Origin of the sequence: Solibacillus sp. FSL W7-1324, assembly GCF_038008025.1 — a bacterium.
Taxonomy (GTDB): domain Bacteria; phylum Bacillota; class Bacilli; order Bacillales_A; family Planococcaceae; genus Solibacillus.
This window is the reverse complement of sequence record NZ_JBBOYH010000001.1, coordinates 415,001-876,373: the sequence shown is the minus strand read 5'-3', so window position 1 is coordinate 876,373 and position 461,373 is coordinate 415,001. Positions and strand designations below refer to the sequence as shown.

Genomic DNA, 461,373 nt, shown 5'->3' with positions numbered 1-461,373 from the left:
CTGCGGTATAAAACTTTCATACTCCAGATGTTCCCGTCCTACAGAAATCTCTTTTACAAAACTGAACATTGCCGTTAAGTCGAGCGGGCCGTCAATTTTGAAAACATCGGACTCCCCAAGTTCGAATTCATCCAGTAAATAATCCAGTACATCATCATTCATCTCGCCGTCACGTACTTCCAGGCGTGAACCCGCGCCCCATTTACGTTTTTTCAGTTCTTTTTCAATTTCCACTAACAGGTCTTGTGCGCCTTCCTCATGGATGGTCAAATCCGCATTTCGCGTTAACCGGAATGCTTGTGTCGATTTTACTTTATAGCCTAAAAATAAACGGTCAATATTACTTGAAATAACATCTTCGAGCAATACAAATAACGTCTTTTTGTCTTTTGACGGTATTTTAATAAAGCGGTTCAATACGGACGGTACTTGAACAATTGCTACTTTATCCATACAATTATCCGTGTCCTCACAGTTGTTTTCCAGCATGACAAACAAGTTGAGTGTACGTCCCAATAATGTAGGAAACGGACGGTAGGCATCTACCGCAACTGGTGTAAGTACAGGAAAGATTGTTTCTTCAAACAATTCATTGATATAACTTTTTTCTTGCTCATTCAGCATTTTCAAATCAACGATATGCACATGTTCTTTCGGTAACAGCTCATGCACTAAATGGCGGTAAACTTCTGTTTGGCGTCTGACCAATGCCTGTGTACGCTCGGCAATTTTCGCCAGCTGTTCTTTTGGAGTTAAACCTGATTTATTTTCCGGCTTATGATAGCCTGCACGAATTTGGTCCTGTAAACCCGCAACCCGTACCATGAAAAATTCATCCAGATTGGAACTGAATATTGCCAAAAACTTCATCCGTTCCAACAACGGGTTGTTTGTATCTTCCGCTTCTTCCAATACTCGTTCATTAAATGCGAGCCAGCTTAATTCACGGTTATTGTAATACTGGGGTTTCGCAATTTCCACAAGCAGCTCATTGCAAAAATCAGGATTATTTTCAATGTCCACATGCTCCGGATCAAAAATCGGATCCTTTTCCATATTCATTGTCATATCAACCCTGCCTTTCTTCCTTGAACTTAAGTTTTACCTCACCTTTGAAAACACGCTCGATATGCTTTTTCTGTTTTTCTGCCTGAGCCATTTCAGCTATTGCCCGTTCAGAAGCGTGTACTTCTATGTGAAATTGGTTGTTTACTTTTTCGATTGCAATATTTTTGACGACATTGCGCTTCGTCATATTCAAGGCATAAACAAATTTTAATATCGCCCCAAAGTCGCGCAGCTTTTTAAATTCCTCTTTTGAAATCCAGGAATCGAACGGACGTGCAAAACGCAAAAAGTAATCACGGTTTTTATATGATGCCAGCAATGCCAGTTTAATCCGGTTGAGATGGGACAAGCCTGGTATGGACTGGTTGGAAATCAAATAAAAAGTGTGCTGACTGGAGGAATCCAGCTCGATATATTCTCCGATTCCATACACTTTTGCTGCTTTCTTTAATAGTTCTAGATCTACTTCACTATATTCAAATAGCTTTAAATTAATACAGCCCTTATATAATTGCTCTGTCAGCGATTCCAGTGTCTGTACTTCCTCTTCCGTACGTCCATAGGCTAATGCAAGCTGCCGTCCGCTTTCTTCAAAAACATTGTACTTATCATAGGCGTGTGGATTATCTTGTAAAACACGGCTAATAATGAGCCCTTCCCGCAATCCCTTTTTACTGATAAGGAAAGAATTCGATTTTACAGTAGACAGGAGCGCCATAAAGACTTCCATTGCCGGAACGATAATATCTGCCCGGTCTGATGAAAGACCATCCAGTTGCCTCAAATTATCGTACGAAAATTCTGTCAAATAGTCGCGCAGTTGTTGTAAATCACTCAACGTCATTTCATATTGATGAACACCAGATAGTGGGTAGCCAATTTTTTGCTGGTGAACTTGGGCGATATTTCGTGCACTTCCCCCAATCGCAATCACCGGTAATCCTACATCGACGATCCATTTCAACGAAGCAAATTGTTCTTTCAAAAATGAACGCAGCTTCTCACGCTCGCTTTTATTTATAACCGTTCCGCTTACAAATTTTTGTTTTAAGGAAACAGTACCGAATGGAAAACTGATCGTTTTTTGGAGCTTTTTATTGATGAATAATGTAATCTCAGTTGAACCGCCCCCGATATCGATTGTCACTGCAGACGGGGTATCCATCGAATGGGCTACTGCAATAAATCCGTAATATGCTTCTTCTTCCTCGGTTAATATATCAATCAGAATGCCCGTTTCGTCTTTCATGCGGGTAATTATCTGCTCGTTATTGATCGCTTGACGTACTGCGGCAGTTGCAGCCGCTTTTACGTCCGTTACATCGTAATCCGCCAATATTAAGCGGAATGATTTTAACGTCTCAGCCAATAGCTGAATACCCTCTTCGGACATTTCACCATTTGGCAATAAATATGTGCGCAGTCGGGCAACGGTTTTAATATTACCGAATTCTTTTAACCCTTCGTTTTTATTATAGGAGTATAGTACAAGTCGAATCGTGTTAGAACCAATATCAATGATGGCTGTCTTATTTTTTTTCATCATCCGCTTCACTTCCTTCTGAATACCTTTGTATTCTTTTGCCCTCTTTTTTGCCCTTCAAGAAAAGTTGCTGCATTAGTTCAATATTCTTTAAGTCTCTTCTTTTTTTGTACAAAAAAGCCGGAATAACTTTTTCAAGGTATCCGGCTTTCTCATTATTTTATACATTTTAAAACAATGCATCAATTATTAGGCTAGTCTTTTATAGAATTAACTTATCCATACGTAAAATCAGTTCTGCAATTTCAGGTTTTGAAATTTGTTCTTCCGCTCCTACCTGTTCACCTTTATGACGCAAATCATCGGTAATCAGACTTGAGAAAATAATAACCGGAAGCTTTTTAAGATCTGGATGTGACTTAATTTTCTTTGTTAAATGATGTCCATCCATTTGAGGCATTTCAATATCAGTAACAACTAGCTGTACATGCTTTTCGATTTGTTTATCTGCTTTCGCCATCGCTTCCAGATATTCATATGCATCACGACCGTTTTCAAAAAACTCCGTGTTCACATAACCTGCTTCATTCATCGTATCGAACAGCAGTTTACGCAGTAACGGTGAATCTTCCGCGATAATAACTTTCTTTTCAGTACGTTCACGCTTGCCGAGCTTCTTCACAGCATCTACACTTATGCTAGATTCAGGATTAATGTCAACCATGATTCGTTCAAAGTCCAGTAGTAAAATCATTTCTTCTTGAGACTTGATAACGCCAATCACTTGAGATGCCCCACCTTGGTACATGTCCGAAGGTTTTTCAATCTGATCCCAAGAAATACGGTGAATTTGTGTAACATTGTCCACATGGAATACAACACGCTGCTTATTAAATTCCGCCACAATATATTTTTGCTGTGGGTTTCGGTTTTCTGTCGGTATGCCTAATACTTTCAACATATCTACAACCGGCAATACTTCCCCACGTAATTGAATAATGCCTTCAACATGCGGATGTACATGCGGAATAAATGTCACTGGTATAGGCTGAATAATCTCTTTTACTTTAATGACATTTATACCGAACTTATTGTTCGCCACCTCAAATTCAACGATCTCAAGCTCATTTGTTCCACTTTCTAGTAAAATCCCTTTCTGATTTTCCACTACATGTCTCTCCTTCCAAACTGCCACGCTTACAATAATCCTATTGTATCATAAGAACTATTTAACTACTATCTATTATTATGCCCTTTGTACTCACTCATAATACTTGATTAATGCTTGTGTCCCATTGTCACCATAACCTTCTTCAAGTAACTGATCGTACATAGATTTCGCTAAAGTTAAGCCTGGTAATTGGAGATTCATGCGTTCCGCTTCATCAAGCGCTATCTTTATATCTTTAATGATATGTTTAATATAAAAGCCTGGTTCCATATTCCCCTTCAACATACGTGGGGCAAGATTGGAAAGCGACCATGACCCTGCTGCCCCTGCTGTAATCGAACGAAGAACTTCTTCCATTGTGAGTCCCGCTTTTAAACCGTAAGCCATCGATTCACAAACACCAATCATGCCGGAAGCAATCGCAATCTGATTGCACATTTTCGTATGCTGCCCGCTGCCTGCAACACCTTGGTAAATAATATTTTGTCCAAACAGTTCGAAAATCGGCTGCATTTTTTCGAATATATCTTTGTCGCCGCCAACCATAAGCGATAACGTTCCATTTTTGGCACCGATATCTCCACCTGATACGGGTGCGTCAAGGCTATGTAATCCGCGTTCACTTGCCTCTTGATAAAGTTTTTTCGCAAGAGTCGGTTCGGATGTCGTCATATCAACAATAATCGCTCCTTGTTTCGCTGCAGAGAAAATACCGTTCTCTCCAGTATAAACTTCCTCGACATCTTTTGGATAACCGACCATCGTAAAGACAATATCCTGTTCTTTACTTGCTTGTGCCGGTGTTTCTGCCCATTTTGCGCCTGCTGTAATAAGATCTTCCGCTTTGCTTTTTGTTCTTGTATAAATTGTTACATCATGCCCGGCATTCAGCAAATGCACAACAATGCTTGCCCCCATAACGCCTGTGCCGATAAAACCTATTTTTTTGGATTCCATATGTATGCCCCTTTAGTATTTTCTTTTATTTTAACAAAACCAGCCAGAACTTCAATGTCAGTGTATTTTAATAATTCAAAATAAAATAGCACCGCTTCACTATAAGATAAATTTCTATACCATATTACATTTAAATCGGAAAATTTTGTTAGGGTTCTTTAGAGGAATTGGATGAATAAATTGAAATTTCGAGCATATATAAAAAAGAGAGCAGTAGCGTTGGTCCGCTTCTACTCTAAAGGGGGAAATGAGAATGTTGCTGTGTTCAAAATTACTCTTCCCTTCTCAGTACTGTTTTAAACATAAAATTTATAATTTTTTTTATTATTTAATGTTTATAAAACAGATGTGCACTTCTTGATTGATTAAAAGCATTCATCAGATTGTCTACTTGGATACTTAGCTCAAGTGTTTTGTGACTACGTAAACCATTTTCCAGACCCGATTGAATCATTTGTTCGCGCTTTTTTTCAATTTCCAGTAGTAGTGCCTCATTCGAGATAGGTCTACCCAATTTATTTCCTCCTTTTTTAGTCAATTACCATTATTATACCCATTTTGTAATCTTCTTACAAAAGAATCATTATTCAAAATTCGACAATTATTATGCCCTTGAGTTTTCCGAAAATGTATAAACAACATCCCCGCCTTGTTTTGCTTCACCACGGAAGTTTTTAAATTGTTCATCTTTCACAAGGTGTTCCCGGAACTGTAAAAATTCTTCTTTTTTTATAATCACAGATTGCAATTCACCGTTACGCAACTGATCGAGAATATTTTTATAGTCTGTCATCTGGATCCCTCTTTCCATTTTTTATGTGCATAAATCCAATATATCAAACTCTTAATCGAAAATATATTCCAAATAAACCCTAGTAAATTAATAAAATTATTCAAACTAATTGAATTTTGTAGTATAATTTCAAGCAAACTGTTAATTAGTAGTCGATGAAGGGACTGACTGTGTATGAAAATTGCGGAAGTTGGAAATATAATCGAGTTTAAAGACGGCTTAAAAGGAGTCGTTGAAAAAGTGAATGAGAATTCCGTTATCGTTGATATAACGATTATGGATAATTTCCATGATTTAGAAATGGAAGAGAAAACAGTTGTTAATCATAAACGGTATAAAATATTAGCTAATAACGAATAATTTAATGCAAATTACCCTTTTTAACATTGATATGATGATAAAAAGGGTAATTTTTGTTACGATACGTAAGGGGAGGTTAAGCTATTGAAAAACAGAAAACAAATCATTACACTCCTTCTGGCATTAGTTTTTATTTTCAGCATGATGTTTTTTACATTTTATGAAAAAACGATTTTCTGGTATTTATATGCCTTTACATTACTAGTTGGAATTTCAATCAGCTTAATGGCAGGTAAATTTGAAGATCGCATTCCAACTTGGCAGTATTTGATTTACGGTATTGGATACGGGACAATTACGTATGGTATTGTAAAACTCGGTTACATGATAATGCCTTATCTCGATAAAAATGCAGCAAAAGATATTACGAAATTTTTGGATGTATATGGTCCTCAAAATATTTTCCATTACTTAATGCTCATTTTTATTGTGGCAGTGGGAGAAGAAATATTTTGGCGGGGCTATGTTCAGCAGCAGTTAAAACAATTCACAACGCCTTTCTGGGCTGTCTTGATCACATCTTTACTATTTTCGCTGTCTCTAGCCATTAGCGGGTTCCTGCCGGGTGCTCTTGCAGCAATTATCGCCGGTATACTTTGGGGAGCTTTATATGAATGGAAAAAAAGTTTACCATTAATAATCGTTACCCATATTGTCTTTGTTTTACTATTATTTTTAGTTTTACCATTATTCTGATACAATTAAAGCAGAAACTTATCTTTCTAATTTCCGTCTATACAAGTAAAAGGGGGATCCATATGAAGAAATCAATTTATCAAGTCGGTGCCGTAGTAATTTTATCTGCATTTTTGGCAGCATGTAATACGGATACAGACGAGCCTACAACATCAAATGCAGCAAATGAAGAACCTGCCGAAACAGAAGAAGTGCAAAATGAAGAACAGCCAGAAACTACCGAGACGAATGAGACAGACGAATCGGATGACGCTTCTTCAGACCAGCAAGAAGAAGCTACTGAGACATCAGAAGAAACAAAAGCTGAACAAACAGATAAAGCCGATAATACTACATTGACATACATTTCAAATGGTCAGCCGTTTGAAGAAAAAGTAGTAACTTCTACAAGTGATGAAATGAATTACACGATTCAGCATTTTGAAAACTATACACTTACTTCAGAAGAACCAGGTGTTGACAGTTTATTAAATAATGCTGATGAAGCTACTTCAATGCAGATTGAAGTTGTACAAAAAGAAGATGTAACTTTTGATCAGTTAAAAGAATCTGCAAAAGAAACTATTTCTGCCATTGCACCTGATAGCACAAAAGATCTGGATTTGGCATCTACTTTAGAAGAACGTAAGGAAATTTCAAATATTGTTGGATATGAAGCTTTATTAGAAGATGAAAAGGTTGTAAAAGTTGTAATTGAACGTGAAAACCTATTTGTTACACTAACAATTTACGATAATGTCCAAGCTGACTTAACAGACGCCTTTTTACAAATGGGCTTAACAATTCAATAACCACTAAAAAGGACACCCGTAAATTCCGGGTGTCCTTTTATTGCTTAATAGGATAAATCTTTAATTGATAATCCTAATTTTTTTAATAACTCTATTGCTGTCTGTTTTTCTTCAGCTGTTAATACCCCTAAAAGTTCATGAATATTCTGTTCATGTTCAGGAAACAGTTTGTCCATAAACTCGGAACCAAGATCGGTAATTTCCGCGTATGTGACACGACGATCGGTTGGACACGAAACACGCGCTAAAAAATTGCGTTTTTCCAGCTTGTCCACAACGTAAGTAATCGACCCGCTCGCCAATAAAATTTTATTCCCGATCTGCTGCAGGGGCTGGCGTCCTTTATGATATAAAAGTTCTAAAACTGCGAATTCTGTAGGATTCAAACCATTTGCTTGTATAAATTGATTCGTAGCTTCACTTATCGCTTTATGAGCTCTTGATAATACAATAAATAATTTTAACGATTGCTTTACTTCCTCTGAAGCCATAAAAACCATCCTCTATTTTAAATAATCAATTACACTGTATGCAATTGCGTAGGATTTAAGGAGACCCTCATTGCCGGGACCGTCAGCTGTTGCCGGTAATATGACGTTCAGGCTAACTTCCTCTTTAAATTCCCTTCAATAATCTGTAATTCCTGCAAGAAGCTTGTCCACCATGAAATTGATACGCTTTCATTTCCGAGTGGAAGCGATGTTCTTACACTGAATTCTCCAGATTCCAGCTAGTATTTACTAAAACTGCTTAATGAAGATGTACATATTATAGCGATGGATTGGAAGTTTTGTCAAAATCACTTCGAAATTGCCGCCATTCTAGCCACTCTCATTGAAAAAGAAGGAGAAGAATTTAAATATTCAATTTCATTACGTAAATCAAAATCAATTAAAAACTTAGATCCTGCACCTTGCTCACTCTCAATGTGAAGAGTCCCATTATGTTCTTTAACGACAGATTGTACAAGCATTAATCCCAGCCCGGATCCTGTTTCCTTTGTTGTATAAAAAGGATTTAATGCATTTTCTATATCAACCGCATTCATCCCTTTACCACTATCCTCAACTGAAAGCTGCAGCGTATTTTTGCCTCGGTAAACTAAACGTACGACAATGTAATTATTCGTATCCATAGCTTCGATCGCATTTTTCAGCAAGTTAATAATCATTTGCATCAGGCGATTAAAGTCACCATTAATTTTGTATTCTACTTTTTCGTCAAATTCAAATAAAATCATAGCATTTGTTTTCATTGCAAGAGGTTGCATACGCTGAATTGCCTCGTCTACAACTTCCTTCATATCAAGCATTTGGAATGCTTGTTTCTTTGGTTTTGAAATGTTCAGAAGATCCCCCAATAAATCATCCATGCGCTTCAATTCCGATTCAAGAATTTTAAAGTAAGGATATTCCTGCTCATTTAAACTGCTCTTAATCATTTGGATAAAACCTTGAATCGATGTCATTGGATTTCGTATCTCATGGGCAATCGAAGCAATATTTTGACCAATAAATGATAACGATTGCTGATGCTCGATTCTTTTCAACAGCATCATCTCTTCTGTTTGATCAATAATTGTTGTGACCAAGATCCCTAAATTTTCATCTACTTTACTAATAAAATTTAAATAGACCGTATTTCCATCTTCTGTTTTTCTCATAACAAAAATACTGGCCATTTCCCTGTTGGAAATCTTTTTATAATATTGAGTGATGACCTGGGAATCATATTGGCAGTCTTCAAATAGATAATCATAGCTTCTATTCTCTATTTGAGATGCTTTGCGATCAAGTAAATGTAATGCCATAGCATTGCCAGATATAATCTTTCCATTCAGCATTGTCAATATTACGCCTTGCGCCATTCCATCTATTAAATTCTGAAACATCACTGTTTTACTTTTTTCTTCAAATGAAATGACATTGGAAGGGTTTACCTGAATCCTAGTAAAGATTAGTTGTTTATGTTCCAGATAATGGCCCCAAACTTGAACCGGTATTTTTTGGTGATATTTATTTATTAATGTATACGTTGCAGTAGATGTTGAATTTTCAATTACAGAACTGATAAATCTCTCCCACTCACCACTAATCTTATCCGCACTTTCCCAAAAGCACTTCGGTAAATGGACAGATTGCAATATTTCATTCGCCTTACTATTCATGAATTCAATTTTTCCTTGGCGGTTCAATATAATGATTTGTTCGTTGGATTGCTGAAAAAGCTCTTCTAACATATAATTCAATTGGCCTTCCACTACACATATTACCCCCCAATTTTAGATATTATAGAATTTTCAGAATTGTATACTTACCGTATATTATTTCATATTACTATTTGGAATAAAATGGGCATATTCTCCCATATTGTTTGTATCTGTTTACACTGCTACAATAGACTTTATGAAGAGGAGAATAAAATTATGAAAACTATATTAAGTACACTCAATGCAAAATATATTCATACTAATTTAGCGATTCGCTATTTAAAAGCAGCAGCACAACCTGAATTCGACTGTGAGCTTGCTGAATATACAATTAAAGACCCTGCTTTCAACATCGTATCCGACCTTTTCCAAAAGAAACCCGATGTTGTCGGATTCAGCTGTTATATTTGGAATATTAATGAGACAATTGCGGTAATTCGTATGCTAAAAACGGTATTGCCTGATGTCAAGATTGTATTAGGCGGTCCGGAAGTTTCCTATGATGTCCATGAATGGATTCGCAAACATGAAGAAATCGACTTCATTATAATGGGCGAAGGGGAAGTTTCATTTAAAGAAATGCTTCGTCATTTCAATGGTGAGATTCCGCTCGAAAAAGTACCCGGTATTTGCTATTTAGAAGAGGGAAAATTAAAAATCCATGCACAGCCACCTAAAATCGATTTACGGGAAATTGCTACCCCTTTCCGATTTGAAGAAGACCTGCCCCACCTTGGCAAACGAATTCAATATATTGAAACAAGCCGCGGCTGTCCGTTCAGCTGTCAATTCTGCTTATCTTCTATTGAAGTAGGTGTTCGTTATTTCAACCGTGAGAAGATCAAAGAAGATATTCGCTACTTAATGAATAACGGGGCAAGAACGATTAAATTCGTTGACCGTACCTTTAATATTAGCCGCAGTTATGCGATGGAAATGTTCCAGTTTTTAATTGACGAACATCAGCCAGGTGTAGTATTCCAGTTCGAAATCACGGCAGACATTATGCGTCCGGAAGTTATCCAATTTTTGAATGATAATGCTCCGAAAGGGCTGTTCCGTTTTGAAATCGGTGTCCAGTCAACGAATGACTTAACGAACGATCTTGTAAAACGTCGACAAAACTTCGAAAAGCTTACACGTACTGTTACGATGGTAAAAGAAGGCGGCAAAATCGACCAGCATCTTGATTTAATTGCCGGATTGCCGGAAGAGGATTATTCGTCATTCCGTAAAACATTCAATGATGTATTTGCGATGCGCCCGGAAGAGCTTCAGCTTGGCTTTTTGAAACTGCTGCGCGGGACAGGATTACGCCTGGAAGCCGAAAAGTACGGCTACACATATGTTGATATTTCGCCATATGAAATTTTCTCAAATAATGTATTAACATTTGATGATATTGTCCGTATTAAACATGCGGAAGATGTACTGGAAAAGTATTGGAACGCACACCGTATGGACAATACAATTGAATATTTAGTAACAGAAGTATTTGAAACGCCTTTCGACTTCTTCCAAAGCTTCGGCACATATTGGGAAACAAAAGGCTGGTCACGTATCGGACATCAGCTAGAAGATTTATTCCGCCGTTTACTTGAGTTCCTTCAAACGGTCGAGCATGCCGACTTAGAAGTCATTACAAGCCTAATGAAATATGACTTCCTTCAAGGTCAGCAATTCCAGCCGCGTAAACTTTGGTGGGATGACCGTCTTTCTGAAATTGAGATGAAAGATGCCTATGCACGTATTAAAGAAAATCCTGCTCTTGTAGGTGAGGAATTTGAAGCAATGCAAATTACGGAACGCGAATTATTCAAGCATTCCTTAATTATTCCGTTCCACATCGATTTACAAAATTACGAAGTCGGTGCACCACAAAAGAAAACGGGCTATTTATTCACATACTTCCGCAATGGACAACAGCCTTACTTCAGCACATTCAATTAATCAATAGTGGCTGTAATCTAACCCCAAAAAGCTATTTTTCTCTGAGAGAAAAATAGCTTTTTTACTGAACGTTCTAATGGATTTCCATTCCGGGACGCTTTCCGCGGGCGTGAAGCCAACAGGATGTTGGTCACAAAAGCGTTGCCACAGGACGTGGCGTTAGAAATATACGGTTTCTTAATTAAGACATATGTCCCCACATCATTTTATGAACGATAAACTTACTTTTTATTCGAGTTAGAATCCGTTTGCTTTTTTTGTGGGCTATTTTTCGATTGTTCTTCCGTTAGATCATTGTCTTCGCGAAGATCCAAATCATCCGGGTTTAATTCTGGTCCAACTTCCTCTTTCATGTTTTGTCGGTCATTCCCTTTCTTTTTCTCCATATATATCACCTCCATTTTATAAATTAACCATTCGGCTAATATCTATTCCGCCGATATGATTAAACAGAGCTGCAATCAGCCTACTCGTTTTATACCCCAAAAAAGAGGGCATAATTCAAATAAGATGAAAGGAGTGCTATTTTTGAAAATATTTTTAGTTATTTCTAGCATTGTTGTTCCGCTTATTATGGTTCTTATACGAAAGAAAATCAGCAAGTCCGCACTTGTCTTCAATATACTTGCTGTTATTTTTGTTATCATTTTCGGCAGTATTGCATCCACTTCGATTTATCAGATCATCATTGATGACGCAGTATTTATGACAAAAATTCACGGATTATTTTTAAATGAGCTCTTTTTAATTTCCGGTGCATATATCGGAGTATTTACTATTTACAGGCTGATGATTCTCACATTGCAGGAAAAATAACTGTCCTTAAAAAAGAACGCCCATTCCCTTATAGGAAATGGACGTTTTTACGCATTCTATCATACTATTTACCCGATAATGATTCTTTCCTTCGGGTAGTGGTACTTCTTCTTCTGGGCAGACCCGCCGATTGAATAAAGGAAAGAAATGAGTCCTACACGCCCTACAAACATGAGCACCATAATGACCATTTTACCGAAGGCCGTCAAGTCCTCTGTTATACCGAGCGACATCCCGCACGTTCCGAATGCTGAAGTGATTTCAAATATAACTTCCATCATCGTTGCACGGGTTTCTGTAATAAACAATACCATCGCAGCACCGAGCACCATAATAATCGCAAAAATCAGCACCGCAAACGAACGGAATACATCGATTACATGAATTTCCCGGTTAAATATTTGAATTTCCGACTGCCCGCGGGAAAATGCGATTAAAAATAAAATGACGATTGCAAATGTCGTTGTGCGAATTCCGCCTCCTACAGAACTTGGTGACGCCCCGATAAACATGAGCGCACTCATAAAGAGCTGTGTCGCCTCATTAAAAGATGTTACGTCAAAGGTAGTCAAACCGGCCGACCTGGTGGAAACCGATTGGAACATGGCCGTAAACAAGGCTTCATGCCATCGCATCCCTTTAAATGACTGGAAGGATTCAATAATAAAAATAACAACTGAACCGAAAATAAATAAGCCGACATACGTGAATGTCGTAACCTTTGTAAATAAGCTAAAACGAAAAGCCGGATCCTTTTTCGTTAAATAAGCCTTCACTTCAATTAATACCGGAAAACCGATTGCACCTAGAAAAATTAAAATCATACAGACAAATTGGATGAAATAATCATGGTGGAATGGTTCCAGACTCATTCCCGTAATATCAAAGCCTCCGTTTGTTGTCGATGAAATGGCAGCAAACAACCCATTAATCGACGACTCTTCCCATGTCGCAAAATAACGCTTAAAGTGAACCGTTAATATAAAGGCACCGGTAAATTCAATCATAAACAGCAGTTTGGCAATTTGACGAATTAATGCTACAACACCTGATAAATTGTACTGATTATGGTCAATCATAATCAGCTGCCGTTCACGCATACCGATTTTCTTTCCAAACAACAGCCATAAAAACGTACCGATGGACATAATCCCGATCGCACCAAATTGCAGAATGAGCAAAATCATTGCAAGCCCAAAGCTACTGTAGGTCTCTGCAACAGTCACAGTCGTTAAACCCGTTACACTAACGGCACTAACCGCCGTAAATAAACTGTCCAAAAACGATACGTGGACGCCTTCCTGATGTACCCCCGGGAGACGCAGCAATAAAAATGAAATTAAAATGGCTACAGAATAATAAGTGATTAAAATTTGGAAAGGCGTGACTTTCCGTTTTTCGAATTTTTTAAAAGGCATATAGTGGCCTCCGATATTTTATTACATTTTTTCTAGTATAATGAATAACGTGAAAAATGAAAAGAAGACACTTCTAATAGTAGAAGTATCTCCTAAATTATTTATTATTCTGCTTTTGCTTTTTTGTTTTTGTACACACTTACTAAATAGCCGCCCACAGCAAGTCCAAGCAGCACGACCCAGAAGATCGCTTTCCATGTTGTAGAATGTGGGAAATGCGGGTCAATAATAGCCAAGTTCTCATGTCCTAAAGCAAGTACAGCCAATTTGACACCTACCCAGCCTACAATTAAAAAGGCTGCAGTTTCCAATGTCGGATAATCGTTCAACAGCTTAACAAACATTTGTGCCGCGAAACGCATAATGACAAGCCCGATAAAACCACCAAGGAACATAACAGCAAATGGACCTGCATTAATTCCGCCAATATGGTAGTCACTAATATGCGGTAACGTCATAGCAATCGCTACTGCTGCAAGCATTGAGTCAATTGCAAACGCAATATCCGCAAGCTCTACTTTTAATACAGTCATCCAGAAACCAGAACCTTTACCTTCTTTAATTTCCGACTCTTCATCCTGCTTTTTAAAGTGATTATCGTATAGATGTTTTATGGATATGAATAATAGATAAGCCGCACCAAGCGCTTGAATTTCCCAGTATTTCGCTAAGAACGTAATAAGGAACAGTGCGATGAAACGAAACACGAACGCACCGAATAATCCATAAAATAATGCCTTTTTCTGTTGTTCTTTTGGTAAATGTTTAACCATTACTGCCATTACAACTGCATTATCTGCAGCTAATAGCCCTTCAAGGAATACTAATACAAGTAAGACCCATGCATATTCTAATAAAATTGCTTCCATGAAATTTCTCCTCCTTATTATTTACTTGTACCCAATTAATTAGGCGTTAATAATATAAACTTGAAAAAATACCCTTTTTGGCCAAAAAAGAAAAGACCTCTGCCTATGTAATATAGGCAAAGGTCTTGCTAAGCACATAATGCTATCACACCCGATGGCTCCTAACCATGTAATGACGAATGTGAAGTAAGTACATTTAAATATAGCGCTTATCTATAAAGACAGGCTGCTACTTAAATTTCTTATAGCTACTCCCCTCTGACAAATGTCAATGGATATTCAATTCAATTATTATATTATTATTTTACCGATAACAACTGAAAAAATCAAACGATTCTTTCCTATTTCATCAACATTTTACCATAACAATCTTCACATACTGCTTTCCGAGCTATTGTTTTGCTTCCTTTTCAATCAAGCTGTAGATGATCGGTACGATAAATAAAGTTAAAATTGTTGAACTGATCAGCCCTCCAATAACAACAACTGCCATTGGCTGATTGATTTCAGTTCCTTCGCCAATTCCTAATGCTAATGGTACCAACCCTAAAATCGTCGTTAGAGCCGTCATTAATATCGGTCTCATCCGATCCTGCGCCCCGGTAATAATCGCATCGGTTTTATTTAATCCGAGCTGTCGTTTTTGATTAATATAGTCAATAAGCACAATACCATTGTTCACAACAATCCCTACTAATATAAGGATTCCGATAATGGCTGTGACACCAAGCAATGTATTTGTTACAAACAATGAAATCGCGACACCGATGATCATTAGCGGTACACTGAAGATCATGACAAAAGGCAGCTTAAACGATTCAAATTGAGCACCCATTACTAAATAAATAAGTATGACCGCAAGTAGAATAGCCAAAATCATATCTTGTTTTGCACTGTCAAATAATTCACGGTCCCCGCCAAAGACAATTCTCGATGTTGCAGGAATTCCCCCTTCTTCAATCGCATCATCCACTTTTCGGGAAATGCCGCTGAGCGATTCGGACGTATCGTATTTTACAAATACAGCAACGGCCGATGCCTGATCCGATCTCCGGATAGCCGTTTGGGTTTCTTTTATTTCAACCGATGCCAGCTGCTGCAGTTCGACAAACACCCCGGCATTTGTTCGAAGCTTCATCGCTTTAAGTGCTTCCACATCCTCACGGTACGCTTTTCCGAAACCAGTGTATACTCCCAGTACTTCACCATCTTCGGCAATAATCTGCGTTGTAAATGCACCTCGTGTCATCATATTGACGGTTTGTGCGATTTGTGCAGGCATTAGCCCATATTGAAGTGCATCTTCACGGTTTACTTCAATTTGAATTTCTTCTTGCACTTCATCCAAATCAGTCGTTACTTCTATGACCGAATCGATATTTGCTACACGTTCCTGGATGGATGCGACCGTTTTTTGCAGCTGAGGCTCATTGCTGTCTGTCACACGGAATGTTAAGGAGTTCGGTGTTGATCCGGAAGAAGACGACAATGAAAACGTCACTTCAGCACGCTCTCCGATTTCCTGCTGTACTTGTTTTTCAAACTGTTCTACAAACTCGAAAATGGAACGATCTCGTTCCCCTAATTCAACGAGCTTGACTGAAATCTCCCCTTCATTTTGTTCACTAGTACCTCGAGATAAAGATTGCTGATTTCCTCCAATTAGACTGACCACTACATCCACTTCATCATAATCCTTCGCCATCTCTTCAATTTCCGAAACTATCTGTTCTGTTTTCTCAACCGTTGCACTGTTCGGAAGCTCGACGGACAGTGATACAAACCCTTCATCTGTAGGCGGTAAAAACTCTGTACCTGTTTTATATATTGTAAAACCGGAGATACCCACCAAGACAATTGTGATAATTAAAATGAGGGCACGTCTCTTTAATCCCCATTCCAGCGCTTTCGTATAATTTCGATACAGCCAAGATTCCTGACGCTTCTTCACTACCGTAGCAGGTTTTGTACGTAAGAAACGGCTGGCCAGCATTGGAACAACTGTTAATGCCACAAAAAGAGAAGCGATTAAACTGAACGAAATCGTTAATGCAAACTCGACAAATATTTGTCCAATTAACCCACTTATAAAAATGACTGGTACAAATACCGCAATCGTCGTGACAGTAGAAGCTGTAATTGCTAAAGCAACTTCCTTTGTACCATTAACTGCTGCTTCTTTCGGATTCTCTCCAAGCTCTAAATGACGCTCAATATTTTCTATTACAACAATGGCATTATCCACAAGCATCCCGATACCAAGTGCAAGTGCACCGAGTGTCATAATATTTAAAGAGAAGTCCGCAAAAAACATAAGTACAAACGTTACGATGACCGAATAAGGAATCGCAATCCCGATAATAAGCGGACTTTTTATTCCGGACAAAAAGAAGAAAAGGACAAGCATCGCAAACAGTCCGCCAAAAATAAGCGAAGAGCTGATATTGCTGATTGCCAATCGTACATAGTCCCCCTGATCAAATAAAATAGTCGCCTCAATGCCATCATATTGGGGCTCATCTAATAATTGGCCAAGCTCCTTTTGAAAAGTTTCGGATACATTTGCGGTATTTGCTCCAGACTCCTGCAAAACCGAGATAAGTACAGCCTGCTGGTCATTGGCCCTTGTAATCGTGTTCGTTTCCTGTTCTTTTCGTTCTACGTTTGCTATATCCTGAACTTTAATTGACTCACCTGTTAACGGATTGACCGAAAGCACAACATTCGCTATTTCTTCCGGACTTGTAAACAAGCTGACCACCCTTGTAGTTAACAGCTGATTATCTTTTGTACTTAGCTCTGCACCCGGCATGGAAATATTGCTCGCCTGGATAATTTGCATTACATCATCTTGCGTTAAATTATTTTGCTCAAGCTTTTCGGCATCCAGCTCAATCTGAACTTCTTCAACAATTTCACCGGAAACGGTTACACTGGCCACCCCTTCAGTCCGCTGTAATTCCTGCTCAAGCGATTCGGCGATTTGCCGGATATCGACTTCTTCCCTATCTGCTGACAGTGCCAATTGAATAATCGGAAACTGTGATGGATCAAACTTTAAAAAGTTTGGTGTTCCCGCATCTTCAGGAAGCGGAACAAGGTCAATACGCTGCAAGATGTCCATTTGAACATCATCCATATTCGTTGACCAATCAAACTCCAAAATTATGAGATTCGAGCTTTCCAGCGATGTCGACTGCACTCGTTTTATCCCCGGCAATGTGGCCAGAGATGCTTCAAGCGGCTTTGTCACTTTTTCATTTACTTCTATCGGACTTGCACCCGGATAGTTTGTTACAACAACCCCTATCGGCGGATTTAAATCGGGTATTAACGTAACAGGTATTTTAAATAATGAAACGGCACCGAGTATTAGCACGAAAATCATTGAAACAATTGTAAATACCGGGCGTTTTATAGAAAACTTGCTTATATTCATCGGTGCAAAGTCCTTTCAATTTGTCTTTATATTCATTAAAATTCGGGTAGAGCTATCTTTTTCCCTTTTATCATCCGACAAAACTTACATTTTTACAGCAAAATGTTACAAAAAATCATACAAAGTAGGCATGGTTTTATTAGTCTGGATTTTCAGCTCCAGTGAATTCCTTGCTGGAATGCATTGCCTACACTACAAGCTACGGGGGTCCATTTATGTGTTTAATTGCATTTTCCTATAAAGTTCATCCATCTTATCCGCTCATCGTCGTTGCGAACCGTGACGAATTTTACGACCGGCCGACAGCAGCTGCCCATTTTTGGGAAGATGAACCTGAAATATTAGCCGGACGAGATTTACGTCAGCAGGGCAGCTGGATGGGGCTGTCAAAAAATGGCCGTTTTGCTGCCATTACAAATTACCGTGATCCGCGCCTTCCTGAAACCGGCCAATTGTCACGTGGAGAAATTGTACGGTTGTTTCTAACTGCTACAGAATCGACAGACGCTTTTATCCAGTCACTGCGTTCAAAAAGAGATTTGTATGGAGGTTTCAATGTTTTGCTTTATGACGGTGAAGACATGCATCATTACAATAATATTTACGATGAACACAGTATGATAGAAAGCGGAATTCACGGTGTGAGTAACGCTACTTTCAATACACCATGGCCAAAAGTAACTGCTGCTAAAACTGTATTGGAAAATACAGTCGAAGAAGATGCAGTCGAAATGAATACACTCATCTCGCTTTTGGCAAATGCTGAAATCGCACAAGATGAAGTATTGCCAAATACTGGTGTAGGTATCCATCTGGAAAGATCCTTATCCGCCCAATTTGTAAAACTTCCTAATTACGGTACGCGCTGCTCCACATCTATTGTTTTCAAAAATAATGGAGAGATTGATTTTCTAGAACGGACATATGAAAACGGGAAATTTAAATTTGACCGTTCTTACCGTATTAATGCGGGAGAATAAGTAATTGGCAAATAACTGAGACCGGGAAGGAGTTCTACTTTCTATCATAACTATTCTAATATCCGGACCCGGTTCTCTTTTTTCACACTTTTGTTCCACTTTCCGGATGAATAGTTCCATTTTTACCGCATAACATTCTACTTTTCTCTCTTTACTTTCTACATTTAATTCGTAAACTTCTAATAAATTTTCGGGTTCCACTTCTCTCTATTTCGTTCCACATTTCGGTCATAACATTCTACTTTGACACCGGGGAGTTCTACTTTTCGCTTTTTCTTTTCTATATTTCAGTCTAAAACTTCTAATAAACGCCTTGCTCACGACACCCTCATTCCCTCAAAACGTAAAAAACCCCGGCAATTCTCTTACAAAGAAAATTGCCGGGGCTTATTAATTATTCAATTATAGCAAGCTGTATAATTGAATGTTTTCGTTTTTCTCAGAGAACCAGCGCATCGCAAATTCGTTTTCGAATAAAAATACTTTATTATCGAAACGGTCTTTCACAAGCATTGAACGCTGAGAATGCATTGAATCTTTCACATCTTCTTCGTTTTCAATCCAACGTGCAATTTTGCTGCCAATCGGCTGCATAATTACTTCAACGTTGTATTCGTTAATCATTCGGTGCTGGAATACTTCAAACTGTAATTGACCAACCGCACCAAGAATTACTTCTTCAGTATGCATTGTTTTGAAATACTGAATTGCTCCTTCTTGTACTAATTGCAGCACACCTTTTTGGAATTGCTTCCCTTTCATTACGTTTTTCGCCGAAACTTTCATGAAAATTTCAGGTGTGAATTGAGGTAATTTTTCAAAGTTGAATGTTTTCTTGCCGCCGACTACCGTATCTCCAATTTGATACGTACCTGTATCATAAAGACCGATAATGTCACCAGCAACAGCTTCATTTACTGTTTCACGATCATCTGCAAGGAACTGTGTTGACTGTGTCACTTTGAACGATTTACCTGTACGTGAAAGTGTCATGTTCATACCGCGCTCAAATTTACCTGATACGATACGCACGAATGCAATACGGTCACGGTGTGCCGGGTTCATATTCGCTTGAATTTTGAAAATGAATCCAGAAAATTCGCCATGATCAACAGGATCGATAAATTGCTCATCTTCCGTAATACGAGGTTGAGGAATCGGTGCAAATTTTAAATACGTATCAAGGAATGTCTGTACACCGAAATTCGTTAATGCCGATCCGAAAAATACCGGTGTCAATTCACCACGAGCAATTTTATCTTCTGAATATTCATTTCCAGCTTCATTCAGAAGTTCGATATCGTCGATTGCCTGTGAATAATACGATGTTTTTTTCATATCGTTATCAACAGCTAGATGTCCTTCTTCATCAAGTGGCAAGTAGCGGTCACCTTCTTCTACTCGGAACTGCTCGATACGCTTGTTGTAACGGTCGTAAATTCCCAGGAACTCTTTCCCCATACCGATCGGCCAGTTCATTGGATATGCATTAATGCCAAGCACTTCTTCCAATTCTTCAATAAGCTCCAGTGGCTCTTTCCCTTGACGGTCCAATTTGTTGATAAATGTAAAAATCGGAATACCGCGCATTTTACAAACTTTGAATAGCTTTAATGTTTGGGCCTCGATCCCTTTAGCCGCATCGACTACCATGACAGCCGAATCTACAGCCATTAACGTACGGTACGTATCTTCCGAGAAGTCTTGGTGTCCTGGTGTATCCAGAATGTTTACACGGCAGCCTGAGTAATCGAATTGCATAACAGAAGAAGTAACCGAGATCCCACGTTGTTTCTCGATTTCCATCCAGTCAGATGTCGCAAACTTTCCTGACTTCTTTCCTTTTACTGTTCCTGCGTCACGAATCGCTCCACCGAATAATAGTAATTTTTCTGTAATCGTCGTTTTACCAGCATCCGGGTGACTGATGATGGCGAATGTACGACGCGATAATATATCTTGTTCTAAAGTCATTAATTTCGTCTCCTTTTTTCATACTTTCTTATTTTAAAAGACAACAGTCATTAGTTACAACCTTTTTTACTTTGATAGGCTCATTTTACGTAATCTCCGCAATACTTTGAAAAGCATAAAACCGATTACAATGGCGATTGCATTTAATAATATATCATCGACATCTATACTACGACCAATAAAATATTGAGTCCCTTCAATAAATAAAGGAATCGTAAACGCGACGACATGCATGATGCGCCATCCTCTGAAATTTTTCCATAATAGCGGAATAAAGAAACCAAAAGGTATAAACAGGACAATATTGCCTGCCAAATTATAAAATGCAATATTAGCCAATGGTCCATTCAATTGGTCATAATACAGCATAATTGTTTGTAATGGGGTAAAATTGCTGCGCACATATGCGGTGGAAGTATCAAAAATGATCTGTCCATTCGACATTTGGAAATCTGGAATAATCGTTTGGGAAAAGATACTGACACTGTAAAAGAAAAATAAAAGCATTGTCAATTCGCGCCACGCGTATCTAGTTTTATTTTTCATATAAAACACGCGCAATATGCAATAAATCGGGAAGCTTACAGTGCAGTACGCAATCATACTAAGTAAAAATGAATAGATCATTTTTGTCACCTCCAAAAAAATCCACCGCTAACGCTATTACGTTAACACGGTGGATTTGAAAAAATTATAGCATAATCTATACAAATTTTAACTTTCCAGCTTCAATCGCAATTTTCGCATCACTATGCGGATATTTTGTATTTTCGATAATTTGGTAATCCTCATGACCTTTACCAGCGAAAATAATGATATCACCAGGATTTGCAACACTTACCGCATGTCTAACGGCTTCGGCACGGTCACCGATACAGGCATAATTTTTATGTTTCATACCTTTTGCCAAATCACCTGTAATACTGTCAAATTCCTCATAGCGTGGATCATCCGTTGTCAAGACTACATAATCTGCAACCGATGCTTTTTCTGCCATTGTCGGACGTTTTGTTTTATCCCGTCCGCCACCAGTGCCAACAAGGAAAATTAATTTATTTTCCGGTTTTTTATATGGCATTGCCGCATTGATCGCTTTTTCAATCGCATCCGGTGTATGAGCATAGTCGATGAACATTTGAATCGGTAAATCCGATTCTACTTTCTCCATACGCCCTTTGACTGGCGGCAGCATTTCAATTTGTTCAATAATAACATCAATCGGGAAACCGCGGGCATAGAACACGGCTGTTGCTGCAAGGACATTGTAAATATTAAATTCGCCCAGTAAATGCATCGATACCGGGAATGTACCCTCCGGTGTTTCCATATCGAATCGCGTCATTCCATTTTCATAATTGCAGTTTACTGCACGGAAAATCGCATTATTATGCAATCCGTAAGTCCAAATTGGGAACGGTGTCATTTCCGCATAGCGCTCAGACCAAGGATCATCAGCATTTAAAACGACATGCTTGTTCTTCTCCAAGTCTTGTCCAAGCTGAGAAAACAGCAAACCTTTTGTGTTCCCGTAGTTTTCCATCGTACCGTGGAAATCTAAATGATCGTGCGTTAAATTCGTAAATACCGCCACATCGTAGTCAACACCGGCTAAACGGCCCAATGCTAAACCATGTGATGAAACTTCCATCACCATTGCACGGCAGCCTTCACTTTTTGCACGGAAAATCATCTGTTGTGTATTTAATGAATCACTTGTCGTGTTTGCCGATTCGTACAGCACACCATTTAAATTAAAACCGATTGTTCCTGACAATGCCGATTTTTCGCCAAGTCCGATTAATATATTGTGGATAATTCCAGATACACTCGTTTTCCCATTTGTACCTGTAACTCCGATCATCATAATATCCTTCGATGGATAATCAAAAAACTTTGCCGCTAAAATGCCAAGTGTACGTGTCGTATTTTTTACGATTACTTGTGCAATTTCTCCATCCAACTGTAATAGACGTTCTGTAACAATTACAGTTGCACCTGCATCAACTGCCTTTTGAGCATAGTCATGCCCGTCCACTGTAAAACCTTTTATACATATAAATAAACTGTTTGGCTGAACACTGCGCGAGTCAATTGCAATATCTTTAATCAGTTTCGGTAGTTGACCTACAACTTTCTTTTGCATCAGTGTACTTAAAAGTTCTTCTGCATACATAATTCTTTCCCCCACAATTGCAATATAATTGCGAATGATAATTTTCTTCTATGTACTAATCATCATACTGTGCATAGATTGAAATTTCCACGCTTTTCAACATCTGTAATGTTTCCGTATAAAATAAACATGTTTGCAATATAAGGACTATGGACATATAATACATAAGTTCATTTTTCTCATTATTGACTCAATATACAGAAATTAAGAACTAAAATTATATTAAAATAGAGACTCCGTTTTATTTCCTTATTTAATTTATTTATACGATATATATATCATATCAAAATTCGCCATTTATCGACATCATGAATTACTGTATCATTATAGTTAATATTACTTATCCGAGGTGTTTTATGCAGCAACATGAAATTTTGAATAAGCGAAATTTGCTTATGATAATCACCTATATTTTTTCCGCTATTGTATTTGCTGTTGTAATTACTTCACAGCTTTTGAAGCATCATCCTACTTTTTTGATTGTATGTGTTGTAAGCAGTCTTCTGCTCGTAGCATTTTACAATGTTAAATTGCCGCCAAAAACCCTGCAAATAATTATAATCGTCTGTTGGCATTTACTTGCTTTTCTTTTTAATTTTCAAAGTGTTAGTATTATTACCTTTTATGCATTTCTTTATATTATCGCAATTTTAACAATTTACCGTTCATCATTAATCTTAGCTATTAATATATTTTTAATACTTTTGGAGATTTTTATTTTATATAAATTATCATTTTTCTCTTTTTCATTATTTAATTCAAAGGATCATTTCCTGTTTTTCAGCTTTTTAATAGTAATTTGTATTGTTAGTATTGGTCAGAGCTTTTTCATTAAGCACATCTGGATGAAGCTAGAGAAAAATGCGATTGATCGTGAAAATTATTTGAATTCCAAACATGCCTATTTAAACTTATTTTTTGAACAGGCAAATGATGCAATTGCTGTATTTGATTTGGAAGACCGTGTTATTGCGGTCAATCCTGCATTCGAGAAATTGTATGGCTGGTCTAAGGAGGAGGCATTAGGGCGTGTTTTACCGCTGATTCCCCCGGAAAATGAGGAAGAATCGAAGCAAAGGAAAGATGATTTAATGCTCGGAAAAAAATATCGGCTCCATGAAACGACCGATATGAGAAAAGACGGCACTTTTTTTGATGCACAGATTTCATTGTCACCTATTTTGAGTCCGCATGGTGAGATTATCGGATCGTCTGTCATTTCACGGGACATCTCCTACATTAAAGAAAATGAAAATCTGATTTTGCAGTCGGAAAAATTACGGCTTGTCGGAGAGCTTGCCGCGGGTGTTGCTCATGAAATCCGCAATCCAATGACGGTAATTTCCGGCTATGTTCAAATGATGAACGAAGATCCGGATTCGCCTTACTATGAGTATACAAAACTCATTCAAAATGAAACCGAGCGAATTGAATTAATTTTATCGGAGTTCCTTGTACTATCAAAACCTCAGGCTAATCAGTATGCGCCGATTAATTTGGCGGAAGCTTTATCGGAGGTCGTCCAGTTTCTTCAATACGAGTTCCAGTCAAAAGCGATTTCCTTAAAAATTATTAATGAATTTTTGAACATTACAATTTTAGGAAATAAAAATCAACTCAAGCAGGTGTTTATTAATTTATTCAAAAATGCGATCGAAGCGATCAATGAAGATGGTTCCATTACATTGCAAGTATGCAAAAGTAAAGAGGAAAAAGAAATTCGTATTCAAATTATTGATACGGGATGTGGTATTCCACAACATGTGCTGGACCGGATGTTCGAACCTTTCTATACGACGAAAACAAATGGAACAGGGCTTGGCATGATGATTATCAATAAAATTGTACAAGATCATCAAGGGTCCATCCAAATTAAAAGCAAGCAGCATGTCGGTACTGAAATATTATTAACGTTTCCGATAATGACAGAATAATAGATGAAGGCTTTCCTGAATTTAACGGGAAAGCCTTCTTTTCATTATTTCATAATTGTACGGACTAGCTTTACTTTTTGCTTGTATGGTGGATATAGCAGACTATTTGCCAGTTTATTAGAACGGTGCAAAATGGATTTCGGGTGTGTGAAGTTTTCAAAACTTGCTTTTCCGTGGTATGCTTTCACACCTGAAGGCCCCACTCCGCCAAACGGTAAATGCGTGTTACCGACATGCGTAATGACATCATTTATACACCCTCCGCCAAACGGAAGCTCTTCTAAAAAGTAATCGATGGCTTTTTCATTTTCCGAGAACAAATAAGCACTTAACGGTTTCGGCAATTGACGAATTTCATGAATCGCTTTTGGCAAATTTTCATACGTCATAACCGGTAAAATTGGTCCAAACAATTCATCTTCCATCGAAGGTCGATCCCACGTAATATTTTCCAGCACAGTCGGTTCCATATATAAATCTTCTCGGTCTGTACGGCCACCATATACGACCGTATCTCGTTCCCTATCTAAAATAGTCTGCAGTCGGTCGAATTGGCGTTCATTAATAATACGCCCGTAGTCCTTACTTTGCTGTGGATCATCACCGTAAAATTCTTTGATCGCTTTTTTTACAAGACGCGAAAACTTTTTCGCAACGCTTGTATGGACAAGAACATAATCAGGCGCTACACATGTTTGTCCTGTATTATTGAATTTCCCCCATACAATCCGTTTAGCCGCTACATCCAGATTTGCCGTCTGATCGACAATTGCCGGACTCTTTCCACCCAATTCCAATGCAATCGGCGTAAGGCGTTCTGCAGCTGCTTTTGCCACAACCTTCCCTACCGCTACACTTCCCGTAAAGAAAATATAATCAAAAGATGCGTGAATCAATGCCGTTACTTCATCCTTTTCCCCTTCTACAACACGTACATATTCGGAAGGGAATACTTCTTCCAGGATTTTTTTCGTAATAAATGCTGTATTTTCGGCAGATTCCGATGGTTTAACAATCGCCGTATTTCCTCCGATAATCGCACCGATCAACGGCTCCATAATCAATTGGAATGGATAGTTGAATGGCCCGATGATTAATGTCACTCCATATGGTTCACGTACAACATAGCTTTTTGCTGGCTGGAAGTGGAGCGGTGTTTTGACAGGCTGCGGTTCCATCCAGCTATTTATATTTTTTAAAAAATAGGAAATACTATCATAAACAATACCGATTTCAGTTGTGAATGCTTCAAACTCGCTTTTTCTTAAATCGAGAGCTAAAGCTTCAATTACTTGATCTTCATATTTTTTTATTGTTTCCTTTAATTTTACGAGCTGTTCTTTACGAAATTCTACATCTTTTGTAGCGCCCGTAAAATAAAAAGCACGTTGATTTTCGATCATTTGTTCAACATCATTTGCAGTAAAATTCATTTTTTTCATCCTTCCCAAAATTAATATCCGTGACTTATACAGAGATCCAGCTTCATTCATCAACTATTAAAAGAAAATAATCATTTTTATTGAATGAAGATAAATGCATGCATAAATTATAGCTGTTCACACATATTAACTATAGTAATAACTACTACAAAGTTTTAAAAATATCCTGCAAGAAAAAGGAGGCTTCATGATTAAATTGTCTTAATTTTTAATGAAATGTTTATAAATAAAGACATATGGGAATTTCATAACTAAATTAATAATCGAACATAATAAGCAATGTAAAACAATCGTACAAGGAGGCTATATAAAATGATTATTACTGAAACTTGGTGGGGCGAGATTTTTTCCGGGCCATTATCTATTGGATTAAACGAACAGAAAGTTAAACAACTTGAGGATGAATCATTTTTATACTTTGACGAAATTGTTGCTACTATTCCTAATGAAGAACAAAATACTTAACTTTTAAAAGGACTGTCACAATTGACAGTCCTTTTTAGTATTTTTTTGTGGCATAATAACTATATAATAGTGATTATTACGCTAAGTTCATAGGAGGTTATCCTTATTTTAAATAAATTACTGAAATCTATGTTATTCGCCTTACTAATTTTTGTTTGCGCCGTTTCAGTTCAATATATTATAAAAATGAAGAATTCCGATCAGGAAGAAACCATCATAGAAGCAAAGGCATCGATGACACAGGACCAACTAAAGACTCATACGATGCTGATGTTGAGTGAAATCGTACTGAAACAGTTTGTTGAAAATATAATGCTGAATATCGAAATTATACCGGTTGACGATAAACAAAATGTCATTGTCTCCCTAAGGGCATCAGAATTTCTTAGTGAAATTACATTGCTGAAAGACAGCTATAACTTACTAAATGAAATCCAGCACGTGGAAGAAATCAATAATATTACGTTAAAATGGTTCAAGCCTGTAAAAAACAAAAATACAGAAATACTAACGATTACATTAGATGAAGAGGCATTAGTTGCTTTTGATGAAATTTCGTATAAAGACATTCCCCAGGCATCCACTCACTATATAAAGCATGCACATCTGGATTAATATATCTTTCCAATATAAAAAGCAGTTCAAAAATTACGGATCGTAAAATTTGAACTGCTTTATTTTTATGCCTGTCTATTCCGTTATTTAATCGATTCATTCATTTGCTGTAGTGCCTTTTGGACATTTGTCACCGCTGTAATGAGTTCCTGTTCTTGTTTTGCCGTAAAGAGATTATAGTTAACGTAATCCTCTTTACCCACTTCGTAGTACGCTACAATTTCATTTAATGCTGTAATTTCTTTTGTTGCAGTATCCGCACTTTCAGTTGAAACACGTGGTACAAACACTTCCATTAAATCTTCGGCTGCTTCTATTTGTGCTTTCACTGCATATACTTCATTTCCTGCAACGCTCGGTTCAGTAAGTCGGGTATTTGCCATTTCATTAAACATTGTTACAGCTGAAGCAAGCACATTATTTTCCGTCACATCAATTGTCGGAAAATCGGCTTGAAGTTTCTTCACATCTGCAACAAGGTCCTCGGCAATTTCTTCGTACCCTGCTGTCTTCTTCTCATCGAATAATCCGTAGGCTATACGTTGAAAACCAGTCGTTTCCGTTTCTTCCCCTTTCACAAGGTTACCGTTTATCTTTTCGTCAAGCTCCGGGAAACTTGGTGTCAGCGGCTGTAGTCGTTCATAATACATCGTTACTAGCGGAAACAGCTTCTGTGCGTCCTCCAGCTTCCCTTCTTTAATAGCAGTCGCTAAAAGCTCGGTATCAATTACAAAGCTATCCATTTGCCCAGCTAAAAGCGATTTAAACTGCTCTGCTTCCGCACTGATATCTATCGATGTTTCCTGCTGTTCCACAGGCTCCGCTACTTGTTCTTCTTCTTTTTGCCCACATGCTGCCAATACAGAAACAGCAAGTAAAGCAGTCATTAACTTTTTACTTTTTTTCATCATAGTTCACCTCTTATTTTCTAGTTCGACTACTTTTGCATGAACGACGAAACGCTCTTTGTCATTTTGTGATGTCGTGCAAGTCGACAATGTCACAATTTTATCGTTAGGCGTCACTTGAACCGGCAGTTTTATAGCGGAACGTTGTTGAATTTCCTCTAAATACTGCGTATAGGTATAGTCTGTAAATTGCGTTTCGATATAATAAAAGTCGGTCGTTGTTTCATAGGCTGCAAACACATGCAGTGCATACCGTTTGTCATTTGTTTCATAGTAGAAAACGGGATGGGCTTCTGCATATGCCTGTTCGCTAAATTTAGGCAAATCTCCGAACATCGTACCATTGCGCAAAACATGCCCGTAAAAAATCGTATGACGGTCTTCCATTACTTCATTGCGAAAATCGGCAAATATGCTTCCTCCGCGACTTTTCTCATCCAAATAATTATGTGTTAAGTAATACTCGTTATCATCCCTTTGTAAAACAGGATTATTAAGACGAGTATTCTCTAGTGTGAGCCAGCCGATTATATGATCGTTTTGCTGTTGAAGTGAGGCAAGCTCACTTTGTTCGACAATTTGCCGGGCATTTTCAAGCTCTTTTTCCACTTTCTCATAGCTGAAAAAATAACGGATAATAATCCCGGCGCAAATTATCATGATGATACCGCTGACGACTCGAAAGATCCTACGCATATTAAATACTTAACGGCATCATATATAATCCGAGCTGCTCATCTTCATGAAACACGGAATTGACCCCGTATACTTCCTTAATTACTTCTTTTGTAATCACATCGCGCGGTTCACCTTCAGCGATAATTTTACCAGCTTTCATTAAAATAATGTGGTCACTGTAACGGATCGCCTGATTAATGTCGTGCAGCACCATTACAATCGTCAAGCCGTACTGTTCATTTAACTGCTTTACGAGCTCCAGCAGCTCAAGCTGATAGTATATATCCAAATATGTTGTCGGCTCGTCCAGGCACAGTATTTCCGACTTTTGTGCAAGCGCCATGGCGATCCAAACTCGCTGCCGTTCCCCGCCGGATAGTGCCGATAGGTCATTATGCCGTTTTTCAAGCAGATTCGTACAAGTAAGCGCCCATGTAACAGCCTCTTCATCCTCTTCCGCTCTCTTTTTGAACAATGAAGTATGCGGCATCCGACCATACATCACAAGCTTCTCCACCGTCAAATCTGCCGGAATATCGTTTTGCTGATAAACAATCGCCAGTTTCTTGGCAAACTCTTTCGGCTTATATTCCAGCAAGTCCCGGTTTTCGAGCGTTGCATGGCCTTCAAGCGGTTTATTATTTCGTGACATGACACTTAGCAATGTGGATTTCCCGCAGCCATTCGGTCCTATAATTGTCGTCACTTTCCCTTTTGGAATAGCGGTCGATACTGCATTTAAATGACGGGTCGTTCCGTCATGAGAAACGACTACTTGTTTAATTTCCATATTGGTTGTCACTCTTTTCTAAGTAGGAATATGAGGAATGGTCCTCCGATTATCGCCATAATCGTCGATGCCGGTACTTCCATCGGGCTGAACAGTGTACGTCCAAGTGTATCGGCCAATAATATAATAAATGCGCCCAGCAGTGCCGTAAACGGAATTAACACTTTATGATCATAACCGACAAGCCGGCGTGCAATATGCGGCACTAAAATTCCGACAAATGAAATGACCCCTGCCACCACTACAGATGAAGCAGCTAGCAGCACGGCAACCGTCGCTATGAATATACGTGCACCTGTCACATTAAAACCGACACTTTTTGCCGTTTTATCGGATAATACGAGCACATTGCACGAAGCATATAAAATAAATGCAAGAAGTAAACCAATCGAGCCATATGTAACAATTAACGACACATCATCCCAAGTTTTCAAAGAAAGGTTTGACGTAATCGAACCGGTTGCCGATGCACCGAAACTGATCATCGCTTCTGTAAGTCCAGAGAACATAGCATTAATCGCAATCCCGACTAAAATCAGCTTTAAAGGATTCAGCCCTGATTTCCAGGAAAGCAGGAAAACGAAGAAACATGCAAGTGCCCCTCCGATAAATGCTGCTAGTGGGGTGAAGAAAAATAATGTCGGTACGAAGCTTACGATAAATAATTTTGTAAATGCTGCTCCCGCGGATATCCCGATGAATCCGGCATCTGCTAATGGATTTCGCAAAATTGCCTGCAATAATACACCGGCAACCGATAAAGCTGCTCCGGCGAATATCGCTACAATGATTCTTGGAAAACGTAAATCTTTAATCGCTGCCATATCCGCATTATCACTATTAAAGAAATTCGTTATAAAATCGGTAAATGACATCTGTATACTGCCAGTAGTCGCTGCGTAAATGCTCGTTAGTACAAGTAATACCGTGACAGCGATAAAGCTGAAAATTTTTTTGGTCACAGAAAACATCCTTTATATGATGAAAAGCAAAACCTCGCTCAAGACTTTGCTTTTTCAACATTGTTATTAATAAGGTGAACGGGGAACCCCGCATATCCTCCCCCCCTGCGTAAACCTGGGAGGCAGGGGTTTTATGGATAAAATATTTCTACTAACTCATTGAGTGCTTCCGGTACATTCAATGCTGCTGTTGTACCAAATAGCTCTTCTTCCAAATCATATACTTGTCCGTTTTTCACAGCATTAAAATGTTTCCATACATCATTTTTGGCAAATTCCTCGTCAAACATTTTAATCACTTCATCCGGCATACCGTGCGATAATCGTAAAATAATGTCAGGATTTGATGAATATAAATACTCTGTATTCGATGGCAAGTATTCTGCATCCTGGCCAGCCATGACGTTTTCACCGCCAGCAAGACGGACAAGATCTCCCGCATAGGAATTTTCCGTTGCCACTAAGTAACTGCCAGGCACTCCAAGTAAAATGAGTACACGCGGCTTCTCTTCATTACTTGCTGCCACCTCTACCGCATCAATTTCCGCCTGTAGTTCATCATTCAAAGCTTTCGCCTCTTCCACGCGGTTGTAGCGTTCTCCAAGTGCTGTAATTTCGTCCATCATTGATTCAATACTTGTTAAATCAACAAAATCTACCGGAATTTTCAGCTGCTCAAATTTATCCTTTAAGTCGTATTCCAATGTGGAAACGGAAAGTACTTCCGTAGGATTAAGCGATTTAATGATTTCCGCATCCGGATCCATCGCATTTCCGATATTCGGCAGATCATCGAATCGTGCCGGCAAACCCTTTACCGTATCCGGAATAGCAACCGCATCAAGATTCAACCGGTCCAATATTTGTGCGATGACAACTGTTCCGGCGATAATTCGGTGCTCCTGTTCAACTGCCGCTGCCTGTTCAGATGCAGTATTATCTTCACCGGTGTTGGTTGACGCTGCTTGCTGTTCACTATTTCCGCATCCCGCAAGTACCGCCATGCTCAGTGCGAGACCGATTAACCACTTTTTCATTTGCTTTTCCTCCTAGCTGTTTAAACTGAAGTAAAATTTCATCCCGTATTAGATGGAAGTTTAGTTCAATTTAAGCGTAGCGTCTTAACTATCCTTACCTTAAAAATAGGATTGGGGCTGTATTAAAAGCCTCAGCTTTTAACACAACCCTACCTAAACTAGTATTAGCAATGGCTGTTTGTAATAAGCCATTTACGATTCATTGAATTATTTCTTTAAACCGTCAACAACTGTTAATGTGTTGTTTAAGATTTTTGCCATTTGAGAGCGTGTTAATTTATTTTCCGGATTGAATTTTCCTTCAAAACCAGAAATAATGCCTAATTTATTTAATTCAGAAATTGCTTTCGAAGCTTCCACTTCTTTCGGCATATCAGAGAATTTTGCTACTTCGCCAGATGCTTTATAGCCATTTTTCTCTAATAGACGGTAAATCATTAAAGCAGCTTGTTTACGTGTTACATCTTGTCCAGGTGCAAATGTAGTAGCAGTTTTACCATTAATAATACCGTAACCGTTTAATGCATTGATTGCTGCTTTTGTTTCAGCAGCGTATTTTACGATGTCAGTGAAGTTCGATTTTGCCGGTACATCCAGTTTTAATGCACGGTTTAACATTAATGCAAATTGAGAACGCTTTAAGTTGTTGCCTGGATTGAATTTTTCTGCCGCAATGAAAATCCCTTTATTGTACAGGTTAATGATTGCATCTTTATTTCCGTTGTTTGCGATATCTTTAAATGGAACAGTTGTTGCGTTCTTTTCAGTAAACTTCATTTGGAAGTCATGTGCAGTTTCATATAATACAGTGCCGTTAAGAACTACTTTTAAATCTGCTGTAGCAGTATAGATTTTTTCTAAATCTTTTACTGATAACGTATAGATTTTCACTGTGTTATTGCCAACTTTTTCTTCTGATTTTAATGCAACTGTTGCGCCTTCAACATCGAAGCCCAATAAATGTTGACCTTCAGGGAATGTTAACTCTACATCATAGCCCCCTTCAGTTGCTGTCACTGTTACTTCATCGTCCAAATATTTATTGTGCATAATAGACAATTCCTGAGTTCCGTTCTTTAATGCTGTAACATCCATTTTTACAGATTCAACCGGCGCAGGTTTTGTTTCAGCTTTTGGTAGTTCCAGGTCAGCTGTTTCGATTGCGAAATTAAAGTCATATTGTTTGTCCATATTCACAGCAGGTACTACTACATGTACTGATGCTTCATGCAGATCACTGATTGATGGAATATCGATTGTTACCTTACCGGCTTTTGCCTCTACTTTATTGCCAGCAATCATTACATCCGGAACCATTGCTTTTGAAGCTTCTGTGATTGTTAACTCTACTGAATACTTACCATCTTTTACGATTAATTTTGCATCAGGAGAAAAATGATTCGTAATTGCTGTGTAGTTCCCTACTTTTTCTTTATAAGCATCCCATTTGATATCATATGTACCATCTGCCACAGACTCAAACGTTTTACCAGGTGTATAAATCTTCTCTTCTTTCACTTCTTCAACAGGCTTTGTCGTTTCCGTTACTTCTTTGATTGATTTTGCATCAGGTGTTAACGTCACTTTATAATCAACCGGATCTTTTCCGACGAATGTAATTGTCATATTTAAAGTAGCTTCAACTGGAGCATAATCTGCAGTTACTGGAATGTTGATATGTTTTTTACCGTTATATTCAGCCATTGCAGGTTGTCCTGCCACTGTTACGCTGTTTACCATTGCTAATACCGCATCTGATAATTCAATATTGATAAATTGCTGACCATTACGCTCAACTAATGTACCTGTAGTTGGAATAAAACGTTTTAATGAATCATCCGCTTCAACTTTGAAGTCAATTGTTTTTGAAGCTGTTGGTGTTGCCGCTTCTGTTGCTTTTGTTTCTGTAGTTGTGTCAGCAGATACTGCCATTGCAGGTACGATTGCTGATGTAGCTAGTAATGAGGCTAAAACCGCTTTAGTTGCTTTTGATTTGTTTGTCATTTTTTATTTCCCCTATCTGTCTATGTAGTTTTTGTTTTCTTAGTGCGAATGAATACAACGGCTGCTATCAAAAATAAAACAATCGCCATTAATGGTAATTCATCGCTCGTCTCCGGATTTTCTACGACTTCAGAATCCTCAGCCTGCTTTGTTTCAGACACAACTTCTTCTTCGGATTTTGTTGAATCATCTGTCTTTGTCGTTTCTGTTGTCACTTGCTGTTCGGATGATTCTTGTTTCTGCTTTTCAGTTGTTGATGATGCTGGTGTATTTGAAGAAGTATTACTTCCTGACGACTTTGTCGGTGTTTCCTGAGGTGCCGGAGCTGTTTTAGCCGGTTCCTGCTTTACCGTTTCTTTAGGTTCCTCGGCTTTTGCTTCAGGTAACCCCCCGCTGTTAAATACAAAATCAACACTATAGCTATGATGGTAATCAATATCATCAATGTCGATTTTCATCGGGATTGTCACTAAATTTGCATTGGAAACAGTAAACTGCACTGTACGCTGGTCTGCTGATTCATTTGAGCTGATTACTTTCGCTCCGCCTGGAGGATTAAACTGTGTAACCCAGCTGCTGTTTTTAATCGTAAGCTGCATTGTCATTTTTCCATTGTTGACAATTAATTTGGCGGGCTTTAAAAAATAGTCATTCGCCATGGATGCGGAATTGCTCCCGGGTTTATTAACTTGATAACTGATATCATATGTACCATCAGCAATCGCTGCAGAGGAATTATTCGGTAAAGTAAACGCTACCAAAAAAAGAGCAGCAAAAAATATGAAGAAACCTCTTCTCACACTATTTCTCCTCCTTATCTATATAATTATAATTTCCTAACAGAGAATATTTCTCAATACCACTATATAGCATGCCATAAATCGGCTATTTTCTCAATTGATAATATTCTCATTTAACACTTATTCTTCACTTCCTTTGTAAACTTCACATATTTGTCGCAAATCAATATGAATCTTACCCTACTCAAAATGAGACTGGGATATAACCCCAAAAACGCTATTTTTCTCTGAGAAAAATAGCGTTTTTTTGCTGAGCGTTAAAATTGATTTCCATTCCGGGACGCTTTCCGCGGGCGTGGCCTGAGCCTGTAGTCTCAGGCGTCACGCTTTTCCCGCAGGAAGCTTTGCTTGTAGCGAAAGGCGTAAGCCGTCAGCTACACTCGCCCTCCATTCCAATCAATTTTGCAATATATCCTTTTCTTAATAAAAGCTTTCCTCTTATTTAACAATAATTCTACTTATGTCCCTGCCTCAATAAATTATTCTATTTAACCATCTAGCATTTACAAACAAATTTTGATGTATCTGTAAATCATTATTTTCGGATTGCTTGGACTGCAGCTCGGATTCCGAGTAAGTAACTTTCTTCCCCAAAACCGGAAATTTGTCCTGTTACAATATCAGCGAATACCGATTTTTCACGGAAACTTTCACGTGCATGAATATTGGACATATGCATTTCAACAATTGGTCCTGTGAAAATAGCCAATGCGTCCCGAATTGCATAGCTATAATGAGTCCACGCACCTGCATTTAGAACAATTGCATCTACCCCTGATAGGAACGCTTCATGAATTTTTTCTACGAATTCACCTTCGTGGTTCGTCTGGAAAGTTTCTACTTCAACATTTAATTCTTTGGCTAATTCTTGAATATTGCTGTTAATCTGATCCAAAGTAATCGTACCGTAATGTTCCGGATCACGTTTTCCAAACATATTGTGATTAACACCATGTAACATTAAAATTTTTGTCATCCGTCTTACCCCTTAATTAGTATTTAGCTAATGATTACATATTCCATTATTTTTGCTTACCGGTGAATATTTTAAAGCTTAAATCTCTTTGCCATCACATCATACCAAGACTGTTGAATACAGGACAACCCAGTTATTCAGCTTGTACGAAAAATCAGTCTTTACGAGCAAAAATTGAAAATTCATGAATTTATGAAAGACCATTACGTCCCGACTTTTTCCTTTTCTATAGATCGGCGGGTTTTTTTAACTATCGGAAAAACGTTATAGCATATGTGTTAAAACAATGCTATGTTATTGAAAGAAATACCATATTTATCATCCATATGAGCGGGTTATTCGAAAGCATTTACTAAAAGGGGAATAAAAATGAATAAAATATATTCAAAAACAGCCATTCATCCAGTTTTACAAAACTATTTAGAAGTCTTACCTTTATTCCACTTGATGTTACCTGACATCGCTTTTGGGGTAACAGATACAGAAGAATGGCTCACTTACCGTCCGGGCCGAAAAATAGATATTGGTGCAAGAGCGGGGACTAAAATAAATCCACTGGAACCTCTGGCAGATGTTATTAAAAACAATGTAATAATAAATGATGAAGTTCCATCTGAGTTCTTTGGACTTCCTTTCACCGGCATAGCTGCACCAATTTTAGATAATGGTCAGGTAATTGGAGCACTAGCCATCCAACTACAAAAACAAAATGAAAAACAACTTAGAGCTATTTCAGATCAGATTTTACAATCACTTGAAAAAGCTAATAACAATGTTATATCGATCACAGATAGCTCGGAAGGTCTTTCAAAAATAAGTGATAAATTATTAGAACAGTCCAATCATGCTATGGAAGAAGTAAAAAATACCGATGAAGTATTGAATTTCATTAAGAGAGTTGCTGATCAAACAAACCTTTTAGGGTTAAATGCCGCGATTGAAGCAGCAAGGGCCGGAGATAAAGGTCTTGGCTTCACAGTAGTTGCTAATGAAATCAGAAAGCTTTCTTTTGAAACAGTTTCTTCCACAGAAAAAATAAGACAGACATTAACGAACATCCAAAAATCAGTGAATGATATTACAGCCACGATCCAAGAGGTTGTAGTTGTAGGACGTGAACAAGCATCTTCTACTGAAGAAATTTCTGAGATCATTACGAAAATTGAAGCGATGAGTAAAGAGTTAAACAAGTATGCTTCCGAATTATAAAATTTAAAGAACGCATATAAAAAGGACCTCCAGACATGAATCATTTAGATTTAGTCTGGAGGTCCTTTGCTTTACTTGATATTACATAGGTAACGGTCCACTTTATCTGGATGCCGGAATAAATCCTGCCTCTTCAGCCTCTTTCACTGAACAGAACATCTCTTCGGCTACTGTATTCTCATAGTCAAGTTGCCCGGGCATATGATAAATTTTATTACCTTTTCTATTAATATTGCCTTTAATCTCGCAACTATCATCGTCCGCTGTAGTTTTATCTTGTTGCTCCCCATTGCGCATTCCTGCTGCAGCATTAAATGCTTCTTTATCATAACCGCGGTTTGTTACATAATCCTCAACAGACCATATTCCGATCGCTGACTGCTGTGCCGTTTCTTGTATCGATTTGAAACGATCCACATATTTCGTATTCGGATCATATATATAGGCAACTCTTGCCAAACCGTTTTTCAGTAACTGCTCTTGTACACTAATCCCATCCTGGGTATATATATACGCTAGAAGTCTTTGATATTTGTCGCGATAAGAAACATCGAATTCCAAATACACTTTGTCTTGTCCAGCCAATAGCTGCTTCGTAAATTCTTTTGCTTCAGGTCCATATGGTTGCTCTCCCAAAGTCTCATGATTTGTTTCTGGAGTGTCAATCAGCAAAAACCGTACTTTCTCAGAATTTCCGTTATAAATAATTCTTATCGTATCGCCGTCTATTACACTGTCCAGCTTATATTCTTCAAACTTGCTTACATCATATTTATCCGCATTTTCCTTCACGCTGGAAACGAGACTATTTATATTCTCGATGTCATTAACATCCGTATTGAAATCTGTTTGTTCCGTACAAGCACTTAATATTAATACCGGCAAGAACAACCATAAAATTCTTTTCATTTAAAAAACCGCCTTTAATTACCCAACTTTTTACGTTCATAACAATAGCTATAAATTCAAAAATCCTCAGTTAAACTGCCTAACTGAAGATTCAAGTCTTAACTGAATATTAAATATAGAACAACTGCTAAAATAATTGTTCCGCTAGTGATTAATGTTTTTATATCCTTGTCACTCATTGTATACTCCTCTTTTCCAACTTACTTTAACATATTTTATTTAAGTCTATTATCTATCCTCGGATAGCACAATAATTTTGATTTTTTTGTATTATTTTTTCAACTGGATCAATAATATCTTCACAAAAAAAATCTTCAGTATCGAAACCGAAGATAATACTTTAAGGTTCTTTTCTGGTCCATCTTGATAGCTCATTTTAAAATTTTCTAAATATCCGTATTTGGCTTAGGATTGGGTCCTAAGTCTACCGGTGGAATATCTGCAAATGTGCCGCCCTCTTCTTCTAAATCTCGCATACGGTGTGCCAGACGTGAAGCTGCACAGGCTGCGATGCTTCCTACTAAATCATCTAAAAATGTATTTACCGATTCGCCAGCTTTTGTATCAAGCTTTTCGATAATCCCAATTTTTTGCTTATCCAAATGACCGAAAGTTGTAACGGCAATACTACCATACGTAAATACTGAGCCTAATGCCAGTGTTTCGTCAACGCCAAACAGCCCTTCATCTGCCTCGATAATTGCTTGAAGCGGTGCTGACAGCAATCTTTTTTCCGCCAGTTCGTCAAGCTCAATTCCTACTAGTACAGCATGCTGCACTTCACGTTTATTTAATACACGAACAACCGATTGAATACAGTGTTCAATAGTTAAACCTTCATTATATGGTGATTGCATCGTAAACACGATTTCCGCAATATCCTCAATTTTCACATGACGGCGTTCCAACGCGTCATATGTAGCTTTTGTTACTTCGTCTGAGTGTACACGAATATTTTTATTATGCATAAGAAATCCTCACTTCTGTTTATTTTAGGCACTCATTTTTTCCGCATTAACGGATAGTCATTATACTGCCTCGAAAGTTCAGCCTCAGAGGCAAGATTTATAGCTTTTTTTATATATTACACCTTTATTTTACTATATGATACAATTTTAGATACATCAAAAAACAGGGGTGACAACATTGGAGAGAGGCACAGTAAAAGATGTTACTTTTTTTAGCAATGCATTAAACGAAGAGTTAGAATTACTAATTTATATTCCAGCAAATTATTCTCCACTATACGAATATAACATTTTAATCGCATCCGATGGTAAAGATTACTTTCAATTAGGGGGAATTCCACGTCTCGCTGATGAACTGATCGATGGCTATGAAATCGAAAATACCATCATTGTTGGTGTGCCATACAAAAATTATGAAGATCGAAAGAGAAAATATATACCGGCAGGAGATCAATTTGAAGCGTATATGCGGTTTTTGGCACATGAGCTCGTGCCTTATTTGGATGATGAATTTTCAACTACACAAGTTGGCGGTGGGCGTGCATTAATAGGTGATTCTATGGCTGCAACCATTTCATTAATGACTGCCATCCATTACCCTAATATTTTCGGTAAAGCAGTATTACAATCACCTTATGTAGATGAGCTTGTATTGCAGGCTGTTAAAGATGCGAAAAATATCAATATTCTTTCGTTGTACCATATCATCGGTCTTCAGGAAGATCAAGTTGCCTTAAAGGATGGCACTGTCAAAGATCTGCTAACACCTAACCGTGAGCTGCACCAATTGTTCGTCCAACATGGTATTGATACATTCTATGAAGAATTCAATGGAAATCATACATGGACTTACTGGAAACCTGATTTAAAACGTGCACTAATTGAAATTTTCGGATAATACAGTGAGTTGTAAATGTTTATTCACAAATTTTTCTGTTATAATGAAAACAATTACGCCTTGGTGTGGCTGTATCTAGATTATCAATCATGAATAGTTGTATAAATCTATGCCATTTACAGGACGTCTCACATTCATATAGAACAGTGCTATATGAAATTATTCATAAAATTTTTAGGGGGTAATGAATTTGAAATACGGTATTGTTGCTTTTCCATCTAAAAAATTACAAGATTTAGCGAACACTTATCGCAAACGCTATGACCCGCATTATGCATTAATCACACCTCACGTTACATTAAAAGATGCGTTTGACGCGGATGAAGCTGAAATCGGAGAAATCTCCAAGCACTTACAGGAAGTGGCTTCAAGGTTTGCACCTTTACAAATTCACGCCTCTCGAATCAGTTCATTTTATCCGACGACGAATGCCATATACTTCCGAATCGAACCGACACCACAATTAGAAAATATTCATAATTCTATTCAGGAAAAAATCACTTTTGGTGCGCCAAAGCATGTGTTTGCGCCACATATTACTATCGCGCAAAAAATGAGCGCTTCCGAGCATGATGATATTTACGGTCAGTTGCGTATGGTTGGAGTAGATGAAAAAGATTCAATCGATCGTTTCCACTTGCTTTACCAATTGGAAGACGGCTCATGGACAACTTACGAAACCTACAAATTGACTGGAGCTGAGTAATACGTGTTTGATGTAAAATTAGTTACAACCGACGAAGACCGCGAACGTGCATTTGCACTACGCAAAGAAGTGTTCGTCAAAGAGCAAGGGGTTCCATTAAGTTTGGAATTAGATGAATACGATGAGACAGCCATTCATTTTTTAGTAAATGAAGGTGAAAATTCCATTGCTACAGCACGGCTTCGCGAAGTCGAACCGAAAGTCGGAAAAGTTGAACGCGTTTGCGTTTTGAACAACTACCGCGGTAAACGACTTGGTGCATTAATTATGGAAGCTGTTGAACAATATGCAAAAGATGAATCATTTGAAAAGCTTAAGTTGAATGCACAAAGCTATGCGATTCCTTTCTATGAGAAACTGGACTATACTGTCACTTCTCCGGAATTTATGGATGCCGGCATTCCGCACCGTGCTATGGAAAAGAAAATTTAATCTTTTCAATCACATAAAAGTTAAAAAACATCCATTTCTCTTCGGAGAAAATGGATGTTTTTCGTTTTGTTACGCCACTTTTTAAGTTCCGAATTATCTCATCATTTTCTCGATTTTCGAAAAATCCAAAGACTTACCGTCTTGAATGATTGATTGGACAATTTTATCTTCAAGCTCACTTGTAATCGGTTTATTTGCAAGACGGCTTACCTTTTTCACGATTTTTCGAACTTGCTTTTCATCCGAGAAATCTGCATACGTCAATGCATTTGCAAGCGTCATAATTTCATCGAAATCAACGCCGGTTTTGCGCTCCACTTTTTTAAAAAACGAACGATCCATACTGTTTACTTCCCTCCCTTAAATAAATACGCTACCAACGATAATAAGTAAAATAAATAGTACAACGATCAATACGAATGTCATACTGTTATTACCGCCATAGCCTGGGGAACAGCCATAATCACAACCACTATGTTGCCAACCTTGTTGCTGCCAACCATATCCAGACATACTTATACCCCCCTTTCTATTTTGTAGTGTATGCAAACACTCAAAAAAAAGGAGGGTATTCGTCTAATCTACTTTTCCTTTAGGCTTAAATATTAATGCCGCGATAAAACCAAACAATATTGCAGCACTAATTCCAGAACTTGTTACCTCAAACATACCTGTCAAAAGACCAATCCAGCCGTGCTTTTCAGCTTCAGCCATCGCCCCATGTGTCAATGAGTTGCCAAATGAAGTGATTGGAATCGTTGCACCGGCACCGGCGAAGTTTATTAAGGCTTCATATAAATTAAGTCCGTCCAAAATTGCTCCTACTACTACTAAAATGGATAAAGTATGACCAGGTGTCAGCTTTCCTACATCCATTAATAACTGACCAATTACACAAATTAATCCACCAACGACAAATGCCACTAAAAATGTAAAGCCGATTGTACTCACCCCATCCCGATTTCAATTGCATGTGCTGTACACGGAATTGATTCGCCTTGTTGAAATGATAGCGGTGATAAAAGCGCTCCTGTTGCCACTAGTAATACACGCTTGTAACGCCCGCTTTTAAATTGTTCCATCATATAGCCACTGTAGACGGCAGCAGAACAACCTGCACCACTCGCACCGGCCAAAAATGCAGTATCTTCACCGTAAAATTCGGCACCGGCATCACGGAATCTTGATAAATCTTCTTTTTTCACACCGCTTTGTGCAAACATCGCAATTAAAATTTTCAAACCGATTTTTCCTAAATCACCGGTCATAATGACGTCGTAATCCTTTATTGTTTGTGAACGCTTTTTCAAATGGGCCTGAATCGTATCAAATGCTGCCGGTGCCATTGCCCCACCCATATGAAATGGATCTGTTGCTCCGTAATCAATTACCTTTCCAATTGTTGCGGCTTCTACATACGGAAGCTTCGGCTGATGCTTACCAACTAATACAAAGCCTGCTGCCGTTACAGTCCACTGAGCAGTTGCAGGCTTTTGACCTCCATAATCAACCGGGTAGCGAAATTGGCGTTCTACCGAGTTATGCTGGCTTGATGCACCTGCAATAGAAAAGTCACTGGCACCCAGCTCTGTCAATAATGAAGCAATAACTATAGAAGAGACAGATGTTGCACAGGCAGAAAAAAGACCGATAAACGAAACCGCCAGTTCCCGGGCTGCAAAGTTTGTAGGTGTCATTTGATTGACCAAATCGCCACCAAGCAAATAATCAATATCCAAATTTTTTAAGTTCGATTTTTTTAAAATGATCTGACATGCTTCAGAAATCAGCACGGCATTCCCTTTCTCATTCGAATCTTTTTGCAACCGTTCATCGGTTGATATTTTGTCAAAATATGTTTGAAAGACACTCCGCTTCTCCAAAGGCCCTACTACAACACCTGAGGAAAGAATGGATGGCTTTGACTGAAAGACAATTACCACGCCGCGACACCTACCGATACTAGTATTAATTTAATCAAGGTTACAAAAAAGGCCGATACGACCCCAAATAAAATAACCGAGCCGGCAAGCTTGAACATGTTACTCCCTACACCTAATACAAGTCCTTCCGTTTTTCCTTCAATTGCGGAAGACACAACAGCATTACCAAACCCTGTTACCGGAACTGCACTTCCAGCTCCTGCAAATTGACCTAGTTTACGATATTGTCCAAAGCCTGTAAGAAGCATGGCGATAAACACCATTGTAGCCACTGTTGGGTTACCTACCGTTTTTTCCGTAAAATCAAAAAACATCATATAAAAAAAGGAAATTGCTTGTCCTACACAACAAATTACACCGCCAACTGCAAAAGCTTTTAAACAATTGATGGCAATAGGCGATTTCGGTGTAATCTGATCTTTTAATGTATTGTATTGTTGTTCTTTCAAGTTACGTTTCCTCCTTAGCAAGCTTTTTTAATGCATGCAGTTCTTTCAGCATTTTTTTCTGGTCTTTTTCTTCCATCAATTTAGTCGATTCCCAAAACATTTTAAAATCCGCGGAAACATTGACTTTGCTATCAGAAAATTTATCTTCCAACTTCTTTTTCCAATCCTCTTCAATTTTTTTGCGGTTCCATTTTTCAAACGGTTTTAATTGCATTGCCACAAATAATTCATCTTCAATTACTAAAAGATTCGCTTGTTCAATTGCATCATCTTCCTTTAAAAGCTTTTCTATTTCCTGCTGATTCTGTTCATTGTCTGTCAGCGCATACGTCACAACTTTCTCCCGGTCATTGCAGCCTGCAAGAATTAAAAGCAAACTCAATGTCAAAATCGCCTTCCACATAGCAGTCCCCCCTTTTGTCCATTTTCCTCCAAGTATAACCGGTCGTATTTTGAATTATTCATCGCCCAAAGAAGTTTGGGAAAACCTGTTCATTCGCCCGATTCTTTTAGAAACCGGGTCATATTATTAGTAAGAGTTAAGTATACCGGAGGTGAAAAATTTATGGGTTGTGGAAGAGGTAATAATGATGTAGGTGGAACTGGTGGACATCACCAATCACGTGGCTGTGTTTGTGAGGTTGTCCGTGCGATTTTAGAAATTCAAAATGCGGCAGTACAGGATGAATGCAGTCGCTGTACAACAAACTGTTTCTTAGAGCCACTTGGTGGGATTGTTAACCCATCACGTTCAAATGTCGACACACGTGTATTTACTTTATTAAACAAGGATGGCTCTCCATTCTTTGCTACATTCACTACAGCAGATGGCCACGCTTGTCCTTGTGTATCAATGTATTTCCGTGTTGAAGACGTATTCGATGGCTGCTGTGCAACATTACGTGTTCTTGTACCACAAGATGACAAAGAACATGCAGTTGATTTACTAAACGATCACGGAACAGCTATTGATTTCCGTCAAGTATGTAAAGTGACACAATTTGAGGCTTCAGATAGCTGTATCACAGTTGATTTAGATTGCTTCTGTGCTGTTCAATGTATCGATGATGTGTACCTTGGTATTTGTGAATAATTCATATTAATAACACATCTCGCGCTCTATGTGCGAGATGCTGTATTTTCTTTTATGAAGAAACTAAAAAAGAGGAGCCATTAACTTGGCTCCTCCCAGATTGTCGACAAAAGGCATCGAGAGTTCGTCTCTCGATGCCTTTTGTCATTTATTTTATCAAATTAGGTCCCGAAGTTCTGTAAAAGTTCTCCTCTTCGAGGGAAGATGCCCTCATCTAAGCTCCTTGCCAAGTCCATGTGGCAAGTTTCTTCAAATTCATGGCAGCAAAAGTAAGCATCGCCTGCATGGACAATTTTTTAAGGCCCCTTAAAGTTGTCCATCGCATACCATGCTTTTCTTTTGCATCCGCAAAGACACGCTCAACCGTTTCTTTACGTTTCGCATAGATTGATTTAATTTCATGATGATGACGAAGATGTTCCGCTTCTTCAACATATTCGGACCAAATATGACGTTGAATCAATTTCGTATGATTTTTGCTTTCTGTACATTGTGCTAAAAATGGACAGTTGGCACAAATCGCGGAATTTGATTTGTATTGGCGGTAGCCTTCTTTCGTAGTTGTCACATATGGTAACATCTGATCATTTGGGCAAATGTAGCAATCATAATGTTCATCATAGACATACTCATGTTTACGGAAGAAGCCATCTTTCGTTTTTGGTCTTGTATAAGGAAGAACAGGCAACATTTGATTTTCTAACAAAAAGTTCGTAATCGCAGGCGTTTTATAAGCAGCATCCGCAGCAACAGCCACTGGCTTTTTCACACGATGAATGACCTTTTCAACAAGCGGTTGCAGCATATGACTATCATGTATATTACCAGGTGTCACAATCGTTCCTAATACAAAGCCACGTTCATCTGTCGCTGCATGAAATGAATAGGCAAATTGTTTTGTTCGTTCGTCCTTCACATAGTAACCACTTTCAGGGTCCGTTGTGCTCTCTTTGATTTCTTTCCATTCTTCCTTTTCAAACTTCTCTGGTGGAAACGGCTTTTTTCCGTTCTTTTCACGGTCTATGTTTAGTTCTTCCTGTAGCTTTTCTTCATAGGCACGTGTCTCTTTTCGAACCATCTTTTTATCAAATTTTCGTTTATTCGCACTTGCCTTCACATGCGTGGAATCAATAAAGATATGGTCAGCTGATAATAAACCCGCCTCCACAATTTCTTTCAAGATGCGATAGAAAATCTGTTCAAATACATCTGTATCCTCAAAACGCCGCGTATAATTTTTCCCAAACGTCGAGAAGTGAGGCACTTCTGTATGAAAACCGAAGCCTAAAAACCAGCGGTACGCTACATTCGTTTCAATTTCCTTAATCGTTTGGCGCATCGAACGAATACCAAAAACGTATTGAATCATTGTCATTTTAAATAAGACAACAGGATCAATACTTGGTCTACCGAAAGGTGAATATAAGTTTTCAACTAATGGATATACAAAAGAAAAGTCAATGGCTGCATCTAATTTACGTACGAGATGATTTTCTGGGACAAGCTGTTCAATCGTCAACATTTCTAATTGATTACGTTCATTCATTTGGTTTTTAGTCATCATATCGGGACACCTCTTTGATTTAGATAAACTTTATTAGAAAGAATAGATCAAGTTGATTGGAATGGAAGGGGCGACTTCTGCGGGAAAAGCGGGACTGCCGATACACCGCAGGAGCGTAGCGACGAGGAGGATTGGCACCCGCCCGCGAAACGCGTCCCCTGGAATGGAAATCAACGGTATTCATCAGTTAACTTTATTTTAAAACAAAAAAGACTGTAGGCAAACTCGAATTTCTTCGAGTTTGTCTACAGTCTGAGAGGAGCCATTAACTTGGCTCCTCCTTTTTATAAAGTATTGTGAATTAACACGATCTCATTAGCTTTTATCCAGCGTTTTGTATCATTGCAATTCAGCAAAACTTGACTACCACTTATTTTATCGATGGATCCGTGAATTTTTTCACCTGATTGCATAATAAATACCAATACCCTCGGCTCTTTCGTCGGTTTCGAAAAATAATGGAGCTGTCTGGCAATAAGGGCATTTTCAATTTTTTCAGTGGCAGGTCGTACATAAATTGATGTACTTTCTTCCTCTATTTCGACTCGTTTTTCTTGTATATAAATCGGACTTGCAATAAAAAGTAATGGGTGAATTTCCACATTCCACATCCTTTTTCATACAATATGCAAAGTCTTTTCAAATCGTTCCTTACAGAATCCGGCTAATAAACGATGTTGCAAGCCCAAGATAAATAATAATACTTGTGACGTCATTCAACGTTGTAATAAAAGGTCCTGATGCAACGGCAGGGTCAACACCCATCTTATGCATTAAAATGGGAATAAACGAGCCGGCAAGTGTCGCAACGATAATCGAGCAGCAAATCGCTGCTCCGACAAGCAGACCGATCATTAATGTTCCCTTCCAAAAGAAAATGATGCCGACAACTATTGCACCGCTCACTACCCCCATAATAAGTCCTGTACTTAATTCCCGCATAATCAGTTTTAATTTACTTTTTCCGCCAATGTCCCCGGTTGCAATCCCTCTTATCGCGACAGCCAGTGCCTGGGTTCCACTATTACCGGATGTACCGGAAATAAGCGGGATAAATGTTGCAAGCAAGGCGACTTTATCGAGTGTGGCTTCAAATATTCCCATAAGTCCCGATGTCAGCATTCCTAAAAACAGTAAAATAATAAGCCATGGCAAGCGCTTGCCTGCCGCGCGCAAAGGACCTGCATCATTATCATCCATGTCCGCAATACCTGCCAGCTTGGAGTAGTCGTCCTCTGCTTCTTCTTCAATGACATCGATAATATCATCGACCGTAATAATCCCTTGGAGCTCTCTGTTTTCGTTGACGACCGGAATGGCCAGTAAGTCATAGTCCTTAATTAGATTCGCGACATTTTCCTGGTCATCCGTTACTTTTACGGATAGGACACGTTCACTCATAATATCCCGGACATATAAATCACCTTCCGCGACAATTAGTTGTCTTAACGACATGACACCAAGTAATCGATGTTCCTCATCCACTACAAAAATATAGTAAATCGTTTCGGCCGTTTGGGCTTCCTGCCGCAGCACGCGCATTGCTTCGCGAACTGTTGCACTTTCAACGACCGATACATATTCCGTCGTCATAATAGCCCCGGCTGTATATTCTTCATAGCCTAAAAGCTCATTAATTTCATCGACGGTTTCTTCATCCATCATGTCCAAATAATTTTCACGTTGCTCGGTATCCAATTCATTGAGGATATCTACCGCATTATCGGTATACATGAAGCCAAACATGGCCGCACCGTATGATGGATCCATCTCATCTAGATATGTTTTATATTCATCGTCCTCGATTTCAGTTGTTTCAAAAATGGTTGCCATTTCTTGAGGAGACAAGTAACGATAAATAATTTGCCGTATGTCAGGGCCCACCTCTTCGTAAAACTGTGCCTGATCATATGGATGAAGTACAAGGAAATGTTCGCGGAATGCTTCAATATTTTCTTCATCAAGCAGCATTCGTAAAAACGCTTCATCGTACTGGATTTCATCATTTTTTTCCTCTATCATGCTTGCCCCCTCCTTTCAACTATTCATAACGAGTTATTTTATGATGTATTACCTGTCCTCGTCAAGCTAATTACGTATTATCATTACTTTTTTCGTATGTTCCCATAATCGACTACGACTTACGTAATTTTCTTCTCAACAGTATATTCCCAATTTCACCAAAAATAAAAGATGCCAATGAAATCTTGGCATCTTGCATTAGTTAATCAATGAAGCAATCTCGTCCGGCAGCTTGCTTTCAAAGTGTACTCTTTCTTTCGTTAATGGGTGTTCAAATTCAATGTAGCGGCAATGGAGTGCCTGACGGTCAATGAATGTATGATTGCCCCCGTATAATTCATCCCCCACTAATGGATGGCCAATATAAGCCATGTGAACACGTATTTGATGGGTTCTTCCTGTATGAAGCTTCAGGCGAATATAGGTCATATTATTTTTACGAGCCAGCACCGTTACATCCGTATGGGCAAATTGTCCATCCGGCCGTACTTCACGTTCAATAATACTCGTATCCTTCCGCCCGATCGGTGCGATAATGGATTGCTGAGTTTGTTCTATGATTCCTTCTGCTACTGCTTCATATTCACGGTGAATTTGTCCCTTTTTTTGCTGTTCACTCATTAAATGATGGATATGACGATGCTTCGCTATAAGCATCAGCCCGGATGTATCACGGTCAAGTCTTGTCACGATATGAACAGTCGACGCTAGCTGCTGCTGTTCAAAATAGCCGTATACAAGGTTGGCAAGCGAATTATTCGGGTGTTCCCGAGAAGGAATCGAGCTCATAAAGGCCGGTTTGTTGACAAGGAGCACTGCCTCGTCCTCATACACTACAGACAATTTTCCTTGTACCGGTATCAGCCCTTCGCTTGCTTCTTCTACCGGGAAAATAATTGTCACAACATCGCCTTCTGCCAGACGATGCCGCACATTTCTTTCTTCTCCGTTAACTAAAAGTGCCCCACCATCAAATTTAATGGCAGTCAATGCACGCTTTGAAATGCCCCAGTGAGCAATTGCGTCACGCAAAAGCTCCTGATCGACCTTATTGGTAAATTGTAATTGAAATCGTTTATCCATAGTTCCTCATTCTATTCATTCGAGATAAATGAATCATGCACACGTTCCCAAAACGGGAATGGTCTGAAACGTGCAAAACGCACTTTTTCATTTGCCACATTAAACGTAATGGACTTTACATCTGTTTCCGTCATGCTAATATGATCGACCGTCATATTAAATTGCTGTTCATGTACGGGTTTTAGTACACAGTTATGATGTGCCGGCAATACTAGGGAAGACCCTACTGTCCGGAACACACGGTTGTTGATCGATGCCATTTCCGTTATTTGCAAAGCCTGCAATGTCGGATGAATAATCGCTCCGCCCAGCGCTTTGTTGTAAGCTGTACTGCCCGAAGGTGTCGAAATACATAAACCGTCCCCACGGAAGCGTTCAAAATGTTCGCCGTTCAGTTCCACGTCCATCACAAGCGTTACGTCCGGCGACTTAATCGTCGCTTCATTCAACGCCAGAAACGTACTGGATTCGGAATGCAGGCGGTGTACCTGCACTTCCAGCAACGGGTATTCCACGACATTGTATTCCTTTTTGGCAATCGACAATACTAACTTTTCCAGCTCTGAAGGTTTCCAATCGGCATAAAAACCTAAATGTCCTGTATGAATCCCGACAAAAGCTGTTTTATCCAGACGGTGCAAATAGCGGTGGAAAGCATGGAGTAATGTTCCATCGCCGCCAATCGAAAGAACAATTTCAGGCTCTTGTTCATCAAATTGTAAACCGAAATCAATTAAATAAGATTTTGCGAGCTCCATCAATTCATTTGATTGGTCATCTCTGCGTGATTGTATTGAAAACTTCATTATTTGTCACGCTCCTCTTTGTCAGTCGACTTATGGATAGCTGTATTCGTTGCTTCTTTTATTTCACTGAAATATGCCTGCGCCTCTTGAATCTCACTTCTAATGGAGGACATTTCTTCATCTAACCGGAATGCTGCCTCGGCTGCGCTTTGCAGTCGATTTTTTATTTCTTCAGGGAAAATCCCTTTATACTTATAGTTCATAGAATGCTCAATGGATGCCCAGAAGTTCATTGCCAATGTTCGAATTTGAATTTCCGCCACGACTACGATGCGCCCTTGAATCGTTTCAACCGGATACTCAATAATCATATGGTGTGAACGATAGCCACTCGGTTTACTATGTGTAATATAATCCTTTTCCTCGATAACTCTCATATCATTACGCTGGCGTATTAGCTCCGTTACAGTAGCAATATCATCAACGAACTGACACATAATCCGTACACCGGCTATATCTTGCAATTCATTTCCTAAAAGCGCAGTCGGTTCGAATGGTATCCCTTTATCAAGCGATTTGTCATATATACTGGCAAGTGGTTTTACACGGCCTGTAACAAATTCGATTGGCGAATTGGCACTCATAATACCAAATTGCGAACGCATCCCTTTTAATTTAATTTTAAGTTCATCCACAGCTTGTCGATATGGACTCAAAAATACTTCCCACTGCCCCAATTAAAAAACCCCCCAACTAGAAATAGTTCATACCTGTCACACTATTTCATCAACACGTTGTTTCAAACAATTATACTTCTTGTAGACGAGAAATACACATTTCACACTTAAATCACGTAAAATGGCTATTTTTCTTGTGATAATTAAGTTTTATGCTATTTATTAAAGAATTCGGCAAATGCCTTTTCAATATTTTCAACAAATTGATCTCCATAGTTGCTGTTGCCTTCAATATTATAAAGCAATCCTTGTAATTCATCAGCAAATTGTTGAAGCGGCAGCAGACCGTCCTCCACTTTCAAGTATGCTTTTTGTTCTGCCAATAACATTTGTAATAGCTGCGACCATACATTTTTCCCAAAGCTTAAATAACTGTATGCCTCATTTTCTTCTATGATATAAAGAAACGCCTCATTATCCGAATCGACAATCACTTGTCCTGTCGATTGCAATTGGCTAAGTTGTTTCTTTTCATTTAAAATAAAATAGATTTCACTATGTACTACTTCAACATGATCGATTATGTATACGTTTCGCAATGAATTAATCTCCTTTTTCTTTTCATCACCGGAAATTTTCCGATAATAAAATTGATGATTCATCTACCCTTCACATTTTACCATAGGACACTCGGTTGGTGCAGAAACGTTTGACTTCTTTCAATCATCGGAATTTAATTCAATACTATTAATAAAAAGGACGTTGACAATGACACAGCAAATTGAAATAGAATTTAAAAATATGCTAACAAAATCGCAGTATGAACAGCTTATCGAAACGTTCTCCATAAAGCACGAGCAAATTATTCGCCAAGCTAATCATTACTTTGATACAAAGGAAAGCCATTTAAAACAACTTCACAGTGCTCTTCGAATTCGTGTTACAGAGGATTCGATTGAATTAACATTAAAAGAAAAAGCTTCCAAGCATCAGCATTTAGAAACGACTGACTATTTAACACGTGAGGAAGCAGACCGTATGCTGGCCGGTAAAGGAATACCCGCGTATTCTGTAAACGAAAGGCTTGCGCTATTTAAAATTCCCGTTGCCGATTTACAATGTTACGGAACATTGACGACCGACCGGGTGGAAATCCCATACAAAGGCGGTTTGCTCGTATTTGACCATTCTTTCTATTTGCTCTGCGACGATTATGAGGTAGAATATGAGACACATGATGAAGCAGTCGGAAAACAAATTTTCTCCGAATTTTTGGCACATCATGAAATTGAGCCACAGCCTGCGCAAAAGAAAATCGTGCGCTTTATGACGGCTTTAAACAATCAGAAAGGCTAGGTGCTGTGATGGATATTTCATCAATGAAAACATTGCTCGAACTTCAGGCAATTCAAAATTTAAATACATCCAATCAGTCAAGCTCAAGTGTATTATCATCATCATCTACGTCGACTTTATTTTCCGACTTAATGAGCGACATTTTAGACGGACAATCTTTATCAAGTTCACTGAATGGACTCGGTGATGTGAGCACTTTCCAGCAGTTAACGGATTCATCACAAACTTCTAATTCGCAGCAAAACTCGGCTGCTCAAAACTATATCGCATCATTTTTGTTGAATAATTCATCGAACTTGACGAATTTACCAGGGACATTCAGCAGTCTCTCAGCAAGTAATGATACATCAACAATTGAACAGTATATGACGGATTTCACAAGAAAGACCGATGTTGCAAATTTCTTTGCCGGAGCTGAGACTTATCAAGCTGAAATAACTGCAGCTGCCAAGAAATATAATATACCTGAAAAACTGATCACTTCCGTTATTAAACAGGAGTCTAATTTTAATGCTTCTGCGACAAGTGCTGCCGGAGCATCCGGTTTAATGCAGCTTATGCCTTCAACAGCACGCTATTTAGGAGTGTCTGACCGTTTTGACCCTGCACAAAATATTATGGGCGGCGCAAAATATTTACGCCAAATGCTTGATCAGTTCGATAATAATGTGGAAACAGCGCTTGCTGCCTACAATGCGGGTCCCGGAAATGTAAAAAAATATGGGGGGATCCCTCCATTCCAAGAAACTCAAAATTATGTCAAAAAAATAATGAACTATATGAATGTGTGATGTTATTAAAAATGCAGTGAAAATTTGAAGACGAAAGCCAAAAGGGATGTTTAGGATTTAATTGTAAGTACTCCTGATATGTTCTAATTTGGATTAAATGGAAAATTGGTGTGAACACCTATTAAATCAACTATTCCACCGTGGTGTTAATAGATGTGAAATGCCCTCAAATTTTTTGGCAGGGCACTTTATTTGTTAAAACGGCCTTACGTTGCTAGAATGATTGTATCGCCTAAATGAAATTTACATTACTTACATGACATTCATATTTCATATACTGGCAAAGAAAGACACAAAGGAGTATAACTAATGAATCGAAAATATACGATTCCTTATGAGGAACTCGGTGCTGAAAAGCTTTCTGAATTAATTAACGCGTTCTACTCTCGAGTGGCGAAGCATCCTTTATTAATTCCTATTTTTCCTGAAGATCTGACGGAAACAATTCGTAAACAAATACAATTCCAAACGCAGTATCTCGGGGGCCCTAACCTTTTCTCAGAAGAACACGGCCATCCGATGATGCGTGCTCGACATATGCATTTTAAAATTACACCCGATCGTGCCCAGGCATGGCTTGAATGTATGGCAGAGGCGATGGACGAAGTGGGCTTGGACGGAAAATTCCGTGAAGTTTACTATAAGCGTCTCGTTATGACTGCTCACCATATGGTCAACGCCCCAAATGATGAGGAGGGATTTGAGTGAATAATATCCAACTTTTACAGCAACCTGTAGCACCCTCTACATGTAATAAACCGATTGAGCTTTATATTTTTATTGACCCTCTTTGCGAGAAAGCATTATCCCTACAAACAACAATGCGAAAACTGCAAGTAGAATACGGTCATTACTTTACATGTCGATATGTCCTTAGTACGGAACTCGCTGCCCTTAACAGCATGACGAGCCGGATGAAAGGCTGTGTTTCCGGAGCGGAATTGGATATTACACATCCAGCATTACCTTCAATCGCTATTAAAGCGGCCGAACTTCAAGGAAAGCGGGCAGGTTTCCGCTATTTAAACAAAGTCCAGGAAGTTGCAACACTTAATACACGCAATATCAATTCCCATGCGACATTAATTGAAATTGCACAGCAAGTCAGCCTGGATATGGATGAGTTCGTGTCCGACTTTGGTTCAAAAGAAGCAGCTCGTGCCTTCCAATGCGATTTATACTTAACTCGCGAAATGGAAGTTGAAGAAATACCAAGCATCGTATTTTTCAATGAGTGCATTGAGGATGAAGGCCTGAAAGTAAGCGGTTCTTATAATTATGAAGTTTACGAGCATATTTTAGCAGAGTTGCTTGGGGAAGAATTAATTCGCCAACCGGTTCCTGCATTAGACGAGTTATTCGATCGATTCAGCACCCTTACAACAGCTGAAGTTGCCGAAATCTACTCGATCAATGAGCAGCTGGCAGAACGCGAATTAAAGAAACGTATGCTTCAGCAAAAAGTAGAACGTATTATGACCGACGAAATTACACTTTGGCGTGCAAAAGAACGCACGACCTATTAAATTATTTTTAAAACGAACTTATATGATATTTTCACCAGCTGTGCATTTGTGCAGGCTGGTTTTTTTAATTTCCGGGGTTATTTGAAGTTCCGAAAAAGAGCTATGAATCGTTTTATAGTCGTGAGGATAGACATAGGTATATTTGCTCCTCTATACAGTCGTAAAGGCCTTAATCGGGCACTCACTGGCATTTATCCTAGTGAAATTTTAAAAGCTGTTTTAAGGGGTTTAGGACTGTTTAAAATAACATACCCTTTATTCGACAATTAAACCGGAAAAATAGAAGTTAATGGGATGGAAGTAGAACATTTGCCAGGGAATATAGAACGTTCTTCTTCTTTATTCCAGGCATCAAAACGTAAACAAAACAAAAGAGGCGTCTTATTCTCGAGAAATAAGACGCCTCTTTTTCACAAAGGGGATGGGAGAAATGTTCACGTTCAAACAAAGGGGTGTATGTTTGTTATGTGATTTATTTCACGAGTATTACTCTATCATGGAATAATATTTCTTGCAATGTATCTTTCACAATTTCACAAATTCGTCATATAGTAAGCGTTTCCATATGAATAAATGAGGTTTAAAAAAATTGTCATAAATTCGTATTTAATTCTCCACCTCGAACACCGATATATCAACATTCTTTAACCTTTTCCCATTCATTGTTTCCCAGAATGAAATTTTACCATTCTCTATATTCCCTAAGTAAAATTCCATTTTTTCAAGCAAAAAACGCACCTGAAACAGATGCGTTTTCACAAACTATTAATTATTCAATAATAACTTTTCAAGCTCTTCTAACTTCTCTTCGAATACTTGGCATGCCAATGCGATCGGTTCAGGAGACTCCATATCTACACCTGCAGCTTTTAATACTTCGATCGGGAAGTCCGAGCAGCCTGCTTTTAGGAAGTTGTTAATATAGCGCTCAACTGCCGGCTCGCCTTCTTCTAAAATTTGTTTTGATAATGCCGTTGCCGCAGATTGACCTGTTGCATACTGATATACGTAATAATTGTAGTAGAAGTGCGGAATTCTTGCCCATTCCAGACCGATTTCCTCGTCTACAGTCATTGCATCACCAAAGTATTGTTTATTTAAATCATAATAAATGGATGTTAATTTTTCCGATGTAATCGATTCGCCTTTTGCATCTAATTCATGAATCATATGCTCAAACTCAGCGAACATTGTTTGACGGAATACTGTACCGCGGAAACCGTCCAACCATTGATTTAGTAAGTAGATTTTTTGCTTATCATCATCCAAAGTTTTCATTAAATGATCGAATAATAGTTCTTCGTTACATGTTGAAGCAACTTCCGCAACGAAAATCGAGTAATCCGCATATTGATAAGGCTGGTTAGCACGTGAATAATAACTGTGCATCGAGTGGCCGAATTCATGCGCCAATGTATAAAGGTTATTCACGTTATTTTGCCAGTTCATTAATACATACGGATTTGTGCCGAACGTTCCTGAAGAATATGCACCGCTGCGTTTTCCTTTGTTTTCAAGCACGTCTACCCAACGGCTATCCAGACCTTTTTGAACGATTTCCTGATATTCTTTACCAAGTGGCGCAAAGCTTTCTACCATCGTCTTCTTCGCTTCGTCATATGTTACTTCCATTTTCACTTCTTTAACAAGTGGTGTAAACAGATCGTACATATGCAGTTCATCTAAACCAAGCACTTTTTTACGAAGCTCTACATAACGGTGTAATGCCGGTAAATAGTCATGGATTGTTGAAACAAGCTGATCATACACTTTTTCAGGAATGAAGTTATTGCTTAATGCTGCATGGCGAGCCGAATTGTAATTACGAACTTTTGCATTGGCATTATGTGCTTTTACATTGCCTGCTAAAGTTGTCGCAAATGTATTTTTGTATTGGCCATACGTTTTGTAAACAGCTTTAAATGCTGCCTCACGCACTTCACGGTTGTCGCTCTCAAGCATCGTAATATAGTTGCCGTGCGTAATTTGTACTTCTTCCCCATCTTCCCCTTTAATTTTCGGGAATTCTAGATCGGCATTGTTTAAAGCACTGAATGTTTTGCCGGAGGTTGATGTAACTTCAGAAAATTGTGCCAGCAATTCTTCTTTTTCCGCAGATAAAATATGAGGGCGGCCCAAATTCAGTTCTTTTAGGCTTTGTTCATATAATGAAAGTGGTTCATAGCTTTCCACATAGCTGTTCAATGTTGCTTCATCCAATGCTAAAATTTCAGGCGTAATAAATGACCACGCTGCTCCTGCATTTGTCAGTACAGAGCGAATACGACCATCAAGATCCTGGTATTTACTATTCGTCGTATCCTGATCATGCTTTAAATGAGAATACACATATAGCTTGCTCAGACGCTCGTATAGTGCATCGCTGAACTGCAATGTATTGTATAAGCTTTCCGCACTTTCCGCTACTTTCCCTTTATATTCCGGAGCTTTTTTTGATAATTGTTCTACTTCTTTCAGCTCAGCTTCCCAAGCTTCATCGGATTCAAAAATTGTTGTTAAATCCCAAGTTAATTGCTCAGGTACTTCTTCACGCGTTAAAATTTGCTTTGCCATTTATTTGCCTCCTACTATTCCGATATTCGAAATTATAAATCTATTTAAACAATTTCAACATCCAAATGCAACCAATTCGTCGTACAGAACATTAAAAAGTTGTTCTTCGGGTATATTTTCATCCAGTTGCTCTACTTTGAGATGTTTTAAAATTGTTAAATAATGTTCCACCGCTGCTTTCCGTTCATCTGTCAGCTCCATTTGATACCATTTGAAAAAATAAGGAATTGCCTGTACATTCATCGTTTCAGGTGTGAGCGCATGGCAGTTCATAAAATGAAAAAGCCCTACTTGCCATTCTATACAAAATCGATTAAAAGCATTCGTATTATAGACAGGAATTCCTAAAATAGCCGGCAAATCCGACATCAATAGCCTTAACTCATAAATAGAACGGAAAAATCGGTCATTTACTCCTTTTTTGCTTAGTAATAAACGAGGACGGATATATCGCTCCCGGTACTTCCTGTAGTTTTTTAACAACAGATGGAATTGTGATTTCGTTATTTTTTCTGGGACTAGGAACGGGAAACGTTGTTGACTGAGGGGGAGTGGTTTAACAACAGCAAAATACTGCAATTTATGAAGATGGATTAAATTACTAATATAGTAGAAAGTTTTGCTTTTTACATCATAGGTGATGAGGAAATTCTGCTTTTTATACTGTTGCATAAATTGAGTGTTCGTATGATTGATGGAAACTTTTACAATACCGGGACTTTTAAATTTTTCGGGAGTGTGCAAAATCCATATCGGTGTTATACCGGCATTCAAATAGCCGCTTGTACGCTGTTGAAAAGATGGATGTGCGATTGGACTGCACTGAAATTCAATGGCATATTGATGGTCTTTTAATTTAATAAGAAGATCGGGTCGCTGTTGAAGCTGTGGTAAATATGGTTCAAGGGCAGGACTTAGCTGAAGGCCAGTAAAAAGTTGAAAAAGCTGTTGTTTCCCGAGCAGATGTACAGCAGACTCCCCTTCCGAAAATAAAGAATCGCAATCGCTATTTTTTTGATGGGCAAAATGGGGAATTTTTATTTGACCGGCCTTTAATAAAAGGCGTTCTCTGCATAGAGGACAAAAAAAGGATTGCTGTTTTTTTAATTTTTGCAGTTCATCCGGCGGAAGTTTTGACGTTAAATGGAATAATTGCTGTTGTTCGTTCATGGCGACGAGCATTTGCCTCGACTCCTTTTTATCCATCTTATTGAAATGCATAGTCTTTTTCAACTTATGAATAGTAACTATTTGAAACTTGCTTTTTCAAAGAGTTCCTTCCCATAGACCAATACAAAAAAGCCACCTAAACTCAGGTGGCTTTCGTAAACTGCTCTTCCTACTCAAAATACGTAATGATTGTTTCGAAGCAGTCTTCAGCAATGATTGTTTCCCCATACTCTTCAAGGCGATGCGCTGTAACTTTGGAAGCCTGTAAATATTCAGTACATAAAGCGATGATATTTCTCGCTTCCTGGCTTTCCAAATCTTTTAAATCTACATATAAATAGTAGTAGTCCTCCCATTTATACAACACAGACTCTATTCCTAAAGGTGCTGCGCGTTTTGCAAGAGGTATTAGTTCGTCAATATCTTTAAATCGGAATCGTGCGTTTTCAAGCGATTGTTCTTCCTCTTTTGCCGCTTTGCCAATCGCATTGAAAATCGATTCTTCCATTTCATTTAATTGATCTGATATATGAAGGTCATCTTCAAAGCTGCCGGGCATTGAAGAAGTTTCGGAGTCATTACCTACAGACGCGCGTGTAACAACGACTTCCAATCCACTTTCTGAAGCGTTAATATGAATCCAAATTGGACCATCTAAATCGAAATAATCATCTGTATTTATTTCACCAATGATATCCCAGAAAAGCTCTTCACCTTTTGCGCGATTGTACCAGATTTCTTCGCGTGTATAACCGCGGTCCTCGATATCACTATACGTAATAAATAATTTTAGCGTATTTTCATTAATGCGTTCGATGTCCATTAGACCTCAACTCCCTTCACAGTCATTGTATAGAACGTCGCTTTATTTCCAAGTGGCATACAATATGGCGTTCTATTGCATCGGAACCCAGATACTTTTAATATTAGAAGTATCTATAACTCTATTGTATGATGGATTGGATTAAAATGAAAAGGAAAAACATTATTCATCGTAAATTATTTGAATAATTGAAATTGTATTGCACGAAACACTTTAAATCAAGTCCTTAAGGTCTCTTTCTAATATGTTCTAAAATAAAAAAAAGATGCTACAATTGCACAATATGCATCCGTAACATCATGAGCGATCTATTTAATTAACCATGCGTTGGGCTTCTTGCAACTGGTACGCTCGTACTTTACGAGGCAGGAATCGACGAATTTCGTCTTCGTTATAACCGACTTGCAGACGTTTTTCATCTAAAATAATCGGACGACGTAATAGTCCCGGATATTCCTGAATAAGCTCATATAATCGTTGTAATGGCAATGTTTCAACATCGACATTCAACTTCTGGAAAATTTTCGAACGTGTTGAGATAATTTCATCGGTACCATCTTCTGTCATTCGTAAAATCTCTTTGATTTCACTGATTGTAAGTGGCTCGGAAAAAATGTTGCGTTCTGTATATGGGATATCATGTTCCTCTAACCATGCTTTTGCTTTTCGACATGAAGTACAACTTGGTGAAGTAAATAATGTTACTAACATTGGCTCACTCCCTCTCTAATTGATTTCAATTCAATTGCTAGATGCTGCTCCTGTTAATATGGAAGCATAAATGTATAAGTAAAACTTAATTTAGAATTAATTTAATTTAAGATTCTGTACCCATTATACATGAATAACCCATGTTTGAATATACATTGTCAATAAATAATTCAAGTTACGTAATAAATTTTATTACGCATTTCTCTCTAATAAGCACCTTTTCTATAATTTTGTGCCATAACAAATTTTACCCATAAAATAGTAAAATAAAACGTATAGATTTCCGAAGTTTTTTCTCAATTATCAAATGTTAATTGAGAAAAAAGTCAGATAATATGGGGCGATTTCTTATAATATAATTAACTATTTACTACTATTTCCATTTCCATTTCATTTTATTCCTTTTTCTTTAAATAAAACAATTGCTTTCTTTTCATGAGTTACGTTATAATCCTTTCAAGATTATGAAAAACGATGACGAAGAGTAGTACATTTAATAAGAATGCCTAGAGAGTCTGTGGTTGGTGCAAACAGATCATTCGTTAAATGGAATGGACTTCCGAGTTAGCTTGATGAACGTTTCTATTAGTAGTCCAGCTCGTCGCCTTCACGTTACGAAGCAAAGTGGCCAATTAAGGCAAGCTGGGTGGTACCGCGGATTTTAACATCATTCGTCCCTTCTATTTTCGAATAGAGGACGCATGATGTTTTTTTATTTTCATTTGATTTGAAGGAGGAACACCCAATGAAAACAATCTTTTCAGGTGTACAACCAACAGGAACTATTACATTAGGGAACTATATCGGAGCCATCAAACAATTCCCAGCGCTACAGGAAGACAATAACGCCATTTATTGCATCGTGGATCAGCATGCCATTACTGTGCCACAGGATCGCCTGGAGCTTCGTAAAAACATTCGCTCATTGGCTGCAATGTATATTGCATGTGGCATTGACCCGAAAAAATCGATCTTATTTATACAGTCAGAAGTCCCTGCCCACGCACAAGCCGGCTGGATGTTGCAATGTGTCGCATCAATCGGTGAATTGGAACGTATGACACAGTTCAAAGACAAATCAACAGGTAAAGAATCCGTTTCTGCCGCACTTTTAACATACCCGCCATTAATGGCTGCCGATATTCTTCTGTACAATACAGATATCGTACCGGTTGGCGAAGACCAAAAGCAGCATATTGAGTTAACGCGCGATTTGGCTGAACGATTTAATAAGCGGTACAATGATGTTTTAACGATTCCTGATATTCAATTGCCGAAAGAAGGCGCCCGTATCAAATCATTGCAGGAACCAACGAAAAAAATGTCAAAATCAGATACAAACTCTAAAGCGACGATCCGCCTGCTTGATACAGCTAAAGAAATCGAAAAGAAAATCAAATCGGCTGTAACGGATTCTGAGGGAATCGTTAAGTTCGATATTGAAAACAAACCGGGTGTATCAAACTTACTTATCATTGAATCTGCCTTATCCGGAACAGCAATTGCAGATTTGGAAGCGAAGTATGAAGGCAAAGGCTATGGTGATTTTAAAGCTGGAGTAGCACAGGCTGTTATCGACCACTTAACACCAATTCAGGAACGCTATTATGCACTGATTGACTCACCGGAACTTGATGAAATTTTGGATGAGGGTGCAGTAAAAGCGAATGCCATTGCCTCTAAAACGCTCAAGAAAATGGAGAACGCGATGGGCTTAGGCCGTAAACGACGCTAATCATACCGCCTATCGCAACAAGCAGCATATACAACTCTGCTCCATGTACAATGTACATTAATACAGCATGCCATGAATAACCGAGCGTGCGGTAATTCAAGTACAAAATCATATTACTGATCGACATGACACTGAGCCCATAAAAAAATAAAAAAAGTACGAAACGTGTCAAAACACCATCCTTCGTACAACTATACGAAAAACGAACGTGCGATAGAAGAAGCACGTTCGTTTTTTATTATTATTAATCTGTAAATTTTTTGAATAGTAAACAAGCATTATGCCCGCCGAAACCAAGTGAGTTGCTTAACGCATATTCCACTTCTGCTTTTCTTGCGGCATTTGGTACATAGTCCAGATCACATTCCGGATCCGGTTCATGTAAATTCATAGTTGGCGGTAAAATACCTTCCTTCAATGCCAGTACCGTGAAGATCGCTTCAATACCACCCGCTGCCCCTAATAAATGGCCAGTCATACTTTTCGTTGAGCTCATCGCCAACTTATAGGCATGGTCACCAAACACTGTTTTAACTGCCTGCGTTTCGAATAAGTCATTATATGGTGTACTCGTACCGTGTGCGTTAATATAACCCACTCGGTCAGGTGATACTTGTGCATCATCGATTGCCATTTGCATTGCACGTGCTGCACCTTCACCATTTGGAGCCGGTGCTGTAATATGGTGGGCATCCCCTGTCGAACCATACCCAACTACTTCACCGTAAATTTTTGCACCGCGCGCTTTTGCATGTTCATACTCTTCCAGAATTAAAATCCCTGCACCTTCGCCAATAACGAAGCCGTCACGGTTTTTATCGAATGGACGTGATGCAGTTGCCGTATCCGGATTCAATGATAATGCTGTGTTTGCACAAAAGCCTGCTACCGCCATTGTGACGATTGGCGCCTCTGCTCCACCTGTAATCATGACATCCGCGTCGCCACGCTCAATTACTTTAAATGCGTCACCAATCGAGTTTGTTCCCGATGCACATGCCGTTACGGAACAAGAGTTTACCCCTTTTGCACCAAGATAAATCGAAACTTGTCCAGAAGCCATATCCGGAATCATCATCGGCACGAAAAACGGACTTACACGGCGTACACCGCGTTCCTGGAAAGTTAAAAACTGCTGTTCATGTGTTTCCATTCCGCCGATACCTGAACCGATCCATACACCTACACGCGGCGCCATTTCTTCAGTAATCGTCAAGTTGGCATCTTTTGCGGCCATCATGGAAGCAGCGATCGCATAATGTGTAAAGCGGTCCATTTTGCGTGCTTCTTTCTTCTCGATATAATCTTCTATATTAAAATCTCTTACTTCTGCAGCTACAGAAACTGGAAATTTACTCACATCTACACGTGTTAATGGTCCAATACCAGACTTGCCTGCAATTACATTTTCCCATGCCTGCTCTGCACTGTTTCCTACTGGCGATACTGCACCGATTCCTGTAACAACAACTCTTCTTTTCTCCATTATTTAACACCCTTTTCTAAGTTAAGTTCTTTCCTATTTAAAGGTTTATTTTCAATTCCGTTCGGGGGCAGGACACGAATCCGTTGCCACAGGACGTGACGATTTTAGTATTCGTTCTTTCCCCCACATTCACGTTCTTATTTACCCCACTTTAACGCAAGTGCGCCCCATGTAAGGCCTCCGCCGAAACCTACTAAAACAACGATATCATCATCTTTGATTTTCCCTGATTCCAAATCTTCTACGATTGAAATACCGATTGAAGCGGCAGATGTATTCCCGTATTTCTGGATTGTTTTCGACATTTTTTCCTCTGGTAATTCTAGACGTTCTCTTGCGGCTTCCATAATGCGGATGTTCGCCTGATGCGGTACTAAATAATCGACATCTTCCTTCGTCAGGCCAGCCTTTTCGAGTACATTTACGGCAGATTCGCCCATTTGACGAACAGCAAATTTAAATACTTCACGACCGTTCATTGTAATATGATTTTCAGGATTTAAATAAAGATGCTTTCCACCTGTTCCGTCAGCTCCAAGTTCGAACGATAAAATTCCGCGCCCTTCCGAAACTTTGCCGAGAATCGCCGCACTTGCGCCATCTCCAAATAGAACAGCTGTGTTGCGGTCATCCCAATCCACAATTTTCGACAGTTTTTCAACACCTACTACTAATACATATTCATAGCTATTGCTCTCAATAAATTGTTTTGCAATGGCCGTTCCATAAATAAATCCTGAGCACGCAGCGGACACGTCCATCGCACCACATCCCGAAATTCCAAGTCGCTCTTGAATTTGGCACGCCACACCCGGGAAATTCTGATCCTGTGTAACTGTTGCAACGATGATAAGGCCGATTTGATCCGGTGTAATCCCTGCATTTTCGATCGCTTGCACTGCTGCTTTATATGCTAAATCCGATGTTTCTTCATTCTCGGCGATAAAACGGTTTTCAATTCCTGTACGAGAACGAATCCACTCATCTGATGTATCCAATACTTTTTCAAAATCTTTATTTGCTATAGCTTTTTCCGGAACATATTTCCCCATCCCTATAATACCGGCATTCATATAATAGCCCCCTTGTTTTTCATCACTCAAAAAATATAACTAATTATTAGTAGTTGGTACTAATTATAGAGCATAATTATTTTGAACACAATTAAAATTTCTGGAAAACGAGGGATTAGGGATTTATACATGTTTTTTGTTCGAATAAAATGGCTATACTATTTGTTAACACATCTTCATGAAATTTAATGGCTGATGAAGTTTTTTCGGTTCGTTTCTTACATTTAATGTTAAAGGGCAAATGGACAAAATCGTTCAAATATTAGACATACAGCTTCCAGCTAATTTCCCCATTTTCCTTGTTAAATCCTACTTAAAAAAGCAATAAAAACAAGCATTTATGACAACTTCAAGAATAATTTGATTCGCCCTTTTAATTTGATGAATGCTTGTGGTATGATATTGAAGATGTAATTTCACAATAACGTTATAAATAAGTTCAATGAGGTGAATTTGATGCAATATATCATTACGTTCTTTTGGTCATTCTTATTAGTTTCAATGCTAAACTATGTAGTAAGTTCTGTATTAAGTGTAGATTTTAACTTCATGAATGGCGTAATCGTATCATTAGTATTCAGCGTATTAGTTATTATTATCGCTGCAATCATTCCAAACGAATCAACTCCAGAAACAGAAGCAGAGCATCACTAATAGATAACAAGGGGCTGTCCGGTAAAACTACTGGACAGCCCCTTGTTATTTTCGCCTATTTTGAAGGTGCGCGGATTTTAATAGAAGACTTTTAACTTATTTTAGAAGGTTTGTATATCTTTTTAGACAAATCGACCCGTTTATTTGAACAGTTGCACTGCTTATTAGAATAAAGGGCATTTATATTAGAACTTCCGTCTTTTATTGGAACTTTTTCATTTTTATTAGAACATCATTCAGCTTTATTAGAACATCCCACGCAAAAAAGCTTGTACGCATTCACGTACAAGCTTTCATCACACTTAATTTGTTTTTATGACTAACTCTTCATTTTCCAGTTTAATCGATAAGCTTCCGCCCGCTGTAACTTCACCTTTTAACAGCTCACGGGCAACGATTGTTTCCAAATGGCGTTGGACGAAGCGTTTAAGCGGACGTGCACCAAACTGCGGATCAATCCCGTGCTTCACAATCCAGTCTACCACTTCCCCATCAACAGACAATGTAATTTCCTGTTCTGCGACCCGATCTTGAAGCTGTTTTACATATTTCCAGGCAATTTTATGGAAGTGCTCATTCGATAATGCATGGAACATAATAATATCATCCATCCGGTTTAACAACTCCGGCTTAAAGTGCTGGCGCAATGCCGCTTGGACAAGCTGTTCCACTTCTTCTGACGCTTCCAGTAAAAACTGTGAGCCGATATTGGATGTCAAGATGATAACGGTATTCGTAAAGTTGACGATCCGTCCTTGGCTATCGGTAATACGGCCATCATCAAGTACTTGCAGTAAAATATTCGCAACATCCGGATGCGCCTTTTCGATTTCATCCAGCAGAACAACAGAATATGGATTACGGCGAACCGCTTCTGTCAGCTGACCGCCTTCTTCATAGCCAATATAGCCTGGAGGAGCTCCGACTAGCCGTGATACAGAATGTTTCTCCATATACTCGCTCATATCAATGCGGATAAAATGGTCTTCTGAATCAAACAGTTGTGCCGCCAATGCTTTTGCCAGTTCCGTTTTCCCGACACCTGTTGGACCGAGGAACAGGAAGCTTCCGATCGGCTTATTCGGGTCTTTAATACCGGAACGCGCACGCCAAACGGCTTCCGTCACATAAGTTACCGCATCGTCCTGACCAACTACCCGTTCATGCAAAGTATCTTTTAAACGGAGCAGTTTTTCACGTTCACCTTCAACAAGTTTCGTTACCGGAATACCTGTCCAGCGTGAAATTATTTTAGCGATTTCTTCTTCGGTTACCTCTTCACGCAGCATCCGGTTTCCTTCCGACTGTTTCAGCTGCAGTTCCAGTTCGGCGATTTCCTTTTCCAGCTGCGGTATTTTACTGTATTGAAGCTCACTTGCCCGCGCTAAATTACTGCCGGAAATAAATAAGTCATCGCGCTCGGCTTCCATTTTTTTCAGTTCATCTTTTTTGTCACGAACGATTTGCAGGCCGTTTTTCTCGAGTTCCCACTGTTCCTTCATTGACTTGATCGATACTTCCAATGTATCTATTTCATCTGTAATCATTTCCAGACGTTTTTTACTCGCATCGTCTTTTTCTTTTTTCAGTGCCTGCTGCTCAATTTTAAGCTGTGTCAGGCGGCGTGATAACTGATCCAGTTCCTGCGGCATTGAATCGATTTCAATGCGGATCATTGCACATGCTTCATCGACAAGATCAATTGCTTTATCCGGTAAAAAGCGGTCGGTAATGTAACGGTTTGCCAGTTGAGCCGCTGCAATAATCGCACGGTCATGTATGCGAACACCACGGTGATGTTCTTCAAAACGGTCTTTTATTCCGCGTAAAATAGAAACCGTATCTTCAATAGAAGGTTCTCGCACCATTACTTGCTGGAAGCGGCGTTCCAATGCAGGGTCTTTCTCAATATACATACGGTATTCATCCAATGTTGTTGCTCCAATACAATGCAGTTCACCACGTGCAAGCATTGGTTTCAGCATATTTCCCGCATCCATTGCTCCGTCCGTTTTCCCTGCACCGACAATTGTATGGATTTCATCGATGAATAAAATGATTCGCCCATCGGATTCCTTCACTTGCTTTAATACAGATTTCAGCCGCTCTTCAAACTGCCCGCGATACGATGCCCCTGCAATCAGTGCGCTCATATCCAGTTCATAAAGCTCTGCATCCTTCAATCCTTCCGGAACATCCTGTCTAACAATTCGTTGTGCCAGTCCTTCGACAATTGCTGTTTTACCAACACCCGGCTCACCGATGAGGACAGGGTTGTTTTTTGTTTTACGTGACAGAATACGAATGACGTTCCGGATTTCCTCATCTCGTCCAATAACCGGATCCATCTTACCGTGTTTTACTTGTTCAATTAAGTTGCGTCCAAACTGTTCTAATGGCGGACGATTATCTTGTGTTTGGTTAAATTGCATAGAGTGCACCCTTTCCTTTAGTTTGACCTTTTTTGATTAATTTAATTATAAGTCAAAGATGGTCAAACAACAAATAATTACGCCCTGTTTTCTTCGTAAAAGTTCTAAAAAAAATCGATCACTTTGCCTATATGCAAAATGACCGAATTTCAATTTATTTATTCACTTCTTATTAACGAATGCCTAATGCCATTTTTGCATAGCGGGACATATTGTCTTTAGACCATGCCGGTTGCCATACGATATCAACTTTTACTTCTTTAATTTCCGGTAATTCGCTAAGTGCCGTTGTTACTTGGTCAACGATAACCGGTGCAAGCGGACAGCCCATTGATGTTAATGTCATTGTAACAGTTGCTAAGCCCTCATCTGTTAAATCCACTTCATATACTAAGCCTAAGTTGACGATATCAATGCCTAACTCAGGGTCAATTACGTTTTCCAATGCACCTAACATACTTTCTTTCATATCGTGATCAATTGCCATTTTAAATTTCCCCTTTCGCCTTGGTGTTATTGTTTATCATAGCAGAACGTATCCTTTATGCCAAACAATGCGCCATAAATTGCGTGACTTGCAAAATCCCGTTTCTCGATACCGCATGCCCAGCTTTTCGTTCTGCCAAATAAGTAATATGTTCTGCTTTTTTTTCTTTTTCCAGTTGTTCAATATAATCTCGGCTCATATGATAAGGAACGACCGTATCACGCTCCCCATGCCAGAAAATAATCGGTTTGTTCGCCCATAATTCCTCATGCTGCTCCATATCGAATTTTTGCAGCATTTGAATCAGGCCAGATTGCTGTTCTTCGGATAGCGGGAATGTTACGCCTTTTTGCTTTAAATCCTCTACTTGATGGAGTGCCAGTTTCGTGTAGCTTGTCGTTCCCATGCAAATACCTGCTGTTTCAATCCATGGATAGATCGCTAAACAACCCGATGTTACAATGCCGCCCATTGAAGTTCCGGCAATGCCAACCTTATTTCCTGCCAAGTTTTTCAGCTTCAATTCTTCATAAATAGTATGTACTTCTTCCACTGACTTTAATACAATTTTCCAGAAGTTAAAGTTCATCTGGTCTTCCGTCAATTCATTCGAGCGCTCACCATGCATTAATGCATCCGGCAGTATAACACGTACACCTCGTTGCACAAACTGATAAGCGTAATGTAAATTATGTTCCTTTGCGCTCATAAAACCATGAAGAAAAATAACGACCGGTGTTTGCTCATCCATCGTTTCATCATATACATGCAGTAATGGAATGGACTTCCATTGTTCTTGATCTACTATCAAATTTCTCACCTCTTTGTTTACATTAGCAAAAATTGGTCGATGTTTCAAAACTTTGACGAATGCTATTTTTGCACGTTACAATTATACCCAGGCTAAAGGAGGCTTACTCTTATGAACGAACATTTAATTGTATTAGATTTAGACGGCACTTTATTGACGGACGAGAAAAAGATTTCTGCGCTGACAAAGGAAACTTTGTTGAAAGCAAAAGAAGCTGGTCATCAGGTGATGATTGCGACAGGACGTCCGTATCGTGCGAGTCAGCTTTATTATCAGGAGCTGAGTTTAACAACTCCGATTGTCAATTTCAACGGAGCCCTCATCCACCATCCTAAAAATCCAATGTGGAAACCCATTCATACAACAGTGGATTTGAGTGTAGTCCACGATGTTGTAGAATCCGTTCATAAATATGAATATGATAACTTAATCGCCGAAGTGATGGATGACGTATATCTCCATCGTGAAGACGAAGGTGTGCTTCAGTTGCTGCATATGGGCAACCCGACTATTTTAACCGGCGATCTAAAAGATATATTAAAGGAAGACCCGACAAGTTTGCTTATTCAAGCCGATGATGTAAATACACCGATCATCCGCCAACATTTACAGGATGTTCATGCTGAACTGATTGAGCATCGCCGTTGGGGAGCGCCATTCCCGATTATTGAAATTGTCCATAAAGGGTTGAGTAAAGCAGTAGGCATTGACTATATTGCAAAAGAAATGGGCATTCCGCGCGATCGTATCATTGCATTTGGCGATGAGGACAACGACATGGAAATGATTGAATATGCAGGCGTTGGTGTTGCGATGAGTAACGGTATTGACGATTTGAAATCTATCGCCAATGAAATTACACTATCGAACAATGAAGACGGCATCGGGAAATTCCTGCAAGACCGCTTAAAACTGTAATAAACTAGAAAAAACCTGGCAAAGCATAGTGTCTGCTTTTCCAGGCTTTTTTACTATTGTGCTGAATTCTCGGCACGGCGTTTTTTTCCGCGTTTCATAATCGCTATCATAAATGCTGTGTACAGCACAACAACTAACCCAAGCGCCACAATGTAGGATGTGTTAATGCCACGCGCATCAATCACCTGGTACACTTCCACCATTTCACGGTCTAAAATAATGGCATAGTTGCCGTCCTTATTTTCACGGATAATTTCACTGTTGAACATCCCGCGAACTTCTTTTCCCTCACCTAGCTCAGCGACAGGAATATGCACACGTTTTGTTTTACTACTATTATTAATGACAACAATCCATGTTTCTTCATCGGATTTGCGTTCAAATACAACATAGCCGTCTTCATTTTCAAGCCATTTAAATTCCCCGTTACGTAAAGTGTCGGAATCATTTCGCAATGACTGAAGTTTTCCGACATAATCGGCTAGTTCCGAGTCCGTTTTAAAATTGTAGTACTGGTGCGCTTCAACACCGGCTTCCCCGTTCATTGCAATTTCAGATCCATATTGTACAACCGGCACACCAGGAAGTAATAGCGTGCTCGCAATGGAAATTTTACTGCGTGTCGGAGGATACATCCCTTCCTCTGTTGCCGCCAATGTAAAGCGGTCCGACCAGATTGTATCGGTCATCGATAAAACCGGCGTTCCCGATAGCATTTCCTCGATATGAGGCTCCAGTACTGTTGTATTTAAATCAACATTTTTAAATGCATTCGTGAAGTTAGTCGCTGTATCACTATAAAATTTCGCGTCAAAATCAGCGTCACTTTCTGCATTCGCAATTACATAGGCACCTGCTGCTTTTAACTGCTCGATAAAGCGATTTAAAAAAGCAGTATCGGCTTGTTCAATATTCGTCAATCGAACCCCGTCTAGTTTATATGTATCTACAAATTGTACAGCGCTGTTGATCAGCTCATTCTGTACCTCTTCATTCGTTAGGTCCCACTGGATTTTCCCATCATTTTCAGATGCCACAAATCCTTGTTTTTCTGCAAGTTCATGGTTTGGACTCACATTGGAAATCGGGAAATCCACCATTATTTTAACATCGCGTTTTTGATAAGCCTCGACCATTTTTTTAAATTCATCGGCTGTACCAAAACGGTGGTCAAACATTGTATAGCTCGTCGGCATCGAGCCATCATATTTTTCAGTCTCAAATACAGAGCCAATTGACAGCATTGTATAGCCCATATTTGCTACATAATCGATTTTCTTCAGCAATCCATTGAAATCCCCGCCCGCAAACATCGTCGGGTCTTGCGCATTTACTGCATCATCATCATTTTTACCGGTACCGTTAAAGAAACGGTCCACTAAAACATCATATATACTTTCATCTGCAATCGTACGCTCTTCCGCATTTGCAACAGCAGCAACTGACAATGAAGTCGAAAGCAGCACACCCGCAGCTAATGTACGAAACCATTTATTAAATCCCATTCATTTCCCTCTCTTTCATATACAGTCCATCGTCATTTTACCAAAAAAGATATAAACGTAGCTACCTTAAATAGTTATTTATAGGAAATTCGACAAATACGTGTCAGAAATGTGTATGAAGGGATTGATTTAGCTAAAAATTGAAGGCGCGTTGTTTTTAAATAGAGGATTGTATGTAAAACGTGGAGCCGAAAAAGTGGAACTTCCTTGATATAATGTGGAACGATTCTCCACATAGGTAGAACAAATCGCGGGAAATGTAGAAACTGCGGGGATAGTAGAACTTTATAGGTGAAATGTGGAACGTTGGGTCAGCAAAGTAGAACACTCACGACCTAATGTAGAACTTTTTCTCGTCAAAAGTAGAACGAATACATCTGAATGTAGAACACCCGGAGCTATTAGAACTTTCAGGATAAAATGTGGAAAGAGGAAACGGAAAGGTAGAACCTTTCCTCTATAAAGTAGAACGTCTCTCCCCTAAAGTAGAACAAAACACTACATAAGTAGAACGTTTCCCCGTAAAAGTAGAATCCACCCTTCTCCATACAAAAAAGCGTGTAAAAAGCCACTTCAACTTTTAACACGCTTCAATCTTTATTAGAAGTTTACACCGATACCCATGCTTAAGCCTAAGTATAATGTAATTAATAGAACGATACTGAACAGTACCCAGAACATATTGACAGATTTGCCTTTGCTTTTGCGTACTAATACCATTTCCATAAAGCCGATTACTAAGATACCAAATAATACTTTCATATCATAGTTCATGCCGCTTTCAGGAATTTTATCGCGCCACTCAAGGAATAAAGACAATCCTGTAACGATTACTAAAATGTACATTAAACGTAAGATCATGTGTACTGCTTTCAACTTTTTACCGGATAATGCAGCAATAAAGAATAATATTAATGCGATTGCCCAAGTCGTAATGTGCAAATGTGTCGTACTAGTTAAAAAATCCACGAATTTTCCACCTCTTCTATTTTTCTCTACAGGCATATCCTACCATGTAAAGCCCTCTAAATTCAATTGAATCTTCCAAGTTCAACGAGTTGTCATAAAAAAGCTAAATTTCTATGCAAAAAAGGCAGTAGATTTTCTTAACAATGAAAATCTACTGCCTATTAATATCGGAAACTAGTAATCCGTCATTATAAAACTATTAAGCAAATCGGTTTGCTAAAGTCCCGATTCCTTCAATTGCAATTTTCACTTCATCGCCTGCTTTTAAGAATTGAGGCGGATTCATCCCTTTTCCAACTCCAGCCGGCGTACCTGTTAAAATAACATCGCCCGGCTCAAGCGTTACATATTTTGAAACGGTCTCAATAATTTCCGAAACTGAGAACAGCATATCTTTCGTCGATCCATTTTGGCGTACTTCACCATTAACTTTCGTCACAATGGATAATGCATGCGGATCAGGAATTTCATCTTTCGTTACTAAATACGGCCCCATCGGACAGCTGCCTTCCAAACTTTTGCCTAAGAAGAATTGTTTATGTTTCTCCTGTGCATCACGCGCTGTAATGTCATTGGCAATTGTATAACCGAACACATAGTCAAATGCCATTGCTTTCGGAACATTTTTTCCGCGCTTGCCGATTACGACAGCTAACTCCCCTTCATAATCCAGGGAATCCGTTACATCTGCATGCACAGGTAATGTCGATTCATCCGGCGCAATTGCAGTTGGCGACTTCGTAAAGACAACGATATGTTCAGGTGCCTTTTCTGCACCCATTTCACGGGCATGATCACTGTAATTTTTACCAACACATAAAATATTTTTCGGTGTACGAGGAACTGGCGACAGCCATTCAATATCAGAATAAGCCAGTTTAAACTGAGCGCCATCTTCATGATTTTGAGCTGCCTCTACTAATTTACGAACTTGCTCAACAAATTCGTAGCCATGTGCAATCCCGTCAATAATTGTTTTCGGAAAGTCTTTTAGTACATTAAGTTGGTTTTGGATTTCGATTACATCCCAAACTGCCTCTTCTTTTTTCACTTTTGGGCCAAACTTTACTTGTTCGTTTACTTTAAATGATAACAATTTCATAACGTGGAGCACTCCTTCTGTTTTTTTACATCATACATTAAAACATAAACAATTACCTTACTTTTCTGACAAAAAGGGACTTAATTCGTAAAACTAAGTGTTCGGTGCATAAAATTTTGTACAGTACCGCATTCTTTGTTCACGATTCACGTTTCGCAGGTTTACCGTAAGTAAATCTTTTCAGCAATGCTTCAATCGGCCCTTGTTTATATTTCGAGAAGTAGATTTCCGCAATTAATACTTGGATGACGAAAATTCCGACCGCCATATAAATGCCCATTTGCACATCCACTTTCCCGTATAAACCAAAGCCCCAATTGTAGAAAAGCACCGTACAAATAACAGACTGCATCAGATAGAGCGTAAGAGACATACGGCCAGCCTTTGCAATCGGCGACAGCAGTTTTACAATGAACGGCAATTGTGTCAGCAATGTAATCGCCGCCATATAACCAATCGCCAATAATGGACCGCCAATATAAACTTGCAAGTATTCATTGCCGAGTGTTTGATCACCGGCTATCGGCAAGCTCTTCATATAAAGTCCGCCGCCAATACCAGCAACAGCTAAAATCACCCATATGATGATTTTTTCTTTTGCCCGCTCGATCAGACGCCATTTGGCAAGTGCCGCACCAAACAGCATATAGGGTAATATCGTAAATAGAGACGAAATCCACATCATGACACTCATCTGAATCGATAAGTCATCAAGACGCTGCATGAATGCATCCGTCCAGTTTCCGATACCGTATGCTGTTAAGGCACTTTGAATTGCTTCAATATCGACAGAGAAGCTATCTGTTGATGCGTTAAAAAAACCTGCCGCGACATATAAACTTAAGTTGAAACCATGATACAAAGCATTCACCGCAACTGCCACAAGCAGGAGCCATTTTGCCTTCATACGAATTAGTGCAATTAAAAACACTCCACAAAATGCGTATGTTGCCAAAATATCGCCCCACCAAATAACAATCGCATGGAACATCCCGATGCAAAATAACAAAATTAAACGTTTCGGCGCAAACCGGTAAAAATCTGCCCCCGTATTATTTGCTTTTATATATTGCATCGCTAATCCATACCCGAACAGCATAGAAAATAACGGATAGAAGCTGCTTTGCACATAAATATCCAAAAGCTGCTGGAGTACTATATCCTGAACTTCATTAAACCAGCTGCTCAAATCCGCAATATGCGGCATCGGTAAATAAAATCCGAACATATTCACTAATAAGATGCCGAGTAAACTTACCCCGCGCAATATATCAAGTGTTGCAACACGTTCGTTCGTACCTACTGGGCGAAAATCCACCGTCAATCCCCCTAATCTATTTTCACTTCTTGTCCAATACTGTATAAATATAAAATGCGTTCATTTATTTCAATGCGCTTAATTGATTGGACAGCATGCTGATAATAGTTTAATTGAATTTGGTACGACTTTGTCATTTTTTGTTTAATTTTCTCAAAATCGCCTAATAAATACTGTTCGATATAATCCGTCTTATAATCAAGAAGCACCCAGTTACCGTGTTCATCTTCAAAAATGCAGTCGATGACACCCTGTACAATTTGGGCATCTCCTTCCTCATCTTTCAAACTAAGTGTAAACGGCTCTTCTCTTAATACTTGCTTCGCTTTTTTAAAACGCTCACCGACCTCTGTTTGGAAAAAGGCAAATATTTTTTCCGCTGAAACGGCATCTGCTTCAATTTGCTGCAACAGCTTACGTTCTACAAGCGACTGGATATAACTTCCCGTCTCTTCAATTGATGCAAACCCTTGCTGCGGGATATGCTGCATAACGGCATGGACAGCTGTACCGACTTCGGTTGCCGAAAGCTTCCGTTCTTTTTTCCCTTTCAGCATAAAGCTTGGTACATCGGTTTTTACATAACGCTTCGCTTCCATATTGTAAAGCTGCTCTTCTTCCATACGCTGCAAACTTTCAAGACGTTTTTGCTCCGATACCGATGTCTTTGATTTCTTTGTTACTGCATTTGCATATGGATACGGTGTTGTGAAGCGTTTCGCCAAGAGCTGAACCAGATCTTCATTCACGGTCTGTTCAACCACTTCCTGCTCCACCGTTTCCGCTTCATTGGCAAGCAAATAATCATAGTTCGGAATGATACGTACTGTCCATTTTTCTGTTGTTGCCGCTTCATTCGAATAACCATAATTGGCAAACAGGAAATCGTTATGGCGTGCAACAGCCGGACCGACCCAGCTTAAATAGCTGTTCGCTTTTGAACGAATATAAGCCGGGAGCACTGTCTCCTCCAATTCCTGATAAAATGCCCATTCTTCCTTCTGCTTTTCCCAGTCTTTAATCGAGCCGACTAAAATGAGGCGCTCTTTCGCACGGGTCATCGCTACGTATAAGACGCGCATTTCCTCTGCCTTCATTTTCGCGAGCTTTTTTTCCTTCACATATAAGTGCGGTAACGATGTCGAAATGATATTTAAATCCGGATTCACCGATTTTATCGCCAAACCGAAATCCTGATCGAAAATATAACGGCTGCCTAAATCTTTCGTATTGAATGTACGGCTCATCCCCGCTACAAATACGACTGGATATTCCAATCCTTTTGATTTGTGGATTGTAAGTAATGTAACGACATCATCGGCTTCACTTGTTGATTTGGCAATTCCTAAATCATCTCCGCGTGAACTCATGCGGTCGATAAATCGCAGGAAGCGGAATAATCCGCGGAATGAGGATTTTTCATAGCTTAATGCACGATCATGCAATGCCCGCAAGTTCGCCTGACGCTGCTTGCCGTTCGCCATCGCCCCAACCATTTCGTAATAATTCGTATCTAAATATACTTGCCATACTAAATCGGCCAATGCCCCATGACGAGAGAACTGGCGCCATTTCTGATGCATCGTAAAGAACTTATCAAGCTTCGCCTCTGTTTCGATCGGCATGTCACCCGCTGCTTCTTCTTTATACTGCTTTAATGCCTCATAAAAAGGGACTTTCCCGTTAATTAGGCGGATTTTCGCCAGTTCATTTTCCGTTAACCCGATAAACGGTGCACGCAGTACGGAAGCGAGCGGAATATCCTGATACGGATTGTCGATGACTTTTAATGTGTTGATCATAATCATTACTTCAAGCGATTCAAAATAACCGCCATCTGTTTCGGCATAGAGCGGCAGGCCGGCCAGTTTAAATTCCTCTGCGAACGTCGTATACCAAGTACGGGAACGCATCAATACGACGATATCGCGGTAGCTGACCGGACGCATCGATTTCGTTTTCGGATTGTATACTTGTCCGCCATGATCGACTAAATCACGGATGCGCTGAATAATGTAGCGTGCTTCCTGTTGTGCAGCGCTGATGCTTTCTTCCTCAGAACCGTCTTCACTTCCCGGAATAATTTGCGCTTTTGAATCACCTTCCAGTAAAACTAATTCAATCGGCACTTGCTGCTCATCATAGCTCGCTCCGAATTTAAGTTTTGCCTGTTCATCGTATGCAATCTCGCCGACTTCTTCATCCATGATTTGCTCAAATACATAATTCGTACCTTCCAGCACTTCCGAACGACTGCGGAAATTGGCATTTAAGTCAATTTTCATTCCCGTGCCGGAAGGGTCCTCTTCAAATCGCTTATATTTATCAAGGAAAAGGCGCGGTTCTGCAAGACGGAATGCGTATATACTTTGTTTCACATCGCCGACCATGAACATATTCCCATCCTGTTCGCCGCCGTTTTTCACAAGCTGCAAAATTGTTTCCTGCAAGAAATTGAATATGGATAGGTAAGCCTTTGAAGTTATCTCCAGCTTTTCCCCCCATTCACACCGTACGTGAGAGTTTCCCCTCATACGGCGTTCCATCAATTATGAATCTTTAAACTAATATTTTATTTCCAGCCATAACTCGAAGTTTATTTACTTTGTCTCTACTTTCTTGTGTCAGTCTTGCTAATTGAAGATATTTTTCAATCGTCTCTTCATTTGTTGCGTGAATCAGTTTATGGACCAATTTAGTTATATAAACTAAGTTATTATAATCATCTTTTCCACCCAATGCTCTTGGCTTCTTATGATGTAATTCCATATTATTTAGAAGAAGTGGCTCACCTGTAACGAAACATATCCCCTTTTGAGCGATATATTTTGAGATGCGATTGTCATTATACTCAATACTTTGATTAATTACAGGATTTTTTACTAGGTGCCTAATAATTCCTTCTGATACTGACTTCTGTGTTTTGTGTACGAGACTTCTACCTTCAATCGTGTAGTTGTTTATTTCTTGCGTAAAGTTCTTCGGGTTTTTATGCTTCACACCATCAATTGGGAAGATGGCTACTTTGGCTACGAAAATTATCTTTTTGCCTAAGTAGTCTTTATAATGTGTTTCATAGTATTTACTAATTTTCCCTTTTTCTGATGATACTCTGCTTAAACTGTTATATAAGGTTCGTTTGACAGAGAATGCAATTTCACTAAAATCCTTTGTTACCATTGTCGCCTGTCTGTAGAAGTTTTGGAGTCCTAATATTGTTGCGTTTAGTTTCGACACTTCTGAGGCGGTGGTATTTTTCTTAAGTCTTTTAATATTTTCTTTAATTTTTTGTTTTGCATTCTTTTTCGCCTTTTCAGTCATAAATGATTTTACAGTATGCTTTTTCTTGTTCCTTACTACTTTCATTTTAAATCCGAGGAACTCTGAAAAGTTTTTTCTTAAATTAATTACCTTCGATTTTTCCTTGCTAATCTCAAGATGCAGTCGCTCTTTTAACCACTTTTTAACGCCTTCAAATATTTTAAAAGCACTTTTATGGTCACGACAGAAGATTTTAAAGTCATCTGCGTATCGGACGATAAACATCTCTTTTAGGTCTGTACTAGATTTTAAAGTCCTGTATTTCAATGACCTATCTAGTCGCTTCTTGCCACTTATAATACGTTCTCTCTCATAGTTCTTTTCTGTTTCAAACGTTTCCCATTGGTCGCTTATCCACCAGTCCAACTCGTTTAAAACGATATTAGATAGTAGCGGCGATAAAATACCACCTTGTGGAGTGCCTATGTTTGGCTTACCTAGTCCCACAATTTCAGCTTTCAACAGTTTGCTAATGATAGAGATTACTTTTTTATCCTGAATGCCCATACTCCACATTTGTTTTAATAGCTTGCCATGATTGACGTTATCAAAGAATCCTTTGATGTCTATATCAACCACATAATGCAGCTTATTAAGATTGGCTAATGTAACTGCTCTTGAGTACGCGTGAAGTGTACCTCTATTTGGTCTAAATCCATAACTGTGATTATGGAATTTCGCTTCGCATATTGGTTCAAGAACTTGTTTAATACATTGCTGTATAATTCGGTCTTCAATTGTTGGGATTCCCAACGGTCTACTACCGCCATTAGCTTTTGGTATTTCTTTTCTTCTTATTTTGTGTGGAATAAAGTTCTCCATCCTTTTTCTAACATATTTGATGAGTTTTTCGGGTTCTTGATCACCGATAGTAATAATTGTTGATTCGTTTACACCTTTAGTGAGTGACCCTTTATTTTTCTTGATGTTTCTATATGCTAGTAAGATGTTTTCCCTATCTACTATGAGTTTGTAGAGATTTTTGAATTTCTTGTTGTTTTGACTATCTTTGTAAAGCTTGTCGAAGGTTTCTTGCATACCGTAATACTCATTATTTCGTAAAGACTGTCGTTTCAAAACTTTTTCGTTTGCTGTATCAGTCAACACTTTCACCACCATTTACGCGATTTGGTGATTGCATTTCTTTTAGTCATACGAGAACCTGATATTATAAAATATTGTTTTAGTTATTCATAAATTGACTAATGGCTATCCCTCCACCGCTTATTATCACGGCTTCAACGGTACTGTGCCATCACTTTCACTGACTTTAAATAGGGTTATAAATATCAGTTTTCCCCTATACCTCTTCATCGAGTGCAATCTCTCCAAGTAGCCAGCTTCCCACGTTCCAAGAAATCATATCTGTACATATAATACCTTTAGGTCATTCCTTTAGCCCTGTTAGCTTGATAGTGCCTGTAACACTATAAGGTGTTTCATAAAGACGAATTTTACTCCACCTCACTAACCCAACAATCAGTTGGTGTACCCTTTCGAATACCTATATCTCTAGAGCCGTACATTCGGAATTTCGTCAGTAAAGGATTTTTCCTCTACATTCTAACCATGGGTATTTTTATAGAACCCCAGCCTATCTACCGCACAAGATACCTCTATCTCGCTTTCCTTCTTTCGATTAGGGCAATATTCAGCTGACTTCACCGAGCTTATAACGTTCATATGATTGCACACATCAACGCTATTCGGAGGATTAGGTCGAGCCTTTCAGAGCGTTACCTCATCGTTCGACTCATCTGATTTCTTAGTTCTCCTAGCTATTGCTAGTGGCTAATCTTTTCAATTAGCAACGTGTCGCACCATCCTGATATTCATCGACAAGCACTTCTTTGAAACGCTTCTGGAAATTCAATGCCACATCGGACGGCTGGGGTGGATTTGACGTGCTTTCTTCATCTGTCAAAATCTCCAGCGCATAATGCTCCAAATCCGAAAAATCAAGCAGGCCGCGCTCTTGCTTCGCTTTTTTAAACGCTTCACTGTATTCAATCGTCAGTTTCACGAGTGTTTCCAAAATCGGCTTTGTCGCCGCCATTTCCTGAACATACAACTTAGGATGACGCGCAAAAAATGTTTCCTTTAAATCCGTAAGCATTTCTTTTGCCGTATCACGATGATTTTTCGCTACCGCATAAGTTTGCTTATCTTCCTCTGTATCCTTTTTCGTCAAAGGCTTGATCCGACCGAACTCAACTGCAGGGATCAGCTCATATGCCTGTTCCCATGAACCTTCCTCCATCGCTTCAAGTACATGCTTAACCCCTGTATATTCCGCTTCAAACAATGGCTTGTTTTTCTCTAAAGCAGGTGTAACGGTCATGATTTGCAATCCTTTTTCAAGCCGTGTGGCAATTTCTTTCAGACTCCCGATTATAAACGGACGCACTTCCTTCGCAATACCCAACTCATCAATCGGACTTTCCGGATCGATATCGTATTTCTCGGGCAATGCGCGCAGCCATTCATACGGGTTTGGCTGAACACGCGACACTTTATACATTTCCTGCAGCAACAGTTCAATTGCCTGGTCACTGCGGTCAGAGGCAAAGCTGTCGACTAATGTGTATAGCTCCTCTTTCGTAAACAATGTTTCCATATCACCCCGGTATGCCTTTTCAAGCACATCCATCAGTACATCATCTTGCAATAACGAAGCTTCTTCTGTACTTGCCAGACGGAAGCCCGGGTCCAGATCAATCGTGTATGCATATTCACGGCAAATTGATAAGCAGAAAGAATGCAGTGTTGAGATTTGCGCTTTGTTCAATAAACTTAACTGACGGCGCAGAAAATGGTTGCTCGGATTTTGGGCAAGTTCCTTTTCAAGCGCTTCCGCCATCCGGTTGCGCATTTCCGCAGCCGATGCATTTGTAAACGTTACAACGAGCAGCTCATCCACATCAATCCGCTTATCTTCAGGCGCCAATATCTTTTGGATCAGTCGCTCGATCAATACCGCTGTTTTCCCTGAACCGGCCGCTGCTGATACTAATATGTCATGGCCGGATGCGTAGATGGCTTTCCACTGCACATCTGTCCATTGAACATCACTCGGCTTCGCTGGAATTGTCATCTGCACATACCACCTTTTTAATGTTTTCAAATACTTCCTGTTCCGGCTGTTTCTTAATTTCATTGAAACTGTTGCCTGTTTCCGACTGGTCGAACTGGCAAACCGATTTAAAACTGCAATACGTACAAGCCTTTTGATTACCAAGGCTGTACGGCTTAATTTCCGTATTCCCGCGGTAAATTTCATTGCCTGCCTGACGGAATTTATAGTGTACGAACTCCTGCAGGTTTTCCATCTGTTCCTGTTCAATTACTTTTGAGGATCGGCTGTTAAATTCCGGGTTGTCTCCGCTTTTAAACGCGGCCGGTACGATAATTGACGATTTACTCGGCTCGAGTGACTGGTCCATCAATTGCGCCACTTCCACATCTTTTACCATATAGCCGCTCAACTTGAACTTTTCCTGACGCAGATTTTCCACACGGTCATACTGCTCATAGTCTTCTGTCGGAATGAGCGGATTGTGCACATGCAGGTAGAACATTCCCGCGGCCTGAACAATAATATTCTCCAGCTCCGATAAGTCCTGGATGAACTTCCCTTCCCGTGCGATAATCGGGATATTTTTCATCGCTACATCTAAATACGTCAACAGCTGCAGCGAAATCCCGTTATATACTTCTGTAAAATCAAGCTTGCGTCCGCTTGATTTATAATCGATCACACGCAAATACAGATTTTCCGCATCTTTATATGCATCAATCCGGTCAATTTGCCCGCGCACATACATTTTCCGGTTATGTTCCAGATCAATTTTCAGTGCTTCCAGCGGGTTACGGTCATCCTGTTCCGTATTTTTATCGTCGCGTTTCCCGAACGGCTTTTCATGGGCTATCGCTTTAAACTTCGACAGTTCACTTTGATTGATTAGCGCATAAATTGTACGTGCTACGATTTTCACAAGTTTCGTTTTAATATATTCAAAGCGGTGACTGCTTTTTAAAATACTGTACGAGAAATAGTCCGCCAGTTTTGAAATCGTTTCATCCGCCTTTTTATAGCATGCTACATATGTTGTAAGCGGAATCGATGGCTCTTTCTCGGATAAAATCGTCCGTATTGCCTCATGGAACAGATCACCCATCGCGAAGGTCTCGAGCTTGAATTCTGTACGCTCCTGCAGTTTCAGCCCGTAAGACACAAAATGTGAATACGGACAGCTGTAAAAGCGTTCAATACGCGATACACTTGCCAAAAAGTCTTCCCCATACAATGCAGTCGCTATATCTTCCGTTAACGGTTCTGCTTCATTCGTCGTATAGAGAGGTTTTTCCACGATGTTCAGTACATCTTTCCAGCGCGGTTCCCGTTCATAAAATGCTTTTAACGCCGCCCATTCTTCAGTAAGCGGACGTCGCTCATGCTGTGCCTGTTTAAGCTGGGTCATTAAGAAACCGATTGCCGGTGATGGGTGCTGTATATACTTGAGCACATTGTCTTTATGAAGCTCATCAAGCGGATCCATCGCAATTTGACGATGCGGCATTGTACGAACCGTTTTTTCCTCTGAAGTACCTTGGTTTTCGGTAATTTCAAACATGCTGTGCAGCCGGTTAATATAAAGTGAAGGAAGCTTGCTTTTACTTTCCTCATCCGCATTTGCATACGTAATATATAAATAGTCGGTCGATGAAGAAATCGCACGGTAAAACAGAAAACTTTCCTGCAGAAGTCGGCTTTTTATACCCGGTGCCAATTCCACATCAATTTTCTCAAATGTTTCACGCTCGTCATCAGAGAGAAGGCCACCCGCTTCCATACGCATCGGGTAGACCCCGTCATTAACACCGATGACGAAAATGGCCTTTTTGTTGTCAAAACGCGCAAACTCGACTGTCGATACGGTCACTTCATCCAATGTCGGCGGTACACTTGCAAACTCTAGTGTTTCATAGCCTTCATCCAAAATCTGTGCGACTTCTTCCAACGGCATAATTTTATCGCCGAACATCAAGTCAAATTGATCCAAAATATGAATCCAGCCATTCCAGGCTTGTTCATGCTCCAATGACTGATGGAGTGAATCAGCCTGCTCTTCCTGCTCCTGCATTTTCAGCAGTTTCTTATAAATATCAAGCTGTTCCATAAACTCATACAGTGCCACTACAATTTCACGGCCTGTTTTTTTACCTTTCAACCGGTTCTGCAATGCCAATACCGGTTCCCGGATTAAGTCACGTACGGATTTTAAAAGCTGCTCATGCTCCAGTTCGTCTTCTGTCTGAACCGCATTCACTTTTTCCAGCGATTTAAAACGGCGATAATGCCATACTTCATCTTTCATCCAGCGATCATGAACAATTCCTTTGGCGATGACGAAGTTTTCCAAAATGTCCGCTCTGTCCCGCATTGCGACCAAATTTGCTCCATAAGGGAAAAACAGATCGGTTTTAATGCTTCTGAAAACCGGCTCGTATTTCCAGTTCGTCGTAATAATCTCCAGTACAGATCGACTGAATTCAATCAATGGGTGGTAAAGCATCGCCCGCTTCTCATTTGAGAAAAACGGTATTTCGTATTGAGTAAAGGTCGTACCGATAATCGCATCGTATACATCCGCCTGGCGATACATTATTCCGATATCTTTATAGCGCAGCCCCTTTTCAAGAACGAGTTGTTTAATTTCCTGGGCAATACTTTGCACTTCTGCGCGCGGGTTTACACCTTCTAATATTTTCGCATGGCCCGTTGATTCGACTGGTTTATCGGTAATTTTGTCGAAGCAATGTTCAATATGCAGCAAGTCCCGATTTTTCGCACGGTAGTTTACTTCTAAATGGACACGTGGCTCCTCTTCAATATCAATTCCACGTTCGAACCGTAATTTTTGCAGTTCATTCTTTATTTTGTCATATGTCATCGCAGCCCGGTAAAACACGGAGCCTTCCAGTAAATCCATTTGCGGGTCTTCCATCGGGAGCACGATTGTAACACGCTTCGCATAAATAAGAAGCTCTTTTAAAATGGCCAATTCCTGTCCATTAAATGAAACAAACCCATCCAGGTAGATGTGGGTATTGCGCAAGCTTTCCATCTTCGGAATACGCTCAATTAAAAGCGGGAAGTAGCCATCGCCATCAATATATTCTGTCCCGATGCGCTCATGCAGCTGCTTTAAAATGATATTCAAATCATGCAATTTATGAAGCAGCACTTCACTTGCACCGTTTACTTTTAATGAATCGATCAGCGGGTCGATTGTTTCCACATCGATATGATATTGACTGAATTCCTTTAAAATCTGCTCGACTTCTTTTGTAAAACCGGGTTTACCCGCCGCACGTTTAAATAGTAGAAACTCTTCCTGATGTTCTTCCAAAATACGTCGTAACAGCATGCGGTACCCTGTGCCGTCAATACGTTCGTGGGCAATACCGCCTTCATTTTGCAGCACAAACCAGGCAAGCCTTTTGAATGTCATAACCTGTGCACGCATCATTCCTTCAATGTCATATTTCGTTGTCAGCTCATATTCCGTTGAAAACGACATTTGGTCAGGAACTAATATAAAAATTGGATGTCCAAATATATTTGTTTTTAAATCATCGACAATCTCACGGTGAATCAATGTTGTTTTCCCCGTACCTGCCCGTCCTGTAATAACTCGTAACGTCACCATTCCCACCTCACTTCTATTTCTTTCTTCTATTATAATATAAGAATACATGTTCGCGCATTAATTGCAATCATACAAAAAAGCCCTGCCTTTTCACTATTTGTAAAAAGCCAGGACTTCTAGTTTTTATTTATGTTTTCGCAAATTCCCGATTTCTCGTAAATCTCTTTCCACGCGCTTATTTAAAATCTTTTCAATCAGTTTGCCGATTCCCCAAATGATTAAAATAATTACAGCTGACATAATAAGTTTGACAGGAGAGGTTAAAATGTCACGCAGATCACTGCCTAAGTAGCTAATTAGAAAGATTAAAATAGGTTTTGAAATAAGAAGTGTCAAAAAATAATATTTCTTTTTTATATGAGATAGACCCGCAACCGTATTGACAACGACTACAGGTGTAAACGGCAGGCACAGCAGAACAAACAGTGGTGTAAATCCTCTAATATCCACCCAGTTAATCAATTTTTTTACTTGTTTCTGTTCTTTAATCCGACGGAAGAGCCGGTACTTTCCGAACATGCGAATCATAAGAAAGAACATATAGGAACCTGCTACTGTTCCAAGCCAGGACAGTAAAAATCCCCAAAACAACCCGTATGCGGCTGCATTGGCAATGATGATTACGAACAGCGGCAATATCGGTATAAATGATTCCAAAAACGTTAATAAAACTCCGAAAAACGGGCCTAGTAACTTATATTTTTCTACAACTGTTTCTATATTATCGATTGTCAGCCAATCTAACATAACCACTCACCCCTACCAAAAACGATAAAAATTCCTGAAGTTACACAATGCTGTCTAGTACAATTTAATCTTAACATAATTTGTTTATACCCGTTTTAGCCAAAAAAAAGAACCTCGTATTATCGAGATTCTTTTGAAATTAACTGACAACTAATAATCCAATTTTATGATTATCATCACGATGGACAACATGCTGGGCAAGGCGCAACTCACCAGAATGATCCAGCACTTCCAAACGGCAATGGGCAGCATTGATCTGCAATGCTTTATACAAATCTTCTTCTGTAAAAACATCTTGTCCATTTACACGCTTGATAATTTCACCTGCGACAAGCCCCATTTTCTCAGCAGGGGAATCCGGTAAAATACCGGCAATCATCACACCTTTATCACTGCGTACAACGGCATAGCTGTTACGGTCCTCTGAACGACTATAATGAATACCGATAATTGTACGAGAAATTGCTCCTAACGCTAATGCTGCTGCCCCAAGTATCGGCAGGAGATAAGCGGCCAATCCGACAACGAGCACAAATTGGCCTATCATTATAATTGAACGTCCCATTTGAGGATAAACATTCATCGGCAGCTTCTGACGCACCATCTGCTGGAAGCCGATAATAAATGGGAAAACAATGATTGAAAACTGTTCTGCTCCAATCGTAAACTGTGGCCAATAAGGTGCAAAATTTTGAATCCCTTCACCCGGAATAACAGTAAAGACCGGTAAAATCCAAAGCTGTTTACTAAAATAACCGATCCCGTTTAATCCACGTTTTGTTTTCTCAACAATCGGTGAAGCAAACCGGGCACCATAACGGCGGATTAAAATTCCTTCCGCCATCAGCAAAAGCCCTGTCATTATCGGAACGGTCATAACAAGCTCGTCCGTAACATTTCTACCTGCCAACTCAATTGTTCCGATTGTATATGACCAATCTTGCCATTGCATCCAAACGATTCCGCAAAAAGCAACTGCCATCACAATCGCTGGCGATAATAATTGATACAGATAAATAATCATACCTGCGAGACTTACAATAAATACAATTGTCAATAATTCGAGTGATACTGTTAAGCCTATTACAAGACTAAATAAGGAAATAATAACGGACAGCATAAAGCCCATCGCAAGCATATTTTTCAGCTCGGACCAGCCACCTAGTATCCGTCGGTTAAAATACCTTCGTTCGCGCTTCACTCGGCGATACCCTAAATATACTGCGGAAATGATGGCGACATAAAACAAAGGATTTATAAAAAACCGGCCAATCCCTTTTAAAATTTCAATCAAAACTGTTCCATCCATATTCTCACCTACCGTACGAATAATTGTACCAAATCCTTTCCGTAATGCGTAGTCCCATTTGTACCGGAATAGAAATAAAGGCTTGGCGGTGGAATTGGAGATGTAGGGGGCGAGTTAAATAAGGAGGTATCTTTCAGACCGTTTTCTAAATAAAATGTTGAACAAATAAAAAAAGCCCATTTCATTAAAGAAACGAGCCCTCAATCTCTTTTATACTATCAATCACTCAAACTGATGCATTATATAACTAATCGCCATCTGCAGCTGCATGTCATTTACTTTCGACTGTTTGAATGTTTGCAGTTCTTTCGTTAATTCATTGAAAAATGCTTCATCCATATAGTCTCCTTCTGCAATGTCATGCTTATGTCTGAAGCTCTCCACTTCCTGAGCTGTATCCTTATCAAAGAATCCGTCTGTCCGGCTGATCGCATAGCCCAGTTCACTTAATATGCGCTGGCTGTAGGCAACTTCTTCACTGTATTCTCCCTCTTCATAGCGCCCCTTCAGTATTTTTGTTTCTACACTGTAAAGAGGATGCTGTGTCACTTCGACATCCGGCTCGATCCCAACATCATGAATCCACTTTTTAGAAGGAGTAAGCCATTTGTTCGTCGATAACTTTACTTCTCCGCCATTTTGAAGGTCCCATGTTTGCTGAACCGTTCCTTTACCGAAGCTCGTCACCCCAATTATGACCGAACGCTTCCAGTCCTGCAGGGCACCCGCAAACACTTCACTGGCTGATGCGCTTCCTTCATTTTGGATAAGTGTTAAAGGCGTGTCGCGCAGCCAATTTGCGTAAGGCTGGAACTGCTCGACTTTCTTTGTTTTCAGCGGCTCTGTTACACCGTCATGATTTTGCATGTACGCAAAGATTTTTTCTTTTTGCTCGAACATGCTCATCATTTGGGTAACACTATGTAAATAGCCACCTGGATTGTCCCTCACATCAATGATTAACCCTTCCACTTCCTCCTTAATTACACCATCAAGAGCCTCTTTCCACTCCTCTGCTGTTTTTTCGCCAAATAGATTGATCGTTATATAGCCGAGTTTTTTTCCTTCTACCTCGAGGACTTCAGCTTCCACCGTATCATTTTTCAAGCGTTCCCTTTTCATGACCAACTTTAAATGCTGATCCATATCCGGGCGATAAATGACAAGTTCCACTGCTTCCCCTTCTTTGCCATACATCAGTTTACGAACTTCCCCCATTGATTTCCCGTCAAGTCGTACCTCATTAATTTGTACAAGCTCATCCAATGGTCGAATACCCGCTTTTTCTGCTGGCGATGCTTTAATAGGGGCCACGACAATAATCTTACCATTTGCTTCTGCCAACTCAACACCAATTCCGATTCGTTCACTTGCGAGCGTCTGTTTATGTAATGCTGCTTCCTGCTCCGAATAATAGGTACTATAGGGGTCATTTATTGCATTTGCCATCCCTCGCAGTGCACCTTCCACCAATTTCTCCGAATCGATATCATAAACCGACTCCTTCGTGATTAACTCATGCAGTTCATTGACTACCGCAAACTCCGCCTGTTCCTCCTTGGGCTGTGCCTTAATATTCAACACACCATAAACAATTACGCCAATACACACCATTGCGACAACTAATAAAAAAATCCGACTTTTCCGCACGAATTCTCCTCCGTTCCATAAAATTTATGAAGCGAATGAAAGATTCATACTTACAAAGTCGAATTTAACGTCAAAATGAAGTTAATTTAAGTGCTAATCTATAAATTACCCGTACTTAATCTAGTTGGAGCACATTTTCACGCAATGCATCCAAATCCAGCGGACCAATAATCTGCTTTTGAATTTTCCCTGCTGTATCAATCATGTACGTTGTCGGCATTGTCAAAATTTCATATTGAAAGGCGACTGCTTCAGTTTGTTCCAGTACGATTGGGAAGGTAATCTTATAACTTTTTAAAAACTGCTCCACACGCTCCAGCTTTTCATTTGCATATGTCATATTAACACCGACAATCTCCACATTGTCTTCTTTACGATATTTTTCGTAGTATTTTTGCATATGCGGCATTTCAGCTTCGCATGGCGGACACCAAGTCGCCCAGAAGTTCAGTACAACACGCTTCCCTCTCAGCTCCGAAAGCGTCAGTGGCTCCCCTTGTAAATTATATAATGTAAAATCCGGTGCAAACTGACCTTTTTCAAGACCCACTTCTTCTTCCGGTTCCACTTCTTTTCCTAATGCATAGTCGTTGATTGCAGTACTCTGATCGATTTCAGCTTTTATGTAAGTGCCAAGCATTGTAATGACAAGCACTAAAATAATACCGATTCCAATATTTTTCTTCATCAACATCACCCCACCATTTCTTCCTACTAGTACATTATCATAACTTTCAAGTTTTTATTCAAACTGGAAAAATTTCTTTTAAAACTGCAGAGGAAAAACTCCATAAATAAATACATAAATACTTCTATCAAATGTGATTAATTATTATTAAAAACGGGTATTTTAAATATACATATTTTAATATGAATATATAGTCTTATTACAATAGTCCTTAAAATAAGATTTGAATAATTAAATTTCAGTTCATTTATAAGTAAATATACATAATAATTAGCAAACATATTAACTTGATTATGGCTATTCTTACGGAGTTCCTATGATAGTGAATCAATTGACGGTAAATCGGTTAGCTTCTATTATTAATAAATTAATTACTACAATTAAAAATAATGAAAAAATTCCAAACACTGAATTTATCTATGAAGATGCCCATACTTACTTCAGAAGAATTAAATTTTAGTCCAGTTTAAACAAGGGGAACTTTTATGGGAAAATTTTATCAAGAAGTTTTAATGAACGGTATTAAAGATATGGTCTTTATTCTTAAAGTTGTAAACGATGATTTCCGCTTTCAGTTTGTTAATACCGCTGCGATGGAACGACTAAATTTGTCTAACCGGATTATAGGCTCAAGCATTTTGGATATCGAGCCAAAGGAAAAAGGAAATTTTTTATATAAGCAGTACAGCCAAGTTGTTGAAAGTAAAAAAAGCTATACTTACGAAGATATTTACGAAGAGAGCGGAAAAAAGTATTATGCTGAAACCGTTTTAAGCCCATTTTTTGATGAAAAAGGCGCTGTAGATCAAATCATAGCCGTTGTTCGCGATATTACACAGGAAAGAAAAGCACTATCAAATGCTATGGAAATGATCAATAGCCTTGCTGAAAGTAATGAGCGTTACCATTCTTTATTTTTCCATAATACGGACGGCATTTTTGTTTTAAATAAGATGGGTTATATTACTGATGGAAACGAAGCAAGTGAACATATTACCGGGTATAAAATAAAGGAACTGTTCGGTAAACCTCTTAAAGAGCTGGTGGACAAAGAAGATTCCGGCAACTTCGAACATCTAATAAATGAAGCACTAAAAGGAACGAATCAAAGCGGAGATTTAATCTTCAAAAATAAAGACGGCCAGCAGGTTAACATCATTTTTAAAATCATCCCACTTTTAATCGATGAGAAAATCATTGGACTATACGGAATTTTGAAAGATGTTACGGAACAGATTCAAAGCATTAATAAGCTGGAAGAAAGTGAAAAACGGTTCCGCATTATTGCAGAAAATGCCCATGACTTAATTACAGTTGTTAATAAAGACGGCGAAATTACATATGTTTCCCCTTCTTATAAAAAGATATTAGGTTACTGCAATCAGGAATATCTTGAAAAAAGCTTCCTTCATAATGTCCATACAGAGGATCAGGAACGACTAGTAGAAGTTGTCAGTAAATCGATCTATACTGGTGAACCTTTTACTATTCAATTTAGACAAAAAAATGCTGAAGGAAATATGATCTGGTGTGAATCCATCGGAAATCCGGTGTTCAATCATTATAATGCCTTTCAATATCTGGTTGTGCTTACCCGAGACATAACTTTAAGAAGAGAATATGAAGCTAAATTAAAATATTTCGCTTATCACGATAGCTTAACCAATCTTCCGAACCGACTTTATTTTAAGGAACAATTTGCTTTTGCAAAGGAACAGTTTCTAACAAATCATACGCCTCTTGCCTTAATACTTTTAGATATTGACCACTTTAAACAGATCAATGATAACTATGGCCATGATACAGGTGATGCGGTTATTAAAGAATTTGGCGCTCGTATTAAAGCCGCGATCCGGGATCATGACTTGGTGGCAAGATTAGGCGGAGATGAATTTGTTATTCTGCTCTCAAACATTCCAAGCTCTCAAAATGCGCTGGAAATTGCAGAGAGAATTAACCAAACTATTCGGCAGCCATGGAAACTGAATGGCCATACTTTATCAGTTACAACAAGCATGGGGATTGCAACATCGTCCTGTCAACAGAACTTCACCGAATCCAGCTTAATGAAAAAAGCCGACATTGCCTTATATGAGGCTAAAAAAAGCGGTAAAAACTGCTATAAATTATATGATAACGGTAACTTTCCCAGCCTTTCTTCATAAACACATAAAAAGACCAAACTTTAATCAAAGTTTGGTCTTTTCTCTATGTTACAGTGAAATATAATTTAATGGGTTTACAGCGTTTGAACGACTGCCGTTCCATTCACCGACATGAATTTCAAAGTGTACATGCGGTCCTGTTGAGTTCCCTGAATTCCCTAGGCGTGCAATTTGCTGGCCTTTCGAAACAGATGCACCAACACTTGTATTAAATCCACTTAAATGGGCATACGTTGTTGTAAATAATTGGCCTTCAATTGAGTGAGTCACCATAACAACATTACCGTAACCATTCATCGAACCAACATAAGATACTACGCCATCTGCTGCTGCAACAACCGGTGTTCCGATTGAGTTGGCAATATCAACACCTAAGTGATTCTTACTTCCGATCGGTCCAATATCACGTCCGCCGAACCCTGATGTGAAACGGCCCGCTGCCGGTCTTGTCCAATGTCCTGACGAAACAACCGGCAAGTTACCGGAACTTACAGAACTATTACTGCTGCTTTGTTTTTTCTTTTTAGCAGCCGCAGCTTCCAATGCTTTTTGACGGGCAACTTCTGCTAATCGGCGTTGTTCTTTAAGGAACTTCTCTTCAAGTTCTTTACTTAATTCCACTTTATCATGGTACTGTTCTTTTAAATCTGTCTTCTCAGCACGTAATTTCGCTTCTTCTTTTTCAAGCTCCGCTACTAAACGTTTCTTTTCTTTCTTTTGGTTGTTTAATGAAGCCATCAAACTCTTTAATTCTGCTTTATTCGCTTCAAGATTTTCTTTCTTCTTCACAAGCTCCAGCTTTTGAACTTCAAGCTTTTCCTGGTCTTCTTTTTGCTCACGCATAATTTGACGGTCAGCGTCCATAAGTGTGCTTACAGCAGAAAAACGATCGATAAAGTCTACGAAACTATTTGCTCCAAGCAGGACGTCAAGGTAGCTTACTGTACCGGATGACTGTATTGCGCGGGCACGTTCACGTAATAGCTCGTTACGCTGTTCGATCTTCTCTTTTAATTCTGCGATTCCATCTTCTAAAATAGAAATCTCTTCGTTTGCAATTTCAATATCCAATTCGACAACGGCAATTTTATGGTTCGTTTCATTAATTTCCCCACCAAGTTGCTCCAGTTGTGAAATGATTTTTTGCTGTCTGTTTTGATTTGTTTGAATCTCATTTGTTTTTTGTTCAAGCGATTTATTAATTGTTTTCTTCTCTGCTTCGAGTTGACTACGCTCTTTTTTCAGTTCATCTAATGTTGCTGCAGATGCTGCTGCCGGTATTTGAACAAATAGCGCTAGCGCAAGGACTGCAGATACGGTTTTAAATGAACGCGTCGTTAGCTTCTTCAAAAACTTTTCCCCCTAAATGCATGGGTAAGAGTGGCTCTTTTTATCTCAAAAAACGAGCCACTTCCCACTATTTTCGTCATTGTCAATTTTGCCTTGGCAATGTGTGACAGTCGCTGAAAGAAGTTATACTTTTAAAAACTTACGAACTGACATAAAACTACCCCATATACCGATGAACATCCCAATGAAAATAATTAATGCGTTCACCTGATACATAAGTGGTGTTACTTCTAATAATTGGAACAATTCCCCTTTTAATCGAGGTGCCAATAAATCATAAATATTATAATAAGCAATTGTAACGGCTGCGACCGGAATGATTGATCCAATCAAACCAAGCCACATTCCTTCCAATACAAATGGAATGCGGACGAAAGAATTTGTAGCCCCTACAAGCTTCATAATTTCAATTTCATCTTTACGTGCAATAATCGTAATGCGAATTGTATTAGAGATTAAGAACATTGCTGTAAACAGCAGGCCTAAAATTAATACGAGTCCAACATTACGAGCGATTTCCAAGAAGTTAAATAGTTTCTCTACTTTACCCTCGCCATATTTTACTTCAAATGTATTGTCCAAGCTATCAATCTGCTTAGCGACATCAGCTGTTTTCAGAGGATCGACAGCTTTGACATACAGTACATTATATAACGGGTTGTTCTGTTCGAATAAACTTAATTCATCACCAAAATCTTTGATTAACTTACTTAATTCCTGTTCTTTTGAAGAATATGTAACTTCTTCGACATCCGGCATATTATGAATCTCGTCAAGAAGCTGTTCTTCTGCAAGTTTTGCTTCTTCCGCTTCCGGAATAATATCGATCATGACACGAATTTCAACATCGTTCTCCAAATCGGAAGCGACTTTGTTTAAATTCATCATGATTGCAGCAAATACACCGACCAATAATAATGTGACCGTTACAGCACTGATTGAAGCGAGTGTCATCCAGCTGTTACGGCCCAATGATTTAAAACTCTCACGGAAATGACGGGCAATTGTTCTAGTTTTCATAGCCGTAGTCACCTCCGTACTCGTCACGGACGATCATTCCGCCTTCAATGGCAATAACTCTTTTACGCACAGTATTTACGATTTCACGGTTATGTGTTGCCATTAAAATTGTTGTACCTTGGCGATTGATTTCTTCAAAAATATTCATAATTTCCCACGAAGTTTCCGGGTCTAAATTCCCTGTAGGCTCGTCCGCAATCATCACTTTCGGACGGTTCACAATCGAGCGGGCAATTGCAACGCGCTGCTGTTCCCCACCTGACAGCTCATTTGGCAGCATCCGCACTTTATGCTTCAATCCCACCAGTTCGAGTACTTCCATTACCCGTTTACGGATAACACTTGGCTGTTCTTCAATTACTTCCATCGCGAACGCTACATTTTCATACACTGTTAAGCGCGGCAATAATTTAAAGTCCTGGAAGACGACACCAAGATGACGGCGTAAATGGGGTACGCGATTGTTTTTTAGCGTTCTCAAATTAATGCCATTAATGATGACATCGCCGGAAGTCGGTTTTTCTTCGCGGTACATCAACTTAATGAATGTCGATTTACCTGCTCCACTCGGGCCAACTATATAAACAAATTCGCCCTTTTTTATATGAACCGTAATCCCGTTAGCGGCGACGACCCCATTAGGATACTTCTTCACTACATTATTCATTTCAATCATTCACGAAACCACCTAAGCTCAATATCTAGTATTTTAAATTTTAGTCTTACCCATTATAGCATTTTCAGGCTCAAATTTTATTACATTTTCTTTTCAATGTAAGCCCCGCCTCGTTTTCAAGCCCTCTGGACCGTCATGACAACATTGTAAAAATTCAATTGTCGCTAAATTTTCATCCAAATATACTCGTTTTTGGGTTTTCGTAATGTAATTGTTAAAGTATGAAATGTTCTTAATATAACAAAATACTCTACACTATTTTTAATTATTCGACGTTGTCAGTGAAAACCCTTCTCAATATTTGGATTATTATGGTATTTTTAGGGAGTTTTTTAGAAAGAGCATTTTTCCCTGTAGGAATGCGGCAGTTTGTGACTTTTTATTGGAGATTTCTCGGAAAACAAAAAAATTAAAGGCATCCAAATTCTATGTTAGAAAATGGATGCCTTTTGATATAATTTATGTTGCTCTTAGGAAATCGAACCCTATGCCTTGGTTAATAGAATCCTGGTCTATTGCAGTGTATAACGTACGAGCACTGTACCTGTACGAGATTCTCCTACTAATTTCAGAAGTTTTGCACCTTCCAGTTCTTTTGAGAAGCGAACCGATTTTGACAGGAATTGCTCCTCTTCTTCTGTAATAAGCGCATCACTTAAACCGATATCTGCTTTACCGAAGTTTGAGAAAACCTGGCCGTCCAGCGCAACGGTTTTCGGAACATAAATTTCAACTGAACCCGCAAGGGCACGTGCCTTGATTTTGTGCGCTTCTGCACTCGTTGTTGTAATGACAACATGTCCATTCATTGATTCTGCTTCAATTTCGTTTAATTCGCCGTCCACATAAATACGACCATTCGCTGTGCCGATTTCCAAATCATCACCTTTTATTTGACGGGCTTCTACTGCACCATTGCTCGTTTGCAGTTCCGCATGATCGAATGTTGCATTTTCCAAACGGATGACACCGTTATGAGTACGTGCTTTTACTAGCTTTGCATCAACCTTTTCGATTGAAACACTACCTGTTAATAATTTTGCAATGACGACATCATAATGTTTTTCTGGAATAGCTACTTGTACTTTCACTTGCGCAAATTTATTTGTTGACTGAATAAATAATTTGTCATTTGTCAGCTTTGACATGTTTTCCGTTGCCTGAGTAATCGTTTCTTCCTCATTACCTTTTAACGGTGTTTTCCCAGTGACATTGACAGTAACTAAATCATCCATAGCACGTACGATATCGACTTTACCGTTGGCGATTTCCAGCTCTACCCCTTTAACATCAGCTACAGGGTATGCGTACGTTTTCGTAAATTCCACTTTTTCTCCAAACGGTGTATCAATATCAAGCTCTTTGAACTTCGATAAGGCCGCACCGACCAATCCTGTCATACGTGTGCTGAATTGCGATAAATCCTGCTTAATATCGCCCATAAACTCGTCCATTTTTTTATTGAATTCTTTATCGTTAAATGACTTGCCGAAAATATCTTCAAATCCTGTTGTTTTACGTTTTTCTTTTTGCTCTTCAAAAACCGGTTCTGCCTTATGCGGCTCTTCCTCAAACTTTTCTTCAAAAACCGGTTGCTCGAATGGTGCAGTTTGTGCTGGAGTGGATTCCTTTTCCGACGACAATTTTTCCAGTAATACAATTGCCTCTTCTGCCGTAATTGTACCGCTTTCAACTAATTTTAAAATGCGCTTACGTTCTTCTTGCATAAAAAAATTCCTCCCTCTGCTTCGTATATAGTTATTATACGAGGAGGGAGGACGAAAAGTTTCGTTTGCGCTCTCAGTTTTTCAATCTATTTATTTTTCGCTTCTTTAATTCTTGATTCCATACGCTCACGGTCACGTTCGAGAATCGGTTTTAAATAACGTCCTGTATAGCTTTCCTCTACTTCAGCAATTTTCTCCGGCGTACCTGTCGCTAAAATGGTACCCCCACCTTCGCCGCCTTCAGGACCTAAATCGATAATATGGTCGGCTGTTTTGATGACATCAAGATTATGCTCAATAACAAGGACCGTCTCTCCGTTTTCAACTAAGCGCTGCAGTACAAGCAGTAGACGGGAAATATCATCCGCATGCAAACCGGTCGTCGGCTCATCCAAAATATAAAATGATTTGCCGGTTGAACGGCGATGCAACTCAGATGCCAATTTTACACGTTGTGCTTCCCCGCCGGATAATGTTGTGGCAGGCTGGCCAAGCTTCACATAACCAAGCCCGACATCGACAATTGTTTGCAGTTTCCGCTGGATTTTCGGTAAGTTCCCGAAAAACTCCAACGCATCTTCTACGGTCATTTCCAAAATATCGGAAATATTTTTATCCTTATATTTTACTTCCAGAGTTTCACGGTTATAACGCTTGCCGTGACAAACTTCACATGGCACATATACATCCGGCAAGAAGTGCATTTCAATTTTAATAATGCCGTCCCCGCGGCAAGCTTCACAACGTCCGCCTTTTACGTTGAACGAAAAACGCCCTTTTTTATAGCCGCGCACTTTCGCTTCATTCGTCATCGCAAAAACATCACGAATATCATCGAATACACCGATATATGTTGCAGGATTGGAACGTGGTGTACGGCCGATTGGCGATTGGTCCACATCGATTACTTTCTCCAGCTGTTCCAAACCTTCTATTGCTTTGTGCTTGCCAGGCTTCACTTTTGCCCGGTTCAGCTTTGATGCGAGTGACTTATATAAGATTTCATTTATCAATGTCGATTTACCGGAACCTGACACACCCGTAACGGCGATGAATTGACCTAATGGGATATCGACGCTGACATTTTTCAAGTTATTCTCGGAAGCGCCTTTAATCTTTATTTTTCGGCCATCTGATTTACGGCGTTCAAGCGGAAGCGGAATAAACTTCTTCCCGCTTAAATATTGGCCGGTAATTGACTCTTTGTTTTTCATTACTTGCTTTGGTGTCCCTTGTGCAATGACTTGACCGCCGTGCACACCGGCACCCGGGCCAATATCGATTAAGTGGTCTGCCGCCATCATCGTATCTTCATCATGTTCGACGATAATTAATGTATTGCCAAGATCACGCATATTTACAAGTGTATTGATTAACCGGTCATTATCACGCTGATGCAGCCCGATTGACGGTTCGTCCAAAATATAAAGAACCCCTGTTAGGCGGGAACCGATCTGTGTTGCCAGTCGAATCCGCTGTGCTTCCCCACCGGATAAAGTTCCGGCAGATCGTGCAAGTGTTAAATAATTTAATCCGACATCCAGTAAGAACTTCAGTCGTTCAATTACTTCGCGAATAATTAAATTCGCAATCTGGCGTTCTTTTTCCGTTAATTCTAGTGAACTAAAGAATTCATACATTTCCTGAATGGAGTGGCGTGTCGCTTCTGAAATGTTTTGGTCTTTAATTTTTACTGCCAGTGTTTCCTTTTTCAGACGGTGCCCTTTACAAGTAGCACAAGGCTGTTCCGTCATGTACTTTTGCATTGATTCACGTACATAATCTGAAGAGGAATCTTTAAAGCGGCGTTCGATATTCGCGATGACGCCTTCAAATTCAATATTTTTCTTATGCATGCTGCCGTAATCATTCGTATATTCGAATAGAATCTTTTCTTTTCCTGAACCGTATAAAATTTTATCCATTTTCTCTTTCGGAATATCTTTTACCGGTACATCCATCGGAATATTATAATGCTTGCATACGGATGCCAGCAGCTGCGGGTAATAGTTGGACGATACGGATTCCCATGGTGCAATCGCATTTTCAAGGAGTGTTAAATCCCAGTTGTGGATGACCAGATCGAGATCGGCCTTTGCCTTACTTCCAAGCCCGTCACACGTAGGGCAAGCCCCGAATGGACTGTTGAATGAAAACATGCGCGGTTCAAGTTCACCGATCGAAAATCCGCAAAGCGGACATGCATGATGCTCACTGAATAACAGCTCCTCATGATCGATAACATCGACAAGAACACGGCCATCCGCAATTCTGAGCGCTGCTTCCAGCGAATCACTTAATCGTGTTTCATTGCCCTCTTTTACGACAACGCGGTCCACGACTACTTCAATTGTATGTTTTTTATTTTTATCCAGCTCGATATTGTCATCGAGATCACGCAGTTCCCCGTTTACACGGATACGCACAAATCCTTGTTTTTTCAAGTCTTCTATCAGCTTTACATGTGTCCCTTTTTTCCCTTCGATAACAGGAGCAAGGAGCTGCATTTTCGTGCGCTCCGGATATTCCATCAGGCGGTCGACCATTTGTTCAACCGTCTGTGACGTAATTTCAATCCCATGGTTCGGGCAGTATGGTTTTCCGATACGCGCAAAAAGCAGTCGCAAATAATCGTAAATTTCCGTTACTGTACCGACAGTCGAGCGCGGATTGCGGCTCGTCGTCTTCTGGTCGATCGAAATAGCCGGTGACAGCCCTTCAATTGTATCGACATCCGGCTTGTCCATTTGTCCTAAAAATTGTCGTGCATATGCAGACAATGATTCGACATAACGACGCTGCCCCTCCGCATAAATCGTATCGAATGCCAGTGACGATTTACCAGAACCTGAAAGCCCTGTCACAACAACAATTTTATCGCGAGGAATTGTGACATCAATATTTTTTAAATTATGCGCTCGTGCACCTTGTACGACAATTTCTGTATTTTTCACATTGTTCACCCTTCTGCTTTCAATTCAAATATCATGTCACGTAATTCAGCCGCGCGTTCAAAGTCCAGCGCTTTTGCGGCTTCTTTCATTTCTACTTGCAATGTCTCAACAAGCTTCTCCAGCTCTTTTTTCGTCAGCTTTTTGCCGCCTGTTACTTTTGTAATATATGTTTCTTCCCCTTCCGCAGCTTGTGTAGCGCGGATAATCTCAGGAATCTTTTTAATAATAGTTTTCGGTGTAATCCCATGTTTTTCATTGTAGGCCATTTGAGTTTCACGACGGCGTTTCGTTTCACCGATCGCTTTTGTCATTGAATCCGTCATATTGTTGGCATACATGATGACATGACCGTTCGAGTTACGTGCAGCCCGTCCAATCGTTTGAATGAGTGAACGTTCCGAACGCAGGAACCCTTCCTTGTCCGCATCCAAAATCGCGACAAGGGAGACTTCGGGAATATCGAGACCTTCCCTTAATAAGTTAATGCCGATCAGCACATCATAAGTTCCTTTACGAAGCTCACGGATAATTTCGATCCGCTCCAATGTTTTGATTTCGGAATGCAGGTATTCTACTTTCAGACCCATTTCCTTTAAATAGCTTGATAAATCTTCAGACATCTTCTTCGTCAATGTCGTAACGAGTGTCCGTTCATTACGGCGGATACGCTCATGGATTTCATCGATCAGATCATCAATCTGCCCTTCAATCGGACGGATATCAATTGTCGGATCAAGCAGCCCTGTCGGACGAATAATCTGCTCCACCATTTCCGGTGTATGCTCCAATTCGTATGGACCCGGTGTTGCTGACACATAGATCGCCTGGCTTACCTTTGACTGGAACTCATCAAACATTAGCGGGCGGTTATCGAGTGCGGACGGCAGACGGAAACCATGTTCAACCAGTACCCCTTTACGAGCCTGGTCTCCATTATACATACCACGTACTTGCGGTAATGTAACATGGCTTTCATCAACGACTAGCAAAAAGTCTTCCGGGAAGTAATCGAGTAATGTATACGGTGTCGCCCCTGCTTCACGCAATGTTAAATGGCGCGAATAGTTTTCGATACCTGAACAAAAGCCCATCTCTTTCATCATTTCCAGATCATAGTTTGTCCGTTGTTCCAAACGCTGTGCTTCCAGTAATCGGTCTTCCGAACGCAATACTGCCAGACGCTCTTCCAGCTCTTTTTCAATATTTTCAATGGCCACTTTCATCTTCTCTTCACGGGTAACGAAGTGGGATGCTGGGAAAATCGCTACGTGCTGACGGTCCCCTAAAATTTCGCCCGTCAATGCATCCACTTCACGGATCCGGTCTACTTCATCTCCGAAAAACTCGATCCGGATACAGTGTTCATCGCGTGATGCCGGGAAAATCTCGACAACATCCCCACGTACTCGGAACGTACCACGTGTAAAGTTAATATCATTTCTTTCATATTGAATGTCGACCAGTTTTCTTAATAACTGGTTGCGCTCGATTTCCATCCCTGTACGAATGGAAACGACCATTTCACGATATTCTTCCGGATTACCGAGACCGTAAATACACGAAACGGACGCGATAATAATAACGTCTTTCCGTTCAAATAGAGCAGTCGTTGCCGAGTGGCGCAATTTATCGATTTCTTCATTAATACTTGAATCCTTTTCAATGTACGTATCGGTTTGCGGCACATACGCTTCCGGCTGGAAGTAGTCATAATAGCTGACAAAATACTCAACCGCATTGTCCGGGAAGAATTCTTTGAACTCACTATATAATTGGCCGGCCAGTGTTTTATTGTGTGCCATCACGAGCGTCGGCTTATTCACTTCTTTTATTACATTGGAAATCGTAAATGTTTTACCTGTCCCTGTCGCACCAAGCAATGTCTGGTGACGCTTGCCTTCTTTAACCCCTTGTACGAGCTGTTTAATCGCTTCCGGCTGGTCCCCGGCAGGCTGATAGGCGGACTTTATTGTAAAAGTTTCTGTCATATTCAGATTGTCCTTTCTGTCGCTTATGTTATGTTATGTTCTATTTTAACATACCCGTTTTTAATTTACGATAAAATTGCGAACGTACATTCGAATTTTGTATTGTGAGGGCGTTTTGAATTTATTAGAACTTTGGTAACAAATATTAGAAAACTACGGTGACTTATTTGAGGATTGTTGCCGGTTATTTGAAAATCCCGCGCACTTATTAGAAGAATTATCCTTTTTATTAGAAAATAACCTATTTATTAGAACTATTTTAGTTTTATTAGAAACTTTCAATCACTTATTAGAAAACAGCCGGAACCCGCTGCTTGCCCATAAAAAAAAAGCCACCTGAAGAGGGCGGCTCTTAAGAAACAGTTTCGAGTAACTCTTTTAATTCTGTAGTATAGCTGTGAAATGCTTGTTCGTTCTTTTGATCTAACGATGTATCGATAAGTAACTTTAATTGTTCAATACGTTGCATCCGCTGCAACCGACTAATAAATAAATCTAAATAAATTTCATTCAATAGCTTCTCTGCATGATGTTCAGTGGACTGCTGACTAACCGCTTTTAAAAAGTCTGTATACGAATAATATTTATCCATCGATATCACCTCGACCTCTTTTAACCATTATAAATTAAAAGTCATTTAATTTGCAATATATTCTGAAAAATTATCATATGACAGAATTTTCTAAATATAATGTTGATTTTTAGCAAATTATGCAGTAGTTTAGATGTATAGTGAAAATTTAAGCGATTAAAAAAGTAGGAAAGATAGGGGATACAAAATGATTAGTAATTTAACACAAAAAACCAATTACATTATTTCTAACTCTACCTTCTGTTTAAAGTCCTATCAGCAACGAGATAAAATTCACACTGCCATTTTGGACAAGTACGGTCAATCTACATCTCCGTATAAACCTTTAAAAATCATTCGGGATACGTGTCGTCTGCACGGAAGTTCCTATGACGCCAGCAAATATCAGGCGAGACGGTTTTTCGGAGAGAATAAGCATAAACTGCCGATAATGGTGGCCTATGATTTCGGGGATCCTTGCATTTTATTCCCGCTGTTTTCGCCGTTTTCACCTCAAAATGTTTGGTTATCCTTGAACCCTATTATTAATATTAGTGAAGACGGTGATAAAACGCTCGTTACATTTGTTGATAATACGGAGGTTAGTCTGGATATCAATATGAAATCATTCAATCAGCAATATGTACGTGCTGCGATGTACTATAAATATCTGCTATTACAGCGCAATGCCATCTTATAAGAGCATCAGCTTTTTTTAAAATATTCAGCAAGAAGTAACTCACTTTGATTACGAAGGCGAATATTCGAATATCTCCTACACTCCATGATCCCCCCAAAGTAAAAATGATACTCGGTAAACAAATCATCCGTTTTGCCTCTCACTAAGCGCATCTGATGAAGTTTAAAATAGTCCTTCGTTTCTTTTAAGTCATGCTCTATTTTGATACGTACAGCATCGATTAATTGCAAATAGGGATTTTTAAATTTGAACGGACTTTGCTCCACTATTGTGTAATCTTTCCCAAGAATAATTAACAGCAACGGCAAATAAATCCCAGCCTCATAATACGGAATCGTTTTAGAAGGAATTTGCAGCATACGAATACCTCCAATTAATAAGAACGTTTGTTCGTATATGTATTTTCACATATTTCATGAAATCTGACAAGAGGAAAATTGTTACTCAGCTTAAATTTCACTAAAAAACCGTGCCTTAGCATTTACTAAGGCACGGCTTTTAATTTTCTAATAGCAAGTCTGTGTTTTAGAGAGTTGTTATAAACTTACAACAAACCTTATTTATTATGTGCGTTTGGAAGAATCGATGCCGGAATCGGATTAACATACGAACCTTTTGTTTCAGCTAAAAACTCGCGTTTCGCCTCTTCAATCAGTTCCGGATTGGACAGTAAATCAACAGCTGTTGAAGCGAGCACTTTCGCTGCATATAAAAGTCCTTTATGCGCAATTGACGTTTTGCCCTGCGATACAAGCTGCCATGTATGTAATGGCGTACCAAATACAAAGCACGGTGCAAAGAATTGTCCAGTTGGAACGACCCAGCTCACATCTGCAACATCAGTAGAACCGGCCATTGTATAGTTAGATACTTCATATGGAACAATTTCATTTAAAAATACACCATCTGAATAGGCTTTATCAAAATCCATCGATTGAGATCCAGCTAATGTAGTGACTTCAGTTTTTGCTGCCGATATTTCATTTGGCTGTAGCGTATTGACCATTTGTTTAGCGTAGTTCCATTCATCGTTACTATATTCCGGCAAACCTATTTGTTGTAAATTTTTATATAGTAAACGGTTCAATGGATCATTCGGAATATAGTTAGAGCAAGCTTTATCAAACTTCACTGTTAGTTTAGTCTCTGTCATTAAAGCCGCACCTTCCGCAATTTTTATGACACGTTTATAAACATCGTCTACTTGCTGAATGTCTTTTCCACGAATGAGGTACAATACTTCCGCATTAGCCTGCACAACATTCGGTGAAAGTCCTCCAGTATTGGTTACAGCATAATGCATGCGAACATTCGAAGGAACATGCTCACGTAAATAGTTTACGCCAACATTCATTAATTCTACCGCATCAAGTGCACTGCGCCCTAATTCAGGCGAGTTGGCCGCATGACTAGCGATGCCTTCAAACTCAAAATATACTTGATAGTTTGCAAGAGAAGAATAACTAAAGACACTCGCAAATGAATTGGGGTGCCATGTAAGGGCAATATCCACATCATTGAATACACCTTCACGGACCATAAATGTTTTACCGGATCCCCCTTCTTCAGCAGGGCAGCCATAATACCGGATTTGCCCTTGAAGTTCGCCTTGTTCAATTAAGTCTTTTAATGCTAGTACTGCCCCAATGCCTGCTGTACCTAATAAGTTATGTCCACAACCATGTCCATTCCCGCCATCGATAACGGCTTGGCGCGTTGCACTGTGTGGTACTTGGCTCAGTCCCGGGAGCGCATCATATTCACCTAAAATACCAATTACAGGTCCCTCGGTTCCGAATGTAGCAACAAATGCTGTATCCATGCCGGCGATATTTTCAGTTACTTGAAAACCATGCTGACGTAAAAAAGTTGTCAGCAGTTCAACTGACTTCTGTTCCTCAAAACGTGTTTCGGCAATATCCCAAATTGAATTTGATAATGCTAGAATTTGCTCCTCATATTGTGTAATTAGTTGTTCGATTAAATTTTCATTGATGAGACTATTCATGGTGTCATCTCCTATTGCAGCTTTAATAATGTATTAAGCCATATTTTTATTGCCGTAAGCATATCTTCTTCCCGAATATCAAATTTTTCATGATGATGGCCAGCCGCAAGTTCTGTCCCGATGATTGAGTAGGTTGCTAAGCCCCCATATTTCTGAATACGATCCATAAAAAATGTTGCATCTTCGGAGCCTGCATTAAAGTTACTGTATTCTTCATACGGAATCTGTAAACTGCCTGCTACCTCCGCCAAAATCGCACTAAGCGCTTTACTTGAAGGAACGCTTATTGCTTGTCCAACTTTTTTCAACTCCACTTGAACCCCGTACATCATTTCAATACCAGCAAAGATTTCCTTGACTGCATTTTCATAAAACGCATTAATCTCTGTTGTTTCACCACGGACTTCAAGCTGCAGCTGTGCAGTAGAAGCTATGACATTGCGTCCTTGACCTGCATGTAAAGTTCCGACATTGATTCGATGACTTCCCTTACTATGAGGCGGCAAACTATGCAATGCAATTGTTGCTTGGGCCGATGCTAACAACGCATTTTTCCCTTCTTCAGGAACTCCTCCTGCATGTGCAGCTACACCTGTAATCGTTGCGTCAAATTTGGATGTAGCCAAAAAGCCTGCCGAACCTGCAATAAACTTTCCAGCTTCTACCCCTGTACCAATATGAAGTGCAAAGAAATAGTCTATGTCATCTAACAAAGGTGATTGAACGATTGAGGCCGCCCCACGCACACCTTCTTCAGCAGGTTGGAAAATTAGTTTAATCGTGCCCGTCAACTGATCTTTATGTTGCATTATTTGTTCCGCTAATCCTAACCCAATTGCTATATGACTATCGTGACCACATGCATGCATAAAGCCATCATTTTGTGACCTGAATGCTAAACGGTTGGGCAAATGTGCTACTTCTGTAGATTCGAAAATAGGTAATGCATCAATATCAACACGGAAACATACGGTTGGGCCTGGCTTCCCTGTTTCTAACACAGCCATTACTCCAGTATAGCCGCCTTCCATTTTCGAAAGCCATTTTTCATTAGCCCCGGCATTTTTTGCTGCAGTGTAAAATTGTTCAATCATCGTACCGGAAGGAAGCCCCATCCGTTCTGACGCATTCAGCTCTTTGCCGACATATATTTTGTAGTCCCATTCTTGTAGTAAATCCGCAATTTTACTCGTCGTAAAAAATTCTAACCAACCTGGCTCAGGATATTGATGAAACTGTCTACGCCAGCTAATAAGTTGTTGTAAATAAGAATCGGGTAATTCGATCATGTGACTCCCCCATTTCTATTTAATTTAATTTGTAGTAAATTCCTGGACCAATCGGAATATTGAAAATTACGAAAATTAACATTAATATAATCCAGAAAATCAAGAAAATGATTGTGTATGGAATCATTAAGGACATTAACGTACCAATGCCCGCCTTCTTATTGTATACCTGCATAAAACCTAAAATGATGGCAAAGTAGGTATTTAACGGTGTTACCATGTTCGTAGAAGATTCCCCAACCCGATACGCTAATTGTACGAAAGCGGGATGGTACCCTAATACTAAGAAGGTAGGTACAAAAATTGGTGCCACTAACGACCATAAAGCTGAACCGCTAATAATAAATAAACTCAACACAGCAACTAATAATACGAATAAGATAATCGCAAAAATATTAGTTAAGTTAATCATTGTTAAGAAATCTGCTAAATGTACGGCTGTCCATGTCGCAATATTCGTCCAGTTAAAATACCCGATAAATTGTCCGATCATGAAAATTAAAACTATGTAACCCGACAAATCTTTAATCGCTTCTGCCATAATGTTCGGTACATCGGCCGATTTTTTGATCTTCCCCGTCGTTACCCCGAAAGTGATTCCGACAAAAACAAAGAATAGTAAAATAATCGGAACAATCCCTGATAAAAACGGTGAACGTAAAATCGTTCCGTCATCGTTTAATAACGGTGAGTTTGGAATTAAGATTAATCCAACAATAAATGCAATGTATAATAGCGCTGCGATACCGGCATTTCGTAATCCTTTTGCTTCAAGCGCTGAAATGTCTGTACTCTTAGCAAGCTGATCGCCTTTATAGTTGCCGAGACGCGGCTCTACTATTTTATCTGTAATAATCGCCCCTAAAAAAGCTAGTAAAAACGTAGAAGCAATCATGAAGAACCAGTTATCCAATGGTGACACAATTAACGTATCATCCAGTCCTTTGACAACTTCAGTAGTAATACCGGAAAGCAATGCATCTGTTCCTGCCACTAAAATATTGGCAGTAAATCCTATCCCTGCCCCAGCAAGACCAGCCGCTAAACCAGCTAATGGATGACGACCTAAAGTTAGAAACACAAGTGCTGCTAATGGTGGAATGACTACAAACGCTGCATCGGATGCAATATTTCCTAAAATTCCGATAAATACAACCATAAACGATACGATACGTTTTGGTGTCTTGGAAATCGCTTTTGTCATTACAGCAGAAAACAGACCGACCTTTTCAGAAAGCCCTATCCCTAACATCATTGCTAATACTAAACCTAATGGTGCAAAACCAGTAAAGTTTGTTAAAGTATTAGTTAGTATATAACGTATCCCTTCTTTAGAAAGAAGATTTTTTACAACAACTTCTTCTCCAGAAGTAGGATGCACAACAGCTGCTTGCATCGTTCCTAACACAAATGAGAATGCAATCAAAATTAGTGTTAAGTAAAAGAAGAGCATAAAAGGATGCGGTAACTTATTACCTACCTTTTCAATCATATTTAAAAATCTGTTAAATGCCCCATTATTTTTAGTTTCTACTTGTTCCATCGGTTCGCCTCCTTATTTAAAGACAATTAATTTCAATGTCTATAAATAAAAGGTTATAATAAACTGATAAATATGACAATACTTTTTTTAGAAAAAAGGAGGACTTAAGTTGAAAATCTGCGTTTTTTCAACAAAATATTCTTACACTTGGTTACAAAATATTCAACAACTCGAAATTGATAATGTAGAATTCGACGTTATTTTTTACACGGATTTACAGCATTTGACTGAGGTTTTCAGAGAAAATCATTCAAAATATCCGGCTGTATTATTTAGTGGGCAAATTCCTTATTTGCATATAAAGAAAAATTGCCCGACAGAATTTGCGGCAATGCCCTCTCAGTTTATCGATATTACGGAGCGCGATTTATATTTTACTCTTACAAAAATTCAATATGAAAATCCGGGGTTCCGTTTTACAGATGCGTTAATTGACTTTTTATACGAGGAAAATAATTATTTAAGCTTAAAGGAATGGTTGCCTGAAGATGAATTTCCTTATATTTTGAGTGAATCCATTCAAGTTTTCGGAGAACCGAATGCATATGAGCTCGTAGCTAAACGTCATTTGGATTTGTTGGATGAAGGAAAAGTGAAATTTTGTTTTACCCGTTTAACCAATTTGTATATGTATTTCTCACATGTTGACGTTAAACCCATTTTGGTAACACCTTCGTTGAAAAGTATGGAGGCTGCTGTACAAAAACTGTTAAAAGAAATAGAAGTATATAGCTTAAAGAAAAGCCAAGTTGTCTGTGGACATTTGGAGTTTTCTTTTGCGGAGAACGATTTTTCAGAAAATGAGTACCGCCAAGTTGCACTTTATAAAGCGATTTTAGATTTTAACCGTAAGTTCGGCTATTCCCTTCTGATATACCGTTCATCACTTCATAATGAAATTATTACGAACTATTCGGATTACATACGCATAACAAGTGATGAGACAAAGTGTTCCTTAGCCACTTTTTTACGTGAACAGCTGCCCTTTAAAGTGAAAATCGGGTGGGGAATCGGCAAGACATTAACAATAGCTCAATCACAAGCGGAAAAAGCTTCGAGTTATTGTCAGAAGCCATTTACAGAAAGTTACCGGATCAATAAGGAAGATAAATTACTCGGCCCACTCGACGGCACCAATATATCCACTATTGCGGAACAAGCACATAGTTTCCTTGAGGAAATTGCTAAAAAAACAAACATATCCATTTTTCAGCTTGAAAAATTATATGACATGATGAGGTCATGTGATAAAGATAAATTTACAGCAGAAGAAGTAAGCCTTCATTTATCGGTATCGACTCGAACAGGTAATCGGCTATTAAAAAAATTAACCGAATATTCCTATGCTACAATTATCGAAACCTTAGCGACACCAACAGGAAAAGGGCGTCCTAAAAATCTGTTTCATCTTCATCTTGATGAAATTGATAACAAAAGTTAGACATAAGACCCCATAACAAAAAGAAGCCCCGGACAACAAAATGAATTGTTGTCCGGGGCTTCTTAAAAATTAATATGAAATTTGCGAACGTAAATAAGCCGTAATGAAAATATCGAGATCGCCATCCATTACAGCGCCAACATTCCCTGTTTCAGCACTTGTACGGTGATCTTTAACCATTGAATACGGATGGAACACATATGAACGAATTTGCGAGCCCCAGCCGATTTCCTTCTGCTCTCCACGAATTTCATCCAGCTGTGCCTGCTGCTTTTCGATTTCCAGCTGATACAGCTTCGATTTTAACATTTTCATTGCTGCATCACGGTTTTTAATTTGCGAACGTTCAGACTGACATTGTACAACGACACCTGTTGGAAGATGGGTAATACGTACAGCCGAGTCAGTCGTGTTAATATGCTGACCACCGGCACCAGTTGCGCGGTACGTATCGACTTTTAGATCTTCTGTTCGAACATCGATTTCGATTTCGTCATTGAACTCCGGCATCACATCACATGAAACGAACGATGTATGACGGCGGCCTGATGAATCGAATGGTGAAATACGTACTAGACGGTGTACGCCTTTTTCCGCTTTTAAATAGCCGTATGCATTATGGCCAGAAATTTGCAGTGTAACGGATTTGATGCCGGCCTCATCACCAGGCAAATAGTCGATTGTCGTCACTTTAAAGCCGCGCTTCTCTGCCCAGCGTGTGTACATACGCAATAGCATTGAGCCCCAGTCCTGTGACTCTGTACCACCAGCACCTGGGTGCAGTTCCAGAATGGCATTGTTTTTATCGTATGGTTCGGATAAAAGCATTTGCAGTTCGAAATCTTCCATTTTTGATTGGAATTCGACTAGTTCATTGCCTAGTTCTTCCTGTAATTCTGCGTCGGGTTCTTCGCGTAAAAGCTCTAGCGTCATTTCAAGGTTTTCTTGTATGTCGACTAATTCTTTGTATTCGTTGACAACTGCTTTAATGCCGTTGCTTTCGTTAATAATTGCCTGTGCACCGTTCTGGTCATTCCAGAATTCGGGTTCAAGCATCAGTTCATCTAGTTCCTGGATACGTGCCTCTTTGTTTTCTAAGTCAAAGAGACCCCCTGAAGTCCGCTAGTTTTGTAGCTGTATTTTCGAGTGCATTACGCACATCTGCTAATTCCATCATATATTTTCCTCCGTAGTTGGGTGATAAAGTTTGGGCTGCTTATGCCGTTGATTTCCGTTGCGGGCGAATGCTTTCCGCGGGCACGGCTCGAGCCTGTAGTCTCGAGCGTCGTGCTGTTCCCGCAGGAAGCTTTGAGTTACTACTTCGAATCCGCTTCGCTCTGCAGCGAAAGGCGTAGCCGACAGCTGCACTCATCGCCCTCCACTACAATCAACTAAGTTTCATTACTAATAAATTTACTTCATTGTAATTTATTTTGCTCACAGTTGTGGCGCTTGAATAAAATAAACAAATACTTTTGGCTAAGTTATTTGGCGGGTAATCTAAACGCATTTCAACCTTTATGAAAAAACAAACCGGGTCATTGAGCATAGTTTCAATGACCTCGGTTTACTTGCTTTTATTGGCCTACGCCGTGGCATGATTTGTATTTCTTGCCGCTGCCGCATGGGCATGGGTCGTTGCGTCCGATGTTTTCGGCTTTGCGTGTTGGTAGTTTTTTTGGTTTGGCTGCGCCTTCTTCTTTCGGGTTGACAGCTTGGCCTTTTGCTACTTCTTCACGTTGCAGGTTGCTGCGGATTTCCGCTTTTAATGCGTACTTCGCCACATCTTCACGAACCGCTGCGACCATTTCTTCGAACATTGCGAAACCTTCTTGCTGGTATTCGCGTAATGGATCGTTCTGACCGTAAGCTCGTAGGTGAATACCTTGACGTAACTGGTCCATTGCATCGATATGGTCGATCCATTTCGAGTCGATTGAACGCAGTAAAATAACCTTTTCAAATTCACGCATACGTTCTGGTGTCATCGCTTCTTCTTTTTCATCATAAGCCGCTGTCACTTTTTCAGAGATGAACGCGATCATTTCTTCCGGTGATTTATTTTCAAGCTGCTCTTTTGTAATAACGCCTTCATCTAAAAGATTTGCGGCAATATAATCTTCCAGTGCATCAAGTGTCCAGTTTTCCTTCTCGCCTTGTGTATGAAGGGCAACTTGATTTTCGATCGCTTGAGAAATCATCGACTCTACTAATGCACGCATATTTTCAGAATCCAATACTTCTTCACGCTCTTTGTAAATAACTTCACGTTGCTGACGAAGTACATCATCGTATTGTAATAAACGTTTACGTGCATCGAAGTTATTACCTTCAACACGTTTTTGTGCTGATTCTACTGCTTTTGAAACCATCCCTGATTGGATTGGCTGTGTATCGTCCATACCAAGTCTTGTCATCATCGACTTCATTTTATCTGAGCCGAAGCGACGCATTAGTTCATCTTCTAAAGAAAGATAGAATTGCGTTACCCCAGGGTTCCCTTGACGACCAGAACGACCACGAAGCTGATTATCGATACGGCGTGATTCATGACGCTCTGTACCGATTACCGCTAGACCGCCGATTTCAAGTACACCTTCACCAGGTTTAATGTCCGTACCACGACCTGCCATGTTTGTTGCAATTGTAACTGCACCTTTTTGGCCGGCATTTAAAATAATTTCCGCTTCACGCTCATGGTTTTTCGCATTTAGGACGTTATGTGGAATTTTAAATTTCGATAAATACTTTGAAATGATTTCCGATGTTTCGATCGCAACCGTACCAACTAGTACTGGCTGACCATTACGGTGACGCTCTGCAATATCTTCCGCAACCGCTTTGAACTTGCCTTCCATCGTTGCGAAAATAAGATCAGGGCGGTCATCACGCGCAATCGGTTTGTTCGTAGGAATCGCTACAACCTGCATATTGTAGATGTTGCGGAATTCCTCTTCCTCTGTTTTCGCTGTACCTGTCATACCCGACAGTTTCTCGTACATACGGAAATAGTTTTGGAATGTAACGGTCGCCATTGTCATCGATTCATTTTGAATCTCAAGACCTTCCTTCGCTTCAATCGCCTGGTGTAAACCATCCGAATAGCGGCGGCCTTTCATTAAACGTCCAGTAAAGCCATCAACGATTACAACTTCCCCATCCTGCACAACATAGTCGACATCTTTATGCATCGATGCATGTGCTTTTAAGCTTTGGTTGATCGCATGGTTTAAACGGACATGTGTTAAATCGAATAAGTTATCGATGCCAAACGCACGCTCCGCCTTTTCGATCCCTTGCTCTGTTAATGTTACACCTTTTGTTGATTCTTCATAGTTGTAATCTTCATCCTGCTTCAACATACGGGCAAAAGCATTTGACTGTACATATAGCTGAGCAGATTTCCCTGCTTGTCCGGAAATGATTAACGGTGTACGCGCTTCATCGATTAAAATCGAGTCAACCTCATCGATTACTGCATAGTAAAGCGGACGCTGAACGCGGTCTTCTTTGTAAAGCACCATGTTGTCACGTAAATAGTCAAATCCAAGTTCATTGTTCGTCGAATATGTAATATCCGCAGCATATGCTTCACGCTTTTGCTCTTTTGAAAGACTGTTCAAGTTCAGACCGACCGTTAAGCCCAGCCAATTATATAACTCTCCCATTTCAGTCGCGTCACGGCTTGCTAAATATTCATTGACCGTTACGACATGAACACCTTTACCAGTAAGCGCATTTAAATAAACGGACATTGTCGACGTTAAAGTTTTACCTTCACCGGTTTTCATCTCCGCGATATTACCTTCATTTAATGCAGCGGCCCCCATAATCTGCACACGGAACGGGAACATGCCAAGAACACGGCGAGACGCTTCACGAATTGTCGCAAATGCTTCAGGCAACAAAGCATCCACTGTTTCGCCATTTTGATAACGGTTTTTAAATTCTTCTGTTTTCGCTTTTAATGCATCATCAGAGAGGTTTTCAAACTGCCCTGCCAATGCTTCTACTTTATCTGCAATCTTTTCTAAACGCTTTACTTCTTTTTTATTGAAATCAAATAATTTATTTAATATGTTTGCCATCGAATTGGTCACTTCCCAATAAATAGTCTCAAAGTATATTTTAGCATTATATATGCCGGTGGTGCAAATGGACTGACGCAATTGGTAATACTTATCCAAATTTTCACAAGAAAGAAACTCAACGAGATATGAAATATTTTATTAGCCACTTTTTCGTAGATATTAGCCACTTTAACAACGATAATTGCCATTCGGAAGTACTTAATAGCCACTTTATATTTTTATTAGCCAGTTTGTTGCAAAGTTTTCACTACCTGAAAAAACGGACTGCCTATTTCAGGCAATCCGCTTGGAAGTCAATCATTTAGTTCGTTTCGATTAAACCGTATTTTCCGTCTTTACGTTTGTAGACGATGTTTGTGCCGTCTGTTTCTGCATCCGTGAAGATATAGAAATCATGGCCTAACATGTTCATTTGTAAAACGGCTTCTTCCTGATCCATCGGTTTTAAATCAAATTGCTTCGTACGAACGATTGTATATTCATCCTCTGAAGATTCAGCGTTCGCTTCCATTTGAGATGTCACATTGGCGAAGTAGACACCTGTCCCTTCACGATCACGGAATTTACGGTTTACTTTTGTTTTATGTTTACGGATTTGACGCTCAAGCTTGTCGACAATTAAGTCAACTGCAGCATACATGTCGTTATGACGCTCTTCGGCACGCAGCGTTAAATTTTTCATCGGAATCGTCACTTCTACTTTTGTTTGTTTATCATTATAAACCTTCAAATTGACGTTAGCGTTCGCGTTAAGATCTTCATTGAAATAGCGTTCTACCTTTTCAATTTTGTTCTCAACGTAATCTCGAATCGCTGGAGTTACCTCAATATTTTCACCACGAATGTTAAACTTTAGCATGTGAACTCCTCCTTCATTACTGCTCTTAATTATCTATTCTACATTCATCAATAAAATCCTGTTACGACTTGAAACTTTTTTCATTTTTCGACAAGTTGTCCTACAGATTGATAAGAAAGACACCGTATCGTTATATGGAATCAATGGTAACCAACCAAATTACTTACGTCCGACTTCTTTTTTCCGACGAACTTTTAATTCACTGACGATTAATTCTTCAATACCTGGCTGATTTTCGAAGATCAAACCATATTGAAACTTATCGCCGTACTTCTTCTTCCATACGATGTCTCCAATGGCCTTAATCAATACTTCGTCTAAAATGAATTCCAATTCCAACTGCACCAGGTTATTATTATTTTCACCAATTTCCCGAGAAGAAAACATTTTCATTCCGTGCGGGCTCACATCGATGATTTCACAAGGGTATTTTATCACCTCTAATTGTTCCTGTTTTCCATTGATCAATTCAGTAAAATTTGCTTCGATTGGGACACCAAATGTAAAGCGAAATCCTTCTGTGCGTTTAAACGCCATAACCGTTCCCCCTAGCCATTCATTGCTACAATTTATATACCCACATTATGATGTAATATACGATTAAATGTCTATGTGCTTAATTGCTATTTTAAGGAGAATTTGTGACTTCAAACTCATGACCAAGGAACCAGAATTTTTTCCATTTGCAATAAAGGATTGTGCTATCGATAAAAAATTGAGAAACAAAAAGAGTTTCACACATTGGGATGCTCCGTTGCGTAAAACTCTATGCTTATTAATTGATTACATATTGTTCATTTAGTTCTGCACATTTTAACATTATTTGCTGCTCGGCTTTGGAATATTGATGACCACTGTAAAATTGTTTTAGTAAGGCCGTCGCATAATAGCATTTTGCTTTAGTCCACTGTTTATTCAGTCTGCTGTACGACACAGGCACTTTAACTCTCTCATTATGTGTTAAAACGACGATCGAGTGATTTTCCATATATGGTTCAATATCATGGACGTGCTGCAATGCAAAATACATACAATGCTCCACATTGCGCATAGCCTCTGTCGGAAACCAAATTTGAACTAACGGAAATCTCGGAATCATGAGCGGGTTTATAGAATTGGAGTTCAGGACCGCTTTTGCCGCCTCCTTAGCACCCTTTAAGCTCGAACCATGTTGCTTCAGCTCCCCATCCAGCAATTGCATCGGTGTGAATGGAACCTTTTTATAACCCGACGGAGTGATAATAAGCGTATAAAGATTATTAAGCTGATCAAATTCAGGCTTTAATACACAGGCATCATACAAGGAATTTCTATACATTTTCCATACTCCTTCCAATTTATAGTTATCATTTTCAGTAAAAAGGAGTATACTTATAATATGTCGGTATACTCCGGCGTCCAAACCTCAGGTGATGTCTATGGAGAATCTTCACTTGGGGTTTTTTATTTTGCCATTTCACATACTCACTCACCCCCTTTACGGTCAGCTTAATCTGGTAACCGCTTTCTTCGATGAATAAAAGTAATAGAATTTGCCAGCCAAAAACAATATCGAAACGGAACAAAGTTGAAATAGATGATTAACTGAATATTATGTATTTAGAAAACGGATAAAAGTTTTGGAATCATGGGGTATAGTGGCATCCAGGGGTTTAATATTACCGTTTTCTATTTAGCAAAAGGCGAATATTAATTTATTGATGCTGATGATCGTAGGATGTTTTTAGATTAATGTAGGTACATTAGTTATGGATAGTTAAACTAAACCATATGTTACCAATCATAATTTGCTAATTATTTACATTATACAAAATAGTACAATATAATCAATACTATTTTGACTATTTTAAATTTTATAAATAAAGAAGTCGAAATTTGAGAGAAAAGTTATAGATAAAAAGCCGATGTGGGGAGATTAAAAACTCCTCACATCGGCTTCTGTATTTATATTTTATACTTGTCCAGCTGTACCGTATTGCTGCTGGCGAGTAATTTTGATAACTTCTTTCCATGTGTCACGGAATTCTGTTACCAGGCCTTCGACTTCTGTGATGATTGAAGGGTCGTTTTTGATGTTTGCTTCCGTAAGACGACGATTCATATATTCATATAGCGGTAACATTTGTTTTGAAATTTCGATATCCATATTAAGTGTAGACATTAATTCTCCAATAATTGCTTGTGATCTCTGGATATAATGGTTGCGCTCTTCTATATTTTTATCGGTAATAGACTGCTTCGCTTTATTCAAAAACTTTAAGCACCCGTTATATAACATTAGCGTTAGTTCCCCAGGGGAAGCAGTTGTCACACTGTTTTGTTTGTATGCGTTGAAAGCATTTGTTTGTGTTGTCAATGTTGACACTCCTTTTATTGCTGTTAGTATTACTTCTTTTTATCATAATAGCGACCGTCCATGACTTGAACATTTGCATACGGATTCATATATTGTTGCTCATTTTTTTTCGAATATTGCAGATCTTTTAAATCGTTCTTAATTACTTTCATATTACTATTTAAACGCTCGCGAATTCCTTTATCTAACTCAACTAGCATGGCATGGGATTTCTGTTGCATATCAACTTGAAAACCATCACGTTGCATCTTTTCAATGATAATACCCCGCTCATCTAATAAGTCATTCGTTTTATCGATATAAGCATCTCTCTGTTCCCCCTCCGGAAGGACTACCAAATGTTGGTAAAGTTTTGCTGAGATTTGCAGTAACTGCTGTATATTTTCCATAAACTCATCTCCAACTATTATCCTTGCATGAACATAGAAGACTGTTGATTCGCTTTATTGATTGCTGTCTCCATTGCAGTAAACTGCTTCCAGTAACGGGCTTCAATCATTTTAAGTTTTTCTTGCCATGTATCAATACGTTTACTATTATCGATTAAATTTTTACCGATTGTATATTGGGCATCGGTCATTGTTGAACGACCAGCTCTTTTCTCGATGTTAACTTCTAATGATTTCATTGAGTCACGAAGCTTGGCAAGATAGCCACGTGTATCTGTACCACCATAAGCAGGATCAGATTTTTGCCCTTCACTATTTTTTAATAGGCGCTCCACTGCATCTGGGTCTTCTTCTAATGCTTTTCTCAACTTCGCTTCATCAATTTCAAGCGTACCACCGTCATTATAACTTTTAGATGTCGTAATTCCCACATTAAATAATGTGTTGAATTTAGTACCTTCTAACCCTGGATTCGTCTGATAAATGAGTGCGCGCATATTTGATAGTCCGTCACGAATGATTGAATCATTTCGAAGTAAACCACTCTTCGCTTTCTCTTCCCAAAGCTTGATTTCACTCTCTTCCATTTCTTTCCGTTGCTCAGCTGTAAGTGGTGCATAATCACGGTATTTCGTTTCTTTAGTTTGGTCGTTTAAATCTTTTATTAAACCATTGTATGTTGCGACGAATTCTTTAATTTTGTCCATCATTTCGTCAACGTTTGTAGTAGAAGATAAAGTTATGCTAGCAGATACATTATTCTCAGTTGGGGCTCCTCCAGCTGTTAAAACTGTCGCAACAGCTCTTTCATAGCCTGTATATTTAGCATTTAAACCATTTAAATCTTTCGTTGAGTTTTGTAAATCCGTTGATGCCATGTTCGCTGCCTGCTGCTTTACATGAACATTTTGAATGGCTGCTAACTCCGATGAAGAAAGGTTATTTAAAATTTCCTTTTGATCCTCAGGCAAAGTAACCGCATTTAAATCAGAACCATAGCTCATTGTTGCAAGAACATTTTTTGCTTCTGCGCTTAAAGAATCATAAACCGAACCAGCTGTTTTAGTTAAACTACTTTTATCTTGTTCAGTTAAACTATTGTAGTCTGTTTTTTGTTGTTCTGTTAGCCCAAGAGCATCAATCTCTGCTTCAGTCAAAGCTTTAGATTGAAACTTATTTTTTTGCTCCTCGGTCAATGTATTTAAAAAGCTTTGTGCAGCCACAGTCCCTAGTGATGTCACTTTAGCATTTTTTAATTCATTATTTTTTTCTTCAAAAACTGTTGTTTTATAATTAATTACCTCATTGATTTTTGCTGTTAACATCTCATATTTAATATCTTCCATAGTCTGTGAAGCGGTCGCCGATACAGCACTAAAGTCCACTGAATATTCAGGATTTCCAACTAAACTTGTAATTGTATTATTCAACTGCGTTTCGGTCGTATTTAAACTACCTAGAGCATTATTAGCAAATGCACTAAAAGTAGTTTGTTCGTTGAAGGTCGAATTTAATGTAACATTGTAACCATTAATAGAAAACGAATTAGAAGAACGCTCAGTAGCAATACCATTTACAATAAAACGAGCATTTTGCCCTTCCTTGATTTCTGCATCAGTTATACCAAATGTAGAAAACACATTTTTAGCAGCATCATCCATGCTAATAGCAGACTCGCCAGTAGCTACACGACCAGAATTTTTTGCTGTAATTGAAAATTGTCCATTTTCAAATACAGCAGTAATTCCTGCATTACTCGAATTAATTTTACTTACAAATTGATCAACAGTCATATCACCAGTTAATTCGATGGCTACTCGTTCACTTAATTTACCGCTTGTATCAATTGAACCTAATTCAATTGTTGCAGGTACTGGTCCATTTAATACTTCATTTAATTTCATTGAATTATTAATCGGCTTTTGAGTACTAACAGCAGTAGCGGAAGTAGCTAGCTGGGAAATTCCATCAATAGTCAATGTACCTGTAGCTTGCCCTGTAGCTGTAGCTTTTACTAAACTTTCATTTGAGCTAGATGCTGTTTTAGAATTTAACGTTTTTAATACTAAATTATCTGCAATATACGTATCAAACGTTTTCAACTTCGTATTAATGCCACGGTATGCATCACGTTGCCACTCGTACGTTTGTTTCTTTTGTTCCAGTTTATTTAATGGGGCCTTTTCAGCTTGCATTAATTTTTCAACTAAACTATCAATATCCATACCTGATGCTAGTCCGCCAATTCGCATTACCATAGTTATTTCCTCCTCTAATCCGTCAGCTTAAATTTTTTCGTCTACTACCATACCGAGCATTTTTTGCATTTCATAAAAAGCGTCCAGTAATTTTTTCGGAGGAATTTCCTTCACAACTTCTTCCGTATCGCGATTCACAACCGTCACATAATAGCGCTCCAGTCCCTCGTGGAACATAAATTTAGAAGTACTGTTATTTACATCTAGCATCTCATTCATCTTATTAACAGCCTCTTGGACTTTTGCCTTCGTTTCATCGCCATTTTTTAGTTGCATCATTGGCTCTACTACAACTGTTTCTTTTGTAGCAGTATTATCGCTTCCTTGCTTTTCCAGTGATTCTTTAATAACGTTACTTGTTAAGTTAGCTTTGTTCGTTAAAGTTGTTTCGATATTAGCATTTCCTGAAATACGCATATTTCCATCCTCCTTGAATTCATTAAATGCATTGTTAGTTTTAATATCGGACAAAAAAAAGAGAATTTCAGTTTTAACACAATCAAATGAATGGAATACTGAAATTCAAAGTTTAATTTTGTATTAGGATAAGAGTTACTTTAGAAAGTATTATCCATAAATCGGTAAAATAAGTCTGTTAAGTTACACTTAAACTATTTGATAAACCTCTTTTTTTAACAAATCACAAATAGTAAAATCAATAAGAGTATCAATATCAAAAGACCGCTCCTGCGGCATAATATATCCCGATGTATTACTTGATAAAAATGATTTTTCTTCAATCAGTTTTTCTGTTTTAGCCACATAAATCGCACCATTCAGCGCATAAACTTTTGGCAAGTCCTGACGTCTAGTTACTAACGTATCCTTCGGTAATAAAGGTACCATTCTTTCATCTTCGAGAGTATACATCCAGTAAGGAGATTTCTCTGGCTCGGTTACTGAAACACAAAAATTAGTACCATCACTTGATAAAAGCTGTTCAATACAACCATCAATATCATCCACTGTTCTTAATGGCGATGTTGGCTGCAATAAAACGACATAATCATATCCTGGGCATTGCTCAATAGCATGTAGTACTGGATCAATTCCAGGTGTATCATCTTGGGCTAGCTCTATTGGTCTTTTAAATGGTACTTCACATCCGTATTGTTTTGCTACTTCAATAATTTCATCATCCTCAGTCGACAAAATTAAGCGGTCAATATACTTGGATTTTTTAGCCTCTTCAATCGTCCATGCAATTAAAGGCTTTCCAGCAAGCTCACGGATATTTTTACGTGGTACACCTTTAGATCCTCCTCTGGCTGGGATAATTGCTAAAATTTTTGAATTCATTCTACAAGCTCCTTATACTGCTCATTTGCACGGTTAAAATCATCAACACGCCCAATATCTAACCAATATTCATGAATTGGGAAAACTGATGTTTTTTTTCCTTGATTAATTAATGCTTCAAAAAGCGATGGCATATCATAAAATGTATCTATAGGTATGTAATCAAACACTTCTGGGCTTAACACATAAATCCCCGCGTTTACAAAGCTACGATGGATTGGCTTTTCTTTGATTGATATCAACTCTACGCCATCAGTTTTAATAACCCCATAAGGGACTTGATATTCGTATTCTCGCACACACATCGTTGCAACAGCATTTTGCTCTTGGTGAAACTGCATTAACTGATCAAAGTTTACCTGAGTTAGTAAATCACCATTCATCACAAAAAACGGCTCTGTTGGCCGGTTTTCAAGTAATGATAATGCACCGGCTGTCCCCATGCGTTTTTTTTCTTCAATATAGTCAATCGAAATGCCCATTATCTCACCATTTTGAAAGTAATCTTGGATAACTTCTTTTTTATAATTCACAGAGAAAATAAAATTTGTATAGCCATATTGTTTAAACCCTTCAATAATTGATTCAACAATCGGCTTATTTCCAACCTTAAGCATCGGCTTTGGAATGTCATTTGTTAGCGGGCGTAATCTCTTTCCCAAGCCTCCAAGCATTAGAATGACTTGATTTTTATTTGAAGGTGTTTCTAAATGGTCAATAAATAAAATATCAACGATTTGATTTTGATCGTTCACTATTGGTAACTGCTTTAGGTTTTTAGATTTCATCAATTGCTTGTAAGTATTCATTTTCAGCCCATTTTTTGCAATAAATGGGTTAGGATTCATAATCATATTTATCGGAACTTCAAGCCCCTCACCACGTAAAATACCTCGTCGAATATCACCATCTGTGACTGTACCAAGTAAGTGATTGTCTTCATCTACAACAACCGCAAATTGTAATGATGTTTCATCAATAATTTTCATTGTTTCAAACAACGTTTGTTTGGTATGAACGACGATATTTTCCCATTTAATCATTTATTACACTTCCTTTGCTGGTACACCATACGCCTTTGCATGATGATGCAATTCTTTCACCACTACAGATCCAGCTCCAATCAAGCATTTTTCGCCAATATGTATGCCTTGAATAATTGTTGTGCCTGTACCGATATGTGTACCATTTCCAATTTTAACAGTACCTGAGATTTTTGTACCTGGTGCGATATGTACGTGTGCACCAATTTGACCATCATGATCAACTATTGCGCCCGTGTTTATAATAGTATTATCGGCAATACTTGTTCCCGTTTGAACAATTGCACCTGCCATTATTTGAACACCTTCTCCTAACTTGGCAGAAGGTGAAATAATCGCAGCCGGATGAATGATTGATTTAAAGAAATAGCCTTTCTCTTTGAAATGTTTAAAGGTTTTTTCACGCGCAGAGGATGGCCCAAGCATACCTAATCCAAGAACAAGATTTACTTCTTCTGGGTTATAATTGTAAATAACTTCGTCAGGTCCTAAGTATACTAATCCAAAGGAGTTGTCCTCCATAATTGGGGTTGTAAAACCTATTATTTCATAGCCTTGCTCTTGCTTTAGTAAAGTTTCCATTAATACAGAAGCATGTCCACCATTTCCAAGTATGATTAAAGGTTTACTCATGAATTAAATCATCCTTATCATATGAAAACTGCGCTTCTTCCCCGATATAATCCCAATATTTCGAAGGAGGTATTCCGCTACCTGGACGCTTAACAACTAAGTTTTCTGGAGTAAAGATTTCTCCTGGGTGTATTGATTTATTTGCTACTAAGCTTTTTCGGGCAGGAATTCGATTCTTTAATTCGACATAAGAAGGTTGCTTAAAACCATTACCTAAAGCTTGTTCAACTTGTCTAATTTGCTCAATCATTTGTTTGAGTTCAACAGGCTCTAAAGAAGCAACGTGATCTGGTCCCTCCAGTGTTTTATCTAGTGTGAAGTGTTTTTCTATAACCTTCGCTCCAAGTGCTACCGCAGCTGTTGGAACGGCAATACCTGATGAGTGATCAGACAAGCCAACAGGAACTTGAAATTCTTGCTGTAATGTAACCATCGCCTTTAAATTGATTGTATCAAACGGTGCGGGATATTCCGTTGTGCAATGTAAAATTGTCACATATTGCTGAAGTAGATGTTTTGCTTCATCAGTTTGATAATATACTTGAGCCTCCTCCATCTCACTTTTATTTGCTAACCCAAAAGCGATATAGGATAGTGCTTCATGAATATCTTCTAAAGTAGCCATTCCTGTAGATAAAATAATTGGCTTTTTCTTTTTAGCAATTGCATATATAAAAGGTGCATTTGTTAGCTCACCCGATGGAATCTTTGCAGTTTTAATTTGTAAGTCATCTAATAAAAAATCGACACTTTCATAATCAAAAGGTGTCGATAAAAATTCTATTCCTTTTTGCTCACAATATTTCTTGAGTGCTGTAAATTCATCAAAGGTAAGCTCAAGCTTTTTTAGCATTTCAAATTGTGATGTTGATTCCTTTAAATTTTCTACTTGATAGTCAGCTTGTTTAGCACTTTTCGTTACCAAATTTTCTGCTTTGAATGTTTGAAATTTAACTGCGTCCGCCCCAGCCTCTTTTGCTATATCTACTAGCTGCCTTGCCATCTCAAAGGATCCGTTATGATTGACTCCTGCTTCAGCGATGATGTAAGTTTTCATTCGATCCGCTCCTTTAATAACATAAATGCTTCCGCTGCTTCATAACCACTTGCAGCACCTCTAACATAAGCAAGTGATTTAATTGCTTTTTCACTACGTGGAAACGGAAAATCACTCATTTCAGACTCATAAATTTTCATGATTTCAATTTTCCGTTCCAAATAGTCGCTGATGTTTACAAAAATATTTGGTTTAAAATTATTTAAATCTGGGTTAATAGTAAAATCCGTTTCAGATAATGTTTCATATGCAAGTACTTTTTTTACACTTGGGTATCTAAACCATTTTGTACATGCCATCGTTGCATCAAAAACTGCTTTATGATCTGAGTGTATATCTCCAGGGTAAGGTACATAAACAACTGTGGGTTTTAACTTTTGAAATACTTCACTAAATTCTTTTACTAGCACGCTATCTGCCACTTGATCTAAGTTAGCAGCTTCAAACCCTAAATGATAAACAGATTTAAAATTGTACATAGCCGATATTTTTTGTATTTCTATTTCACGCTTGGCTTTCCATTCTTTTGAAGCAAAGTCTCCAGCTTTTGTAACAATTAGCCAATGAACGTTTGCACCATTTTCAATATATTTCAAAATAGTCCCTCCACAACCTAATGTTTCATCATCAGGATGTGGAGTAACGATTATAATGTCTTGCATAATTCCCACCGCCTTTCTTAATATGTTATTTTTTTAGCTAAAAGTGTTTCTTTAGATGGTAGTTCTTTTAAAATTTTGATGACTTTTTCTACTGTATAGCCATCCCCATATAAAAATCTATCTTCTTCAATACCTTCTAAATATTCTTCATCATACAATGCTTTTTGTAATGCATCGCTAAGTGCTTCCTTATCAGCATCGATAAACTGAACATTTAATCCCGCTAAACGACCACGCTGTCTTTCTCCCACGTTAATTGTAGGCAGACATAAATATGGTGCTTCATGAAGACCTAATGATGAATTACCAACTAAAACTTTTGCGCTTCTCAATAAATTAACAAAAGCTACTCGATCTAAATTTTTATATGTAAAAATTTTCTCTTCTTGCTCATATTTTTGAATTACCTCGAGTATCCCTTCAAAACCTGGATCGCTATTTGGATATCCTACGAAAACATTTAAATTTTGCTCTATTAATCCATCAAAAATTAAGGAAAGCTCCCTCCCTCCAACATCCATTTGAGAGTTTAAAGGATGATAGATGACAACAGCATAATCTTTTAAATTTTCCTTTTCAGAATTAATAATAAACGTATTTTTCGGTACTTTAGGGACTTTTCTTATTTTATCAATTCCAGCACTACCAACTGTATGAATACGCCACTGTTCCTCACCTAGTCTTAAAACTCGTTCACTATGTTCTTCTTTCATCGTTAAATGAAGATGACTTAGCTTAGTTGTAGCATGTCTAACCTGTTCATCCACATTTCCGCCTACCGGATTCGTATGATCACCACCTGCAAAATGGATGACTGGAATATTCATATAGCTAGCAGTTAAAGCACCAATAATCGACTCTTCTCTGTCTCCTAGCACTATTAAATAATCTGGATTTTCTCGAACTAAAGTCTGGGTTAACGACTGCATTAAAATAGCTGATGATTTCCCCTTTGAAGACAAGCTATCTGTATATAGTAGATTCTCAATTCGTTCAACTATTTTAAAACCATCATTCTCAATTTGTTTAACTGAAAAATTATGTAGAGGTGTTAAATGAGCACCAGATACAACTATACCTAAATCAAAGAAAGAATCCTTATTCAGCTCACTTAATATAGGAAATAATAAATCATACTCTGATCGAATTCCCGTTAACGTTAAAACCTTTTTCATTTATTACACTACTTTCTCTGATTAAATTTCAAAATCAATTACTTCATTTACCGAATGACATTCAAAATATATTAATCCTACTCAAACTTTTATAATATCCGTGCGAGACTCGTCAAGCATATTAAAAACATTGATTTATAACTTTACAAATATATTTCAGATCTGTATCTTCGATACCCTCATGTAAAGGTAAAGAAAGTACACTATTTTTCCAAAAATATGAATTTGGATACTCGTCCGGTAAATCGAATATGTCACTTAAAAGATGTGAACTAAGTGGCACGCTAGAAATAAATTTACTTTGTAATAATTCAGCACATTCAAAAGCATTCGATTGTTGAAGCTTTAATAAATATCTAAACGGTACATCAGAATTTATACGCGAAAAACTTAGATTTTCATCATATAATTTAGATAGATTATTTCTATACGAAATAATACTTTCATACCTTTCTAATTGTCCCATTAACATAGCAGCTTGGAAATCACTTATATCCGCATGAATTCGAAATGGAAGGGAATTACTTTCTTCAGTTTGCGACAAATGATAATCACAATCTAAAAATAACGCAACTCTCTTCATCAAATTTTCATTATCTGATACAACTGCTCCTCCATAGCCAATTGTTAAAATTTTAGTAGGGGAAAAAGAATAAATTGAAATTTTTGCCCATTCACTTCTGTTTGGCGACAAACATTGAGCATTATCTTCAATAAATATTATGTTTTCAAATTCTAAACTGTCAATTTCAGCTTTAATGCCAAACATATTAGGAATTAAACAAAATTTTTTGACATTCCACATTTTTAATACTTTAGTATCTATTAAAGGTACCTTTTCACTAACATCTACTACATGTGGAATAGCACCTATCGATAAAATAGCGTGATAAACCGATGGACAAGTAATATTTGGGATAGTCACTTCGTCACCTTTTTGGACTCCGACAGCTATTAATGCAGCTTGTATAGCTGCAAAACCCGATGAAACTAATCTAGCATGCAAACTATTAGTAAATTTTGCAAATGCAACTTCAGCCTTATATGATACATGGCGTCTAGAAAAGTTCCCCATTTCCAGCTGTTTATACCCTTCTGCTACAACCTTTTCAGTGTAGCTAGGCGAATTATGACTAATCATTTATTACTCACTCCTTCTCATTTTTATATGTAACAGTCCAATGATGTGAAACATTTCCATTAATTTCAAATAAATATTCACCAATATTTATAGATTGGTTAGGGAAAAATTCTTGTAAATCTTCTTTTTCTATGATGATACATTTTGCACCTTCTTGAGTAGATACTTTAGATATATATTCATAGTTTCCTACACGTTCACTCATTTTATGAGTGATGTCTCCAGTTGCCGTCATTGTACCAATAAAATATCCATCTTTTTTCAATACTCGAGAAATTTCAGCGAAAGCATTGAAATACGATTTCATATCATTATAAACTAATACTTGCCAAGCTACGACAACATCAAAATAATTATCAGGAAATGGTATTTTACCATTCTCTATTTTTTTTAGTTCTGCCTGTAGTTTTTTTTCATTTAACTTTTCATCAACTAACTTAATTGCGCTTTCGCTCACCTCAACACCACTTGTAGAAACTCCCGCCTCTACCATATGGATTAAATTTGCACCTGCTCCAAATCCATAATCCAATACTTTCTCCACTTGATTATTTAATATATAGCCATTAAATAACCTTACAAATAGTTCATTTGGGTATCTTAAGTTCGATAAACCCTTTGCATAAATATTTTCCCAAATTTGTTCATTATTTTTAGTCATGTTTTTCTCCCACATTCAAATTGATCTTTAACCTTGAAAATATGATTCAAATTCTTCTTTGCTTGCATTCATTACAAAATCTATAATAGATAAGTTTGGTATGAATGGTTCAATTGGTTGAGTGTATACTGGACTTTCTGATTTTATAAATGTCACTTTCATATTTTCTTGTTCAAAACAATTTATGTCTAAATAATTTAACGCTCCGTGACCACTTAAATAAACTGTTGCTGATAGCTTTTTACATAGCGCTAAAACAAGATTACCTTTTTTCTCAGCAACGCCCAATTCTGAAGCCTGTAAGATTTCCGTTCTAATATTTAAAACATCTAAAAAATATCTTATTAGTTTCATATTAATATCATTTAAATTTTCATAACTTTGGTTGTAAATTTCACACAAAGCGTCTTTATGCTGTTTCCAGTTTGGAGATTTCGAGTAACTCTGTTCAATCATTTTCCAATTTTTTAATATATCTTTATTCGAAACGACTTTTTTTTCATTTATAGCCTCATCAAGCTTATTATTAACTGGCAATGTAATCCAAAATTCCCCATTTTTATTTCTGATTTTATTTCGATTTTGAACACCATTTTTTTGAAATTGAACATTATCTAAAATAACAAACGTATCGGAAAATGCAATTTTTTTAAAGTATGCAGCCCAGGGTAAATATTGACTTTGATGAATTGATACAATTTTATCCTTCATTTTTACTTGATAACACCTCATATGCTTCTCTTAAAGAATCCACCATAAAAAATGCATCCCCTTTACCTTTACCTAATAACACTAAATTCTTTACTTTCTCTGTAAGTATTTCGACGCTTTCTTTCATATTATTTACTATCTCTGGCGTAAAAATAGGGAATCCTTTTTCAATTGAGCAAACACTAGAATTTACCACTTCATATGTTTTATCTATTATACCCATTGTTATTAGCTCATTTAGAATACAATCCGATGAAATTTGATTGTTTACCTGTGTCAGGACCTCTACCGTGCAATTGAAAATATTTTGTTTGACTAACGACTCTGTAAGGTTAGGATATAAAGTGATTCGATACGAATGTAATTTATTATCAAAACAATATATATAATGTTCTTTAACTTTAAACTGCTTATTAAAATTAAAGTTATATAATCGCATCTCTCTAAATTCAAGCGGCGTAAACTTAGTGAAAGGCGTTTCAATATCTCTCAATAAAAATTGGTTTGGTATAGTCCAAACGACCTTTTCAGGTGAAAAAACTTCTCCATTGTCTAACATAATGCTAGTGATATACTCTCTATCATATTTTATCTCTTGAATTGTCGTACCGATTTTAACATTTATACCTTCTTCTCTAGCTTTCTTCTCTAAGGTGTCAATCCATTTTTTAATTCCTTTATTATTCTTAGGGTAATATTTTAAGTTTGACGATGCCCCTATTTCATAAGTTGGAAATGCACATTTACTATCAATCAGCTCAGACTTTTTTAATTCCTTTGTTAAATTAACATCCCCAACTACTAAGCGTTTAATATCAAATATTTTAAAAGCATTAATATGTAACTGCTCCGTTGATTTATTAAGTAACTTATGCATTATTGGCTCATATACTTCTTTACTAAAAATATCACCATAAACAGCAGTTAAGTACTGTTTTAAATTTTCATATTCACTGTTAGCGTGTCCACCGTTTAAGAAGTCAACTATTCCTTCTGTATATATACTTCGAGGTAAGCTTAATAAATTTGGAAATCCTGTTTTATCATTATAGATACCATTAAAATAATTCCCCACTTTTAGTTGTTCAAAAATTTCCCATTCACGTTCAGGCATATAATCAAAAACAATACTATCAATTTCTGGAATATTTGTTTGACAAGGTATATGTGTACCATAATCATAAGAAATTGCCGAATGATCTTGATAAGATGTTAATAATCCACCGAGTCTTTCTTCTTTTTCTATTAGTACAACATCCCTATAAAAACCCTTCAAATAAATGGCAGAGAAAATCCCGACAATTCCGCCACCTACAACTACTGCTTGTTGTTTCATATTTCCCCCTAACTAACAGAACTAGCAATATTGATAATAGTCTGTTCTAAAACAGTTGTGTTTTGTAAATTAGCCTTCGGACATTTTTTATACATCTGTAATTTATGTATTGGCTGCCAAATCGGCCGGCTCATAACACCATGCTCATTTAAAAATGCAAGTACCTCGTCACGATCCAATGTTTCATCTAAAATAATTGTCTGTAGCCAATAATTACTGTCACTATGTGTAGGCTGTTTAAATAATTTCACACCATTTAAACCCTTTAAAAGCTCATCATATTTTGATGTTAGCTGCTTTTTTTGTATTAAAAATTCATCCATTTTCTCTAACTGTGCACAACCAAGTGCTGCATTAATATTTGGCATTCGATAATTATAGCCGATTTCATCATGTACATATTCCCATTTATGTGGTACCTTGGCTGTTGTCGTTAAATGCTTTGCATATTCTGCGAGAGCAATATCATCGGTTAGAATAGCACCACCACCACCAGTAGTAATAATTTTATTTCCATTAAAGCTCATCGCATTAACTTTACCAAAAGTACCTGTGTGTTTCCCTTTATAATAAGTGCCTAGCGACTCAGCTGCATCTTCCACTAGTACTAAATGATATTTTTTTGCTAAAGCCACAAGTTCATCTAAATGAACAGCATGTCCAAATGTATGCATTGGAATAAGCGCTTTTATTCGACGATTTGTCTGTTTATTAAAAAGTTCACCATTTCGCACTTCTGCAATTTCCTGCAAATATACTGCAAGTTTAAATGGATCAACACCTAATGTTTCTTCATGTACATCTATAAAATGTGGAACAGCCTGACAATAGCTCACTGCATTCGCTGTAGCAATAAAAGTAAGCGATGGCATCAGCACTTCATCATTTGCCTCCACCCCCGCCACTTTTAATGCAATATGTAGAGCTGCCGTACCATTTACAACCGCTACAGCACGCTTCACTCCAACGAACTTTGCTAAATCCTCTTCAAATCTAGTTACATAAGCACCTACAGAAGAAACCCAACCTGTTTCGACACAGTCAGTAATATATTCTACTTCTTTTTTGTTGAATGTCGGCTCATGTAATGGAATAAAATCTTTTCCGTACATTTCTTTCACACGTTCTGCAAATTGTATCCATTGTTCATTCATATATTATAAACATCTGCCTTATATTGAGATAAGTTTTGGGGATTTGTAAACCATTCTATTGTCTCTTCTAAACCTTTGCGGAAACCTTCTTTTCCACCGTATGTAGGCTCCCAACCTAATAGTTCTTTCGCCTTTTTATTCTCAGCCCAGAGACGCTCTACTTCACTCTTTTCAGGTCGTAAACGTTGCTCATCTGTTTCAATTGTTAAGTTGACACCCATGATATCAGCAATCATTTTTGCTGTTTCACCTATCGAAACTTCATAATTTGAGCCAACATTAATGACTTCTCCAATTGATTGTTCTGAGTTCATAACAGAAATGAAGCCCTGTACAGTATCCTTTACATAATTGAAATCACGAGTTGGACTAATAGCGCCTAATTTAATTGTGTTTTTCCCACTAGCTAATTGACTTATAATCGTTGGAATCACGGCACGAGCTGATTGACGTGGACCATATGTATTAAATGGACGAATAATTGAAACCGGTGTGTCAAATGAACGGTAAAAAGATAGAGCCATTTGATCCGCACCAATTTTTGAAGCTGAATATGGCGATTGTCCTTGTAAGGGATGCTCCTCATCTATCGGTACATATAAAGCTGTTCCATATACTTCGCTTGTAGAAGTATGTACCACCTTCTCTATACCCAATTCCCTTGCCGCTTGGACGATATTTAATGTCCCATTAATATTCGTATCAATGTATGTTGCTGGAGAATGGTAGGAATATGGAATGGCAATAAGTGCAGCTAAGTTCAACACATGTGTACAGTCTCTCATTGCTTCTTTTACGCCAAATGGATCACGAATGTCACCAGTAAATACATCTAGCTGGGACTTAATTTCTTGAGAGATATTATCTAGCCATCCCCAAGAATTAAATGAGTTATAATAACAAAATGCACGAACTTCATAACCTTCTCGGATTAATTGTTCAGTTAAATGAGAACCAATAAACCCATCAGCTCCAGTTACTAAAATTTTCAATACCGCACCCTCTTTTAATTATATATTTTTCACATAGTGAGCAAATTACCCTTGAAATTTTTTCACCAGAATTTCAAATTCTTTTTTATCAATTAAAGGGACGTTGTATATTTTAGCCCCTTTTTTTGCCGTATTATAGACTTTGGCCTTAGTTATTTTCATTTTATTATTGTACCAGAATTGAAAGGATTGTAAGGAAGGTGTAGTGAAAATATTACTTCCATCATTAGCTTTAACTGTTCTTAAAGATGTATTGCTATCAATTTCACTTATCGAAGGTGATAACCTTGCATGTGTTTTATTTCCTATAAAACCTAAATCTTGCCCAAATAACACTATCGTTTCATAACCTAGAAACTGCAGTAAACTAAAGCAAGTTGTCCCCACAGACCCACCGGTTTCAATTAAAGGTAGTCCATATTCTTTAGCATGCTGTTTTGCTAAAGAGTAGTCCTTTTGGAAAATAATCTTTTTATTCCCCTTATAATTTGCAACCGTTTTATAATTTGCTGTGCTTAGATAATACAGTTCCCCTTCAAATGAGACGCCTTCAAATTGGATTTTTGTAATTTCATTTGCATCTGTTAAAACGATTCCTTTTGGTTTAATTTGATTCATTAATAATACTTTTAAAGCTGCGCCTACTACATAAATATCTATCTTTGATTCTAACCCTTTTATCCATTCTACGGTTTCATTCAAAGATGGACCTGCTGCTACTAAACAACTGATTTTAGTTTTATTTTCTTCAAATTGAACAATTGAATGATCATTTCTTAAAAGGTTTTCATGAAAGTTTTCTTCCATAATAGCACCATATTTTTTAAAAGATAACAGATTCATCTTGGCATACTCTAAACCTTGGTGTAATGGATGATTAACTCCAAGCGCTTTAACTACCTGGTTTGGAAGGAGAAGCTGAACATCTGTTTTAAAATTTATTTTTTCAAAATCGAATATAAAAGAAACTTTTTCATTAACCCACCAATCATTATTAATATTATAAGCTTTAAACAGATCAAATTCCGCTTGATTAAAACAATAAACATAAATATGCTTTTTAAATCCTTTATTTACCAAACAATGTAAATGATAACCTAAACCTACACCAATTAATAAATAACTATCAGCCTTCCGAACTTCTGCTTCTACCCATCTAGCTACTCCCTCTCTAGGATTATATTTACTATAGAGATAATGCTTATTCATTAATAAAGTTTTCTCTCCATTTTTAGCTTGCTCAATTTGCCATATTATTTCACTAGTCATTCGTATAACTCTCACTTATTTCTTCAAAAAATGGTACAATTTCATATTCAAATAAATCTCCTACCAATACAAAATCTTGCCTTTGTAATCCATCATTAATTTCCACTAAATATTGCTGTATTTTTTTAATATTTAACTGTTCATGAATCCCTGCTTCCTTCAATATTTCATTAGCTTTAATTAGCCACATAACACCTTCTGAAAACTCTTGGATTCCTAACATCGATTTATGGATATCATCTTCTCTTAAATAATTCGAAATAATAGTACACCCCTTAGGTAGCCTTGTTATATATTCATTATAAGTTAATAGTACTTCGTTCATTTCCATTTTAATCCTCCTAAAACTCAAGTTGTATTTTATTAACAATTTTTCCGGCGGCATCTTTAAATGTTTCGAAAATAATTATCAGTTCTTTATTTATATCAAAATTAAATGAATCCGTTACACTTTCTGACCGCTCTACCTCTATTCTTGCTTTTAGAAAGGATAATTTATCCTCAGTAATAAAAAAAGGATATTTACTTTTAAAAGAAGATATTTTGTCAGTTACACTTCTTATTAATTGACCTTGTGGATTTGTATTTTCTTCAAATCTATTTGTTTGTAACAACACTAAATCTTCTAAAATCGTTTCGCATTGATTTATTAAATTGGTAAAATAAATATTCAAGAGATCTTTTGATACTTTATAACTTTTCTCTACGAGATTCAAATCTTCCTTAAGTGTATTACTTGAAAACTTTTCTAGATATGTTTTAAAAGGAATATTACACATATCAGAAATTAAAACGCCCCCCTCTGTACAATTATAAATAGATTTAGGGTTAGGCAATAACTCAACTAATTTTTCAAAATCTTGTTTCATTCCTAAAAATAAAGAATTGGTTAAAACCTTACCACCATAATAATCTTCAACAAATGAATAATTTTCAGGCAGTTTCTCAAGGTTTATTTCTTTGTATCCTTTATTATTCTCTTCATGACTTTTATTATTTGTAAAAGCTAAATCTTGGCCAATAAGAGCTATTGGACCATCTGAAATATAGCGAGCAAACGATAAACTAAAGTGTGCTACAGTACCTCCACCTTTTAAAATTGGAAATTCAACACTCATATTTAATTCATTTTTAATAATCCTATTTAACTGCTTTTCCGATTCTAAGAGAAATAAATATCCAGAACCACTAAATTCATTTCGAATTTCATGGTGATTTGTAAAACAATAAACTAACTTTGTCTTGGCTAATTTCAATTGACTATAGTGTTCCCTATTTATCTCAGTTCCATCAATAGAAACAACATAATCCGGGTAAATATTCTGCTTCAATAATGAATTAATTGTAGAACCCGCGGCTATTAGGAGAACTGATTCCCTTGTTTCTTTTAACAATTGAAGTTGTTTCGCTAAAGATGGCCCTCCAGAAGCAATAACAATTGGTTTACTAACACTTTTTTTTAGACAATCAATACTTTGATCTCTTAATAAGTTCAACATATTATTTAATATATTTTCAATCCATATATTTGTATGTTTATTTACTGTTGCAATATCTCCTATTGTTCGATATTGTAGTTGCTGAACTTGCCTTACAACTTCTAAAAGTATTTCTGGGATTATGTTTTTATAATTAATAGAGGGTATAACAATATATTCGGTTTGATATTTTCTTTGTTCTACGCTTCTCAAAAAATATCCCAGATCATTAATAAACTTACAATCAAAAAAAATAACTTGTTTGGACATTTTATGTTCAGTTTTCACATTGATTTTTCCATTTGAAATTAGAGGATCGATTACAATTAAAATTTCATTATGTCGAAATAGATTCAATAATGAGTCAACTATATAGCCTAGACCATAACCAACAAGGACATGCGTTGCCTTTGGTACATAATTCTTTCGGGCAAATTTTTCTGCTTCACTAAGTGGATTGTATTTACTATGTAACAAATATTCATTTACTATTACAGATGGTATACCATATTTCGTTTCAATTTTTTTTATTTCATAGCACATTTTATGCCCTCCTAAGTTATAAGGAAATAATATCCTTTCTTTTTTCTACAAAACATTTAATTCTCCCCTTCATATAAAGTTTTTCATAAGAATTTATATATAAATTAAATCTATTGGTAATTTGAAAACTATAATACTACCTTTATAATTTATGTAAATTTAATTAGCCAAACTAAACCCATTTTGTAAACATCGCTTATTATTCTTACAAGACACCTATATTATAATCAATAAATATAGTAGTTTTTAGTTTTTTATTTCTCCCTCTAAAAAAACTCACATACTCAAATTGAGTATGTGAGTTTTACTATTAATGAATTATCCTAATAATTGTAATACACCTTGTGGCTGTTGGTTAGCTTGTGCTAGCATAGATTGTGCAGCTTGCATTAAGATGTTGTTCTTAGTGAAGCCCATCATCTCTTTAGCCATATCTGTATCACGGATACGTGATTCAGATGCAGTTAAGTTTTCTGATGTTGCACCTAAGTTATTAATTGTATGCTCTAAACGGTTTTGAGTAGCCCCTAGTAAAGAACGACCTTTAGAAACACTTTCTAATTCTGTATTAATAGTAGTTACTAATGCTGTAGCAGTAGCATGGTCAGCAACGTCTGTTGCACTTAATGCACCAACGTTTGTTTCAACGTCAGATAAATCGATTCCTTTAGTAGCAAAGTCCACTGACATACTTTGACCACTATTTGCACCTACTTGTAGGTTTACACTTCCTGCTGATGCATCAAGTAACTTCTTCGTATTAAACTCTGTCGTATCTTTAATACGTGTAATTTCTTTCCCTAATTCAGCTAATTCATCACCAATCGCATCACGGTCTGCAGTTACGTTTGTATCATTAGAAGCTTGTACTGCTAATTCACGCATACGTTGTAAGATTGAGTGTACTTCATTTAACGCACCCTCAGTTGTTTGAATTAGAGATACACCGTCTTGCGCGTTTTTAGTTGCCATCTCTAAACCACGGATTTGTCCACGCATTTTTTCTGAAATTGAAAGACCTGCTGCATCATCGCCAGCACGGTTAATTTTGTAACCAGAAGATAACTTCTCAAGGTTTTTAGACGCTTGATCGTTGTTGAAACCTAGGTTACGGTGTGTGTTTAAAGCAGAAATGTTATGTTGAATTCTCATTTGGAATTCCTCCTTGAATTGTTTTTATATGACCCACATCCTTGTGGGAAAGCTTGGCATCGGCTAGTACCTCTGCCTTACATAATATATATCGTAACTAGTTTGAAATGTTTAATAGTTTTTATATAAATTATTTAATATTTTTTAAAGAAGTATCATTTGGACAAAACTTGTAAGTGAAAAAGACCGAAAAAGCCTCAACATAGAAAAATATATTACTCCCACAATAAGACTTACATTTATTTTTTCAATTTAAATTGCTTCAACATATCAATTGAACTAGCCATAGCCTCTTTATTCTGCTGTTGAATCGCTTCAAATACTTCAGAACGATGAACCTTAACAGACTTTGGAGCCACAATCCCCAACTTTACTTGGTCTCCATCAACAGAAATAACTTTCACTTCAATTTGATCGCCAATCATAATTGTTTCGCCTTTTTTTCGTGTTAAGACTAGCATTTATTTTTCACTTCCTTTTGAAGAAATGGCGATTTGGTAACGTAATGGGTATTTCTCGCTATCCTGTAGGACAATTTGTTTGCCTAGCTTTTGTTTCGTATTGATGATAATTGGGGCAAGTAAATTAATTGTAGAATCCGTAAAATTCTTTTTTAATGTGACGACCGTATATGTTGCGACTTCACTTTCTTCCATTAGCTGTAACTGTTCCTTATCTTCCTCGCTTAAATCAAAGGCATAATCGGATTTAAAGGCGAATGGATATCCTACAACAAATCCGATTTGCTCGTCTTCAGTTGATTGCAATAGGGCAATCGGTAAATTGGCATCTAATCCTAAAAGGATGTATTTCGTATATTCTGGAAAGCCGGGTAAACCATTTTCAAATGTAATTATTTCTGATAAATCTATTTCTACTTCGCCTAAAAATTTTGTTTGAATGTTCATGTTTTTTGCTCCTTTAGCCGATGACATCTATTTGTACATCTGGTCTTACAATCATTTTTCCACTTACATTTCCATAAGTGAAGTCCATTTGCGGCTTGTTTACTTTCACGTCAATTTCTGGTTTATTTTGCTCAATGTTAACATCTGTAGTCCCCGGTATTATATTCACTTTCACCGACCCTATTGATGGAATGAATTTAATATTGTAGGGACCCGAACGTTGTGGACCGTGATTTTGTTTTGCTATATTTTGAATGGTTGCACGCCCCTGCTCTTTTCCGGCACTTTGCATCAACTGCTCGCCTTCGCGAACCCGTTTTGAAATGCCTTTCAACATTTCCTGATTTCCTTTTTGTGCATACTCTTTAATCAGCTCATGATTAGGCTTTAACCCTAAATCACGCCACAATTGATCCATGTTAATATCCAACTTCGCATTTGTCGTATTAATTTCAACTGTTGCCGCAGGTTGTGAGATCTGTAAATTGGCTTTGGGTTGCTTAATTTGTTGGAACGGCTTTGTAATTGTATAATCCATCTGTATATCTGTTGTCGAGATTTGAATTTGTGGGATTCGCATTTTAAATATCTCCCTTCTGTTCAATAAAAGCGCTTGGAACATGTCCAAACGCTTTATAGTATATTCACTAACGGATGAATTCTTTTTTTAATCCGTTTGCCCCTTTCGCTTCGCTTTCGGTGCAGAACACTAGTAGATTTCATCTAACGGATGAAATCTTTTTAAAATCGTTTGCACCTGTCGCTTCGCTTTCGGTGCAGAACACTAGTAGATTTCATCTAACGGATGAAATCTTTTTAAAATCGTTTGCACCTGTCGCTTCGCTTTCGGTGCAGAACACTAGTAGATTTCATCTAACGGATGAAATCTTTTTAAAATCGTTTGCACCTGTCGCTTCGCTTTCGGTGCAGAACACTAGTAGATTTCATCTAACGGATGAAATCTACTAGTGTTTGCTGAATAATCTTTGCCCCTACTGATAGTGATGCTTGGTGAATTGATTCGGCAGTTGTCATTTCTGTAATAGCTTTTGCATAATCTGTATCTTCATTTTGGGATAATTGTTTTGTGATATTTACTTCACTTATTGACAATCGATTTTCCATCAGTTCCGCTCGGTTTTGTCTTGCACCGATGATAGCCCGTTGTTCAAGAACGACATTTGTTTGTCCTTGAATATCCCCCAATAAATCGCCAATTTCTTGACCTGTTGAGGCTGGGTTATTTAATGCATCTGATACACTTTGCATCATATCATCTATACCTTTGAATAAACCTACTCCCGGTGTATTGACTTGCATTGTAATTCCATCGAATACATTGATTTCTACTGATTTATTTAAACCCGTTCCAGCAGACATAACATTTGATGTAGAGTCCGGAAAGAGGGGAGAACTTGTATTAGTCCCTGAAAAAATATAATTCTCACCAATTTTTGTATTCGCTAAATCACGCATTTGCTGTTGAATTTGTTCGATTTCCACTTGGATTTTTTGACGTTCATCTGCAGTATTCGAATCATTTGCAGCCTGTGTTACTAGTTCCTGTACACGGTGTAAAGCATTCCCCACCTGATCTAATGCTTCATCTGATGAATCCAGCCAATTATGCGCTGTATTCATATTACGTTGAAATTGCTCAATTTTATCTATATCTACACGATAACCCATTCCTTTTACCGCTATTACCGGGTCATCAGATGGACGATTTATAACTTTTCCAGAATTTATTTGCTCTTGCAATTTACTCATTTTGCCATAGCTTGTATTTAGGTTACGAAGCATATTGCTGGACAACATTGATTGTGTAACACGCATTTATATTGCCTTCTTCCTAATTGTTTAATTTAGAATGTATATTATAAACCTACGCGGCCCATGCCATTAATTATTTTATCTAATGTTTCATCAATTACGGTAATCATACGTGCGTTCGCATTGTATGCTTGCTGGAATGTAATCATATTTGTCATTTCTTCATCCAATGATACAGAATTATGGGACGCACGGTTATTTTCAATTTGTAGACGTAATGTCGTCGAATTATATTCCATCGTTATTGCTTGTTGACCTTTTACCCCTAATTCACCAATTAATGATTTGTAGAACGATTGGAATGTACCGCCCTGCAGATTCCCTTGTACTGCAGATTGTAATTTAGACAAGGCCAACATGTTTTTATTGTTCCCTTCCTCGGATTTAAACAATAATAAACCTGTAACCGGGTCAGTTGCTTGAGTATTTGTAGCCGGATCAATTATTGGTTCCAAATCACCCGCTGCTGCAATTTTTTTAGGGTCTGTTATAGCTACTGTTATATCTCTTGCATTTGTACCACTGAAAAAGTTCTCTCCTTGCAGACCATTTAGATCTACACCTTTTCCGTGAATTGAATTGAACTCAGTTATAAACTCTTTAGCCAAACTATCAATTTTATTTAACATGTCCGGATAAATACCAACTACTTCACCAGCTGGATTTTCATAACCATAGGCATCAATCAGCGCTGCTAATTTACCTTTGCTTGATTCAAGTCCGTTATGGTTTATATTGTTAGTTACTGTAATCAGTTTTGGGACATAGGCCGGATCATTTGGATCATCAGAAATGGCCGGATCATTTTTATCGTAAGCCGGGTTAGGGATTAGTGCACTGGTCATAGTAATATGGCTAAATGCTGAAAACTCTCCTGTTTGAGTGTTGTCTACATCACCATCAATTTTTTTATATATTTGGTTACCATTTGCATCTAGCATAGGCGTACCATCAGCATTCAATTCTTTACCAACAGCAGACAAGTTCCCTGCTTCTTTGCCACGAACTAAATCAATTGAATTACCATTTGTATCTTTAAAAGTAATCGTCATGCTTCCTTCAGCGATTTCCAATGCATTACCGCCGGACTTTTCAAAAGAAATTGAGACAGGAATAATATCATTTAACTGATCTACTAAAACGTCACGCGCATCATATAAATCATTTGGCATATATCCATTAGGTTCAACCGCTTGGATTTGCTTGTTCAGGTCAGCAATTTGTTTCAATAAACTGTTTACTTTATCTGTAATAACGTTAATTTCATTTCCAAGATTCCCTTGGATTTGCTTTAATTGTGTATCCATATAGTTAAATGATTCCGCCAATGACTCTCCTTTCGAAATCATTACCTGACGAGCGGCGGTATCTTTAGGATTGGTGATAACATCTTCCATTGACTTCCAAAATTCAGTGAACGCCTGGTTAATCCCATACTCTGAAGGCTCTGACATCACATCTTCCATCTGTGAAATCGATTTAGTTGTCGATTGCCAGTATCCTAACTTATTTGTTTCTTGGCGGTATTGACGGTCTACGAATTCATCGCGGATACGTTGCACTGAATGTGCCTGTACCCCAGTTCCGATATGCCCCGCCGATTTGCCTGTATTTAAACCCGGACTCGGAAATCCTGGTGTTGTTTCCATATTAACTCGTTGACGTGAATAGCCATCTGTATTGGCATTTGAAATATTATGTCCTGTTGTATACAGTGCTGATTGCTGTGTAAAAAGACCGCGCTTGCTTGCTTCAAGTCCCATAAATGTTGAACGCATTGCAGGACCTCCCTTTTAGTATGTTATTTCTGTTTAGTATTAATAAAAAAATCACATGTAGAGCCTCCGCAGCATGCGGAAGCTTACATGCGATTAGGCTTTAAATTCATTGAAAGAACGTTTTGCAACTTCTGCATTCCCGCGTATTTGCGCACCGGAATAATTGAACTGCTCTGTTTGCTGCGGGCGCATTGCATCCAGTGTAATGTTAATAAACTGCAGTGAGTTCATAACCAGCTTCTGATTCAAATCATTTTGCATCTTTAATTGGTTGAGCAACTCAACTAAACGTTCCCGTACATTAACCAGGCTTTGAGTAGATTCGCTGTTTTCAGCGGCCGTTATCACATCGGCAACAGACGGAGTGTCAGTGAGAGCAATTCCTTTTGCTCGGAGGTAATCCGTTACCATCGCCTGACGCTGTTGCTCAATTGTGTTAATCGCCGCTACATGTGACTGCTCATTTTTGATGAGCTGATCAAGCTTTTCCATATCACCTTGCTTAATGTATTCCGTTTTGGCAAGCGCTAGTTCCAGTAGACTTTTATGCATTTTCTCTAGCTTTTCCAGCGTGACGACAATATTGGCAATTGACATGTATTAAGCGCTCCCTTGCTCATAAATTTTCTGTGATTAGCCTTTGAAGAATTTCAGCATATCATCAGCAACCTGATTTGCATCTACTTTATAATTTCCTGAATCGATGTCTTCTTTGATTTTCTTCACACGTTCTGCACGTTCAGTTGCATAAGTCGAATTTGCCTGCATTTCTTTTGCTTTTGTTGAAATTTCGATCTGGTCTGCAAATGTTTTTTGAGTTTCCTCTGTTTTTACAGGTCGTGCTTGCTTATTGTAATTATTGATCGCTTGTATACCTATTGGATTAATCTTCATATTTATAGACCTCCTCTTAAAATCATTTTTGCCTCGATTCGGCTTTACGTCCACACGATGTGGATCAGTCAACCGTTGTCGCACGACGCGGCGATTTTAGGTTAACTTCAAATAACCGAACCTTCGACTTCCGCGCGGGGCTTAAACTTCTATCAGCTAATAAAGTTAAAAGCTTCGTCTATATTTTATTTCGACTGCTTTTACCAATTGTTTATGCTTCAGTACAAAAAACTGGACTTATGTAGTATATTATTATGCTCATTTTACTGAAAATAAAAACGAAGTCCTATTTAAACGACTCCGTTTTAGACAATTATTTTTTCTCAGAAAGATATGTTCCACGTTCACGACGTTCAATATCATCACGAAACTCTTTTGCAGCATCAAAAGTTCGCAACTCTGATTTTAATTCATTTTGACACTTTTCACATAACTTACCTGAATTTGTAATCCTTCCACAGTTATCGCATGGATATCCGAGGTTCGGAAACATCGCCGGGTGCAGACGTCCTTTTCGTACCCATCTATAAAGCAAATCACGCTCAACTCCTGTCGCCTCTACAATACGGTCAACATTTGCTGCACGGTTTTCACGCTTACGAAGGAAACGATATACTTCCTGATACAAATCCTCTTCTTTTTGTGCACAGTTATGGCAAACTTCCCTCAAGCCAGTGTAGTTAAAAAAAGCATTACATTCCGGGCAATTTCTTAATTCAGCCATTTTGAGCCCTCCTTCTTCGTACAATCTACTATTTGTTCATTATACAAAATAATTCAATAACTTAAATTGAAGACTTTCCAACATCTTGATAGGTTTTAATTTTACCCATGGATTAATGTAAATCCATCCACCGTTTTCGCTCCTGCTTCCAGAAGCACTTTCTTCGCAAGGTTTAAAGTCGTCCCTGTAGTATAAATATCGTCCACTACAAGTAAATTTTTATCTTTTATTACAGTCGGGTTGATAACTTCAAAAAGTTGCGGCGTTTTTAGACGTTCTTCTCTTGTTTTAAGTGATTGTTGCTCTTTCGAAAGCTTTGTTAATTGGTGGGCAAATGGGATTTTTGCCGCTTTTAGCAATTCATCAACATGCGCGAATGTTCTAAGTTTCAAGTTTTCGGGATGCATCGGAATCGGGATAATAAGGCGGGTTTCGTCTTTAAGCTGTTCGTGAAGGGTTTTGCTGAATACTTTCGCAAGGAGTATATCGTGAAGAAATTTATAACGGTGCAGATAATCTTTCATTGCTTCATTATAATGGAATAAAGATACGACGCTTTCTTCCTGTTGGTGCTCAATTCGTTGAAAGCGCTGTTCACAGCGGGGACAAATAGTTTGAGGCAGTGTATTTAGAAGCAGTTCTTTCCATCCGATATTTTGTTGAAGCTCATGATCACATAAGAGACAATTCAAGATCTGTCTATTCATAACGGTTCATCTCCAATATTTTATTGCGTGCTCCGTCCATTTCCATCGTGATACCATGATGGAAAAATACGATATCACCTTTAGGGTACTGTACATTCCGCCCGACTCTTCCGCTAATTTGTATAAGCGCACTGGATGTGAAGACAGGATTTTCGGCTCCGACTACAGCAACCTGAACATTCTTAATTGTTATTCCGCGTTCCAATATAGTCGTAGTTAATAGACCTTTTCGTTGTTCATTGCGCAGTTGCAGAACTTTTTCTTTCCGGTCGGGGTCTTCGGAATGGACACTTTCAATAGTAGATTCTATCTTTTGAAACAGAGGTTTTGCTTGTTCCATTAATTCGATTGTCGGGAAGAAAATAAGAAAGGGTTCGTTTTTTTCAAGTCTTTGATCTAGCCAGGATTGGAGCTTTTGTGGAATTTTATTTTTCTGAAGTGTCTTTTCATAATTCCAGAGTGCCTGGAATCGAGGTATCGGTAAAAGATGGCCATGGAATCTTCTTGCGATAAATGAGTAGCCCCAGTTTTCTGTTTTCTGCTGCAGGAGTAATTTTTTCGATGGAGTGGCTGTAACGAATGCAATCGGGGCATCCGGTTTTTTCGCTTTCATTACTGCACGTTGCAACGCCTCATCATAGGTATACGGAAAGGCATCCGCTTCATCGACAATCATGACATCAAATGCATGCTCAAACCGGTATAGCTGATGTGTCGTTGCCAGGACAAGTTGTGCGAACTGAGCGTTCGTTTCTGCACCACCGTACAAAGCATGGATCGTAATCTTTTGAAACACCTGTTGAAAACGTGGATACAGCTCTAAGACTACATCTGTCCTAGGTGTTGCCACACAAACTCTCTTTTCAGCTTTAAGTGAATTGTAGATTGCAGAAAAAAGAATCTCTGTTTTTCCTGCGCCACAAACCGCTTCTAAAAGATGATTTTTGTTTTGTGAAATACTTTCTGCGAGTTCATTTGCCGCTTTTTTCTGGTGAGGTGTCAGGTTACCGTTCCATGCAAATTGGATTTGTGATTTTTGTTTTCGGGTGCCAGTTCCTTTCCAGATAATCAGTTCATCACAACTGCACATTCGTCCCATCGTAATACAGTGCCGGCAATAGTGGCAGACTTTTTGACACTTTGCACAGCAAAAGGAAACGAATTTATGTGATTTTTTATTTAGACAACGACGGCAAATCAATTGGGGTTTTGTAGTGACAGCGTGGACCGTTTCAAAATAGCCGCGATTTATATAAGTGTCGATTTTTTTCTGAGAAAATGGTGTGTGGTTGCGGGACCAGATCCGGCCGGTGAAGAAATTTGCGATTGCCGGTTCCGGGATAAGACCAAAGTAACTAGTATGAGTTGGAGAACTTGGTTTGCTTGCGGTACCGTTGATTTTGGGTAGTCTATAGCGTTTTTTCTTTGAGATTGCAGACATAATTTCCGCTCCTTTATTTAATTTTTAATGATATTCGATATTGAGCTAATACTTAAAAAATTCTACTTTCCACATTACTTAAAAAACTTTCTACTTTTCACTCTAAAATTTCTACTTTCCCCCGTTTACGTTCCACTTTCACCTAAAAACTGTCTACTTTCCGTGAAGAAATTTCCACATTCCATCCTAAAACTTCTAATACCGACAACCGCTTCTACTTCTCTCCGTTCACATTCCACTTTCACCTTAAAACTTTCTACTTTCCGTGAAGAAGTTTCCACTTTCCACCCACAAACTTCTAATATCCCTCGCCGCGACCCACCTCCCCACCAAAAACAAAAAACAGCCACTCTCCCTAAGAAGTAGTGACTGTTAAGCCTAAAACAAAATTATTTCTTAATCCATCCCATTGCAATCGCACCTTCACCTAAGTGAGTACCGATTACTGGACCGAAGTAGCTTAGTGTAAAATCGACTGTAGGGTACGTTGCTTCCAAAGACTTCATCCATTCTCGTGCTTCGTCCTCACAGTTGGCGTGAATAACTGTTGCTTGAAGGGCACCGTGCTTTTTGACTGCTGAAGCGAGTTGTTCTTCCACTCGGCGTAGTGCTTTTTTGCGTGTACGGATTTTTTCGAATGGCACGATGACTTTGTTTTGGAATGTTAAAATCGGTTTTACTTGAAGCAATCCGCCGATTAATGCAGCTGCTGCTGATAAACGACCGCCGCGCTGCAGATGCTGTAAATCGTCGACAATAATATAATCATCCATCGAACCTTTCAAATCATTCAAGTGTGCCATAATCTGCTCGCCTGAAGCGCCTTCCGATGCAAGTTTAGCAGCTTCTTTTACATAGAAGCCCTGCAAGTAGGCTGCCACTTCCGAATCAAATGCGTGAACGTTTACGCCTTCCACCATTGCGCCCGCTTGGACAGCACCTTGGAAAGTTCCGCTGATTCCGCTTGATAAGTGAATCGTTACAATTTCATCATAATCTTTTCCTAAAGTTTCAAAAAGCTCGACAAATTTTCCGACAGACGGTTGCGTTGTTTTCGGAAACTCCGCTGCACCGCGCACACGGTCGTAAAATTCTGAAGCTGTAATATCAATTTCTTCATCGTAAAATGTTCCTTCAATGTTTACACTTAGAGGAATCATATGGACATTGTACAAATTTCGTTCTTCAAGTGTTAAATAGGCTGTACTATCTGTAACAATTGCTGTTTTCATCGCTCTCCCACTCTCCTATGTTCACTAGTTTACATGAACTCACTATAATTGTGAACGGTATTTTGCCTTTCTTATAGGGAACTCCACACATTCTCACCTTCGTCACTATATGAAAAAAACATCTTGGCATCCATTCGCGCAAGACGTTTTTACTATATATTATAGAAGTTAAGTTTTTATTCACTGCCGATATAATAAATACTCGAAACTTTCCAGCCGTCTTCCTTTTTCAATACCGTTACTTGGCGGCCGACACCGGATAGTTCGGCTCCTGTTTCGATTTCTTTCGTTTCTGTCGTTAAATTGGAAAATACTTGAGCTTCATCGTCGCTGTATTTTACAATCGTAATATCTTCTGCCGTACGTTTAACATCATATTGATTAAATACGTCGGAAACCGCTTCGATATCTTCGTCATAATTAAAACCTGACGCATTTTTGGAAATTATATTTTTATAACGTTCTAAATCTTTTTCATTAAAGGCTGCAATATATTCATTAAACGCAGATATAATATTATTTTTTTCTTCCTCCGGGACATCTGCCTCTTCCTGAATTGAATCACCCATCATTTCAAAGCCTACAGTACCTTCGTCGATCGTTTTCTGCAGATTTTCAGGTGAAGCTTCTTGTTCATTCCCGCAAGCTGCCAGTACAAAAACCGCTAGTACAGCTACCAACCATTTTTTCATAATTTTACAACCTCCCGCAAAACATTTTAGCACACAATATTGGAAAAACCCATCTTGTACAACATAGCATGTGATGATGTTTTTTCTTATACAAATTTCATTTAAAACATAATTTTCTTTATGAACGAAAAAATTCGAGGTCCGAATTATTTACTATTGCCTTCAAAACATTAGGACGAAACTTGTTCACAGATGTTTCATAGATTAGGTCGGGAAGTCTATTTATTAATCGGGAATAATATGTAAAAATAAAAACAAGGATACAAAAATCGAATCCTTGTTTTAACGTTAAATATGTAATTAACGTACTTCTACCCAGCCGTTTTTGATAGCTGTTACTACTGCTTGTGTACGGTCATTCACATTCATTTTTTGTAAAATACTTGATACATGGTTTTTAACTGTTTTTTCCGAGATGAATAATGTCTCACCGATTGTACGGTTCGATTGGCCATCTGTTAATAATTGAAGCACTTCACATTCACGCTTTGTCAATAAGTGGAATGGGCGGCGAATTTCTGTTTGATGGAAATTACCTTTGTTTTCGTGCTCTGATAGACGGCGGAATTCCGCAACCAGATTTTTTGTTACTTTCGGGTGCAGGTAAGAACCACCGTTAGAAACAACTTTGATCGCTTCAACGATTTCATCGGCATCCATTTCTTTCAGCATGTAGCCAAGTGCACCTGATTTTAATGCGTGTGTTACATATGATTCGTCATCATGAATCGATAAAACCATTACTTTCGCATCCGGATATACAGCAAGTAAATCGGCTGTTGCTTCTACACCGTTTCTGCCCGGCATATTAATATCCATTAATACAACATCCGGTTCGTTTTGTTCATATAAGTTTACGATATCTGTACCGTCATCGCCTTCAGCAACAACCTCGAATGTATCTTCAAAATCTAAAATACGTTTTACCCCTTCACGGAATAATTGGTGATCATCTACAATAATAATTTTCGTCATTTCGAAACCCCCTGGAATTCTGCTATCTTATCTCTTCATCTTTTGTCGGCAATGGAATTTTCATTAAAATCGTTGTTCCTTTACCGATACTGCTGCTAATTTTCAAAGAACCTTTCAGCAGTTCAATTCTTTCTTTCATCCCTATAATACCGAAAGATCCTTCACGAACGCTTTCTGTATCAAATCCAACCCCATTATCTTTTACTACAACATTAATTTCGTCACATAACCACTCTAGTTTAACAATAATCAGGTTTGGTTTTCCGTGTTTCAATGCATTGTTAACACTTTCCTGCACTAAACGGAAAACAGCCACCTCATAATCTGAAGGGATTCTGCGCTCGTTATTATATGAAAGGAACTGAATCTCAACACCCGGATTGTACTCCATAATCGTAGATAAATACTTTTTCAATGTTGGATCAATACCTAGGTCATCAAGTGCCATTGGACGTAAATCATAAATAATGCGGCGTACTTCGGATAAGGCGTTGCGTACGCTTATTTTCAAATCATGGATTTCTTTTAAAGCGGCGTCGGATCCTTTTTCCCGGAAAGTGCGGTCAATTAAATTCGAACGCATCAGCACATTCGCCATCATCTGTGCAGGCCCATCATGAATTTCGCGCGATAAACGCTTTCGTTCTTCTTCCTGGGCTGCGATAATACGTATACCAAAATCCTGTTTAATCTTTGCCTGTTCAAGTGCTGCCCCGACATTTTTCAGGTCAGTCGTCAAAAAGTTAATAACAACATTCACTTGATTCACAATATGATCCGCTCTTTCAATCGTATCATAAAGTGTGCGCAGACGTCTTTCCAAATCATCACGCTTATCTCTTAGCTGCTTTTCACGTTCCCGGCAAAGAGAGACCTTTAATTGTAAATTACTTGTATTTTCATAAGCAGCACGTATTTGCTCTTCTGAATGATTATTGAAACTTTTACTCACAACGACTAATCGCTGTCTAGATAATTGAAGCAACTTTTCCAAGTTATCACTTTCATCTATTATAATCTTAATTTCATGACGCACAACTTCCAGCTCTTGTTGCATCTCTTCGAAGTTTCTGCGGCTTTGTTCGCTTATAATAAATACATCATCTTTTGAACTTGTAATAGTTTCCAACATTCGATTAAATATTACATCAAGCGAGGCGATGTCTATTTGATTGTTTTCTAGCACTTTTTCCCCACCTTACTTAGTCAGAATGCGAACTACTCTATCTTTTTGCTTTGCAACCTACTAATATAGTACATACATATTATATCATTAGTAAATCATTTTTTAAGTTAAATTATAACCACAAATTTGAAATCAAATTGTAATATTAAGGAGAATAGATAATGAGAAATAACTACATTACAGTAAAAGGTTACGGAGAATCAGAAATCATCATATCCAAATCGCGTTTTTTAACTTATGTAGAACGCGTCGAAACAGAAGAAGAAGCGATTCTCTTTATTGATAAAATAAAAAAGATGCATGCATCGGCTACCCATAACTGCTCCTGCTATATGATCGGGGAGCATGATCAGATCCAAAAAGCGAATGATGACGGGGAACCTAGTGGTACTGCAGGCGTCCCTATGTTAGAAGTTCTTAAAAAACAAGGTTTAAAAGATACGGTTGTTGTCGTCACTCGCTATTTCGGCGGCATTAAGCTTGGCGGAGGCGGTTTAATCCGCGCCTACAGTAAAGCAACGACAGAAGGTATCGCAGCTGCTCAAGTTGTTGAGCGAAAATTACATTATTTAATGAAAATTGGGATTGATTATGTGTGGTTGGGGAAAATAGAAAATGAGATACGCGGTTCCCACTACCCTCTTCATGATATTCAGTATGCCGAAAATGTAGAAATTTATGTACACGTTTTAAAAGAAGATGAACAAACTTTCATTGACTGGATTACAGAACTGACAAATGGCCAGGCAGTCATCACACAAGAAGATGCGCTTTTTATCGAGTTTTTGAAAGAATAGTGTAATTAAGCGACATATAATACATGATTTCGTAACTTTACGACAAAAGTAGATTGTAGTATATTAGATAAGATTATGAACATTGATTATACCCAATTTAATAGAGTTACCTATCCCCAGACTAGAGGAGAATCTTTATGAAAACAAGGCAAAATAAAAAGAAAGGCTCTTCGAAATTCAGATTGTTTCTTAAAGTTACGACGCTTTTGACTCTTTCGCTCGTAATTTGTGCAACAGCGTACGGTGTCTATTTGACGAAGCAAGCCGAACATGCTGCAAACAGTGCATATGAAGTAATCGAAGACCGTAAAATTCCGGAACAACGTGAAGTAAAAGTAGAGCCGGCTCAAGACAATGTTTCAATTTTAATTTTAGGTGTCGATGATAGTGAAAAGCGCGGTCAAGGTGCAGATAATTCCCGCACAGATGCCCTCCTGCTTGCCACTTTAAACAATAAAACTAAATCAGTTAAACTAGTGAGTATCCCACGTGATTCATATGTTTACATCCCCCATATCGGATATAACGATAAAATCAACCATGCGCACGCTCGTGGTGGCACACTAGCTTCAATTGAAACTGTAGAAGAATTATTTGATATTCCGATTGATTACTACATGCGTGTAAACTTTAATGCCTTCATCGATATTGTAGATGCATTAGGCGGGATTGAAGCAGAAGTACCATATGTAATGAATGAAAAAGATGAATTCGACCGTAATACAGTAAGACTGCAACCTGGTCTCCAAACATTGGATGGTCGTCAAGCATTGGCACTTGCACGTACACGTAAACAGGACAATGACATTGAACGCGGTAAACGCCAACAAGAAATCATTAAGGCGATTGCAACAAAAGCAGCATCATTTACATCCATTTCAAAATACGATGATATTTTATCAGCTGTCGGAAACAATATGAAGACAGATATGACATTTACAGAAATGAAATCTTTCTTCAGCTATTTAACAAACGGCATGCCCCGTATTGATACATTGACATTGGAAGGCTATGACGATATGTCGACAGGCGTTTATTATTACAAGTTGGATCAAGAAGCACTTGAAGAAACGAGCCATATTTTAAAAAGTCATTTAGGACTTACTCCTGAATCGACAAACATTTCAGGCACAAGCTCACAATCAAATTCAGCTTATACAACAAGAACGGATACAGATACACAATAAGATGAGCCAACCTCCGCCAATGATGCGGGGGTTGGTTTTTTTATTTGGGGTTTCTACCTATAATAGGGTGTGTATATCCGTCATTAAAATTCACACTTTCTTCTTTTTCGACCATTTATTCTACTTTTCCCTGAACAGTTTCTACTTTCGCTGTGAAACTTTCTACTTATAGTTCAATCCGTTCCACTTTCCCCACACAACTTTCTACATTCCCCCTATGCTTTGCAAAAAAATCCCCAAAACAAAAAAACAAGCAAACAGCATAATGCCATTTACTTGTTTCGGTCATTTCATTTATTAAATATTCTTACAAGGTTGAGTAACGGTTTATAGTTTTTGCCGGCAAGGCCGATAATTTCTACAAACAGCTCAATCGCCACTAATATTACGGCAATGAGTAAAATCGCGCCCCAAACTTTTGCCATCGAGAAGATGACAGCAGCGAGACCGAACATTGCAGCCATTGCATAAATAATCGTCACAGTTTGACGATGCGAGAATCCTAAATCCAATAAACGGTGGTGTAAATGCGATTTATCCGGATCCGACCACTTTTTACCGCTGCGCAAACGACGCACGATTGCGAAGAACGTATCAGAAATCGGAACTCCTAACATAATAACCGGGATAACGAACGAGATCACCGCTACGTTTTTAAATCCTAGTAGTGCGAGCACCGAAATCATAAATCCTAAAAACAGTGCACCTGTGTCCCCCATGAAAATTTTCGCGGGGTGGAAGTTGAAAAACAGGAATCCGATTGTTGCAGCCGCCAAAATTGCAGCCATTGCGATAACAATGCCATTCCCCATGATCATTGCCATTACAGCCAATGTCATTAAAGCAATTGTGGATACACCAGCAGCTAGTCCATCAAGACCATCAATTAAGTTAATTGCATTTGTAATACCGACAATCCAAATGATTGTGAACGGAATTCCTAACCAGCCGAATTCCAGTTCCCCACCAAATGGTAAGTTAATATTGTCAATTTGAATACCGCCGACAAATACAACAATACAGGCAGCGATCACTTGGCCAAGCAATTTAGCTTTAGCGGAAATTTCACGCATATCGTCAACGATACCTGTTGCTACAATAATTGTCGCGGCGATTAAAATCGCGTATAAGTAGTCACTTTCGAAGTTCGTGACAAATTTTAAAAGTAATATCCCGATCATAAACGCACCAAAAATTGCTAAACCGCCTAATCGTGGCATAATGCGTGCATGCACTTTACGATAGTTCGGGGCATCTACAGCTCCAAGGCGAAAAGCCAATCGCTTCACAAGCGGAGTTAGTATAATAGCAGCAATAAAAGCTACGATTAAAGACACGTAAATCATGTCTCTCCTCCTTAATTTTTGTAGTATAAAGCATTACAATAAATCGCCTTTTGGAGATTCATTAAAAACTCTACATTTTTATTCACCATAAGTATAGCATGAACAAATCATAAAATATAGCTTAAATTCCTTCCACTATTTATTCAGCTCACATAAATTTAACATCTATTAATCTTCTCCTACATTACTAATTTCTTTGAAAGCTTTCAAATTATCAAATAATTATCATTATTAATTTGGTTCCTATCCAGATTATTTATATTGCTCCTATGAATTCCCTTTTGGTCAGTAGTCTTTTTGTGCATTATTTGATAAAATAACGAAGTGTCTACTATATTAAAGTAGCCAATTTCAAAGGAGAGTAAAATAATGTTCTCAATTTTCAAACGTAATAAAGAGCAAACAAGTGCTCGAGAGCTCAAGAGATACTACAAAACAGTAGAGCAGATTAACAGCCTCGAAGCAACATATAGTCCCATGTCTGACGAAGAACTTCGCAATATGACATTTACATTTAAAGAACGTCTAGAAAACGGAACAGAGCTCGTTGATATTATTCCTGACGCATTTGCTGTTGTCCGTGAAGCTTCTAAACGTGTATTAAACATGCGCCACTTTGATGTGCAGCTAATCGGTGGTCTTGTACTTACTGAAGGTAATATTGCCGAAATGCCGACTGGTGAAGGTAAAACACTTGTTGCCTCACTTCCATCTTACGTACGCGCATTGGAGGGTAAAGGTGTACATGTTATTACGGTAAACGATTACCTTGCAAAACGTGACTTCGAATTAATCGGTCAAATCCACCGTTTCCTAGGATTAACAGTTGGGCTGAATGTTCCGATGATGGAACCAGGAGATAAAAAGGAAGCGTATAATGCGGATATTACATACGGTGTCGGGACGGAATTCGGTTTCGATTATTTACGTGATAATATGGCACATACAATTGGCGATAAAGTACAGCGACCATACCACTTCGCAATCATCGATGAAGTGGATTCTGTATTGATCGACGAAGCGAAAACACCTTTAATCATTGCTGGTAAAATGGGAGCAAACGAAGAACTGCATCGCATTGCTGCAATGTTAGCGAAACGTTTCAAGGTTGAGGAAGATTATGATTTCGATGACGAAACAAAAGCAACTTCGTTAACTGATCAAGGAATTGAAAAAGTTGAAGCGGCTTTTGGTGTTGATAACTTATACGATTTGGAACATCAAACACTATACCATTACGTAATTCAGGCAGTACGTGCACACGTTATGTTTGAACGTGACGTTGATTACATCGTACGTGAAGACAAAATTGAATTAGTTGATATGTTTACTGGCCGTATTATGGAAGGCCGTTCACTATCTGACGGTTTACACCAGGCGATCGAAGCGAAAGAAGGCGTGACAATCACTGAGGAAAACAAAGCACAGGCCCAAGTAACAATTCAGAACTATTTCCGTATGTACCCTAAGTTATCAGGGATGACAGGTACTGCTAAAACTCAGGAAAAAGAAATTTTAGAAGTTTACGGTATGCGTGTTATTCAAATACCGACAAACCGTCCGCGTCGTCGCTTGGACCAGCCTGATATCGTATTTGAAACAATCGAGCAAAAATATGAGTATGTGGCTCAGGAAGTATTGCGCCGCCATAAAAATGGACAGCCAGTACTAGTAGGAACAACTTCTATTCTACAATCCGAAAAAGTAGCGGATTACTTGAAAAAACACGGATTACAGTTCCAATTATTAAATGCGAAAACAGTCGAACAAGAGGTTGAGTTAATCTCGGAAGCAGGACAAAAAAGTCGTATTACCGTTGCAACAAATATGGCTGGACGTGGTACGGATATCGTATTAGGTGAAGGCGTTGAAGAGCTTGGCGGTTTATTTGTAATCGGTACCGAAAAGCATGAAAGCCGTCGTGTAGATAACCAGTTGCGTGGACGCTCCGGTCGTCAAGGGGATTTAGGTGAAAGTCAGTTCATCCTTTCGATTGAAGACGACATGTTCAAGCGTTTTGCTAAAGATGATGTCGAGAAGTTCCGCAAGAAAATGACAACGAATGAAATCGGGTTAATTCAAAATAAAGAAGTGACAGAGCTGATCGAACGTACACAACGTATCGTTGAAGGCGCTCACTTCTCAATGCGTGAATACAATTTAAAACTGGACGATGTTATTAATGAACAACGTCGCATTGTGTATGATTTACGTGACAGAGTCTTGAAAAATGAGGATATTATTCCTCTGTTAGTTCGAATGATGTATGAAACGGTGGATTTTGCTGTTCGTGAAAATGCACCCGAGGATAAAGATGTTGCTGAGTGGGACTTCGATAAAATGGAGAAAACCGTAAATTCCTTATTTATTGAACCAGTCAAAGTAGATCGTGATGAAACAAAGGTCAAAAATTTACTAGATACAATGGATCCTCCAGTTAAGCAATTAAAAGCGGTAATTGAAAGCTTTGAGGAAAATGAACAAATTATGGCGGTTATTCCTAAGGTAATGCTAAGTTTCATCGATCATATGTGGGTAAAACATTTAGAACAAATGGCCCACTTAAAAGAAGGAATCGGGTTACGTCATTATCAGCAAGAAGATCCAATGCGTATTTATCAACGCGAAGGATTAGAATTATTCGGTAAAAACTATCAGGAACTTCGCCGCACAATTGTAGAAGAGCTTGTAACATTTATGAAAAACATTACGATGAATGTGGAGGAATAGCATATGGGTTTATTTGATTTATTTAAAAAAGGTGACAAAGTAGGTAAAGACAGTGCTGTAGATTCATCATCTGTTGTAAAAACATCTGATGAAACTTCTAAAAAAGGTGCTGACCGTGATGTCATAACAAAATTGTCATTCCATCCTGAATGGGATGTTCCACAAGAGCAAAAGTATGTATTTAACTTCCTGGCAAATGATTTAGCACCATTAAAGCCAAATCAATTATCATTGGCTGCAATTAATATTGAGCCATCACTTGCAAACGGATCATGGAATGTAAAAGCATTTTTCCGTTCTTCATTATCCGAGGCTATTGAATTAGGCGAAATCGAATTATTAATTTTAGATAAAGACGATAACCGTATCGCTTCACATTACTTTGATTTCAAAGAACTTGGTGTCATTCCAGCAGAAAGTGCACGCCCTTGGATATTCACCTTCCCTGCTTCTTCAATTACAGCAGACGAAGTACCTGAAGAAGGTTGGAAAATTTCATTCAATTTGCTTTCATTACGCGGTCACCAATTAGATTTGGATGAAACTTGGAAAAAACAATTACCAGAAGATCAACAAGAAAAATTAGCAGAAATTGTGAAAGGTTTACCGAAGTTAGGAAAAACAGAAGTAAACTTTACAGGTTTGCAAGCTAAGATGAATAATGATGGCAGTTTACACGCATCTATTTTCATTCGTAATGGTCATGATAAGGCCATTAACCTGGAACAGTTACCTCTTGAAATTATGGATGCACGCAATGTCGTAGTTGCAAAAGGTTCGTTTAAATTAGATCCTGTCTTATCAGTACAACCTAATACGACAAAACCTTGGACATTCATCTTCCCTAAAGAATTAGTAACAGTTAAAGGTATTGACCTTTCTCGCTGGACAGCTCGCGTTCCACAATAGTTTTAATATGCAGCATCTGGAAGTCATTTATTTGGCTTCCGGATGCTGTTTTTTTATGGTGCATCCTGATTATAATTGACACTTTTACGAGAAAAGTAGAACATTTCTTTGTATATATAGAACGAAGCGCTAATAATGTGGAAATTTCAGAGGTTATGTAGAATGTTTCGAGGCTAATGTGGAATTATTTACTTAAAATGTACCCTCTTCATCACAGTTCCATCTATTAATCTACCAACACTTGACTCAAAAGCAGAACTCAAACTCACAATCAATACCCATTCTTTATTTCGAAACAAACTAAAAAATCCCCCACCCTATAAAGGTGAGAGATTGTAATTACGAATTTTGCAGTATGTAGTAGTGTGTATAATCTATGTATTATTCTGCTTCTGGTGTATTGTCTACATCTGAATCGTCTGCAGCCGCTACAATCGCTTCTGCTGTGGAGAAGTTCGCGATACGTTTAGCACCTACGTACTTTTTCCCCCAGTAATATTTGTCGTTAATGCTTGTTTTAATAACACCCTTGCTTGTAGAAGCATGAATGAATTTTCCTGAACCAATGTAAATCCCTACATGAGAGATGCGTTTGCCTGATGTGTTGAAAAATACTAAATCGCCTGGCTCAAGGTCGGCTTTCTTAACTTTCGTACCTTGTGTGTACATTTCTGAAGATGTGCGATTCAGTGATGTGATGCCTAGTTCTTTAAATACATGACGTACATAGCCTGAGCAGTCAAAGCCTTTTGCTGATGTACCGCCGTATGAATAGCGAACTCCTAAATATTTTGAAGAGACTTCTTTTAACTCATCAATTGAGTAAGCCGTTTCTGCAGAAGCTTCATTTTCATTTACCGGTGCGAAGAAAATTACGAAGGCTGCTGCCAAAGTTAGTACGGTGTTGCGTAATAATTTCAAGTAATCCATCGTGTTCCTCCAACCAATTAATAATTTTCTGAAAACTTAATTGATATTAGGTTAACACGGGATTCTATTTTATAACATTACAGTTATGTAACAACAAAGTTACATTTACCCGTTTTGAAATAACTTCAAACATTGCCAAAGAACCTATTTTTAATAGGGATTTTAAACTAATATCCAAACAATTACCGCTATTAATTGTAATATTAATCAATATTCAAAGCGTTTTTCGTAACATTTGTAATATTACGATGAATTCCTGTAACAAAAAAAGAACTAATATGTGCTTTTTCAACAACACACACTAGTTCTTCATCCTATTATTTTAAATTATTAAGTCGTTTATATGCGACAAAGCGCTCAGCCCAATATTTTTCCTGAACATTAGAAATCGTAATACCTTTCGATCCCGCATGGATAAATTCATTGTTCCCTAAATAGATACCCATATGTGAAATCGTCGGGATAAATGTATTTTTGAAAAATACTAAATCACCCGGTACAGGTTGCGTCACTTTTGTCGTATCCTGTTCGAAATACATAAGGCTGCTTTTACGATCCATCTGGACTCCGACTGAATTAAATATGTAGTTTACAAAGCCGCTGCAGTCAAATCCTTCTATTGTTGTTCCGCCATATTTATAAGGTGTACCTAATACAGCGTTAGCCGCTTGAATAGCTTGTCCGTATAGGCGCTCTGTTTGTTGGGAAACCTTCCCCGGCAGTGCAACTTCCTTCTTTAACTGTTTTTCAATCGCTTCGTCTGCTGTTTGACTGAAATTAATTTCTGCCTCTACTGTTTTGGCAGAAGGAGCTTCAACAGCCAAGTCTTTAGTTGTCTGCTGGCTGATTGTCAGCTTTTGACCAACTTTAATCGCATCAGATTTTAAATTGTTCAACTGTTTAATGCTTGCTACCGAGATACTGTACTTTTTAGCGATCTTTGTTAAATTATCCCCTTTTATAACCGTATGAGATACTGTATTTTGCGGACTTTCAACTTTTTCCTCTACAACAGAAACTGCCGTCGTTTTTGGTGCAGTTGTTGCAGCAGCCGCTTTGGTTACTGCCGGTGATTTGCTCACTGCATTTACTGCACTTTTTGCTGGCGCAACAACCAGTTTTTGTGCGATAAAAATGCGATCCTGAGATAGGTTGTTCCATTGTTTAAGCTGATTGATCGTCGTATTGTGCGCTTTCGCAATTTTTGTTAACGTATCGCCATGTTTCACCGTATAAGTGGACGCTTCGGCATCTGGTGCGACGAATAAGGCTAGTGAAAACGTTAAACCTGTCAACACTACCTTCCATTTCTTATTCAATATGAAAACTCCCCCATTTCACTGAAACTAAATTTTACTCTATTTTACTTAATATTTAATAGAGTATTCAACCCTCTTTTTTTGAGAAAATTCTACAGATAAATTCATTTTCTTCCTTATTATTATACTCATATATTAATAATCGGAAATAGAAGTTCAAAAACATTTCATAGTTACTGAATTGGCGCAATTTGTTTTCTGAAAATAAGCTTGTATTTTAATAATTATATGATAGAATTAGTTCTTGTTGAAAGATTTAAATTTTTAGAAAACTTTGTATTTTCAAATTAAAGGAGTTTAGTCAACATGAATAGCAAGTCAAGTTTTTTCCGTGAGAATATCGCGGTAGGTTTTATGTTATTTGCATTATTCCTAGGTGCAGGTAATATTATATTCCCACCACAATTAGGTCAAATGGCAGGGGAAAATATTGTAATATCCATGATCGGATTTTTAATAACAGGAGTTGGGCTGCCTCTATTAGGTATTATTGCCGTAGCAAAAAACGGCGGAGATTTAGAAGTATTGGCTGGCCGAATTAATCCGTATTTCGGCATAATTTTCACTTCGATAATTTACTTATCAATCGGACCATTCTTTGCGATTCCACGTACTGGCGCTGTATCATATTCAATCGGTGTGGAACCATTTTTATCAGAAGCAATGAAAGGTAGCTGGGTTCCATTATTCATTACAACACTTATCTTTTTCGGAATCACATTCTACTTAGCATATAACCCTACAAAAATCGTCGACCGTGTAGGTAAAATTTTAACACCTGCTCTTCTAATCGTTATTTGTTTACTTGCGATTAAAGCCGTCATTACTCCATTAGGCGAAGCTGGTGAAGCGCAGGGGCCATATATTAATAACGCATTTGGTGAATCGTTCATTCAAGGTTACTTAACGATGGACGTACTTGCATCACTCGTATTCGGGATTGTTATTGTTCAATCATTAGTTGGCCGTGGCATAACGGACAGAGCAAGACAGGTTAAAATTACAATTTTCGCAGGGATTGTCGCTGCAATTGGTTTAGCATTTGTTTATGTATCGTTAGGTTACATTGGGGTAACAAGTACATCGGCTATTGGCTTCCATGAAGATGGCGGTACAATTATTTCTTTGGCAGCACAGCAGCTATACGGACAAGCCGGTAAAATTATTTTATCAGCGGTTATCATTTTAGCTTGTTTAACAACATCTGTAGGTCTTTTATCTGCAAACGCAACATTTTTCAATAAGATTTTCCCGAAAATTTCTTACCAAACATACTTAGTGATTTTCGCATTATTCAGCTTCGGTGTTTCAAACTTCGGATTAGCTGATTTAATTAAATTGTCGTTACCTGTGTTAGTTGCAATTTATCCGTTCGCCATTGTGTTAATGGTTTTTGCACTATTCGGAAATTTATTCAACCACGCACCGAGCGTATATGGTATGGCTTTAATTTTCACAGGTATTGTTGCAATCTATGATGGTATCAAAACTGCCGGCTTTGAAATTGAAGCATACGATAATTTTTTATCAATCTTCCCGTTTTATGAGCAAGGCATCGCATGGGTTGTCCCTGCATTAGTCGGCGGTGTTATCGGCTACATTATGTATTTAGCAAAACGAAAATAAGTTTAACTATCTTTTAGGGGGTAAGTTATAAGTGTAAAAACTTGTAACTTACCCTCTTTTATTGACTAATAATAGCTTAAAATATTTTTTATCCTCCCCATAAATCCGGGAAGTTTTCATGATAAAATATGGTAATATCCCTATCATGGCATTACGCATTACATTATAGAAAAATAAAATTGATGAGGTGGACTCATGCTAAAAAAACATTTATCAGCAATACTGTTTTTCATCATGTGCCTGGCTGTGCCTTTAACAGTACTAGGTGCTCCTTTAGATGAGGCAAAACAGATTGTTAAGGAAAACTATGTAGGGAATGTTAGCGGTGACATCAATCATGCCACAAGCCTTGAGCAACTGGCAGAAATGCTCGATCCCTATTCTGCTTATTTTACGCCGGAAGAATTCGATGAGTTTATTAATGGCGTGGACCTTACTACTGTAGGTATCGGTGTCGTCATTGAGAAAGTAGAAAGCGGTATTCAGATTTCCGAACTGATTGATGGTGGCAGTGCAAAAAATGCAGGTCTAAAAGTTGGCGATATCATCACAGAGATCGATGGGAAACCTGTTGCTGATCTAACTATCGACCAGGCTTCTTCCCGTATAAAGGGAGCGGCAAATACAACAGTCTCAATTACGGTTACACGTGAAGACGGCACTGTTTTAACGAAAAAATTAACACGTAAATCTTTCTCTCTTCCTAATGTGGAAACAAAGATTTTGTACGGAAATACGGGCTATATTTCATTGAATTCATTTTCAAATGATACGGCAAGCCTTGTATCGAAAGCAATTCGCGATTTGAAAAATAAAGGGGCAAAATCATTTATTTTCGATTTGCAAAATAACGGAGGGGGCTATGTTACAGCAGCAGAACAGCTTATCGGAATGTTTCCGAATGCCACGTATGCATACAAACTGAAGGAAACTTCGGGGACGTCTATTGTACGTTCGATGAAGCAATCGACGACATTCCCTGAAAATACGAAAATGCTAGTAAATAGATATAGTGCAAGTTCATCTGAAATGACTGCAGCAGCACTTGCTGACCAAAAAGCAGTCACGCTTTACGGAGAAACAACTTACGGGAAAGGTTCCATGCAGGCCTTTTATGAGCTTGAAGATGGCAGCTTTCTAAAATTAACAGTAGGTCATTTTTATGGTCCAAACGGCACGAAAATAAATGAAGTCGGGGTTAAACCACATATTAAAACAGTGAGTGACCCGCTTTATCAGGCACATTATGACACAATCGCTTCAAACTTAAAAAACTATAAAGAACTTGCTGCATTAAAGAATGTTCCATTAAATAAAACTTTCACGATCAAGTTCTCCGCTAAACTGGCAAAAGATCTTGCATCTTCTTCCGTTGAACTAGTCGAGTTAGGTGCAGATACCGTAAAAACCACGTACAAATTATCAGGTCAACAGCTCGTTGTAACACCAGCAAAAGAGTTAACAGCCGGCAAGGAATATGCCCTTATCGTTCATCCTAAAGTGAAAAATGAAAAAGGCAAAAATTTAAAAACCGGTGTTTATTTACATGTAACAACAAAACAGTAAACGAAAAAAGAGACGATTTGCGCATTGGCAATCGTCTCTTTCAATTTCACGAGTGTACTAAACTTAGTTCCGTTGCAAAATAAATCATGCAAATATCTTTTGCCAGCTGTTCCGGATCCGTTTTTTTCGTAAGTAAATTTGTCAATGTCAGTCTTTCCACCGAACCAACAAGACTTTCTGCCAGAATAGTAACATCCACCAGCTTTACAACATTGGAATCATTTAATTGTGTGTTAAGGATATGTATTAGTTTAGAAACGAGCATTTCCTTCACGGCCGTTGATTGCTCTGCTTCATAAAAACCGATTTTCGTTAAGTTAGGATTTTCGATAAAATAATTAAAAATATGTGTCAGGCTTCCCTGAATAAGATCGATTCCGAATTTTCCGTCATTTATGCCATTAGCTGAACTAGAAAAAATATCAGTTAATTCATTGTGGAATTTCTCATTTAAATCGTTAAATAATGTTTCTTTACTTTGAAAATATAGATAAAAGGTCGGCTGTGTTAAATTTGCCGATTTCACAATATCACTGATTTTTGTTTGATGATAACCATATGTAGAAAATAGCTCAATTGCTTTTTCCAATAATAATTTTTTACTTTTTTCACCGCATGAATTTACACGTCGTCCTCTTGCCATACTACTTCTCCACCCTTATCTCTATTTTAGATGTTTAGTATTTATATTAAATTCCAAAATTATTCCACTTATGATTATATAGTAAAGTTTTTTTAAAATAAAGTTTTCCGTCGTATAACTAACATTTCTCCTTAATATCAGCGTCCAATTGACATAACTTAGCAATAATTTATATTTAATTATCCATAAATTGTCCTGTTATGTGGATAAATAGCATGAGCGAAAAGGGAAAATTTTTTTTTATCGCTGCCTTAGTCAGGAGATATTAAAAAGGCGTATCCTATAAAATTTAAGGATACGCGCTTCATCAAATTAATTTTTTCTTGAAATCTTACCTTTTACTTTACCAGTAATTTGCTGCAGCTCATCCATCTTGAACGCAAACAGTAATAACATATAGCTGATTGATGCAACAATAAAAGTAGCAATTATATGAAGCCATTTCTGATCAATGACAATCCATTGTGCAATTGCCCAGTTAATAGCGACAAAAATCAGTCCAATGATGATCAACTTAAACAGCTGACCGATGTTTTTGTCCAGAAGTTTTAACTGATACTTACTTTGAAGCACTATGACAAGCAACAGGAAGTTTACGATGGCACTAATCAACGTCCCTAAGGCAACTGCATTCGCACCCATTTCATCGATTGTCGCCATTACAACCGCAATATTTACACCGAATACCGTTAAAATACTGAAAATCATTGGTAACACGGAGTTACCTTTCGCATAGTAGAAACGTGTAATGTACGTGTTGGCAGCAAGGAAGAACATCGTCGTACTGAATACTTGCAGCAATGGCGCTGTAATTGCTGTAGATGCTGCACCAAATTCTTTATATTCAAATATGATGCGGACAACACCTTCTGCCTGGAAGTAGAAGAACACCGAAACAGGCAATACGAGTAAATATAATAAACGCATCCCGCGAACATAAAGCTGTTTTACCGACTCTGTATCCCCTTCTCCCTCTTTTTTGCTGAGTAACGGGAAAATAACCGTCGTTACAGCAGTCATTAAAATCGCCTGCGGGAACTGGGACATTTTCGTTGCATAGTTCATCGCCGATGGTACACCGGCTTCCAGCATATTCGTAAAGAACCGTTGAATTAAAATATAAAGCTGTGCCGTCGCACCGCCAAGCATAATCGGCAACGCAACTCTCCATAGCATTTTCTGATCTTCAGCCTGTTTAAAATTTGGCTTGAAAGACATTTCTTTAACATTCCGAACCCCGAATACAAGGAACAGGAACATACAAATCGCTCCGACTAGTGCCCCGATTCCCATTCCGATCGGTCCCATTGTGATCGATAGGATTACGGATACGAGTAAAAATGAACCGTTATAAATAAGTACGGAAAATGCCGATAAATGATAACGACCCTGCACATTTAAAATACCGCTCATCCAAGTCGATAAAACAAGCACAATCGTCGATGGCATCATCCAGTAGTATAGTGAGCGCAGCATTTCGTACTCTGCCTGATCCTCAACTTGGAAAAACTGCATTAATATCGGATCAGCCAACGCCATAAATAAAATGACAATGAGCGTAATCGAAACGACAATTGTTGTAAACGTTCGCTGTATATATTCCGTAAGGCTCGATGATGTCTTATGGTAAATAGATATAAACGCTGTCGTAAACGCTCCGCCGATAACTAAATATAAAAAGTTTGGAATTGTATAAGCATTAATAATACTATCTGAATATACAGTTGTACCAAATTCAATCCCGATATATGTTTCACGGGCAAAGCCGACCAGACGCGCTAAAATATTAATAACCGCGACTGCTCCTATTATTTTTAAAATTCCTTTCAACGCTTATCACATTCCTTTAATTACAATTACTTTATTTCGCGTATGTTGTGTAGAGCTCTTTTAAACGTGCAATAATATTTTTTGCATCATGCGTATGAAGCAGCTCTGCAATTCGTGCTTCATTCACTGCAATTCCGTCTTTCACGGCATTTTCTAGTGCCAACTGCAGTAAAATCTCGTCTTTAGGAGGTACTAATACCCCTGCTCCATCCGCCAGCATATAATGCAGTCCTCCAACGTCCGATGCAATGACGGGTGTGCCGCAGCTCATTGCCTCTAAAGCTACTAATCCCAGACCTTCAATATAAGAAGGCAGGACGAAAATATCTGCCGCCTGGAAATAACGTGCCAATTCCTGCTGCGGCATTGGTTCGATGAAGTGAATCGCTGTGTTGTCCTTAGCCTGCTCTTTTACTTTACTAGTAAAATTGCTATCTTTTGTCGAACCGACACAATAAAGAGCGGCTTGCTCCGGAAGTGTTTCAGCAACTTTATTGAATGCTCTTACAAGTTCTGTAACGCCCTTTTCCCGTATGATATTGCCTACGAATAAAAAGTTTGTCTTATTCGGATCCATTCCTAACTCTTTTGCAGTTTGTTTTTTATCTTCCGGTTCTTTGAATACCGTACGATCAATTCCCATGCTCATCACCGAAATTTTATCGTTTTCAACATGGAAAGTTGTTTCAATCGTTGCAGCAAGCTCTTCTCCTACTGCAATGACATGATCGGCAGACTGTAAAATCTTCTCGGTAAACTCGCGGATTTGCCCGCCTTTTTTGGCCATTTTATTAATATCGCCACCATGTGCTGTTACGATATAAGGAATATTGTGGCGCTTTTTTAAATAGTAGCTGAACATCCCGCTCGGAAATACGTAATGGCTATGTGTTAATGAAATATTCCGCTTGTTTGCACGGAAAACTCGCATAAACTGCTTTGCCCATTTTAAATATTTTAAAATTACATTTTTCTTCCCTGTGGCGGGATTGGTATTTACCGCGAGCACTGTTTCGATTCCTTCTCGTTCCAGTTGCTCGACCTGATTTTTCACGAAAATGCCGTAAGCTAAATGTTCCTTTGAAGGGTACATATTGCTAATGACGAATACTTTTTTCATTACTTTTTCGCACCTTCTTTTAAAAGCTGCTCCCCTAATGCTGATTTTTCTTTAAATGATGCATTTGTACGAGCCGCTAAGTTTTGTGCACCGTTCCAATCTACTGCCATATCGTTAAAAAGCATCGCAAACTTCTCGTCCGATTCATGAAGCGAATCAATCGGTAATGAATAGTTTCCTAGCCCTGCCATTTGTAAAAAGTCATTAACCTTCACATGATATGACACACCGATAATCGGCGTTTTCGCATCTGTTGCTAATATTAATGAATGAAGTCTTGTACCGATCAGCACATCAAATGTAGACGTAATTTGTAAAATACGCTGCGGCGGCAAGTTTTCATCAATAATTTTTGTATTTTCCGGATGCTTCATTTTAGCTTGGATATCCTTTGTCACATCAGCATCTTGCGGATATTTTGTCGCAAAAAATGTCACGTCGACATCATGCTCTTCAATTAGACGGTCCAGGTTTTTCGCCATTCCATCAATATAGTTTTCGTATTTTGTCTCATCGCCTGTTGGCCAGTATGAAGCATTATAGTAGGGAACTGCTGTAACCCCAACCGATTTTGGTTTTTCACTATAATCTGAACGTTCTACTTCTAAACTAAATGCAGGGTCTCCAATAACAGGAACATCACGTTTTACACCTATTGTTTTAAGGAGCTGTTGTGATTGCGGGTCACGCACTGAGATGTTCTGTGCATGCTTGGCCATATAACGGATAAACCATTTCCCTAAACCTGTGTTGAGCGGACCAGCACCACAGCCGTACACAACATACGGTACATTATTATTTTTGGCCATCATCGCATAAGAACCGTATAACGGCGCTTCACGCTTATATAGATCCATTAAAATACCGCCGCCGCCGATTACGACAAAATCAAGGTTTTTCACGACTTTTGAATTTTCTTTAAATGTCTTCATAAATGTTTTTACGGCATTACCGTTTTTGTAGTATAAAGGGTAACTTTGCACAGTATAACGTTCAGCGGTTTGTTTAGGATTATTACTAAATACCGTAATATTTTTTGTGTCTATTTTAAATACCTTCTGAAGCTGGCGAATAATACTTAATAAAATCGCCTCATCTCCGTTATTATCATTTCCGTAATTTCCTACAATACCAATTTTCATTTATTTAATCATCCTTTGAATCAAGCGTATCGATGCGCTTGGCTTATTTCATTTTTCATTTGAAAAACACATCTATAGTAGATGTGTTTTGCGTTATGATTCGTATTTTCAGTATATCATAATGTCTGTTTGAAACGATATTTCCAATGGCAAGAACACACTATTTCCCAACAAGAAAAATAATATTAAATTTGTAGTTTTTCGTTAATGAGACGGTTTATATATAAGATTAGTTTCATTTTTACTTTTTGAAATTGAATTTATGCACTAAATGACTTTTTCCGGCCATTTGCAAGCTTAGAAATTTTCAGATACATTGCTGTCATAGAGATTTCGTCTCAATGCCCGAGTAGAGGTGATTTATTGTATAGGACTGAAAAACTTGTCTATTTGGAAGCCATTATTTCTAGATTAAAAGTTGATGATGAAGAATTTCCCTCTTATCAACAGGCTTACTATCGCGCCCAAGCTGGACTTGCAGGTGAATTAAAAATGCAGAGAACATTAGCGGATTACCATTTTCCTGGCCCCTATAAAATTTTCTATAACTTTGAGTGTTTAAATGAAAAGGGTTTTTCTCATCAGATTGACGCCCTTATAATTACGACAAGATTTCTTCTCGTTGTCGAGGTCAAACAAATTTCAGGTACATTATTTTATAAACCTGCATTTCATGAATTCGCCCGTCAAACTGAGGAAGGGGTTATAGAAAACTTCAAAAATCCATTTGATCAAGCTTATCGGCACCAGTTATATATATCGTATTTATTATCAAAATGGGGGATCTCATTGCCCGTTTTGTATATTGTGATCAATGCTAATTTAAGAACAAAATTGGATTCATCCTTAAATGGTTATCCAATTATTCATTTAAGCGGCTTGCCAAATTTTTTAGAAAAATTATATGAAATCAATGGTGAATCAACAGTTAATTTAATGGATTTGGAAAGAAAATTAGTGGCTATCTCGCGCCGGCTTCCTTATAGGAAGAACGTGGGAAAAGATCGTTTACGAAATGGCGTCCTTTGCCAGAAATGCGACTTTCAACATGTCATGTATTATCATCACGGATTGTGGATCTGCCCACACTGCGGCGTGAAAAGTAAAGAAGCTATCTTTTTAGCGTTACATCAATATCGACTATTAATCGGAGACCGCATTACTAATCGTGAATTGAGGGAATTTGTTGGGATCGACTGTAAAGCAGTTACTTCAAAACTGCTGAAGCGCTTAAAATTTGAGCAATTTGGCAAAGGACGTGGTGTATATCACTTAATTCCTGAAGATATTTTAGAAAGAAAAAATGAATAGTAAATTTTCTTATGTGATTTCTACTTTAAGGAGGTGATGAGTTACTTACAAAGTATATTCTTCTCGATTTTCGGGGTAGAGTTCAACTTTTTTGGAGCGGGGTTCTGATACACTCTATTTTCACTGAGAAATCGGCGCATACTCACAACGTGTTCTACATTTCGAGTGAAACTTTCTACTTTACCTGTAAAACGTTCTACTTTCTTGGTGCGAAGTTCTACTTATTTTCTTAAACATTCTACTTTCACACCACAATATTCTACTTTCAGCGACAACTCGGCTATTACTCGCAACCCGTTCTACTTTTCGAGTGAAACTTTCTACTTTACTCGTAAATCGTTCTACTTTCTTGGTGCGAAGTTCTACATTCTCGTCTAAGCATTCTACTTCCGCGCAAAAACATCCTATATTTCCTACAACAGCGCAACTATTACTTACATCTCCCCATCAAACTCACTCCACGCACTAAAACTCTCCGTACCAACCTCACCTCACTTCACTCTCCCCCCCCCCTTCCCCAATACCTTCTTTTTCCCCATAAAAAAACCTTTGTAAAAGTTGCGATTCCTCGCTGCAATTTTACAAAGGTTCTCTCTTATTTATTTTGTGTAATTGTGCGGTATAAGAATAAGCTAAAGTGCACGCGTGATACTTCTTGACTTGGTTTGTACGTATTATCTTCATAACCTGTCGTAATTTCATTTGCTGCCAGCGTATGAATATAATCGTATGCCCAGTGCTTTGTACTTACATCTTTAAATTTCGAAGTAGTAGTGCCTGTTAACTTATAGGCCTCAACAAGAATTTTTGCCATTTGCGCACGAGTTAATGGTTTGCCCGGTTCGTACTTGCCGTCACCAGTACCACTCATGATGCCTGCTTGTACAATTGCCGCAACCGCACCATAATATGTGCTCTTTGTTGATAAGTCGCTAAATCCAGGGTTTGGTACATCTTTTGTCGATAAGCCTAATGCACGAGTCAGCAATACCGCTGCCTGACCACGGTTTAATGCTATATCTGGTTTGAATGTACCATCCGGATAACCGCTAATTAAGTTATTATCAACTAAATATTTTATTTCAGTTTTATAAACATTGTTTACAGAAATATCTTTGAATAATGGTTGTTCAACAGCCTTTATAACAATTTCCTTAGAAACAGATTTTGTTCCTAATGTCGCCGTTACACGGGCAGTTCCTTCTTTACCATTTGATTTGAAAAGACCTGTGCTGGATACTGTACCCATGTTTCCATCAACAGTCCATTTAATTTGCGAATCGTTATAAATTAGTGTTTCATTATTTGCGCCTGTTACATTTGCTTTTAATTGAAGCGATGCATTTGGTTGTATTGGACCCGAAACGCCTGAAATAGAAAGACCAGCCGGTGCATCCACTACATTGAAGCTAATTGTTTGTGTTGCGCCTTTATTTGAAACCGTAATACGTTCAGAGCCAGGTGCTACAGCTGTATAGCTTAAGCCATTGACTGTTACTGTATTATTTTGTGGTGTTACTACAAAGTCACCTGCATTTACTGCCAATGGGTTGTAATACTCATCCAGCACATAATTCGGTGTAAGTTTCACTGTTGCACCGACTAATAGCGTACCTACTTTATCACGATTTACTTGAATATATTTAGGTGTATTTGTTGTTGGTGCTGTACTGATTGCTTCAATAATTGCAGAAACGCGACGTTGTGTACCTCCAGATGGTGTATTGGCTAAAACGACTGTGTTGCTGCCATATTTACGAATACCCATTGTTGTTGAACCGCCGCCATCTAAATTAATCGCACGGTCAAAGCCAAGGCTTACTAGATAATCCGCAAATTGTGGTAATGTCATACCAGCACTTGAGTTAATACGACCGTCCACTGTAATTAAGTGTACTTTCTTTTTATCTTTGCTGATTGCAATTGCAGTACGTGGTGCCACTTCTCTAGCACGTGAACTTGATTCATTGATTGTCAGATTTTTTTTGCCGTCCAATACTAGTAATGGACCACTTGCCATCATAAACTGTGCATCCATCCAACGATCATCGATACCAAAGTTTACTGAAATTTCTTCCCCGACTTTAATTCCACGGTATTTATCGCCCCATGCTGAGCCGTTAAAAGAAAGCACGAAACCGTTACGCGGAATTTTCGTTTTTGTTTCATCATCATAGCCGCGGATGGCAGTGACTTTACCTGTTAATGTTTGTCCGAATTTCGTTGCACCGATTGTATTTCCAGTTTCAACGATAAATTCCATACCTTTTCCGTTGTTCGGCGTCATAGAACTATGGTTTTGCGGTGTATAAACAATCGCTTCATCTGTTCCACGCTTTACATTAAGACCATTTACTTCATTCGTTTGACCGTTATATGTAACGTTAATCTTACTATTGTAGTAAGCGATCTCTCCAAATCCGTCCTTTGTAATACCGAATGCAATCGGCTGGCTGACATAGTTCGAACTTGAATCAGAAATAACGCTTGGTGTCACGATCGTATTATATTGAGAAATTAAATATAAAGGATAGCCATCCCCCATATTATAAAAGTTAGAGTTGATCGCCCCAACTACCCGGTTTCCTTCCTTTGTATGACTGTTCGCATGCTGCGTCGTTGTCATTAAGGTATTAACCGGAGATGGTAAACCTAACCCAATCTTTGTGAAAGAGTCTGTTAAATCTACTTCTAAATGGTTAACTATACTTGTTTTAGAACCTTTATGTGTATAGTTTGAATATTTTACCCCTGTCGAAAGCGGGTATGAGTCATTTGTCGATTGTGCTGCACTTGCAAATTGCGGTGTACTGAAAATTAGTGCAAACACCATGAGCACTGCAATAAATAGAGATTTATTTGTTTTCATAAATTGTGCTTCCTTGTTAACTTGAAGCAAGTCACCTTCCTTTCTAATTGTCCTATCTATAACCTTAACAAATTTCCGCGTGCGAGACTATTAATCTTTTGTTACATTTTACAAAATACCGTTTTATTCAACATAAAATTACATATTGTAAAAGAGTATAATATAAATACTTTCTACTTAGTCCGTTGATTTCCATTACGGGCGGTTGCTTTCCACGGCCGCGGCACGAGCCTGTAGTCTCTCCCTCGCGCTTTTCCCGCAGGAGTCTGCCGCCCTCCATTCCAATCAACTCCTGTTAATCCTAAATACCTTTATATTTAATTAATTCGCTTGAATAAGTGCCCTCCAGTAAACTTTTAATCAATAAAAAAGAACTATCTCCCTAAGAAGATAGTCCTTTGATTATTCTGCTTTTTGTTTTTCGTAATCGCTAAGCTTGAGCATTGGATACATTGTGCGCATACTCGCAAATATTCCAAAGATAATAAAGTAGAATAGTACATATACTTTCAATTCCCAAATATTATAGAAGAAACCTGCTACACCTGTTGCAAACCATAACCCGAATAAATATTGTCCGAAGACTGTTTTGCGTTCTTTCCAGTACATCCATACCATCGCAAGAAGGAATCCGGCAAACAATAGAACACCGACTGCTCCTGTCTCCGCAATAACCTGGATATATTGGTTATCGGAATAGAAGTTTTTGCCTCCGTAAATATCAGAACGGATACCGTACTCTTCATAAATTGGCGAGTCATATGATAAAGTCGCCGAACCACCGAATGTACCAAAGCCGGCACCTGTAATCGGATAATCTTTCAGCACTTCAAATCCTTTTTTGATGTAGAACATACGACCACTTTCCTGCATAAGCTCCAAAGTATCGTCCGAGAATGTTTCCGTGAAGCGGTTGCTGATTCCACCTGAAATTTCCTCAGGTGCTACCGTGTTTTCCACACCTAAGTTCTGTAAAAACGATACTCCCCAGTTTACAGGGAAATAAATAAGCGCGATTGCCACAACAAATGAAATGGCAATTCTTTTCAATAACTGCCAATTACGAGATAGCAGGATAAAGAATAAGACGAGCATGAAAGCTGAAATCCATGTACCACGTGATAGTGTCAATAACAGCATTCCAAAGAAAGCGACCTGTGCAATACGGAACGTCCATTTAAATTCATTATTTTTATATGCCCATCGCAGGAAAAATACTGCGGCAATTGCAAAGAACATCACTAATGCCAACGAGTTTGGATTGTTCAGCATACCGTAGACACGCACGAAGTTTGTTGAAGAAAGAATTTTTTGCGTCCATACTTCCGGCATTAACCATTGGCGCATCGACAATTTTTCGACAATCCCCTGAATGAAAATAACGGCACCTGAAAATACAGTAACCCATGCTATTTTTACAAGGAAGTTTTTCGGCAGTTCACTGCGACTTAAAATGTAATAAAGTAAATACATAACGCCGAATGTACGTAATTGGAAAACAATCGCACCAAGTGATACACCGTTTTTGTATCCAATGATTGCACCGAAGATTAAAAAGGCGAAGAAGAAGTATTCAAATGGTTTAAAATGAAACCACGTTTTAAATTTCTTCGTATTTAATAAAAATAAACGCAGCAATACGACGATTGTAATTAAATCGCCGATGAGTTTTAGACCAGGGTTCAGTTCAATAAAGAATGTACGGAAAATAACGTACGGTACTAAAATTACTAAACTTTGAAATGGCTTAAAAAATGCGAAAAGTAGAAAGAAAATAGCTGTACTAATTTGCGCTATCGATGGCGGAAGCAGTATGGCCGCCACAAGTACAAGAATTGCCCCGAATATTTCGAGCCACTCTTTTTTATTCATTTTGACAGAAATGTCATTCATAGATGTCCCAAACCCTTTCCTATATGTAGTTCTCTATTTTTAGATGAGTTTCGCTCATGTGGATTAAGACGAACTTAAGTATAATATGGTTACAATTATAATTCAATGAGAGTATAAAACACACCCTAAATTACTAGAATAATTGTCAGAACAATGGTTTTTCGGTCCTAAAAAATAAGTGTTAGAGACTAAAGCCTCCCCACTATTAGCATCTAGATTTTACAATCATGTAAACTAGAGAGATAAAAAACTTTCCGAAACGAATTCCACCCCACCATTCATAATTGCTCATCAAAACCATAAAATATATACATCACTATTTTGGAGGTCGTAGTATTGCAAAATAACCGTAAGAAAAACACTGAACCGCCAATTGAAAACAACCCATTAATTCAAGCCGCTTCACTTGAGGTGCTGGCCGGTTTATTAGCTACGTTAGCGGAAGGGATTTCAACATTTGCATCCGCTCTTGCACTGCAGGAAGCCCAACAGCAAGCCAGTAATTTCACACAAAATAACGTGGATCTCCAGGAAGTTCATGAACAACTTCATTACTTAACGAAAGAAGTAAAAAAAATATCAAAAGCATTAAACCTGTAATTATTTTCCGATACTTATTAGAAAAATATATACCATTGCTTTGTCATGCATTCTTTTCACGCATCTCTTCCCCGTAATTTCAGAAACCTCTATTTTATGAGCTTCAATCTGGCTCACCTTTTTTATATCTTCAACTCTTCCATTACAGAGCTCTTTTCTCCCTATTATTAAACTCATTTTCAAAGGACTTTTTGATTACATTTATATTACAAACATCTAAAGTAATAGGATTCATCTATGATTCTCGCTCATATATTGGTAAAATATCATCATATAGGAAAGGAGCGTGAATCTGTGTTAAAGAAAATAGTAGGACTAGCATTCGCATTTATCGTTGCTCTGTCTTTCACAACACAATCAACATCTCATGCAAATGATATAAAAGACCATCAGATGGTTAATGAATTAACGTATTGGTCTAATCTTAATGTCATTCGACCAGACAGCAAAGGAAATTTCTATCCAAACCGTGCCGTAACGCGTGGAGAATTTGCTTCTTACATTACACGCGCACTTGAATTACCAGATTCGTCTACATACACTTTTAAGGATTTAAAAGCTGGTAATGAACTGACACGCGAAATCCAGGCAGCTGCAGGCTCGAACATTTTAAGCGGCTATCCTGATGGCACATTCCGTCCGAACGAAAAAATTACGCGTCAGCATATGGCAGCACTTTTGGAAAAAGCTTTACGCTATTCAAACGTGCCGTTGGAAGGACAACCACTAACTTTTAAGGATAACAACAAAATTAGTGATCAGTTCAAACCGGCTGTAGCTACTAACGTTTACTACAATATTATCCGTGGATCACATACGAAAAATGGCGTATTTTTTGAACCTCAAGGTAATGCGACAATCGCACATGCCGCAGCATTTTTATTCCGTATGCAAACGACAATCGAAACATTTGCTGTAAAAGAAGGCGAAGAACCGACGGAAACACCTGCTCCGAACCCTAATATCTATTATGTGGGTAAAATTTCAAATGGGGTAATTACGAAAAATGCTACTGTTTACTTTAACTATGAACAAGCTGAAGCTGCATTAAAAAGCTCTGGTTCAAACCTGATTATTAAAGGCGACAAAATTATTAAAATGTCTTCAGGTATCGCTTCAGCAGCAGCTACAACAGTAACGGTATATTCAGACAAAAAATTCACAAAATCGTTATCATACGCTACAAAAGGCTCCCAATTCAAATATATTGGAAGCAGTGATGAGTACGCAATCGTTCAATTAGCAGATACAAAAGGCTATGCAAAAATTGATGAAGTTACGTTAACACCTACAAGTTTAATAAAAGGACAAGACTTCTATTTTGTTGAAGGTGGTTACTTAACACATCGTACGTACAACCATTCTACACAAAAATATAATTGGGATTATGTAGTAAGTGAAGCACCTGTCTTTATGAAACCAGGTTCACAATACTATAGCCAAGATGGTGTGAATTACTACTCTGACGTTCTATTAACGAAAAAGGTAGGAACACATTATCCTTACTTCCAATTCCAGTCGATCCGTCAGCCATCTAACTATACAGCTGAGGAACTGGACAATATGATTATGACATTATTAGCGGAGCGCCAGGATATTAAAACTTCCCCGCAATATGCAAAAGCAACGATTGAATCTCGTTTAATCGGTATGGGGAAATTTTTAAAACAGGTGGAATCACAATATCATGTCAATGCCCTATTCATTCTGGCTGCAGCGATGCACGAAGGTGATTACGGTGTTAGTACGAATGCTTTAACGAAAAACAATATTTTCGGTATTAAAGTATTCGATTCAGATCCGACATTAGGTGAAGTTTATAAATCCCGTGACGATAGTGTTCTAGCCTTTATTAACCGTTACGTCAACTTAAACTATGCGCCTCAATCAGGTAGCTATGCAAAAGGTGCAGCCCCTGGTAATAAAACAGCCGGCATGAACGTGCACTATGCATCAGATCCATTCTGGGGCAGTAAAATCGCCGGTCATATGTACCGCATGGACAACCGCTTCGGCAAAAAAGATTACAAGCAAGCGAAGTTGGCCTTCGTATCATATGAAAACGGTCTATTAGTAAATGTCCGGAACGAACCATCAACTTCATCGCCAATTCACTTCACTTATAAAGCGAAGTATGTAGGTGAAACAGGTGTGTTCGGCTATCCTGTAGCAATCGTTGAAGAAACGAAAGGTACGGATGGCTATGTTTGGTATAAAATTATGTCAGACAGCAATCCTCCTGCAAAATACGGTTGGGTCCGCTCTGATTTAGTTCAGTTAATTCCCGGAAATTAATTTCTGATCCAGTACTTCTACGGAAGTGCTGGATTTTTTTGTGTTTATGGTCTGAGGTTTCGCGAGCGGCGGTTTTTATTAGAAGAGTTGGGATCGATATTAGAAGATTGAGATCGGATATTTGAACTTCTGATTATGATATTAGAACATCCGGATGACATATTAGAAGAAACGTCTATTATATTAGAACTTCGCACTTTTATTAGAACAATTTTCAGATTATTAGAACTTCTGAGGAACATATTAGAAAATCTGAAACAAAAAATGAGCAGTCCCCCAATAAGGAACTGCCCACTCAATCATTTCGTATAATATTGCACAATGCCGTTATAAATAGACTGGGCAAATATTTCGACATACTCGTCAGAAATAAGCTTTTCTCTATCCGCAGTATTTGTAATGAAACCAAGCTCCACTAAAACAGCAGGCATTACGTTTCCTTTAATAACAACATAGTCTGCGCGCTTTACACCACGGTTGTACATTTTCGCATTTTTAACGATTTCATTGTTAATGGCTGTTGCCAACGCTAAATCTTCTTTTTCATTTGCATTGGAAGTAACACTGTAGAACGTTTCCGTACCATTTGCCGATTCCTTTGCTGCTGCATTTGCATGAAGGCTGATAAAAATTTCACCGTTCTCATTTTTAGCGTATCGAACACGATCCTCTAAGCTAGGATATGTATCACCAGAACGCGTCATTTTTACTGTTGCACCATCTTTTTCAAGCTTTTGCTTTACTAGATTCGCAACTTTTAGAACGACTTCTTTTTCACGTGCATTTTTACTAACAGCACCCGGGTCTTTACCGCCATGACCAGGATCAAGAACAATAATACGATCTTTTACAGCCGGTCCTTTTTGATTAAGCAGTTGTAAATACGTTTTATTAATATAACCGTTAGTACCGTTATATGTGATTTTAGCCCAGCTGCCGGATACTGAATGGACTTCCACTAGTGTTCCTCGCTTAATTTGACCAAGTGAACGCGCAGTACCTGAAGCCGACTCACGAATGTGCAGGGCATCAACTGTCGCTTTACCAACCGTATTCGTCAATAGCTGTTGCGGCGGGGTAACCGGTTGTTCGTTTTCACCGCCATTTGCAGGAGGCGTCGGCACATTATTTTCCTCTTCCACTACCGGTTTTTCCGGCTCTACTGTCGGAGGGGTAACTGGTTCTGTCTGCAATGAATCCACGGTTTGAGAAACACGAACATACGCAGGGATACCATTTACTAACGTTACATACCAATTGCCGATCGTATTATATACAGCAATTTTCTCTTTTGCTGCAATCGTGCTTACACTATTTGAAGCAATATCACGCTTTTCATATGTCTGGATATTTCCCGATGCATAAACGTGTTTTTGTATTTTATTAAGTTGCTTACCGGATTCATCTATAAAATCTACATAATCCTTGTAAACATAGGCATAGCGTCCTTCATGGGAGACCTTCAGCCAACCGTCCTTCTGGATTTCATAAACGGCGAACGATGCTCCTGTATTTACTTTCGCTAAAATATTTGATGCGTTTGAAGAAGATGCCGACGTACGGACATTTAAATCATTAACATTCGCTTTAGCAGAAGCAATTGCTGTTGAAACATCCGGTACGTTCACACCTTGAACAGGTAATGGCAAACGGTATTTTTCAGAAGAGGCACGAGCGATAAATGAAGCAAACTGCGCACGTGTTACCGAATCTTTCGGATTATATTTCTCAGCTTCCACCGTAATACCATTAAAGTAAATTGCCGCGATGTATGGATAATAACCATATGTCGGATTAGTATCTTTAAAAGGAATTTCCAGCTTTTCTGTTTGAGCTGTATTTAATTTAAAGGCAATGGCCAGCACTTTACTCATTTCTTCTCGAGTCAATGGCGTGTTCGGTCCAAATTTCCCTTTAGATTGCTCAGAGAAAAATCCTAACTCCACGGCACTTTCTACATAACCCGACAGCTCTGTCCCCAATGTCACATCAGAAAAAGAAGACTTGGTAACAGTTAAAGGCTTGTTATTCGTTGCAACAACGACCATTTTAGCAGCTTGTCCTCGGGTTACATGAGCATTCGGTTTATAAAGAGTTTGACCATTTTCCGTATACCCTTTTATGACACCTGCATTTACTAAATAATTTATTTCATTATACGCCCCGTTTGAAGAAGGGACATCGGCGAAGCTAGTATTAGCATATGCCGTATTCAATTGGAACATTGCCATGAAGATGATTGTCACCGTCACGACAAGATTGCGCAAAGACAATGTTAAAATCCTCCCCTCTATTAGATAGTTCCCATTTTACCAAATTATTCATAAAATTAATATGAACAAACTAGAAATTTAATATTTTTCTAGGCTTATTTATGAGAAAATGATTTTCAATTTTAAAGGTTGTCTAATAAAGTTAATGCGTTCTACTTTTGACCGCAATTGTTCTACATTAGCGTCAATAGTTTCCAATTTATATCGCAAGCGTTCTACTTTAGCCCGAAAAGTTTCTACTTTCATTTACAGAACTTCTAATAAAGTAGCTCTTTCTACTTTAGGCATGATTGTTCTACATTTCGAACTGAAACTTCCACATTCACTAGTAATCTTTCTACTTTTGACGCTGAAGATTCTACTTCCTCGCCATAAACTGCTAATATAACCCCTACCAAAAAAAACACAGACAAATTTGTCTGTGTTTCACTACTATTAGTAAGTACTTCCCTGCAAGGTAGATATCTATTGAGATATGTAGAAGTTACTATGTTACTAATTTATTCATTAAGTATTGGTATTGCCAATCTTATTATTGTAAACGGTTAATGAAAGCTGTTAAATGCTTTAACATAACGTTATCGTTTGTACCGAATGTGCCGTCACCTTTACCTACTGTGATACCGTTCGATGCTAGGATTGAGATGTCGTTATGTGCCCAGTGAGATGCTGGTACATCTGTGAAGTTTAAAGTATCTTGCTTCATTTTTAAGTCAAATGCTTTTACTAACACTTTTGCCATTTGAGCACGAGTTAATGGTGAAGCTGGATTGAATTTACCTTCGTCACCAGTGAAAACACCTAATTTATATAGTGCAGTTGCTGCACCTGCATATTTTGATGATGATTTAATATCTGTAAATGGTGAGTTTGTATCAGATGTATCTAAGCCTAATGTTTCTGCTAATTGAATTGCTACTTCACCGCGTGATGCATAAATCGTAAAATCGATAGCTGAATCTTTTACTTCTTCTTTTTCAACTGAAGAAACTGCTGCAACTACTTTTTTGCTTTCGCCAAAACTCGCTACGCGTTTCGCTCCGTTATATCGCTTCGCCCAGTAAGAAGAACTTAAACTCGCTTCAGTAACGCCTGTGCTTGTACCAGCGTGAACGAATTTATTACCTCCTAATGAGATACCAACGTGTGAAGCCGTTTTACCAGTTGTATTGAAGAATACTAAATCTCCTGGTTGTAAATCTGATTTTGAAACAGAGCTACCTTGTTTATATTGAGCAGCAGCTGTACGGCTTAAGTCAAAACCTAATTGCTTGAATACTAATTGAGTAAATCCAGAGCAATCTAGCCCGCTTGCTGTAGTTCCTCCATAAACGTATGGTACACCGATATATTTAGAAGCTGTTGCTGTTAATTCTGAAACTGATGCTGCTTGTGCTGTATTATTCGAACCCATCCCTACACCTGAAAAAATCATGAAAGTTGCAAAGATCGGTAATAAGATTTTCTTTTTCACTTTAAAATGGAACTCCCTTCAAAATAGGCCTCGTGATGAATATTCGAGGTATAACATAACGTAAAACTTGTTTGTTCATGTTTATTTAACCTAATAACAGGGTAACATATATATTTGTGATATTATTTTTCACTTGTGTAACAGTTTCTAGTATTTCGATATAAAAACAAAAAACACCAAATCTCTGTATTTACGCGGAGATTTGGTGTTTTTTGTAGATTTTTTATATTATCGAAACAATACTTGTAACATTACTGTAATGTAAGGTACTAGTATTTACCAGTTTATTTACTAGAAAAATGTTGAACTACATAATATTTTCCATTTTTCGACTTCTCAATACCGATGCCCATATGTGTATATACGGCTTTTAAAATATTATCGCGATGTTTCGGTGAAGCCATCCAAGCTTTAACCGTAGTTTCCGGTGACTCGAAGTTTCGGGCTAAATTTTCTCCATAACTTGTATATTCATAATCAAATAACGTCGCCAAGTCCCAAGGGTTGCCATAAAACGGTGAATTATGTTCGAAGTAATTGCGTTTTAGCATATCCTTCACTTTAATGATGGCGATCTGAGTTAACTTCTTGTCTTGTTGAAGTGGTGAAAGTTCTTTAGCAGCCCGTTCCTTGTTAACAAGCTCCAATATTTTTTTCTCCCACTGTATATGATGATTTACTGTATCAATATAATCCTTTTGTAAAAAATCGTATGCTATATCCAAATTTTTAACCTTATCCTTGAACTCCATTCCGCGCATTGTAAGTGCAGCTACATGCGCACGGGTAACAAATTCATTCGGTTCAAAAGTTTTCGCTGTCTTTCCTTTTACAATTTCAACATCCGCCAGTGATTCAATATAGTCTTTTGCCCAATAGTTTTTTGGCAAATCCTTAAAGGATGTCTTATTTTTCTGATCCACTTCAACCGCATAGGCAAGAGCGATCATTTTTGAAATATGTGCACGCTTTAAAGGGGCTTCAGGATGAAACTCACTAGCATTTTGAATTATCCCCAATTCTGCCAGTTTACAAATCTCTTTATAATAACGGTGATCTGTAGGAACATCCATAAAATCCGGTACAAAATCAGTCGTCAATGGCACGTCCATCGTTCTTGCGATAATACTAGCCGCTTCAGCACGAGTTGTCATACTGTTTGGTTTGAATGTACCATCTGTATAGCCTTCCATAAATCCTTTTTCAACTAGCTCATATATTACGGGTGCTGCCCAATACGTACTTTTCACATCGGTGAAAGTTGGAGACGTTTTTGCATATGCCTCTGAAGTTGGTGCATGTAATAAACACGCAATGATGGACCCCATAATTAAAACTCGTTTCATCAAACCCCCCCTATCAGTCCATTTCTATTATTATACAATGGAATCATTACTTTTCTCTGAACATAAATCTTGGCAACTAACTTAAAAGCCACGAAATAGAATTTTCATACCAAATTCGATAGAAATCACTCGCATTTTCTATAAATACACGGTTTTCTTTAATCTAAGTTTACACTAAAAAATACCCCAAAAGGCAGATTTTCCATTCTACCTTTTGGGGTACAGTAATTAAATTATCGTATTTCCAATAAAATTACAACCCTAATTCAAAAATAGCGGCCTGCAGTTTATTGTAATTTTTCACTAAAGACTTTTGTTCGATTGTCAGGCGATCATAAGCTGTTTTCGCAGATTTCGCTCTTGAAGCATATGTTCTTAAAGTTGAATCAAGATCTTCTATTTGCTTCACGACACGCTCTGCTGCCTTTAAATCTTTTTCGGCTTGCTGAAGTACAGAGTAGTTCAGTACTTGGCGCTTGGAACCGGAAGGAAGTGCTTTATATGCTGCTACTGCATTAGTTACATCTGTTTCAAAACTGCTAGATGTAGCATTTAATGAAGCAATGAGAGACGTAACCTTTTGAACCTCTGTCATATCGAGTACAGCCTGTTGTAATTTGTAGTAGTTAGTAACTTTTAACTTTTCAACTTCCGACAACTTATCATATGCCAGCTTTGCTGCTTCCATATTCCCCTGATAGTACTTGTCGTTTGGTTTTAAACTATCAATCAATGTATAAACATGAATTACACTCGATAAATTCGAATATTGATCCATATTTGTCACGTACTCTTTTTGTTTGTCATCCAATTTTTTCAAAGCATTATTGACTGTATTAAATTGACGGCTCAAATCGTTTCTTGGATTGCTTAAGCCATCAATTGCTTGAATCGCCGCTTCAATCGGCTTAATATACTTTTCTTGTTCTTTTAATTCAGATTCGAGTGTCACACCTTTTTTATTGGATGAATTCAATGATTTATAGGCTTCACGCGCTTCTTTAATTTTGGCGATAAATTCATTTGCTGATGCTGTATTTATTGCCCGAATCATCGCATCTACCCTTGCGCCACCCTCTACATTCAGTTCATGTTCCTTCAATGTCGGTATATTAGACACTTGTGCTGCTAATTCAGCCGGCAGTGTATTATATAATGCTCTTGCTGCTGCCGTCTCTTCTACGAATGTTTTGCTCGATGGCTTAATCGAACTGATCGCATTTACTACGTTATAAATTGTCGTAAGATCACCTAATAGCTTTTCACTGTTGATGAGCAGTGAGCGTTCAGACATCGTTAATTTTTCATATGCTTTCTCAGCTGATTTATATTTAGAAATAAATGTACGTGCATTCGATGGATCTAACGCTAAAATATCGTTATCCAATTTTAGTACCGGTTTTACACCGCGCTCGCGAGTCGTTAAGTCTTTGTAGTTCGTTACTAATCGCTGTTCCGCTTTATCAAGACTGTCATAACCGTTTCGTGCATCTACCAGTTTCTGAATATAACCTTCCGCAGTAGGAATTGCCGCATCGATTAACGCCACTACCTGCTTGGCGTTTGAAACTCCTTGTTCCGCAGTTGCAAGCTTCGTAATATTATGCACGAGTTGTTGCTCTTTAACAGATAGTGCTGCATATTCCGCACGTATTGCCGCAACATCCGCCTCATATGTTTTCGAACCGACACGCAGTTTTTCTATACGGTTGATTAAATCAGCTACTTTTAAAACATTGCTCAGCTTCGAGTTATAATTATATACATCTTGTTTTTGCTTATCGGTTAACCGTTCATATGCTTTTTGAGCAGCAGCTACTTTTGATGAATAATTACGATCTGTGTGAACAGGTAGTTTTTCAATAAGACCGATTACTTTTAATGATGCTTTGTAGTCCCGTTCAAGGCCAGTTAATATCTTGGCATTGCTGACATTACGTTTCGTTGCAGAATCAAGATTTTTGTAAGCAGCTGAGACTTCAGCTAAATCGGTGATGAACGCTTCCCCTGATTTTGTTTGCAGTGCATCAATTCTTTGCTCAATTGAAAATGCAGAACTGACAACTTGATTGAAGCCGTCTAACTTCTGACCGTATTCGATTTGTAATTTGGATTTAATAAAATCTATATCTGTAGTCGGATTTTCTGGTGCTGTGTATCCATTTAAGAATTCTATAAACTTATTCTGTGCAGTTGATAATTTGTCTTTAAAATCTTTTGCAGTCGGACGGATTGCATCAATTTCTATCATTAACTTTGCAATAGGTAAAAATTCATCCAGTTTAGCTTTATTGTAGACAATCGTTTTCATTGGCTCTGCAAGTTTGTTGAAAGACGTTTCGGCAGCAGTCGTTTTGCGTGCAAAGTCCTTCGCCTTAACATCAATTTTATCGATGGTCTGAATTGTTTTTAATGCTGTCTTGTTTGAACGCTCAATATCAGTTAATACTTTTATGTTTTTTACTAATCGTTTGGCACTTGACGATAACGAATTATATTTTTCCCGAGTTGCATTAATTTGCTGTAAATCAAGCATTTCAGCATTTTGGAATGCTAAAATATCAGCTTCCAGTTGAGCAGCAACAGATTGCTCCTGTTTTTGCAATTGCAAATAGGCTGTTAAAAATTGATAAAGCTTTTCGATATTTCCTGCATCATCCGAAGGGATAGCATTTTTGAATGAATCCCACTTGTTCAACTCATCTTCCGCTTCATCTAAATCCTTTGCATAGGTAGTGCTCGATACATTTAAATTGACTACTTTATCTGCAATATTCACAATTGGAATAAATGCCTCAAGAATCTCTCTTCTAGTAACTAGAGCTTTTTCTCGCTCGTTTTCTTTAATCTTGGCATATGAAGATTCTGCCGTTCGAACTTTTGTAATAAATGAAGTCGTAGTTGAGCGCTTTTTCGTATCTGTTTGTTTTTCATCATTCATATTTACAAATACATCTGTTTTAATCGCATCGATTTGCTTATTGATCGTTGCTGCTGTTGCCGTTGATTTTTCCCACGATGAAAGTAAATCCAATAATTCTTTTAATACATATTTACGATCTTGACTCGTCAATGCATTATAAGCTGCTCTTGCGTCCGCAACGATTGTGCTTTTCTCCACATATGCAGCCTGATTTATTTTCGAGATTTCTACTTCGACTTTTTGTGCATTTTCAATAGCCTGTTGCATTTCAAGCAATTTGTCAAAATTCACGACCAAACGTGTATCAAGCGGATCGAGTGCATCATAAAGTTCCCCTACTTTTTTTGCTTGTTCACGGTACTCCTCTGTATACACTGATAATTTTGAAATCCTAATAATTTCATTTACGACGGTTAAAACATTTTCGTAAGGTTTTAATTCATCTGCATTAGTTACTAATTTCTTTTGTACTTCTTTTAATTGCCCGTATTCAGTTACAAGCGTATTAACTTTGGAATTAAATGTTGTTGCAGTAGGCGGATTTTCTACTAAATTTTTAATTTTATCTTCAACCGATTGTGCCTTTTTAATATCCGACTCTGCATTTTTAATTAATTGTTCAAGACCAGTATTATTTTCTACCAATTGAATTTTCAATAAATTTTTCAATGCAAGGTCCGTTATCTTATTAAACTCATCCCGCGCTTTAGTAACAACATCTATATATTCTTCCTTACTTAACGCGCCAGCACTTGTTAATGTCGTTATCGGACTAATATAATCTTCTATAAATTGCTCGATGGCTTCCGTTTGTTCTTCAAATGATTCCAGACGTTCAATAGATTCTGACGTAACATATTTATTGATGAAATCTTCCTTACCACTTTCACCGTAATACAGTAATGTCTCTAAAAATGTACCCGCATTACCGGTTACAGAGTTGCTTAGCTCACTATTGGCACTGTCTAAATCCGCATGTAATTTTTCAAGTGCCTCCTCCGCTAATTTTCTATCCGCAATTAAATTATTATTTGAAGTTGTAAGTTTGGAAATTAAATTTTTTACTTGTTCGGCATCCTGCTTTAACTGAATGTACTTTTCTAAATATGTCAGTTTCGCATCAATTAGCGGCATGATATCCGCATAGGAATCATTATCTTTGAATTTATTGTAGATTGTTCTATCTTGAGTAATTACTGCAGTCTTTGATTCTTCATTGGCTGTTTTAAAACCTTTCAAAAATTCCTCTGCAGTGTCCTCAGCATTAATTGGAGTCGATGTTTCGCTCGCTTCTACATCTCCAGCTTGCGCGACGATTGCCGGAGTAATTAAAAGCCCCGCCATCAATCCAACCTTCAAGTTTTTCTTCATCGTTTTATCCCTTCCTTCATGGGTAGTACTTCATAAATTGTTCATATTCATAGGATAATTATCGGCATATTCTCACAGTTTGTTAGTTTATCTGGATAATAATAGATTTGCCAAATGTATAAAGTAAGCCCGTAATCAAATAACGCATATAAAACATCAGGCGCCTCCGGTACGATAGACGTATCAATCAAAGGAGGTGCCATTTCTATGCCTACAAATAAATTAACCATCGTACCAGTTAAACTCGATCCCCTCCCAACTGAACCTACTACGTTTCATTCCACTCAAGATACAGCTGCACCAAGTTGTATCATTAAAACCGCTGAAACTGAAATTCTCTTCTTCAATGGCGTAGATGAGTGCATCATCCAAACCATTATGAAGGAGCTGAAAAGTCGGTGAGACATGATTTTACGAGTGTGCAAAACATCTATATTATTTGTGGCAAGACTGACATGCGCAAAGGGATAGATGGCCTAGCAACACTGATTCAAGATTCTTTTGAATTAGATCCTTACAGCGATTCGATTTTTCTTTTTTCTGGATGGAGCAAAGATCGCTATAAGTGCTTATATTTTGATGGAGATGGCTTCGCCATGCTTTATAAAAGATTAGATAATGGGAAGCTTCAATGGCCTAAAGATGAAAATGAAGTACGTAATCTTTCACAGCAGGAACTCCGTTGGCTATTGGAGGGATTGTCATTACAACAACCAAAGGCCATTGCAAAATCTGCAAAAGGGAGCTTTTAATGGCACTATTATAAATGGTATAATTAACCACATATAAATCGAACGGAATGTGGTGAATGATTTGATGCCTGTTGATCAAAAGCAAGAAGAACAAAACGAACGTATTATTCGATTACTTGAGCAACAATTGGCTCAATCTAATCGACAAATAGAAGCTTTAACTGAACAAGTTCGTCAATTAACAAAAGCCTTATATGGCTCTAAATCAGAAAAATCGAAGTATCAAGCGCCCGATGGACAAGTTTCCTTATTTGAAGACGACCCGTCTTTTAACGAACCTGAGCAGACAGGCGAACAAAGCACCGAAACTATTAGTTATTCGGTTACACGTAAAAAGAAAAATAAAAAGCGAAATGATTCGTTTCGTGAAGATATTGAAATCGAAGCCATTCATCATCATCCAGCCAACGTAACTTGTGACTGTTGCCAAGGAGAAATGGTGGAATTCAGTTCGATGTTAGTACGTGAAGAAGCGAAATTTATTCCAGCTACAATGAAACGTGTACAGCATTTTGAACATATCTATGAGTGCAAAACATGTAAAAAAGATTCACTACAAAAAGCGCAAATTAAACGTGGGAAAGCACCACAAGGCGCGATTCAAAGAAGTATTGCCGGTCCTACGGTTTTGGCCAAGCTTATCTACGATAAGTTTATTCAGTATTTGCCTCTTTACCGTCAGGTAAATGAATGGGAACGTCATGGCCTTCACACCAACGATAAAAATTTATCCAACTGGGTCATTCGTGTAGCAGAAGATTGGCTTCAACCGCTATATGATTTGATGAAGCAACTGTTAACAGCAAAATCAGTACTTCATCTCGATGAAACCTATTCACAAATACTTAAGCGTTCCGATGGAAAGCCAGCGCAATCCAACGCCTATAACTGGGTAGCACGTAGTGTTCAAAGTGATGGACCTATAATCGTTCTCTTTAAAAGTGCGCTTTCTCGTGGGCGTGCTATTTTAGAAGATTTTATCAGAGGGTTTAAAGGGACTGTCATATGCGATGGTTATTCGGCTTATGGGCAATTACCAGATGTTCAATTCGCTAACTGTTGGGCGCATGTACGCCGCTATTGGTTAAAAGCTGAGAGCAAGAATGGACAAATCGGTGTGCAATATTGTGACCGGTTATTTCATATTGAGCGTAAAATCAAACATCTTTCACTAGAGGAACGTGTCCAAATTCGACAACAAGAAGCAAAACCGATTGTCGATGAATTTTTCGAATGGATTGATCGCTCACCTTTCTTCGGTAAAAATGCCATTGCGAAAGCAGCTGAATACACGTTAAGTCGAAAAGCCGCATTAAGGGTGTTTATTGATGATGGTAATGTAGCTATTGATAATAACCCAGCTGAAAATGCGATTCGTCCGAATGTCATTGGTCGTAAAAATTGGCTTTTCTCTGTTAGCGAGGCAGGTGCGCAAGCAAATGCCATCTGTTTAAGTCTAGCTGAAACGGCCAAAGCAAATGGCATCGATTTTTATCAATACCTGGTCAAGCTACTAACTGATTTGCCAAATTTACCGATTCATCAGCAACCTGAAATTTTACATAACTACCTGCCATGGTCAGAAAATATTCAAGCCACATGTGCAAAATAGCCAGCTAGCCGAAAAAAATTTCAGCTAGCTGGCCATTCGTCGTGCGTACCATAAAGGTGCGCTATTTTCTATATTTCGGGCTTACTGTATAAATAAATCGAAGAAAAACTTCAACAACAAAAAAGCCGTCTAAAAAGTTTTTACACTTTCTAGACAGCTATTCATTATAATGCGTCTGTATATAACTTGCCTTCCGGTAAATACTCGGACATGCCGATTTCTTCTAGACCGTTTTTAATTTTGTATGTGTGACCTAATCGGTTTTTCGATAAATAATTTGCTTTTGAAATTAGCATCTCTTCAAATACTGGTAGCTGTGATGGATCTACATCTTTCCAGTTTTTATAAGAGTTAATTAAGTCTTCAAGTGTTAAATGCAGATAATCATCACCCGCAAATTCACCTTTTGGATTTACACGGTACCAAATATCTCCGTTTGAACGAATCCACTTGTTTTTCTCAATTTGTAACGCACGGCTAATCGATTTGGCCGCTTCTAAATATTTAGGATCCTGGAATTCTTTATAAGCCAACAATAGTACATTCATGCCACCAAGTACATGGTTCATCGATGCATGCGTTGTCACTTGCTGATTTAACGGGAAATAATCTGAAATATAATAGGCATCTTTATCGACATCAATAACATGTCCAGCCTGTTTACGCGATACTAAAAGATCCGCATAATTACGTAACGGCTCTTTATAATTCGGCATATTAAACTCTGCTCCGGAATTATAGTAGAATAACGCAATCTGCTCATTGAAACGCGTATCGATAAACGGTGCTGTAATGCCAAATAAGTTTTTCAAATAAGTACTCGTTACTTCAGTCTTCCAGTAAGTCGCGTCGCCTTTGAACTTATTCAAGTTTATGAACGAGTTTTTCACTAAGTTTGCAAAATAACGGTCGCCCTGTTCCTTTAATAAAACAAGTGCACGGTCTTCTTTTACCAACAATAGATTACGTCCGAACCCTTGGTAAGATTTCGGCATTGGCTCGGTAGTAGTCGCCATCTTATTGTATGGACCTTCAGCTGTGTACCAGTTGTTACGCTTTTTATAGTTAAGCGCGGTTTCAAGCATCCAGCCATTCATATTTTCATCTGTTTTAAATAAACGCTCATTTGAATCCATATACCAAGTATCAACAATGTCGTTCCCATTAGAAACTAGAGTATAGTAGCTGAATAAATCTTCGCCAAGCCATGCTTGTGAATACGCTTCGTACTCAGATTCCAAATCACGCATATAACTTGTTCCGCCAGTATCTTTATAGCTTTGCGTTAATTGTTTTGAACGATACGCTTGTCCGACCATACGATCTGTCGCCAGCTTTTCGTTCTCCATAATGCGTAATAATCCTGTCGGGTATGATGACGAGTCAAAGCCAAATACATCCGCAGAATTTTTTTCGATTGGGAAACGATCATAACGATATAGACGGAAATTCGTTACATTCGTTGCTTTATGGAATAAATCCACAGTCAGTTTTAATTTTCCTTTGTTCGTCAATGTTGTAAATACAAAGTCGTCGCCGTTTTCCAATGAACGAACCGTTACTTTTACAGTTGCACCTTGGTTTCCGACTGCATAATTATAAACTGTATCTTTTGCAACACCGTAAGTTTCAGTTGTTGTGCCTTTAAATGAAATCGGTGCTGTTGAACGAAGGTATAGCGGGTTTGCATCCGATGTTACTTGCGCAAAGTTCATTTCTTCCCTATTGTTTTTAAAGTTACTTGATACTTCCGCTGCTTGTACTTTATATTCGTTTTTCGCAATTTTATTTGTTGCGACAAGCGCACGGTGAAGCATTACCGAGAAAGTCACACGGTTAACCGTTGCTTTCGGATCAAAAGTGCCGTCTTCACGGCCTGTTGTAATCTCATGTTGCGCTAGAATCTTTACATTTTCACGGTGTGACTCACTGATTTTGTTCCAGTCTTTAAATGTCAGTTCTTTACCTGTTTCTTTCAAATCAAATGCCCGTACTAAAGTCGTCGCCATCTGTTCACGTGTTAACGCATCCGCTACACCGAAACGTCCATCTGGTTTACCGCCAAAAATACCAGCTTCATATGTAGAAAATACACCTTGTAAAAAGCTTGATTTCGTAGTTACGTCTGAAAACTTGTTCTGATATTTACCGTCCGGAAGCTTTAATGCACCTTTAAACAGATTCGCTGCCTGACCACGGTTAATATTTAAATTTGGACGGAACTGTGCATCCGGATAACCACCGATTACACCCATTTCCACAAGCTGCATCACTTCATTTTTAGCCCAGAAACTATCAGGTACATCCGCAAGCTTCTGCTTAACAGTTAATTTCTCACCTGTTAGCGGCTGCTTAGCTGGCTCCTCTGATGATTCGTTTTGTTCCGCATCAGTTGCAGGCTGTTCAGTATTTACAGGAGAATTTTGCTCTTGTTCTACTGATTCCTCGTTTTCCGGAGATGCTTCTGTCTGTGGTTCTGGCTGATCAGGTGTTGTTGTCTGTTCAGCATTTTCGTCAGCAGAAGTAGATTCCGCTTCCTTTTCATCTGTAACCGTTTCCTCTTGAACTACCGGATTATTACCGGAATCCGTAGTTTGAGTCGTAGTAGTGGTTGAATTTTGTACTGTTGGATTTTCAGCTTCAACTGTGCCTTGTACATTTGCATACGTTGCGGTTGGTAGCGCTGTGGACAAGAATAGTAGCGAGGCTAACAGTGCTGATTTTAATTTCAACATTCGACAGATTCCCTCCTTTTATTTCAATAACGTATAAATTATACCGAATATCGCCATATATTTCACTGAAATGTACGACATTTAATAGAATAGTAATATTCAATTTAAGTGTAGCACGCCACTTGTAGTGAAGCGATGGTAATTCTCGCTTTCTTTACTAGGTATTTCTTTATTGAGGTGTGGGGTTCTAGTGTCGGGGAATGCGATTCTACTTTTTCATGTCATGGTTCTACATTTCGACAAAAAAGTTCTACTTTCGGGCGAAGAGTTTCTCCATTTCCGGGCTTAATTTCCACTTTTCAGCACAAACCTTCTCATTTCTCAGATAAACTTTCTACTTTATCTATCCCTCTTACCTCCTTATCTTCATCTCACAATTTCCCAATAGAAAACACTTGAGCCTATACAAGACTCAAGTGCATAAAAAGCTATTCTACTCCAATAACAATAAAGTCATCTGAAGTTGCTTCGATCGCATTATATAAAAAGGTTGCTAACTGGGCGCGTGTTAATTTCATATTAGGGCTGAATGTAGTTGCTGTCGTTCCTTTTGTAATTCCGTAATCTACTAATGTTTGAATGTACTTCTTTGTTGCAGTATCCGGTAACTTATTGACATCGGTAAATTTCGTCTTTGTAGTAGTAGATTGCTCCAACTCAAAACCGATCGTTAACATTTTCGCTAACTGGGAACGAGTTAATGTTGCGTTCGGGCGGAATTCATCGCCATAACCGTTCACAACACCTGCTTTATTTAATGCAGCGATAGCTTTATAATATTTGCTTGATGTTGGAACGTCTTTAAAACCTGGATTGGGTGCAGAACTATTTTGCAGATTTAATGCATTCGCTAAATATAATGCCGCATCTCCACGTGTTGCCGATTTACCAGGCTCATAAGTTTTGCTCGTTACGCCAGTAATAATTCCTTCATTATATAAAGAGACTATTGCATTTGCATGGGAATTCGTTTCTTTTACATCGGTAAATGGAATTGTAGATGCCTGTACTGAATGGTCACTTACTATAACACTTGAAATAATAATAATAAGTATCGCAGTAAGAATTGAGCCATAGAAAAACTTCTTCATTTATTTCAATCCTTCCTCTTAAACTAGTTAGCATAATTATACATTAGTTTATAGTTTTATGTAGACGATTAATTACAGCAGACATCTCATTAACCTTAGCCAATTTTATTAGAAAGATTGTTGAACATATTCGATGATTTCTACATATTATTAGAACTTCCGCTACCAATATTAGCATTTTCGTATATTTCGCTGCTAAATTCAATTATATCTAAGTTCAAACCGCGCCAATTTGTTTACACTAAATACTTTATTAGAAAAAATTGCACCTTTATTAGAAGTTCTGACTGCCTTATTTGAACTTTGAACCATGATATTTGAAAATGAGATACATTTATTAGAAGAAACTAACTTTTTATTAGAAAACGGACGACTTATTAGAACTTTCTTAGTTTTATTAGAAAATCAACTGCTCATATTAGAAAACTCAACCCTAAAAAAGGCATACACGCAATTAAACATGTATGCCCCACTTAAAACTACTTAGTTCGTTAATAAAGTTGCTGATAAATTAATTGGATCAACTACTGCATTACCCGCAGCATCTACTATACTTGCTATACCCGCACCATTTCTCAGCGTAACTGCCGTACCAACTTCCTGATTAGCAGTTAAAGTAATGACTGCTTTATTGCCGGTTGTTTCAGATGTCACTGATTCAATTCCGACCGATGCCCCGGCAGAATTTTGAAGAACAAAGGAGTCTTTAGCAAGACCGCTTACATTCTCACTAAATGTGAGCTCAATTTGATTTGCTGCTGTAAATTGAGCGGAATTTATCATTGGTCGAATGTTTTCCTTTAAATCGACAACTGTCGTTAAGTTCGGCTGTGTAGCAATGGAATCTTTTGCTTTTACTCCGGTAATCGTTAAGTTACGTTCACCGGATGTCGTTGTTCCATTTTGGGATAATGTTAAAATAACCGTATCTAATGCATCGCTTGGTACTTGAGCATTTGTAATTGTTGCATTTGGGATAGAATAATTGCTTGCAACAGATGCTGTTGTCGCATCCACCACATGGTTGAACTTCAACCGCACTTGATTATTCGTTAAATTTGAATCCGTCACTGAGGTTGTAACAGTTGGTGCTTGCAGTACATTTTCATTGTTTAAATAATCCGATGTCCGTTGGAATGTGATTGCTTTGTTAGCCGTATTTACACCATATGCACTGTCTACTTCCGTAAACGATAACGTAACATTGTATGTTGCATTATCCGTATCACTTGTTCCTAGCAGATCATCCAATTTCACACGTACTGCAGTACGATTGCCGTTTTCTCGATACTCTAAAGGAGTTGCTGTACCAGAGATTGTGTAGGTTACGCCGCCTTTAACATAATTACCGGATGCTGTTACACGTGATGCAGTTACTAAATCCACTGGTTTGTTAAGCATAATATTTAGGTATTCAAAATTACCTTCTCTTGTTACAGAAGTTGACGTTACTTCAGGTGCTGCTGTATCTAGCGTGAATGAATGTGTAGTTGTGAATGTATTCGTTTCACCTGAAATATCGGTAATCGTTTTGCCGGATGCTGTGCCGATATTATATACACCTTTTAAATTATTCGTAGCGGTAACGATAAATGAACGATCATCCCCAGGGACTGCTTCAATGGCCGTAATCGTATTTGGCGAAGTGCCTAAGCGTATTTCAAGATCACCGACTGCAGGTTTTTGAATACGCTCTGAGAATGTCAGTCTAAATTTTTTTGGGCCTGTTTGGGAAATGCTTGTTAACGTTGGTTTTACTCCATCAGCTCCACCCATTGCAAAGCTTGTCGTTAATGGGTTTGGTGTACTGAAGTTTCCAGCAATATCACGTAGTCCTGCAAAGGTTGCAGTAACTGAAGTATTTGCAGCTAATGGCTGGCCATTTACCTTTGCATTTGATAAATCGAAATCCGCATACCATGCTCCGGCAGGGATTTCTCCGGTAATGCCCGTTACATTCGTACCGTTCGCCAGTCTAAATGTAATACTGCTGTTACTAAATGCGCGCAAAGGTTCTGAGAAAGTAACACGAACAGTTTTAGCATCACGGTTGACTGTACTGATTAATGTTGGTGAAACTGTATCCGAACCAAAGTTAAGGACTTCATCATATGGAGTAACCGTTGTACCGGCTGTATTTTTCACATTATTTACTTTTACGAGATAGCGTCCTGTTAAAGCTGCTGCCCCGTTAGTAGTGATTGTCAATGTACGGCCGTCTTCACTTAACTGCCCTTGCGAGAGAGAAACAGCATTCGTATTGTCTACCCCTGAAATTGAGACATAGTTTGACAACTGTGCTTGTGTTAAGCTGGCGGGCAAATCTACTCTTTGATTGAATTTCACTTCAATTTGTCCTGCATTAAGCGCTTTCACAGTTGCGACTTTTACTTCAGTTACGGTAAATGTTACTTTTGCCGAATACTCTTTTCCGTCAATTTTAAATGTAACATTTGTTTCCTCATTTTCAGGAAGATTATTATCTAATGTAACTTCATGCTCAGTGTTGTCGCTTAATGTGACTTTCAATTTATTTGCAGCAGTAGCCTCAGCCGATTTTACTGTTAAAGCAACGTTATAAGTGACCGAAGTTGCATACTGCTTACCATTAATCGTAAACTTAACTGGCGTTTCTTTACCGGCTTCCAATGGTGTATCCAATTTCACCGTATGTTCCGTATTGTCCGTTAGTGTAACTTTCAATGTTGATGCATCCACAACTTCAATCGCTTTTAATCCCTCACCCTGTACTTCCACTTGAAGCATCTTATACAGGAATGAAGAGAACTGTCCGCGTGTTGTGTTGCCTTTCGGATTGAAGTTAGGTACGCCCGTTACATTATAGTAATCTAAAACTCTAATCGCAGAACGTGCCTCTGCCTTCGCTCTATTATAATCGATGACATCCTCTTTAAATTCCTGTTTCAAAACATGTCCCAGGAAGTCAAAATTATTAATATTCGTATAAGCACGCACTAAAACAACCGCCATATTTTCACGCGTAATTGGATCCGCTGGTAACAGGTTTCCATTACTTCCGTTAAATACACCGTTGTCTTTTACTAATGCCGCATATTGCAATAGCTCGTCCTGTGATGTGCTGCGCAAGTCTGAAAAGCGCATATTTGTTTTGTAATCTGAAGGTACTTTATAACCTTGTGACACTAAGTATTTACCTAATAGTTTTACAACATCCGAACGTGTTAGTGTACGGTTTGGCTTAAATGTGCCATCCGGATATCCTGAAATGATGCCTTGGCTTACGAGCGAATCAATAGCCAGTTCGTGTGTATTTCCTGCTGTGTCCGAAAAACTTGCCGCACTTGCTACCGGAACAATTGCTGATGCTACTAATGCCGCAGCAGCCGTACTCGTCAAAAACTTCCTGTTCTTTTTCTGCATCTTTATTAACCTCCTAGTTTTTGAACAATTAAATAAGTTACACTTTCTCCACCTTGCCTACAACCTATGCATTTCCACCAATTATCTGAATATAAACATATTTTCGTAAAAATAACTATAAAGTATTATAAAAACATAAAAAAGCATATCTATTGAAATAGATATGCTCCAAATATTAGTAATTAATATTCGTAGGGACAGTAAACTGAAGTGGAGAGAAAATAAGTTTATTATTTGCCAAATCACTAACTGTCGAAGTGGCTGTTTGTGAAATAGTGACAACTTGATTTGCTTTCAATGGCTGAGCTAATCGGATTGCAACTTGTTCATTGTTTGTACCAGAGGAATAAATTTGTGAAATCGGCACAGCTAAATCGCCCACTTTTACTTCAAACGAATGATTTAATGCATTTTTTACCGCCTCATTAAATGAAAGGGTAATCGTATCAGTACCAGTAATATTATGGTACACATATTGTGGTGCGATATTTTCATTCAAATAAACCAATTCTGTTTTAGGTTCCATCGTTACAACTGAATTTAACGCCCGTAGATTGCTGATTGTCAAGTTTGTCCCTCGCGGGTAGGCAATATCGCCTTCTTTAACCGTTAAATACACTTTATGAGGTTCATTGTGATTTACTACTGCACGCTGGATTGTCATACCGTCCAATACATAGTTTTGCAGGTTTGATGCCGTAACACCGTCCACATATGTTGAGAACGTAATAACAATTGTTTTATTATCAATTACCGTTCCTTGTCTAGCATTATATGACGTTTCCACACTTAATACAGAAAGCTTTTCTTCATTTTGCGCAAAATCTGAACCTCGCACAAAATTCACTTGGTAGGCAGGGTTTACCGCTTGGCCATATTCACTCGTTACCCCTGTAAATGTAGCACCTACAGAATATGTGTAGCCGGAATTTGTTGTCAGCCCAGTTAATGTACTTAGACGAACACGGATTGTTTTATCATTCGTTGCTGATTTTTCAAGTTGCCCTACTAAAGAGTCCTTTAATGGATACGTATATCCATTTAAAATATAGCTGCCCGTTAGTGTCACTTGTGCAAAGGCTGCTGTTTCAACATTGCGGTCAAATGTAAACTCTAAATATTCGATTCCTTTATCTTTTACAACATTAGTACTCACAACAGACGGGATTGTTGTATCAGCAACAAAGTTGTAAGCTGTTGAGAATACGTTTACTTCTCCGGACACATCTGTAATATAGCGTCCTGGTGTCGTTGAAATTGTTGTATAGCCGTTTAATGAGCCATTTGTCGTAACAATATAGGAATTGACATCATCTTTATCTTTTACAATACTAGTAATTCCCGGTGAATAGGTATTTTGAAAAATTGTGATGTCTGCCGGTACAATTGTACGTACTTCTTCCGAGAATGTTAACTTGAATTTTTTAGCGCCTAATTGTGTAACATTCGTTAATGTTGGTACAACCCCATCCTTATCTCCTTTTGTAATATACGTAGTTAACGGATTTGGTGAAGATAGGTTATTTGAAATATCAATGAGTGTTCCAAATGTGACCGTAATTGCTGTACCTGGTGCTAAAATTTGCCCTTTTGCAGTAGCCGCCGATAGATCATAAATAACTTCTGTTGCATTTTTTTCAATTGTTCCTTGAATGCCTGACACAACCGTACCATTTGCTAATTTAAATTGGGTAACCCCAATAGGATTTGTTACCGGTTCTGTAAAAATCACTTTTACTTTAGTAGCCGAAACATTTTCTACCTTTAACACGCCCGGCGATGTCTTATCAGGCAAGAAAGTTGCGATGTCATCATATTTAATAAGTTTTTTTGATGTTGCCGATTCAATACCATCAACAACGACACGGTAGCGTCCTTCAAGTCCTGCTGTTGCATTAATAGTCACCGTCAATGTGCGTTTATCTTCACTTAATTGCCCTTTAGATAGCTGAACTTGTCCAAGACGATCCACCCCGGTAACCGCCACTAGCTTATTAATTGCAGCTGTATTTAACTCTGCTCCCAGCTTTACAGGCTGATTGAATGTGATTGCAACTTGCCCCCCATTGGGATTTGTAATAGAAGATACCTTCAGATCCGGTACTTCAAATTTTACTTTAGTTGTAAACGTTTGTTCCCCAACATCAAAAGTAACTTCAGTTTCAATATTCTCAACTAAAGGTGTTTTTAGTGTCACAATATAAGCCTTATCATCAGAAAGAGTTACACGCAATTTATCCGCTGCTTGTACTTCTACTGTTTTGACTGTTAAAACCGGTTTTTCAGGTTCAGGCTCCGGCACTTCAATTTGTAGCATATTATACAGGAAAGTAGCGAACTGACCGCGCTTTGTCGGATCTTTAGGATTAAATGTCTTTTGCTTTGTTACCGCATAGTAAGCTAGTGTTTCAATTGATTCCTGATGTTCTACAGTTGTCCGATTTAAATCACTAATGTTTGAATTATAGTCAGTTTCTTTCATCGCTTCTACATAATCAAATTCATTGATCACTTTAAATGCGCGCACTAAAACCGTTGCCATTTGGTCACGGCGCAACTGATCACGATGCATTAAAGCACCGTTACTTCCTTGGAATACTCCAACATCCTTCACTAATGCCGCATACTGCAATAACTCATCCTGAGATTTGGCAGTTAAGTCTGTAAAACGCATTTTCGTTTTATAATCTTCCGGTACCTCATGTCCCAACGAAACTAAATATTTCCCTAATAGTTTTACAACATCTGAACGCGTCAGGTTTTGATTCGGTTTAAATGTTCCATCGGGATAACCACCGATAATGCCTTGCTCAGATAATATAGTAATCGCGTTCTCATGACCGCTGCCTTTAATATCCGAAAACGATGCCGCACTAGCTACAGGAACAACTGCCGTTGCTGCTAGAACAGCTGCAGATGCAGATGCTAGAAACTTAGAATATTTTTTCATATGTAACGCCTCCAATTTCTATTCTCTTATTTTATATATGTATAAACTTTATTTGATTATGACTAACTTCAGCAATTACTAGATTTGCACTATCCAAATAGATAGTTTGTTCCTTATCGATAAAAGCTAATTCCTCAACTATTACCTCTTCATATTTCCAATTTCTAAACAACGATATTACTTCCATACAATGAATTTCCAGGATATTCATTTTCGTTTGAAAATAGCCCTGAACATCTAGTAGAAGTCCATTTATTTTCAATTGACTAAAGAATTGCATAAAAATCCCTCCATAGTAAATATTGTATAGAAATTTATATGAATTTACAAATTTTCGTATTTCCAGTTATTAATTAAACTTCTTATTCATTAATATAAAAAAGGCTGTAGAAAAACCAAATTAATTGGTCTTTCCACAGCCCATATGGCTAAAGGTATTTAATTATTTTCAAATCTTATAGATTTAAAGCTGATACAGTAGCAGTTGCTTCTGTAAAGTCTAATTTATTACCTTTTAAATCTTCTACATTGATTGTTGTAGCTGGTTTAACTGTGATTGTTTTATCTTTATCAGCAGTTGTTAATGCATTATCAAGAGTAATCACTAATTCGTTAGTGTTAGAAACAGCTACAGTTGATGCATCAACTTTCACAGTACCAACATAAACATCAAAGTTTGCAGTGCCAGTTACATTAACATTTTCAGAGAATGTTACTTTTAATTGTTCAGTAGAAGTTACTTCTAATTTAGCAACAGTTGGTACTACGTTTTCATCGATATCAACATTAGCAGCAAATGCCTTCATAGCGTGGCCAGTTGCAGTTTTCACACCTGAAACAGTTACAAAATGTAAACCTGAGAACTCGTTAGAATTTTTAGCAAGAGTTACTTTTACTGTAGCTGTACCAGAGTTTTTAGTTAACTCTACTTTATCTACTTTAGCACCTTCAACTACATAGTTAGCAGTGTTTAATGCAGAAGCTGGATCAACTTCTACATCAAAGTTTACTTCTAATACATTATTGTCTGCAGTTGGTGATACATTGATTACATCAAATTCTGAATCGTTAGCTGTACGAGTGAATTTAACTTCTTTTTTAACAGAGTTATTGTTGAATAAGTCTTTTACTAAGCCTTCCGCTAATTCTACTGTGTAATCAGCAGCAACTAAATCTGTTAATTCGATTTTAACTTTGTTAGATTTCGTAGCAGTTTCATCATATAAAGTTACATCTACAGTATCTGCAGAAGTTAATGCAGATGTTACATAATTAACAACTTTAGAACCAGTTAAGGCAACTGAAGCTGTTGGTACGATTACATCTTCATCATATGTCACTACTAAATATTCTTTGCCGTTAATTTTTTCAACTGCAGAAGAAACAACTTTAGGAGCTACGATATCAGCATCGAAGTTTACAATTTTAGTAACTGTTTTACCAGTTACATTGTTAATACCAACAAAATCGCTAATTGTTACATCTTTAAGACCAGTAATTGTATTAGCAATTTTAACAGTAACAACTTTAGAATCTTTTTTGTTGATGCTTACGTCAGCTGCATCTACAGTTGTAGCACCGATTTTAACAGCTGGTTTTGTTTTTAATGCTTGATCAAATGTAATTTCTAATTCTAAAGTACCTACTTTTTTAATAGAAACAACTTGAGCTTCTTCTTTGTTAGAAGTATCTAATTTAACAACTGTTGATACTGGGTTTGGAGAAACTAAGTTACCAGCAAAGTCAGTTAAACCAACAAATGATAATTTGATTTCTGCATCAAAATCTTTAGCATCTAAACCAGCTAAGCTAATTGTAGCTTTACGTGGGTTAGTAGAATCAATTACAAATTGTGATGAAGTTAATACTGCTTTAGAAGCAGCTTGTAATTCCTTACCATCAACACGAGCAGCAGATAATGCAAATGTGCTGTCTTTAACGATTGGCTCAGAGAATTCTACAACAGCAGTATGAGTATCAGTGTAAGATACACCTACTAAAGCTGGGCGTACTGAATCTTTAGCAGTGAAAGTAGTAGAATAAGCAGCTAATTTGTTTTTAGCATCTTCCTTAGCAACTACTGTGTTATTAGCAATTGTAAATGCATATTGACCTTCGAATTTTTCACCAGCAGCTACGCGGATAGTTAAAGATTTACCATCTTCACTTAAAGTAGCTTTTAATGAATCAGCGCTAGTTACTGTAGCAGCAGTTACACCATCAGTTGATAATGAAGTAATAGAAAATACGCCGTTTACTAACGTACCATTTGATTCAACTACAGTTGAAGCTTTAACTGGGTTGTTAAATTTAACAACTAATTCAGCAGCGTTTGCAGCTGATACAGAAGATACAGCTAATTCTTTAACAACATAAGTTACTTTAGCAGTATATTCTTTTTCATTAATTGTGAAAGTTACTTCAGTAGCTTCATTAGCTTCTAAAGCTTTTTCTAATTTTACAGTGTGTTTAGTATCATCAGATAATGTAACTGATAATGTTTTAGCATCTACTGCTACCGCTTCTTTAACAGTTAATTCAACAACTGCATCAGTGTTGATTGTTTTGTTTAAGAATGAAGCGAATTGACCGCGAGTTACTGTGTTTTTAGGGTTGAAGTTTTCAACTACAGTAATACCTAGGTCACGTAAAGCTTGGATTGCTTCACGAGCTTCAGCTTTAGCTGTTGCTAAGTCAGCAACTTTAACATCTTCAATTTCAGTAGCTAATTCTACTAAAGTAGTATCGTTGATTGCTTTGAAAGCGCGGTCTAAAACTAGAGCCATGTTTTCACGAGTGATTTTGCCAGAAGCGTTTAATGCACCGTTAGAACCATTGAATACACCAGTATCAGCTACTAATGCAGCATACTTTACTAATTCTTGGTCTTTAGCATCTACTTTAATGTCGTTGAAACGAGCTTTTGAAGCATAGTCAGCTGGAATTTCGAAACCTTGAGCTTCTACCCATTTACCTAACATTTTAACAACTTGACCACGAGTTAATTCTTGGTTTGGTTTGAATGTGCCATCTGGGTATCCTTGAATGATTCCAGCATCGACTAATGCGTTAATGTTTACAGCGTGTGAGTTAGTTTCTGCCACATCAGAAAAACCAGCAGCTGAAGCTACAGGAACGATTGCAGATGCTACAAGAGTAGCTGTAGCAGCAGTTGCTACAAATTTAGTATATTTCTTAGGTTGGTTAGCCATAGAATGATTTCCTCCAAATAAAACAATTTTTTATCATTTTAGTAAATGTTGTCTCGTATATTACGATAACAATTATAAGTATATTAGTAAGATATTTTAATGTCAATGTTATTTTAGTTAGGATATAGTTACACTTGTAACATCAGTATTACCAATACCTTTGTTATCAGTATTTTGTGTAATATTATTTGGTAATAACTTATCTACATGGTAATAATTAGTTTCTAGATATAATTTTTTTATTTTCAGAATTATAACATTAAGGTTGAAAATGGTACTTATATGATTTCCTTACTAGTATATAAATCCCATAAATTACATTCAAATCCCAATACATTTCTTTATAGCATGCTTAATGTAGAAAAAATTTAGAATCTCTCCATATAAATGTAAAAAGCCATCTCTACTATTAGAGACAGCTCCTTAACACTATAAAAATAATAATCCAGCTAGTATCCCGGTCGCTACGACAACCCACGGCGATAGTTTCCAGTAAGCCAGCATGCAAAATAAAATCACAGCTAGCCCAAAATCTTTCGCCTCCAATATAGAACTAGTCCAGATTGGAGTATATAGTGCAGCAATTAAAATACCAATAACAGCCGCATTCACGCCCATGATGGCACCTGTGATTTTCGGGTGGTTACGTAGTTGATCCCAAAACGGCAGTGCACCGATTACTAATAGAAACGCCGGTAAAAAAATTGCTACTGTCGCGACTAGCCCTCCTTGCCAGCCGTTCATTACTGTTCCTATATAAGCCGTAAATGTAAATAGTGGACCTGGAACGGCTTGTGTGACACCATATCCTGCTAAAAATGCTTCTTCACTCATCCAACCTGTTGGGACAAATTCCTTTTCCAGTAACGGCAGCACAACATGTCCCCCGCCAAAAACGAAAGAGCCTGAACGGTAAAAGCTATCAAACATTGCCACCCAATAAGAACCTGTCGCCTCTTTCAACAAAGGCAAAGCGACCAGTAAGCCTACAAACAAAAGAAGGCTAAACCCTCCAACCCGTTTAGAAATAGGAAAGCACGACTGCACCTCTGCTCCATCATTCTTCTGTTTCAGCAAAAAATACCCGATACATGCTGTAATTAAAATAACCCCTACTTGACTAAAGGCCGTTTGCCAAAGAAGCGTAGCAAGCAAAGCAAAAATGGCTATTGCCTTCCTTTTCAAATCAGGTGTCAGACTTTTAGCCATTCCTATAATGGCATGTGCTACAATCGCTACCGCCACAATTTTCAACCCATGAATCCATCCGGCGTTTCCTACATCGAGTCCGGCCATAAGTAATGCAAAGGCAATAAGCGCTACAACCGAGGGAAATGTAAACCCTATAAATGATGTAATACCCCCCAGTATTCCAGCGCGCATAATTCCAATGCCGATTCCCACTTGGCTGCTTGAAGGGCCGGGCAGAAACTGACAAAGTGCGACTAAATCTGCATAGCTTTTTTCATCCATCCACTTTCTTCTTCGTACATATTCTTCATGAAAATACCCAAGATGAGCAGTAGGACCACCAAAGGATGTCAGCCCTAACCGTGTTGAAACTAAAAGTATCTCAATAAGTGATCTGATTCTATTTTGCTTCGTTGAATTCATCGCCAGCTAACCCCTTAAGACTATTTTAAAATGTAATACTCCTATATTTGCCAACTCCCTTAACTAAAAGTAGCATTTCTTTCTCGCTTAACCTAGACTATTCCTCAAAATTTACATACTTTTTACATTTAATTTGCGATAAGGTTTATAATAAAATTATATTTTCTATTACACTGTTAATATATGTGTTATTTACTCCAAATTAGGGTATTAAGCATATGTTAATAAAAATATTGAGGTGAATTTATGTTCGAGTACAAGTTTTGGCATCATCTTTCACACCCATCGCAACTCATACATAATATTGAACGTAGCGAAGATCAAAGACTTATAGGGTATCGGAAAGTTTTGCTGGCTATTTTTGGTTTTACTTTACTGTTTTTTATAGTCCGCAACTTCTGGGGGATGAATACAACTGATTTAACAGCATTGCTTGTGAATGGTGAAGGAGATTTATATAGTTTCGCCAGACTGATGTCTTTAATTGGTGCGATTCTAGCAGGTATCTTATTTTTTATCATTCATTATTATGTCATTACATATTTGATTCATTTATTGACAAATATCGATTATGGCTGGATTCGAAAGATACAGCTATATGTCATCTTTTTCATTGTTCTTGAAAAACTGCTGACGGTGATTATCTTTGCAATAGCAGGATATTCTACACAGTTCACTATGTTTTCACTTGCACCTATGATGGCATACGTATATTATCATGACTATTTGTTATTCTTCCTGAATCAATTAACAGTCGCATCGATAATTGCGGTATGGATTCAATACATATTTTTATCGAATTGGACAGACCGACCGAAAGCTTTGCTGTTTAAGTTAATACTTATTCAAATAGTATTGGCATCGCTTGTTGCGTTGTATAGCATTCTTCCTGTTTTAACTTGGATCGAAGGGTGGCTTGGTCTGTAATGCGTATGACAAAAAAAGTAAAGATTTTTAGCGCAGTTGCCTTATTGTTTGTTTTGGTGAATGGTTATTTACTATTAAAAGACAACGATATTATTATGAAAAACTACTATATTAACAATGTGCAGTTTGCAGTAGCGGATTATCATGAGAAAGTGTTGGAAACCGATGCTGTTGTAGCAGCGAAGCAGGAGCATTTCATTGCAGCACCTGTACAATCGATTAGCGAAGTTCTCGTTACACAAGGACAAAGTGTCAGCGTCTTAACGGAGCTGGCCATTTATAAACCTGAAGAGGCTGAACGTGAAATTACACGTCTTGAGACGGATCGTGATGCTTATGAAAACGAGCTATCGGAATTGGAAAGAATCGTTTCGGATTTACAATACGAAAGCAATAATTCCTCACCTAGTACTGCAACCGATTCAACAACACTTGGTGACAATGAAAACTGGAACATTAATTTAACGTTGGAGCTTGGTATTGAACAAAGCACTCCAACAGCTGAAGGTATTGCGATTATCCAACGTTCCATTGCTGAAACGGAGCGTCAAATCAGCATTTTGGACAGTATGATCTCCCAGTTAAATAACAATAATTCTTTAACTACACCAGTGGACGGAATTGTTAAGGAAATTGTTCTTGAAGGCGATTCGATTATTTTCCAAATTCAATCACTTGAAAAGAAATTTGTTGCCTATGTGGAACATGAAGACTGGAAGGAAATCGAAATCGGTCAAAAGGCTTCTGTTATATTGAATGAAGGCAAAGAAGACGAACTGATTATTGATGGAGATGTACTAGAGAAACAGCAAATACCAGCACGTGATTCCATTGCGTTTAATGAAATGAAAAAGAACGATAAAGTAAAGCCGGATGATACGGTCTATGAAGTTAGCATCGAACCAACTGACTTATTAACGGAAACACCGATTGGAATACTTGCCGATGCGACAATTACGACATTTGAAGCAAATGACAGCTTCCAAGTAAACGAGGATTGGCTTGTAAAATATGAACAAGAAAACTCAGGAAATCTTATTTATACCGTCGGAGAAGATGGAAAAACAAAATTAGAACCTGTTGACCTGCTATTCAAGCATAAAGCTGAAGTAAAGCAAGAAGAGTTCATGTACGGAGAACCGATTGAGGAAAATATCGAAGAAGAAGCCCTTGAAGAGGATGCCGTCGTTACTGAACCGCGCATCCAAACTGTTGAGCTCGAAGACTCCAAAAAAGAGGAAGCTGCAAAAGATGAAGATTTAGAGGACACGGCGGTATTTACAGCTCCAATCGCACCACAGCAAATCTTTATTGACGGCGATGAAAAAAACCTGTTCGCCCCTACATTCAGACCGTACCCATTACGTACATTTGAATGGACATATGTTGATGCGACATGGAAAGATGCTCTATGGTATTTAATTAAATAAACTATTAAACGGCGGGAACATGCTCTTCATTCCCGCCGTTTTATTATGTATACATAACACCGTGTTTTATTGCCTTTCAGTACGGGTATAGACAAAAAATAATAGACACGGAATATAGAATTATACTAAAGGAGTCGAAACGAATGAAAAAAGGAATTACAAAAAGTTTCATAGCTACTACCCTGTTCGCTTCCGCATTATTTGTAGCAAGTGATGACGTCTTTGCGAAAAAGACTTTTTTTGATGTAGAAAACAGTCGCAATTCCCATACGGAAGCCATCCAATATTTAAATAACTTAAATGTGTATGATTATAAATCCGGCAACCAATTTAATTTCAGCAAACCTGTTTCACGCGCAGAAGCATCAAAAATTCTCCAAACGATTCTTTCAAGCGATTCGGCCCTTTCGATTCCAAAAGTTCGTTCTTATGATGGAAAGTTTAAAGATGTAACGAATTCGACTCCTTTTGCACAGGAAATTATTTGGGCATATGAATCCGGCATTTTTGATGGGGATGAATACGGCAATTTCAATCCGGACCAGCCTGTGAAACGCTCACATCTATCAAAAATATTAGTAGAAAGCCTGAAATTAAACGGCGGTACAACGGTCAACTTTAAAGACGTCTCAAAATCCAGCTGGTACTATGACTACGTAAATATTTTAGCGAGCCACGGTATTACGACCGGCAATGAAAAAAATCAGTTTTTACCGAATAATAATGTCACAAATGCACAAATGGCAACATTCCTGTACCGGGCACTCAGTTATAAAACGACAGGTGAAGTAATCAGCGAACCAACACCTCCAGCTTCTGAAAAACCCGATGCAGCTACGTCAACTTACAATAGTGAATATGACTTTGCATGGAAACAAACAGGCAAAAATCTGGACTTTGAATTAGAAGGTGTCGACAACAATAAGATAGTCGCACGGTACATGACAAAACAAGGTAAAAGTTTCTTCGCTGCACAAGATCTGCAAATTGGTGAAAATAATGCAAGCGATGTAAAAGCGAAGTATGGAACGAAAAATGCAAATGTACGTCGCGGAAATGTAATCTATAATACGCCTTCTTCCAACGAATATAATTTCTATTTAATAGATGACTATTACGTAACGTTTTTCTATGATATTCATAAAAAGAATGTCATTCGCTCAATTCTATATGTCCATAAAGATTATGAAGTGAACAAAGATGGCTATTACGGTGATATATCGGATACGCAAAAGCATTCCGAACAACTCATGGTCGAGCTGATGAATCAGGCACGTGCTGCTGAAGGTGTTGATCCGCTTACACATTCACCGCAATGGGCATCGATTGCACGTAAACATAGTAAAGATATGATCGATAACAACTATTTCTCTCATACAGGTCTTTCAGGGACAACACCGTATGACCGTATGATCAGCGGCGGTATGAGTAAATCCGATCTTAGAACTTGGGGTGAGAACATTTCGTATGGTCACTACAATGTGATTTACGCACACGAAGGCTTTATGAATAGTAAAGGACATCGAGACAATTTATTACAGCCTGCCTATAAAAATGCAATTGTAGGCTTGGAGTACAGCAGTAATAAGAGTCCTTACTTTACGATTAATTTCTATTAAACTAATAAATCCAGTCTCTCTTAATTATAAAGAGTGACTGGATTTTTAAATTATGCATTTGTTACTGCCACACGATTTCGCCCGTTCTTTTTCGCTTCATATAGTGCTGCGTCCGCTTTTTCCAATATGATTTTTGGCTGATCTCCGTGCAACGGATAATTTGCGATTCCAGCTGAGAATGTAATTACTTCCCCCGTAGGACTAGTAAGTTGAGAAATTTCTTCGCGGAGTGCTTCTAACCGGCTATATGCATTACCTACCGTCTCTTCGGAAAGCAGAAGTATAAATTCTTCCCCACCATAACGACAAGCTAAATCTCCTTTACCAACAACTTCTTTTAATTTACTAGCTATAAATTGCAATACCTCGTCCCCTATAGTGTGACCATAGGAATCATTGACTTTTTTAAAGTAATCCACATCTAAAATGACTAATGTATATGGTTTTTGCTGTTCTGTCCATAAGTGAATTATTTTATCGAAAGTTCGGCGATTCAACAACTTTGTTAACGGATCTGTTGAAGATTCTTCTTTAAGTGTATTCACTTGTCCATGCAAAATGGAAAAGCTTTGAATAAGGGCTTCCCGAATTTTAAACACTTCAAAATACCATGCGCGAATGTCTTTGAGCTTGTTCATCTCCTGCTCCTGTGCACTGTTCCCTGCTATTTCCGCCATACTTTGAAGTGGACGTACAATACGTGTTGCAAGGATAAAGACGAAAATAGTTGAGAGAATAATAAATGGCAAACCTCGCGCAAAGACTCCCGATACTTGTTTTCCAACGGCATTTATTGCCTCATCATACGGTGTTTGAACTACAATTCCCCAGCGAGTTCTTTCCGTGGAGCTATACCCAGCAAGCATTGGCTGATTAAGAGAATTGACAATTTCCTTGGCTCCGCTCTTTTCCTCTAGCAGATCTTCTACAACCTCATTTTGCGAAACATTTTCCCCTAGTCGTGCTTTATTCGGATGATAAATGATTTTCCCATTTGTATCCACAACGTATACATAAGAACCATTTTCATAAGGGTGTCGGCCTAAAACCATTTCAAAAATATCCGACTCATGCAAATAAATCGTACCGTTCACAACCCCTTTAAATATGCCCTCTTTATCATAGACAGGCATTGAAAGCAGAATAATTTCACGACCGGTCGGCGACATATAAGGATTGGTAATATAAGCAGTACGCTTCTTTAGCACATCAAGCCCTTCTTTTGATGTTACCTTACTGCCAGCCAGACCAAGATTTTGTGGCGCATTGACTAAAATATTCGCATTCGCATCTACAACAACGACAGAACTAAATGTGTTTTCCTGCGAATAAAGACGGTTAACCTCTTGTTGCAGGTTTTCCATATTATTGAAGTCTTCACCAATTTCTGCTGCACTATAACGCATAACCCGTTTTGTATCGCCGATAAATTGGTCAATAGTTTCAGATAATTTCAAGGCATATACCCGGTTATTTTCCAGCGCTTGTTCTTCCATAAATTTCACATTTCCTTGATAGCTACTATACGTACTAACAATTGCAGAAAGAAAAAAGGCAAGAGAAATAACTGCGACTATTAAGTATTTTAATTTCATATATTTTTTTAAAGAAATCATGCATTTCTCCTAAAGAATAGAATATTTTTAAATTTGAATCATATATATTTTAATCAAAAATTATACCTAAGCAGAATAAAACTAATTAAAACATAAAAAATTGCTAAATTAACACTTAAAAAACTGTGTTTAATTTTAGCATACCATTCTTTAGTGATTTATCAATTAACTGGAACACCCTTTATAAATTTGAATAATTTCTACCATTCTTCTGTACAGATTTTTCAATCCCTATACTAAAAAAACTCTAAACAGCAAAGCCATGTAGAGTAACCAGTCCCTCAATTTTAAAGAAAGAATGAATTTTAATTTATGCATTTGTGACTTCTACACGATTGCGCCCGTTATCTTTCGCTTTATATAACGCTTCATCCGCTTTTGCAATAATAGCCTTTAGCTCGCCACCATGTAGCGGATAATTTGCCATCCCAGCCGAAAATGTAAGGGGTTCTCCTTCAGGACTGATAATTTGCTGAACATTTGACCGAAGCAATTCAACGCGTTCATAAGCATCTTCAATTGTTGTTTCTGTAAAGACAAGAATAAATTCTTCTCCCCCGTATCGGCATGCTAAATCATCTTCTAGTAATGATTCTTTTAATTTGCTTGCTAAAACTTGCAATACTTCATCTCCTGCAATATGCCCGTAATTATCATTGATAGATTTAAACCAATCTACGTCCAGCATGACGAGCGTATAGTCTTTTTGCTTCTCAGTAAGCAGTTTAATCTTTTTTTCAAAAGTATGGCGGTTCAATAGCTTTGTTAGTGAATCTGTTGATGTTTCTTCTTTCAGTGTATTCACTTTACCATGTAAAACCGAAAAACTACGGATGAGTGCTTCTTGTATTTTATACACTTCGTAATACCAGGCACGGATTCCCTTCAGCTTTTTCATTTCCTGATCTTTCACACTGTTTTCTGAGATTTCCGCTATTTTTTCAAGAGGACGAACAATATGGCTAGCCAATAAAAATACGACAATTGATGAGAATAAAATGAATGGTAAACCAATTTTAAACACACTTACCACTTGTTGCCCTACCATACTAAGCGCTTCATCATAAGGTGTTTGGACAATGATCCCCCACCTTGTTTTTTCACTTTGGCTATAACCCGCAAGCATCGGCTGGTCAAATGCGTTTACAGCTTCTAGAGCACCACGTTTTTCTTTTAATAATTGAACAACTACCTCGCTTTTGGAAGCATCTGCCCCTAATCTCGCTTTATTCGGATGATAAATAATTTTCCCTTTGTTATCCACTACATACACATAAGAACCATTTTCATAAGGATGCTCACCTAGAATCGATTCAAAAATATTGGAGTCGTATAAGTAGATACTGCCACTCACAAACCCTTTAAACGTTCCTTTTTCATCATAAATCGGCATTGAAATAACAATCATTTTACGTCCTGTTGGCGAAATATATGGATCTGAAATGAACGGCTCATGTTTATCATAGTTTTCCATTCCATTTGCGGAAAGAACTTTCTTTCCTGCTTCTCCGAGAGATTGCGGTGCGTTCACTATAATAGTGTCTTCCGCATCAACAATGAGTACAGAGCTAAATGTATCTCCTTGTAAATAAAGTCGATTTGCTACTTCCTGCAATTTGTTTATATTTTTAAAGTCATAGGCAATTTCCGCTGCACTATAACGCATCGTATTAGTTGAATTAACAATAAATTTATCGACTGTTTCCGCTAATTTCAGCGCGTATACCCGATTATTTTCCAGTGTCTGTTCTTGCATTAGTTTCATATTCCCTTTGTAGTTACTATAAACACTGATAAGCGTAGAAAGTACAAAGGCAAGGGCAATGACTGAAATGAACAAATATTTTAATTTAACGATATTTCGTAACGAAAACATTACAATCTCCTAGTCCAAATATAGGCAGGTATATTTGATTTAATATAATTGCTAGTATTATAACATAGCGTGACTGCATTCTTTTCAGCATATGCAATATTTTTATGACAATCTTGTTAGGAATTTATGTATTGAGCCAGTAAAAAAGCATCACCAAGTCAATTTCCTGATTTGGTGATGCTACTTGTTATTATCTATTATTTAAATTCAATTGTTTCTGGTGATGCTCCTTTTGTATACGTAATATTCGCATCGGATGGCAGATTACGTATTTCTTTTACATTGTTGCCTTCAATGATTATTTTACCTATTTTTGTTCCTGTGAAATCAATAATCGCATTTCCTTTTTTCGGACTGATCGTTACAGTTTTGTCTGCAAACCCTGTACCGTGGAATTCGGCATATTCACTGAATACCGCAATACCGTTTTTAATAGTTGTATTTTCACCTAATGTAAGGGAAATACTTGGGCGGTTCATAATAAGCTTACCTGTTTTATAGTTACTATAATTGTATACGTTTTCCGGAATAATCGGCTCTGGTGTTTCTTCTTTACCAGACTTCAAATCAATTTGAACTAATACTGGATCGTGGTCTGATGCACGGCCCTGCGCTTCAGTAAAGTTCGCATTAATATGAATCATATCGATCTCCGTTACTTCCGCAAGATTGTTAGAAACTAAAATATGATCCAGCACTTGGTTGTTTCCTTGGAAGTAGTAGCTGAAACGATCTTCCATAGGAGCCTTGTCTACCATATTCGTTAAAACATCACCTTTTAATGCTTCAAGAGCCGGTGTAAATTCAAAGTCATTCATATCACCTGCTACGACAATGTTGATGTCCGGATCTTTGGCAAGTCCTTCATCGATAAAGTTGTTGATTACTTGTGCAAGCTCAATACGCTCTTTTTCAGATCCTAAAACCGGTGGCTGTGTTGGACCCCATAATGAATCATCTCCACCTTTAGAATTCAAATGGGCCCCAATAACAACAATTCGCTCTTCCTGGAATTCAAATTCTGCCGCAATCGGTTTACGTGTATCTTCAAATCTTGAAGGATTCACAAAACCTGGATTCAATGCAAGACTGCCCTCTTCTGTCCATGCATTCGCCTGATCACCTGTTCCTTTTGCCCCTTCAACAAGCGTAACTCGTTCCGGGTTGTATAAGTAACCTACACGGATATTTCCGCCTGGTGCACCACCGCTAGTATTATTAATCGGCGTAACATCAATCCAGTCATACTGAGGACCGCCAGCTACTGTAATTGCGTTAATTAATCGCAAGTAACTTTCTGTTGCATCGGCATTTCCTGAATCTGTTTGACCGTCATTATCCTGTACTTCCACTAAAGTAATAATATCCGGTGACTTCATATTGTGCACAAATGTCGAAGCGATTTTCGCTGCTTTTTCATCGGATGTATTATCCGTGTTATTCGAAAAGTTTTCGATATTGTAAGATGCAAAGTTCAGCTTGTCCGCTACGGGTTCAAGATGCGTTACTTCCTGCTGAATGTTCGCCTTTGTCACTTCCGGGAATACTTTATTCGTATTCAGGCGGTAGCCGTCAGAGAAGTTTTCCACAAAACCGATCAGTGCATCATTAAAGCGATCGCCTGATTCATAGTTTTTCGCTGATACCCCTTCAAGCATAATTTTTTCCGGGTTGTAATCATCGGCAGCAATATTTAGACCGCCATTATCGTTAAATGTATTGTTTGTTGTATTAGGAACGACGATTGGTGAATCATTGTTATACATCGGTCCTACTACTCTTGCATCAGGGAATGACACAAGCATATATTCGATTGATTCCCAGAAATCGATTCCGTCTTCTTGCGGGTCAAAAGTTCCGAAACTGTCATTATCGATAATTCTGTTCGGCGGGTATAAATCTTCCCCGATAGCAAGCGTTTTAGGAACAGCATCAGTACCTGTTTTTTCAACCGTTACGGCTGCAATCTGCGTATCTTTCAAACGTGTATTGCCACCAGCCTCATTTACAGTACCCGTTACTTTCACTGCATCTCCTACCATCACACCATGCGAAGACTTGTTCACTTTAATCGCAGTTGATTTAACTCCATCAAACGGTGTATTTTCCTGCATAATGAAATTCGAACCATCAATTACAAATGTAACAATTCCATCAACATCATTCACTTGTAATCCTGCATAAGGCGAAGTATGACTTGCCCCTTGAATATCACTGATCGTCGCATTTTCCAGATTAATGATTTCATAAACGAATGTTGCAACCGCGCTGCTAGTTAAGCCTTCTTTAACTCCAATAGCTTTAATCGTCATCGGATCATTGATCGTAATAGGTTCCGTATATTCTGTACTTGCTATAGTTGGTAGTGAACCATCCACTGTGTAATAAATTTTTGCATCTTCAGTAATTGTAGAAAGTGTTACACTTGTACCCGCTGTTACACCACCTGTAGATGAAGCTTGGATATCCTGTACTTTAGTCGTATCTTCAATAATACGGATTGGAAGAAGCTGATGATTTGTAAACTGACCAACAATACCTGTAATTTCTCCGTACGTTTTCCCACTTACCAAACCTGAATCTCTTAATTTATCATAAATTGCAAATGTACCGGCTGCATCTGATCCCGTAAAGTTTTGCCCTGAACCAGTAATCGCTATATCTTTTAAAGTTACTAATCGCGATTCATTATCTTCTGCAATTCCAATACTTGTTATAACTTGCGGCTCTGGTAAAGTCGCCGCTGTTGGGGTACCAACAAGAGAAATATTCTTTAACTGTTTAAGCCCGCTGTATTCATCTACTATCCCTTGAACTGTAACAAGGTCTCCAACTTTTGCTGTAAGACTGTCCGCTGGATAAATTGCAATCGCTGCACCCGTTTCGTCCTGGATATGTGCTGTCGCTGTTTCTAGTTTTGCTGTGACAATACCCGAAACGATTACTTCATCGCCGATAGCTTTATTGCGTGCTTCTTCAATAGAGATGGCTGTTGGCGCTGATTTGATTGTGTAGCCAAATGTTGCAATTTCGCTATCGTCCAAATCTGCTGCTGTTGCAAATGCTTTAATCGTTGTTGCTTCATTGATAACAATATCCGATGATGCATCATAAACCATACTTCCTGTCGTCGGTTCAGTACCATCCGTTGTGTAATAAATCGTTGCATCTTTTGTAGCCGTTGACAAAGTTACTTTTGTTCCTTCATAAACTTCTCCGGCCGTTGGGGAAGCTTTTACAGTTGCTACTTGTGTTGGTTCTTCAGGATCGGGTGTATCATTCCCAACAATCTGAATGAAAGTTGGTGATTTTAAACCAGCATGGTTACTAAAGTACTTTTCTAGCGAACCTGTAATTACCACTTTTTTGCCAAGGTTGCTAGGGTTCGTTTTTAAACCAAATTCAGATCTGTATGATGCTGTTAATTGAATGTATAGCATTTTCGTTACATCCGTCTCACCAGGCGTATCCGCAATGGCGATGTTATTATCATCACCAGCCTCTACTACATATGAGGTTTCACTTTTTGCATACCCTACTATATAACCCTCTACTGTTACACCAGGTATAACTGAAGTAGGATTAAACTGACTGATCGCTTCTCCAACCCCAATCGCACCTGTTGTCTCTGCCTTCGCAACCGCAAAGTGAGGCAAAATCATCGAAATTACAAGTAAAAATGACAAAGCGATTTTGGAAACGAAATGGAATCCACTATTTTTCATTTTTTTAGCTCCTTATTATTTTTTAGCTTGTCCTGTATAAAATTTCTTTTAATTTATTACTGTCTCGCCTTCTACTGTTAATCCATTAATATCGATATTTACATTAGGCGCATTAATTACGAGGTTGCCTGTAATCGTCCCACTTCCACCAGTTGGCGCAAGTGAATACGTCCCCGTTGCTGTAGGATCATTGATTGTCAGATTTCCTGTTAATGTATGGCCATTGAAATCAAGATTCACAAGACTCGTCAAAATAATGTCACCCGTTATCGAAGCCAATAATTTGATTGTTTCTCCCTGTTTAGCTGTTTTTAACGCTTCATTCAGTTCTTTTAACGTCTTTACATTTTGCTTATTGTTATTTACCGGCGGATTAGATGTATCAATTCCACCACCCGTGTTTGGTGCTCCTGGATTTGGTGTAGGTGTGCCTGGCACATTCCCGATAATAACCGTAACTATTTGTGAAGCAATTGTATTATAGTTTTTAATGATTTTTGTCGCTGTTGAACCTGCTGGAATTGATAATTCATTAATTTTTAATCCTGTATCTACCGTAATTTGAGCAGTAGAATTATTGACTGTTAAAGTCGTAATAACTCCTTTAACTTTTAATGCTAATTCCGTCGCTGTTGTTAACAGCAATTGACCAATATTAGCATTACCATGAACTTCAAGTTTTGTTGATGATTCTACGGTAATTTTAGTGACAGTCCCATCTAAACTGATTAATGTCACTGTTGCAGCTACTGTAATCTCATGAATTGCTGCGTCTGACTCAATCGAGACACCGTTGCGCTTCACATGTATTTTTCCAGCATGAGAATTTTTCATTTTTATTTGAGGTCCCGCTTTTCCATCATCAGCAAATTTATTATTGATAGAAGCGGTTGAACCCACTACCTGATTATCAACAATTAAATCACCCGTGATTTTTGCACCTTCAAATTCTACTTCTGACATTACTGATGAAGTGACTGTTGCATTACCTGTTAACGATAAATTTTTTACCGAAACATAATCAGCGTTAATTGTTAATGAACCGATTGTCGCCGTTGAATCAAATACAACACGAGATTCAGCTGTCCCGGATTTATTTATTATTACATTTTCAATTTTAGTCAAGACGCCATCTTCAACGGTTGCTGTAATTGCTGCACCAGTTAAAGCGATTTTATTTTTCTCAGTAAAGATAGAAGATATTGAAGAATGGAATGAATAGGCAGACCCGTTTATAACAATTCCTGAAGCTGTATAATCTTCCACTTTAAATGTGACACTTTGAGCAGGTTGTGGCTTTTGATTTGTTACTGCTTCTGCGCGTGTGATAAACGCGGCCATTTGTCCACGTGTTACATTGGAAGATCCATCAAATAATGTAGCAGTCTTACCCGTTGTAACTTTGTTTTCAAATAAAGCAGCAATTGCTTCTTTATAATCTGGTCGCACATCTATGAAAGGGAGTGCATCTATATTTTCAGTTTTTAAATTTAATGCATTGGTAATAATTTTTGCAACGTGATTACGCTGAATATTTGCGCCTTGGCGGAATGTCCCATCTTCATAACCATCGATAATCCCAGCCTGTTTTAAGGCTGCAATCGCTCCGTAATACTGGTGAGATGCAGGGATATCTTTAAAATTAGGATTCTTTACATTCTTTGTATCTAACTGCAGGACGCCCGCAATAATTTTTGCCGCTTGTCCTCGCGTCAAATTTTGTCCTGGTTTAAAAGTACCATCTTGGAAACCGTTAATAATACCTCGTTCACTTAGACTTTGAATTGCATCATAAAATTGATGAGAGGCTTTGACATCATTAAAACTACTTGCTTCTGGTGCGGTAGGTGCCACTACCACAATTGCTGATGAAGCAACTGCCATTGCTGTTATTGCTTTGAAATACTTCGAAGATTGCCTTTTACTCATAATTATAAAAATACCTCCACTCCGATTTTGTAATTCTTTTAATTGAGAATATAGTAGAATTTTCCTCACTATATTTCTATTAACAAAATAATTCTAACAGATTAATGCCAAAAACTATGTAAATTAATGTTAAAAATGTTTTTTTGAGTATAATTATCTATGAGCACAAAAAAATCCATTAGTTAGAATTAACTGAAAATTTGTGATAAGGTAATATTTATGAAAAACAATTCAGTTTTAATAGGCGCAAAGGAGCTTGATAATGATGAGAAATATTCCATATGTAGTGGATGGCGACTGGTTAGAGGCACGACTGGATGATCCGAAATTACGCTTAATCGATGCATCAACGTTCTTAAAAATTCCTGAAGGTGAAGGATTTCCAGAACTATGGTCCGGCTTTGAGGCTTATAAAGAAGAGCATATTCCCGGAGCCGCTTACGCTGATTTACTGAAAGACTTCACTAACCCTGAAGGAAAGGCACCATTTACAATTGCAACAAGAGAGCAATTTCTAAGAGCTGTGGAACCTTTAGGAATTAGCGAAGAAACTTATGTAGTTATTTATGACCGCGGCCCTTTAGTAAATATTGATATTTTAGCTTCCGACTGGTCAGCACGTTTACGCTGGCAATTAAAATATGAAGGTTTTGATAATGTAGCTGTACTCGATGGCGGATTCCGCAAGTGGAAACTTGATGGTCGTCCAACAGAATCTGGAATCTCCAACTATGAACCTGCGCCATTTCCAGGAGAACGCCGCGAGCATCTGATCGTATCAAAAGAAGAGGTAAAAGCAGCTTTAGGTGATGAAAATACTGTATTGATCAACAGTTTGTCAGAGGCAGACTTCCGGGGTGAAACAATAACATACCCACGCCCTGGTCATATTCCAGGAAGCAAGCACGCCTTTTTCGGATCACATTTAAATCCGGAAACACGTTTACTGAACGATGATGCCACATTGCGCGCTACCTTTGAAAAATTAGGTGCGCTTGATCCTTCTAAAAAAGTGATTACTTATTGCGGTGGCGGAATTGCTGCAACATGGAACGCATTGTTGTTGAACAAATTAGGCCAGGAAAATGTAGCAGTTTATGATGGGTCGTTAAATGAGTGGGCTGCTGATGAGAGCTGTCCATTGGTGACTGGATAAGTAATGCGTATTTATAATATTTATTAATAAAAATAGCCCCTTTTGTACAAAATAGCTGGTTCTATATACCACAAATGCACAATTGGGGCTTTAAGTGTAGGTTACTCTATCTAAGTGAATGAAAGCTTTATTTTAGTCTTTTCAATAACTGCTGTTTTTCTTTTCCGTTTGGCAGTTCTTGTACTAATTTCATCGCTAAGTTCCGGTTAGCTTTTGTTTTTTTCTTTTCATAATTGGCTACACGTGTTTTCGCTTTAGCTATATTATTATTAACCGTTTTCTGAACTCTTTTTTCCAGCAGTTCACGCTGTTTTTCATCAAATACAGATTGAATAGCCTTTACTGCTTTATTATAATTTTTCAGTGTTTGGACTTTTTCATATGCTGCAATATTCGTCTTTGCTGTTTTTACAGCAGCTTGTACTTGCTTTGCCATCTTTTCGAGTAGCTCCGTTTTAATTTTGGAATCTGGTAAGCTATTAATTGAAAAGTTCGTATAACTATATTGATTTTTGGTAGGGTTCTTTTCAAATTGTGCTAAACTGTCAATTGCATTTTTCGCAAACTCTTTTAGTGCCTCATTTAGCGTTTCTTCTAAATCCTTCTTCTTATTCAGTGAAGGTAATTTAGTTAATTCTGCCTCTGCCTTTTTATAGTTATAGACTGTTTTATTTTTAGTAAAGGTTCTTACTGCATTTGTTGCAGGTTCAAGTAGTCTCTCAATAACAGCATCTGCTTCTTTTTGCTTTTGTACTTTTACATCAGCAGCAGCCAGTTTCGCTAATAGTGCTTGTAATTCATTCCAAAGTTGTTCAGTAGGTTCTTTTTCAAAGGTACCTAATAATTGATCGATTTCTTTAATAACCGTTTGCTCTGCTTTATTTTGTTCATTTTTTAAAGCTAGTTTCTCAATCGAGTCAGGCATTGAATCAATTTTTTTATTCAAAGCTTCAGCAGATAATCCACTGTTCAAAAGTCCCTCTACAACTTGTACATTCGGAAGTCTGAATTTAGGCAGCCCATACCCGTACAAAGCATCTAAACCTACATCGCCTAAGTCTTCTGCAATATAACGCAAACCTTCGCGCAATTCAGTAGGTGTTGCATATGGATATTGTTCCATTAACAATGCTAGCATTCCCGTTATATGTGGTGTCGCCATCGAAGTACCATTGTATGTAGCATATTGTCCGTTCAAATATGTACTGTAAATTTCTTCTCCCGGCGCTGCAAAATCATTCGTGTCACCCGTTCCGCTAAATGAAGAACGCTTGAAATAACGATTAATTGCCGCAACTGATATTACTTCCTCATGACGTGCCGGATAATTAATTGTATTACCCGTCCCGTTGTCATTTCCTTCATTGCCACTCGCTGCACCGATCAGTAAACCATGTTCAGATGCCTTTTTAATCCCTTCATGCAAGGATTTCGCATATTCCAAATCTCCAAAGCTCAAATTAACGATGTCCATATGATTATCGATCGCCCAGTCTATTGCCTGTAACACAACCCGAACATCACCAACCCCATCACTCTTTATTGCCTTTACTGCATAAACTTCAGCATCTGGGGCAACTCCCGCTACACCAACTCCATTATGCTTTCCTGCAATAATTCCTGCAACATGGGTTCCATGGCCATGGTCATCATCATAGCTTTCCCCTACAAATGATTTGCCACCAGCAATCGTCAGGTCCGAATGGTTCGCCACCCCCGAATCAATAATAGCTATCTTAACCCCTTTACCTGTATAGCCATGACTCCATCCATTTTGCACATCCATAGCCTTCAAATTCCACCGTTCTAATTCAGCGGAAGAAAAATTTGCTACTTTAAATTGATTTTGAAGGGTGAATTGTTGATTCTCTTCATAAAACTCGATATGCCCTTCATTTTCAAGATTTTTTAACCGTTCATTTGAAATTTTTACAGCCACCATTGGTAAATGTTCAAACTCTTCTATGACAGCATCAGCTTGTTGAATGATTATTTGTTTGCTGGTTTCTGAAGGATATTTTACAATAACGCTTTCTTCTGATTTTGCTAGAGAGGCTTCAGCTAAGGTAGAAAAATTAAAGATAAGTATCCCTACAGACAGTATTCCTATTAATAGTATCTTTCTCATTGTTTCACTCCATATATTTCATTTTTACTATACAAAACATATCATATATTTTAATAGAATAATTATGAAATTTGGATTTTCACGATAATATTCTGGAGGAAATTGTGGGAGTAGTATGATGGTTATAGAGTTAGCGAGATTACAAAATATGAGCAGTACGTGAAGAGAATTCGTAGAAACTTTTGCGTTTTTTGTATAAATATTTAATAAAATTACTTATGCACTTCTCCAAACATATCACTCTTTTCAGCATACAGAGTATCCGTTTTATCAAAGCCTGCATTTCGTTGTTTGATAGAACAATTGCTAAATTAAATTTAGATGCTGGCAAAGATATGAGTTCCTGCATGATCATTCTCATCGTATTGTAGATTTAGCGGCACCCTTTTCTCCAAAGAGTAAGAGAATGAAATTGCAATCTCTGGCAGGAAACAACTAATGGCCTATGATTTCAACTTCATCTACTATTCTTTTCGTTACTGCAATGTCCTCTGGACTTAGTCTGCTATAATTGCTTGATGATTATGAAAACAAATTATGCAAGCAAAATTAGAAAGTATTGCTAGTTTCAGCACTTCTCAAGGATGAACTATGCTAGATGCTAGCGTTAAGGCTGCCAATATGAACCGTCTGAATGCAAATTGGCTGATTCTTCGTATCCATACATAGGACTACAAAGTGCTCACGATCCATATCACCTAAAAACTCTTTCATTAATAGATACGCATCATGTGGAGAGCGAATACGACGGTTCTTGTACATAATCGTTTTCTCCCTCACTAACTTCATATTCACAATACTCACTCGCTTCGCTGGCTCCTGTTTCTCCTCCTTCACAACATCAACAAATGGCAACGGTAACTGTACGGTGTAATCATACTTTCTCATTTCACATTCCTCCTAAAATAAAAATAGCCCTAATCCCTCGAAAGGAATTAGAGCAGAGTGAGTTAGAATAACTATTCTATGAATATAATATATGGTTGAAATGTTGGTTGAGATTCGGTGTTAAAAATACAAAGAGATTGAGTGTTAAACGGAATTGAATCAGTTAACACTGTTTTTAAGTCCATCCGAACGCAGTTTTATAATAATTACTCCTTTGCGAGTTGAACTATTACTCGTTAGATAAATTTAACAAGACCATTCTCTATTACAAAAGTTTCACCCATATTTAAAGTATCCGCTGCCGCAAACGCTACGCTATCTGGATTTTCTGAATTAGCTGCTGTTAAGTAGTATTGCACTTGATTGTCTTTCACTGTACTCGTTGATGTTAATTGACCAGCTGCTGCTGTTACTGTACCAGTGATTTTATCTTCCCAAATCGTTGGTAAGCCGTATACTTCACCTTGATTGGATAAAGTTGCTTCAGTCACATCAAGTGATGGAGTGGAAGTTACGTTTTGACCTTTTGATACTTCAATTCCACCAAACTCATTTCCATTTACATCGATACTACCTGTTAATTTTACTTCTGATCCGTTAACTAATAAGGCTCCATCTGCTCCTGTTAGAACTACGTTGCTAATTGTTACTCCTGTTGCCTTGTAAACATGGAACACATAGTCTCCTTGCCAGCCTTCATCATTCCCCGTCATTGTCACTTTATAACCATTACCATTGATAGTGACCGCACGGTCTACTACGATTTCTTCTGTTGTTTCTATGTCGTTAGCTAGAGTAATCGTTTTGATTTTCTCATCTGCTAATGCATCTGTTAATTCAGTGATAGACGATACTTCTTCGACCACTGGATTTTCTGAATTAGCTGCTGTTAAGTAGTACTGCACTTGATTGTCTTTCACTGTACTCGTTGATGTTAATTGATCAGCTGTCGCTGTTACTGTACCAGTGATTTTATCTTCCCAAATCGTTGGTAAGCCGTATACTTCACCTTGATTGGATAAAGTTGCTTCAGTCACATCAAGTGATGGAGTGGAAGTTACGTTTTGACCTTTTGATACTTCAATTCCACCAAACTCATTTCCATTTACATCGATACTACCTGTTAATTTTACTTCTGATCCGTTAACTAATAAGGCTCCATCTGCTCCTGTTAGAACTACGTTGCTAATTGTTACTCCTGTTGCCTTGTAAACATGGAACACATAGTCTCCTTGCCAGCCTTCATCATTCCCCGTCATTGTCACTTTATAACCATTACCATTGATAGTGACCGCACGGTCTATTACGATTTCTTCTGTTGTTTCTATGTCGTTAGCTAGAGTAATCGTTTTGATTTTCTCATCTGCTAATGCATCTGTTAATTCAGTGATAGACGATACTTCTTTTATTGTTAAGTTCGTTGTGAACTCAACTGTTGTTACAGGGCTTGCGTAGCTCACTCCATCTACTGCCGCGACACGGATTTGTACTGTTTGAGCTCCCTCAAATATTGGTAAGTTTGATGGATCAACTACTGTCCAACTTGCACCATTATCTGTTGAATATTCCATTCCTTCAGCTAAACCAGTGATTGTATTCGCCTCATCATCAGCTGTTACTGTTGGTGCTGTTGGCGTAATAAGGTCACTTATAAAGATCGCATATACTGTTGTATCTGCAGAGAATAATGTTGCTGCTGTTACCACTTCACCTTTTCCATCTGCTTTTGTGTTCCATTCTTTAAATGTGTATCCTACTTTTGTTGGGTTTACTGGGAAAGTTACGCCGGCTGTGTCTGTTGTGGCTATTGCTTCACCTTCTACATCAAATGTTACTGTGTAAGTTTCTGCAGTTTTGTCCACATTAATATTAAATGTAAATGTTACTGTCTCTGGTGTAGCTAAACCTTTTGAAATCTTAGCAACCAGTTTTGCTTCTGTCAATTGTACTGCCGCTTCACTATTGTCAACTATAACTTTACCACCCGATATACTTACATTGGGAATCGGATTGCCAGATTCACCTGTTATAGACCAGTCAATTTTTGTTCCTTTTGTATCTGCTACTATTGGTAAGGCTGTATCAGTTGTTGTTACATTTCCAATTATTAATTTCTCAAGCTCCACTTTTATCGCATCAATATCTGCTTCATCTAATTCTTTTTGTGTAGGTTCAGTTTGCTCACCATCATTCTTCAATTCTATATTAACTCTATCAATGATGCTTTGTAAGTCAACAAGATCTGTTAGAGAAGGTGATAACTCTGCAATATAGTTGCTTTCAAAATTTATATTATAGTCAGTAATTAAATTTCGGTCCGAGCTCATGTATTTCAAAATTTCTGTAATGTTGCCTTTCGAGCTTATTTCTTCAGAAACAATTTCCTTTTGAAGTAACTCGAATAATTCTGAATCACTTGCTTTATATAATGCAATATACTGATATCCTACCCAATAATCTAGCTCTTCCAGTCCTTCAAGTTGGAAACTTACCCCTAGAGTTTCTTTCATATTAATAGGTTTTGCCAAGGTAAATGTTGATTTCAGCTCATCTCCACTATTATCCCATTCTAAATTAATTATTTTAATATCTTCATTACCGAATACATTTAAGATGTCTTGATTTATTGCAAACAATTCATTCATACTTTTGGCTTTTAGAGTATTAAAAGTTGATTCATTAAGCTGATTAACATTCCATACAAAAGTAAGCGTATTTGTAGGCTCACCATTCTTAACAACATCTTCTAACAGGAAATAACTTTCAGTAAAGTTCAAATATTTAGAGTGACTATAGGGTTGTTCAGTTGTTGCAGAATATCTAACAAGTATTACGTTGTTACCAGCTAAATTCGGTGGATTACTTCCATCGAATTCAATCCATTTGTCACTACCTTCCGTTTTATATTCCATTGTATTATTCAACCCAAAAATAGTGTCCAAATTATCATCTACAATTAGATTATTCGGAGCAGGTGGAAGAACATTTATTAATATTGTTTCACTCCAACTATTTACAGTTATAGTTACCTCTTGATTCAATTGGTATTGACTACTATCAAAACCGGTGATTTTAATATCTTCTTTCTCTACTGTAATTATTTCGCCCTCTGTATTAGTAAAACTAAGAATTTCAAAATCAAACTCTTCCTCTAAAACGTAATCCCCTTTAAATGCATGTATTCTTAATTCCTCTGTTGGGTTCACTTCTATTTCAGGTTCTACGGCCTCAACACCATTTTTACCTATTTTTGCTTTTATCGGTGTTATGTCGATTGCTTTATCTGGATTGTTTAACAATTCAGCAATTGCTTGTTGAATTGCTGTATCTTTATTATCTGATTCAGCAATATAATCTACATATAATTTTCGTTCGTAATATTTATTTCCTATTCCAACATATGATACATCTGAAGCTTGAACCCAATCTTCTGCCAATGCTTCTATATAATTTGTTTTAGAAACTTCATAATTTATACCGCTTTTTGTAATTATAACGCTATCAATATCTGCCGTTGTTTCAGCTGCAAATGATACTGGATTAATTGAAGCTACACTAGCTACCGCTACTATACTTGTACTAGCTAAGACTTTATATAAATTTTTCTTCATGAGTTAATTCACCTCTTCTTATTTTAAAGTTTATTCAATTATAATTTTTGACGAACTTAAATCTACACCTGTTGGTAATTCAACTAAATAACGGTCTTCATTTACACTACTTTGCTTGAACTCATATTGCGTACCATCACTTAATTCAATTTTAATAGTATTTGAATTCGTTGCACCTTCAAGATCTGTAATTAAGAAAGAGTTTACATCCGTCCCCAATCCTGTACCTTGTGTTTTAGAACTATTTAAGTCTTTAAATAAAACGTCTTTTGATACTTCTGGATCTGGTTTCGGCTCCGGTATCGGTTCCGGATTAATTACTGGAGGCGTTACTGGGTTCCAGTTCCCATTATCTTCTGTTGGGGTTGGATTTGGTGTAACTCCGCCTGTTCCTGGCGTTCCAGTACTCGGCGTTCCAACAATAACATTTACAATTTGTGATGCTATCGCTGCATAGTTTGAAACAATTCCTGCTACTGTTGTACCAACTGGAACAGTTAATTCATTGATTTTCAAATCTGTTCCAACTGTAATTTTTGCTGCTGGATTTGAAACCGCTAACGTTTCTACAATACCTTTGATTTGCAAGGCAAGTTCCACTGCTGTCGTTAATAATACTTGACCAATATTTGCATTTCCTTTTAGTTCAAGATTAGTTGTAGATTCTACTGTAACTTTTGTAACCGTACCATCTAAATTAATTAATGAAACTGTTGCAGCAACTGTAATTTCAGTAACTACAGAGTCTGATTCGATAGCAGTATCATTACGCTTCACATGAACTTTTCCAGCTTTAGAACCTCTCAGCTTCACTTTCGGACCTTTTTTCTCATCATTGGCAAACTTGTTATCTAATGAAGCGACTTTCCCAAAAATTGCGTCATCTATGATTAAATCTCCATTAACTGTAGTGCCGTCTAACTCGACTGAGTTTCCAACATTTGTTGTTACTGTTGCGTTACCTGTTACTGTTAATCCAGAAACTGTTACAAAATCTGCATTGATTGTTAATGCATCAATTGTTGCGTTCGAATTGAATACTACTCCTTGATCAGTTGTCCCCTCATTATTTAACGTCAGTGAATTAACGTATGTAACAACACCATTTGTCACTGTAGCGACAATAGAAGCGCCACTTAATGCTTCTTTATTATCTTCTGTAAAGATTGATTTTACAGAATCATCGTATGAATAAGTTGTTCCATCCACCACAATACTGGCTGTTGTGTAATCATCTAGTTTGAAAGTTACACTTTTAGACGTTTCTGGAGTTGTTTTAACTACAGCTTCCGCACGTGTAATAAATGCTGCCATTTGTCCACGTGTTACATTTGAAGAACCGTCAAATTTAGAAGCTGTTTTTCCAGTTGTCACATTATTTTCATATAAGGCAGTGATTGCTTCTTTATAATCTGCACGTACATCTGTGAAAGGTAATACATCAGCATTTTTAGATTTTAAATTTAATGCGTTTGCAATAATTTTTGCTACGTGATTACGTTGAATGTTTGCTCCCTGGCGGAAAGTACCATCTTCATAGCCATCGATAATGCCTGCTTGTTTCAATGCAGCGATCGCTCCGTAATATTGGTGAGTGGTTGGAATATCTTTGAAGTTGGGATTGATTACATTAGTAGTGTCTAAACCTAGTACACCAGCAATAATTTTTGCTGCTTGACCACGTGTCAAGTTTTGTCCCGGTTTAAATGTACCATCTTGATAACCATTAATAATGCCACGGTCACTTAAACTTTTAATTGCATCAAAGAATTGATGTGACGATGGTACATCCTTAAATGTGCTTGCTTCAGGTGCGATTGGGGCAGCAACTGCTACAACTGAAGCTGCAACCGCTGCTGCTGTTGTAGCTTTCAAGAACTTTGATTGTTGTTTTTTCTTCATACCTAAATAAATACCTCCCATTTCCTAAAAAAATAGTAATATTTCACCAATAGTGAATATAATTCATTATACCTTAATATTTCTCCCATTTCCATAAAATTGGTTTTTAAAATATTTTTAGTAGGACAATATTCACCGTTATGCTATAAGATAAGAACAACACAAGAGAAAACACATCTTTTTTATCAGTAACAATAAGGAAACTAAGATTTGAATTCAATATTCTGCACAACATTAGCTTGTAATAAGTTTCTATACCATACTTTTCATACATAAAAAACTGCGTGAACCTAAAGTGTAGGTTCACGCAGTTTCCATTTTTATTGATTAATATTTACTTCAAGCTCTTTCACCTCACCATTTTCATCACGGAAACGGATAGTTACTTTTATAATGTCTGTTTCAACTAAATCTGCAAATCTTGTTTTATTGAATGTGATACTCAATTTCCCATCTGGAGAAGTTGTTACAGCAATGCTGTCTTCACTTGTAACAGTTACTGAATCTGCAGTTGTACCAGTAATTAATTCAATTGAATCAATTGTCGTTAATTGTGTAACTTCTGTGTTTGTAAAAGCAATATTTACTGTATCAGCAGTAGTTGCAATTACACCCGCAGTATCATTTGTAGTAGTTTCTGTTGATCCAGTACCTTCGTCTGTGTTACCTACGTTTTCATCTGGATTTTCATTTTCCCCACCCGGTTCATCTGTGTTTTCTTCCGGGTCTTCATTTTCCTCATTTTCATCATACGGCTCACGAGGCTCTGATAAAATATTAACTGGACGCACTTCAACTTTTTCACCATTATTCGTTACTACTAAATCAAATACGTTCCAGTAAATCTCTGTCCCTTCACCTTCAGGTACTTCGAAAATATGTGCCGGAGCTGTTGCATTTCCTAAGAATACTTGAACTTTCGCTCCAGAAGAACGTAATGTATTACTACCAGAGTAATGATGTACATAGAATCGGTATTCCCCATCCAATAATTTACGAATTGTTGTCGTTTCCGGACCGTAAGAATCTACGTCATCCCAATCTAAATCCGCATAAATGATACCATTTGATGTTGTACGTTTCTCTCCATAAAAAATGTGGAATTTCTCGTCATCTACTGATGGTCCCTCTAAATGTGAATCCAAGTCACTTGGATCCTTGTCCCAAGAAAGCATGATTTTAATCTCTTGAGAAGCGGCTGCGCGGATTGCTGTTTCATGTTGGTCTGTTAAAAATATATCTGTTGAAGCATTTGCAATCATATAGGATGTTACATAACCAGGAGCTGAGAATTCGCCTGTATATACTCCTGCCGGTAAATTTACTGAGTAGTATCCGTATGCATCAGTTGTTGCAGTAGCTACTACGTCACCTTGTGTAGTCCCCGATCCTGTACGGAATTTAATCGTTAAGTTTGGAATACCCACATATTGAATATCTGTAATGCGACCTGCAAAACCTGTTTTCACCTCGTATGAAGAAGCTACTTCTGTTCCTGTCACTTTCGCATTTTTCGAAGTTACTTTCACTTGAACTGTCTTTCCAGCATTCGCATCTACTTTAAGCGGTGTATATGTAATACGCTGTTTGTTTGCATCATATTGTAAATTTTGTAATTCTACTTCATTGCCATCAATGAATGCTTTTACTTCGAAATCAGAAATCGTTAAACCTGCGATAAAATTTGTTAATTGTAATGCAATAGCATTCTGAGATGCGTTAATTGCAGTCAATGTGGCTGTGGCATTTGGGTCCGAGTAGCTTTCCGTAACTGTTTCACCGCCGACATTTACCGAATTGTATCCATTATCAATGTCTAATACTAAGTTTTGCGGGCGTTGAGATAGTGTAGAACCTTCTGAGTTAATGTGAGCTTGTTGAATAATACCCGTACCTAATACTTGTGCTGCTGCATTTAATACTAAAGTTCGGATATCAGTTTGTTCACTCAAATTAATCCGAACATTTGTCGCACGTGAGTTAATTGTTTCAAATACTCCAGTTAACTCTACCTGAAAACCTTCGCCAGCTGTCTGCATGGCTTCGGAAACGGTAATGTCTTCAAAGCCAGAAGAACCCTCACTCAAGTTTTGCTCAACTACTAAAGTTGGTGTTTCTAACTGTACTTCATATACTTGTGTGCTACCTTGTGCAACAATACGTACAGCACCTGTATTTTTATTTACGATTACTGTCGCTAATACTGAGTCGGTAAAGTAGATACTGTTTTTACCGCCACCTTTTACAATCGTTTGACCCGTTACATTAACACCATTTAAATGAACATCTCCCTCACCGATACCTTCACCTAAAATTAGATTACCGTTAATTGTAACGTTTTGAAGATTTACATTGGCTGTATTAATGAATAGATCACCAGTAATTATTTGTTTACCTGTTGAAGGGCCATATGTACCTGCAGCAGCAATTGTAGAGCCTGTAATTTGTTCTACGCGATTACTATTTGATGATGGATTACTTGGAATATAAACAGTATTAGCCCCTGATGTTGTCGGTGCTTCGACTGCTTTGCCATCAGCTGTTACAATTTTAGCGATATTTGATTTAACCGAGTCATAGTTTTTAATAATATCAACTGCATTAAAACCTACTGGCAATATAAGTTTATCAATTTTCGTATCCGAGCCTAAAGTAATGATTGAATCTTTTTCGAGGATATTTAAAACTTTAATATCACCTGAAATTTCAATTGAAACTTCACCTGCTTTTGCCACTGTCAATGTATCCACAGTTGCTGTACCAGATATCGTTGTATCATTACGTTTCACTTCAATTGTTTGAGTAGTAACCTGATTTAACGTAATTGTAGAACCTTTTGTGCTATTGGCTGCAATTGCACTTAAAGATGCTACTGGTGAAGCTTTGATTGAATCAATTACTAATTTTCCTTGAATGACAGCATTTGAAATTTTAACAGATGTGCTGTTTATTATGACATCACCTGTAATGATAACTTGTCCCAAATCTAATATTACAGGAGCTTCTTCTGAACTAGCTGCTTCAATTGATAAAGACTTTACTTCTACTATCTCATTATTTTTTACTATTGCCGTTAATTGTGCACCTTTTAAAGCAGTTGCATTTGCTTCGGTGAAAATCGCTTGTGTTACTGAAGCCGCTTTTAACTCGCCTGTTGAAGTTTTGATAGTATTTCCTGTTACTTCATCAATTGTAAATATTAATTCTTCTGAAACCTGTACGTTTTCAGCGCGTACAACAAAAGTTGCTAATTGGCCGCGCGTTACATTAGATGCACCATCAAATGTAGTAGTTGTTTTGCCTGTGGTAACTTTGTTATCATATAATGCTGCAATATATTGTGCATAATCTTTACGAACATCCGTAAACGGTGCATTACCTTCTATTGTTGCTAACTTAAAGCCATTGGCAATCATTTTTGCCATATGGTTCCGTAAAATTGGTTCACCTTGTCGGAATGTATTATCTTCAAAACCACTAATAATACCTGCATTTGCTAAAGCTGCAATCGCACCGTAATATTGATGATTTTTCGGAATATCATTAAAGCCTGGGTCTGTTACATTTACTGTATCTAATCCTAAAGCACCCGCTAATATTTTTGCAGCTTGACCACGTGTTACCTCTGCATTCGGTCGAAAAGTACCATCTGCAAAACCCTGAATTATTCCGCGTTGTTGCAGATTTAAGATATCATTGTAAAAATAATCAGTCTTCTTTAAATCTTTAAAACTGGCCTCTACAGCTGCTGGAGCTATTACTGCAACACCCGAAGTTGCAAGCACTGCTGCAAGTGTGGCATTGAAATACTTTTTCTTATTCATTTACCTATTTCTCCTTTTCTTTTTGAGAGTAATGGAATAGATTATAAGCAGTTAAATTAATGAAAAATTATGCCTATAAACCCATTTTTAATTATAAGGAAAAATGAATATTCACATCCAAAAATTTCAATATTAAAAGGTAATATGATATATAACAGTAAAATATAGTTATTATTAAGTAAGCCCGTAATCAAATAACGCATATAAAACATCAGGCGCCTCCGGTACGATAGACGTATCAATCAAAGGAGGTGCCATTTCTATGCCTACAAATAAATTAACCATCGTACCAGTTAAACTCGATCCCCTCCCAACTGAACCTACTACGTTTCATTCCACTCAAGATACAGCTGCACCAAGTTGTATCATTAAAACCGCTGAAACTGAAATTCTCTTCTTCAATGGCGTAGATGAGTGCATCATCCAAACCATTATGAAGGAGCTGAAAAGTCGGTGAGACATGATTTTACGAGTGTGCAAAACATCTATATTATTTGTGGCAAGACTGACATGCGCAAAGGGATAGATGGCCTAGCAACACTGATTCAAGATTCTTTTGAATTAGATCCTTACAGCGATTCGATTTTTCTTTTTTCTGGATGGAGCAAAGATCGCTATAAGTGCTTATATTTTGATGGAGATGGCTTCGCCATGCTTTATAAAAGATTAGATAATGGGAAGCTTCAATGGCCTAAAGATGAAAATGAAGTACGTAATCTTTCACAGCAGGAACTCCGTTGGCTATTGGAGGGATTGTCATTACAACAACCAAAGGCCATTGCAAAATCTGCAAAAGGGAGCTTTTAATGGCACTATTATAAATGGTATAATTAACCACATATAAATCGAACGGAATGTGGTGAATGATTTGATGCCTGTTGATCAAAAGCAAGAAGAACAAAACGAACGTATTATTCGATTACTTGAGCAACAATTGGCTCAATCTAATCGACAAATAGAAGCTTTAACTGAACAAGTTCGTCAATTAACAAAAGCCTTATATGGCTCTAAATCAGAAAAATCGAAGTATCAAGCGCCCGATGGACAAGTTTCCTTATTTGAAGACGACCCGTCTTTTAACGAACCTGAGCAGACAGGCGAACAAAGCACCGAAACTATTAGTTATTCGGTTACACGTAAAAAGAAAAATAAAAAGCGAAATGATTCGTTTCGTGAAGATATTGAAATCGAAGCCATTCATCATCATCCAGCCAACGTAACTTGTGACTGTTGCCAAGGAGAAATGGTGGAATTCAGTTCGATGTTAGTACGTGAAGAAGCGAAATTTATTCCAGCTACAATGAAACGTGTACAGCATTTTGAACATATCTATGAGTGCAAAACATGTAAAAAAGATTCACTACAAAAAGCGCAAATTAAACGTGGGAAAGCACCACAAGGCGCGATTCAAAGAAGTATTGCCGGTCCTACGGTTTTGGCCAAGCTTATCTACGATAAGTTTATTCAGTATTTGCCTCTTTACCGTCAGGTAAATGAATGGGAACGTCATGGCCTTCACACCAACGATAAAAATTTATCCAACTGGGTCATTCGTGTAGCAGAAGATTGGCTTCAACCGCTATATGATTTGATGAAGCAACTGTTAACAGCAAAATCAGTACTTCATCTCGATGAAACCTATTCACAAATACTTAAGCGTTCCGATGGAAAGCCAGCGCAATCCAACGCCTATAACTGGGTAGCACGTAGTGTTCAAAGTGATGGACCTATAATCGTTCTCTTTAAAAGTGCGCTTTCTCGTGGGCGTGCTATTTTAGAAGATTTTATCAGAGGGTTTAAAGGGACTGTCATATGCGATGGTTATTCGGCTTATGGGCAATTACCAGATGTTCAATTCGCTAACTGTTGGGCGCATGTACGCCGCTATTGGTTAAAAGCTGAGAGCAAGAATGGACAAATCGGTGTGCAATATTGTGACCGGTTATTTCATATTGAGCGTAAAATCAAACATCTTTCACTAGAGGAACGTGTCCAAATTCGACAACAAGAAGCAAAACCGATTGTCGATGAATTTTTCGAATGGATTGATCGCTCACCTTTCTTCGGTAAAAATGCCATTGCGAAAGCAGCTGAATACACGTTAAGTCGAAAAGCCGCATTAAGGGTGTTTATTGATGATGGTAATGTAGCTATTGATAATAACCCAGCTGAAAATGCGATTCGTCCGAATGTCATTGGTCGTAAAAATTGGCTTTTCTCTGTTAGCGAGGCAGGTGCGCAAGCAAATGCCATCTGTTTAAGTCTAGCTGAAACGGCCAAAGCAAATGGCATCGATTTTTATCAATACCTGGTCAAGCTACTAACTGATTTGCCAAATTTACCGATTCATCAGCAACCTGAAATTTTACATAACTACCTGCCATGGTCAGAAAATATTCAAGCCACATGTGCAAAATAGCCAGCTAGCCGAAAAAAATTTCAGCTAGCTGGCCATTCGTCGTGCGTACCATAAAGGTGCGCTATTTTCTATATTTCGGGCTTACATTATTAACATTCTAGGATATTCCATAAATATTGATTAAAATTAATAAATATAAATAATGAGGGGGATATAGAATGGAAGAATTATTAAGTGGACTTACATTATTCATGAATATGATTCATGACTTAATTGTAGTGGCAGTTTCAAAATTCGGCTTCACTGTTAATGATAAAATGATTCATTTTTTCTTCATAGGAATTATTGGTATTATTTTATTTATTTTAATAGATGTGATTTTTAAAAGTTTAGTTAAATTCGGGGTATCCGTACTTTCTTTCATTTATACTTTTTCAATAATTATAGTGGTATCTTTTGTTATTGAAATACAACAAAAATTAACAGGTGCGGGGAATATGGAGTTTGCGGATATATTATATGGACTTTGGGGATTTTTAATGTTCTTGCTTATACTCATCCTCATTAAATTAATCGGTAGATTTATATTTAGGAAATTAAAATAAGTAAAAGGCATAGCTATTAGTTAGAAGCTATGCCTTATAAAATTATTTTAACTTAGTACCTGTTTTGATAAAATATCTTCTTTTAGTCGAGCAAGAATCTCATTAGCCTTTTCTTCTGTATCCCTTACAACGCCAAAATAAAACTTACATTTCGGTTCTGTACCTGAAGGGCGAATGGCAATCCACGAATTGTCCTCTAGCACAAACTTTAATACATTTTCTTTCGGCAACAAAATTGGCTCTGTAGTGCCTTCGTGTAATGTTGCAATCCCTGTCAAGTAATCCTCAACACGTACAACTGCTATTCCTGCGATTTCTTTAGGCGTATTTAACCGGTAGTTATTCAAAATTACCTTCATCTGCTCTTGGCCGTCTTTTCCTTCAAATGTTTTGGACACAAGTGCTTCCTTGTAATAGCCATACTTACCGTACAACTCTTCCAAAGCATCAAGCAATGTTTTTTCTTTCGTCGAATAATAGGCAGCCATTTCAGCTACTTTTAAAGCTACTTGAACCGCATCTTTATCCCGGGCGAATGTCTCAATCAAATAGCCGTAACTTTCTTCATACCCGAACAAATAAGTATGTGCTTTCGTCATTTCAAACTCCGCAATTTTTTCAGCTATATACTTAAAACCAGTTAAAGTATTGACAGTTGTAACTCCGTAATGAGTAGCAATAGCAGTTCCTAGCTCTGATGTAACAATAGTTTTTAGCATAGCTCCATCAGATGGGAGTGAACCATTCTCTTGCTTTGTATACAAAATATAATTTAATAAAAGTGCACCAAGTTGATTACCTGTAAGAAGTTCATATGAATTTCCTTTACGTACAGCAACCCCTAAACGATCAGCATCAGGATCTGTTGCCAGCAAGATGTCCGCTCCTACTTCGTTACCTAACTCGATTGCCATAGAAAAGGCTGCAGCTTCTTCAGGATTTGGATATACAACAGTAGGGAAAGCGCCATCTTGTACAGCTTGTTCTTCAACAACATGCACTTCATTAAATCCGAATTGCTTTAATCCTTCTACTACTGGAATAAGCCCTGCTCCATGTAAAGGTGTGTAAACAAGTTTCATATTATAATCAATTGCATTATTATTTTTTAAAGTTAATAGCCTGTTCATGAACTTTTCATCGAGATCTTCCAAAATCCACTGTAACAAGCATTGTTGTTCAAGCTCGGTAACATCTGCAACTTCAATCTCAAAAATATCACTAATTTGATTCATATGCTCGATAATTGCATTTGCCCCAGTCGGCACAAGCTGCGCCCCGTCCTCACCATATACTTTGAAGCCATTGTATTGCTTAGGATTATGACTGGCTGTAATGACAACACCTGCAAAAGCATTTAACTCACGTACTGTATAAGATAACTGTGGTGTTGGACGCGCCTCTTTATAAACATATGCAGTAATATTATGTGCTCCTAATACACGAGCTGTCTCCAACGCAAATTCATATGAAAAATGACGAGTGTCGTAAGCAATAGCAACACCACGTTTTTTCGCTTCTTCTCCATTTGAAGAAATATAGCGTGCCAAGCCTTCCGTAACACGTCGGATTGTATAGATGTTCATACGGTTTGTACCTGCACCAAGGATACCACGCATCCCACCTGTACCAAATGTTAAGTATTGATAGAAACCGTCTTCAATTGCCTTTTCATCTGTCATTAGTTGCACTAATTCATCAGCCAAATAAATGGGAAGTTGTTGTTGTTGCCAATGTTTAATTAATTCTACACTCATCATTTATTTCTCCTTTAAAAGCTCTAGCATTTTCCGTTTATATGCTTCTACCCCTGGTTGATCGAACGGATTCACTTCTAATAGGCATGCACTCATCGCGCAGGCTTTCATGAAGAAGTAAATTAAATAGCCTAAATGATATTCATCAAGTTTCGGTAATTCAAGTTGAATAACAGGTACGCCCCCCTCTGCATGAGCTAGTGCAGTACCTTGCTTCGAAATCGCATTAATCTCATTAAAAGTGCGATGAGATAAATAATTTAAGCCATCTTCATTGCGTTCATCGAATGGTACTTGCAGGTCGCCTTTAATGTCATGGAAATGCAATAGAGTTTCAAACATAATCGGGCTTCCCTCTTGAATAAATTGACCGATTGAGTGTAAATCCGTTGAAAAATTAACTGTTGAAGGATATAAGCCTTTCTTTGCCTTCCCTTCACTTTCACCAAATAGTTGTTTCCACCATTCATGGAATTTATTTAAGCCAGGCTCAAATGAAGCGAGCAGTTCAATCGAATAACCTTGCTCATATAACATATGACGCATCACGGCATATTTATATGCGTCGTTATTAGCTAAATCCGATTCAGAAAGTTCTTCTGCTGCTTGTTTAGCACCAGCCATTAAAGCGCGAATATCTACCCCTGCCACTGCCGCAGGTAATAACCCCACAGGTGTTAATACAGAATAGCGACCTCCAATATTTGAAGGAATAACAAATTGACGGTAGCCTGCTTTATCAGCTATACCTTTTAAAACACCTTTTTCCGCATCCGTTGTTACGATAATACGTTCTTTTGCTTTATCTCCATAGCGTTCTTCCATATAAAGACGCATTACTCGAAAAGCAAGAGCTGGCTCCATTGTACCACCCGATTTTGAAATGACATTAACATAAACTTGCTTTTTATCCAGATATGATAAAAGTTCTTTTATGTACGCCCCGCTCATATTCAGACCAACATATACAACTTCAATTCCATGCTCAGCTAAACCAAAATACGGCTTCAGTGCTTCTTGGATTGCACGAGCACCTAAAAAGGATCCCCCTACACCCACTACAACTAGTACATTTGCGCAAGCACGGATTTCTGAGGCTACATGCTCAATTTCCATTAATAGCTCATTATGATTATATAGAGGCGAATCTATCCAACCTATAAATTTAAATTGAGGTAATACTTTATGAATATACTGAACTTTATTTTTATAATTTAAAATGTCAATTTCATTCAATGAGCAATTTAATAACGTAGTTTTTACTATTTCATTTAGCATAATTCATCTCCAATTTTGGTATATATAGATAATTTTATTATGACATAGTATTAAAAAAAAAAACAAGTAAGAAAGTTTCAAGTGGGATTCTTTAATACTATTAGACTTACTAATTACTATGGGTAGGGGAGTTTAACTACTTACCTCTGAACTAAATCAATTACTTAATATTTTAAATACTATTTTTTCAATTTTAATTTATTAATCACCAGACCATTTAATATGTTTAAATATTTTTTAAATACAATAAAATTTACAATATAAATAGTAAGACTATTAATAACCACCAATATAAAAGATGTCACTAAAAATTCAATATATCCATTGATGGATATATATGTACTTAATATTTTTACAAGCATACCTGCTATAAATAGATTTAAAAAAATCATAATATAAATTGTAAATAAATTAGTTTTAAAGATAACTTTATGGGCATATTTGATTTCTAAATAACCTAAAATAAGATTACAAATAATTAAAGCAAACATAATACCATATAATCCGTATATTAAAGAAAATCCAACCATCCCTACAACTAAAACGACCGTAGAAATGTTTTGTATTCTTTTATTTTCTTTAAACGCCCCAGTTACTTGCATCATTATTCCACTTGGTATATGAACAATTTCTAAATAAGTTATTATACTTAATAACATTGCTAATCTATAGTCTAAATAATTTACATCAGTTACACCATTTGTATAAATCTCTACAAAAGGAATAATAACCAGCATACATGTAATCAATATAATTGATATAAACATTATCACCAATAACTGGTAAGACATGAATTTCTCGCGAGTGTTATCTATCAATTCATCATCCGCTAACAGCTGGCCAAAAGCATTAAAAGGTGCATTAACAACTGCATAAGCAAGCGACTTCAAAACTGTAAAAATCATATTATAAACACTATATACACTTGTCATTAACGTTCCGAATATAAATGATATATATAGAATAGGAGACGTACTATATATTAGGGTAGTTATTTTTAAACTTATAACTGATGGCATATCTTTTAAAAACTCATAGTTTTTTTGCTTACTGTCAAATTTAAATTCCTTATACCTTTTTCTTGAAATTATATATATAAATACACTACGCATTATTAAAAAGAACATTATCCAAAATCGAACCACTTCGATGCTACTCTCTAAATAAATGAATAATATAGCCACTAACTGCCCTATGATGTTCATTGATACCGTAATAAGAGAAAATATATATTCGCTTTGAGAAACATCATATATAGGCTTGTATTTTAAAGAAAAAAACAAGTAAATTGAAGTTGGTAAAAATGCTAAAATAAACAAAATAAAAATTGTTTGAATATTAACCGACGTCTCCAATAAACCAGGCAAAATTAAAGCAATTATAAATGCCAGCATCGAAAAAACAATTGCAATGACTTCAAATGCCTTTTTCCCAACAGTTAAAATAGCATTCATAGCATTTGAGTCATTATTCATATAGGGTTTGTAAAGCTTGGAATTAATCGCCACACCTATACCAGCTTCTAATATTAAAATAATAGCAATAATTTGAGTAATTAAGGCATTCAAACCGTTAATATCTGAACCATAATATATTATTGTAAGTCTTGTTAACCACAAACCTAGTAAAGCTGTTACAGGAACAGACAGTATGTTTACAATTAAATTAAGAAATGTTTTTTTTGATCTCATAATTATCCTTCAAGAACATCTATAATTTTATTTGCTACATATTGAGGAGTGTATTCAGAATACATATATGTTATTTCATCTATATTATTAGTTTTGCCTTCATTTTCTCTAATGAATTCCAGTAATGTTAATGATAATTCCTCTTGTCCTTGACGTTGATCAAGTGAAATTGAAAGACTATAATTCTTTAAGATATCTACACATAAATCTTTATCTATTGAATAGAAATTTATAATTGGTTTACAGGTTGAAATATATTCTACAATTTTACTAGGCGCTTGAGTTGCTATAGCATTACTTAAATTCAATAAGAAATTGGATTTTTTTATCAATTCGTTCACTTTATCTTTAGTTTGTTTTCCATATAAAAAAATATTATTTGGCCATTCTTTTTGATATTTAAATGTGATATTTTCACATCCAATACCCAAAATATGTAATCTAATTTTAGAATTTGTTTGAAAAACCTTGGAGAAAATCTTTAACATTGTTGATGGATTTCTAATATCTTCATAAAACATACCCGCATATAAGATATCAACATAACCTTCTTCGTCTCTATTATTAGCTTTAGATATAAGTGGTACCAAATTAGGCATATTAATAGCTGTTATCTTTTCTTTGTACTTATTCAGCTCAGAATTTAAAACTGTTTTATACATTTCTTTCGTTACAAAAATATGGTTAGCTTGTTTATACCAGGTTAATTCTTCTTCTAAATTTTGTTTTACAGCCTCAATATTCAAAAGATTATGTGTAGGGTTATAAGCAAATAAATCAAACTCAATTATATACAACGGGATATCATATTTCTCAGATAATTGGACACCTGTTCGAACATTTTCAAACGGACCTCCTATCGCCAAAATAAAATCAAATTTTGATGGCACAATTAATTTTTCTATATATTCCAAAGCATTTCTTGACCAAGCAATTGGATAGATCAGTCCTTTTTTCATAGCATTAAAATAGAAAGGAATATAAGGTAATTTAGTTATTTTACCCCACAATTCTTGATTTTGAGCTCTTTTTTCTAAAAAACGATTTCTTTTTGTTACAGGTAAATCATATTTCGAGTATATTCTGTAAATCTCTATACCATTTTTTTTCTCATAATCTAAAAATTCACCTGCTAAATTATAACCTACAACTGTTATTTCATAATTGTCCTTTAACTTATTAATTATATTCTCCAAACAAGTAATACTTCCATTTGACATAGGATAATATTCTTTTGAAATAATTAAGCCTTTTTTCATCATCCACACCTCGATCTTTAACTTAAAATACAATAATAAACAGGCATTTTCTAAGTAACAATGCCTGTTTGAAACTATTTATTAAACGATAGTGTTCCTTTAATTTTTCTTCCAAACATTAGATTTCACATAATCTGTATAACTCAAGATAATTCTTAATACTTTCTCCCCAACATTCGGCATTGAGTAATCACTTACTAAACGCAATGTATCCGACTCTTGTATTTCTAATATCGCTAATCCTTGCATAATACGTTCTACACCTAGTCCTACCATCATAACAGCTGCTTCTTCCATCGCTTCAGGACGTTCATGTGCTTCACGAATGTTTAAGGCTCGGAATCCTAAAATAGATGATTCTTCACTAATCGTTCCACTATCACTTAATACTGCTTTTGCTTTCAGTTGTAGCTTGTTATAATCATTGAAACCTAATGGTTTTAATGTTTGTACTAGTGGATTAAAAACGATACCTTTTTTTTCAATCATTTTACGTGTACGTGGATGCGTACTAATAATGACTGGGTAGCCAAACTTTTCAGCAATCGTATTTAATGATTCAACTAAATTTAAGAGGTTTCGCTCAGAGCTAATATTTTCTTCACGGTGCGCTGACACTAGGAAATACTCCCCTTCTTCTAATTGAAGGCGAGTTAATACATCTGAGTTTTCAATATCAACTTTACGTGAATTTAATACTTCGAACATTGGGCTACCTGTTTTTATAATTCGATCTCCTGGTAAACCTTCTCGGAGCAAACTTTCACGTGCAATATCACTATATACTAAATTAATATCAGCTATATGATCGATAATTTTCCGATTAATTTCTTCAGGAACACGTTGATCATATGAACGATTGCCTGCTTCCATATGAAAAATCGGGATTTTTCTACGTTTGGCTGCAATTGCACATAAACAACTGTTTGTGTCCCCTAAAATTAAAAAAGCATCAGGGTTAACTTCCTCTAATAAAGGATCAATTTTTATAAGAATATTCCCCACCGTATCCATAGCTGTTCCAGTAGCAGCATTTAAAAAGTAATCTGGTTTTTTTAACTCAAAATCATTAAAAAAAACTTCGTTCAACTCAAAGTCATAATTTTGTCCAGTATGTACTAATATATGTTCTATTGCTTCAGATGCCTCTAATTTATGAATTACTGCTGATAATCTTATTATCTCAGGTCGTGTCCCTACTACAGTTATAACTTTCAATTTCTTCAAAAGACCACTCTTTTCTGATAAATTTATTTAAAATAATGCGGATATAATTCCCTATGGGTTAAAATCCACTCTTTCATTTCAATAACCATTACCTCATAGGAAGGTACTACAAAAGAAAAGTCATCTCTAGTATTTATTAGTGATTTGTCTAAAACTAAAGATTTATCTTCTATAATATTAAGTTTATTTCCCGACATTTTTTCATTGAATAATTTTAATAATTCATATTTAGTTATCTTTTCATTATTAACTAGGTTGTATAAACCCGTTAAATCTTCTTTCAATGCTTGCTCCATTGCTTTAGCCAATGTTAGAGTTGTTACCCCTGTCCAAATAGCTTTTTTAAAACCATTTATTGTTCCCGATTGTTTCATAAACCAATTAAACAGACCCATTCCATCTTTATTGATATCCGGACCGATAATCGAGCTTCTAAATGTCAAATCCTTGCAATTTTCTATTTCACCAAGTGCTTTCGATCTATCATAGAATGTTTCACCATCCTTAAAAGAATGCTCAGAATAATTACCATTTCTACCGGAAAACACACAATCTGTGCTCATGTGAATAACTCTAGTTTTTAATTTTTGAGTTATATCACTTAAAAAATGTGGTAAGTAACTATTTATTAAAACTGCATCTCCTTTATTATTTTCTGCATCTTGGTTTAAAATTCCCACCGCATTAATTATTGCATTAAATCCACCGTGGACTACTACGCGCTCTAACTCTTTCAAATCCTTAACATTTCCAACGATATTTTCACAGTAACTAACTTTTTTTCTTGTGAATACTGTTACATCATAACCTACTTCTTTAAAATAAAGAGAGATAATATGACCAGCCATACCAGAGCCCCCTAATACTAAAATTCGCATTTAGTTATTCTCCCAATCCTTCAATTCATTTTTTATAAAATCTAATTGCAATAATTTCTCTTTAATTTGCTCTATATTTAAACGCTCTGTATTATGAGAATTATAATCCTCTACTTTATTTATCTCCTTAATTCCTTCAACAAAATATTTATCGTAGTTCAAATCACGCTTATCTGCCGGAACTCTATAAAAGTTAGCTAAATCTTCTGCATGCACGTATTCTTCTTTAGTTAATAGTGTTTCATATAATTTTTCACCATGACGTGTACCAATAATTTTTATTTCATTGTCAGCTTTAAATAGTTCCTTAATAGCGATAGCTAAATCATAGATTGTAGAGGCAGGTGATTTTTGAACCAAAATGTCCCCTGCTTCAGCATTTAGAAATGCAAACACAACTAATTCTACTGCTTCTTCTAAACTCATTAAAAATCTAGTCATATTTGGATCTGTGATTGTTAAAGGTTTACCTGCTTTAATCTGCTCTACAAATAATGGAATTACCGAACCACGAGAAGCCATTACATTACCATAACGTGTACCACAAATTAAAGTTCTGCTAGGATTTACGGTACGCGATTTTGCAACAAATACTTTTTCCATCATCGCTTTTGAAATACCCATAGCATTAATTGGATAAGCCGCCTTATCTGTAGACAAACAAATTACTTTCTTAATACCTGCTTCGATTGCCGCTGTAACAACGTTGTCTGTCCCCATTACATTTGTTTTCACTGCTTCCATTGGGAAAAATTCACATGAAGGTACTTGCTTCAATGCAGCTGCATGGAATATATAATCTACATCGTAAATTGCATTTTTCACACTATTAATGTCCCGAACATCACCAATATAAAATTTCAATTTATCATTATTATATTTTTTACGCATATCATCTTGTTTTTTCTCATCTCGAGAGAAAATTCGTATTTCTTTAACATCAGTATTTAAAAAACGTTTCATTACAGCATTACCGAAAGATCCTGTGCCGCCTGTTATTAATAATATTTTATCTTTAAACATATATTAATTTCTCCTAACTACCTTATAATAAACGTAACTAACCAAAATCAAGCTTACTATGATATGCTATTTAAAATGCATCCTTAAGATATTTTACAATCTTATTCATATTGATTTAAATTAATTTAAATCAATATGAATAAAATAAAAATCATATGTTACCTTTGCTACAAAGAAAACCAACTTGGTGACCCTAGTTGGTAAATCTTTGTTTGATATAATGTTTATAACAATTAATACTTCTCTTTTCTGCCTTCCGATTTTGTTTTATCCATCAAAACAATTACTGTTCTAAATTGAATAATAATATCTAAAACAAACGAATAATTTCTAATATAGAATAAATCGAACCTTAATTTATCTTCCACACTAGTAGTATACTTACCCATAATTTGAGCATATCCTGTAATACCAGGTTTTACAGTACTACGATACGTATATGAGCTATGCTCTTGCTCAAATTGTTTAATAAAAAATTCTCGCTCAGGACGTGGACCTACGACCGACATATCACCTTTTAATACGTTTAAAAATTGTGGCAATTCATCAATTCGTGTCTTTCTAATAAAATGACCGAACTTAGTAATTCGTGGATCATTTTGTCCAGCCAATACTGGTCCTGTCAATATTTCAGCGCCTTCAACCATCGATCTAAACTTATAAATCATAAACTCTTTGTTATTTTGACCTAATCGTTCTTGTTTATAAAAAATTCTCCCTTTAGGCTCTTTAATTTTCATTATAACCATAATCACTACAAAAAAAGGACTTAATATGATTAAAGCTAATAATGATACAATAATATCATAGGCTCTTTTAATGAGTTTCTGAGATACTGTTAAGCCGAATGGATTAACTCCCATTACCATGGTATCATCTATCGTTGTAATAATCGATTGCGATAATAATAAATCATAAAAATCAGGTATGACATATACGATCTTCCCATTTTTAATGGCTTCATAAATAATTTGGGATTTTAATTCATTAGAAATTTTAGCCCCAATGACAACATAGTCTACTTTACAAATATTTTTAAATATTTGTTCCAAACTATCATTCATATTTACATGGTTTATGGTTGCTCTTTTGCCGAATTGAAAATCCATTTGGTCTGCAATTTTCAAATATTCGTCATCCTCACCAATAAAAAGAACTAAATTTCCCTTTTTTGAGACAAACGAATAAATAAGTAATTTCCAAAAAACCAGTAATATATTACCAATTATATATGCGATAAATATAACTGAACGCGGTAAAGCAAACTCCCGTAATAAGAATGAAGCAGCCATCGTCAAAAACAGCATTAATGTTGTAGCGACGAAAAGATTACGTATAATATCCCATTTACTTTTCCGATCTATTGAATAAAGCTCGTACATTAAAATAAAAAACAATGAAATTAATAAAATCCACGGTGTTAAAGCTATAAATGCATCCCAGTTTAATTGGTCAATTTTTTCAAACCTAAAATGGAACGATAACACATACGCTAAAAAAATTAAAAATAAATCAATTAAAATTATTAAAAACTTCTGCGTACGGGTACTGTTTATTTCACCCAAAATAATACCTCCAACATGCTTTAATCATTTAGCTTCTAATATACGCTCTGTACTATTAGAGTTGTAGTGATTTTTCAAAACGCCACGCATCTGCACACATTTCTTCTAATGTGCGTTTCGCAACCCAGTTTAATTCTACTCTAGCTTTTGTAGCATCTGCATAACATGTAGCAATATCTCCCGAACGACGTGAAGTAATTTTATAAGGAATCTTTATATTATTTACTGTTTCAAAAGTTTGAATAAGCTGCAGCACACTTGTACCACTACCTGTTCCTAAATTATATATATGTGTACCAGGTGTTAATCCTTCTAGAGCAGCAACATGTCCTTCAGCAAGGTCCATTACGTGTATATAATCTCTAACACCCGTCCCATCGATAGTCGGATAGTCATTACCAAAGACGTTTAGAAATTCTCTATTTCCCTTCCCTACTTGCGTAATATATGGCATTATATTATTCGGTGTTCCAATTGACACTTCTCCAATAAGACCACTTGTGTGCGCACCTATAGGATTAAAATAGCGCAATAGTGCTATTTCAAAACAATTGTTACTTGCTTGTAAGTCTTTTAAAATCCTTTCGCACATCGCCTTCGTTTCCCCGTAAGGATTAGTTGTCGGTAAAAGATTCATTGTTTCAACTAACGGTGATTTATTATCGCCATATACTGTTGCAGAAGAGCTAAATACAATCTTTTTCACACCAAAGTTTTTACAGCAGTTCACTAAGCTAATTGTACTTAATAAATTGTTATAATAATACATTAATGGTTGTTCTACAGACTGGCCCACTGCTTTGTAACCCGCAAAATGAATAACACCATCGAATTGATATCTTGAAAATAATGTTTCTAACATTGGGTTGTCAGTTACATCAATTTGATAAAAAGGAATTTCCTTATTTGTAAGTTCTTGCAATACATAGAGCACTTCTTTTTTACTATTACTCAAATTATCTGCAATTACAACTGAATGCCCTTCTTCAATTAAAGAAACAACTGTATGAGAACCGATAAAGCCTAGTCCACCTGTTACTAATATTTTCATCAAATCACCCCTGTTAATATTTATTCTTAGAACAGCTTTATAGTTATATACTAATATATAATAAAAATAACAAACCAACTATTCAAAATTTGGTTTATTGTTTTTTAATTGTTCAGCTTTAACAATAATTAATTGCTTTACTTGTTCTGATAAATCTTCTCTCTGTAAAGCAAAATCAATTGTAGTCTCTATAAATCCCAATTGTTCCCCAACATCATAGCGACGACCTTCAAATTCATAAGCAAAAACACGCTGTATGGTATTTAAAGATTCAATAGCATCTGTTAATTGAATCTCACCACCTTTTCCTTTTTTCTTTTCATCTAAAAAACTAAAAATTTCTGGTGTTAAAATATATCTTCCAATAATAGCATAATTAGATGGTGCTTCTTCTAAACACGGCTTTTCCACAAATTGAGTAACTTGCATTAATCGACTATCTGTACTAACTGGATCAATGACACCATAGCGATGTACATCCTCATCTGGTACATTTTGTACACCAATAATACTTGAAAAAGTAAGCTCATATTGATTTATTAATTGCTTCAAACATGGCTTATCGCTCTTTACTAAATCATCACCTAGTAAGACTGCAAAAGGCTCATTTCCAATAAATTTTCTTGCACACCAAATAGCATGTCCCAAACCTAAAGGTTCTTTTTGTCGAATGTAATGAATTTCTACATTAGCGGAAGCCTGAACTTTTTCAAGCATTTCTAGCTTACCTTTTTCTATTAAGTTTGTTTCTAATTCTAAAGCATTATCAAAATGATCTTCAATCGCTCTTTTACCTTTACCTGTTACTATAATGATATCCTCAATACCTGAAGCTATTGCTTCCTCTACTATGTATTGAATTGTAGGTTTATCTACAATTGGTAACATTTCCTTTGGCATAGCTTTTGTTGCAGGTAAAAATCGTGTACCTAAGCCTGCTGCTGGAATAATAGCTTTCCGTATTTTTTTCATATTCTTCTCCTATTTTCATTATTTCAAGAATATAATTCTCTATATTTTATTTTGAATTTAATTGTTTTGAATATATTTCAATATATTCTTTTAATACCGATTCTTTTATAAAAGGTTGTATTAACTCTTGACCTAAAAAACCCATTTTTGCTCTTAAATTAGCATCTGCTAAAGATGAGAACGCATTTACCAACTGGGAATCGTCATTCAAATCTACTACAAAGCCGTTTTTGTTAGATTTTACCAAGTCTCTTAATCCACGTGTATTGCTAACTACACAGGGCTTTCCATTAACCATAGCTTCCATAATACTTTTAGGAAGCCCTTCCCTTTTTGATAACAATGTTACGATATCAGTTATTTTTAATAACTCATTTACATCTCTTCTATAACCCAAAAAATGTATATCTTTTAATTTCTCTTCTAGTACAATTTTTTTTAGCTCTTTATTCTTTTCTCCTGTACCAATAATAAGAAGTTCATATAGTGGATTAATCTTTTTTATAACCTCCCAATTTTTTAATAAAAATTGATGATTCTTATTATCATTTAATTCAGCTATGTAGGAAATTATAATTGCATCAGGCTTTATATTCATACTTCTTAGCAATTCCAATCTTTTTTCAGAACTTATAGTTCCATTCGAGTCCTCTACTCCTACTCCATGCACTAAAGAGACCTTTTCAATCGGTAATAATTTCCTGGCATTTATATAATCTTCTTTATTAATTGTTATTAAATGATCTGTCCATTTTGCTGCGAATTTTTCGATTGGATAATATATCAACCAGTTTTTTAGAGGTGCCCCTTTAAAAAAATGAAATCCGTGAGCTGTGTAAATCAACTTACCAAAATCTGAATCTTTAAAGGCTAATCGTGTTATCACTGCCGCAACAGGTGTATGAACATGTATTAAATCAAAATGTTGTTCTTGAAAGGTTTTTTTTAAAAGATTATACGCACTTATGTTGCTTATATTAATTGGGTTCCTTGAAAATGGAATATCGATACACTTTATATTATTTAACTCTAAAATTTCTTTATCGTCTCCATTACCTACCGCCCATACTTCGTATCCCTTTTCTTGAAAGTAGCTCATATAGGGAACATGAAAGGAGGTTAAATGTCTATATACGGAAGCAACAAATAATACTTTCATTTAATAATAACCTCGTATAATTCTAAATATTTTTTAGCAGTAGTGCTGATGGAAAAAGTCGAAATACTTCGTTTTTTTATTTTTTCATTTAGATTTTGGGTAATAAGCTGGCTTAACTCCTTTTCATCATAAGGTGTGAATGTATTACCACCAACTTTAGCAACTACATCCCGTAATCCTTCTACATCAGTAGCAATTATAGGTAAACCGGCAGCAGCTGCCTCTACAACGACTAGCCCAAAGCCTTCCCATTTTGATGAAAGAACAAAAACTGTAGCAGCTTTCATCAAGGAGGGCACATCTGTTCTCGCGCCCAAAAATAAAATATTGTTTCTACCAAATTCCTTAGCATATCTCTTTACTTCTTCCATACGTTCACCCTCACCCACAAAAACAACTCTACATTCTTTAGGTAATAACTTACTTGCACGAATTAGCGTTTCAGGATCTTTTTGTTCTCTCATACCAGCAACCATTAAAATAATTTTTTCTTCATCTTTAATCTCTGCAGAAATTTCATTGTAGGCTAATGGTTCAGCATTACTATAAATTTTCTCATTAATACCGTTTTCAATGACGACTGTATTGCTAGCTAGATTAGGTAAATAATTAATTAATTGAGTTCTAGTATCCTTTGTTATGGCTACAATTTTGCTATATTGCATGTACATCCATTTATCTAATAAATAAAATATTTTATTATTTCTCCGTTTATTATGTGTACTATGTTCTGTAGTTAATAACTGTATTTTTTTATTAATAAGTTGACAAGCAAGGGGCGTAAATAGTTGCGGAGCATATAAATGAGTATGTATACAATTATACTCCTTAGTTTTTATAATATTTTTCAGAAAAAGAATATTTCTGATATTATAAACTTTAGAAGTATCACCGTAATAAACAGGAATATTTAAAATGTCTAATTCTTTGCCGAAAAAATTATTATTTTTTGTTAGGACAGCGACCTCACATTTAATATTTTGTGACAACATTTCTTTAATTAAATCTACTAACATTTTTTCTGCTCCACCACTACCTAAATTAGGAATTACATGTAAGATTCGCATAACTCTTCTCCTAACCCGTACTTTTTCTATACATAAAAAGCAACTTTTTTATTGTAGCTTTAGGGAAAATTAACATCAATAGAAAAATTGCCTGCTTTTTTGAATATTTCATCACCCTTATAATATATTTGTAAGCACTTTTCTTATCGCCATCCAATAAAGCATAGATGATGGCACCTTTATATTTAGTAATTAAAAATGGATAGTTTCCAATTTCCAACAAATCCCCTTCAAATTTATCTAATATCTCCATTTGATATTCCTTGAATAAGTTAGCTCTTTTGACTTGATAATCAAAATTAGTCAATCTATCTTCAGAGTCATCCATAAGTTGTACCACTTCTTGATTAAATATTGGATACCCATTCTTTAATGCTACTTCAAACCATAAAAGTAATTCTCCGCCAATTCTTGTTGAAGGAAATTTGTAATTAAATTCATGAAATAACTTTTTATTAATTACATGTGTAACATCTCCAGAAATAACCCCTTTCGTAAGGTTTTCGAAAGTGTTTACTCTAAAATAATCTTGATAATTTAATCTAGCATTAGATCTTAGAAAATTCACCACTGGGTACTGATCGATATTTTCAATACTTTGTAACGATTGATTTATAATAGTAAATGCATCTTTATGAAAAATATCATCATCATCCATAATTATTACATAATTATGCTTCGCTACTTTAATACCTTTGTTACGGTTTTCTCCTGGACCTGAATTATTTTCCCTATAAACATAATTTACATTTGGAAAATTTGTAATTATATAGTCTTGATAACTTGGCTTAGAAAAATCATCCACTACAATTACTTCATATTTTTTGTAACTTTGATCAAATATAGATTTCAAACATCGCATTAGTTCATACTTCCTGTTATAAGTAGTAATAACGATACTGAAAGGTAATTCCATACTATACATACCTCCTAAATTGAATTAGTTTTTTTAAGAGAATAGTGGAACTAAATATAGGAGATCTCATTAAAATAAAAATATGTTTGTTGATTTTTGCTATATTCTTTTCACGATAAGATACTATCAACATGTCTAGCCTATATCCACCTAAATGATATCGATAATACATATACGCTTTTAAATGACCTATAATAGGAATCTGTTTATTAAATATTTTTTTTAGTGCAGCTTTTCTATTTTTGGAATATCCTTTAGATAGAGAACCAACTCTTACCATCATTTCTACTAACGGCTCTGGATAGTACCCCCATTTCTTTTTCTCAGAAAGTAACCTAAGCCATAAATCATAATCTTCCGCCTCACCTTTTAAACTAACATCATAACAATCAACATCTATTAGTATATCTTTTTTCACTACCATCAATGCAAATGCTGTAGCTTCCTTTAAAAGTGAGCTATACTGTTTTTCAACCGAGGGGTGTGTATAACCCTCTGGAAAAGCTGCGGTCGATTTAATTCTTCTTCTATATTCATCTACTATATAAAAATTAGAAATTGCTATATCATAATCATTTCCCTCTAAAAAAGCTATCATTTTTTCTAATCTAGTGTTTGACCAAGTATCATCAGCATCTAAAGTAGCTACATAAGATCCTTGAGCAACTGAAATGCCTGTATTTCTAGCTTGTGAAACTCCTTGATTTTCTTGATAGATATAATTAACATCTTTATTTTTTATATATTTTTTTAAGACAGCCCTTGTATCATCTGTCGAACCGTCATCTATTATTATTATTTCTTTATTTTGATAAGTTTGTTCTAAAGCACTTAATAAAGCTAACTCTATATATTGAGCACAATTATAAGTTGGAATAATTATACTTACTTTAGGTAATATAGTTTTCAATTTCATTACTCCTTTTATAATTTCACCTTAATTTGTTTTAGTTGTATCTCTTTGGCAAAAAAAGAATAACATATTGTTAATGGTATAATATATAATATCCATTCCGACATTTCTGTACTATACGGATGGAATAAACCATTTAAAATAAAATAAGTTAGTATTAATATTGAGCAGCATACTACTACATTTTCTTTTAAATTTATATTATTTTGAAGTTTGTTTAATATTCTAGGAACAAGAGCAAACCAACCAAAATAAACAAGAAAAATTCCAGCTAAACCAAATAAGCCAAAATCACCCCATACTTGCAAATATGTATTATGGACCACCATCCCTGCCGAATCTTCTATATTACCAACCGTGGTAAATGCACCTGAACCTATAAAAGGATTTTCAAGAATTTTATTCATTGCTTCTAAATACATTGAATAACGGGCTGGGTCTATTTTCTTTAATGCTTCATCCACTGAAGAAGATTGTAAAATATTCATGATATTATTACCAATTCTTGATTCTTTTAAGATTGGTATAGCAAAAATCACACTAGCAGATAGTACTATAATAAAAATAGTTGGCAACATCACAAATTTAATTTTGTTTTTATAATTCAAGATTGCATAGAAAAAAATTATAATAGGTAAAGTTAGAAGTACCGTTAGCATCCCTGTTCTTGAGCCATCCATAAAAATAATATACATACTCAGAATCAACATAAGTATGGGAAAGATTTTGTCCTTCTTATGCAATAAAAGTACAGACATCACATTAATATAAAAGCCTAATACACCTATTTTTACTAAAGAACCGGGATACGCTAATATAGTACCCCACCGACCATCTGCAGTCATTAATGTAGCAAGTACTGTTCCACCTATAGTACCTATCATCAAAAATATCACATTTATTAACACAGACAAATTTATAATTTTAACTACACTTTCCCATTTAAAATTACTATAGTACAGAAAGAAATATAGAGTACTAAATATAAGTAATATTTTTACACATTGAATAACAGTTTCTATATTTAATCCTGTAAATAAGCTACTCACTACCCCTAAGAAAAATATAAATAAACCCAGCCATAATAAAGGAGATTTAACTATTCCTTTTTTATAAATAGAAAGCATAAACAATGGAAAAATTAATACTAACCAAGCTATCCAATGTATATACGGTGAAATAGTCACCTTTAAATCGGCAAATATCACTAACAAGATAAATAAGGATATACTAAAATTCTTAATAATAATCAACTACTTCCTATATTAAGACTAAACTAAAACGAATAAAACCATTATTTTATTATTGAAATAATTTCATTTGTATAATTTTCATTCGCTATATATTTTGGCTTTATATCCCCTTCTCCACTGACCTCATTAATATTTTTCCCCTCTATTTCAATTTTATATTTAGCACTTTTTCTAAACCACTCATACTCAATGTCTATGTGGCCTATGTCTAATGCTTGGTACCCTTTTTTTGATAAGTCAGCAGCTAATAGTGTTGCAGTAGGACCTAAAGCCATTAATATCAATGTATTACTAGATACCTCTTCCAATATACTTTCTAAAATTTCATTATATTTTATAAATGCATTTTTAGATGGACAAACTATTCGTCTAATACTCTTAATATTATCAAATAAATCATTACCTACACCAAAAAATGTACTATCTCCTTCTACAATAATTACATCTCTTTTTTCCCAAAGCTTCTTTATATTTTCAAATCTTTTTTTAGCCAAATTTTTAACTTTATAATCCATATAAGGTCTAGTTAGGCTAGCATTAGCATACACTTTTTTTTGGCTCAACAAATTATTAAGAATATCAAATCTCTTTACTATAAAACATGCCCAAAACATTTTTGTTTTTAAATCATAATCACTATCTTCAACAAAGATTTTTGGAACTCCTATTAATAACTTCGAATCATTATTTTCTATTAATACTTCTTTTAATCTTTGAATTAAAAAATCAGAACTTTCTTGAAAGCCGATTTCACTCTTATTAATAATTAATCCTAACTCGCCATCTCCAAATCTAGCTAAAGATAATTTTTCTTTTGTAATTCTATCTATGACATCTTGGTCTTCTAATATACTAATTTCTAAATATTTATTATTGACTTTTCTATGTATATAACAAATATACTTATATAGTTTATATAGCGTATTTTTCATATATTCTCCTCGACATATTACTTTATACTATGAATAAAGTAATTGTACTTCTGTACAATTACTTTATTCATCAAATTTCACTTTATATCCTACTGCTATTTTTCCAATACGCATTGAAGAAAGCAACCGCTAATCCAAGCAATATACCTACAACAAGTCCTACAACCAAAATAAAAGATTTACTTGGAGAAGTAGGAGCCTCGTTTAATGTTGGTTCAGTGATAACACGAATAAATGGATCCGGTTTAAAACTATCTAATCCTGTTTTTACAGATTGATACTTGGCTAAAACGTTTTGATATTCTTTAGATTTACTATCGATTTGAGCTTTTAATTGTAACAATTCATTTTGTAAAGTCCCCGAAATACCTGATAAAGCTGCTGTTTGCTCTTGTGTTAAATTTAATACAAACTGTGAAGATGTTATAGTTTGTAAAATAAGCACCTCTGGTAATTTATTCGAAATTATCACGTTATTATACTTTTTCATTAATTGTTCTATCTCGTTTGATAAAGAGTTAGTTTCATTTAAATAAGTTTGCTCTAATTGATTTAAAGTTTCTTTAACAGATTTATTCATTTGATTTTTCGTCTCATCCATTAATAATTCTAAATGTAGTTGAGCTTCTTCTGGTGAGGGAGCTTTATAATGTAGTTCAATTAAATTTGTTTCTGGTAAGTTTGTAAAACTAAAATTACCTTTAATAAACTCAGTATACCCTTGGTTTTTGAATCCCTCTTTCATAATAGAAGTATCTTGAATTCTTTGTGTATAAATTGTAGGTGTAAATTCTGTTGCTATATAATTTGACATTATTCCTGTATCTTGCACACCACTAGCTATTTGAACCACGGCACTTGATTCAAACTCTTCATTCATTACAAACCAAGTAAAAATTCCCGTAATTAATAAGGTGATTATCGTACAAGCTGCAATAATCCATTTTCCCTTAAGTATAATATTAATAATCTGTTTTAATTCAATAGTTTCTTCCATTCTCTAAAGACTCCTTCTCGCCATTAAATATAATACTCAATAATACGCCTATTAGTATCCAGACTACCCCAGAGCTACTTGGTAACGAATCATTAAACATAGACTGTATAAAATAAGCTAAACTAGTCAGAGATAGTATAAAAGTTGAACTTAAATTTCTAATTGAACTCTTTATGGTATGCAACACCACTACAGCTAATATAATTAGCACTACTATTAAACCAAAAGCCCCGTAACTATATAATAATCCAATGTATAAATTGTGGGTTTTGTCTACAATTGTATTCTCAGTTACCATTCCGGCTCTTGCCTCAATATTATAATGTGGAAAGTTATATATTAATGAATCCCCACCATAACCAAGAATAGCTCTCTTTTGTACTAAATCTAATGTTTTATCCCAAATGTAAAGCCGACCTGTCCCTGGGCTAAATGCAGATTCCGGTAAGGAAGGTAATTCAAAATTCAAATCACTAGCATGTACTTTATTTAAATCTCCGAATGATATTTCCTCTGCCTTGTATGGATTTTTATCAATAAAAAAACCAAAAGATTCAGTCCAAATCTTAAAATCTTTAGTAGCAAAAATATTAAATAGTGGTATTGTAACAACCGTAAATATTATCAAAGCAAGTGTAAATAACCTTTTTTTCTCTATACGAATAAAAAAGATTAAAATAAATGGAATAGCTATTAAAACCGTTAAAAATCCACTTGTGGACATAGCTAAGAACATGATTGAAATGGAAACACTAGCAGTAATTGAACCAATAATCGCTTCATGCATTTTGGTAGATGAAACCGCCCAAGCCAAATACATCACCGTCATTATGGCAAACATACCACTCATATAGTTCCACTGGTTAAGTGTACCTACCAAAACAGAGCCTTCTGAAATATTGGCGCCTTCAGGTAAAAATAATGAAACGAAACTTTGCATCCAAGCATTATTAACCAACAAATCTTTACCATAAAAATTCATCGTAATGATGTAAAGGTTAATAAATACAAACGGCATCATCGTATACATAATATAAGAAACCACTCTTTTAGGATATGCAATATTCATCGCTATGAACATTAAAGCCACATAACATAACCAGCTAATAGCCCCATCAGAACGATTATATTGACCATTTAATGCAACTGAAATATTTGGAGAGGCAATTGTAGTAACTACAATTGCCACTACGAATAAGCCGAGTACATAATTTAAATAAGTTTTGCGGATCGTCCCTTCCATAAATAACACTTTAATCAAAAGCATAGCACCTGTAATAACCGTTATTATTAGCACGAATAATGCTTTATAATGTGTAAACAAATCCCCTTTTGTCCCCGATGATAGTACATCTATATTCGACACTAAAGGACTAATTACTTCTTCTACATTTGCCATAACTATTAATGGCATAAAACCGATTAAAAATAATAGTAAGCGAAGAATCCATTTATCTATCGTGGCACGGGACTGAATATTTTCTTCTTCGTCACTAAACTTTTCGGATTTATGGAGTTCTTCATAAAATGAAGTCATTTTAAGTTACCTTCCTTATTACATATTTTCAATTTGAGTTAATAATTCTGTAACACGGTCCTGATAGTTAGGATTAGATTCAGGTACCCAACCCCACTCACGGCATTTTTCTAGAACGATTTTAGAATCTTCAAATCGATCAGCAAAAAATAGCACTTCACCAAATTGAAGCATAAACATCGGATCCTCTACTTTATGAGGATTAATATCCAATGTCTTTTGAAGTAAAATAGCAGATTGGTTATAATTTGCATTATTCGCGTTAATTAACCCTCCCAAATAATTGACGGATTCAGAATTTGGCTGACGTAATAGTAGATCATTAATTAACTCTCCTGCCGCAGGATAGTTCCCATCATTGTATAATTGACTTGCTTGTTGATAAAGCGTATCGTCTACTAAAAACTCTTTATCCTGTTTGCTTGCTAGAACTTTTGCAGTAATAAAACCAACGATAATAAAAGCAACAAACCCTATTAATATGTATTTTCTTGTCGACTCTCGAAATCGCATTGCTCACAATCCTTTATGCATTGACTTTTAAATAACATTGTTAATTATACACTAAATTCTATTAAATTTCCTTAAATTTTACTATTAAATAAATACAAATACTAGAGTAGATTAATGCTCTGGTCATTGCGAACCAAGAAATATCTTACTTATAATTAAGTTAACTGCAATTTCATATAAATATCTAATGATCCTATCAACTGATACCAAATTGCCTACGACTTTAAATTACTCTGCCCCCACAATTCCCATTCAAATTCCATCATAAATATTGTCCGCATATATCAAACGTAAAAAACCAAGAAATGACATTAGCCATTTCTTGGTTTAATTAATTATTAATTACTTATTACTGAATATCAAATGTACCATCTGCTTGGTAAACAAATGTATAAACCCCACCAGCATAAGAAACTTTAATTGTTTGACCTACAGCTAGACCACCAACAATTGTCGCATGAATTACAGTATTGTTGTTTGGCTCAGTTTGTTTTTGAGCTACTGTTGCAGCATCAGGTCCGAAGTATACTGTTACGTCGTTAACATTAACTGCTGAAGTAAATGTTAACGTTACAGTATCAGCTGTTGTACCTGCAGCAGCCGATGTAGTAACTACATAGTTAGGAGCACCAGATGTAAATGTTGCTGTTGCTGAAACTTGATTTAAGTTAAATCCAACTTCATAAGAAGGAGTTGAACTATTTGTTTGTGGTACCCATACCGTTTGTCCATTGATTACAACAGGAACTAGTGTATAACCAGGTGCTGTAGTAGATCCTGGGATAACTGGATTAGTTGGTGTTGCAATTACATTTAATGATGTTGCTCCAGCAGCATCTGTTCTGATAGAAACCGAACGCGCACCAGCTGCTAAAGTTTGTTTAACTGTAGCATTTCCGCCTGCCGCTACTGTAGCAATTACATTGTTATTTGCATCATAAACAGTAACTGGTTGAGCACCAGTGTTTGTTAATTGGAAAGCAACATCAATGCTTGCTCCAGTATAAGAACGAGCTTTACCATTTTGATCAACTAATGCATAAGTAAATACTGCATCTTCATTTTTACCAAATGAAGTTTGTGCTTTCCCAGCAGTATTAGTTAATTGAATTGCGCTTTGGTAATCGTTGTTACGGATATTTGTAAAGTAAGCAATTTCACTTGTAGATTGTAAGTCATTTTTAGAGAATCCAGCTACACCATCATTATCAATATATACAGTTGGAGTCGCGTATGAATCTACTACAGAATTCGCAACAGTAAAGCGAGCTTTACCATCTTTATCTGTTACTACAGTGAATGTTGCAGAATCTGCACTTGTTGCTTGTTCGATAGACTTATTACCGTTAACTGTTTTAATAAAACGTAATGTTTGCAAATTATTCGAACTAGTGTTATCGAATCGAACTGTTACAACTGTATTTGCTGCTGGTTTACCGTTGCCATCAGTTAGAGTCGCAACATAGTCACGTCCACCAGTTTCATTTGAAGATAAGAAGTTAGCAGCTACTTGTTTGCCTTCTGCCGCTAAAGTTAAGCCTAATACTTGAGTTGCTTGGAAAGTAACTGAAGATGCTTTTGCTTGTAATTTAGTTGCAGAATATTTGAAGTTTGTATTTGCTTCATATACTACTGGAGTAACTGTTGCATTGCTACCTGTAACAACAATGTTAGCATTACCATTTACATCTAATACTGCTACACCTACTGCACTACCACCTGTAGTATAGCTGTAAGGGAATGGAGCGCTACCAGTAGTCGCTGTATCACCAGAAGTTACATACTGAGTAGGAATCCCTTCAAATTTAGCAGTTGTAACTGCTTTATCAGGAGTTACATTTTGGTTTTCAGCAAAAGTAACTGCTACACGTGCACCTGGTGTACCAGTGATTTTATATACTTTCTTAGTCCCGTTAGCTAAAGTTGAACCTTCTGTTACATCAGTAATTTTTAATGAAGTTCCCCAGTAAACAACTGTATTCGCTTTTAAAGTTGGTTTAATAGTTGGGTATGCTGTTACATCATCCATTAAAGACTTAGAAGTACTGTATTTATGCTCACGTGTATAAGTATAAGTAGCAATACCTTCTGCATTAGTTTTTACTTCTTCTTTAAGTTGAGGTACTAATAAAGTGTCTGTTCCTTCAGCATCAACTGTAAATGTTACTGGAATACCTTCTGCAGATTCACCGTCTGCAACTGTTACTTTTGCAGTAACTGTAACTTTTTCACCAAATGCAGATTGAATATTTTTTTCAGTTAATTCAATTTTAGTCGGAACAACTTCAGAAGCACCTTGCTCAGCGCCTGAGAACTCAGCATTGATTGTTTTGTTTAAGAATGTAGCGAATTGTCCACGAGTAGTGTCACCTTTTGGATTGAAGTTAGCTACTGTTGGGTTTGTAATGTCGTAGTAATCTAATACAGCGATTGCAGTACGAGCTTCAGCTTTAGCTTGAGCTAAGTCTTTAACATCGCCATTGAAATCTTGTTCAGCTACGAACTCTTCTAAGCTGATGTCATGTAATGTATTAGCCATACGTACTAATACGATCGCCATGTTTTCACGAGTGATTGGATCACCAGCTTTAAGGTTGCCGTTAGAACCTACAAATACACCTGATTCTTTAACTACTGAAGCGTATTTTAATAACTCTTCGTTAGTTTTAGTTGTTAAGTCAGCGAATGCTGGGCTAGTTTTATAGTTACCAGCTGGCTCGTAACCTTGAGTTTCTAAGTACTTACCTAATAATTTAACTACGTCTGAACGAGTTAGAGTTTTGTTAGGTTTGAAAGTACCGTCTGGGTAGCCGTTGATTACACCAGCATCAACTAAAGCATTGATGTGTTCTTCGTGCGTGTTGCCTTTGATGTCTGATAATTCTGCAGCAGATGCAACTGGTACGATTGCAGATGCTACTAATGTAGCTGTCGCAGCTGTTGCTACGAATTTTGTGTATTTCTTTGGTTGGTTAGCCATTGAAAAATTTCCTCCTCATATGTGAAAATAATATTTTAGTTACCCACACGAAAAATGTGCAGAAAAACTAACTACACATAAATTCTATTAGTATACATTTACTATGTCAATCTTTTTTTACCATATAAACCACATTTAACCTGTTTTTACAGTTATAAAAGATTAATACGTAAATATATTCAGATAACTTAAAATTTCTTTAATTATGACATACATATACTCATAAAGACAACGTTTTCTTCACCAATAAATTCCAATTGTTATTTAAATATAACTATAAAACATGGTAATTAATGGTTTACTTTGAAAAGGTAGATAATTTTATGGTTATAAAATACAATAATACCAATGGTTTAAATAAAATTATCAGGTTACATATATTACTAATATATTACTTTTGTAATATAGTTATTATTTATATAACCAAATTTTTTCCTACCCGATTAGTCTATGAACGATACGTATTAATAGAACCAGTTCGCTAAAATTCGACAAAAATAAAAAAAGAAAAAGGCTTTAGCATATAAATGCTAAAGCCTTTTTCTCGGGCTACCAACCGAGTTTTTCCTTGCAGGGAAAAGTTAAAATTTAATATATATCGTAGAGGAAATCTCACTACTGAATTTAGTGTATCATTAACATTACAAATAAACAATCAAATATTACAAAGATTACACTATTTTTTTTCTTTTACTTGTTGTTTTTCGTTCCACGTGCTACTTCTAGCAAGAATAATGGCAAAGCAATTTGACGTTTTATCCGGTGCGGTTCCTTCATTAAACGGTAAAACCACTCCATCCCCACTTTCTGGAAAGCTTCTGGTGCTCTTTTCACGTTACCTGCCAATACATCAAATGAACCACCAACACCTTGATAAATTGTTGGGTGAAGCTGATCACGGTTTGCATTAATCCAGTTTTCCTGCTTTGGCGACCCCATCGCAACAAATAATAAATCGGGCTTTGCTTCATTAATTTTATCTATAACTTTTTGATTATCCTTTTCATAACCGTCCTGAGTGCCGGCAATTTGGATAGAAGGATAGAGTTCTTGTAATTTCTTAGCGGCCTGATCTGCGATTCCCGGTTTTCCTCCATAAAGGAAAATAGGCTTTTTACGCTGGGCTGCTTCCTCACATAAGCGGAGCATCATATCTACACCCGTTACACGTGATGTAATTTGACCCTTCTGGATTTTCGACGCCAAAATAACGCCAATACCATCCGGAATTTGAAACTCCGCGTTATTAAGGAGTGTCTTTAATGCCGGGTCTTCTTTTGCTTTAATAATCTTTTCCGGGTTAATAGCTACGATTAACGATTTTTGCTGTTTCTCAATTTGATCAAATACTTTCGGAAGTAATTCATCATAGCTTTCGGTATTTACTTGAATGCCGAGTACGGTTTCTTTCATATATAGTCTTCCCTTCTTTATATTCCATCAATCAATTACGCCTCGGCGTAATTGCGTACAGATTTTTTTGAGTTCACTCAAAAAACATCCTTTAAAAAATCTGTGACATCCACCAGGAGTTTATCTTCATTCAACAGGCGTTTAAACGCCTGCTGAATGAAGATAAAAAACAGTAGGCAGTACGATTAGACGTACTGCCATGTTTACAATATTAGTTCTTCGCATCTCCAAGTAAGTGGAACTGGAAGCCTGCTTTTTCCCATGCTTCACGGTTTAGGCAGTTTTTCGTATCGAATACGATTTTACTTTTTGCGTTCAATGTTGACGGATCCAGCTCTTTAAATTCTTTGTGATCTGTCAGGAACACTAAAATATCCGCTTGCTCCAACGCTTCTTGCATGCTTTGTGTTTGTGTTTTGTGTTTGTTTTGCTTAATGTGCGGGTCATGTGAAACGACAGTTAAGCCTAGTTTTTCTAACTCATCAATAACGATTGTCGATGGGCTTTCACGCATATCATCTACATTTCCTTTGAACGCTAAACCTAATGTAGCAACTGTTGCGCCTGCAATACCGTTTTTGTTTAAAATCGCCTGTGTTTTTTGTGCTGTGAAGCTTGGCATTGAGTCATTCGTGTTACGTGATAAATGAATGATTTGGGCTTGTTCCCCGCCTAGCTCAACCAAGAACCAAGGATCGACCGCGATACAGTGACCGCCTACACCTGGTCCCGGGAAATGGACGTTTACACGTGGATGATAGTTCGCAAATTTAATCGCTTCCCAAATGTTCACATCTAACTTCTCAGCCATTTTAGCTAATTCGTTTGCAAATGCAATGTTCACATCACGGTACGTGTTTTCCATTACTTTTACTAATTCAGCTGTCGTTGCATCTGTTAAATGGATCGTACCTTTAACAAATGTTTCGTACAGTTCTTTCGTAAGCTCTGCTGATTTTTGCGAAATCCCGCCAACAATACGGTCATTGTTTACTAGCTCTTCAAAAATACGTCCTGGAATAACACGTTCTGGAGAATGGGCTACAAATAGTTCTGTTCCGATCTCTAAACCAGATTTCACTAATTCAGGCAGCATTATATTTTCTACTGTTTTTGGTGGTACTGTTGATTCCAGAATAACTAAATCGCCTTTTTTCACGAAAGGTACAATTGAAGCTGTTGCTTGACGAACATATTCTAAATTCGCTGTATTGTCCGGATTAATCGGTGATGGTACCGCGACAATATACACATCCGAAGCGACAGGTGTTGTTGATGCCGTTAAAAAGCCTTCATCGACCGCTTTGTTCAGGCGCTCCTGTAAGCCGTTCTCCTCAATATGTAATTGTTTATCCTGAATACTTTTCACAGCTGCTGGATTCACATCAACACCGTGTACCTTTACGCCGTGATTTGCGAACATTACCGCCGTTGGTAAACCGATGTATCCTAATCCAACGACACAGATTGATTTTGTCATGATCGTTTCTCCTTCACTTTCAAAAAAGCTATATCTCATTGTTTGATTATTGTATAATTTGTTTCACGCATTTTGCCTGCATTCGTTATCAATTAATTAAATAACTTCATTTAATACAGTTTCAAAATTCCGTTTTATTATAAGACGGAATGGATGTTCAAATGGTTGCCTGTAAATGCTTGAAAATTAGTCCTGCATTACAGTATACAACTTTCTGCTCGCTGTGTGAAATAGTTTTTCTTTTTCAAGCAGTTTGATGAAAGCTTTCCTATTAATTTTGCCTTTGAAAGGGATTGTTATACTAATTGGTGAGAAATGATCGGTAATAAACAAAAACCCCATTAGCTAAAATCAGCTAACAGGGTTTAGTTTAAATGGGCAATCACGATGCATAGCCTCCAGTTATTCGTTCCTTTTCCGCAATTAAATTGTGGAATAAAGCTTCATCACGTGATTCGAGCGCTTCGTCAATTAGACGGGATAAATTGCTTTCTTCTAAAGCCCGCACAATCCCTTCCACTTCCTCATCGAATACCGGTGACACTTCATTTTTCATCGGTGTTACATTGGTTGAAACATTTTCAATGATCGGCATTAAATACTCATGTACATTTGATACGAGTAAAAGTTGATACAGCGGGAGACGTACGAAACGATTGCCACGCTGGAATACAAAAACTTCCGATAAGTTTTCGACTTGCAGTGAGTTTAAGTCAATGATCATTTCTTTTCCTTCAATCGGGATGAAATGAAAAACTTCCTCATCTTTTGTAATGGAAAAGTATTGATAAGCAAAGACTAAGCGTAATTTCGTGCCTGTCATTTTTGTATAAAAAGGCTTCATAAATTGTACTTGAATCATGGGAATTCCTCCTTCACTTATTTTTGTTGGCATTTATCCGAGTCATAAGACCTAATTTCATTTATCATATGGATGCAATCATTCAGGTGTTCTTGAATATTAAATCAATTTCTCTGTTGCTTATAGTTTCCCCACACTTTCCACATTTCAAACCTTTTAAAAAGTGCTATTCGCTTAAAAAATTTATTCAATGTCTCTTCACATTACCGATTTGTCCGGATTCGTATTATAATGGAAGGAACGACTTTTTTTCTTCCTTCACCTTGAAGGAAGTTAAAATTTCCAATGCAATTAATTATTAGGGAGGGGAAACCCGTTTTGAGTTTATCTTTTTCCGAGATTGCCCATGCACATAAAGACTTTATTCAACATACATTACAATCCTTTGAAGAACAGCTTCTCCCTTCAGCAAATGAAGATGCAGAATTGGTGACACGCGCCATGTTCTCAGTCCGTAATCAGGCAATTAAGCCACCGCACTATTCAAGATTCAGTCAAATACTTGTATGCCAAATTCAGGATGTCAATACAGCGGAAGTGACGATTAATTTCCCGGAACGGCAGATTAGCTGCAGCTGTCCTAAAAAGGAGCTGTGCCGACATCAACTTGCCATTATTTTAAAGCTGTCGCAGTATTTTATTTCACTGCAGCAATGGCTTTCTATTTGGCGTTCTAAAAGATCCGTTCCGCTCCAGTCGTTAGCTTCAGAGCGCAATCCGGAAAACTGGCAGATGATGGCTGACGAAGTGCTTAATTATGCAATTAAAGGTCCGCAGCCAGTGGAGCCGTACACGTTATCCGGATTAATTGAAAATATTCGTACGAAGCTTCAGCGCCACCGCCCTTATGAGCAGGAATGGCAGGAACTGTTTAACTTGTTTATGGATATCGCCGTTTCAAAACATTTTCTGTTACATGCAGTCAAAACGAAAACAGATCTGAGTCATCATTATGTTCAGTTCTTTTTGGAAAATACGCTAAGCCGCATACAGCGATCGATTGATACGTTAAGTAAAACGACAAGGCTGTTCGCAACCGAACCATTTTTTGATGCGATTCAGAAAAATGTCCATGAGATCCTTTTTATTGAAAAAGGAGCAACAGCATTCCGGCTGTCATTGTATTTGCAATTTTGGACAAAGCTATTTAATGAACAAAAGCACTTAAAAAATGAACTGGCTCTTTTGGAACAAAGCGATGATAGCAACACAGATATTGAATTAAATGTAGTAAAATCCATTTTTTATATTTTATTAAGTTCACCGTCACAACTGGAACAAGCAGTCGAAATGATGAATGAAGAAAATGTGGAAGGGTTTATCGAAATAGCCCAATATGCCTTACAGAAAAACTTTGTTGATGAGGCAACCGTTATTTTAAAAAAGGCCCTTCCATTTTTACAGACGTTTGTGCAGGATAACTTATTGCCGATACGTCGTCAGAAATTTACGCGTAAGCTCGATCAACTATACGGTCAAATTCAACTAAGCGATAGTGAGGAACTCGCCCTGTACTCTTCTTTTGGGCGTTACGGTATTGAGTCATTTTCAAACTATTTGCTGCGCCAAAATCGTTTGGACGAGTGGATAGCACTGCATCAGCTATATCCTTCATCGATTCCTTATTTGGATCAATGCGGTTTAAAGGACGTTGTCGCACAGTCACCTGAAACTGCGCTCCCTCTTTACCATTTCTATGCGATGGAAGAAATTCAGCAGAAATCACGGCAAAATTACAAACAGGCAGTCCGCATTTGGCGTGCCATGAAATCGGCTTCTAAAAAAGCCGGGAAGCTCGACTATTTTACAGCATATATTGAAGCCGTGCAGCAGCAGTACAAACGTTTGCGTGCACTGCAAGAAGAGATAAATAAAAGCAATTTACTCATCTAGATTATGTATTTTGCTAATAGGAGGTGACATTGCGTTAACTGCGCAACGATACAATGCAATATTTATTTAATACGAAGCTACCCTTTCTACAAGTCTTTCGAATAAAGCTTTCCGAGCTGCGTCCCGGTTACTTCCGCGCTACGGCGTACAATAAAAATGATTTAATTTTACCGACAGCCAATTGGATTCCTTCTTTCTTTTTCAAATTTGAGCAAAGCTTTTACGGGCTGCACAGTTCATTGGAAGAACGTGATTTAATCATATCGGCATCTCATTTACTGGATGTTCTGTCACCTGCAAACCGACATCCGTTTTTGGATTTCGCTGCATATGATGACGAAACCGTGAATCACTTTCAGACAATCCAAACGACTTTGCCGCTATGGAATGACCCAAAGCTTTGGCAGCAGGCAAATGTAACAGAAGAAGGCTTTTCATTTGCCAATGATCTATTACAGCATGCAGTTGAACAAAAACTGATGGATGCTGGACTATCTAAAGAAGATACGCTTGCACTCATTCCGTTTTTCCAAAATGGCGGCTGGCCGATGCAAACTTCCCATGTATTTGATGGTGTAAAGGTGGCACTGCGTTTAAGTGAACCAGAAGAAAATGAGGAGAACTGGTTGTTGGAAACGGTGCTGATCAGTCCGAATGCCGCAAAACATTGGACTCCTGCTTCATCAAAACTGAAATTGCCGATATTGGATGCACTGCCGAAAAAATGGAGTGCGATAGCTAATGACATTGAAGAGCTGCAAAAACAAATAGTTGATTTAATTCAATTAAATGCTGAAAGTGCGCAGTTTATTCATACACAATTCAATGATCAGGAAGTACGTGAATTTTTACGCCTTGAACTTACCAAGTTACAGGCTTTAGGCTTTGATGTAATTTTACCGGCGTGGCTTAAAGAACTCCGCCAATCGAAAATGCGTGTCCGTGTCAGTGCCAATAACCAATCAGCCCGCAGTGTTGCAGGACTTGATGATATTTTGACATTCAAATGGCAGTTCTCGATGAATGGCGAGGAAATCTCCGCTGAAGCCTTCCAGAAACTCGTTGATGAAAAGCGTGAATTTGTCCGTATCGGCACGGAATGGTTCCGTATTGATGCAGAATGGCTCAATGAAATGCGTGAACTGATGGAACAGGCAAAAGAAGAAAATTGGACAGTACGCGATTTACTATTCCGTGAACTGCCTGAAACGTTAACAGCACCCATAGAAGATGATCTGGATGATGATGCCGAGCGCGATGACCCGTTATTTGCGTTTGAGATGCAACAATCCTTGGAGACGTATATCGAACAGCTGCAAAATAAAAAAGGTCTGCCGAAAGTCGCGGTACCTGCAAAGCTTCATGCCGAGCTGCGTCCGTACCAGCAGGAAGGTTTTGAATGGCTTGTTTTCATGCGTGACCAGAAATTCGGTGCTTGTCTGGCAGATGATATGGGACTTGGTAAAACTGTTCAGCTTATTACGTATATGCTCCATACCGTTTCGGTTCTGCAAATCGATAAACCGACTTTAATCGTGTGTCCGACATCGGTTGTCGGCAACTGGCAAAAGGAACTTGCACGTTTTGCTCCCGATCTGGAGGTTTATACACATTACGGGCCGCGTCGTTTAAAAGGTGATGATTTGACGAGCTATATCGCAACACAGCGTCCACATGTTATCCTTTCGACATACGGTACGGTTACTCAGGATGCAGATGACTTACAGCTTATCGACTGGGCAACAGTCGCATTGGATGAAGCACAGAATATCAAAAATATGCAAACACTGCAGTCTCGTGCAATCCGGAAATTAAAAGGCGAGCATCATATTGCATTAACAGGAACACCTGTTGAAAACCGTCTTTCCGAGCTATGGGCCATTTTTGATTTTATCCATAAAGGCTATTTAGGAAGCTTCACAAGATTTACGGAAAACTTTATTACACCAATCGAACGTGAAGAGTCGGAATCCCATAAACGTGTTTTACGTATGAAAATTCGTCCGTTCCTGCTACGCCGGTCAAAGCGCGATCCCGAGCTTCAGCTGAATTTGCCTGACAAACAGGAATCCCTTGAATTTTGTGCTCTTACTCCTGAGCAGGCGGCACATTATGAAGGCTATATTCAGGATACTTTAGCGACTCTTGAAGAGCTCACTGGCTTCGAGAAAAAGGGACGTATTTTAAAAATGCTGAACAAATTAAAACAGCTGTGCAATCACCCTGCCCTGTTTTTAAAAGAACCTTTTGAAGAGGCCAATACAATGGTTTCCCGTTCTGTAAAACTGAAGCGCATTGTTGAAATGACAAAAGAAATTATCGATAATGGCGAACAATGCTTAATTTTCACACAGTATATCGGAATGGGTAATTTAATTCAGCATTGTTTAACAGAGCTTTATAATGTTGAGGTTCCGTTCTTAACAGGTAGTATGCCGAAAAATCAGCGCGACAATTTAGTCGACCAATTCCAGGCAGGCGAATTCCCTGTATTTTTACTGTCGCTTAAAGCTGGCGGAACAGGTCTTAACTTAACAGCTGCTACACATGTGCTCCATGCCGATCGCTGGTGGAATCCGGCAGTCGAGAATCAGGCGACAGACCGGGCATACCGCATCGGACAAACACAATTTGTGCAGGTGCATAAATTTGTAACGATTGGTACGATTGAAGAAAAAATCGATAAAATGATTGCAATGAAATCCGCCCTATCCGAAGAATTGATTCAATCAAGTAAATGGCTGACTGAACTTGATGATACGGAACTGATGGATTTACTCGTTCTGGATACGGCCAATATTAAATAATTTGAAAAGAGTCTACTTTTACGCCATGAAGTAGACTCTTTTTTATGCTTACTTCACTACTTTATTCAGTTGTTATAGGATTGTGAGAAAGAATGGTTACTACTGCGCGGTCAGACAGCAGATTTGGGCGTTTCACCTCCTGTAGAATTTTTTTTATTGGAGACGGGAAAGTTTACGGTTGGTGGACGAGTTTGATTTCTTGTTCTGGGAGCACGAAATCTTCGGAAATCGGGGACGTTGTTTGGAATTTCTCGGCATTACCAGGATTTTTTAATGCATAAAACTGCACTTCCTCTGTTTGAACTTCCATCGTGTATACTTTCTGGTTTTCACGATTCACATATGTCCTTGACTGCAAACGCCCTTTAATACCGATAAGCGAACCCTTCCCGCAGTATTTTGCCATCAATTCAGCGGTCCTCCCCCATGCGACACATTGCACGAAGTCCGCATCAACCTTCCCTTCACTGTTTTTGAAAGGACGGTTAGTAGCAATGCTAAAGTATGCCAGAACCCTACCTTCAGATAAGTGCCTGAGCTCCAAATCTTTCGTTGTTCGTCCTACAAGCCCAACATGATTCATTCATTGACCTCCTTTCTTTCGGAAATTAATTAAAGCATAGTCGAACCCTGCTTTTTTGGCAAAACACGAATTTGAGTTTTCCGCGCAAAATATTGCTTCAAAAATACTTTTTCGCCTATAGGGTTTTTCATTCATTTTAATGAGAATGCTGATGTAAATGGACTTGGAGTTAATATTACAATTTGCTGAAATTGGCAGTTTCACATTTTTTTGTATGTTATACTTTTACATAAGAAAAATATGGAGGGATTTAGAAGTGAAAACCTTTAAAATGCTTGCTTTTGATTTATTACTAAACGATGAAGTCAAAGAAATTTCTTTAATAGACGGTATTATTATCAATCAGGAAAATAGCCATAAAATGTGGATTTTAGAATTGTTTACAGCAGATACATATTACGATTTCTTTCAAAGCTTTGTTACTTCCGGTGAAGTGCTGGATGCGCGTGCCATCATCTCGTTGCCGGACAATGAGCCTGCCCCATTTGCCGTTGTCGTACATTCGATCACTAAAGTCGGAGATAAAATATCGGTCCTTATCAAAGGCCGTTTAAAAGCACAGCGCAAAAAATATGCCGAGCTGTTATTGGCACAGCTGCTTGAAGATGGATTGAGAAATGATGAGTTACTCGAGGCATTTGACCAAGGAATGCGCAATCGCCCTTCATTACAGAAAAATAATGAAGAGGGCGGAAAGTAGTTTTTTGTACTAAATTTAATTTTAGGAGGGTAAATTTGATGCGTAATTTTTTCTAAAATTACCTTTTTGAGCGCATTTGTCTTTCCTCACCTTGCATCGTATATTCTAGGTGGAGGTGAAGTAATGCAGAAGTCGAAGCATCATCTTTATATAGAAGTATTAGCTAAAAGGATTTTGTCTGATGATATGGAAGCTAGTGCAATCCAGCAAGAGTTTCAACGCTTGGAGGCTGGATTTTTCGGTGAAAACAGATTGAAGCAAGCTCTATCCGATTTTTACTTCAAAACTGATCATCATATCTTCTACAATTTTGAGTGCATGAATGATAATGGCTTTTCCCATCAAATAGATGCTATTTTAGTGACGCCATTATTTATCGTAATTTTTGAAGTAAAACTGCTGTCCGGCGTTTTATTTTATAAACCCGCACAGCATGAATTTTTCCGCATCCACAACGAAAAACGTGAAAACTTCCGTAACCCCCTTGATCAAGTTTACCGGCATCAGCTATTTTTGGAACAATGTTTGCGAAAATGGCAGATTACCATCCCAGTGTATTTTGCCGTTGTAATCGCAAACCAGCACGCTATTTTAGATGAATCCTTGGAGAAGTTTCCGATTTTTCACATTAGCGGCGTCCCAAACTTTATTGAAAACATATACCGTAATCCTGCAAATTCCAATTCAAATATGAGTCTGATCGTTGCCAATTTGAATCGACTTTATCAGGCCCTACCCCCTCGCCGCTCCATTAGTTTGGACAGATTAAAGAAAGGCGTTCTTTGTAGACAGTGTGATTATGAAAATGTTATGAATTATCATTACGGATCGTTTACATGCGTTGTTTGTGGGGCGAAAAGTCGGGATGTTCTCTTTGAAACTCTTTATCATTATCGAGTCTTGATGGGTGATAAAATTTCTAACCGACAATTCCGTGAGTTCTTTGGAATAGCAAGTATTAAAACGTGTTCGAATATTTTATCAAGACTTGGTTTTGATAAGTATGGCACTAAAAGAGGAACATATTACATTATTCCGGAGAACATTTTAACCTGGTCAAAGAAAAAATTGTGATTGAGGATTAATTAAGTTGAAATTAGGATTATCTGGTCTAAAGTGAGGATTAACTGTAACGTTTTGAGGATTAATCATTCTAAATTGAGGATTAACCTAACTAAAGTGAGGAATAACTCGCCCCCACCCTGCCCGTCAACTAAAACAAAAAACCAGTGCCCACAATTAAGTGAACACTGATTCCTTCTTTCGACTAGTGATTATCCACTTTGTCTTTATCTTTTCGGTCTGCACGGTCTTCGATGATGTCTTCTTGGTTTACTGATGGAGCGCCTGGTGCAGTTGCGCCATTGTCACCATTCGGACCGCTTGAACCATCCGGGACATTTGAGTCTTGAATCGTGCCCTCATTTACGTTCCCGTTGTTGCCGTTTTGACCACTTTGGCCGTCTGGATCGACTGTATCTACCGTGTCGTCGATAACGTCACGTGTGTCGTCCATTACATCGTTAACACCGTTTTCGACGTCGTTTCCTAGATTGTCATCCCCTGCGTTGTCATTTGTATTACACGCTGAGAGAAATAACAGTGAACCAAGCGAAAGTGCGACAAGTAGTGCTGATTTTCGCATAAAAAATTCCCTCCTTTCCCATATGCAATCATGAGTCAATCACTTCGAGTGATCGTACATATAGTGCCCGGGAAAAGAAGGATCTATCCTACAAAAAAATAGGGTTTATTTCAATTTATCTTTTAAGAGCTGTTTAACATAAGCAGCTTCGGCTTTACAGTCAAATTTGTAATTTGTACCTAATTGTTTCTGTAATTCCGCGATTTCCTGCTTTTGCTTTTCTGTTGGCTCTTCGCTTAAAATTTTAGCAATGACTTCATCCATTTTCTTAGCAATTTCTTCATGAAATTCAGGACTCAGTAAAATGTCTGCCGGCACTTTATCAATCCAAGCGGCATTTTCTTTAAAATACTTTTGCCAGCTTGCCATATAGTCTTCCATTGAAAATTTTTCTTCATCCCAACCAATGCTTGCTAAATAAGCTTCAAACGACGTCGATATTGATCGTGTAATACTAATTTTTACGCCTGAAGACAGTTGTTTATACATCTATTTTAAACCTCCTACGTTTAAAGCCAAACTTCGCTCATTGTTTACAGGCAAATGAAAACCCATAAAAGGTGAACACTGGCAATCGTCCCACACCTATCTTATCTCATTGGGAGACTTCTTCTTAAAGAAGTTAAAGATTTACTTCAACTTTTATATTTTATAACCTTTGAGTTTCAATTGCAAATTGCCTTATTTTGGCTGAACAGGACCAATTGCAAATAAAATCTCGCATTCACAAACTAGCTCGCCATCTACTGTTGCAGTACCGCGGCCTTTCCCCATTTGTCCTCGCAATTTCAAAAATGCCACCTCAAGCTTCAACTGATCGCCCGGTACGACTTGACGCTTGAAACGGCAACTATCAATCCCTGTTAAAAATACTAGACGGCCTTTATATTCAGGTGCATTTAATAATGCAACACCGCCAACTTGCGCAAGTGCCTCGACAATGAGGACTCCCGGCATTACTGGATAGCCAGGGAAATGTCCATTAAAGAATTCTTCGTTGATCGATACATTTTTCAATCCAAGTGCGCGCTTTCCTTCTTCGATTTCAAGAATGCGATCAACTAATAGAAATGGATAGCGATGTGGTAATATATTTTGAATTTGCTCTGCGTTTAACATTAAAAAAATCCCCCTTGTTTCCTCTTTAATATTATGTAGATATTCATTTATTTTTATGTATGTTTTGGTAAAGCGCTGCAAATATTGGAGAAAGAGCCTGGAATTTCAGCAGGCTTTTGCTCCAATCCAATTCAGTAAACTAAATTTTTTTGCTTATTCGTTGTAAAGGGATTGCTCGGAAATGGCTTCCCGACAATCCCTCTACTCCTTACCATTTATAATATCGAGAAGATGCTGCCATGTTTCCCACTTTAAAACATCGGATGCTGCGCCGTCCCCTAAAACGCTGTAACCAATAACGAGTCCTACAACTACCGCTACTAAAAATAATAGAATTACGATTATGATTCGTAGCCAGATAGGAATCAGTCGAAGCCGGACCTTACCGACAGGCTGATCTGTCGTCTGCTCCGAAACATTCTTTACGCGACGTCTCGTCTTTTTGGCTGCAGGCTCATTTTGCTCCGTCTGTGTTTCTAACTCATTCGTCATAAAACTTCTCCTTAACAATGTCGCACGTTTAGCGAATACCGTTAATTAACCCAAGCATTTGGTCTGCAATTGTAATCGCACGTGTATTAAATTGATATGAACGCTGTGCTTGAATTAAATTTGTCATCTCTTTAGATACATCTACATTCGACATCTCAAGTGCTCCTTTTTGAATGCCCACTTGACGATTGGCACCTTGCAGATCTGTCAGTACTTGCGCTTGCGTGAAGCCAAGTGCATCCAGATTTTCCGGCAAGCCAATATATGTCCCGCCTTGCAGTTTTTCCATTACGTTTGGTTTTTGCAGTTCAGAAATCCCAAGCTGGAACTTTAGCGGTGTGCCATTTTCATAGTTTGCCACCAATGAACCATCCGAATCCATCGTAAAGCCTGTTACATTATCCGGGAATGTAATTGGCTGTCCATTTGCATCTGCTACTTGATATCCGTCACTATTCACGAGTGAAAGGATGCCAGGTTGAGTCTGTGTTACATAAAAGCTACCGTTACGCGTGTATGCAGTTCGCACGTCGCCTTGATCATTTTGCATTAACACATTAAAATATTGGTTCTTTTTTGTTAAGGCAAAGTCTAAATCGCGGTTTGTTTCCTGCAATGAGCCTTGTGCCTGATTGGATTGGATTAATCCGATCTGTGCACCGGCACCGTAACGAATGCCTACTGGTGTATCACGGACAGTGCGGTCTAATTCGTCATTATTAAATTGCTGATACAGCATTTCCGTAAAATTTGCCTGCTGTGCTTTATAGCCTGTAGTATTGCTGTTTGCGATATTTGTACTGATTGTGTCCAACTGATGCTGTATTTGAGATAATGTATTTGTCGCACTTACCATTGTACGTAACATTTCCCGCACCTCCTTAATTATACGAAAATTCGACAGCTAATGAAAATAATCGCTATAGGAATGAGTTGATTTCCATTCCGATTCGGACGCTTTCCCCGGGCCCGGCTCGAGCCTGTAGTCTCTCCCACGGGCTTGTTCCCGGTGGAGTCGCCTTCTCTTCATTCCAATCAACTCACTTTATTTAATTAACTCGTCCAATTTCATTAACTGCTTTTTCCATACTCTTATCGTATGCCTGCAGTACTTTTTGATTTGCTTCAAATGCGCGGTATGCCGTTAACAGATCTGTCATTGCTTTAGAGGCATCTACGTTGGAGCCTTCTAAATATTGCTGCTGCATCGAAAACTGGACATTTTCCTGTCCATAGGCTGACGGTAGATCGGCGCCATCCAATGTATTAAACAATCCATTATCGCGCTTCACAAGTACGTCCGGGTTTTCAGAAAATGCGACACCTAATGTTCCGACCTGTACATCATTTTCGTCAAAAATCGCCCCGTCTGAACTGATGCGAATATTGTCGTTATCAAATTGCAGACGTTCACCGTTCGCGTCCAATACGAATAGTCCTTGAGGGTTTACCAAATTCCCCTGCCCGTCCAGCGTGAAATTCCCGTTACGTGTATAGCTTTCTGTTCCGGATTCATTTTCTAAGCGGAAGAAAATTTGTCCTGAATTTCCCGATGTTTCGTCAATAGGCATCGAACTGTTGATCAGCGCGATATCTGTATTTAAACCAGTTGAATAAATCTGACCTTGTGCTTGGTTTGGCATTGTTTCCTGCAAATAAACACCCGCATTCACCGCGCCAACCGGATTAAGATTTTTTAATGTAAATCCGTTTTCAGTCGGAATTGTTGTCGAATTTACTGCCGACATCAACATATCCGGAAAAGAACGGATTGTCGTTTGATCTGATTTAAAACCTGGTGTATTGGCATTGGCCATATTATTCGTTAAAATTTCGGTTTTGCGTTGTTGTGCAACCATTCCTGTAGCTACTGTATAAAAACCTTTAAACACTCAATTCACCTCTAATTATGCTGTATTTATCATTTATCGACCAAAAACTGATAATTATAAGTAATATAATTTATTTATTTACCGCGCGATCGATATTGTCCAGCATAATTCCAGTCCCAACTGCCACACAGTCCATTGGGTTTTCTGCAACAAATACAGGTACTTTCAGCTCTTCGATTAACAGCTGATCGATGCCATGAAGTAATGCGCCGCCGCCTGTTAAAATAACGCCCCGATCGATAATGTCGGCCGATAATTCAGGTGGTGTTTTTTCCAGGACATCTTTTGCTGCCTGTACAATCATACTAACCGATTCACGCAATGCATGCTCAATCTCTTCTGAATTGATTTCAATTGTTCTCGGTAATCCCGTAACCATATCACGACCGCGGATTTCCATCGTATCATCGCGTCCACCAGGGAATACTGTACCGATTGTTGTTTTAATATTTTCTGCTGTACGTTCGCCGATCAACAGCTTGTATTGTTTCTTTATGTATTGCAATATATCATTATCGAATACATCTCCGGCAACTTTAATCGATTCGCTCGTTACGATATCACCCATCGATAATACTGCAACATCCGTTGTACCTCCACCGATATCAACGACCATATTACCGCTTGGCTGGAAAATATCCATACCTGCGCCGATTGCTGCCACTTTTGGCTCTTCTTCTAAATAAACTTTTTTACCGCCTGATTTTTCAGCTGCTTCACGAATTGCTTTTTGCTCAACCGAAGTAATATTTGTCGGACAGCAGATTAAAATACGCGGCTTTGATAAGAAACCTTTAACGTCCAATTTATTGATAAAATGTTTTAACATCGCTTCTGTTACATCGAAATCTGCAATTACCCCATCTTTCAATGGACGAATTGCGATAATATTACCTGGTGTACGTCCCACCATTTGACGCGCCTCTTCACCGACTGCCAGTACTTTATTTGTTTTTTTATCGATCGCTACTACAGAAGGCTCATTCAGAACAATTCCTTTGCCCTTTAAATGAATCAGCACATTTGCAGTACCTAAATCAATCCCAATATCTTTAGAAAACATGTTTCTTTATTCTCCTTCCGCCCATTTGAACATGCATACGATTCTATATATGTCTATCTTAGTTATTTTATCATATACAGTGTTGAATTACACCAATATTGTGGGAAGGATTTTCCTTTATAATGGTTTAAAATGGTAAAAATATAAAGTGAAAAGCACTAAAAAAAGCATTTAGTTGTTATAAAAACAGACTAAATGCTTTTTTCTTGTTGCTTTGTAATCCACTTTTTACGTGTTGCTTCACCACCGCGTAAATGGCGAATCGATTTGTTATAGGTTAAAACTTGTTGTACTTGTAGCGCAAGTGGTTCATTCACTTGTTTTAGCCGCTCTGTCAAATCTTTGTGTACAGTACTTTTAGAGAATCCCGTCATTTTCGCGAGTGCACGCACGGTTTCACCTGTCTCTACCAACAGTTCACCCAAACGAACGCAGCGTTGCCGAATATGTTCGTGCACGTCCTCTCCCTCTCTACGTCTAATCTAAAGAGCCTTGCTTCTTAATATTTCACCTTATGTGAGTAGGCTCTTAATTATTCGAAGTAGATTGCAGGATTCGTTGTTAACTTACTAAAAATATATCCGAATTCATCCATTTCGCTAAATAATCAAAAGGATAAATATTTGTTCGGATCCACCAGTACACCATCTTCCATTACTTCAAAGTGTAAATGAACGCCAATGTTTGGATTCCATTCATTTTCTTGTGAAGTAGCCAGCTGATCGCCTTGTGTAACTTGATCACCTTGTTTTACAAGAATATCTGCCACGGAGTTATAACGTGTTTGCATACCATTTGGATGTGTAATTGTAATGCTGTTACCTGTAAATGCATCCATTTTTACTTCTGTCACTTCACCGCTCATTGCAGCAACAACTTCAAAAGGCTCGCTGTTAATTGCGATAGAGACGCCTGTAGATGTCGTGAACACTTGATTAAATACAAGCAATGAGTTTTCTCGTGTCGCTTCATCTTTTGATACGTCATAAAAATCCTGTAAAATCGTTACTTCATTTAAGTATTCTTCTTTGAATGGATACTTCAAAGATTCCGTAACAGTCGCTGTTGTTGGTACAATCGACTGATCGGCCGGTGCAGAAACTTCTTCCATCAATTCCTGCTCGTTCTGACTTTCGTACAATGCATTAAAACTAAAAATAACTGCCACAATCATTACTGCCATACCACCGTATACAGCCGGCCAAAACCACCGTCTTTGCATAACTGGTTTCTGAGAAGGCTTTTGTTTAACTTCTCTCATATTCATCACCTCAAATGGAAGTGTGTACAAGAAATTGGAAAGTTAAACATTATTTTTTACAATAATTTATCGATTTTATTGTTGTCGATGGATAGTAATGAGAAAGGATATCTTCCGCCGTTATTCCCCCCTGTGCCATCGTATTTGCGCCGTGCTGGCTCATACCTACCCCATGCCCGTATCCATAAGTTTTAATCGTTATACCGGTTGCTGACGGTTCCCATGTAAAATTCGTTGAGCGCAAGTTTAAAAGTGTGCGCAGTTCTCTGCCAGACCATGTTTTTTTGTTGATCGTAATTTGCTCGATGCGGTTTGTGTCATTTTGCTGCAGCTTTGCGTTTTGAAGCTGAGCCTTCGAGAAATTCTGTTTAAGTTTTTTATTGATCTCTTCAAATGTATAAGTAGTCTGTTCTTGGTTTAATTGTTCAGGCGAAGTGGTTGCTGTTAAGTAGGGAATCGGATTTCCGCTGTAGTTTTCCGCGGACTCGGTATATTGAAAGGATGATGCATGAAACATGGCTGTAATCAGTTCATCATTGTAGGTAAGAATTTGGTTGGCGGTTTGTTTGACGGCCTCTGTTATTTTTTCTTCATTTTCGGCAAAAGTAGTTTTCCATTTTTCTTCTCGTAATTGCTGATCATTGTAAACTTGATGGGCTGTCGTTGTGAGAATCGGCTTTTTTCCGTAATTGGTCTGCTTCAATACATAAGTTCGGGAGGCAATCGCCTGAGCTTTTAATGCTTCCATATGAAAACTTGCCGGCATTTCCCCTGCAATTACACCAATTAAATAATCTTCAATTGGAACATCAGTATTATTCACTTTAATAAATAAAGGACAAGAAGTAGATTCTGTTTGTTCAATAATGGAGGTTTGTTTCTTAGATTTTAAAGTGAATGGGACTAAAAACAATAGGACGCCAATGATAAAGAAAATGATAATTTTTTTCATGAGACAGTATATGAACACACAGGAAGAATATGAGTTCAATTTGGAGAGAGAATTTCTATTTTTGGCGGAACGGGATTTGGGGAGTAGTTCTACAGTGTGAGATATAAAAGGACTCTACTTTTGAATGGGGTTATTCTACTTTACTAGCGGCAGGTTCTACTTTTGAGGTGGATTGTTCTCCATTACTTGCGGAACTTTCTACTTATAAAGTGCTTCGTTCTCCTTTTGCAGCGCTATGTTCTACTTTCTCCAAAAATCATTCTACAATCCGATCCTAATCCCCAAAAACAAAAAAGCACCCAGAAAGCGTAAATCTCACTTTCTGAATACTTTATATGTTTATATGAATCTAGTTTTTAAACTGTCACAACGATTTCTTGTAATACTTCTTCTTCTAAATCGATGCGTTCAATCATTGCACCTAAAGAAGCTAGTTTTTTGTGGAAATCGACATAGCCGCGGTCTAAATGGTGTAACTTTGTAACACGTGTTACGCCTTCAGATACTAGGCCAGTTAAGATCAGTGCAGCTGCTGCACGTAAATCTGTCGCTGATACTTCGGCACCTTGAAGTTTTTTGCCGCCTTCAATAAATACAGAACGCCCTTCGATCTTTGCATCAGCATTCATGCGACGGAATTCTTCAACATGCATGAAACGGTTTTCGAAAACTGTTTCTGTGATGATACTTGTTCCGTTTGCCGTTAACATTAATGCCATCATTTGTGATTGCATATCTGTCGGGAAACCTGGGTGTGGCATCGTTTTAATATCAACCGCTTTTAACGGGTCATTTGCGCGCACACGGATGCCTTCATCTTCTTCGATAACTTCTACGCCCATTTCACGCATTTTTGCAGTTAGTGCTGTCATATGCTCTGGTACGGCGTTTTCGATTAAAACATCTCCACGAGTAATCGCTGCCGCTACCATAAATGTTCCGGCTTCAATACGGTCTGGAATAATATAATGTTCGCAACCTTTTAATTCTTTAACGCCTTCGATACGGATCGTATCAGTACCGGCACCAATTACACGGCCGCCCATAGCGTTAATAAAGTTTGCCAAATCAACTATTTCAGGCTCTTTCGCTGCATTTTCAATAATCGTCGTCCCTTTTGCTAAAGATGCTGCTGTCATAATGTTTTCAGTAGCCCCAACACTTGGGAAGTCTAAATAGATTTCTGCGCCTTTTAGTTCACCTTTTACTTTAGCTTCGACATAACCATGTCCAAAGGAAATCTCTGCACCCATAGCTTCGAAGCCTTTTAAATGAAGTTCGATTGGACGAGATCCAATTGCACAGCCGCCTGGTAATGCTACGCGTGCATAGCCATTACGTGCCAATAATGAACCCATTACTAAAATGGAAGCACGCATTTTACTTACAAACTCAAATTGAGCTTCACTAGATAGCTTCATAGAGGCATCAATCATCATTTCATTTTTCTCGACATCGTATTCGACAATCGCGTTTAAACTTTTTAACACTTCACCAATCGTACCGACATCTGCTAAGTTTGGTACATCTTTAATCATATTTTTATCTTTAGAAGCTAATAGAGAAGCAGCCAAAATCGGTAATACAGCATTTTTTGCGCCTTCAACGCGTACTGTGCCTTTTAGTGTCTGACCTCCAGTAACAATAATTCTCTCCACAATTCGTCCCTCCGAATTCAATTCTCATATAATAAAGGAATAAGTTCAATTAAACTTAAATTATTTTAAACTTCATTTGACTCAATTTACACACAAAAATATACTACATTTATTAGGGCGGCAATTCAAGCACCCAAATTACTATTTTAAGCTAATTTGTTTAAAAAGGCTATTAAATTATAATACGCAGCGTAACTATTTAGTGTGAATAGACAAATTTTCACATAAAAGTATCTTCCTTTAATAACTACCCAAAACATGTAACTTTGCAAACCTGTAATATTTCCTAGGAAATTTTTATTTCTTGTAGTGGAAAACAAACATTTATTCCCCTTTACAAGAAATAAAACCGCAGCTATTTCCTGTACTAACTAAAAATATAGGGAATCGTTTGCGACCATCTTAAAAAGTTTAAAAAGAAATCCGCTACAATTGAACCAATAACAATACTCGTCAAAATATAAAAGAGCTGAATTTGAAAAGTTTTCCCTTTTTTAAATAATTGTTCGATTCTTAGTCCTTGTAATGCATAAAGGGCAATTCCTATAAATATAATATATGCTAATACATTAACGATTGCTTGTTGGCCAGCCTCGACATATAAATCCATTTTCCCCGCTCCTTTTAAACACCTTACCTCAAATATTGGCGATTTGTGTTTCAGCCAGTTTAACTTCCTGTGTTTTTTTCATGACTATAAAAAAAGCAGGCAGAAAGAATCTGCCCGCTTGTTAAACATTAGATATTACCCTCATGAACATTGATACGATTCATCGCACGTTTTAAAGATAATTCCGCGCGTTGGAAATCGATGTCATCTTGTTTCTTTTGAAGGCGACCTTCAGCACGGGCTAAAGCTTCTTTAGCACGGGCAACATCGATCGAAGAAGCAACTTCTGCAGAAGGAGCTAAAATCGAGATTTTTTCAGGGCGAACTTCAATGAAACCACCGCTAACCGCTGCGACATCTGTAGTGCCGTCTGCTTTTTTAAGCTTCACAGAACCAATTGTAAGTGGAGCAACCATAGGAATATGGCCAGCTAAGACACCAATTTCACCTGAAGTCGTTTTAGCGATTACCATCGTTACTTCTGAATCGTATACTGAGCCGTCGGGAGTGACAATATTGACTGTAACTGTCTTCATATTTTTTCCTCCTCGTCAGCTAATTAGACTTGTACGCCCATTTCTTTAGCTTTCGCTACTACTTCATCAATAGAACCTACTAGACGGAAAGCATCTTCTGGTAAGTGATCCCATTTGCCATCAAGGATTTCCTTGAATGAACGAACAGTTTCTTTAACAGGTACATAAGAACCTTTTTGACCAGTGAATTGCTCCGCTACGTGGAAGTTTTGAGATAAGAAGAACTGGATACGACGAGCACGTTCTACAGTTTGTTTATCTTCATCAGATAACTCATCCATACCTAAGATAGCAATGATATCTTGTAACTCACGGTAACGTTGGATTGTACGTTGAACACCAGTTGCGATTGCATAGTGTTCTGGTCCAACGATTTCTGGTGATAATGCACGAGAAGTCGAAGCTAGTGGGTCTACCGCTGGATAGATACCCATCTCAGATAATTTACGCTCAAGGTTAGTTGTTGCATCTAAGTGGGCGAAAGTTGTAGCCGGAGCCGGGTCAGTATAGTCATCGGCTGGTACATAAATCGCTTGGATCGAAGTTACAGAACCTTTTGTAGTAGATGTGATACGTTCTTGTAATTTACCCATTTCTGTAGCAAGTGTTGGTTGGTAACCTACCGCTGAAGGCATACGACCTAATAGGGCAGAAACCTCAGAACCTGCTTGTGTGAAACGGAAAATGTTGTCGATGAATAAAAGTACATCTGCACCTTGCTCATCACGGAAGAACTCAGCCATTGTTAAACCAGTTAAAGCTACGCGCATACGTGCTCCAGGTGGCTCATTCATTTGACCGAATACCATCGCAGTTTGTTTGATTACGCCTGAATCTGTCATTTCGAAGAATAAGTCGTTACCCTCACGAGTACGCTCACCTACACCCGCGAATACAGAAATACCTGCGTGCTCTTGTGCGATGTTGTTGATTAATTCTTGGATTAATACTGTTTTACCTACACCGGCACCACCGAATAGACCGATTTTACCACCTTTGATGTATGGTGCTAATAAGTCTACTACTTTGATACCTGTTTCAAGGATTTCTACAGTAGTTGATAATTGATCGAAAGTTGGAGCTTCGCGGTGAATAGAATCACGACGAACATCAGCAGGAATTTCTTCACCTAAGTCGATAACTTCACCAAGTACGTTAAATACGCGACCTAATGTAGCTTCACCAACTGGTACTGAGATTGGTGCTCCTGAGTTTGTTACTTCTGCTCCACGTTGTAAACCATCAGTAGATGACATGGCAATTGTACGAACAGAATCGTCACCTAAGTGAAGCGCTACTTCTAATGCAAGAGTAGTCGGTGCTTCGTTAGGACGTTCAATTGTAACTGTTAATGCGTTATAAATGTCTGGTAATTGACCATTAGCAAACTTTACGTCTACTACTGGACCCATTACTTGAAGAACGTGTCCTTTGTTCATTACTTTGTACCCTCCTATCGTATTCTTATACGACGTTGATGAGCGCGCCTATTCTAAGGCTGCAGCTCCACCAACGATTTCTGTAATTTCTTGTGTAATCGCCGCTTGACGTGCACGGTTGTATTGTAGAGAAAGGTCTGCAATAAGATCGTTTGCATTGTCTGTAGCGTTTTTCATTGCTGTCATACGCGCTGAATGTTCACTCGCTTTTCCGTCTAATAAAGCGCCGTAAATTAAGCTTTCCGCATATTGTGGAAGTAATACTTCTAAAATCGCTTCGCCTGATGGCTCAAACTCATAAGAAGCATTGCTTGAAGAAGGTGCAATATCAGTTAAAGGAAGAACTTTTTTCACAGTCACTTCGTTTTGAATTGCAGATACGAAGTGATTGTAGTACATATAAAGTTCATCATACGTACCATCAATGAACATACCAACAGCATTACGAGCGATTTCTTTAATATCGGCAAATGATGGTTGATCAGGTAGAGCAACGACATCTGCGATAACATTGTGTCCACGCTTTACAAAGTAATCACGAACAACACGACCTACTACTAAAACAACGTACTCATCTTTCGACTTGTGACGTTTATCAATAGTGCTTTGTACTTCACGTAAGATGCTTGAGTTGTAAGCACCTGCTAAACCACGGTCAGAACCGATGACTAAGTAAGCTGTTTTCTTAACAGGACGAGTAGTTAACATTGGATGTCCGCTGTCTTTTGTACCTGTTGCGATTGCGCCTACTACGTCCTGGATTTTTTCCATGTATGGAACGTAAGACTTAGCATTTTGCTCTGCACGACGTAACTTTGAAGAAGAAACCATCTGCATCGCTTTCGTAATTTGTTTCGTTGACTTTGTAGAGTTAATACGACCTTTAATTTCGCGTAAGTTTACCACTGGTATTTCACCACCTTTAGATTTTTATCAAGCTCTTATTAAAAAAGAGTTGTCCAGTTTTTCACGCTACAGTAATGTGCGTGAAAAACCGTTCAATTCTTACTCAGATTTAGCGAAAGTCTTTTTGAACGCATTAATTGCTTCAACATACTCTGCGTCTGGAGCAAGTTCTTTAGTTGTACGAACATGATCTAAAACATTTGTGTGGTTTGTATCTAACCAGCTTAAGAATTCGTTTTCGAAACGAACGATGTCTTGTACTGGAATATCATCTAAGTGACCTTTAGTTAATGCATAAAGGATCGCAACTTGTTTTTCAACTTTAAGTGGTTTGTTTAAGTCTTGTTTTAAAACTTCAACAGTACGTTTACCACGCTCTAATTTAGCAAGTGTGATTGCGTCTAAGTCAGAACCGAACTGAGCGAATGACTCTAACTCACGGAATGCTGCTAAGTCAAGACGTAATGTACCAGCTACTTTTTTCATCGCTTTGATTTGAGCAGAACCACCTACACGTGATACTGATAAACCGGCGTTGATCGCTGGACGTACACCAGAGTTGAATAAGTCAGATTGTAAGAAGATTTGACCATCTGTGATTGAGATTACGTTTGTTGGGATATATGCAGAGATATCGCCCGCTTGCGTTTCTACGAATGGAAGCGCTGTAATCGAACCGTTTTTGTATGTTTCGTTTAACTTCGCAGCACGCTCAAGTAGACGGCTGTGTAAGTAGAATACGTCACCAGGGTAAGCTTCACGACCTGGAGGACGGCGTAGAAGAAGTGAAAGTTCACGGTATGCTGATGCTTGTTTAGTTAAGTCATCATACACGATTAATACGTGCTTACCATCTAACATGAATTCTTCTGCCATAGATACACCTGCGAAAGGAGCAAGGTATAGTAATGGAGCTGGTTGTGATGCAGAAGCAGTTACAACGATTGTGTAATCTAATGCACCGTGTTTACGTAAAGTTTCAACAACGTTACGTACAGTTGATTCTTTTTGACCAATTGCAACGTAGATACAGATCATATCTTCGCCTTGTTGGTTTAAGATAGTATCGATCGCTACAGATGTTTTACCAACTTGACGGTCACCGATGATTAACTCACGTTGACCACGACCGATTGGTACTAAAGCGTCGATCGCTTTGATACCTGTTTGTAATGGCTCATGTACTGATTTACGTGCCATTACACCGAAAGCTGGACTTTCGATTGGACGAGATTTTGTTGTGTTGATTGGACCTAATCCATCCACTGGCATACCAAGTGGGTTTACAACACGGCCAATTAGTTCTTCACCAACTGGTACTTCCATAATACGACCTGTACGACGAACCTCATCGCCTTCTTTGATGCCTAGGTAGTCTCCTAAAATTACGATACCAACGTTACCTTCTTCTAGGTTTTGTGCCATACCCATAACACCGTTTGAGAACTCTAAAAGCTCTCCAGCCATGGCGTTGTCGAGGCCATGAGCACGAGCGATACCGTCACCAACAGTGATAACTGTACCTACTTCGCTTACTTTTAATTCCGATTGATAACCTTCAATCTGCTGTTTAATCAGACTGCTGATTTCTTCAGCTTTGATGCCCATGTATGTTCACCTCTCACATTTCTTAAGATTTAGCCAACTAATACTCGTTTTAAGTCCTCTAGCTTAGACGCTACAGTGCTGTCGAAAATGTAGTTGCCGATTTGAACGCGTACGCCACCAATTAATGACGCATCGATAATGTTTGTAATGTTAAGTTGCCCTTTGCCGACTAACTTGCCGAAAGCAGCAGAAATTTCTGCACGTTCGCCATCAGTTAATTCACGCGTAGAGTATACTTTAGCATCTGCAGTGCCTTGAGCGGCAGCTGATAATGCTTGATACTGGTCTGCAACAGCTGTTAATTCGTTAAGACGTTTCTTTTCGATTAGGAATTGAACCATATTAACAACGATTGGCTGTGCACCCGTTAAAATTTGAGCGATAAGCTCTTTCTTACGGTCAGTAGAGATTTTCGGAGCAGTAAGTAATGCCATAAACTCTTCGTTTGTAGTTACTACTGTTTTGATCTCACGTAAATCTGCACCTACTTCAGCAAGAAGGTTTTTGCTTAATGCTAATTCGTAAATTGCTTGAGCATAGCGATTTGCTACAGTCGATTGACTCATTTCGCTTCGCCTGCCTTCGCAATCGTTTCTTTAATTAGTGCGCTATTGTCTGCTTCAGAAATTTCTTTCCCAAGAACTTTAGACGCAGCAAGTACTGATAATGAAACTACTTCTTCACGTACAGCAGCGATTGCTTTTTCTCTTTCTGCTTCGATATCACGAACAGCAGATTCTTTTAGACGGTTCGCTTCAGCGCGTGCAGTTACCACGATTTCTTCGCGAGTTGCTTCGCCTTGCTTTTTAGCGTTCTCAATAATTGATTGCGCTTCAGTGCGAGCTTCTTTAAGAAGGCTCTTTTGTTCTTCTAATAGTGCTTGTGTTTCTTTTTTAGCTTTTTCAGCTGCATCGATACCGCTTGCAACTAACTCTTCACGCTCGCGCATGATACCCATTAAAGGACCCCAAGCGAACTTTTTAAGAAGTGCCATTAAACCTAAGAAAATCACTAACGTCGCAATAGCATCACCTAAGTTAATGCCAGTAGCGCCTGCACCTAGTACAAGATAGTCTAAAAACACGATTGTTTCACTCCCTTCAAGAGCTTGAATAAAATCTATATTTTGTCATACTTTTTGTTCATATTTAATATTAAATAAAAAAGGGTATTTCTTATTTACACAAAACTAATGGCGAAGGGTTTCAAATGAAGTCTACTTCGCCACTGGATTTTAATAATCTTTTTATGAAGACTATTGGTTCATTACGATGAATGCGATTACTACTGCGATGATCGGTAATGCTTCTACTAATGCAACCCCGATGAACATTGTAGTTTGAAGTGCGCCACGTGCTTCTGGTTGACGAGCGATACCTTCTACTGTTTTTGAAACGATTAAACCGTTACCAATACCTGCACCTAGTGCTGCTAAACCGATTGCGATTGCTGCTGCTAATAAACCTACTGAACCTACCATTTGATAATATCCTCCTTGGATGTTGTAATTTTTTTTGGTTCAAATTACCGCACTACATTGAATGCGGGAACTTATAATTAATGGTCTGTACTCACTTTGTGAGCCATGTATACCATCGTTAACATTGTGAAAATGAAAGCTTGGATAAATCCGATGAAAATCGAGAATCCCATCCACGCCATCATTGGTACGATTGCACCGAAGAAACCAAACGCACTTGAAACTGCTAAACCAGTTAGTAACGTTAGTAAAATCTCGCCGGCATAAATGTTACCGTAAAGACGTAGACCTAGAGTTAACGTATTTGCAAACTCTTCAATAACTTTTAACGGGAACATAAACGACATTGGTTGGAAGAATGTTTTAGCATAACCGCCAGTACCTTGCATTTTTACGCCGTAATACTGTGTTAAAACTAGAACCATCGAAGCTAATGTCATTGTAACAACTGGATCGGCTGTTGGTGATTTCCACCATAAATCATGGCCGTACAGAATACCACCCATTGGTAAACCAAGTAAGTTGGACACTGCAATGAACATAATTAATGTAATCCCTAGAATGTGGAAGCGCCCACCAGTTTTCCAGTCCATATTACTCTTAATAATATTTTTCACGAAATCCATAACCCATTCCATGAAGTTCTGCATACCAGTCGGTTTTAACGCAAGTGTACGTGTTGATACAAACGCGATAATAAATACGATGACTGCAGCTACTAAGAGAGTTAGTACTGTAGATAAGTTGAAAGTAAGCGTCATAAAGCCTAAATCCAAATCTAGCTCTGGAGCTGTATGATCCATTTTTGCATTCACCTCTCTTTCAAATGCACCTTAGTGGCTTTTTATATGATGTACTACTCTTTCTACTACTAAAAAGATGTACGGAATCATCAGCCCAATGACCGTGCTTATTAAGTGAAAATATTGTGGCAACGATATTGCGATTGCGACTGCGGCAACACCTGATCCAAAGCGAAGCGCTGTACCGATAGATGCTACTTTTGTCCCTTCACTAATGGAACGGTCAAATTTTTCCATACGTCGAAGTAAAATCCAAAAATTATACGTACCAAAGAACGCACCTAGGGCTATACCAGCAAATATAGAATCATATGGCGAAAATCCCCAGCCTAACGTACAAACAGCAAGCAAAAAAAAGAACGCTTTCTTCTGCATTGCAAAAACGTGATGCAAATTTAGCATTGGCAGTTAATCTCCTGAAACTTTTTTCGAGTAAAGAAAGTGTTCATCGACCATTAAATGAATTTAAAACGTAGTAAATGCACTACAAAATTAGAGGCCGTTACAAGTAGTAAATAATTCCACTTCAGGAAAATCCTATTGTGAACATTCATTTCATACTTCTAAGTGTCTCTTAATCTTCACGGACTTCATCCAGGCGCATAGAACGTTGCAAATTGACGAGTTTCGTTTCAACTGTCAATCTAGTAGAAACTTGATATAACAAGCGTTTCAACGTCTTTTGACTAGGCGAAACTCTTATCATTCTTACCCTTTGTAAGCATACAATAGGGGGTTTTTGATGTCAATTAGTAATGGTGAAAAACTTCACATAGATACATTCCTTGTCAAATTGTTGACAAATTTGTGTATAGTTATGCATAAATATTTTTTGCATTTTTTCACTAACGCTAAAATTCGCTATTTCATGCGTTTTTTCCGTGTCGATACATTTTTTGTATCCAAGAAAAAATTTTTCGGCAATAATGTCGAATTTAATACTTGACAACAGGAGTGAAATGCTATCCCCTGTTGTCAATTTCATTTTAAAGTAAATTTCAGTAAGAAATTGGATTATCGAGTCTCTGCTTTTTCGATAATTTCATCCACTAACTGCTTTTGAGCAAATTGCATTAATGCTTCCACAATACGTTCGGAAGCAAATCCATCTCCATAAGGATTCGATGCATGTGCCATTGCTTCATAAGCTTCGTCATTGACTAATAATTCTTTAGCCATTTTGTAAATTACTTCTTCATCTGTTCCCGCAAGTTTCAGTGTACCTGCCGCAATCCCTTCAGGACGCTCTGTTGTATCACGTAAAACCAGTACCGGCTTCCCTAATGATGGCGCTTCTTCTTGAACACCGCCGGAATCCGTTAAAATCATGTAAGAACGGGCAGCGAAATTATGGAAATCAAAAACTTCCAATGGTTCAATTAAATGAACACGCGGGTTGTCCCCTAAAATTTCATTGGCAACTTCACGTACTGCAGGATTCATATGCACAGGGTAGACAACTTGGACATCATCATGCTCGTTCAGTAAACGCATAATTGCACGGAACATATTACGCATTGGTTCACCTAGATTTTCACGACGGTGTGCCGTTAATAAAATCATGCGGTCCGAACCGATTTTTTCAATAACCGGATGTGTGTAATGGTCACTTACTGTTGTTTTTAATGCATCAATTGCCGTATTACCCGTTACGAAAATCGCTTCTGCCGGTTTATTTTCCTTTAGCAGGTTAGCACGAGACTGTTCAGTTGGCGCAAAATGCAAATCTGCCATTACCCCTGTTAACTGACGGTTCATCTCTTCCGGGTATGGTGAATATTTTTGACCTGTACGAAGTCCTGCTTCAACATGGCCAATTGCAATTTGATTGTAGAAAGCTGCCAGACTGCCAACAAAAGTTGTCGCCGTATCACCATGTACCAACACGATATCAGGTTTTGCTTCCTTCATTACTCGATCAAGTCCTAATAGTGCATTCGTCGCTACATCTACTAATGTTTGACGGTCTTTCATTATATTTAAATCATAATCCGGCTTAATTTCAAAAGTTTCCAATACTTGGTCAAGCATTTGACGGTGCTGTGCCGTTACAGTAACAATCGATTCAATTTGTTCCGGATGTTTTCCCAGTTCCAGCACAAGAGGCGCCATTTTAATTGCCTCCGGTCTTGTTCCAAAAATCGTCATAACTTTAAACTTCTTCGTCATCATTTTTCTCCTTGTCTAATCTGTAATTAATTTTTTCTGCAAATGTCTAATCAACTTGCTATTTAATAGAAAACGCCCGCAACTGCTTACGGACGTCTCGTTTATTTATTATTTTGTTCCGAATAAACGATCCCCGGCATCACCTAAGCCTGGTACGATATAGCCATGATCATTTAATTTTTCATCTAGAGATGCGATGTAAATATCTACGTCTGAGTGATTTTTTTGAATTTCTTCCACACCTTCTGGAGCTGCGATCAGACACATAAACTTGATGCTTTTCGCACCGCGCTTTTTCAGTGAATTAATCGCTTCTACAGCTGAACCACCCGTTGCTAGCATCGGGTCAACAATAATGAAGTCACGTTCTTCAACATCTGCTGGAAGTTTTGCATAATATTCTACTGGCTTTAATGTTTCCGGATCACGGTAAAGACCAATATGACCTACTTTTGCAGCAGGAATTAATTTTAATACGCCATCTACCATTCCGATACCCGCACGTAAAATTGGGACAATCGCCATTTTCTTCCCTGATAATACTTTTGCCTTCGCCTTTGTAACAGGTGTCTCCACTTCGATTTCTTCCAGTGGTAAATCACGAGTAATTTCAAAAGCCATTAATGTTGCGACTTCATCAACTAACTCCCGGAATTCTTTTGTCCCTGTTTCTTTATCTCGAATATAAGTTAACTTATGTTGGATTAATGGGTGGTCAAATACGTATACTTTACTCACGTTGACATCTCCTAACTGTTGTTTATCTAACACAGTATAACAGAAAATAAAGTTAACGAAAACTATGACAAGAATGTTTTAAAAATTGCCCTTTTTATAATACAAAAATAGTACAAATATTATCTTTAAGTAGCATTCTCCTGTAATTGCTTATCTATTCGTTATTTCTTCTTATTAAAAAGCCCACTATCTACAATATTGTAAATAGTGGGCTTAAACTCAATTATGCGTATAAAGGGTATTTTGCTGTAAGAGCTTCAACACGTTTACGTGCTTCCTCTTTTACTGCTGCGTCTTCATGGTTTTTAAGGACTGAAGCGATAATTTTACCTACTTCGATTACATCCTCTTCTTTGAAACCGCGAGATGTTACAGCTGCTGTACCTACACGGATACCAGATGTAACGAATGGTGATTCTGTATCGAATGGAATTGTGTTTTTGTTTGTAGTAATCGCCACTTCATCCAATACATGCTCTGCTACTTTACCTGTTAAACCTAAAGATTTTACATTTAATAGAAGCAAGTGGTTATCCGTACCGCCTGATACGATCTCAACACCTTCATCCATTAAAGATTTTGCAAGTGCCGCTGCATTTGCTTTAATTTGTTTTGCGTAATCTTTAAATTCCGGTTGTAATGCTTCACCGAATGATACTGCTTTTGCAGCGATGACATGCATTAATGGGCCGCCTTGAATACCAGGGAATACTGATTTATTCAATTCTTTTTCCCATTTTTCATCATTTGTTAAAATCATACCGCCACGAGGACCGCGTAACGTTTTATGAGTTGTTGTCGTTACGAAATCTGCATATGGTACTGGATTTTGGTGCTCGCCCGCTGCTACTAAGCCGGCAATATGCGCCATATCAACCATGAAATATGCGCCAACTTCATCCGCGATTTCACGGAACTTAGCAAAGTCGATTGCACGAGGATAAGCTGATGCACCAGCAACGATCAATTTTGGCTTAGATTCCAATGCTTTTTGACGAACATCTTCATAATCTATTAAGTTTGTATCTTCAGTTACACCGTATTCTACGAAATTATAAAGAATACCTGAGAAGTTTACTGGTGAACCATGTGTTAAGTGACCACCGTGTGATAAGTTCATACCAAGTACTGTATCACCTGGTTTTAAAATTGTATGGTAAACTGCCATGTTCGCTTGCGCACCTGAGTGTGGCTGAACGTTAACATATGCAGCACCGAATAATTCTTTTGCACGGTCACGCGCGATATTTTCCACTACGTCCACATGCTCACATCCGCCATAGTAGCGTTTGCCAGGGTAACCTTCTGCATATTTATTTGTTAAATATGAACCTTGTGCTTCCATAACTGCTTCCGATACGAAGTTTTCTGATGCAATTAGTTCGATGTTTGTGTTTTGACGTTTTTTCTCCAATAAAATTGCGTCTAAAATTGCTTTGTCTTGTCCTGCTAATTTTTCAAATGCCATTTTCAAATCCCCCTAAATGTACTTCCGAATCGCTCGGAGTTTCCAAGTAAATGATATATGTAACGTTAAGGTGTTACGGTATATTGCGCACGTTCTCCACCGATAAGTTTCGGACGTGTTGTCGCTAACGTAATAACTGCATTGCCTAGTTGCTTAACAGATGTTCGTAAAGGTACGGCTACTGCTTTTAAATGCATGCCGATTAGTGTTTGACCAATATCTATCCCGTAGTGTGCTTGGATGGTTTCTACAACTACAGGTTCATCCATTTGTGTAAAAGCGTATGCAGACATGGAGCCACCTGCTGTACGGACAGGAATGACCGAAACAGGTTCTAAATGGTACATTTTAGCGGCTGCAGCTTCAAGTGTTAAAGCTCGGTTAATATGCTCGCAGCCTTGGAAAACTAAGTGAATTTTATGTCTTTGCGCGAATATTGAAAATTCTTCGTATAGAACTTGCGCTACATCGAGAGCACCAGCTGTTCCAATCTTCTCACCCATTACTTCCGATGTGGAACAGCCGATGACAAATAGCTGACCTTCAGAAAACTTCACTTGTTGCTCAAATTCGGTTAATGCTTGCGCTAAATCATTTTGCAAATCGTGTAAGTTTGTCATTGAATCACCATTTGTTACCCTTCTTCGATTTCAGTAATCTTTTCAACACGGCGAATATGACGACCGCCTTCAAACTGTGTATCCAGCCAAGTTGCAACAATCTCACGTGCCAGCCCTGGACCGATTACGCGCTCACCCATCGCTAAAATGTTTGAGTCGTTATGGCAACGTGTTGCTTTTGCTGAGAACACGTCATGTACAAGTGCACAACGAATTCCTTTGAATTTGTTTGCAGCAATCGAAATCCCAATACCTGTTCCGCAAATTAAAATTCCTCTATCAAATTCCCCTGCAGCTACTCGTTCAGCTACTGGACGTGCATAGTCCGGGTAATCTACTGACTCGTCCGTTTGTGGACCAAAGTCTTCATAACTGATTGACATTTCATCAAGTAGTGACATAATCTCTTTACGTAAATTATTACCGCCGTGATCCGAAGAAATTGCAATTTTCATGAAGATCCCTCCTGCCTCGATTTTGTATACTTATTATATTCACCATCAGTGTACCATTTATTCCGGAAGAATAACACGTCTTTTCCGAATAACTTTCAAAATACATGCATAAACACGAATAATAAACGAATAAATGAACCTTATTGTTAATATTTCGATAGTATTAGCTGATTTTTTTATTATTAATTATGTTAATGTTCAGCTTTACATGACTTTGTGAAGTTGAAATGGGTTTTTCGACATTAGTTTCAAACAAAAAAAGACCGCTCAGACAAGGAGCTGGTCTTTAACCGTTATTGTAATGATAAAATGTATTCCGCTACCGCTTCTTCTTCACCATTTGCTGTCCCCGGTGGCATTGCGCCTTTACCATTGACCAATACATCAATAATTTCTTCTTTTGATAAAGAAGTCGTCGTTAAGTTTGGTCCCATTGCTCCCGTTAAATCTCCACCATGACACCCTACACAGCTGGCATTTGCCACTTTTTCACCTGCAGAAACATCCGTTGAGCCCGTTCCTTCTGATGATTCAGTGGATTCGGCTGGTGTTGAGTCAACTGAATCTGTCGTATCCGCATCCTCTGCGTCTCCACATCCAGCAAGACCCGCTACGACTACTCCCATCAGTAGCCAGTACTTCATTTTGTTCAATATAAATCCCCCCAGGACTAATTATTGTAAACAATAGTGTACCATACCCAGACTTTTTGTATTTGAAACAGGGGGGTGCGGTGCCTCGGGTAAGGTTTATTAGAAGATCTACTTCGGATATTAGAAAATCGGCCCCGTTTATTTGAACTTCCGTCACCTTTATTAGACAATCCGAGCAGCTTTTTAGAACAATGAACGGATATATTGGAAGTTCAGCATTTTATTAGAACTTCCCCGCGTTTATTAGAAAATCTCCGCCACTTATTAGAAACCCTCATGCGCTCCCAAAACAAAAATCCCCAACTGATAAACCAATTGGGGTTTCTAAACTATATTCCACTCTACTGCGTACGGTTGAATTGTTGAATCATCCGATAAAGCTCGGCAGACTGTTGTTTTAAGTTGCTTGCCAGTTCTTCCACTTGCTTGATCGCTTCGGCCTGTTCAAGTGAAGCGGATGTTACTTCCTGTGCACTTGCAGAAGTTTGCTCCGCAATAGCCGCCACTTCCTGCGATTGATGTGATGTATGTTCAATATTTTTCATTTGCTGTGCGACTAATTCTGAAATTTGAACGACATCATCGGCCATTTCATAAACAGATTTTGTCATACCTTCAACTGCTGTCGTTGTTTCAGAAACACGTGAAGATTCGTTTACCGCAAATGATACTTGTTCATTCATCTGTTTTACTACAACCGAAACATTTTGCTGCATTGTTTGGATCAGTGTTGTAATCCCCTGAACAGCGCTTGCACTTTCGTCTGCCAAACTACGGACTTCTTCTGCAACAACTGCAAAGCCCTTTCCATGTTCGCCAGCTCTTGCCGCTTCAATTGATGCGTTTAACGCAAGTAAGTTTGTTTGTCCTGCGATATCGCCTACTAAACTTATAATCCGCTCAATCTGCTCCGCATTTTTTTCCAGCTCGCGAATATTTACCAATGAATTTTCATTGTCAGTCGCGATTTTTTTAATACTGTTCACTACACCATGAATCGAATCCGTTGTAGATGTTAAGTTTGTTAAAAGATTTTTTGAGCGACTTGCTGTATGTAATGCTTTATTGTTCACTTCCGCGGCTAATGCGCGAACTTCTTCGATTGCTTCCACCGTTTCTTGAATGGCTACTGCCGAAGATTCAGCCCCTAATGAAATTTGGCTAATATTACTTGTAATTTGCTCGGCGTTGTTCGTAACCGAAATACTTTCTTCCGATAGTTTCAAAATCGTTTCATCGGTTGACTTGTAGTTGTCTTCAATACCGTTTACCATCTTGCGTAAATTCATCACCATCGTTTGGAATGCTTCTGCTACGGAGCGGATTTCATCATTTGTTTTCGGCATTTCGACATCTTGTCCGATTTTGCCTTCCGCTACATGGTTTGCACTGCGCTCCAATTGCTGTAAAGGGCGAACAATGACTAAACCGAATACTGCTGCCAATGCGCATGACCAAAAGATTCCTAATAAATAAGTAATAATCTGAAATGTGCTTGTGCTTGTCGATTCAAAAAACATCGGATGTAAATATTCGATGAATACAAAACTGCAAGTGTAAGTAATCAGCGCTAATATCCCGACAAACAATACGAGCTTTCGGCGCAAACTAAAGATCTTTTTCTGAGCGTTCATGTTAAATTTTATCCTCCAATTTCAATTTAGTTTCCAGCTTGTTAATTGCTTCGTTCAATTGCTCATACGTTTGTTCATAAACTTGCAGGTTCCCACCGAATGGATCCTGAATATCAAGCCCTGATTCCATCTCTACATATTCCTTTAACGTAAATGTTTTATGTGCCGCTTCTCCTGCCAAACGGAGGACCATTTCTTTATGAGCGGTCGTCATTGTTAAAATCAAATCCGCCCATTGTGCATCTTCTACCGTAAATTGCGATGAACGGTGTGATTGCGAAATATTTTTCCTGTGTAATATTTCCTTTGCGTTCAGGGACATTTCATTGCCTTCATGTGCATAAATACCTGCTGAACGCACAGTAATATTCTCATAGTTTTTTGCTTGTAAAATTGCTGCTGCCATAGGACTTCTACATGTATTGCCTGTACAAATAAAATAAATATTCAAGTTCCTCACACCCTCTAATTCACCATTTTAGTAGCATCACACTCATAATAATCAGGAGGATTCCTGCCACTTTTTTTAATGCGTTATTTTTAAATATTGGCGACTTTTGCGCTATTACCAATGCAGCATAGGACAATATAAATGTTGATAGGCCTGCACTAACGATAAAAACATATTTTTGTAAATTTAGCATACCAAAAGATAGGCTAACTGAAAAGGTGTCAATACTGGCGAAAATCGCAATTATCGGGAGAGACATTGCCGGAAAACTTTCCTCTTTCTTCGAGAGCAGTAACTGCAGCCCCACAAAAAACAACAACAGTGTCGAAAGACCTGATGCCCAGTTGGTTAAATAGACGGCAAGCCATTCCCCAAATCGGTAACCCAGTAACGGAAAAAGCATATGTAAAAATGCCGTCCATAAAGCTAATAACCATTTCGCCTTAACATTTGTAGCAATTAAATACAGTGCAACGACATCGAACGACATTAAAATTCCGGCAACTACTTCTTGCATCTGTTCCCCTCTTCCACTAAGCGCTGTTGTAATTTATGCTTTCAGGTCGGGAAATATCCTTTAGGTTATACATAAAAACCACATCCCGATGTTGCAAGATGTGGTTTATGTCTTAAAGTAAATACCATTTGCTGCCTGCCGCCTTTTCCAGACGGTTCATGATCGCTGTGCCAACACCTGTTTTTGATGTTGCTGTCGCTAAAATAATCGTGGCATCCGTTTTATCACATGCACGCAATGCATCATATAGTGAAGCACTCATTTGATCAAGGTCATCGGCATTACCGAATGAAAAATAATAATCGGCCTCAATGTTTTTAAAGCTCTCCGGTGCCAATAAGGCAACTTTATGTTCCGGCTTTAATTCGGCAATAGCCGTTTCAATCGCTTCCTTATTTGCCTCAATTAGATAAACAGGAGCTTCCGGTGCATAGTGAGTATATTTCATGCCGGGCGCTTTCGGTGTCGATTCGATTTTCTGCTGTTCCAGACTAGGCTCAACAACCGGTCCAATTACCGCTTCGAGCATTTCTTTCGTTACACCGCCTGGACGCAAAATAACCGGCGTATCCAGCGTAACATCCAAAACAGTCGATTCAAGTCCGATCCCCGTCATTCCGCCATCCAAAATACAAGGAATAATGTTTTGCAAATCTTCAAATACATGTTCGGCTTTCGTCGGGCTAGGTTTGCCGCTGCGATTCGCACTTGGCGCGGCTAACGGTTTCTTTAATGTTTGAAGAAGTTTAAGTGCTACCGGATGATCAGGCATACGAATTCCAACTGTATCGAGACCTGCTGTTACACTTGGTGCTAAAACATTCGGCTTAGCATGCATAACTAGTGTCAATGGACCAGGCCAAAAAGCGTCCATACATTTGCGGGCAACTTCCGAAATATTTGTTGTATACAGCGATACTTCTTCCACTGTTCCTATATGAACAATTAAAGGATTATCCGAAGGTCGTCCTTTTGCAGCAAATATTTTTTTCACAGCTTGCTCGTCTGTCGCAACCGCTCCTAAGCCATAGACGGTTTCTGTCGGAAAAGCGACTATTTCGCCGCTATTCAATAAATCCACAGCCTGTGTATAATTTTCTGAATTATCCACAAATTCATCCACATTCAATTGGAAAGTGTGCATTACTTTTTCCTCCCTTCTCTTGATGTTTCGTGTAACTATCCCCAAGGTGTTAGTAACTTAATGCATTTTGTATATCTTTTTCTGCTTTTTGTGGATTATTTTTTTGTTTAAATTTGTTCCACCATTCCGCAACATAAAATGGCGGGCGTTCTTTTTTCATTGGCTCATTGTTTGTACAAAGTGTTGGGAATACTGCACAGAACCAGTTTTCGCCCCGCCCTTGTCCAATAATGAAATTCACTGAATAATATTCGTTTTGCGGATAAAATTGACCCGCTGTCCATTTCGGTGGGATTAAGTTATCCCCAAACTTATAGGTAATTTCTAATTGTGGGTAAGTTTTCTGAATTTCCTGATACATGTTTTCCACACTGTGGATATCTTCTGAAAATTCAGGTGTATTTTTCAAATAGGTTTGGATTGTTTCCACAACCTCATATTTGATAAGCTGGTCGGCATTTGTCGAACTGTTGGCAATGACGCGGAATTTTAACTGGTCATTGCTTTCCCCCTGATCAATGCGGACATCATCTACAAAAGTAGGTATAAATGTAGCCGCACAATATAAAAATAGGACACTTATTAGTAATTTAGCAATCGCTAAAAATAGATTGGATTCATTTTGAATATCGTAATCATGTAACATAAACATTCCCCCTTGCAAACATTGTTTACAAGGAATCTATTTTTTATTCACTAATTTCACAAAAAACTATACGATCTTTTTTATTTATATCCTGTACGACTGATACATGAGCATCGGGGAAGCTTTTTTTGAAAAAGTTTGCTACCGCTTCTCCTTGTGTATAACCGATTTCCAGACCAATTAATGCAGGCTTGTTCATAAGAGATGGTAAATTTTCTGCTAGTTTACGATAAAGCAAGAGTCCGTCTTCATCGGCAAACAATGCCTGATGAGGTTCATGCGCCACAACGACATCAGACATTTCCTCCATTTCCCCATAGGCAATATACGGGGGATTGGAAAGGACAATATCCCATTTTTCATTTGCAATCGGTTCTGTTAAATCACCGAGTTTAAATGTGATTTCTGCCTGCAGCTGCACTGCGTTTTTTTGTGCTGTTGCAAGTGCTGCCGGTGAAAGATCTGTTGCTGTGACATTAAGCAGCGGACATTCCTTTTTCATCGTAATGGCAATGGCACCACTGCCTGTCCCGATATCGGCAAACTTCAGGTTTTGCTGATCTCCGAATAATTTACGGATCCGCTCAATCGTCCCAACAATCAGTTCTTCTGTTTCCGGACGAGGAATCAGTACCGATTCATCTACAATAAATGACCGTCCATAAAATTCTTCGACACCCGTTATATACTGTACGGGACGTCCTTCCACATGTGCTTGGATAAAAGCATCAAACTGCTGTTGCTGTTCTTCGGGTAAAGTGTCGTGCATTTTCATCATTAATCCTGAGTAGCTTGTCTGTAAAATATGCTGCAATAAAATTCGTGCGGCATTTCCTTCGCGACCGTTTTCCTCTAAAAAAGAAGAAGCCCCATTCAGGGCCTCAAAAATAGTTTTATGCATCTTCATTCAAATTTGATAAGCGTGTTGCCTGCTCATCTAAAATAAGTGCATCGATGATTTCATCCAGCTTACCTTCAACGATTTGGTCAAGTTTTTGAATCGTTAAACCAATTCGGTGATCTGTTACACGGTTTTGTGGATAGTTGTAAGTACGGATACGTTCAGAACGGTCGCCTGTTCCTACTGCTGTCTTACGAGTTGCATCGATTTCAGCCTGTGCTTCCTGACGGTGTTTATCCGCTACACGCGCAACTAAAATTTTCATCGCTTTTTCACGGTTCTTAATTTGTGAACGTTCATCTTGCATCGAAACGACAACGCCTGTCGGTAAATGGGTCATACGAACAGCAGACATCGTTGTATTTACCGACTGACCACCCGCACCAGATGACGCGAATGTATCAACGCGAATATCTTTTTCATGAATTTCTACATCTTCTACATGCACTTCCGGTAAACACGCTACCGTAGCAGTTGATGTATGGATACGGCCTTGTGATTCTGTCGCTGGTACACGTTGCACACGGTGTGCGCCGTTTTCATATTTGAATTTCGAATAGGCACCTTGACCGTTAATCATGAAAATTACTTCTTTAAAGCCGCCTGCCGGGTTTGGTGTTGCTTCCATTATATCTACTTTCCAGCCTTGCGTTTCCGCATAGCGTGTATACATACGGAATAGGTCACCAGCAAAAATATTGGCCTCGTCACCGCCTGCAGCTCCGCGGATCTCCATAATTACGTTTTTCGAATCGTTCGGATCTTTAGGAATTAATAAAATACGAAGACGATCTTCTAACTCAGGAACTTGTTTATTTAAATCGTTAAACTCTTCCTTCATCATTTCCAGCATATCTGCATCTTTTTCAATTTCCATTAATTCGCGTGTGTCCGCCAATTGTTCTTTTACCGATTTGTATTCACGGTAGACATCTACCATTTCCTGAATATCGGATTGTTCTTTTGAATATTCACGAAGCTTATTGGAGTCGCTCACAACATCCGGGTCGCTTAGTAATTCATTTAATCTTTCGTAACGGTCTTCAACCGCCTGTAAACGATCAAACATCTATAGTTCACCTCTAAAAGTTATTTTATTAATCGTTGTATTTCACTCGTCTTCTCACGAGTTACGTTAAAATGCACCTTTACTAGTATAAAGAAATTTTACGGTTGTTGCTACATCTATGTTGAACTTTCTTCATATCATTTACACATTGTCATTTCATCTATTTAAATTATAGTGGCGGATTGGAATGGCATTTGCGGCAAACAGGGTAATAACTATCATTACCCCCAATTTGAATTTGATCACCTGTGCGGACCGGTTTTTTGTTTTCATCTACTCGTAAGTTCATTGTCGCTTTCTTATGGCAGAACCAGCAAATTGTTTTCATTTCCTCAATTTTATCCGCGTAGATCATCATGTAACGGCTGCCTTCAAACAGCTCGTTCTGGAAGTCATTTTTCAATCCAAAGCCCATAACCGGAATGTTCAGCTCATCGACAATTTGTGTCAGCTGCAAAACATGTTCTTTTGATAAAAATTGTACTTCGTCTACAAGTACACAATATAATTTTTCGTCGTGTTTTTCCACGATTTCGTATAGATTCGTATCTTCAAAAACCGCAATCGCCGGACGCTTTAAGCCAATTCGACTTGAAACCGTTCCGACTTCATCGCGCGTATCAATTCCAGAAGTAAAAATCAGTACCGCTTTATTTTGCTCTTCATAATTGTGGGCAACTTTTAAAATTTCAATCGATTTCCCGCTGTTCATCGCCCCATGTTTATAAAATAATTGCGCCATTTCTATTTCCTCGTTTCTAATAAAAATTACAAGTTCGTTTTTCACCAATAAAAAACCTTGAGCATCAAACTCAAGGTCAACTTTTCACTTCTTTTATCTTAGCTAGTTTTTCGCCATACGTCTATTGCAAAAGGTGCTGTATTTACGAGAATCTTTCTCTTAAGAGAAACCTGTGCGAAAGATTTCTAATATCTTCTAATTTCTTCTAATATATTTTTATTTTTTCTAATAAAAGTCAGAACTTCTAATATAATATGTACATCTTCTAATATCCGGTCGCAATTTTCAAATAAACGTTTCAGATTGTCTAATAACCCTCAAATATCTTCAAATAACTGCGCAATATCTTCTAATAAAACGAAACAGACCCCCGTAAAAATTAAAAACCCATTTCCGGCAATGCGGAAATGGGCAGAGGTATTATTTCATACCATATTTTTTGTTGAAGCGATCTACACGTCCGTCAGCAGAAGCGAACTTTTGACGACCTGTATAGAATGGGTGACATTCGTTACAGAACTCGATTGAGATCTTTTCTTTAACTGAACCTGTTTCAAAAGAATTACCACAAGAGCAAGTTACTGTTGCTACTTTGTAATCTGGGTGGATACCTTGTTTCATATTCGTTTTCTCCTCTCGCCCTGAACCATCCGGAACAGAGTATTTTCGAACTGCACCTTACATAGCCCGAATATGTCACTACATACGTAATGTGTTGAGGTCAGCTATATATGTGCACGTTTCATACTTAAAGAAGTATAGCAAGTTTTAAAAAAGGTTGCAACTATTTTATATTATTTTACGAAATTGAATATATGTAGTTCCTCAATATATTAAGAACCTGATTTCCATTCCGGCAAATCTTCTAAAATTTATAACAACCCTTTACCGTTCGTTGCTTTCTTCATATCTGTATCAAGCTTTTCGAAGAATTCTTCGTTTGTTTTTGTTGTGCGCAGTTTGCGTAAGAACTTTTCACCGAAGTCATGTGAATCGCTGAATGTTTTACGGATAGCCCATAATTTATCCAACTGGTCTTTCGGAATAAGAAGCTCTTCTTTACGTGTACCTGAACGGCGGATATCGATTGCAGGGAAAATACGGCGTTCTGCCAGGCTGCGATCCAAGTGCAGTTCAAGGTTACCCGTTCCTTTGAATTCTTCATAAATTACTTCGTCCATACGGCTGCCTGTATCAACAAGTGCAGTCGCTAAAATTGTTAAACTGCCGCCCTCTTCAATATTACGGGCAGAACCGAAGAAACGTTTCGGACGGTGGAATGCAGCAGGGTCAATACCACCTGAAAGTGTACGGCCGCTTGGCGGAATTACCAAGTTATAGGCACGTGCCAAACGCGTAATCGAATCCATTAAAATAATAACATCGCGTTTTTGCTCTACTAGACGTCTTGCACGTTCCAATACGATTTCCGCGACTTTTACATGGTTTTCAGGTACTTCATCAAACGTTGAAGATACGACATCCGCATTTACTGAACGCTCGATATCCGTTACTTCTTCCGGACGCTCATCGATTAGTAGTACGATCAGTTCCGCTTCCGGATGATTTGTCGTAATCGCGTTGGCAATTTCTTTTAATAAAGATGTTTTACCGGCTTTTGGCGGTGCAACAATTAAACCACGTTGTCCAAAACCGACTGGCGCTACTAAATCCATAATACGCGTCGAAAGTTTTGTAGGAACCGTTTCCAATTTGATGTGGCGATTCGGGTAAAGCGGCGTTAATGCAGGGAAATGCACACGTTCTTTTGCAACTTCAGGGTCCTCGCCGTTTACAGCATCCACTTGCAGCAAGCCGTAGTAACGCTCATTTTCTTTTGGCGGACGCACTTTACCTGAAACTTTATCACCATTTCGTAAATCAAAGCGGCGAATTTGAGAAGCAGAAATGTAAATATCCTCTTTTGAAGGAGAGTAGTTAATCGGGCGCAGGAATCCGAAGCCATCTGTAGGAATAATTTCTAAAACACCTTCCATAAAGAAGAAACCTTCCTGTTCAGAGCGGGTTTTTAAGATTGCAAAAATTAGTTCCTTTTTATTTAGCTTACTAGCATTTGATAATTTATATTGCTTCGCTAAAGCATATAATTCTTTTAATGTCATGCTTTCTAATTGAGCAATTGTTAATGCTGTCATACGTTTTCTCCAGTCTATTAAAATTTAATTTGAAAAATTAAGTTATTGAAAGATTTTAGGAATTTGTGTAAGAGAAGTATACTACACTTTATTTGAAAGATGCCCAGTTTTTACACTGGGCATTTATTATATTATAGTGCAAGTAATTTGAAAATGGGCATTTTCTATTTGAGGCTACTTACATTATATGAGAAGTTAAATTTGGTCATACTTTGGTTTTTTTTCAATGCTGTGGCGTCCTTCGATAAAACGTACTGTTCCTGTTTTCGCGCGCATAACAACTGAATGAGTAAGTGCGTAGGAACCTTTATATTGAACACCTCGTAAAAGCTCGGAATCTGTTACAGCTGTTGCTGCAAAAATCGCATCATCGCCTTTTACCAGGTCTTCCATCATTAATACTTTATCTACGTCGACACCCATTTTTTTGCAACGTGCAAGCTGTTCTTCATCTTCAGGCACTAGTTTCGCCTGGAAATCGCCGCCTAAACATTTTAAAGCAACTGCTGCGATTACACCTTCTGGGGCACCACCCATACCGAACATAATATCGATACCAGTTTCATCGAATGCTGTGTTGATCGCTGCACCTACATCACCGTCTTGGATGAATTTAATACGTGCACCGGCTTCACGAATTTCATCGACAATATGCTGATGGCGAGGTCGGTCTAAAAGTGTTGCTACTACATCGGAAATATCTTTATTTTTTGCTTTAGCTACTTGCAATAAATTGTAAGTTACAGAAGCGTTAATATCAACTTTTCCTGCCGCTTCCGGTCCTACAGCTATTTTATCCATATACATATCAGGCGCATTTAATAGATTGCCACGGTCTGCAATTGCCAGTACTGTCATCGCACCATTTGTACCTTTTGCTACGATGTTTGTACCTTCTAATGGATCTACTGCGATATCAACTTCAGGTCCGCCATTTCGAAGCCCTAATTCTTCACCGATATAAAGCATCGGTGCTTCATCCATTTCTCCTTCACCAATTACAACTGTCGCATGCATTGGGATTGTATCAAACATAACACGCATCGCTGTTGTTGCTGCGTCGTCCGCTTCATTTTTAAGTCCGCGTCCCATCCATTTCGCTGATGCAATCGCTGCTGCTTCTGTTACACGTACTACTTCCATTGATAAACTACGTTCCATTTTGTGTTTGCCTCCTGTAATCGGTTAAAACCGATTTTAACAGCCTAAATTAACTGCTTTTTTGAATTGTATTATGAACTAACATATTTTTATTACCCAAATATATATTATCATACTCTCATCGTTGCGCGATTCTGATCACGAATAATAGCAAATTTATGCATTATTCTTTGTATTAATGACAATGGACTCTTTACGAATATTTGCACCGATTGCACACAGCTTTTCAATTAATGAACTATAGCCGCGCTCAATATGGTAAATATCGTGAATTTCTGTTTCACCTTTCGCGATAAGTCCAGCCAATACTAATGCCGCACCCGCGCGTAAATCCGTTGCCGTTACCGTGGATCCTTCCAAAGATGCAGGTCCTTGAATGATGGCTGTATTGCCTTCAACACGAGCTTTTGCATTCATACGTCGCAGTTCGTCTATATGCTTGAAACGGGCAGAGTAAATCGTATCTGTAATCATCGATGTGCCTTCTGCCTGTGTCATTAATACAGATAAAGGCTGTTGAACATCGGTCGGGAATCCTGGATAGACAAGTGTTTTAACATCAACTGCCTGCAGTTTCGTTTGCTTGGAAATGAAGATGCTTTCCTCATTCTCTTCAACACTTACACCCATTTCACGAAGTTTCGCTGTGACAGCTTCCATATGAAGCGGAATAACATTATCGACGAGTACACCATCACCAATTGCTGCAGCCATAATCATAAATGTAGCTGCCTCAATCCGGTCCGGTATAATTGTATGTTTTGTGCCTTTTAACTCATCGACACCTTCAATACGAATAACGCTCGTTCCTGCCCCTTTAATGTTCGCACCCATATTCGTTAATAGTGTTGCAACATCAATAATTTCAGGCTCTTTCGCTGCATTTTCGATTGTAGTTTTCCCTTTTGCACGCACTGCCGCCAACATAATATTAATAGTTGCGCCGACACTTGCAACGTCCAGATAAATCTTCGCACCGATTAGTTCTTCTGCGCGTAAATAAATTGCACCGTGCTCATTTGTTACTTTTGCTCCTAAAGCTTCAAAACCTTTAATATGCTGATCAATTGGACGCGGCCCTAAAAAACATCCGCCTGGCATGCCGATTACCGCCTGTTTAAAGCGGCCGAGCATGGCACCCATCATATAATAGGAAGCACGTAATTTTTTTACATTGCCGTTTGGCAGCGGCATTGCAACCATTTTTGATGGATCAATCGTCATCTTGCCATTTTCAAATGTTACTTCGCCGCCAATTTCTTCGAGTAGTGCCTTTAACGTCCATGCATCTGAAATCTCTGGAATTCCTCCAATGGTAACGGAAGAATCAGCCAAAATTGATGCAGGAATTAAAGCAACTGCACTGTTTTTTGCACCGCTAACGGTTATTTTACCTTTTAGACGATTTCCGCCTTGAATTTTATAAACATCCATTTTGTGTTCTCCCTTACATTGGAAAAGATTTCACAGTAAATTAGACTGCTGTGAGGTATTCTTATTATTTCCCTTCACGCTTTGCCCAATCCGCTAAAAATCCTTCAATTCCTTTGTCTGTTAATGGATGATTAAACAGTTGCTGTAAAACTTTGTATGGAGTTGTTGCAATATGTGCGCCAGCTAATGCAGCTTGCGTAATATGTTGCGGGTGACGAATAGATGCGGCAATAATTTCCGTGTCAATTTCGTGGATAGCAAACATTTCAGCAATTTCACGGATTAACTCTACGCCATCTTGACCAATATCATCTAAACGTCCTAAGAAAGGAGATACATAAGATGCGCCTGCGCGTGCTGCCATTAATGCTTGGTTAGCAGAGAAAATTAATGTTACGTTCGTTTTAATCCCTTTTTCAGAGAAATGTTTACATGCTTTTAATCCTTCCGGAGTCATTGGAAGTTTAACAGTAATATTCGGGTGAATCGCTGCCAATTCTTCCCCTTCACGAATCATTCCTTCAGCGTCTAAAGAAATGACTTCACCAGAAACTGAGCCGTTTACTAGCTCTGCAATTTCACGTAAGCGGTCGTGGAAGTTCACGCCTGATTCTTTTGCAACTAATGATGGGTTTGTCGTTACACCTGAAAGAATCCCCCAAGAGTATGCTTCTTTAATTTCGTCAAAGTTTGCTGTATCGATAAAAAATTTCATTATAATAGCCTCCGATTGATTTACATTTGATTATAAAAACACATCTCGCTCAAGTTGTGAACGAGATGTCTTATGTTGAAAAACACGTGTTCACAAAGAAAAGTACGCTTATTTTATGCACTTTTCTTTTGTGGATTCATTATTCCGCATTAAATAGGTAATAATTCAGCTGTCTTTTAAGCAAAGCTTTAGAATAAAGACTTCTGTGAAAGAAGCTTCATTCTATCAATTAAGCTTTTCCAGAGCTGCCGAATTCGCGCATTTTACCGATTACTGTTGCTTTAATCGCTTCACGAGCTGGACCTAAATATTTACGTGGATCATATGTTTTCTTATCATTTTCTAAAAATTCACGGATTACTTTCGTAGCCGAGATCTGGTTTTCAGTGTTGACATTAATTTTTGCTGTACCTAAAGAAATTGAACGTTGAATATCTTTAGTTGGAATACCTGTTCCACCATGTAATACTAACGGTACATCTGTTAATGTAGAGATTTCTTCCATTTCAGCGAATCCTAAGTTTGGTTCACCTTTGTATGGACCGTGAACAGAACCTAATGCTGGAGCTAAACAGTCAATACCTGTAGCTTCAACCAATGCTTTACATTCCTGCGGGTTTGCGTACATAATGCCGCCAATGACACCGTCTTCTTCGCCGCCTACAGTACCAAGTTCTGCTTCAACCGATACGCCTTTTGCATGTGCATAGTCAACAACTTGTTTAGTCGTTTCAATATTTTCTTCGAATGGATGATGTGAAGCGTCAATCATAACAGAAGAGAAACCAGCATCGATTGCTTCTTTACATTTATCGAAGCTTGAACCATGGTCTAAATGAATTGCTACTGGCACAGTTGTCTTGTAGCTTTCCATTAAGCCTTCAACCATTTTTACGACAGCGATGAAACCGCCCATATATTTCCCGGCACCTTCAGAGACACCTAGAATTACCGGTGATTTTTCTTCTTCTGCCGCTTGTAAAATGGCTTGTGTCCACTCTAGGTTATTGATATTGAATTGACCTACTGCATAACCTTCTGCTTTTGCTTTAATTAACATTTCTTTCATTGAAACTAATGCCATTATTAAAATCCTCCTCGAAGATACATAATTAGTTTGCTGCTATAAAAACATAGTTTGCACAAAATGCTTTTTTTAAGTATTTTTTCATCGTCAATTCTATGCAAAATCACATGAAATGACAAAAACATTTAGATTAATCATAACAAAAACAGACAGTATGCGCTACTGCCTGCTCGCCTGTTTCATTTATATTTTTTCAGTCTTTTCTACTAATTTATTAACCTCATCCCGTACTTCAAAAATATTAAAAGGTTTTGTAAAATATTTCACTACCCCTAATTCGTTCGCTCTGTCCATCATATGCTGCTCCACATAGGCAGTCATCATCATTACAGGCAGCTCCGGGTGATCTTCTTTCAAACGGGCTAAAATCTCCAGTCCGTCCATTCCGGGTATTTTCATATCCAGCAAAACGCAATCAAGTGCATTTTCCTGTGCAATTTTTATCGCATCAAATCCGTTTGCGGCTAAATAAGTTGTGAATCCTTCTTTTTTAAATACTTCATTTAGAAGCATCCTGATTCCTTGCTGATCGTCTACTATTAATATCCCCTTCAATGTGATCCCCCATTATAATAATAATTTATACTAATTACATTCGATTATAAATTGCTTTCCCCTCTTTTACGGAGAGAGTTTGTGTTTTTGCTTTTTTATGTACACAATTTTATAATAACTTTGAGGTGTAAATATGTCTAAAATTTTAACTACGCAATTAACAGGTCTTCTGCAGCGCATTCAGCAAACTGAAGAAGAATCTATTGAAGAAACTGCAAGATTATTGGCACAGGCAGCAATTGGGCAAGGAACAATTTACTTTGCGGCATTTGGTGAAATGGAAGCTGTTGCAATCAATGCAGAGCTTGGGGAAAGTAAATTTGCCAAGTTTGCCCGCTATACAGAAAATGTTGAACTTTTGCCTGCTGACCGTGTCATTATTTTTACGCGTCATGCAACAGATGAACAGGCTTTAAACCTTGCACAGCAACTGCATGCAGAGTTCATTCCATTTGCGGCTGTCGCAAGTGAAGTGGCCGGTGATGACAATCCGTTGAGCGATCTTGCTTATACGTATATTTCATTGAAAGTTCGCGGCGGCATTTTACCGCATCCTGCAAAACTCGGCGAACGCATCGTATTCCCGCACCTTATAGCAGCTTTATATATTTATGAAGCGATTAAGATGGAATTCGATGAAATGCTCGTGGACGATGATGAAGAAGATGACGAATTAATGGACAGCCACCCGTCACCATTCGCATAATTTAACGATGACTCTTATGGCCTGTTGGCTTGAGAGTCGTCTTTTTATGTAATGAAACAATTCTTAAGAAAAAAGCACGTCCCTTAAAGCAGGACGTGCAAAATCAATTACTTTTTATTGTTAAACGCTGCACCAACGAACTCACGGAATAATGGTTGTGGACGTTGTGGACGTGAAATTAATTCTGGGTGGAATTGACCAGCCACAAAGAATTTCTTTTCCGGTAACTCAACGATTTCTACTAACTTATTGTTAGGAGATAAACCTGAGAATACCATACCTTCCGCTTCCATTGCTTCACGGAATTCATTGTTGAACTCGTAACGGTGACGGTGACGTTCATAAACTAGCTCTTCACCATTATATGCCGCGCGTGCACGAGATCCTTCTTTTAATTTACATGGGTATAAACCAAGACGTAATGTTCCGCCGATATCTGTATCTTCAGTTTGGTCCGGTAAGAAATCGATAATCGGATATTTCGTGTTTTTGTCCAGTTCTGTTGAGTGTGCACCTTCCAAGCCCATAACATTACGTGCAAATTCTACTGTTGCCATTTGCATGCCTAGGCAAATACCGAAGAACGGTACATCGTTTTCACGTGCATAACGGATTGATTCGATTTTCCCTTCAACACCACGGTCGCCGAAACCACCTGGTACTAAAATACCGTCTGCTTGTCCTAATAATTCATCAACATTTTCCGCTGTAACGTGTTCTGCATTGATCCAGTCGATTTCGATATCTGAATTGTATACATATCCAGCATGTTTCAATGCTTCTACAACTGAAATATACGCATCTTGCAATTCTACGTATTTACCTACTAAAGCGATCCGTGTTTTGTGCTCCAAGTTTTTCACTAAGTGTACAAGCTCTTTCCAATCTGTCATATCCGCTTTTGGCGCTGTAATGCCAAAATGATCAAGAACGATTTGGTCAAAGCCTTGTGCATGAAGATTTAATGGCACTTCATATAAATGTTCCGCATCACGTGATTCGATAATATCAGAAGGTCGTACGTCACAGAATAACGCGATTTTTTCTTTCATATCTTGTGGTACAGGTTGTTCTGTACGTAAAACGATGATATTTGGCTGAATACCTAATGAACGTAACTCTTTTACAGAGTGTTGTGTCGGTTTCGTTTTCATTTCACCGGCTGCTTTGATATAAGGCATTAAAGTACAGTGGATATACATAACATTTTCATGACCTAAATCACGGCGCATTTGACGAATCGCTTCAAGGAAAGAAAGTGATTCGAAGTCACCTACAGTACCGCCGATTTCCGTAATGACAACATCAGCAGAAGTTTCACGGCCAGCACGCTGAATACGATCTTTAATTTCATTTGTTACGTGAGGAATTACTTGAACAGTACCACCATTGTAATCACCGCGGCGCTCTTTGTTTAGTACCGATTGATATACTTTACCTGAAGTAACAGTTGAGTGTTTACCAAGGTTAATGTCGATGAAACGCTCATAGTGACCTAAGTCTAAGTCCGCCTCTGCACCATCATCTGTTACGAAAACTTCACCATGCTGGTATGGGCTCATTGTACCTGGATCAATATTTAAATATGGATCAAATTTTTGAATTGTTACTTCCAATCCACGATTTTTTAATAGACGACCTAAAGATGCTGCTACAATCCCTTTACCAAGTGATGAAACTACCCCACCTGTTACGAAAATATACTTTGTCATACAAATTCCTCCTTCTTTTAAAACAAATTAGAAAAACACTCTTTTGCTTCTTAAATGCAAGGGAATGTTTTTCTAATTAAAACGCATGAAAAAATAAAAAACGCTCCTCCTGCACTATTTTGCAGGGGGAGCGTATAACTTATACGGTCAATCTCCTTTTTAAAGGAGCCCAAGTAAAAGATTATACGGAACTGAAATAGAAGTCAAGCACTTTCAATTTCCAATGCGGAAATCTTATTTTATATCTTCGTCTTCTTCTAATTCCTCATCTAGCTCTTCTTCTAATTCTTCTTCATCATCCTCGATGATAAATGTATCATCTTCATCGATTATTTCTTCATCGATGTCAGAATCGATTTCTTCAATGTCTTCTTCAACGAAGTCGATGTCCTCATCCACTTCTTCCTCTTCTTCATCGTCGTCAACGAATTCATCATAGTCTTCCTCGAATAATACATCCTCTTCTTCAAGGTCGATAATTTCATCTTCGTCTTCGTCGTCAACAGCTTTTGCTTTCTTCTTACGTGTCTTGATTGTTGGCGCTGTTTCTTCTTCGATTGTTTCTACTTTATACCACTCACGTAAACCCCAGCCATTTTCATGGTTTAATAAGAAACGGCCTTCTACGTTTAAGTCTGTATAAAATTGTACTAAACGAGATTTTAATTCTTCATCCGAAATACCATTTAAAGCTTGAATTCCTTTTAATAATTCATTTAACGGCATTGCTTGTTTTTTATCTTCTAGTAGTGCGTATGCTAAGTCGATTAATGACTCTTCTGCTAATTGTTCATCTGTCATACCACGAAAGTTCAAATCGTGCACGTCCTTTCCATTCTTACATGTCTATTTATCAATTACGACTCGGCGTAATTGCGTTTGGATTCGTCTTCCAAATCCTTAACATCTGCCGAAAATCTTATACCCGTTCTTCCGCTGAAGCTTGTACATCAACTGGGTGGATATAAGCATAATACCCATTATATACAAACATGCTATTACTATGCTAGTTTCATTTCTTGTTTTTTAAATTTGTTACTTTTTTATACGCAACATAAAATAAAATGAAGGATAAAAGCAGCAAAGGGATTGCTGCTAGTTGTCGGTTATATAAAAAGAAGGTGGCGATTAGGCATGCTAAAATTAAAATATAATGTACATACTGTTGCACTATTACGCACCTTCCTTCATCAGATCGTCCATGTAGTTACTAGTATAACGAAATTTCCCGCACTCGTGGTATTCTAAGTTCATTTTTTTGCATTTTTTTCTAATAACTAAGTAAATAAGGCTAGTTATTAAGTTGTTTCCGCATGCTACTATCAATAAAGCTTACATATTTCGGCGGTATTGCCCGCCTACTTCATAGAGCGCCTGAGTAATTTGGCCAAGGCTCGCTACTTTCACCGTTTCCATTAATTCTTCAAAAATATTGCCGCCTGTTTTAGCAACTTCCTTTAAACGATCAAGCGCTTTTTGGTTATTGTCCGCATTCGCTTCTTTAAAGCTTGCCAAGTTTGCAATTTGCAAATCTTTTTCTTCTTTTGAAGCACGTGCGATCTCCATGTTATTGATCGCTTCTTCTGATGGCGGATTCGGGTTTAAATATGTGTTCACGCCAATAATCGGCAGTTGTCCTGAATGTTTTAAATGCTCGTAATGCATTGATTCTTCCTGGATTTTTCCGCGCTGATACTGTGTTTCCATCGCACCAAGCACCCCGCCGCGATCATTCATGCGGTCGAACTCTTCCAGCACCGCTTGCTCCACCAGCTGTGTAAGCTCCTCAATAATAAATGCCCCTTGTAACGGGTTTTCATTCTTCGATAAGCCGTGTTCTTTTGTAATAATCATTTGAATTGCCATCGCGCGGCGCACTGATTCTTCTGTAGGCGTTGTAATTGCCTCATCGTACGCATTTGTATGCAGTGAGTTACAGTTATCCTGCAATGCCATTAATGCCTGCAATGTTGTACGAATATCATTGAAGTCAATTTCCTGTGCGTGCAGACTGCGGCCAGATGTTTGAATATGGTATTTCAGCTTTTGCGAGCGGTCATTCGCGCCGTATTTCTCACGCATCACGACAGCCCAGATACGGCGGGCTACACGACCGATCACTGTATACTCAGGATCCAGGCCGTTCGAGAAGAAGAAACTTAAGTTCGGTGCAAAATCATCGATGTTCATACCGCGGCTTAAGTAGTATTCAACATACGTAAAACCGTTTGCCAATGTAAATGCGAGCTGTGAAATCGGATTAGCACCGGCTTCGGCAATATGATAGCCCGAAATGGATACCGAGTAATAGTTTCGTACTTTATGATCGATGAAATATTGCTGGATATCCCCCATCATACGGAGCGCAAATTCAGTTGAGAAGATACATGTATTTTGCCCCTGATCCTCTTTTAAAATATCCGCCTGTACGGTACCGCGCACAACCTGCAATGTTTGTTCACGTGTTTCTGTAAATTCTTCGACTGTTAAAGTACGGCCAAGTTCCTGCTCGCGCTTTTGCACTTGCTGATCGATTGCTGTATTCATAAACATAGCCAGAATAATCGGTGCCGGACCATTAATCGTCATCGATACAGATGTAGAAGGTGCACATAGATCAAAGCCCGCATATAGTTTTTTCATATCTTCCAATGTACATACGCTTACGCCAGACTCCCCGACTTTTCCGTAAATATCAGGACGTGTATGCGGATCTTCCCCATATAACGTTACAGAATCAAATGCCGTCGACAAACGCTTCGCATCGTCATCTTTTGATAAGTAGTGGAAACGTTTATTTGTACGCTCAGGAGTACCTTCACCGGCAAATTGACGTTTCGGATCTTCACCTTCTCGTTTGAACGGGAAAACACCTGCTGTATACGGGAATTCACCTGGTACATTTTCCTTATACACCCAGCGTAAAATTTCGCCGTAATCTTTAAAGTTCGGCAGCGCGACTTTCGGAATTTTCAAGCCTGAAAGCGACTCGGTACGTAAAATTGTTTTAATCTCCCTGTCACGTACTTTCGTAATCAGTTCGTCGCCAGCATACGCTTCTTTTAAAGCATTCCAATTTTTCAATATACGCTTTGACTCCGCAGTTAATTCATTTTGAACGCCTTCCAGTAAAGAATCAATTGAAGCAATTAATGCTGCTTCACTCTCTGCAAGCAGTGCTTTTGTTCCTTCAAGCTGATACCATTTTGTCGCAAGTGCTGCCTGCTGTTCTGCATGCTTATGATAGTTTCTGATTGTTTCCGAGATTTCACGTAAATAATAGCGACGGTCATTCGGAATAACAATGTTTTGCTTTTGTGTTTTAACAAATTGCTCATACGAAGTTTCCCAATCCAAGCCGAACTTCTCATTAATTTTCGCTACAAGTGCAGCAAATAATGAATTCGTCCCTAAATCGTTGAACTGTGAAGCAATCGTCCCGAATACAGGCATATGATCAAGCGGTTCTTCCCATAGCTCACGTGAACGCTGGTATTGTTTCTGAACTTGACGCAATGCATCTTCAGAGCCTTTGCGTTCAAACTTATTGATTGCAATCAAATCTGCAAAATCGATCATGTCGATTTTTTCAAGCTGTGTTGGGGCTCCGAATTCGCTCGTCATTACATACATTGATAGATCTGTATATTTTGTAATCTCAGCATCACCTTGCCCGATACCACTTGTTTCAACAAGGATCAGATCAAATCCTGCTGTACGCACAACATCGAGCACATCCCCAATTGAACTTGATAATTCCGTATGGGAGCCGCGTGTTGCCAAACTGCGCATATAAACACGGTTGTTAAAGATGGCATTCATACGAATACGGTCACCTAATAAAGCACCGCCCGTTTTTTGTTTTGTCGGATCGACTGAAATAATCGCAAGTTTTTTATCCGGGAATTCTTGCAGGAATCGGCGAATCAATTCGTCTGTTAATGAAGATTTCCCTGCACCGCCTGTACCTGTAATCCCAATTACCGGTGTGTTTAAACTTTTAGTTCGTGCAAGCTGCAGCATTTCTTCAATTTCCGGATCTCCGCCATTTTCGGCAGCTGTAATTAAATTCGCCAAAATTTCCGGTGTATCGGTCGTCAGCTTATTTAAAAGTTCTTTGTAATTTCCTTTTAGTGTTGAAAAATCCGCACCTTCAAGTTTTTTGTTGATCATTCCTTGTAAACCTAATTGGCGCCCATCTTCCGGTGAAAAAATTCCGGCGATTCCGTAATCATGCAGTTCTTTAATTTCGCGCGGCAATATTACACCACCACCGCCACCGTAAATTTTAATATGCGGTGCCCCTTTTTCGCGAAGCAGATCATACATATATTTGAAATACTCGATATGACCGCCTTGATATGAAGATAGTGCCACCCCTTGCGCATCTTCCTGAATCGCTGCATTCACCACTTCTTCAACTGAACGGTTATGCCCTAAGTGAATCACTTCCGCTCCACTTGACTGTAAAATTCGGCGCATAATATTAATTGAAGCATCATGCCCATCAAAAAGACTTGATGCTGTGACAAAGCGAATATGATTTTTTGGTTTGTATACTTCAGTTTTCCCCATGTTAATAACCCCTTTGTTATGCTGGAATAATGAAAAATCACCATGCGAAGCAAACTTTTTAAATAGTTGCTCTACATGGCGATTCTCCTTTCCTAATTTTCAAACTGCATAATGCCTTGTAAAAACATTGTTGTTTGCAATTTTATATATTGATCTATCGTATATCTTTTTTGCAGTGCCCACTTACGGAATGCCCAACTTTGCCCTTGTACAACGATGTGATTTGCCGCTAAATAGATTGCATCTTCAGACAGCGATAAATTGCCCGCTTCAACACAGTCTTTTAATATGCGTTCAAAAATTGCGACCATTTCAAGCTCTTTATCGAGAATGTAATGCATCGCAGCTTTTTGCAATGACTTCGTTTCCTGATACATAATCGTAAACTCCTCAGGCATTTGATCAATAAGCAAATAATATTGACGGATTGCCTGTTTCAAACCTTCGATTGTACCTGTATCGGAAGGGAAATCGGTTAGGCATTTCGTTACTTCATTGAAAATATTGTCACATACTAAAAATAAAACATCTTCTTTCGTACGAATATATTCATATAAAGTCCCGATGGAAAAACCGGCCGCTTTTGCAAGTTCCCTTGTAGTAGCACGATGGAATCCTTTTTCCTTGAAGAGCTTCACACCGGCATCGATAATTTGCTGACGGCGTGCGATAATTTTATTTTCATCTTTTATTGACGATTGGACGTGCAGCTTATCATTTTTCGCCATAGGCTATTTCGTAATCATACGCGAAATTACGAGGCGTTGGATTTCTTGTGTACCTTCATAAATTTGCGTAATTTTCGCATCGCGCATATAACGCTCTACCGGGTAATCCTTCGTATAGCCATAGCCCCCGAATACTTGCACAGCTTCCGTCGTTACTTTCATCGCTGTATCACCTGCAAGCAGTTTTGCCATTGCCGATGCTTTTCCGTATGGTAAGTCGTTTGATTCCAGCCATGCTGCCTGATACGTCAATAAACGAGAAGCTTCAATTTCTGTTGCCATATCTGCTAACTTGAATGATACACCTTGGTTTGCTGTAATCGGCTTGCCGAATTGAACACGCTCTTTTGCATAATCAACCGCTGCATCCAATGCACCCTGTGCAATACCTACCGCTTGTGCTGCAATACCGTTACGTCCGCCATCAAGTGTTTTCATTGCGATAATGAAACCTTGACCTTCTTCGCCCAGTACGTTTTCTTTCGGTACACGGCAGTTGTCAAAGATAATTTCTGTCGTTGGAGATGAACGGATTCCTAGTTTTCTCTCTTTTTTCCCTACTGAGAAACCTGGGTAGTCCGCTTCAACTATAAAAGCAGTCGTGCCGTTTTTCGCTTCCGGATCAGTAACAGCAAATACAACATAAATGTCTGCTACCCCACCATTTGTGATGAAGATTTTCGAACCGTTTAAAATATAGTCGTCGCCGTCTTTTACTGCATATGTTTTCATTCCGCCAGCATCACTGCCTGATGCTGGCTCTGTTAAGCCGTAAGCACCGATTTTTTTACCTTCTGCCATTGGACGGAGATATTTTTGCTTTTGCTCTTCGTTACCGAATTTGAAAATCGGCCAGCCTGCAAGTGATGTATGTGCTGATAGTGTTACCCCTGTTGATGCACATACACGTGATAGCTCTTCAACTGCGATACAGTATGCTAAGTAGTCAAACCCTGCTCCGCCGTATTCTTCCGGCCAAGGAATACCTGTTAAACCAAGCTCAGCCATTTTATCGAAAATGCCGCGATCAAATTCTTCATGCTCATCGCGGTGCTCTGCTGTTGGTGCTACTTCATTAATTGCAAAATCGCGAATCATTTCGCGTAATTGTTGGTGTTCTTCTGATAATTGAAAGTTCATTTCCCCATATCCCCTTTTTAAATATAGTAGAAGGTTTACGTCACCCAATCACATGCTTACTAATGACGATGCGTTGGATTTCGCTTGTGCCTTCGTAAATTTGTGTTACTTTTGCGTCGCGGAAATAGCGTTCTACCGGATAGTCTTCGGTATAGCCATAGCCGCCGAAAATTTGTACGGCTTCGATTGCTGTATCCATTGCTGTTTGAGATGCGAACAGTTTTGCCATTGATGCTTCTTTTCCGCATGACAGTCCTTCACTGCGCATGTTTGCAGCCCGGTAAACGAGCAGTTTCGCAGCTTCCACCGCTGTTGCCATATCGGCAAGCTTAAAGCCGACCCCTTGCTGCTTGGCGATTGGTTTTCCGAACTGGATGCGCTCTTTTGCATAGGCAGTTGCCGCTTCCAATGCAGCTTCGGCAATTCCTAAACTTTGAGCTGCGATTCCGATTCTACCTACATCCAAGTTGGCCAACGCAATTTTAAAGCCGTCTCCTTCCTGCCCGAGCAGGTTCTCTGCAGGCACTCGCATGTTTTCAAATGTTAGTTGAACCGTACGTGAACCGTGAAGCCCCATTTTCCGTTCGTCTTTTCCGATGATTAAACCGGGTGTATTTTTTTCTACGATAAATGCTGAAATCCCACGTGAACCGGCTTCCGGATTTGTAGATGCAAAAACGATATACACATCAGCTTCCCCGCCATTTGTAATGAACACTTTCGCTCCGTCCAATACGTAATGATCACCGTCTCGTACTGCCTTTGTTTTTAATGAACCAGCATCACTGCCGGCACTAGGCTCCGTTAAACAAAATGCTCCGATCGATTCGCCGCTTGCCAGCTTCGGTACATATTTTTTCTTTTGGTCTACATTGCCGAAATATAAAATCGGGTTTGTGCCGACAGAAGTATGGACTGACAAAATAACGCCCATTACCGCGCTAACTTTCGATAGCTCATGGATCGCAATAATATAAGAAGTAAAATCCATTTCCGCCCCGCCATATTCAGCAGGTGCCGTAATTCCCATCAGCCCAAGCTCACCCATTTTCTTCAGCAAATGCCTCGGGAACTCGCCCGCTTCCATCTGCTCGATAAACGGCTCAATTTCGGTTTTGGCAAAATCACGGACCATGTTACGCATCATCAACTGCTCATCAGTAAATTGTAGATTCATAGAAGTCCCTCAGCTTTCGTATATGTAGAATCCTCGACCGCTCTTTTTGCCTAACCAGCCGGCTGCCACATATTTGCGTAATAACGGACATGGGCGATACTTACTGTCACCAAGTCCTTCGTGTAAAATTTCCATAATCGACAAGCATGTATCCAATCCGATAAAATCAGCCAATGTTAATGGACCCATCGGATGATTCATCCCCATTTTCATTACATCATCAATCGCTTCTTTCGTCGCTACCCCTTCATACAACGCATAAATTGCTTCATTGATCATCGGCAGTAAAATACGATTTGAAATAAAGCCCGGGAAGTCATTCACTTCCACACCTGTTTTCCCCAGCTGCTTTGTCATGTCAGCAACCGTTTCGTATACTTCATCCGATGTTGCCAAACCACGAATAATTTCGACAAGCTTCATGACCGGAACCGGGTTCATAAAGTGCATGCCAATTACTTGCTCCGGACGTTTTGTCACTGCCGCAATTTCAGTAATCGGTAAACTTGATGTATTCGTCGCTAAAATCGCATGCTTAGGTGCAATTTCATCAAGCTGCTTGAAAATCGATTGTTTAATATCCATGTTTTCGACTGCCGCTTCAATGATAATGTCCGCGTTTTTCGCGTCTTCAATCTTCAATGATTTAGTAATACGAGCTAACACAGCCGTTTTTTCTTCTTCTGTTTTTCGGCCCTTTTCAACATCACGTGCCAAATTTTTCGTGATTGTATTTAAACCGCGTTCGAAAAACTCATCTTTCATATCATTTAAAATGACTTCGTAGCCTGCCTGTGCACAAACTTGCGCGATCCCGGAACCCATTTGCCCTGCTCCGATGACCATTACTTTTTGAATCGCCATTTATTTCATCCCCTTAGTTTGTAACTTCGATTAATACCGCGTCCCCTTGACCGCCGCCTGAACAAATAGCCGCAATTCCTAAACCGCCTCCACGACGCTTCAGTTCATAAGCGAGCGTTAAAATAATACGGGCACCACTTGCTCCAATTGGATGACCTAATGCTACGGCACCCCCGTTAACATTTACTTTACTCTCATCCAGTCCGCTAATTTGATTACTTACTAGAGCAACCGCTGCGAACGCTTCATTAATTTCAATTAAATCAATGTCTGCCAATGTTTTACCTGACTTTTTAAGCAACTCATTTATTACAAGTCCCGGTGTTTGCGGGAAATCTTCAGGCGCCACCCCAACTTCCGCATGTGCAAGAATTGTTGCAAGCGGTTGACGATTTTCCTGCTGTGCTTTTTCTTCACTCATTAGAACAAGTGCACATGCTCCGTCATTCACTCCTGGAGCATTTCCGGCTGTAATTGTGCCATCACTGCTGAACGCCGATTTTAATTTTGTTAGCGTTTCCAAAGTTGTTCCTGCTCGTGGTGCTTCGTCCGTTTCAATACGGAGTGGATCACCTTTTCGCTGTGGAATTTCCACTGCTACGATTTCCTCTGCGAATTTCCCTGAGTCGATTGCTTCAAGTGCTTTTTCATGACTGCGAACTGCCCATGCATCCTGCTGTTCACGGGAAACCTCAAACTTGCTCGCTGTGTCATTTCCGTAAATGCCCATATGCACTTGTTTTGGATGGAAGGCACAAGACAAACCGTCATAAATCATGCCGTCTACTAAACTCGCATCTCCCATACGCAAACCAAATCTCCCTTTTGGCATATAGTACGGTGCGTTAGACATCGATTCCATTCCACCAGCCACAATCACCTCTTCGTCCCCTAATCGAATGAGTTGATCTGCAAGTGTTACACTGCGCATTCCTGAAGCACATACTTTGTTGATTGTTTCTGTTTTCACATTCCACGGAATTCCCGCTTTTGTTGCAGCTTGTCGAGAAGGGATTTGCCCCTGCCCTGCCTGCAATACTGTTCCAATAATGACTTCGTTTACTGCATCTGCTTCTACATTCGCCTTTGCTAATGCTTCTTTAATTGCAATTCCGCCTAAATCACTCGCTGTTAATGAACTTAATGCGCCACCAAATTTTCCGAATGGTGTTCTTGCGCCGTCTAAAATGACTGTTCTTGACAATCCATACACCCCTTTGTTTGAATTAATCCGAATTTGCACTTCGCCATCCGTATTGTGAAGTTCTGCTTCAGGCTATTAATCTATTAGTATCGATCCCCATCACTTACTAATAAAAAATGCCGGATGCAGTCTGTAATTTATAATTCGACTGAACGCTCGCTCAATCAATGTTTAGAAAAAAATGAGAGTATTTACTACTCTCATTTCTTCGCTTACTTTCATTGTATTAAATCCTTTTTGAATTCGCAACAATTATTCAAATATACTGACTATAAATTTTATTCTCGTTAATTCGTTAATCACTTGTTTTGTTCGTTATTTTCATTTCCAACCGGTAATTCATCTGTTGCCACTTGCTGCTCTTCTGGTAGTGTTGAAGATTCAACAGCTGTTGCCTGTTTCTCAACTTCAGTTGCTTCTACAGGTGCTGCAACCGTTTCTTCTGCTACTTCTTCTTGCTCTTGTTGAACTTGTGCTTTTTCCGGTGTTCCGAATACCGCACGCTCTAAAATTTCCGCAATATCGTAAGTGCCGACTGTATCTTCCACTTCTTTTGCTTTCGTTCCATCCGAAAGCATTGTTAAACAGTAAGGACAGCCTGAAGAAATGACAGATGCCTGTGTTGCGATTGCCTGTTCAGTACGTGCAACGTTAATACGGTTTCCGACATGCTCTTCCATCCACATTAAACCACCACCGGCGCCACAGCACATACCGTCTTCGCGATTACGCGCCATTTCAACCAGCTTCACGCCTGCAATTCCTTTAAGAATTTCGCGTGGAGGATCGAATACATCATTATAGCGTCCTAAGTAACATGAATCATGGAACACGATTGTTTCATCCACACGGTGATCCATTGTTAAACGACCTTCCTGAATCAGATCGTACAGCAATTCTGTATGGTGAAGTACTTCACCGTTCCAGCCGAAATCCTGATACTCATTTTTGAAAATATTGTATGCGTGCGGGTCAATCGTTACAATTTTCGTCACACCATTTTTCTCAAACTCATCAATGTTGGCTGTTGCAAGCTCCTGGAACAGGAATTCATTACCTAAACGGCGTGGTGTATCCCCTGAGTTCTTCTCTTTGTTACCTAAAATGGCAAACTTCACGCCTGCTTTGTTCATTAGTTTAGCGAATGCCAATGCAATTTTTTGTGAGCGGTTATCAAACGATCCCATTGAACCGACCCAGAATAAATATTCCATTTCTTCGCCCGATTTTTTCAATTCTTTAACTGTTGGAACGTGAACTGTTTCATCAAGCTCTCTCCAGTTTTCTTTTTCTTTACGGTTTAAGCCCCATGGATTCCCTTGTCGCTCAATGTTCGTCATTGCGCGTTGAGCATCCGGATTCACTTTACCTTCTGTCATCGTTAAATAACGACGTAAATCGATAATTTTATCAACATGCTCGTTCATTACCGGACATTGATCTTCACAGTTACGGCATGTTGTACAAGCCCAAATTTCTTCTTCTGTAATAACATCGCCGATTAGTGACGGGCTGTAAATATCTTCAATTACTGCACCTTCAGCACCAGCAGCCATTGCCAATTGGTTTCCTTGTGTATTATTGAAGAATGAAAATGGTACCCAAGGCTTTTTCTTTAGCTCAACTGCACCAGTAAATGTTAGATGATCACGTAATTTTACGATCAGGTCCATCGGTGACAGCATTTTTCCTGTTCCTGTTGCCGGACACATATTTGTACAACGTCCACACTCTACGCAAGCATACAGATCAAGCATTTGCTTTTGCGTGAAATCATGAATTTTCCCGACTCCAAGCGGCGGCATACTTTCCTCATCTTCCGCTTCTTCCAATGCGGCAAAATCGATTGGACGCAATGTCCCAATACGGTCTTGACGGTTGTAATAAACGTTGAAAATCGATGTAATTAAGTGGAAGTGCTTACCTTGCGGGATATAAACAAGGAATGCTAGTAACGCCAACAAGTGTGCCCACCACATAACGAAGAACATACCAGCAGCAATCGTCGGATCCATCCATTGGAATACCCAGGCAACTGCAGAAGCTACTGGTTCTGATCCTGTTAAACCGTGATCATGCCAAATTAAGTAAAAGCCATTGCCAAATAATGTAGCAAACATTAAAATAGCTAAAAACATATAAACTAAACCATTTTTAAAACCTTGCTTTAAACGTGCAAGTTTCTCCATATAACGACGGTAAAATGCAACCGCTACCGCGATTAAGATCGTTAGTACAACAAGTTCCTGTGTAAATGTAAATACCGGGTACAGACCACCTAGCGGAAGATGTGATCCCGGTGCGAGCCCTTTCCAGATTAAATCGATAGCCCCAAATTGAACCATTAAAAATCCGTAGAAAAACAGAACGTGTACAAGTCCCATCTTCTTATCTTTTAATAGTTTTGATTGACCAAATACTTTCTCAACGATATCTTCTATGCGTTCAGAAAATTTATGATTGAACTCTTCTTTACGACCAAGTTGAATATAGTCATAACGTGTTTTTAATAAATATGCGAATAACCCTAGCGCATAAAGTAACACGGCGATGAATGCAATCCAGTTAATAATTAAAAATGTATTCATTGTTTTCCCCCCTGGAATACGAAGTTTTTACCCCTTTGTTTATCCAATTCACCCCGATAAACTATATGAATCTATAAACCCATTGTAGTTATGAATGAGCATTCAGTCAACAAATTTCGTCATTAATTCTGAAAATTAAATCAAAATATAAAAAATGCTAGTTAGACGAATATCCCGTCTTAACTAGCATTTTTCGTTTATTTAAATACGTCCCCACTACGGATATATTCGACATCCTGGATTGATAATCGGTAGTTTACAACACGTGCTGCAGCAAATAAATAATCCGATAATCGGTTTAAATATTTCTGAACAACCAGTGAAACATCTTCAATTTCCTTCATTAAAGAAACTGTTTCACGTTCCGCTCGACGGGCAACCGTGCGAGCGATATGCAGAGTCGCAGCTGCCGGCGATCCGCCTGGTAAAATGAAACGTTTTAATGGCGGTGCCTCTTCGGAAAGTGCATCGATACGCTTTTCCAAAACAGCGATCGGTTCTTCCGTAAGTTTGTAATGACGTTCTTTCATGACATTTGCCAAGTCCCCGCCGCCATCAAACAATTCATGTTGAATCGCAGTTAAATCTTCAATCAGATCTTTGAATTTTTCCTGGTCCAATTCACTGACAGCTTTCCCGATAAATGAATTCAGCTCATCAATTGTCCCATATGCTTCAACGCGCAGATGGTCTTTATCAACACGTCCTCCAATAATGCTTGTCTTACCTGTATCGCCTGATTTTGTATATAATTTCATCAATCATCACCCTTTCGATTTAATATAATTTCTAGGTTTTTCGAAAATTCCCTTTAGACTTATTTCTTCAGCCAACTTTACTTATTATAATGTTGCTTATATTTCTTTATTGCTTCGATCGTTACTTCGAAAACAGCCCGGCCGATCAGTTTGCCGATGTCTGTAATAGGTCCTGCATACGGCATTTCATCCCCTTGTTGGGTTGCGGCTATCAGTAGACTGTCGGTTGCGGTACTAGTTGCAATTGTATTTGTCACGGAATCTTTAATTTGCTGATCTGCCATTGCTTTCGTTTTGGCTTCAGTTGCCGTAATCATCGCCTGAATAAACGCTTCATCTGTCAGTTTACCATTAATGATGACCCATGTATTAATCGTACCGATATGCGGCTCATCTTCCCGTAAATATGTTTTCGTAACATCAACACTGTTACCTACCCCTGCCGTTACCATAACAAGAATTTCTGTATCATCTTTCACGAAGTACCGTATGACTCCGCAGCTTGTTTCCACTGCGGTCAGCATAACGACCGTATTCGTTGGAGAAAACTTACGCGATTTTAAAAACTGCTCCGTTTCCTCTTTTACATTATAAATATCGTATTCCGGAGCAATGGAACGATTAAGTAATGTATCGTACCAGCCTATGCCGGCATTATGCACAGCAGAAGAAATTACTTTCAGCGGTGCCTTGGCCTGATATTCGATATAGTCTTCTGTTATATGAAACTGGTCCATCTCGATTGTCGCTGCTTTTCGTTCCATTTCATTCGTTGGCAGCATCGTAATTTGCGGTTTCGGCAGCTCGGGGTGAGGATATGTTGCAATCCGTGCCTGATACACATCGGCAATCTGTTCTTGCAACACTACTTCATGCGGCTCGCCAAATGCCCGTACTTCACCATTTTCCAACAGCAGGAGTTCATCACAATAAAGCGAGGCCAGGTTAATATCATGGAAAATCGAGACTACCGTCAGCCCTTGCATCTCAACTTGCATACGAATCATATCAAGTATCTGTTTTTGATGGGCAATATCCAAATGGTTTGTCGGTTCATCCAGTAGAAGCAGCTCCGAATTTTGTGCAAGTGCCTGGGCAATAAATACCCGTTGCTGCTCGCCTCCCGATAAAAACTCCAAGTACTGATTTTTATACTGCGACACACCTGTACTTTCCATTGCCAGTTGGACTGTCTTTTCGTCTTCTTCAGTCCAGGAAGAAAAGAAACCGCTTTGGTGGGGGTAACGCCCTAATGAAACCGCATCATATACACTGTTTGTAAATGCACTTGCATTTAATTGAGGCAGAACGGCCATCTTTTTCGCCAATTGCTTATTATCATAGCTTTTAAGCGGTTTTTCTTCGATAAAAATGTCACCTGTTTCAGGCTTCATTACACCGCTGATCATTTTCAGTAATGTCGATTTACCGCTGCCGTTCGGACCAAGAATCCCGAGAATTCTCCCTTTTTCCACGTGAAACGTCACATTTTTTATAATCGTTTTGCCGTCGTAACCACCAGATAAATTATTTACTTTTAACATTATGCAACAACCTTTCTACGTTGCTTGAAGAAAATATAAGCGAAGACAGGCGCGCCAATAAAGGAAGTAATAACACCAATCGGCAGTTCGATCGGAGCAATAATTGTACGCGATACTAGGTCACAAATGACGAGCAGGCTTGCACCGTTCAAAAACGACAATGTCAATAAATGTCGATGATCTGCTCCAATCAGCAGTCGAATCATATGCGGTACGACTAACCCGACAAATCCGATTGTGCCGGATGCCGCAACTGCTGCTCCTGTTAAAATGGAACCGCCCGCCAAAATCATATATTTGCTGCGCTTCACATTTACACCTAAATATTGGGCACGCTCTTCCCCGTAAATCATCGCATTCAGTTCACGGCGAGTCAGCCAAATTAGCGCCGTACCGATCGACATAAACGGCAGCACCATCTGGACATATGGCCATCCCCGCATCGAAACACTGCCTAAAAGCCAGCCGATGATTTCCCGAAGCTGTTCACCAGTAAGTGCGACCATTAAGGAAATGCAGGAACCTAAAAATGAGCTGAAAATAATCCCCGTTAAAATCAGTGTTTCCATTTTCATCGAACGGTCAACTAATCTTGCAAACGTCAGGACAATGATCATCGTACACGCGGCTCCAGCCATACTGAATACAGGCAATGTAAAAACACCGAGCACTGGTATGGAAATCCCTAAAAAGATGGTCATAACCGCACCTACCGAGGCACCAGATGAAATCCCCAATGTATACGGATCTGCCAAAGGGTTTTTAAGTAACCCTTGAAATGCGGCTCCGGCTATTGCTAATGATGCTCCGATTAATGCGGCTAAAATGACACGGGGCATTCGGATTTTCCACAAAATACTGTATGCAACCGGATCAGTCGTTTTATCCCAAAGTGTTGAAAACGGGATATTTACCGATCCGAATGAAATGCCGATCCATATACTGCTTAAAAGCAATCCAATCGATAGTACATAGGCGATTGAATATTTTTTATTCATTAAATACCTCTGGATAAATCGCCGCACCTATCGATTCAATGCCTTCCACAATACGAGGACCTTGTCGGCTTGTCGTATCGCCATCGACTAACTTCACATTGCCGTTTTTCACTGCATCCATTTCGGCATACGCATCATTTTTCTCGATTGCCGCCATATCGCTTTCATACGTCACTAAAATGACATCCGGATTGCTGTTTACAAATTGTTCAGAGCTGTACATCGGCCAACCTAGTTCCGGGACAGCATTTTCTACGTTTAACACGTCCAGCATTTCACTGATAAATGTCTCTTCACCTGCTGCATAAAGATCCGGGTCTGTTCCGACTACGATGAACACAGATTTTTCTTCCAGGTCTGCTACTTTCACTTCAATTTCTTCGATTCCTTCTTTGATGGAGGAAATCATTTCTTTTGCTTCTTGTTCTTTATTTGTCAGCTGCCCGATCTGTTCAATCGTTTCGTACGTTTCTTCAAATGTTTTTGCATCTTTTACAACATATACAGGAATACCTACTGATTCAAGCTGCGCAATTGCCTGTTCATTGAAGCTGTACATTCCGGATTCATGTGCTAAAACTAAATCCGGTTGCAGACCGATTATCTGTTCTAAATTGAACTCCATGCCGCCAACCGATTCTTTTGTCAATGCTTCTTCAGGATATGTATCATTGTCGTTTACAGCGATAATTTCATCATTTAATCCTAAGCCGAATAATATTTCCGTATTCGATGGAGTTAATGTAATGATACGTTGCGGTGCTTTTTCAAGTGTAATTTCTTTGTCCAAAGCATCTGTTAACGTTATCGGGTATTGTGCTTTTTCTGTTACTTCCGCCATATCGTTTGCCGTTTGTTCATCCGTTGCTTTTTCCGAATTACATGCAGTCAATGTTACTGTCAGTAATGCTGCGGAAGAAAGCAGTTGCCATTTTTTCAAAATAAAAACCTCCTGAGATCTCGTTGTATAATTTTCTACAAAAATAAAAAGCTCCCTACTAGAAACGAAGGAAGCTTTACGCATGCAAATAAAATTCAACAAAAAGAATTTATCCGCCACATCCTATCCTCGTAGGTTTAATTTAGGGCATTATAAAGGCAGGTCTCCTGGCTTATGCATAAACGTTGAAGAGCGCCTTCCCGAAAGTTTTTCAGTGGCATATTGCTCTCAACTAGCAATTACAGTGGCGGGACCGCATCGGATTTGAACCGATTTCCCTTTTACTCCTTACTCAATTCATTATCGAGTAAGAACCTTTATCGTCCATATATAATTAATAGCTCTATTATAGCGGATATTTTGAAAAAAGTATGCTCATTCGTTAAAATTTCAGACAATTCGTTTAAATTTGTAGAAGTCGCAGATAATAGAACTGTTTATTTTTTCTCTTTCAAGTTTCTTTCAATTGCCGTTTCAGCTAAGCGTTTAATTGTAATATCATCCATTGGCGGATTGTGCAAACCTGCGCGTACATCACGGTAATAGCGTTGAAGCGGGTTGGATCTTTGCAGGCTTTTCGCCCCAACTAGACGCATCGCTTTATCAACCACTTCGATTGCTGTATTTGTCACTACATGTTTTGCAATATTGATTTCATTCACTAATGTCGCCTTTTTAATCGGATCATTATAAAGCCCTGCGACACCGTAAATTGTAAAGCGTGCTTTCGTCAACGCCAAATCCATTTCCCCAATCAGTGATTGCACATTTGGCAGCTGCGCAATTGTTCCTTGAATACTGTTCGGAGAGTGACTGTTCGCAAAGTCTACCGCGTAATCGCGTGCTGCCTGCGCAATCCCTAAATAAGTCGCCGGGATGAGCAGCAGCCAGCCGTTCAGCTTAAATCCGGTTGAATAGTTCGGGATTTCCACCAAGTTTGTTTGATCAACACGTACATTATCGAGCACTAAATCATCGCTTCCCGTACCGCGCATTGATGCTACATCCCATGTATTTTCGACCGATACCCCTTCAGACGTTTTCGGAACAAGGAAAAATCCTAACTGGCCTTCATCTTCAATCCATGCCGATACTAAAAAATAATCGAGGTCTGGTGCACCGCTCGTATAGTTTTTACGTCCATTAATTACATAGGAATCACCATCTCGTTTTGCGGAAGTTCCCGGACGTCCTCCTCGCACAGGGCTTCCCATTGCAAACTCACTTACCGCACGATTAACTGTCGCGCCATTTGCGATCTGTTCGCCAAACCAGTCGAGCTTTTGTTTATCCCAGTAACGATTTTCAAAAATCTCGCCCACATTTTGAATGGTCCATGAAACAGCCAGCCCCGTGCTTCCGCAATAGCTCGCCAAAGTTTCCTGCAGTAGCAGCGCATCATACACTGTGAATCCATCTCCGCCATATTCCTGTGGCAATGTTATTTTTGTATAGCCGATTTCTCTCAGCTTCCGGAAATTTTCAAATGGAAATGTCGCTTGTTCATCTGTTTGCCGAGCATGTTCTTTCACGCTCTCTGATATAGTTTCAAGCTTTTTCAGCCATTGTTGCTGCTTGTCGGTTTGTATAAATAGTTCCTTGCTCATGAAAAGCACCACCTCATATTTATTGTCCTGTATTATAGAAGTTAAATTTAATAGTACGTTTCGGAAAATTACAAGTCAATAGATATCCCCAGTTCCTTTATAGGGATTAGATTCAATTTACTGTTTTAGAAAATGAATGATTGGCGTTGGGAAAGTGGAAGGTTTGCGGTAGAAAGTAGAACATTTTTACAGCAATGTAGAGTGTTACGATATTAAAGGAGAACTTTCACCCCCGTAAGTAGAACAAATCGCTCGTAAAGTGGAAACACCTCAAAAAAGCACCCTATACGAAATAGAGTGCTTGAAATAGTATATTACATTTTTTCTGGTGCGCTTACGCCGATTAGTTTCAGTGCATTCGCTAATGTTGTTTTTACTGCTGTGATTAATGCTAAACGAGCTTCTGTCAGCTCTTTGTTATCCGGGTTCAATACTTTTTCTGCATTGTAGAAACTATGGAATGCAGCTGCCAAGTCTTGAATATAGTTTGCGATACGGTGTGGTGTGCGGTGTTTCGCTGCATCTGCCACGATTTGCGGGAATGCGCCTACTTTTTTAAGCACATCTTCTTCTTTTTCTGCTACTAACAAGTTCAGGTTTTCCAATGATGCTTCGAACCCTTGCTCGTTTGCAGCACGTAAAATTGATGAAATACGTGCATGTGCATACTGTGCGTAATAAACCGGGTTTTCGTTCGATTGTGATACCGCTAAGTCTAAATCGAAGTCCATATGTGAATCCCCTGCTGTTTTAACGAAGAAATAACGTACAGCATCCAAGCCTACTTCTTCCACTAATTCACGCATCGTTACAGCATTACCTGTACGTTTACTCATCTTGAATTTCTCGCCGTTTTTATAAAGCTGAACCATCTGGATAATATCTACTTCCAATGTACCGCGGTCATAGCCAAGTGCTTCGATCGCCGCTTTCATACGTGGAATATAGCCGTGGTGGTCAGCACCCCAAATATTGATCAGCTTATCAAAGCCACGACGTAATTTATCTTCATGGTAAGCAATATCCGGAGTTAAATATGTGTAAGAACCATCATTTTTAATTAATACGCGGTCTTTATCATCACCGAATGTTGTTGAACGGAACCAAGTCGCGCCTTCTTCATCGAATACATGACCATTTGCTTTTAATTTGTCTAATGCTACATCAATTTTGCCGTTTTCATATAAAGATGTTTCTGAATACCAAACATCAAATTCAACACGGAAGTTTTTAAGGTCATTTTGCAGTTTTGCCAATTCCAGTTTCAAGCCGTGCTCACGGAAAAATTTAAAGCGTTCTTCATCAGACTTGTCCAAAATTGTAGCACCGAATTCTTCAGCCAGCTTACTTGCGATACCGATAATATCAGGACCGTGGTATCCGTCTTCCGGCATTTCCGCATCCATTCCTAATGCTTGCTTATAACGTGCTTCCAAAGAATACGCCAAGTTATTAATTTGGTTACCGGCATCATTAATATAATATTCACGTGATACATCAAAACCAGCAAAATCCAATACATTACATAATGAATCACCTACAGATGCACCGCGCGCATGGCCTAAATGCAAGTCACCAGTCGGGTTAGCTGAAACGAACTCGACCTGTACTTTTTCTCCTGCACCTGCAGTTGAACGACCATAGTTTTCACCTTGTTCAAAAGTCGCTGTAACAACACTTGCCAGGAAGTCTTTACGAACAGTAATATTCATGAAACCTGGTCCGGCAATTTCGATTTTCTCGATGTCTGTGCCTTCAGTCGTTAAATGTTCTAAAATTGCTTCTGCAATTGCACGTGGCGGTTTCTTTGCCAGTTTAGTTAATTGCATCGCGATATTTGTTGCGAAGTCACCATTTGCTTTATCTTTTGGTGTTTCTAAATGAATGTTGATTTCTGTGCCCGCTTCTACTAGGCCTGCTTGATCGATTGCCGCTTTTAACGCCGTTTTAATCGACTGCTGTAATTGTTCTACTGCGTTCATCGTTATACCTCCGTAAATTCAATGTCTAATTTGTAATGGCCAACAGAATTGCCACTTATGATAAGGTCATATTGCGTTTTAAATTGCCCTGACACTTTTTCGCTTTGTACTACTTCAATGGCTAACTGGTGTGTATCTGTAACAAGAGGTAATGAGCCGAATTGACTTTCATAATGTCCATTCTCGCGTAAGTCCGGATTTAAAGGCAAACGCATATTCACTCCGCCTTTTCGCATAATAAACGAATTTGATTCATTAAGCTTGATCGTCGTTTGAATTTGCATATCCTCTTGAACTTCCTCATAGCGCAAATAATGACTGTTCCCTTTTTCTATACAACTGCCTTCAAGCCACATTTCATATTGTTCAAGCTCGCCCTCGGTTGGAATGATGGAGGAAACTAGTTTGATTTTGACTGTTTTCCCGCGCTCGTTCGCCATAGCAGTCAGCTCCTATACATATATTTCTATAACCTTTTTATTATAGGATAAGTAACTATCTTTAAGCAACAATGAACTTAATTTTGCGCTTACTCGTTCAATCAACTTGATTTGAACGATTTTTATTTGATTCCTCTATTTTTATAGTAATTTTCGTTCAAAACTGTAATGATTAGTGGATAAAGGAGCTTATTATGTTAATCGAAATATTATCTTACTTCTCTATATTATTTACGTTTACACTTTTAATTTATTGGCCATTTATCAATCATTTTAAACAAACACCGTTCATCCATCGTACACGTCCTTATGTAATCGGAATGAAATTTGGTATAACAGGTCTCATTTTGACATTCTCGGCTGTTCAGCTTACGAATGATTTCATGATGTACATTCAATATATTCCGGTGTTATACAGTGGCTTACTAGGCGGGTCATTTGCTATTTTAATCAGTGGTCTAATTATAGGAATCGGACTTTTTTTCCTTCCATATTTGGCATTGGTACCAATGATTCTCAATATTAATTTCTTTGTTGTTGTTGTGACGTTATTCTTTGTCACAAGAAAATATGAAATGACGAATAAGAATATATTTCTATTTTTCTGGGTATGTTTTATCGAAACATTTGTCGCATTATTTCTTGGGCTTTGCTTCCAGACAAAAAGCTTTGAATACTTATTGCTCTACGGTATATTTACGATTTTTTCATTTTATTTCATCTATATTGTCATTCGCCAAATAAAGCGTGCCAATGATACGGTAAAACAGACGACTCATTTGAAAAGGATCGATTTTTTGACGCAGTTGCCGAACAATAATGAAAATGAAAAACATATACAATACTTGATAAAAAAGAAATCCCCTTTCAATTTATTGCTCGTGGATATTCGGAATTTTAAAACGCTTAATTTACAGTATGGTTTTTCTACAGGTGATCTTGTCATTAAACAACTTGCCCAACACTTGATGGAATATGCGAAAAAAAATGAGGCTTATGTCGGCCGACTCGGCGGTGAGGAATTTCTTATCGTTTTAAAGGATGTACCTCCTGCTGTTGCAATTGTAGAGGCGAATAATTTAATTACTACGATTGCCCAACAACCGTTCGAAGTATCCGCAGATTTATCCATACATATTTCCGTCACGGTAGGAATAAGTTCCTATCCAGCTAACGGACAAACATCTTCGGAGCTTCTTGAAAATTTAGTGATAGCAAAACAACAGGCAAAAACAAAACTATCTTCTTATTTCCATATAAATAATCTAAAATAATGGGTATTAATAATTACGAAGGTGGGGGATGCCATGTTTTTTGAGCTGACAATCAACTTTTCGATTTTATTTTGCTTCACAATTCTAATTTTCTGGCCTTTCATTCAATATGAAGATAATCCTTTTATCCATAAATATAAGTCGATCATTGTTGGTGTGACTTTCGGGTTCGCTGCCTTTATCTTGACTGCATTGGCTACTCCGTATGCTCACGGAATGTTAATAAACAACCGGATTATTTTTGTGCTTTTCAGTGGTTTGCTTGGGGGACCTGTTGCTATTGTCATTACTGGCTTTTTCATTGCAATGAGTCGGTTTGTTTTATTGTACACAACAATATTATCATTCGTAATAATGCTGAATACTTTACTCGTGACATTAATTGCGTCCTTTATAGCGTTTAAACGTCCGATAACGTATCAAAATATCCCTATCTATTTTTTTATCATAACGATCGAACACCTCATCATTCTTATTATTTTTGACCGTTTTGCAGTAAATGGACTGTCTTATTTAATTCTTTATTTCATCGTTTCGGTTCTCACTTTTTATGCTGTCCGAAAAATCTTAATGCAGCTTGAAGATAAAAATAAACAAATTAAACAAATCTATGCATTAAGAAAAACGGATTTGCTCACACAGCTGCCAAATAATATAGCGATTGAGCAAAAGTTATTTTCCTATGTAAACGCAAAAATACCTTTTGAGCTGCTTCATATTGATATTCGGCAGTTTCGGGAAATGAATTATATGTATCACTATAAAGCCGGCGATGAAGTGCTCGTACAAATTTCAAAAATGCTGAAAGACCAGCTGCCGGAAAATGCGCATATTGGGCGTATTGATAGTGATGAGTTTTACGTAGTACTGCCGGAAATGGCTCCTGCAGAAGCAATTACTTTAGCCTATTCAATTAATAAATCTGTACAGCAGCTCACTTTTGAAGACTACCCTTCCAATCAACTGACTCTTGCAATTGGCATTTGCTCCTATCCGCAAAATGGACAGACCGTCAAAGAACTTTACCGCTTATCAAATGACGCTTTATTGAATGCAAAACAGCAGGCAAATATTCAGATCTGCCATTATAACCAGATTAAGCATCGAAAATGAAATGGTGTGTTAAAAGTCAAAAGCTTATAACACACTGTTTTCTCCATTCAAAAACCTAATATTCCCTCTTTATAAAGTCATTTGCATTTCTTCTAGAATTTCAGGCACCATATGAATCCTTAATATCCGTGATTTACCTTTTATTTAACAATTACATATCTTTACTGTTACATTCCACTACTTATATGAAAGAAGGGTATATAATAACAGCATATTTTTTTAGAGGTGTTTATTGATGAAAAAACGGATAACGTGGGTGGATATTACGAAAGGATTCTTAATGATCCTTGTCGTTATCGGGCATTATCCAGGAGAGCTCGAATTTCCACTTGCGAAATATATTTACTGGTTCCATATGCCAGCCTTTTTCATATTAAGCGGTTTATTCTTTAAGCCGGTTTTAGAAAAAAAGGATATAAAGCTGACGGTTTACAAACGGTTCATGCAATTAATCTTCCCTTACCTATTTTTCCTTACGAGTATTACACTGGTCCGTTATGGAATGGAGATTTCTTCAGGCAATTTAGATATACAATGGTATCTTAATGACTTATGGACAATTGCAGTGGGAGGGCGCTTTATTCGTGGAGCATATGGTGTTTTCTGGTTTGTAACAACATTGTTCTTCACATATTTATTATTCATGTGGTTGACGACCTACTTCAGCCGGATGAAACAGTTTATTATTTTAGGACTCTTTTATGTTCTAGCACATTTTGAGAGTATCATCGCAATGGACGTTATTAGCGGCAAGCCATCCGAAGCGGCGCAATCGATTCCAATGATTTGGAACATTGATGTGGCACTGATGGCAATCGTCTATTTTGCAATCGGGTATTATTTTAAAGAATTGTGGATGGATGTTTCCAAAAGGTGGTTGGGTACTGCCGTGTTCGTGAGTGCGATAGCGGTATTACTCGAAAACTTCAATATTATTGAGTATCGACTGAGCATGAAGTTCTTACGTTATGACCATTTGATATTGGATTTAATCATTCCTATATCTTTTACAATTGTCTTAATAGGATGCTTCCAGTTGCTCGCAGTAAAACTGTCGCTAAACTGGCTGCAGAAAATAGAAAATCACTCGCTTACTATTATGTATCTTCATATTTTTGCGGATATTATTTTAAACGATTATTTCACGTACGGGCTAATTGGTTATACGATGATTGGGATATTCATTCCTATCATTGTTTCAATTTTAATAAAAAAATGGATTCCGTACGGGACAATTTTGCTTGGCGGGTTTTCAATCAAGAAAAAAAGGACCCCAATATCGACGTAAAAAAACGAATGTGGGTATAACCCAAAAATGGTATTTTTCTCAAAGAGAAAAATACCATTTTTTTGCGGAGCATTAAAATTGATTTCCATTTCGGGACGCTTTCCGCGGGCACGGCCTGAGCCTGTAGTCTCAGGCGTCGTGCTGTTCCCGCAGGAAGCTTTGCTTGTAGCGAAAGGCGTAGCCGTCAGCTACACTCGCCCTTCATTCCAATCAATTTTAAAATAGCATCTGTTTCTAAATTAGAATTTTCTTTATTAAATGATATTTATGCTCTTATCCTAACCCTTATAATAATTTATTTTATTTCGAGCGAAGCTGATTGACCCAAACTTTATACCCTTTCCCATTTACATGGAGCCCGTCTTCTGTATATTGCTTATCCAGTTGTCCGTTTTTATCAACGAAACTTGAGTGCAGATCGATATACTCAATGCCTTTATCTTCTGCGATCCGTTGTAGAATAACATTAAACCGCTTCACTTGATCATTTGTCACTTCATTTCCGAACAACCTGTTATTCACAGGCAGAATTGATTGTATCGCGATTTTTGTATCTTTTCCTTTAAACGAATCCACAATTTTCTCGACATTACGTTTATATACATCGTCTTCTGTTTTGTAGCGGAGATCATTGACACCGATCATTAAATAAGCCTCTTTTGGGTTGCGGTCCACCACTTCCTGAATCCGTTTTAATACCCCTCCTGTCCAATCATTCCGGATTCCTCGATTCAGCACAACTTCATCTGGAAAGTATTCCTGGAATTCTCCGTAATCGGTAATACTATCACCCATGAACACTTTATCTGCATTACTAATGGATGAATTTTCAAAGACGCTTTTTTTCGTATAGTAATAAGCAGAATCCGTTTTAGGAGATGGCGTTGACTGCATTTTTGCTTTTACAAACTCAATTCCTCCGATATTTTTCAATACATAACCTCCTGTTCCTAATAGCACTACATTGAATAACAATGAAATAATTAATAAAATATTACCCTTTCCCAACATAAACACTCCTATTTCTAACTTGCCCCTTGATTCAAATCTATGTAATAGTCTCAGTTTATTTAAAGCGATGATGCTTCCTTATTGTGGGATGCTTCGAAATCCACAAATCGACCAATTCATTTGTCACAGCAGCATACTAATCTTTACCCCATTAAATTTAAGCTGTAACATGGTGTATTTTCGAACTTATGTATTTATTTACCTCTACTAAATCAAATAAAAAAGGCACTCAGTCGAGTACCTTTTCTTAAACATTAGCGGATATCTAATTCTCCTACTTCACCCAGCCTAAAATCATTTCGCGAATTAATTTTGCAGCAGTATTTACTGTAATTTCTGAGTGATCATAAATTGGTGCAACTTCAACCAGGTCAAAGCCGACAACATTTACTTCAGAGCGTGCAATTTCATGAATTGATGCTAATAATTCCTTCGGTGTAATACCGCCAGCATCGACAGTGCCTGTCCCAGGTGCATGTGCAGGATCCAATACATCAATATCGATTGTTACATAGACATTGCGTCCTTTTAATTTAGGCAGCACTTGCTTTAACGGCTCGAATACTTCAAACAATGAAATATGCATACCGTTTTCTTTTGCCCATTGCAGCTCTTCTTTTAAGCCTGAACGAATTCCGAATGAATAAACATTTTCCGGTCCGATTGTATCTGCAATTTTACGAATTGGTGTGGCATGTGAGTACTGCTCTCCTTCGTAATCCGTACGTAAATCTGTATGTGCATCAAAGTGGATGATTGCTAAATCTTCGTACTTTTCATAGACTGCTTCCATTACAGGCAGTGATACTAAGTGCTCTCCGCCCATTCCTACAGGTACTTTATCGTCAGCCAGTACTTGACGGACAAACGTCTTAATTTCTGCTAATGATTTTTCCGGATTACCGAAAGGCAACGGAATATCCCCTGCATCAAAAAACGGTACATCTGCAAGCTCACGATCTAAATAAAAACTGTATTCTTCTAAACCAACCGATACTTCACGAATTCGGGCCGGACCAAAACGTTGACCTGGACGGTAACTTACTGTCCAGTCCATTGGCATGCCGTATAAAACAGCTTTACTTTCTTCATAGTTTTGGTGGCTTTTAATAAACATATTTCCTGCGTAAGTTTCATCAAATCTCATTTACAGTCACCTATACCTTTCTCTATTTTAAATTGCGTATTATAAATCGATTTCTTAATTTAGAATGCATAGCGATAGAAGATTTTGCTCATACTAAATCTAACATATGAAACTTTTGATTCGCTATTTTCGTATAATTAAGTGCAACTGACATAATTCGACATTATGGATTGCTTTTGTAATAGCTGCATATACGACTAAATTCGTAATATGCGCTACGAAAAAGTATAGTTGTTTTCATTAAAAGTGCAATAGAATTTTCATTACTTTTTGTAATTCATTAAATTTATATTGCCCTCTATTAAATAAGAAATGAGGTGGAAAAACTTGAAAAGACAGCAATATAAAAAACGAAAAAAGCGAAAAAATTTCGTGAAAAAAATCGGACTCTTTATGATTGCCCTTTTATGTTTTTTCGCTGTTATGTTCCTATCATTACGTATATATGCACAAGTTGCCGGAGCACCGCCACTTACCGTTCCGAAAGCTTCAATTTTTCTAGATAGCAACCATAATCAGATAGGTGACTATTTTACAAAGGAACGCCGTTATTGGACAGACCTTGATGAAATTTCACCTTACTTAATCGATGCTACTGTTGCGGTAGAAGATAAAGATTTCTTCGAGCATAGCGGTTTTGACTTTTCCCGGATTGCAGGTGCCGTATTGGCGGATATTAAAGCCGGTGGTAAAGTTCAAGGTGCCAGTACACTGACCCAGCAATATGCACGGAATTTATATTTATCCCATGAAAAGACATGGAACCGGAAGTTAAATGAAGCCCTTTTTGCATATCGGTTGGAGTTATTTTACTCAAAAGAAGAAATTTTAGAAGGCTATTTAAATACGGTTTATTACGGACACGGTATGTACGGTGCTGAAGCAGCAAGCCGTTACTTCTACGGTAAATCCGCGAAGGACCTGACATTGGCCGAAGCTTCGATGCTTGCGGGCGTACCAAAAGGACCGACGTATTATTCGCCGCTTAATAACTTGGAAAAGGCAACAAATCGCCAGCAAGTAATATTACGGTTAATGAAAGATCAAGGGAAAATTACAGAGGATGAAAAAACTCGTGCCACTTCAGAACAGGTTGCCCTAAAAAGTGATGAATGGATTGCGACAAAATCAATTGCTCCCTATTTCCTGGATGTTGTCTGGGAAGAAGCAAGCGATATTTTAGAAGAGAAAAACCTGAGTATTAGCGAAGGTGGCTGGACGATTCAAACAACACTCAACCAGGCACATCAACGCGCAGCAGAAAATGCAATCAAGACGAATATGCCGAACAATGATTTACAAGTTGGTTTTGTAAGCATGGAAGCTGATACTGGCTTTGTAACAGCACTTGTCGGCGGGCGTGATTACGGTGTAAGTTCATTTAACCGTGTTGCATTAGGTAACCGTCAGCCGGGTTCTGCCATTAAGCCGATACTGTATGCTGCGGCACTGGAAAAGGACTTTAATCCGATGTCCTTCCTGGATGTGAGTGAAACAACCTTTACGTATGATAATGGACGAGCAACTTATACACCGCAAAACGTCAATAAAAAATATGCTGATCATGAGCTTTCGATGGCGCAGGCATTGGCGATTTCCGACAATATTTATGCGGTAAAAGCACTAGAAAACATCGGCTACCGGTCTTTCCGCGATGTTCAGAAACGTTTCGGGCTCAACTATTCCGAAAAAGATGTACCGTCCATTGCACTCGGAACTGCAGAAAACTCGCTGTATGATTTAACAAACGCCTACAATATCATTGCTGCAGGCGGAGAAAAACGACAGCCGACAACTGTATTGTCCATTACCGATGCAAAAGGAAAGGTCGTTTACAAATATAAGCCACCTGAAAAAGAACAAGTCATTTCCAAACAGGATGCATTCATCCTAACGCAAATGATGACAGGTATGTTCGACCCTGTATTCAGTGATTATTCTCCGGCAACCGGTTTATCATTGCGTGCACGTATGAGTCACACATATGCAGCCAAATCGGGAACGACAAACAGTGACCAATGGATGATTGGCTTCACACCAAGCTTAACAGCAGGTGTGTGGAATGGCTATGACCAAGGTAAAACATTATCTGTCCAGGCAGATATGGCCGCATCCAAGCAAGTATGGATTGATTTCATGGAAACAGCACTTGATGGTAAGGCGAATGAAACATTCACAATGCCGAGTGGTGTAGAACCAGTAACTGTCGACATCCGTACAGGTAAACTGGCGCACGAGTCATGTTCTACCCAGCGCGTTGTTTATATGAAAACCGAAGATGTACCAAAAGAATCTTGTGCATCATTTGATCTGTTCAATCAGGATTCATGGGGCAATTTCTTTGAATCATTACCGTTTGAAGCATTACGTAACTTCTGGGAATAAATTTAATTAAAAAAGCTCTTTCGTATCCGGTTCAAGTCCGTGACACGAAAGAGCTTTTCTATTGTGGTCATGAAAGGTTGAGAACCATGGGGCATTCGGCTTGGGAAAGTTCAAATGCCGCATACTGCTCAACCTGTTTCATATCCCACATGTCCTAGCCTACTATTTCGCAAGCTTTAAATTCAGTTTACTTTCTTTTAGAACCAGTTTCAACCACGGATTTTTGTAGTTTTTGAAATGTCACATATTGTTCACTGAATTGTGTAATATTTCTTATAAAATATAGATTCCGTTAAAGAACCCAGTATTATGCTAAATCCTGTCTTAATTTTTCTTCACTGTTGTTCCACATTTCTTCATTATGGCTTTTTAGGAAGTCGGCCAATATTTTCTTTGAAGCTTCATCCATATGGTCGACAATAATGTGGCGCTTCATCGATTTATCCATTTTGTTCACATGGTCTGCCAAAATTTTATAGCCACGGCGTTTCTCACGGTTTACGACCATTTCACATGCCGTTACACCGGCAAAATAGGCACCGGATTCTTTATGGTCAATTGTTACCCAAACAAGCCAGTAATCTTTTCCGCCTGCTGAGTCTTCACGGTTCATCGTAAACTTAATGCCGCGCTCTACTTCACTTTTCGCATGCATTGCTCCGATATCGACAACTGCTGTTCCTTCCGCGACATCGACAATGACCGGCGAAACGTTTTCCAATGAAAGTGAACCAATACCGAATCCTTTATGCCCATCGGTAGGATCATTTTTTATTATCGTAAAACCCATTTTTGGTTTCGATTTTTCTTCATTTGCCATTGTAAATCCCTCCAAATACGCTAATATAAATACTATACACTATATTTTAACTAGGAGGCGACTATATGCCAATCGTTACAATTAAAATGGTTGAAGGCCGTACAGATGAACAAAAACGTGCACTCGTTGAAGAAGTGACACAAGCTGTTTCTAAAACAGTAGACGCACCAGTAGAAAATGTATCAATCATTATTGAAGAAATGTCTAAAAACCACTTTGCAAAAGGTGGCGTACGCTACAGCGACCAGTAATGGTTGGGCAGCGCTGAATTTCAGTTAATAAATAAATACGAAACACCTCACTTTTCTCCAGGGATAAGTGAGGTGTTTTTTTGAAGTTGATGCTGTAATTAATCAGAGTTTTCCCGCCTATTTCACCAAGGGGTCTCCTGCTCATATTAAATTTCATCAATCAGCTGTTTAATTTCGTTGCGCAATTCTACTGGAATCCGCTCGTCTGTAAATAGCTCTTCGGGATAATACACTTTATGGTCCACTTTGATGCGACCGGCAATTGCTTCAACGATTTGGCTTTCCTCCGATAGTTCACGCTGCTTTCCGTCCTGCATTAGCAGATAAATCGGCTTTTTCGTCCCTTCAATGCCCGGACGGTAAAAGTCATACGGTAAATCTGATGTAGAATCATGCACCAGATAATATTCCGGGTCAATGCCCGCCTGTAAAAATAAACGTTGCAGCTCTGCATATACTTCCGGCTGCTTGTAAGGATTCAAATTCGTATATTGGAACAGTTTCCGGTTGACGAATCTCTTGCATAAATCACGTAAAATCTCATCGTCCTCTTCCATCCAAAACTGGAAATAGGCCATCATGATATTTTCATCAAGTGCAATATAGTCTTCCAATGTGATATTCCCTTTGAAAAAAGATATAAAAGGTGTCGGCTCGATTTTAAATGGATAATCATTTTTGCACAGCACTTTCACCCGTTTTAAAATATGGTTCAGCACGACTTCCGCGCTTCTCGATACCGGGTGGAAATATATTTGCAAATACATTTGGTAGCGGCTCATAATGTAGTGCTCGACTGCATGCATTCCGCTTTCTTTTATTACGACGCCATTATCGCGCGGACGCATAACACGCATGATGCGTTCCATATCGAAATGACCGTAGCTGACACCTGTATAATACGCATCGCGCTGCAGATAATCCATACGGTCAGCATCGATCTGACTGGAAATCAGGCTAACAACCAATTCATTTGGATACGTTTTTTCAATTACTTGCGCCACCTTTTCAGGGAAATCTTCTGCCACTCGGCGGAGTACGGTATTTACCTCTGTATCCCCAAGCAGAATCTGGCGTGTAAAATATTCATGATCTGTTTCAAATACATTTTCAAACGCATGCGAGAACGGTCCATGCCCCAAATCATGCAGTAATGCGGCACATAATACGAGTAACCGCTCGGAATCATCCCATTCTTTTCTTCCTTTAAAAACATCATCCACAATACGACGGACAATTTCATAAACTCCTAATGAGTGATTGAATCGGCTATGTTCAGCTCCGTGGAACACTAAATACGTCGTACCAAGCTGCTTGATACGGCGCAGTCTTTGAAATTCTCTTGTTTTGACCAAATCCCAAATGACTTGATCCCGAACGTGAATATAGCGATGGACAGGGTCTTTAAAAACTTTTTCCTCTTGCAGTTTTGTTTTTGCATATGTCATCACATAGCCCACCTCCTTATCTCTTAACATCATTATAAGTGAGATACCATTGAAATAGAAATGAATCCGCCGAAAACGCAAAAAGGACGTGTTCTGAAATACTTCAGAACGCGTCCTTTTTACGCTGTTACTTTTTCAATTTGTCGAGTACCTTTACCATTAACTCCTCTTCAGTTAATGCGGCAACTGGACGATTATTTACAAATGTAAATGTTTTTTTGCGGCCCGGGCCACAGTATGAATGACAGCCAATTTCAATCGTTGCTTCTGGATCAATTTCCTTTAATTTTGGAATTAACGTCTTTAAATTAACGGCCTGACATTCATCGCAAACGTGGAATAAGTTTGCCATAGTGTCAACACCTCTCTATGAGCTATTTTCGCTGTTTTAACCTATTTGCTATTGTATCTCATTTTACTTATTTCATTCAAGCATTATCCTAGCAATTCCGGCCAAAGTTCTGCTAGGAACATATTTCTCATTATTCTAGCAACATTTTACGATATATTGAATAAATGTTTTCCCCTTTGGACATGATAGATTTACAACAACAAAACTATTATTAATTCAGGGGGAGTTTTTGATGACAAAAACAAGACAAGATGCATGGGTGAAAGAGAATGATGAGCTGTTAGCAGAGGCTGTTTTACGCCATGTAAAAGAAGGAAGTACTCAATTAAATGCTTTTGAAGAAGCTGGAGATTTACTGAACCGAACAGCAGCAGCCTGTGGTTTTCGCTGGAATGCCGTAGTCCGACGCATTTATGAAGAAGAGTTGGCACAAGCGAAAAAAGAACGCAAAGAACGTATGCGCATGATGAACACAGCTACAAAACGCAGAACAACACCAGTATACTTACTGCCGTCAAATGAAAATCAGCCAACATCGATTCCATTATCGGCCTTATCACTCGATATCGTCATTGCATACTTAGTACAACTGCAGCATACGAATTCAAATGAACAGGACCTATTAAAATGGCGCAAATTAACATCACTGTTAACAGAACAGAAAAACCAGCTTGAACAACAACTGGCAGCACTGCAAAAAGAGAATAAAGCGATTAAAGAAGATTACGAGCAGTTTGTTTCGATTATGAACCGCGCAAGACGACTAGTAGCATTAGAAACAGATACTGAAGCCACACCAACATTCAAAATGGAGCGTAACGGCAACTTGATTTCCCAAACATCGTTAAATGATTCAGGCGAAGCGCTATATTAGCACCTCGCCTTCTTTTTATTTATTTAATTATTTACTTAGCATCGATTCATTGCGTTTGAACACGCGGTCTAAATAGTAGTTATACAATTCCATTTCCTCTTGCTGCAATGGCAGTTCCAACAGCTGGCCATTCTTTTGCCTCAATAGATTGCGAAGTCTTTCATTCACTTCGAATACTGTCAGGTTTTGCCCTGTCAGTTGTTGAAGTGAAGCCATGACTTCCGGCTTGATATCCGGATACTCGAATTTCGTTTTCTCGCCTTGCAAACCACTTTCATAAAAACGTTTAATCAATTCCGCTCGTTCACTGCCGCTGCCTTCAACACATAAATAAATTTGAACAGCAATCCCGTTTTTCATGCGACGCTGTGAAATACCGGCAAACTTTTGACCGCCTATACTTAAATCATATGAACCTGGACAATAAGAACCAACAATTTCATATGCTTCTATTTTCGTTGCAATTTCAGGGAATAACTGACGAATCAATGCAACCATCATTTCAAACGCATTATTAATACTTAGAGGCTTGTCCTCATTTAATACAATCGAAATATTTAAAACTCCCGCATCCAATACGACAGCCAGTCCTCCAGAATTGCGGACAATCGGATCATAACCACTGTTCTTCAATGTTTCCATCCCTTGCTCTATATAAGGCAAGCGATGATCTTGGATTCCGAGAACTACTGCTTCATGATGGACCCACGTTCGTATTGTCGAATTGGTCATTTTCTGACCGACAAGATGACATAGTGTATCATCCATTGCAAAGGACTCTAATGGCGAGCGTTTATTCGCGCTGATCGACTGATCGATAAAACGCCACATTGTTTGCTGCAAAATATCATTCATATTTTATACTCCTAGCCTAATTTTTCCTCACTTTAGCATACCGTATTTTAAAGTCATGTCAAATTGGTGAATTGGCGGAATTTGCAGTTTTGAAATGATATTTTTTCCTGAAACTATGCTACACTAATTGTGAATCATTTTCATTTACAAGGAGTGTTTGAACAGATGAATGAAGCAGCAATTACATTAGACGGCTGGTACGCATTACATGATTTCCGCTCAATGGACTGGACATCATGGAAATTGGTTTCGGCTGAAGAACGCGAAGCCGCTACAAAAGAATTTATCGCATTTTTAGAAGACTTAAATAAAGATACAGGTTCGAATGCTTTTTACTCAATTATTGGCCAAAAAGCGGATTTCATGATTATGACTTTACGTGAAACACCTGAAGAACTAAATGAAATCGAAACAAAATTTGCGAAATTGGCGATTGCCGACTTTACAATTCCAACGTATTCTTACGTTTCTGTAGTCGAATTATCGAACTATTTAGCTGGTAAGTCAGATGAAGATCCATATCAAAACCCGCATATTCGTGCGCGTTTATATCCTGAACTGCCAAAATCAAAATACGTATGCTTCTATCCAATGGACAAGAAACGTGAAGGCAATGACAACTGGTACATGCTTTCAATGGAAGATCGTAAAAAATTGATGTATGACCACGGTCTAATTGGCCGCAGCTATGCAGGTAAAATTAAACAAATCATTACAGGTTCTGTCGGTTTAGATGATCATGAGTGGGGCGTTACATTATTCTCTGATGATATGCTTCAATTCAAGAAAATCGTATACGAAATGCGCTTTGACGAAGTTTCAGCACGCTACGGCGAATTCGGCGAGTTCCTGGTTGGAAACTTGCTGGATAATGAAAAACTAGAAAAACTGTTAGCGATTTAATGACTTATAAACCCGTTCTCCCTTGGTATCTTCAAGGTTGAACGGGTTTATTTTTTCCCGGAAACGTAAAAAGATGAGTCGATTGATTACGACTCATCTTTTACCGTAGGATCATCCTGCATTTTTAAAATTATTATGATTGTATTAATGAATAAACCGATGACGATTAGAAGAACGAATAAATACCAATGTATCGGCTGTTCGTAAAAAATTGCGACCGCAAAGGACAATAATGCGCTAATGATTATGCCTAACCAAATTCCTATTTTCATGATGTTCCACTCCCGCGCTTTTCGTCAACACCGGCAACAATCTCTCATTTATTTACTTATCTTTACCCATTCCATTGAAACTTATTACATATAACCGAACTAATTATCCTATTGTATGTTGGTTGGTCAAAAAACAACACTGTTTTGGTGTTCATTTTTTTTATTGATGCATATACTAAATCGAAAAAGGAGGTCACATCGAACGCCTAAACTTCGAATAAAAGGTTTACATGCCGCCCTTCTTTCTCGGATACGGTGCGGCAAAAGGTGATGCAAGTGCCCTGCTTAGTGTGAAAACAAAGAAACAGCAGCTATTTCTTCGTTTACTGTTTCTTGCACCGACGACTGCAGTCTATTAAATTTCTTTATGAAAGGATGCAAAATTGACTTATTATTGGACGTCTCCAATGCAACAGATGAATCCTGCGACGGTTCCGATGCCTACAACGATGCAAGGTATGCAAGGAGTAGGCATGCCACGTGAGGAATCCTATATCGAGAATATTTTACGGTTAAACAGAGGGAAACCAGGTACGTTTTATTTTTCATTTGATAATGCGGTAGCTGGAAGTAATACGCGGGCGGTTCGCGGAGTTGTGGAAGCAGCCGGTCGTGACCATGTAATTTTACGCGATTTGAAAAATAACCATCGCTTCCTGTTCCCGATGATTTACTTCGATTATGCGGAGTTTGATGAAGAATTAAGTTACTTTACACAGCAACCATAAAATTGGAAGGCGCATTTTTCCGGCGCCTTTTTTTTGTTGCCTAAAAACGCATACATAGTAGTGGATGAACTGAGGCGCCGCGAAATAGCCTTGCCTTGATTTTATTAGAACAATCGAGTGGTTTATTAGAACATTTGAGCACGATATTAGAAGAAGTTTCTGTGTTATTAGAAGAACCGGAGCGGATATTAGAAGATTGCTGAAATGGCATTGAACTGGATGAGGGGTTGCCCTAGATTAATGCACAAAAAAGCCTTGCCTAAATTTTATTAGAATAAATGAACCGCTTATTAGAACAAGATGGTGCGATATTAGAAGATGGAGCACCGATATTTGAACATTTTAAAGTGATATTAGAACAACTGCACGATATATTAGAAAATCGCGGTTTTATTAGAACAAATCAAATTTTATTAGAAGAAAAAATTTTTTATTAGAAGAAGTCCCCTTCACCTTATACGGAATGTTGCCCAAGAATAGCAAAAACGGCACCTTTATAAGGTACCGTTTTGAAGTATCATACTTTAAACTGCTGGATTTCCTGTTGGAGTGTTTGTGCATTGTCGCTTAGCGATACGGCCACTGCATTTACTTGTTGCATTGTAGCGGTCTGTTCCTCTACCGCTGCCGCGATCATCTCCAAGTTACCGCTTGATTCATTTGAGCTGTGGGCAATTTCATTAACCGATGCCGTCACCTGTTCCGCACTTGCAGAAAGCTCTTCGGAAGTAGCTGAAATTTCCTGGATTTGCATTGACATTTGCGTTACTGCATCTACGATTGTTGTAAACGATTCACCGGCATGTGAAATTATCTTCACGCCATCTTCCACAGAAACTAATGAATCCGATACGGCACGTTCAACGTTTTCTGTATCTGCTTTTATTTCAAGTGTTAATTTAACGATAGAATGGGCGGATGATTTCGATTGCTCAGCCAGCTTTCGCACTTCATCTGCTACAACAGCAAAGCCTTTGCCATGTTCCCCGGCGCGCGCTGCTTCAATCGCTGCATTTAATGCCAGTAAATTCGTTTGATCCGTAATCGATGTAATTAATTGCGAAATATTATTAATTTCTTCTGTTTGTTGTGCCAGCTTTTGCACTAAAGCATTCACAGAGTTTGTCGATGAGCTGATAATGCTCATTTGTTGTTGGGCATCATAAATAATTTGCCCACCGTCTTTAGCTGTCTGTGTTGCATCAACCGAATTCCCAAGCAATTTTTGAGTTGATTCTGCAATTCGTTGGACACCTGCAGCTGTTTCTTCCATTGCACGGGCACTTTCATTTGAAGCATGTGCAGATATTTGTGCTCTTTCGGCTGTATCATTTACGCGCACCGTTACATCTTCCGTCGTCGCCGAAATTTCTTCGGTACTTGCCGAAAGTTCCTGTGCTGCCGCATTTACTTGCTCTGAGTTAACCTGAATGTTTTTAATCAGGTTTGATAAGTTATTTTTCATTGAATTGAACGCGTTGCCTAACTGGCCAATTTCGTCCTTTGATTTCACTAGAATATCTTGCTGCGATAAATCTCCTGCTGCAATAACATTCGCTTCATTCACAATACCATTTAATGGCGAAATAATTGTTTTACGTATGTATACCATAACAAGTATGCCAATAAGAACACTGATAGCTAAAGCGATACCGGCAACTAAAACAGAAAAGGCGATTGAATCATCTGCTTTCTTGTTGATCTCATCGAGCATTTTTTCCTGGTATTCGACCATCTGAGCTGTTGCATCGAACATTCCGTCATTCGCCGCGCGCAGCTTTGTATTAATAAAACCGTTTGCGAGTCTTTGTTCTCCCCGTTCGAAAGCATCCATCATATCAAGATAACCGTAATTGAAGTCATCCCGGTTTTTAACGACTTGTTCCATCAGCTCTTTCATCGTACCGCTTGATACGAGTTTATTTAAATTATCAATCTCCTGATCCAATAATTCGTTGTATTGTTTAAAGCTATCGACAGATTCTTCTTTGCCGTCAAAAACAATTGCACGCACATACATTCCTTGCATTGCGACATTAAAACGGATTTTATCCACAGAACGAATTTGCTCTACCCGGTAATCGATTGCTTCATCCATATTTCCCTGTATATTTTTTAAACTCATATAGTTAAGCACTACTGTAATCAAAATTAATATGATCATTATAATTAGTGCAGCATTTAACTTTTTCCCTACACTCATGCTGATTCCTCTTCTCGTTGTTCATTTAGTAAAAATTGCAATGTTGCCTGTCCTAAAACTTTCGCAGCGATGAGCATTGCCCGTTCATCAAAATCAAAGCGTGCATGATGATGCGGGTATACCGTTTCCCATTCCGGATTCTTTGCCCCTGTAAAGAAGAAAGTCCCTGGAACATGCTGCATATAGTAGCCGTAATCTTCCCCTATCATAAAAGGAGGACAAACCGTGACTTTTTCAACACCTGGTGTTTCATTTGCTATTTGTGCAACAAATTGTGTTTCAGCTGCATGGTTGATTACAGGCGGATACCCATCGAAATACTCGAAACGATAGTCAGCATGCATCCCTAAACATGTTGCTTTCAATAATAATTCGATTTCCTCTTTCATCTGTTTTCGCACTTGTTCATCAAAGGCACGTACAGTTCCTTGAATTTTTACTGTATCCGCGATGACATTGAACGGATTGACCGCTTCAAATTGTCCGACCGTCACTACACCCGATTCAAGTGGTGCAACACGGCGCGAAACGATGGTCTGCAATTGCGTGACAAAGTGTGCACCAACAACGATTGCGTCAACCGAGTGCTGTGGTTCTGCACCATGTCCGCCCTTGCCTTGGATTACAATTTCAAACCGGTCTGCTGCTGCCATAATGGCGCCTTCCCGTACTAGCACTTCTCCTAAAGGAGTCGGTGCCCATAAATGGGTTCCGAAAATTACGTCCACACCGTCTAAACAGCCATCTTCAATCATTGCTTTTGCCCCACCTGGAGCGAGCTCTTCAGCATGCTGATGGATGAACAAAATATTGCCGGACAGTTGATCCCGCATTTCTGTCAAAACTTTTGCCAAAACGAGTAATGTTGCCGTATGACCATCGTGTCCGCATGCATGCATTACTCCATCATTTTTTGATTTATATGGAAAATCATTTAGCTCCTGAATTGCCAATGCATCAAAATCCGCACGTAAAGCAACGGTCTTTCCTTGTTTTGCCCCTTTTAATGTGGCTACAACTCCGCGCCCTCCAACAAATTCTCGTACTTCCAAACCTAGTTCACGGTGGAAATTGGCAATGTATGCAGGTGTATGTACTTCGTGATGGGATAGTTCCGGATGCTCATGTAAATAGCGTCGGATTATTACCATCTCTTCAAAATTTTCTTCTAACTTTAATAATAATTGGTCCATTTTCCTTACCCCTTTACTCTCTTACTTTATAACTATACAATAAATTCAAATAATTTAGATAAAAGATTTGATTTTCCTAACAAAATAATAAAAAAAGCATATACTTCCATTTCAAGAAGTATATGCTACGAGTTTTATTGAGTCTTTTTTACTACTGCTGTAATAACCATAATCCAGCCCACTAAAAAGAATACCCCACCGATAGGAGTAATGGCACCAAGTATACCGATTCCTGTTAAGGCTAATACCATTAAGCTTCCCGCGAAGATTATAATACCTGCATTAAAGCAGAACATCGCAATTTTCAACTGCTTCACTTCACCGAAAACCGCTTTTGACATTAAAATACCGACTAAAATAAGTGCTGTTGCATGAAACATTTGATACTGGATTGCTGTATCCCAAATCCCGGCACTGTAATCATCGAGTATATCTTCCAGTGCATGTGCTGCAAAGGCACCTAATGCTACTGCTAAAAATCCGTGGATTGCGCCAGATATAATTGAACCTTTCATTTCTTTTACCTCTTTCTTTATCTAATACTGATTTCTTTGTTAAAAATCAAACAAGGAGTCGCCGTTTGCGTCGTCTTCTTCAAGCTTTTGTGCTGGAATTGCGACCGGTTGCGAGTATACAGGTGACGAGATTGTTGTACTCATGCTATTTATGGAAGCAGGTTTTGGCGAACTGATTTTTTCGTCTAAAACGACATCACATAGCGCACGAATTGCCGCAAGCTTTTCTCGGGCTTGTTGTTCTGTTGCCGCCTGTGCTGCTTCTGATGTCAACTTTTCAATTTGCTTAACAATCGATTCATACGTAATCATCGCTTTTGCCCACCTTCTCTATTTTTCGGTACAAATTTTAAGCAGTCCATTCCCGAAGACTGTTTTACAACGAGAGATGGCAGCTGCTTCGTTTTAAAGCCATATGCTGTGCAACCGCGCGGATTAGACTGGTCCCATGTTACACGGAAGTGCTGGCATTTAAAGCAATCTACTTTCATGTGCCGTTCCCTCTCTTTCTATCAATACTTTACCATGCTTTTGTGCAAAAGTTTAGCTTGTTTCCCTATTTCTTCGATAGACTCCAGTCAATCGGCTGTTGTCCTAATGACAGGAGGGCTTCGTTTGCTTTTGAATACGGTTTGCTCCCGAAAAACCCGCGATGTGCGCTTAACGGACTCGGATGTGGCGATTGGAAAATAATATGATTGTTTGAAATTCGTTCAATTAAATTTCGTTTACTTTGGGCCGGTTTTCCCCATAATAAAAATACAATCGGCTGCTCACGTTTTGCGAGGTTTTCAATTATCGTATCCGTAAACCGTTCCCAGCCTTGCCCTTTATGTGAATTGGCTTTTCCTGCTTGTACAGTTAAAACGGTGTTCAGTAATAATACGCCCTGCTTCGCCCACGATGTTAAGTCTCCATGCTCCGGAATTTCGCAGCCAATATCCTGCTGCAGTTCCTTCATCATATTTTTTAGACTAGGAGGCAACTTTTGCCCTTTTTCAACCGAAAAACTCAATCCATGGGCCTGATTCGGACCATGATACGGATCTTGTCCTAATATGACTACTTTTACTTGATTGTAGTCCGTTAACTGGAGGGCACTGAAAATATTCTCCTTTTTCGGATACACTGTTTCTTCCATATATTGCTGCTCTAAAAATGTTACAAGCTGTTTATAATATGGCTGCTCCACTTCTTGAGCCAATAAATCTTTCCATCTATTCGTCAACTGTTTCATCATAATTTCCACCTCATTTTAAACGCTATTGAATATGACGTAAAAGTGCAAGCATCTTTTCTGGCATTATAGATTTTTCGTTTTCTGGCTATTTTTATATAGTCAGCTAAACGTTATACTTAAATTAATTATAATTCGAATATTCACTTTAAGGAGATATGCTTTATGACACTTAAAAAAACTTTAACGATTGCCGGTTCTGATACTTCTGCAGGCGCAGGAATGCAGGCCGATTTAAAAGCCTTCCAGGAACATGGCACATACGGAATGGTCGCATTGACAGTTGTTGTGACAATGGATCCGAAAACTTGGAGCCACTCGGTTACACCACTGCCTACAGAATTATTGCAAAAACAAATCGATACAGCCCTTTCAACAGGTGTCGATGCCATTAAGACAGGCATGCTTTCAACTGAAGAAATTATTCAAATGGCATCAAAAGCAATTCAGGCTTCCGGTACAGATAAAATTGTCATCGATCCCGTAATGGTTTGCAAAGGCGAAGATGAAGTATTGAACCCTGGCAATACGACAGCCATGATTAAATATTTATTACCCTATGCAACAGTTGTCACACCTAACCTATTCGAAGCAGGACAGCTGGCAGGTACAACAACGCCGAAAACTATCGAGCAAATGCAGGCTGCAGCAGTGAAAATTCATGAGCTGGGCGCAAAAAATGTTGTAATTAAAGGTGGAAAAGCCTTAGTACATGATAAAGCCGTTGATTTGTTCTATAATGGAGTAGAATTTAAATTATTAGAAACTGAAAAAGTTTCTTCTACTTATAATCATGGGGCAGGCTGTACTTTTGCAGCGAGTATTTGTGCAAACTTAGCAAACGGTCTTTCTGTTGAGGAATCGGTTATTGAAGCGAAAGAATTCGTTTCAGCAGCGATTAAACACGGATGGGCTTTAAATGAACATGTTGGACCAGTAATGCACGGGGCAAAACCACGTTTCGGTGCACCTGAAGTTACGGTTACAACAATTCCAAATTATGTTAAAGCATAATGCATAAAGTCAACTGCGTCACACAGGAACTCATTTCTTGTGTGACTTTTTCGTTTCCCAGTCGAATATATTTTGACTATACTATTAATAGAAAGATTCGAAAGGAGTTAATAAGAGTGATGAAGGAAGTAAATACTAACGAGCTCCAGGAGTTAATTAATTCTTTTGCGAACAAAGACGTTTTTATTCATCTAGAAACTACAAACGGCTCTTATGCAACACATTACAATGAAGGCTTTTTCAATGCAGGCGCATTTATCCGCAATGTACAAATACGCTATGAATTAGGAAAAGTGGTAGGAGATGCCCCGCACCGTGTTGGACTTAAAATGCCGCATGGCTGGGTCTACGCGCAAGGAATTACACATTTCGAACTGGACGATGAGGGCCGTTTACTAATGGCTGGTTTAGATAATACTGGAAAGCTGGCGGTTGCATTAGAAATCAGCGAAACGCCATTTGCTTATTAAGGAGGTCGCTAATATGACATTACAAGAAGAACGTCACGTTTTAGTCGTTTATCCGCACCCGGATGATGAAGCCTTTTCAGTTGCAGGTACATTACGCTTATTCCACAACATGGGAGTTCCCGTTACATATGCTTGTTTAACATTGGGCGAAATGGGACGAAACTTAGGAAATCCTCCATTTGCAACACGCGAATCATTGCCGGAAATTCGCCGGAAAGAGCTGATGGAAGCATGTGAAGCAATGGGTATCAGTGATTTGCGTATGATGGGTTTACGTGATAAAACAGTCGAATTTGAAGATGATGAAAAAATGGTCAAGCTCGTGAATGATTTGATTGTCGAGCTGAATCCATCATTAATCTTCACATTTTTACCTGGTTTTGCTGTCCATCCCGATCATGAAGCAACTGGACGCGCGGTTGTCGAAGCGGTACGTCGTATCGATAAACAGTACCGACCTCGAATTTTAGCTTGTGCATTTGCGAATGACACAGTTGAGAAAAACGGTGAGCCGGATGTTACAATCGATATCGAGTCCGTCAAAGCAGATAAGTTAAAAGCTTTAAAGGCACATGCTTCTCAAACAGCCTGGATGATTCAAGACGCGGAAAAACGGGTAGATACTGGTGACGTCTCACTGGATAACTGGTTAACAAATGAAAGATTTTATACTGTCACTTTTAATGATTAATGTATATTTATAATTTTAAGGACGTTTGCATATTTTTTTATTTGCAGACGTCTTTTTTTCCCTTATTCATCTTTTGCATTTTTATTCGGATCGTTTTTAGCTTATTTCTTCAAAAATATGATGTTTATTGCATATAAACTTTTCGTCGGCCTAATTATATTCATTTTTTAATCAGTATAGTTTTCAGAAATATTAATCTTTATGTAAAACAGTAGACAAATGAATAATCACGTTTTATAGTGTATAAATATTCAAACTAACAATCAAAGAGGTTATCATATATGAAAACAAAATTTTCTACGTATACTTGGTTTCTGTTTATTGCCCTTTCTGCTCTTGGTGTATTTCTGTTTATTACACCGATTAATACAGAAGACGGCATAAAAGTACCGATTGCAATCCTGGCAAACTTTTTAGCGGGTAAAGTAGAGCCATTCATTCACTGGTTCGCATTCATTGTATTTATTGTTGCGGCGGCAGGATCTGTCGTAATGCAATTTATTCCGAAAAAAACAGAACAGCGTACACTCGTTGATTCATTATTCCGTGTGAACTGGTTCTGGACAATCATGCGTGTGCTTGCAGTTATATTTGCAAGTATGTATGTTTTCCAAATCGGGCCTGAGAGTTTAACAAGTGATGTGACAACAGGCGTGTTACTTGATCCGGCGGCAGGTCTTGTAACTTTCATGTTTGTACTGTTTTTATTTGCCGGTTTATTGTTGCCTTTATTAACAGACTTCGGTTTACTTGAATTTTTCGGGTCGATGATGGTAAAAATTATGCGTCCCCTATTCAAAATTCCAGGACGCTCTGCTATTGACTGCCTTGCTTCTTGGGTGGGCGATGGAACGATCGGCGTATTGCTTACAAGCAAGCAATATGAAGAAAAAAACTATACAGGCCGTGAAGCAGCAACAATCGCGACAACTTTCTCGGTCGTATCGATTACTTTCTGTTTAGTAGTAGTTGAAACAATCGGCATTGGTGATTACTTCATCGAATTTTATGCTTCTGTCATTATTTGCGGATTAATTTTAGCATTCATTATGCCTCGTATTTATCCTTTAAAACAAAAAGCAGATACGTTAATCGATGGCTCACAAGTGCCTGCAAACCGTGAAGATGTACAAGATGGCTATAATGTATTCTCTTTTGGATTGCACAATGCTTTATCAAAAGCCGATTCTAACCGTAACTTAGGTAAAATGATCAAAAACGGATTTATTAATGTACTGGAAATGTGGTTTGCGGTTACACCGATTATTATGGCATTCGCCACAATCGCTTTAGTGTTAGCCGAGTTTACTAGCTTCTTCCGTATATTAGGAATGCCATTTGAGCCAATTTTAGCGCTTCTGCAAATTCCTGAAGCCGGTGAAGCTGCACAAACGATGATTGTCGGTTTTGCGGACATGCTGTTACCTTCTGTTTTAGGTGCAGGCATTGAATCTGAAATGACACGTTTCTTCATCGCGACAGTATCGGTTACACAGTTAATTTACATGTCGGAAGTCGGCGGACTGATTTTAGGTACGAAGCTTCCATTAAAACTTTGGGATCTATTCATGATTTTCTTAATTCGTACAATCATTTCGATTCCAATTATCGCAGCAATTGCACATTTATTATTTTAATTAAACAATAAAGGGCTGCCGGGAAGTCAGGTTTTCTACTGACTATCCGGGCAGCCCTTTTTTTATTACTTCGTGCTCGTGAAGCCGCCGTCAATACGGATGACTTCCCCGTTAATATACTCTGCTTTTGAAGTTAGCAGGAATGTTACAAGCTCTGCTACTTCTTCTGGAGTACCTAAACGTTTTTGCGGGATTCCGCCTGTGGCATTTTCCTTCATTTGCGGGTTTGCTTCATAAAAGGCTTTTACCATTGGTGTTTCAGTTGGTCCCGGAGCGATTGCATTAACACGCAGACCGTCTTTGGCGTACTCCGCTACCATACTTCTTGTTAACCCGACAATCCCGTGTTTCGTTGCCGAATATGTAACAACGGAATCCTGTCCAATTACACCGGCACTTGAAGCCGTATTCACAATGGAACCGCCACCGTTTTTCAGCATTACATCAGCAACATAGCGTACACCATAAAGTGCCCCAAGCAAGTTGATGCCGACAATTTGTTCAATTTCCTCAATCGTAGTTTCTAAATAGTATTTACCGCTGCCGGAAATCCCTGCATTGTTAAAGAAGTAATCAATTGAACCGAAATGCTTCATTGTTTCATCAACATAGTTTTTTACTTCTTCCGCTTTTGATACATCCGCTTTAATAAAAATAGCGTCTACACCTTTTGCTTTAACTTGTTCAACTGTTTCGTTTCCGCCTTTTTCACTGACATCCACTACCGCAATATTAATACCTTCCTCAGCCATACGGATTGCTGTTGCTTGGCCTAACCCGCTGCCTCCACCTGTAATAATCGCTGTTTTAGCCATTGTTATTCCTCCTGATATATAAATTTGGACATTGCCAATAAGTTTTCCTATCTGCAAAATTGCCCTTTCACAATAATATAATTTCCCCTTTAATTTTCGGTTAAACCTTTAAAATGTGATTTACGACTTAGGTCTTAGTTCATACATCAGCTTTTCCTATTTTGTTCATGGATATGCACACCAACAAGATTTAGTTCTCGTTTCAGTTTGAAGGTAATCTTGTCTAAAACATTGCCTCATTTCTCTATTAAACCGCTTTCATTATGGCGTATTGATGAATTTTCATAATTTACAGAATTTTTACGCCATTACGACATAAATTTATGATAGAATAATATAATCTTTAATCAGATGACGGAGGTTACATGGAAATGGGAGTTACTCAACCGACTACGATTGCAGTTGAAAACGTATTAATCGCACATCATTTTTTAAAAGATGTTGTTGTACATACACCCCTGCAATTAAACGAATATTTATCCGAAAAGTATGGGGCAAAAATTTACTTTAAGCGTGAAGATTTGCAGCATGTTCGCTCATTTAAATTACGTGGTGCCTATTATAAAATAAAAAAAATCGAAACGGAAGCCCGTGCTTCAGGTGTCGTTTGTGCAAGTGCCGGCAACCATGCACAAGGTGTTGCATATGCGTGTGCAAAGCTGGAAATTAAAGCAACAATCTTTATGCCGAAGACTACACCGAAACAAAAGATCGATCAAGTACGAATGTTTGGCAGAAGCTTTGTGGAAATCGTGCTGGCTGGAGATACTTTTGACGACTCGGCAGAAAGCGCACTTACCTATTGTGAGCAGGAGAATCGCATCTTCATCCATCCATTCGATGATGCAGATGTAATGGCTGGCCAAGGAACAGTGGCTGTCGAAATTATGAATGACATCGAAGAACCGATCGATTATGTATTTGGCAGTATCGGCGGGGGCGGTTTAATGTCAGGTGTCTCTTCCTACATTAAAAACTTATCCCCTTCGAGTAAAGTTATCGGTGTAGAGCCTGCTGGTGCAGCCAGCATGAAATCTGCTTTCCAACATGGCGAAGTAGTTTCTTTGGATACGATCGATAAATTTGTTGACGGGGCTGCTGTTAAATGTGTTGGGCATGATACTTACGAAGTATGCCGTCACTATTTAGATGATATTATCGCCGTTCCGGAAGGCAAAGTATGTACGACTATTTTAGACCTTTATAATAAGCATGCGATCATAGCCGAGCCAGCTGGCGCATTGTCGGTTGCTGCACTCGACTTTTACGCAGAAGAGATTCGCGGTAAATCGGTTGTCATCATTATTTCTGGAGGAAATAATGATATTGGACGAATGCAGGAAATTAAGGAGCGTTCACTGATTTATGAAGGGCTTCTGCATTACTTCATCGTAAGTTTCCCGCAGCGTTCAGGAGCATTACGCCAATTTTTAACGGAAGTGCTTGGTCCGAATGATGATATTACAACGTTTGAATATACGAAGAAGAACAATAAAGAAAGTGGTCCGGCATTGGTCGGCATTGAACTTGCACATCGCGAAGATCATGAAGGATTAATTGAACGTATGCGCGCAAACGGTTTTGAATATAAGGAAGTAAATAACGACAGTACGCTGTTTGCGTTGCTAGTATAAATACTTTTATTGAAATATAAAAACTCGATTTTCTCTCAGAGAAAATCGAGTTTTTGCTTTATCTTTCTGAAACTTTTCATTTATCCTAATAACGCACGGTCTGAGTTCATTTTTTCGCCGCGGATTTGTTCGAACTCGTGCATTAAATCCGGAATCGTCAAGTCCTGTTTACGATCTTCACCGACTTCCAAAATGATTTGCCCTTTATCCATCATAATGAGGCGGTTCCCCAAATCGAGCGCCTGCTGCATATTATGCGTGACCATCAATGTCGTCAGCCGGCTTTCCTCGACAAGCTCTTTTGTCAGCTTTGTAATAAGTTCAGCCCGTGACGGATCAAGTGCTGCTGTATGTTCATCAAGCAGTAAAATCGCAGGCTTCGTAAATGTCGCCATTAATAAACTTAATGCCTGGCGTTCCCCTCCTGATAATAATCCAACTTTTGCCGATAAACGATTTTCCAAATTCAAATGCAGTTTTTCCAATGACGTTTTGAAAAACTCACGACGCTTTTTATCAACACCAAAGCGCAATGAACGCTTCGTATTACGGGAATAGGCAATCGCCAAGTTCTCTTCGATTGTCATTGTTGGTGCTGTACCTGCCATCGGATCTTGGAAAACACGGCCGATATGGACAGCACGCTTATATTCCGGCAGGCGGGTTAAATCATTGCCGTTAATTTCGACAGAGCCGAAATCTGGTGTTAACGCACCTGAAATCATATTCATCATTGTCGATTTCCCGGCACCATTACTGCCGATAATTGTAACGAAATCACCTGGTGCCAAATGCAAGTTAATATTGTCCAGCGCAATTTTCTCATCGGGTGTTCCTTCGTTAAATACTTTATTAATGCCATCTAATTTAAGCAAGGCTCTTCCCTCCCTGCTCAATATCTACTTTTGCCTGCTGTAACGCGAGACGCTCTTCCAAACGTTTTGCTTTTCTCTTTTTCTCTTTATATTTTCCTACGATTTGCGGGATTACCAGCGCTAAAATAACGATAACCGCCGTAATTAATTTCATATCCCCTGAGTCCAACCATTTTACGCGTAACGCCAATGCGTAAATCATTCGGTAAATTATTGCCCCGGCAATAACCGCAAATGTGACACGAACAATCGACTTCGTTCCGAAAATGGCTTCACCGATAATTACAGATGCCAGACCGACAACAATCATACCAATACCTAATCCGACATCGGCAAACTTTGTATACTGGGCAATTAATGCACCTGATAATGCCACCATACCGTTTGAAATTCCGAGTCCTAAAATAACTAATGAATCGGTATTCGCCGAAAAGCTGCGAATCATTCGTTTATTGTCGCCTGTTGCGCGGATTGCAAGACCGATTTCTGTTTTTAAGAACCAGTCTACTACTAGTTTAATAATTGTCGTCACAACAAGCATTAATATTAAAACACCCCAAGTTGTTGGAACAGAAGCTAAGCCCATTGACTTCAGTACGTTTGTAATCGCGGAATCAATGCCTAAATTCGACCAGAAAGAACCGAACGTCGAAAAAACTGTTTCTGAATTTAATAGTGGAATATTTGGTCGTGTTACACCGGTATCTGAGCTTAATCCCATAATTCGAAGATTAATCGAATAGAGAGCGATCATCATTAAAATCCCTGCAAGCAGCGGATTGATTTTCCCTTTCGTGTGTAAAATTCCTGTCATACATCCAGCAATAAATCCAGCAACTGTTGCGACCAATGTGGCAAGAATCGGGTTATAGCCAAGCACGATCATCATCGCTGCCGTACCTGCCCCCGTTACAAAGCTTCCATCAACCGTTAAATCCGGAAAATCCAGCACGCGGAATGTTAAGTAAACCCCAAGTGCCATAATTGCATAGATGATCCCTTGCTCCACTGACCCAAACATAGCTGTAAACATCTCGAATCATCTCCTGACTTTTTTAAAAGTTTTAAGCAAGTCAGCCTAAACATTTTATACCTGTTTAGGCTGACTTGCTTTTTTGTATAAATGTGAATTATTGTACTTCTGCTTCCCATTCAGGCTTAATTTCCAACCCTAAGTTTTCTGCAGTAGCTTTATTGATTACTAGTTTTAAGTTAGCCGGATATGCAGCCGGAACTTCTGAAGGTGCTTTGCCTTCCAATAAAATTTGTGCTGCCATTTGCCCTGCTTCATAGCCGATATCATAGTATTCGAAACCGTATGCAGCTAAACCGCCGCGCTCTACTGAATCAAGCTCACCGACAATAAGCGGTAATTTGTTTGCATCTGCTACTTCGATTACAGATTCTAGTGCCGATACGACAGTATTATCAGTAATAATATAGAATGCATCAACTTTTCCTACTAAAGATTCTGCTGCCTGACGAACTTCAGATGAAGCAGATACTGCCGCTTCAACAATTGTTACGCCTTCTTTTGCTGCAATTTCTTTTACTGCCGCGATTTGTGCCACTGAGTTTTGCTCACCCGCGTTATATACCATCCCTACATTTGTTGCCCCTAATTCTTTAAGGAAGGCAACTGTTTTCGGCATTGTTTCCGGATGTAAATCAATCGTACCTGTTACGTTAGCACCAGGTGTTGCCATTGACTCGATCAATTCCGCCCCTACTGCATCCGTTACCGATGTAAAGATAACCGGAATATCAGAAGTTGCACTTTTTGCCGCCTGTGCTGAAGGTGTTGAGTTCGCGAAAATCAGATCTACATTTTCCCCGACTAACTGCTGGGCGATCGTCATGTTCGCACTGTTATCGTTGTTTGCAGATTTGTCTACGTATTCTGCTTTAATCCCTGCATCTTCAATTGCTTTTTTAAATCCTTCTTTTGCTGCATCTAATGATGGATGCTCAACAATTTGTGTTGTTCCGATTTTAAACGTTTTATCGCTATCAGCTTTAGCTGTATCCACTGCTTCGCCATTGGACGTCTCATTCGAAGATGTCTCGCTCTCTTCCCCGCCACAAGCAGCTAATAATAAAAGAAGCCCGAATAACAAAAAGGACAGCTTCATTAAATTTTTTCTCATCTTATTTCCCCCTAATTACTTTATCGATTTAAAGCACCGAACTTCATTTGGATGAAGTGTTGAAATAATATTACCGCGTCATTTTTAGATAGTCAATAACATTTAGAATGTTCTGAATTTATTCTAGGTAATGTGCCTCATTTCGGAATTTTGACAATACTCTTTAAACCGCTAAGCGACGCGGTTTGTTGAACTTTTTACTCTTTATAATTTTTTTGACGTTTTATTGAAAAAAAAGTCCTATAAATCTTTACTTTTATTTTCAATATTGCTATGATTGCAGTTGCTTTGCGTGGTTCGTAACCATCCCACGTTAAAAAACTAGGAGGAATTTCATATGAAGGTAAAGTTTATTGCAGCGAGTGCCATTATTGCAGCATTATATATTGCTGTTACAATGCTTGTTGCGCCAATTAGCTTTGGGCAAGTACAGTTCCGTATTGCCGAAATTTTTAACCATTTAGTCGCATTCAACCCGCGCTATATGTTAGGTGTAGTTTTAGGTGTATTTATTTCCAATTTCCTGATGTCTTCAATCGGTCCCATCGATTTAGTATTTGGTGTTGGACATACGATTATTACACTGGGAATTTTCATATTCATTTGTAAGTTTGTGAAAAATATTTGGGCTCGCCTGATTATTAATACAACGTTATTTACGTTTACAATGTTTATCATTGCAGCACAGCTGAATATCGTGCTTGGCTTCCCGTTCTGGGAAACTTGGCTGTTTGTAGCATTTGGCGAATTTGTTGTATTGGCGGTTGGAGCACCGATTATGTACACTTTAAATAAACGATTGGATTTCAAAAAATTAATTTAATTTCGATTGTTTCACCAGCTGACTTTTTTATGTCGGCTGGTTTTTTATTTAAAAAACTTATTTTAGAATTGTTTGACATTTCATTTTTCAGTGTTAGAATAAAGCATAATTCAAATTGTTATTTACGGTAGCAGGTTGCGGGAGCGTGACCACCGTTTTCGTTTAGTTGAGCTTAGTTGAGTAAATTGTTGAATAAGAAGAGTAGCATTTATCGTTTTGTCCAGAGAGCGTATGGCTGGTGAAAATACGCCAAAAGGTAAATGTGAATGGGCCTTATGAAAGCTGCCGGCGTTAGTCGGCGGACGGTACCCTGCCGTTATCAGGTTTAAGTGGAAGCAAGTTTTTTTGATTTGCTTCAAACGAGGTGGCAACGCGGTGAAAATCGTCCTTTCGCAAAAGTTAATTCTTTTGCTGAGGGCGATTTTTTTTATTCAGCAAATCTTTAAATTAATTACAGGATTGCTAAATAATCTGAATCGTAAAGGCGTAGTTTATTTCAAAAAAGGAGTGTTTCAAATGGTAGTTCAGCAACATTTTCGTACATCAATGAAAAAAGTAAATGGGGATTTACTGACACCGATTTCTATTTTCCAGCGACTGCAAGGTGAACGGAAGTTTTTATTGGAAAGTTCCTCAAAATATGATGGTAATGGACGCTATTCGTTCATTGGTGTCAACCCGCGTAAAACATATATCGGGACTGAAGATCAGCTTTTGGATCATACACATCATTCCAATAAAGCCTACACATATGAAGGCGAGCTGATCCAACTATTAAAACAAGTGATGCCGCGCATTTCATCACATACGGAATATCCGTTTACAGGTGGCGGCATTGGCTATATTCACGCATTGCAGAAGCCGTTGCCTGAACTGCAGTTCCATGTTTACGATACACTCGTTATTTTTGATCATTTAACAGATGAAATTGCTGTTTTCCATACAAATATTGAAGCAGAGCAAGTGGCACCAAATATTGATCAACTGATTGAACAGCTGTTTACAACACAGACACCTGAACAGTCATCCTATACATTACAACATGTCGAAAAAGAGGAAAATGGAAGTTATCGTGCACAATTTACTGGCGAGGCCCTTTCCCTTTACCGGAAAATGCGCGTTGAACACGCTGCACCGTATATGTACTATGTCGAATTTGATGATTGCACAGTAATCGGCACATCAAAATCAAACTATATGCAAGTAAGGGACGGGAATATTTCCGTTACAAATGATGCCCCGTCAATCGAACGCTTTAGTACAGAAAACTCGGTGCAGCAGCTTGCCAATGTTACAACAGGTACGTTAAGCCCTACCCTTCATGCCATCGACGTCGTGAAAGGGCTATTGCCAGCACAAGGCTTGATCGGCTATATCGGCTTTAATGGCCAGGTCGATTTCACAACACCGGAACAAACGATAATAATTCAAGGTAATGTCGCACAGCTTCACTCGGAAACAGATGAAGAAGCGCCATTCCACTCTTTACTGAAAGGATGATGAACATGTCTTTACTTCCATATATTGAACAGATCGAGCGAAAAGAGCATTTAGTTTTTGAGGAAATGACGCAGGCGGCACAGCTTATTTTTAATGAGCAAACACCGAAAGAACAAATCGCCTCATTTTTAACGGCGATGAGTGCAAAAGGAGAAACGGCACATGAAGTTGCGGGCTTGGCTTCTGTTATGAAATCACATGCAGTTGCTGTCGAAGTACCCGAAGGCATTTATATCGATAACTGCGGCACAGGCGGCGATGGACTTCAAAGCTTCAATATAAGTACGACTTCTGCATTTGTATTGGCAGGTGGCGGTATTTCAGTAGCAAAGCATGGCAACCGGAAAGTATCGAGTGCTTCAGGAAGCTCGGATGTGTTGGAGGCACTTGGCATTACGCTGCTGCCAAATATCGAACAAACATCTGAATTGCTCAAACAGCATGGTATCGCCTTTTTACACGCTCCGAACATGCACCCGAAGTTAAAACGGATTGGTGAAGTTCGACAGGCAATCGGCAAGCCGACGATTTTCAATTTAGTCGGCCCCCTAACAAACCCTGTTCCGTTAAAAACGCAGTTTGTCGGCATTAACCGACCTAACTTCACGACCGATTATGCGGAAGTGCTCCATATGCTGGGACGAGAACGTGCAATCGTCGTATCTGGTGCCCAAGGAATGGATGAAGCTTCGCTGGATGGTGAAAACACTTTTGTACTGCTAGACCGCGGGGACATGATTCCATTTAAACTGCGTGCTGAAGATGTCGGTTTAGCCGCACAGCCCCTTTCTGCAATTCGCGGCGGTTCTCCTGCAGAAAATGCAGTTATCATGCGTGACTTACTAAAAGGAAAACAAAGCGTGTATTTCGATACGGTTCTTTTAAATGCCGGCATTGGCTTCTTTGCATACGGGCTTGCCGAGACGATGAAAGAAGGAATCGAGATGGCGAAGGACAGCATAATGTCAGGACGCGCTTATGAAAAATTAGAAAATATCGTTGCTTATAGCCAAAAAAAGACGCAGGAGGAACCCGTAAAATGACGATTTTAGACCGTATTATTGACCAAAAAAAGACTGAGCTGCCACAATTGCTTTCGACAAAGCCTGTGTTTTTAACAATAGATAAGGTCCGCCCTTCCCTATACGAAACACTGATATCAGCCAATTCATTGCAAGTAATTTCGGAAATGAAACGTGCTTCCCCTTCTAAAGGTGATATTGCGACAGAAGTCGACCCTGTTGAGCAAGCGTTACAATACGAAGAAGCAGGTGCTGCCTGTATTTCCGTCTTGACAGAGCGCGCATTTTTCAAAGGTAGCTATGCAGATTTAAATGCCGTTGCCAATGCTGTGGACATACCGGTTTTATGTAAAGATTTCATCATTCATGAAGTGCAGATCGACTATGCGAAAGCGGCCGGCGCATCGGTTATCCTGTTGATTGTCGCAGCATTAACGGATGACCAGCTGAAATCCCTTTACGCCTATGCGACAGAACAACAGCTGGAAGTGCTCGTTGAAGTACATGATGCCGATGAATTAAAGCGTGCCCTTGCTATTGGGGCAAATATTATCGGAGTGAATAACCGGAATTTGAAAACATTCGATGTTTCGTTGTCAGCAACACTTGAAATTGCGCAGCTTCTTCCCCCTTCACCGATAGCATTTATTAGTGAAAGCGGCATTTTAGGTCCGGAAGATGCACAGTTTGTGGCGAATGCTGGCGCAAAAGGAGTATTAGTCGGCGAAGCATTAATGCGCAGCGGAGACGTCAAAAATTCACTTAAAGCACTACAAATCGACATAACAGCAAAGGTTGGCGAAAATCGATGACAAAAGTAAAAATTTGCGGATTAAAAGAAATTGAACATGTGGAAACAGCGGTCAAAGCAGGTGCCGATTTTATCGGATTTATGTTTGCGCCCAGTAAACGACGCATTACGGTAGAGGAAGCAGTGGAACTGGCAAAGGCAATTCCGAGTACGGTCAAAAAAGTCGGGGTTTTTGTCAATGAGGAACCAGCCACTATTCGTCAAATTGCAAAAGAAGTCGGACTCGATTATATCCAGTATCACGGAGATGAAACGCCTGATCAGATTCAGGAAATCGGGTTGCCGGCAATTAAAGCATTTTCGATTCGTAGCGAAGACGATGTGACACGTGCGGCAACATATGATGTGGACTATTATTTGTTCGATGCGCCTGGAACTGACTTCCGTGGAGGAAGCGGAAAGTCTTTTGACTGGATGCTGCTTGATAAAGTGAAAATCCCGCTTGAAAAGGTCATTTTGGCAGGTGGACTAAATGAAGAAAATGTTGGATTGGCGATTATGCTTGTCGAGCCATTTGCGGTAGATGTTTCAAGTGGTGTAGAAGTGGATGGTCGAAAAAGTTCAGCAGCGATTACGAATTTTATTGAAACAGCAAAAGGAGAGTTGATTTTATGACGACAGTAAAAGGACGTTTCGGGCGATTCGGCGGGCAATTTGTACCCGAGACATTGATGACTTCACTTGAGGAATTGGAGCTTGCATATGAGGAAGCAAAAAAGGACCCCTCTTTCCAGGAAGAACTTGATTATTATTTAAAGCAATATGTCGGACGTGAAACTCCCCTCTATTTTGCGGAGCGTTTAACGAAAAAAGTCGGCGGCGCGAAAATCTATTTAAAGCGTGAAGATTTAAACCATACTGGCGCACATAAAATAAATAATGCGATTGGCCAGGCACTTTTGGCAAAACGTATGGGGAAGAAAAAAATTGTTGCTGAAACTGGTGCAGGTCAGCACGGTGTCGCAACGGCAACTGCGTGTGCCTTGCTTGATATGGAATGTATCGTTTATATGGGGGCAGAAGATGTACGCCGCCAGCAACTGAACGTTTTCCGTATGGAGCTGCTTGGAACAAAAGTTGTTGCAGTAGAAAAAGGTTCCGCTACATTAAAGGATGCAGTTAATGAAGCGTTGCGTCACTGGGTTACTCATATAGAAGATACGCATTATATTTTAGGATCGGCACTTGGACCACACCCCTTCCCTACTATTGTCCGTGATTTCCAGCGTGTCATCGGGGATGAAACACGCGCCCAAATTTTACAGCAGGAAGGACGACTACCGGATACAGTTATCGCTTGTATCGGTGGCGGCAGTAATGCAATCGGAATGTTCTACCCGTTTGTGGAAGATCAGGATGTAGCATTGTATGGAGTGGAAGCTGCAGGTTCAGGTGTCAATACCGACAAACACGCGGCAGCAATTCATGTTGGAAAAACAGGTGTCCTTCACGGTGCGTTCATGTATTTATTGCAGGATGACAACGGTTTTGTTCAAGAAGCGCATTCAATTTCAGCGGGACTAGATTATCCGGGAGTAGGACCGGAACACTGCCATTTACATGAAACAGGTCGTGCATCCTACCCTTCTGTTACAGATGAACAGGCACTTGAAGGTGTGAAGCTGTTATGTGAAACGGAAGGAATTTTACCGGCATTGGAAAGCGCTCATGCCGTTTACTATGCAAGTCAATTTGCCAAGAACCGACCTGCCGATGAAATTGTTGTTGTTTGCTTATCAGGACGTGGGGACAAAGATGTTCACACATTAATGGATAAACTTGGAGGTGGCGTGAAATGACATTGCAAAAACAGCTTGAAAACGTATTAGCTGCAGGGGATAAAACATTTGTTCCTTATATTATGGCAGGCGATGGCGGGCTTGAAACATTAAAACCAACTATTTTAAAGCTTCAGCAAATCGGGGTTTCCGCAATTGAAGTCGGCATTCCATTTACAGATCCTGTAGCTGATGGACCAACTATTGAACAAGCCGGTGAACGCGCACTTGCACACGGTGTGACATTGAAGAAGGTACTGGATGAACTCCAAAGCTTTGCACAGGAAATCCAAATTCCGCTCGTTGTCATGACGTATTTAAACCCAATTTTAGCTTATGGAATTGAAGCATTTGCAGAGGATGCAAAACGTGGTGGTGTCAAAGGACTGATTGTACCGGATATGCCTTTTGAAGAAAGTGCTTTGTTGCATGATGCATTAAAGAAAAACGGCATTGCACTTGTCCAGCTCGTATCATTAATGAGCCCTCCTGAACGAATTAAAAAATTAGCCGCTGCAAGTGAAGGCTTCGTTTATGCCGTTACGGTAAACGGCATTACCGGTGAACGCGCAAGCTTTGCCACAGAACTTGCCGGTCACTTTGCAAACTTGAAAGCAGCGAGCAATATTCCGGTGTTGGCAGGTTTCGGTATTTCTACGACTGAACATGTAAAAAGCTTCGGTGACATTGCGGATGGCGTAATTGTCGGCAGTAAAATTGTTACGGCACTCGTTGAGCAAGACTGGGCAACAATCGAAGCGCTTGTACAGGCAACGAAGAAATCAGCCGTGATTTAACCACCGCTTATTAAGAGGATGTAAACTATTGATGGAATTGGAGGACCCCCTTCTCTTCCCTTTGTATCCTACTTTCTTCTATATATTATGTTTCCTTTATATGGTATCCTTTGATTAAATCTATTTAGTGGAGGTTAAAGATGAGTGTAAAGGATTTTTTTGCCGGTTTGTTTTTTATTGGACTAGCGGGATATTTTACTTACGCATTAGTCGATAATATGCCGAACCTTTTTATTGAAAGTACAACCGTTTGGCAATATTTCGTTGCTTTCTTTCGTGTTGCGCTAATCATTTTCCTCTTCAACCTTGGCCTGACGATGATTAAACGCTTTTTCAATGGCAATACAGTCAAAAACGGGAACGCTCGGTAAGATGCGTTCCCGTTTTTATTTTTCGTTCACTCTTCTTTATTTAATGTTCCGCTAAATGCATTTCCAAAATCCTCATCTTTAATTGTAACATTGGCTTCTTTCAACAAACGCGCTTCTACTGTTTCCCACTCCGTATTCGCAACTATCTGCTCTTTCAATGTCTTTTTGATGTCTTCTTTTTGTTCTTCCAGAGAAGCATAGTCTTTCACTTCACGTTTATCTATCATCTGAATAATTTCAAAGCCTAAAGTACTTTCCACCGGCTCTGATACTTTTCCAGTTTCTAACGCATACGCTGCATCTGCAAATGTTGGTTCCATATCAGCAATGGACAGCCAGCCTAGTTCGCCTCCATTTTCAGCTGTTTCACTGTCCTGTGAGCTTTCTTTCGCAACCGATTCAAAATCGCTGCCTTCCGAAATCTGTTCATACAATTGCTGGGCCTCTTCTTCCGTCTCAACTAAAATATGGCGTGTATGAAGCTCATATTTTCCCTGCTCATAATAGGTCTCGATTTCTTCTTCTGTTACTTCAACATCCTCCATCGCTTTTTGCTGGAGCAATTGAAAACGTATTGTATCTTTGAATGTTTCTTCTGTATAGCCATTCGTCGCCAAAGCCGATTCAAAGCTGTCTCCGTACATTTCTTTATACGTTTCGAGCTGTTCCTCTATTTCTTTGTCCGACACTTCATACTGATCTGTTAAAATTTTATCAATTACAACTTGTTCCAAAAGAGTTGTTCCGGCTATTTCTTTCATTTGCTCATAAAATCCCGATTTCGTAATATCCCCGTAAGCCGTTGTTGCGACAATCTCATTATCTGTATTACCACATGCCGCCAACAAAAGTGAAGCCGTCAATGTGATACCGATTATAGTTTTTTTCATTATTACACTCCCTGTTTTTATGCTGTGAAGTTGCCGTCATAGCTTAACATTACTGCTGACGATACACCTTCTAATTTTGATAATGTTGATACGAATGCAGCATCATTCCCTTTTAGGCGTACTTCATATGTTACTTCCATTTGTTCATCATTCATTACCGATTTAGATTTTAATAAATAACGTTTTGAAGCTTCTTTCAACAATCTTTCAATTATTGTATTTGTTTCTTCATGCTCAAAACGTACTACAACTAAGTACGGGTTTTCGATCACAATTTTATTTTGGAAAACAATAATGACTACTCCAATAATGACTGAACCAATTACCGCTAAAGGAATAAATCCTGCACCACATAAAATTCCGACTACTACTGACCAGAACAGGAATATTAAATCCATTGGGTCTTTAATTGGTGTACGGAAACGAACGATCGATAATGCACCGACCATACCAAGTGATAATAGAACGTTTTGACTGATTCCCATAATGACAAGTGCTGTCGCCATAGCCATAATCATCAGTGAAATATTAAACGAATGAGAGTACACAACGCCGTTAAATGTTTTTTTATAGATGAAGTAAATAAATACACCTAATAAAAAGGCACTTGCCAGTCCGATCAATGCGTCGATCAAAGAAAAATTGGACGTCTTTTCCAGGAAACTCGATTTGAAAATATCATTAAAATTGGTAATATTCGTTGCTGCTAATAATGTAAACACTTAAAATTCCTCCTGTTTTTTAGCCGAACATGCGGCTTAACTGATATTTTGAATACGCTTCATGACGTGTATGAATGCCCTGCAGCAGTATTTTAATGACTGTCGGCAAGTACTCGTCATACTTCACTTCCAAAATGACTTCATTTTGATCTATTACATCGACCATTGGTAAGTTTTTGTCGAACATATCGGTATTGCGCAAGCTTGTCTGTACTTTGCAATCGAATGTTATACGCACATTACCATGCTCATACAAGTAAGCTTCACGTTCATAGTCGACAACGGTCATCGGTTTCAGGTGATATAGTTTGATGTCTTTATACAAATCTTGAATTAATGATCGCTCATCCTCTTTCATCCATTCGAAATCATTTACACGCAATCGTTCAAATTCTTTTTTTGTCAGCGGACATTTAGATTTATATGTCTGGTTATTGCGCTTCGACTTGCGCTCAAGATGAATAACCGCATCGCTTTTGTTATAGATGCGCACCCGGTATTTATCCCGGTTTAAAAAGCCTTCCTTCTTTTCGTTCATTACCTTATTGTCGAAGTTGTCGAAATAACAGGAACGGATGAGATAACGCCCATTTGTATTTGCATGCGGATCCAGCTTCATCATATGACGCAGCTTCATTTTTAAAATTTGGTAGTCGATATATGTAATCCCGAATTTCATTTCACTGCGGCCATTTGGATTATAGGATGTTTGTTTTGGCACCGTCCTCACCCCTTTTTATATTTTCTTCTGCTTAGGATTACAACAGTACTGATTGCGATAATGACTGCTGCAAAGGAAGCTGCCAATATGATGATTGTCTGTTTTGAATTGCCTGTTGCCGCGTCTTTTGTATATTGCTGTCCTGGCATGCCGTTCATTTGGGGCATGTTTTCAAAGTTCGGCATTTCGCCGTTCATTTCCGGCATGTTCTCGAAGTCCGGCATCTCTCCGTTCATTTCCGGTGGTCCGCCTTGTGCTCCATTTTCTCCGTTCGCGGGTAGCTGTCCATTTCTTTGTGGGCGATTACCGCGCTCTTGGTTGGCATTCCCTTGCCCGTTGTCTCCGAACTCCGGTGGGGCTTGCCCGTTCATTTCAGGCATTTCGCCGTTCATTTCACCATCCGGACCTCCGCCAAATCCTGATCCTGCCCCTGATACACCTTCAATTTCACCAGCAAGCTGCTTTAAGATCGATTCGCTGCGCTGTTTTGCAAATTCCGGCAAGCTTTGTTCACCGCTCACTCCTGCCAGGAATTGCGCTGTCGTTGCAAATTTGGACGGATCTTCATCTACTGCTTCTTGCAGCAAATCTTGCAATTTCGTTGTAATCGCAAGTATATTTTGTTCTGTTAAAATTTCAGTTGCGATTTTTTCTAAATAACCGTCATATAACGCCCGCGCCTCTTCGTTCTCTATAATAATTTTCAATAATGGTCGTGCATCAACAGTTGTTCCGGATACAGGCTCCGTAATACTGAAATTAATATTGGAGTCGGTTATGATCGTTTCGTTAAGCATCATACCGCCGCCACCCATTCCACCGTTCATCTGCGGCGGATTGTTTGCAGGTTCTTCTGTTTGTGCTTCACTATTTTGCCCGGCATCGGCATTGGCTTGCCCGTCCGGACGACCGCCCCCACCGCCAAATCCGCCGAATGCCATGTTATAATCCCATGGAATAACCGAGAATTGGCCATTTCCATCTTCATATAAATAATAGTTATGCTTGAATGAGCCTTGATAACTGTCCATGCTGACAAGCGCCGTATTTAATGCGAAATAACGGGCTATCTGGTCAATATCAACCGAAGAAGTGTCACCCTCGCTAATTTCTTTCATCATATTGATAATATTCGAAGTCTTTTCAGCTGTTTTTTTGTTCATTTTTACTTCATCAAAAATTCCGGCGTAATCATCTGTATCATCCGATTTATAGGCTAAATCACTGCCATCGCCTTCCGGTTTAAAAATGAACCCTTCTGTCGATTCGAAATTTGTTTTCGCAAATGCTTCCCCAATTTCTTCAACGGCAAGCATCAGTCCGTAATATTCACCATTCACAAGCACCTTCACATAAGAGTGTGCTGGTGTCGCGATCCCCAGCTGTTCCATCAGTTCGTATGAAACAAATTCCTTCATTTGTGTTGTATCTGAAAAGTTATTGTTTAAATTGATTTTCTCCAAACCGTAAAACGTCTGGTTCGTATCATATTGGGCAAAATCCACCTTTAGGCTGTAGCGCTCTGAATCGCTGTTCGCCACACTTGATAACGAGGAGTTTCCTTTTGCACGAACACCTACATTGTCATATGCTTCACCGTTAATCATTACTGTTGCTTCCACATATTCCTCGGCAGTCGGATTGTTCAAAATTTTATTCCAGTTGCTGTCACTCACCGTTATTTCTACGACTCCAAGTTCATCTTCGTTAAATAATTGTTCTTTATAGTCATAGCCTGCTGTTGATTTTTCTATGTTAAAATACTTCAGCCCGTAAACTGCTGCTATTACGACGGCAACCGTTAAAATAATTGGTACAACTAGCCATCTTGTACGCACTTTCAAAGTCATTCCTCCTTACAAACGATACAATACAGAGGAAAAATGAAATGAAAATGAAAAAACCGTTCGGATAAATAAAAAAACTCAATTTCTCTCCTAAGGAAAAAATTGAGTCTATAATTCATGTATTTTGTTGCGGATGTTATTTAGAATTCCCCGCCTACTTTTGAACAATCGGCAATTCAACAGTAAATACTGCCCCTTCGCCTAGCTCGCTTTTTACTGTAATTTGCCCGCCATGCAGATCGGTAATGACTTTTGCGATGGCAAGTCCAAGCCCCGTTCCAGATTTATTACGTATTTTATCTGCCCGGTAAAAGCGTTCGAAAATGTGGGGCAAATCTTCTGCTGCAATGCCGGTCCCGGTATCCGCCACTTCGATATTCACGAAGCTTGTTTCCTTATATGCGCGAACATGAACCGTACCTTCCGTTGTATAGGTCACTGCATTTTTCAGTAAAATATAAAGCAGTTCTTCTACCAATATTTTATCGGCTTCAATCGTCAAATCGTCCTCAATATTGAGCTGAAAGGATAGGTGCTGCACTGTTTTGGCAAAGCGACGTGTTCGTTGAATGAGTACATTCGATAAATCCACTTCACTGATTTTCAGCTGAATTTGATTTTGATCCGATCGTGTTAACGTAAGCAAACTTGAAAGCATATCATTCATATAATTCGCTTCATTTTTCATATCATCCATCGTATCAGTCGGGTAATCGGTTTCCTTTTGCTTCAGCTGCGCTTCGAATAATTCCAGCGAGCTGTACAGTACGGCAAGCGGTGTCCGGAGCTCATGGGAAGCATTTGCCACGAATTGACGCTGTTGCTCATAAGACGTCTGAATAGGTGCCATCGATTTTTTCACTAGGAAATAACTTAATATCGCGATGCCGATACTTGAAACAGTCAGCAGCATGATCAGTAAAATGAGTACATTTTGTAAGAGTTCTTCGTATGTCGTGACATCCTGGCCAACTGCGATATAACCTAATGTCCCCCCCTTCATGCGCACAGCCTGTGTCATGACGAGCAATGTTTCACCTTCGTAGTCATATCGTTTAAATTGTTTCGTTTCTACCGGCGTTAAATTTTCCTGCAATACTTCATTGAATCCTGCATGCAGCTCTTCGCCGTACAAAATGTCCAGATCACGGTTAACGACATAAAAGAAGCTCACTTTATCGACTTCAAGTTCAAAACGCTGAGGAGGCTTTGGCGGTCCGTTATATATATTGAAAAACTTATCGATATTGTTGGCCGCATAGCTTTCGACCATATTTTCCTGTACTTTGTTTAAAATTTGCGCAAAGGATATATAGAAAACAGTTAAAAACAACACAAGAAAGACAAAGTAGCTGATGGCATTCATCCATGTGAGGCGCATTTTTATTTTTCTAAACATCACTGTCCCTCAATTTGTAGCCAAGTCCGCGAATGCTTTGTATATAGGACGGCTCATCTTCCATATCGATTTTCTTGCGTACTAGGCGAATGAGCGCAGCCAGCGTATTCGTATTGGCATTATCATCAATATCCCAAATATAGTCGATCATCTGTTCATGTGTCAGTACTTGTCCCCTGTTTTCGATTAAGTATTCGAGCAGCAGAAATTCATTTTTCGTCAGGCTTACTTCGAAATTCTCAATAAAAACGGTCCGCTTGTTTTTATTAAGCTTCAGTGTCCCTATGCTAATTTCCTCTTCCATCATTTTGTTTTTCCGACGCAACAGTGCCCTTACTCTTGCGCGAAGCTCCTCCATTTTAAATGGCTTTACCATATAGTCATCCGCGCCATTATCCAATCCTTCGATAATATTTTCCGTTGCATCTTTTGCCGTCAGCATCAATATTCCGCCTTCGAACCCTTTGCTCCGTGCATACCGGCACACCTCAATTCCTATAGCTTCCGGCATCATCCAGTCGAGCACAAGCAGATCGTATTGATAATATTCGATTAAATCCTTCGCTTCCGCTCCATCAAATACGGAATCAACCGCATAAAAATCGAGCTTCAATATTTTCGCGATGTTTTCACACAATGTATGATCATCGTCCGCTACTAAAATCCGCAATAATCGCACCTTCTTTAATTGAAATCAACTTGCCATTATTTTTACACACCTTTTCTTTTTATTCTAGTAAAAAAGAAACGCTCAATAATTCAGAACGTTTCCCCCGAGTAACTATACAAAAAAAACGAGTGAACTGTTTTTCAACAGTTTCACTCGCTTCTATTGGTTATATCGCGTTTTGCGCTAATCGTACTTTTAGTTTTTCCAGCATATCGACCGTCATTTTTTCCAGATCGTAGCTTGCTTTAAAGCCCCATTCCTCAATCGCTGCGGATGAGTCGATTGCATTTGGCCAGCTGTCGGCAATTGCCTGACGGATCGGGTCCACCTCATAATCCATTGTGAAGCTTGGAATATGTTTTTTAATTTCTGCTGCGATTTGAGACGGCTCAAAGCTCATCGCCGAAATATTAAATGCATTGCGGTGCACAAGCTTTGCCGGATCTGCTTCCATTAGATCCACAATCGCCTGCAGTGCATCCGGCATATACATCATATCCATATACGTACCTTCTGCAATATAAGATGTGTAGCGTCCTTCCGCAATCGCTTTATAATAAATATCTACCGCATAGTCCGTCGTTCCTCCACCAGGTGGCGTCACATAAGAAATCAGCCCCGGGAAACGGACACCGCGTGTATCCAGTCCAAAGCGTGTGTAATAGTAGTCGCATAATAATTCGCCGGCTACTTTATTGACACCGTACATCGTTGTTGGGCGTTGCAATGTGTCTTGTGGTGTGTTGTCCTTTGGCGTAGAAGGACCGAATGCGCCGATTGAACTTGGCGTGAAAAACTGCATATCCAGTTCACGTGCCACTTCAAGTGCATTCATTAAACCGCCCATATTTAAATTCCAGGCAAATACCGGATTTTTTTCTGCTGTTGCCGAGAGTAATGCAGCCATGTGTATCATCGTGTCTGCACCAAAATCATGGGCAAGTGTGTGCATGCGTTTCCCATCTGTTACATCCAATACTTCAAATGGACCTTCATGCTGATCAATTTTTCGAATATCTGTTGCCAATACATTATCTGTGCCATACGTATGGCGTAATTTCTCTACTAATTCCGAACCAATTTGACCTAAAGCACCGGTCACCATAATTTTCTTCAATCTGAAGCCTCCCTATCCTTTAAAAGACATATATTCTGCCTGTTACCGCTGAATATACCGTCCATTATTTCTCATCTATTAAAACAAATGTCCTTGTGGAAAATACATAGAACCATCCATAACACTTGATGCTCAAACATTTTCATGAAATTCATTATAGGATGTTCTTTTGTAAAAAACAATATGTTAAAAATATTCTTTTTGAGCAATACATTTGTACGTGTGAAATATTCGAATAGTGAAATTGCTTCTATACGGGTGTTTCTCGTTATAAGATTGAGAGAAATTTAATTTCTTTTTCTAACATGGGGTTGCTTTTCATTCCAGGTCGGACCATTCCGCTGAAGTTGCCTCCCCCATTTATCGTCTACTTTTTATTGGTCAATTGGAAAATCTACTCATCTAAGAGTGCTTCATAAATATGGTGGAAATGAATTTTTTCGCTGTTTGTCAGTTTGACGTATTGTTCGTGGATGCTGATTTTTTGGATGGCCCCGGAAACTGTATAGAGGCCTGTTTGCTCCCATACTTTTAGTTGGATCGCGCAATGTTCTGTGTAGGCTCGCTGTAGATTGATGTTAATTTGTTCTAACTGGGCTTCGTCAAGTTGGGGTTGGGTAATAATTTTGTCCTCTTCTTGCCATTCACGCAATAATTTTACATGCTCCGGCAGCATCATTGCGCTCCATTTAATGGTTCCTCTATCTCTGTTCATCGCCTTCACTCCTTATTGTTTATGCCCGCCTACTAATTTTGCCCGTGTCAGTGCAGTACCTGCTTCCGTATAGGAAACCGCACGCAATATCGCTGTTGTGCCGTATTTTGTACGTAAACGGTCCATCGTTTCTCCGAGCTTGCGGTTGCGCCAACGCATTTCATCGAACAGGCTGAGCTGCATCGAATATTCGCTTTCAATATTGCTTAATGTAATCGTAATTTTGCGTGCCGGTCGCTCTGCATAAAATTCGTCAAGCAGCTGCTTGCACACTTCGAAAATTTTCAATGTATCGTTTGTCGGCTCATCGATTGTGCGTGAACGATGAAAACCGCCCCCGAAAGCATCTTTACTGTAGCTAAGCCCTAATGAAATCGTCCGGCCGATTTTTTTTGCTTCCCGCGCCCGCCTTGCCACGTCTTCGCACATTTCCAGCAATACGACTAAAATTTCCTTTCGACTGCGATAATCGCGCATCAGCATTTGCCCCTTACCGAAACTGATTTGTCCTTGCATAATCGGTGCACCGACTGTTGAGTGATCAATTCCCCACGCATGGTAATACAGCTGATTGCCGAGAACGCCGAAGCGCTTTTCCAGTAACGCTAAATCGGCATGCGCCAAATCGTAGACCGAGTAAATGCCCATATGGTTCAGCGTTCTTTCCGTACGGCTGCCGATTCCCCACATCGTGGATAGCGGCATAATCGGCCACAGTTTTTCCGGTACATCATTATATGTCCATTTTGCAAATCCCGTCTTTTTTGCTTCGATGTCGAGCGCCAATTTTGCCATCAGCATATTTGGGCCGAAACCGACTGCACATGGAATCTCAAATTGGTTGTAAACGAGCTGCTGAATGTATTTTGCCGTTTCTTCAGGCGGTCCCCATAATTTTTCGGTTCCGGTTAAATCGATAAAACTTTCGTCGACGCTATATACATGAATGGCCTCTTTTGGAACGAATTCGTTGAACAGACGTGTAATTTCCATTGATATGCGTATAAATAATGACATCCGCGGCTCAAAAAGACGAATATCCGGATGTGGCGGGATTTCGTGCAATCGCGAACCTGTGCGAATATTAAAGCGCTTTTTCATCGGAGGGGATGCTGCAAGTACAACACTTCCCTTTTGCTGAAAATTTCCGACAATCGCAATCGGGACTTCCATTACATTTAAATTTTCAACCGACGCAATACAGCTTGCATAAAAACTGCGCATATCAATACAAATAATCGAACGTTCCGGCGCATTTTCATACATAAAGCTCATCTCCTTATATCGAACATTTGTTCTTATATTAAAATGAGACGTGTGAGATGGCAAGTGGAAAGTAGTGGTTGTTTTGGTTCTGGAGAGATTTTTTTATGTATCAGTGAGTTAATTTGCTGCTAAATGCAAAAAAAGCGCACCGGCATTCATCCAGTACGCTTTAAAATTTATTCTTTTATTACTTTTTCATAGAGACCCGGACGGCGATCTTCATATACAGGGATGCGGCCGCGCACTTCATCAACTGTTGAAAAATCAACGTCAATAATCGCCAGCTCCTCATCTTCTGCGCCTGTCCAAAGCACTTCACCCCATGGCCCGATAATCATTGACTGACCATTGAAATTTTCCACTTTACGGGCAATACGATTTACCGCAACGACGAAGCACTGGTTTTCAATTGCTCGCGCCTGCAGTAATATTTTCCAGTGGTCAATACGTGGTGTTGGCCATTGTGCAGGTACGAACAGTACCTTAGCGCCATCCAACGCATGGGAACGCAGCCATTCCGGGAAGCGAATATCATAGCAAATCGCTCCGCCTGCTTCAAGTTCGCCTAATGCGAAACGGTTCATGTCACTGCCGGATTCCAAATACAAATGCTCATTCATTAAGCGGAATAAATGCACTTTACTGTACTCGCCAACTAACTCCCCGTCACGACTGTACGTGTACATCGTATTGTAAAACTTATCATCACGCTTCACCGATACCGATCCACCTACAATATGTACCGCCAATTCTTTTGAAAGACTGCTTAAAAATGCTTTCGTACGTTCCCCATTTTCGTCCGCCAGCTCTTCCAGTTTTTCAAGCGCATAGCCTGTATTCCACATTTCCGGTAATACAACGATTTCCGCGCCGCCTGCTACTGCTTCGCGAATAAACTTCTCCGCGCTTTCATAGTTTTCATCAACCTTGCCAAAACCAACATTCAATTGAATACAACCAATTTTCATAACTGCCACCGCCTTAAATATTCCGTGCGAATCTATTTTCGCATATTCGTACTCATTGTAACATCTCATTATAAGTTGTCAAAATCTTCACTTTACTTAAGTGAAGTTTTAGACTAACATTAACCTTACTATTTTTCAGAGGTGATAAAGAATGATTGAATTCTCGAAAAAGCTGCAGCAGTTACCGCAACAGTTTTTCGCAGCACTTGTAAACAAAGTAAATGAAGCGCTAGCCCAAGGGCGCGATGTGATTAATTTAGGTCAAGGGAATCCCGATCAGCCAACACCGGCACATATTGTGGAAGCACTGCAAAATGCGGCAAACAATCCGCAAACGCACAAATATTCTCCATTCCGTGGTATTGCAGAACTCAAGCAGGCAGCTGCAGACTTTTATAAACGTGAATATGATGTTGACATTGATCCCGCTACAGAAGTGGCCATCCTTGGCGGAACGAAAATCGGTTTAGTCGAACTTCCGCTTGGTCTCCTGAATCCGGGTGATTATATGCTCCTCCCAGATCCTGGTTATCCGGATTACTTATCCGGTGTCGCACTTGCAGATGTGAAGTTTGATAAGATGCCGCTTCAAGAGGAAAATTACTTTTTGCCGGATTATGAGGCATTGTCCGCAGAAATTAAAAACCGGGCAAAAATGATGTATTTAAACTATCCGAACAACCCGACTGGCGGTGTCGCAACGCCCGAATTTTTTGAACAGACCGTACAGTTCGCTAAAGAAAATAACATTGCGGTTGCCCATGACTTCGCTTACGGGGCACTCGGCTTTGATGGAGAACGCCCGCCAAGCTTCCTGCAGGCACCCGGTGCAAAAGAAGTCGGTATTGAGCTTTATACATTGTCCAAATCTTACAATATGGCAGGCTGGCGCATCGGCTTTGCTGTCGGTAACGCAAAAATGATTGAAGCGATCAATATTATTCAGGACCATCTGTTTTGCAGCCAGTTCCCGGCGATTCAGCATGCTGCAGCAGTAGCACTGAATGAAGAACAATCTTGTGTTGAGGAATTGCGTGCATTATATGAGCGCCGCCGCAATGTGCTCGTTGAAGAAGCTCATAAAATCGGCTGGGAAGTGACCGCCCCAAAAGGTTCATTCTTTGCATGGCTTCCTGTACCTGCACCATATACGAGTGAACTGTTCGCGGACTTTTTACTGGAAAGAGCGGATATTGCCGTTGCAGCCGGCAATGGGTTTGGTGAATACGGCGAAGGCTATATTCGTGTCGGGCTGCTCGTCGATGAAGAACGCTTGCGCGAAGCAATACACCGTGTTGCGAAACTTGGTCTGTTTGCGCAGACGGTTGTGAAATAAAACTGGGAATATGTCTCTCTTTTAAAATTGAAGGCGCGTGACTCTTATTTTAAAGTGCTCCATTAAGCATTAAATAGAGGCACTTGGAAAAAGTCCGCGCCTTTTTAAAATATACCTTTACCAGCTTATAGCGCCGGTTTACCATACCAAACTCTGTTTTTTAATAAATTACCTACCTAGCCAACCTCCATCTACAGGAATGGTAATACCATTCACATAATCTGATGCTGGTGATGAAAGAAATACGATGGCACCAACCAAATCAGCAGGATTTCCCCATCGTTTTGCCGGTAAACGATCCAATATTTGTTTATTTCGAGTTTCATCGGCGATAAGTGCCTCATTCATATCAGTTGCAATATAACCAGGCGCTACACAATTTACAGTAATTCCTCTACTGGCCCATTCATTTGAAAGGGTTTTTGTAAAATTCATTACACCCGCTTTACTTGCTGCATATGCCGGAATATAAATGCCGCCTTGATAGGAAATGACCGAAGCTAAATTCACGATCTTTCCATACCCCTCCTCAAGCATCCTTTTTCCAAATAGCTTACATAAATGGAATGCCGCCGTCATATTCACTTCTACTACTTCGTCCCATGCCTCCAGCGGGAAATCCTCCGATGGATAACGTTGTTGAATACCCGCGTTGTTTACTAAAATATTAATGGTCCCTATTTCATCAAGAACTTTTTGAATCATTTCTTCTCGACTTGCTCTTGACTTTAAATCACAAGGATAATGGTGCGCCTGGCCACCACTTTGTTTAATTTCTTCGATTACATCTTTCGCGGAAGAACGCGAAACAATAACTACTTCTGCTCCTGCCTGAGCCAGGCCGATCGAAATCGCTTTTCCGATTCCACGATTCCCGCCTGTTACAAGTGCCTTTTTCCCACTTAAATTAAATAACTGCATATATCTTCCTCCTGTATTTTACGAAATTAAAAACTCATATTGTTCATCAGTAATTTCAATTCCATTTTCCAGAACATCTTTCTCTTTTAAATTTGCTCGTTCTCCCGGAATGGACACTTTATCAAATCCTTCCTGTGGAGCGCAGCCCTGTAGAGAAGACACCATCGATGCCATGCTGTTTATAAAACTTTCAGAAGTGCCGAAAAAACTTGGATTAATCACTAAAAAAAACTGCCCCAAATTTCTCGGTTTTGTTAAATCTTTATACATCGGTTCGATATCCCGTCCTGTGTTTGTACCAGCTAACACACCGGAAAGAATATCCACTAAAATGGCCAATCCGTACCCCTTTGCTCCCCCCATCGGTTGCAGTGCCACCACGTCCGATGGGTTATCCGTCGCAACACCTTGGTCATTTAATCCCCAATCTTTCGGAATCTTATTTCCCTTTTCTTTTTCGATCATGACCTTGCCGAATGAAACCTTGCTCGTTGAAATATCCAGCACCATAGGAAAGTCTTTGCCGGTTGGAGAACCAAAAGCAATCGGATTCGCTCCCAAATAGGCTTCTTTTCCGCCATATGGGGCTACTAAAGCATCCGCTTGCGTAAAAATTAACCCAATCATATTCTTTTCAGCTGCCATTTTCGCGTAATAGCCAACCGCACCTGAATGAGATGTCTTGTGGACACTTACGACCCCAATCCCTTTTTTATGGGCAATTGAAATCGCCTCATCCATTGCGTATTTCGCCACGATATGACCAAGTCCATCATCACCGTTTAATTGAGTGATGACATCATTTATTCTGTTATACTGAAGGGACGGATTACTTTTTATGCTTTGATGTTTTAATCGCTCAATATAATGAGGAAGTCTTAAAACCCCGTGTGAAGGAATGCCTCTGCTATCTGCATATAACAAAATTTCTGTTACAATACCGGCATGCTCCTCTGTCACATCATGTTCCAGCAATTTATTCGTTACAAATTTTTTATAATCATCAACCGATATTTTCATATAAACCTCCCATTTACACAGTTCGGGTATAAAAAAGAGACTGCATAGCCGATACGACCACGCAGTCTCCTTACATTAAACAACTACATACACTGGTTTTTGCCCTGCTAGTACATCGACCACATTTTTGGTTGTCTTCGTTCTTAATTCTTCGATTGCTTCAACAGAATAAAACGCACTATGTGGTGTGATATAAACATTATTAAATGTTAGTAATTCATGATTAGCCGGAATAGGCTCATGTTCAACCACATCTAATGCTGCACCGGCAATTTTTTTAGTTTTTAAGCCTTCGATTAATGCTGCTGTTTCAATAATCGGACCGCGAGCGGTGTTAATAATGAAGACGCCATCCTTCAATGACTTTATTGTTTCTTTATTGATCAGGTGTCTCGTCTCTTCTACTAAAGGGACGTGGAACGAAAGAATATCTCCAATTTTTAAAGCCTCTTTCAATTCCACTTTCCTCACACCGTAGCTGGCCATTACTTCTTCTGATACGAAAGGATCATAGCCTACTAATGTAAAACCTAATGGCTGTACCTTTTCAATTACTCTTCTCGGAATGCGTCCGAATCCGAATATTGCAAAAACTCTATTTTCAAAACGGTAAATCGGTTTACCGATACTGAAATCCCATATGCCATTTTTCACCGCATTATTGAGTTCTACAATTTTACGTGACCAAGCCATAAGAAGGGCTAACGTATGGTTAGAAACTTCTTCAATTCCATAATCGGGAACATTGCATACTTTAATCCCTAACTCTTTTGCTACGGCAAGATCGATTGTATCGACACCTACCCCATAGCGGGAAATTACTTTGCATTTTGTTAGAGACCTTAATACACGTTCTGATAGTGGTGCATACTGATTAATGATAGCATCCGCATCTTTTGCAGCTTCAATTACTTCATCCTCTGTCCGACATTGTGCTTTTATAAATGAAATTTCTAAACCACTTTCGGCAAAGACACGCTCTTCATACTCCAAAGTATCAAATTCGTAATCTGTTAACACGACTTTAAACATGTTTCGGCTCCTTTCGCACAGATGCAATGCCAAGGCCTTCTGCTCCCAGCTCAGACATCTTTGCTTCCGGACAGTAACGTTTGATCATATCCATTCCAATAGCTGCACGGCGAACACGTTCACGAGCCAGTGACAGGTTTGTTGCTTCCCATTGTTTTCCTGACGGATAGACATCAGGATGATTACGTAGCCCAAACTTAATGTATACCGGGGAAAGCACTCGAATAATTTCCGGAATTTCGTAATATCTTAAAAAGCCGCCAAAATTATCCGGTACTTCTATATAGATATCAATCGGAATATCAATTGCCTGACGAATTGCAGCAAGCTTTGCTAATGTTAAAGAAGAAGGAACATTGTAAGTATCTGCACCTAAATCCTCCATAATTTTCACCGAAACAGGATTACACGCACCCATTTGAACTGAAACTTTAATAACAAAATCTTCAGGCAGCAATCCTTCCTCTTTCATCTTCTTGCTCATATAAAGAAGTCCTTCATCGGCTACGAGTGCTCCTCGTAACCCTAAATCCGCACCACGTTTTAAATCTTCCATTGCATATACTAATTGATCTGCACCCTCATGACGTAACGCTTGCGATTTACCAGCAGCTGTTAGAGGACCTGCACTAATATCCCATGTACCTCTTGGACCGACAAATAGGCTTAATTCTATACCACGCTCTGAAGTTAATTGGCACATTTCTTCAATTTCCTCATCAGTCTGAAGCATAATTCCACTACCTTGTGAAATCCGGTGAATTGTTAAACCATATTCATCAATTGCGTTTAATGTTTCCTTCAATGCTACAGGGCCTTCAACACTCGGCAGCTCGATACGATATTGTGCCCCATCAGGGAAACGCTTCAATGAAGTGGGTAACTCTTGGTAATCCCGTGCAGGGTAACCTAACTTTTCTAGAAATTCAATGGACTGATTCATTTCGTTCCTCCTAAAACTAAGCTTTTAGTTATCATTGTTTCAGCTAAACTTCTCAAATCCTGTTCATTATTAACAAACGGCGTTTTGAAATTCACACGTTCATCTGGATACCATCTTGCATAAACAGCTTCCTTCATCGAGATATAAAAAGATGGGTGCCAAGAGTAAAAATCCATTAAATCGCTAATTTGTCGATGTAATTCCTTAATCGTTTTAAAATCATTTGTTTGAATGGCGTTATACAGACTTACAGATAGTTCAGGAAGAAATACGGATGTACCATTAATACTCCCTGATGCTCCTAAAATCTGAGCGTCTAATAAATGCTCATCAAATGCACTATATACATGAAAATCCGGCTTTACTGATTTCACAGTATTGATTACATTTCGTATTCTACCAATACTCCCTACAGTTTCTTTGATCCCTTTAATATGAGGGAACTCACTAGCAAGTTTGCTAATGACATCAACCGGAATTTCCTGCCCTGTTAATTGGGGAATATTATATAAGTAGATATCGATTGTTACACGGTTTGCTAATTCGGCATAATAGGTATAGATTTGTTCTTCACTCATCGTCCAATAATAAGGCTGTACAACAAGTACACCATCTCCACCTAATTGCTTTACAAAATTGGATAATTCAACTGTTTCTTCTAATACAGTCCCTCCTGTTCCGACAAGTACCGGAACCCGATTATTTAAATAAGGAATAACCTCACTTAAAAATCTTTTTTTCTCATTTAAAGTAAAGTGAGGGAACTCACCTGAACTACCCAACAAGACGATGCCATGCACACCGCCATCTATTATTTTATCAAGCATATCCATGTTTTTTTCTATATCAATATTTCCGTTTTCATCTAATAATGTAACAACTGGCGAAATAATTCCCTTCATGATTTATCCCCCCCTACTTTGCTTTAATATAGACTGTTTTAGATACTGTATAAAACTCCTTGGCTGCTTGTCCTTGTTCACGACTACCTGAACTAGAGTTTTTCATTCCTCCAAATGGAGCTTGGTACTCTACCCCGGCACTTTCAGCATTCACTCTAATTAAACCGGCGTCCATATCATCAATAAATGCTAAAGCATTGCCGATGTTTGTTGTAAAGATCGAAGCACTTAACCCAAACTCAACATCATTAGCCATTTCAATAGCCTCTTCCGTTGTATCTGCTTTAATTAATGCAATAACAGGACCAAACACTTCTTCTTGGGCAATACGCATATTTGTTGTAACACCGTCAAAAATAGTCGGCTCCACAAAATACCCCTGAAGTTCACCTGACTGCACTGGATTTCCGCCTGCAATAAGTGTTGCTCCTTCATTTTTTGCGATTTCAATATATTCTAATACCGTATTATATTGGCTTTCACTTGCACAAGGACCCATCCATGTCGAAGATTCCAATCCTGGTCCAATCGTAATTTTCTCCGTTTCTTCGATTAAGCGATTTTTAAATTGCTCATAAATGCCTGACTGAACAATTACTCGACTTGTCGCGGTACATTTTTGACCTGTCGATTTAAAGGCACCACTTAACACCGCCTGCACAGCATTTTCAAGGTCTGCATCTTCTAAAACGATAACAGGGTTTTTGCCGCCCATTTCCAGTTGGTACTTCACCTGATTTTTAGCAGCAACCTCTGCAATCATTTTTCCGGTAGTCGAAGAACCCGTAAACGTAATCGCATTCACTAATTTACTGTTGATAATTTCGTTTCCTACTGTCGAACCACTACCAGTAACAAAATTAAATACGCCATCCGGCAAGCCCGCGTCAGCAAAACATTTAGCCACTTTCGCTGCTGTTACAGCTGCTTCAGAAGCCGGTTTAAATACAACAGTATTCCCGTAAATTAATGCAGGAGCAATTTTCCAGATAGGAATCGCAACCGGGAAATTCCATGGTGTAATAATCCCGACTACACCCAATGAAGTACGTTTAGTAAACATTAACGCATCTTTTTCGGAAGCTGGAATTACTTCACCATTACTTCTTGCGCCTTCTGCAGCATAGTATTTTAAAATGGCAATACCACGCTGTGTTTCTCCTAAAGCTTCCGGATAAGTTTTACCCATCTCATCCGTTAGAGTCTTAGCGATATCTTCCATATTCTCTTCTAAAATTGACGCTACCTTATACAGTAATTGTCCACGCTGGAAATCACCTAATTTTCTCCACTCTTTAACAGCCTTGCTTGCTGCTTCCAAAGCTTCGTTAGCTTCTTCAACAGTAGATGCCTGTACACTTCCCATTACCTGGCGATTTACAGGGTTAATACTATCTATAAATTTACCACTCTTTGATTCCTGCCATTTTCCGTTAATAAAATTCTCAAACACTTTTGTTGTTATCATAATATTCCCTCCTAGTTTTCTGTAATGCTATTTACTAACACACCAATTTTTGTACTGGATATTTCGATACGATCACCTTTTTGTAATGTAAACTCATTCGGCGGTACGATACATGTTCCAGTCATCAAGGCTGTACCTGGTTCGATGTCATTTTCGAATACTAAGTAATGAACCAGTTCATCCAACTTTCGTTTCAACTGACTAATATAAGCAGTTCCTTCAAATTGGATTACATTGTCTCTTAAAATTTTACAAGTAATATCAATATCATAAGGATTTTCAATACCTTCTGGCATTAAAATTGCAGGTCCGATCGAGCAAGAATTTTTCCAGATTTTCGCTTGTGGTAAATAAAGAGGATTTTCCCCTTCAATATCACGGCAGCTCATATCATTCCCTAATGTAAAACCGATAATATCCTCATTTTTACCAATGATTAATGTAAGCTCCGGTTCAGGAATCTGCCAATTTGAATCGCTGCGGATCGTTAAATCATCGAGAGGTCCTGCAATACGTCGTGCTGTTGATTTAAAGAAGATTTCCGGACGTTCCGCATCATAGACTTTGTCATAGAATGTCTCTTGAATTTCAACATTTGCCTTAGTCGCCTCGTAATTACGAGCCTCTTTACTTTTTAAATATGTTACACCGGATGCCCAAATTTCTTCAGGAACGATAGGCAATGTATACTGCAGTTCCTCTACATTAACTGCTAATGGTTGAATATTTTCTTTCTGAATATAATCTGAAGCTGTTAAATTATTTTCTTTAAGATAATAATAAAATTCAACATAGTCTTTAAATTCAATAGGAAAAACTGAGTTTTCTTCATTTATTAACGCTGTCTGAACCTGATTTTCAAAAATAAACCGAATAAATTTCATAAGTATCCCTCATTTATGTTATTTTAAATAGCCCAACTCACTTGATAAGTCTAATGTGCACTGCTTTAAATACTTTAAAATCTCTTGCTTTTTTTCTTCTGTGAAATTAACAAGAGGTGAAGATACACTAATTGCTGCTACTACTTTTTGAGTGTAATCGTAAACAGGCATCGCCATACAATAAATTCCAGCTTCGTTTTCCTCGTTATCTACAGCGTAGCCCTGCTCACGTACTATCTCCATTTCCGATAAAAATGCTTCATACGTTAAAATAGTATTTGCTGTCGACTGTTTAAATTCATAATGCTTAAATATTTTTTCAAATTGATCTTGCTCTAAATATGCTGTCAAAACTTTACCTACTGCACTACAATGCAGCGGAACTTTTTTTCCAATTCTAGAATAAATAACCAATGTATTATTTCCATTAATTTTGTCAATATATAATGCTTCTCGATCAACACGTGTTACTAAATGGACCGTTTCATTCAATAATTGGTTTAACTTAACTAGATATTTATGAGCAATTGGTTTGATTTCAACTTGATTCATCAGCAAATTTCCACGTTCGTATAATCTCCAACCTAATGCGTATTCTGCAGTATCGTCATCCTGCTTGATGTAGCCATAATGTTTTAGAGTTTTTAAAATGGAATGTACAGTACTTTTGTTTAAATCAAGTTTTGTACTAATTTCTTTAATACTGAATGAACGATGATTTTCATCAAATAACTCTAAAATTTCAAGCGCTCTTGAAACAGATTGGATTAATGTCATTGAATTCACCTCTTAATTAGTTAAGAGATCGAATATTAGTTTAATGAATGTTCTTTTTGAAACTTCTTCGTTGCCTCTTCATAAACCTGGATCGGAACAACACCTTTTGAAGCATCCGTATGTCCCACCATTCGGTTTACAGCAGCTACAAGCTTTTGTCTCGTTTTCATTTTTTGTTTTCTCTCATCAAATAACTGGATTCGATCTGTTTTTTCTTTTATAGTATCGTCATATGAAATAGCATTATCATAATGACCTACTAAATCAATTCTCTGTTCGCGTAATCTTAAATGCAGAATATCACCCGTTTTTAAATATCCAATCCCGCCGCCTTCAAAAGCTTCAGGTGTCATATGTCCAATAGCCGCACCATAAGTTACACCCGAATATCTTCCATCACTAATAATTGTGCAAATTCTTTTTAAAGTACGGTTTGCATTAATATGTTGCATTGGAGTAAACATTTCCGGCATACCAAACGCAACCGGTCCTTGCCCTGCAATAATTACTGCGATTTTTAATATACTTGACTTTACAATTTCATCGAAAAGTTCGTCGTAAGATAAATTGTTTAACTCAGCAAACCTTTCAGGAGCATTATATTTTACAATTGTTTTTAGTACATGCTCTTCAAAAACTTTTGTTTTTTTATAACGTTCCATTAATGTAGAATCCAACAATTGTGCGTTTGCCTCATCTTCATTATCAAAGTAGACAACAGCAGCTAATTTGTTATCGAACTGGTCTAATTGAGGTGTTGGCATCCCGCTAATCTTTACTACGGCACTTTCAAAGAAATTTCCGCGTAATACATCTACCCCGCTAAATGCTCTTCTTGGGCTACTTAAAATAACCGGATTGTCCTTAACATTTGATGCAGGTAAATTATCCGTATACACTAACCGTGATTTCCAAGATGTACCTGTTACTGTTAAAGCATCCACATCCATATCGATACCATTCGTCAATAGTTCATGGAACAATGATTCCATACCTCTGCTTTCACCGTTACAGCATTGCATTGCTAAAGCAAAAATATCTCTTCCTTCCGTTAACGAATAGTTAAATAAATCCGGAATCGGCTGTTCTTTTAATATACTTTCAATATCAAATAAGCTAAATTCATATCCGGCATAAACCATTGCCGATACCATATGCATCATTAAGTTCGTCGATCCGCCTGATGCACTATGGATACGTACACCATTCCGAATATTCTGACTAACTAGCGCAGCAACGCCAAATTCTGGTTTATTAATCATATATTCAAAAGCATCGATTGCCGCATTTACTTGTTGCTGATCTGGCGGACTTGTTAATAATTCGACTGCTGGATGGACAAGCCCTAATCCTGCTACTAAATGACGTGAACTATTTCCTGTTCCGTTAAAAGCACATACGCCGCCTTGGCTATCGCATGTTGCTGCCGCTAAACGCATTTCCAAATATTTATGCTCATCTTTCGAAATAACATTTTTTTCAACTGCCCGTTCAAATACCCCTTGGAATGAAGTATTCGATGAACATTGTAAAATATAATTCATAGTATCTTTTAAATCATTACCGATATCTTCATGTCCGCTTGCTACCGCTCTGTCATACACTTCATTAAGCTTTAACACTACGTCCTCTGGAATTGTTCCACCTACTAATACATGGGCTGGTGCGAATGTAGCGAAGAAAGGTGCATCTCCTCTGGATTTTCTTAATGCATCCAAATGGGCCAATCCACTTACAACCCCTAATGGCTGTTTATCGCAACCTTGAATAACAAAAGCACCATGATAACTGTGTGCTTCTAATTGATTGACAATCATTTGTGCAACGGCATTTCTACTTTGAAGAGAGTAGCTCATCCCTTGGTTTGATTGAGCTGTTCCATCACACATAACGGGTGTAGAGAAGTAGAATGGAACTCCTCCATTTTGCCAAATTCGAATTGCTGCTCTAGAGGATGTTAAATAATCCATAATATGAGCTGGATGATCAGCAGACCCTCCAATAATTGCAATTCGCGGTGCATCCTTTTCCAGACGATGTATAATTTCTTCGAGTGTCCAATCAGGTGTCCCCCCTTCATAGAGCGGCCCCAATATTTTTTTAGAATTGTCCAATAAACCGGCTACTGTAATTGGTTCATTAGCCTTCCCTTGTACATGGTCACTATAAGGATTAACTCTACTTTGCATTAATGGAAATACCATAATTCCCCTCCTCGTTTTTTATAAGAATACTAGCGATAGAACTGGAATAAACGTGATGATTAATAGAATGATTGTCATCACAATAATAAACGGAATAATCGCCTTTGATAATGCCTCGAGACTGACTCCTGAAATACTTGAACCAACAAATAAGTTGACTCCAACAGGCGGAGTAATAAACCCTACCGCTAAAGCAACGATCATAATAATACCGAAATGAATTGGATCATAACCAACTTGAATTGCAATTGGTAATAGAATCGGTGTTAAAATAATGATGGCAGCGATTGTATCCATAAAGCATCCTACAATTAAAAGTAAAACAATGATTAGCAACATAATAATGATTTTGTTATCAGATAGTGACAATAATCCATTTGCAATTTTAAGCGGAATTTGTTCCATGGCTAAGAGTTTACCGAACCCCGTTGCACTTCCAACAATAATTAAAATCGTTGCTGACATAAGTGCAGAATCGACAAAAACAGATGTAAGGTCTTTCAGTTTTAGTTCACGATATACAAAGGCTCCGATTACAAATCCAACAGCAACCGCAACTGCTGCTGCTTCAGTAGGAGTAAACACACCACCGTATATTCCACCTAAGATGATAAATGGTATTAATAATGACCACTTGGCATTCCAAATTTGTTTCCCGATATTTGAAAGTGACGCTTTTTCCGTACTTCCTTTATATCCGGCTTTTTTTGCATAATAGTATGCATAAACCATTAAACCGAGACCAACTAAAATACCTGGAATAATACCGGCCATAAACATATCGCCAATAGACACGCTCCCTGACACACCATACATAACCATAGGAATCGAAGGAGGAATAATTACACCGATAGAACCGGCTGATGCTACAACAGCGGTAGAAAACTTAATATCATAGCCTTTTTTCACCATCGCCGGTATCATAATACTACCTACTGCAGCTACAGTAGCAGGGCCAGAACCAGAGATTGCGGCGAAGAACATACATGTTACGATAGCTGTAAGTGCTAACCCGCCTGTTACAGAACCTACAAGAGACTCTGCAACTGCGATGAGTCGTTTGGAAATACCGCCTTTACCCATAATTTCCCCCGCCAGAATAAAGAACGGGATTGCTAACAATGGAAATGAGTTTGCAGCAGTAGTAAGCTCTTTCATAATAAACTCTATCGGCATTGTGCCATCAATTAAAATCGCAATCATTGCAGATAAACCTAATGAGATTCCAATTGGAACCGTTAAGATCAGTAAAATTGCAAAAGATATAAATATTGTAATCCCCATTTTAATCCCCCTACCTACAGTTTAGGCATGTCTTCATCTATGATTTCTTCATTGTTTTTAAACATCTTCGTTTCAAAATACATACGTTGAATTAAACGAATAGAAGTTAAAACCATTCCAAGCGGCATACCGAGATACATAATCGACATTGGGATACCTAATGATGGAGCACTTTGTCCACTTGTATCAATCATTTCAAAGATTGAAAAACCATAGTACATTGCATAGAGAGCAAATATTAAAAATAGAACGTGAGCAACCATATTAATGAAGTATTTACCTTTACGACCTAAAACAACTAGCAATGCTTCAACACGAATATGTTTGGCCTTTTTAACCCCATAACTGATCCCTATGTACACCAGCCAAACGAAACAAAATCTTGCCAACTCTTCTGACCAGGTAAGTGAACTTTGGGCCACATACCGCATAAAAACTTGTAATACAATTACAACTGTCATAACCCCAAGTAAAATTAACAACAACACTCTTTCAAAGTTTTCATCCAGCCATTTCACTACACTCATCTAATCCCCCCTTTTTTCAATGAATGCGATGAGAAATCAGGATTACTTCTGATTTCTCATCGCATCAATACTATTGGGCCTTTTCAATTTCTTCTAAATATTCATTAACAAAATCTTCGCCGATTGTTGATTTATACTTTTCAATAACTGGTTGTACAGATTTTTTAAATGCTTCTAATTCTGCACCTTCAATTTTGTTATATTCCATTAAACCTTTTAATTCTTCTAAAGCAGAAGCTGCTGTTTCACGAGATAAATCACGGTTATGCTCACCAGCTTCTAAAGCTGCAGCCTGAACGATTTCACGTTGCTCTTCTGATAAACCATCCCAAGTTTTTTGACTGATTAAGAAAATAAATGGAGAATAAATATGGTTTGTTTCAGTTAAATATTTTTGTACTTCCGGATATTTTTCAAGAAAAATTGTTGGATAAGGATTCTCTTGTCCATCTACTGTTTTTTGTTGCATTGCTGTAAATAACTCTGTGAAAGCCATTGGTGTTGGGTTGGCACCCATTGCAGACCAAGCACCTAAGTGAATTTCATTTTCCATAGTTCTGATCTTTAACCCTTTTAAATCATCAATTGATTTAACAGCTTTTTTACTGTTTGTTAATTGGCGGAAACCATTTTCCCACCAAGCTAATTGTAAAACACCTTGGCTTGAAGCTTTTTCTGCAAGTTTATCGCCAAATGGGCCCTGCAATACTGAATCTACAATATCTGTATCCGTTAAAGTGAAAGGTAAATCGAATACCCCATACTCCGGAACAAACGATGTAAATGGTGCAGTTGAAGGAATTGTAATTTCCAATGTTCCAAACTGTAACATTTCAATTGCTGAGCGGTCATCAGCAATCTGACCTGAGTGATATACTTCAACTTCTAATGAATCCGTTTTTGCTTCAACTAATTCTTTAAATTTCACTGAACTTTTATATAACGGTGTCTGATCATTTAACCCCAAACTGATACGTAATTTTTTCTTTTCTCCACTATCTGCCGATACAGATGAATCTGCATTTACAGGTATTCCATTCGATTCTTCGTCACTTCCCCCACATGCTGCAAGTGCTAATGTAAACAACAACAAAAACCCTAAATAAAGTAACTTTTTCATCCAAACATCCCCTTTGTTTGATATTATGAAACGACGTTTTGAGATTGTTAGAAAACGCTTTCAAAACTTATTTTTTATTCTAAATTACTATTCTTTAAAAATCAAGAATATTCTGTATAATTTTAATATTCGTACAAATATACTATTTTTTCACTATAAAGGAATTTTCTATAAATAGCCCTACGTCTACAATTCCTGAGATTATTTTTAGTTCTTGGTAAGTAATTTTCACATCAAATGGTTTTTCTTTTTTTATATCTACAATGTAGTTATTATTATCTGTAATAAAATATTCATTTCCGATTTTCCTTATCGCTACATGAAATCCGAGTTTAATTATTTTTTCAATTGTCCATTTAAAATTATATGGAACAATTTCTACTGGAATAACTTCATTTGCAAATTCTTCAACAAATTTTGATTCGTCAGCAATAATCACCTTTTTTTGTGATTTTTCAAGAACTTGTCTTTCTCTAAATAATGAGCCTCCACCACCTTTAATAAGGTTATGTCTTGCATCAATTCGATCAGCACCGTCAAATGAAATATCTAATAAAGCAGTATCCTCTATATTCGAAATATTCAGTCTATGATGCATTGCATAACTTTCAATTCTTTTAGAAGCAGGGACAAAGTGTAACTGAAGTTGTTCTCGTTTTATCCTTTCAGCAATCAAATCTACAAATATTTGCATTGTAGAACCAGACCCTAAACCAATAATTGTATTGTCTTCTACCATTTGAACCGCTTTTTCCGCTAATTCCCTTTTTTGAGTCAGATTTTGACTTTTATCATACGGTCCTACCATTCGGCAACAGTCCCATCAGCATGTCTCCAAACAGGATTCTTCCATTCGTGACCGACCTTCTGCTGTTCACGTACAAATCCTTCGTTAATCTCTATTCCTAATCCCGGTTTTTTAAGGTTTTCAACAAAACCGTCTTTATACTCAAATACACTAGGATCTACTAAGTAATCTAAAATATCATTTCCTTTATTGTAATGAATGCCTAAACTTTGCTCTTGAATAAATACGTTATAACATGTCGCATCTACTTGCAGACAAGAAGCTAAAGCAATAGGCCCTAATGGACAATGAGGTGCCACTGCAACATCATATGCTTCTGCCATCGAAATAATTTTTTTGCACTCCGTAATACCGCCTGCATGAGATAAATCGGGCTGAATAATATCAACATAGCCATCTGCCAACAATTTTTTAAAATCCCAACGAGAATACATTCTTTCGCCAGTGGCTATTGGAATGCTAGTATGCCTTGCAATTTCCCGAAGCGCCTCATTGTTTTCTGGCAATACCGGCTCTTCAATAAACATCGGATGATATTGTTCCAGTTCCTTGGCTAGAAGCTTTGCCATTGGTTTATGAACTCTCCCATGAAAATCTATACCAATACCAAAATCCTTACCTAAGTTTTCTCTAATAATTGCTACTCGCTCCAATACGTTTTCAACTTTTGAAAAAGAATCAATCATTTGAAGCTCTTCTGTTGCATTCATTTTAATCGCCGTGAATCCATTATCATGGGCTTTTTTTGCTTGTTCTAAAATATCATTTGGACGGTCGCCACCAATCCATGAGTATACCCTTGTCTTCTCTCTGCATGTACCACCTAGCAAATCATAAACCGGTGCATCATAGTACTTTCCTTTAATATCCCATAATGCCTGATCAATTCCGGCTATTGCACTCATTAATATAGGACCGCCTCGATAAAACCCGCCTCGATATAATTCATTCCAAATATCTTCAATATTCATCGGATTTTTACCTATTAAGTACGGTTGTAATTCCTGAACACATGCTTCTACCGTAGCTGCTCTTCCTTCAACAATTGGCTCACCCCAACCAATGATTCCTTCGTCTGTGCTAACCTTCAAAAACAACCATCTTGGCGGGACCCTAAATGTTTCTATAGCAGAGATTTTCATGCTTTCACCTCATTAAATTTTTCAACATATTGCCGAGCAATCTCAGTAATTTGATCGAAATCCCTATTATCTATTAAATTTTTATCAAATAATGCACTTCCGATTCCTACTGCTACAGCGCCATTGTTGAGAAACTCCGTCATATTCTCCAAACTCACTCCCCCAGTCGGCATAAGGGGAATATGTGGTAGCGGACCCCTCAAATCTTTAAAATAGCCAGGCCCCAACTTAGTTGCCGGGAATACTTTTAAAATATCAGCTCCTGCTGAATATGCTTGAACAATTTCCGTAGGAGTATAGACACCAGGAATAGAAATTCTTCCATACCGATTTGTTAGATGAATTGTATCGATATCCAAAATTGGTGAAAAAATAAAGTCTGCGTTAGCCTCGATGGCTTGCTTAGCGGTTTCTTTATCTAATACCGTTCCTGCCCCAACTAAAATACTTGTATTGTATTTTTTCTTTAATCGACGAATCGTATTAAAGCTGTCTTCGCTATCAACTGTGACTTCGAGTACTTTAATACCACCTTCAACAATCGCTTCCGTTACTTCCATTACTACAGTCGGGTCTATTTTTCGTACGACAGCAACTACTCCATTTTGTTCAATAAACTTTAACTTATCCCATTTATACATCAAATCCCCCCTATCTTAAGATGTCTACTTGTTCATTAGATTGGCAAAGCATTTCAAATTCTTCTCTATTCGGTAAGCCTTCTATATCGCCAAACTGTTGAATAACACAAGCGCCGAGTAAGTTACCAAAGTAGACACTTCTTTCTAATGATTGATTTGTTAGTAAACCATGAATAAATCCTGCAGCAAAAGCATCGCCAGCTCCAACCGGATCTACTATTCCTGAAACTGGGACTGTTGGCACTTCAGTCAATTTTCCATTAATCGAAAATAGGGTAGAGGATGCCCCCTTTTTTATTACAATGACTTGTCCTTCATTTTTCGTAAGTAGATTGCAAATGTCGCTCTCATTAGTGGTACCTACTAAAAATTCAGCCTCTGATAAGCCTGTTAAAATATAATCAGCATGAGCTGCAATATCTAAAATAACTTCTTTTGCCTCTTCTTTTGGCCAAAGTTTAAATCGAATATTGGGATCGAAAATTATAGGTATTTGATTTTCCTTGGCGATTTCAATAATTTTAAATATCATTTCTCTGCAAGATAGACTTATCGCAGGTGTAATTCCAGTTAAATGAATAAACTTAGATGCTCTTATTACATCAACCGGGAGATCCTGTACACTCATCTTGCTCGCAGCAGAATCTTTCCGATAATAATACACATGTGTAGCTTCCTTGGTTTTTTGCTCTTTAAATAGCAATCCTGTTGGATTATCAGAAGATACTTTAACATTTGAAACATCTACGCCTTCAGCCCTTATCGATTTAATGATCCGTTTACCAAATGGATCTCTCCCTACTTGAGACATATACGCAACATCATGACCTAATCTGGCCAGTCCGATAAGAACGTTGGATTCTGCACCACCAATTTTCTGATAAAGAGCAGGTATATCTTCAAAATTTCCTATTTGCATTGCTTGAAAAATTATCATTGTTTCTCCAACCGAAAATACATCTTTAATTTTAATCACCCCTTACTAACTTTGTGTCCACCAAAGGAATATCGCAAAGCAGATACTACTTTCCCGCTAAAAGTCTCATCTTCAAGAGATCGATTTCTCATCATTAAAGATAAATAGGTTACAGGCAAGGGTAATTGTAATTTTATAGACTCTTCCATTAGCCATTTCACTTCACCTGAAGCATGCATTTTACCGGAAACATTATCCAACTTATTATTATCCTGAAAAGAATCTATTAATAATTCCATCAACCAGCTTCTAATAACCGAGCCACTGTTCCAATTTTTCGCTACTTCCGAATAGTTAAAATCGAATTCACTTTTTTCCAACATTTCAAATCCTTCTGCAATCGCTTGCATCATACCGTATTCAATGCCATTATGAATCATTTTCAAATAATGGCCGCTCCCTGATACGCCTGCATATATAAGTCCATCATTACAGCAGATTTCTTTCAAAAATGGCTCTATTTTTTCATATACAGCCGCGTCTCCACCAATCATGGCACATAGACCATTTCTCGCTCCATTTATGCCACCGCTTGTTCCCATATCTAAAAAATGTATCCCTTTTTGTTTGAACAAAGCAGCCCATTCCATCGCTTCTTTATAATTAGAGTTGCCCCCCTCAATCAAAGTGCTTCCTTCCGGTAATCGCTCTAATAACACGGTTAAAACTTCGTCTGTCACTTTTCCTGGTGGAACTAGAAGAAATATTAGATCATCGGGTTTAATTTCCTGAAGTATCTTTTCTTCCTCTTCAATAAACATGAAGGACTTGCTATGGAATAATTCTTCATTGTCGATGCTTTCCTTTATTGAACGATCGATATCATATCCTATAACGGAATATCCCTTTTCAAGAATATTCAAGGCTATGTTACGTCCCATCTTTCCAAAACCATAAATTACAGCTCTCAACAGTCTCATCCTTCCCAAGCTTAACCAAGCATTTTAATAATCAGCTGTACGAGAATTATTAGCATCATTATTCGAAGCAAAGGTTTTACATATTTTAAATCTATTTTTTTAGATATAAAGACACCTAGAAACCCACCAATAATTGCTCCTCCGGTTATTGCAAACGCTAACGCCCAAATCATGTGGCCTGATGAAATATAAGAAATAAGCGCACCGCTACACCAGCCGAGTAAAGAAATTCTCGTAAATAATATAGCTTTGTAGTATTGCAATTGATCATTTGAAAAAACATAGATGGCTAATGTACTGCTGCCTGGACCAAAAATGCCATCATAAAATCCAATTGCACTTAGCAGCTGGTAAGTTTTTCTTTTATTAATTATCTTTTCATTTGATCCAAAAAAGCTATTGGAATAAAAAGTCATTGCAAAAGCAAAAATCATTAATATAATCGCTATCGTATTTAAAACTTTTTCATTGAGGCTAGAAGCAAATGCCCCCCCAATAAAGCCGCTAATTAATCCGATGACAAAGAGCATTAAACATTCAGATAGATTCACTTCTTTTTTTCTAATACTATTTATTGAAGTTAGTAGTGTACTGATTACCGCTCCAAATTTATCTGCAGAGATGGCGTTGTGGATTGGAATTCCCATTAACAGCATTGTTGGTAATGATATGAGTCCACCGCCGCCAACAAGTGCACTAACTAAATGACTAAGAAAGCCAAGAAAAAAAACGATAATGAGAAGTGAATAATCCACCGGCAAAACGCCCCCACTGTTTTATATTATGAAACGCCGTTTTCGTTTTACTTTAAAAAGTTGGACCAATTCTCCAAATCCCAAAATCATGTTGCCCTAAAATCTCAGCCTTTGTTAACTTACCGGAACTAACCGCTGCAATTTCGGATAGAAGTCTTTCTCCCACTTCTTCTATTGTTTCAGTCCCTTCAATAACCGTCCCCGCATTAACATCCATATTTTCTTTCATCTTTTCGAAAATAGGAGAGTTAGTGGTAATTTTAATTACAGGTGCAATAGGTGAACCTGTCGGTGTACCTCTCCCTGTCGTAAATAATACTAACTGTGCACCGCCGGCAACCATCCCCGTCAATTGCTCAATATCATGCCCTGGTGTATCCATCCACACTAAACCTTTTTCTGTAGGTGTTTCAGCATATTCAATTATTTCATTAAGTGTGCTGGTACCTGCCTTATTTGCTGCACCAAGAGATTTTTCTTCCAATGAGCTTAATCCGCCTTTTACATTCCCTGGACTTGGGTTACCTGAACGAATATCTACACCCATCAAAACTGAACGCGCTTCCATTTGTTCGATTACTTCGTAAACCCTTTTAGCTATATGACTATTTTTTGCACGATTGGCCAAAAGGTGTTCCGCGCCGATTAATTCAGTAGTTTCGGCTAAAATAACCGTACCGTCCATTTTTACAATTTCATCACTTACATAACCAACTGCCGGGTTTGCAGAAAGACCCGAACAAGCATCCGAACCGCCACATTCAGTCCCTATAGTTAATTCACTAAAATCACATAACTCCCTCTGCAACATAGAAGCCTCTTGTACAAATTGAACAGCATGTTTTGCTCCTTCTGCAATTGCATCCAATGTACCTCCATGATCTTGTATGGAAACTAACTTAACAGGCTTACCGGTTTTTTCTATTTCTTTATAAACACTTCGAGCCTGATGTGTTTCACAACCAAGACCGACAACAATCACCGCATAGACATTAGGATTACAGCCCATCCCTACATATGTACGAAATGTTTGATCATAATCAACGCCTACTTGTGCACATCCATGCTGATGCACAAAAGAAACAGTCTCTTGCACCAGTTCCGTTATTTGGTTAGCTACTTTTGTGGCACAAGTAATTGTCGGTAAAATCAACACATGATTTCTTATACCAACCCTACCATCCGGCCTACGATATCCCCAAAACTTCTTCCCTTGTAAATCTATCAAACTTTATCGCCCCTTCCTCTCGTACCTTCAAGGTTATGCACATGGACGTGAAAACCTTTTAAAATATTACAAGTTGCCACTCCGATTGTTTCTCCGTATTTAATAATACGGTCCCCTTTCAAAATATCTTCCAGAGCAAATTTATGACCAAATTGAATTTCTTGTTTTAACTTAACTAGGTTATTTTTCAGTGGAATTTGAATCTCTGAATGAATAGGAATATTCTCTAATGCTGTTGCTACGTTATCCCTTTCAGATAGAACAATATACTTCAAAACAGAAAAACACCACACTTTCGACAAATTTTAATTCTTAAAAAGAATATATTGTTAATAGTACCATACGTCAATAGTAAATTTCTGAATAATTTATTTATTTAATATATTCGGATAATTTAAATTATTTTAGTAAAACTTTTCAATTTTTATCAAAAATTTTAGTATTAAGCTTCTTTTATGTTATACAAGCGTTTTCACCGTATTAATTAAAATACAAAGTAGAAAATAATTATTTCTAATATATTAAAAATTTTTAACGATAAAAAACCTTTAAAATTAGATTACTCTTCTAATTTTAAAGGTTTACTATACATCCTATTTAATTTTGTCCCGTATTTAACTCTTATTTAATTACTTCTAACTCACGGCCTACTTTTTCGTAAATTGCTAATGCTTCATCAAGCATTTCTTTCGTATGGGCCGCTGTTGGCATATTGCGCACGCGACCTGTTCCTTTTGGTACTGTCGGGAACACGATTGCTTTTGCGTACACGCCTTCTTCAAGCAAGCGTTTCGAGAATTGTTGTGTCAGCTTTTCTTCGCCGATAATGCATGGTGTAATCGGTGTTTCCGATTCCCCGATATTAAAGCCAAGTTTTGCTAGGCCGTCTTTTAAATACTGACCGTTTTCCCAAAGCTTGTCATGCAGCTCTGTCGATTCCATAATCATCTCTACCGCGCGTGTAATCGCCGCTACATCCCCTGGTGGTAATGCTGTTGAGAATAAAAACGGACGAGAACGAACTTTTAGCCAGTCGATCAGGTTTTTCTTCCCTGCCACATAACCGCCGACAACACCGATTGCTTTTGACAATGTACCGATTTGGAAGTCGATATCATGTTGCAGACCGAAATGCTTCACTGTTCCGGCACCTTTACCAGTAACGCCTGAACCATGTGCATCATCTACATAAGTGATTAGGTCAAACTCTTTTGCGATTTCAACGATTTCCGGAAGCTTGGCAATATCGCCATCCATCGAGAAAACACCGTCTGTAATGACCATTACTTTATTGTAAAGGCCTGATTCAGTTGCATCTTTTGCTTTTGCGCGTAAATCATCCATATCTGCATGGGCAAATGGAATAATTTTCGCTTTAGATAAACGGCAGCCGTCGATAATTGAAGCATGGTTTAGTGCATCCGATAAAATCGCATCATTTTTGTCCATAACAGCAGAAATTGCCGCCATATTACAATTGAAGCCTGATTGATAGCTGATTGCTGCTTCTGTCCCTTTAAATTTCGCTAATGTTTCTTCCAGTTTTACGTGTAAATCGAGCGTACCGTTAATTGTACGAACAGCACCTGCACCAACACCGTATGAGGCAATTGTGTCCTGAGCAATCTTTTTCAGCTCATCGTTCGTCGCCAAGCCTAAGTAGTTGTTTGATGACAGGTTTACAAGCTGTTTGCCTCCAACTTTAATAATCGGGCCGTTTGCTCCTTCTACCGGATCGATTTCGTTGTATAAACCTTGTGCTTGTAGTGCCAGTAAGTTTTCATCTAAAAAGGTATTTAATACGTTTGACATGCGCGTTCATCCTTTCGATATCTATTTCCACTATATTTTAGCACAGAGAATGAAAATTTTATGTAAGCGGCTCTCCGATTATTTCCTCAAGCTTTCTTTTAAAGAAAAATAATGACGGCTGAATGACATAACCTGTACCGAGCGCTAAAACAACCGTCCCGAAACCAACAGGACCGCCAAGCAGCCATCCGGCACCTGTCGCAAATACTTCCATTACGAGCCTGCCTGTTTTCACTGAATACCCTTTACTCGCAATTATCATCATAATCGTATCACGCGGACCTTCACCAAGACTTGCCGCAATATAAAGTGCACAGCCAATGCTCATTACAAAAAAGCCGGCCGTAAAATACGCAAGTTCCAGTACAAAAATATTCGTCTCTGGCAGGAGCCAATTGAACAAATCAATAAATGAACCGATGAACAGCATATTTAAAAATGTCGCGAGTTTCGGTATGCGTTTCAGATAAATCGATGTTCCGATAATAATCGTCAGCCCCGTTAAAATAGACCAAGAACCGATCGTCAATCCGATCTGCTTATAAAGACCAATATGGAAAACATCCCATGGAGCTGTTCCGACAACATTCCCTTTAATCGTCATCGTAATTCCAAGCGCCATGATCATCATTCCTACAAAAAAACTTCCCCATTGCCATTTAAATTTCTTCGACACAACAATCCTTCTTTCTATGATGAGACAATCGATGCAAATTGACCGTTCGTTGCCTTTTGTAAATCTTCCGGTGCAAGCTTAATCTGCATCCCGATTTTGCCTGCACTGACAATAATATAATCCAATGCAGTCGCCGCTTCCTCAATAATAGTCGGAAAAAGCTTTTTCATCCCGATCGGTGAGCAGCCCCCGCGAATATAACCCGTTAAGCCAAGAAGCTCCTTAACCGGAAGCATCTCAATTTTCTTTTGCCCTACCACTTTTGCTGCGGCCTTTAAATTCAATTCCGCATCTACGGGAATGACGAAAACAAAATAATTGCCCTTTCCTGCAGTTGCAACCAATGTTTTATAGACATGAATGGCAGGCTGGCCGATTTTGCCGGCAACGGTCAATCCATCCACCGCTTCCCCATCGTTGATCGTATACTCAAAGATTTCATGTGCAATTTTTTTCTGCTCAATTAAACGAACTGCATTTGTTTTTGCTTGCTTCTTCGCCAAAAAGACCACTCCATAATTTCAACTTTGGAAATAGTATACCATTGAATGATCTGGTGCGTGAATGATGGGAAAGTTGGAACTAATTATAAAAAACCATCTAAAACGTAGCTTTGACTCCGTTCTAAGTGGTAAAAAATAATCGGTATTTTAATTGTTCAAAGATGGTCTTTTTAAAATCAAAGCGGAAATCATATAGCCTGCTACTATAGCTACCCCGAAAGTTACAAGTGAGCCGAGCATTTCTAGTTTTACTGTCATTAAAAATACAATGGCAACCGCCAGTGCTGTCATCGTAATGACAGAAATCCATAATAAACGGTCCTGCACAGTTTTAACTAATGGAGCAGATGGAGTACTAGCCGTTTCTGCATCGGCAGCTTTTAAAATATTTTTTAAACGGCGCAGGTTAATAGCTGGTCCCATGAATGTCATTACAATCAGTGCCGCTAATGAAAGATTGATCCAAGCCGCGTGCCAGCCCCAAGTAGTAATCACCAAATATAATGCCGGCAGGAAAATAATGATGACACTAAATGGCAACAGTCCATCAACTTTAACGGCCAATGCCGCCCAAACACGCAGCGTTTCTGTTTTCTTTGAATATAGCATCGCAATCATTGCAGTTATCGTTAACCCGACTGCTATAAACATCATAACTGTACCTATAATATGTAGAAAAAGCATAATACTATAAAGCATTTTTTATCTCCTTTAGTCGATATAAGTTTAACGTACATATTATATAACGATATGTTATATTATGGTAAAATAATATATACTTTTACTCTAAAAATAGTTAAAATAAAAAAACCACTCGTTTTGAGTGGGTTTTTAGTCATGCAATTTGAGAGAACAACGATTCATTTACTGAACGGTAACCGTTATTCACCATTGCAATATGCGCACTGTATTTTTGTGCAGCTATATTGAATGAACGCTGGAATAACCGCTTTTCCAACTCTTGACCAAACACTGTTTGCTCGTCTGGATTACGTGTAAAGTCTTGTTGGAATTTTTCCGGTATTGTAAATGAAAGATTTTCATTAAATAACGAGCTTGCTTCCTCGGATTGTACTTGCTCATTATGTTCATCTTTAGTGTTTGCCGGCATTTGCGGGATTGAGGTTGATATATTCGCTGCTGTAAGTAAATCTTGAGATGAAGGGACAGCCGATGCTACACGCACATTGTCCAATATTGGTGTTTGTTTATACGTGATGTCATTTACCACTGCAAGATTTTCAGCCTGATCGGCATTGTCCTGTGTCAGTAAATCTTTTTCTGTTTTACCGGAAAGGAGGTTTTCCAGCACTTTTAGCAGTGGATTTTTACTTGGATCCGTGTATTGCGCATGCTTTTTATATGCGTCACCCGCCTCTTTGCGAAGCTGGGAACGTTTTCTTTCATCTAACTCTGAACTAACGCCTCGTACCAAGCTATTTATCTTCATCTTCTTCACCCCTTTTGTAAAAGTTACATTAATTTTTTATTAATATACCAACATATATCGTATTTATATAGAAGATATTCACTAATTATTCATAATCAGAACTTTCCTACCAACCTTATCTGCCCTAACAGCCTATAAAATGGACTATCGGTTACTTTTTAATTCAAGTACCCAATACCTATAATAAAAAAACCGATATTCATTGCCGTTATAATACGAAAATTTGTGATACCTCTCCCTTGTAATTTATTTCAAATTAAAACATCTTTATTCCGAGATATATTTATCATATAATGATTTTAGTTGTAAATAACTCTTGCTCAACTGCAGAAACCGCTTTGTCAGTCTGTTTCTACTATATATGTTAAGATAATATCGTTATTTTCAAGCACTATCGGAGGTTTATAGAAATGAAGATAAATAAAGGAGTATTCTTTGTACTGCTCGGTGCAGGATGCTTTGGGTTTACACCGGTATTTGCCAAAATGGGATTCGGTCATGGCTACACTCTTGGTCAAATCAATCTTGTCCAAATGGTCATTTCCTTTCTGCTGTTATGGTCGATCACTTTCCTGAAAGGGTTCGGTATGAAGGGACTGACTAAAAAGAACATCCTTCCCATTATGATTACCGGCTGTTTTATCGGTTTAACAAGTATTTTTTATTATGGTGCGATGCAGTATTTACCTGCTTCACTGGCCATCATTTTAATGTTCCAGTTTGTTTGGATCGGCATACTGTTCGAATGGGTTTTCAATAAAATTAAACCGGCGCCAATTACTGTATTGGCGATTGTCCTTATTTTAATCGGTGTATTTTTCGCATCGAATATTTTAACCGGTGATATACAAGGTCTTCCGATTAAGGGATTTGTAATGGGGATATTATCTGCCTTTACTTATGCTGCCTTTATCTTTTTCAGCGGGAAAGTTGCTGTGGATGTTCATCCATTAACCCGTACTTCTTTAATGGTGACAGGTTCCACAATTTTAGTATTTTTGATCTTTATGAAGGACATCCCTGCTGTATTTCCTCTTGAAGGAAGCTTAGTATCGAGCGCTGCCGGGGTTTCAATATTTGGAGCCGTGTTGCCGCCACTGTTTTATGCAGTCGGAGCACCACTCATTTCAGGAGGTTTGGCGAATATATTAACTTCTGTTGAATTGCCCGTCGCGATTTTATCGGCGAGCATTATTCTGGCTGAAACGGTCACAGCTTTGCAATGGATTGGGATTGTGCTGATTCTCGTTGCGATTGTATTAAATGAAATCGGTCCAAATATCATTCGGATGAGAAAGCGTACAAAAAGATCCATTCTACATCCGCATAATAAAAATTAATATAGATGCTAATCAACCTCTGTGCAAACAGCTGTTGGTTAGCATTTTTTTATGTACAAAAACAAAAAAGCTTATCAATAATGTTCTATTGATAGGCTAAATTGATCTTTCTGCTTATTTATATGTTATTTGAAGAGATTCAGCATAGCGCCTACTTGTCTCATTGTATTAATTCCATTTGTTATTGTTCCCACATGGCCCATTACTGTATTTAAGTTATCAGATAGACCGCTAAAGCGGGAACCTTGCTGCTGTTGTGGCTGTGGCGGATAAAAATTGGCCTGCTGTTGCCCCTGTCTCGCATTCACCGGAGATGGTGGATAAAAGGCTTCCCTCGGTCTTGCGAATTCATTGGGACGAGGCATTCCCATCTGCTGTCTACCTATTTGCGGTTGGGGACCAAATTGTTGTCCATTTGGCGGGAACATCCCCGGTCTGAAATTTTGCCCATAAAATGGCATATCATTCACCTCCTACTAAGTTTGACCTCTAACCTAGTATATGTTCTTCATTTTTCACAATATAGACATTTGAAATATGCCCGTAATACGTTAATTGTTCATTCTATTGCTCCTCACCCTCAACAAATAAATGCATATGAATAAAGAAAACGATTGGAGCGAATAGATGAGCAATTTTAATCCCGAAAGACTATCCGTTGAATACAGGGATGGTGTTACTGCAACGGAATCTATTATTTCAAGACATCACACGCTGACCCATTCTGATGATACCGGAGATTTATTTTTAACAATTGGTACACAGTTCGCCTGGAACACAGTAAATCCCGAACTGCGTGATGAAGTACTCGGTGAATGGAAAACAAATGGACACTATTGGTATTACAATGCCTATGTAATTGTTAATACACAAAATCAGGATTTCGATACAGCGATTCGGCGGTATGAAGTTTTCCGGCGCGAATTGCCGCTTGCATTGACAGCCATCCGTTACGGTGACCGCTTATTATTCGACCGCTATCCGACTTTGGACAACGGATTAATCATTATGAACTTCATGTCCACTTATCCGCAGTTATATAAACAAGAGATGTATGGGACTTTCAGCAGTTATTCCACTTTATTTTAACTGGATAAAATTCGATAATATGCAACATTTAATTCCAATTCCTTTTATGGTATTAATTGTTAGTGCGTAGTGCACGACAAGTCATTTTACATGAGAGAGGGATAACAGAAATGCTGCATTTAAAAACGATTACAAAAGATAATTGGATAAAAGCAATCTCGCTAAAAGTACGGGAGGATCAAGTGAATTTTGTCGCCTCGAATGCAGTGTCATTGGCACAGCTGAACTTTCTGGAAAACTTCCATGCGAAAGGAATTTACTTTGGGGAGGAAATGGTCGGGTTCACACTTTATGGTCTCGATGAGGATGATCATGAATTCTGGATTTACCGGATGATGATCGATGAAAAACATCAGGGGAAAGGTTATGGCAAAGAGGCGGTTCGGCTTGTTATAGAGGATATTCAAACATTAAAAGAGCCTCGCCATCAAACGATTACCCTTTCCTATGAACCTGATAATGAGCATGCGAAGCGCCTCTATGAAAAAATGGGCTTCCAGGAAATTGACGGCCTTGTAATTGAAGGTGAGCAAGTAGCACGCTATACGTATTAGGAGAATCTGAGATGCGAATAATAAAGATTGTGTTACTGACGTTACTGGCGATTCCAGCATTCTTTATTTTAATACTTACGATTGCTTCATTTGATTATTTTTACTACCCGATTATAGGCTACAAAGCGGAAAATGCCGCCGAAGCTTCACTTGAAGAGAAATATAACGAAGACTTTGTGATTGATGAATCAACCTACTCCAAACCATTGGGCGATGATTACGGAGATTATCATATTATCGCTCATCCAAAAAAGAATCCTGATTTGGAAGTTACCGTTTCGGTTAGTGAAAAGACGGAGCCGCTTTCTGATACGTATTTGCAAATGCATTGGCGGGATCAGCTGAATACGCAATTTGGGTTGCTGTATGAAGAACTTTATGGAACGGTTGAAAATTATTCCTATATGGTCAATGTGACGTTTTCGGATGAAATCGAAGCACAATATGACCATACCGACACCTATGAGGGTATTTTACAAAAGGAAGCGAACGGTATCGGAAATATTGTCTTTGCCAATGTAATTCTGAAATCATCTAACAATATGAACGATCAGCTGGAGAAAGCTTATAAGATGATCCAGCATTTTAAAGAACAGAATTTAAGTTACTTCAACATTGAAATTGTATACTATAATGAAGAGTTGCAAAAACAGCTGAAGAAAAAGGACCGCCAACTTCCCTATAATGAATTTAATTTCAAACATTTGGATGATAGAGCTGCAAGGTTTTATTTCTCTTATGATTCAGAGGATGCAGCGTCCGTAAAAGAACTGAATCAGCTAAAATTCCCCGCAGATTTGGAGCGGTATGTTAAAGATATGAATTGAACGTACTAAAAATGAAAACGGAGTCCGGTACACTCCCCGACTCCGTTTTCTTATGGTTTTAATGATGTTTATCTAATACTTTCTGAATTCAACTCAAGTTGTATAAGATTATTTTCTAAAGCCTTTTGCATAAAAGGACTCGGTTTCCCTACACTGTAAAGTTGCAGCACGTGCATTGCTCTCGTGCACGCTGTATAAAAGATTCTGCGTAAACTTTCATCTCTATACACACTTTCGGATGCGTCATAAATAATGACTGCTTCAAATTCAATCCCCTTCGCTAAGTAAGAAGGAATGACTACAACTCCTTGCCCAAACTCCGCTGTACCGCTTTTTATCAGCTTAATTCCGTCAATTTTATTTAACGTTTCATATGCTGTCTTACTTTCTTCTGCAGATTTGCAAATAACCGCGATACTGTTATAGCCCTCACTTTGCAATTTTGAAATGTCAGACATAATGTACTGATGCAATTGTGCATGATTATCTACTTGGTTCAACACCGGCAGTTCGCCAGCACGTTCAAATGGAATAATTTCTTCTCCATTTGCAATAAGACTCCGTGTAAATTCTATAATCGGCTTCGTCGAACGGTAACTTCGGGTCATATTGATAACTTCCGTTTCTTCTTCTCCATAAAGCTGGTGAAGGATTTGAAAATCTCCTACGCCACTTGCATGCGCAAAAATAGCCTGATTAAAATCACCTAGCACGGTCATTTTGGCAGAAGGGAATAAGCGCTTCAGAAATTCAAATTGAAACGGCGAATAATCCTGTGCTTCATCAATGAGAATATGCTTGATCGACCGGTTTGTTTGAAAACCTTGAATCAATTCCTGCAAAAATAGAAATGGTGTCGCATCTTCATAATACAGCGTCCCCGCTTCCATCGTTTGAAGTGTATCTTCACATATCGCTTCCCATTCATCCGGTACTTCTACTTTTAGTTGCTGCTGCATCAATAATGGGTCTGCAAAAAGCTGTTTATAAATGCCAGCTAAATCAATAAAGTCGAGTGTTTGAATTTGTTTTCTCACTGCCTTCAATTTCAGTCGGACAATTACTTGAATAAGCGCGTCGTGATCCATTTCATAATCTGCCTGCTCTTCTCGTTCAAAGCCCTTTTTCTTTGCTAAATACTTATGAATTTTATGATACGTCTCATCGCTCAATAGCTCAATTTCCTCTTCTACCCATGGCTGAGAGCGTTCTATTTTTTCGATTTCTTTAATTTCATTCATTAGCCAGTCTTTCAGTTTTTCAAGCCTGCTTTGGAAGCTCAGTGAAATATGATCCCCATAAAACTTCTCCGACAATTGCTGCGCCGAAATAATCGTTTTCCCTCTGAACTTTACATCTTTAAATAGCAGGTCCGATTTTTCCAATGTTTCTCGGTATTGCTTAATCGCCTCAACAAATTTAACGGATGCTTTAAATTGAATGCCTTTAATCCTTGCACTGTACGAAGGACTGGTTGCAGCAGTCAGCACATATTCCAGCTGATGAAATGGATTTTCTAAGTGAAAATCTTTACTTAAACGGTGATCCAAATACTCCTGAAATGTAACTTGCTGCATATTTTCTTCTCCAAGCTCCGGCAGTACGTTGGAAACATAGCTGTTAAACATAGCATTTGGTGAAAATAATATAATTTGATCGGCTTTTATACGATCCCGGTATTTATATAATAAAAATGCGATTCTTTGTAATGCAGCAGAAGTTTTACCACTGCCGGCTGCACCGTGCACGATAAGCATACGCCCTTGATCGTGGCGAATAATACGGTTTTGATCCTTTTGAATCGTTGCGACGATACTTTGCATATACTTATCCGCGCCTTTTCCAAGCACCTGCTGTAAAATTTCATCCCCAATTGTAAGACTTGTGTCAAACATCGATTGCAGTTTTCCGTTACGAATAACGTATTGCCACTTTTTCTCAAGATCGCCGTAAACCTTGCCCCCGGGCGTTGTATACTGCGCTGGACCAGGCTCATAATCATAATAGACACTTGAAATCGGTGCTCTCCAGTCATAAATCAGGAAGTCCTCACCATTTGAATCCATCAGAGATGATATGCCAATATAAATTTTCTCCTGCTCTGAAAAACCTTCTTCAAGAAAATCAATTCGTCCAAAATAAGGGACTGACTTCATCCGATGCAAGACCGCTAATCTTTTGGCTGCGTGATGATGCGTACTTTCGCCAACAGCTAATGCCTGCGCTTCTTGTCTTAAGTTAATAACGGTTTCCAAAAAGTCATCAAACGAATCCGTATTCACTTTAATTTCATCCCAAAAATGCTTACGCGTATTTACTACTTCATTTCGGAGCTTTAACGTTTCTGATTCCAGTTGTTGTGTTTGATCATTAATGACGTTCACAACACTATTTAACCGCTTTTGTTCGTTCAGAAAATCTGTTTTCATAACATTCACTCCTTGAAAATATTTAAGCGTTGACTAATAAAGAATTTTTATATATAATTAAGATAAGGGATAATATACGCATCATAATTATTTTTGCGCATATCTATATAAATTTACCACGTGTCAGCATATTTTACAATGCATTTGGCAGGTGTATTTTTTTGTTTAAAAATAGTGCCAATTTAAATACACAGTATTGCAGAAGAATTATTTACTTATTGTATCCAGAAAAAGAACGACCTAATTCGTTGCCCACCAACAATTAGGTCGTTCTTTTTAAAAATCGCAGCCCCTTCGCATGGAGACGTACAATCCGGTACTTAAAACTTTATTTAACTTCTTTTGTCCATTCGGCAACTTTACCTTCATTTTCTTCAATCCATTTTTTTGCTGCGTCTTTCGGATCCATGCCTTCCATAATATCGTACATAACACTTTCTATATCTTCCGGATTCCAGTGGAAATTATCAAGAACACTGTATGCCCCAGGATTATCCTCTTTGAATCCATTACGAGCAAATGTACCGATATACTCTTCAGTTCCATACATTCCTTTAGGATCATCTAAATATTTCAGGTCAAATAAATTAAATTTCCAGTGAGGCGACCAACCTGTCACTATAATTTCCTCTTCATTCTGAATTGCTTGCTTAAGAGCCCCTGTCATTGCTACCGAAGATGAGCTGAGTACTGTCCATCCTTCAAGATTAGGATATATCTCATACGCCTTTTCAGTAGTTCCTGTAATATTCGCTCCTGGTTCAATGCCAGTAATCGTTTTACCCGCTTCATCTGTTAAATCTTCGATGGAGTCCACATCCATATAACTTGGGACTACTAATCCGATTTTTCCACCTATCAGATTTTCACCTAAATCATCGATACGACCTTTGTATTTTTCGACTTGCGGAGCATGCGTCTGTGGCAGCCAAGCCGAAACCATGCCATCTACTTCTCCATTGGCGAGGGCTTCCCACATAATCCCATTATCTAAAGGCGTGAGGGTTACATCATATCCTAAGTCCTCCAGAACTTGTCCAACTACATGGGTGGAGGCAACTTCAGTCTCCCATTCTACATAAGCTAAGTTAACAGCTTGCTTCTCTGTACCACCAACCTCCGAAGAACATGCAGCTAGCAATAAACTTAATACTAAAATTAATCCTAGCTTTGAAAAACTAATGAATTTCATAAAATCTTCCTTTCTAATTGTTTTACTGACAGTGAATTATGTAAAAATTAATATCTAACAACTTATAATTATAGATGGGTTGTTACTTTTGTCAAATGGGCAATAAAAAACTGCCTAAGTGTTTTATCAACAACTAGGCAGTTTTTCAAGTTCAATTATTTAATATCCATTGGCAAAATCGGAAATGGTGTCTAAATCATCTTCAGTTAGTTCCCTTTTCGTATTTAAATTATAGCTTAAACTGCATTACTAAACTTTGTAATGATTCAGCAATTTCTGATAAAGAGTTTGCGGAAGATGAGACTTCTTCCATAATTGCCAACTGTTCTTCTGAAGTAGATGCAATCTCTGCTGTTGCTTCGCTCGTTTGTTTTGCCATTTCCAATAAGTGTTGCATAGCCGAAGCAACTTGCTCAGCCTGAGCTGAAAATTCCGTCGCTGTTGCTGATATTTCTTCCATTTGAGGATTCAATGTTTGCATACTTGTTAAAATATGACCAAATTTATAAGCGGTTTCTTCTGTCACTTTTATGCCGACATCAACATTATCCGTAACAAGGCTCATCATTTTTACAGAGTCCGTTGTATCTATCTGAATCGTCTCAATAAGCTCAGCTATTTGCTTAGCAGATCCGCGTGATTCTTCAGCTAACTTACGTACCTCATCCGCAACAACCGCAAAGCCTTTTCCATTTTCCCCAGCACGTGCCGCCTCAATTGCAGCATTTAAAGCAAGTAAGTTTGTCTGGTCCGCGATATCTGAAATGACACGCACAATCGAATCGATTTTAGTTGATTGTTTATTTAAGTCGTTAATTTTTTCACTCGATTTTCCGACCGTTTGTTTAATCATATCCATTTGCTGCAGTGCTTTTTCAACGGTTGTATTCCCGTCATTTGCAAAGCCCGTCGTTTCATTTGTCAGAGCCGAAATCCGTACACTATTTTCTGCAATTCGCTCAATGCCTGTTACCATTTCATTCATTGCTTGTGCACTTTCATTCAGCCTTACTTCCTGTATTTCTGTATCTGTCATCATTTGATTGACCGCAGTAGTTGTATGCTCCACAGCTGCAGTAGCTTCCTCAGCACTTGCATGTAACTCTTCACTCGATGACGCCACATGTTCTGCACTTGTTGTAATTTCACGAACTAGTCCATTTAACTGGATGATCATGCTATTAAATGAGGTTTCTACATTCTTCATTTCGTCATTTGTATGTAATGCTACTTTTACATTCAGATCTCCACCAGCAACCTTCATAGTTCCTTCTTCCAACAACTTTATCGATTGGCGAATTGCTAAAAATAGGCTGACAAATAGGAGTAACGCTACAATGAATATTACCGAAAGTGTAATAAATATGATAACCATTGTTTGTTGTAAATTATCAGATTGCTGCTGTAAAGTTATTTCCATTTCCTCTAGACTTGCCGTATAGAATTCGAAGTTTGTATTATTGGATGCAGTGGCAATATCATAATAATCGGTTGCAGAAATTGCACCCTTTCCAATACTGTCAATTGCTTTAAAATACGTTTCCGCACTTTCTTTCACTAAATCTAAAGGCTGTTGTAAAGCAGCTTCAAACTCAGGATTGTTAAATATAACTGCCGAGCTTTTATTCATATTTTTTATGGCGCTTTGCGTCGGGAAATAAATCATATTCAGTTGTTCTACTTGAACTTCATCTGCAGCATTACTGTTAATGATGCTTACACCTAAAGCTCGCATTTGCCCAAATTGCTCCGTTAACTTTGGTAATTCGATAAATGTATTATACGTAAGATTAAACATCTCTTTTGAATCAGTTAACAGCAGTTCCGAATTATTTGTCACATCGGTCATAAGGTTTAAAATATCCTCAATATAATCACTATATTGTGAAGTAATCTGCCCTGAATCCTTCCACGTTGTTTGCTGTAGTGTATTCCATTTTTCTTGAATCGCCTGGAATTGTTCCTTTGTATTAAAGTCATATTCCATTTTAGAGTCCAACTTTTCAATTTCTCCAAATGCTTGATTGACCTTTTCTATTACTTCATCCAACTGTTTAGCTGATGCCGTATCTGTTAAAAGAGAGACATTTAATGCCCTTGTTTGTTGACTATATTGCAAAATATCTTTTAATGCCGTGTTGCATGTTGCCCCTTCCACTCTTTTCTCAATTTGTTTCATTTCATCATTCATGGTACTTAAATAGAATAAGCTTACTAACAATAGTGGTACTAATAGTATAATTCCAATAACTGAAAACTTCATTGGATACTTCAACTTGTTAAGTAGCTTAATAATCGGTAGAAAAAATTTCATCAGTGCCTCCAAAAACAGCAATGATAAAATATTGCTGCATTGAAATATATTTTACAATACCTTTGAATTACATTATGTTTTCAGAAAATAGGACTATAGTTTAAATATGTAAAATCAAAATAGGATACCTATTACATAGTTAGGAGTAGCTGGTTTAAGTTCTTTCCATTCACAAAAAACCACCTAATTCGTTGTATATCAACAATTAGGTGGTTTTCAATATTATACTTATCACCAATAAATGGGGAACACTGCTTTAAATTAATGTTTTCTTTCTACTTCTTCATCTTCTCCCCAACATTCCACTTCACCTATATTAGGTACGTTTTTCTTATAGAATACTGGATTTTTGCCTTGCTTGCGCTGATGTAAATAATCATTAACAACCGGTTTGGCTACTTTCCAAAGTTGAAGAACGGCAATTAAGTTGATGATTGCCATAAAGGCCATAAATAGATCCGCTAAATCCCATACAATTTGTACTTTTGCAATTGAACCAAACATAACGAAAAGTACGACAAATACACGGAATACTAATAAGCCCGTTTTTGACTCTTTAATAAAACTGATATTCGATTCACCATAATAGTAATTGCCGATAACTGTACTAAAGGCAAACATAAATACAATAATTGCTAAGAAGCTTCCTGCCCAATCCCCTAAACTATTAACTAAAGAGGCTTGCGTTAAATTGACTGAAGTTGCGTCCGACTGCAGATATGCATCGCCTAATAATACGATGGCTGCTGTTGCCGTACAAACAACTAATGTATCAATAAATACACCAAGAGCTTGGATCAGCCCTTGCTTAACCGGATGGGAAACATCTGCTGTTGCTGCTGCATTAGGTGCAGACCCGATCCCTGCTTCATTTGAGAATAATCCGCGTTTAATCCCATTCATAATTGCTGCACCAATCATTCCTGCAAAAGCTTCTTCCAATCCAAAGGCAGACTTTATGATAAGGAGAAACACACCCGGAATTTCGGAAATATTGAGGAATACCACAATAAGTGCGATTACAATATACAAAATTGCCATAACAGGAACAACTATTTGAGTAAAACTTACAATTCTCTTCAGTCCTCCAAAAACAATAACCCCTGTTAGGGCAGCCAATATTAAACCTACAACAACACGATTGGCACCAAAGCTCTCTTCAAACGCAATGGAAATCGTATTTGCCTGAACGGAATTAAAAATAAAACCATAAGTAATCGTAATGACAATGGCAAAAAGAATGCCCATCCATCTTTTATTTAAACCTTTTTCCATATAGTAAGCAGGTCCACCGCGAAACAACCCAGTACTTTTATCTTTAACTTTATATACTTGGGCTAACGTACTTTCGATTAGCGCAGATGCCGCACCGATCAGTGCAATCATCCACATCCAAAAAATTGCACCAGGACCGCCAAGAGCGATTGCCGTCGCTACACCCGCTATATTCCCTGTACCGATACGGGAAGCCGCAGATATTGTAAATGCCTGAAATGAAGAGATCCCTTTTTTCCCTGACTTATCTGTTGGTGCCGCTTCTGTTATAAGTTTGAACATTTCTTTAATTAGTCTAAATTGAATAAACTTTGTTTTGAACGTTAAAAATATACCCGTTCCTACTAATAAAACTATTAATACATATGAATATAATAGTGTATTTACTTCTCCCAATATATTGCCGAACCAATCCATTGTTTCACATCCTCTATTTTTTCAACTTATTCTGTTAGTATGTAGATTGTCCTACTCCATCAAATAAAAATTCTCTATCTTCCCGAATATATAGTCACTTCCCTACACTAACCGTTAGCCAACATTGTTTTTTTAATATAACATTACCCCAAAATGCTGACTTGTACTATTTTATACTCCCTTGAATTTTTAGTATACATTTTTATTATGGTGTATGAATTTACCAGTAATACAGTTCTCTTCCCTTGCTCCGCTACATTTACTCTCGTTTTTCTGCAGGTGATAAGTAATTTTCCTTTAAATAGCATGCTAACTGTATTTTCAAAGCGTCCTCCTGTAGCTGCAAAGAGACATTTAACATCTGTTCAATCCGGTTTAAGCGCTGGTACAGTGTGTTCGTATGGATGTGTAAATGCTGGGCTGTTTGCTGAATGGAACGGTTAAACTTAAAATAGGCCAGCAATGTTTCATATAGGTGAGTTTTGTTCGACTGCACTATTAACTCCCCGATTTGTTCATGAATGAAGTTCGCCAAATCCTGTGGCGGGATTTGTAAAACCAGCTGATTGAGCCCGATTTTATCGTAGCTTGTAATTGTCCATTCATCACGAACATGTAAAAAATGCAATGTCTGCAGTGCTTCCTCGAAAAGAGCAGAAACCGTCTGAAGTGTTTTATATTGTTTACTAATTGCACAGCGAAACAGCGGCTTATGCTGTAACTGCCACTTCTTTTGAAGCTTCGAGAATGTTTCGTGTAAAGATGTAAGCATAATTGGTGACGGCACACCAATTAACAGCGTAATTTTGTTTTTTTCATAAAACAGCAGTTTCCGCTCACCTGAAAATTGTTCTTTTAGCATCGTGATGAACTGATGTAAATGCTGATCAATCGATAGCATGTCAGCCTTTTGTTTGAACTCGATAATACATAACCGGTAGTAATCCTGGACGTCCAAATCCAAGTGGTATGCCATAGAGGCAATTGATTTTTGATTCGGTGCATCGATAATTTGATGGAATGTTTCCTGGATTCGTTTGTTATGGAGTTCTTGAACATTTTTATTGCGTAAAATTTGCAGCGTTAATATATTGGCCCCCTGCTCCAGTGTTTGCTGATCTTTGTAGGAAATGATGGCTTTCTGTTCGATAATCATGCTCCCTAAACAAATATCCAAATTATAGAGCGGATAAACAATAAAGCTTCGGTCATTTTTAAGCCGGTATTCAAATGGATTCATTTTAAAGAGTAATTGTTTTTTTATTTTTGTTTTTGTGTGATGGGGAATTGACAGATTGTCTTCAAAAAACACATCATCATATGCGTCAAAAAAACCAATTGGTAATTGTGTTAAGATTTGCAGTTCATTTAAAATGACGGATATGGATTCATTTTGCAAAAGCAATTGATTTAATCTCGCATGCACATCATAGCGTTGTTTAAGAAGGGTATGCTTTGTCTCTAATGCCAGAGACAGTTCGTGCGCTTCTTTTACCTTTTCAAGCATCTGTTCATAATATTGGGCTTTTTGAATTGCTACCCCTACCTGATCGGCAAAGGCTTGAAAAAATAATAGATCTTCTTGTGTGAGGTCTCTTTTCTTTTGGAGTTGGTGAAGAATCATGATGCCAATCGGTTTAGTATCAACAGTTATCGGTACACAAAGCGCTGCCTGCGGGACATGTGCACTCTTTAAAATTGTCCGTAAGTTATGGGGGCTTACATTTTGATGGTACATAGCAGCCATAATTTCATCGTAACTGTTAAAGAACTCACCGATTCCTGTCGCAAATACACGACCAGTGATGGCCTCATTTGGCTTCGTTTGAAATTGCTCAATTAGTGGAGGAAAATGAATATAGGTTTTAGGGATAAGGCATTGTTTTTGCTCATCGAAAAGCATTAAATAACCTGCGTCTGCTTCAGGAATAACGTCCAGCGCATGCCGCATGATCGTATGTAATACTTCATCAATATGGAGTTTGGAGGTAATTGTCCGGATACTTTCCACGAGGATAGATAACTGTTTATTCGATAGTGTTAATTGACGTAGAATTGCTTCTTGTCCATCTGACATAGACATTCCCCTCTCTCTTAAATATATAGGATATTCCATAATTTTATTTATAAATATAGAGGATTACCCATTGTTTCGCAATAAGAAAACAAAGTATAGTGTAAAAAAACTGAATTGTCCGTCAATTCAAAGGAGGGGTCTCTTTGAAGTTAGCATCAGAAATTATGGATCATCCGGTATTATGGGTTTTGTCATTTGTCGTCGTGCTTATCGTGATTTTCCAAGCTATTGTCTTTATACGTATTTCAAAAAAAGTTGCACCGGAAGTCGGTTTAACGAACAAGGAAGTCACTTCTATTATCCGAACAGGTGCAATCAGTTCTCTCGGTCCGTCTTTTGCCATTATCATCGTTGCCATTTCTTTAATCACGTTAATTGGTGAACCAACAACAATGATGCGAATCGGTATTGTCGGATCTGCACCAATCGAAACAGTAGGAGCAAGTCTTGGGGCCGAAGCGGCTGGTGAACAGTTGAGTGACAAAAACTTCTCGGCACAGGCATTTACAGCAGCAGCGTGGACAATGTGCTTAGGTGGCATGGGCTGGTTGCTTGTAACAGCTTTATTCACGAAATCACTCGGCCGTCTTCAAACTAAGTTAACAAGTGGTGGCGGTAGTCGCGCAAAGTGGTTGAGTGTCGTTTCGACTGCAGCAATGATTGGTGCTTTCGGCTATTTTGGTGGAGGCCAGATCGCAAAAGGCATGAATGAAACGATTATTTTTTTAGTCGCTTTACTTGTCATGCCGGCTATTATGTGGGCAGCACAACGCTTCAACCAAAATTGGCTCCGTGAGTGGTCGCTGGGATTAGTAATTTTAGTCGGTATGAGCGTCGGATATTTCTTAATTTAATAGAAGGAGGAAGAATAATATGGTCGTTTTAGAGCGTCACACAACAGTTGCTTCACCTGCAAAAAGCGAGGAAAACTTTGCAGCGTTTCATAGTCAAGCGCATTTCTGGGGACGTCTTACTATTTGGGGTGTCATCATTTGTACGATTGCCTTTCCCCTCTATTTATCGTTTGGTCTAGGGTATCATCCAGGCTGGTCTGTTATCTTAACAGGTTTTTTAAGTTACGGGGCCGTTGTAGCAATCATTTGGTTTGTCGAGCCAATTAGCTATTACCCTATTTTAGGTGTATCGGGTACGTATTTGGCCTTTCTGACAGGTAATATCGGGAATATGTGCTTACCTAGCGCATCTATTGCACAATCCATCGTAAAAGCAGAGCCAGGAACACGCAAAGGTGAAGTGACAGCGACATTAGCAATTTCTGCTGCTTCGATTGTGAATACGACAATGCTAATAGTTGTAATTTTAGGTGGTTCTTATTTAATTAATGCGTTGCCAGAGTCAATCCGCGCAAGCTTCAGTTTTGTATTGCCTGCTATTTTTGGAGGCGTACTCGCACAGTTTGCCCTTAAAAAGCCTGTTTGGGGGATCGGTGCAATCGCATTAGGTATATTTGCGGCACTTGGTCCTGTTCCGCCGTCATTCCAAACATTTATTTGTATTGCAGGAACAGTCATCTTTGCAGTAATTCTTGAAAAAATGAAAGCGAGTGAACAAGCATCATGACAATTAAACAACAGTTAATGGACAAGTTAGCAGCTCGAAACGATGAGATGATCGCAATTCGCCGTCATCTGCATGAAAATCCAGAACTCTCATTTGAGGAAGTGCAAACAGCCCAGTATATTGCGGATTTCTATGAAAATAAAGACGTAACGATTCATCGTAACGTCGGAAATGGCTATGGAATCATTGTAGAAATACAAGGCAGCCATCCGGGCCCTGTCATTGGAATACGTGCAGATTTCGATGCCTTGCCGATCGAAGAAGAAACAGATGTCCCGTTTAAATCGAAAAATCCTGGTGTCATGCATGCTTGCGGCCATGACGGTCATACGGCGTATTTGCTTGTTTTGGCGGACAGCCTTATTCAATTAAAGGATGAACTGCACGGTACGGTAAAAATTATTCATCAGCATGCAGAGGAAAAACCCCCTGGTGGTGCGAAAAGTATGATGGACTCCGGCTTGCTCGATGATTGCGAAATTATTGTCGGAGCACATTTATTCCCAACATTTAAAGTTGGACATATCGGCTATCGTGCTGGCGCTGCTATGGCCGGTCGCTCATTTTTCAAACTGATCGTCCATGGTACAGGAGGGCATGGTTCGTCCCCTCACCTGGCAAATGATGCGATTGTTGCAGCCTCTAATTTTGTCACGACCGTACAGACGGTTATTAGCAGAAGGTTAAACCCGTATGATATGGGAGTCGTTACAATCGGTTCCTTTGACGGGAAAGGCACGTTTAATGTTATTAAAGATGCGGTAACACTTGAAGGTGATGTCCGATATATGAGCGATACAGTTCACGCTACGATTGAACAGGAAATCAAACGGTTAGTACATGGTTTGGAAGTTCAGTTTGGTGTTACTTGTACACTCACTTACGAAAAGGATTACCCCCCATTAGTAAACGATGAAGACTTAACAAACTTTGTTGTCGAAACATTGGAAGCATCGGAACAGGAAGAAATCATCGCCATTGAAGAAGCGCCCTTATTTTCCGGTTCCGAGGACTTTGCTTACTATGCACTTGCAAAGCCTTCCACTTTTTATTATATTGGCTGTCAACCGACGTATATAGATGTCCCTTATATGAATCATCACCCTAAGTTTGATATTGATGAACGAGCATTATTAGTTGCAGCAAAAGCTGGTGCTGAAGTCGTTGCTAAATATTGCTTAAAATAAATCGTAGAAATGCCGTTTTTCTCTTCAGGAGGAAAATGGCTTTTTTTTAATTAAAGTAAATTTCTAACTAGTTAGTTCTACATAGCTATAAATAAGACGAAAGCCTATTCCAACTAGAAAGCAATGCCATAACATATTAAAACAATCTGATTTCAGGGAAATAACATATCCCCCACTCAATATGCCAATGAATGGGTTTACTTATAAGGAGGAATTACTAATGATGCACCCGGATACTGAAATTCAATTCGTCAGTGAGCAGGTAGGCGTCGGTGTCTTTGCAACAAAATTAATCCCAAAAGGAACGATTGTCTGGATTAAAGATGACCTTGACCTCATGTTGACAGAGGAGTTTATCGAAAGCCTCGGTGATCTACAAAAAGCGGATATCTACAAATATGCCTATGTAGAATCTGACGGCATCTATGTCCTTCATTGGGACCACGCAAAATATATGAATCACAGTTTCAATCCAAATTGTGTCGATACAGCTTATAATTTTCAATTGGCTGCCAAAGACATCCTGCCTGGTGAGCAAATAACATGTGATTACGGAGCTTTGGGTCTTATTGAAGAATTTGAGTGCATCCCCGAGGAAGGCACAACAAGAACAAAAGTAACGGCAAATGACTATTTAATCTACTATAAAGATTGGGATGCGATCGCAAGGGAAACATTCAAATATTTTCATGCAGTAGAGCAGCCGTTAAAGTATTTAATCGCCAACGAATATGTTGATAAAGTGAATGCTGTTGCAAATGGAGAGACCCCAATGGATTCCATTCTTACGCTTTTTATTGATAAAATCGAAAGAATGTAAGCCCCTTTAAACACGAAAACCGCACTTGTATAAAGTACGGTTTTCGTAAAATAAGTAGCCTACTTCTCCTATTCACTAAGCGGAATTTCCTTTTTCTTCTGGTTGTTTGAATCGCTGCGTTTTATACCATTTTACCTCCTGTTTTAGTAATATCCGTTTGGTTTCAAGTAATACGGCTTGAACAACAAGCAATATCCATAATTGGGAGTATGTGAAATACATTAGTAATACAATAAGGAAATTTTTGGTGGTATATTGTTTCTTCTCCATGCTCAACGCCAAGCAAACTTCTGTTACAAATAGTAGAAAGCCCGTTATTAATAATGCATATGAAACTATCCCAATGGACAGCTTCAAATCATATATAAGATTTACGACAAAAATAATGTGAGAAATCATAGCCCCGCTGAAAAACAAAAAATAAGTAAACAAGAAATAAAAGATATCAATAACAACTTTTTTATTCTTTAATTTATGAATTTGAAAAAGATACTTTAAAATAACATATAAATTTCCCCTCGCCCATCTTGTCCGTTGTCGCCACCATACACGGATTTTTTCCGGTTCTTGTTCCCAAGTAACGGCTTCTGGAAAGAAACGAATATAATAACCGAGGTTATAAACTCTAATACTCAGTTCTGTGTCTTCTGATAAGGCATTTTCATCCCACCCTCCCAGCTCCTCCAATATGAATCGGCGTATCGCAAAATTCGTGCCGGGAATAGTTGTCATTTTGAACCAAAACCATCTGCCTGCTTGAGCTAACCATTGAAATGTTAAAGTTTCTATATTTATTAGTCTTGTTAAAAGATTTTTATTTGCATTTATTACGCGGAACTTTCCTACTATAGCACCTGCTTTTTCATCTTTTAACAACCCTAATGCCAAATTAAGTATAGCATCCGGTTCAGGTGTATTATCGGCATCATATACAACAATAATGTCTCCAGTCGAGTATTTAAATCCTTGATTTAATGCACCAGATTTACCTTTACCGGCATATGGAGGAATTGTATGGACAGCTCGGATATAAGAAAATTCCTTTTCATACCGGTCAATAATGGCACCAGTTTGGTCAGTAGAATTATCGTTAATAATAATTACTTCTAGTTTTTCTTTTGGATAGTTAATCTTCAGCATCGATTGAATAGTATCTTCTATAACGATTTCTTCATTGTGAGCGGGAATGAGAATACTAACCTTAGGATAAGCTTTTTTAGAAACCTTAAGCGTCCTTTTAAACTCCCTATATTTTAATGAGTGTAAATATCCTCCTAACATCAAGAAAGCATGATAAATCAGCATAATCCAAATCAAAAAAATAGAAATATAAAGAAAGAAATCCGCTATTTTGGTCACCCTTCTATTTGTTTATTTTTCTTTATAAAGTGGAAAGTAAACATAATAAACATACACACTGCAATACTGCCGATACCGACTAAAATCCATGCTACCAAACTAACTATTTGACCAATATAATAAATAAGTGCATCCCATGAAGAATAGATAATTTTATAACGATTAACATCTGTAATTATTTCACCATTTTCTGTATGAATCGAAACGTTTTTTCCATTTACCCATACATTTGTTTTCTTCAAATCAATCCAAGAAACATTTGTTAATTGATCTAACTCATTCAGTAATTCCTTAAACTTCTCTGAACCTAAATAAGGATGATAGAAAGCCGATAATATCCCATCACGAGCCACTCTAATTCTTTCTCTTTTACCCATCAAATTCTGTATAGCATTCTCATCATCAGGATCGATATAACCCATCGTTTCCGGAAGTAAATTCATCCCATGCAAAAATGATGGAGAGGTAATGTAGGGGGCATCACTCATTATTTCCCAATCTTTATCACTTATTTGTACCTGACCCACATACGTGGAAAAATACCCCGATAATATTTCGTAACCATATTGGGACATAGTGTAATGCGGAGCTTCAAATGCCAAAGGGTATAATCCGTATTTCGCAAGTTCATCAATCCCCTTGTTTATTTTTGTTTCTGTATATTCTCTTTCATATACTTTTAATTCATTTATATAAGCTATATATTCATCTCGTGTAGAGAAATCCTCTAATTCTTTTAGCTTAAATTTCTCATGTTCGGGGAAATAAATCGGTGAGTTATTCTCGACATCCCAAAATTCAAACCCTTCACCGGTCTCAGATGCCCTATACTGATGAGTATATCCATGTAATATAATACTGCCGCCATCTTTTTGGATTTGCTTTAAAACTTTTAACAGTTCTGGAGAATCTGCAAAAGTAGTTCTCTTTCCAGTAATCGGATTTATATAAATCGGTATTACTGCAACCATATAAGGTATATTTTTTTCTTTAAGCATAAGGGCGATTTCTTTCAGCGGCTTGGGATCCGTTAATGGATGAACATCTTCCAATCTGATATATCCAGGATAAATCTCGTCATGTTCAATGTTAAAAACGTCATGGAGCGATTCAGCAAAAAGCGTAGCGCGACTCGAATCAATATTATCAAATCCATAATAATAGCTTTCTCTTTTTCCCACCATTATGGGGTAACTTCTTTCTTCGCCTCTCATGCTTCCATTAATAAGAACTTCTGTCCCATCACTTACCTCTATCTCGACGGCATTTATTTCTGGAATATCTAAGGTTTTATCAGTAGTTTTCTTTTGAAGTTGGTTGATAGTAACTTCATTTAATGGTTTAACAAATGCAAATCTACTTCCTAATTGCTCAGAGTTATAACCAATCGCCAAGATTGTCCCTTCATATTCTTCCATCATCTTTGTCAATTCAGCAGGCAAAAGTTTTGCAGTTTGGCCAAAATAGACTAAATGGGTTGTTGTTGTTAAATCACTTTTTTTTACATTATCGCTATTCATAAATTGGATATCTGATGTAAAATGACTAATTAATAAATCTAGATACCGTTGCTCATGGTTCAATTCACCATCTTTTGTTGTATATATAACCAATACTTTAGGCTCTTCAATTTCTTTAGCAGCCAATACTGAAGGATTTTGCAATATTGTGAAGAAACATATCAAAATAATATAAACCCATATTTCATTCCTCTTTAATTTTTTTTTCATAATTTAAGCATATTCCCCTTTTTTTGCTTTGCTAATGGAATTCATTTAAATTCCTAGTTACCAGTTGTTAAAGTAGAAAAGTCTCAAATGAATTCGTTAGCAATACATTAGTCTTGCATTAAAAGTACTATATGAAATCCAAAAAATAAAAACGCTCAAAATTGAATTTTAAAAACAGGCTAAAACCTATTCAGTATCGGTTTTAGCCTGTTTTATTAATTTGTAAAAAGGATTTCCTTCTGCATTTTGTTTACTACTAAAAAACAAACTCTTCATAATAAACTATCAATAAGGGGTTTGAAGTAAGTGCTTTTTAAGAACCTCTTCCGCAGGTAATTCCAAGGGTGAGTAGGTTATATCATTGGAACGGTCGCCAAGTATAACTGCCCACCAATAGATACCTTCAGTTTTGGGTTTCCATATGTTAAAAGTTGCTTCGTAATAATTTGATTGAGCTTGAGAATCAAACGTACCATCAGGAAAACTCCAAGCGTAAGGTGTTCGATATGCACCGGCAATAGGTAGTATTCCTGCTTCCGTTACAATAAGTGAGTATTGCCATAACGCAGATTCTAACTGCATCATTTGATTCCTCCACTCTTCCTCCAGCATCTTTACTGTTGCACCATTTGGTAAATCTAACGGAAAATAAGCATCAATACCAACGTAATCGAGTAACTTAACGAATTCAATAGAAGGAATTTCCGAAACAGTATCATAGTTAAAGGAATACAATAACCTTCCTTTATAAACTTGACGTACACTCTCTATAAGTTCTTTCCATTTATCCTGAAAATTGCTTTGCATTGAATTCAACTCAGTACCAATATTTAATGATTTAGCATTGGTGGATTCAGCTAATTTTGCGTATGTTAGGATAAATGCATGGTAACTTTCAAACCAAGAATCCGGGTCTGTAGGTTTTATCTGCCCTCTCCACATATTGGAGGATGAAAACACCTGTTCATCCATAATAGGTTTAATCATAACGCTTAGTTCAGTAGAATGAGCAATTTCTATAATTTTTTGAAGCTCTGTAATTGTCGGTGTATCTTCTGGACTAGTACTCACTTCATTGGCCTGCCAGTTAGATTGATAAAAAGGAAAATTTAATGCCACACTGTTAATTCCTATATTTCTTAGATGATTAAACACATTCCTAACTTCTTCCATATCAGGGTGACCATAAATCTGTATATTCATACCCCCTTGAAAATCATCACTCCTGTATTTTAATAGAGGCCGTTTATTAGTTTCAGTAGAATCTATAAAGGGGGGGTAACTTTCCATTTTTAATTGCTCCTCTACTTTTGTTTGCTCATCTATAAATTGCTTTGAACCTTCATCCTCTTTCACTACTTTTTCCTTTCCTAAGAAAAACACCAGTATCAAAAGTAATGGAGTAATTACCGTTCCAACAATTAACTTCTTTTTTAATATCACATAACACCTCATACATATTAGATAGAACTTAGCTAACTTCTTCCCAGTTTATACAGATTTACCTAAAATTATTACAATAATTATAAGTTACATAAAATATTATTAGTTTTACTCTATGCTTACCTAATATGGGATCAACCAGCTTTATTTTCAAAGTTACTATACACATCCTCTCCATAAATTAAATAAAAATAAGTGTTACACATAACTTAAAAAAGCCATTTTTCTCTTGGAGAAAAATGGCTTTTTTGAATTCAATATTTGTTTATTAAAATAATTTTACTTCTTAATCAATAGTAATTCACTTAATGTCTTAAACACTTTCAACTTTAGATTTAATCTGTGAATTGATTAATCATCAAACTTCATGCCTTTTAATAAATCCGCAAATGCGTTATTAATTGGCTCGGCTTCTTTTTCTTGCTGCTTCAAATATTTTTGAACACTGCGTTTATCGACTTTACCGCCGCCTTCTTTTTTACGGCGCGCTTCAAATGCGGACAGTTTTTCGCGGTAACCGCATTTACATACGAAAATCTGGCCATCACCTTGTCCGTGCAGTTCCAGCTTTTTCTTACATTGCGGGCAGCGTGCATTCGTTACGCGTGATACGTTTTTGCGATGGCCACATTCACGGTCCTGACATACGAGCATTTTGCCTTTTTTCCCGTTTACTTCAAGCATCGGCTTTCCGCAATCAGGACAGGTCTTCGTTGAAATATTATCGTGCTTGAATTTTTTATCGCTGTTTTTAATATCGGCAACGATTGCTTTTGTATGCTGTTTCATTTCATTAATGAAGACATCTTTTTTCAGCTTGCCTTTAGCAATTTGCTCAAGCTTTTGTTCCCACTGCGCTGTCGTTTCCGGTGATTTCAGTTCATTCGGCACTAAATCCAATAGCTGGCGCCCTTTTGATGTAATATGAATGTCTTTTCCGCGCTTTTCGATAAGGAATGAATTGAACAATTTATCGATAATATCTGCACGTGTCGCAACCGTCCCTAAACCGCCAGTCGATTTTAATGTATCAGCAAGCGCTTTATTTTGCGTGTTCATATATTTCGCCGGATTTTCCATCGCTGTCAGTATCGTCGCTTCTGTAAAGCGTGCTGGCGGTTTTGTTTGCCCTGAAGTTTGGGCAAGTAATGACACGTTCAGCACTTGTCCTTTTTCAAGACGCGGCAACAGCTGTTCTTTTACATCCTCTGAAATTTCCTCGTCATCAAAACGGTTTGAATACACTTCTTTCCACCCTGCAGTAATGACCGTTTTACCGCGTGCGATGAACTTCTCTTTCCCGATTTCAGCTTGAACCGTTAACTGCTCATACTCATGGGCAGGGAAAAGTACCGCAAGGAAACGCTTTACGACTAAATCGTAAATTTTGCGCTCTTTATCACTGAAGTTTGCAAAGTTTACATATTCTTCAGTCGGGATAATGGCATGGTGATCAGATACTTTACTGTCATCAACAAACGATTTGTTTGCTTTGATCGGCTTTGTTAGTACTTTGTTTGCTAAAGTACGATATTCCCCTACAGCACATGCTTTGAGACGTTCAGGTAATGTGCTGACAATATCAGATGATAAATAACGTGAATCTGTACGCGGGTATGTGAGCACTTTATGTGATTCATAAAGCTTTTGCATAATATTCAGCGTTTCTTTTGCCGAATAGCCGAATAGCTTGTTGGCATCACGTTGCAATTCAGTTAAATCATAGAGCCCTGGTGAAAACGACTTTTTCGGTTTACGTTCAATATCGACGACTTTCGCATTTTGCTTATCCAATGTATTGACGATTTTATCGATCTTTTCTTTATCGAAACTGCGCGAATTGCCGTTCTGGTCTTGCCAAGTTAATTTCAGCTCTTTCGTTTGGGCTTCAATGCCATAATACGTTTGAGGTTTAAAGTGCTTAATTTCATCTTCGCGGGCCGCGACCATTGCGACAACCGGCGTCTGTACTCGGCCAGTATTAAGCTGTGCATTGAACTTCGTCGATAATGCGCGACTTGCGTTCAGCCCGATATACCAGTCGGCTTCACTTCGGGCAACCGCTGCATAATACAGGTTTTCATATGCTTTTCCTGGCTTCAAATTCGCAAAGCCTTCTTTAATTGCTTTATCGGTAACAGATGATATCCATAAACGTTTAACGGGTTTATTTACTTTTGCACGTTCAATGATCCAGCGTGCAACCAATTCCCCTTCACGCCCTGCATCTGTTGCAATAATGATTTCTTTGACATCATTACGTGTAAGCTGTGATTTTACAGCATTATACTGTTTGCTCGTCTGCTTAATTGTTGTTAACTTCAGACGCTCCGGCAGCATCGGTAAATCAGCTAAATCCCATTTTTTATATTTCTCGTCATAGCTCTCCGGATCTGCCAGCGTTACTAAATGCCCTAGCGCCCATGTGACGATATATTTGTCTCCTTCTAAAAATCCATTACCTTTTTTATGACACTTCAGCACATTCGCAATATCGCGTGCTACTGAAGGTTTCTCTGCTAATACTAAGCTTTTAACCATTGTAAACAATCCTTTCGTAACTCTTTGAACCAACTATACCATACATCAATCGTACCTAGATGTATTTGAAATACGACCGTATTTCATAATTCATAATAAGTTGTCACAAAAATTTTTTATAAGAATACAATATGATGTTTAACTTTTGAAAGCTCGGGTATATTAATATTAGACAACAAAATTATTCAAATAAAACATAAAAATTGTTTGCGGTTAGTTGATTGTGAATATGTTTTTTGAAAATAAGGTTAAAAAATTATTCTTATACATAAATTTTTACTTATTCTTCCGTTAATTCACTAGTAAAGTACTATTAACTCGATGTATTCACCTCATACTTTCCCTTCATTTGTACGAAAAATCAAAATTTTCCTCTTCATTTCGAATATTTTTAGTAGACATTTGGATAATGTTGTTATACAATAAACTTAATTAAATTGCTTAAGCTGTTTACGATCAATTCACATATTAAAAAAGTGAACGTGTACGCTCCCTTTTTTAATGTGTGAATTTTTTATACATTTAGCAATTCAATTAATTAATTTTTTGGAGGTTTTCTCTCATGCAACAAGGTACAGTAAAATGGTTTAACTCAGAAAAAGGTTTCGGTTTCATCGAAGTTGAAGGCGGTAACGATGTATTCGTACACTTCTCAGCTATCCAAGGCGAAGGTTTCAAAACTTTAGACGAAGGTCAAAAAGTTGAATTCGACGTTGAAGAAGGCAACCGTGGCCCACAAGCTACTAACGTTACAAAACTTTAATTCTTAGGAATTAAGTTCACATAGTTAGTTGCAAGAAGCATACTCTATTGGGTATGCTTCTTTTTATAGTTTCATATTGGTTAAAAAAACAGCTGTGCCAAAGTTTTACCTTGGTACAGCTGTTTCTATTTACAAGTCTACTCATCTTTCGTACGTTTCTTAAATAATATAATCGATATGATGACAGCTGCCACTGTCCACATTGTGATGATGCTAAATGCACCGATTAACTCTGAGAGGCCTTTCCCCGCCTGTGATAGTTCTGCTATTCGCAGCAACTGTGTGCTCGGCAACCACTCTACCACTTTTACGAGTATATTGCTTTCTACTAAATGAATTGCTAATGGGCCAAATGTAAAGATCACCATAACCGGTAACACCGCTAACGAAGCTTCCATAATCGATTTTGTAAATAAACCGCAAATTGTTCCTAATGCTAAATAAAAAATGGCTGAAATCATTAATGCAATTGAAATTGTGATCATATCATTCGGTGTGTATCCAACTAAATAAGAAGAGACGGCCAAAATAACCGCTGTCGTTAAAAATACGAGCAAGCTTTTTCCTAAAAGTATATCAACTGTTGATGCTGGAGACATCATAAGACCGCGCAAAGTATTCCGCTCTTTTTCTTCAGCAATCAGGCACGCCTGGATATAGGCCGTTACCATTGAAAATGTCATATTGATCGGAAAGAAGTACATATCCATTGAAGCTGTATCGATTCGTCCATAAAATAACGCCAAAACCATCGGCATAAAGACAACGGATGATACCGCATAATTACGTGAAAACTCTTTATAATCTTTCACAAAAATGGCTTGAATTCGTTTCATTGACATGTTCATTTTAAATCACTCCCTGTTAGTTGTACGAAAATATCCCCTAATGTCGGTTCGTTGGAATACATACGCGATACGCGTGCGGCTTTCATCCACTCCATTACTTGCAGTGCCCCCTGCTCCCCATTACGGACAACATGCTCTTCCCCATTCTCTAGTTCCACTGTAAAGGACTGGTCACTATATTTTTTCTTCAGTGCAGCCGGTGAATCTATTTCCCGGATTTCCCCTTTGTGCAAAAATGCTATCCGGTCACATAGCTGCTCAGCCTCCGCCATATTATGCGTTGTTAAAAAGATCGTCGTTCCTAATTCATTTAGCTGGCGCAACCCGTTATAAATATGTTGGGCATTTACCGGATCCAAGGCGGAAGTAGGTTCATCCAAAAAGAGCAGCGGCGGCTTGTGCATAATCGTACGTGCTAAAATAACACGCTGCATCATCCCTTTTGAAAGCTGGTTAACCTTCTTTTTGCGATCCTTCTGTAAGTTAACGAACATGAGCGCTTCTTCTATCGCACGTTCAGGCAAATTATATAGACGACAGTAAAGCAATAGGTTTTCTTCTATAGAAAGACGTTGATATAGCCCGCTGTTGTCCGTCAAAATACCAAACTTCTTTTTCTGTTGGACATTATTCATTTCACTTGCCGGTTTATCAAAAACAAATGCTTGCCCTGTTGTCTGTGTTAATTGAGCTGTTAAAATTTTTATTGTTGTCGTTTTTCCGGAACCGCTTGGACCAAGGAATCCGAAAATCTCTCCTTTTTTAATGGAAAAGGAAACATTCTTTAATGCTTCTTCTTTCCCAAACTTCATTTGCAAATTTTGTACTTCAATAATGTTTACCATCATTTGTTCCTCCCTCGTTTGTTGTTACCTTTAATTTAAAGAAAAACAGGAAGGACGGCATTATTTCGACGGTGAATTGTCGCAAATTGATGGTGTTTGGTGTTATAGATCGATGAATTGTACGCGCTATTTCCCAGGAAATCTATATTCCGACAATTTCTTTTAACTCCGTAAGTTTTGTGCGTGATAATGGTACTTCCGATTTGTTTGTACCTTGAAGAGATAAGCTGTAACTATTGCGAGTCCACGTTATTATTTCCCTTACTTTTTGCAAATTGACGATATAAGAACGATGGCAGCGGAAAAATCCGAAATGATGTAACCGCTTTTCAAGTTCACTCAAAGTTAGTGTGCACGGGTATCCTTCTCCGGCAACATAAACAAATACTTCCCCCTCGACACTTTCGATATAATCGATTTCCGGCGGATTAAATAAGATGATTTTTTCATTTTTCTTTGTAGGGATCTTTTCGATTTTAAGCTGAACAGGTTCTGTAGCTGCTTGTTCTGTTTGCTCTTCTTTCACATCAAGCGGATGTAGCCCTTCTTGATCCAGTCTGAAGATTTCCCCTTCTAAATGGATTAAGTGCTCTAAGTTATTCGAAAGTAATATCGTTTTCTTTCCCGAATGCTGTAATTTTGAAATTAAATGCAAAATGACTTTACGCTCGTCTTGCTGTAAATTTTGGAACGGTTCGATCAAAGCTATTACATCATGTTGCTGTATGTATACTCTTAAAAATCCTAATAAACGGCGTTCGCTTAATGTTAACTTATCCACACGTACTTTTTTCAGTTGTTCTAAACCGAATTCCCGGATGAGTGATTCCACTGAATCGCCTCGATTATGTAAATTCAAATAAAATCGAAACGTTTCTTCTACAGTTAACCTCTCATAATGTCCAGTTTCCTGCTGATGTATATAAATTTCTGATGTTGATGATAATTGTTTGATGATGTAATTAATTTTTGTCACATCTGTATATAGATTGATTGACGGTGATTGTACTTCTACTTCAAATGCAGGTAAAAGTATATCGCCAAATTCGGTAATCGATTCAAACATAATTTTCAAATTAGTGCACCCCTTCATATCACGTTTTGACAATTAATATTATTATACTATTATTTCCCATTTGTTCTTCTGTGAATTTCTAAATAAAAGAAAGCTATCACTCGGATTCCTCCAAGCAATAGCTTCCCTAAATATACATTATAAAATTTCCGCTAAACGTTTAATGCCCTCTTCGATAATTTCAGGTGTTGCATTTGTATAGTTCAGGCGTAGTGTATTTACCGATTCTCTGTCGGTATAAAATGGATTTCCCGGTACGAATGCTACTTTTTTCTCCATTGCTTCCGCAAATTTTTCAAGTGCATTTACACCTGCCGGAAGTGTAACCCATACAAACATACCGCCTTCAGGTTTCGTGTAGTTCACATATGGCGGGAAGTACTTTTCCATAGCAGCAAGCATTGTGTCCGCTTGTGTTTTGTAGAGCGCAATAATTTTTTCAACATGTGCTTCATACTCATTAGTCGTTAAATACTGATGCAAAATGTATTGTCCGAAAATGTTTGTATGCAAATCCGTCGCCTGCTTCGCTGTTTCGACATGATCCAGTAGTTCTTTGTTTTTCGTCAAAATATAGCCTAGGCGCATCCCCGGTGTAACCGTTTTTGAGAACGAACCTAATACGACACTGTTTGTCATTTTTCCTGCTGCGATATACGGCAAGTGCTCCCCAGTGAAACGAAGCTCACCGTACGGATCATCCTCGATAAAAATGATATCTTGATCTTTTACCGCTTCAAAAACTTCTTCACGGCGCTCTTTCGTATACGTTAACCCGGTAGGATTTTGGAAGTTCGGAACAGTATAGACCATTTTCACATTTGGCTGTTTTAGCGCATCCTTCAACTGTTCTACATTCATACCTTCTGTTTCAAGTGTTACACCGTAAAAACTTGGTTCACGTAATGTAAATGCTTGGATGGCTCCTAAATAGCCGGGCTCCTCGATGACAACCCCGTCCCCTTTGTTTAGCAGAACTTTGGAAATAAGTTCCAACGCCTGCTGGGATCCAGTCGTTATAAGTACATCATCTGCTGTATAGTTTAAATTCAATTGTTTGTTATTATATTTCTCTGCAATATACTGACGTAGCGGCAAATAGCCTTGTGTCGTAGAATATTGAAATACCTTTGCACCATTTGCGTCGATCGCATCATTTACCGACTGCTTTAACTCATCAATTGGAAATGAGATTGGATTTGGCAAGCCTCCCGCAAATGAAATGACGTCGTGTGCATCCGTTACTTTTAAAATATTTCGGATGAATGATGACGGTGTTTTTAAAATACTATCAGAATATTGCATAGTGAACTCTCTTCCTTTTTGTAATTTTCAAAATTTTATCACTTTCTTTCTGAATAAACAATAAGCATGTACCTTTTAAGAAGATACATGCTTATTGTTAGTAAGTTTCTGACATGAAGCTGTCAATTTGACTAATTACCTTGACAGAACCTATGCAATTTTCCGTTTTCTCGCTACTAATATATAGTAAAGCGGAATACAGATAAGAATGAGCGGAATCATCGATACGAATATTGTGCGGTATGTTGTATAAGGTTCAATCATACCTAAAATAAATGGCCCGACACCTAACCCTAAATCATATAAAATGAAGTATGTTGATGTTGCTAAGCCGAATCGATGCGGCTCCGTCACTTTAACAGCAATCGTTTGCGCAATGGAATTAAAGTTCCCGTAACCAAAGCCAATCAGGACCGCTGCAAGTAACAGCATCCAACCTGCTGATGCCTGACTGAACAGCAGCATACCAATTGCAAAAACGATAAGACATGGATAAACAATAATATTTGGACCGCGCACATCCATCATTTTCCCGGTAATCGGACGGGAAATAACGACAATCCCTGCATAGGCTAAGAAAAAGTAGCTTGCCGCTTCCACTAAATTGATTTCTCGTGCATAAAACGTAATGAATGTCATAACTCCCGAGTATGCAAAGCCGATTAATAAGGCAATAAATGAAATCGGAAGCGCTTTTGGTTCGATGAATTTTTCAAGGAATGAAAGCTTCTCAGGCTCACTTCCGTTTTGTTTATTTGGTTGTGGTAAAGAAATTTTAACAAAGAAATAAGCGACCAGTAAAATAAGCGAAAGCACCGTGTTCATATAGAAAATGACATCAAAGCCGTTTTCAAGCTTCAGCATGAACATGCCGACAAACGGACCGATTGCTGTTGCCAAAATGGCACTTAAACTAAAGTATCCAATTCCTTCCCCTTTACGTGATGCCGGTAATATCATAGCAACAATCGTACCTGTCGCTGTTCCGACTGTTCCGACCGCAACCCCTTGCAATAAGCGGACGATCAATAAATAAACAACGCCCCATTCCATTAAATAAAGTGTTGTAGATACGAAAAATACGATAAGACCAATTAAAAGCATCTTCTGTGGACCAATATTACTGATGAGACGCCCTGCTCCTAATCGGCCGATCAATGACCCGATAATAAAAATACTTGAAACAAGTCCTGCAATACTTGTTGAAACTTGATACGTTTCTACCGCATAACTTGAAATGGTCACCATTAGCAGGAAGAATATTAAGATCGCTATAAAGTTAATGATTGATACAATGATAAAATCCTTCGTCCAGATTGGTTCTTTTACTTCACTCATTCTAGCCCTTCTTTCAATATTTTCTCCATATCAGACAAGGCTTTTTCGAAAAGCTCCTGTTGTTCGTCTGACAGGTTGTTTAATAGCTGATTTTGTAGAAATTTAATTTCCGGGGAAATATTTTCATACAATCTTTCTCCTTTTTCCGTCAAACTTATATATTTTTCCCTTCTGTCATTGCCTTGTTTCATTTGAATAATCTCCAGTTTCGTCAATGTCTTAACATTTGCAGAAACAGTCGGCTTCTCAACATCCCAATATTTCGCGATCTGACTCATTGTTGCCAGATCTTCATTCGCCAAATATTGCATTAGAGACCAGTTGGCATTGGACAGTTCATGCACTGCCAGTATATTAGTCAGACGCTGCATATAGCGTTTATGAAAACGGTGCAATTGTAAAAAGAAAGTCATAATTAAATTACCTCCCTATTTCATCCAAAATGGTTAGTTAACCTAACTAATTAAATAGAAATTTGCTCCATTTGTCAATATTTTTTTACAATCTAATTTGAATTTTAAAGGAAACAGGAGTGCTTAATCGCTTGAGAACGCTTATAAATCAGGTTATGCACCGACTCGAAAAAACAAAACAAAAAAACACGCTTCATAGTCTTGAAGACTACAAGCGTGCTTAATCTGTTCTAATAGAATATTAATAATAAAATACCAACTAAAAAGCAATAATACGTGAAGTAATGCAGCTTTCCATTTTTCATAATACCCATGAACCATCGCATGGCGAAATATGTCATAAACAATGTCGCAAGGAATGTGACTGTATACGGAATGGCTAAATCCGCTTTGTTTGGCTCATCCAGGAAGTCTGTAAACCCTAATACAACACCGCCTAGACTAACCGGAATATACAGCATGAATGAGAAACGCAGTGCCGTTTCCTGTTTCATTCCGACAGCGATTGCCGAAATAATTGTGGCACCTGATCGGCTAATCCCCGGTGTTAATGCAACGGCCTGCCCAAAGCCTACTAATAGGGCATCCTTTGCTGATAAATCCCCGTCACGTTTTGTTCCGCGCAGATTACGAATCAACCATAACGCAATCCCTGTCACAAACAGCATGATCGCAATTGTCGTCATGCTCACATTATCGGCAATAACATCGCTCAGCAGTACACCTAAAACCCCTGCCGGAATCGAGCCGATAATGATGTAAAGCGCAAAATTAAAGTCCTTACGGTAACGTTGATTGCGTGTTTTAATAAACAGTAAAAATCCTGTAATTAACCGAATAATATCTTCACGGTAAATAAACATAATCGCAATCAGTGATGCAGTATTCGTCAGGATCGCAAATGTAAACCCTTGTTCGCCTAAGCCTAGAATTTCACTGACAATCATGACATGTCCACTTGATGACACCGGAATCGGTTCAGTTAAACCTTGAACAATACCGATAATAAAATGCTTTAAAACTAAAATTAAATCGAAATTTTCCATTTGTATCTCCTAAAAAAGTAGTCCTCTTCTGTTAGACGTAAAAAGCCGCCTAAATGTTCACTTCTTTACGATAATACTGTTCACCGATGTGTGCAAGCGCTTTTGGCAATGTTCCGTCCGTTACTAAAAATAATTGACGTGTCGCACGTGAAGCAATTGTATACAGTAAATAAGCATCCATCTCTTCCCTGTATACATTGGCATTCGCATCCGCTACTAGAACTGTTGTAAACTCAAAGCCTTTCGCCATATAGCCCGGCATGATGAGCAGCCCCTTCATATATACCTTCTGTTCTTCAGTAACGAGCTGGAGCTGAGGAAGAAGCGGTTTTAATTCCTTGTATAATTGTTCGGATGCCAGCTTATTTTTGCATAAAATGACGAAGCTTTCCTCTTCTTTATAATGCGTATTCACAAGCTGGATAATGGTTTCCCGCAATGCATTTGTTTCAATAATTTGCGGCTTATCCCCTGATACACCGAGCGATTCGGTTGTCGTGTTGTTTAAAATTGCGCTCATATAATCGGTAATTTCATTTGTCGAACGATACGATTTGTTTAGTTCGACTGCTTTGAAGTGCTTGGACAATGGACCAGCAAGCGAGTCCTTCATTTGCGGATGCACGACCTGGTTTTTATCTCCGAGCAATGTGTAATGCGCTTTCGGATGCATCGCTTTAATCACCAACAGCTGCAAATACGAATAGTCCTGGATTTCATCAATGACAATATGTTTGATCGTATTATCCGTATATAAGCCTTTTACAACAGCTTGCATATACATGATGGGTGCCAAATCTTCGTAATATAATATGCGTTGTTTCAATGTTTCAGTCGTTGCTGCCTGAATCATTTGCGTTTTTAAATTATCGTTTTGATAAGTTAACGAATGCACATACATTTTGTTTAAATTGACAAACCCTAGCTGATGAATCGCACTTTCAAGTTTGCCGTACCTTTTTTGCAGCTTCTCATTTGCCTGCTGCTCGATTTCCTTATCTGTCCCGATATACGTATTGATCGACTTTAATTCCTTCATTAATACTTTGCGGTCTTTTGCTTTTTCCTGCTCTATCTTTTCCAGCAGTACTGTACGGATTTTTTTCAGACGAAAATCAATATCCAGTGCGCCGAACTTATCATAAAACAGATCCGTCAATTTTTTGGCGGAAACGAACAGCTTTCCTTCGACCTTTAAATTATAAAACGGCATGCCGCTCTTCTTGAGACTTTCAATATATTTCAACAGTTGCTTTACGTAGGCATGTGAACCTTTAAATGCATAGTGCTCACGTTCTTCCTTACTCGCCTTTTGAAGTCGTTCAATATTTTCGTAGCTCGTTTCTGCTTTATAATATGACAATTTTAAATTGCGCAGTAAACGGTAGTACGTCGTATGCTGTACATTATCCTCACCGAGTTCCGGCAATACGTTCGAAATGTAGTCATTGAACAAATCAGACGGTGAAATGAGCAGAATACTGCGTGCATTCATTGTTTGACGGTATTCATACAGCAAATACGCAATTCGCTGCATCGCAACAGAGGTTTTCCCGCTTCCAGGCGGTCCGAGTACGATTAAATTATCTTTATTTGAAGAACGGATGACGATGTTCTGGTCGCTCTGGATTGTTGCGACAATCGATTTCATCTTTTCTTTCGCGGTATCCGACAGCAGACTTTGGAGCACTTCATCACCAACATAAATATCGGCGTCCAGTACTTGCAACAGCTCATCGTACTTTACTTTATACTGACGGCGGCCTTGAATCGTAACCGGAATATATTCTCCGTCAGGAATTTGATAGCGTGATTTCCCGACTTTATTTTCATAAAAGAGGCTTGAAATCGGTGCGCGCCAGTCATAAATCAGCACATCATCCGTTTTTGGTTCGCGGAATGTCGATAAACCAATATATAAATGTTCCCGTTCGCCTTCTTCATTTTCAATTGAAATGCGCCCGAAATACGGACTTTTATATAAAATTTGCATTTTGCTTAATTGTTCGCTGGCATTCAGATACTCACGCTCGCGCAATTGCATTGTTTGCAGCATTTGCGAAAACTGGATGGCACTTTCCCCTGAAACATCGTTAAATTCCGAAGATGCTTGTGAGCGTTCCTCAACAATGTCGCCTTTTTGCTTTTTTAAATGATTGGACTGTATCTTTATTTGTTGTTTGAGAAGAGCGCTGATTTCTTTTAAATGTGTCTCTTCCTGTTGCCATATCGTTTGTTCCATCTATCGGTTCGCCTCCAAATGCTCCGGAAGTAAAATCTTCACTTTGACATAAGTATTCATGGTACTCCAAAATGTCGGTGGATTCAAATGAAATTATTTGTGATTACTCATCATTACAAATTTTTACAGTACCATTATAGCATCTTCCTAACTTTAAATTATGATGAATAAAGAAATATATTATACGCGAGGAAATATTCATGAACTTTTTGAGGAGAAATATGAAGGTCTGCTGAAGAAAAAAAGAAGCTTCCATCAATTAATGGAGGCTCCTCATAGTTATTGCATATCAACTGCTTGTTTTGATAATGTTTTTGTCATTTCACAATATTGAACGAATACGCGTGCAAGTTCACGCAGGCGGTTGTGTACATCTTCATCGATAATTTTATTATCTTTATCAAAGTGATCTGCGTGTGTGTATACATAGTTTGGTGTAACTAGGCATCGGAAGTAATCAAGAATCGGACGTAATTGGGTTTCCAGTACTAAATGATGCTGGTATGTTCCGCCATTGCCGATCATAGCAGCCGGCTTGTAACGTAACGCTTTTGGTGGAATCATATCAAAGGCATTTTTCAGTACGCCTGGGATCGATGCCTGGAAAATTGGTGATGCGAAAATGTAAGCATCCGCTTCTTCAAATTTTTGAATCATGTTTTTCATATCATCATTTAACGGGCTGCCGTCTAGTATTTGATGCTGTAATTTGGAGAAGTATAAAATCTCTAATTCTAGCGAAGGGTTGAAAGCTTGAATATATTGTTGAACCTGTTCCAAAAGAACTCCGGTTTTACGACCAAAGATGGTTCCATCGACAAGTAATATTTTCATAAATGTTCCTCCATGTAAATCATTGTACTCATATTGTATCAGAATAACATTGCTTTTTAATAGGTAGTTGCTTAGTAAAGTTCAATTTCAGTCTTTCGTCTTACATCGTGATTTCAGTGGAAATTAGCGTAATTTCCAAAATACAACATGAGGATAGTTTCAACCTTATTTCCCCCGCTCATCATTTATCCGTCGTCCCTCTTTATCCTCACGATTTACTGGCGGCAATGGATCTTCATTGTATTTATCCCAGTTAAAGGTCACTTCTTCATCTGATAAAGCTTCTTCCTTTTCAATTGGAGGCATCTGCATTTCCAGCAGCTCATCGGATAAGTAAACCGCCACTTTTTGCTCTTTCCCGTACAGTGCAATAACTTTCATTGCCAAAGCTATTTGCGTTGCAGGTATGGAATGCATTTTTTTCAGCGGCCCGATTAGAACCGGGTTAAGCACCTTTAAAACTTTATCGCCTATTGTTTCTCCTAGACGGAATTCTGGCCGATCCCCTGTAATGAGTGATGGACGAACGATTGATAGACGAGGAAAATCCATTTTAATGAGCTCTGCCTCCAATTTACCCTTTACCTTACTATAATAAGCAAGTGCCTTTTCATTTGCTCCCATTGCGGAAATGACAATGAAATGACCGACTCCCCGATTTTTTGCGATTGCTGCAATCGTCAGCGGATATTCAAAATCGACCTTTTCAAACTGCTGCTTTGATCCTGCCTTTTTCATTGTCGTACCTAAACAACAAAAGACCTCATGAGCAAATTCAATATCCTTGTCCACAATCTGATCGAATTCACACAGCTTTACAACTAATTTCGGGTGCTTAAAATCAAGCGGCCTTCTCGAAATGACATTGACTGCAGCATACTCCTCACTCTCGCATAATAACTTCACAAGCGAAGAACCAACCAATCCTGTTGCACCTACGACCAACGCTGAGCGCATCGTTTTCATATGTTTCCTCTTTTCTTTATTTTGATGTATGTATATGTAGAAAACTCTCTCATTCATAATTTCGGCAATCCCACCATATTTTATAGAGATAGTGGAAAGGATGGGATTTACGTGCAAAAAAGAAAAATTATATGGATTATCGAGCATTGTGAGATTAAAGGAACATATCCTTTTGAACGTGCAGTAACTTTGGCAAATCTGTTGCAGGATGAAGAGGTCGTTCTCTTTGTGAAAACTGCAAACGAACAGCTTCTTGATAAATTGGCCCAAACTGGCTTAAATATTGTAAAGTTTGATCGTTTTACGGAGCTTCAAAAGAAAATCCGTGAATTCGAGCCTCATTTGATCATTCATGAAGGTAAAGATACCCAAGTCGAACAAATTGAAACGATTAAACCTTTTTGCCCGACGATTGTTCATTTCGATGATTTTGGCAATGGTGTACAGCTTAGTGACTGTCATATCGTTGCGTTGTTCGGAGAATCCCATGAAGAACCGCATACACACGAACTTGCCGGCAGCTATGCATTTGCCGTACCGCCAAATTTAGAAAAAGTCGCATACCAAATCCTTGAAAAACCCGATAGCTCGATTAAAGATTCACTTCCGCATATTGTTGTCGCATTTGAAGATGGGGATAGCAACAATCTGACTTACCGCACTTTACGCCACTTAACCCAGCTGCAAATCCCATTAAAAGTTTCAGTTGCGATTGACGATGACTATCATCATGACATCGATAGTTTAAAAATGATGGCATTAAGCCGAAAAAATACCGTCATCGTTCAAAAATCCGATGCCCTGCTCGAGCTGATGCCGCAAGCAGATTTGATTATTTGCAATGCCAACTATACACCGTATAAAGTGGCAGCTGCCGGTATTCCTTGTATTACAACGGCACAGCAGGATAATGAACTGAACTATGCATTCACGCGCGAAATGAACGGATTTATCCATATCGGATTAGGCCGAAAAATGAAGCAGTCCATTATTCAAAATGCCGTGATGGAGCTCTTGCTTCATGAACAGCGCCGCGAACGAGCTGTCCGCAAGCAGCGCGGCCTTGAAATTCTGACAAACAATGAAATTCTGAAAAACCTGCTGCTCGATTTAGCTTATGCGCGTCACAATATGGCACATATTTAACTTAAAAAATTAGGCTTTCCCCATCACATAAATGTATGCATTATGTTACAATATGAAAAGATTAATTTCCGAAACTAAAGGAGCAATTAATGATGCAAACAAAAGACCAGCTTCAGCAGGAAATCGCCGAATTAAAGAATGATTACATCAATCTTCAAGGCGATATGGAAAAGCTTGAATCACTTGGCCATGCAGACTCAGTAAAACAAGCGCTCGCACGCCTTGAAAATATGGAAGCACGGCTAGCAGAACTAAACAAACAGCTCGCAGCACTTTAATGTTGCGGGTTTTTTAATGGATAAATTTTTTTATAAAGAAGGATCTAGTTGATTGTGTAGGTGGCGGCGCCTGAGACTACAGGGGAACAAAAGCTAAGTACGCCATGTCCTGTGGCAACGCTTTTGTGACCGACTTCATGTCGGCCTCACGCCCCCAGAAAGCGTCCGCCGAAACGGAAATCAACGTTATTAGCAGGAAACACTAAAACACTCGGAGGATTATATATGGCAATATTAACTGTTGAAAATTTAGGGCATTCATTTGGTGACCGTACGTTATTTAAAGAAGTTTCATTCCGTCTTGTTGAAGGCGATCATATCGGACTTGTAGGTGCAAACGGTGTTGGGAAATCGACATTGATGAGCATTATTACAGGACAAGCAATTCACGATGAAGGAAAAGTGGAATGGCTGCCTGGTACACATTACGGTTATTTAGACCAGCATACGGTTTTAACTGCCGGCCGTTCTATGCGTGATGCATTACGTGATGCATTTGCCCCTTTATATAAGAAGGAAGAGCGTTTAAATGAAATTTCAGTGGAATTGGGCGAGCCTGATGCAGATTACGACAGCCTACTGGAAGAAATGTCTGAAATCCAGGATGCACTTGATGCTGGTGATTTCTATAGCCTGGACATGAAAATCGATGAGATTGCCCGTGGTTTAGGGTTGGATGCGATTGGTCTGGAACGCGATGTTGCCGCATTATCCGGTGGTCAGCGTACAAAAGTTTTACTGGCTAAGCTTTTACTTGAAAAGCCGAAAGTATTATTGCTGGACGAGCCTACCAACTATCTAGATGAAGAACATGTTACTTGGCTGAAAAACTATTTGAAAAACTACCCGTACGCATTCCTTTTAATTTCGCATGATACGGAATTTATGAACAATGTTGTTGATGTAATTTTACATTTAGAATTTGCTAAAATGACGCGTTATACTGCGACATATGAGAAGTTTATCGAGCTTGCGGAAATCAATAAGCGCCAGCATATCGATGCATATGAAAAACAGCAGGAATTTATTAAACAGCAGGAAGATTTCATTGCCCGCAACAAAGCACGCTACTCAACAAGCGGCCGTGCCAAATCACGTGCGAAGCAGCTGGATCGTATGGAGCGTATTGACCGCCCGGAAACAGCTGTAAAACCGGAGTTCAGCTTTAAAGAAGCACGTACACCTGGTCGTTACGTAGTGGAAGCGGAAAACTTGGTAATTGGCTATGATAAAGAAAAACCATTATTACCGCCTCTTACATTCCAAATCGAACGCGGTGAAAAAATTGCGTTAGTCGGCATGAACGGTGTCGGGAAATCGACTTTACTGAAAACAATGTTAGGCAAAGTTCAGCCATTGGACGGTAAAGTAATTTTAGGCGACTATTTGGAGCCATCTTACTTCGAACAGGAAGTAAAAGCAGGTAAAATCACACCGATTGATGATGTATGGAATGCGTTCCCTTCTATGGAACAAGCGCAAGTCCGTGCAGCATTGGCACGTGCCGGTCTGAAAACGGATCATATTACTCGCCCACTGAATTCACTTTCTGGTGGTGAGCAGGCAAAAGTACGTCTTTGCAAACTGATGATGGATCAAACAAACTGGCTGATCTTTGACGAACCGACAAACCACTTGGACGTTGATGCAAAAGAAGAGCTGAAGCGTGCCATGAAGGAATTCAAAGGGACAATCGTTCTTGTATCGCATGAGCCGGAATTCTATGAAGGTTTAGCGACGAAAGTATGGAACGTGCAAGACTGGTTTACGACTCGCGAAACGAAAGAATTAAACGAATTTAAATAGTTTTTAATCATGCAGTGTACTCTTTATTATAGAGTGCACTGTTTTTTTCATTAAGAAAAGACTTTAACTGGATAATTGTGTCAAATATTAGAAAAATAAGAATGTTAGTCAGAATTATTCGTCAATAAACAATCGCTTGGCAAGGACTTTTCATTATAGCTGACGAATATAGTAAAGGTTCGAGCGTTTAACCATTCCAATATTCCCTGGATTCTTGAAAAACATTTTTAGAGTAGTAAGTTCTATTTAGAATATTTCTAGAATATATTAAAAAGTCGCGGTCTTTTAAAGCACTCCCACTACATATTAGAATCATTCCCTGTTCAAAACTAACCGCGCCCAGCAGTCCCCTTCTCTCTTCTAGTTTCTACTTTACAAAACTGTAATATTAAATTAGAAACTTTTTATAGTTTTATACGTATAATTTATTAGAAGAATGGGTAAACAGTAAAAGGGAAACATATAATAAACTTATTGCATTATAAATAGCTTACTGGTAAGATATTATTATAAGTAAATGTCTTACAACTAAGCTATCACCAAATTATTGATTATGGGAAAGCGAGGAAATTAATTATGACAGTAACAATCTATACACAATCGAGCTGTTCCTCATCACGAAAAGCATTGAAATGGCTAAACGAAAATAATATTACTTATACTGAAAAAAGAACAACTTCTCAATCTTTGACTTTAGCAGAGTTTAAACATATTTTAAGTATGACAGAAGATGGTACGGATGAAATTATTGCGACAAACTCGAATGATTTCAAAAACCTGGACATTGATATTGACCAGTTATCCATTCAAGAGTTGTACAACTTAATCCAGCAGCATCCTCGTATGTTGCGCAGCCCTATTTTACTTGATGAAAAACGCATTCAGATCGGCTATAACGAAATGGACATTCGTCGTTTCATCCCTCGTAAAGTGCGTGCATTTGAATTGAATGCCCTTCAGAAATTAGCCGTAGAATAGTGATAACATTTGGAGTTGACACTGATGAATGAGCATAAACGCGAGCAGTTAACCGAACTTTTTGAAAAGATGACATCGTTGGAACGCAAAATTGCTAATCAATGGAACAGTCAAAATCAGTTAGGCTTCTCGAAATCACATATTTTAATTTTGGCTTACTTGCATACAGATGGACCAAAGCGCCCTTCTGCCATTGCAGAAAAGCTGAAGGTGACGACAGGTGGCGTAACGGTTTTGACGACGAAGCTCATTAAAGCGGGACTCATTGAAAAAACCCAAAATGAAACGGATCGCCGCGCTTCGCAAATTCATATTACCGAAGCAGGAATCGAAGTGCTCGAAAGCTCTCGTCAGCAAGTAGACAATCTTTTTGAAAACCTGTTCGGTATGTTAACAGAAGATGAAATTAAAACTTTAACGGCAATATTTGATAAGTGTACGAAATTATAAGCACATGAGCAGCAGTATGCTCATGTGCTTTTTATTTGGCTCGTGTTTAATTTTATTAGTCACTTTACTACGGATATTAGTCAAACGCTCTTGGTTATTAGTCAAACTCTCTTAGTTTTTAGCCATTCCTTCACTGATATTAGTCAATCCCAATAAGATATCAGCCACTTTCCATTCAAACAATCGAGTAGGAGGGAGTGATTAACTCCCGACCTCTCACACCACCGTACGTACGGATCCGTATACGGCGGTTCAATTAAGATGAATAACGCAAAGTTTCATAACGAACTTGCAGACTTTTCAGCCCTTGGCTTTCCCAATAGGAATTGCCGAGGGTTCTGTGTAATATGGGGCTTTTTGAAATGCGCCAGTACCCTTTTCGGGTGTTTCCCCATTCGTATGCTTTCCCATAAGGTACTTTTAAACGAATAAGATTTCTGACTCTTGTTCGGGGGTTCTTCCAATTCTTCCATAGACACATACGTAATCTCCGTTTAATCCATCCATCTAACGCTTTAAATATTGAAGGAGTATCCGCTAAAGCGAAATATCCACACCACCCTATCAGATATTGGTTCAACTTTTCAATTCGGTATTCTATGGAATAAGGCATCTTTCTTGAGGTAATTTCCCGTATTTTCTTCTTCATTCGTACGAGACTTGATTTCGCAATGCGAACTTTCGGTTCTTTATGATTCGTAAAACTAAAACCAAGGAATTTACGATTCCATGGGCGGTCTACTGCTGATTTCTTTTCATTTACTTTTAAACGAAGTTTACCCTCGATGAATCGCTGTACACTTGCCATAACCCGTAATCCAGCACGTTCGGTTTTCACATAAATATTGCAATCATCTGCGTAGCGAACGAATTTATGTCCTCGTTTCTCTAGCTCTTTATCAAGTTCATCTAAGACGATATTAGAAAGTAGCGGACTTAAAGGACCACCTTGAGGGGTCCCTTCTTCTGTACTTGAAATTACTCCATTTATCATGACACCCGCTTGGAGATATTTACGAATAAGTTTTATTAACGGTTTATCCGAAATTCGTTTTGCTAATGTTGCCATTAGGCGGTCATGATTAACCTTATCAAAGAATTTCTCTAAATCCATATCAATTACCCATCGGTATCCCTCTTTTAAATAGCCTTTTGCCTTTCTCACCGCATCATGAGCACTCCGATTTGGACGGAATCCATAGCTGTGGTCCGAGAATGTTAGGTCATATTCTTTTGATAAAATCTGCGAGATGGCTTGCTGAATCAAACGGTCAGTCACGGTTGGTATGCCTAATAGTCGCACGCCACCGTCCGGTTTCGGGATTTCGACCCGGCGTACCGGCTGCGGTTCATAGGTTCCAGTCAAAATCTGCGATTTAATGGTATCCCAATTTTCGTGAATGTGCTGTCGTAAGGTTTTTACGGGCATCATGTCTACTCCATGGCTTCCTTTATTCGCTTCTACTCGCTTTAAGGCTTGTATCATGTTTTGCCGTTCCAGAATTTGATTCAACATCACCATTTCGTTCCTTTCCGTGAATAGCTTTTTTCTTCTTTTGCCCAACTAGACTACACCCTCCGCAAATACCCTCGTGGAATTCACCACTTCTTTCTAAGCGTGAGGTTACTTCTGTTTTCTGTGTTCATTCATCCAAGTTGGAAAGCCAAGGGCTATTCTCTCTTAATCGTTCAGTCCTTCCAAGTAATTCTAGACTTACTTGTACTATGACCTCTGCTGACTTCTGACAGTTCAATTACTTGTCACCAAGTAGGTTATGAAGAGTACTTCACGTTTCTATCAGACCTCCCCGGGTAAGAACATGCACTTTCACACCATCTATCCGCCTCATTTACTCGATATGACCTTCGACAGAAAGGATTTTGTTTTGTTTGGCAAACTCATCCAATCATATCTAGCCTTATATGAGATTCGTGTTCCTCGGACCGGTGCTTTGCCTCCAGCTTCCTTCAGATTCCGCATCACCACGGACACCCTTGCTCTTGGCTAACCTCTACTTCTGTCTTCGGGGTTCGGGACTTTCACCCTATAGTTCATGCACATGCCGGGCGCACCAAAAAAAGCTACGGCAACTTTCTGCCATAGCTTTCGTCCTAACTATTACTAAGCCAATACTGCTTCTGCGACACCATTGTCGGATAATAAAATTTCTTTTAAGCGTGCTTTTGCGCGGAACAGACGAGATTTCACTGTACCGATTGATACTTTCATCAACTCGGAAATTTCGGCTAATGAGAATTGGTCCACATAGAAATACCATAATGTTTTTTGATAAATGCTATCAAGCTGACCCATTTTCTCTTGCACGATTTTTGTGATTTCTGTTTTTTCCACAAGTTCTTCCGTCGTAAAATCATTGTTGGGAACCAAATCTAAAATCGGTACGTCTAATTGTTCAGGTTGATTCATCATGTATTTACTGCGACGAACATTTTTGCGATAGCGGTCGCGGAATGTATTCATCGTAATTGTTGTAAGCCATGCTTTTACATGGTCTACTTTTGATACTGATTCTTCATAGCGTACAACCTTTACCCAAACTTCCTGCATTAAATCTTCTGCTTCGTTTTGATTGCGTGTAAGCTTTAAGCAAAGGTGGTAAATGTAGCGGTTGTATTCATCATAAATAGTCGTTAATAATTCATTCATTTGAAAGTCCTCCGATAGATTTTATATGAAGTGCGCCGTGGCATAATGACATCGTATGTGTATGTTAAATTTCCTTATGACCTTATTGTGCCAAATTAAACTATTACACTCTATCGGATTGGCTTTCAATTACCTTACAATGCTGTAAGATTGATTGTAATCATTTGAACGAAATAAATGTTTCTGCATTCCCCGCTTCCCCTTAATCCCCTACAACGTTTCCATTACATAAGTAAGCAATTCTTGTAATCTTTTAAAATCCTTATCGAAAGTTGGCTGGATTGTGCTGATTTGAGCGATGTTGCGTTCCTTTAAATACGCGCTGTCACCATGCAGTAAAAAGCCGTTTAATGCACAGATTGTTAGAATTTCAGCCATTTTCGGGTGTTCCCATGTTGCAATCATCGGGTAGGTTGCTGTTACATCAAGCCTTGAATTCTTAATTGCCTCCATCCGGTTTTCCAACACGGCAAAACGCTCGGGATACAACTTGAGTGCATCGCTGACAGCTTCCACAAAATAATGCTGCAATGTGAACGGAATTTCCTTCTCCATATAATACGGCAAATTCAAATATAACGGCGCATCACTTGAAACCGGCTGATCCTTACAAAAGATGAAAGCAAGTCCCGCTATCGTACCGAGCGATTTCCCGCTAACTGCTGTTGCATAATGTAGCGCCTGCATCGAAAACGGCATGGAACCAAACGAGCTAATACAGTCCGCACATAGCTTTACATCAAATTTTTCCGCCAGCTCCCCTAATTCATTGAGCGGATTCAATGTACTGTTCGACGTTTCGCCATGAACAAATACAATATAACGATAGCTGCCCTTTTTTAAATACGCTTCAATTTGCGCAATATCAATTGGTTTTCCCCAACCAACATCAATCTTTTCAATATGTAGTCCCCACTGTTTCGCCTGGTTATAAAGACGATCGCCGAATTCTCCGTTCACTAATACTAGTCCGGCTTCATCGGGAAATTCACTTTTCAGCTGGCCGAGCATCGCATCATTGGCAAGTGTCCCTGTGCCAACAAGCGGGATGACGTAATTTGCCTTTGCCAGCTTACATAACTCACCTTTCATCTGTTCAAGCTCTTGCTGAAACTTTACAGAACGGTGGGAAATCGTTGAAGGGGTGAGCGGCTTTTCCAATGCAGCCGGTCCCGGGAAAAATACCATATTCTGTTCTCGTAGACGCTCCCGGAAAACCGCACTGTCCTGCCGTGTTAAAACCATCGGCAAATAACGTGCTTCCTCTGTCCCGACAGCTGAGGCGAATTGCCTGAACCCCATTTGTGTATACATTTTCTCTTCACGTACCGTACCGGAAATGACACATGCCGTATATCCCGCATCATAAAAATAGCGGTAGATCGCTGTTGCAAGCTTCGTAAAAACACGTCCGTTCCGGTGATTCTTTTTTACCGCGAGCAGCCGGATTTCACATAAATATTCACAAACTTCAGCATCCAAATAGTTTTCCACATTCCCGATTTTACGGTCGATTGAAAACGGCCGTGTATCGCGAAATGCAACCATACCGACCATTTCCGTATTTTTATAAACAACTACATATACATTTTCATCATGAAATTTATCGATAAGTCGACGCGACGGATTAGGCTCATGCTGGGGGATTTCCTCCACAAATGTTTCATAGTTTAATGCTGCGATGGCATCGAATTCTTCATCTGTTGCTGCAATTTTACTCCAGTACATTTGGTTTCACCCTTTCTACAATGCTAAGACGCTGTTTCCAAATCACGAGAACAAGTGCAATCGTTACGATCAGCCCTGCATCCGTATATATACTCGCGAATAGGCCATAAACGATGAATCCGCCTGTCATACTAAGTGTGGCACTTTTTGTGATGAGCAGACTCAATAAAAAGCCGGCTAAAAATACTAGCAGAAGCAGCGGAGAAAAAGCGACCATTGCTCCGATTACCGTTGCGACGCCTTTTCCGCCTTTTCCGCGATTCCAAAACGGGTACAGATGGCCAAGCACTACAGCGATGATCGCAAGTGCAATCGTCAGTTCAGGAAGCTCAAGCATACGCCCTGCTATTACTACAATTAGCCCTTTCAAGCCGTCCCCCACCGCCACGAGGATAAAAGCCCACTTTCCCAATGTACGTCCGGCATTGCGCGCCCCAAGATTGCCGCTATTCGCCTGTTGCAGGTCAATCCCTTTTATTTTTCCGATAACGACCGCAAAAAGGATCGTACCGAATAAATAACTTAGCAATAGATAGAACATCCTGATCACCCTTTTGGATTTATTATTTTTATCGTAGCGTATTTGAGCAGAAGTTGCACCGATTGCTTTCCATATTTATGTAAAAACACATTACATCTTTGCTTGACTTTAAGGTTAGTTACTCATATAGTTAACCATATAACCAAATGTGAGAGGAGGAAAATAATGCGATTAACATTCGATGATACAAAACCCATTTTCCAACAGATTGCAGAAATGATTGAGGATGATATTGTAAATGGCGTTTTAAAAGATGGTGATCAAATTCCTTCAACAAACCAGCTCGTTGCACACTATAAAATAAATCCCGCCACTATTCTAAAAGGGTTTAATCAGCTGGTGGATTCAGGGATTGTCTATAAAAAACGTGGCGTTGGAATGTTTGTCGCGGATGGCGCATTTGAAATGCTGCGAAACCGACGCATTTCTCAATTTCAACAGCAATATATTGAACCGCTAATCGCCGAGGCAAAAAAACTCGGTATGACAAAGGAAGAAATTCAAAAAATGTTCGATTCATACGAAAGGTAGGGTTCAACTATGTATAATGTCATTCAATTTGAAGATGTTTCTCTTCAGTTAAAAAATAAACAAATACTAAAAAATATTACCCTTTCATTGGAAACAAATAAAATATACGGGTTGCTCGGTCGTAATGGAGCCGGAAAAACTTCTTTACTCTCACTGCTCGCAAGCTTTGCGCAGGCAACTTCAGGGCGTGTAGCAATTGACGGTGTTTCTGTTTTTGAAAATGAAAATCTTATGGAAAACATTATATTTATCCGCGATATAAAGCTCGATGAGTCGGAAAAGGTATGGAAATACATTAAGCAAACAGCCGCATTTCGTCCGAATTTTGATGAAGACTATGCAAAAGCGCTGATGCAACGTTTTCGCCTTCCTGAAGATGTAGCGGTCTCTTCCCTATCGCGCGGAATGATGTCTGCAATGCATGTCGTCATCGGTTTGGCAAGCCGCTGTGCGATTACGATTTTTGATGAAGCCTATTTAGGAATGGACGCACCTGCACGCGTAAAATTTTATGAAGAAGTATTAAATGATTATATGGAACACCCGAGAACAATCATTTTATCGACGCATTTAATTTCGGAAATGGAGTCGATGTTTGAGGGCATTATTATTATCGATCAAGGTGAAATTGTCATTAACGAAGATCTGGATACATTCACATCACGTGGGGTAACGGTAACGGGTCCTATTGAAGAAGTTGATGCATTTACAATCGGGAAAACCGTTTTAAAAGAACAAGTTCTTGGGAATACGAAGCAGGCGGTGGTTTATGGGCAGCTTTCGAGAGAAGAAAAACAGCGTGCAAATGGATTGCAACTTGCACAGATCACCTTACAAGAGCTATTCATCCATTTGACGAAGGAGGAATCGTAAGATGAAAACGAAAAAATCATATGTCGTCGGCACTTCGATGTTTCAAGTAATCGGCGGCTGGACAATTTGGTTTATGGCGATTGTTTTAGCCATCTATATTGGGAGTGTTGTTTTTTCGAATTTTACTGGAAATAGTTTTGAAATGAGTGTCCCCTCTTTTATGGAAGAAGGTTCTGAAACTTCGATTGCCGCGCTGCTCGGTAATTCGGGGCGCATCTTTTTCCTAGTATGCGGGATATTATCGATGGGACCGTTTCTCCAATATTTCGTCTCGATGGGTGTTACTCGAAAAGCTTATTTTAAAGGGAATGTCATGGGCGTTTTCCTGCTGGCTGTCTCGTTTACATTGTTAACGGCCATTTTGTACGGGGCTGAATACTTCATCTTTGGTAACTTCTCTAATAGCTTTGAACAAATGTCATTATACTTTGTGAAATTGGCTTTGGATATTGTCATATTTTATTTAGTCGGCTGGTTTATCGCTGCAGGTTTTTATCGAATGAATCTTATTATGGGCGTGAGTTTTATTTTAATTTCGCTTGTTGTGATTTTCATTCACTCAGGGTTATGGGGGGAAGATCTGCCATTAGCGATTTTTAGCATAATCAGCGTCGAAAACTACTCCGCTGTTATTATAGTGTTGTTAAATGCCCTATTGATCGGCGCATTAGTTTATACGATTCGTCAGTTAACGAAAAACATGACAGTAAAAGCATAAAATTATACCTGTAGTGAGGCATTTGATAAAGTGCACTTACTACAGGTGTTTTTTATATTCTTTGACGAGAGCGCGTTTCCCTCTTTTTTCCGGAAATCATTTATACTAACTATGATCTATTTAAAATTGTTAGGAGTCTATATGAAAAATTTCGTAGCTTTTATCGGCTTTATTTTTATCGGTTTATTATTTTTAGCAATTATCGGAGTCGCAATTTCCGTAGAGGTAGGCATTTTACTGCTTGTCGGAATTGAATTTGAAGGTTGGGGCAACTTAATTTGGTTCATCCTAATCTATGGGATCATTGAGTTTGCGTTTGTCATGTTTTTCGATGTCCTGATTGAATTAAAAACAACGCAGCATCACCGGTTCCATAAATACTTTGTGCACTTACTCATCTCCTTCACGCTATTAATGACAATTTCCCTCATGATGGAAACCATCTACTTGCCTTTATATGGCGGAATTGTCTTTGCGATTGCAACGGCGACAATGTATGGGGTGTTTGATACAGGCTCAAAAAAAGGAAAGATGGGACGCTGATTACCATTCGTTCTATGCTATAATTATTTCCATAACCGAAATAAAGGGAGGCACTCAACCATATGAGTCATTTAGAAAAATTAGATGCTTACTTCACAGAAAACCGTGAACGTCATTTAGCGGAGTTAAACGAATTTTTACGCATTCCTAGTATTTCCGCTTTATCTGAGCATAAGGCAGATATGCTGTCAGCGGCAAACTGGCTGGCAGACCACTTAAAATCATTAAACATCGAAAACGTATCAGTAGATGAAACAGCCGGTCATCCGGTCGTTTACGGAGAATGGCTTCATGCTGAAGGCAAACCGACAATCCTGTTCTACGGTCATTATGATGTACAACCAGTGGATCCTCTAAACTTATGGGAAACACCTCCTTTCGAACCGGCCATCCGTGACAATAAACTGTTTGCACGTGGTTCTTCGGATGATAAAGGACAAGTGTTCATGCATTTAAAAATGATCGAAGCGTTATTTGCAACAGAAGGTACATTACCGGTTAACGTGAAGTTCATTTATGAAGGTGAAGAGGAAATCGGCAGTCCGTCTCTTCCAAAATATACAGAAGACAATAAAGAAAAATTAGCGGCAGACTTGATCGTCATTTCCGATACAGGCCTTTATGCAAAAGGAAAACCGGCAGTATGCTACGGCTTACGCGGATTAACAGGTGTGCAGATTGATGTGCGCGGTGCAAAAGGTGACCTGCACTCTGGCCTTTATGGCGGCGGTGTTCAAAACGCGATCCATGCACTTGCAGAAATTTTAGCATCTTTCCGTGACGAGCACGGGACAATTCAAGTGGAAGGCTTCTATGATTCAGTGCGTCCCCTATCTGAAGAAGAGCGCCAAGCTTACCGTGATTTAAACTTTGATGAAGAAGCATTAAAAGAAGAAGTCGGTGTAAAAGAATTATTCGGTGAAGCTGGCTATTCTTATTTGGAACAAACATGGGCACGTCCAACATTGGAAGTGAACGGCGTATTCGGCGGCTTCTCTGGTGAAGGCATTAAAACAGTATTACCTGCTGAAGCGGGTGCAAAAATAACATGCCGCTTAGTACCGGACCAAGACCCTGAGGAAATTGTCGCTTTACTGAAAGCACACATTGAAAAGCATAAACCAACAGGTGTCGAAGTAACGATTTCTGAATTCGATAAAGGAAAACCTTATTTAACACCGTTTGACCACCCGGCAATTCAGGCGGCAGGTCGTTCATACGAAAAAGTGTATGAAGTACCGACAGCTTATACACGCGGTGGCGGGTCAATCCCGATTGTGGCAGCATTCGATGAAATTTTAGGCTTGCCTGTTGTGCTAATGGGCTTCGGTCTTTCAAGCGAAAACTTCCATGCGCCGAACGAACATTTCCATCTGGAAAACTTCGACCAAGGCCTTCGCGTGCTTGGCGATTACATGCATGAAGTAGCATCAATTAAATTTTAAGAACAAAAGTGCTGAAGCGCCCGTCCAGCTCCGAGGAACCTAATTGCGAGGAGTTGGCGCTTTAGCCTAGCCTTAAACAAAAAAAGACTCCAATGCCCACTACAGCATTGGAGTCTTTTGTAATCCGTACGTGACCATATAAAAAACAGGGGGGATTTATATGTTGTCGAAGTCCTGTACGAGATTTATGAGTAACATAGCATATCAATGAGTGAGCAAGTCTGCCTACCATGCAGCCCGCTCCACTTGATAAATCAATGATAGCATGTCTCCTTGCTTCAAAAAATACGAGGGATTCCATTGTCATATTATGCTCACATTTTATGTTCACAATTTCTCAACAAGCAGACATATAATGATATTTTTTTGATATAAATTAGTTGATTTTTGATGAAATTTTTTGTTTTATAAGAGAAAAATATTTTATATATGCATTTTTTACTAAGTAAAGCGAGCAACCAATGCATGTATAAACTCTACATAAAAAAACTCATCCATTTCCTTTATAGAAAATGAATGAGTTTTAGTTGATACAGCCTTAAAGCACATTTAAAATCATGCCAACTGTTGCATAAATGAAGACTGTCCCAAATACAGCCATCATATGGAAAAGCGAGTAGCCGAACATAATATTCGCCCATTTCTTCTCTCCCTGTTTTTTGGATGCTGCAATACTCATGGAGAGCCAAATGACACCAAGGACAAGAGAAACAATTGTTAACCCTAAGCTAAGCGGTAAAAATAAAAAGCTCGATAAAATTAGCAGCACGAGATAAATATTCGACTGAATATATGTGCGCTGCTCCCCTTTTGCTACTGGTAGCATCGGGATATTAGCCGCGGCGTAATCTTCTTTTTTACGGATGGCAATGGCATAAAAATGCGGCATTTGCCAAATAACCATAATTAGAAACAGTGCCCACGCGGCCGGATGCCAAAGATCCGGAGCGACGGCTGCCCACCCAATAAGTGGTGGCATAGCACCTGAAATACTGCCAACTTCTGTATTCCAGATCGTACGGCGTTTTGTCCACATTGTGTAAGGGACAACATAGAAAAATACACCTAAAAACCCTAACAAAGCAGCTAACGGTGATGCTAAATAAAGCGCCGTACATCCTAGTATTAATAAAATCGTCGCAACAATTAGCACTAACTTTGCAGATAGTTCTCCAGTAACGGTTGGACGTGATTTAGTACGGGGCATAATTTGATCGATATCCCGGTCATATACGTTGTTATATGCACCTGCAGCAGCGATGACGGCCGCAGAACCAATAATTGCAAAAATAATAGCGGGAATATGTTCAACAAAATTTAATTCATACGTATACAGGGCGAGCATTAATGCCGCGATCATCGGAATTAAGTTTGATTTAATAATGCCGGTCTTCACAGCTTGCGCCCACAACTGACGATTCGATTGCGTTTGCATGTTCTTAATCCTACTTCCTCAATTAATCACTTTCTCTAGTATACCCTATTAGGGACACAAAGGGTTAGCATCCAGGCTTTTTTTCTCATCTTTCCACTTAAAATGTCGTGATAATGCTGTCACAATTAATCGATTGAATACACGGCATATAATTAATGAGGCTGCATATTAATTTTGTTGAACAGTCTCTCCCCGATCCCGGTAAACCCATTTAATAATAGGCAGTATGCATAGGAAAATAAATAACAGACGAAACAGCTGGAATACTGTCACAACGGAAATATCTGCTTTTACCGCAGCAGCCAACAGACCCATTTGATCAAGCCCACCTGGTGCTGTACTTAAAAAGCTTGTCGCAAAACTTAAATCTAAAAACTTGGCGATAAGCAAGCTTGTGCCGTATGTGAGAATAATCATCGCAACAGTACTGGTCACTCCGCCGATTAAAACTTTCAATGGCAAACGCAATGTTTCCGGTTTTAATAATAGCCCGATATAGGCACCGATTAGTATTTGCGCAATATGAAGCACATCACTCGGCATTGTCGGCGCTTCAATTCCAAAGAATTTTAAACCGATGACAATGATGATTGGCGTTAAAAAGTGTGCAACAGGCAGCTTTAATTTTCTGCCAAGTGGCACGGCAATAGCGGCAAGCAAAATGACCAGAACGACTTGCCAAACATCCCATGTCAACGGAATACTCGCTCCCCCAACAACATGACCGGAAACTAAAAACGGAATAAGCAGTACGACCCCCAACACACGGACGATATGAAAATACGTGACCGCTGTTAAATGCACATCCCCTTCTTCTTCTGCAAACAATACAAGCTGTGACAATCCGCCCGGTACATTGGCAGCAACGGCCGTTTTAAATGTAAGTCCCGTTGACTTGGCAATGATCCATGCAATCCCTAAACAAAACGCAAATAATAGAATATTGACGATGACCATAAAGAACAGCAGTGATTTGAAATCGGAAAATAGTGCGAAATCAAATTGTTGACCAATCGCGACACCGACGATGACAAGCCCGGTATTTCGCAAAACTGCTGGCCATCTGAGCCGGTCTTTGATGAAAAATTGTGCGATTAATACCGAAAAGATAGGACCGATCAGCCATGGAATCGGCAATGAAAGTGCGGAGAATAGAAGTGCTCCAATAAGTGCAATTACGAATACAAGAAGCATAACTCCTCCCCTTTTCTTTTGATGAATATGTCCATTTTAACTTAAATTATTTCGTAATGCGAATAACTAAAAATACCTTTAAGTTAACAATAAACAGTAAAAACTAGAAAATATGAGGCAGTTAATTCATTTAAAACACTAAAATGACTCCAGATTTGCTAGATTTCATAAAAAATATTTATTAATTTTTATGTATTTTTATTCACATATTTTCATTAGTTACTTTTGTTATATAATAACCACTTACTATAATAATATAAGGATTAACCCACTACTTTTTCCATCCCTTCATACTCCAATCATTTCTGTATCAGTACATAAATATCACACTCAAAATGTTATTTACATGCAATTTCCTTTCACAAAAATAGCAACACAAGTAAGTATGAAAGCATTTTCATTTGCGATTTTTCATACATGAGTGCATAATAGGTTCATAAAGTTGTCACAACTTTAATAACATAATAGAGGTGTTAATAGATGATCTATGCAAACCCTAATACTGCTGGTGCAGTAATCAACTTTAAAGAAAAATATGATAACTTTATCGGTGGCGAATGGGTTGCTCCTGTTAAAGGGCAATACCTGGATGTAAAATCACCTGTAACTGGTAAAGTATTTACTACAGTTGCTCGCTCAACTGAAGAAGATATTGAATTAGCATTAGACGCAGCACATGCAGCTAAAGGTGCCTGGGCACAAACTTCTGTTGCATACCGCGCGAATATTTTAAATAAAATTGCAGACCGCATTGAAGAAAACTTAGAAAAAATCGCTGTTGCTGAAACTTGGGACAACGGTAAAGCAGTACGTGAAACATTAAACGCTGATATTCCATTAGCTATCGACCACTTCCGTTACTTCGCTGGAGCAATCCGTGCACAAGAAGGCGGTATTTCTCAAATCGATAACGATACAGTAGCATACCACTTCCATGAGCCAATCGGTGTTGTAGGTCAAATTATTCCTTGGAACTTCCCATTACTTATGGCTACTTGGAAAATCGCACCTGCTTTAGCAGCTGGTAACGTAATCGTAATGAAGCCTGCTGAACAAACACCAGCTTCAATCATGGTATTAATTGAATTAATCCAAGATTTACTGCCAAAAGGTGTATTCAATGTTGTGAACGGTTTAGGTGTTGAAGTAGGTAAACCACTTGCTACAAACCCACGTATCCAAAAAGTAGCATTCACTGGCTCTACTGGTGTTGGCCGTTTAATTATGCAATATGCGACAGAAAACATTATCCCTGTAACATTAGAGCTTGGTGGTAAATCACCGAACATCTTCTTCCCAGACGTAATGGATCAAGACGATGAGTATTTAGATAAAGCAATCGAAGGTTTAGTAATGTTCGCATTAAACTCAGGCGAAATTTGTACTTGTCCTTCACGTGCATTAATTCACGAATCTATTTACGACAAATTCATGGAACGTGTATTAGAGCGCGTTAAAGCAATCAAAATCGGTAACCCATTAGATACAGAAGTAATGATGGGTGCTCAAGCTTCAAATGAGCAATTACAAAAAATCTTATCTTACATCGAAATCGGTAAAGAAGAAGGCGCTGAGCTACTTATCGGCGGCTACCAAAACCAATTAGATGCTGATCAAGAAGGCGGCTACTATGTAGCACCAACAGTATTCAAAGGTAACAACAAAATGCGTATCTTCCAAGAAGAGATCTTTGGTCCAGTTCTTTCTGTAACAACATTCTCTACTTTTGAAGAAGCAATGGAAATCGCAAACGATACAGAATTCGGTCTAGGTGCTGGTGTATGGTCTCGTAACATGGATACAGCTTACCGCGCTGTTCGTGGTATCCAAGCTGGTCGTGTTTGGACAAACACTTACCACCAATACCCTGCACACGCAGCATTTGGCGGATTCAAAAAATCAGGTATCGGCCGTGAAAACCACTTAATGATGTTAGAACACTACCAACAAACAAAATGTATGTTAGTAAGCTACAACAAAAACGCTCAAGGTTTCTTCTAAGCCGAAGCAATATGAGGGATGTGCTAATGTAGCACATCCCTTTTCAATATTTCAGGTGAAGTTGCTGTGGACTTTATGGGAAGAAAACAGAGTATAGGGGCTGACTTTTAGGGGATCAGCGTGCGCGGAAAATCCACTAAATGCTTGCCGACGTATTGGCAAGCATTTAGTTAGTTGAAGCCACGCCCCCTAAAAAAGCATGCCCCGTAACGCAGCAGAACGGACCAGCTCCAACAAGCTACCTGAAGTGAATGGATATCTCAAATTTCCAAAGTATTATCCACAAAAGGAGGTCATTTTATATGGAAAAACTAATCGCTACTGAAAAAGCGGTTGAGGTAATTGAGCTATTGAAGGCAAAGCATGGGAACTTAGTTTTTGAACAATCCTCGGGATGCTGTGATGGTACGGTGCCGATGTGTTTTCAGGCGGACGGCCACTATATTAGCAGCCAGCTTGTTCTTATCGGAGAAATTGCGGGAGTTCCGTATTATATTGATAAGCATCAGGCAGAGTATTTAAAGCATATGCAAGTTGTAGTGGATGTGATGGAAGGTCGCGGTGCTTCGTTTTCATTGGAAAGTGCTGAAGGCTTTGCTTTTTTAATGACGTCAAAGGTAATGAAATAATTGCAAAACGCCATCCAGCAGCTGTTTAAGCTTTTGGATGGCGCTTTTATATTATGATAAAACTGGGGGATAAATTGGGATAGACAATGTCACCAATGCCACACTTAATAATAATAGTGATAATTTAACGTTTTTCTTCATATTCTTCGTCTCCTTTATAATTAAATAAATTGGATTGCTTTTTCAAATTTCTTTTCTTGACGGTAGTACTCACCCAACAAATAAGAAAACTGCTGGTGCATTTCTTTAAATTCTTCGCTGTTTGCCGTGAACGGAATTAACCTCCCCTCTAAAAATTCCATCGCTTTCTTTTCTTGTCCACCTAGCAAATATAAATAAAAAGAAGCAAATAAATTGAAACTTACTTTTTTCTTACTTTTTGCTTCTTCCTTTAAAATAATAAAGGTTTTCATACTTTCTTCCTTTTGGTCAAGACGGAATTGCGTCATGCCCAAATTATATAAACAAAATAGATAGTTATCGCTGTTATTTTCCATTAACGCCGCACTTTTCTCAAAGTAAACGAGGGCATTTTCATATTCGCCTCTCATTTGATATAAATCCCCAAGATTATGGTAGATAGCAGGCAGTAACTGCTGCTGTTGCATCAACTCAACATTTCTCAGAAGATGATCATAAATTTCGATTGCCTCATGAAACACTTTCCCCTGCGCGTAATAAAGAGCGAGTGACATCGACGTATAAATAATGCGCTTAAAATTAAACTGATCTTTATAAAAATGCAGTGCTTTTCTCCCATAAATAATTGCCTGGCTTGGTTCATCAAGCCGTCCTTTTATTAATGAAAAGTGATAGTAAAACTCCCCTTCCAGTGACCCCAGTTCCGGATTTGTCTGAAGTATAGTAGTGAGTTGTACAGCGGCTTCCGCATATTTTCCTCTTGTTAATAAAACTAACGCATAACAGTAGGAATGTAAATATCTCTCATGTTGGGAAAAATTTTGACGATGGGCACTTAGCCATTTCAACTGTTGTTCCGCCAATTTATATTCGTTAATAAAAACATAGTAACGTAATTTATAAAGTTCATATAAATAGACCGATTCCGTAAAGCCAATAATTTCTTCATACTCTTTTAATCGGTCCATTGTCTCATTAGCTTTTTCATTTTCTAGATAATTGATCTGTTTTTGTAAGTCTTTCAATAACTTTGTGATATGCTGTTCGCTATTTTCGACGTCTTGGCTATTAATATTCAAGCGTTCCAAGATCAGGCGAATTGTCTCACAGTTTGCCTCTTTATTGTTGTTTTCTATTTTACTTAAATGTGGAATTGAGCAAATCCCCGCTGCTACCTCATTTTGAGTCATTCCCAGCTTCGTACGATAGTACTTTATTAAAGAACCTATTTTCATTCAAATACCACACCCCTTCAAAAGTTAGATAGTTTATCTAGTATACTCAATATTTTCCCAATAATCAAAAAACTAGTAATGTGATAAATTCAATATGTAATCCAAATACATTTTGAAAAGGGGTCAGGAAAAATGAAAAAGGTAAAGAGTACATTATTTAGTCTTTTAATTGCAGGATCATTAATGAGTCCGGCACAAGCGGCTACTTTAGGTAGTGAAGACAATTCGGCAAACAATGTCGGACAGGAAAAGTTCCGTGTGTACGTTGAAGCAAACAATCAGTCTGCTAAACAATCAGCAAAAGCACAATATTCAGCTCGTTGGGAATTAACAGAGAACGGATTTTCAACGGAAATGAATGAAAAGCAATTCCAAGCACTACAAAAGAATAAAAATTTCACTGTGACAAAAGTTCCTGTCGTTTCATTAGATCCGACCAATTTTGAATTGGGACAGGATTATACAGTGGAAGAAAGAACACCGGATGCATCAGCTTTCGCAAGAGCTTCCCAGCAAGTACCATGGGGAATTAAAGCGATTTATAACAATAGTTCATTAACATCTACATCTGGAGGAAGCGGCGTAAATATCGCTGTACTTGATACAGGAGTAAACACTTCCCACCCTGACCTAGCCAATAATGTGGAACAATGTAAAGACTTCACAACAGCGACAACTGTCGTAAACAATAGCTGTACTGACAGAAACGGCCACGGTACGCATGTTGCCGGTTCAGCATTGGCTGATGGCGGTAGCGACCGAGGCGGCGTTTACGGTGTTGCTCCAGATGCAGATCTTTGGGCATACAAAGTGTTAACAGACAGCGGTTCTGGTTACTCAGATGACATTGCTGCTGCAATCCGTCATGCGGCTGACCAAGCAACATCGACTAGAACGAAAACAGTCATCAACATGTCATTAGGTTCTTCAGCGAACAACAGCCTAATTTCAAGTGCTGTTAACTATGCATACAGCAAAGGCGTACTTGTTGTTGCGGCTGCTGGTAACTCAGGTTATTCTCAAGGATCAATCGGTTATCCAGGTGCATTACCGAATGCCATTGCGGTTGCTGCACTGGAAAATGTACAGCAAAACGGAACTTACCGTGTAGCTGACTACTCTTCACGCGGATACGCTTCTACTGCTGGCGACTATGTCATCCAGCAAGGTGATATCGAAATTTCAGCCCCTGGTTCAGCTATTTACTCTACATGGTATAACGGTGGCTATAACACAATTAGCGGTACATCGATGGCTACACCTCACGTATCAGGTTTAGCTGCAAAAATTTGGGCTCAAAACCCGTCTTGGTCTCACACGCAACTGCGCTCGAACTTACAAACACGTGCAAAAGCTGTTGACATTAAAGGCGGTTACGGTGCAGGTACAGGCGATGACTACGCTTCTGGATTCGGGTTTGCCCGCGTTCAGTAATAGTTAATCTAAAAAACGAAACACCGGACATGCTGCTGGTGTTTCGCTTTTTCATTTATTTTTTTCTACACGGTAGCGCAGCAATGTTTTCAATCGATCACCGGTTACTTTACGCGGATCCGATAAATAAATCTCCCGGTGCACCAATGTTTTTATACGTAAGTCATTATTTTCAATAAACTTTTGCATAACCGCGAACGTCTCCCCCTCTGTAGCAAATGGACCGATATGCAACATTTGAACCGATAAACCATCCGTCATCACGTCAAAGTAAACTTCGGACAACAGCTCAATACGCTTCTTGTTCCGCGCCACTTCCATCGCTTTATTGAACATTGCTTCATCCACAAATTCCGGCTGGCGGATCATAATCGTATAGACAAGATCATCCAGGTGAAGCTCATCGGAATCATAGTTCTTCTTATCCCACAGCCCTTCAAGCGGGTAGACCGTATACTCAAAATAATCATCCGGCGCAAATCCATTTTTATGACTCATACGAATCGTATACGCCAAACTGTATAAAGCCTCTACGCGTTTTTTAAAGTCTTCTCCATTCGGATTCCCCTCACCTTTGATGCAAATATATTTTTGTTGCGGGACGTCCAGTAGTGCCGGTTTGATTTTTGTGCCATACAGTTCTTTTTCATGCTTTTTATATTCATGCATGCTTCATTTCATCCACCTCTTTACTTTAAAGATACACGCTTTGTAAGGTTGGCCGCAATGTTCTAATATGTTGGGAAAAGTTCTAATATATTTTTATTTGTTCTAATAAAGTTGCGATTTTCTAATATAATGGGGAGTTGTTCTAATAAGTCGTCGCTTTGTTCGAATATCCGCTTTCGATTAGCTAATATCTCACGTACTTCTTCTAATATCCGGTCCAATTGTTCTAATAAATTTTGATCGCAATTCAAGTTCAGCGTATTCAGGCGTAAACGAGCCTTCAATACAGCTGAAACCGGCGGAACTTCTAATATCACCCAAGTTTCTTCTAATATCCCCTCCAACTTTTCTAATATCCTACACCATTGTTCTAATAAAACCGCCCAACAAAAAAACAGCTTAAGCAAAAATCACTTAAGCTGCTTCACGTATATTATAATTCACAAGCCCAGCCATCTTTATCGCCGTCTCTTGCTGTTGCATAAGCGGGATGCGATGAGCTGACCCCTTTCGGATAATAAACTCGCATTTCTGTACAGTTTTTAAAGGCAGTCGGTGCGCCAGGAATAACATACGTTCCCGAATTCACATCACCTTTTGGTTGTTCAGGTGTCGTATTCGGTACGATGAACTCTTTTGCACTAATTGAATAAGATTGACCGTTCGTTGTCACAGCAATTGTGCCATCCTGTGCAGTTGAGTATGCTTTTGTACCAACAGTTTTAATGTTTGTAAGCACTTCTTTATGCGGATGGCCATAGCTGTTGCCCTCTTCATAACTTAAAACAACCGCTTTCGGATTTACCTTTTGTAAAAATCCAAGCGAACTACTTGAACTTGAACCGTGATGACCCGCTTTTAAAATCGTTGCGGAAACATCATATTTCTTCGCAATTTGATCCTCGATTGCTGCATCCGCATCGCCCATCAATAAGAAGGATATGTTTTGATACGTCAGTTTTAATACGATGGAAGCATCATTCATATCACTTGCCTGCGCATTGACAGCTAAAACTTGAGTTTTCACATTTGAATCCAATGAAATCAAGTCGCCTACTTTCGGCTCTGTATACGGAATTCTTTTCTCGACTACCATCTTCAGTAAGTTTTCATACGTTGCTGTTGTATGGACTTTTCCGCTGTTAATAAATTCTCCAACCGTAAAGTTTTCCATTACTGCTGCTAATCCACCGATATGATCGGCATCCGGATGAGTTGCTACTACATAATCAAGCTTCTTCACATTTTTAGATTTCAAATAAGCAACAACCGTGCTGCCGTATTCTTTCGTTCCTGCATCAATAAGCATTGTTTTGCCATTTGGTGCTTGAACAAAAATCGAGTCACCTTGTCCAACATATAAAAAGTGGACGTTCAATTTAGAAGTTGTTGACCCTAAGCTTTCCTGATACTTCACCGCACGTGCTAAAAACGCAGAAATATGAGCACGTGTTAAATTATTCGCAGGCTTGAATGTACCGTCTTCATAACCGGTAGTAATTTTTGCGGCAGCTAGTTGACTCACTGCTTCATATGCCGTATGCCCTTTTTTTACATCTTTAAATGTTTTCGTGCCAGTTGGTAAATCAAATGCACGTGCAATAAATGCCGCCATATGACCACGTGTCACTTTTGTCATCGGCTTGAATGTGCCGTCCGTATAGCCGTTAATAATCCCGGCTTCTACAGCTGATTGAATATACCCGCTGTTTTTATGTGACTTTGGAACATCTTTAAATTTTGTTGCTCGCTGTGTCCCATCAAGACCGACAGCTTTTGCCACCATGACCGCTACTTCTTCACGCGTCACAATATCTTTCACACCGTACGTTTTTTTGTCGGCACTAATAATCCCTTTATTCAATAAATAAGCTATATCCTGATAGTTACTATGCTTTGGCGGTACATCGGTAAATACTTGTTCCGCACTTGTTGGTGAAGCATATAACATCGTGGATACAGCTAGAAGAAACACTAATAATAGATTAAATACTTTTTTCATTTTCTAACCTCCCTTATTTATTATAGATTTTTTAATAAAGAAAGGAAGTTATTTTCGAATAACATCCAATAAATCTTTTTGGTAGTAATGGATTGCTCATCCTTTTCACGACCACTCAAAATTATCGGATGGGATTTGTCCCTTTTTCGTTTTTTGAATGACATATAGTTTGTAAAAGATGAAAGGAGTTTTTTAGATGAAACCACTTGTAAACGATGCCCCGCTATTAATATATCCGCAGTTAGCCATGGCAATCGGTCTTGAGGAAGCCGTACTGTTACAGCAACTGCATTTCAGGTTACATTACCAAGGTGTGACACGGGACGGTGAAGTCTGGTATTGCCAGTCATATGAACGCTGGCAGAAACAATTTCCTTTTTGGGGTATTCAAAAGATTAAAAAGAAATTTTTGCGCTTAGAGAAATTAGGTTTGACCATTTCCAATAGTCGTTTTAATCATTATTTAGGAGACCGGACTAAATGGTATCGCATCGATTACAAAATGGTAGATACTTATTTTTTTGCTCACAGCGGTCAAAACCATCCATCCATTGGTATGGCTGAAACAATGCCAGTGTTACAGGAGGAACCATCGCAACAGGTTCGAACGGAACGCTCTTATTTAAGAGAAGTTAAAGACATTGAAAAAAACATTACAAATAAAACAGATGCCACTTATATGGTCATTGATTACTTAAATGAAAAAGCATCAACAAACTTCAATAAAAAATTAAAAGCAAACCAGCGACATATCGCTTCACGCTTAAATGATGGCTTTACGATCGAAGACTGCTTTATGGTCATCGATGAGCAAGTCAGAAGCTGGATGGGTGATTTACTTATGCAAAAATATTTACGGCCATCTACATTGTTTAAAGAAGAAAACTTTGAATCCTACTATAACAATGCCATTGCACGTAAACGTTATGATATGCCACCTCCCCCATTTGAACTTGATTTTTCAGAAGGTGAAACCGGATCTAGCGAATGGGATTAAATGATATATTTTAAAAACTTTTAACTGAATGTCCCCTTTTTATGTATCAATCAGTTATATAAAATGTGAAATCAATTATATAAAATGTGAAATCAATTATTAGGAGGATGGAAAATGAGTATATTCTTAGTAGATGGAGAACAAATGAGTTTATCACAAGATTTAGCAACAGTAGTTGGTATAAACGGTGCATTATTACTTCAACAGCTTCATGAAAAACTTGAAGAGCAAGGGATTTTAAGGAACGGAGATATCTGGTATTGCCAGTCATATGAGGAGTGGTCAAAGCGATTGCTTTTCTGGAATGTCCCTAAAATTATGCGAATCATTCAAAAGCTGGAAAAGTTAGGTGTTATCATTTCAACAAATACACTTAATAAGTTTTGCACAGATCGAACGAAGTGGTATCGAATTGATTATGAACGGGTGAAGCAATTGTTAGAGGAACAGTTTGAAGCAGTAGATATGAAACAGATATTTATACCCCCTAATACTCCAAGTATGTTAACGTAAGGCAAAGCGTTGGCCTCCTAGAAATTTAACAATCTATGGAGGTCTTTTTTTAAGAAGTTTTCTATTATCTACTGTACTTACTTATTTAGTGAAACTATGAAATAGACATACCATAGTCTTTATTTTTCTAAACAACCTACATATCAATAAACGATAACTCCTTTTTGGTGGAGGAATTTAATAAACATTTAACTTCAACAAAAAAAGCATGTAGCCTCTGCTACATGCTTATAAATGACCCGTACGGGATTCGAACCCGTGTTACCGCCGTGAAAGGGCGGTGTCTTAACCACTTGACCAACGGGCCATGGCTCCGAAGGCAGGACTCGAACCTGCGACCTGCCGGTTAACAGCCGGATGCTCTACCAACTGAGCTACTTCGGAATAGTTGTATATGGTGGGCCTAAATGGACTCGAACCATCGACCTCACGCTTATCAGGCGTGCGCTCTAACCAGCTGAGCTATAGGCCCTATTTAAAAACTGGAGCGGGTGATCGGAATCGAACCGACAACATCAGCTTGGAAGGCTGAGGTTTTACCACTAAACTACACCCGCATATGGTGGGTTTGGACGGAATCGAACCGCCGACACTTAGAGCTTCAATCTAATGCTCTACCAACTGAGCTACAAACCCATAAATGGCGGTCCCGACCGGGATCGAACCGGCGATCTCCTGCGTGACAGGCAGGCATGTTAACCGCTACACCACGGGACCATTTGGTTGCGGGGGCAGGACTTGAACCTGCGACCTTCGGGTTATGAGCCCGACGAGCTACCACTGCTCCACCCCGCGATAATATGATGTTTATACTTATTTCATTACTCAGTTTGTAAAAATGGAGGAGGTAGAGGGATTCGAACCCCCGCGCGGTGTTACCCGCCTGTCGGTTTTCAAGACCGATCCCTTCAGCCAGACTTGGGTATACCTCCAAAAGTATAAAATGGCTACCGAGGGAGTCGAACCCACGACCTTTCGGGTATGAACCGAATGCTCTAGCCAGCTGAGCTAGGTAGCCATGATAATAAGTTTATCTCTACTTTGATAAGCGTTTAAGCTTTATCCAGTTGAGTTATATGGCGCGCCCGGCAGGAGTCGAACCCACAACCTTCTGATCCGTAGTCAGACGCTCTATCCAATTGAGCTACGGGCGCATATTGTTTATTTAAAAGATGGTGCCGAGGGCCGGAATCGAACCGGCACGGTAATCACTCACCGCAGGATTTTAAGTCCTGTGCGTCTGCCAGTTCCGCCACCCCGGCATTTTTTTGGAGCGGAAGACGAGGTTCGAACTCGCGACCCCCACCTTGGCAAGGTGGTGTTCTACCACTGAACTACTTCCGCAAAATGCATTAGAGAATTTTTATTCTGACAGTATATATAATGATTATAAAACTGGTGAGCCATGAAGGACTCGAACCTTCGACCCTCTGATTAAAAGTCAGATGCTCTACCAACTGAGCTAATGGCTCTTGATTAAAATGGTGGAGGATGACGGGCTCGAACCGCCGACCCCCTGCTTGTAAGGCAGGTGCTCTCCCAGCTGAGCTAATCCTCCCAAAAAAAATAAGCGAAGCGACGTCCTACTCTCGCAGGGGGAAGCCCCCAACTACCATCGGCGCTAAAGAGCTTAACTTCCGTGTTCGGTATGGGAACGGGTGTGACCTCTTTGCCATCATCACTTCACTTAATTATTTAGTTAAAAGAAAATTCATTCTTTCAAAACTGGATAAACGTTTCATTGAATTGAGCAATAAAATGTGGTTAAGTCCTCGACCGATTAGTATTCGTCAGCTGCATGCGTCACCGCACTTCCACCTCGAACCTATCTACCTGATCGTCTTTCAGGGGTCTTACTTACTTGCGTAATGGGAAATCTCATCTTGAGGGGGGCTTCATGCTTAGATGCTTTCAGCACTTATCCCGTCCATACATAGCTACCCAGCGATGCCTTTGGCAAGACAACTGGTACACCAGCGGTATGTCCATCCCGGTCCTCTCGTACTAAGGACAGCTCCTCTCAAATTTCCTACGCCCACGACGGATAGGGACCGAACTGTCTCACGACGTTCTGAACCCAGCTCGCGTACCGCTTTAATGGGCGAACAGCCCAACCCTTGGGACCGACTACAGCCCCAGGATGCGATGAGCCGACATCGAGGTGCCAAACCTCCCCGTCGATGTGGACTCTTGGGGGAGATAAGCCTGTTATCCCCGGGGTAGCTTTTATCCGTTGAGCGATGGCCCTTCCATGCGGAACCACCGGATCACTAAGCCCGTCTTTCGACCCTGCTCGACTTGTAGGTCTCGCAGTCAAGCTCCCTTATGCCTTTACACTCTACGAATGATTTCCAACCATTCTGAGGGAACCTTTGGGCGCCTCCGTTACTCTTTAGGAGGCGACCGCCCCAGTCAAACTGTCCGCCTGACACTGTCTCCTACCCCGCTAAGGGGCATGGGTTAGAAGTTCAATACAACCAGGGTAGTATCCCACCGACGCCTCCTTCGAAGCTGGCGCTCCGAGATCTCTGGCTCCTACCTATCCTGTACAAGTTGTACCAAAATTCAATATCAGGCTACAGTAAAGCTCCACGGGGTCTTTCCGTCCTGTCGCGGGTAACCTGCATCTTCACAGGTACTATAATTTCACCGAGTCTCTCGTTGAGACAGTGCCCAGATCGTTACGCCTTTCGTGCGGGTCGGAACTTACCCGACAAGGAATTTCGCTACCTTAGGACCGTTATAGTTACGGCCGCCGTTTACTGGGGCTTCAATTCACAGCTTCGCTTGCGCTAACCGCTCCTCTTAACCTTCCAGCACCGGGCAGGCGTCAGCCCCTATACGTCACCTTACGGTTTTGCAGAGACCTGTGTTTTTGCTAAACAGTCGCCTGGGCCTATTCACTGCGGCTTCTCTAGGCTATGCACCCAAAGAAGCACCCCTTCTCCCGAAGTTACGGGGTCATTTTGCCGAGTTCCTTAACGAGAGTTCTCTCGCACACCTTAGGATTCTCTCCTCGACTACCTGTGTCGGTTTGCGGTACGGGCACCTCTCACCTCGATAGAGGCTTTTCTTGGCAGTGTGAAATCAGGAACTTCGCTCATACGAGCTCGTCATCACAGCTCAACGTTAAAGTATGCGGATTTGCCTACATACACGCCTTACTGCTTGAACACGCGCAACCAACGGCGTGCTTACCCTATCCTACTGCGTCCCCCCATTTCTCAAACGGTGAGGAGGTGGTACAGGAATATCAACCTGTTGTCCATCGCCTACGCCTATCGGCCTCGGCTTAGGTCCCGACTAACCCTGAGCGGACGAGCCTTCCTCAGGAAACCTTAGTCATACGGTGCATGGGATTCTCACCCATGT

At 38.4% G+C, this 461,373-nt stretch carries 398 protein-coding genes, 14 tRNA genes, 2 rRNA genes, 2 riboswitches and 2 other annotated features (2 of these 418 only partly in view); of the genes, 96 read left to right on the top strand and 318 right to left on the bottom strand.

Annotation, left to right across the window (positions count from 1 at the left end; genetic code table 11):
- The 6 genes from MKY71_RS04085 to MKY71_RS04060 all read right to left on the bottom strand — a co-directional run.
- Nucleotides 1-1,068: the start of an RNA degradosome polyphosphate kinase gene (locus MKY71_RS04085; RefSeq protein WP_340731696.1), read on the bottom strand. Its footprint begins 1,107 nt before the window's first position; only the first 1,068 of its 2,175 coding nucleotides appear in the window; the start codon lies at nucleotides 1,066-1,068; the stop codon falls past the left edge of the window.
- 1 nt (nucleotide 1,069) lies between these two features.
- The gene (locus MKY71_RS04080) at nucleotides 1,070-2,611 is read right to left on the bottom strand and encodes a Ppx/GppA family phosphatase (RefSeq protein ID WP_340733612.1); all 1,542 of its coding nucleotides are present in this window, start codon (nucleotides 2,609-2,611) and stop codon (nucleotides 1,070-1,072) included.
- 202 nt (nucleotides 2,612-2,813) lie between these two features.
- Nucleotides 2,814-3,719 carry a chemotaxis protein gene (locus MKY71_RS04075; RefSeq protein WP_339175378.1) on the bottom strand — a complete coding sequence of 302 codons (906 nt, stop codon included), beginning with the start codon at nucleotides 3,717-3,719 and terminating at the stop codon, nucleotides 2,814-2,816.
- A 93-nt stretch (nucleotides 3,720-3,812) separates the two neighbouring features.
- Complete coding sequence (locus MKY71_RS04070) at nucleotides 3,813-4,679, bottom strand: NAD(P)-dependent oxidoreductase (protein ID WP_340731695.1); 867 nt, start codon at nucleotides 4,677-4,679, stop codon at nucleotides 3,813-3,815.
- Between the two features lie 328 nt (nucleotides 4,680-5,007).
- A complete protein-coding gene (locus MKY71_RS04065; protein WP_340731694.1) occupies nucleotides 5,008-5,193 on the bottom strand; it encodes an aspartyl-phosphate phosphatase Spo0E family protein in 186 nt (61 codons plus the stop codon).
- Between the two features lie 90 nt (nucleotides 5,194-5,283).
- Complete coding sequence (locus tag MKY71_RS04060; protein WP_339175374.1) at nucleotides 5,284-5,472, bottom strand: hypothetical protein; 189 nt, start codon at nucleotides 5,470-5,472, stop codon at nucleotides 5,284-5,286.
- 174 nt (nucleotides 5,473-5,646) lie between these two features.
- On the opposite strand from MKY71_RS04060, the gene MKY71_RS04055 reads away from it, so the two are divergent.
- The 3 genes from MKY71_RS04055 (at nucleotide 5,647) to MKY71_RS04045 (ending at nucleotide 7,319) form a co-directional block, all read left to right on the top strand.
- Nucleotides 5,647-5,832, top strand: coding sequence for a YkvS family protein (locus MKY71_RS04055; protein WP_008403508.1), 186 nt, complete (start codon nucleotides 5,647-5,649; stop codon nucleotides 5,830-5,832).
- Between the two features lie 84 nt (nucleotides 5,833-5,916).
- A complete protein-coding gene (locus MKY71_RS04050; protein WP_340731693.1) occupies nucleotides 5,917-6,528 on the top strand; it encodes a CPBP family intramembrane glutamic endopeptidase in 612 nt (203 codons plus the stop codon).
- A 62-nt stretch (nucleotides 6,529-6,590) separates the two neighbouring features.
- The gene (locus MKY71_RS04045) at nucleotides 6,591-7,319 is read left to right on the top strand and encodes a chemotaxis protein (RefSeq protein WP_340731692.1); all 729 of its coding nucleotides are present in this window, start codon (nucleotides 6,591-6,593) and stop codon (nucleotides 7,317-7,319) included.
- Between the two features lie 44 nt (nucleotides 7,320-7,363).
- Here MKY71_RS04045 and MKY71_RS04040 read toward each other — a convergent pair whose 3' ends face one another.
- Complete coding sequence (locus tag MKY71_RS04040; protein ID WP_339197916.1) at nucleotides 7,364-7,810, bottom strand: MarR family winged helix-turn-helix transcriptional regulator; 447 nt, start codon at nucleotides 7,808-7,810, stop codon at nucleotides 7,364-7,366.
- 308 nt (nucleotides 7,811-8,118) lie between these two features.
- Nucleotides 8,119-9,579: an ATP-binding protein gene (locus MKY71_RS04035; protein WP_340731691.1), complete on the bottom strand. Its 1,461-nt coding sequence runs from the start codon at nucleotides 9,577-9,579 to the stop codon at nucleotides 8,119-8,121.
- A gap of 165 nt (nucleotides 9,580-9,744) precedes the next feature.
- Here MKY71_RS04035 and MKY71_RS04030 point away from each other — a divergent pair, with 165 nt between their 5' ends.
- On the top strand, nucleotides 9,745-11,478 hold the full coding sequence (locus MKY71_RS04030) for a B12-binding domain-containing radical SAM protein (RefSeq protein ID WP_340731690.1): 1,734 nt from the start codon (nucleotides 9,745-9,747) through the stop codon (nucleotides 11,476-11,478).
- A 221-nt stretch (nucleotides 11,479-11,699) separates the two neighbouring features.
- Here MKY71_RS04030 and MKY71_RS04025 read toward each other — a convergent pair whose 3' ends face one another.
- A complete protein-coding gene (locus MKY71_RS04025) occupies nucleotides 11,700-11,864 on the bottom strand; it encodes a hypothetical protein (protein ID WP_340731689.1) in 165 nt (54 codons plus the stop codon).
- A 142-nt stretch (nucleotides 11,865-12,006) separates the two neighbouring features.
- Here MKY71_RS04025 and MKY71_RS04020 point away from each other — a divergent pair, with 142 nt between their 5' ends.
- On the top strand, nucleotides 12,007-12,294 hold the full coding sequence (locus tag MKY71_RS04020; protein WP_339197911.1) for a transposase: 288 nt from the start codon (nucleotides 12,007-12,009) through the stop codon (nucleotides 12,292-12,294).
- Between the two features lie 68 nt (nucleotides 12,295-12,362).
- Here the strand turns inward: MKY71_RS04020 and MKY71_RS04015 are convergent, their stop codons facing one another.
- From MKY71_RS04015 to MKY71_RS04005, 3 genes are all read right to left on the bottom strand, one after another.
- The gene (locus tag MKY71_RS04015; RefSeq protein ID WP_340731688.1) at nucleotides 12,363-13,712 is read right to left on the bottom strand and encodes a TrkH family potassium uptake protein; all 1,350 of its coding nucleotides are present in this window, start codon (nucleotides 13,710-13,712) and stop codon (nucleotides 12,363-12,365) included.
- A gap of 104 nt (nucleotides 13,713-13,816) precedes the next feature.
- Nucleotides 13,817-14,581, bottom strand: a complete 765-nt coding sequence (locus tag MKY71_RS04010; RefSeq protein ID WP_339197909.1) for a TerC family protein — start codon at nucleotides 14,579-14,581, stop codon at nucleotides 13,817-13,819.
- 391 nt (nucleotides 14,582-14,972) lie between these two features.
- Nucleotides 14,973-18,020 carry an efflux RND transporter permease subunit gene (locus MKY71_RS04005; RefSeq protein ID WP_340731687.1) on the bottom strand — a complete coding sequence of 1,016 codons (3,048 nt, stop codon included), beginning with the start codon at nucleotides 18,018-18,020 and terminating at the stop codon, nucleotides 14,973-14,975.
- A gap of 215 nt (nucleotides 18,021-18,235) precedes the next feature.
- On the opposite strand from MKY71_RS04005, the gene MKY71_RS04000 reads away from it, so the two are divergent.
- On the top strand, nucleotides 18,236-19,000 hold the full coding sequence (locus tag MKY71_RS04000) for an NRDE family protein (protein WP_340731686.1): 765 nt from the start codon (nucleotides 18,236-18,238) through the stop codon (nucleotides 18,998-19,000).
- A 402-nt stretch (nucleotides 19,001-19,402) separates the two neighbouring features.
- Here the strand turns inward: MKY71_RS04000 and MKY71_RS03995 are convergent, their stop codons facing one another.
- The 3 genes from MKY71_RS03995 to MKY71_RS03985 all read right to left on the bottom strand — a co-directional run bounded on the left by MKY71_RS03995 (nucleotide 19,403) and on the right by MKY71_RS03985 (nucleotide 23,147).
- Nucleotides 19,403-20,974, bottom strand: coding sequence for a peptide chain release factor 3 (locus MKY71_RS03995; RefSeq protein WP_340731685.1), 1,572 nt, complete (start codon nucleotides 20,972-20,974; stop codon nucleotides 19,403-19,405).
- A gap of 66 nt (nucleotides 20,975-21,040) precedes the next feature.
- Nucleotides 21,041-21,601, bottom strand: a complete 561-nt coding sequence (locus MKY71_RS03990; RefSeq protein ID WP_340731684.1) for a VanZ family protein — start codon at nucleotides 21,599-21,601, stop codon at nucleotides 21,041-21,043.
- Between the two features lie 76 nt (nucleotides 21,602-21,677).
- The gene (locus MKY71_RS03985; protein ID WP_339197897.1) at nucleotides 21,678-23,147 is read right to left on the bottom strand and encodes a UDP-N-acetylmuramoyl-L-alanyl-D-glutamate--2,6-diaminopimelate ligase; all 1,470 of its coding nucleotides are present in this window, start codon (nucleotides 23,145-23,147) and stop codon (nucleotides 21,678-21,680) included.
- A 356-nt stretch (nucleotides 23,148-23,503) separates the two neighbouring features.
- On the opposite strand from MKY71_RS03985, the gene MKY71_RS03980 reads away from it, so the two are divergent.
- The gene (locus tag MKY71_RS03980) at nucleotides 23,504-25,081 is read left to right on the top strand and encodes a two-component system sensor histidine kinase NtrB (RefSeq protein WP_340731683.1); all 1,578 of its coding nucleotides are present in this window, start codon (nucleotides 23,504-23,506) and stop codon (nucleotides 25,079-25,081) included.
- A 44-nt stretch (nucleotides 25,082-25,125) separates the two neighbouring features.
- On the opposite strand, the gene MKY71_RS03975 is transcribed toward MKY71_RS03980, so the two are convergent.
- Entirely contained in the window at nucleotides 25,126-26,514 is a 1,389-nt protein-coding gene (locus MKY71_RS03975) for an aldehyde dehydrogenase (protein WP_340731682.1), read from the bottom strand.
- 321 nt (nucleotides 26,515-26,835) lie between these two features.
- Here MKY71_RS03975 and MKY71_RS03970 point away from each other — a divergent pair, with 321 nt between their 5' ends.
- Both MKY71_RS03970 and MKY71_RS03965 read left to right on the top strand, forming a co-directional pair.
- Nucleotides 26,836-26,988: a hypothetical protein gene (locus MKY71_RS03970; RefSeq protein WP_339175357.1), complete on the top strand. Its 153-nt coding sequence runs from the start codon at nucleotides 26,836-26,838 to the stop codon at nucleotides 26,986-26,988.
- Between the two features lie 186 nt (nucleotides 26,989-27,174).
- Nucleotides 27,175-27,603 carry a hypothetical protein gene (locus MKY71_RS03965; protein WP_340731681.1) on the top strand — a complete coding sequence of 143 codons (429 nt, stop codon included), beginning with the start codon at nucleotides 27,175-27,177 and terminating at the stop codon, nucleotides 27,601-27,603.
- A gap of 83 nt (nucleotides 27,604-27,686) precedes the next feature.
- Here the strand turns inward: MKY71_RS03965 and MKY71_RS03960 are convergent, their stop codons facing one another.
- From MKY71_RS03960 to aroQ, 8 genes are all read right to left on the bottom strand, one after another.
- The gene (locus MKY71_RS03960) at nucleotides 27,687-28,511 is read right to left on the bottom strand and encodes an EfeM/EfeO family lipoprotein (protein ID WP_340731680.1); all 825 of its coding nucleotides are present in this window, start codon (nucleotides 28,509-28,511) and stop codon (nucleotides 27,687-27,689) included.
- A 6-nt stretch (nucleotides 28,512-28,517) separates the two neighbouring features.
- On the bottom strand, nucleotides 28,518-29,207 hold the full coding sequence (gene srtB, locus MKY71_RS03955) for a class B sortase (protein ID WP_340731679.1): 690 nt from the start codon (nucleotides 29,205-29,207) through the stop codon (nucleotides 28,518-28,520).
- A 1-nt stretch (nucleotide 29,208) separates the two neighbouring features.
- Entirely contained in the window at nucleotides 29,209-29,979 is a 771-nt protein-coding gene (locus tag MKY71_RS03950) for an ABC transporter ATP-binding protein (protein WP_340731678.1), read from the bottom strand.
- 8 nt (nucleotides 29,980-29,987) lie between these two features.
- A complete protein-coding gene (locus tag MKY71_RS03945) occupies nucleotides 29,988-30,941 on the bottom strand; it encodes a FecCD family ABC transporter permease (RefSeq protein ID WP_340731677.1) in 954 nt (317 codons plus the stop codon).
- A gap of 131 nt (nucleotides 30,942-31,072) precedes the next feature.
- Complete coding sequence (gene isdE / locus MKY71_RS03940; protein WP_340731676.1) at nucleotides 31,073-31,978, bottom strand: heme ABC transporter substrate-binding protein IsdE; 906 nt, start codon at nucleotides 31,976-31,978, stop codon at nucleotides 31,073-31,075.
- Nucleotides 31,979-32,185: 207 nt separating this feature from the next.
- A complete protein-coding gene (locus MKY71_RS03935) occupies nucleotides 32,186-33,982 on the bottom strand; it encodes an S-layer homology domain-containing protein (RefSeq protein WP_340731675.1) in 1,797 nt (598 codons plus the stop codon).
- A 20-nt stretch (nucleotides 33,983-34,002) separates the two neighbouring features.
- Nucleotides 34,003-34,782, bottom strand: a complete 780-nt coding sequence (gene isdC, locus MKY71_RS03930) for a heme uptake protein IsdC (RefSeq protein WP_339175348.1) — start codon at nucleotides 34,780-34,782, stop codon at nucleotides 34,003-34,005.
- 535 nt (nucleotides 34,783-35,317) lie between these two features.
- The gene (aroQ, locus tag MKY71_RS03925; protein ID WP_340731674.1) at nucleotides 35,318-35,758 is read right to left on the bottom strand and encodes a type II 3-dehydroquinate dehydratase; all 441 of its coding nucleotides are present in this window, start codon (nucleotides 35,756-35,758) and stop codon (nucleotides 35,318-35,320) included.
- Nucleotides 35,759-36,127: 369 nt separating this feature from the next.
- Here aroQ and MKY71_RS03920 point away from each other — a divergent pair, with 369 nt between their 5' ends.
- Nucleotides 36,128-36,967, top strand: coding sequence for a methyl-accepting chemotaxis protein (locus tag MKY71_RS03920; RefSeq protein ID WP_340731673.1), 840 nt, complete (start codon nucleotides 36,128-36,130; stop codon nucleotides 36,965-36,967).
- A 102-nt stretch (nucleotides 36,968-37,069) separates the two neighbouring features.
- Here MKY71_RS03920 and MKY71_RS03915 read toward each other — a convergent pair whose 3' ends face one another.
- Together MKY71_RS03915 and MKY71_RS03910 are read right to left on the bottom strand one after the other, a co-directional pair.
- Nucleotides 37,070-37,876 (bottom strand): thermonuclease family protein, encoded by an 807-nt coding sequence (locus tag MKY71_RS03915; protein ID WP_340731672.1) that lies wholly within the window; start codon nucleotides 37,874-37,876, stop codon nucleotides 37,070-37,072.
- Between the two features lie 386 nt (nucleotides 37,877-38,262).
- The gene (locus MKY71_RS03910; protein ID WP_339175344.1) at nucleotides 38,263-38,844 is read right to left on the bottom strand and encodes a phosphatidylglycerophosphatase A family protein; all 582 of its coding nucleotides are present in this window, start codon (nucleotides 38,842-38,844) and stop codon (nucleotides 38,263-38,265) included.
- Nucleotides 38,845-39,022: 178 nt separating this feature from the next.
- On the opposite strand from MKY71_RS03910, the gene MKY71_RS03905 reads away from it, so the two are divergent.
- The 3 genes from MKY71_RS03905 to MKY71_RS03895 all read left to right on the top strand — a co-directional run bounded on the left by MKY71_RS03905 (nucleotide 39,023) and on the right by MKY71_RS03895 (nucleotide 40,880).
- Nucleotides 39,023-39,742, top strand: a complete 720-nt coding sequence (locus tag MKY71_RS03905; protein WP_339175343.1) for an alpha/beta hydrolase — start codon at nucleotides 39,023-39,025, stop codon at nucleotides 39,740-39,742.
- A 190-nt stretch (nucleotides 39,743-39,932) separates the two neighbouring features.
- Complete coding sequence (locus tag MKY71_RS03900) at nucleotides 39,933-40,448, top strand: YjcG family protein (protein ID WP_339175342.1); 516 nt, start codon at nucleotides 39,933-39,935, stop codon at nucleotides 40,446-40,448.
- Between the two features lie 3 nt (nucleotides 40,449-40,451).
- Nucleotides 40,452-40,880, top strand: a complete 429-nt coding sequence (locus MKY71_RS03895) for a GNAT family N-acetyltransferase (protein WP_339175340.1) — start codon at nucleotides 40,452-40,454, stop codon at nucleotides 40,878-40,880.
- A 93-nt stretch (nucleotides 40,881-40,973) separates the two neighbouring features.
- Here MKY71_RS03895 and MKY71_RS03890 read toward each other — a convergent pair whose 3' ends face one another.
- From MKY71_RS03890 to MKY71_RS03865, 6 genes are all read right to left on the bottom strand, one after another.
- Nucleotides 40,974-41,222, bottom strand: coding sequence for a stage VI sporulation protein F (locus MKY71_RS03890; protein ID WP_079524802.1), 249 nt, complete (start codon nucleotides 41,220-41,222; stop codon nucleotides 40,974-40,976).
- An 18-nt stretch (nucleotides 41,223-41,240) separates the two neighbouring features.
- Nucleotides 41,241-41,393, bottom strand: coding sequence for a YjcZ family sporulation protein (locus MKY71_RS03885; protein WP_340731671.1), 153 nt, complete (start codon nucleotides 41,391-41,393; stop codon nucleotides 41,241-41,243).
- A 63-nt stretch (nucleotides 41,394-41,456) separates the two neighbouring features.
- The gene (gene spoVAE, locus MKY71_RS03880) at nucleotides 41,457-41,831 is read right to left on the bottom strand and encodes a stage V sporulation protein AE (protein ID WP_079524798.1); all 375 of its coding nucleotides are present in this window, start codon (nucleotides 41,829-41,831) and stop codon (nucleotides 41,457-41,459) included.
- Nucleotides 41,828-42,823, bottom strand: coding sequence for a stage V sporulation protein AD (locus MKY71_RS03875; protein WP_339175338.1), 996 nt, complete (start codon nucleotides 42,821-42,823; stop codon nucleotides 41,828-41,830). The genes spoVAE and MKY71_RS03875 overlap by 4 nt, the downstream gene beginning before the upstream one ends.
- A complete protein-coding gene (gene spoVAC, locus MKY71_RS03870) occupies nucleotides 42,817-43,272 on the bottom strand; it encodes a stage V sporulation protein AC (RefSeq protein ID WP_339175336.1) in 456 nt (151 codons plus the stop codon). Before spoVAC ends, MKY71_RS03875 begins: the two co-directional genes overlap by 7 nt.
- Before the next feature lies 1 nt (nucleotide 43,273).
- Complete coding sequence (locus tag MKY71_RS03865; RefSeq protein ID WP_339175334.1) at nucleotides 43,274-43,675, bottom strand: YhcN/YlaJ family sporulation lipoprotein; 402 nt, start codon at nucleotides 43,673-43,675, stop codon at nucleotides 43,274-43,276.
- Between the two features lie 162 nt (nucleotides 43,676-43,837).
- Between MKY71_RS03865 and MKY71_RS03860 the strand changes: the two genes are divergently transcribed.
- Nucleotides 43,838-44,365 (top strand): CotY/CotZ family spore coat protein, encoded by a 528-nt coding sequence (locus MKY71_RS03860; RefSeq protein WP_339175333.1) that lies wholly within the window; start codon nucleotides 43,838-43,840, stop codon nucleotides 44,363-44,365.
- Nucleotides 44,366-44,579: 214 nt separating this feature from the next.
- On the opposite strand, the gene MKY71_RS03855 is transcribed toward MKY71_RS03860, so the two are convergent.
- From MKY71_RS03855 to MKY71_RS03825, 7 genes are all read right to left on the bottom strand, one after another.
- Nucleotides 44,580-45,929, bottom strand: a complete 1,350-nt coding sequence (locus MKY71_RS03855; RefSeq protein ID WP_340731670.1) for an IS1182 family transposase — start codon at nucleotides 45,927-45,929, stop codon at nucleotides 44,580-44,582.
- 284 nt (nucleotides 45,930-46,213) lie between these two features.
- On the bottom strand, nucleotides 46,214-46,540 hold the full coding sequence (locus MKY71_RS03850; protein ID WP_339175332.1) for a 4-diphosphocytidyl-2C-methyl-D-erythritol kinase: 327 nt from the start codon (nucleotides 46,538-46,540) through the stop codon (nucleotides 46,214-46,216).
- Between the two features lie 40 nt (nucleotides 46,541-46,580).
- Nucleotides 46,581-47,951: a magnesium transporter gene (gene mgtE, locus MKY71_RS03845; RefSeq protein WP_339175331.1), complete on the bottom strand. Its 1,371-nt coding sequence runs from the start codon at nucleotides 47,949-47,951 to the stop codon at nucleotides 46,581-46,583.
- A gap of 198 nt (nucleotides 47,952-48,149) precedes the next feature.
- Complete coding sequence (locus tag MKY71_RS03840) at nucleotides 48,150-49,034, bottom strand: RluA family pseudouridine synthase (protein ID WP_340731669.1); 885 nt, start codon at nucleotides 49,032-49,034, stop codon at nucleotides 48,150-48,152.
- Between the two features lie 11 nt (nucleotides 49,035-49,045).
- Nucleotides 49,046-49,840 (bottom strand): NAD kinase, encoded by a 795-nt coding sequence (locus MKY71_RS03835; RefSeq protein WP_339175327.1) that lies wholly within the window; start codon nucleotides 49,838-49,840, stop codon nucleotides 49,046-49,048.
- Nucleotides 49,840-50,517 (bottom strand): GTP pyrophosphokinase, encoded by a 678-nt coding sequence (locus tag MKY71_RS03830; protein WP_339175326.1) that lies wholly within the window; start codon nucleotides 50,515-50,517, stop codon nucleotides 49,840-49,842. The genes MKY71_RS03835 and MKY71_RS03830 overlap by 1 nt, the downstream gene beginning before the upstream one ends.
- 155 nt (nucleotides 50,518-50,672) lie before the next feature.
- The gene (locus tag MKY71_RS03825) at nucleotides 50,673-51,119 is read right to left on the bottom strand and encodes a UPF0738 family protein (protein ID WP_340731668.1); all 447 of its coding nucleotides are present in this window, start codon (nucleotides 51,117-51,119) and stop codon (nucleotides 50,673-50,675) included.
- A gap of 106 nt (nucleotides 51,120-51,225) precedes the next feature.
- Between MKY71_RS03825 and MKY71_RS03820 the strand changes: the two genes are divergently transcribed.
- The 4 genes from MKY71_RS03820 (at nucleotide 51,226) to MKY71_RS03805 (ending at nucleotide 54,130) form a co-directional block, all read left to right on the top strand.
- On the top strand, nucleotides 51,226-51,813 hold the full coding sequence (locus MKY71_RS03820; protein ID WP_340731667.1) for a CYTH domain-containing protein: 588 nt from the start codon (nucleotides 51,226-51,228) through the stop codon (nucleotides 51,811-51,813).
- An 8-nt stretch (nucleotides 51,814-51,821) separates the two neighbouring features.
- The gene (locus MKY71_RS03815) at nucleotides 51,822-52,604 is read left to right on the top strand and encodes a lytic transglycosylase domain-containing protein (RefSeq protein ID WP_340731666.1); all 783 of its coding nucleotides are present in this window, start codon (nucleotides 51,822-51,824) and stop codon (nucleotides 52,602-52,604) included.
- Between the two features lie 309 nt (nucleotides 52,605-52,913).
- Complete coding sequence (locus tag MKY71_RS03810) at nucleotides 52,914-53,312, top strand: globin domain-containing protein (RefSeq protein ID WP_008403570.1); 399 nt, start codon at nucleotides 52,914-52,916, stop codon at nucleotides 53,310-53,312.
- Entirely contained in the window at nucleotides 53,309-54,130 is an 822-nt protein-coding gene (locus MKY71_RS03805) for a DsbA family protein (RefSeq protein WP_339175318.1), read from the top strand. The genes MKY71_RS03810 and MKY71_RS03805 overlap by 4 nt, the downstream gene beginning before the upstream one ends.
- A gap of 765 nt (nucleotides 54,131-54,895) precedes the next feature.
- Here the strand turns inward: MKY71_RS03805 and pepF are convergent.
- From pepF to spxA (MKY71_RS03785), 4 genes are all read right to left on the bottom strand, one after another.
- Nucleotides 54,896-56,704 (bottom strand): oligoendopeptidase F, encoded by a 1,809-nt coding sequence (gene pepF, locus MKY71_RS03800; protein ID WP_339175316.1) that lies wholly within the window; start codon nucleotides 56,702-56,704, stop codon nucleotides 54,896-54,898.
- Nucleotides 56,705-56,758: 54 nt separating this feature from the next.
- Entirely contained in the window at nucleotides 56,759-57,886 is a 1,128-nt protein-coding gene (locus MKY71_RS03795; RefSeq protein WP_340731665.1) for a competence protein CoiA, read from the bottom strand.
- A 157-nt stretch (nucleotides 57,887-58,043) separates the two neighbouring features.
- Complete coding sequence (mecA, locus tag MKY71_RS03790; protein ID WP_340731664.1) at nucleotides 58,044-58,697, bottom strand: adaptor protein MecA; 654 nt, start codon at nucleotides 58,695-58,697, stop codon at nucleotides 58,044-58,046.
- A 312-nt stretch (nucleotides 58,698-59,009) separates the two neighbouring features.
- On the bottom strand, nucleotides 59,010-59,408 hold the full coding sequence (gene spxA / locus MKY71_RS03785) for a transcriptional regulator SpxA (RefSeq protein WP_008403575.1): 399 nt from the start codon (nucleotides 59,406-59,408) through the stop codon (nucleotides 59,010-59,012).
- 465 nt (nucleotides 59,409-59,873) lie between these two features.
- Nucleotides 59,874-60,090, top strand: a binding site (T-box leader).
- A gap of 63 nt (nucleotides 60,091-60,153) precedes the next feature.
- On the opposite strand from spxA (MKY71_RS03785), the gene trpS reads away from it, so the two are divergent.
- Nucleotides 60,154-61,143: a tryptophan--tRNA ligase gene (trpS, locus tag MKY71_RS03780; protein ID WP_340731663.1), complete on the top strand. Its 990-nt coding sequence runs from the start codon at nucleotides 60,154-60,156 to the stop codon at nucleotides 61,141-61,143.
- 244 nt (nucleotides 61,144-61,387) lie between these two features.
- Here the strand turns inward: trpS and fabF are convergent, their stop codons facing one another.
- Both fabF and MKY71_RS03770 read right to left on the bottom strand, forming a co-directional pair.
- A complete protein-coding gene (fabF, locus tag MKY71_RS03775; protein WP_339175311.1) occupies nucleotides 61,388-62,629 on the bottom strand; it encodes a beta-ketoacyl-ACP synthase II in 1,242 nt (413 codons plus the stop codon).
- A gap of 137 nt (nucleotides 62,630-62,766) precedes the next feature.
- Nucleotides 62,767-63,702, bottom strand: a complete 936-nt coding sequence (locus MKY71_RS03770) for a beta-ketoacyl-ACP synthase III (RefSeq protein WP_339175310.1) — start codon at nucleotides 63,700-63,702, stop codon at nucleotides 62,767-62,769.
- A gap of 456 nt (nucleotides 63,703-64,158) precedes the next feature.
- Between MKY71_RS03770 and MKY71_RS03765 the strand changes: the two genes are divergently transcribed.
- Nucleotides 64,159-64,356, top strand: coding sequence for a YjzD family protein (locus MKY71_RS03765; protein ID WP_339175308.1), 198 nt, complete (start codon nucleotides 64,159-64,161; stop codon nucleotides 64,354-64,356).
- A gap of 302 nt (nucleotides 64,357-64,658) precedes the next feature.
- Here the strand turns inward: MKY71_RS03765 and MKY71_RS03760 are convergent, their stop codons facing one another.
- The 3 genes from MKY71_RS03760 to MKY71_RS03750 all read right to left on the bottom strand — a co-directional run bounded on the left by MKY71_RS03760 (nucleotide 64,659) and on the right by MKY71_RS03750 (nucleotide 68,095).
- Nucleotides 64,659-66,788, bottom strand: a complete 2,130-nt coding sequence (locus MKY71_RS03760; RefSeq protein ID WP_340731662.1) for an ATP-dependent Clp protease ATP-binding subunit — start codon at nucleotides 66,786-66,788, stop codon at nucleotides 64,659-64,661.
- Between the two features lie 172 nt (nucleotides 66,789-66,960).
- Nucleotides 66,961-67,269 carry a metal-sulfur cluster assembly factor gene (locus MKY71_RS03755; RefSeq protein ID WP_339176569.1) on the bottom strand — a complete coding sequence of 103 codons (309 nt, stop codon included), beginning with the start codon at nucleotides 67,267-67,269 and terminating at the stop codon, nucleotides 66,961-66,963.
- Nucleotides 67,270-67,330: 61 nt separating this feature from the next.
- Complete coding sequence (locus MKY71_RS03750) at nucleotides 67,331-68,095, bottom strand: prolyl oligopeptidase family serine peptidase (RefSeq protein WP_339175306.1); 765 nt, start codon at nucleotides 68,093-68,095, stop codon at nucleotides 67,331-67,333.
- A 102-nt stretch (nucleotides 68,096-68,197) separates the two neighbouring features.
- Here MKY71_RS03750 and MKY71_RS03745 point away from each other — a divergent pair, with 102 nt between their 5' ends.
- Complete coding sequence (locus MKY71_RS03745) at nucleotides 68,198-69,004, top strand: Cof-type HAD-IIB family hydrolase (RefSeq protein ID WP_339175305.1); 807 nt, start codon at nucleotides 68,198-68,200, stop codon at nucleotides 69,002-69,004.
- A 53-nt stretch (nucleotides 69,005-69,057) separates the two neighbouring features.
- Here the strand turns inward: MKY71_RS03745 and MKY71_RS03740 are convergent, their stop codons facing one another.
- The 12 genes from MKY71_RS03740 to MKY71_RS03685 form a co-directional block, all read right to left on the bottom strand.
- Nucleotides 69,058-70,509, bottom strand: a complete 1,452-nt coding sequence (locus MKY71_RS03740; protein ID WP_340731661.1) for an alpha-amylase family glycosyl hydrolase — start codon at nucleotides 70,507-70,509, stop codon at nucleotides 69,058-69,060.
- Nucleotides 70,510-71,109: 600 nt separating this feature from the next.
- Nucleotides 71,110-71,478, bottom strand: coding sequence for a YisL family protein (locus tag MKY71_RS03735; RefSeq protein ID WP_340731660.1), 369 nt, complete (start codon nucleotides 71,476-71,478; stop codon nucleotides 71,110-71,112).
- Nucleotides 71,479-71,677: 199 nt separating this feature from the next.
- Nucleotides 71,678-72,580 (bottom strand): fumarylacetoacetate hydrolase family protein, encoded by a 903-nt coding sequence (locus tag MKY71_RS03730; RefSeq protein WP_339175301.1) that lies wholly within the window; start codon nucleotides 72,578-72,580, stop codon nucleotides 71,678-71,680.
- A gap of 139 nt (nucleotides 72,581-72,719) precedes the next feature.
- Nucleotides 72,720-73,898, bottom strand: a complete 1,179-nt coding sequence (locus tag MKY71_RS03725; RefSeq protein WP_340731659.1) for a DUF418 domain-containing protein — start codon at nucleotides 73,896-73,898, stop codon at nucleotides 72,720-72,722.
- Nucleotides 73,899-73,909: 11 nt separating this feature from the next.
- Complete coding sequence (addA, locus tag MKY71_RS03720; protein WP_340731658.1) at nucleotides 73,910-76,432, bottom strand: helicase-exonuclease AddAB subunit AddA; 2,523 nt, start codon at nucleotides 76,430-76,432, stop codon at nucleotides 73,910-73,912.
- Nucleotides 76,433-76,457: 25 nt separating this feature from the next.
- The gene (gene ltrA / locus MKY71_RS03715) at nucleotides 76,458-78,323 is read right to left on the bottom strand and encodes a group II intron reverse transcriptase/maturase (protein WP_340731657.1); all 1,866 of its coding nucleotides are present in this window, start codon (nucleotides 78,321-78,323) and stop codon (nucleotides 76,458-76,460) included.
- Between the two features lie 700 nt (nucleotides 78,324-79,023).
- Nucleotides 79,024-80,313, bottom strand: coding sequence for a UvrD-helicase domain-containing protein (locus MKY71_RS03710; protein ID WP_340731656.1), 1,290 nt, complete (start codon nucleotides 80,311-80,313; stop codon nucleotides 79,024-79,026).
- Nucleotides 80,288-83,932 carry a helicase-exonuclease AddAB subunit AddB gene (gene addB / locus MKY71_RS03705; RefSeq protein ID WP_340731655.1) on the bottom strand — a complete coding sequence of 1,215 codons (3,645 nt, stop codon included), beginning with the start codon at nucleotides 83,930-83,932 and terminating at the stop codon, nucleotides 80,288-80,290. Before addB ends, MKY71_RS03710 begins: the two co-directional genes overlap by 26 nt.
- A 123-nt stretch (nucleotides 83,933-84,055) precedes the next feature.
- A complete protein-coding gene (locus MKY71_RS03700; RefSeq protein ID WP_339175296.1) occupies nucleotides 84,056-84,679 on the bottom strand; it encodes a TVP38/TMEM64 family protein in 624 nt (207 codons plus the stop codon).
- A 139-nt stretch (nucleotides 84,680-84,818) separates the two neighbouring features.
- Nucleotides 84,819-85,988 (bottom strand): PDZ domain-containing protein, encoded by a 1,170-nt coding sequence (locus tag MKY71_RS03695; protein WP_340731654.1) that lies wholly within the window; start codon nucleotides 85,986-85,988, stop codon nucleotides 84,819-84,821.
- Nucleotides 85,989-86,210: 222 nt separating this feature from the next.
- On the bottom strand, nucleotides 86,211-87,638 hold the full coding sequence (locus tag MKY71_RS03690) for a S41 family peptidase (RefSeq protein WP_340731653.1): 1,428 nt from the start codon (nucleotides 87,636-87,638) through the stop codon (nucleotides 86,211-86,213).
- A gap of 115 nt (nucleotides 87,639-87,753) precedes the next feature.
- Nucleotides 87,754-88,326 (bottom strand): peroxiredoxin family protein, encoded by a 573-nt coding sequence (locus MKY71_RS03685; protein WP_340731652.1) that lies wholly within the window; start codon nucleotides 88,324-88,326, stop codon nucleotides 87,754-87,756.
- Between the two features lie 485 nt (nucleotides 88,327-88,811).
- On the opposite strand from MKY71_RS03685, the gene MKY71_RS03680 reads away from it, so the two are divergent.
- On the top strand, nucleotides 88,812-90,491 hold the full coding sequence (locus MKY71_RS03680) for a diguanylate cyclase domain-containing protein (RefSeq protein ID WP_340731651.1): 1,680 nt from the start codon (nucleotides 88,812-88,814) through the stop codon (nucleotides 90,489-90,491).
- Between the two features lie 48 nt (nucleotides 90,492-90,539).
- Here the strand turns inward: MKY71_RS03680 and MKY71_RS03675 are convergent, their stop codons facing one another.
- The 7 genes from MKY71_RS03675 to MKY71_RS03645 form a co-directional block, all read right to left on the bottom strand.
- Nucleotides 90,540-91,841, bottom strand: coding sequence for a murein hydrolase activator EnvC family protein (locus MKY71_RS03675; protein WP_340731650.1), 1,302 nt, complete (start codon nucleotides 91,839-91,841; stop codon nucleotides 90,540-90,542).
- Nucleotides 91,842-91,964: 123 nt separating this feature from the next.
- Nucleotides 91,965-92,861: a permease-like cell division protein FtsX gene (gene ftsX / locus MKY71_RS03670; RefSeq protein WP_339175290.1), complete on the bottom strand. Its 897-nt coding sequence runs from the start codon at nucleotides 92,859-92,861 to the stop codon at nucleotides 91,965-91,967.
- Nucleotides 92,851-93,537, bottom strand: a complete 687-nt coding sequence (gene ftsE, locus MKY71_RS03665; RefSeq protein ID WP_008403596.1) for a cell division ATP-binding protein FtsE — start codon at nucleotides 93,535-93,537, stop codon at nucleotides 92,851-92,853. The genes ftsX and ftsE overlap by 11 nt, the downstream gene beginning before the upstream one ends.
- A gap of 512 nt (nucleotides 93,538-94,049) precedes the next feature.
- Nucleotides 94,050-95,264: a DUF4097 family beta strand repeat-containing protein gene (locus MKY71_RS03660; RefSeq protein ID WP_340731649.1), complete on the bottom strand. Its 1,215-nt coding sequence runs from the start codon at nucleotides 95,262-95,264 to the stop codon at nucleotides 94,050-94,052.
- An 86-nt stretch (nucleotides 95,265-95,350) separates the two neighbouring features.
- The gene (gene uvrA / locus MKY71_RS03655; RefSeq protein WP_340731648.1) at nucleotides 95,351-98,218 is read right to left on the bottom strand and encodes an excinuclease ABC subunit UvrA; all 2,868 of its coding nucleotides are present in this window, start codon (nucleotides 98,216-98,218) and stop codon (nucleotides 95,351-95,353) included.
- Nucleotides 98,219-98,223: 5 nt separating this feature from the next.
- Entirely contained in the window at nucleotides 98,224-100,206 is a 1,983-nt protein-coding gene (gene uvrB, locus MKY71_RS03650; RefSeq protein WP_340731647.1) for an excinuclease ABC subunit UvrB, read from the bottom strand.
- Between the two features lie 352 nt (nucleotides 100,207-100,558).
- A complete protein-coding gene (locus tag MKY71_RS03645) occupies nucleotides 100,559-100,798 on the bottom strand; it encodes an IDEAL domain-containing protein (protein WP_079524745.1) in 240 nt (79 codons plus the stop codon).
- 187 nt (nucleotides 100,799-100,985) lie between these two features.
- Between MKY71_RS03645 and MKY71_RS03640 the strand changes: the two genes are divergently transcribed.
- Nucleotides 100,986-101,477, top strand: a complete 492-nt coding sequence (locus tag MKY71_RS03640) for a competence protein ComK (RefSeq protein ID WP_340731646.1) — start codon at nucleotides 100,986-100,988, stop codon at nucleotides 101,475-101,477.
- Between the two features lie 5 nt (nucleotides 101,478-101,482).
- Here MKY71_RS03640 and MKY71_RS03635 read toward each other — a convergent pair whose 3' ends face one another.
- The 4 genes from MKY71_RS03635 to MKY71_RS03620 form a co-directional block, all read right to left on the bottom strand.
- Complete coding sequence (locus tag MKY71_RS03635; RefSeq protein ID WP_079524743.1) at nucleotides 101,483-101,836, bottom strand: hypothetical protein; 354 nt, start codon at nucleotides 101,834-101,836, stop codon at nucleotides 101,483-101,485.
- A gap of 197 nt (nucleotides 101,837-102,033) precedes the next feature.
- Nucleotides 102,034-103,485, bottom strand: a complete 1,452-nt coding sequence (locus MKY71_RS03630; RefSeq protein ID WP_340731645.1) for a M20 family metallopeptidase — start codon at nucleotides 103,483-103,485, stop codon at nucleotides 102,034-102,036.
- A gap of 11 nt (nucleotides 103,486-103,496) precedes the next feature.
- Nucleotides 103,497-104,774, bottom strand: a complete 1,278-nt coding sequence (locus MKY71_RS03625; protein ID WP_340731644.1) for an amidohydrolase — start codon at nucleotides 104,772-104,774, stop codon at nucleotides 103,497-103,499.
- A gap of 19 nt (nucleotides 104,775-104,793) precedes the next feature.
- Nucleotides 104,794-106,317, bottom strand: coding sequence for an AbgT family transporter (locus tag MKY71_RS03620; protein WP_340731643.1), 1,524 nt, complete (start codon nucleotides 106,315-106,317; stop codon nucleotides 104,794-104,796).
- Nucleotides 106,318-106,426: 109 nt separating this feature from the next.
- Between MKY71_RS03620 and MKY71_RS03615 the strand changes: the two genes are divergently transcribed.
- Nucleotides 106,427-107,758 (top strand): hypothetical protein, encoded by a 1,332-nt coding sequence (locus tag MKY71_RS03615; protein ID WP_340731642.1) that lies wholly within the window; start codon nucleotides 106,427-106,429, stop codon nucleotides 107,756-107,758.
- Between the two features lie 69 nt (nucleotides 107,759-107,827).
- On the opposite strand, the gene prfB is transcribed toward MKY71_RS03615, so the two are convergent.
- The 39 genes from prfB to MKY71_RS03420 form a co-directional block, all read right to left on the bottom strand.
- Nucleotides 107,828-108,932, bottom strand: a protein-coding gene (prfB, locus tag MKY71_RS03610; RefSeq protein WP_340733610.1) for a peptide chain release factor 2 whose coding sequence is annotated in 2 segments (ribosomal slippage) — nucleotides 107,828-108,859 and nucleotides 108,861-108,932 — 1,104 coding nt in all. Because the reading frame shifts where the segments join, the coding sequence is not laid out codon by codon here.
- Nucleotides 108,933-109,335: 403 nt separating this feature from the next.
- On the bottom strand, nucleotides 109,336-111,846 hold the full coding sequence (secA, locus tag MKY71_RS03605) for a preprotein translocase subunit SecA (protein WP_340731641.1): 2,511 nt from the start codon (nucleotides 111,844-111,846) through the stop codon (nucleotides 109,336-109,338).
- A 304-nt stretch (nucleotides 111,847-112,150) separates the two neighbouring features.
- Nucleotides 112,151-112,708 carry a ribosome hibernation-promoting factor, HPF/YfiA family gene (gene hpf, locus MKY71_RS03600; protein WP_008407321.1) on the bottom strand — a complete coding sequence of 186 codons (558 nt, stop codon included), beginning with the start codon at nucleotides 112,706-112,708 and terminating at the stop codon, nucleotides 112,151-112,153.
- 159 nt (nucleotides 112,709-112,867) lie between these two features.
- On the bottom strand, nucleotides 112,868-113,245 hold the full coding sequence (locus MKY71_RS03595; RefSeq protein ID WP_339175275.1) for a PilZ domain-containing protein: 378 nt from the start codon (nucleotides 113,243-113,245) through the stop codon (nucleotides 112,868-112,870).
- A gap of 238 nt (nucleotides 113,246-113,483) precedes the next feature.
- On the bottom strand, nucleotides 113,484-114,026 hold the full coding sequence (locus MKY71_RS03590; RefSeq protein ID WP_340731640.1) for a competence protein ComK: 543 nt from the start codon (nucleotides 114,024-114,026) through the stop codon (nucleotides 113,484-113,486).
- A gap of 633 nt (nucleotides 114,027-114,659) precedes the next feature.
- Nucleotides 114,660-115,064, bottom strand: coding sequence for a flagellar export chaperone FliS (gene fliS, locus MKY71_RS03585; protein ID WP_340731639.1), 405 nt, complete (start codon nucleotides 115,062-115,064; stop codon nucleotides 114,660-114,662).
- A gap of 29 nt (nucleotides 115,065-115,093) precedes the next feature.
- Nucleotides 115,094-115,453, bottom strand: a complete 360-nt coding sequence (locus tag MKY71_RS03580) for a flagellar protein FliT (protein ID WP_339197758.1) — start codon at nucleotides 115,451-115,453, stop codon at nucleotides 115,094-115,096.
- A gap of 17 nt (nucleotides 115,454-115,470) precedes the next feature.
- Nucleotides 115,471-117,711, bottom strand: a complete 2,241-nt coding sequence (gene fliD / locus MKY71_RS03575) for a flagellar filament capping protein FliD (protein ID WP_340731638.1) — start codon at nucleotides 117,709-117,711, stop codon at nucleotides 115,471-115,473.
- Nucleotides 117,712-117,738: 27 nt separating this feature from the next.
- Nucleotides 117,739-118,128: a flagellar protein FlaG gene (locus MKY71_RS03570; RefSeq protein WP_340731637.1), complete on the bottom strand. Its 390-nt coding sequence runs from the start codon at nucleotides 118,126-118,128 to the stop codon at nucleotides 117,739-117,741.
- Nucleotides 118,129-118,317: 189 nt separating this feature from the next.
- Nucleotides 118,318-119,010, bottom strand: coding sequence for an acylneuraminate cytidylyltransferase family protein (locus MKY71_RS03565; RefSeq protein ID WP_340731636.1), 693 nt, complete (start codon nucleotides 119,008-119,010; stop codon nucleotides 118,318-118,320).
- Nucleotides 119,007-120,053, bottom strand: coding sequence for a nucleotidyltransferase family protein (locus MKY71_RS03560; RefSeq protein WP_340731635.1), 1,047 nt, complete (start codon nucleotides 120,051-120,053; stop codon nucleotides 119,007-119,009). The genes MKY71_RS03565 and MKY71_RS03560 overlap by 4 nt, the downstream gene beginning before the upstream one ends.
- Before the next feature lie 3 nt (nucleotides 120,054-120,056).
- Entirely contained in the window at nucleotides 120,057-120,686 is a 630-nt protein-coding gene (locus tag MKY71_RS03555; protein ID WP_340731634.1) for an acetyltransferase, read from the bottom strand.
- A complete protein-coding gene (neuB, locus tag MKY71_RS03550) occupies nucleotides 120,679-121,743 on the bottom strand; it encodes an N-acetylneuraminate synthase (RefSeq protein WP_340731633.1) in 1,065 nt (354 codons plus the stop codon). Before neuB ends, MKY71_RS03555 begins: the two co-directional genes overlap by 8 nt.
- Nucleotides 121,740-122,405 carry a PIG-L deacetylase family protein gene (locus MKY71_RS03545; RefSeq protein ID WP_340731632.1) on the bottom strand — a complete coding sequence of 222 codons (666 nt, stop codon included), beginning with the start codon at nucleotides 122,403-122,405 and terminating at the stop codon, nucleotides 121,740-121,742. Before MKY71_RS03545 ends, neuB begins: the two co-directional genes overlap by 4 nt.
- A gap of 17 nt (nucleotides 122,406-122,422) precedes the next feature.
- A complete protein-coding gene (neuC, locus tag MKY71_RS03540) occupies nucleotides 122,423-123,580 on the bottom strand; it encodes a UDP-N-acetylglucosamine 2-epimerase (RefSeq protein ID WP_340731631.1) in 1,158 nt (385 codons plus the stop codon).
- A 121-nt stretch (nucleotides 123,581-123,701) separates the two neighbouring features.
- Entirely contained in the window at nucleotides 123,702-124,721 is a 1,020-nt protein-coding gene (locus MKY71_RS03535) for a DegT/DnrJ/EryC1/StrS family aminotransferase (RefSeq protein ID WP_340731630.1), read from the bottom strand.
- Nucleotides 124,722-124,728: 7 nt separating this feature from the next.
- Nucleotides 124,729-125,382, bottom strand: a complete 654-nt coding sequence (locus tag MKY71_RS03530) for a class I SAM-dependent methyltransferase (protein WP_340731629.1) — start codon at nucleotides 125,380-125,382, stop codon at nucleotides 124,729-124,731.
- A 27-nt stretch (nucleotides 125,383-125,409) separates the two neighbouring features.
- Nucleotides 125,410-126,093: a WbqC family protein gene (locus tag MKY71_RS03525; protein WP_340731628.1), complete on the bottom strand. Its 684-nt coding sequence runs from the start codon at nucleotides 126,091-126,093 to the stop codon at nucleotides 125,410-125,412.
- Entirely contained in the window at nucleotides 126,083-127,429 is a 1,347-nt protein-coding gene (locus MKY71_RS03520) for an NAD(P)-binding protein (protein ID WP_340731627.1), read from the bottom strand. Before MKY71_RS03520 ends, MKY71_RS03525 begins: the two co-directional genes overlap by 11 nt.
- A gap of 8 nt (nucleotides 127,430-127,437) precedes the next feature.
- Complete coding sequence (locus MKY71_RS03515) at nucleotides 127,438-128,583, bottom strand: LegC family aminotransferase (RefSeq protein ID WP_340731626.1); 1,146 nt, start codon at nucleotides 128,581-128,583, stop codon at nucleotides 127,438-127,440.
- Nucleotides 128,580-129,575: an NAD-dependent 4,6-dehydratase LegB gene (locus tag MKY71_RS03510; RefSeq protein ID WP_340731625.1), complete on the bottom strand. Its 996-nt coding sequence runs from the start codon at nucleotides 129,573-129,575 to the stop codon at nucleotides 128,580-128,582. The genes MKY71_RS03515 and MKY71_RS03510 overlap by 4 nt, the downstream gene beginning before the upstream one ends.
- Before the next feature lie 45 nt (nucleotides 129,576-129,620).
- Nucleotides 129,621-130,844, bottom strand: coding sequence for a motility associated factor glycosyltransferase family protein (locus MKY71_RS03505; RefSeq protein WP_340731624.1), 1,224 nt, complete (start codon nucleotides 130,842-130,844; stop codon nucleotides 129,621-129,623).
- Nucleotides 130,837-131,175 carry a hypothetical protein gene (locus tag MKY71_RS03500; protein WP_340731623.1) on the bottom strand — a complete coding sequence of 113 codons (339 nt, stop codon included), beginning with the start codon at nucleotides 131,173-131,175 and terminating at the stop codon, nucleotides 130,837-130,839. Before MKY71_RS03500 ends, MKY71_RS03505 begins: the two co-directional genes overlap by 8 nt.
- Nucleotides 131,176-131,185: 10 nt before the next feature.
- Nucleotides 131,186-132,865, bottom strand: a complete 1,680-nt coding sequence (locus MKY71_RS03495; protein ID WP_340731622.1) for a motility associated factor glycosyltransferase family protein — start codon at nucleotides 132,863-132,865, stop codon at nucleotides 131,186-131,188.
- Between the two features lie 318 nt (nucleotides 132,866-133,183).
- On the bottom strand, nucleotides 133,184-134,017 hold the full coding sequence (locus MKY71_RS03490; RefSeq protein ID WP_340731621.1) for a flagellin N-terminal helical domain-containing protein: 834 nt from the start codon (nucleotides 134,015-134,017) through the stop codon (nucleotides 133,184-133,186).
- A 239-nt stretch (nucleotides 134,018-134,256) separates the two neighbouring features.
- Nucleotides 134,257-134,478, bottom strand: a complete 222-nt coding sequence (gene csrA / locus MKY71_RS03485; protein ID WP_191698674.1) for a carbon storage regulator CsrA — start codon at nucleotides 134,476-134,478, stop codon at nucleotides 134,257-134,259.
- Nucleotides 134,479-134,925, bottom strand: a complete 447-nt coding sequence (gene fliW, locus MKY71_RS03480; protein ID WP_340731620.1) for a flagellar assembly protein FliW — start codon at nucleotides 134,923-134,925, stop codon at nucleotides 134,479-134,481.
- Nucleotides 134,926-134,938: 13 nt separating this feature from the next.
- Complete coding sequence (locus MKY71_RS03475) at nucleotides 134,939-135,505, bottom strand: DUF6470 family protein (protein ID WP_340731619.1); 567 nt, start codon at nucleotides 135,503-135,505, stop codon at nucleotides 134,939-134,941.
- Between the two features lie 368 nt (nucleotides 135,506-135,873).
- On the bottom strand, nucleotides 135,874-136,761 hold the full coding sequence (gene flgL, locus MKY71_RS03470) for a flagellar hook-associated protein FlgL (protein ID WP_339197722.1): 888 nt from the start codon (nucleotides 136,759-136,761) through the stop codon (nucleotides 135,874-135,876).
- 41 nt (nucleotides 136,762-136,802) lie between these two features.
- The gene (gene flgK, locus MKY71_RS03465; RefSeq protein WP_340731618.1) at nucleotides 136,803-138,536 is read right to left on the bottom strand and encodes a flagellar hook-associated protein FlgK; all 1,734 of its coding nucleotides are present in this window, start codon (nucleotides 138,534-138,536) and stop codon (nucleotides 136,803-136,805) included.
- 93 nt (nucleotides 138,537-138,629) lie between these two features.
- On the bottom strand, nucleotides 138,630-139,133 hold the full coding sequence (locus MKY71_RS03460; protein WP_340731617.1) for a flagellar protein FlgN: 504 nt from the start codon (nucleotides 139,131-139,133) through the stop codon (nucleotides 138,630-138,632).
- A gap of 36 nt (nucleotides 139,134-139,169) precedes the next feature.
- Nucleotides 139,170-139,430, bottom strand: coding sequence for a flagellar biosynthesis anti-sigma factor FlgM (gene flgM / locus MKY71_RS03455; RefSeq protein WP_339175261.1), 261 nt, complete (start codon nucleotides 139,428-139,430; stop codon nucleotides 139,170-139,172).
- Between the two features lie 313 nt (nucleotides 139,431-139,743).
- Nucleotides 139,744-140,154, bottom strand: a complete 411-nt coding sequence (locus tag MKY71_RS03450; RefSeq protein WP_340731616.1) for a TIGR03826 family flagellar region protein — start codon at nucleotides 140,152-140,154, stop codon at nucleotides 139,744-139,746.
- 101 nt (nucleotides 140,155-140,255) lie between these two features.
- Nucleotides 140,256-140,861 carry a ComF family protein gene (locus MKY71_RS03445; RefSeq protein ID WP_340731615.1) on the bottom strand — a complete coding sequence of 202 codons (606 nt, stop codon included), beginning with the start codon at nucleotides 140,859-140,861 and terminating at the stop codon, nucleotides 140,256-140,258.
- Entirely contained in the window at nucleotides 140,854-142,302 is a 1,449-nt protein-coding gene (locus tag MKY71_RS03440) for a DEAD/DEAH box helicase (RefSeq protein ID WP_340731614.1), read from the bottom strand. The genes MKY71_RS03445 and MKY71_RS03440 overlap by 8 nt, the downstream gene beginning before the upstream one ends.
- A 389-nt stretch (nucleotides 142,303-142,691) precedes the next feature.
- Nucleotides 142,692-143,534, bottom strand: a complete 843-nt coding sequence (locus MKY71_RS03435) for a DegV family protein (RefSeq protein WP_340731613.1) — start codon at nucleotides 143,532-143,534, stop codon at nucleotides 142,692-142,694.
- Between the two features lie 176 nt (nucleotides 143,535-143,710).
- Nucleotides 143,711-144,226 carry a nuclear transport factor 2 family protein gene (locus MKY71_RS03430; RefSeq protein WP_340731612.1) on the bottom strand — a complete coding sequence of 172 codons (516 nt, stop codon included), beginning with the start codon at nucleotides 144,224-144,226 and terminating at the stop codon, nucleotides 143,711-143,713.
- A gap of 300 nt (nucleotides 144,227-144,526) precedes the next feature.
- A complete protein-coding gene (locus MKY71_RS03425; protein WP_340731611.1) occupies nucleotides 144,527-145,201 on the bottom strand; it encodes a response regulator transcription factor in 675 nt (224 codons plus the stop codon).
- A gap of 22 nt (nucleotides 145,202-145,223) precedes the next feature.
- Nucleotides 145,224-146,387, bottom strand: coding sequence for a sensor histidine kinase (locus MKY71_RS03420; protein ID WP_340731610.1), 1,164 nt, complete (start codon nucleotides 146,385-146,387; stop codon nucleotides 145,224-145,226).
- A 161-nt stretch (nucleotides 146,388-146,548) separates the two neighbouring features.
- Here MKY71_RS03420 and MKY71_RS03415 point away from each other — a divergent pair, with 161 nt between their 5' ends.
- Together MKY71_RS03415 and MKY71_RS03410 are read left to right on the top strand one after the other, a co-directional pair.
- Nucleotides 146,549-147,184: a YigZ family protein gene (locus tag MKY71_RS03415; protein ID WP_340731609.1), complete on the top strand. Its 636-nt coding sequence runs from the start codon at nucleotides 146,549-146,551 to the stop codon at nucleotides 147,182-147,184.
- Nucleotides 147,185-147,321: 137 nt separating this feature from the next.
- Complete coding sequence (locus MKY71_RS03410; protein ID WP_339197691.1) at nucleotides 147,322-148,371, top strand: LCP family protein; 1,050 nt, start codon at nucleotides 147,322-147,324, stop codon at nucleotides 148,369-148,371.
- A gap of 290 nt (nucleotides 148,372-148,661) precedes the next feature.
- Here the strand turns inward: MKY71_RS03410 and MKY71_RS03405 are convergent, their stop codons facing one another.
- Nucleotides 148,662-149,717 (bottom strand): glycosyltransferase family 4 protein, encoded by a 1,056-nt coding sequence (locus MKY71_RS03405; RefSeq protein ID WP_251689785.1) that lies wholly within the window; start codon nucleotides 149,715-149,717, stop codon nucleotides 148,662-148,664.
- Nucleotides 149,718-150,086: 369 nt separating this feature from the next.
- Between MKY71_RS03405 and secA2 the strand changes: the two genes are divergently transcribed.
- Together secA2 and MKY71_RS03395 are read left to right on the top strand one after the other, a co-directional pair.
- On the top strand, nucleotides 150,087-152,447 hold the full coding sequence (gene secA2, locus MKY71_RS03400) for an accessory Sec system translocase SecA2 (RefSeq protein WP_340731608.1): 2,361 nt from the start codon (nucleotides 150,087-150,089) through the stop codon (nucleotides 152,445-152,447).
- 3 nt (nucleotides 152,448-152,450) lie between these two features.
- Complete coding sequence (locus MKY71_RS03395; RefSeq protein WP_339197686.1) at nucleotides 152,451-153,356, top strand: accessory Sec system S-layer assembly protein; 906 nt, start codon at nucleotides 152,451-152,453, stop codon at nucleotides 153,354-153,356.
- Between the two features lie 381 nt (nucleotides 153,357-153,737).
- On the opposite strand, the gene MKY71_RS03390 is transcribed toward MKY71_RS03395, so the two are convergent.
- Nucleotides 153,738-154,286, bottom strand: coding sequence for a C40 family peptidase (locus MKY71_RS03390; RefSeq protein ID WP_339197685.1), 549 nt, complete (start codon nucleotides 154,284-154,286; stop codon nucleotides 153,738-153,740).
- Nucleotides 154,287-154,603: 317 nt separating this feature from the next.
- Nucleotides 154,604-155,605 (bottom strand): C40 family peptidase, encoded by a 1,002-nt coding sequence (locus MKY71_RS03385; RefSeq protein ID WP_340731607.1) that lies wholly within the window; start codon nucleotides 155,603-155,605, stop codon nucleotides 154,604-154,606.
- A 306-nt stretch (nucleotides 155,606-155,911) separates the two neighbouring features.
- Between MKY71_RS03385 and brnQ the strand changes: the two genes are divergently transcribed.
- Nucleotides 155,912-157,231, top strand: coding sequence for a branched-chain amino acid transport system II carrier protein (gene brnQ, locus MKY71_RS03380; protein WP_339175244.1), 1,320 nt, complete (start codon nucleotides 155,912-155,914; stop codon nucleotides 157,229-157,231).
- 195 nt (nucleotides 157,232-157,426) lie between these two features.
- On the top strand, nucleotides 157,427-158,797 hold the full coding sequence (locus MKY71_RS03375) for a S41 family peptidase (protein ID WP_340731606.1): 1,371 nt from the start codon (nucleotides 157,427-157,429) through the stop codon (nucleotides 158,795-158,797).
- A 46-nt stretch (nucleotides 158,798-158,843) separates the two neighbouring features.
- On the opposite strand, the gene MKY71_RS03370 is transcribed toward MKY71_RS03375, so the two are convergent.
- From MKY71_RS03370 to MKY71_RS03355, 4 genes are all read right to left on the bottom strand, one after another.
- Nucleotides 158,844-159,440 carry a TetR/AcrR family transcriptional regulator gene (locus MKY71_RS03370; RefSeq protein ID WP_340731605.1) on the bottom strand — a complete coding sequence of 199 codons (597 nt, stop codon included), beginning with the start codon at nucleotides 159,438-159,440 and terminating at the stop codon, nucleotides 158,844-158,846.
- 312 nt (nucleotides 159,441-159,752) lie between these two features.
- A complete protein-coding gene (gene murJ, locus MKY71_RS03365) occupies nucleotides 159,753-161,270 on the bottom strand; it encodes a murein biosynthesis integral membrane protein MurJ (RefSeq protein WP_340731604.1) in 1,518 nt (505 codons plus the stop codon).
- Nucleotides 161,271-161,301: 31 nt separating this feature from the next.
- Nucleotides 161,302-162,390: a glycosyltransferase gene (locus MKY71_RS03360; protein WP_340731603.1), complete on the bottom strand. Its 1,089-nt coding sequence runs from the start codon at nucleotides 162,388-162,390 to the stop codon at nucleotides 161,302-161,304.
- Nucleotides 162,390-163,532, bottom strand: a complete 1,143-nt coding sequence (locus MKY71_RS03355; protein WP_340731602.1) for a polysaccharide pyruvyl transferase family protein — start codon at nucleotides 163,530-163,532, stop codon at nucleotides 162,390-162,392. The genes MKY71_RS03360 and MKY71_RS03355 overlap by 1 nt, the downstream gene beginning before the upstream one ends.
- A gap of 363 nt (nucleotides 163,533-163,895) precedes the next feature.
- Here MKY71_RS03355 and MKY71_RS03350 point away from each other — a divergent pair, with 363 nt between their 5' ends.
- Nucleotides 163,896-164,843: a nuclease-related domain-containing protein gene (locus MKY71_RS03350; protein WP_340731601.1), complete on the top strand. Its 948-nt coding sequence runs from the start codon at nucleotides 163,896-163,898 to the stop codon at nucleotides 164,841-164,843.
- A gap of 595 nt (nucleotides 164,844-165,438) precedes the next feature.
- Here MKY71_RS03350 and MKY71_RS03345 read toward each other — a convergent pair.
- On the bottom strand, nucleotides 165,439-167,712 hold the full coding sequence (locus MKY71_RS03345) for an S-layer homology domain-containing protein (RefSeq protein ID WP_340731600.1): 2,274 nt from the start codon (nucleotides 167,710-167,712) through the stop codon (nucleotides 165,439-165,441).
- A gap of 402 nt (nucleotides 167,713-168,114) precedes the next feature.
- Nucleotides 168,115-169,605 carry an O-antigen ligase family protein gene (locus tag MKY71_RS03340; RefSeq protein ID WP_340731599.1) on the bottom strand — a complete coding sequence of 497 codons (1,491 nt, stop codon included), beginning with the start codon at nucleotides 169,603-169,605 and terminating at the stop codon, nucleotides 168,115-168,117.
- A gap of 336 nt (nucleotides 169,606-169,941) precedes the next feature.
- Between MKY71_RS03340 and MKY71_RS03335 the strand changes: the two genes are divergently transcribed.
- Nucleotides 169,942-170,205 (top strand): multidrug ABC transporter ATPase, encoded by a 264-nt coding sequence (locus MKY71_RS03335; protein ID WP_339175233.1) that lies wholly within the window; start codon nucleotides 169,942-169,944, stop codon nucleotides 170,203-170,205.
- Nucleotides 170,206-170,499: 294 nt separating this feature from the next.
- Complete coding sequence (locus MKY71_RS03330) at nucleotides 170,500-172,500, top strand: S-layer homology domain-containing protein (protein ID WP_340731598.1); 2,001 nt, start codon at nucleotides 170,500-170,502, stop codon at nucleotides 172,498-172,500.
- Between the two features lie 299 nt (nucleotides 172,501-172,799).
- Here MKY71_RS03330 and MKY71_RS03325 read toward each other — a convergent pair whose 3' ends face one another.
- From MKY71_RS03325 to MKY71_RS03310, 4 genes are all read right to left on the bottom strand, one after another.
- A complete protein-coding gene (locus tag MKY71_RS03325; protein ID WP_340731597.1) occupies nucleotides 172,800-174,773 on the bottom strand; it encodes an N-acetylmuramoyl-L-alanine amidase in 1,974 nt (657 codons plus the stop codon).
- Between the two features lie 532 nt (nucleotides 174,774-175,305).
- A complete protein-coding gene (locus tag MKY71_RS03320; RefSeq protein WP_340731596.1) occupies nucleotides 175,306-176,247 on the bottom strand; it encodes a C40 family peptidase in 942 nt (313 codons plus the stop codon).
- Nucleotides 176,248-176,531: 284 nt separating this feature from the next.
- Nucleotides 176,532-177,593: a CAP and S-layer homology domain-containing protein gene (locus tag MKY71_RS03315; protein ID WP_340731595.1), complete on the bottom strand. Its 1,062-nt coding sequence runs from the start codon at nucleotides 177,591-177,593 to the stop codon at nucleotides 176,532-176,534.
- 253 nt (nucleotides 177,594-177,846) lie between these two features.
- The gene (locus MKY71_RS03310; protein WP_340731594.1) at nucleotides 177,847-181,887 is read right to left on the bottom strand and encodes a hypothetical protein; all 4,041 of its coding nucleotides are present in this window, start codon (nucleotides 181,885-181,887) and stop codon (nucleotides 177,847-177,849) included.
- 207 nt (nucleotides 181,888-182,094) lie between these two features.
- Here MKY71_RS03310 and MKY71_RS03305 point away from each other — a divergent pair, with 207 nt between their 5' ends.
- The 3 genes from MKY71_RS03305 (at nucleotide 182,095) to tnpC (MKY71_RS03295) (ending at nucleotide 184,251) form a co-directional block, all read left to right on the top strand.
- Nucleotides 182,095-182,289 (top strand): hypothetical protein, encoded by a 195-nt coding sequence (locus MKY71_RS03305; protein WP_340731574.1) that lies wholly within the window; start codon nucleotides 182,095-182,097, stop codon nucleotides 182,287-182,289.
- Entirely contained in the window at nucleotides 182,286-182,639 is a 354-nt protein-coding gene (tnpB, locus tag MKY71_RS03300) for an IS66 family insertion sequence element accessory protein TnpB (protein ID WP_340731573.1), read from the top strand. Before MKY71_RS03305 ends, tnpB (MKY71_RS03300) begins: the two co-directional genes overlap by 4 nt.
- A gap of 64 nt (nucleotides 182,640-182,703) precedes the next feature.
- Nucleotides 182,704-184,251: an IS66 family transposase gene (gene tnpC / locus MKY71_RS03295; protein ID WP_340731572.1), complete on the top strand. Its 1,548-nt coding sequence runs from the start codon at nucleotides 182,704-182,706 to the stop codon at nucleotides 184,249-184,251.
- A 164-nt stretch (nucleotides 184,252-184,415) separates the two neighbouring features.
- Here tnpC (MKY71_RS03295) and MKY71_RS03290 read toward each other — a convergent pair whose 3' ends face one another.
- The 7 genes from MKY71_RS03290 to MKY71_RS03260 form a co-directional block, all read right to left on the bottom strand.
- A complete protein-coding gene (locus MKY71_RS03290; protein WP_340731593.1) occupies nucleotides 184,416-186,986 on the bottom strand; it encodes an S-layer homology domain-containing protein in 2,571 nt (856 codons plus the stop codon).
- 428 nt (nucleotides 186,987-187,414) lie between these two features.
- Entirely contained in the window at nucleotides 187,415-188,077 is a 663-nt protein-coding gene (locus MKY71_RS03285) for an S-layer homology domain-containing protein (protein WP_340731592.1), read from the bottom strand.
- A gap of 483 nt (nucleotides 188,078-188,560) precedes the next feature.
- Nucleotides 188,561-191,479 (bottom strand): S-layer homology domain-containing protein, encoded by a 2,919-nt coding sequence (locus MKY71_RS03280; protein WP_340731591.1) that lies wholly within the window; start codon nucleotides 191,477-191,479, stop codon nucleotides 188,561-188,563.
- A gap of 175 nt (nucleotides 191,480-191,654) precedes the next feature.
- Nucleotides 191,655-194,429 (bottom strand): S-layer homology domain-containing protein, encoded by a 2,775-nt coding sequence (locus MKY71_RS03275; protein ID WP_340731590.1) that lies wholly within the window; start codon nucleotides 194,427-194,429, stop codon nucleotides 191,655-191,657.
- 31 nt (nucleotides 194,430-194,460) lie between these two features.
- On the bottom strand, nucleotides 194,461-194,709 hold the full coding sequence (locus tag MKY71_RS03270) for a hypothetical protein (protein WP_340731589.1): 249 nt from the start codon (nucleotides 194,707-194,709) through the stop codon (nucleotides 194,461-194,463).
- Nucleotides 194,710-194,884: 175 nt separating this feature from the next.
- Complete coding sequence (locus MKY71_RS03265) at nucleotides 194,885-197,641, bottom strand: S-layer homology domain-containing protein (protein ID WP_340731588.1); 2,757 nt, start codon at nucleotides 197,639-197,641, stop codon at nucleotides 194,885-194,887.
- A gap of 429 nt (nucleotides 197,642-198,070) precedes the next feature.
- Complete coding sequence (locus MKY71_RS03260; protein ID WP_340731587.1) at nucleotides 198,071-199,255, bottom strand: chromate transporter; 1,185 nt, start codon at nucleotides 199,253-199,255, stop codon at nucleotides 198,071-198,073.
- A 246-nt stretch (nucleotides 199,256-199,501) separates the two neighbouring features.
- On the opposite strand from MKY71_RS03260, the gene MKY71_RS03255 reads away from it, so the two are divergent.
- The 3 genes from MKY71_RS03255 to MKY71_RS03245 all read left to right on the top strand — a co-directional run bounded on the left by MKY71_RS03255 (nucleotide 199,502) and on the right by MKY71_RS03245 (nucleotide 203,231).
- Complete coding sequence (locus MKY71_RS03255; RefSeq protein ID WP_340731586.1) at nucleotides 199,502-200,182, top strand: amino acid transporter; 681 nt, start codon at nucleotides 199,502-199,504, stop codon at nucleotides 200,180-200,182.
- A complete protein-coding gene (locus MKY71_RS03250; protein ID WP_340731585.1) occupies nucleotides 200,182-201,612 on the top strand; it encodes an HlyD family secretion protein in 1,431 nt (476 codons plus the stop codon). Before MKY71_RS03255 ends, MKY71_RS03250 begins: the two co-directional genes overlap by 1 nt.
- A 143-nt stretch (nucleotides 201,613-201,755) precedes the next feature.
- Nucleotides 201,756-203,231, top strand: a complete 1,476-nt coding sequence (locus MKY71_RS03245) for an S-layer homology domain-containing protein (protein ID WP_340731584.1) — start codon at nucleotides 201,756-201,758, stop codon at nucleotides 203,229-203,231.
- 50 nt (nucleotides 203,232-203,281) lie between these two features.
- On the opposite strand, the gene MKY71_RS03240 is transcribed toward MKY71_RS03245, so the two are convergent.
- From MKY71_RS03240 to MKY71_RS03225, 4 genes are all read right to left on the bottom strand, one after another.
- On the bottom strand, nucleotides 203,282-204,847 hold the full coding sequence (locus MKY71_RS03240; RefSeq protein ID WP_340731583.1) for a sensor domain-containing diguanylate cyclase: 1,566 nt from the start codon (nucleotides 204,845-204,847) through the stop codon (nucleotides 203,282-203,284).
- Nucleotides 204,848-205,157: 310 nt separating this feature from the next.
- Nucleotides 205,158-206,723 (bottom strand): sensor domain-containing diguanylate cyclase, encoded by a 1,566-nt coding sequence (locus MKY71_RS03235; RefSeq protein ID WP_340731582.1) that lies wholly within the window; start codon nucleotides 206,721-206,723, stop codon nucleotides 205,158-205,160.
- A 197-nt stretch (nucleotides 206,724-206,920) separates the two neighbouring features.
- Nucleotides 206,921-210,448, bottom strand: a complete 3,528-nt coding sequence (locus MKY71_RS03230) for a chitobiase/beta-hexosaminidase C-terminal domain-containing protein (RefSeq protein ID WP_340731581.1) — start codon at nucleotides 210,446-210,448, stop codon at nucleotides 206,921-206,923.
- 48 nt (nucleotides 210,449-210,496) lie between these two features.
- Nucleotides 210,497-212,377 carry an S-layer homology domain-containing protein gene (locus MKY71_RS03225; RefSeq protein ID WP_340731580.1) on the bottom strand — a complete coding sequence of 627 codons (1,881 nt, stop codon included), beginning with the start codon at nucleotides 212,375-212,377 and terminating at the stop codon, nucleotides 210,497-210,499.
- 265 nt (nucleotides 212,378-212,642) lie between these two features.
- Here MKY71_RS03225 and MKY71_RS03220 point away from each other — a divergent pair, with 265 nt between their 5' ends.
- A complete protein-coding gene (locus MKY71_RS03220) occupies nucleotides 212,643-213,533 on the top strand; it encodes a sulfurtransferase (RefSeq protein WP_340733608.1) in 891 nt (296 codons plus the stop codon).
- A gap of 127 nt (nucleotides 213,534-213,660) precedes the next feature.
- Here MKY71_RS03220 and MKY71_RS03215 read toward each other — a convergent pair whose 3' ends face one another.
- The 5 genes from MKY71_RS03215 to MKY71_RS03195 all read right to left on the bottom strand — a co-directional run bounded on the left by MKY71_RS03215 (nucleotide 213,661) and on the right by MKY71_RS03195 (nucleotide 225,886).
- The gene (locus MKY71_RS03215) at nucleotides 213,661-215,661 is read right to left on the bottom strand and encodes a S8 family serine peptidase (RefSeq protein WP_340731579.1); all 2,001 of its coding nucleotides are present in this window, start codon (nucleotides 215,659-215,661) and stop codon (nucleotides 213,661-213,663) included.
- Between the two features lie 594 nt (nucleotides 215,662-216,255).
- Nucleotides 216,256-216,549, bottom strand: a complete 294-nt coding sequence (locus tag MKY71_RS03210) for a JAB domain-containing protein (protein ID WP_340731578.1) — start codon at nucleotides 216,547-216,549, stop codon at nucleotides 216,256-216,258.
- Nucleotides 216,550-216,785: 236 nt separating this feature from the next.
- Complete coding sequence (locus MKY71_RS03205) at nucleotides 216,786-220,160, bottom strand: DUF4073 domain-containing protein (RefSeq protein ID WP_340731577.1); 3,375 nt, start codon at nucleotides 220,158-220,160, stop codon at nucleotides 216,786-216,788.
- A 30-nt stretch (nucleotides 220,161-220,190) separates the two neighbouring features.
- The gene (locus MKY71_RS03200) at nucleotides 220,191-222,062 is read right to left on the bottom strand and encodes an S-layer homology domain-containing protein (protein WP_340731576.1); all 1,872 of its coding nucleotides are present in this window, start codon (nucleotides 222,060-222,062) and stop codon (nucleotides 220,191-220,193) included.
- 320 nt (nucleotides 222,063-222,382) lie between these two features.
- Nucleotides 222,383-225,886: an S-layer homology domain-containing protein gene (locus MKY71_RS03195; protein WP_340731575.1), complete on the bottom strand. Its 3,504-nt coding sequence runs from the start codon at nucleotides 225,884-225,886 to the stop codon at nucleotides 222,383-222,385.
- A 262-nt stretch (nucleotides 225,887-226,148) separates the two neighbouring features.
- Between MKY71_RS03195 and MKY71_RS03190 the strand changes: the two genes are divergently transcribed.
- The 4 genes from MKY71_RS03190 (at nucleotide 226,149) to MKY71_RS03175 (ending at nucleotide 228,850) form a co-directional block, all read left to right on the top strand.
- Complete coding sequence (locus MKY71_RS03190; RefSeq protein WP_340731574.1) at nucleotides 226,149-226,343, top strand: hypothetical protein; 195 nt, start codon at nucleotides 226,149-226,151, stop codon at nucleotides 226,341-226,343.
- Nucleotides 226,340-226,693 (top strand): IS66 family insertion sequence element accessory protein TnpB, encoded by a 354-nt coding sequence (tnpB, locus tag MKY71_RS03185; protein WP_340731573.1) that lies wholly within the window; start codon nucleotides 226,340-226,342, stop codon nucleotides 226,691-226,693. The genes MKY71_RS03190 and tnpB (MKY71_RS03185) overlap by 4 nt, the downstream gene beginning before the upstream one ends.
- Nucleotides 226,694-226,757: 64 nt before the next feature.
- Nucleotides 226,758-228,305, top strand: a complete 1,548-nt coding sequence (tnpC, locus tag MKY71_RS03180) for an IS66 family transposase (protein ID WP_340731572.1) — start codon at nucleotides 226,758-226,760, stop codon at nucleotides 228,303-228,305.
- 158 nt (nucleotides 228,306-228,463) lie between these two features.
- Entirely contained in the window at nucleotides 228,464-228,850 is a 387-nt protein-coding gene (locus MKY71_RS03175) for a hypothetical protein (RefSeq protein WP_340731571.1), read from the top strand.
- A gap of 47 nt (nucleotides 228,851-228,897) precedes the next feature.
- Here MKY71_RS03175 and MKY71_RS03170 read toward each other — a convergent pair whose 3' ends face one another.
- From MKY71_RS03170 to MKY71_RS03060, 23 genes are all read right to left on the bottom strand, one after another.
- A complete protein-coding gene (locus MKY71_RS03170) occupies nucleotides 228,898-230,610 on the bottom strand; it encodes a phospho-sugar mutase (protein WP_445683732.1) in 1,713 nt (570 codons plus the stop codon).
- Entirely contained in the window at nucleotides 230,611-231,885 is a 1,275-nt protein-coding gene (locus MKY71_RS03165) for a glucose-6-phosphate isomerase (RefSeq protein WP_340731569.1), read from the bottom strand.
- Nucleotides 231,886-232,064: 179 nt separating this feature from the next.
- Nucleotides 232,065-233,576 carry a hypothetical protein gene (locus tag MKY71_RS03160; protein WP_340731568.1) on the bottom strand — a complete coding sequence of 504 codons (1,512 nt, stop codon included), beginning with the start codon at nucleotides 233,574-233,576 and terminating at the stop codon, nucleotides 232,065-232,067.
- Between the two features lie 2 nt (nucleotides 233,577-233,578).
- A complete protein-coding gene (locus MKY71_RS03155; RefSeq protein ID WP_340731567.1) occupies nucleotides 233,579-234,835 on the bottom strand; it encodes a hypothetical protein in 1,257 nt (418 codons plus the stop codon).
- Nucleotides 234,836-234,934: 99 nt separating this feature from the next.
- Complete coding sequence (wecB, locus tag MKY71_RS03150) at nucleotides 234,935-236,062, bottom strand: non-hydrolyzing UDP-N-acetylglucosamine 2-epimerase (RefSeq protein ID WP_340731566.1); 1,128 nt, start codon at nucleotides 236,060-236,062, stop codon at nucleotides 234,935-234,937.
- 23 nt (nucleotides 236,063-236,085) lie between these two features.
- Nucleotides 236,086-236,940 carry an SDR family oxidoreductase gene (locus MKY71_RS03145; RefSeq protein ID WP_340731565.1) on the bottom strand — a complete coding sequence of 285 codons (855 nt, stop codon included), beginning with the start codon at nucleotides 236,938-236,940 and terminating at the stop codon, nucleotides 236,086-236,088.
- The gene (locus MKY71_RS03140; protein ID WP_340731564.1) at nucleotides 236,941-237,963 is read right to left on the bottom strand and encodes a polysaccharide biosynthesis protein; all 1,023 of its coding nucleotides are present in this window, start codon (nucleotides 237,961-237,963) and stop codon (nucleotides 236,941-236,943) included.
- Between the two features lie 233 nt (nucleotides 237,964-238,196).
- The gene (locus MKY71_RS03135; protein WP_340731563.1) at nucleotides 238,197-239,528 is read right to left on the bottom strand and encodes a sugar transferase; all 1,332 of its coding nucleotides are present in this window, start codon (nucleotides 239,526-239,528) and stop codon (nucleotides 238,197-238,199) included.
- Nucleotides 239,529-239,583: 55 nt separating this feature from the next.
- On the bottom strand, nucleotides 239,584-240,579 hold the full coding sequence (galE, locus tag MKY71_RS03130) for a UDP-glucose 4-epimerase GalE (RefSeq protein WP_340731562.1): 996 nt from the start codon (nucleotides 240,577-240,579) through the stop codon (nucleotides 239,584-239,586).
- A 78-nt stretch (nucleotides 240,580-240,657) separates the two neighbouring features.
- Nucleotides 240,658-241,551: a UTP--glucose-1-phosphate uridylyltransferase GalU gene (galU, locus tag MKY71_RS03125; RefSeq protein WP_340731561.1), complete on the bottom strand. Its 894-nt coding sequence runs from the start codon at nucleotides 241,549-241,551 to the stop codon at nucleotides 240,658-240,660.
- 46 nt (nucleotides 241,552-241,597) lie between these two features.
- A complete protein-coding gene (locus MKY71_RS03120; RefSeq protein ID WP_340731560.1) occupies nucleotides 241,598-242,710 on the bottom strand; it encodes a glycosyltransferase family 4 protein in 1,113 nt (370 codons plus the stop codon).
- Nucleotides 242,707-243,777 (bottom strand): glycosyltransferase, encoded by a 1,071-nt coding sequence (locus MKY71_RS03115; protein WP_340731559.1) that lies wholly within the window; start codon nucleotides 243,775-243,777, stop codon nucleotides 242,707-242,709. Before MKY71_RS03115 ends, MKY71_RS03120 begins: the two co-directional genes overlap by 4 nt.
- A gap of 10 nt (nucleotides 243,778-243,787) precedes the next feature.
- Nucleotides 243,788-244,693 (bottom strand): glycosyltransferase family 2 protein, encoded by a 906-nt coding sequence (locus MKY71_RS03110; protein ID WP_340731558.1) that lies wholly within the window; start codon nucleotides 244,691-244,693, stop codon nucleotides 243,788-243,790.
- A gap of 1 nt (nucleotide 244,694) precedes the next feature.
- Entirely contained in the window at nucleotides 244,695-245,603 is a 909-nt protein-coding gene (locus MKY71_RS03105) for a glycosyltransferase family 2 protein (RefSeq protein ID WP_340731557.1), read from the bottom strand.
- A gap of 14 nt (nucleotides 245,604-245,617) precedes the next feature.
- Nucleotides 245,618-246,859 carry an O-antigen ligase family protein gene (locus MKY71_RS03100; RefSeq protein ID WP_340731556.1) on the bottom strand — a complete coding sequence of 414 codons (1,242 nt, stop codon included), beginning with the start codon at nucleotides 246,857-246,859 and terminating at the stop codon, nucleotides 245,618-245,620.
- 41 nt (nucleotides 246,860-246,900) lie between these two features.
- Nucleotides 246,901-247,791 carry an SP_1767 family glycosyltransferase gene (locus MKY71_RS03095; RefSeq protein WP_340731555.1) on the bottom strand — a complete coding sequence of 297 codons (891 nt, stop codon included), beginning with the start codon at nucleotides 247,789-247,791 and terminating at the stop codon, nucleotides 246,901-246,903.
- A gap of 82 nt (nucleotides 247,792-247,873) precedes the next feature.
- Nucleotides 247,874-248,788, bottom strand: coding sequence for a Wzz/FepE/Etk N-terminal domain-containing protein (locus tag MKY71_RS03090; protein ID WP_340731554.1), 915 nt, complete (start codon nucleotides 248,786-248,788; stop codon nucleotides 247,874-247,876).
- Complete coding sequence (locus MKY71_RS03085) at nucleotides 248,772-250,325, bottom strand: O-antigen ligase family protein (RefSeq protein WP_340731553.1); 1,554 nt, start codon at nucleotides 250,323-250,325, stop codon at nucleotides 248,772-248,774. Before MKY71_RS03085 ends, MKY71_RS03090 begins: the two co-directional genes overlap by 17 nt.
- 18 nt (nucleotides 250,326-250,343) lie before the next feature.
- Nucleotides 250,344-250,838, bottom strand: coding sequence for a tetratricopeptide repeat protein (locus MKY71_RS03080; protein ID WP_340731552.1), 495 nt, complete (start codon nucleotides 250,836-250,838; stop codon nucleotides 250,344-250,346).
- Nucleotides 250,839-251,187: 349 nt separating this feature from the next.
- Complete coding sequence (locus MKY71_RS03075; protein ID WP_340731551.1) at nucleotides 251,188-253,818, bottom strand: S-layer homology domain-containing protein; 2,631 nt, start codon at nucleotides 253,816-253,818, stop codon at nucleotides 251,188-251,190.
- Between the two features lie 690 nt (nucleotides 253,819-254,508).
- Nucleotides 254,509-255,231, bottom strand: coding sequence for a WecB/TagA/CpsF family glycosyltransferase (locus tag MKY71_RS03070; RefSeq protein ID WP_340731550.1), 723 nt, complete (start codon nucleotides 255,229-255,231; stop codon nucleotides 254,509-254,511).
- A gap of 211 nt (nucleotides 255,232-255,442) precedes the next feature.
- The gene (locus tag MKY71_RS03065; protein WP_340731549.1) at nucleotides 255,443-256,711 is read right to left on the bottom strand and encodes a nucleotide sugar dehydrogenase; all 1,269 of its coding nucleotides are present in this window, start codon (nucleotides 256,709-256,711) and stop codon (nucleotides 255,443-255,445) included.
- A 382-nt stretch (nucleotides 256,712-257,093) separates the two neighbouring features.
- Nucleotides 257,094-257,573: an IDEAL domain-containing protein gene (locus MKY71_RS03060; RefSeq protein WP_340731548.1), complete on the bottom strand. Its 480-nt coding sequence runs from the start codon at nucleotides 257,571-257,573 to the stop codon at nucleotides 257,094-257,096.
- 318 nt (nucleotides 257,574-257,891) lie between these two features.
- Between MKY71_RS03060 and MKY71_RS03055 the strand changes: the two genes are divergently transcribed.
- Both MKY71_RS03055 and MKY71_RS03050 read left to right on the top strand, forming a co-directional pair.
- Entirely contained in the window at nucleotides 257,892-259,466 is a 1,575-nt protein-coding gene (locus MKY71_RS03055) for an SWIM zinc finger family protein (RefSeq protein WP_340731547.1), read from the top strand.
- A gap of 53 nt (nucleotides 259,467-259,519) precedes the next feature.
- Nucleotides 259,520-262,273, top strand: a complete 2,754-nt coding sequence (locus tag MKY71_RS03050; protein ID WP_340731546.1) for a DEAD/DEAH box helicase — start codon at nucleotides 259,520-259,522, stop codon at nucleotides 262,271-262,273.
- A 172-nt stretch (nucleotides 262,274-262,445) separates the two neighbouring features.
- Here the strand turns inward: MKY71_RS03050 and MKY71_RS03045 are convergent, their stop codons facing one another.
- Nucleotides 262,446-262,856: a single-stranded DNA-binding protein gene (locus MKY71_RS03045; RefSeq protein ID WP_340731545.1), complete on the bottom strand. Its 411-nt coding sequence runs from the start codon at nucleotides 262,854-262,856 to the stop codon at nucleotides 262,446-262,448.
- Between the two features lie 256 nt (nucleotides 262,857-263,112).
- On the opposite strand from MKY71_RS03045, the gene MKY71_RS03040 reads away from it, so the two are divergent.
- The gene (locus MKY71_RS03040) at nucleotides 263,113-263,556 is read left to right on the top strand and encodes a YwpF family protein (RefSeq protein ID WP_339175159.1); all 444 of its coding nucleotides are present in this window, start codon (nucleotides 263,113-263,115) and stop codon (nucleotides 263,554-263,556) included.
- 123 nt (nucleotides 263,557-263,679) lie between these two features.
- On the top strand, nucleotides 263,680-264,630 hold the full coding sequence (locus MKY71_RS03035) for a nuclease-related domain-containing protein (RefSeq protein ID WP_340731544.1): 951 nt from the start codon (nucleotides 263,680-263,682) through the stop codon (nucleotides 264,628-264,630).
- Nucleotides 264,631-264,823: 193 nt separating this feature from the next.
- Here the strand turns inward: MKY71_RS03035 and MKY71_RS03030 are convergent, their stop codons facing one another.
- The 42 genes from MKY71_RS03030 to MKY71_RS02825 form a co-directional block, all read right to left on the bottom strand.
- Nucleotides 264,824-265,201, bottom strand: coding sequence for a hypothetical protein (locus tag MKY71_RS03030; protein WP_339175156.1), 378 nt, complete (start codon nucleotides 265,199-265,201; stop codon nucleotides 264,824-264,826).
- Between the two features lie 105 nt (nucleotides 265,202-265,306).
- Nucleotides 265,307-265,690: a hypothetical protein gene (locus MKY71_RS03025; protein WP_340731543.1), complete on the bottom strand. Its 384-nt coding sequence runs from the start codon at nucleotides 265,688-265,690 to the stop codon at nucleotides 265,307-265,309.
- A 192-nt stretch (nucleotides 265,691-265,882) separates the two neighbouring features.
- Nucleotides 265,883-266,320, bottom strand: coding sequence for a 3-hydroxyacyl-ACP dehydratase FabZ (fabZ, locus tag MKY71_RS03020; protein WP_340731542.1), 438 nt, complete (start codon nucleotides 266,318-266,320; stop codon nucleotides 265,883-265,885).
- A gap of 201 nt (nucleotides 266,321-266,521) precedes the next feature.
- Complete coding sequence (locus MKY71_RS03015; RefSeq protein ID WP_339197535.1) at nucleotides 266,522-266,812, bottom strand: DNA-directed RNA polymerase subunit beta; 291 nt, start codon at nucleotides 266,810-266,812, stop codon at nucleotides 266,522-266,524.
- A gap of 28 nt (nucleotides 266,813-266,840) precedes the next feature.
- Nucleotides 266,841-267,680 carry a flagellar hook-basal body protein gene (locus MKY71_RS03010; protein ID WP_339197533.1) on the bottom strand — a complete coding sequence of 280 codons (840 nt, stop codon included), beginning with the start codon at nucleotides 267,678-267,680 and terminating at the stop codon, nucleotides 266,841-266,843.
- Nucleotides 267,681-267,861: 181 nt separating this feature from the next.
- Nucleotides 267,862-268,704, bottom strand: a complete 843-nt coding sequence (locus MKY71_RS03005) for a flagellar hook-basal body protein (RefSeq protein WP_339175151.1) — start codon at nucleotides 268,702-268,704, stop codon at nucleotides 267,862-267,864.
- A 70-nt stretch (nucleotides 268,705-268,774) separates the two neighbouring features.
- Entirely contained in the window at nucleotides 268,775-269,767 is a 993-nt protein-coding gene (locus MKY71_RS03000) for a rod shape-determining protein (protein ID WP_340731541.1), read from the bottom strand.
- A gap of 191 nt (nucleotides 269,768-269,958) precedes the next feature.
- A complete protein-coding gene (locus MKY71_RS02995) occupies nucleotides 269,959-270,225 on the bottom strand; it encodes a sporulation transcriptional regulator SpoIIID (RefSeq protein ID WP_008404436.1) in 267 nt (88 codons plus the stop codon).
- A gap of 149 nt (nucleotides 270,226-270,374) precedes the next feature.
- Nucleotides 270,375-271,028, bottom strand: a complete 654-nt coding sequence (locus MKY71_RS02990; protein ID WP_339175149.1) for a M23 family metallopeptidase — start codon at nucleotides 271,026-271,028, stop codon at nucleotides 270,375-270,377.
- A gap of 49 nt (nucleotides 271,029-271,077) precedes the next feature.
- Nucleotides 271,078-271,980 carry a stage II sporulation protein D gene (gene spoIID / locus MKY71_RS02985; RefSeq protein ID WP_340731540.1) on the bottom strand — a complete coding sequence of 301 codons (903 nt, stop codon included), beginning with the start codon at nucleotides 271,978-271,980 and terminating at the stop codon, nucleotides 271,078-271,080.
- A 356-nt stretch (nucleotides 271,981-272,336) separates the two neighbouring features.
- Nucleotides 272,337-273,638, bottom strand: a complete 1,302-nt coding sequence (murA, locus tag MKY71_RS02980; protein WP_251689849.1) for a UDP-N-acetylglucosamine 1-carboxyvinyltransferase — start codon at nucleotides 273,636-273,638, stop codon at nucleotides 272,337-272,339.
- A gap of 367 nt (nucleotides 273,639-274,005) precedes the next feature.
- Complete coding sequence (locus MKY71_RS02975; RefSeq protein ID WP_339175147.1) at nucleotides 274,006-274,248, bottom strand: DUF1146 family protein; 243 nt, start codon at nucleotides 274,246-274,248, stop codon at nucleotides 274,006-274,008.
- 128 nt (nucleotides 274,249-274,376) lie between these two features.
- Nucleotides 274,377-274,784 (bottom strand): F0F1 ATP synthase subunit epsilon, encoded by a 408-nt coding sequence (locus MKY71_RS02970; protein ID WP_339175146.1) that lies wholly within the window; start codon nucleotides 274,782-274,784, stop codon nucleotides 274,377-274,379.
- A 23-nt stretch (nucleotides 274,785-274,807) separates the two neighbouring features.
- Entirely contained in the window at nucleotides 274,808-276,223 is a 1,416-nt protein-coding gene (gene atpD, locus MKY71_RS02965; RefSeq protein ID WP_079524652.1) for a F0F1 ATP synthase subunit beta, read from the bottom strand.
- Between the two features lie 48 nt (nucleotides 276,224-276,271).
- Nucleotides 276,272-277,129, bottom strand: a complete 858-nt coding sequence (gene atpG, locus MKY71_RS02960; protein ID WP_339175144.1) for an ATP synthase F1 subunit gamma — start codon at nucleotides 277,127-277,129, stop codon at nucleotides 276,272-276,274.
- Between the two features lie 99 nt (nucleotides 277,130-277,228).
- Nucleotides 277,229-278,737 carry a F0F1 ATP synthase subunit alpha gene (gene atpA / locus MKY71_RS02955; protein WP_339175143.1) on the bottom strand — a complete coding sequence of 503 codons (1,509 nt, stop codon included), beginning with the start codon at nucleotides 278,735-278,737 and terminating at the stop codon, nucleotides 277,229-277,231.
- Nucleotides 278,738-278,766: 29 nt separating this feature from the next.
- Complete coding sequence (locus MKY71_RS02950; RefSeq protein WP_079524649.1) at nucleotides 278,767-279,303, bottom strand: F0F1 ATP synthase subunit delta; 537 nt, start codon at nucleotides 279,301-279,303, stop codon at nucleotides 278,767-278,769.
- Nucleotides 279,300-279,821: a F0F1 ATP synthase subunit B gene (atpF, locus tag MKY71_RS02945; protein WP_339175142.1), complete on the bottom strand. Its 522-nt coding sequence runs from the start codon at nucleotides 279,819-279,821 to the stop codon at nucleotides 279,300-279,302. The genes MKY71_RS02950 and atpF overlap by 4 nt, the downstream gene beginning before the upstream one ends.
- Nucleotides 279,822-279,992: 171 nt before the next feature.
- Nucleotides 279,993-280,217 (bottom strand): F0F1 ATP synthase subunit C, encoded by a 225-nt coding sequence (gene atpE / locus MKY71_RS02940; protein ID WP_008404451.1) that lies wholly within the window; start codon nucleotides 280,215-280,217, stop codon nucleotides 279,993-279,995.
- A gap of 77 nt (nucleotides 280,218-280,294) precedes the next feature.
- Nucleotides 280,295-281,020, bottom strand: coding sequence for a F0F1 ATP synthase subunit A (atpB, locus tag MKY71_RS02935; RefSeq protein WP_339175141.1), 726 nt, complete (start codon nucleotides 281,018-281,020; stop codon nucleotides 280,295-280,297).
- 30 nt (nucleotides 281,021-281,050) lie between these two features.
- On the bottom strand, nucleotides 281,051-281,422 hold the full coding sequence (locus tag MKY71_RS02930) for an ATP synthase subunit I (protein ID WP_251689854.1): 372 nt from the start codon (nucleotides 281,420-281,422) through the stop codon (nucleotides 281,051-281,053).
- A gap of 612 nt (nucleotides 281,423-282,034) precedes the next feature.
- Nucleotides 282,035-283,189, bottom strand: a complete 1,155-nt coding sequence (gene wecB, locus MKY71_RS02925; protein ID WP_339197524.1) for a non-hydrolyzing UDP-N-acetylglucosamine 2-epimerase — start codon at nucleotides 283,187-283,189, stop codon at nucleotides 282,035-282,037.
- A 108-nt stretch (nucleotides 283,190-283,297) separates the two neighbouring features.
- Complete coding sequence (upp, locus tag MKY71_RS02920; RefSeq protein ID WP_251689856.1) at nucleotides 283,298-283,927, bottom strand: uracil phosphoribosyltransferase; 630 nt, start codon at nucleotides 283,925-283,927, stop codon at nucleotides 283,298-283,300.
- Nucleotides 283,928-284,150: 223 nt separating this feature from the next.
- Nucleotides 284,151-285,395, bottom strand: a complete 1,245-nt coding sequence (gene glyA, locus MKY71_RS02915; RefSeq protein ID WP_339175137.1) for a serine hydroxymethyltransferase — start codon at nucleotides 285,393-285,395, stop codon at nucleotides 284,151-284,153.
- Nucleotides 285,396-285,460: 65 nt separating this feature from the next.
- Nucleotides 285,461-286,015 carry a TIGR01440 family protein gene (locus MKY71_RS02910; protein WP_340731539.1) on the bottom strand — a complete coding sequence of 185 codons (555 nt, stop codon included), beginning with the start codon at nucleotides 286,013-286,015 and terminating at the stop codon, nucleotides 285,461-285,463.
- Between the two features lie 14 nt (nucleotides 286,016-286,029).
- Nucleotides 286,030-286,470: a ribose 5-phosphate isomerase B gene (gene rpiB / locus MKY71_RS02905; protein ID WP_339175134.1), complete on the bottom strand. Its 441-nt coding sequence runs from the start codon at nucleotides 286,468-286,470 to the stop codon at nucleotides 286,030-286,032.
- 293 nt (nucleotides 286,471-286,763) lie between these two features.
- A complete protein-coding gene (locus tag MKY71_RS02900) occupies nucleotides 286,764-287,114 on the bottom strand; it encodes a c-type cytochrome (RefSeq protein ID WP_339199614.1) in 351 nt (116 codons plus the stop codon).
- Between the two features lie 350 nt (nucleotides 287,115-287,464).
- Nucleotides 287,465-288,757, bottom strand: coding sequence for a methyl-accepting chemotaxis protein (locus tag MKY71_RS02895; protein ID WP_340731538.1), 1,293 nt, complete (start codon nucleotides 288,755-288,757; stop codon nucleotides 287,465-287,467).
- 1 nt (nucleotide 288,758) lies between these two features.
- Nucleotides 288,759-289,208 (bottom strand): low molecular weight protein arginine phosphatase, encoded by a 450-nt coding sequence (locus MKY71_RS02890; protein ID WP_340731537.1) that lies wholly within the window; start codon nucleotides 289,206-289,208, stop codon nucleotides 288,759-288,761.
- A gap of 19 nt (nucleotides 289,209-289,227) precedes the next feature.
- Nucleotides 289,228-289,725 (bottom strand): manganese efflux pump, encoded by a 498-nt coding sequence (locus MKY71_RS02885; RefSeq protein ID WP_339175129.1) that lies wholly within the window; start codon nucleotides 289,723-289,725, stop codon nucleotides 289,228-289,230.
- A 112-nt stretch (nucleotides 289,726-289,837) separates the two neighbouring features.
- Nucleotides 289,838-290,869 carry an L-threonylcarbamoyladenylate synthase gene (locus tag MKY71_RS02880; protein ID WP_340731536.1) on the bottom strand — a complete coding sequence of 344 codons (1,032 nt, stop codon included), beginning with the start codon at nucleotides 290,867-290,869 and terminating at the stop codon, nucleotides 289,838-289,840.
- A 49-nt stretch (nucleotides 290,870-290,918) separates the two neighbouring features.
- On the bottom strand, nucleotides 290,919-291,515 hold the full coding sequence (locus tag MKY71_RS02875; protein WP_340731535.1) for a stage II sporulation protein R: 597 nt from the start codon (nucleotides 291,513-291,515) through the stop codon (nucleotides 290,919-290,921).
- 43 nt (nucleotides 291,516-291,558) lie between these two features.
- Nucleotides 291,559-292,422, bottom strand: a complete 864-nt coding sequence (gene prmC / locus MKY71_RS02870) for a peptide chain release factor N(5)-glutamine methyltransferase (protein WP_340731534.1) — start codon at nucleotides 292,420-292,422, stop codon at nucleotides 291,559-291,561.
- Nucleotides 292,409-293,485 carry a peptide chain release factor 1 gene (gene prfA, locus MKY71_RS02865; RefSeq protein ID WP_340731533.1) on the bottom strand — a complete coding sequence of 359 codons (1,077 nt, stop codon included), beginning with the start codon at nucleotides 293,483-293,485 and terminating at the stop codon, nucleotides 292,409-292,411. The genes prmC and prfA overlap by 14 nt, the downstream gene beginning before the upstream one ends.
- Before the next feature lie 169 nt (nucleotides 293,486-293,654).
- Complete coding sequence (locus tag MKY71_RS02860) at nucleotides 293,655-294,227, bottom strand: thymidine kinase (protein WP_339197501.1); 573 nt, start codon at nucleotides 294,225-294,227, stop codon at nucleotides 293,655-293,657.
- 420 nt (nucleotides 294,228-294,647) lie between these two features.
- On the bottom strand, nucleotides 294,648-294,848 hold the full coding sequence (gene rpmE / locus MKY71_RS02855; RefSeq protein WP_008404481.1) for a 50S ribosomal protein L31: 201 nt from the start codon (nucleotides 294,846-294,848) through the stop codon (nucleotides 294,648-294,650).
- A gap of 251 nt (nucleotides 294,849-295,099) precedes the next feature.
- Nucleotides 295,100-296,383: a transcription termination factor Rho gene (gene rho / locus MKY71_RS02850; RefSeq protein WP_079524631.1), complete on the bottom strand. Its 1,284-nt coding sequence runs from the start codon at nucleotides 296,381-296,383 to the stop codon at nucleotides 295,100-295,102.
- Between the two features lie 195 nt (nucleotides 296,384-296,578).
- Entirely contained in the window at nucleotides 296,579-297,544 is a 966-nt protein-coding gene (gene glpX, locus MKY71_RS02845) for a class II fructose-bisphosphatase (protein ID WP_340731532.1), read from the bottom strand.
- A 156-nt stretch (nucleotides 297,545-297,700) separates the two neighbouring features.
- Nucleotides 297,701-298,978 (bottom strand): UDP-N-acetylglucosamine 1-carboxyvinyltransferase, encoded by a 1,278-nt coding sequence (locus tag MKY71_RS02840; RefSeq protein WP_339175117.1) that lies wholly within the window; start codon nucleotides 298,976-298,978, stop codon nucleotides 297,701-297,703.
- A 64-nt stretch (nucleotides 298,979-299,042) separates the two neighbouring features.
- Nucleotides 299,043-299,693, bottom strand: a complete 651-nt coding sequence (gene fsa, locus MKY71_RS02835; RefSeq protein ID WP_079524628.1) for a fructose-6-phosphate aldolase — start codon at nucleotides 299,691-299,693, stop codon at nucleotides 299,043-299,045.
- A 229-nt stretch (nucleotides 299,694-299,922) separates the two neighbouring features.
- Nucleotides 299,923-300,777, bottom strand: a complete 855-nt coding sequence (locus tag MKY71_RS02830; RefSeq protein ID WP_079524627.1) for a class II fructose-bisphosphate aldolase — start codon at nucleotides 300,775-300,777, stop codon at nucleotides 299,923-299,925.
- Nucleotides 300,778-300,963: 186 nt separating this feature from the next.
- Nucleotides 300,964-301,335, bottom strand: a complete 372-nt coding sequence (locus MKY71_RS02825) for a response regulator (RefSeq protein WP_079524626.1) — start codon at nucleotides 301,333-301,335, stop codon at nucleotides 300,964-300,966.
- A 133-nt stretch (nucleotides 301,336-301,468) separates the two neighbouring features.
- Between MKY71_RS02825 and MKY71_RS02820 the strand changes: the two genes are divergently transcribed.
- Entirely contained in the window at nucleotides 301,469-302,041 is a 573-nt protein-coding gene (locus tag MKY71_RS02820; protein WP_339175116.1) for a DUF2529 domain-containing protein, read from the top strand.
- A 107-nt stretch (nucleotides 302,042-302,148) separates the two neighbouring features.
- On the opposite strand, the gene MKY71_RS02815 is transcribed toward MKY71_RS02820, so the two are convergent.
- The 16 genes from MKY71_RS02815 to MKY71_RS02740 all read right to left on the bottom strand — a co-directional run bounded on the left by MKY71_RS02815 (nucleotide 302,149) and on the right by MKY71_RS02740 (nucleotide 324,298).
- Nucleotides 302,149-303,753 carry a CTP synthase gene (locus MKY71_RS02815; protein ID WP_340731531.1) on the bottom strand — a complete coding sequence of 535 codons (1,605 nt, stop codon included), beginning with the start codon at nucleotides 303,751-303,753 and terminating at the stop codon, nucleotides 302,149-302,151.
- 234 nt (nucleotides 303,754-303,987) lie between these two features.
- Entirely contained in the window at nucleotides 303,988-304,578 is a 591-nt protein-coding gene (gene rpoE / locus MKY71_RS02810; protein ID WP_339175114.1) for a DNA-directed RNA polymerase subunit delta, read from the bottom strand.
- A gap of 507 nt (nucleotides 304,579-305,085) precedes the next feature.
- Nucleotides 305,086-308,328 (bottom strand): fused isobutyryl-CoA mutase/GTPase IcmF, encoded by a 3,243-nt coding sequence (gene icmF, locus MKY71_RS02805; RefSeq protein WP_340731530.1) that lies wholly within the window; start codon nucleotides 308,326-308,328, stop codon nucleotides 305,086-305,088.
- Between the two features lie 92 nt (nucleotides 308,329-308,420).
- On the bottom strand, nucleotides 308,421-309,056 hold the full coding sequence (locus MKY71_RS02800) for a TetR/AcrR family transcriptional regulator (protein WP_079524621.1): 636 nt from the start codon (nucleotides 309,054-309,056) through the stop codon (nucleotides 308,421-308,423).
- A gap of 3 nt (nucleotides 309,057-309,059) precedes the next feature.
- Nucleotides 309,060-310,196, bottom strand: coding sequence for an acyl-CoA dehydrogenase (locus MKY71_RS02795; RefSeq protein WP_340731529.1), 1,137 nt, complete (start codon nucleotides 310,194-310,196; stop codon nucleotides 309,060-309,062).
- A 40-nt stretch (nucleotides 310,197-310,236) separates the two neighbouring features.
- Nucleotides 310,237-311,373, bottom strand: coding sequence for an acyl-CoA dehydrogenase (locus tag MKY71_RS02790; protein ID WP_340731528.1), 1,137 nt, complete (start codon nucleotides 311,371-311,373; stop codon nucleotides 310,237-310,239).
- Between the two features lie 9 nt (nucleotides 311,374-311,382).
- Nucleotides 311,383-312,237, bottom strand: a complete 855-nt coding sequence (locus MKY71_RS02785) for a 3-hydroxybutyryl-CoA dehydrogenase (protein WP_340731527.1) — start codon at nucleotides 312,235-312,237, stop codon at nucleotides 311,383-311,385.
- A 13-nt stretch (nucleotides 312,238-312,250) separates the two neighbouring features.
- Nucleotides 312,251-313,441 carry an acetyl-CoA C-acetyltransferase gene (locus MKY71_RS02780; RefSeq protein ID WP_340731526.1) on the bottom strand — a complete coding sequence of 397 codons (1,191 nt, stop codon included), beginning with the start codon at nucleotides 313,439-313,441 and terminating at the stop codon, nucleotides 312,251-312,253.
- A 299-nt stretch (nucleotides 313,442-313,740) separates the two neighbouring features.
- The gene (locus MKY71_RS02775) at nucleotides 313,741-316,029 is read right to left on the bottom strand and encodes a (Fe-S)-binding protein (protein ID WP_340731525.1); all 2,289 of its coding nucleotides are present in this window, start codon (nucleotides 316,027-316,029) and stop codon (nucleotides 313,741-313,743) included.
- Between the two features lie 197 nt (nucleotides 316,030-316,226).
- Complete coding sequence (locus MKY71_RS02770; RefSeq protein ID WP_340731524.1) at nucleotides 316,227-316,787, bottom strand: cob(I)yrinic acid a,c-diamide adenosyltransferase; 561 nt, start codon at nucleotides 316,785-316,787, stop codon at nucleotides 316,227-316,229.
- A gap of 77 nt (nucleotides 316,788-316,864) precedes the next feature.
- Nucleotides 316,865-318,331 carry an adenosylcobinamide amidohydrolase gene (locus tag MKY71_RS02765; protein WP_340731523.1) on the bottom strand — a complete coding sequence of 489 codons (1,467 nt, stop codon included), beginning with the start codon at nucleotides 318,329-318,331 and terminating at the stop codon, nucleotides 316,865-316,867.
- Nucleotides 318,331-319,329 (bottom strand): FecCD family ABC transporter permease, encoded by a 999-nt coding sequence (locus MKY71_RS02760; RefSeq protein WP_340731522.1) that lies wholly within the window; start codon nucleotides 319,327-319,329, stop codon nucleotides 318,331-318,333. Before MKY71_RS02760 ends, MKY71_RS02765 begins: the two co-directional genes overlap by 1 nt.
- Entirely contained in the window at nucleotides 319,322-320,269 is a 948-nt protein-coding gene (locus MKY71_RS02755) for an ABC transporter substrate-binding protein (protein ID WP_340731521.1), read from the bottom strand. Before MKY71_RS02755 ends, MKY71_RS02760 begins: the two co-directional genes overlap by 8 nt.
- 140 nt (nucleotides 320,270-320,409) lie before the next feature.
- A riboswitch (cobalamin riboswitch) is annotated at nucleotides 320,410-320,603 on the bottom strand.
- A gap of 103 nt (nucleotides 320,604-320,706) precedes the next feature.
- Nucleotides 320,707-321,876: an acyl-CoA dehydrogenase family protein gene (locus MKY71_RS02750; protein WP_340731520.1), complete on the bottom strand. Its 1,170-nt coding sequence runs from the start codon at nucleotides 321,874-321,876 to the stop codon at nucleotides 320,707-320,709.
- A gap of 314 nt (nucleotides 321,877-322,190) precedes the next feature.
- Nucleotides 322,191-323,858, bottom strand: coding sequence for an arginine--tRNA ligase (argS, locus tag MKY71_RS02745; protein WP_340731519.1), 1,668 nt, complete (start codon nucleotides 323,856-323,858; stop codon nucleotides 322,191-322,193).
- A 2-nt stretch (nucleotides 323,859-323,860) separates the two neighbouring features.
- Nucleotides 323,861-324,298, bottom strand: a complete 438-nt coding sequence (locus MKY71_RS02740; RefSeq protein ID WP_340731518.1) for a DUF1934 domain-containing protein — start codon at nucleotides 324,296-324,298, stop codon at nucleotides 323,861-323,863.
- Between the two features lie 194 nt (nucleotides 324,299-324,492).
- Here MKY71_RS02740 and MKY71_RS02735 point away from each other — a divergent pair, with 194 nt between their 5' ends.
- The 3 genes from MKY71_RS02735 to MKY71_RS02725 all read left to right on the top strand — a co-directional run bounded on the left by MKY71_RS02735 (nucleotide 324,493) and on the right by MKY71_RS02725 (nucleotide 327,973).
- Entirely contained in the window at nucleotides 324,493-325,572 is a 1,080-nt protein-coding gene (locus MKY71_RS02735; RefSeq protein ID WP_340731517.1) for a GGDEF domain-containing protein, read from the top strand.
- 33 nt (nucleotides 325,573-325,605) lie between these two features.
- Complete coding sequence (locus MKY71_RS02730; protein WP_340731516.1) at nucleotides 325,606-326,685, top strand: GGDEF domain-containing protein; 1,080 nt, start codon at nucleotides 325,606-325,608, stop codon at nucleotides 326,683-326,685.
- Between the two features lie 232 nt (nucleotides 326,686-326,917).
- On the top strand, nucleotides 326,918-327,973 hold the full coding sequence (locus tag MKY71_RS02725; protein WP_445683731.1) for an acyltransferase family protein: 1,056 nt from the start codon (nucleotides 326,918-326,920) through the stop codon (nucleotides 327,971-327,973).
- Between the two features lie 300 nt (nucleotides 327,974-328,273).
- Here MKY71_RS02725 and MKY71_RS02720 read toward each other — a convergent pair whose 3' ends face one another.
- Both MKY71_RS02720 and speB read right to left on the bottom strand, forming a co-directional pair.
- Nucleotides 328,274-328,906 carry a GDSL-type esterase/lipase family protein gene (locus tag MKY71_RS02720; RefSeq protein ID WP_340731514.1) on the bottom strand — a complete coding sequence of 211 codons (633 nt, stop codon included), beginning with the start codon at nucleotides 328,904-328,906 and terminating at the stop codon, nucleotides 328,274-328,276.
- A gap of 352 nt (nucleotides 328,907-329,258) precedes the next feature.
- A complete protein-coding gene (gene speB, locus MKY71_RS02715; protein ID WP_340731513.1) occupies nucleotides 329,259-330,131 on the bottom strand; it encodes an agmatinase in 873 nt (290 codons plus the stop codon).
- A gap of 327 nt (nucleotides 330,132-330,458) precedes the next feature.
- Here speB and MKY71_RS02710 point away from each other — a divergent pair, with 327 nt between their 5' ends.
- The gene (locus MKY71_RS02710; protein WP_340731512.1) at nucleotides 330,459-332,516 is read left to right on the top strand and encodes a transglycosylase domain-containing protein; all 2,058 of its coding nucleotides are present in this window, start codon (nucleotides 330,459-330,461) and stop codon (nucleotides 332,514-332,516) included.
- Between the two features lie 307 nt (nucleotides 332,517-332,823).
- On the opposite strand, the gene MKY71_RS02705 is transcribed toward MKY71_RS02710, so the two are convergent.
- Nucleotides 332,824-333,336: a YwhD family protein gene (locus tag MKY71_RS02705; protein WP_340731511.1), complete on the bottom strand. Its 513-nt coding sequence runs from the start codon at nucleotides 333,334-333,336 to the stop codon at nucleotides 332,824-332,826.
- A 65-nt stretch (nucleotides 333,337-333,401) separates the two neighbouring features.
- On the opposite strand from MKY71_RS02705, the gene MKY71_RS02700 reads away from it, so the two are divergent.
- Nucleotides 333,402-333,587 carry a 2-hydroxymuconate tautomerase gene (locus MKY71_RS02700; RefSeq protein WP_079524602.1) on the top strand — a complete coding sequence of 62 codons (186 nt, stop codon included), beginning with the start codon at nucleotides 333,402-333,404 and terminating at the stop codon, nucleotides 333,585-333,587.
- Between the two features lie 146 nt (nucleotides 333,588-333,733).
- Here the strand turns inward: MKY71_RS02700 and MKY71_RS02695 are convergent, their stop codons facing one another.
- Together MKY71_RS02695 and MKY71_RS02690 are read right to left on the bottom strand one after the other, a co-directional pair.
- Nucleotides 333,734-335,035, bottom strand: a complete 1,302-nt coding sequence (locus MKY71_RS02695; RefSeq protein ID WP_340733607.1) for an HD domain-containing protein — start codon at nucleotides 335,033-335,035, stop codon at nucleotides 333,734-333,736.
- Nucleotides 335,036-335,162: 127 nt separating this feature from the next.
- The gene (locus tag MKY71_RS02690) at nucleotides 335,163-335,387 is read right to left on the bottom strand and encodes a DUF1450 domain-containing protein (protein WP_008404549.1); all 225 of its coding nucleotides are present in this window, start codon (nucleotides 335,385-335,387) and stop codon (nucleotides 335,163-335,165) included.
- A 232-nt stretch (nucleotides 335,388-335,619) separates the two neighbouring features.
- On the opposite strand from MKY71_RS02690, the gene MKY71_RS02685 reads away from it, so the two are divergent.
- Nucleotides 335,620-336,261 (top strand): RsfA family transcriptional regulator, encoded by a 642-nt coding sequence (locus MKY71_RS02685; RefSeq protein WP_339175085.1) that lies wholly within the window; start codon nucleotides 335,620-335,622, stop codon nucleotides 336,259-336,261.
- 27 nt (nucleotides 336,262-336,288) lie between these two features.
- Here MKY71_RS02685 and MKY71_RS02680 read toward each other — a convergent pair whose 3' ends face one another.
- Nucleotides 336,289-337,116 (bottom strand): lipoate--protein ligase family protein, encoded by an 828-nt coding sequence (locus tag MKY71_RS02680; RefSeq protein ID WP_340731510.1) that lies wholly within the window; start codon nucleotides 337,114-337,116, stop codon nucleotides 336,289-336,291.
- A gap of 165 nt (nucleotides 337,117-337,281) precedes the next feature.
- On the opposite strand from MKY71_RS02680, the gene hemQ reads away from it, so the two are divergent.
- A complete protein-coding gene (gene hemQ, locus MKY71_RS02675; protein WP_340731509.1) occupies nucleotides 337,282-338,019 on the top strand; it encodes a hydrogen peroxide-dependent heme synthase in 738 nt (245 codons plus the stop codon).
- An 86-nt stretch (nucleotides 338,020-338,105) separates the two neighbouring features.
- On the opposite strand, the gene MKY71_RS02670 is transcribed toward hemQ, so the two are convergent.
- The gene (locus MKY71_RS02670) at nucleotides 338,106-338,291 is read right to left on the bottom strand and encodes a hypothetical protein (RefSeq protein WP_340731508.1); all 186 of its coding nucleotides are present in this window, start codon (nucleotides 338,289-338,291) and stop codon (nucleotides 338,106-338,108) included.
- A gap of 230 nt (nucleotides 338,292-338,521) precedes the next feature.
- Here MKY71_RS02670 and MKY71_RS02665 point away from each other — a divergent pair, with 230 nt between their 5' ends.
- Both MKY71_RS02665 and gerQ read left to right on the top strand, forming a co-directional pair.
- Entirely contained in the window at nucleotides 338,522-338,650 is a 129-nt protein-coding gene (locus tag MKY71_RS02665; RefSeq protein ID WP_340731507.1) for a hypothetical protein, read from the top strand.
- A gap of 48 nt (nucleotides 338,651-338,698) precedes the next feature.
- Nucleotides 338,699-339,019, top strand: a complete 321-nt coding sequence (gerQ, locus tag MKY71_RS02660; protein WP_339175082.1) for a spore coat protein GerQ — start codon at nucleotides 338,699-338,701, stop codon at nucleotides 339,017-339,019.
- Nucleotides 339,020-339,536: 517 nt separating this feature from the next.
- On the opposite strand, the gene MKY71_RS02655 is transcribed toward gerQ, so the two are convergent.
- The 6 genes from MKY71_RS02655 to MKY71_RS02630 all read right to left on the bottom strand — a co-directional run bounded on the left by MKY71_RS02655 (nucleotide 339,537) and on the right by MKY71_RS02630 (nucleotide 344,167).
- Nucleotides 339,537-341,222 carry a methyl-accepting chemotaxis protein gene (locus MKY71_RS02655; protein WP_340731506.1) on the bottom strand — a complete coding sequence of 562 codons (1,686 nt, stop codon included), beginning with the start codon at nucleotides 341,220-341,222 and terminating at the stop codon, nucleotides 339,537-339,539.
- Nucleotides 341,219-342,415 carry a M20 family metallopeptidase gene (locus MKY71_RS02650; protein ID WP_340731505.1) on the bottom strand — a complete coding sequence of 399 codons (1,197 nt, stop codon included), beginning with the start codon at nucleotides 342,413-342,415 and terminating at the stop codon, nucleotides 341,219-341,221. The genes MKY71_RS02655 and MKY71_RS02650 overlap by 4 nt, the downstream gene beginning before the upstream one ends.
- Nucleotides 342,416-342,549: 134 nt before the next feature.
- Nucleotides 342,550-342,930: a DUF423 domain-containing protein gene (locus tag MKY71_RS02645; protein ID WP_339197450.1), complete on the bottom strand. Its 381-nt coding sequence runs from the start codon at nucleotides 342,928-342,930 to the stop codon at nucleotides 342,550-342,552.
- A gap of 39 nt (nucleotides 342,931-342,969) precedes the next feature.
- Entirely contained in the window at nucleotides 342,970-343,242 is a 273-nt protein-coding gene (locus MKY71_RS02640) for a YwdI family protein (protein WP_340731504.1), read from the bottom strand.
- Nucleotides 343,239-343,421: a uracil-DNA glycosylase gene (locus MKY71_RS02635; RefSeq protein WP_339175074.1), complete on the bottom strand. Its 183-nt coding sequence runs from the start codon at nucleotides 343,419-343,421 to the stop codon at nucleotides 343,239-343,241. The genes MKY71_RS02640 and MKY71_RS02635 overlap by 4 nt, the downstream gene beginning before the upstream one ends.
- A gap of 65 nt (nucleotides 343,422-343,486) precedes the next feature.
- Complete coding sequence (locus MKY71_RS02630; protein WP_340731503.1) at nucleotides 343,487-344,167, bottom strand: uracil-DNA glycosylase; 681 nt, start codon at nucleotides 344,165-344,167, stop codon at nucleotides 343,487-343,489.
- A gap of 165 nt (nucleotides 344,168-344,332) precedes the next feature.
- Here MKY71_RS02630 and thiD point away from each other — a divergent pair, with 165 nt between their 5' ends.
- The 4 genes from thiD to MKY71_RS02610 all read left to right on the top strand — a co-directional run bounded on the left by thiD (nucleotide 344,333) and on the right by MKY71_RS02610 (nucleotide 347,979).
- Nucleotides 344,333-345,181 (top strand): bifunctional hydroxymethylpyrimidine kinase/phosphomethylpyrimidine kinase, encoded by an 849-nt coding sequence (gene thiD / locus MKY71_RS02625; RefSeq protein ID WP_339175072.1) that lies wholly within the window; start codon nucleotides 344,333-344,335, stop codon nucleotides 345,179-345,181.
- Nucleotides 345,182-345,300: 119 nt separating this feature from the next.
- Nucleotides 345,301-345,651: a YojF family protein gene (locus MKY71_RS02620; RefSeq protein ID WP_339199604.1), complete on the top strand. Its 351-nt coding sequence runs from the start codon at nucleotides 345,301-345,303 to the stop codon at nucleotides 345,649-345,651.
- Between the two features lie 13 nt (nucleotides 345,652-345,664).
- Nucleotides 345,665-346,342: a bacillithiol biosynthesis deacetylase BshB2 gene (bshB2, locus tag MKY71_RS02615; RefSeq protein ID WP_339175071.1), complete on the top strand. Its 678-nt coding sequence runs from the start codon at nucleotides 345,665-345,667 to the stop codon at nucleotides 346,340-346,342.
- A 281-nt stretch (nucleotides 346,343-346,623) separates the two neighbouring features.
- On the top strand, nucleotides 346,624-347,979 hold the full coding sequence (locus tag MKY71_RS02610) for a YjiH family protein (RefSeq protein WP_340731502.1): 1,356 nt from the start codon (nucleotides 346,624-346,626) through the stop codon (nucleotides 347,977-347,979).
- Between the two features lie 65 nt (nucleotides 347,980-348,044).
- Here the strand turns inward: MKY71_RS02610 and MKY71_RS02605 are convergent, their stop codons facing one another.
- Complete coding sequence (locus tag MKY71_RS02605) at nucleotides 348,045-348,794, bottom strand: SDR family NAD(P)-dependent oxidoreductase (protein ID WP_340731501.1); 750 nt, start codon at nucleotides 348,792-348,794, stop codon at nucleotides 348,045-348,047.
- 365 nt (nucleotides 348,795-349,159) lie between these two features.
- Here MKY71_RS02605 and ilvA point away from each other — a divergent pair, with 365 nt between their 5' ends.
- Nucleotides 349,160-350,428: a threonine ammonia-lyase IlvA gene (ilvA, locus tag MKY71_RS02600; RefSeq protein WP_340731500.1), complete on the top strand. Its 1,269-nt coding sequence runs from the start codon at nucleotides 349,160-349,162 to the stop codon at nucleotides 350,426-350,428.
- 80 nt (nucleotides 350,429-350,508) lie between these two features.
- Here the strand turns inward: ilvA and MKY71_RS02595 are convergent, their stop codons facing one another.
- From MKY71_RS02595 to MKY71_RS02585, 3 genes are all read right to left on the bottom strand, one after another.
- Nucleotides 350,509-351,303: an ABC transporter ATP-binding protein gene (locus MKY71_RS02595; RefSeq protein WP_339175067.1), complete on the bottom strand. Its 795-nt coding sequence runs from the start codon at nucleotides 351,301-351,303 to the stop codon at nucleotides 350,509-350,511.
- Nucleotides 351,296-352,336, bottom strand: a complete 1,041-nt coding sequence (locus tag MKY71_RS02590; RefSeq protein ID WP_339197442.1) for an ABC transporter permease — start codon at nucleotides 352,334-352,336, stop codon at nucleotides 351,296-351,298. Before MKY71_RS02590 ends, MKY71_RS02595 begins: the two co-directional genes overlap by 8 nt.
- Nucleotides 352,337-352,433: 97 nt before the next feature.
- Nucleotides 352,434-353,450, bottom strand: coding sequence for an ABC transporter substrate-binding protein (locus MKY71_RS02585; RefSeq protein ID WP_339175065.1), 1,017 nt, complete (start codon nucleotides 353,448-353,450; stop codon nucleotides 352,434-352,436).
- A gap of 286 nt (nucleotides 353,451-353,736) precedes the next feature.
- A riboswitch (PreQ1 riboswitch) is annotated at nucleotides 353,737-353,781 on the top strand.
- A gap of 6 nt (nucleotides 353,782-353,787) precedes the next feature.
- On the opposite strand from MKY71_RS02585, the gene MKY71_RS02580 reads away from it, so the two are divergent.
- From MKY71_RS02580 to MKY71_RS02545, 8 genes are all read left to right on the top strand, one after another.
- Nucleotides 353,788-354,273, top strand: a complete 486-nt coding sequence (locus MKY71_RS02580) for a QueT transporter family protein (RefSeq protein WP_339175063.1) — start codon at nucleotides 353,788-353,790, stop codon at nucleotides 354,271-354,273.
- 179 nt (nucleotides 354,274-354,452) lie between these two features.
- Nucleotides 354,453-354,666 (top strand) — a binding site (T-box leader).
- 123 nt (nucleotides 354,667-354,789) lie between these two features.
- The gene (locus tag MKY71_RS02575) at nucleotides 354,790-355,773 is read left to right on the top strand and encodes a metal ABC transporter ATP-binding protein (RefSeq protein ID WP_339197440.1); all 984 of its coding nucleotides are present in this window, start codon (nucleotides 354,790-354,792) and stop codon (nucleotides 355,771-355,773) included.
- Between the two features lie 5 nt (nucleotides 355,774-355,778).
- Nucleotides 355,779-356,816 carry an anthranilate phosphoribosyltransferase gene (trpD, locus tag MKY71_RS02570; RefSeq protein WP_340731499.1) on the top strand — a complete coding sequence of 346 codons (1,038 nt, stop codon included), beginning with the start codon at nucleotides 355,779-355,781 and terminating at the stop codon, nucleotides 356,814-356,816.
- Nucleotides 356,813-357,607: an indole-3-glycerol phosphate synthase TrpC gene (gene trpC / locus MKY71_RS02565; protein WP_339175060.1), complete on the top strand. Its 795-nt coding sequence runs from the start codon at nucleotides 356,813-356,815 to the stop codon at nucleotides 357,605-357,607. The genes trpD and trpC overlap by 4 nt, the downstream gene beginning before the upstream one ends.
- Nucleotides 357,604-358,221, top strand: coding sequence for a phosphoribosylanthranilate isomerase (locus MKY71_RS02560; RefSeq protein WP_339175059.1), 618 nt, complete (start codon nucleotides 357,604-357,606; stop codon nucleotides 358,219-358,221). Before trpC ends, MKY71_RS02560 begins: the two co-directional genes overlap by 4 nt.
- Nucleotides 358,218-359,405: a tryptophan synthase subunit beta gene (trpB, locus tag MKY71_RS02555; RefSeq protein WP_340731498.1), complete on the top strand. Its 1,188-nt coding sequence runs from the start codon at nucleotides 358,218-358,220 to the stop codon at nucleotides 359,403-359,405. The genes MKY71_RS02560 and trpB overlap by 4 nt, the downstream gene beginning before the upstream one ends.
- Nucleotides 359,402-360,181, top strand: coding sequence for a tryptophan synthase subunit alpha (trpA, locus tag MKY71_RS02550; RefSeq protein WP_340731497.1), 780 nt, complete (start codon nucleotides 359,402-359,404; stop codon nucleotides 360,179-360,181). The genes trpB and trpA overlap by 4 nt, the downstream gene beginning before the upstream one ends.
- A 140-nt stretch (nucleotides 360,182-360,321) precedes the next feature.
- Entirely contained in the window at nucleotides 360,322-360,552 is a 231-nt protein-coding gene (locus tag MKY71_RS02545) for a sulfate permease (protein ID WP_340731496.1), read from the top strand.
- 26 nt (nucleotides 360,553-360,578) lie between these two features.
- Here MKY71_RS02545 and MKY71_RS02540 read toward each other — a convergent pair whose 3' ends face one another.
- The 10 genes from MKY71_RS02540 to MKY71_RS02495 all read right to left on the bottom strand — a co-directional run bounded on the left by MKY71_RS02540 (nucleotide 360,579) and on the right by MKY71_RS02495 (nucleotide 370,867).
- Complete coding sequence (locus MKY71_RS02540; RefSeq protein ID WP_340731495.1) at nucleotides 360,579-361,442, bottom strand: peptidylprolyl isomerase; 864 nt, start codon at nucleotides 361,440-361,442, stop codon at nucleotides 360,579-360,581.
- 17 nt (nucleotides 361,443-361,459) lie between these two features.
- The gene (locus MKY71_RS02535) at nucleotides 361,460-362,164 is read right to left on the bottom strand and encodes a DUF4956 domain-containing protein (RefSeq protein ID WP_340731494.1); all 705 of its coding nucleotides are present in this window, start codon (nucleotides 362,162-362,164) and stop codon (nucleotides 361,460-361,462) included.
- A gap of 19 nt (nucleotides 362,165-362,183) precedes the next feature.
- Nucleotides 362,184-362,885 (bottom strand): polyphosphate polymerase domain-containing protein, encoded by a 702-nt coding sequence (locus tag MKY71_RS02530; RefSeq protein WP_340731493.1) that lies wholly within the window; start codon nucleotides 362,883-362,885, stop codon nucleotides 362,184-362,186.
- A gap of 5 nt (nucleotides 362,886-362,890) precedes the next feature.
- Complete coding sequence (locus MKY71_RS02525; RefSeq protein ID WP_340731492.1) at nucleotides 362,891-364,735, bottom strand: CotH kinase family protein; 1,845 nt, start codon at nucleotides 364,733-364,735, stop codon at nucleotides 362,891-362,893.
- A 151-nt stretch (nucleotides 364,736-364,886) separates the two neighbouring features.
- The gene (locus tag MKY71_RS02520; RefSeq protein WP_340731491.1) at nucleotides 364,887-366,131 is read right to left on the bottom strand and encodes a sensor histidine kinase; all 1,245 of its coding nucleotides are present in this window, start codon (nucleotides 366,129-366,131) and stop codon (nucleotides 364,887-364,889) included.
- Nucleotides 366,124-366,810 carry a response regulator transcription factor gene (locus MKY71_RS02515; RefSeq protein ID WP_340731490.1) on the bottom strand — a complete coding sequence of 229 codons (687 nt, stop codon included), beginning with the start codon at nucleotides 366,808-366,810 and terminating at the stop codon, nucleotides 366,124-366,126. The genes MKY71_RS02520 and MKY71_RS02515 overlap by 8 nt, the downstream gene beginning before the upstream one ends.
- A 157-nt stretch (nucleotides 366,811-366,967) precedes the next feature.
- A complete protein-coding gene (locus MKY71_RS02510) occupies nucleotides 366,968-367,918 on the bottom strand; it encodes an L-threonine 3-dehydrogenase (RefSeq protein ID WP_339175055.1) in 951 nt (316 codons plus the stop codon).
- 394 nt (nucleotides 367,919-368,312) lie between these two features.
- Nucleotides 368,313-368,633, bottom strand: a complete 321-nt coding sequence (locus tag MKY71_RS02505) for a YolD-like family protein (RefSeq protein WP_340731489.1) — start codon at nucleotides 368,631-368,633, stop codon at nucleotides 368,313-368,315.
- Nucleotides 368,634-368,645: 12 nt separating this feature from the next.
- Nucleotides 368,646-369,899, bottom strand: a complete 1,254-nt coding sequence (locus MKY71_RS02500; protein WP_340731488.1) for a Y-family DNA polymerase — start codon at nucleotides 369,897-369,899, stop codon at nucleotides 368,646-368,648.
- Between the two features lie 176 nt (nucleotides 369,900-370,075).
- Nucleotides 370,076-370,867 carry a carbon-nitrogen family hydrolase gene (locus tag MKY71_RS02495; RefSeq protein ID WP_340731487.1) on the bottom strand — a complete coding sequence of 264 codons (792 nt, stop codon included), beginning with the start codon at nucleotides 370,865-370,867 and terminating at the stop codon, nucleotides 370,076-370,078.
- Nucleotides 370,868-371,018: 151 nt separating this feature from the next.
- On the opposite strand from MKY71_RS02495, the gene MKY71_RS02490 reads away from it, so the two are divergent.
- Nucleotides 371,019-372,203 carry a pyridoxal phosphate-dependent aminotransferase gene (locus tag MKY71_RS02490; RefSeq protein ID WP_445683730.1) on the top strand — a complete coding sequence of 395 codons (1,185 nt, stop codon included), beginning with the start codon at nucleotides 371,019-371,021 and terminating at the stop codon, nucleotides 372,201-372,203.
- A gap of 168 nt (nucleotides 372,204-372,371) precedes the next feature.
- Here the strand turns inward: MKY71_RS02490 and MKY71_RS02485 are convergent, their stop codons facing one another.
- The 25 genes from MKY71_RS02485 to MKY71_RS02365 form a co-directional block, all read right to left on the bottom strand.
- Nucleotides 372,372-373,124 carry an SDR family NAD(P)-dependent oxidoreductase gene (locus tag MKY71_RS02485; RefSeq protein ID WP_340731486.1) on the bottom strand — a complete coding sequence of 251 codons (753 nt, stop codon included), beginning with the start codon at nucleotides 373,122-373,124 and terminating at the stop codon, nucleotides 372,372-372,374.
- 18 nt (nucleotides 373,125-373,142) lie between these two features.
- A complete protein-coding gene (locus MKY71_RS02480; protein WP_340731485.1) occupies nucleotides 373,143-374,144 on the bottom strand; it encodes an Ldh family oxidoreductase in 1,002 nt (333 codons plus the stop codon).
- A gap of 75 nt (nucleotides 374,145-374,219) precedes the next feature.
- Complete coding sequence (locus MKY71_RS02475; protein ID WP_340731484.1) at nucleotides 374,220-375,176, bottom strand: C-terminal binding protein; 957 nt, start codon at nucleotides 375,174-375,176, stop codon at nucleotides 374,220-374,222.
- Complete coding sequence (locus MKY71_RS02470; protein ID WP_340731483.1) at nucleotides 375,169-376,119, bottom strand: U32 family peptidase; 951 nt, start codon at nucleotides 376,117-376,119, stop codon at nucleotides 375,169-375,171. Before MKY71_RS02470 ends, MKY71_RS02475 begins: the two co-directional genes overlap by 8 nt.
- The gene (locus MKY71_RS02465) at nucleotides 376,116-377,021 is read right to left on the bottom strand and encodes a dihydrodipicolinate synthase family protein (RefSeq protein ID WP_340731482.1); all 906 of its coding nucleotides are present in this window, start codon (nucleotides 377,019-377,021) and stop codon (nucleotides 376,116-376,118) included. Before MKY71_RS02465 ends, MKY71_RS02470 begins: the two co-directional genes overlap by 4 nt.
- A gap of 13 nt (nucleotides 377,022-377,034) precedes the next feature.
- A complete protein-coding gene (gene gucD, locus MKY71_RS02460) occupies nucleotides 377,035-378,489 on the bottom strand; it encodes an alpha-ketoglutaric semialdehyde dehydrogenase GucD (protein ID WP_340731481.1) in 1,455 nt (484 codons plus the stop codon).
- A gap of 11 nt (nucleotides 378,490-378,500) precedes the next feature.
- Nucleotides 378,501-379,373: a fumarylacetoacetate hydrolase family protein gene (locus MKY71_RS02455; protein WP_340731480.1), complete on the bottom strand. Its 873-nt coding sequence runs from the start codon at nucleotides 379,371-379,373 to the stop codon at nucleotides 378,501-378,503.
- A gap of 18 nt (nucleotides 379,374-379,391) precedes the next feature.
- The gene (locus MKY71_RS02450) at nucleotides 379,392-380,150 is read right to left on the bottom strand and encodes an IclR family transcriptional regulator (protein WP_340731479.1); all 759 of its coding nucleotides are present in this window, start codon (nucleotides 380,148-380,150) and stop codon (nucleotides 379,392-379,394) included.
- A 35-nt stretch (nucleotides 380,151-380,185) separates the two neighbouring features.
- Nucleotides 380,186-382,354, bottom strand: coding sequence for a dihydroxy-acid dehydratase domain-containing protein (locus tag MKY71_RS02445; RefSeq protein ID WP_340731478.1), 2,169 nt, complete (start codon nucleotides 382,352-382,354; stop codon nucleotides 380,186-380,188).
- 18 nt (nucleotides 382,355-382,372) lie between these two features.
- A complete protein-coding gene (locus MKY71_RS02440) occupies nucleotides 382,373-383,638 on the bottom strand; it encodes a TRAP transporter large permease (RefSeq protein ID WP_340731477.1) in 1,266 nt (421 codons plus the stop codon).
- Nucleotides 383,639-383,652: 14 nt separating this feature from the next.
- Entirely contained in the window at nucleotides 383,653-384,165 is a 513-nt protein-coding gene (locus tag MKY71_RS02435) for a TRAP transporter small permease (protein ID WP_340731476.1), read from the bottom strand.
- A 70-nt stretch (nucleotides 384,166-384,235) separates the two neighbouring features.
- Entirely contained in the window at nucleotides 384,236-385,285 is a 1,050-nt protein-coding gene (locus MKY71_RS02430; RefSeq protein ID WP_340731475.1) for a TRAP transporter substrate-binding protein, read from the bottom strand.
- Nucleotides 385,286-385,427: 142 nt separating this feature from the next.
- Nucleotides 385,428-386,093 carry a ribose 5-phosphate isomerase A gene (gene rpiA / locus MKY71_RS02425; RefSeq protein ID WP_340731474.1) on the bottom strand — a complete coding sequence of 222 codons (666 nt, stop codon included), beginning with the start codon at nucleotides 386,091-386,093 and terminating at the stop codon, nucleotides 385,428-385,430.
- Nucleotides 386,087-387,235 carry a galactonate dehydratase gene (dgoD, locus tag MKY71_RS02420; RefSeq protein WP_340731473.1) on the bottom strand — a complete coding sequence of 383 codons (1,149 nt, stop codon included), beginning with the start codon at nucleotides 387,233-387,235 and terminating at the stop codon, nucleotides 386,087-386,089. The genes rpiA and dgoD overlap by 7 nt, the downstream gene beginning before the upstream one ends.
- On the bottom strand, nucleotides 387,232-387,876 hold the full coding sequence (locus MKY71_RS02415; protein ID WP_340731472.1) for a bifunctional 4-hydroxy-2-oxoglutarate aldolase/2-dehydro-3-deoxy-phosphogluconate aldolase: 645 nt from the start codon (nucleotides 387,874-387,876) through the stop codon (nucleotides 387,232-387,234). Before MKY71_RS02415 ends, dgoD begins: the two co-directional genes overlap by 4 nt.
- A gap of 10 nt (nucleotides 387,877-387,886) precedes the next feature.
- Complete coding sequence (locus MKY71_RS02410; RefSeq protein WP_340731471.1) at nucleotides 387,887-388,852, bottom strand: sugar kinase; 966 nt, start codon at nucleotides 388,850-388,852, stop codon at nucleotides 387,887-387,889.
- Nucleotides 388,849-389,772 carry a phosphogluconate dehydrogenase (NAD(+)-dependent, decarboxylating) gene (gene gnd / locus MKY71_RS02405; RefSeq protein WP_445683729.1) on the bottom strand — a complete coding sequence of 308 codons (924 nt, stop codon included), beginning with the start codon at nucleotides 389,770-389,772 and terminating at the stop codon, nucleotides 388,849-388,851. Before gnd ends, MKY71_RS02410 begins: the two co-directional genes overlap by 4 nt.
- Nucleotides 389,773-389,783: 11 nt before the next feature.
- On the bottom strand, nucleotides 389,784-390,527 hold the full coding sequence (locus MKY71_RS02400; RefSeq protein ID WP_340731469.1) for a sulfite exporter TauE/SafE family protein: 744 nt from the start codon (nucleotides 390,525-390,527) through the stop codon (nucleotides 389,784-389,786).
- Between the two features lie 52 nt (nucleotides 390,528-390,579).
- Nucleotides 390,580-391,755 (bottom strand): UxaA family hydrolase, encoded by a 1,176-nt coding sequence (locus tag MKY71_RS02395; protein ID WP_445683728.1) that lies wholly within the window; start codon nucleotides 391,753-391,755, stop codon nucleotides 390,580-390,582.
- A complete protein-coding gene (locus MKY71_RS02390) occupies nucleotides 391,752-392,030 on the bottom strand; it encodes a UxaA family hydrolase (protein WP_340731468.1) in 279 nt (92 codons plus the stop codon). Before MKY71_RS02390 ends, MKY71_RS02395 begins: the two co-directional genes overlap by 4 nt.
- A 346-nt stretch (nucleotides 392,031-392,376) precedes the next feature.
- Nucleotides 392,377-393,567 (bottom strand): glycine C-acetyltransferase, encoded by a 1,191-nt coding sequence (locus tag MKY71_RS02385; protein ID WP_087615726.1) that lies wholly within the window; start codon nucleotides 393,565-393,567, stop codon nucleotides 392,377-392,379.
- Between the two features lie 58 nt (nucleotides 393,568-393,625).
- Nucleotides 393,626-394,243, bottom strand: coding sequence for a YczE/YyaS/YitT family protein (locus MKY71_RS02380; protein ID WP_340731467.1), 618 nt, complete (start codon nucleotides 394,241-394,243; stop codon nucleotides 393,626-393,628).
- A 14-nt stretch (nucleotides 394,244-394,257) separates the two neighbouring features.
- Nucleotides 394,258-394,746 carry a Cys-tRNA(Pro) deacylase gene (gene ybaK / locus MKY71_RS02375; protein WP_340731466.1) on the bottom strand — a complete coding sequence of 163 codons (489 nt, stop codon included), beginning with the start codon at nucleotides 394,744-394,746 and terminating at the stop codon, nucleotides 394,258-394,260.
- A gap of 147 nt (nucleotides 394,747-394,893) precedes the next feature.
- Nucleotides 394,894-395,445 (bottom strand): hypothetical protein, encoded by a 552-nt coding sequence (locus tag MKY71_RS02370; RefSeq protein WP_340731465.1) that lies wholly within the window; start codon nucleotides 395,443-395,445, stop codon nucleotides 394,894-394,896.
- A 136-nt stretch (nucleotides 395,446-395,581) separates the two neighbouring features.
- Nucleotides 395,582-396,196 carry a hypothetical protein gene (locus MKY71_RS02365; RefSeq protein WP_340731464.1) on the bottom strand — a complete coding sequence of 205 codons (615 nt, stop codon included), beginning with the start codon at nucleotides 396,194-396,196 and terminating at the stop codon, nucleotides 395,582-395,584.
- A 410-nt stretch (nucleotides 396,197-396,606) separates the two neighbouring features.
- Here MKY71_RS02365 and MKY71_RS02360 point away from each other — a divergent pair, with 410 nt between their 5' ends.
- Nucleotides 396,607-397,536, top strand: coding sequence for an EamA family transporter (locus MKY71_RS02360; RefSeq protein ID WP_340731463.1), 930 nt, complete (start codon nucleotides 396,607-396,609; stop codon nucleotides 397,534-397,536).
- 125 nt (nucleotides 397,537-397,661) lie between these two features.
- On the opposite strand, the gene MKY71_RS02355 is transcribed toward MKY71_RS02360, so the two are convergent.
- On the bottom strand, nucleotides 397,662-397,997 hold the full coding sequence (locus MKY71_RS02355; protein WP_339175043.1) for a hypothetical protein: 336 nt from the start codon (nucleotides 397,995-397,997) through the stop codon (nucleotides 397,662-397,664).
- A 166-nt stretch (nucleotides 397,998-398,163) separates the two neighbouring features.
- Between MKY71_RS02355 and MKY71_RS02350 the strand changes: the two genes are divergently transcribed.
- The 3 genes from MKY71_RS02350 to MKY71_RS02340 all read left to right on the top strand — a co-directional run bounded on the left by MKY71_RS02350 (nucleotide 398,164) and on the right by MKY71_RS02340 (nucleotide 400,006).
- On the top strand, nucleotides 398,164-398,625 hold the full coding sequence (locus tag MKY71_RS02350) for a staygreen family protein (RefSeq protein WP_340731462.1): 462 nt from the start codon (nucleotides 398,164-398,166) through the stop codon (nucleotides 398,623-398,625).
- A 110-nt stretch (nucleotides 398,626-398,735) separates the two neighbouring features.
- Nucleotides 398,736-399,179 carry a GNAT family N-acetyltransferase gene (locus MKY71_RS02345; protein WP_340731461.1) on the top strand — a complete coding sequence of 148 codons (444 nt, stop codon included), beginning with the start codon at nucleotides 398,736-398,738 and terminating at the stop codon, nucleotides 399,177-399,179.
- An 11-nt stretch (nucleotides 399,180-399,190) separates the two neighbouring features.
- Complete coding sequence (locus MKY71_RS02340; protein ID WP_340731460.1) at nucleotides 399,191-400,006, top strand: murein transglycosylase; 816 nt, start codon at nucleotides 399,191-399,193, stop codon at nucleotides 400,004-400,006.
- A 68-nt stretch (nucleotides 400,007-400,074) separates the two neighbouring features.
- On the opposite strand, the gene helD is transcribed toward MKY71_RS02340, so the two are convergent.
- The 5 genes from helD to MKY71_RS02315 form a co-directional block, all read right to left on the bottom strand.
- Nucleotides 400,075-402,435 carry an RNA polymerase recycling motor HelD gene (helD, locus tag MKY71_RS02335; RefSeq protein ID WP_340731459.1) on the bottom strand — a complete coding sequence of 787 codons (2,361 nt, stop codon included), beginning with the start codon at nucleotides 402,433-402,435 and terminating at the stop codon, nucleotides 400,075-400,077.
- A 328-nt stretch (nucleotides 402,436-402,763) separates the two neighbouring features.
- On the bottom strand, nucleotides 402,764-403,627 hold the full coding sequence (locus MKY71_RS02330; protein WP_339175035.1) for a glycine betaine ABC transporter substrate-binding protein: 864 nt from the start codon (nucleotides 403,625-403,627) through the stop codon (nucleotides 402,764-402,766).
- A 229-nt stretch (nucleotides 403,628-403,856) separates the two neighbouring features.
- Nucleotides 403,857-405,941: a methyl-accepting chemotaxis protein gene (locus tag MKY71_RS02325; protein ID WP_340731458.1), complete on the bottom strand. Its 2,085-nt coding sequence runs from the start codon at nucleotides 405,939-405,941 to the stop codon at nucleotides 403,857-403,859.
- Nucleotides 405,942-406,202: 261 nt separating this feature from the next.
- Nucleotides 406,203-407,633, bottom strand: coding sequence for an alanine/glycine:cation symporter family protein (locus MKY71_RS02320; RefSeq protein WP_340731457.1), 1,431 nt, complete (start codon nucleotides 407,631-407,633; stop codon nucleotides 406,203-406,205).
- A 259-nt stretch (nucleotides 407,634-407,892) separates the two neighbouring features.
- Nucleotides 407,893-409,710, bottom strand: a complete 1,818-nt coding sequence (locus MKY71_RS02315; protein ID WP_340731456.1) for a helix-turn-helix domain-containing protein — start codon at nucleotides 409,708-409,710, stop codon at nucleotides 407,893-407,895.
- 143 nt (nucleotides 409,711-409,853) lie between these two features.
- On the opposite strand from MKY71_RS02315, the gene MKY71_RS02310 reads away from it, so the two are divergent.
- The 4 genes from MKY71_RS02310 to MKY71_RS02295 all read left to right on the top strand — a co-directional run bounded on the left by MKY71_RS02310 (nucleotide 409,854) and on the right by MKY71_RS02295 (nucleotide 413,298).
- The gene (locus tag MKY71_RS02310; RefSeq protein WP_340731455.1) at nucleotides 409,854-410,564 is read left to right on the top strand and encodes a DUF5058 family protein; all 711 of its coding nucleotides are present in this window, start codon (nucleotides 409,854-409,856) and stop codon (nucleotides 410,562-410,564) included.
- A gap of 19 nt (nucleotides 410,565-410,583) precedes the next feature.
- Entirely contained in the window at nucleotides 410,584-411,291 is a 708-nt protein-coding gene (locus tag MKY71_RS02305; protein ID WP_340731454.1) for a small-conductance mechanosensitive channel, read from the top strand.
- Nucleotides 411,288-412,478, top strand: coding sequence for an amidohydrolase (locus tag MKY71_RS02300; protein ID WP_340731453.1), 1,191 nt, complete (start codon nucleotides 411,288-411,290; stop codon nucleotides 412,476-412,478). Before MKY71_RS02305 ends, MKY71_RS02300 begins: the two co-directional genes overlap by 4 nt.
- Nucleotides 412,479-412,698: 220 nt before the next feature.
- On the top strand, nucleotides 412,699-413,298 hold the full coding sequence (locus MKY71_RS02295) for an SET domain-containing protein (RefSeq protein ID WP_340731452.1): 600 nt from the start codon (nucleotides 412,699-412,701) through the stop codon (nucleotides 413,296-413,298).
- 75 nt (nucleotides 413,299-413,373) lie between these two features.
- Here the strand turns inward: MKY71_RS02295 and MKY71_RS02290 are convergent, their stop codons facing one another.
- The 4 genes from MKY71_RS02290 to MKY71_RS02275 all read right to left on the bottom strand — a co-directional run bounded on the left by MKY71_RS02290 (nucleotide 413,374) and on the right by MKY71_RS02275 (nucleotide 420,371).
- A complete protein-coding gene (locus MKY71_RS02290; RefSeq protein ID WP_340733603.1) occupies nucleotides 413,374-414,648 on the bottom strand; it encodes a glycosyltransferase family 2 protein in 1,275 nt (424 codons plus the stop codon).
- A 5-nt stretch (nucleotides 414,649-414,653) separates the two neighbouring features.
- Nucleotides 414,654-416,387 carry a DUF2334 domain-containing protein gene (locus MKY71_RS02285; RefSeq protein WP_340731451.1) on the bottom strand — a complete coding sequence of 578 codons (1,734 nt, stop codon included), beginning with the start codon at nucleotides 416,385-416,387 and terminating at the stop codon, nucleotides 414,654-414,656.
- Between the two features lie 285 nt (nucleotides 416,388-416,672).
- Complete coding sequence (locus MKY71_RS02280) at nucleotides 416,673-417,830, bottom strand: glycoside hydrolase family 113 (RefSeq protein ID WP_340731450.1); 1,158 nt, start codon at nucleotides 417,828-417,830, stop codon at nucleotides 416,673-416,675.
- A gap of 351 nt (nucleotides 417,831-418,181) precedes the next feature.
- A complete protein-coding gene (locus MKY71_RS02275) occupies nucleotides 418,182-420,371 on the bottom strand; it encodes a DNA topoisomerase III (protein ID WP_340731449.1) in 2,190 nt (729 codons plus the stop codon).
- 562 nt (nucleotides 420,372-420,933) lie between these two features.
- Between MKY71_RS02275 and MKY71_RS02270 the strand changes: the two genes are divergently transcribed.
- Nucleotides 420,934-421,134, top strand: a complete 201-nt coding sequence (locus MKY71_RS02270) for a cold-shock protein (protein ID WP_008404655.1) — start codon at nucleotides 420,934-420,936, stop codon at nucleotides 421,132-421,134.
- Between the two features lie 137 nt (nucleotides 421,135-421,271).
- On the opposite strand, the gene MKY71_RS02265 is transcribed toward MKY71_RS02270, so the two are convergent.
- From MKY71_RS02265 to MKY71_RS02220, 10 genes are all read right to left on the bottom strand, one after another.
- Entirely contained in the window at nucleotides 421,272-421,982 is a 711-nt protein-coding gene (locus tag MKY71_RS02265) for an ABC transporter permease (protein WP_340731448.1), read from the bottom strand.
- Nucleotides 421,979-422,827 (bottom strand): ABC transporter ATP-binding protein, encoded by an 849-nt coding sequence (locus MKY71_RS02260; RefSeq protein WP_340731447.1) that lies wholly within the window; start codon nucleotides 422,825-422,827, stop codon nucleotides 421,979-421,981. The genes MKY71_RS02265 and MKY71_RS02260 overlap by 4 nt, the downstream gene beginning before the upstream one ends.
- 142 nt (nucleotides 422,828-422,969) lie before the next feature.
- Nucleotides 422,970-423,893 (bottom strand): LytTR family transcriptional regulator DNA-binding domain-containing protein, encoded by a 924-nt coding sequence (locus MKY71_RS02255; protein WP_340733602.1) that lies wholly within the window; start codon nucleotides 423,891-423,893, stop codon nucleotides 422,970-422,972.
- Nucleotides 423,894-424,040: 147 nt separating this feature from the next.
- A complete protein-coding gene (locus MKY71_RS02250; protein WP_340731446.1) occupies nucleotides 424,041-425,207 on the bottom strand; it encodes an aminotransferase-like domain-containing protein in 1,167 nt (388 codons plus the stop codon).
- A gap of 150 nt (nucleotides 425,208-425,357) precedes the next feature.
- Nucleotides 425,358-426,545 carry an MFS transporter gene (locus MKY71_RS02245; RefSeq protein ID WP_340731445.1) on the bottom strand — a complete coding sequence of 396 codons (1,188 nt, stop codon included), beginning with the start codon at nucleotides 426,543-426,545 and terminating at the stop codon, nucleotides 425,358-425,360.
- Complete coding sequence (locus tag MKY71_RS02240) at nucleotides 426,542-426,958, bottom strand: MarR family winged helix-turn-helix transcriptional regulator (RefSeq protein ID WP_339175016.1); 417 nt, start codon at nucleotides 426,956-426,958, stop codon at nucleotides 426,542-426,544. The genes MKY71_RS02245 and MKY71_RS02240 overlap by 4 nt, the downstream gene beginning before the upstream one ends.
- A 230-nt stretch (nucleotides 426,959-427,188) precedes the next feature.
- Entirely contained in the window at nucleotides 427,189-428,004 is an 816-nt protein-coding gene (locus MKY71_RS02235; RefSeq protein WP_340731444.1) for an undecaprenyl-diphosphate phosphatase, read from the bottom strand.
- 49 nt (nucleotides 428,005-428,053) lie between these two features.
- The gene (locus MKY71_RS02230; protein WP_340731443.1) at nucleotides 428,054-430,246 is read right to left on the bottom strand and encodes a HelD family protein; all 2,193 of its coding nucleotides are present in this window, start codon (nucleotides 430,244-430,246) and stop codon (nucleotides 428,054-428,056) included.
- Between the two features lie 279 nt (nucleotides 430,247-430,525).
- A complete protein-coding gene (locus tag MKY71_RS02225) occupies nucleotides 430,526-431,080 on the bottom strand; it encodes an NADPH-dependent FMN reductase (RefSeq protein WP_340731442.1) in 555 nt (184 codons plus the stop codon).
- A 165-nt stretch (nucleotides 431,081-431,245) separates the two neighbouring features.
- On the bottom strand, nucleotides 431,246-432,046 hold the full coding sequence (locus tag MKY71_RS02220) for an NAD(P)H-binding protein (RefSeq protein ID WP_340731441.1): 801 nt from the start codon (nucleotides 432,044-432,046) through the stop codon (nucleotides 431,246-431,248).
- A 111-nt stretch (nucleotides 432,047-432,157) separates the two neighbouring features.
- Here MKY71_RS02220 and MKY71_RS02215 point away from each other — a divergent pair, with 111 nt between their 5' ends.
- From MKY71_RS02215 to MKY71_RS02195, 5 genes are all read left to right on the top strand, one after another.
- Nucleotides 432,158-433,192, top strand: coding sequence for a PseG/SpsG family protein (locus MKY71_RS02215; RefSeq protein ID WP_339175010.1), 1,035 nt, complete (start codon nucleotides 432,158-432,160; stop codon nucleotides 433,190-433,192).
- Between the two features lie 92 nt (nucleotides 433,193-433,284).
- Nucleotides 433,285-433,470, top strand: coding sequence for an SE1832 family protein (locus tag MKY71_RS02210; RefSeq protein ID WP_251689967.1), 186 nt, complete (start codon nucleotides 433,285-433,287; stop codon nucleotides 433,468-433,470).
- A gap of 225 nt (nucleotides 433,471-433,695) precedes the next feature.
- Entirely contained in the window at nucleotides 433,696-435,276 is a 1,581-nt protein-coding gene (locus MKY71_RS02205; protein ID WP_339175008.1) for an ABC-F family ATP-binding cassette domain-containing protein, read from the top strand.
- Nucleotides 435,277-435,852: 576 nt separating this feature from the next.
- Complete coding sequence (gene spxA, locus MKY71_RS02200; protein ID WP_008404676.1) at nucleotides 435,853-436,254, top strand: transcriptional regulator SpxA; 402 nt, start codon at nucleotides 435,853-435,855, stop codon at nucleotides 436,252-436,254.
- A 24-nt stretch (nucleotides 436,255-436,278) separates the two neighbouring features.
- Entirely contained in the window at nucleotides 436,279-436,704 is a 426-nt protein-coding gene (locus tag MKY71_RS02195) for a MarR family winged helix-turn-helix transcriptional regulator (RefSeq protein ID WP_339197384.1), read from the top strand.
- 256 nt (nucleotides 436,705-436,960) lie between these two features.
- On the opposite strand, the gene ltrA (MKY71_RS02190) is transcribed toward MKY71_RS02195, so the two are convergent.
- The 4 genes from ltrA (MKY71_RS02190) to MKY71_RS02175 form a co-directional block, all read right to left on the bottom strand.
- The gene (ltrA, locus tag MKY71_RS02190; RefSeq protein WP_340733596.1) at nucleotides 436,961-438,223 is read right to left on the bottom strand and encodes a group II intron reverse transcriptase/maturase; all 1,263 of its coding nucleotides are present in this window, start codon (nucleotides 438,221-438,223) and stop codon (nucleotides 436,961-436,963) included.
- Between the two features lie 603 nt (nucleotides 438,224-438,826).
- A complete protein-coding gene (locus MKY71_RS02185) occupies nucleotides 438,827-439,372 on the bottom strand; it encodes an RNA polymerase sigma factor (RefSeq protein ID WP_251689971.1) in 546 nt (181 codons plus the stop codon).
- A gap of 210 nt (nucleotides 439,373-439,582) precedes the next feature.
- Nucleotides 439,583-441,100 carry an aminotransferase class V-fold PLP-dependent enzyme gene (locus MKY71_RS02180; RefSeq protein ID WP_340731440.1) on the bottom strand — a complete coding sequence of 506 codons (1,518 nt, stop codon included), beginning with the start codon at nucleotides 441,098-441,100 and terminating at the stop codon, nucleotides 439,583-439,585.
- On the bottom strand, nucleotides 441,087-441,641 hold the full coding sequence (locus MKY71_RS02175; protein WP_339175004.1) for a glycerol-3-phosphate acyltransferase: 555 nt from the start codon (nucleotides 441,639-441,641) through the stop codon (nucleotides 441,087-441,089). The genes MKY71_RS02180 and MKY71_RS02175 overlap by 14 nt, the downstream gene beginning before the upstream one ends.
- Before the next feature lie 165 nt (nucleotides 441,642-441,806).
- Here MKY71_RS02175 and MKY71_RS02170 point away from each other — a divergent pair, with 165 nt between their 5' ends.
- From MKY71_RS02170 to MKY71_RS02150, 5 genes are all read left to right on the top strand, one after another.
- A complete protein-coding gene (locus MKY71_RS02170) occupies nucleotides 441,807-442,172 on the top strand; it encodes a GntR family transcriptional regulator (protein WP_339175003.1) in 366 nt (121 codons plus the stop codon).
- Between the two features lie 9 nt (nucleotides 442,173-442,181).
- Complete coding sequence (locus MKY71_RS02165; RefSeq protein ID WP_340731439.1) at nucleotides 442,182-443,045, top strand: ABC transporter ATP-binding protein; 864 nt, start codon at nucleotides 442,182-442,184, stop codon at nucleotides 443,043-443,045.
- Nucleotide 443,046: 1 nt separating this feature from the next.
- Nucleotides 443,047-443,763 carry a hypothetical protein gene (locus MKY71_RS02160; RefSeq protein WP_340731438.1) on the top strand — a complete coding sequence of 239 codons (717 nt, stop codon included), beginning with the start codon at nucleotides 443,047-443,049 and terminating at the stop codon, nucleotides 443,761-443,763.
- Between the two features lie 141 nt (nucleotides 443,764-443,904).
- Entirely contained in the window at nucleotides 443,905-444,306 is a 402-nt protein-coding gene (locus MKY71_RS02155) for a YrvL family regulatory protein (RefSeq protein ID WP_339175000.1), read from the top strand.
- 62 nt (nucleotides 444,307-444,368) lie between these two features.
- Complete coding sequence (locus MKY71_RS02150) at nucleotides 444,369-445,751, top strand: dipeptidase (protein ID WP_339174999.1); 1,383 nt, start codon at nucleotides 444,369-444,371, stop codon at nucleotides 445,749-445,751.
- A gap of 538 nt (nucleotides 445,752-446,289) precedes the next feature.
- Here MKY71_RS02150 and cyoE read toward each other — a convergent pair.
- Nucleotides 446,290-447,186, bottom strand: coding sequence for a heme o synthase (gene cyoE, locus MKY71_RS02145; protein ID WP_339174998.1), 897 nt, complete (start codon nucleotides 447,184-447,186; stop codon nucleotides 446,290-446,292).
- A 168-nt stretch (nucleotides 447,187-447,354) separates the two neighbouring features.
- Complete coding sequence (locus tag MKY71_RS02140) at nucleotides 447,355-448,380, bottom strand: AbrB family transcriptional regulator (protein WP_340731437.1); 1,026 nt, start codon at nucleotides 448,378-448,380, stop codon at nucleotides 447,355-447,357.
- Nucleotides 448,381-448,860: 480 nt separating this feature from the next.
- On the opposite strand from MKY71_RS02140, the gene exaC reads away from it, so the two are divergent.
- Both exaC and MKY71_RS02130 read left to right on the top strand, forming a co-directional pair.
- A complete protein-coding gene (gene exaC / locus MKY71_RS02135) occupies nucleotides 448,861-450,381 on the top strand; it encodes an acetaldehyde dehydrogenase ExaC (RefSeq protein WP_339174996.1) in 1,521 nt (506 codons plus the stop codon).
- A gap of 302 nt (nucleotides 450,382-450,683) precedes the next feature.
- A complete protein-coding gene (locus tag MKY71_RS02130; RefSeq protein ID WP_340731436.1) occupies nucleotides 450,684-451,010 on the top strand; it encodes a DUF779 domain-containing protein in 327 nt (108 codons plus the stop codon).
- Nucleotides 451,011-451,171: 161 nt separating this feature from the next.
- Here the strand turns inward: MKY71_RS02130 and MKY71_RS02125 are convergent, their stop codons facing one another.
- Nucleotides 451,172-452,386, bottom strand: coding sequence for a tetratricopeptide repeat protein (locus MKY71_RS02125; protein WP_339174994.1), 1,215 nt, complete (start codon nucleotides 452,384-452,386; stop codon nucleotides 451,172-451,174).
- 132 nt (nucleotides 452,387-452,518) lie between these two features.
- Here MKY71_RS02125 and MKY71_RS02120 point away from each other — a divergent pair, with 132 nt between their 5' ends.
- Nucleotides 452,519-453,820 carry a S8 family peptidase gene (locus MKY71_RS02120; protein WP_339197361.1) on the top strand — a complete coding sequence of 434 codons (1,302 nt, stop codon included), beginning with the start codon at nucleotides 452,519-452,521 and terminating at the stop codon, nucleotides 453,818-453,820.
- 51 nt (nucleotides 453,821-453,871) lie between these two features.
- Here MKY71_RS02120 and MKY71_RS02115 read toward each other — a convergent pair whose 3' ends face one another.
- Together MKY71_RS02115 and MKY71_RS02110 are read right to left on the bottom strand one after the other, a co-directional pair.
- Nucleotides 453,872-454,489: a GyrI-like domain-containing protein gene (locus MKY71_RS02115; RefSeq protein WP_340731435.1), complete on the bottom strand. Its 618-nt coding sequence runs from the start codon at nucleotides 454,487-454,489 to the stop codon at nucleotides 453,872-453,874.
- A 433-nt stretch (nucleotides 454,490-454,922) separates the two neighbouring features.
- On the bottom strand, nucleotides 454,923-456,491 hold the full coding sequence (locus MKY71_RS02110; RefSeq protein ID WP_340731434.1) for an S-layer homology domain-containing protein: 1,569 nt from the start codon (nucleotides 456,489-456,491) through the stop codon (nucleotides 454,923-454,925).
- A gap of 196 nt (nucleotides 456,492-456,687) precedes the next feature.
- On the opposite strand from MKY71_RS02110, the gene MKY71_RS02105 reads away from it, so the two are divergent.
- Entirely contained in the window at nucleotides 456,688-457,488 is an 801-nt protein-coding gene (locus MKY71_RS02105; protein ID WP_340731433.1) for a conserved phage C-terminal domain-containing protein, read from the top strand.
- A gap of 114 nt (nucleotides 457,489-457,602) precedes the next feature.
- Nucleotides 457,603-458,001 carry a hypothetical protein gene (locus MKY71_RS02100; protein ID WP_340731432.1) on the top strand — a complete coding sequence of 133 codons (399 nt, stop codon included), beginning with the start codon at nucleotides 457,603-457,605 and terminating at the stop codon, nucleotides 457,999-458,001.
- A gap of 235 nt (nucleotides 458,002-458,236) precedes the next feature.
- Here the strand turns inward: MKY71_RS02100 and MKY71_RS02095 are convergent.
- The 16 genes from MKY71_RS02095 to MKY71_RS02020 all read right to left on the bottom strand — a co-directional run.
- Nucleotides 458,237-458,308, bottom strand: a tRNA-Glu gene (locus MKY71_RS02095).
- Nucleotide 458,309: 1 nt separating this feature from the next.
- Nucleotides 458,310-458,385: transfer RNA gene (locus tag MKY71_RS02090), tRNA-Asn, on the bottom strand.
- A gap of 11 nt (nucleotides 458,386-458,396) precedes the next feature.
- A tRNA-Ile gene (locus MKY71_RS02085) sits at nucleotides 458,397-458,473 on the bottom strand.
- 11 nt (nucleotides 458,474-458,484) lie between these two features.
- Nucleotides 458,485-458,558: transfer RNA gene (locus MKY71_RS02080), tRNA-Gly, on the bottom strand.
- 3 nt (nucleotides 458,559-458,561) lie between these two features.
- Nucleotides 458,562-458,637, bottom strand: a tRNA-Phe gene (locus MKY71_RS02075).
- 5 nt (nucleotides 458,638-458,642) lie between these two features.
- Nucleotides 458,643-458,718 (bottom strand) — tRNA-Asp (locus MKY71_RS02070).
- A gap of 3 nt (nucleotides 458,719-458,721) precedes the next feature.
- Nucleotides 458,722-458,796: transfer RNA gene (locus MKY71_RS02065), tRNA-Met, on the bottom strand.
- A gap of 44 nt (nucleotides 458,797-458,840) precedes the next feature.
- A tRNA-Ser gene (locus tag MKY71_RS02060) sits at nucleotides 458,841-458,933 on the bottom strand.
- Nucleotides 458,934-458,945: 12 nt separating this feature from the next.
- Nucleotides 458,946-459,019 (bottom strand) — tRNA-Met (locus MKY71_RS02055).
- A gap of 59 nt (nucleotides 459,020-459,078) precedes the next feature.
- Nucleotides 459,079-459,155: transfer RNA gene (locus MKY71_RS02050), tRNA-Arg, on the bottom strand.
- Between the two features lie 19 nt (nucleotides 459,156-459,174).
- Nucleotides 459,175-459,263, bottom strand: a tRNA-Leu gene (locus MKY71_RS02045).
- Between the two features lie 7 nt (nucleotides 459,264-459,270).
- A tRNA-Gly gene (locus MKY71_RS02040) sits at nucleotides 459,271-459,345 on the bottom strand.
- Nucleotides 459,346-459,397: 52 nt separating this feature from the next.
- Nucleotides 459,398-459,473, bottom strand: a tRNA-Lys gene (locus MKY71_RS02035).
- Between the two features lie 10 nt (nucleotides 459,474-459,483).
- Nucleotides 459,484-459,559: transfer RNA gene (locus MKY71_RS02030), tRNA-Val, on the bottom strand.
- A gap of 12 nt (nucleotides 459,560-459,571) precedes the next feature.
- A 5S ribosomal RNA gene (gene rrf / locus MKY71_RS02025) occupies nucleotides 459,572-459,687 on the bottom strand.
- A gap of 74 nt (nucleotides 459,688-459,761) precedes the next feature.
- Nucleotides 459,762-461,373, bottom strand: a 23S ribosomal RNA gene (locus MKY71_RS02020) (it continues 1,317 nt past the right edge of the window).

Coding starts and splice junctions, on each gene's coding strand:
- MKY71_RS02435 (WP_340731476.1), bottom strand. CDS start 384,165: ATGAGTGTAGTGAAATGGCTGGATGAAAACTTTGAAAGAGTGTTGTTG.
- MKY71_RS02900 (WP_339199614.1), bottom strand. CDS start 287,114: ATGAAGTACTGGCTACTGATGGGAGTAGTCGTAGCGGGTCTTGCTGGA.
- atpB (WP_339175141.1), bottom strand. CDS start 281,020: ATGGATCATACAGCTCCAGAGCTAGATTTGGATTTAGGCTTTATGACG.
- MKY71_RS03285 (WP_340731592.1), bottom strand. CDS start 188,077: ATGAAGAAGTTTTTCTATGGCTCAATTCTTACTGCGATACTTATTATT.
- MKY71_RS04030 (WP_340731690.1), top strand. CDS start 9,745: ATGAAAACTATATTAAGTACACTCAATGCAAAATATATTCATACTAAT.
- MKY71_RS02545 (WP_340731496.1), top strand. CDS start 360,322: ATGAGTGTAAAGGATTTTTTTGCCGGTTTGTTTTTTATTGGACTAGCG.
- MKY71_RS02225 (WP_340731442.1), bottom strand. CDS start 431,080: ATGAAAATATTACTTGTCGATGGAACCATCTTTGGTCGTAAAACCGGA.
- MKY71_RS03175 (WP_340731571.1), top strand. CDS start 228,464: ATGGAAGAATTATTAAGTGGACTTACATTATTCATGAATATGATTCAT.
- MKY71_RS03495 (WP_340731622.1), bottom strand. CDS start 132,865: ATGTGCTATGAAATAAAAAAAATTGAAACGAAATATGGTATACCATCT.
- MKY71_RS03620 (WP_340731643.1), bottom strand. CDS start 106,317: ATGGAACAAGTAGAAACTAAAAATAATGGGGCATTTAACAGATTTTTA.
- MKY71_RS03390 (WP_339197685.1), bottom strand. CDS start 154,286: ATGGATTACTTGAAATTATTACGCAACACCGTACTAACTTTGGCAGCA.
- MKY71_RS03855 (WP_340731670.1), bottom strand. CDS start 45,929: ATGATGACTAAAAACCAAATGAATGAACGTAATCAATTAGAAATGTTG.
- MKY71_RS02880 (WP_340731536.1), bottom strand. CDS start 290,869: ATGCACACTTTCCAATTGAATGTGGATGAATTTGTGGATAATTCAGAA.
- tnpC (WP_340731572.1), top strand. CDS start 182,704: ATGCCTGTTGATCAAAAGCAAGAAGAACAAAACGAACGTATTATTCGA.
- MKY71_RS03975 (WP_340731682.1), bottom strand. CDS start 26,514: ATGAATTTTACTGCAAATGATGTTGAACAAATGATCGAAAATCAACGT.
- secA2 (WP_340731608.1), top strand. CDS start 150,087: ATGTTCTCAATTTTCAAACGTAATAAAGAGCAAACAAGTGCTCGAGAG.
- MKY71_RS03505 (WP_340731624.1), bottom strand. CDS start 130,844: ATGACTAGTGAAATAATATGGCAAATTGAGCAAGCTAAAAATGGAGAG.
- MKY71_RS03255 (WP_340731586.1), top strand. CDS start 199,502: ATGTTCGAGTACAAGTTTTGGCATCATCTTTCACACCCATCGCAACTC.
- fliD (WP_340731638.1), bottom strand. CDS start 117,711: ATGGTAATGCGAATTGGCGGACTAGCATCAGGTATGGATATTGATAGT.
- MKY71_RS02155 (WP_339175000.1), top strand. CDS start 443,905: ATGAAAAATTTCGTAGCTTTTATCGGCTTTATTTTTATCGGTTTATTA.
- MKY71_RS02820 (WP_339175116.1), top strand. CDS start 301,469: ATGTCTAAAATTTTAACTACGCAATTAACAGGTCTTCTGCAGCGCATT.
- MKY71_RS03010 (WP_339197533.1), bottom strand. CDS start 267,680: ATGTTACGTACAATGGTAAGTGCGACAAATACATTATCTCAAATACAG.
- icmF (WP_340731530.1), bottom strand. CDS start 308,328: ATGGGGAAAACTGAAGTATACAAACCAAAAAATCATATTCGCTTTGTC.
- MKY71_RS03450 (WP_340731616.1), bottom strand. CDS start 140,154: ATGGCTGAATTAAGAAATTGCCCGGAATGTAATGCTTTTTTTAACTAC.
- MKY71_RS02700 (WP_079524602.1), top strand. CDS start 333,402: ATGCCAATCGTTACAATTAAAATGGTTGAAGGCCGTACAGATGAACAA.
- MKY71_RS02455 (WP_340731480.1), bottom strand. CDS start 379,373: ATGAAATTTATTCGGTTTATTTTTGAAAATCAGGTTCAGACAGCGTTA.
- MKY71_RS02885 (WP_339175129.1), bottom strand. CDS start 289,725: ATGCAAGAAGTAGTTGCCGGAATTTTAATGTCGTTCGATGTCGTTGCA.
- hemQ (WP_340731509.1), top strand. CDS start 337,282: ATGAATGAAGCAGCAATTACATTAGACGGCTGGTACGCATTACATGAT.
- MKY71_RS04070 (WP_340731695.1), bottom strand. CDS start 4,679: ATGGAATCCAAAAAAATAGGTTTTATCGGCACAGGCGTTATGGGGGCA.
- MKY71_RS04010 (WP_339197909.1), bottom strand. CDS start 14,581: ATGGAAGCAATTTTATTAGAATATGCATGGGTCTTACTTGTATTAGTA.
- bshB2 (WP_339175071.1), top strand. CDS start 345,665: ATGACATTACAAGAAGAACGTCACGTTTTAGTCGTTTATCCGCACCCG.
- MKY71_RS03445 (WP_340731615.1), bottom strand. CDS start 140,861: ATGAATAGACAGATCTTGAATTGTCTCTTATGTGATCATGAGCTTCAA.
- MKY71_RS03030 (WP_339175156.1), bottom strand. CDS start 265,201: ATGCGAAAATCAGCACTACTTGTCGCACTTTCGCTTGGTTCACTGTTA.
- MKY71_RS03440 (WP_340731614.1), bottom strand. CDS start 142,302: ATGTCTGCAATCTCAAAGAAAAAACGCTATAGACTACCCAAAATCAAC.
- MKY71_RS03405 (WP_251689785.1), bottom strand. CDS start 149,717: ATGATTTACGTGTCTTTAATCGTAGCTTTTATTGCTGCTATTATACTA.
- aroQ (WP_340731674.1), bottom strand. CDS start 35,758: ATGACAAAAATTTTAATGTTACATGGTGTTAATCACAATATGTTTGGA.
- MKY71_RS02110 (WP_340731434.1), bottom strand. CDS start 456,491: ATGAAAAAAGTATTTAATCTATTATTAGTGTTTCTTCTAGCTGTATCC.
- MKY71_RS02485 (WP_340731486.1), bottom strand. CDS start 373,124: ATGCAGTTATTTAATTTAAGTGGGAAAAAGGCACTTGTAACAGGCGGG.
- MKY71_RS03425 (WP_340731611.1), bottom strand. CDS start 145,201: ATGACGAAAATTATTATTGTAGATGATCACCAATTATTCCGTGAAGGG.
- spxA (WP_008403575.1), bottom strand. CDS start 59,408: ATGTTAGTAACATTATTTACTTCACCAAGTTGTACTTCATGTCGAAAA.
- spxA (WP_008404676.1), top strand. CDS start 435,853: ATGACAGTAACAATCTATACACAATCGAGCTGTTCCTCATCACGAAAA.
- MKY71_RS03245 (WP_340731584.1), top strand. CDS start 201,756: ATGAAAAAAGGAATTACAAAAAGTTTCATAGCTACTACCCTGTTCGCT.
- MKY71_RS03525 (WP_340731628.1), bottom strand. CDS start 126,093: ATGAAGGATAAAATTGTATCAATTCATCAAAGTCAATATTTACCCTGG.
- srtB (WP_340731679.1), bottom strand. CDS start 29,207: ATGCGTAGGATCTTTCGAGTCGTCAGCGGTATCATCATGATAATTTGC.
- atpE (WP_008404451.1), bottom strand. CDS start 280,217: ATGGTAGGTTCAGTAGGTTTATTAGCAGCAGCAATCGCAATCGGTTTA.
- MKY71_RS02950 (WP_079524649.1), bottom strand. CDS start 279,303: ATGAGTCAATCGACTGTAGCAAATCGCTATGCTCAAGCAATTTACGAA.
- mecA (WP_340731664.1), bottom strand. CDS start 58,697: ATGGACATCGAACGCATTAATGAAAATACGCTAAAATTATTTATTACG.
- gucD (WP_340731481.1), bottom strand. CDS start 378,489: ATGATAACAACAAAAGTGTTTGAGAATTTTATTAACGGAAAATGGCAG.
- MKY71_RS03850 (WP_339175332.1), bottom strand. CDS start 46,540: ATGTGGAATGTGGAAATTCACCCATTACTTTTTATTGCAAGTCCGATT.
- MKY71_RS02690 (WP_008404549.1), bottom strand. CDS start 335,387: ATGGCAAACTTATTCCACGTTTGCGATGAATGTCAGGCCGTTAATTTA.
- MKY71_RS03145 (WP_340731565.1), bottom strand. CDS start 236,940: ATGCGAATTTTAGTATTAGGGGGCTCTGGTATGGCTGGTCATATTATC.
- MKY71_RS02495 (WP_340731487.1), bottom strand. CDS start 370,867: ATGAAAATTGGTTGTATTCAATTGAATGTTGGTTTTGGCAAGGTTGAT.
- MKY71_RS03520 (WP_340731627.1), bottom strand. CDS start 127,429: ATGAAACAACAAGCAGTAGTTGTAGGTGGCGGAATTGTCGGGATTTTC.
- fabZ (WP_340731542.1), bottom strand. CDS start 266,320: ATGTTAAACGCAGAGCAAATTCAAAATATATTACCACATCGCTATCCA.
- fabF (WP_339175311.1), bottom strand. CDS start 62,629: ATGGAGAAAAGAAGAGTTGTTGTTACAGGAATCGGTGCAGTATCGCCA.
- MKY71_RS03200 (WP_340731576.1), bottom strand. CDS start 222,062: ATGAAGAAAAAACAACAATCAAAGTTCTTGAAAGCTACAACAGCAGCA.
- MKY71_RS02930 (WP_251689854.1), bottom strand. CDS start 281,422: ATGCTAAATTTGCATCACGTTTTTGCAATGCAGAAGAAAGCGTTCTTT.
- MKY71_RS03910 (WP_339175344.1), bottom strand. CDS start 38,844: ATGCATAATAAAAATATTCGTGTACACTCAGACGAAGTAACAAAAGCT.
- MKY71_RS02330 (WP_339175035.1), bottom strand. CDS start 403,627: ATGAAATTCATTAGTTTTTCAAAGCTAGGATTAATTTTAGTATTAAGT.
- MKY71_RS03635 (WP_079524743.1), bottom strand. CDS start 101,836: ATGCTGCAAATTCCTTCTAAAACGATTCCGTATTATGAGGCTGGGATT.
- isdE (WP_340731676.1), bottom strand. CDS start 31,978: ATGAAAAAGTGGTTAATCGGTCTCGCACTGAGCATGGCGGTACTTGCG.
- MKY71_RS03745 (WP_339175305.1), top strand. CDS start 68,198: ATGAACGAACATTTAATTGTATTAGATTTAGACGGCACTTTATTGACG.
- MKY71_RS02115 (WP_340731435.1), bottom strand. CDS start 454,489: ATGCATGAATATAAAAAGCATGAAAAAGAACTGTATGGCACAAAAATC.
- MKY71_RS03340 (WP_340731599.1), bottom strand. CDS start 169,605: ATGAATGACATTTCTGTCAAAATGAATAAAAAAGAGTGGCTCGAAATA.
- MKY71_RS03740 (WP_340731661.1), bottom strand. CDS start 70,509: ATGGGATTTAATAAATGGTTTCGTACATTAGCTGCGGGTGTGCTGCTT.
- MKY71_RS03260 (WP_340731587.1), bottom strand. CDS start 199,255: ATGAATTCAACGAAGCAAAATAGAATCAGATCACTTATTGAGATACTT.
- MKY71_RS03590 (WP_340731640.1), bottom strand. CDS start 114,026: ATGTATAGAAATTCCTTGTATGATGCCTGTGTATTAAAGCCTGAATTT.
- MKY71_RS02490 (WP_445683730.1), top strand. CDS start 371,019: ATGATTGAATTCTCGAAAAAGCTGCAGCAGTTACCGCAACAGTTTTTC.
- rpiA (WP_340731474.1), bottom strand. CDS start 386,093: ATGGTAGGACCGTATGATAAAAGTCAAAATCTGACTCAAAAAAGGGAA.
- MKY71_RS02345 (WP_340731461.1), top strand. CDS start 398,736: ATGCTGCATTTAAAAACGATTACAAAAGATAATTGGATAAAAGCAATC.
- MKY71_RS02365 (WP_340731464.1), bottom strand. CDS start 396,196: ATGAAGATAAATAGCTTGGTACGAGGCGTTAGTTCAGAGTTAGATGAA.
- dgoD (WP_340731473.1), bottom strand. CDS start 387,235: ATGAAAATCTCTGCTATAGAAACATTTAGGGTCCCGCCAAGATGGTTG.
- MKY71_RS03460 (WP_340731617.1), bottom strand. CDS start 139,133: ATGTCAATTGCCAATATTGTCGTCACGCTGGAAAAGCTAGAGAAAATG.
- argS (WP_340731519.1), bottom strand. CDS start 323,858: ATGAACGCAGTAGAACAATTACAGCAGTCGATTAAAACGGCGTTAAAA.
- MKY71_RS03165 (WP_340731569.1), bottom strand. CDS start 231,885: ATGCTAAATGAAATAGTAAAAACTACGTTATTAAATTGCTCATTGAAT.
- MKY71_RS03085 (WP_340731553.1), bottom strand. CDS start 250,325: ATGACTTCATTTTATGAAGAACTCCATAAATCCGAAAAGTTTAGTGAC.
- MKY71_RS03370 (WP_340731605.1), bottom strand. CDS start 159,440: ATGGCAAGAGGACGACGTGTAAATTCATGCGGTGAAAAAAGTAAAAAA.
- MKY71_RS02470 (WP_340731483.1), bottom strand. CDS start 376,119: ATGAATCAGTCCATTGAATTTCTAGAAAAGTTAGGTTACCCTGCACGG.
- MKY71_RS03025 (WP_340731543.1), bottom strand. CDS start 265,690: ATGTATAAACAACTGTCTTCAGGCGTAAAAATTAGTATTACACGATCA.
- MKY71_RS02480 (WP_340731485.1), bottom strand. CDS start 374,144: ATGAAAATATCGGTTGATGATTATAAAAAATTTGTAACGAATAAATTG.
- MKY71_RS02635 (WP_339175074.1), bottom strand. CDS start 343,421: ATGAAAGTAGATTGCTTTAAATGCCAGCACTTCCGTGTAACATGGGAC.
- uvrB (WP_340731647.1), bottom strand. CDS start 100,206: ATGACAGAAACTTTTACAATAAAGTCCGCCTATCAGCCTGCCGGGGAC.
- mgtE (WP_339175331.1), bottom strand. CDS start 47,951: ATGATAGAGGAAAAAAATGATGAAATCCAGTACGATGAAGCGTTTTTA.
- MKY71_RS02765 (WP_340731523.1), bottom strand. CDS start 318,331: ATGTTAAAAGTAAATAATTTATCTGGTGGTTACGACGGCAAAACGATT.
- MKY71_RS03045 (WP_340731545.1), bottom strand. CDS start 262,856: ATGAATCATGTTGGGCTTGTAGGACGAACAACGAAAGATTTGGAGCTC.
- MKY71_RS03660 (WP_340731649.1), bottom strand. CDS start 95,264: ATGCAAGAAGAACGTAAGCGCATTTTAAAATTAGTTGAAAGCGGTACA.
- MKY71_RS02245 (WP_340731445.1), bottom strand. CDS start 426,545: ATGAGTGAAGTAAAAGAACCAATCTGGACGAAGGATTTTATCATTGTA.
- MKY71_RS03435 (WP_340731613.1), bottom strand. CDS start 143,534: ATGAAAACAGCAATTGTTACAGATAGTACAGCCTATTTAACACTTGAA.
- MKY71_RS02415 (WP_340731472.1), bottom strand. CDS start 387,876: ATGTATAAATGGGATAAGTTAAAGTTTATTGAACAAAATGGAGTAGTT.
- MKY71_RS02620 (WP_339199604.1), top strand. CDS start 345,301: ATGAAGGAAGTAAATACTAACGAGCTCCAGGAGTTAATTAATTCTTTT.
- atpD (WP_079524652.1), bottom strand. CDS start 276,223: ATGAACAAAGGACACGTTCTTCAAGTAATGGGTCCAGTAGTAGACGTA.
- MKY71_RS02270 (WP_008404655.1), top strand. CDS start 420,934: ATGCAACAAGGTACAGTAAAATGGTTTAACTCAGAAAAAGGTTTCGGT.
- MKY71_RS03250 (WP_340731585.1), top strand. CDS start 200,182: ATGCGTATGACAAAAAAAGTAAAGATTTTTAGCGCAGTTGCCTTATTG.
- MKY71_RS02150 (WP_339174999.1), top strand. CDS start 444,369: ATGAGTCATTTAGAAAAATTAGATGCTTACTTCACAGAAAACCGTGAA.
- MKY71_RS02360 (WP_340731463.1), top strand. CDS start 396,607: ATGAAGATAAATAAAGGAGTATTCTTTGTACTGCTCGGTGCAGGATGC.
- MKY71_RS02370 (WP_340731465.1), bottom strand. CDS start 395,445: ATGCTTTATAGTATTATGCTTTTTCTACATATTATAGGTACAGTTATG.
- MKY71_RS02315 (WP_340731456.1), bottom strand. CDS start 409,710: ATGTCAGATGGACAAGAAGCAATTCTACGTCAATTAACACTATCGAAT.
- MKY71_RS02305 (WP_340731454.1), top strand. CDS start 410,584: ATGGTCGTTTTAGAGCGTCACACAACAGTTGCTTCACCTGCAAAAAGC.
- MKY71_RS03075 (WP_340731551.1), bottom strand. CDS start 253,818: ATGGCTAACCAACCAAAGAAATACACAAAATTCGTAGCAACAGCTGCG.
- MKY71_RS02760 (WP_340731522.1), bottom strand. CDS start 319,329: ATGAATAAAAAATATTCAATCGCCTATGTACTATCGATTGGATTGCTT.
- MKY71_RS03990 (WP_340731684.1), bottom strand. CDS start 21,601: ATGATCTATTCATTTTTACTTAGTATGATTGCGTACTGCACTGTAAGC.
- MKY71_RS04060 (WP_339175374.1), bottom strand. CDS start 5,472: ATGACAGACTATAAAAATATTCTCGATCAGTTGCGTAACGGTGAATTG.
- MKY71_RS03810 (WP_008403570.1), top strand. CDS start 52,914: ATGAATCGAAAATATACGATTCCTTATGAGGAACTCGGTGCTGAAAAG.
- MKY71_RS02265 (WP_340731448.1), bottom strand. CDS start 421,982: ATGAACATGTCAATGAAACGAATTCAAGCCATTTTTGTGAAAGATTAT.
- MKY71_RS03920 (WP_340731673.1), top strand. CDS start 36,128: ATGAATAAAATATATTCAAAAACAGCCATTCATCCAGTTTTACAAAAC.
- MKY71_RS03360 (WP_340731603.1), bottom strand. CDS start 162,390: ATGAAAAAAGTATTCGTCATTAGCAATATGTACCCTTCAAAGGAACAT.
- galE (WP_340731562.1), bottom strand. CDS start 240,579: ATGAAAATATTAGTAACAGGTGGACTAGGCTTTATCGGTTCTCATACA.
- galU (WP_340731561.1), bottom strand. CDS start 241,551: ATGAAAAAAATACGGAAAGCTATTATTCCAGCAGCAGGCTTAGGTACA.
- fsa (WP_079524628.1), bottom strand. CDS start 299,693: ATGAAATTTTTTATCGATACAGCAAACTTTGACGAAATTAAAGAAGCA.
- MKY71_RS02740 (WP_340731518.1), bottom strand. CDS start 324,298: ATGGCGAACGAGCGCGGGAAAACAGTCAAAATCAAACTAGTTTCCTCC.
- MKY71_RS02680 (WP_340731510.1), bottom strand. CDS start 337,116: ATGAATGATATTTTGCAGCAAACAATGTGGCGTTTTATCGATCAGTCG.
- MKY71_RS03305 (WP_340731574.1), top strand. CDS start 182,095: ATGCCTACAAATAAATTAACCATCGTACCAGTTAAACTCGATCCCCTC.
- MKY71_RS02445 (WP_340731478.1), bottom strand. CDS start 382,354: ATGGTATTTCCATTAATGCAAAGTAGAGTTAATCCTTATAGTGACCAT.
- MKY71_RS03630 (WP_340731645.1), bottom strand. CDS start 103,485: ATGAATAGTCTCATCAATGAAAATTTAATCGAACAACTAATTACACAA.
- MKY71_RS03950 (WP_340731678.1), bottom strand. CDS start 29,979: ATGGAAATTAAACAAGTAGTCGTTTCTCATGACGGAACGACCCGTCAT.
- MKY71_RS03065 (WP_340731549.1), bottom strand. CDS start 256,711: ATGACAAAATCAATCTGTGTCGTTGGATTAGGATACATCGGTTTACCA.
- flgL (WP_339197722.1), bottom strand. CDS start 136,761: ATGCGTGTTACACAATCAATGTTGTCCAGCAATATGCTTCGTAACCTA.
- MKY71_RS02255 (WP_340733602.1), bottom strand. CDS start 423,893: ATGTTTGAATCGATTACCGAATTTGGCGATATACTTTTACCTGCATTT.
- MKY71_RS04040 (WP_339197916.1), bottom strand. CDS start 7,810: ATGGCTTCAGAGGAAGTAAAGCAATCGTTAAAATTATTTATTGTATTA.
- MKY71_RS03960 (WP_340731680.1), bottom strand. CDS start 28,511: ATGAAAAAAAGTAAAAAGTTAATGACTGCTTTACTTGCTGTTTCTGTA.
- addA (WP_340731658.1), bottom strand. CDS start 76,432: ATGAGGGGAAACTCTCACGTACGGTGTGAATGGGGGGAAAAGCTGGAG.
- MKY71_RS03730 (WP_339175301.1), bottom strand. CDS start 72,580: ATGAAATTGTTATCATTTAAAGTAAACGAACAAGTAAAGTTTGGCCCA.
- MKY71_RS03155 (WP_340731567.1), bottom strand. CDS start 234,835: ATGAAAAAAGGCTTAATTATTTCAAAAGAATATTATCCTATGTCAAAT.
- MKY71_RS02340 (WP_340731460.1), top strand. CDS start 399,191: ATGCGAATAATAAAGATTGTGTTACTGACGTTACTGGCGATTCCAGCA.
- MKY71_RS02465 (WP_340731482.1), bottom strand. CDS start 377,021: ATGAAGGGAATTATTTCGCCAGTTGTTACATTATTAGATGAAAACGGA.
- secA (WP_340731641.1), bottom strand. CDS start 111,846: ATGGCAAACATATTAAATAAATTATTTGATTTCAATAAAAAAGAAGTA.
- hpf (WP_008407321.1), bottom strand. CDS start 112,708: ATGCTAAAGTTTAACATTCGTGGTGAAAATATTGAGGTAACTCCAGCG.
- MKY71_RS03815 (WP_340731666.1), top strand. CDS start 51,822: ATGGATATTTCATCAATGAAAACATTGCTCGAACTTCAGGCAATTCAA.
- glyA (WP_339175137.1), bottom strand. CDS start 285,395: ATGGCATTTGAAAAATTAGCAGGACAAGACAAAGCAATTTTAGACGCA.
- MKY71_RS02695 (WP_340733607.1), bottom strand. CDS start 335,035: ATGACATATGCAAAAACAAAACTGCAAGAGGAAAAAGTTTTTAAAGAC.
- pepF (WP_339175316.1), bottom strand. CDS start 56,704: ATGGCAAAGCAAATTTTAACGCGTGAAGAAGTACCTGAGCAATTAACT.
- MKY71_RS02140 (WP_340731437.1), bottom strand. CDS start 448,380: ATGCTTCTTGTATTCGTAATTGCACTTATTGGAGCACTTCTATTCTCC.
- trpA (WP_340731497.1), top strand. CDS start 359,402: ATGACATTGCAAAAACAGCTTGAAAACGTATTAGCTGCAGGGGATAAA.
- MKY71_RS02430 (WP_340731475.1), bottom strand. CDS start 385,285: ATGAAAAAGTTACTTTATTTAGGGTTTTTGTTGTTGTTTACATTAGCA.
- MKY71_RS02505 (WP_340731489.1), bottom strand. CDS start 368,633: ATGAACAGAGATAGAGGAACCATTAAATGGAGCGCAATGATGCTGCCG.
- MKY71_RS03490 (WP_340731621.1), bottom strand. CDS start 134,017: ATGAGAATTCAACATAACATTTCTGCTTTAAACACACACCGTAACCTA.
- ilvA (WP_340731500.1), top strand. CDS start 349,160: ATGGAAATGGGAGTTACTCAACCGACTACGATTGCAGTTGAAAACGTA.
- MKY71_RS03965 (WP_340731681.1), top strand. CDS start 27,175: ATGAAGAATTCCGATCAGGAAGAAACCATCATAGAAGCAAAGGCATCG.
- MKY71_RS03640 (WP_340731646.1), top strand. CDS start 100,986: ATGATTAGTAATTTAACACAAAAAACCAATTACATTATTTCTAACTCT.
- MKY71_RS03700 (WP_339175296.1), bottom strand. CDS start 84,679: ATGTTAGATTGGCTGACAATCGATAATATAGAAACAGTTGTAGAAAAA.
- MKY71_RS02795 (WP_340731529.1), bottom strand. CDS start 310,196: ATGAACTTTCAATTATCAGAAGAACACCAACAATTACGCGAAATGATT.
- MKY71_RS03280 (WP_340731591.1), bottom strand. CDS start 191,479: ATGCAGAAAAAGAACAGGAAGTTTTTGACGAGTACGGCTGCTGCGGCA.
- MKY71_RS03915 (WP_340731672.1), bottom strand. CDS start 37,876: ATGAAAAGAATTTTATGGTTGTTCTTGCCGGTATTAATATTAAGTGCT.
- MKY71_RS02160 (WP_340731438.1), top strand. CDS start 443,047: ATGAAAACGAAAAAATCATATGTCGTCGGCACTTCGATGTTTCAAGTA.
- MKY71_RS02520 (WP_340731491.1), bottom strand. CDS start 366,131: ATGTTTAGAAAAATAAAAATGCGCCTCACATGGATGAATGCCATCAGC.
- MKY71_RS02785 (WP_340731527.1), bottom strand. CDS start 312,237: ATGGCGATTCAAAAAGTAATGGTCATCGGAGCAGGGCAAATGGGTTCC.
- MKY71_RS03860 (WP_339175333.1), top strand. CDS start 43,838: ATGGGTTGTGGAAGAGGTAATAATGATGTAGGTGGAACTGGTGGACAT.
- MKY71_RS02385 (WP_087615726.1), bottom strand. CDS start 393,567: ATGTCAAACGTATTAAATACCTTTTTAGATGAAAACTTACTGGCACTA.
- MKY71_RS03205 (WP_340731577.1), bottom strand. CDS start 220,160: ATGAAGAAAAATTTATATAAAGTCTTAGCTAGTACAAGTATAGTAGCG.
- MKY71_RS03625 (WP_340731644.1), bottom strand. CDS start 104,774: ATGATCGAATTACCCGATTCTTATTTACAACAACTTATTAGCTGGCGT.
- MKY71_RS03885 (WP_340731671.1), bottom strand. CDS start 41,393: ATGTCTGGATATGGTTGGCAGCAACAAGGTTGGCAACATAGTGGTTGT.
- MKY71_RS03190 (WP_340731574.1), top strand. CDS start 226,149: ATGCCTACAAATAAATTAACCATCGTACCAGTTAAACTCGATCCCCTC.
- MKY71_RS02645 (WP_339197450.1), bottom strand. CDS start 342,930: ATGAAAGGTTCAATTATATCTGGCGCAATCCACGGATTTTTAGCAGTA.
- MKY71_RS02800 (WP_079524621.1), bottom strand. CDS start 309,056: ATGGCGAAAAATGATAAGCTGCACGTCCAATCGTCAATAAAAGATGAA.
- prmC (WP_340731534.1), bottom strand. CDS start 292,422: ATGAAGATGCATAAAACTATTTTTGAGGCCCTGAATGGGGCTTCTTCT.
- trpB (WP_340731498.1), top strand. CDS start 358,218: ATGACGACAGTAAAAGGACGTTTCGGGCGATTCGGCGGGCAATTTGTA.
- MKY71_RS03080 (WP_340731552.1), bottom strand. CDS start 250,838: ATGCGATTTCGAGAGTCGACAAGAAAATACATATTAATAGGGTTTGTT.
- MKY71_RS02100 (WP_340731432.1), top strand. CDS start 457,603: ATGAGTATATTCTTAGTAGATGGAGAACAAATGAGTTTATCACAAGAT.
- thiD (WP_339175072.1), top strand. CDS start 344,333: ATGACACTTAAAAAAACTTTAACGATTGCCGGTTCTGATACTTCTGCA.
- MKY71_RS03315 (WP_340731595.1), bottom strand. CDS start 177,593: ATGAAACGAGTTTTAATTATGGGGTCCATCATTGCGTGTTTATTACAT.
- MKY71_RS03760 (WP_340731662.1), bottom strand. CDS start 66,788: ATGCAATTTAACCAAACACAAGATAATCGTCCGCCATTAGAACAGTTT.
- exaC (WP_339174996.1), top strand. CDS start 448,861: ATGATCTATGCAAACCCTAATACTGCTGGTGCAGTAATCAACTTTAAA.
- MKY71_RS03000 (WP_340731541.1), bottom strand. CDS start 269,767: ATGTTTTCTAAAGATATTGGGATTGATTTAGGTACTGCAAATGTGCTG.
- MKY71_RS02775 (WP_340731525.1), bottom strand. CDS start 316,029: ATGAATACATTTTTAATTATTAACTGGATTGCATTCATCGCCGTGTTA.
- MKY71_RS03475 (WP_340731619.1), bottom strand. CDS start 135,505: ATGCGAATCCCACAAATTCAAATCTCGACAACAGATATACAGATGGAT.
- MKY71_RS03275 (WP_340731590.1), bottom strand. CDS start 194,429: ATGAAAAAATATTCTAAGTTTCTAGCATCTGCATCTGCAGCTGTTCTA.
- rpiB (WP_339175134.1), bottom strand. CDS start 286,470: ATGAAAATTGCAATTTCTTCGGATCACGGCGGTAATAATTTACGTAAA.
- MKY71_RS02120 (WP_339197361.1), top strand. CDS start 452,519: ATGAAAAAGGTAAAGAGTACATTATTTAGTCTTTTAATTGCAGGATCA.
- MKY71_RS03770 (WP_339175310.1), bottom strand. CDS start 63,702: ATGAATGCCGGTATTATAGGGATGGGGAAATATGTTCCGGAAAAAGCT.
- MKY71_RS02990 (WP_339175149.1), bottom strand. CDS start 271,028: ATGAGAGAAGTTAAACAAAAGCCTTCTCAGAAACCAGTTATGCAAAGA.
- ftsX (WP_339175290.1), bottom strand. CDS start 92,861: ATGAAAACTAGAACAATTGCCCGTCATTTCCGTGAGAGTTTTAAATCA.
- MKY71_RS03160 (WP_340731568.1), bottom strand. CDS start 233,576: ATGAGATCAAAAAAAACATTTCTTAATTTAATTGTAAACATACTGTCT.
- MKY71_RS02655 (WP_340731506.1), bottom strand. CDS start 341,222: ATGAGTGTAGGGAAAAAGTTAAATGCTGCACTAATTATAATGATCATA.
- MKY71_RS02875 (WP_340731535.1), bottom strand. CDS start 291,515: ATGTTACATGATTACGATATTCAAAATGAATCCAATCTATTTTTAGCG.
- MKY71_RS02240 (WP_339175016.1), bottom strand. CDS start 426,958: ATGACTTTCTTTTTACAATTGCACCGTTTTCATAAACGCTATATGCAG.
- MKY71_RS02970 (WP_339175146.1), bottom strand. CDS start 274,784: ATGAAGACAGTTACAGTCAATATTGTCACTCCCGACGGCTCAGTATAC.
- MKY71_RS03935 (WP_340731675.1), bottom strand. CDS start 33,982: ATGACAAACAAATCAAAAGCAACTAAAGCGGTTTTAGCCTCATTACTA.
- MKY71_RS03535 (WP_340731630.1), bottom strand. CDS start 124,721: ATGATTAGTCATAATTCGCCTAGCTACACTGAAAAGGTTGTAGCAGAA.
- MKY71_RS02205 (WP_339175008.1), top strand. CDS start 433,696: ATGGCAATATTAACTGTTGAAAATTTAGGGCATTCATTTGGTGACCGT.
- MKY71_RS04015 (WP_340731688.1), bottom strand. CDS start 13,712: ATGCCTTTTAAAAAATTCGAAAAACGGAAAGTCACGCCTTTCCAAATT.
- MKY71_RS02295 (WP_340731452.1), top strand. CDS start 412,699: ATGATGCACCCGGATACTGAAATTCAATTCGTCAGTGAGCAGGTAGGC.
- trpD (WP_340731499.1), top strand. CDS start 355,779: ATGTCTTTACTTCCATATATTGAACAGATCGAGCGAAAAGAGCATTTA.
- MKY71_RS02185 (WP_251689971.1), bottom strand. CDS start 439,372: ATGAATGAATTATTAACGACTATTTATGATGAATACAACCGCTACATT.
- prfA (WP_340731533.1), bottom strand. CDS start 293,485: ATGTTTGATCGTTTACAGGCGGTTGAAGACCGTTACGAAAGATTAAAT.
- MKY71_RS03835 (WP_339175327.1), bottom strand. CDS start 49,840: ATGAAGTTTTCAATACAATCACGCAGAGATGACCAATCAAATGAATTG.
- MKY71_RS02250 (WP_340731446.1), bottom strand. CDS start 425,207: ATGCAATATTCTGATAGTATTTTAAAAACACCGTCATCATTCATCCGA.
- MKY71_RS03215 (WP_340731579.1), bottom strand. CDS start 215,661: ATGAGAAAGATACTATTAATAGGAATACTGTCTGTAGGGATACTTATC.
- MKY71_RS03890 (WP_079524802.1), bottom strand. CDS start 41,222: ATGGATCGTTCGTTTTTTAAAAAAGTGGAGCGCAAAACCGGCGTTGAT.
- MKY71_RS03595 (WP_339175275.1), bottom strand. CDS start 113,245: ATGGCGTTTAAACGCACAGAAGGATTTCGCTTTACATTTGGTGTCCCA.
- fliW (WP_340731620.1), bottom strand. CDS start 134,925: ATGAACATTCAAACAAAATTTTTAGGCGAAGTAGAAATAGATTTATCA.
- rpmE (WP_008404481.1), bottom strand. CDS start 294,848: ATGAAACAAGGTATCCACCCAGATTACAAAGTAGCAACAGTAACTTGC.
- MKY71_RS03570 (WP_340731637.1), bottom strand. CDS start 118,128: ATGCGTATTTCAGGAAATGCTAATATCGAAACAACTTTAACGAACAAA.
- MKY71_RS03415 (WP_340731609.1), top strand. CDS start 146,549: ATGAGAAATAACTACATTACAGTAAAAGGTTACGGAGAATCAGAAATC.
- MKY71_RS02210 (WP_251689967.1), top strand. CDS start 433,285: ATGCAAACAAAAGACCAGCTTCAGCAGGAAATCGCCGAATTAAAGAAT.
- rho (WP_079524631.1), bottom strand. CDS start 296,383: ATGACAGCATTAACAATTGCTCAATTAGAAAGCATGACATTAAAAGAA.
- MKY71_RS03825 (WP_340731668.1), bottom strand. CDS start 51,119: ATGAATCATCAATTTTATTATCGGAAAATTTCCGGTGATGAAAAGAAA.
- MKY71_RS02640 (WP_340731504.1), bottom strand. CDS start 343,242: ATGATTACGTATGAATCGATTGTTAAGCAAATTGAAAAGTTGACATCA.
- atpA (WP_339175143.1), bottom strand. CDS start 278,737: ATGGGCATCAAAGCTGAAGAAATCAGCAGTCTGATTAAACAGCAGATT.
- MKY71_RS02670 (WP_340731508.1), bottom strand. CDS start 338,291: ATGAAAATAGGAATTTGGTTAGGCATAATCATTAGCGCATTATTGTCC.
- MKY71_RS03545 (WP_340731632.1), bottom strand. CDS start 122,405: ATGCAAGACATTATAATCGTTACTCCACATCCTGATGATGAAACATTA.
- MKY71_RS03060 (WP_340731548.1), bottom strand. CDS start 257,573: ATGATTCAAGTACAATTTATGAAGCCTTTTTATACAAAAATGACAGGC.
- MKY71_RS03970 (WP_339175357.1), top strand. CDS start 26,836: ATGATTATTACTGAAACTTGGTGGGGCGAGATTTTTTCCGGGCCATTA.
- MKY71_RS02685 (WP_339175085.1), top strand. CDS start 335,620: ATGACAAAAACAAGACAAGATGCATGGGTGAAAGAGAATGATGAGCTG.
- MKY71_RS03820 (WP_340731667.1), top strand. CDS start 51,226: ATGACACAGCAAATTGAAATAGAATTTAAAAATATGCTAACAAAATCG.
- MKY71_RS03210 (WP_340731578.1), bottom strand. CDS start 216,549: ATGAGAAAGTATGATTACACCGTACAGTTACCGTTGCCATTTGTTGAT.
- MKY71_RS03710 (WP_340731656.1), bottom strand. CDS start 80,313: ATGACAATTCCAGCGAAGCCGAGTGATGTTCAATGGACAGATGTGCAG.
- MKY71_RS02105 (WP_340731433.1), top strand. CDS start 456,688: ATGAAACCACTTGTAAACGATGCCCCGCTATTAATATATCCGCAGTTA.
- glpX (WP_340731532.1), bottom strand. CDS start 297,544: ATGGAACGTAGTTTATCAATGGAAGTAGTACGTGTAACAGAAGCAGCA.
- MKY71_RS03170 (WP_445683732.1), bottom strand. CDS start 230,610: ATGATGAGTGTAGAATTAATTAAACATTGGCAACAACAACAACTTCCC.
- MKY71_RS03430 (WP_340731612.1), bottom strand. CDS start 144,226: ATGAAAAAATGGTTGGTAGCTGTACTAGCGGTTTTTGTACTGGCAGCT.
- MKY71_RS03565 (WP_340731636.1), bottom strand. CDS start 119,010: ATGAATTCAAAAATTTTAGCAATTATCCCAGCCAGAGGAGGATCTAAA.
- MKY71_RS03195 (WP_340731575.1), bottom strand. CDS start 225,886: ATGAATAAGAAAAAGTATTTCAATGCCACACTTGCAGCAGTGCTTGCA.
- MKY71_RS03515 (WP_340731626.1), bottom strand. CDS start 128,583: ATGAATGAACAATGGATACAATTTGCAGAACGTGTGAAAGAAATGTAC.
- MKY71_RS03530 (WP_340731629.1), bottom strand. CDS start 125,382: ATGACTAAAAATAATGAACAAATTTGGGAAAATATTTATGCAAAGGGT.
- MKY71_RS04005 (WP_340731687.1), bottom strand. CDS start 18,020: ATGAATATAAGCAAGTTTTCTATAAAACGCCCGGTATTTACAATTGTT.
- MKY71_RS02590 (WP_339197442.1), bottom strand. CDS start 352,336: ATGTTTACAGCTATGTTTGGGTCAGTGGAGCAAGGGATCATCTATGCA.
- MKY71_RS02275 (WP_340731449.1), bottom strand. CDS start 420,371: ATGGTTAAAAGCTTAGTATTAGCAGAGAAACCTTCAGTAGCACGCGAT.
- MKY71_RS02815 (WP_340731531.1), bottom strand. CDS start 303,753: ATGACAAAGTATATTTTCGTAACAGGTGGGGTAGTTTCATCACTTGGT.
- MKY71_RS03375 (WP_340731606.1), top strand. CDS start 157,427: ATGCTAAAAAAACATTTATCAGCAATACTGTTTTTCATCATGTGCCTG.
- MKY71_RS02730 (WP_340731516.1), top strand. CDS start 325,606: ATGTTTTTTGAGCTGACAATCAACTTTTCGATTTTATTTTGCTTCACA.
- MKY71_RS02560 (WP_339175059.1), top strand. CDS start 357,604: ATGACAAAAGTAAAAATTTGCGGATTAAAAGAAATTGAACATGTGGAA.
- MKY71_RS02195 (WP_339197384.1), top strand. CDS start 436,279: ATGAATGAGCATAAACGCGAGCAGTTAACCGAACTTTTTGAAAAGATG.
- MKY71_RS03980 (WP_340731683.1), top strand. CDS start 23,504: ATGCAGCAACATGAAATTTTGAATAAGCGAAATTTGCTTATGATAATC.
- MKY71_RS02705 (WP_340731511.1), bottom strand. CDS start 333,336: ATGGCAAATGAAGAAAAATCGAAACCAAAAATGGGTTTTACGATAATA.
- MKY71_RS03270 (WP_340731589.1), bottom strand. CDS start 194,709: ATGCAATTCTTTAGTCAATTGAAAATAAATGGACTTCTACTAGATGTT.
- MKY71_RS03090 (WP_340731554.1), bottom strand. CDS start 248,788: ATGGAAGAAACTATTGAATTAAAACAGATTATTAATATTATACTTAAG.
- MKY71_RS03225 (WP_340731580.1), bottom strand. CDS start 212,377: ATGAGTAAAAGGCAATCTTCGAAGTATTTCAAAGCAATAACAGCAATG.
- MKY71_RS04055 (WP_008403508.1), top strand. CDS start 5,647: ATGAAAATTGCGGAAGTTGGAAATATAATCGAGTTTAAAGACGGCTTA.
- MKY71_RS03355 (WP_340731602.1), bottom strand. CDS start 163,532: ATGAAAATTGGTATTGTAGGAAATTACGGAAATGATAATAACGGAGAT.
- MKY71_RS02170 (WP_339175003.1), top strand. CDS start 441,807: ATGCGATTAACATTCGATGATACAAAACCCATTTTCCAACAGATTGCA.
- spoIID (WP_340731540.1), bottom strand. CDS start 271,980: ATGAAAAAAATTATCATTTTCTTTATCATTGGCGTCCTATTGTTTTTA.
- MKY71_RS03015 (WP_339197535.1), bottom strand. CDS start 266,812: ATGACGAATGAGTTAGAAACACAGACGGAGCAAAATGAGCCTGCAGCC.
- brnQ (WP_339175244.1), top strand. CDS start 155,912: ATGAATAGCAAGTCAAGTTTTTTCCGTGAGAATATCGCGGTAGGTTTT.
- MKY71_RS02300 (WP_340731453.1), top strand. CDS start 411,288: ATGACAATTAAACAACAGTTAATGGACAAGTTAGCAGCTCGAAACGAT.
- MKY71_RS02895 (WP_340731538.1), bottom strand. CDS start 288,757: ATGAACGCTCAGAAAAAGATCTTTAGTTTGCGCCGAAAGCTCGTATTG.
- MKY71_RS02355 (WP_339175043.1), bottom strand. CDS start 397,997: ATGCCATTTTATGGGCAAAATTTCAGACCGGGGATGTTCCCGCCAAAT.
- cyoE (WP_339174998.1), bottom strand. CDS start 447,186: ATGCAAACGCAATCGAATCGTCAGTTGTGGGCGCAAGCTGTGAAGACC.
- MKY71_RS02220 (WP_340731441.1), bottom strand. CDS start 432,046: ATGAAAACGATGCGCTCAGCGTTGGTCGTAGGTGCAACAGGATTGGTT.
- MKY71_RS03120 (WP_340731560.1), bottom strand. CDS start 242,710: ATGAAAGTATTATTTGTTGCTTCCGTATATAGACATTTAACCTCCTTT.
- MKY71_RS03840 (WP_340731669.1), bottom strand. CDS start 49,034: ATGGATAAACGATTTCAATTACAATTTACCAATAAGGTCGATCAGGAG.
- flgM (WP_339175261.1), bottom strand. CDS start 139,430: ATGAAGATTAATCCAATAGGTATACAAGCGATCAATAATTACAATAAG.
- MKY71_RS03235 (WP_340731582.1), bottom strand. CDS start 206,723: ATGTTTTCGTTACGAAATATCGTTAAATTAAAATATTTGTTCATTTCA.
- MKY71_RS02235 (WP_340731444.1), bottom strand. CDS start 428,004: ATGGAAAATTTCGATTTAATTTTAGTTTTAAAGCATTTTATTATCGGT.
- MKY71_RS03555 (WP_340731634.1), bottom strand. CDS start 120,686: ATGAGTAAACCTTTAATCATACTTGGAAATGGTGGACATGCTTCTGTA.
- MKY71_RS02350 (WP_340731462.1), top strand. CDS start 398,164: ATGAGCAATTTTAATCCCGAAAGACTATCCGTTGAATACAGGGATGGT.
- MKY71_RS03985 (WP_339197897.1), bottom strand. CDS start 23,147: ATGTATGCAGAAGAACTTTTAAGTACACTGATGCAAAAGAAAGTTGTA.
- MKY71_RS03395 (WP_339197686.1), top strand. CDS start 152,451: ATGGGTTTATTTGATTTATTTAAAAAAGGTGACAAAGTAGGTAAAGAC.
- MKY71_RS02260 (WP_340731447.1), bottom strand. CDS start 422,827: ATGGTAAACATTATTGAAGTACAAAATTTGCAAATGAAGTTTGGGAAA.
- MKY71_RS02790 (WP_340731528.1), bottom strand. CDS start 311,373: ATGAATCTACAATTTACTGATGAGCAGTTGATGATGCGTAACATGGTC.
- MKY71_RS02840 (WP_339175117.1), bottom strand. CDS start 298,978: ATGGATGTTTATAAAATTCAAGGCGGAAATCGTCTAAAAGGTAAAATA.
- MKY71_RS03140 (WP_340731564.1), bottom strand. CDS start 237,963: ATGTTTAAAGATAAAATATTATTAATAACAGGCGGCACAGGATCTTTC.
- flgK (WP_340731618.1), bottom strand. CDS start 138,536: ATGCGTTCAACATTTATGGGACTTGAAGCAAGCAAGCGCGGTCTTTTT.
- MKY71_RS02575 (WP_339197440.1), top strand. CDS start 354,790: ATGGTAGTTCAGCAACATTTTCGTACATCAATGAAAAAAGTAAATGGG.
- MKY71_RS02165 (WP_340731439.1), top strand. CDS start 442,182: ATGTATAATGTCATTCAATTTGAAGATGTTTCTCTTCAGTTAAAAAAT.
- MKY71_RS02450 (WP_340731479.1), bottom strand. CDS start 380,150: ATGACATTAATCCAATCTGTTTCAAGAGCGCTTGAAATTTTAGAGTTA.
- MKY71_RS02860 (WP_339197501.1), bottom strand. CDS start 294,227: ATGGCGCAATTATTTTATAAACATGGGGCGATGAACAGCGGGAAATCG.
- ftsE (WP_008403596.1), bottom strand. CDS start 93,537: ATGATTGAAATGAATAATGTAGTGAAGAAGTATCCTAATGGGGTCGTC.
- MKY71_RS02580 (WP_339175063.1), top strand. CDS start 353,788: ATGAAGGTAAAGTTTATTGCAGCGAGTGCCATTATTGCAGCATTATAT.
- addB (WP_340731655.1), bottom strand. CDS start 83,932: ATGGTGACGTTACGAGTTATTACAGGACGGGCAGGTACGGGGAAAACA.
- MKY71_RS02285 (WP_340731451.1), bottom strand. CDS start 416,387: ATGAAAAAAAAATTAAAGAGGAATGAAATATGGGTTTATATTATTTTG.
- MKY71_RS02440 (WP_340731477.1), bottom strand. CDS start 383,638: ATGGGGATTACAATATTTATATCTTTTGCAATTTTACTGATCTTAACG.
- MKY71_RS03695 (WP_340731654.1), bottom strand. CDS start 85,988: ATGGATGGAACAGTTTTGATTGAAATTTTAAAAGGGATTGGCCGGTTT.
- speB (WP_340731513.1), bottom strand. CDS start 330,131: ATGAGATTTGATGAAACTTACGCAGGAAATATGTTTATTAAAAGCCAC.
- MKY71_RS03500 (WP_340731623.1), bottom strand. CDS start 131,175: ATGGAAATGAACGAAGTACTATTAACTTATAATGAATATATAACAAGG.
- gnd (WP_445683729.1), bottom strand. CDS start 389,772: ATGAGACTGTTGAGAGCTGTAATTTATGGTTTTGGAAAGATGGGACGT.
- MKY71_RS02770 (WP_340731524.1), bottom strand. CDS start 316,787: ATGAAATTATATACAAAATCAGGCGATACAGGTAAGACAAGCATTATT.
- MKY71_RS03115 (WP_340731559.1), bottom strand. CDS start 243,777: ATGCGAATCTTACATGTAATTCCTAATTTAGGTAGTGGTGGAGCAGAA.
- MKY71_RS02750 (WP_340731520.1), bottom strand. CDS start 321,876: ATGAGCAAGGAACTATTTATACAAACCGACAAGCAGCAACAATGGCTG.
- MKY71_RS03290 (WP_340731593.1), bottom strand. CDS start 186,986: ATGTTGAAATTAAAATCAGCACTGTTAGCCTCGCTACTATTCTTGTCC.
- MKY71_RS03865 (WP_339175334.1), bottom strand. CDS start 43,675: ATGTGGAAGGCGATTTTGACATTGAGTTTGCTTTTAATTCTTGCAGGC.
- MKY71_RS03070 (WP_340731550.1), bottom strand. CDS start 255,231: ATGAAAGAAACCGTACTCGGCATTCAAGTAAATACCGAAAGCTATGAT.
- MKY71_RS02320 (WP_340731457.1), bottom strand. CDS start 407,633: ATGGATTGGTTCGGCAATATATTGGGAGAAGTAAATACACTATTATAT.
- MKY71_RS04080 (WP_340733612.1), bottom strand. CDS start 2,611: ATGAAAAAAAATAAGACAGCCATCATTGATATTGGTTCTAACACGATT.
- MKY71_RS03995 (WP_340731685.1), bottom strand. CDS start 20,974: ATGACTTTAGAACAAGATATATTATCGCGTCGTACATTCGCCATCATC.
- MKY71_RS03580 (WP_339197758.1), bottom strand. CDS start 115,453: ATGGAAAATATACAGCAGTTACTGCAAATCTCAGCAAAACTTTACCAA.
- MKY71_RS03560 (WP_340731635.1), bottom strand. CDS start 120,053: ATGATTAAATGGGAAAATATCGTCGTTCATACCAAACAAACGTTGTTT.
- MKY71_RS04025 (WP_340731689.1), bottom strand. CDS start 11,864: ATGGAGAAAAAGAAAGGGAATGACCGACAAAACATGAAAGAGGAAGTT.
- csrA (WP_191698674.1), bottom strand. CDS start 134,478: ATGCTAGTCTTAACACGAAAAAAAGGCGAAACAATTATGATTGGCGAT.
- MKY71_RS04000 (WP_340731686.1), top strand. CDS start 18,236: ATGTGTTTAATTGCATTTTCCTATAAAGTTCATCCATCTTATCCGCTC.
- MKY71_RS03050 (WP_340731546.1), top strand. CDS start 259,520: ATGCAATATTTATTTAATACGAAGCTACCCTTTCTACAAGTCTTTCGA.
- MKY71_RS02910 (WP_340731539.1), bottom strand. CDS start 286,015: ATGACAAACTTACACGATTTGCAAAATGATTTAGCGCAAGCATTAACC.
- MKY71_RS03345 (WP_340731600.1), bottom strand. CDS start 167,712: ATGAAAACAAATAAATCTCTATTTATTGCAGTGCTCATGGTGTTTGCA.
- helD (WP_340731459.1), bottom strand. CDS start 402,435: ATGAAAACAGATTTTCTGAACGAACAAAAGCGGTTAAATAGTGTTGTG.
- MKY71_RS02475 (WP_340731484.1), bottom strand. CDS start 375,176: ATGTTTAAAGTCGTGTTAACAGATTACGAATTTGATACTTTGGAGTAT.
- MKY71_RS02325 (WP_340731458.1), bottom strand. CDS start 405,941: ATGAAATTTTTTCTACCGATTATTAAGCTACTTAACAAGTTGAAGTAT.
- MKY71_RS03035 (WP_340731544.1), top strand. CDS start 263,680: ATGCAGAAGTCGAAGCATCATCTTTATATAGAAGTATTAGCTAAAAGG.
- neuC (WP_340731631.1), bottom strand. CDS start 123,580: ATGAAAAAGGTTTTAACGTTAACGGGAATTCGATCAGAGTATGATTTA.
- MKY71_RS03110 (WP_340731558.1), bottom strand. CDS start 244,693: ATGGAATTACCTTTCAGTATCGTTATTACTACTTATAACAGGAAGTAT.
- MKY71_RS02735 (WP_340731517.1), top strand. CDS start 324,493: ATGTTAATCGAAATATTATCTTACTTCTCTATATTATTTACGTTTACA.
- MKY71_RS03230 (WP_340731581.1), bottom strand. CDS start 210,448: ATGAAAAATAGTGGATTCCATTTCGTTTCCAAAATCGCTTTGTCATTT.
- MKY71_RS02125 (WP_339174994.1), bottom strand. CDS start 452,386: ATGAAAATAGGTTCTTTAATAAAGTACTATCGTACGAAGCTGGGAATG.
- MKY71_RS02650 (WP_340731505.1), bottom strand. CDS start 342,415: ATGGACCAATTATTATTAAAGTTAGAAGAAAATTTTGAAGAGATGGTA.
- MKY71_RS02610 (WP_340731502.1), top strand. CDS start 346,624: ATGAAAACAAAATTTTCTACGTATACTTGGTTTCTGTTTATTGCCCTT.
- MKY71_RS03685 (WP_340731652.1), bottom strand. CDS start 88,326: ATGAAGAAAAATATTGGAATCGGTATTATTTTAGTGCTTGTCATTACA.
- MKY71_RS02585 (WP_339175065.1), bottom strand. CDS start 353,450: ATGAGAAAAAATTTAATGAAGCTGTCCTTTTTGTTATTCGGGCTTCTT.
- neuB (WP_340731633.1), bottom strand. CDS start 121,743: ATGAAAACTTACATCATCGCTGAAGCAGGAGTCAATCATAACGGATCC.
- MKY71_RS03095 (WP_340731555.1), bottom strand. CDS start 247,791: ATGAAAAATACGCTATATAAACTATATAAGTATATTTGTTATATACAT.
- MKY71_RS03795 (WP_340731665.1), bottom strand. CDS start 57,886: ATGCTCGTCGCCATGAACGAACAACAGCAATTATTCCATTTAACGTCA.
- MKY71_RS02630 (WP_340731503.1), bottom strand. CDS start 344,167: ATGAAACAGTTGACGAATAGATGGAAAGATTTATTGGCTCAAGAAGTG.
- MKY71_RS02230 (WP_340731443.1), bottom strand. CDS start 430,246: ATGGAACAAACGATATGGCAACAGGAAGAGACACATTTAAAAGAAATC.
- MKY71_RS03240 (WP_340731583.1), bottom strand. CDS start 204,847: ATGATTTCTTTAAAAAAATATATGAAATTAAAATACTTAATAGTCGCA.
- MKY71_RS03645 (WP_079524745.1), bottom strand. CDS start 100,798: ATGGATAAATATTATTCGTATACAGACTTTTTAAAAGCGGTTAGTCAG.
- wecB (WP_339197524.1), bottom strand. CDS start 283,189: ATGACGAAGAAGTTTAAAGTTATGACGATTTTTGGAACAAGACCGGAG.
- MKY71_RS02605 (WP_340731501.1), bottom strand. CDS start 348,794: ATGGCTAAAACAGCGATTATTACAGGTGGAGGCAGCGGGTTAGGCCAA.
- trpS (WP_340731663.1), top strand. CDS start 60,154: ATGAAAACAATCTTTTCAGGTGTACAACCAACAGGAACTATTACATTA.
- MKY71_RS02175 (WP_339175004.1), bottom strand. CDS start 441,641: ATGTTCTATCTATTGCTAAGTTATTTATTCGGTACGATCCTTTTTGCG.
- MKY71_RS03410 (WP_339197691.1), top strand. CDS start 147,322: ATGAAAACAAGGCAAAATAAAAAGAAAGGCTCTTCGAAATTCAGATTG.
- MKY71_RS02540 (WP_340731495.1), bottom strand. CDS start 361,442: ATGAAAAAAACTATAATCGGTATCACATTGACGGCTTCACTTTTGTTG.
- MKY71_RS03265 (WP_340731588.1), bottom strand. CDS start 197,641: ATGGCTAACCAACCTAAGAAATATACTAAATTTGTAGCAACTGCTGCT.
- MKY71_RS03680 (WP_340731651.1), top strand. CDS start 88,812: ATGGGAAAATTTTATCAAGAAGTTTTAATGAACGGTATTAAAGATATG.
- tnpC (WP_340731572.1), top strand. CDS start 226,758: ATGCCTGTTGATCAAAAGCAAGAAGAACAAAACGAACGTATTATTCGA.
- MKY71_RS02830 (WP_079524627.1), bottom strand. CDS start 300,777: ATGGCATTAGTTTCAATGAAAGAAATGTTAATTAAAGCAAAAGCAGAA.
- MKY71_RS03220 (WP_340733608.1), top strand. CDS start 212,643: ATGAGAAATATTCCATATGTAGTGGATGGCGACTGGTTAGAGGCACGA.
- MKY71_RS03310 (WP_340731594.1), bottom strand. CDS start 181,887: ATGAAGAAAAACTTGAAGGTTGGATTGATGGCGGGGCTTTTAATTACT.
- MKY71_RS02525 (WP_340731492.1), bottom strand. CDS start 364,735: ATGACTTTGAAAGTGCGTACAAGATGGCTAGTTGTACCAATTATTTTA.
- gerQ (WP_339175082.1), top strand. CDS start 338,699: ATGCAACAGATGAATCCTGCGACGGTTCCGATGCCTACAACGATGCAA.
- MKY71_RS02500 (WP_340731488.1), bottom strand. CDS start 369,899: ATGTATGAAAATGCGCCGGAACGTTCGATTATTTGTATTGATATGCGC.
- MKY71_RS02180 (WP_340731440.1), bottom strand. CDS start 441,100: ATGTACTGGAGTAAAATTGCAGCAACAGATGAAGAATTCGATGCCATC.
- MKY71_RS02665 (WP_340731507.1), top strand. CDS start 338,522: ATGCCGCCCTTCTTTCTCGGATACGGTGCGGCAAAAGGTGATGCAAGT.
- trpC (WP_339175060.1), top strand. CDS start 356,813: ATGACGATTTTAGACCGTATTATTGACCAAAAAAAGACTGAGCTGCCA.
- MKY71_RS04045 (WP_340731692.1), top strand. CDS start 6,591: ATGAAGAAATCAATTTATCAAGTCGGTGCCGTAGTAATTTTATCTGCA.
- MKY71_RS02130 (WP_340731436.1), top strand. CDS start 450,684: ATGGAAAAACTAATCGCTACTGAAAAAGCGGTTGAGGTAATTGAGCTA.
- MKY71_RS03765 (WP_339175308.1), top strand. CDS start 64,159: ATGCAATATATCATTACGTTCTTTTGGTCATTCTTATTAGTTTCAATG.
- MKY71_RS02975 (WP_339175147.1), bottom strand. CDS start 274,248: ATGGATTTATATGTCGAGGCTGGCCAACAAGCAATCGTTAATGTATTA.